This window comes from Brucella ciceri (genome assembly GCF_041930145.1).
In the GTDB taxonomy this organism is placed as follows: Bacteria; Pseudomonadota; Alphaproteobacteria; order Rhizobiales; family Rhizobiaceae; genus Brucella; species Brucella intermedia.
Genome location: NZ_JBHEEV010000006.1, coordinates 1 through 419,411, shown reverse-complemented (window position 1 = coordinate 419,411; position 419,411 = coordinate 1). Strand labels below are relative to the sequence as shown.

Genomic DNA, 419,411 nt, shown 5'->3' with positions numbered 1-419,411 from the left:
CCAACTCCAAGGACGCATCAGCCTGCCGCTTGCGGCGCCGCCGCCCTCGTTGTGGAGGCGTATATAGGGGGGACCTCTGCTATCTGTCAACAGCATCAAGGAAGTTTTTTGATGTTTTTTTGACAGCTTTCCACAAGCCGCCGGATTTCCACGTATTCGTCTTATATTATAGGGCTCTCATTGTCCCTCCAGCCCTTGGGAGGGCCTTAAACCGGCCTTATTGCCCGAATAGCTTCTGCCGGATTTTCGAAACGGGCAATCGACGCGCCTTGCGGGGGATTGTGGATATCGTTGTCGGGCAGGCTTGTCGTTGACTTACGTTTCTTCGGCAGGCAAAACTCACATGCCCGTTTGGGAGCCTTCCGACAGAATGGAAGACACCTTGATACCGGATTGGCGGCTCTCCGCTTCTCCGACAAAACGATTTCAAGCACGTTCGTGCTGTCAGTTATAAAGAAGGACCGGCTACAGCAGTATGAAAGACATGGGGCCGAACAATCTCGATCCGGGTGACGAGCCCCCGCTCAGCGTAGGCGGACGGCGGCGGCCTCCGGATCGTCGTGAAGTTTCTGCCCGCTGGCTCGCTGGAACCTTCCTGACTGGCGTAACGTCATGCATGCTGATCGGCGTCGCACTGTTTGCCGCCCTGGACGGGCGCGAACAGCTGGCCACTCCGCCTGAAATCCTTGCCCGAAACGACATGCCGGGTGCGACTGACGATGTCGACGTTACCAAGGGCGGACGTCTGGTCAGCACCGTCTCGCAGCAGAAACCGCGCGACCGGCGCCGTTTCGATCTTTCCACGATGCAGAAAGTGGGTGAGCGCGAGGTTATCCGGACCCGGCCCTTCGAATTCGTCCGCATGGCCCTTGCCGTCGATCATCCGACCAACCGCAAATATCCGGCATTCGACGCCTTGACCGTATTCTCGGAAGGCCCGGCGGCACCGCAACCTGCCGATGCAGGCCAGATTTACGGCGCAAAGGTGGAAAGCGAAGTCAGCCTGCATGTCGTCGACTTCCCGATGAACAGCACAACCTTCGACGCTTCCAGCGACCTTACCGTCGATGAGGTCGAAAAGGTCGTGCGGGATACGGGCGGCCTCCTCACCGACGGGGACGTGCAGGTCGCCTCGCTTCATTATGTCGACCCCGCCCGTTTTGGCGGCTCTGACTCTCCGTTCGCGCTCGGCCCCGCGCTTGGTGTGAAGATTACGCAGGAAAATGTCAGCGTCGCCCAGCGCGGCGATGAAGATACGGTCAGCGAAGGTTTTTCAGAAGAACTGATTCCTTTCCGCCAGACAGCCGAAATTACGCAGGCGCTTGAAGATGCCGGCTACACCGGCGACGATGCCGGAAACATGGCCGACTCGCTTACCAAGCTGATGAACTCGCCCCGATTGAAGGAAGGCAGCGTTCTGAGGGTAGGCACCGAAACCCGTGACGGCGTGGACCGTATCGTGCGCGCCAGCATCTATAATCGCACGACCCATCTGGTGACGGTCGCCCTCAACGATCGCGGACAATATATACCGTCCGACGAACCGGAACAGACCCCGCTCCTGCAGACGGCTTTCGACGGCAACGCATTGCCAACGGCAATTCGCGGCAACCTCCCCAGCGTCTATGACGGGATCAGCCGGGCGGCGCTCGCCTATGGCATGTCGGAAACGATGCGCGAGCAGCTCATCAAGATGCTTGCAAGCGATGTCGACCTGCAGTCACGTCTGTCGCCAAGCGACCAGATCGACGCATTCTTCTCGCTGCCGGATGATCCCGACAAGCCCGAAGCCGATTCGCAGCTTCTCTACGTGGCGGCCAATTTTGGTGGGACGACCCGCAAGTTCTATCGCTATCAGGCCCCGGACGGCAGCGTCGATTATTTCAACGGCGACGGCAAGAGCGCGAAGCAGTTCCTGCTGCGTAATCCGGTTCCCAATGGTGTCTTCCGCTCGCCATTCGGCATGCGCCGCCACCCGATCCTCGGCTATAGCCGCATGCATACCGGCGTGGACTGGGCCGCACCGCGCGGCACACCGATCATCGCTTCGGGCAATGGTGTTGTGGAAAAGGCCGGCTGGACCAACGGTTACGGCAATCAGACCCTCATCCGCCATGCCAACGGCTATGTGAGCAGCTACAGCCACCAGAACGCAATCGCCCGCGGCGTCACCGCAGGCGCACGCGTGCGGCAGGGACAGGTGATCGGCTATGTGGGATCGACGGGCCTTTCGACCGGCCCTCACCTTCACTACGAACTGATCGTGAACGACACCAAGGTCGACCCGCTGCGCATTCGCCTGCCGGACAACAAGGCGCTTTCCGGCAAGGAACTGGAAGCCTTCAAGCAGGAACGTGACCGCATCGACGCACTTTTGAACAGCGATGATAACGGCACCAAGCTCGCCTCGAACGGATCGGCCAAGAGTTGATAGAGCGTGACGCCCGGAAGGGGAAAGCGCTTTTCAGAGCAAGGACGTGCGCAAAACAAAAGAATAGAGCATTTCCGGCGATTCAGCTTGAACGGGAAACGCTCCGGATAGACCGGGAAAGGTCCGCCCATTTCTTTGAATTTACCGAAATGCTTATTCGGTAAATTCGACCGTTACGCCAGCCTTCACCAGCTTTGCCAGCTCTTCCGCATCCCAGTTGGTCAATCGCACGCAGCCATGGCTCGATGTCTTGCCGATTCTCGATGGTTCGGGCGTGCCGTGAATGCCATAGGTCGGCTTTGAAAGCGCGATCCAGACCGTGCCGACGGGGCCGTTCGGGCCAGGCGGAATGGTCAGAACCTTGTCGTTGTTACCCTGCTTGAAATTGATCTTCGGATTATAGGTGTAATTCGGATTGATCGCGATACGCTCGACTTGAACGGTGCCGGACGGCGACGGATTGTCGGACGAACCGATGGTCGAGGGATAGGCAACGACCAGCTTGCCGGTTTCGTCATAGCCGCGAACCTGCTTGCGTCCCTTGTCCGCGATGATGCGGGCCACCTTGGTCCGGACAGGCTTGCCGAGATTGGGAACCTTCACGATCGAACCGGGCTGGTTGAAGTTTACGCCGGGATTGATCTCTTTCAGATAGGCTTCGTCTATATGAAACTTTTCACCCAGCATTTCGGTGACCGAAGTATAGGCCATTGCGGGAAGCTGGGCCTTGTGGGCATAATCTTCCGGGATCGAGGCAACATACTGGCGCCCCACATCCTCGTTGGTGATGGTATATTCGGTGAAAGCCGGGCCGCCGGTGGCCTCAAGCTCCGCATTGACGGCGGCTTCATCCGTCGGATTGACCGACTTGCCGGTCAGTTCGCCATAGGCTGCTGCCGCCTTGTCGACATTGCTTCCCGAACGCCCGTCAATGACGCCGGGCGATGCGCCAGCACGGTCAAGAAGTACCTGATAGGCTGCAATCCTTGCCTTGGCGCCCTGCCCTTTCGGCATTTCGATGGCAGGAGCCATATCGCTCGGATTGAGAACACCGCGCGGCTGCTCATAACCGGGCTGGCCGTAATCCTGCTGGCCATCATAGCCGGGATTGGCGCTGGCTGAATTGGTATTGTCCGGATACTGATCGCCTGCCGGTGGCAGTTCCGACCGCTGCACCTGTCCGTCCCGGTTGCCGCCATATTGCGGCGCTGCCGGAGCATCAGGGTAATAATTCGGGTCCTCGGGCACATTGCCAAAACCATCATAGGGCGCGCCGCCATCGACCGGGCCATCGAGCGTCCAGTTGTCATCCGGCTGCGGTGCGCGGCGAACCCGGCGATCATAGGCGTTCGGATCATAATTGTTGGCATCCTCGACACTGAGGATACGCCCGCGGCGATCCATGGTAACGCGGCGGCCATACTGATCGATGAACACCCGCACCCGGCGATCATGATAGATTTCCTCACCCGGATCGTAAAGCTGCGCAAGCTGTACCGGGCGCTCGGCAATCGTTGCAGAACTGCTTTCGTCGGCGCGGGCAGAACCATCGACGGCAACTGCCGCAACGGAAGCAAACAAAGCGAAACGAAGCATGCGTGTGTAATGCGCCATGAAGAATGCCCTGGGTGATCGAGAGATCATGGATGCCGCGAATATGGTTAATAACTGATTAGCTGATAAAGCAGATGCCAGATGAACTGGACATGAAAATGGCCGAGGTCGGCCGAAAACCGGAAAACTTGTCAGGGTTCATATGAAAAAGGCGCCGCAACCTGTCCGGTTGCGGCGCCCATGGCTTTCAACTCATGAACGTTCAGGCGTTCTCGTCGACCTTGCGGCTTTCATCCTCCTGCGCAGTTCGAATCGGACGGAAGTTGAGCCTGTCCGAACCGGCAGTGATCTTGACGATGGAACCGTCCAGAATGTCGCCCAGAAGAATGCGCTCGGCGAGCGGGTCTTGTACTTCCTTCTGGATCACGCGCTTCAAAGGACGCGCGCCATAGGCCGGGTCGTAACCCTTGTTGGCCAGCCATTCGCGTGCATCCTCTTCCAGTTGCAGCACGATCTTCCGATCGCTCAGAAGCATCTGGAGACGCTGCATCTGAATATCGACAATTGCCCCCATGTCTTCGCGGCGCAGCCGGTGGAACAGGATGATTTCGTCGACACGGTTCAGGAATTCCGGACGGAAGGCAGCCCGCACTACGCCCATCACTTCCTCGCGCACCGATTCGACATCGTCCTTCTCGCCAAGATTGACGAGATATTCGGCACCGAGGTTGGAGGTCATGATGATGACCGTGTTGCGGAAATCAACCGTGCGGCCCTGCCCGTCGGTCAGACGTCCGTCGTCCAGCACCTGCAACAGCACGTTGAACACATCCGGATGCGCCTTTTCGATCTCATCGAACAGGATCACCTGATAGGGCCTCCGGCGCACGGCTTCCGTCAGAACGCCGCCTTCCTCATAGCCGACATAGCCGGGAGGCGCACCGATCAGCCGGCTCACGGAATGCTTTTCCATGAATTCCGACATGTCGATACGAACCATGGCCGTGTCGTCCTGGAAAAGAAACGCGGCGAGCGCTTTGGTCAGCTCCGTCTTGCCGACACCCGTAGGGCCGAGGAAGATGAACGAACCGATAGGACGGTTGGGGTCCTGAAGCCCGGCGCGCGCACGGCGAACCGCCTTCGAGATTGCCTGCACCGCCTCGCCCTGGCCGACGACGCGTTTTGCGAGTTCGTCTTCCATACGCAGCAGCTTCTCGCGCTCGCCTTCCAGCATCCGGTCGACCGGGATGCCCGTCCAGCGGGAAATGATTTGCGCCACATGGTCGGGCGTAACGGTTTCCTCAAGCAGGGAACCCTTGTTTTCCTGACTTTCCGCTTCGACGAGCTGCTTTTCCAATTGCGGAATCGTGCCATAGGCAAGTTCGCCCGCCTTCTGGAATTCACCGCTGCGCTGCGCAATGGCGAGGGCATTGCGCGCCTCTTCAAGCTGGCGCTTGAGATCGGCGGCAAGTCCGAGCTTCTGTTTTTCCGACTGCCATTTCGACGTCAGTTCCGCCGATTCCTCTTCCAGATCGGTCAGCTCCTTTTCCAGGCGCTGGAAACGATCCTTGGAGGCGGCATCGGTTTCCACCTTCAGCGCTTCACGCTCGATCTTCAGCTGCATGATGCGGCGGTCGATTTCGTCCAGTTCTTCCGGCTTGGAATCGACCTGCATGCGCAGACGCGACGCGGCCTCATCGACAAGATCGATAGCCTTGTCCGGCAGGAAACGGTCGGTGATGTAACGGTTCGACAAGGTTGCCGCGGCAACCAGAGCCGAATCCGAAACGCGCACCTTGTGATGCTGCTCGTATTTTTCCTTCAGGCCACGCAGGATCGAAATCGTATCCTCGACGGTCGGCTCATCGACGAATACCGGCTGGAAACGGCGGGCAAGCGCTGCATCCTTCTCGACATATTTGCGGTATTCCTCAAGCGTCGTCGCGCCGACACAGTGCAGTTCGCCACGTGCAAGGGCAGGCTTCAACAGGTTCGATGCATCCATTGCGCCATCGGACTTGCCTGCACCGACGAGCGTATGCATTTCATCGATGAACAGGATGATCTGTCCGGCCGCCGTCTGCACTTCCGAAAGCACTGCTTTCAGACGTTCCTCAAACTCGCCCCGATATTTGGCGCCGGCAATCAGCGCGCCCATGTCGAGCGCCATCAACTGCTTGTCCTTCAAGGATTCTGGCACGTCACCATTGACGATGCGCAGCGCCAGACCTTCCGCGATTGCAGTCTTGCCGACGCCCGGCTCACCGATCAGAACCGGGTTGTTCTTGGTGCGGCGCGACAGAACCTGGATGGTGCGGCGGATTTCCTCGTCGCGGCCGATCACCGGGTCGAGCTTGCCCGAACGCGCATCCTCAGTCAGATCGCGGGCATATTTCTTCAACGCATCATAATTGCTTTCAGCAGACGCCGAATCGGCGGTGCGGCCTTTGCGCATGTCGTTTATGACCTTGTTGAGAGCCGTCGGCGTCACACCGGCAGCGGAAAGAATTTCAGACGTCTTTGCGGATTTTTCCATCGCCAGCGCCGTCAGGAGGCGCTCCACGGTGACGAAACTGTCACCGGCCTTGCTGGCAAGCTCCTCGGCAAGCGAGAAGACCTTGGCAAGCGGCTGGGAAAGATAAAGCTGGTCGTTGCCGCCCGATACCTTGGGCAGCTTTTCGAGCGCGGTCTGCAGTCCGATGCGCACATCGGCAATGCGCCCGCCTGCCCGTTCGATCAGCGAGGAGGCAAGTCCCTCGTCGTCATCGACGAGAACCTTCAACACATGTTCCGGTGTGAACTGCTGGTTGCCGGACGATAGCGCGAATGTCTGTGCAGACTGAATGAAACCGCGAACGCGTTCCGTGTATTTTTCAATGTTCATGATGTCTCCTTTGCCTTCCGGCCCGTCATGCGGCACCAGAAGATGTATGGTGACGAAGCCCCCACTTTGGGCGAGCTTCTTTCCAAGACAGCATATGGGACGATGGCCGGGTTTCGGCAAGGGTCACAGGTACTTGGAGAACCAAATAAAAATGGCGCGGAAACCGCGCCATTTTGAAGTCAATCCGAGGAAACGATCAGGCGTCGGAATTCGCCGCTTCCGTTACCGGCGTCTCGTCACCGCTATCCTTTGCGGCCCGACGCGGACGGCCCGGGCGGCGCGTGGCGCGGCGCGGTGCTGCCTCTTCGGCCGGTGCTGCATCGGCGGCAGGCGCAGCCTCGGCGGCTGCCGGAGCAGCCTGCGCGGCGACGGCCTCAACGGGGGCCGAAACTTCTCCTGCTTCCGGCTGAGCCTGCTTTTCCGGCGATTGTTCGTCGGAACGTTCGTCGGCGTTGAAGCGCTCGCGCTGCGGACGGCGGCCACGACCGAGACGGCGGTCGCGATTGTCGCGTTCGCGCGGCTGCTGGCGACCTTCGCCGGACTTTACCGGCTCGCCGCTTTCCTCACCGTAGACAACCTCGGCTGGCGTGCCTTCGATGACCGGCTGCGGGCCGGAGCCGTTGACGGGCTGCTGCACTGCGGCGGGCGTGAAAACTGCTTCCTCGTCATCCGCGCCGTCATCGTCGAAAGTTTCTTCGCGCTGGAACGGCACCGGATTCTGCGCCATGGCAGCCATGATGATGCGATTGTAATGTTCAGCGTGCTGAAGATAGTTTTCGGCCATCACGCGATCGCCAGATGCCTGTGCATCGCGCGCAAGCGCCGAGTATTTTTCTGCAATATGTTGCGCATTGCCGCGGATCTTCACATCCGGGCCGTTGCTTTCATAGTTGCGCGACAGAGGATTGGGGCCCTTGCGGTTGTTGTTGTTATTGTTATTCCCCCGTCCGCGCATGCGCCTGTTCTGCTGTGCTGGCCTCATATTCATCTCTTTTCAGATTAAAGGGCGTAGAAACTCCACAGCCAAAAAAGCTGCCGGTTTCACGCTATCGAGCCATGGAGGAAGTACGCCCTAAAAACTTCCCACAAATCGACTGCTCCTGAGTTAGGTGCACCATTTGAAGGTCACCGAAACTCCGCGGTTGCATTAATGCATAACCATTCCGAAAAGCTCTGCTCTTCGAGATTATGCTTGAAAGTCGTGTACTTCCGCACAAGCCATCCCCAAAGAACCCTCCAGGGAGCATGACCAAAAATCGTCATGGAGCATTTCCGCCACCGCCCATCAGCGGGCAAAACCATTCTGGCTGTATACGGTGGCCGGAAACTAAACGGCTTCGCCGCAAATTCCAAGTGTTTTTTAGCGGTTCGCCGCATCAAAATTACGTATTCGATCTGAGCGCGAAAAGCATGGCCCTTCTGTGGCCGCCAAGATCACTTGCATGTCCTGCGAGTGAAAAACCTGCGCTTTCGAACAGCGCTTCTACATCCTGGAATTGTCCGGCGCCGATCTCTACGGCAACCATTCCTTTCCTATATAGGTGATCTGCGGCCTTCTGTGCAAGGGCCCGGTAAAAATTCAGTCCGTCCGCGCCGCCATCAAGCGCCGCAAGCGGATCATGTTCGCGTACTTCGCGCGACAGCCCCGCAATGTCTTCATGCGGAATATAGGGCGGATTTGAGACGATAAGATGAAACCGCCCGCTCACATGCTGGAACCAGTCGCTTTTGAGCGCGGCGAAACGGTCGCCTACCCCATTGGCGATGGCATTGATTCGCGCCATTACCAGCGCCCCTTCCGCCATATCGAGGCCGACGCCATGCGCACTCTCGAAGCGATGCAGAAGCGAGATGATGATCGCGCCCGTTCCCGTCCCCATGTCGAGAAGTTCAAGCGTGTTCTCCTGCTGCGCGAGCACGTCCAGTGCCGGAATGACCAGTTCCACCAGCGCTTCCGTATCGGGTCGGGGTTCCAGCGTTTCGGCGGACAGCCGGAAAGGCAGGCCGAAAAATTCGCGAACCCCCATGATCCGGTGAACCGGTTCGCCTTTAGCGCGTCGCTCCAGTGCATCGGAAAGCGTCTCGATGGCAGCGCCATCCACCAGTTGCTCCGGCGCGGATATCAGGTCGAGCCGCGTCCTGCCCGTCGCCCATTCGACCAGAAGCCCCGCGTCGAGGTCTGGTGTATCCAGTCCTGCCGCACGGAGCCTCGCCCGTGCATCGGCCATCAGCCGGTCGAGGCGCGTCTCACCCACCTTACTGACCCAGTTCGGTAAGAAGTGCGGTCTGGTGATCGGAAATCAGCGCATCGACCAGTTCGTCCAGATCGCCTTCCATCACCCGGTCGAGCTTGTAGAGCGTCAGGTTGATGCGGTGATCGGTGACACGGCCCTGCGGGAAATTATAGGTGCGGATACGCTCGGACCGGTCGCCCGAGCCGACCTGGCTGCGGCGCGATTCCGAACGCTCGGTTTCGGCCTTCTGGCGCTCCATGTCATAGAGGCGGGCACGCAGGATCTGCATGGCGCGGGCGCGGTTCTGATGCTGGGATTTTTCAGCCTGCACGACCATGATGCCGGTCGGGATATGCGTAATGCGCACAGCCGAGTCGGTCGTGTTGACGTGCTGCCCGCCAGCACCCGAAGCCCGCATCGTATCGATGCGGATATCTTCGTTGCGTATCTCGATATCGATGTCCTCGGCCTCCGGCAGAACCGCGACTGTCGCAGCCGATGTATGGATGCGCCCGCCAGCTTCCGTTTCAGGCACGCGCTGCACGCGGTGCACGCCTGATTCGAACTTGAGCTTGGAGAACACGCCTTTGCCCGAAACGGTGGCGATGATTTCCTTGTAGCCGCCGGCATCGCCTTCGCTGGCCGAGACCAGTTCGACCCGCCAGCCTTTTTCGGCGGCATAACGCTCATACATGCGGAACAGGTCGCCAGCGAAGAGCGCGGCTTCAAGACCGCCGGTACCGGCACGAATTTCCAGGATGGCGTTCTTCTCGTCGGCTGCGTCTTTGGGCAGAAGGAGAATCTGCACTTCCTGTTCCAGCGTGCCGATGCGCTTTTCGACTTCCGGCAGTTCTTCCAGCGCCAGCGCCCGCATCTCTGCGTCCGTGGCCGCATCGTCACGCATCGCCGCCAGATCGACCGCTTCCCTGCGTGCGTCGGTCAGTTCGCGTATCTTGCCCACCACTTCCTGCAGTTCGGAATATTCCGATGCGAGCTTCACATAGGTTTCCGAATCCGGATTATTGGCCATCTGGCTTTCGATCATGGAGAACCGCTTCAAGAGCTGGTCCATCCGATCCTGCGGCAATGCGATCATATCATGTCCTAGAAATTATCAACGCTTGCAAAAATACGAAACAAGACACCGCGCAATCCTGCACTGCGGCCGTCCAGTCAGGTCAATCTGCTTCGCTATAACGGAATATCGTTGTCTTCGGCAAATCTCATCAGCAGTTCGCGCAGCGAATGCGCGCTGTTGGGCTTGTCCAGCTCTTCCTTGAGCAAGGCGGTGAGCTTGCCCGCGTCCAGCGCGCCAAGCATGGCCTTGACCGGACCAATGGCTGCGGCCGACATCGAAATCGACCGGAACCCGATACCCACCAGCGCCATGGCGGGAAGCGGCCTGCTGGCCATTTCACCGCACAGGGTAACCGGCTTGCCATGCCGGTTGCCGGTCTCCACAATGTGTCGCAGCGCGCGCAGGAATGCTGGCGAAAGCTGGTCGAAGCGACCAGACATCAGCGAGTTGCCGCGATCCGTCGCCATCAGGAACTGGAACAGGTCGTTCGAGCCGACGGAAATGAAATCAACGAGCGACACCAGTTCCTCGAGTTGCCAGAGCAGCGACGGCACCTCGACCATCGCCCCGAGCTTCAGGCACATCGGCAACTGGTGGGCAAAACGCGACAGGTGGCGGACTTCACGATCGATAATCTCGCGTGCGGCCTTCACCTCGCTCACTTCCGTGATCATCGGCAGCAGGATTTTCAGCTCGCGCCCGCCCGCCGCCTTCAAAAGCGCCCTTATCTGGGTACGCAGCAGGCCCGGACGATCGAGCGTCAGGCGGATGGCGCGCCAGCCGAGCGCCGGATTTTCTTCCTGCACGGTCGAGCTGAAATAGGGAAGAACCTTGTCTCCGCCTATATCCAGCGTCCGGAAAGTCACCGGCTTGTCGCCCGCCGCCTCGATGACGGAGCGATAGAGACGTTCCTGCTGTTCGGCTCGGGGGAAGGTGGAAGCCACCATGAACTGAAGCTCGGTTCGGAACAGGCCGATACCCGCCGCTCCGGACGCCGAAAGCTGCGGCAGATCGACCAGCAGCCCCGCATTCATCAGAAGCGAGATATCGACACCATCCCTGGTGACGGATGGCTTGTCCCGCAATTCGCGATAATGGGCCTGACGCCGTGCCCGGAAGCGAACCTTTTCGGCATAAGCCGTTTCCAGATCGGCCTGCGGGCGCAGATGCATAATGCCTTCGTCGCCGTCGACAATGGCCGCATCGTTGTTTTCCGCCATGGAGACGATGCCCTTGGCCTGGCCGACCACGGGAATGCCCATGGCGCGGGCGACGATCACGACATGGCTCGTGGCCGCGCCATCTTCCAGAACGACGCCGCGCAAGCGCTCGCGCGGATAATCCAGAAGCTCGGCAGCCCCCATCGACCGGGCGACGATAATCGCATCCTTGACCAGTGATTCGGCGATGGTCTTGATGTCATGCCCCATGAGCTGGCGCAGCAGACGGTTTGCAAGATCGTCGAAATCCGACAGGCGCTCGCGCATATAGGGATCGGTCAGATGCACCATGCGCGCGCGTGTGTCGCTCTGCACCTTTTCGACCGCCGCCTCGGCGGTCAGGCCGTTATGGATGGCTTCTTCCAGCCGCCGCACCCAGCCGCGGTCATGGGCAAACATGCGATAGGCTTCCAGCACTTCGCGATGCTCGCCTTCCACCGCCACGTCACGGCGCGAGAGCATGTCATCGATGGATATGCGCAAGGAGCCAAGCGCTTCGTCCAGCCGGTTCAGCTCCGCCTGGCTGTCCTCGTTGAAAAGATTGGTGACGACGATACGCGGCTCGTGCAGCACCACATGGCCAAGGCCGATACCGTCGTTGAAAGCATGTCCCGTCACGCTCATCGGACGACCGAGATCAAGCTCTATGCCCGGACGGGCAAGGCGCAGACCGTCGCCGGTCGCGATGATTTCGGCAAGGACCATGGCGGTGGTTTCAAGTGCTTCGACCTCGTCTTCGCGATAAGCCCGCTTGGTCTTGTTCTGGACGACAAGAACGCCCAAAGTGCGGCCAGCGCGAAGGACGGGAACGCCAAGGAAGGAATTATAGGCCTCTTCCCCTGTTTCCGGGAGATAGGCGAAGGCTGGATGGCTCTGCGCATCGGTCAGGTTGAGCGGACGGGCGCTTGCAGCAATCGTGCCGACCAGACCCTGGCCGAGACGAAGCTGGGCCAGGTGAACAGCCTGCGGATTAAGACCTTCGGTCGCGTAGAGTTCGAGAACGCCATCGGCGCGCAATATATAGAAGGAGCAGACTTCCGCGACCATGTTCTGCGCGATTTCACGGACGATCCGGTCAAGGCGCGCCTGCGGTTCCAGCGGCTCCGCCATCAATTCGCGCAACCGCTTGAGCAGTACGCGGGGACCGGTTGTCAGCTCACGCATGATCGTCGGGGGCTCCTTTCAGGTTGCTGGCGCGCCTTCGCCAGCCGATTTCCCAATACCCGCCCGCGATGCGTTACGCCAATCCCTTTGTGAGCATTTTTGACACCCGCGTCCAGAACAAATAGTCGCGCCTCGCAAAATGTTGCGATGCCGCGCACCCTTTCGGTTACGCGGCAAAGCTCCAAAGCAGATGCTAATCCTGTTGATTATTTATCGAGACCGTAGACCGCATGCAGCGTGCGCACGGCAAGCTCTGCATAAGGACCGTCGATCAGGATCGAAATCTTGATTTCGGACGTCGTGATGGCGCGGATATTGATGCCCTTTTCGGCCAGCGCCTTGAAGGCGGTCGCGGCAACGCCCGCATGGCTGCGCATGCCGATGCCGATGACGGAAATCTTGGCAAGGCCGGTTTCCGACTGGATATTGTCGAAGCCGATCTCGCCCTTGACCTTGTCCAGCACCTTCAGCGCCTTGTCGATGTCGCCGGTCGGAATGGTGAAGGTCATGTCGGTCTTGGAGCCGTCTTCCGACACGTTCTGCACGATCATGTCGACATTGATGTGCTCTTCGGCGAGCGGTCCGAAAATTGCCGCCGATACGCCCGGCCGATCGGCCACGCGCCGCAGCGAGATCTGAGCTTCATCCTTCGCAAAGGCGATACCTGTGACGACCTGCTGTTCCACGATTTCATCCTCGTCGCAAATAAGGGTTCCGGGCGGGTTGATCGGATCACCCATGCCCGGCGCATCTGGGTCCGTAAAGCTCGAGCGCACGAAAGTGCGCACCTTGTGCACCATGGCGAGTTCGACGGAACGCACCTGCAGAACCTTGGCGCCGAGCGACGCCATTTCCAGCATTTCCTCGAAGGAAATCTTCGAAAGGCGCTTCGCCTTCGGCTCCAGGCGCGGATCGGTGGTGTAGACGCCGTCCACATCCGTATAGATATCGCAGCGATCAGCCTTCACGCCGGCCGCAATGGCGACGGCGGAGGTATCCGAACCGCCGCGTCCAAGCGTTGCCACGCGGTTGTCCGGACCCAGGCCCTGGAAACCGGCGACCACTGCAACCTGCCCCATTTCCATGCGGCGGATGATTTCCGAACCGTCGATTTCCTGAATACGCGCCGCGCCATGGGCGTTGTCGGTCTTGATCGGAATCTGCCAGCCCTGCCACGAACGCGCATCGACGCCGATGGACTGGAGCGCAATCGCCAGAAGTCCGCTCGTCACCTGCTCGCCGGAAGCGACGATGGTGTCGTATTCGCGCGCATCGTAGAAAGGCGAGCTTGCGCCGCAGACCTTCGGCATGTTCTGCACCCAGCCGACCAGCTCGTTGGTCTTGCCGGACATGGCCGAAACGACGACGGCAACCTGATTGCCCGCTTCGACCTCGCGTTTGACGTGGCGCGCCACATTATAGATGCGTTCCAGATCGGCCACCGAAGTGCCGCCGAATTTCATCACGATGCGCGCCATTTAAGGATACGTCCCGCTCTTTAGAAAAATTACACTCTCACCTGCCCAAACCTTATATTGTTGCGACAGGCAAACCCGGGGTCACATAGCTAATATGTCGCGCTTCCGCAAGGCCGCGATTCGCATCGGGGCTCCTGAGAGCGAATTTGATTTGTTCCTCGACTTTGGAGTACTACCTTGAAAGCAGACCTGCACGCTTCCGCCGCTGGAGAATGAAATGACCGAGACCGCCCGCACCACCATCGACGCTTCGGAAATCGAGCATTTTTCACGCATCGCTGCGGAATGGTGGAACCCGCAGGGCAAGTTCCGCCCCTTGCACAAGTTCAATCCGACGCGGCTTGCCTATATCAAGGAAAAAATCTGCGCCAGGTTCAACCGCGACCCCAATGCGCAGCGTCCCCTGGAAGGCCTGCGCCTCCTCGACATCGGTTGCGGCGGCGGGCTGCTCTGCGAGCCGATGGCGCGTCTTGGCGCAACCGTGATCGGAGCGGACGCTTCCACGACGAACATCGAGGTGGCGAAAATTCACGCAGCACAAAGTGGCGTCGAGGTGGACTACCGGGCCACGACCGCAGAGGCGCTGGCGGAAGCCGGTGAAAAATTTGATGTGGTGCTGAATATGGAAGTGGTCGAGCACGTCTCCGATGTCGACCTGTTCATGTCGGCGACAAGCGAAATGGTGAAGCCCGGCGGATTGATGTTCGTCGCCACCATCAACCGCACGCTGAAAGCTTACGGCCTTGCCATCATCGGCGCGGAATATGTCCTGCGCTGGCTGCCGCGCGGCACGCATCAATATGAGAAACTGGTGCGCCCGGAAGAGCTGGAATCCGCACTGGCAAAAGGCGGCCTGCGGCTCATCGATAAGCTTGGCGTAACCTATAATCCGCTTGCTGACAGCTGGAACCGCTCCCGCGATACCGACGTGAACTATATGGTGCTTGCCGAACGGCCCGCCTGATCTTCTCAGCCTTTTTGCGCGCGCGTTGTCATTGCAACGCCAGCGCAAATGACCAGCGCACCGATCCAGGTCAGCGGCGGATAATGTTCGCCGAGGAACAGTGTTCCCGAAATAAGCCCCAACGCCGCCGCGACATAGCCGATCTGGCTGAGATAGACTGGCCCGCCGACCGCCTGCAGGCGGAAGAACAGGGCGAACATGCCCGCCGATGCAATCGACTGGACAAGGGCAGCCCATGGCGCAAGCGCCAGCGTTTCAATCGGAAACTGGCCGGTGAGCAAGAATATTCCGGCAAACAGCATCAGCGCAGACGCCAGATGGCTTCCGGCGGCAAGCTCGGTCGGATCGGAGCTCTTTGGCCAGTCGAGCGTGCGGTAGACATTGCCGATGGCCAGAAAGACCGGAATGAGCAATGCCGCGGCTATCCACAGCGGATCGGCTGGCTTGCCCACTTCGCCGCGCGTCATCGCCACCATCACCGCGCCGACAAAGCCCAGGCCTATACCGCCGATCCCGAGCGCATTGGGACGCCGCAGCCCGAAACCCATCGATAGGACGAGCGTGATCACCGGCGACAGCGTGTACATGATGCCGGTAAAACCGGCGCCAAGGCGCGAAATGGCGGAAAGAATGAGGAGATTGGGCACGGCATAGGAGACGAAGGCGGTGCAGATATAATAACGCAGCCGCCCGCCCGAAAAGCCGATCTTCTTACCTTGCAGGCGAAGAACCGCGAAAAGAATGATCCCGGCACTCGCCGAAAACAGAAAGGTCCAGATGGCAGGCGGAATACCCGCCTGCGCGGCAATCTTGCCGAGCGGCAGGATGAGCCCCAGCAAGGTGCCGGTTGAGATCAGCAGAAAAGGCGCTGAATCCGTCAGTTTCATGCGCCCTGTCTCCTGCGCGGCAATCAGTTCTTGTCTTCTGGAAATACCGGCAGCGGCAGAACGTCGACACCGTCTTCGAGCAAGGAATGCACATCTTCGCGCGAGGCTTCACCGTAGATGCCACGTGTTTCGGCTTCGCCGAAATGGATCTTCCGGGCTTCCTCGGCGAATTTGTCGCCGACATAATCCGCGTTCTCGCGAACCTTGCGACTCAATTCCCGCATCTCATCCAGTATCTGTTTCTGCGTGTCGCCCAGCGCCATGGCAATCTTCTCCTTGCCACGGCTTGTCGAAACGGCCGGCGCCATCAGCGATTTCTGGACCGCTTGCGAATTGCATACCGGGCACGCGACCAGCTTCATTCCCGACTGGCGGTCGAAATCGGCATTGTCGCGAAACCAGCCCTCGAATTCATGGCCCTGATCGCAATGAAGCGAAAAGCGGATCATGGAATTTATGCGTCCTCTTTCTGTTGGGCGGAGCAAGTTCGTATATCGAACTCCCGCGCATTCTTCAGGTTCGGGATCTTGGCGCGTGCGGCTGCGCTTTCCGCCACGTCGATGTCGGCCAGGATGACACCCGGCTCATCGTGATCGGCTTCGGCGAGAACCTTGCCCCATGGCGAGACGATGATCGAATGGCCATAGGTTTCGCGCCCGTCCTCATGCAGGCCACCTTGCGCGGCCGAGATCAGGAATGCACCATTCTCGATGGCGCGCGCACGCTGCAAAACGTGCCAGTGCGCCTCACCGGTCTGCTTCGTAAAGGCCGCCGGGCCGGTAATCACATTGGCACCGGCAAGCGCCTGCGCGCGGAACAATTGCGGAAAGCGGATATCGTAGCAGATCGCCATGCCGAGATTGGCAAAAGGCAGTTCGGCAATAATGGTTTCCCTGCCCGGCTCGTAGGTCGCTGATTCGCGCCAGCTTTCACCATTATCCAGATCGACGTCGAACATATGGATCTTGTCATAGGTCGCGAGTTTCTCGCCAGAAGGCGTGAAAATTCCGGCGCGATTGGCGATCTTGCCGTCACCCGCATCGATGGCGGTTGAACCGATATGCAGGAAGATGCCGTGCTTCGCCGCCAATGCAGAAGCAGCCTTGAAAACCAGATCATTGGCTTCGTCACGCAGGCTGGCCTTGAAGGCGACCCGATCGCGCATCATCGCGCCGGTCATCTCCGGCGACTGCACATAAGCCGCGCCCTTCGACGCCGCCTCAGCGACGAATTTCTCCAGGGTCTCGACGTTGCGGACGACGTCGGTACCCGAACGCATCTGTATTGCGGCAGCGCGGAACGTGCTCATCGGTTTCTCCCAATAACCTCAGTTCAATTGGCCAGTCTCGAGCAGGCCGTCGAGTTTTCCCTGATCTTCGAGCGCGTGAAGATCGTCGCAGCCGCCGACGTGAACCGAACCGACGAAAATCTGGGGGAACGTATTGCGCCCGGAACGCGCCTGCATTTCCGCGCGCAATTCCGGCGTCGCTCCCGCATTGATTTCATTGAATTCCACGCCCTTGCGAGTCAGCAATTCCTTGGCCATGGTGCAATATGGGCAACCGGGGCGCGTGTAGATGGTAACGTCAACCATGAAAAACTCCATTCTTTGCCCACTATATAAGCGGCAAAGGTGCCCACTGGAAGCCCCGAAGCTTTTCACGAGCTAGTGTTGAGGGTGAGCCCTAATCCGGCAGAACGCGGCTGAACGTCAGCACGTCAACGCTTCTTGCGCCGCCACGCAGCAAGGCACGCGTCACCGCCTTGACCGTCGCGCCAGTGGTGTAGACGTCATCGATCAGCAGGACCCGGCGCCCGCGAACATGAATCTCATGTTCCTGCGGCACGCGAAACGCGCCGTCCACATTGCGCTTTCGTTCCTTGATGCCGAGGCCGATCTGCTGTTCCGTCCTGCGTACCCGCTTGATGCCTTGCGGCGCGAAGGGTTTCATCTCCAGTTTCGCCAGGGCACGGGCAAGTTCCGCCGACTGGTTGAACCGCCGCTGCCAGAACCGCCAGCGATGCAGGGGCACCGGCAGGATCACATCACATTCGTCCAGCATTTCGCGGCCCGCGCGCTGCATCCAGCGCGCCATCCAAGGGGCCAGATCAGTCCGGTCATGAAACTTCAGCGAGACCGCCATGCGCTGTGCCGCCCCCCGATGCAGAACCGCGGAGCGGAGCCGCCGGAAAGGCGGCGGGTCGGCAATCGCCTCCGCACTCATGAAATTCTCGCCGAAATCGTGGCTGAAAGGTATGCCGAGGACGGGACAATAGGGCCTTTCGATAAAGCGCAGTTCCGGCCAGCATTTCGGACACAATGTCCCCGGTTCGGACACATGCATCCGGCAGCCGATGCATGTCGGCGGGAACAGCGTATCCGCCGATGATCGGACAGCCCTGCCGACAAGCTGCCGAAGCCCTTGGCCAACGCTGCGCAAAAAGGTTTGATGCGTTCTGTCGTCATCCGCCATTGCATTCGCCCCCGTTCGAATGCATCTATCCCCGCAACGATTGTACTGAACCTTGCTCGAAAGAGAAGACGGAATCCATGCCTGCGCCGACCGATGATAACGCGATCTTCGATCGCGATCTCCTGCTCTCGTTTCGCCGCCGCGCCTTTGCTCGCGCCGAACCCGGCGCGGATTTCCTGTTGCAGCGCATCGCCGACGATCTCGCCGACCGCCTCGACGCTGTAGAGCGCCGTTTTCCCTTAGCCGTCGATCTCGCTGGCCATACCGGCGCGGCGGCGGCGGCCATTGCCCGGTCCGGCAAGGCCGACCTGATTGTCCGCATCGAACGCGACAGGGATTTTTTGCAAGGCCCATTCCCGGCTATTGTCGGTGATGAGGAAATACTTCCGCTGAAACCCGCCAGCGCCGATCTTGTCGTCTCGCTGATGGCCCTGCACGCGACAAACGATACGCCGGGCGCCATGGTGCAGGTTGCCCGAGCGCTGAAACCGGATGGGCTTTTTCTGGCTGCTTTGTGTGGCAGCGGAACGCTTGGAGAACTCCGCGAAAGTCTTCTTCAGGCCGAAATCGAACTCACTGGCGGTGCTTCACCGCGCATTTTTCCGTTCCCGGACGTACGCGATGTGGGCGGCCTTCTGCAACGCGCAGGCTTCGCTCTGCCCGTAACGGATGTCGACAACATCACCGTGCGCTATGATTCGCTGTTCAACCTGATGGCCGACCTGCGCGCCATGGGCATGCAGAACATCCTGCGCGACCGTTCCAGAAAGCCGGTATCGAAACGCTTGTTTCTGCGCGCCGCCGAAATCTATGCCGAACGGTTCTCCGACCCGGACGGGCGCATTCGCGCCACTTTCTCCGTCATCTGGCTGTCGGGCTGGGCGCCGCATGAATCGCAGCAGAAGCCGTTGAAGCCGGGCTCCGCAAAGGCATCGCTGGCAGAAGCGCTCAAAAAGGCAGAAGAAAACTGATCAGCAATCGCCGCGGTGACTGCCATCGGCCTCGATGATGCAGACGGAGTCGGGGCTTGGCTGAAGCACGCTCTTGCGCACCGTATAGGTCTGGCCTGGTGCGTGGGGCTGGGCGCTGGCGTCACGCTTGATCGAACCGGTCATGGTGCGGTCAATCCCGGCAGGCAACACCGATTGAGCCGCGATCTTGTTTGCCTGATCGTTGAGGATCGGCACGATGATCAACGCCAGGGCGACAACGGCAGAGCCGAACAGCAGCACAACGCGCAGGATTCCACGACCAGCCTTGGTCAGCGGCTTGGCCGTATATTCGTTGTGATCGGCGCTAAAATAATTGTTGTCGAAACTCATGCTTCAAGACTCCGGGGCAGCTCGTAAACGAGAATGCCTCAACGGAGTGAATCATAGATTAACCGGCCAGCGGAATCGTAAGATATTGCCAACCTTTTTCCACAGCTGGCGCAGGCAGTTGGCTTAGAGCAGATCAAGCAGGAAAGGGATCAGCGGTTCATCGGCCGGCGGCATCGGATAGTCGCGCATATCCTTCGGGCGAACCCATTTCAGCGCCTGCCCCTCGAGCCCCCGCGCAATGCCTTCATAACGGCGGCAGACATAGAGCGGCATGAGCAGGTGGAAGTCATCATAGGTGTGGCTGGCGAATGTCAGCGGCGCAAGGCAGGCCACTTTCGTGGTGATGCCGATTTCTTCCTGCAATTCGCGGATCAACGTTTCTTCGGGCGTCTCGCCCGGCTCTACCTTGCCGCCGGGAAACTCCCACAGCCCGGCAAGCTGCTTGCCTTCCGGGCGTTGCGTCAGCAGAACCCGGCCATCCGAATCCACCAGCGCGCAAGCCGCCACCAGAAGAATGCGGCGTCCCTTCACCTCGGTCATTTCTCGTTGCTCTCCCGATAGGCATAGCGATAGGCTTCCTGAAAGCCGAAGCTTTCGTAAAGTGCAAGCCCGGCCACATTGTCCGCCTCGATTTGCAGCCATGCGGTCTTTGCGCCAAGCTTTGCCGCCCATTTGAGCGCCGAACCGACAATCGCATGCCCGTGGCCCTTGCGCCTTGCATCACGCAACGTTCCGACATCGAACAGGCCCGCCATCACGCCGTCCTGCACGCAAAGCAGGTTGGAGACGGCGCGGCCACCTTCCTCCAGCACGAACATGCCCTTGTTCGGACGAACATTGTTGAGAAGCTCGGAGAAGCCGGGGCGCATGTCGTCCGGCCTTTCATGGATGGACAGCGAAGCGTCCACGAAACGGCCGACATCCTTCAGGGGTATCTGGTCAATCGCGCCCGACAGATCGAGTTCCTCGAGGTTGGCGGTCATCACGATGGTTTCGTCCCGGCGCTTCCAGCCGAGCCCCTCGAGATAATCCTCCAGCTCGCGCGGCGCGAGCGGGGAAAGCCGGAAGCAGGGAATACGGCCATAGGCGCGGAAACGCTGCGCGGCCAGTTCAACGCGTGTGGGAATGTCGCGCGTGTCGCCGGGGTCGAGCGGATTGATCGAGTTGAGACGCCGCGAGGGATGCGCTGCCGTCATGCGTATCGCCCATGTGCCGTCATAGTGGACAGACGTGGCAGGCCAGGCACGGAAGCCGACGGCTTCAAGCTGGCGTACGATAGCAAGGCTTGGGGTGCCGGGTTTTTCCATCACTTCGATCAACTTCTGTAATCGCCGTTGATGGCAACATATTCCTTGGTGAGGTCGCAGGTCCAGACGGTTGCCTTGCCCTTGCCCATCCCCAGATCGATGCGAATGCGAATATCCTCGCCCTGCATATAGGCGGACGTCGCAGCTTCCGAATAGGCCGGATCGCGCTCGCCCTGATGCGCAACGCGAATATCGCCGAACCAGATGGCAAGCCGGTCGCGGTCAGCCGGTTCGCCAGCCTTGCCGACGGCCATGACCACGCGGCCCCAATTGGCGTCTTCGCCGGCGACAGCCGTCTTGACCAGCGGCGAATTGGCGATGGAAAGTGCGATCTTCTTGGCGGAAGCCGCAGACTTTGCGCCTGTCACTTCCACTTCCACCATCTTGCGGGCGCCCTCACCGTCGCGCACGACCAGCAGCGCCAGCGATTTCAGGAGACGGCCCAGCGCCTTCTTGAATTCACCCAGCCGCTTGTCGGCGGGGTCGGTAATCTCCGGCGCACCGCGTTCCGCCGCCGTGCCGGTGGCGAACAGCATCAAGGTGTCCGACGTGGATGTGTCGCTATCCACCGTCACCGCATTGAAGGTGGACCCAACGCCCTTCGACAGAAGGCTTTGCAGCACATGCGCCTTGATCGGCGCATCGGTGACGACAAAGGAAAGCATCGTCGCCATATCCGGCGCGATCATGCCTGCGCCCTTGGCGATACCGTTGATCGTGACCGGCACCTGACCGAGCAGCACCGTTTCGGTGGCAACTTTCGGATAGGTATCGGTGGTCATGATCGCCTTGGCGGCTTCCGTCCAGAAATCCTCGACCGCGTCCCTGTTCATGTCGCCAAGCAGATGGGCGAACTTGCCGGCATCGAGCGGTTCGCCGATCACGCCGGTCGAGGCGAGAAAGACATCCGTCGTGGCGCAGCCGACAGCCTTGGCGGCGGCTTCGGCGGTTGCTTCCGTCGCCGCGCGACCCTTGATACCGGTAAAGGCATTGGCATTGCCGGAGTTGACGACAACCGCACGGGCCTTTCCGTGCACGAGGTTGCGGCGGCAAAAATCGACAGGCGCCGACGGACAGAGCGAACGGGTAAATACGCCAGCGGCTTCCGCCGGTCGGTCGAAGACCATCAGCATCACATCCGTTCGGCCCTTATACTTGATCCCGGCAGCAGCGGTGGCGATGCGCACGCCATGGACAACCGGCATTGTAGGATAGTGTTTTGGTGCGAGCGGAGAAACTGACGCGGACATATGTGCCTCAATGGGATGCGGTTTCGTAGAAGACCCGGAAATCGCAATACCATCAAATGGCTATTACGTGTTTTCGGATTCAAAAGCCTGACGCGCGCATTGGAAAGGTTTGCGATCTAAAATCAAGCGGGAAACGCAGGATCGAAATAAAAAACGCCCCGGCAAGCCGGGGCGTCGATGCTTGAAGCGGGATTTACTGCTGTGGAGCAGCTTCTTCCGGCGCGTCGTCCTTGTCCGCGCCTTCCTGGGCAGCGGCAGCGTCCTTCATGGCTTTCTCGACAGCCGGGTCCTTGTAGTCGATCTTCATGCCGTCACGCAGCTTCTTGACGGTTTCGACATAACGCTCGCGCATGATGATCGAACGGATCTGGTCCTTGACCTGATCGAATGCCGGAGGCTGCTTGGTGCGACGATCTTCGAGCTGGATGACGTGGAAGCCGAACTGGGACTGGACCGGCTCCTTGGTGTATTCGCCCGGCTTCAGCGCAAAGGCGGCCTTTTCAAATTCCGGTACCATCTGGCCTTCGGTGAAGTAACCGAGGTCGCCGCCATTGGAAGCCGTGCCGTCGGTCGAGCTTTCCTTGGCGAGGTCCTCGAACTTGGCGCCGCCTGCAAGCTTCTTGATGATGGCTTCGGCTTCTTCCTTGGTCTTCACGAGGATGTGACGCGCGCGCACTTCCACCTGCGGCGGCATGGCGGCGATTTCCTTGTCGTAGCGCGCACGCACATCGTCATCGCTGATCTTGTCGACAACAGCGTCCTTGAAATATTCGTTATGGAGAGCGCGCTCACGCAGGAATTCCATGCGATCCTTGAATTCCTTCGACTGATCGAGCTTTTCCTTTTCCGCTTCGCCAGCCATTGCCTTGATATCGATCAGGGCAGCGAGCGCGGCCAGACGGCGCTGCTCGGCAGGAAGGCGCGAGAACTGCGGATCGAGATCGCCTGCAGCCTGATCGACTTCACCGACAGTGATGTCCTTGCCGTTGACGGTCGCCAGAACCTTGGTCGGGTCTTCCTTTTCCGCGGGAGCGGCAGCAGGCTTTTCCGTACCCTGGGCGGCATCCTGTGCGAATGCAGCGCCAGAGTAGCTTGCCAGCGCCACCGAGGCCGCCAGAGACATGCCGACGACAGCGAGAGCCTTGCGATAAGGGGCTTTCAGAATGGCTTTCATATGGAATTCTCTCCTTCGTGACCGCTTACGGGCCCGATGAATGCGGCGGAATTTGGCCCGGACACCTCCAATATTACGACAAAGGAAAGGTTTTCCAGCCTTTAGAGCAACGTTGACATCGCCCCAAGCCCCTCTTATCTGTCCTTCGGCTTTACGTCCAGTAAGGGGCGGGGGAATTGCGCCGGAAATGCGCCGTATCTGGCAGCTTTCGCAGCGCAGTTTTCTTGCAATTGTTTCAATACGCGTGAATAAAGCATTCGACATTGCCGGAAGCGCTTCCGGCTGAACGGACAGGAAAGGACCAGTGATGGTCAGCTTTGGCGGCCTCGCCCGCAAGATATTCGGTTCATCCAACGACCGCCGCGTGAAAATCCTGCGCCAGCGGGCCAATCAAATTACTGCTATCGAGAAGAATTACGAAAATCTTACCGATGAGCAACTGCAGGCCAAGACCGCGGAATTTCGCGCGGCGCTGGCTGGTGGCAAAACGCTCGACTCCATTTTGCCCGACGCTTTTGCAACTGCGCGTGAGGCCGCCAAGCGTGTGCTCGGCATGCGCCCGTTCGACGTGCAGCTGATCGGCGGCATGGTTCTGCACGAGCGCGGCATCGCCGAAATGCGTACCGGTGAAGGCAAGACCCTGATGGCAACGCTGCCGGTCTACCTCAACGCGCTTGAGGGCAAGGGCGTGCATGTGGTGACGGTCAACGACTACCTCGCCAGCCGCGACGCTGAAACCATGGGCAGGCTCTATAACTTCCTCGGCCTGACCGTCGGCGTCATCAAGCACGGTCTCGACGACGATGAGCGCCGCGCGGCCTATGCCTGCGACATCACCTATGGCACCAACAACGAGTTGGGCTTCGACTATCTGCGTGACAACATGAAGTATGAGCGCGCCCAGATGGTGCAGCGCCCGCACAATTACGCCATCGTCGACGAAGTGGACTCGATCCTCATCGACGAGGCGCGCACGCCGCTCATCATTTCCGGCCCGCTGGAAGACCGTTCGGATTTCTACAATCTCATCGACACCTTCATTCCGGCCCTTGAGCCGGACGATTTTGAAATCGACGAGAAGCAGAAGACCGCCATCTTCACCGAAGTCGGTACAGAGAAGGTTGAACAGCTTCTGGAAGCTGCGGGCCACCTCAAGGGTGAAAGCCTCTACGACATCGAGAATGTCGCGGTCGTTCACCATCTGAACAATGCGCTGCGCGCCCACAAGCTGTTCCAGCGCGACAAGGACTACATCGTCCGCAATGACGAGATCGTCATCATCGACGAATTTACCGGCCGCATGATGCCGGGCCGCCGCTATTCGGAAGGTCTGCACCAGGCACTGGAAGCCAAGGAACACGTGACCATCCAGCCGGAAAACCAGACTCTGGCCTCGATCACGTTCCAGAACTACTTCCGCATGTACAACAAGCTGTCGGGCATGACCGGCACGGCTGCGACGGAAGCGGAAGAATTCGGCAATATTTACGGCCTCGAAGTACTCGAGATTCCGACCAATCTGCCGGTTCAGCGTATCGACGAAGACGATGAAGTCTATCGCACCGTCGAAGAAAAATACCGCGCCATCGTGCGCGATATCCGCGCCTCGCACGAAAAGGGACAGCCGATCCTCGTCGGCACGACCTCGATCGAAAAGTCGGAACAGCTGGCAGAACGCCTTCGCAAGGAAGGCATCAAGGAATTCCAGGTCCTGAACGCCCGCTATCACGAGCAGGAAGCCTATATCATCGCGCAGGCCGGTGTGCCGGGAACGATCACCATCGCCACCAACATGGCCGGTCGCGGTACCGATATTCAGCTCGGTGGCAATCTGGAAATGCGCGTCCGTCAGGAACTCTCCGACGTGCCGGAAGGTCCCGAGCGCGAGGCGAAAATTGCTGCAATCAAGGCCGACATCGCGCAATTGAAGGAAAAAGCCCTGGCCGCGGGCGGGCTTTATGTTCTCGCTACCGAGCGCCACGAAAGTCGCCGCATCGACAACCAGCTGCGCGGCCGTTCGGGCCGTCAGGGCGATCCGGGCCGCTCAAAGTTCTTCCTGTCGCTGCAGGACGACCTGATGCGCATCTTCGGTTCCGACCGCATGGACAGCATGTTGCAGAAGCTCGGCCTCAAGGAAGACGAAGCCATCGTCCATCCCTGGATCAACAAGGCGCTTGAAAAGGCGCAGAAGAAGGTCGAAGCGCGCAACTTCGAAATCCGCAAGAACCTTCTGAAATACGACGACGTAATGAACGATCAGCGCAAGGTGATCTTTGAACAGCGTCTGGAAATGATGGATGAGGAAGACCTGACCGAGACCGTCGGCGAAATGCGCCATGAGGTCATCGAGGACATGGTCGCCCTGCGCATCCCCAAGGACGCCTATGCGGAAAAGTGGGATATTGCCGGTCTCAAGGAAGACATCATCTCCAAGCTCAATCTCGACCTGCCGGTGGAGGATTGGGCCAAGGAAGAAGGCATCGCGGAAGAAGAATTCGAGAACCGCATCAAGGAAGCCGCCGACAAGGCTGCTGCCGAAAAGGCCGAACGCTTCGGCCCGCAGATCATGACCTATGTCGAGAAGTCGGTCATCATGCAGTCGCTGGACAATCTCTGGCGTGAGCATCTGGTCAATCTCGACCATCTGCGTTCGGTTGTCGGTTTCCGCGGTTACGCCCAGCGCGATCCGCTGAACGAATACAAGACCGAAGCGTTCGAACTGTTCCAGTCGATGCTTGCCAATCTGCGCGAAGTAGTCATCTCGCAGCTTATGCGCGTCGAGATCGTTCGTGAAGCGCCGCCTGAGCCCGAATTGCCGCCGATGACCGGCCGTCATATCGACGGCACGACCGGCGAAAACGATTTCGACGAAGCGGCCTGGGCGGAACACCAGCATGACGACCGCAACGTGCCTGCCGCCGAACGCGATCCAGCCGATCCACGCACATGGGGCAAGGTCAGCCGGAACGAAGCCTGCCCTTGCGGCTCCGGCAAGAAATACAAGCACTGCCACGGCGCTTTCGAGTGATGTGAGCCAAGGCTTCCCGCCTTCTCCAATTCATGAACCCCGGCAAGCCAATTGCCGGGGTTTATTGTTTCAGCGGCAATGCATATCGCTACGGTTGACGAGCAGTTCTATGCTTGTTTCATTTTAGATGATTCAAATATAGATACCGTTTAGAAAATACTCACCATTCCTTGAAGTCTTCCGACCTTCGGAAGATTAGACTTTTTCTTTTTCTCTTTATAAAGAACTCCTGTCTAAGGTTTCCCTGCGCGTCGCAGGCAGCAAAGCACAGGCGTGAAAAGCCGGCTTGTCCGGCGCATAACAAGCAGGCCCGAAGAGACCTGCAAAGACAGGGTTGGCAAATAGTGCGGTTTTCGGCAGCTGAAACGGCGAGCCGGTTCTTACCCGGCAGGATCGCGGCCAGGCTTCGTCCCGTGACGGAGCGGCTGGATGCCGTGCTTGCGGATAGCGGACCGCAGGCCAGCGCACAGCGCTCTTCCCTCGTCGCCTTTTCGGTGCGCGTGGCAAGCGCCGGCATTGCTCTTGTGTCTCAGGTCATTCTGGCGCGCTGGATGGGCGAATTTGAATACGGCGTTTTCGTTCTCGTCTGGCTGGCCATGATCATCATGGGCGATCTGGCCTGTTTCGGACTGCATACGACCATCATCCGTTTCGTGCCGGAATATGTGCAGCGCCAGTCATTCGGCCTAGTACGGGGCATTATAGCCACCGGACGCGTTTTTGCTTTCACAGCCGCTACACTCATCGCGCTTATGGGGACGATCCTGCTGCTTCTGCTCAAGGACCATGTTGCGAGCTATTATCTCGTGCCATTCATCCTCGGTTTCATCTGTCTGCCGATGATTGCGCTCGGCAATATGATGGACGGCATTGCGCGCTCGCGCACCTGGGTCATGATGGCGCTGACGCCAAGCTATATCGTCCGTCCGATCCTGGTTCTCCTGTTCATGGTCATCACGCACCAGGCCGGGCTGCCCTCCACCGCGACCACCGCCCTGGCTTTGTCGATCGCGGCGACCTGGATAACGACCATCGGCCAATTGCTGACGGTTGACCGTTCGTTGAAAAACGATATCCCCGCCGCAGCGAATGAGCAGCATTTTGGCGAGTGGATCAAAGTCTCCCTGCCAATTTTTCTGGTGGAGGGTTTTTTCTTCCTCCTCATCAATGTCGATGTTCTGATGGTCGGCCATGCACTCGATCCCGAGCATGTGGCGATCTACTTTGCAACGACGAAGATCATGGCGCTCGCCCATTTCGTTTATTTTGCCGTCAAGGCCAGCGTCGCCCAGCGTTATTCCGACCTGCTTCACAGCGGTGACCGCGCCGCGTTTGCAAGCTTTGCCGAAGCATCCGTTCGCTGGACATTCTGGCCGACGCTGTTTCTCGGCATCATCATCCTGCTAATGGGCTATCCGCTTCTGCGGCTTTTCGGTCCCGCCTTTACCGCCGGCTATCCGCTTCTGTTCATCCTCATCATCGGGGTGATCGCGCGCGCCAGCGTGGGTCCGGCGGAAAGCCTCCTCAATATGTCGGGGAAGCAGAATATCTGCGCGCTCCTCTATGCCGCGACACTTGCCGTCAATGTCATTCTCAACCTGGTGCTGATACCGCAGTTCGGCCTGACGGGAGCTGCCGTCTCGACCGCCATCGCCATGCTGATGGAGGCCGCGCTTCTCTCGACCGCCGTGTCACGCACCCTGCACATAACCATGTTCATTCTCATTCCACGAGACCGTGCCAAGACCTCGGAGGGAACTTCGTAATGGCCGCGAAACCTTTGCTCGAAGAATCGGCAGGCGGAAATGCCGCCCACATCGTTTCGGAACTATCCGAGAGCGGCGTGGCGCATGAAGCCATCAAGAAGATTGAGGAGAGCCTGCACAGTCGCGACATACCGCGCAAGCTCGCGATCTATGGAGCGGCCGCAGGCTTTGAACTGCGCGATGAACTCGATCACCTGAGCAACCGCACGGTCGAACCGAACGTCTTCTTCAATGCGCGGTTTCTGGCGCCTGCCATGCCGCGCCTCGAAGATCGGGAAGTACGCTTCATGGTCATGCGCGACGAGAACAAAATCCGCAGCCGCCTGCGTTTCGTCATGCCCTACACGATCGAGCGTCCCGGCCTGCCGCTTTCAACGCCCGTCATCCGTGCCTGGTCGACGCCGTTCGGGCCGCAGGGCACGCCGCTGATCGATCAGGACGACCCGGTTGGCGTGTTGGAAGACCTGTTCGACATTCTGGCACGCAGGCACCTCAAGATGCCCGACGTGCTTGTCCTGCCGGAAATGCGGGCTGACGGCCCGGCGGCAAGACTGATCCGTTCGGTCGCAGTAGGCCGGCAATTGCCGCTGGTGGCCATTGAGCAGAAAGAGCGTCCATTTCTCGAAAGCGATCTGGATGGCGACGCCTATATCAGGCACGCCATCGGCTCACATCATAGGCGAGACTATAATCGCTTGTGGCGCAGGCTGGCGGAAAAGGGTGAACTTGCCTATCGCGTCGCCCGCACGCCCGACGAAGTCCGCCATGCGTTCGAACATTTCCTGACCCTTGAGGCGAGCGGCTGGAAGGGCAAGCGCGGCACCGCCATGGCCGTCGACCGGTTTCGTGCCGCCTTCGCCCGCGAGGCGGTGAACAATCTGGCCGAGCGTGACTGCGTGCGCGTGCATACGCTTGAACTGGACGGGCGGGTCATCGCCATTCTGATCGTCTTCACGGTTTCAGGGGAAGCCTGGACCTGGAAGACGGCCTATGACGAGAGCCTGAACGCCTGGTCGCCCGGCGTGCTTCTGATGATCGAAGTCGTGAAGAACCATCTCAACGATCCCAACATCAACCGCACCGATTCCTGCGCGGTGCCTGACCATCCGGTCATGACGCGCCTGTTTGATGCACGTGAAACGATCGAAACTCTGGTCATCGGGCTCAATCCGGCGACCGACAAGCTGGTCCGCCAGGCCGCATCGCAGATCCACCTTTATCAGCGGACACGCAATCTGGCCCGTATCCTGCGCAATCGCATCCGCAGCATCGCCGAAAGAAAATAGGGCCAGATTGAAGCAACCTTAAAAAAGCCTAGAAATCACTGTCCTGAATCTCCGGTCCCCGAATTTACCGGGCAATAGATGTTGCGATTGCGGTTTTGCGGAAGCCCTGCGAAGCTCCCCATTATGGTTCATCGGCCGGTAGCGGCCAAATCGGATTTGAAGGTTCAGGAATGCGACTTCCACGCCCGTCCATTGCCAGCGGTACGCTTTGCGTCCTGACTGCGATCTATCTCCTGGCCTTCACCAACACTTCTTTCTGGCATCGGTTGATCACCTATTTTTCCGATCATCCGCAAAAGCTGGTTGTCGCGGCGGCGGCCATCCTCCTCATCCATATCGCAGTGCTGATGGCTTTCTCCGCAAAATATGTCATCAAGCCGGTTCTCCTTTTCGCAGTATGGGTCGCCGCCGGCGGGTCCTATTTTACGGATACTTTCGGCACGATCATCGACCGGAACGTGGTCGAGGCAACGTTTACAACGACAAAGGCCGAGTCGGGCCATCTGGTAACGACTGGCTTCCTGCTGCATATGCTGCTTTACGCCGTCATTCCCTCGCTTCTCATCATCTGGGTCCGCGTGAAACACCGGCCATTGCTGCAGAAGCTTATGGTCAATACCGTTTCGATCATCGCCTGCCTTGCGGTCGCAATCGCGCTGATCGGTTCTGACTATGGCAGCTTTTCCTCGATGTATCGCGAACATCGGTCCGACATCATGGAACGGTTGATGCCCGGAACGCCGATCAAGAGCACGGTGCAATATATCGCCCATGACCTGTACGACAGGCAGATCGTGATGCAGCCGCTGGGTCTTGACGCCAGGCAATCGCTGCCGCCGGCAGCCTCCGGCAAGAAGCTCCTGACGGTCATCGTGGTGGGGGAAACAGCCCGCGCCAAGAATTTCAGCCTTTACGGCTATCCGCGGGAAACCAATCCCGAGCTCAAGCAGCAGGATATTGTCACCTTCACGAACACGACGAGTTGCGGCACCGACACTTCCGTTTCCGTGCCATGCATGTTCTCACCCTTTCCGCGCAAGGAATATTCGAGCTCAAAGTTCCATGGCTCGGAAAATCTGATGGATTTGCTCAATCATGCGGGTGTGCAGGTTTCGTGGTACGAAAACAACACGGGAAGCAAGGGCGTTTCGGACCGCATACCGACAGTCGACCTGCAGAATTCGAACAATGCGCAATATTGCGAAGGCGGCGAATGTCTCGACCAGATTCTGGTCGACCAACTGCGCGATCACCTGAAGGACGTTAGCGGCAATGCCACGATTGTTCTCCATATGACCGGCAGTCACGGACCATCCTACTATCGCCGCTATCCGGCGGACTTCGCCAAGTTCAAACCGGAATGCCGCACAAGCGAATTTTCCGATTGCACCACGGACGAGATCGCCAATGCCTACGACAATTCGATCCTCTATACCGATCACATATTGTCGGAAATCATCAATGTCCTGAAAGCCGGCGAAGACCGTTTTGCTCCGGCCATGATCTATATGTCCGATCATGGCGAATCGCTGGGCGAAGACGGCCTTTATCTGCACGCTGCGCCCTATTTCATCGCCCCTGACGTCCAGACCCATATCCCGTTTGTCGCGTGGTTCTCACCAGACTATGCGAATGCCACCAAACTCGACACCGCCTGCATAAAACAGGATGCGGCCGCGCCCGCCTCGCATGACAATGTGTTCCACACGGTCATCGGCATGATGGGCGTGAAGACCTCGGCCTACGATCCGGCGCTCGACCGCTTTGCCAGCTGCCGGAAAGCCAATGTCGCGGCTTCGAACTAGAATGCCTAGGATCGCACGAACACTGTCAATTATGCCAGCCAGACCAATGATTTGAGCCATACTGCAAAGCGTGATACACTTCATTTTGGGAGAGCGCATGGACAGGCGGAAGAGGAGGTCCGCACCGGTGCAATCCGGCACTTTGAACAAGTGCTTGAAGCCCGGATAATTATAAGCTTCCGTCTGGCTCAAACGCTATCGCGCCCTCCCGGGGAAGGAGATGCGCCATGGAATATTTTCACTATATCAGCACGCTGGATTACGTCCTGCTGGGCTTCATCGCCCTGCTGGTCTTCTGGAATCTGGTCGAAGCGAGCCTGCGCAGATAAACAGGCCGGCTGTCTCGCAGCCGCGCCGAACCCATAAGGCCTGTTGCGGCTAACGCCGCGGGAACGAAAGTTTTGAGCGAGCGCGGCCGTGCTGACAGGCGGCCGGATGGGTGGTCTGTCGCTACTTCCATGCCTTGATAGCCATCAGCCTCAAGAGCGGTGAAAGCTGCACTTTTGAGCAATTGACGTTGTTTCGTTTAGCCGGTATATCCCAACTCGCTGTCCCTTTGGACCATATCGAACTGCTTCGGCAGCAACGTGCGGGTGTGGTGGAACTGGTAGACGCGCCGGACTCAAAATCCGGTTCCGAAAGGAGTGTCGGTTCGATTCCGACCACCCGCACCATCTTACAAACAATTATCCGAAACCGTTCTCCCCAGAGCATTTCCAGCAAAAGTGTGAAACGGTTTTGCGTTGGATAATGCGATAAACAAATAGTTAGTGCGGTTCCGGCGATTCTGTTAGAACAGGAACCGCTCTAGCGAGCCTGAGCGCACAGCAGTGGGGATCGAGAAGATTGTCAGAGGACGCTCTGGCAACTTTAATTGCTTATTCTCTCCATATCGACAACGATGGTGCCGTTTAACACTTCTGGGATACTCGCGCAGGAGGAACCGTCACCATGGATGACACCCACCCCTTTCAGGGACCACAGTTGCAGAATGCGCATTATGAACGTGCGGACATGTCGGGCTCGAATTTCGATGGCGTGGATTTGTCCGGTTCAAAGTTTTTTGCCGTTTTGACCAGGTCAAAGTTCGTCGATACCAATTTGAGCGACGCTGATTTCGACGATGTCAATCTGGCAGGGGCGCGCCTTCATAATATCAATCTGACCGGTGCAACAATTACGAATGCCAACATGAGTGGCTTGGCTATTAGCGGGGTGACTTTGGCACATACGAATATAACCGATGCAGACTTGACGGGTATGCGGATAAACGGCGTTCTCGTCTCCTCTCTGTTCGAAGCGTACGAAAACGCACGTTCCTTGGACTAACTGCTGAGGAAAGCAGCAATAAACCGGTCGCTGCTTTCCGTCGCATCATGAATCACGCCGCTTCGAGCGCTTGGGCGAGGTCGGCGATAAGATCGTCGGGATGCTCGATACCGATGGAAAGCCGGATCGTCGATTCCAGCACGCCGATGCGCTCTCGCACATCAATCGGCACGCCGGAATGGGTCATCGCCGCAGGATGGCTCGCAAGCGATTCCGTGCCGCCGAGACTGACTGCCAGCTTCAATATCTGCAGCGCATTCAGGAAGCGGAATGCCGCCGCCTGCCCGCCCTTGATGTCGAATGAGAACGTCGACCCAGCACCGGTGCATTGACGCTTGAACAGTGCTCCAACATCCGAATTCTCATCCTCGAATGGAAGATAGTGCAGCTTCTCCACCTTCGGATGATCGCGCAGAAATTCCGCGATCGCATGGGCGTTGCTGTTGGCGCGCTCCATGCGAAGTCCAAGCGTTTCAAGCGAGCGCCCCAGCATCCAGCATGAATGCGGATCAAGCTGTGTACCGATGGCCCCGCGCAGAGCCTTTACCTGTCTTACAACAGTCTTGGCCCCCAGCACCGCGCCGGCGATCAGATCGGAGTGTCCGCCGACATATTTGGTCAACGAATAGACCGAAAGATCGGCGCCGTGATCGAGCGGCTTCTGATAGACGGGCCCCAGCAGGGTGTTGTCGCAGGCAATGATCGGGCGATGCCCCTGCCTTTGTTCGATTTTTTCCGCGACGCGCCGGATGGCGGCAATATCGACAATACTGTTGGTAGGATTTGCCGGCGTTTCGATCAGGATCACCGAAACACGGCCCTTGCGAACGGCTTCTTCGGCTGCCTCTTCTATCGAGTCCTCATGCACACCATCGGCAAAAGCGACAGCTTCGACGCCGAAATTGAGAAACGTCCTGGCAAGGAGCGTTTCCGTGCCACCGTAAAGCGGTTGTGAATGCAAAATGACATCGCCGGGCCGCACGAAGGCAAAAAGCGTCGTGGCAATAGCCGACATGCCGGACGAAAACAGCGCGCAGCTTTCTGTGCCTTCATAGACCGCCAGGCGATCTTCAACGATCTCGCTATTGGGATGATTGAAACGGGAATAGACGAGACCGGCGCCGACGCCGGCGGGCGGCTCCTTGCGGCCGGAAACGAAATCGAAGAAATCGCGCCCGTCCTCGGCGGTCTTGAAGACGAACGTCGAGGTCAGGAAAACCGGCGGCTTGACCGCTCCTTCGGAGAGTTCCGGATCATAGCCATAATTGAGCATCTGCGTTTCAGGATGCAGCGGATGATTGCCCAACATGGTCTTTGAAGGCCGTGGCGCAGTCATGAATACCTCCTTGAGAAAATCCTCCTGTCCGCATTCGGACAAGAGGAGCTTAACAGAGGTTTTCGGGAATCTTCTTGCGTTGTTTCGCGCTTCGGTGAAATCGCTGCAATGCCGGAAGATGCCTGTCCGGTGGAAATGCCTCGATTACTTGATGACCAATACCGGCACGGTGCTGAGTGACAGAACCTCCGCCGCCTGACTTCCGAGCAGCAATTTGTTCACGCCGCGGCGGCCATGCGATGCAATGACGATCAGATCGGCATTCCTGGCTTTCGCAGCCTCCACGATGCCCTGCGCCGGTGATTGATTCTCGATATGCACAGCTTCAGCGCTGACGCCAAGCTCCGTCGCCTTCACCTTGGCTTTGGACAGGATTTCCGTCGCCGCTTTGGTGATAGCCTCGCGATATTCCTGAAACGCCGCCGGGCTCGACGCCCATTCCGCTGCTACGACAATGCCGTAGGAAGGCAAAAGCTCCGTCACTGAAACGAAGATCACCTTCGCACCTGTTTCCTTCGCAAGCGCCACGCCCTGGTCAACGCCTTTTTCGGCAAGTTCCGAACCATCGGTTGCGATCAATATGTTCTTGTACATTCGTGCTCTCCTGGCTGCCTGATACCCGAAGATGCGCGCGTCCCGGTCGGGGTGCATTGACGCGGATCAATCGAGCATTATTCAAGGCTAATACGCGCTCTCCCAATTATGATGGAATTTACTCCTAATTTTCCTGATTATACAGAATAAACTTCCAAACTTGTCCCCTCACGCGCACATGCTCAACTATGCTTTTGCGCAGTTTCCTCTTAAACTTCGCGTGACAAAAAGGGAGATCACGCCATGAACAAGCCCCTGAACGAACCGCAAGCCGGTAAAACCGCAGGCCGTGGCCGCATTTACGATTCAATCCTCGACACGATCGGCAATACGCCTCTGGTGCGCATCGACAAGTTTGCCGAGGAAAAGGGCGTGAAGGCGAACCTTCTGGCCAAGCTTGAGTTCTTCAACCCGCTGGCGAGCGTAAAGGACCGCATCGGCCTGGCGCTGATCGAAGCGCTTGAACGCGACGGCAGGGCGGTGCCTGGCAAGACGGTCTTCGTCGAGCCGACATCCGGCAATACCGGCATTGCGCTTGCCTTTGCGGCGGCAGCCAAGGGCTATCGCCTCATTCTCACCATGCCGGAAACCATGTCGGTGGAGCGCCGCAAGCTCCTCAAGCTGCTCGGTGCGGAACTGGTGCTCACCGAAGGTGCCAAAGGCATGAAGGGCGCCATCGCCGAGGCGGAAGCGATTGCTGAAGGCAATCCGAACGCAATCATTCCCCAGCAGTTCGAAAATCCCGCGAACCCCGAAATCCACCGCCTTACCACGGCGGAAGAAATCTGGAACGACACCAATGGTGAAGCGGATATCCTGATTTCGGGTATCGGAACCGGCGGAACGATTACCGGCGTCGGTCAGGTCATCAAGGGGCGCAAGCCATCGTTCAAGGTGATCGCAGTCGAGCCGAAGGATTCACCCGTGCTTTCCGGCGGCACCCCGGGCCCGCACAAGATTCAGGGCATTGGCGCAGGTTTCGCGCCGAAAACGCTCGACACCAGCATCTATGATGAGATCGTTCAGGTTTCCAATGAGGACGCCTTTGCCAATGCACGCCTGCTGGCTCGCCTCGAAGGCATTCCTGTCGGCATTTCTTCCGGCGCCGCGCTGACGGCCGCCGTCGAAATCGGCAAGCGGCCTGAAAATGCCGGCAAGGACATCGTCATCATCATTCCGTCCTTTGCTGAACGCTATCTTTCAACGGCGCTGTTCGAAGGCCTGGAATAAGCCGCAACACGTGCGGTAGCCAAAAACAAAAGCCAGAGCGGACAACCGTTCTGGCTTTACTTTTTTCAATGCCGATTCGCTTGCCGGGCAAACGGAAGCTCATGCGCTCATATCAATGGTGCGTACGCGCAGCGCAAGCAGGACCGGGCCCGCGCATATAATGGCGCTCGGGCCTGTAGCTCGGTGCGACGAACTCACGGATGACATTAACGCTGTCACGCAGCTGAACAAGAATGCTCATCGTCTTAACCTTCGTCAAAAACACGCTATTCGGAATGGATGCCCTTCGTCCAACCGGGACGATGAAACGTTTTTCATTTCCGAACATCTTAATGAAAACTTTAACAATCAAAGATGAATAAGCCCTGAACTCATATGGTTAAGGGTAAGTTAATGGTAAGGATGTTGAAGCTTTTCCACAGCCCCCGAATTGTCGCCACAATTGAAAAAGGCCGGTTCGATCCGGCCTTCTCCATGAAAACAATTGTTCGCCTTAGCGCGTCGGAACCGGATGCTCGCCGCGATAATCGTAAAAGCCACGGCCTGCCTTGCGTCCGAGCCAACCAGCTTCGACATATTTGACCAGAAGCGGACATGGCCGGTACTTGGAATCCGCCAGCCCGTCGTGCAGAACCTGCATGATGGAGAGACAGGTGTCGAGGCCGATGAAATCGGCGAGTTGCAGCGGTCCCATCGGATGGTTGGCGCCAAGCTTCATGGCCGTATCGATGGCTTCGACGCTGCCCACACCTTCATAAAGCGTGTAGATGGCCTCGTTGATCATCGGCAACAGGATACGGTTGACGATAAAGGCCGGGAAGTCTTCGGCAACGGTTATCGTCTTGCCAAGCGCCGTCACGAAATCGTTCGACTTGCGGAAAGTTTCCTCATCCGTTGCAATGCCGCGCACCAGTTCGACAAGCTTCATCACCGGAACGGGATTCATGAAGTGAATGCCGATGAAACGCTCCGGGCGATCGGTTGTGGATGCAAGGCGCGTGATCGAGATCGACGACGTGTTGGTGGCAAGGATCGCTTCAGGATTCAGAACCGAACAAAGCTGCGCGAAGATCTTGCGCTTGACGGTTTCGTCTTCCGTTGCCGCCTCGATGGCCAGATCGACGCCCGCCAGATCCTCCATGGAATTTGCCGGACGGATGAGCTTCATCGCGGCTGCGCGCTGATCTTCCAGCAATTTGCCCGATGCGACCTGGCGCGCCATGTTGCCATTGATGGTGGCGATGCCCTTTTCCAGCCGGTCCGCTGCCGCATCGTGAAGAAGCACATCGAACCCGGCCAGCGCGCATACGTGAGCAATGCCGCTGCCCATCTGTCCTGCGCCGACCACCCCTACCGTCTTGATTGCCACGATCATAACTCCTTCATTCAGCCGCTCCACAACAGAGCCGAGGCCGAGAGCATATGCTCTAACTTTTGTTCTTACGCATAATCCGACGCAAAACCGCTTCGCACTTTTGCTGGAAATGCTCTGTATCTATGCATTATCCAACGCAAAACCGCTTCGCACTTTTGCTGGAAATGCTCTGTCTCTACGCATTGTCCAACGCAAAACCGCTTCGCACTTTTGCTGGAAATGCTTCAGTATACCAATTCTGCCTGAGACAGATACAGCCCTCATTCAGCGAAAGCAAAATCAGCGCTTCCTTGCCCACCCCCCCCAAACAGAAAGCGGCGGGACTGGCCCGCCGCTTTCTGGTCGATTAAAGCGCTTTCTGCAGTTCCGGCAGGACGGTAAAGAGATCACCGACGAGGCCATAATCGGCGACCTGGAAGATCGGCGCTTCCTCATCCTTGTTGATGGCGACGATGACGCGTGAGTCCTTCATGCCCGCCAGGTGCTGGATCGCGCCGGAGATACCGACCGCGATGTAAAGGTCCGGTGCAACCACCTTGCCCGTCTGGCCAACCTGCCAGTCGTTCGGCGCATAGCCGGCATCAACGGCTGCGCGGCTGGCGCCGACTGCGGCGCCAAGCTTGTCGGCAACCGGCAGGATCACTTCCTGGAACTTTTCGGCAGAACCAAGCGCACGACCGCCCGAGATGATGATCTTCGCCGAGGTCAGTTCCGGACGATCCGATTCCGAAAGTGCATTGCCGACGAAGCTCGACAGCGCCGGGTCGGCAGCCGCATTGACGCTTTCAACCGCAGCCGAACCGCCTTGGCCCGTTGCCGAAAAGGAAGCCGTGCGCACCGTGATGACCTTCTTCGCGTCGGTCGACTGCACTGTCTGGATCGCATTGCCCGCATAGATCGGACGCTTGAACGTATCAGCCGATACGACTTCCATGATTTCGGAAAGCTGCATCACATCGAGAAGTGCTGCCACGCGCGGCAGGATGTTCTTGGCCGAAGTCGTCGCAGGTGCAATGATCGTGTCGTAATTGGCAGCCAGTTCCACGATGAGCGCTGCCGTCGGCTCGGCCAGACGGTTTTCCAGCGCATCGCTTTCAGCAAGCAGAACCTTGCGCACGCCATTGAGCTTGGCTGCCGCATCGGCTGCAGGTTTTGCACCCTTGCCAGCAACCAGCACATCCACGTCGCCGCCAATCTGGGCGGCAGCCGTCAGCGCCTTGGCCGTCTGGTCGGAAAGGGTTGCATTGTCGTGTTCGGCAATAAGAAGAATAGCCATTTGTCTCGTCCCTTCCGATTTCTTAGATGATGCCGTCGGCTTTCAGCTTCTCAACCAGCTCTGCGACAGAGCCGACCTTGACGCCAGCCTTGCGGCCGCCCGGCTCTTCCGTCTTCAGAACCTTCAGACGCGGCGCGATATCGGCGCCGAAATCGGCAGGCGACTTCTCGTCAAGCGGCTTCTTCTTGGCCTTCATGATGTTGGGCAGCGACGCATAGCGCGGCTGGTTCAAGCGAAGATCGACCGTGACGATCGCCGGAAGCTTCACATCGATGGTCTGGAGACCGCCATCCACTTCACGCGTTACCTTGGCCGAACCATCGCCCAGCTCCACCTTCGAGGCAAAGGTTGCCTGGCTCCAGCTCAAGAGCGCCGACAGCATCTGGCCGGTCTGGTTGGAATCGTCGTCGATGGCCTGCTTGCCGAGGAAGACCAAGTCCGGCTTTTCCGCTTCGACCACGCCCTTCAAGACCTTGGCAACGCCAAGCGGCTCGACCGTCTCGTCGGTCTTGACCAGGATCGCGCGATCCGCACCCATGGCAAGTGCCGTGCGCAGCGTTTCCTGCGCCTGTGCCGGGCCAACCGAAACCGCGACGATCTCCGTCACCTTGCCCGCTTCCTTCAGACGGATCGCCTCTTCAACCGCGATCTCGTCAAAAGGGTTCATCGACATCTTCACGTTCGAAAGCTCAACCCCCGAACCGTCTCCCTTTACACGGATCTTCACGTTGTAATCGACAACCCGTTTCACTGCGACAAGGACTTTCATCCGCGATTACCTCTTCAATGACTTCTGCAGCACGACTATGCCGCCGTGAACTCCCACCCGCATGTCAAAATCCGACATGAAAGCGGCACCGGCGCAAAACTGGGTAGTGACGCAAATGCGCTGCCTCTCCGCCGGGAACCGGCACGAAACCTAAAGACGGTTGACGTGCACGTCAATCAGGCACAGGCCGCTATATCGATTAAAATCAATTTATTCTGACAACAGGTCATTCCGAATCCGAGCAACCCGACGCCTCCCCTTTTTCGTGTCGTTTACAAGCGATGCAGCATGCTTTAGGTAACGCCTCGCAATCCGGTCGCAGCCTACCCGGTCAAAACAAGGAACCCTGACTTATGAAAACGCTCGTCGTCTGCTCCGGCGGACTCGATTCTGTTTCGCTTGCTTATAGAATAGCAGCCGAACATCAACTCACAGCCATCCTCTCCTTCGACTATGGCCAACGCCACAGGAAGGAACTGGATTCGGCCAAAGCCTGTGCCGAAAGGCTCGGCGTTCCCCATCAGATCATCGACATACGGACTATCGGCGCGAGCCTTACCGGCTCCGCCCTCACCGACGATGTCGATGTTCCCGACGGGCATTACGCTGAAGAAACGATGAAGATTACCGTCGTGCCGAACCGCAATGCAATCATGCTGGCGATTGCCTTTGGGGTGGCCGCTGCACAAAAGGCCGACGCTGTGGCGCTCGCCGTCCATGGCGGTGATCATTTCATTTATCCCGATTGCCGCCCCGATTTTATTGATGCTTTCCAGACCATGCAGGACCATGCACTGGACGGCTATGCCGACATAAAACTGCTCGCGCCTTATGTGCACGTTTCCAAAGCCGACATCGTTATCGATGGCGCAAAATATGGCACGCCCTTTGCCGCAACGTGGTCCTGCTACAAGGGTGGCGAACATCATTGTGGACGCTGTGGCACCTGTGTCGAGCGACGGGAAGCCTTTCATCTCGCCGGTATCGAAGACCCGACCTTCTATGTGGATGCCGATTTCTGGCGTGCGGCAATCGAGAAGCGGAGCGTCTGATGTTTCGCATTACCAAGGAATTTCATTTCTCCGCATCGCATCAGCTGACCGGCCTGCCGGAAGACCATCAATGCGCCCGCCTGCACGGGCACAACTATATCGTTGAGGTCGAACTCTCGGCTTCCGATCTCAACGAGCACGGCTTTGTTCGCGACTATCATGAGCTGGCGCCGTTCAAGCGCTATATCGATGATTGTTTTGACCATCGCCATCTGAACGACGTTCTGGGCCATGATCAGAGCACGGCTGAAACCCTCGCCCGGCACTTTTTTGAGTGGTGCCATGCGCGCTGGCCGGAAATATCCGCCGTGCGGGTCAGCGAAACGCCCAAGACATGGGCCGAGTACCGACCGTGACGCGGATACGGATCGCGGAAATTTTCGGTCCCACGATACAGGGCGAAGGCGTGCTCATCGGCCAGCCGACGGTATTCGTGCGAACCGGCGGCTGCGATTATCGCTGCGCATGGTGCGACAGCCTGCATGCCGTCGAGAGCCGTTTTCGTCATGAATGGAAGCCAATGAGTGTCGAGGCGATTTGGGATGAAGTGACGGCACTTTCCCGAAATAAGCCCCTGACAGTGTCACTTTCGGGGGGCAATCCGGCCATCCAGCCACTGGGACCGTTGATCGAACATGGCAGGAAAGACGGCTATCGCTTTGCGCTGGAAACGCAAGGGTCAGTTGCACAGGGCTGGTTTTCAGCGCTCGACACGCTGGTATTGAGCCCAAAGCCGCCCTCAAGCGCCATGGACACCGATTTCGATGCGCTGGCCGCATGTATCGAGGCTGCGGGCAATACGCCGCGAACGGTGCTGAAATTCGTGATCTTTGATGACGCCGATTACGCCTTTGCCAAAGAAGTGGCTAATCGGCATGCTCACCTTCCAGTCTATCTCCAGCCGGGTAATCACACTCCGCCACCGCCCGAAGCGAATGACGCTGCAATAGACATCGACGGCATCATGCGGCGGATGGAATGGCTGGTGGAAAAGATGATTGCGGATGGCTGGTACGAAGCGCACGTCCTGCCCCAGCTCCACGTGCTGATCTGGGGCAACAAACGAGGGGTTTAGACTAGCGGTTCGCGCCCGGCACCCAGAGAACATCCTGCGCGCCATTATCATTGACGGTTCGCGACGCCACGAACAGGAAATCGGAAACGCGGTTGATATATTGCAAAGCCTCCGCCGAGACGACTTCACCTTCGACACGGGCAAGCGCAACCATCAGCCGCTCGGCCCGGCGAGAGATCGTGCGGGCAAGGTGCAATGCGGCAGATGCAGCCGACCCACCGGGGAGAATGAATGAGCGGAGCGGCTGCAGATCGGAATTGAGGAGATCAATGTCGGCTTCCAGACGCGCGACCTGCGAAGCGACGATGCGCAGCGGTTCGTAGGCGAGCGGTTTCCCGTCATCCGGCGTCGACAGATCAGCGCCAAGGTCGAAAAGATCGTTCTGGATGCGTGCCAGCATGGCATCAATCTGTGCATGAGGATTGTTTTCACCGCCTGTATGGAGGCGTGCCATACCGATGCAGGCATTGGCTTCATCCACAGTGCCATAGGCTTCGACGCGCAGGTCCGACTTCAGCCGGCGCGGCCCGCTGGCCAGTCCTGTCGTGCCCTTGTCGCCTGTACGGGTATAGATCTTGTTGAGCTTGACCATGCCTTATTGACCGTTTTTCACACGGGCGTAATAGATCGCCCCGACGATCAGGACTATGGCAATGAACTGCAGGAAAACCCGCAGCTGCATCATCTTGTTGGAAAAATTGGCGTCGCCGCCGCGCATCATGTTGCGCAGGCCGATGATCAGAACGACAGCCACCGCAAACATGGCCACCATTGCCGCGCCCTTGAACAGAACGTCCATTTCATTTCCTTCCCATGCGCACTGTTCCTGACCTCATGACTGGTCGGACAGCATTCGGTAAAGCCAGCGTGCAGGCATCAGGCGCCGCGCCAGTGAACCAAGTTTCGCCGGTCTCGTCACCACGTAATGCGGGCGGGGACGCGGCGCCTCCAATGCATGAAGCAGTACAGCATAGACGGCTTCCGGTCCAAGCTTGTTCTTGGATTTTGTGCCGCCACTTTTCAATTTCGCCATCTGGCGCTGGTAAAGCTCGCGATGAACAGACGCTTCCATGTCGATATTGGCTTCCGCATGGCTGGCGGCATTGTAGGTAAAGCGCGACGCAATCGGACCGGGCTCGATCAGCGACACATCGATACCGGAACCTTCCAGTTCCATGCGTTGCGCAAGCATCAGCCCTTCAAGCGCAAATTTGGACGCCACATAAGCGCCGCGCCATTTCATGGGCACCAGTCCCAGAATCGATGAGCAATGAACGATGCGCCCGTGCCCTTGCCGGCGCATGATGGGAATCACGCGGCGGGTCAAATCATGCCAGCCGAAGAAATTGGCTTCGAATTGCTGGCGCAAGGCTTCGACCGGCAAGTCCTCTATCGCGCCGGGCTGTGCATAAGCGCCATTGTTGAACAGCGCATCAAGCGTGCCGTCAGTCTGGCGCAGCACCTCGTCGACCAGATTCGCGATCGACTGCGGCTGCGTATAATCGAGATAGTGCGCCTCAATGCCCTTTGCCCGGAGCGCATCGATATCCGCATCCTTGCGGGCGGTCGCAAAGACGCGCCAGCCTTGGCTCTTCAGCGCTTCCGCGCAATAAGCGCCGATCCCGGAGGAGCAACCGGTAATGATGATGCTGCGCTGTCGGTTCTGACCGGATCGTGCCGGAGCCATATGTTCGTTTCCCGCTGCCGTTTTGCCAAGATTGCTTGATTCGTGCCCGGTTTAAAACGGGGCCTGCCCTTGCAATCCGCGGACCGATGCTAGATTTAAGGCCTTGAAACACCGGCTGAACGCGTTTCAGACGCCAATCGCGACTTTGGGGACAAATCTGCGGATGCGAAAAATCAGACGTTTTCTCCGTCAGATCACCTGGGACGTCATTGGTCATTTCAGTTCGGACGACGGTTGGGCTTTCGCCAGCCACATTGCGCTTTCCGGCCTGATGGCGCTGTTTCCGTTCCTCATCTTCGCCACGACGCTCGCGAGCTTTCTCGGCACCAAGGAATTTGCCGATACGGCGGTGCATGTCATCTTCGACATGTGGCCGTCGAACATCGCCGCTCCCATCGCCAACGAAGTGATGAACGTGCTGACCGTCCAGCGCAGCGGGCTTCTGACCCTTAGCGTCATCGCAGCCGCCTATTTTGCCTCCAACGGCGTAGAGGCGCTGCGCATCGCACTTAACCGCGCCTATCGGGTGACAGACCAGCGTTCGATCATTTTCTGCCGCCTGCAAAGTCTCGGCTTCGTTCTGGTCGGCACGCTGAGCCTGATGGCCATCAGCTTCCTGCTGGTTCTGGCCCCGCTTGCCGTGCGTATTGCCGAACAATGGTTTCCTGACATAGCGCCGTTCACAGGCACCATCGCCTTCTGGCGCTATACGGTAGCGGTGGCGGTTCTGGTTCTGGCGCTGTTCATGGTACACATCTGGCTTCCCGCCGGGCGACGCAGCCTCGGCGACATCCTGCCGGGCATACTGGTCACGCTCATCGCCTGGCTTGCCGCTGCGATGGCCTTTGCCAAATATCTGGAAACCTTTGCCAATTACGTGACGACCTATGCCGGTCTGGCCTCGATCATGGTGGCGATCGTCTTCCTCTACATGCTGTCGGCCATTTTCATCATCGGCGCGGAAATAAACGCCGCCATCATGATTTTCCGCAAGCGAGAGCAACAGCCCGAGCTTAACTCATAAAAATCAGCGCATGATCCGGTCCGAAAACCAGTTCCCACTTTTCGGCATCATGTCCGGCGTAACGTCGTCAGCGCAACGCCGAGCGTCGTCACCACCATGCCCGCAATCTGGATCGCCGACAGCGTTTCGCCGAAAATCAGATAGGCCATGATCGCGGCCGTGCCGGGGACGAGATAGAACAGCGAAGCAACTTTCGACATTGCGCCTTCGCGTATCATGACCAGAAGTGCCAGAATCGCCCCGATGGAAATGGCAAGCGTCAGCCAGACCAGCGCAAAGATCAGCGATGGCGACCAGATCATGATGCGCGTCTCGAAGGCAAACGCACACACAGCGGTGAGAATGGCCGCAGCGATATACTGAACGGCTGTCCCGGCCTTGAGGTCGCCCGCCGTGCCGAAACGTTTCTGCCAGACCGTGCCGGTGCTGATCGCCAGCACGGCCACGAAAGCCGCCGCAAGGCTTTTGGGATCGACGCCGCTGCCCGCCGAAAATTTCGGCCATACCACCATTGCCACGCCGATGAAGCCGATGAGAAGCCCGGCCCATTGCCGCCCGCTCGCCCGTTCGCCCAAAAGAATGGCGGCGATCAGCGTGGTCAACATCGGCTGAAGACCTGCCACGAGACCCGACATTCCCGCAGGCAGACCGTGGTGAACGGCCCAGAACAAGGCGGAGAGATAAACGCCGTGGATGAGACATCCGGCAATCGCCGCATGGAGAAGAACATCTCCCTTGGGCCAGATGCTCCGGCTTGCCAGCGCCCAGAGCGTCATGATGAGGGCTGCAATGGAAAAACGCACCGCCATGAAGGTGAACGGTTCGGCATAAGGCATGGAAAGCCCCGCGCCAATGAAACCGGTGGCCCAAAGCAGGACGAACATGATGGGGAAGAAACGGGCGGCCATGGCGGAACTCTCACTTTTGCGGCCCGCCTTATACCGTTTTTCGCCGATCCCCTATCGCATAAAACTGATCGCAGCGTTGAATTTGCCAAACAGCCGCTCCCATTTTATGAAGCAGCATGAACACGCAACCCGAAACGATCCACATTTTTGTCGATGCAGACGCCTGCCCGGTGAAGGCTGAAATCTATCGTGTGGCGGAACGGCACAATCTGCCGGTCATGCTGGTGGCCAACAGTTTCATTGCCATCCCGCGCGATGCGGAGCGCGTGGAACGCGTCATCGTATCGGACAAGCTGGACGCTGCCGACGACTGGATCGCCGAAAATTCCCGTCCGGGCGCCATCGTGATTACCGCCGACATTCCTCTGGCCAGCCGCTCGCTCGAAAAAGGTGCCTCGGTAATTGCACCGAACGGGCGCGTTCACACCCAGAGCACCATCGGCAACACGCTGGCGACGCGCAATCTGATGGACAGCTTGCGTTCCGCAGGCGAAATCACCGGCGGCCCTGTCCCCTTTTCACCGAAAGATCGCTCTGCATTTCTCTCGGCGCTGGATCTTGCCATCGTTCGGCTGAAACGAGCCGGTTTTGTCTCAGGCTGACCGCATCGAGGCAGTGGCGACACCCGCGCCGATCAGCAAAGTTCCGCCCGCCCGATTGAAGATGCGCAGCGCCCGTTCGCTCGAAAAGAAGCCGCGCGCGCGGGTTGCCAGAAGCGCATAAGAAAAGGCATTGAGGAAAGCGAGCACGAGGAACGTGCTTTCGAAAACCAGCATCTGGGTCAGGAAATCCCGATGCGGGCTCAGGAACTGCGGAAGAAAAGCCACAAAAAAGGTAATGCTCTTCGGGTTGAGCGCCGTCACCAGCCATGCATGAACCAGCATCCGCACCGGATGCACCTTGTCATGCCGGGCGTTTGCATGAAGGGCGCCGCCAGCCCGGAACAGCTTTATGCCGAGCCAGATCAGATAGGCCGCACCCGCCCATTTGACTGCGGTGAACACGGTTGCCGATGCCGCGAGCAGCGCACCCACGCCAAGCATGGAAAGCGTCATCGCTGTAAAATCGCCAAGCGCGACACCGACCGCCATCGGAAAAGCCGCCTTCCACCCCTGTCCCAGAGCGTAGGATACGACGAGCAATACGGTCGGTCCCGGTATTACCAGAAGCACGATGGATGCGGCGGAAAATGCGAGCCAGACTTCAAAGCTCATGGACGGTCTCCTTCCCTCACAGGAAAGAAAGCCACCGCATTTCGCTTTTGTCGAGACTAAAGATTTTTGGCCGCTTCGATGAGTTTTTTGGCTTCCGGGCTGTCCCACGGCGCAGGTCCGTTCATGGATGCTATCTGACAGCCATCCTTGTCTACGAGCAGGGTTATGGGAAGGCCAAAAGCCAGGTTCTTGCGCTTCAATTCGTTGAAGCTCGACATGGAAGCATCCCGGTGCAAGGTCAGGTTGTTGATGCCGATTTCATTGAGAAACCCCTTGGGCTTGTCGTCGGAGCCGGTATCGATGTTGATGGCGACAACGTCGAAATCGCTGCCGCCTTTCTCGCCTTGCAACTTGTCGAGAGCGGGCATTTCCTCACGGCAGGGAGCGCACCACGTCGCCCAAAGATTGACCAGCAGCGTCTTGCCCTCGAAGTCCCCGAGCGTCATCTGTTTGCCGTCCGGGCCGGTAAAGGCGATATGCGAGACGGAAATCGGCTTTTCGGCAGCGCGCATGGCTGCCACACCGCCGGTCGCAGCTGCATCCAGCGCCTTCAGCGCATCAGCTTTAAGAGCGCACTGCGCCGATGCTTCGTCGCTTTCGGCCGCAACATTCGCTGAAACATTCTGGTCAACGACATTGCCAGAAGGCCGCTCCATCACGTATACCGCCACGATACCGGCAATGACACCGGCAAGGGCGGCAAGAAGGACGATCTTGCGATTTCCCGATTTCGTCTGCTGTTCGGAATTCGCCTTTTCGTTGTCTTCTGCCATGTCGCGTTACTTCTTTCCAATATTCCGCCAAATCGTCACTCGGGGCATATGAGCATGAGCGAACAAAAATCAAGCAACCAGATGTGGGGCGGCCGTTTTGCCTCAGGCCCGGATGCGATCATGGAAGAGATCAATGCATCGATCGGCTTCGACCGCAAGCTCTATGCGCAGGATATTCAGGGCTCGCTTGCCCATGCAGCCATGCTGGCAAAGACAGGCATTATTGCGGCGGAGGACCATCGCCAGATCGAAGATGGCCTGAAAACCATTCTCAAGGAAATCGAGGAAGGCAAGTTCACATTCTCGCGCAAGCTCGAAGACATTCACATGAATATCGAAGCGCGGCTTGCCGAACTGATCGGCCCTTCCGCCGGACGTCTCCACACCGCCCGCTCGCGCAACGATCAGGTGGCCGTCGATTTCCGCCTCTGGGTCAAGCGGGAACTGGAAAAGACCGCCGCCGCGCTCAAGAACCTGATCGAAGCATTCCTGGAGCGCGCCGAAGAACACGCCGCAACCGTGATGCCGGGTTTCACCCATCTCCAGACCGCGCAGCCCGTCACCTTCGGTCATCACTGCATGGCCTATGTGGAAATGTTCGGCCGCGACCTGTCGCGTGTGCGCGATGCAATCGAGCGCATGGACGAATCGCCTTTGGGTGCGGCAGCCCTTGCGGGAACAGGCTTCCCGATCGACCGTCATATGACCGCCAAGGCGCTCGGCTTTCGTGAGCCGACCCGCAATTCGCTCGACAGTGTTTCCGACCGTGACTACGCGCTGGAATTCCTGTCGCTTGCCGCGATCTGCGCCGGCCATCTGTCGCGGCTCGCCGAAGAGATCGTCATCTGGTCCACACCGCAGTTCAATTTCGTGCGGCTTTCGGACGCCTTTTCGACCGGCTCGTCCATCATGCCGCAGAAGAAGAACCCGGATGCCGCCGAACTGGTTCGCGCCAAGACGGGCCGCATCAACGGATCGCTGGTTGCACTTCTGACCATCATGAAGGGGCTGCCGCTCGCCTATTCCAAGGACATGCAGGAAGACAAGGAACAGGTCTTCGACGCCGCCGAAAATCTGGAACTCGCCATTGCAGCCATGGCCGGTATGGTGCGGGACCTGTCAATCAATGTGGCCTCGATGAAGAAGGCGGCAGGTTCCGGCTATTCCACTGCGACCGATCTCGCCGACTGGCTGGTGCGCGAACTGGGACTTCCCTTCCGCGAGGCCCATCACGTGACCGGACGCGCCGTCGCTCTGGCTGAAAGCCGCAAGGTCGATCTGTCGAAGCTGTCGCTGGAGGAACTGCAATCGATCCATCCGGGTATCACCGATGCCGTTTTCGGCTACCTGACAGTCGAAAAGTCGGTAAAGAGCCGCCAGTCCTTCGGCGGCACGGCCCCGCAGGAAGTGCGCCGCCAGATTCGTTACTGGAAGAAGCGCATTACCAAGGCCTGACAGTCGATCAACATGACGTCATGTGGAATCATCCAGTCAACGGATGATTCCACTCTTGGAAATTTTGCGTTACAGCTAGCGCCAACAGATTTTATTTCGGGAACCAAAGCTGATGACAGGCCGCTCCGCCATTTCTTCCGTGCTTCTGATCGCCGCGCTTAGCGCCACGCTTGCCGCTTGCGGCCGCAAGGGCCCGCTTGAGCCGCCGCCATCTGCCGTCGTGACCGACGAACAGGGTCACACCAAGCCGAAACCGAAGGAAGACAAGCCAATCATCCTCGACAAGCTGTTGTAAGTTTCCGCTGTAGGGCCTTTTCTGTGAACCATTTCGAATATCGCAACGGCGTCCTTCACGCCGAAAATATCAGCCTGCCTGAAATCGCACAGGCCGTCGGTACGCCGTTTTACGTCTATTCCCGCGCGACCGTGGAGCGCCATTTCCGCGTGTTCAGCGAAGCCTTCGCCGGTATGGAAACGCTCGTTACCTATGCGCTGAAAGCCAATTCCAACCAGGCCGTCCTGAAAACGCTGGCCAAGCTGGGCGCGGGTGCCGATACCGTTTCGGAAGGCGAGATTCGCCGTGCGCTTGCGGCGGGCATCCCGGCAAACAAGATCGTGTTTTCCGGCGTAGGCAAGACGCCGCACGAAATGGACTTTGCGTTGGAAGCTGGCATTTATTGCTTCAACGTGGAATCCGAACCGGAACTCGAAATTCTTTCCGCCCGCGCCGTCAAGGCAGGCAAGGTCGCATCCGTATCGCTGCGTATCAACCCTGATGTGGATGCCAAGACCCACGCCAAGATTTCGACCGGCAAGTCCGAGAACAAGTTCGGCATTCCCCGCGTCAAGGCGCGGGAAGCCTATGCCCGTGCAGCAAGCCTGCCCGGTCTCGACGTGGTCGGCATCGATATGCATATCGGCAGCCAGATCATCGATCTGGAACCATTCGACGATGCGTTTGCCCTGATGGCGCAACTGGTCAAGGAATTGCAGGCCGACGGCCACGATATCCGCCACGTCGACGTTGGCGGCGGACTGGGCATTCCTTATCGCACTGACAATACGCCGCCACCTTTGCCCGCGGCCTATGCTGAAATCGTTGCCAGGCATATCAAGCCGCTCGGCCTCAAGACCGTGTTCGAACCGGGCCGCCTGATTGTCGGCAATGCAGGACTTCTGGTGACGGAAGTGATCTTCGTGAAGGAAGGCGATGCCAAGAACTTCGTCATCGTCGATGCGGCGATGAACGATTTGATTCGTCCCACACTTTACGATGCGTTTCACGACATCAAGCCGGTCGCCCTGCCGAAAGACGATGCCCCGCGTATCCGCGCCGATTTCGTTGGTCCGGTCTGTGAAACCGGCGATTATCTGGGCCTCGACCGGGAAGTGGCCAAACCGGCGCCCGGCGACCTGATTGCCGTCTGCACCACGGGCGCTTATGGTGCCGTGCTCTCCAGCACTTACAACAGCCGCCTGCTTATTCCGGAAGTGCTGGTGGATGGCGACCGCTATCACGTCGTGCGCCCGCGCCGAACTTATGAAGAACTGCTCGCACTCGATTCCGTGCCCGAGTGGTTATAATCCCCAGAATACAATTATCATGGCAAAGCCTCGCCTTTGCCATGATGCGTGTTATCCTGTTGCAAGATAAAAACGTGATACACGCCAGAAAGCCCAGATGACGGATCGTAGCAACGACAGGAAAGACAGGCCGCGCCTTGCGCGAGATGCTTTTCTGCGGCTGTTTTGGGGCGACGGTGCCAGCCTCCGCCGTTTACGTCTGCGCGCCTTTCTCTCAATCAGCTTCGAGCGGTTCTGGCCGCTCATCCTGCCGCTGATACTTCTGATCGGCCTGTTTCTCAGCCTCGGCTGGTTTGGCCTGTTCGGCATGATGCCGCGTTGGCTGCATTTTGGCATTCTGGCGCTTTTCGGGCTTGCCGGCCTCGTATCGATCTACCTGCTGTTCCGCTTTCGAGCCCCGATCGACAGCGACATTACAAGCCGTATCGAGGCGATCAACGGCCTCGTTCACGAACCGCTCGCCGTGCAGACGGGCCATATGGCAACCGGAGAACATGATCCATTTGCCGTGGCCTTATGGCGCGAACACCAGCGCCGCATGGCGGACCGGCTGAAAAACCTGCAATCCGGCCTGCCTTACACGCGGGTTCCCGAACACGACCCTCTTGGTCTTCGAGCGGTGGTCGCTCTCCTTTTCGTAACCGCTTTCGCTTATAGTTTCAGTCCGAACAGCGGCCGCATTGCCGATGCCTTTCATATCCGTCCGGGCAATGGCACTGCCGTTGCGCGCATCGATGCATGGGTGACGCCACCACGCTACACCGGCCGCGCTCCCGTGTTCCTGACCGCCACGAACGAAGGCGACGAGGCCGCAATCAACGTGCCGCAAGGCAGCATTCTTTCGGTCCGGGTGATTGGCGGCGGCTCTGAACGGCTTACCGCGACCGATGCGAAAGGCGAGCGCCGCGACGTCCAGCCGGTAAACGCCAGTGAAGACCAGAAGGCCCCTACAGAACATGCTGTCGTCGATGGCAGCCGCAATTTCCGCTATGATCTGCAGCAGGACGAAACCCTGGCGCTTTCCGGCACCGATGCCCGCTGGAAGTTTTCCGTTACTCCGGACAACCCGCCGACGATCCGCTTTACAAAAGAGCCGGGGCGTGCGTTGAATGGCACATTGCAGCTCTCCTACCAGATCGATGACGACTATGCGCCGGTTAAGGCCGAAGGTGAGATCGTCCCGCTCAACAACGATGAGGATGAGGAAGCCGCGCCGCTTTACGACGCGCCGGAACTGCCGCTTGCTTTGCCGCGCCGCGGCGTGAGGGACGCCACCACGTCGAAGGACCTGACCGAGCACCCATGGGCCGGCGAAAAGGTTGCGCTCACGCTGGTTGTAACCGATGCGGCAGGACAAACGGGCCGCAGTGAAACCAAGGTCATCACCTTGCCGGAGCGCCCTTTCAGCAACCCGCTTGCCCGTGCTGTCGCGGAGCAGCGCCGTATTCTGGCGCTTGACGCGACGCAGCGCGATCATGTGCTCGACATGCTGTCGGCAATAACTCTCCGTCCGGAAGAAACCATCAAGAATGCCGCCCATTATCTGGGACTGGTCACGATTGGCACACGTCTGCGGCTTGCCAGAAGCGATGACGACTTGCGTGATGCGGCGGATTATATGTGGCAGGTGGCACTCGGTATCGAGGACGGCAATCTGTCCGCCGCCGAAAAACGCCTACGGCAGGCACAGGAAGCCCTGAAGAACGCTCTGCAGAATGGCGCCTCGCAGGAGGAGATCGAAAAGCTGTCAGCAGAGCTGCGCAAGGCGATGCAGGACTTCCTGCGGGAGTTCGCCCAGCGCCAGCAGCAGAATCCGAATGCCCGCCGGGCCGCACCGGACCCCAATGCGCGGATGCTCACGGAAAAAGATCTCCAGCGCATGATGGACCAGATTGAAAATCTGGCGCGTCAGGGCTCACGTGATCAGGCGCAAGAACTCCTGTCGCAATTGCAGAACCTGATGAACAACCTGCAAATGGGGCAGGCGCAGCAGGGTCAGCAAGGTCAGGGGCAAGGCCAGCAGGGCCAGATGCAGCAGCAGATGAACAAGCTTGGCGAATTGATGCAGCGCCAGCAAAAGACCATGAACGAGACCTTCGACCTCGATCAGAAAATGCAGCGTCAGTTCGGCGGCAGCGACGGTGAAGGCGGATTCGGCGACAACATGCTCCCGGGTGATGACGGTTCCATGGGCGGTGAAACCGGAAACGGACAAGGCCAGGGCGGAAAGGGCGATGTTCCGCCCGATATGGCGGAAGCCATGCGCAAGCTGCAACAGCAGCAGAAGGACCTCCAGTCCGATCTGCAGAAGCTGATGGACGATCTGAAGGGCATGGGCATCGAACCCGGCAAGGATTTTTCGGATGCCGGAAAATCAATGGGCAATGCAACGGACGCGCTGGGCCGAAGCGAAGGCGCGGAAGCAAACGACCAGCAGGGCAGTGCACTTGACGCGCTGCGCCGCGGTGGGCGCGACATGATGCAGAAGATGCAGCAGGCCATGGGTCAGGACGGACAGGGGCAAAGCGGAGCCAACGGCAGCAGGGGCCGCGATCCACTCGGACGGCAGCAGGGCACCGGGGACAGCCTTAACGATGACGTCAAAATTCCCGGCGAAATCGATATTCAGCGCGCGCGTGAAATTCTCGATGAAATCCGCCGCAAGCTCGGCAATGCGCTGACGCCGCAGATGGAAAAGGAATATCTGCAGCGCCTGTTGAAGTTCGATTGAGAAACAGGCTCTATTCCATCACCCGACCGACATAAGGCAACTGGCGGAAGGCGTGCCCCACGTCCATGCCATAGCCGACGACAAAATAATCCGGGCATTCGAAAGCCACGAAATCGGCGTGGAGATCGACCTTGCGGCGCACGCTCTTGTCGAGAAGAACGGCGATACTGACGCTGCGAGCTCCGCGTTCCAGCATCAGTTCGCGGACGAACTTCAGCGTCTTGCCGGATTCCAGAATATCGTCGATCAGAAGCACATCGCGGTCGCGCACGTCACTGTCGATATCGCGCAGCAGACGAACTTCCGTGCTTGTCGTCCCCTTGCCGTAGCTCGAAACGGTGATGAATTCCACATCGGGTTCCACACCCGCATCATGCATTGCGCGGATGAGGTCGGCTGCAAAGATGAAGGACCCTTTCAGGATCGAAATCGTCAGCAGATTGTGGAACTTGCGTTCGGCGATGGCCTTGGCAAGCTCAAGATTGCGGCCTGCAATCTCATCCGGACTAAAGAGAACTTCGATTGTCTTGCCGCCGACTTCGGGCATCTGCTGCTTCTCCTGATCGTTCGCTTACGCGCAGACTTGGGCGGCGCATGAAGGCGCCGGAAAGGCCGCTCTATACCATGGTTTGAGGAAATTGCACCCCACCACTTGAAGATGCTCCGGCTTCTCCATTTCCCAACGTCGAGATTTCATATAGCGTGGCTTCCATGCATCCGGACATCATCGAACTGCGATCATTTTACGATACCACTCTGGGCCATCTCGCGGAACGCGCCATCCGTATGGCGCTTGCCGGATTGTGGGATCGCGTGCCGGGAGAGCGGCTTGTCGGCATGGGCTACAGCCTGCCCTATCTCGACCGTTTCAGCGCCGATACGGAGCGGACCTTTGCCTTCATGCCTGCCGGTCAGGGAGCCGTCGCCTGGCCGTCTGTGGAAAAGCCGGCGACAGCGCTCGTTTTCGACGAGGAACTGCCGCTGCCCGATTCCTCGATTGATCGCGTGCTCATGGTGCATGCCCTGGAGTACGCGGAAAACCCGACGGAAACGCTGAAGGAGATGTGGCGCGTTCTCGCGCCCAATGGGCGGCTCGTTATCGTGGTGCCGAACCGGCGGGGTCTCTGGGCCCGCTTCGAGCATACGCCCTTCGGCAGCGGGCGGCCCTATAGCCGTACCCAGCTGACGACCTTGCTGCGCGAGGCGAATTTCACCGTCAGCACTGTGAGTGACGCCCTGCACTTCCCTCCTGCCACGCGGCGTTGGATGATGCGGCCCTGTCTCGCGCTCGAAGGCATGGGGCGGCGGCTGTGGCCGGTCTTTTCCGGCGTTCTGGTGGTGGAAGCACAGAAGCGGCTTTATCAGGGGCTGCCCGTTGCCCAGCGCTCGTCGCGCCGTGTTTTCGTTCCGGTTCTTGCGCCGCAAGGAACACCTGTCGGCGGGTTGCGGAAAGTACCGGCAGGAACCGGCAAGACAGATCGTAAAAACTAGTGTGGCGCCGAATTTCGGATTCTAACGCAAACTAGGACATTTACGCACCAAGCCCCGCAAAAACGTACAGTTGCTGCGGCCGACAAGCATTATCGGCCAAGGTTTTTCTCGACTTGGACGCAATGGCGGGATATGCCCCATCAGACCTTTAATATTGACCTTTTGGCGGAGCCAAAATCATGACCGATACGCAGAACCTTACCCGTCCCCAGCCCAAGGCAGGCCTGCTCGACATCGCAGCCTACGTACCCGGCAAGGAACATGTGGAAGGCGTCGCCAAGGTCTATAAGCTCTCATCCAACGAAACGCCGATCGGTCCGAGCCCGCATGCCGTGGAAGCCTATCGACGCGCAGGCGAAAAACTGGAGCTTTATCCCGACGGGCAGGCGCTGGCTCTGCGGCAGGCGATTGCCGAAACGCAGGCGCTCAATTTAGCGAATATCATGTGCGGCAACGGCTCAGACGAACTGCTTGGCCTGCTCTGCCAGACCTATCTTGCTCCGGGCGATGAAACCATCATCACCGAACACGGATTTGCGGTTTACAAGATCCAGACCCTGGGTGCGGGTGCAACGCCGGTCACCGTCAAGGAGAAGAACGAGCGGATCGATGTGGACGCCATTCTGGCTGGCCTGTCGCCGCGCACGAAGATCGTCTTCATCGCCAATCCGGGCAATCCGACCGGGACCTATCTTCCTTTCGAGGAAGTCCGTCGCCTTCATGCCGGACTGCCCAAGCATGTGCTTCTTGTTCTCGATGCGGCCTATGCCGAATATGTGCGCCGCAACGACTACGAAGCAGGCCTTGAACTCGTTTCTTCCAACGAGAATGTCGTCATGACGCGCACCTTCTCGAAAATCCATGGGCTGCCGGGCCTGCGTATCGGCTGGATGTATGCGCCCCTGCACGTCATCGATGCCGTCAATCGCATTCGTGGACCGTTCAACATGAATTCGGCCGCCATTGCAGCAGGCGCTGCCGCTATCCGGGACCGCGCCCATGTCGACAAGTCGATCGCCTACAATGAGAAATGGCTTGGCTGGCTGACCGAGGAGTTCACAAAGCTCGGACTTCGGGTAACACCTTCGGTCACGAATTTCCTGCTGATCCACTTTCCCGAAGATGCTGCGCATTCGGCGGACAAAGCTGACGAATGGCTTTCCAGACGCGGTTATATCCTGCGTCGCGTCGGCGGTTACGGCTTTCCGAATGCATTGCGCATTACGGTTGGACCGGAAGAAGCCAATCGCGGCGTCGTCGCCGCCCTGACCGAATTTTTGAAGTAAACCAATGTCCACGGTCCATTTCAACAAGATCGCCCTGGTCGGCATCGGCCTTATCGGTTCATCGCTCGCGCGCGTCATTCGACGCGAGAAGCTTGCCGATCACATCGCCATCGCCACGCGCAGCAGCGAAACGCTGAAGCGCGCCGAGGAACTGGGGCTCGGCGACAGCTACGCCACGGATAGCGCTGAGGCCGTCAAGGATGCCGATCTCGTCATCGTGTCTGTGCCGGTCGGCTCGTCAGGCACCGTCGCGCGCCAGATCGCTGCAAATCTCAAACCCGGTGCCATCGTGACCGACGTTGGCTCCACCAAGGCGTCCGTAATTGCCCAGATGCAGCCGGAATTGCCCGACACCGTGCACTTCATTCCCGGCCACCCGCTGGCGGGAACCGAATATTCCGGGCCGGACGCGGGCTTTGCAGAACTCTTCACCAATCGCTGGTGCATTCTGACGCCCCTGCCCGATACGGATGAAGCGGCGCTGGAAAAGCTGAGCGATTTCTGGAGCGCGTGCGGCTCGCGCCTTGATCGCATGGACCCGCAGCACCACGATCTGGTGCTGGCCATCGTCTCGCATCTGCCGCATATCATTGCTTACAATATCGTCGGCACAGCCAGCGATCTGGAACAGGTGACGAAATCGGAAGTCATCAAATATTCCGCTTCCGGTTTCCGCGATTTCACGCGTCTGGCCGCCTCCGACCCGACAATGTGGCGCGACGTGTGCCTGCATAACAAGGACGCGATCCTCGAAATGCTCGGGCGTTTTTCGGAAGACCTTGCCTCGCTGCAACGTTCGATCCGCTGGGGCGACGGTGAAGCACTGTTCGATCTTTTCACACGCACACGCGCCGTGCGTCGCGGCATCATTGATGCCGGACAGGAAGTTGATGCGCCGGACTTTGGCCGTCAGGCTGCGACGCGCGCATAGGGCAGCACAACTGCCCTACTCCCTTACTGCCTTATTCCCCTGCTCCCCTAAAGAGCGGGCAACCGCCCAAGTGGAATGAAGCCGGCGCTGACCTTGCCCTTGCGAACGGCAATTTCCATCACGGGATTGCCGTTTTCGTCTTTCGGCATGGCCGAGAGAGCAAACAGCACAGTGGCTATATTGCCCCCCTGCTCGGGAAACACCGTCTGCCCCGCCTGTGCCAGCGATTGCGGGTTGACCAGCGTCAGCTTCACATCCGCATTGATCAGCCCGTCCGCATCGATGGAAAACGGTCCCGCAACGGAAACCATGGCTCCATTGGGCATGGACAGGAAAGCCTGATTGACAGTGCCGGAATGCCCGCGCAGCCGTTGATGAAACGGTGCGTCGCTCCTCGCCAGCAGGGTTGCGGCATCGGACACATCAATATCTGCCACGCCGTCGACTTCAGGGCTGGTGGCATTGCCTATGGCCGCCTTGGCGAGCTTCAATCCGGCAAAGCGGCCATTGAGCTTCAGGGCGCCATCCGCTTCGCTCATGCGGAAATCCATCTGCTCGAGCGTGCTGAGCGGTTCTGTCGTCGTGGTTTCCGTGCGCAGACCAACCGCGACTTCGCGCGCGGCCAGTTCGATTTCGGTCGGGAAAGGACGCGCCAGCCGGGTGTTGGAGTTGAATTTGCTCCAGTTCACTTCCAGCGGCGCCAGCCCCGGAAATTCGATGAAGGCGGGGCCCGTCAGGTCATTCGACAGGGAACGCGGTGCATAGACAGGAGAGCCGGAAGTAAACCGCCCGGCGCGGAACGACATGCCTTCGGAGGGGCGCTGCCATGAAATACTGTCGCAGATGACATTGACGCGCAGCGGATAGCCGCCCATGCGCAGGTCTTCGCATTTCACGCCGACACCCTGAGCGGCAAGCCTGGCCATGTCAGCCTTGGCTCGTGCTTCAAGCTTGTTTGCGATATAGAACCAGCCCGCCGTATAGCCAGCAACCAGGACAACAAGAATGACGAGGAGCGTTATAGGACGCTTTCTGGCTTTCGGTGCGTTCATTCCAGTATGCGCCATTTCAAAAGCCTTATTTATCAGTCAGTTGTTCGAGGAGCCCGCGCCGGATTCGGACCAGATCCGAAATCTCGTCAACATTGTGCTCCTCTCGACTGGTGGCCATATTATGGCAGGATTGTGCCTTGTGAAGGGAAGAGGAAGAAAAATCGAGGGATATCCGATGATTACTGGTGGAAATCGACACGCGTCAGAGTGCGTTTCAATCTGATTGAATGAGGGTGGCGCTCTTCCTATCTGTTTTGACGCGCATCTTTTCCGAAAATCATTTCACACTTTTCGGGATGCGCTCTAATCATTAGAGCTTGAATCAAAAGCGGCAGGCGATTTGCAGACCGGCCTGGCGCCTTTTGGAACAAGCTCTCATAGGCACCCCCAATGGCCACGGCTCTCGATGACAGGCAAATGAACGATTTCTGGGTTTTCGGCTATGGATCGCTGATGTGGCGACCCGGCTTTGCGCATGTGGAAACGGTCCGCGCACGTCTTTATGGCTACAGGCGCAGCCTTTGCATCTATTCGCATGTCCACCGCGGAACACCGGACCATCCCGGCCTGGTGCTGGGATTGGATGCCGGCGGCTCGTGCCTCGGTATCGCCTTTCGCGTGCCCGGCGACATGACCGGCGAAGTGATGACCTATCTGCGCGAACGTGAAATGTCGAACCACGTTTATCACGAGAAGCATCTCCGTCTGCGTCTCGCCGACGGTCGCAGTGTCGATGCGGTCACCTATGTAGCGGACCGCCATCACGTCCAATATGCCGGTTCTCTTTCAGCCGAGAACGCGGCGGCAATCGTCGCGTCCGCCCGGGGCGATTCAGGTGCCAATGTGGATTATGTCGCCAATACGCTCAAGCATCTGCGCAATATGCGCGTGCGCGACCACTGGCTGGAACACGTCAACGATCTAATCCACCGCAATATCGACCAGAATTCGACGATTTAAGCAGTTGCGAGCAGGCACAACGCTCCTCAAAAATTCCGGCGCTCAGGTTCTCAGCCCTTGTTCTTGACCGACGCAACCGCTACATCTCCGCCAATTGCCAAGGAGGCCCCCATGATCGCATTGTTCCGCACCATTGATCTGGCGCTTGATATCTATACCTATATCATTATTGCGAGCGCCATTTTCTCATGGCTCTATGCGTTCAATGTCGTCAACTCCGGCAACCGGTTCGTGGCGTCGATCGGGGAGTTTCTCTATAAGGTAACGGAACCCGTCTTGCGGCCGATCCGCAATCTTCTGCCCAATCTGGGCGGCATCGATATTTCACCGATCATCCTGCTGCTGATCATCTTCTTCATCCGCCAGTTCATGTGGACGACGCTGCTGCCGCTTTTCCTTTAAAAAGGCCTCTCCAAAAGTGGGGGTCGGAAGCTGGTACGAACGAACGATCAGTACATATACAAAAGCGCCCGGACATTGCCGGGCGCTTTTGCTTAGACGGGTCGAGAAACTGGCGCTTACTTGTTCTTGGCGCGTTCGATAGCTTCGACGATGAACTTGCGTGCGTAATCTTCGTCACCCCAGTCACCGATCTTCACCCACTTGCCGGGTTCCAGATCCTTGTAGTGTTCGAAGAAGTGCGCGATCTGCTTCAGAGTGATCTCCGGCATATCGGTATAGTCGTGGATCTTCTCATAGCGGCGCGTCAGGTGCGGCGACGGCACGGCGATGATCTTCTCATCCTTGCCGGAATTGTCTTCCATGACCAGAACGCCGATCGGGCGAACATTGATCACGCAGCCGGGAACCAGCGGGCGGGTGTTGCAGACGAGAACGTCGATCGGATCGCCATCTTCCGAAAGCGTATGCGGCACGAAGCCGTAATTGCCCGGATAGGTCATTGGCGTGTAGAGGAAGCGGTCGACGATGAGGGCGCCGGCCTTCTTGTCCATCTCGTACTTGATCGGCTGGCCGCCGACAGGCACTTCAATGATGACGTTGACGTCTTCAGGAGGATTGGAGCCGATGGAGATGGCATCAATATTCATGATGTGTCCTTTCGTGTCGGGCTCTGATAACGGGTTTCAAGGTTGCACGCAAGAAAAACGAAAGTTCTAGAAAACGCGGCGAATTGTCGTTCTCGCAACGCAATTGAACGTGATCAGGCCGTTAACATGGTGTGAAGGTTAAACGCCGAGCTCGTTCAGTCGTTGAACGGCGGTCGGCGGCATCGGGGGAGGATTTGGATCGCGGCTGGCGGCGAGCAGAAATTCGTCGCAGGCGGTTTCCGTCGTTTCGATCAACCTCTTGAGGAATTCCTCTTTCGGCAAACCCGGCGGAATGGGCGGCAGGATACGGGCCCGAACGGTTCCGGGATAACGCAGGAACTTGCGGCGTGGCCAGTAGAGGCCCGCATTATGCGCAATCGGAACAACCGGAATATTGAGCGCCTCATAGAGATGAACGATGCCGTATTTGTATTGCGGCGGAGCGCCCGGCGCACGGCGCGTTCCCTCGGGATAAATGAGGATCTGGCGGCCGTCCGCAATCGCCTTTTCCGCGCCCTTGGTGATGGAGTGCAGCGCCTTGACGCGGGAGCCCCGGTCAACCGGAATCATCTGCATCTTGGCGATATACCAGCCGAAAAGCGGAATACGCATCAGTTCCCGCTTCAGAATCAGCACGGGATCGTCAAGATAGGGCAGGAAAGCATAAGTATCCCAGGCAGATTGATGCTTCGGCGCGCAGATATAGGCGCCTTCGGGAATGTTCTCCAATCCCTCGACGACACAGTCCGTACCGACGATATGCTTTTGAAGCCAGAGATTGACCCGTGCCCACAGCTTCGGCACGATCCAGGCCTTCTTGCGGGGCAACAGGAAATAAAAGGGCGTATAGACGATCATCTGAACAAGTGTGCAGATATAAAACGCCGCATTGAACAGGATTGAGCGCAGGTAGAGAAGCATCAGTCGGCGGAGACCCTGGGCTAAAGCATTTTCGTTTCCGGGTTCCGGCAAACGATCACGCGCGAATTCTGGACTTTCTTCAGAAAGTGACGGCACCGATATATCAGGAAGATCGGCCATTTCCATCAGGAAATCGTATTCCGTGGGCGAGATCAGTTTGCCGCCGTCGCGCTTTGCTGGGGCTGCGTTCCAAACAACTCGCTTGCACCCACACGCACTACGGCGCCCAGATACTTCACATATTCGATGAACAGCACGCGCAACGTGTCGCCTTCGGCAACCCAGCTGTGTTCGCGACGTTCCCCGTTCACCACCGGATAGGGAATGAATTCCACATCCTTCATGAGATAGGACATTTCCAGCGTGCTGCGCGGAATATGATAATTATTGGTGACCAGGATCACCCGGCGATAATTGTTTGTGCGAATCCAGCGTTCACTTTCCGCGGCATTGCCGATGGTGTTGAGCGCCGACCGGTCGAGATCGACGCAGCAGTCGAACAGGCTCTGGTCGGCATGTGTCGCGCGCTGCAGCACCTTTTCGTTGGTCGATGGATGAACGCCGCTGATCAGAAGCCGCTTTCCGCGCTTGTCTTTCAGAAGATTGACCGCAGCCTGGATTCTGGACTGGCCACCGGTCAGGACGATGATCGCATCGGCAGGCTCATCGATGGCGGGAGGCTGCATGCTGGTGACCTTTTCACCGAACGCAAAGAAGCCGACGAGAAACGCCAGAAGAATGACAAACAGAACGATGGAAACCGGCTGAAAACGTCTGAACATGCGCATCATGACAGACCATAGGAAATTACCGGATGCAAGTGCAAAGGATTGGAGGGAAACGTCGTTCCGGCGGCGGCGCCAGACCACATTGCCTCTAGAGAGCCTGTTTGCCGTCTGCCTCTGTGCCACTGCATCGTCACTCGACCGGTGCCCGCCCGATAGCGCTTGCGGGATTCGCGTACCATCTCTCCTTCCATCATAGCCAGCATTGCGGCGAGAAGTCGGAGAAACGGATGAAAATCTCGTCCTGAAAGCGCCCGTGGCGGAAAAGGTCTTCATTCGGAGCGCACTCCCGGACCGTCCATGGTTGCAAGCTGGCGGATCACCGTCAGGCGGCTGGTCAGCATGGTCAGGAAACTGACCAGAATGATGATGACGGCAGCACCGATATAGCCGCTGCGCCCGATAGCGAAATTGCCGAACAAGGCAGCCGCCTGATCACCTTCAGGCGTTGCCATATGGCTCGACGCCCACCAGGAAAAGACCAGAAATACCAGCATCGCGGCCGCACCGCCGCACAGCGCACCCTTCAAGGCGGTGCGGAAGAAATGCCATTCAAATTCGCGCGCCACGAATTTCGATTCCGCACCGATGAAATGCAGCACTTCGATAATGTGGCCGTTGCCCGACATTGCGCCGCGCGTGGCGAAGATCACGGTCAGGACCGTCGCCGCGATCACGAGCGAGAGAACACCGGTCCCGACGAACACCGTCGTATGCGCCATGGAGACAAGCCTGTCGACCCAGGTGCGATGGTCGTCGAAGGTTGCAGCCGGAATGGCGCGCGTAATTTCAGCGCGCATGGTTTCAAAGTCAGGCGGTGCATTTTCATCGATGGTAACGACGACAAGGCGCGGCACAGGCAGTTCATCGATGTTGAGACCACTGCCGAGCCATGGTTCGAGCAGCCGTGCAGTCGCATCCTTATCGATAATGCTCGTGCCTTTGACGCCGGCAAAACCGCGTGCGATCTCGCTCGCCTGGGTCAGCGCCTTCTCCATGTCCTGTCCGTCGACAGGCCGTATCTGGATCGTAGCTTCGCGTGCGATCTGGCTCTGCCAGGCTGCAGCCGAAGCGCGAACGAGCGTCACACCGCCCATCGTCAGACATGCCAGAAAGGTCATGATGGCGATCACAATGACAAGTGCGGTGCCGGTAACGCTGCCATCGGGAACGATGGGACTTGGCCCATGCCGCTTCCGGCGCTTGCCGATACGCACAAGCAGCATGTCCTTGAGGTCTTCAAGACGGACCCGGACATCATCCAGCTTGCGTTGCAAGGCGTTCTTTGCATCAATCATAGATGTCGAGCCGCCCATGTTCGAGGATCATGCGCCGCGCATCGACCTGATCCATCAGGGAAAGGTCGTGGGTCGCTATAATGACAGCGGTACCCGAACGGTTCAGCTCGGTAAAAAGGCGCAGGAGACGCTTTGCAAGCGGCGGATCGACATTGCCGGTCGGTTCGTCCGCCAGAAGCAGTTCCGGCTGGTCGATCAGGGCCCGGGCAATTGCGGCGCGTTGCTTCTCGCCGCCTGAAAGGACCGGCGGAAGGACATTCATGCGATCGCCCAGCCCAACCCAGTGCAGAAGCTCCTCCACCTCATGTCGGTAGGTCGCCTCTTCCTTCCCGCGCACGCGCAGCGGAAGCGCCACATTCTCATAGGTCGTCATGTGGTCGAGCAGACGAAAATCCTGAAACACGATACCGATGCGGCGGCGCAAAAGCGGAACTTCCGCGTGATTGAGCCGCGCAACATCCTTGCCGAAAATATTGATAAGGCCGCGCGTCGGCTTCAGCGCCATGAAGAGAAGGCGCATGAGCGATGTTTTTCCCGCCCCGGAAGGGCCGGTCAGGAACTGGAACGAACGCGGCGGAATATGGAAACTGACATCGCGCAGGATTTCAGGACCCATTCCATATCGCAGGCCGACATTCTCGAAACGTATCACCGGGTTGTTTCTCTTCAATTGTCCGCGCGCTGAAGGACGCACGGATGACATCGATATCGGATCGACCTTTATCCTCTATGGTTAATGTTGCGTTAATTCAGCCCGAACGAGCCTTAAAAAATGCGTGACCGTTGCATCGGCCATGAAGCATTAACCATTATGAGCCAGTGTATGACACCGGTCGAAGGGGCGAAAACGCAAAGGAAGATGTCGTCATGATGGCGAAACGACCATCAACAGCGCAGACGTCGCGTACGCCTTCGCGTGAAAGCCATCCCGCGGCGTGGTTTGCCGCCGGTCGCGGTCCCGTCGAGGATGCCGAATTCGAAACCATCGTCCCGGTTTCGCCTCGCCGAAAATTCCCCTTCCCCGTCATCGCACAAAAGCCGCCCGCTTCGCGGCAGTTCCTGTCGGAAACCCGTCCGGCCAGCGAATGGCCGGGGTTCGGATATTGGGTTCTCGTCGCTCTCTGCGCGACAACCGCTTTCTGGATTGCAGGCGGAGATACGCTGCTTGCCGACAAGCCCGCTTCCGGCGGACAATCGATGCTGCCGCTGGTTTCGGCACTTCAGCTGACCGATCTCAAAACCAATATGCGTGAGAACCACGATGTTCTCAGCGTCGGGGGCCGCATTCAGAACACCACATCGGAAGAACGCCCTGCTCCCCCGCTGATCGTCATGATTACCTATAGCGACGGCAGCAAACGCGAACGCCGTCTGGCTTCGGGAGAAACGATGCTGAAACCGGGCGAATCTATCGACTTCGAGACGATGCTGCCAGCCCTGCGCGGCACCATCGAAAAAGTCGACGTTCGGCTGGCGGACCGGGCTTAGCAGGCGCGGCCCATACAACCCCGATCTGACTTGTTTGCTACTGCCAGCAGCCGAGATTGCGGCCCTTGAGATTGTGCGAGTCGATCTCGACCACAAGGCGCGGATCTTCACGCAGGAGGACCAATGTCGTGCGCTGTTTGAGATCGATCTTCTGCCAGCCTGCACATTCAGTCGGCATGGGGGTACTGTCGATTTTCACTTTTTCCGTCCATGCCGTCGCCGTGCAGCCGGACAGGACCGCAACGATCGGAACGACTTTGGCCGCCCCTGAAACGAGCCTTTGCGCTTTCGTCCCACGATGAGTGTTCAAGGCTGACAACTCCAATCTGCCCCGCGAAACCACCCGCCAATCGCTTCTGCGCTGGAGAGCGTCGCCCGTTCGACCTCAATGCTTATAACGTGCCGCGCCACCGTTCCGCAATATAGCTGAACTGGGTTGACGGCTTTAAAAAAGTTCGGCTGAGCGCGGTTGAATGTCCGCAGAAACCCGGTTTAGAACAGATATAAAAGCAAATTCGAATATAAGAAGAATAGCCTTCCTGTTTACTGGAACGACAGGACAAATCCACAGGAAACAAACGCCGAAGTTCAAGTTAAACATTATTGTTGAAAGAAAAAGGGGATTATATGCTTCTTGCTAAATGATTCGCATGCAGCAGTTTCACTACACCAACCCTGGGGATTTCCATGCTGAACAAATTATCGGCTGAATTTTTCGGCACATTCTGGCTCGTTTTCGGAGGCTGCGGCAGCGCAGTCCTCGCTGCGGCCTTTCCTGAACTGGGCATTGGCTTTCTCGGCGTAGCCTTCGCCTTCGGTCTGACGGTGCTTACCATGGCCTATGCCGTTGGCGGCATTTCCGGCGGCCATTTCAATCCCGCCGTCTCGTTGGGACTCATGGTGGCGGGCCGTCTCCCGGCCAAAGACCTTATCCCTTACTGGGTTGCGCAGGTTCTGGGCGCCATCGCGGCTGCGGCCGTACTCTTCCTGATCGCTTCCGGCAAGGACGGTTTCACCGCCGGAGGATTTGCTTCGAACGGTTATGCCGAGCTTTCGCCCGGCGGCTACAGCATGATGGCAGCACTGCTTATCGAAATCGTTCTGACTGCCTTCTTCCTCATCATCATTCTGGGTTCCACTTCGTCGCTGGCACCGGCTGGCTTTGCTCCGATTGCCATCGGCCTGGGCTTGACCCTGATTCACCTGATTTCGATCCCAGTCACCAATACATCCGTCAACCCGGCTCGTTCGACGGGTGTGGCTCTGTTTGCCGAAACGGCAGCACTCGGTCAGCTTTGGCTGTTCTGGGTTGCACCGCTCATCGGCGCTGCCATTGGCGCGATCATCTGGAAGGGCCTGCTCGGCAAGGATTGATCCGAAACGACAACCCTCAACAACAAGGAAAGGCCGGTTCAAACCGGCCTTTTCTGCTTTCAGGCCGCACCGCAATTTTCCAGTTCCTGCCTTACAAAATAGTTCACAAAAGTGGTTCCGATCATGGGAAGGATGCTGTAAGTAACGTCTATCTTCTTGTTGTCCCGCATTGTCCAACACAAGATCGCTTCGCACTTTTGCTGGAAATGCTTCAGATGTTATGAGCAATGTCCCCCACAACCGACGCTTCTTCTGCTGATCGTTACGCAGCGTTCCGGCATTCTGCCTTCAAAAAATATTGGGGCGCCCGTTTCCTGAGCGCTTTTGCGGTCCAGATCGTAAGTGTGTCTGTGGGTTGGCAGATCTATGATCTGACCCGCGACGCCTTCAATCTGGGCATGGTCGGGCTGGTGCAGTTTCTGCCGTCGCTGCTGCTCGTTCTGGTGACCGGCGCCGCCGCCGACCGTTTCGGCAGACGCTTCATCATGGGTCTTTCGCTCATCCTGGAAAGCATCGTGACGGCATTGCTGCTCGGTCTGACGCTCGCAGGTCTGTTTGAGCCCCTTACCGTCTTTGCGGCACTGACACTTTTTGGCGTGGCGCGTGCGTTTCTCGGACCATCCTCAGCTTCGCTCGTGGTCAACCTCGTGCCGACGGAGGATTTCGCCAACGCCGTTTCATGGAACTCCTCCGCATGGCAGGTGGCTACCATTGTCGGTCCGGTCGCAGGCGGCCTGCTTTACGGCATTTCGCCGGTGGCGGCCTACTCCGTCGCAACTGTCTTTCTGCTCATCGGTTCGGTCCTGATCTTCTCCATCCCCAAGCCAAAGCAGCACACGCTCGCCGAACAACGGTCGCTGACGAGCATGCTGGCCGGGTTCCGCTACATCTGGAAGGAAAAGATTGTCCTCGGCGCGATTTCCCTTGATCTCTTCGCCGTTCTTCTCGGCGGGACAGTGGCACTGCTGCCGATTTATGCGCGCGATATCCTCGATCTCGGGCCGTGGGGGCTTGGATTGCTGCGCTCCGCTCCCGGCATTGGCGCTGTTCTGACCGCCATCTGGCTGGCCGGACACCCGATCCGCGATCATGCTGGCCGCGTGATGTTCGTCTTTGTCGGCCTCTTCGGCTTCTTCAATATTATTTTCGGCGTTTCTACACTGACATGGCTGTCGGTCGTTGCCCTTGCGCTTGCGGGCGCCGCTGACATGATCAGCGTCTATATCCGGGAAACGCTGATGCAGTTGTGGACGCCCGATCACGTGCGCGGCCGCGTCAATGCGGTCAATATGGTCTTCGTAGGCGCATCGAACGAACTGGGTGAATTCCGCGCTGGTCTGATGGCTGCGGCCATCGGCGCCGTTCCCGCCGTTGTCATCGGCGGACTGGGATCGATCGCCGTTGCCATCGCCTGGGCTGCGATGTTCCCGCAACTGCGTAAGGCCCGGCACCTGCAAGGCCGGACCTGATCATTTGAAATGCCGGGAGTTAGGAGGCGGAGGTGCTCCGGTTCGCCTTGTCCATGCGATCCTCTATGGCATTCCGGTCATCTTGCCGGATGCCGACCAGTTCGGCCACCCGCCACATCACGTCTGCCTCGACTTCGCTCACCTTGCCGTCGGCATAAACCATTTCCCACATCAGGCCGATCAGGTCGAGGCGAGCCTGATAGTCGAGCTGCCGCTTGAGGACAGACGTGAAATCCGACAGATCGATTGCTTCCTGATCGGCTTTTTCGGCTGCACGGATCAGCCGCTTCAGACTGTCGCCCTTCAGACCATATTTCAGCGACAACATTGAAGAGAGCTTCTTGCGCTCGCTTTCACGCGTTTCACCGTCAGCATCCATGATGTGATAAAGCAGGGCAGCGGCAGCCAGTCGCGGGTCGTCATTGGAAAATTTTTCATTCCGGTCACGAAAACCGCTGGCCGGAAGTTCTTTTAGAAAATCCAGAAGACGATCGAACATTCAACCTCGCTGCCACATTCAGAGTTTGCCGACCGTATCGGCGGCGTTGGCATATTTCATCAGCAAGATTGAAGGTAACGGGCTGGATACGCCGCGCAAGGCGCTAAGCGGCCTATACAACCGTTTAGCGTCCAAGAGTTGCGCTGCGTTGTTTTTCGGCAACGATCAGCGGGGCAGAATCAGAATAGCCGCAATCCGCTCTGCGCCTTTTGAGCAGTTTGGCCTTCATCGACGCCCGGATCATCCACCACGATATGCGCGTGATGCTGCCCATCCTCTGAATCACTTGCGCCGGTAACATCAACAGGCACAGGCGGCTTCATCTCGTCGAGCTTGGGCACCGGAGGCACGGAGGGCCCCTTGACTGGCTCGGCTGCTGGCACGATGACCACAGCCTCCTCAACATCGCGAACGATCGGCTTGTTTTCGGCACGCACTGCAGCTGCCGTGACCCCGGCTTTTTCCCCCGGCTCTGCCAGAACGATCTGATTGACCGGTTTGTTTTCCACCGGTCCCTTGATTTCGGGTTTCTCCGCCTCGATAACCGGGGCCAGTTCCACCACAGGAACCTTCCACTCGAAACTGTTCAGCCGTCCGCTAACAGGCGATACCGGCGACCATTGTTCGGAAACATAGCCATCGGCGGTCCAGGCAGGATCGCGCGGTGCCTTGACGGCGCGCGCCAGCCATTCACGAACCTTGCCCTGATCGCCGGTTTCAGCTTCTTCGATGTCAGCAAGCAGCAGATAGGCGCTTTCGCGCGGCGACGCACGCAGAACCTGCTCGGCATTGTCGCGGGCAGACCGATAATCGCCAGCCTCGTAAGCCGCACGCGCCAGGGCGAGACTGCCCTCGGCATTGTTGGAGCGCAACGATACGAGATGCTTGGCACGCTTCAGGCGATCCTGTGCCGTATCACCGGATCGGGCATAGACATAGGTTGAGGCAATGTCAGGATGCGGAAAGCGTTTCCAGGCCGCTTCCAGAATTTTTGAACCTTTCCGGATATCACCATCGGAAAATAGCGCACGCGCAGCAACCACGGCGGCGGGAACCAGATCGGGTGCGAGCTTGTTCGCCTCCAGCGCAAGCGTCCGCGCCTGCGCATGATCGACATCGACGACCGCCATTGCCTTGGCTGTCAAAAGCGCGGCGCGCTCTTTCTTCACCACGTCCTTGCCGTGGCTGAGCGCCTGCTTGCGTGCATCGACAAGCTTCAGTGCGGCATCCCAGTCGCCCTCGGCACAAAGCTGGCCTATCACGGCCGACGAAGCCCATTCGAGTTGCGGGGCCTGGGCGGCGGCTTCGGCGGCATAATGGCGGGCGGCATCGCGAGCGCCCACGCGCTGGGCTTCGATATAAAGTCCACGCAAGCCGAGCAGCCGGGTCTCGGGATCGTCCACCATCGCCTCGAAACCCTTGCGGGCATCTTCCGTGCGCCCTTCGAGCATGGCCGTCTGTGCTTCCAGAAGCTTTATCAGCGGCTCCTGATCGGAACTCAACAACTGGCCTGCCTGCTTCGTCATGCGGCGCGCGGCTTCGGCATCGCCTGCACCGGCTGCGATCAGTCCGGTGGAAAGCGATTGATAGCCCCGGTCTCGCTTGCGTGCACGAAAATGACGGCGCAGCGTGTAAGGGGACTGTATGATGCTCTTGACCAGCCACCACAGGATGAGGATTGCCGCGACGATGGCAACGATCCCCGCAACGGCGGTAATCAGCGGCACATTGTAGTGGTTGCCCGCGAAAGTGACATCGAGTTCGCCCGGACGGTCCGCAAGCCAGGCAAAGCCGAAGCCAAGGGCAGCAACGATGACGAGATAGAACAGGACCCGCAGCATCGGCTCGTCTCCTATTGGCCGGAAGAGGCCGGAGCCCCGCCGGTTTCATCTGCGGACGCCTTGGGTTTCAAGCTGTCGGCAACAAGTCGCTGCACAAGCGCATCGGCATCACGCCGCGCCCGCATCTGATCGGCAAATTCCTGCGAAGTCACCTTGGCATCGGCAGGCAACTGTTCCCACTCGGTGAGCGCGCGCTCCAGATCGCCAGCCTGAAGGGCAGCTTCCATACGGGCGGTGATCGGGCCGACGCCGGTGCCGCTGACATTGCCAGCAACAGGGCGCACGCTGACCAATCCTCTGGCGCTGGCGACAAGCTGGTCCCAAATCCCGGCGTCTGGAGGCAGCTTGTTCTCTGTTGCAACAATCCGGTTTGCGACGGCACCGAACCACGCATTCAGGTCTGCAACAGTCGGGACGCCCTTGTCGGCGTGGGCGCGCAACTGTTCGATGGAGGCTTCATCCGGTGCAATCGACGCATAAGTGTCGAGTTCCGCCTTGAACGAACCGCCGCGATCGATCGCCATTTTCAACGCGTTGGCTGCTATCAGCACCGTCGCATCCGGCTGCCGGGAAGCCTGAGTGACCTTTTCCTGCAAGGAGGTCAGTTTCGATTCGAGCGATGAAATCGTGCCGGTATTTCCCGTAACTCCGGCTGTCGCCTCATCGGCCCTGTTTTGCGCGGCTGAAAGCTTGGTTTGCAGCGCGTCGAGTCGCTCTGTCAGAGCAGACGTATCGGCTGCGGCCTGCTGGCCAGTTTCCTTCGGCAATGCCGCCATTTGCTGCTGGAGATCGGCAAAGGAACCTGCAACTGCCTCCGCCTTGATTTCGGCTGCCTGCACGTTCTTTTCCAGAGCTGCAAGCTGCGCGCGGCTTGCATCGTCGAGTGGCGCCGGTGCCGGATTGCTCCGCAGATCGGCGATCTGCTGTTCCATATGCGCCAGCTGTTCCGCCGTCACTTTCGCCCCCGGAGACGGGATAACATTGCCCCATTGCAGGGCCAGCAGACCGCCAAGCCCGATCACGCCGCCCGCAATACCGGCAAGGAGATGCGACGCCCCCGCGCCGTTCTTTTGTGCAGGCTGCGGGATTTCTGGTTTCACACCTGACGTAAAGGGCGGTTTCGCATATGCCACACTTTCAGGCTTTTCCGTCTTCACGGTCTTTTCGGCGGTTGACGATTCCGCCTTGGGTGGGACGGGCTTTGCAGCTTCCGGCTTCGGGCTCTCGGATTTTGAAAAATTTCCCACCGGCTCCGCGTCTGGCGTTGCCTTCGCTGGTTCGTCAACCCGCTTCACATCCGAGGGATCGAGATTGATCGTCACGGGATTACGGGCCGATTTGGAATGTCGCGGAGTGCCGGGTTTCGCCATGGATCCTCTCGAAAGTGCCGATTGGTTGACTCAAACTCTAGCAGATAAAATCGCCAGATGAAGGAAGGTTGCGCCAAAATGAGTCAAAGTTTGGCAAACAGCCGGAAAAGTCCTTCTTCATCGGGATGGTCCGCAACAAGCGCATTTGCCCGCCAGACCGGCGGCAATCGGCCAGCTACACGGGCCGAAATGCACAGGAATCGTGTTTTCTCGTCAAAAGGCGGTTCGATTTCGCGCATCGCAGCCACGAGGCTCGTCGCTGCAACACCGGAATAGAGCATGACTGCGGCAAAAGGCGTGTCGCCCAGCGCATTTCGAAGTGCCACGCTCGTATAAGCGATCGCCTCGGTGTCGTAGACATCGACGGCATGCATATCAAGTTTCGCAGCCTTCATTTCGTCTTCAAAAACCGGCTGGCGCACCCTTCCGGCGAGATAAAGGATACGGGCCTGTTCGGGAAGTTCGCGCTGCATGGTCGCCGCAAGCCGAACCGCATCGCCGCCGCCGTCGATAACGTGGCCGAAACCGGCCTTCCGTGCGGCCTGTGCCGTTCCCTGCCCCACGGCAAAGAGCGGCAAGCCAAGAAACGGCTTCAGCCGTTCCATATCCAGATGGCGAAAGGCATTGGCGCTCGTCACTGTCAAAGCCGCAAATGAGCCTTCGGGGAAAGCGAAGGAAAGCGCAATGGTCCGGCTCAGCGGAAGCAGAACCGGTTCATAGCCCCCAGACACCAGTCTTGCGGCGGTCTCAGAGCCAGCTGGCTGTGGCCGCGTCACCAGAACACGGCCGAGCGAAATGGCGTGCGCCCGCCCCGTCAAGTCTACTCCCAGCCTTCAAAGAATTGCGGACCCGCCTTGGCGCGTATCCGCTCTGCTGCTTCCCTACCCAGTGCGGCGGCATTCGATACCGGACCCTCAGCCCTTATTTCATGCGCCTCAGACCCGTCCGGCTTCAGGATCATGCCGTGGAATGAAACCCTATCGCCGTCCACGGTTGCGAGACCCGCTATTGGCGTGCGGCAGGAACCGTCAAGGGCAGCCAGAAACGCCCGTTCACAGGCAAGGGCTATACCTGTTTCGCGATGTGCGAGAGGCGCCAGCAGCGCATCGATGCGTGTATCCCCGATACGAGTCTCGATCCCGATGGCGCCCTGTCCCGGTGCGGGCGGAAAGCTTTCCGGATCGACCAACTCGGTAATGACATCACCAAGGCCCAGACGCCGCAACCCCGCGCAGGCGAGAAATGTCCCGTCGACTTCGCCAGCTTCCAGCTTGCGCAGACGGGTATCGACATTGCCGCGAAAGATCACCACTTGTATGTCGGGTCGAAGGCGACGGATCAGGGCCTGACGACGCAATGATGACGATCCGACCGTCGCTCCTTGCGGCAGGTCGAGAAGCCGAGAGGCCGTGCGGCCGATAAAAGCATCGCGCGGATCTTCGCGCTCAAGGAAAACGGAAAGATGAAGACCGTCCGGCAGGACCGTCGGCATATCCTTGGTCGAATGGACGGCGAGATCGATTCGCCCGTCCGTCAGCGCCTGCTCGATTTCTTCGGTGAAAAGCCCCTTGCCGCCGATTTCGGAAAGCGCGCGATCCTGAATGCGGTCGCCCGCCGTCGACATGGGAACGATTTCTATGGCTTCTTCCGGAAGACCATGTGCCTCCATCAGGCGGCGACGCGTCTCGTAAGCCTGGGCGAGAGCAAGCTTGCTGCCCCGCGTGCCTATCTTCAACGTGCCATTCTTCAAGGATGCTGTTTGCATATTGCGTCGTCCATGGTACCGGATTTTTCAATGAATTATGAGACAGGCAGGGTCTAACCGCAAATGCGCATTCTTGGAATAGAAACAAGTTGCGACGAAACAGCCGCCGCAATCGTCGAACGCGGCGATCGGGGCGAAGGACGGATTCTGTCCAACGTGGTTTTGAGCCAGATCGCCGAGCACGAGCCCTATGGCGGCGTGGTGCCGGAGATTGCCGCCCGCGCTCACGTGGAAGCGCTGGACAGGCTGGTGGAACGGGCGCTGGACGATGCTGGCATGAAGCTTACCGATGTCGATGCAGTGGCAGCCACGGCAGGACCGGGACTGATCGGGGGACTGATCGTCGGACTGATGACCGCCAAGGCGCTGGCCATGGCTGCGCAGAAGCCGTTTTATGCCGTCAACCATCTGGAAGGTCACGCCCTGACGGCGCGTCTCACCGATGGTCTGGCTTTTCCCTATCTGCTGCTGCTCGTCTCCGGCGGTCATACGCAGATGGTTCTGGTACGCGGCATTGGCGATTACGAACGCCTTGGCACCACGATTGATGACGCACTAGGCGAAGCCTTCGACAAGACAGCCAAACTTCTGGGCCTACCCTATCCCGGCGGCCCGGCAGTTGAACGCATGGCGCTTCAGGGCGATCCGAAGCGATTCGCCCTGCCACGACCGTTGAAAGGCGAAGCACGGCTCGATTTTTCCTTTTCGGGCCTCAAGACTGCCGTGCGTCAGACGGCGACCGAGCTGGTGCCGTTGTCGGATCAGGACGTGGCCGATATTTGCGCCTCTTTTCAGGCTGCAGTTGCCGACACGCTGTCCGATCGGGTGGGCCGATCGCTGGAACGTTTCAGAAATGAATTTCCCGATTGTGAAACACCGGCGCTCGTCGTCGCTGGCGGGGTTGCAGCCAACAAGACGTTGCGAGCCGCGCTGGAAAGTCTTTGTGCCCGGCATGGTTTCAGCTTCATCGCTCCGCCGCTCGATCTGTGCACGGACAATGCCGCGATGATCGCCTGGGCTGGTGCCGAGCGGGCAACAACCGGAGCGCCTGATAGGCTTGATCTCGCGCCGCGCTCACGCTGGCCGCTTGATGAGAAATCAGCTCCGCTGATCGGCACCGGACGACGCGGAGCTAAGGCATGAGCGGTCGGGGCATGAGCGGAAAAACCAGCAAGATTGCCATTCTGGGCGGCGGCGCCTGGGGCACGGCCCTTGCGGCCATGGCAAGCAGCAGCGGCCACGACACATGGCTTTATGCCCGCGACGACGAGACGGTCGAGGCCATCAACCGGACACAGCGCAATCCGCGCTATCTGGGCGAAATCGCGCTTCCCGTCGCTATTCAAGCAAGCACGGATGTTGCCGCGGTCGTAGATGGTGCGGATGCCGTTCTGGCGGTCATTCCTGCCCAGGCCATGCGTACCGGGCTTTCGCAATTGAGCAGCCTCATTCCGCAAACAGCGCCCGTCGTGCTTTGCGCCAAGGGGATAGAACGCGCCACCGGGCGGCTGATGTCGGAAGTGGTGGCCGAGGTTCTGCCGAACCACCGGATTGCCGCACTCTCCGGTCCAAGCTTTGCGACGGATGTTGCTCGAGGCCTGCCGACTGCCGTGACGGTTGCCTGCGAGGATGCGGCAACCGCCGATCAGCTCGCAGCGCTTCTATCCGGCCCGGCTTTCCGTTGCTATTCGACGACCGACCTTAAAGGCGTCGAAATCGGCGGCGCATTGAAAAACGTCCTTGCCATTGCCGCCGGTGCCGCCGTCGGGCGCGGGTTTGGCGCAAGCGCGCAGGCCGCACTCGTCACGCGGGGTTTCGCGGAACTGCGCCGCATCGGACAGGCCATGGGGGCTAAGCCTGAAACGATCATGGGCCTTTCCGGCCTTGGCGATCTGATGCTGACCTGTTCCTCGTCGCAGTCGCGCAACTATTCCTACGGACTGGCATTTGGACGCGGAGAAGACCTCACCAATCGCCCGCTCGCCGAAGGCGTGGCCACCGCGCCGATTGCCGCCGAATTATGCCGCAAACACGCCATCTCCGCCCCCATCATCGATGCGACGGGCGCACTGCTGGACGGCACCATCACCATTGACGAAGCCGTGACGGCTCTGCTCAACCGACCACTCAAGACCGAGGACTAAACAACTAGAGCATTTCCTTTTTTGATTGAATCATTGGAAATGCTCTATCTATTTGTTTTATCGCATGTCTTTGACCCGAAACCGGTTCCCACTTTCGGGAGACATGCTCTAGGGCGCATCCCGAAAAGTGTGAAACGGTTTTCGGACAAGACCATGCTCCAACGGAAAGGACGATTGACAATGCTTTTTGCTCTTCTGTGCAACGACAAGCCGGACCATCTGCAAGTGCGCCTCGATACGCGCCCGGCCCATCTCGATTATCTCAAGGCTCTTGGTGACGGGTTGAAGTTCGCAGGCCCCTTCCTTGGGGAAGACGGCAAACCGAACGGCAGTCTGGTCGTTGTGGAAGCTGCCGACCAAGCCGCAGCGGAAAAGATCGCCGCCAATGATCCCTATGCATTGGCAGGGCTGTTCGAGAACGTGACCGTGCGCCCGTGGAACTGGGCAATCAACAATCCGGCCAACGCTTGAGGCTCATGACTGATGGCTTACTGGCTGTTCAAATCCGAACCCTTCAAATGGTCATGGGAAATGCAGAAAGCCCGTGGCGAAAAAGGCGAGCAATGGGATGGTGTGCGCAATTATCTCGCGCGCAACAACATGCGCGCCATGAAACTGGGCGACAAGGGCTTCTTCTATCATTCCAATGAAGGGCTGGAAGTCGTCGGGATCGTCGAGGTCTGTGCGCTGGCGCATCACGACAGCACAACGGACGATCCGCGCTGGGAATGCGTGGATATCAGGGCTGTCCGCGACATGCCGAAGCCGGTAACGCTGAAAGATGTGAAGGCCAATCCGAAGCTTGAGAAAATGGCGCTCGTCACCTCGATGCGCCTTTCGGTGCAACCGGTGACGGAAGATGAATGGATCGAAGTCTGCCGCATGGGCGGACTGGACCGAAAGGACGCTCTGGCATGAGCGTCTCATCTTCCAATCGGAACCCGCTTTGGAAAAGCATGTTCTGATGCTCGATCCGGCACATAGAACCGCGCGCGATTTCATTCTGGCCAATACCAGTCTGCAAGCGCCACCGCATGTGCCGGAAATTCGCCTGCATCTCGCCGACGAAGCCCATGACCTCTGGCACAAGACGGAGGAAGAGCTTGCCACAATCGGCCTGCCGCCGCCCTTCTGGGCTTTCGCCTGGGCGGGCGGTCAGGGTGTGGCGCGCTATATCCTCGATCATCCCGAAACAGTCAAAGGCAAGACCGTTCTCGATTTCGCGTCGGGTTCCGGCCTTGTCGCCATCGCTGCCATGCAGGCGGACGCTGCAAGCGTGCTGGCATCCGATATCGATCCCTTCGCGCTTCCCGCCATTGAGATCAATGCATCGGCCAATGGCGTGACGGTTTCCCCCACTCTGGATGACCTCATCGGCCAGGACGGCGGCTGGGATGTGGTTCTGGCAGGCGATGTCTTTTATGAAAAGCCGCTCGCCGAGCGGCTTATTCCCTGGTTTTCGAAGCTTAGCCAACGCGGCGCCCGCATCATCGTGGGTGATCCGGGCCGCGCCTATCTGCCCAAGGAAAAGCTGCAACAGCTTGCCGTCTATACCGTGCCTGTCACCCGCGCCCTTGAAGATGCGGAGGTCAAGCGCACGACCGTCTGGAGCTTTAGTTAAGCGAAACGCTTCGCGCCCGCCACGCAGACCACCACCACAGCTGCCGTCGCCACCATCCCCATGCTGACGGGTTCACCAGCAATACCGGCAGCCAGCATAAGCCCAAAGAAGGGCTGGAGAAGCTGCAACTGGCCGACACTGGCGGCTCCGCCCTGTGCGAGACCGCGATACCAGAAGAAAAAGCCGATCAGCATCGAGAACAGCGAGACATAGCCTAGGCTTATCCAGGCTGGCGTGCCGATGCCGACCCATGTCTCCGGACGCGTCATGACGCTCAGCGGCAGCATGACCGGCAGCGAGAACACCAGCGCCCAGCAGATCACCTGCCAGCCGCCGAGCCTGCGCGAAAGCTGCGCGCCTTCCGCATAGCCCAGCCCGCAGACGATAACGGCAGCGAGCATCAGCACGTCACCCAGAAGGGTAGACTGGCTCCCCTGCCCATAGGCATAGGACGCGACGATGAGGCTCCCGACCACGGAAAACAGCCAGAACATCGGACGCGGACGCTCCCCTCCGCGCAGGACAGCGAAGATTGCGGTAGCGAGCGGCAGCAATCCGATAAAGACAATCGCATGGGCGGAGGTCATGTGCTGGAGTGCCAACCCCGTGAGAAGCGGAAAGCCGACAACCACGCCGAGCGCCACCACGACCAGCGAAATCACGTCGTTGCGGCGGGGAAAAGGTTCCCGAAAGGCCAGCAGAAGCGCCAGTCCCAGCGCACCGGCAATGGATGCGCGCGCCATTGTCAGGAAGGTTGGATCGATATCGATAACGGCCAGTCGCGTTGCCGGCAGCGACCCGGAGAAAATCAATACACCCAGAAATCCGTTGATCCATCCCGCAGTTTTACTCCCAACATTTTTACGCATTGTGTCTTTTCGGCTTTCTCTAAAATCGTATAAGGATTCGCGAGACAATGCCGTGAAACTGCCGGATTAATCAGGGACAGTTTCCGGACAATTCTGACAAACTGTACTGGTACAAGGGATAGTACAGATGATTTCGACGGGCCTGCTGCGCAGCCTCGAAGCTGTAGAAGCCGCTTATGCAAGCGGCGAAATCGAGCGCGGCAAGGAGAACGCCGCCGTCGACAAAATCCCGCTCGTCGAAAGGGTGATGGGCATTATTCGCGGACGCATTACCGCGATGAGCCTCGCACCCGGCGCCAGACTGCCTTCCATCCGTCGCCTCGCCGAAACCATGAACGTGTCGAAATCCACCGTCGTCGAAGCTTATGACCGGCTGGTGGCGGAAGGGATCATCCAGTCGCGGCGCGGTGCCGGATTCTATGTTTCGGAGCGCGCGCGCCAGCCGTTTTCGCTCGCCGCCCATACACCGCACAAGGAACGCCAGATCGATCCGTTCTGGGTCATGCGCCAATCGCTGGAGGCAAACGAAGCCACCCTGAAGCCGGGATGTGGCTGGCTGCCCGATGCGTGGCTTCCGCAGGATGCGATTCGGCGCGCGATGCGCATGGTCGCCCGGGATGAAACAAGCAATCTCGCGACCTACGGCGAACCGCTGGGCTTCCGGCCCATGCGCCAGCATCTGGCCCACCGGCTCGGTGAACAGGGGATCGACGTTTCGAGTGGAGAAATATTGCTGGCCGATTCCGGCACGCAGGCGCTCGATCTCATCTGCCGCTACCTTCTGCAGCCGGGAGATACGGTTCTGGTCGATGATCCCTGTTATTTCAACTTCCAGGCCGCGCTCCTGACGCATCGGGTCAAGATCGTCGGCGTCCCCTATACCCCTACCGGTCCCGACCTCGAAGCCTTTGCGAGCGCTGCGAACGAACATGCGCCAAAACTCTATATATCCAATGCAGGGCTGCATAATCCCACCGGCGGCTCAATGACACCGGCCACGGCGCACCGGCTGCTGAAGCTCGCCGAAGCGCACGGCATCACGCTGGTCGAAGACAATATCTTTGGTGACTTTCACCCTTCGCCCGCGCCGCTGCTCGCCGAGCTCGACGGGTTCGATCGCGTCCTGCATATCGGCAGCTTCTCCAAGACGCTGTCGGCGGCCGCCCGCGTCGGCTATATCGCCGGGCGTCGCGACTGGATCGACGGGCTCACCGACCTGAAGCTCGCAACAAGCTTCGGCGGCAATGCATTGTCACCGCAGATCGTGCATGCACTTCTGACCGACGGCACCTATCGCCGCCATGTCGACAGCCTGCGCGCCAAGCTGGCCGACACCATGACGCTGACGGCCAGCCGCCTGAAAGCCGAGGGCCTCACGCTCTGGACCGAGCCGCAGGGCGGCATGTTCCTTTGGGCAAAATTGCCGGATGGGCTGGACTCTGGACAGGTTGCCCGGCATGCTCTGGAAAAAGGCGTGCTTCTGGCACCCGGCAACGTCTTCAGTCCCTCGCGCACGGCTGGCGCCTTCCTTCGCTTCAACGTCGCGCAGTCGCTGGAACCATACGTCTTTGCGGTGCTCCGCGACGCAATGCGGGACGCCCGCAGCAAAGCCGACGGCTGAAAACACCCTCGGCATTAGCGCTCTCGCATCGAAAACAATTTCAACCAAAAGAAGCACAGTCATCCGGACGGCTCCGGTTATACTCCTGCGACATGTCTTTGGAGGAGACATCGCGCATTGCATCGTCGATCTGGCGTCGAATGACATGATGCCATGACGATACAGCGCAGGGAGAACGGAGAGAGCAGGCTGGCGATGCGTTCGCGCCTGCTGGGAGGGAGTATCATTGAATACGCACCAGTCCGGGGCGGATACGCTTTCGCGTCCCGAAGATGAAAAACTATCTGTCACGGCCAATCTGGCTTACGGTTTCCAGCATGTGCTGACCATGTATGGAGGCATCGTGGCGGTTCCGCTGATCATCGGACAGGCGGCAGGCCTCAGCCCGGCCGAAATCGGTCTGCTGATCACTGCGTCGCTTTTTGCCGGCGGCGTTGCAACCGTCCTGCAAACCATCGGCATCCCCTTCTTCGGCTGCCAGTTGCCTCTGGTTCAGGGGGTCTCCTTTTCGGGCGTCGCAACGATGGTCGCCATCGTCACTTCGAGCCAGACCGGCGAGGCAGGCTTGCAGGTCGTGCTGGGCGCCGTCATCGCGGCAGCGGTGATCGGCCTTATCATCACGCCGATATTCTCGCGGATAACGCGTTTCTTTCCGCCGCTCGTCACCGGCATCGTCATCACCACCATCGGTCTGACGCTGATGCCGGTAGCAGCACGGTGGGCCATGGGCGGCGACAGCAACAGTCCCGAATTCGGCAGCATGGCCAATATCGGCCTTGCAGGCCTTACGCTGGTTATCGTTCTCATTCTCAGCAAGATGGGCAATGCCACGATTTCCCGGCTTTCGATCCTGCTCGCCATGGTCATCGGAACCTTAATCGCCTGGGCGCTCGGCATGACGGACTTTTCCCGGGTGGGCGAAGGCTCGATGATGGCGCTGCCTGAAATCTTTCATTTCGGAATGCCGGTATTCAGCCTTGCGGCAACGCTCTCGATGTTCATCGTGATCATGGTTACGCTGGTCGAGACTTCTGCGGACATTCTGGCCGTCGGTGAAATCATCGGCACGAAAGTGGATTCACGGCGTCTGGCCAACGGCCTGCGTGCGGATATGCTGTCCAGCATCCTATCGCCCGTCGTGGGCTCGTTTACCCAAAGCGCTTTTGCGCAGAATGTCGGCCTTGTCGCGGTAACGGGTGTGAAAAGCCGCTATGTCGTGGCAACCGGCGGGCTGATTCTCATCACGCTCGGTCTCTTGCCGGTAATGGGCCGGGTGATTGCCTGCGTTCCTCCGGCTGTTCTGGGCGGGGCGGGCATCGTCCTGTTCGGCACGGTGGCTGCAAGCGGCATCCGCACGCTTGCCAAGGTGGACTACGAGAACAATATCAATCTCATCATCGTGGCAACCTCCATCGGGTTCGGCATGATCCCGATTGCCGCGCCGCAGTTCTATCACCACTTCCCGACCTGGTTTGAAACCATCTTCCATTCCGGCATCAGTTCGGCGGCGTTGATGGCTATTGCGCTTAACCTGATGTTCAATGAGATCAAGCTCGGCAACAGCAACCAGATGTCGGTCTTTGCGGAAGGTACGGAACGCATCATCCGCCATCACAACATCGCAGAGCTGCATGACGGGGATTATTTCCTGAACGGCAAGCTTTACGATGCCAATGGCAACGAGGTCAAAGTCGCCGCCATACACTGAAACAACTATCTCAGGACGCGGATCACGGTCCGGTCCGTCAGATGAGGCAGGAGGCGCGCCATGTCGGCGCGCCTCAATGCTATGCAGCCTTCGGTGGGTGTATAGCCGGGGCGCGCCAGATGAAAGAAGATCGCACTGCCGCATCCGCGGCGGCGCGGCGCGATGTTCCAATCCATGACGATGCAGACATCGTAGAGATCGTCTCGTCGCCACATATCCTCATGACTTGCGGCATAAGGCAGCCTGACAGGCCGGTTGTAGTTGGCATCGGAGGGCGCATCGCACCAGCCGTCGAGACGGCGAACGCGACCAAGCGGCAGCCGTGAGGAGGGCAGCAAACCCTTGTCGCCGCGACGGTATCCATAGAGCAGCCGCATCGTCGCCAGAGGCGTCGCACCATCACCTTCACGCTTGAAAGCGCTGATTCCCCCCTTGCCAAGAGCACATTCCAGCACCAGATTGCCCGCAACAAGCAAGCCGCGAGTCTTGTGGCCCGGTTTGGCCCGCACATCAATGACGCCAATTCCCCGGCTGATTTCGTATCTGGCCAAGCCCCCGCCTCCGTGACATGCATGTTTTAAAACCGTTGGCGGCGAGAGCAAAAACCTCTTTCGCGTTTCGCCGCTTCAACTTGTCTGCATTAAATGTCATAAAACACCAAGAGCCATTTAAATCAAAGAGTAACGAGGACAGGCATGACAGGCCGTACGATACTGATTGTGGACGATGACGAAGATCTCCGTTCCATCCTCGTCGAACAGCTGGAGCTGTGCGAAGAATTCCAGATTCTGCAGGAAGACAATGCCACCAAGGGCATTCAGACTGCGCGAAACGGCATTGTAGACCTCCTGATCATGGATGTCGGCCTGCCGGATATGGACGGACGGGAAGCCGTAAAGCTGCTGCGCAAGGGCGGCTTCAAGGCGCCGATCATCATGCTCACCGGTCACGATACGGAATCGGATACGATTCTCGGCCTCGAATCGGGTGCCAACGATTACGTCACCAAGCCGTTCAAATTCGCGGTGCTTCTGGCCCGCGTGCGTGCACAGCTGCGCCAGCACGAACAGAGCGAGGATGCCACCTTCATCGTCGGCCCCTATACGTTCAAGCCCGGCCAGAAGCTGCTCATCGACGAGAAGGGCAGCAAGATTCGCCTTACCGAAAAGGAAGCGGCGATCATCAAGTATCTCTATCGCGCCGGAGACAAGGTTATCGGCCGCGATGTCCTGCTGGAAGAAGTGTGGGGCTACAATTCGGGCGTCACCACGCACACGCTGGAAACCCACGTCTATCGTCTGCGCCAGAAAATAGAAAAAGACCCGTCCAATGCGGCGCTTCTGGTCACAGAAAGCGGGGGATACAAGCTTGTCCCATGATGGACAGCGCCCGATGCAGGTGTATTGACGATCCATGGCGCTTGATGACGATATTCGCATTCTCGGCACGGTGGGCCTGTTCGAGTCTTTCACGGCCGAACAGCTGCGGTTGCTCGCCTTCGGAGCCGAACGCCTCGTTCTCAGAGCCGGTCGTGAGCTTTTCCGTGAAGGGCAAAGCGCCGACTGCGCCTATATCGTCGTATCGGGCAGCATTACCCTGTTTCACGAACAAAACGAGGGGCGGGTTGCCATCCGCCCCGTCGGCCCCGGCGCCATGATCGGAGAAATGGCCCTCATCGCCCAGACCTCGCGTCTAACCGGTGCTGTCGCCGAAGCCGAAACCGAAGTCATCCGCATCAGCCGTGCAATCTTTCGGCGTATTCTGGAAGAATATCCGGAAGCGGCAGCCGCGCTTCATTCCCACATCAGCCGCAACCTGCTGGAATTGATCGGCGAAATCGAAAAGGTCGCGCCGCGGCTCAACGACGACTGACCTTTTTCACAGCTCAATCACCCTTTTCGTGCCGATGGCGTCCAGGAAAGCCTGATCGTGACTCACGACGATGAGCGCCCCTTCATATGCATTCAGCGCGGTTTCAAGCGCTTCTATGGAATCGAGGTCGAGATGATTGGTCGGCTCATCGAGGATCAGGAGTTCGGGAAGTTCGGTTCCGCCCAGGACACAGGCAAGTGCCGCGCGTAACAGCTCGCCGCCGCTGAGCCCCCCGGCAAATCGCGAGGCTCCCTCGCCACGGAAGGAAAACCGCGCCAGCGCGGCGCGCGCTTCATTGTCGTTCGATCCGGGATTGAGACGACGATAATTTTCATAAAGAGTCTGACCGCGATCCATGAGACTCATCTGCTGGTCGAACATCGCCGTTCGCGCGGGACGGATGACGGTCCCAGCCACCGGCTGAAGCTCTCCCGTCATCAGCCGCAGCAGACTGGTCTTGCCCGCGCCGTTCGGCCCCGAGACGACCACCCGCTCGGCGCCCACGATCTTCAACGACAGATTACGGATGACCGGGCGGTCGGCCCGGGGACCACCAGAAACATTCTGCATTTCCAGCAACACACGACCGGAAGGTGGAACCGCGCCCGCCACATCGAAATGCATCGGCTTCACGCGCTCGACTTTTGCCTCGGCGTCCCGCAGCTGCTCGCTGGCACGGCTGGACTGACGTTCCGCCAGCGCGGCACCCCGGCCCTTCGACTGTTGCGCACGGTCTTCCCGTGCGTCGAGCAAAAGCTTGCTCATGCCCGCGTCAGCGCGCGACTTGCGGCCGCGCGCGTCGCTGCGAGCCTGTCTTTCGGCTGCGGCCTGAGCCTTGCGTTCGACCTGCCTGACCTCGCGCCGCGCTGTGGCGAGATCGCGTGTCGCCGTCTCGCGCTCCTCTGCCCTCTTCCCCTGATAAAAATCCCAGTTGCCGCCGTAAAGCCGAAGCCCGTCGGGGGACAATTCCGCGATCATATCCAAAGACTGCAACAGCTCGCGATCGTGGCTGACCACGACGGCCGCGCCCCGCCAGGCGGTCAGCAAGTCGGCCACAGCCAGGCGACCGGCGCGATCGAGATTATTGGTCGGCTCATCCAGGAGAATGAGATCGGGCTTATGAAAGATGAGGGCCGCGAGCGCCGCCCGCGTTTGCTGGCCTCCGCTCAAGGCTGAAAGTGGAGTGTCGGGAGTCATATCGGGCAGGCCAAGTCCCTGCAGCGCGTCCGTAAAGCGCTGCGGCAAGAGCCAGTCGGCCTCGTCCAGATCGCGCTCGCTGGCCACGCCCTGTTCGACGCGTGCTAGAATATCGAAACCGGTCCGTGCCTCGAAAAGATCCGCCAGCGTCTCGGCATCGCCACCGCCGATGTTCTGCCGCAGCACGCCGATGCTTCCGGTTGCCGTCACACTTCCATGTGTCGGAAGCAGCATCCCGCTCATGATGCGCAATAGCGTTGATTTACCGACGCCATTGCGTCCCACCAGACCGATGCGGCCTGCGGTTACACTGAAATTGACGGATTCGAAAAGAGTACGGCCATCAGCCGTGACGAAGGAAACATCCTGAAGTGTCAGAAGAGAGGACATAGCGAGCCATGGATTGGTTGAACACACTGGTCATTTGAAACAGTGCTGCATAATCCATTGCTCTTGGCTCCTTTTCTGAACTCGCCTCTATATAGAGGCTGCTGACCCGTTAATCCAGATTAAATGTCGCGATAACCGGAACGTGGTCGGACGGGCGATCCCAACCGCGCGCGTCGCGGAGAATTTGCAGGCCCTGAATGTGCTCCTCCAGGTCCACCGAACCCCAGACGTGATCCAGCCTGCGGCCACGGTCCGATTCGGCCCAGTCCTTGGCGCGATAGCTCCACCAGGTGAAGATTTTCTGGTCTGCCGGAATAAGCTGCCGCATCAGGTCGCTCCAGCCGCCTTTCACACGCAGGTCTTCCAGCGTCTCGGTTTCGATCGGCGTATGGCTGACGATCTTGAGCAATTGCTTGTGCGACCAGACATCGTTTTCGAGCGGGGCGATATTGAGATCGCCAACGAGAACCGATGAATGCCCGTCCTGCCGGTCGGCGACAATGGCGCGCATTTCCTCGAGAAAAGCCAACTTGTGCGCGAACTTCGGATTGATCTGCGGGTCCGGCTCGTCGCCCCCCGCCGGAACATAGAAATTGTGGATGCGGAGCTTTTTGCCGCCTGCCTCCACCACAGCGCTCAGGTGCCGGCAATCGCCCATGTCGCAAAAGCCGATCTTTTCCACGCCCGTCAACGGACGTTTGGATACCGTCGCCACGCCATGATAACCCTTCTGGCCGCTGATCGCGATATGTTCATAGCCGAGCGCGCGAAACCCCTTCGACGGAAACAGATTGTCGGGGCATTTCGTTTCCTGAAGACACAGAACATCGGGCTGATAATCGCGCAGAAACTGTTCGACCAGCGGCATGCGCAGACGAACGGAATTGATGTTCCAGGTAGCAACGGAAAAGGCCATGAAGATAGGACTCGCAGCAACGAAAGAGATGCCGCGAACCTAATCATTTATCCGGCAAATGCAAACGGATTGCCTGTCACAAACTGACGATTACTGACCTTTGCGCTTCATCGCGATGCGCTGATAATCGATCTTGAACATATCGTCGGTGAAACGCACGCCGCTGCGCACATTGAAGATCATGACTGTCGTATCGAGCTTCTGAGCATCGGTAATGGTCCACTGCTTCAGCTCATAGGATTTGGGATCGAACATCATGGTGATTTTCGAATCGCCGAAGATCGACTTGTCGCCCAGCACGAGCGTGGTCATGTCCGGCTCCTGCTTCACATTCTGAAGACGTCCCCCACCTAGGTCGATGCGGTCTGCCAGAAGCAGTTTCAGCGGCGTCTTGGAAAGCGGATAGAGGTCCCAGGTGTCCAGCTTGCGATTGTTGATGACGACCGATTCGCCATCCGAAATCACGCGGATCGGGGAGTTGTTATAGTTGAAGCGGATCTTGCCCGGGCGCTCGATATAGAAAGTGCCGCCAGTCTGCTCACCCTTCGGGCCGAACTGCACGAACTCGCCGGTCATGGTGCGCACCGATGAGAAATGGTCGGCAATCTGCTGTGCAGCCGCACCGCCGCCAGCGCCCTGCGCCATCGCGGCGACCGGCGCCAGAACCAGCGATGTCATGCCAAGGCCAAGCGCTCCCATTCCCAGCACGGCTGCAACACGACCAGCTTTCGCGAAGGCGGAGACACGGGAGAACATCATCGACAAACTTTCTCTTTTCATCATTCTGTTTAACTACGCCGCCAGTTGGGCGCGAGTATGGCCATCAGAAATCATCGTCGCCAGTGGGAACCAAAATTTCACGCTTGCCCGCATGATTGGCCGGGCCGACGATGCCCTCATCTTCCATGCGTTCGATGATTGAAGCCGCACGGTTATAGCCGATGCCAAGGCGGCGCTGGATATAGGAAGTAGACGCTTTCTTGTCGCGCAGCACCACGGCCACCGCCTGATCGTAAGGATCGTCGGAATCCTCCAGATTGCCGGTACCAGCCGGGCCGCTGCCGCCTTCGTCGTCATCTTCATCCTCGGTGATCGCATCGAGATATTCCGGCACGCCCTGAAGCTTCAGGTGCTGCACGATGCGTTCCACCTCGTCGTCCCCGACGAAAGGCCCGTGCACACGCTGGATGCGCCCGCCGCCGGCCATGAACAGCATATCGCCCTGACCGAGAAGCTGCTCGGCGCCCTGCTCGCCCAGAATGGTGCGGCTGTCGATCTTCGACGTCACCTGGAAGGAAATGCGGGTCGGGAAGTTCGCCTTGATCGTGCCGGTAATGACATCGACCGACGGGCGCTGGGTAGCCATGATGACATGGATACCTGCCGCACGCGCCATCTGCGCCAGACGCTGCACCGCGCCTTCGATATCCTTGCCAGCGACCATCATCAGGTCCGCCATTTCGTCGATAATCACAACGATATAGGGCATCGGCGCCAGATCGAGCTCTTCCGTCTCGTAGATCGCCTCGCCTGTATTGCGGTCGAAGCCGGTCTGCACGGTGCGCGCGATCGGCTCACCCTTTTTCTGCGCAAGGCCAACACGCTGATTGAAGCCGTCGATATTGCGCACGCCGACCTTGGACATCTTGCGATATCGGTCTTCCATTTCGCGCACGGTCCATTTGAGCGCGACGACCGCCTTCTTCGGATCGGTCACGACCGGCGTCAGCAGGTGCGGAATGCCGTCATAGACGGAAAGCTCCAGCATCTTCGGATCGATCATGATCAGGCGGCATTCCTGCGGCGTCATGCGATACAGCAGCGACAGGATCATGGTGTTGATCGCCACCGATTTGCCCGAGCCGGTCGTACCGGCCACGAGAACGTGCGGCATCTTGGCAATGTCGGCTATGACCGGCTCGCCATTGATGGTCTTGCCGAGCGCGAGCGCCAGCTTTGCCTTCGACTGTTCAAAGTCGCGGCTCGCCAGCATTTCGCGCAAGTACACCATTTCGCGCTTCGGGTTCGGCAGTTCGATGCCGATGGCATTGCGGCCCGGAATGACGGCGACGCGCGCTGCAATCGCGCTCATCGAGCGGGCGATATCGTCGGCAAGGCCGATGACGCGCGAGGACTTGATGCCAGGCGCAGGCTCAAGTTCGTAGAGCGTGACCACCGGGCCGGGCTTCACATTGATGATCTCGCCGCGCACGCCGAAATCTTCCAGCACGCCTTCCAGCAGCCGGGCGTTCTGTTCCAGCGCATCCTTGGAAAGCGCCGGATCACGCTGGACGAGCTTCGGTTCGGCCAGGAAATGCAACGATGGCATTTCGAAAACGCCATTGTCCTTGAGGAAGGACGGCTGCGCTTCGCGCTGAGCGCGCGCGCCGGGCTTCGGCGAAGGAGCGGCCTGTTCCACGCGGGCCTTGCGGGCGCGGGGCGGCGGCGCATCGTGCCATTCCTGACCGGCCAGCGGCGCGCCGCCGTCCATGTCGTCCATATCGAAAGGCGGCTCGTCTTCAATCGGGGCAGGTGCCCCGAAACCGGGCTCGCGGCGCGGCGCATTGCGCGTTTCGGCATTGCGGCGCACCACGCGCATATCCTCGAAATCTTCGTCGCGCGGACGGCGACGGCCAAGACCCGTCAGGCGCTTGAAATTCGCAGTCGTGGTTAGCGCCAGATGGGTGAGAGCCCCCATAAGCTGGAAACCGCCACCCGTTGATGCTTCATCGTCCTCGTCTGCCGCATAATCATCTTCTTCAGCGCCACGACGCGCTGACGGCTGGGCAGGGTTGACGATTCCTGCGCCCCGCCCGACGATGCCGCTGGCAAAAAGGCAGAGCCAGAAAGCCGGTACTGCAAGGATGAGCGCAATGCCCGATGCAATGGCGCCTTGCGGGAAACTGCCGAGGAAGAGGCCCGGGAATTTCAGGATCATGTCTCCGAAGACGCCGCCGAGGCCGATCGGCATCGGCCAGCTTGCCGGAACTGAGAAGCAACTCGCGATGGCGGCGAACAACAATGCCGCGCCGAGCCATGCGAAGCTGCGCTTGGCCACGCGCCCGATGCCGCCGCGCGTCATCAGCAGCAGCGACCAGACAGCAAGCGGAAGCAGGGCCGGAACGCTCGCCAGCCCGAAAAACTGCATGGCAATGTCGGAGAACACGGCGCCCGGATACCCAAGCGCATTCGTTACCGGATTGTCGGTCGCATGGCTGAAACTCGGGTCAGCCACATTCCATGTCGCCAGCGCGCCAACAGCCATGCCGGTGAGCGCCAGAAGCCCCAGACCGAACAGGATATAGAACTGCCTGCGGAAGAGATTGGCCAGTTTCAGCCTGTCTTCCGTAATCCGCTCGTCACGCAGCGGGTATGAGGGCGAATATCCTTGCCGCATATAGCCTGTCCCGAACCGAATATCTTTGCTGGCCCGTGAGCGGAAATGCTTCGGGCACATTGAATCGGTCCGATCCTAATCGCCGGATGGTTAATTCCTCATTAACCATGCAGAGGCCGCGAACAAATCCGGTGGATGAAATGAAAAAGGCGCGGTTTCCCGCGCCTTTTTCCGCTTGAGACAATCCCGTTCTATTGAACGGATTCGCCGTGCAACGCGATGTCGAGGCCTTCGATCTCGGCCTGCTTGCTGGGCCGCAGGCCCATGATGGCCTTGACCACATAGAGAATGACGGCGGTGGCAATCGCAGTATAGACGATGGTGATGGCCGCGCCGAAGAACTGCTTGCTGATGGTAGCCCCTTCGCCCGCCGGGTTGATCGCCGCATCGGCAAAGAGGCCGGTCAGCACCGCACCGACGAAGCCGCCCACACCATGGACGCCGAACGCATCGAGCGAATCGTCATAGCCGAGCGCGTGCTTGATCTTGACGGCTGCCACATAGCAGACCGCACCAGCGACGACGCCGATGATAAGCGCGCCCATCGGATTGACGAAGCCGGCGGCAGGCGTGACGGCAACAAGGCCCGCAACGGCGCCTGAAATGATGCCAAGCACGCTTGGCCTGCCCGCGACCGCCCATTCGACGAACATCCACGCAAGGGCAGCACCTGCGGTCGCAACCTGCGTGTTGAGCATGGCGACCCCGGCAAGTGCGTTGGCCCCGACAGCAGAGCCTGCATTGAAACCGAACCAGCCTACCCACAGAAGGGCAGCGCCGATGACGGACAGGACGAGATTGTGCGGCGCCATGTTGGTATGGCCGTAACCATCGCGCTTGCCGATGATGAGCGCCGCAACCAGACCGGCGACGCCGGCATTGATATGGACAACCGTGCCGCCGGCAAAATCAAGCACGCCATCCGACGCCATGAAGCCGCCGCCCCAGACCCAGTGCGCGACCGGGATATAGACGATGAACAGCCATAGGGTCAGGAAGACCAGCATGGAGGAGAACTTCATGCGCTCGGCAAACGAACCGGCGATGAGTGCGGGTGTGATGACGGCGAAAGTCATCTGGAAGGTGATGAACACATATTCCGGAATGGTTCCGGTCAGCGATTGCATCGTGACGCCCGAGAAGAACGCCTTGGAAAGACCGCCAATATAGGAATTGAGCGAGCCGCCATCGGTGAAGGCCAGCGAATAGCCTGCGATCATCCACAGAATGGACATGAGACAGGTGATGGCAAAGCTCTGCATCACCGTGGACAGCACGTTCTTCTTGCGCACCATGCCGCCATAGAACAGCGCCAGACCCGGTATGGTCATCATCAACACCAGCGCGGTTGAAGTCAGCATCCAAGCCGTATCGCCCGTATCGAGGGTTGGTGTCGGTGCGGCGTCCTGCGCCATTGCCGTCCCGGCCATGGCGACGAGCGCAGGCAAGGTAGCCAGAAGGGCCGTTTGCTTGTTTCTTCCTGTTATGAGCATCGAATATCTCCGTCGAAGGGCGGCTTCAAACGCGGCTGCGCTGGAAAGACCGGTTCAAACAGAGAGAAACAAAATTCATGCCAGTTGGCGGAGGTCGGCAAATTAACTTCAAATTTTGTGGCATCGGCGCGGCTTACGGCGAAATTCCGGGCCGAGGATAAGCGTGGTTTCGGACCGAATGAATGACTTAAACGATTCATTCGATTCGCTTTTTACGCATTGGCAGCTCGCAAACGATCAGTGAAATGCCTTATATTTAGCCACACGCCTACCCTGTGATTAAAAAATAATCACTCCTTTTCATCGTGAACGCGGATCAAGCCTTCCTGCGCCACGGATGCGATCAGCACACCATCGCGCGTATATAACGCGCCACGGTTGAAACCCCGTGCGCCGGAGGCGCTCGGCGTGTCCTGAGTATAGAGCAGCCAATCATCGAGCCGGCACGGGCGATGGAACCACATGGCGTGATCGAGGCTCGCAACCTGCAGATCGCGATCGAATATGGTGCGGCCATGCGGATGAAGCGAGGTGTCGAGCAGCGTCATATCGGAGAGATAGGCGAGAATGGCTGCCTGCAGCGCCCGGTCGTCTGGCACGATGCCGCGCGCCCTGACCCAGACATGCTGGACGGGTTCAAGCTTCTCGCGGGAGAAATAGTGGGTGAGTGAGACAGGCTTGATCTCTATGGGCCGTTCCCGCTCCCAGTATTTGCGGACATTGGGTGGCGCCATATGGAGATATTGTTCCTTGATGTCGCGATCCCCGACGAGCTGTTCAGGCATCGGCAGTCCTTCCGGCATCGGCATCTGATGATCAAGCCCGCCTTCATCGATCTGGAACGAAGCGGACAGCGAGAAAATAGCCTTGCCATGTTGCTTGGCCAGAACGCGCCGGGTGCTGAAGCTGGAACCGTCGCGGATACGGTCCACCTCATAGACGATGGGAATGGCCGGGTCGCCGGGGCGCACGAAATAGGCATGGAGCGAATGTACATGGCGCTCGGGCTCGACAGTGCGTTGCGCGGCAATCAGCGCCTGCCCGATGACCTGCCCGCCGAACACCCGCTGCCAGCCGACCTGTGGACTGTTGCCCCGGAAAAGATCCACCTCGAGGTTTTCCAGATCGAGGATGGAAAGAAGCTCACGCATTGCCGCCGTCTGCTCGACCCCGGACTTTTCTTTCTCAGACATGGACAGCCTGCCTTCCGCAACCATATATGCTTTACAAAGTTGGAGAGGCATGTTTGAGCCTGCGCATCCATGCCTGTCAAGAAGCGGGCAGCCCAAGGGAAATGCAATCCCGTGCCAATGGTTGGGTCGGGACGGGCGGCGCGGCAAAATATCGGGTTTCATGCGCGGCGATATGTGCCAAAACACTGCGCGAAAGACGGATTCTGGAAAGGAACGACAATGGCTGGCCAGAAAAAAGTGGACGCGCCGCGCAATAACGATGTGGTGATTGCGGGCGGCGGCTATGTCGGGCTTGTCACGGCGGTTGCGATCAAATCGGCGGCGCCGCACCTCGTCCTCACCGTGATCGACGGCGCACCGGCTGGTGCCTGGAAGAACGACCCGCGCGCTTCCTCCATCGCCGCCGCTGCCTCACGCATGCTGGACCAGCTCGGCTGCTGGCAGGAAATCCTTCCCGAGGCACAGCCCATAACGGAAATGGTCATCACCGATTCGCGCACTTCCGATCCCGTGCGCCCGGTGTTCCTGACTTTTGAAGGCGAAGTCGAGCCCGGCGAACCCTTTGCCCATATGGTGGAAAACCGCGTTCTCAACACCGCCCTTCACAACAAGGCCGAAACGCTCGGCATCACCTTCCTCGAAGCCACCAGCGTGGATAGTTTCAATACGCTCCCGGAAGGAGTGACCGTCACGCTTTCAAATGGAGACACGCTTGAAACGCGCTTGCTGATCGCCGCAGATGGCGCGCGCTCCCGCCTGCGCGACCTGGCTGGCATCAAGACGGTCAACTGGGATTACGGCCAGTCCGGGATCGTCTGCAATGTCGCGCATGAACTGCCGCATGGCGGCCGGGCCGATGAGCATTTTCTCCCGGCCGGACCTTTTGCGATCCTTCCGTTGAAGGGCAATCGCAGCTCGCTCGTCTGGACCGAGCGTACCTCGGATGCCGAGCGCCTCATTCGCGAAGACGACTTCGTATTCGAAGCCGAACTGGAACAGCGCTTCGGTCATCGTCTGGGCGCCCTGCATGTCGAAGGTCCGCGCCGCGCCTTCCCGCTCGGCCTAACGCTGGCGCGTGAATTCGTGAAGCCGCGCTTCGTGCTGGTGGGCGATGCAGGCCACCGCATCCACCCCATCGCAGGTCAGGGGCTTAATCTCGGTTTCCGCGATGCTGCCGCAATCGCGGAGGTCGTGGTCGAAACCGACAGGCTCGGCCTCGACATCGGTTCATTTGCCGCTCTGGAACGTTACCAGTCCTGGCGCCGCTTCGACACTGTCCAGATGGGCGTGACGACAGATATCCTGACCCGACTTTTCTCCAACGACCATCCAGCAGTCCGCTCGATCCGCGATATCGGCCTGGGTCTCGTCGACCGGGTTCCGGTACTGAAATCCTTCTTCATCAAGCAGGCAGCCGGTCTTTCCGGCGATACGCCGCGCCTGCTGAAGGGCCAGTCCATCTGAGCGCTGGACCCGCTCCCCTGCCGCCCTATATCGGAAGCGGAAATCCCAACCGAGAGGAGAGCTTCCCATGGACAGAAAAGCAACCGCCGTCTGGCAAGGCACACTGAAGGAAGGCAAGGGCACCCTCAACACGCAAAGCGGCGCGTTGAAGGATCTGCCTTATGATTTCAAGGCCCGTTTTCAGGACGAAAGCGGTCGCTCCGGCACCAACCCGGAAGAACTTCTGGGAGCAGCGCATGCAGGCTGCTTCGCCATGCAGCTTTCCGCACTCCTGACCGAACACGGCACCCCGCCGGAAAAACTGGAAGCGACTGCCGCCGTCACGGTCGGCCCCGCAGCCGGTGGCGGTTTTGAAATCAGCCGCAGCGCGCTGACGCTGAGTGCCACGATACCCGGAATCTCGGCGGAGGATTTTGAAGCGCTTGCCACCAAGGCCAAGCAGTCCTGCCCTCTCTCCAAAGCGTTGGGCGCTATCGAGGTGACGCTGGACGCAAAACTCGTCTGAACAGGTATAAGACACGCCAACGAAGAGCGGGCGCAAGCCCGCTTCTTTATTCGGGCAGGTGGCAGACGGCCTCGATATTGTGACCGTCCGGATCGATGACGAAGGCGGCGTAATAGTCGGGGTGATAATCGGCCCTCAGGCCGGGCTTGCCATTGTCCTTGCCGCCTGCGGCTATCGCTGCTTCATAAAAGCGGTCAACCTCGGAGCGGGTGCCAGCCGAAAATGCGACATGAAGCACGCCCTCAAGCTTCGCGCCTTTCTGCTTGCCGATCCAGAATTCCGGCTTGCCATTGCGGCCATACCCCACCCAATCGCCGAACTCCATGGCCCGGCCTATGCCGAGCGGTGCCAGCGCCGCATCATAGAAAGCCCGCGACTTGGGCATGCTGGAAATGTTGAAGCCGATATGATCGAGCATGATTGCCCTGTCTCCGATGGATATGCCTAATGAGATATCGGCGCCGCTATAAAGATCAAGCCTTCGGCGAAGATGTACCAAAGTTCAGGTAAAGAAAAAGGGGAAGGTTTGGACCTTCCCCTTTTGGTTCGTGGAACGAGCGCGCAACTACACGCGGCACTCGACCATCATCTTCTTGATCTCGGCACAAGAGGCGCGGAGGCCGGAGGCCGACAGGGACTAAAAAGACAGGCGATTGCCGCGATTACACGCGGCGCTCGACCATCATCTTCTTGATCTCGGCGATCGCCTTGGCAGGGTTCAGACCCTTCGGGCAGGTCTGTGCGCAGTTCATGATCGTGTGGCAGCGATAGAGCCGGAACGGGTCCTCGAGATTGTCGAGGCGTTCGCCCTTGGCTTCGTCGCGGCTATCGATCAGCCAGCGATAGGCCTGAAGCAGCACGGCGGGCCCGAGATAACGGTCGCCGTTCCACCAGTAGCTCGGGCACGAGGTCGAGCAGCAGGCGCACAGGATGCATTCATAAAGACCGTCGAGCTTCTGGCGATCCTCATGGCTCTGCAGCCACTCCTTCTGCGGCTCCGGCGAAACCGTCTTGAGCCAGGGCTCGATGGAACGGTGCTGAGCGTAGAAATTGTTGAGGTCCGGCACGAGGTCCTTCACCACCGGCATATGCGGCAGCGGGTAAACCTTAATGGCGCCCTTGATGTCGTCCATGCCCTTGGTGCAGGCAAGCGTGTTCGCGCCGTCGATATTCATGGCACAGGAACCGCAAATGCCTTCGCGGCAGGAACGGCGGAGCGTCAGCGTCGGATCGATCTTGTTCTTGATATAGAGAAGACCGTCCAGAACCATCGGGCCGCAATCGTCGCGATCGACATAATAGGTGTCGATGCTCGGATTGGCGTCGTCGTCCGGCGACCAGCGATAGATGCGGAATTCCGTGACGCGCTTGGCGCCATCAGGCCGGGGCCAGGTCTTGCCCTCCTGAATGCGGGAATTCTTGGGAAGTGCGAGTTCAACCATTGCTCTTTCCCTTGATTAGTAAACGCGCTTCTTCGGCGCAATCTTGGCGAGGCTGATGCCGCCTTCCTCTTCCGTCGTCAACGGATCGAGGTGGACCGGGCGATAGTCAAGCTTGACCTTGCCATCCGGCGACAGCCAGGACAGGGTGTGCTTGCGCCACTCGGCATCGTTGCGATCCGGGAAATCCTCATGCGCATGGGCGCCGCGGCTTTCCTGACGCGCTTCCGCCGAAACAACCGTGGTCAGCGCATTGGCCATCAGGTTTTCCAGCTCCAGCGTTTCCACCAGATCGGAGTTCCAGATCATCGAACGGTCCGTGACCTTGATGTCCGGCAGTTCATGCCAGAGCTTTTCCATGCGCTCGACGCCCTGCTTGAGCGATTCCGACGTGCGGAACACGGCGGCATCTTCCTGCATGGTGCGCTGCATCTTTTCGCGCAGTTCCGCGGTCGGCTGGGAGCCGTTGGCAAAACGCAGGCGATCAAAGCGCTCCATGATCCTGTCGCAGGCAGCGAGGTCGAGATCGGGAATCTTCGACTTGCGATCGATGACCTGACCGGCGCGGATTGCAGCCGCACGGCCGAACACCACCAGATCGATCAGCGAGTTGGAGCCGAGACGGTTTGCCCCATGCACCGAAGCGCAGCCCGCTTCGCCGACGGCCATCAGGCCCGGTTGTACGCGGTCCGGATCGTCGGCGGTCGGGTTCAGCACCTCGCCCCAGTAATTGGTCGGGATGCCGCCCATATTGTAGTGAACGGTCGGCAGAACCGGGATCGGTTCCTTGGTCACATCCACGCCTGCGAAAATCTTGGCCGATTCCGAAATACCCGGCAGGCGTTCATGCAGAACAGCCGGATCGAGATGGTCGAGATGCAGGAAGATGTGATCCTTGTTCTTGCCGACGCCGCGACCAGCACGGATTTCCATGGTCATGCAGCGCGAAACAACGTCACGCGAGGCAAGGTCCTTGGCCGATGGCGCATAGCGCTCCATGAAGCGCTCGCCTTCGGAATTGACGAGATAGCCGCCTTCACCGCGTGCGCCTTCAGTAATAAGGCAGCCAGCGCCATAAATGCCGGTCGGATGGAACTGCACGAATTCCATGTCCTGCAGCGGCAGGCCGGCGCGCGCCACCATGCCGCCACCGTCGCCGGTGCAGGTATGCGCGGAGGTTGCCGAGAAATAGGCGCGGCCATAACCGCCCGTGGCCAGAACCACCATCTTGGCGGAGAAGCGATGGATAGTGCCGTCATCGAGGTTCCACGCCACGACGCCGGTGCACACACCGTCGGTCATGATGAGATCGAGCGCGAAATATTCGATGAAGAACTGCGCGTTGTTTTTCAGGCTTTGGCCGTAGAGCGTGTGCAGGATCGCGTGACCGGTACGGTCGGCGGCAGCGCAGGTGCGCTGGACCGGAGGACCGTCGCCGAAATTCTGCATGTGACCGCCGAACGGGCGCTGATAGATCTTGCCTTCCTCGGTACGCGAGAACGGCACGCCGTAGTGCTCAAGCTCATAGACGGCGGCAGGCGCTTCACGCGCCAGATATTCCATCGCGTCGGTGTCGCCGAGCCAGTCCGATCCCTTGACGGTATCGTACATGTGCCACTGCCAGCTGTCCGGGCCCATGTTCTTGAGCGAGGCGGCAATGCCGCCCTGCGCGGCGACAGTATGCGAACGGGTCGGGAAAACCTTGGTGATGCAAGCCGTCTTCAGGCCCTGCTCGGCCATGCCGAGCGTTGCGCGCAAGCCCGCACCGCCAGCCCCGACGACCACCACGTCGAACTTGTGATCGACATAGGTGTACTTGCTTGCAGCGGCAGGCGCCGCATTGTTTACTGCACTAGCCATCGGGCTATCAACCTCCGAAGCTCAGCTTGAGGATCGCAAAAATGCAGGCGAAGCCGACAACAGCCGTAAAGAAGCTGTTCAGCATCACCAGCACGACCTTCATGCCTTCGCCATGCACATAATCTTCGATAATGACCTGCATGCCCAAACGCATGTGATAGACGCCGGTCAGGACGAACAGCGCCATCACGATTGCAGTGAATGGATGCGACAATGCAGCCCGGACTTCCGCATAGCTTGCGCCATTGAGCGAAACGACCAGACCGATGAAAAACATGACCAGCGGCACGAGGGCGACCGCGCTCAGGCGCTGATACCAGAAATGGCCGGTGCCTTCCTTGGCCGATCCCAGACCCCGGACCTTGCCGAGCGGGGTGCGCATATCCTTGTTCATACCGTTCATGAAACCAGCTCCCCTTAGCGCACCGAATAGGCGACGACCCAGACGAGGATCGTGGCGATGACGGAGAATACGACGGTCGTCCAGGCGATCCTGGAAGCGGTGTGCTTTTCAAGGCCTGCACCCGTATCCCAGATCAGGTGGCGGACACCGCCGGCCAGATGGTGCAGAAGCGCCCAGGTATAGCCGAACAGGATCAGGCGGCCGATCCAGGACGAGAACAATGCATTGACGGTGTTGAAGCACTCTTCGCTGACCGCAGCCGAAATCAGCCAGGCCGCCAGCAGCAGGGTGCCGAAGTAAAGTGCGCCGCCTGTGATGCGATGGACGATGGACATCGTCATCGTAATGACCGGCTTGTAGATAGACAGGTGCGGCGACAAAGGACGCTGGCGCGTTACAGTCGGTTGTGTCATGGCTCTGTAGGCTTCCCTGACGTTTCTCTCCGGCCACACCCGGCTGACGATCATCAGCAAGGCAGCCGGGTTGCGGGTTCTCCCGAACCCTGGTTCGATGCCGTCCGAGACACAGGGAACCGGACTTTACGATCCCGCGCCGGTACGACCCAAGAAAATATGGCTGGACCGTGGCGTACGGCCCTATGTGGCGCTTTCTACTGCGCTTTTACCATCACGTCAAAGAAGCTTTTTCACGAAAAGACTAACAATTGGTCGCACCTGGGCGACACATTCGCGTGATTGCGGCATTCAAACGATTGAAGACCGCAACCGGCAAAAACATGTGTAATTTCATCAACTTTCAGGAAATCGATCAGTTGCCGAATCGAATCACATAGCTCGACCAGTCGGCAGCCGTGGCGATCTGTTCATAGAGCTTGCGCCCGTCTTCCGGAACGCGCGGGGCATTCAGCACCAGCTTGGACCAGCTGCGCTCCTCGGCCTTGTCGGCAAGGACGTCGATCAACGCCTTGGCGATACCCTTCCCGCGATGATCGTGGTGGACATAGATATGATCGACCTGTCCTGCACGCAGGCCCGTCACCGGTTCGGGCAGATCGTAGAAGATCACGAAGCCGACCAGATTTCCGTCGACCCGGGCCCCCAGCGTTTCAGCGGCGCGGTCCTGAAGCAGGTGCTCGGCATAAAAATCATCGGGGCGGCGTGGCGCACCGCGCTTCAGCGCCTGCGCGTAGCTTGCCAGCAGCGGCGCGAACTCATGGGCATCCCGCAGATGGAGGAGCGCAATATCGACGGCATGATCTTTGGTCATTGGACGTTCCTTGGCGTTTCCAGTTCTTCCATGCGCCGCCTGCGAAGCAGCAGCGCACCGGAAGACCGGTTCGATTGTAGCCAGCACGGATGACAAAGGTAAAGAAAGAGTTAAGATAGTCCTCATTCTCTTGGTGGTCACGGACGATGAGGCTCGAACAACGATGGCAAAACGCAGACCGGCAATGCTTGGCGTGGTTGTCGTCGGGGCGCTTGCACTGACCAGCCCCACGCTGGCCAGCGATGCGATGCGTTCCATCGATGCATCGGGGAACCTCGTCATCCAGATGCCGGATAATGGTGCCAGAATCATCCGGGTCGGAACCGTGCAGCCTGTTTCTGCGCCGCCGCAGCACTTGCGGATAATTTCTGCGCCACGCGATAATGCCATCGCCCACATCGTGGCCAAGCCCAACAGCAATTGCGAAAGCGCGGTCGTGCTGCGTGGACGCTCTTTCATGTATGGGATCGACCGCGGGGAAACGCCGGTTCTGGATCATCCGGGTTGCCGCTACGAACAGCGTCGTTCAGCGCCCGGTCATTGAACGAAGTTCCAGAACGTTTTCATCCACCAGTATCGGAAGCGCGCTGCGGACGCAGTTGCGCCCTCCCTTCTTCGCCTCATAAAGCGCACCATCCGCGCGCTTGTAGAGATCGGAAAACACGTCATCGAATTCCATTTCCGCGATGCCGAAGCTCGCGGTAAAGACAATTGCGCCATTTCGCCCGGGAATATGGATATCGCGGCAGACAAGCCGGGCCTTTTCCGCGAATCGCCATGCTGACTGGATCGTGTTTCCCGGCAGGATGATCGCAAATTCCTCACCGCCTATGCGGGCCGAAATTCCGTTCTTACCGTTCGCTGCCTTGCGCAGTTCGGCAGAGAACGCCGCAATGACGCGATCTCCCAGCGCATGGCCATGCGTATCGTTGATCGCCTTGAAATGATCGATGTCGCACAGGACCAGCGACAGGGCCTGCCGCATGCGCTTCGACTTTTCAATTGCGGCTTCGGCGCGAAACTCGAAACCGCGCCGGTTGAGCAATCCCGACAGCTGGTCCGTCTCGGAGCGTATCAGCATATTGGCGATCAGTTCCCGCATCAGGCTCAACAGCAGGAGCAAACCACCAGCAACGGAAAGAGCCGCCCCGATGGACTGCGAAAACATCGCATAGGTCGTATCGATGTAATCTCTCGGTTCTACGCCTGTCCCTCCCGCCAGCATGGCGATGACCGGCTTGAACAGAAAATGGAGGGCGCTGATGCTGAACAGCACCACCATCAAGGTATCTACGCCGTTGCGATCCACCCGCAGGATCACCCACACCGCTAGAAGCAGAATGAGGAAATAAGGCGTCTGATAGAGAAGCATGCCGAGCATCTGGCTGCGGGCGACGTCATATATGCCGTAAACCATCGCGAGCGATGCAACAGTCAGAACTCCGAGCGCGATCCACGGCACGGGCCGGGCATACATGCGTGCCAGACCGATGACCAGACAGGACAATGCCAGATAGTAGGTCGTGAAGGCGAGCATATAGCCCACGCGGGGATTGGGAATGGAAGGCATGGCAAGCTCTGTGAGGAAATAGAGCATTGCGAAAATAAAGCCGAAGGCAAAGACGGGCGCCGCCGCATTATCCCGCGCGTATACGGCTATGCCGAGGAACGCGAAAGCAAACAGACCTGAAACGGTCATGTTAATCAGAAGGATAAAGTCGGCTCCATTCATCGATTCTCTTCCCATGCCGGCTGTCAAAGTCTTCCCAGACGCCAGCCACCCCACCCCTCCATACAATCAAAGCGTGAAAAACATGCTAATATACATCTAAAGAAAAACCGCCGGGGATGAACCGGCGGTTTGATCAGTTGAAAGCCTGCGGGGGAACCTTAGTTCCACTCGCGAATGTCGACGAAATGTCCGGCAATCGCGGCAGCGGCTGCCATGGCTGGCGACACGAGATGCGTGCGGCCCTTGAAGCCCTGGCGTCCTTCGAAATTGCGGTTCGAGGTCGATGCGCAACGCTCGCCCGGCTTCAGGCGGTCGTCATTCATGGCAAGGCACATCGAGCAGCCCGGCTCGCGCCAGTCGAAACCGGCTTCGATGAAGATCTTGTCCAGACCTTCGGCTTCCGCCTGTTCCTTTACCAGACCAGAGCCCGGTACGATCATGGCGCTTACGCCGGCGGCAACCTTCTTGCCAGCGGCCATGCGGGCGGCATCGCGCAGGTCTTCGATGCGGCCATTGGTGCACGAGCCGATGAACACGCGGTCGATCTTGATGTCGGTCATCTTGATGCCCGGCTTCAGGCCCATATAGTCAAGCGCACGCCACTTCGATGCACGCTTGGTCTCATCCTTGATCTCGTCGGGATTCGGAACGATGTCGGTGACGAAGACCACGTCTTCCGGCGAGGAACCCCAGGAAACGACCGGCGAAATCTTGGCAGCGTCCAGTTCGACGATCTTGTCGAAATGCGCCCCTTCATCCGAATGCAGCGTCTTCCAGTAGGAAATCGCCTGTTCCAGCGCTTCGCCCTTCGGCGCGCGCGGCTTGTCCTTGATATAGGCGAAGGTCGTTTCGTCCGGCGCGATCAGGCCGGCGCGTGCGCCGCCTTCGATCGACATGTTGCAGACAGTCATGCGGCCTTCCATCGACAGGGAGCGAATGGCATCGCCCGCATATTCGATCACATAGCCAGTGCCGCCTGCGGTGCCGATTTCACCGATGATGGCGAGCGTGATGTCCTTGGCGGTGACGCCGGGCGCCAGCTTGCCATTCACACGCACCAGCATGTTCTTGGCTTTCTTCTGGATCAGCGTCTGGGTTGCCAGAACGTGCTCCACCTCGGACGTGCCGATACCGTGCGCCAGCGAACCGAAAGCGCCGTGCGTGGACGTGTGGCTGTCGCCGCAGACGATGGTCATGCCCGGCAGGGTGAAGCCCTGCTCCGGACCGACGATGTGCACGACGCCCTGACGCTTGTCGCGCTCGGAATAATATTCGACGCCGAAATCGGCGGCATTCTTCGCCAGAGCCTCGACCTGAATGCGGCTTTCCTCGTTCTTGATGCCGTTGATGCGGTCCGGCGAGGTCGGCACGTTGTGATCGACAACGGCCAGCGTCTTTTCAGGATGGCGCACCTTGCGGCCAGCCATGCGCAGGCCTTCGAAAGCCTGCGGGCTCGTCACTTCGTGCACAAGATGGCGATCAATATAAAGGAGGCAGGTTCCGTCTTCCTGCTGATCCACTACATGGTCGTCCCAGATCTTGTCATAAAGTGTACGCGGCGCGCTCATTGCGAGAGGTCCTTTGATTAGTTCGAGAGCATTTCCAGCAAAATGTGAAACGGGTTTTGCATGGGCCAATGCGTGAAAAAAACAGCCAGAGCGATTCCTGCGCTTCAAGCCTTGGCTGGAACCGCTCTAACTTCCTGTCATATGCACCCGCCGTCACGCTTCGTCAAGAAAGTGAAACCGCAACAGGGTGTCGCAGTAACAATCTTGCGAGATGTTGGCGGAAATATGCGATATGTTACGCAACCCTTTGCTTTTGGCAAATAAAAAAGGCGACCCAAAGGCCGCCTTTTCCAAACAGATCGCTGTGAAACTTATTCAGCAGCAGCCTTGGCAGCTTCGGCCTTGGCAGCGGCAGCCTTGTCGGCTTCGCGCTCGGCCTTGGTGCGGTTGTCTTTCTTTTCAGCGATACGGGCAGCCTTGCCCGTGAGGCCGCGCAGATAGTAAAGCTTCGCGCGACGAACCTTGCCGCGGCGAACCAGTTCAACGCCTTCTACGATCGGCGAGTAAACCGGGAATACGCGCTCCACGCCTTCGCCGTAGGAAATCTTGCGAACGGTGAAGTTTTCGTTGAGGCCAGCGCCGGAACGGGCAATGCAGACGCCTTCATAGGCCTGCACGCGGGTACGCGTACCTTCGGTAACGCGAACCTGAACGCGAACGGTGTCACCTGGCTGGAAATCCGGAAGCTTGCGCTTTTCTTCGATCTTTGCTGCCTGTTCGGCTTCAAGCTGACGAATGATATCGGTCATCGTCTTTCTCCTTCTGAATTCTTCTCAAACAGTCAGAGCGCTCTGCACTTGCCACCAAGCAATCCTTGGCCCTGTGGCTATGCCTTCAAATTCAGGCAGGAGCGGTACACCATTTATTGGTTTAGGACGTATCGGGCTTTGCCCGAACGGGATATTACAATGTCGGGACTAGCCCGAACTGGCGCGGCAATACACCATTGCCGGCGATGAATCAATATCAGGACGCCAAAATCGCCTCAGATGCGGCCCAGATGCGTATCCTTGAAACCCGATCCATATTTGAGGCCGAAACCGAGTGCGCGGTCGACGCCGATATGCACGGCCCAGATCAGCGCAATTGCAAAGCAGAGCGGCCAGTTCATGGCCCAGCCGAACACCGCCACAAACACGACGCCGATCCAGCTATGGGCCATATTGTAGATGACCGCGCCGGTACGCGGCCCCTTCATATAGCCGAAGAATGAAAGATCGGGCGCAAGGATGAGGATGGCAAACAGCCACCAGCTCGCGCCGCTGACCCAATAGGCTCCGAGCGCCAGCAGTGCGAGAGAAAGACTTTCGAGCCGCTGGATCAGATTCATTTGCGCTTGCCCTCGCCATAGGCTTCCCAAAGATCGGGACGCCGCTCCCTGGTGATCCGTTCCGCCTGCTCGTGTCGCCATTTGTCGATGGCGCCATGATTGCCCGACGTCAGGATTTCCGGAATCGATCTTCCTTCCCATACCTGCGGGCGGGTATAATGCGGATGTTCGAGCAGGCCGGTCTCGAAGCTTTCCGTCTCGCCGGATTCGCGATTGCCCATCACGCCCGGCAAGAGCCGCACAACAGCATCGAGCAGCACGATGGCCGCAGTCTCTCCGCCCGACAGGATGTAATCGCCGATCGAAACTTCCTCGAGATCGCGCGCTTCAATGACGCGCTCATCCACGCCTTCGAAACGACCGCACAGAATGATCGCGCCCGGCCCGTCGGCCAGTTCGCGCACGCGCTTCTGTGTCAGCGGTTTTCCGCGCGGGCTCATCAGGAGCATCGGGCGGCGACCGTCGGCGACTGAATCCAGTGCACGGGCGATAACATCCGGCTTCATCACCATGCCGGCGCCGCCGCCAGAAGGCGTGTCATCCACCATACGGTGCCGCCCTTCCGCAAAGTCGCGAATCTGCACCGCATCGAGCCGCCATTTCGCTTCAGCGAGCGCCTTGCCGGCAAGCGAGGCGCCAAGCGGTCCGGGGAACATTTCCGGATAAAGCGTCAGCACGGAGGCATGAAAGAAACCGGCCTCGTCCGTGACCTTTGGAACTTCGGTCATCACTTCTTCGGCTTTTTCTTTTCGCCCTGCGGGCGCTCGTCCTCATCCTCGGCGATCAGTCCGGCGGCATGGGGTTCGACCAGCAATATGCCCTTGTCGAAGTCGATCTCCGGTACGGCCGCTTCCGTGAACGGAATGAGCATGGGACGCTTGCCCTTTTCGGAAAGCTCGATGAGATCGCCGCCGCCGAAATCGAACAGGGCGCTCACCACGCCATAGGACTTGCCTTCCGCATCGACCGCCAGCAAGCCGATCAGATCGGTCTGGTAGAATTCGTCTTCGTCCAGTTCGTCATCCGGCAGTTGCGAGCGGTCGATGAAAAGCGCGGTCCCGTTCAGCGCCTCGGCCGCATTGCGGTCGTTGATGCCCTTGAAACGCACGACCACGACCGTCTTGGCCGGGCGCGCTTCCAGAACTTCGTAGCTCTTGCCCTGTTCGTCATAAAGCAGGCCGTAATCGGCGATGGCCAGCGGATCGCCGGTAAAGGTCTTCACTCGCACTTCACCGCGCGTGCCATGGGCGGCACCGATGACGGCGAGTTGGATCGGGTTTTCTGGACGCGGCATTGCCAACCTTGTTTTTTGCTGCACGGAGAGAACTATTTTTCGTTCAATAGCTCTTTCGTTGGCCTTTTTCACGTCATTTCGTCACAAAAGCGCTCTTCAACCCACGAAAACCAGCCGGTAACCTATCGCTGGCAGACTGCCTTGCGAATCCAGAGTGAACGATCGGCCCGATTATGACGACGAACAGCGAATTTCTGATCCCTGCCCGCGCCGACCTCGCAGCCGCCAGGGAAGAATGGCTGAAGACGCTGAAAGATGCGCGGCGCCTGTCGGAAAATACGCTTGATGCCTATGAGCGCGATACGCGCCAGTTTCTCAATTTCCTGACCGGCCATCTGGGCGAACCGCCGTCGCTGAAGGATGTCGGCAATCTGCGGATCGCCGATCTGCGCTCGTTCCTGGCCAGCCGCCGCAACGAAGGCGTCGGCGCGCGAACGCTGGGGCGCGGACTTGCGGGCGTGCGCTCGCTGCTGCGTCATCTGGAAAAACGCGGTCTTGCCAATGCCGCAGGCGCGAGCGCGATGCGCGCGCCGCGACAGCCGAAATCACTGCCCAAGCCACTGACCGCCGAAGATGCCCGCCGCGTGGTTGCCGCCGACGGGCAACTGGCGGAGGAGCCATGGATTGCCGCGCGCAACGCCGCCGTTCTGACCTTGCTCTATGGTTGCGGCCTGCGCATCTCCGAGGCGCTCGGCCTGACGGGTGACGCATTATCCGACAGCACCGCCCTTTCCATCACCATTACCGGCAAGGGCAACAAAGCCCGCCTCGTGCCGTTGCTGCCGGTGGTGCATCGCGCTGTAGCGCAGTATCGGACGCTTTGCCCATTCGATCTTTCGGCCGACAAACCGCTGTTTCGCGGCGCCAAGGGCGGCATTCTTCATGCGGCGATCATCCAGCGTGAAATGCAGAAACTGCGCGCTGGCCTTGGCCTGCCGGACAGCGCGACGCCGCATGCGCTGCGCCATTCCTTTGCAACGCACCTTCTGGGACGCGGCGGCGATCTGCGCACCATTCAGGAACTGCTTGGCCACGCCAGCCTTTCCACGACACAGGTCTATACCGGCGTGGATACAGAGCGATTGCTGGAAGTTTACGACAAGGCGCACCCGCGCGCTTGATATTGGTCTGGCATCCGTGAAAACCGGCTCTATATTGCCCTCATGAAAAAGCTGTTTCTGACCCTTCTCCTTGCCTGTCTTGCAGGCTCCATCGCCGCTCGCGCCGACAATGCCCCTGCCGCGGCTACCTGTACCCCACACGGCGTCAACCTCATGGAAGGACTTGAGGCGAAAGACCCGGTTAGCTGGCAGGAATTGCAGCGCGAAGCCGATAAGGTTCCCAATCGCACGGGGCTCCTCTGGAAAATCGAGAAAGAGGGCATCGAGCCATCCTATCTCTTCGGCACGATACATTTTTCCGATCCCCGCGTCATGACATTGCCGAAAGCGACCGACACGGCCTATCGATCGGCGAACACGGTTGTCGTGGAAACGACGGATATGCTGGACCCGAAGTTTTTCCTGCGTGTCAGGCTCGAACATCCCGACCTGCTGCTCTTCACCGATGGCACCACGCTCAAATCCCATCTTCCCGCAGAGCAGCGTGACGAGATCGAACGGAAGCTTGCAGAACGCGGCATCATTCTCGACGCGGTCGCCACAATGAAACCCTGGGTCCTATCCAGCCTGCTGACGTTTCCCAAATGCGAGAGACAGCGCAAAAGCGAGGGCGAGAAATCGCTCGATGAAAAGCTTGCTCTCGACGCGCAGGCCGAGGGCCGCGATGTTCAGGGCCTTGAAAGTGCGGAAGAACAGCTCCTGGCGATGAGCCGGATGCCGCTCGATTTCCATGTCCGCAGCCTTGTGGCTACCATCGATTATGGTGACGGGATCGAGAATGCCATGGAGACAATGACTGCACTTTATCTCAAGGGCGAGATCGGGATGATCATGCCGACGCTCCGGAAGATTGTTCCCGACAACCTTTCCGACGAGGACTATGATTTATTTCTAAAATATCTCATTTCGGACCGCAATCACGTCATGGCTGATCGCGCCGTCCCGATCATCGACAAGGGAAATGCCTTTATTGCCGTTGGCGCGCTGCATCTGCCGGGCGCGGATGGGGTAATCGAATTGCTGCGTGCAAAGGGTTATCGGGTGGTTCCGCTATAATCGTCGATAGAGCATTTCCGGTGTTGCAGGAAATGCTCTAGCCGGCTTTCAGGTCCGTGATGCTGTTCTCGATGGCGGTTATATTGAGTTCGAGTTCGGCAATCTGTCTCAATATGGATTTTCCCGGAAGCGCTTCTTCCCGAGCCGCCTCATCCAGAAGCTTGAACTGTTCATCGCGCAGAAGCGACGAAAGTTTCTCGAAGCGTTCAATGGTTTTCAGGTTTTCTTTCGACGGCATAATGTCATTCCTCAAAATTTCGGCGTCGTCTCTGATCGCTTGTAACGATCCTGCCTTATCAGTGCTTTACAGTGATAAAGCCCGGATAGCCAGTTGATCGATCATATTTTCGATCAGCAGATCGCATCCGGGATTGAATATACATAAATGATGCGCAGTTTCTCTTGCGTTAACACCAGCGCCGCCGCCCCGCTCCGCACGTCTATTCGTACTGGCTCGTACGCATATTAGCGCTTCTGGAACTATCCGCTCTTTTTCGCATTGATATACACCGGGTTTGTTATTGCAGCGCATGACGGCACGCATTCGAGGCGGTCGGAACATCGATTGCCCGAGGATCACACGCAATGCCCGGCCAACTGTCACTTCCCGACTGTCGTTTCGATGGCGGAAGGGACCATTGGAGGACCCGATATGGTTGACCCCCTCGACCCGCGAAACAATGACCCGCGGAACAACGACCCGCGCACGACAACCGACCCCAGGCTTTCGGACCCATCCGGGATGCCGCCGCCACCGCCCGCGCGCGGCGGAAGCGGCTATCTGCTTGGCGCGGTGCTGCTGGCGGCGATAATCATCCTGGCTTATTTCTTTTACCGCAACGGCAGCGGGACAGACACAGCCGCTCCACCTTCGCCTCCCCCTGCGACGCAGAGCGAGCCTGCAACACCTGCTCCGGCTCCCCCGGCCAGCCCGCCAGCGCAAAACTAGAGCGGTTCCTGTTCTGACAGAATCGTCGGAAATGCTCTAGACATCGAAAAAAGGCCCGCATCTGCGGGCCTTTTGCAGTTCCATATAATGGCCGATCACATATGGATCGGCTTGGCGAAGGTCGCCAGGGCGGATTCGCGCACGGCTTCCGACATAGTCGGATGCGCGTGGCAGGTGCGGGCCAGGTCTTCCGACGATCCGCCGAACTCCATCAGAACAGCCAGTTCGTGGATCATTTCGCCGGCATTGTAGCCGAGGATATGAGCGCCCAGGACGCGGTCCGTCGCCTTGTCGGCGAGGATCTTCACGAACCCGTCCGTGTGCAGCATGGCGCGTGCGCGACCATTGGCCGTGAACGGGAACTTGCCGATCTTGTATTCGATACCGGCAGCTTTTAGCTCTTCTTCGGTCTTGCCGACGGAAGCCACTTCCGGCTGCGTGTAAACGACGCTCGGAATGACATCGAAATTCACGTGACCGGCCTGACCGGCAATGATTTCGGCAACCGCAATGCCTTCGTCTTCGGCCTTGTGCGCCAGCATCGGACCCTGCACCACGTCGCCAATGGCATAGATGCCTTCGACATTGGTACGCCAGTGACCGTCGATGGCAACGCGGCCGCGATCATCGACATTCACGCCAGCTTCCTGCAGGCCGAGACCGTCCGTGTAAGGACGGCGGCCGGTCGCAATCAGAACGGCATCGGCTTCAAGCGTTTCAGCCGCGCCACCCTTTACCGGTTCAAAGGTCACTTTCGCGCCCTTACCTGCCTTCTCCACGCCGGTCACCTTGGCGCCGAGCTTGAAGGCAATGCCCTGCTTTTCGAGGAGACGCTGGAACTGCTTCGACACTTCGCCGTCCATGGGCCCGAGCACCTTGTCGAGATATTCCACGACCGTTACCTTGGCGCCGAGACGCGCCCAGACGGAGCCAAGTTCGAGGCCGATCACGCCGCCGCCGACGACGATCAGGCTGCCCGGAACCTTGTCGAAGGAAAGCGCGCCGGTCGAGGAAACGATGACTTTCTCGTCAATATCGACCTTGACGCCGGGAATGCCGGCGACGTCGGAGCCGGTGGCGATGATGATGTTCTTTGCTTCGATTTCCTCGACCTTGCCGTCTTCGGCGGTCACGGAAACCTTGCCCTTGGCTACGATCTTGCCGGTGCCGATGAAGGACGTGATCTTGTTCTTCTTGAACAGGAATTCAACGCCGGTGACGTTGGACTTCACGGTCGCATCCTTGTGCGCCAGCATCTTGCCCAGATTGAGCTTCGGCGTCACTTCCACGCCGAGCGTATCGAAGGAATGACCGGCTTCGGCAAAAACTTCCGATGCATGCAGCAGCGCCTTGGAGGGAATGCAGCCGATATTCAGGCAGGTGCCACCGAAGGTCTTGCGCTTCTCCACAACAGCAACGGAAAGACCAAGCTGTGCAGCCTTGATCGCGGCGACATAACCGCCGGGGCCCGTACCGATGACAACCACATCGTATGACATTGAACTATCCTTCTTCAGTCTGTCCTGAACGCTTTCGGGCGACCCGGTTCATCCGGCGATGCCCTTCATCCGCTATTATTCACATGCAACCGGCATTTTTCAGGAGCCGGTCATTCCTGGTCGGGCGTGCATCCCTGAAAGCGGAACACTTCCCACTGCAGCGGCTTTTCGGGTTTTGCCGCTCCAAAATCATAACCGTCGAGCGCCGTCACCAGATCGGGCAGCAGGATCGCCTGCGCCGCCGGTTCTTCCGCCTTGGGCAGCACCTCGGCTTCCGCGCCTTCCTTCAAGGCATAGATGACGCTCTGCCAGATGCTGCAATCGTCGAGGTCTTCCGGATTGGAACCATCGCCCTTGCAGTTGAAGGTCAGCAAGGCATAGGGGCGCGCCACGCCCTCCTCCGGCCAGATCACCATGCCGCTCAGCTTGAACTCCGGCTTGTCGTTGGCCGTGATGGTGAATTCATTGGTCGGCGCCGGTGTCATTTTCAGATCATTCGGCTGCTCCGGACGGAAGGTCAGCGTGTAGGCATCGTCGCGATCGCGATAAATCGCGCGGTTCTGCGTACAAGCCGCCTGAACGGCGGTGGAGAACACCGAAAGCGCGAGCGCGGCAAAGGCGGTGGTCCTGAAAAGCTTGTGTGCAATATGCATCTGTCGGTTCTCCCTGGGTGTTCCGGCTGAGCTTTTCCGGCAGCGAATCCTCGGCTTGCGAAGATAAGGATTACATAGCCTTTTCGGTGGCAAGTTTAAGCCCCAACGCGATGAACACAACTCCGCTGGCGCGATCGATCCACTTCGAGGCGCGCGAGAAGGCCGCGCGCATCTTCGGTGTCGTCATGAAAAGGCTGACGCCGACGAACCAGGAGATCAGCGCGGTCGCCATCACGACGCCATAACCGAGCTTCACCTCCGTCGGCGTATGGGCATGAACGACCGTGGAGAAAATCGACAAAAAGAAGAACACTGCCTTGGGGTTCAGCGCATTGGCGGCAAAGCCGAGGCCGAAGGCCCTGGCGAAGCTCTGCTGCTTGCGCGGCTCCTTTGGCGAAGCCTCCACGTCGATCTTCGTCGTGCCAGCTCGCAGCGCCTTGATGCCGATATAGACCAGATAGGCCACGCCGCACCATTTGACGATGTTGAACAGGTAGATCGACTTGGAAATGATGAGCCCGAGCCCGAGCACCGTATAGGTGACATGCATCATCAGGGCGGTACCGATACCGAAGCTCGTGATGATCGCTTCACGGCGGCCATGCAGCAGCGATTGCCGGATGACCATCGCAAGATCAGCGCCGGGGGAAACGATGGCGAAGACGAAGATCGCCATCAGGGATGCAAGTTCGAAAAGATAGGGATGCATCGTGTTTCCTTCGTTGCGCGTGTTTCACGTGCAGGCTGTCATCACAGAACCAAAGCCAGAAGCATGATACCGAGCCCCATCAGGCTGATGAGCCAGACGAAGGAACGGAAATAGGGAATGCCCGCCAGATAAAGCGGGATATAGACGATGCGGCCCAACAACCAGAGCCACGCCCCGAGGATACCCCACCCGGACGGGTCGCCTTTCAGCACGAGCGCCAGCGCCAGACCGATGAAGGCCGGATAGGTCTCGCGGAAATTGGCGGAGGCCCGTTCCGCGCGACCGGCAAACTTGCCGGAGGGTTTCAGCCCCTCGTCGCGCGGACCGGCATTCCACCGGGAGCCGAGTTCCTTCGTTGCCGCAAAGCCCTGCAGGAGGATATGAACCACCAGCAGGACGACGCTCCCGCCGATCAGCGGCAGGAACGGGGATGCGGAGAAGAGGCCCGGCTCCATCGTTCTTCCTTAGAGATCGAGAACCAGACGTTCCGGATCTTCCAGGCTTTCCTTGACGCGCACGAGGAAGGTCACAGCTTCCTTGCCGTCCACGATGCGGTGATCGTAGGAAAGCGCCAGATACATCATCGGGCGGATCACGATCTGGCCGCCGACGACAACAGGACGGTCCTGGATCTTGTGCATGCCGAGAATGCCCGACTGCGGAGCGTTCAGGATCGGCGAGGACATCAGCGAACCGTACACGCCGCCATTGGTGATGGTGAACGTGCCGCCCTGCATGTCGGCCATGGACAGCGAACCGTCGCGAGCCGCCTTGGCCAGACGTCCCAGTTCCTTTTCGATTTCCGCGATCGACATGCTGTCGGCGTCACGGATGACCGGAACCACGAGACCCTTGTCCGTGCCGACGGCCATGCCGACATGGGCGAAGTTCTTGTAGATGATGTCGGTGCCGTCGATCTCGGCGTTGACCGCCGGGATTTCCTTCAGCGCATGCGTCACGGCCTTGGTAAAGAAGCCCATGAAGCCAAGCTTCACGCCATGCTTCTTTTCGAAGATGTCCTTGTACTTGGTGCGCAGTTCCATCACCGCTGACATGTCGACTTCGTTGTAGGTCGTCAGCATGGCGGCAGTGTTCTGAGCATCCTTCAGACGCTTGGCGATCGTCTGGCGCAGGCGGGTCATCTTCACGCGTTCTTCGCGCGATGCGTCGTCAGCTGGCGACGCCGGGCGGGCAGCAGCCGGTGCGGCGGCGGCAGGAGCAGCCGAAACACCTTTTGCAATAGCGTCAAGCACATCGCCCTTCAGCACCTGGCCGCGCTTGCCCGAACCTTCCACCTGATCGGCGGAAAGGTTGTTTTCAGCAAGCAGCTTGGAGGCTGCCGGAGCAGGCTGCATGGCCGGGCCGGACGAGGCGGAAGCGGCTGGCGCCGCAGCAGCAGGAGCGGCAGCGGCAGGCTTGGCTTCTTCCTTCTTCGCAGCCGGGGCCGCAGCGGCGGCAGCGCCGTCACCGGAAATCTGGCCGAGAAGCGCATTGACTTCGACCGTGTCGCCTTCCTTGGCCACGATCTCGGCCAGCACGCCAGCAGCAGCAGCCGGAACTTCCACTGTCACCTTGTCGGTTTCCAGTTCCACCAGCGGTTCGTCGATAGCGACGGCATCGCCAACCTTCTTGAACCACTTTCCGATGGTTGCCTCGGTAACGGACTCCCCAAGCGTGGGAACGCGAATTTCGGTAGCCATGGTTTCTTCTTCCGTTGATCTTCAGTCTTTAAAGTTCGTTCGATGTGAATTGCCGGTCGGCGCTCAGCCGAGCGCATCCTCAAGGAAAGCGGCAAGCTGTGCAAGATGCTTCGACATCAGGCCCGTTGCAGGCGATGCTGCGGCCGGACGGCCCGCATAGCGCACGCGCTGATGCTTGGCGTCGATATGAGCGAGCACCCATTCCAGATACGGGTCGATGAACGACCATGCACCCATGTTCTTCGGCTCTTCCTGGCACCAGACCATTTCCGCCTGACGGAACCGCGACAGCTCGTTGATGAGCGCCTTGGCCGGGAACGGATAGAGCTGTTCCACGCGCAGCAGGTAGACGTCGTCGATGCCGCGCTTTTCGCGCTCTTCGTAAAGGTCGTAATAGACCTTGCCCGAGCAGAGAACGACGCGACGGATCTTTGCATCCTTCTGGAGCTTGATGCCTTCGTCCTTGTTGTACTGCGCATCGTCCCACAGCAGGCGGTGGAACGAGGATTCGCCCGACATTTCGGCCAGCGTCGAAACGGCGCGCTTGTGGCGCAGCAGCGACTTCGGCGTCATCATGATGAGCGGCTTGCGGAAGTCGCGCTTCATCTGGCGGCGCAGGATGTGGAAGTAGTTGGCCGGCGTCGTGACGTTCGCCACCTGCATGTTGTCTTCGGCGCAGAGCTGGAGATAGCGTTCCAGACGAGCGGAAGAGTGTTCCGGACCCTGGCCTTCATAGCCGTGCGGCAGGAGGCAGACGAGGCCGGACATGCGCAGCCACTTGCGTTCGCCCGACGAGATGAACTGGTCGAACACGACCTGTGCACCATTGGCGAAGTCGCCGAACTGGGCTTCCCACAGGACCAGAGCGCGCGGATCGGACAGCGAATAACCGTATTCGTAGCCGAGCACCGCTTCTTCGGAGAGCATCGAATTGATGGCCTCGTAGATCGCCTGACCCTTCTGGATATTGTTGAGCGGGATGTAGCGGTTCTGGGTTTCCTGATCGTAGAGAACCGTATGGCGCTGCGAGAAGGTGCCGCGCTCGACGTCCTGACCCGACAGGCGGATCGGGCTGCCTTCGGCAACCAGCGAACCGAACGCCAGCGATTCCGCCGTCGCCCAGTCGATCCCCTCGCCCGTTTCCATCATCTTGGCGCGGTTGTCGAGGAAGCGCTGGATCGTGCGGTGGACGTGGAAGTCCTTCGGCACTTCAACCAGCTTCTTGCCGATTTCCTTGAGCGTCTTCATCGGCACGGCGGTCTTGCCGCGGCGCTGTTCGTCGGCGTTGTCGGCAGTACGCAGACCAGCCCATGCGCCGTCCAGCCAGTCGGCCTTGTTCGGCTTGTAGCTCTGTCCGGCTTCGAATTCGGCTTCCAGATTTTCGCGCCACTGCGCTTTCATCTGGTCGATTTCTTCCTGCTTGATCAGGCCTTCGGCGATCAGCTTTTCGCTGTAGAGCTGAACCGTGGTCTTGTGCCCGCGGATCGCCTTGTACATCAGCGGCTGGGTGAAGGACGGCTCGTCGCCTTCGTTGTGACCGAAGCGGCGATAGCAGAACATGTCGATGACCACCGGCTTGTGGAAGGTCATGCGGAATTCGGTCGCAACCTTGGCTGCAAACACCACGGCTTCCGGATCGTCGCCATTGACGTGGAAGATCGGCGCTTCGATCATCTTCGCCACATCCGACGGATAAGGCGACGAACGCGAGAAGGCCGGATTGGTGGTGAAACCGATCTGGTTGTTGATGATGAAATGGACCGTACCGGCAACGCGGTGGCCCTTCAGGCCCGAAAGGCCGAGGCACTCGGCCACGACGCCCTGACCGGCAAAGGCGGCATCACCGTGCAGCAGCAGCGGCAGAACCTTGGCGCGAGTTGCAAGCGGAACCATGTCGTCGCGGGTGCGACCGGCCAGCAGGTCCTGCTTGGCGCGGGCCTTGCCCATGACGACCGGGTTGACGATTTCAAGGTGCGACGGGTTGGCGGTCAGCGACAGGTGAACCTTGTTGCCGTCGAACTCACGGTCCGACGAAGCGCCCAGATGGTACTTCACGTCGCCCGAACCTTCCACGTCGTCCGGCGCGTAGGAGCCGCCCTTGAACTCGTGGAAGATGGCGCGATGCGGCTTGCCCATGACCTGGCTGAGCACGTTCAGACGGCCACGGTGGGCCATGCCGAAGATGATTTCCTTGACGCCCATGGCGCCGCCGCGCTTGACGATCTGTTCCAGCGCGGGGATCAGCGATTCACCGCCATCGAGGCCGAAACGCTTGGTGCCCTTGTACTTGACGTCGATGAACTGCTCGAAGCCTTCCGCTTCGATAAGCTTCGACAGGATGGCCTTCTTGCCTTCCGGCGTGAAAGCAACCTTTTTGTCCGGGCCTTCGATGCGTTCCTGAATCCAGGCCTTTTCAGCCGGATCGGAGATATGCATGAATTCGACGCCGATCGTGCCGCAATAGGTGCGCTTCAGGATGTCGAGCATTTCCGGCACGGTCGCATATTCGAGGCCGAGCACGTTGTCGATAAAGATCTTGCGGTTGTAGTCGGCAGGCGTGAAACCGTAGTTTTCCGGTTCCAGCTCGTTGTAATCGTTCGGCTTTTCGGAGAGACCGAGCGGATCGAGATTGGCGTGCAGATGGCCGCGCATGCGATAGGCGCGGATCATCATGATGGCGCGAACGCTGTCGCGTGCAGCCTGCGTGATCTCTTCGCTGGTCAGCGCTGCGCCGGTCGCGCCCTTCGCTTCGCCCTTTGCCGCCTTGCCCTTCAGCTTGTCGGTGACGTGCTTCTCGACTTCGGCCCAGTTGCCATCGAGCGCGGAAATCAGTTCGCCATTGGCTGCAATCGGCCAGTTCTTCCTGGTCCAGGACGCGCCTTCAGCGTTCTTTTTCACATCGTCGGCATTATCGCCCAGCTTCGCGAAGAAATCGCGCCACTGCGGATCGACCGAATTCGGATCGTCCTCATATTTGGCGTACAGCTCCTCGATATAGTCGGCATTGCCGCCATAGAGGAATGAGGTAAGGGCGAAAACGTCGTTGGCTTGTTCTTGCCTTGCCATAGCCTATCCGGAGCAGCGCTCCGTCTCCTTGTCAGTGGCTCATCTTGCGCGGGCCGGAAGTTTGAAACTTCATCCCTCACGCCGCCGGGGAGGAACCGCTACAGACCCCGGCATGACTAAACTCTACGCGTCGGAACGGATATCCGTCCCTCTAACCGGATCACATGACCCGCTCTTATGCCAAACCCGGCAGCGGCTTTCGCCGCAGCCGGGATATTCAGATCGTTACGCGATCTCAGCCCTTGAGGACTTCGACCAGCGTCTTGCCGAGCTGCGCCGGCGACGGCGACACGCGAATGCCAGCCGATTCCATGGCGGCAATCTTGTCTTCCGCGCCGCCCTTGCCGCCGGAGATCACGGCGCCAGCATGGCCCATGGTGCGTCCGGCAGGAGCCGTACGGCCAGCGATGAAGCCGACCATCGGCTTCTTGCGGCCGCGCTTGGCTTCGTCCTTGAGGAACTGCGCCGCATCTTCTTCAGCCGAACCGCCGATTTCACCGATCATGACGATCGACTTGGTTTCGTCGTCGGCCAGGAACATTTCCAGCACGTCGATGAACTCGGTGCCCTTGACCGGATCGCCGCCGATACCGACAGCGGTCGTCTGGCCGAGGCCTTCGTTGGAGGTCTGGAACACTGCTTCATAGGTAAGCGTTCCGGAGCGGGAAACAACGCCCACCGAACCCTTCTTGAAGATATTGCCCGGCATGATGCCGATCTTGCATTCTTCTGGGGTCAGGATGCCCGGGCAGTTCGGTCCGAGCAGGCGCGACTTCGAGCGTTCCAGACGCTCCTTGACGCGAACCATGTCCATGACCGGAATGCCTTCGGTGATGCAGACGATGAACGGGATTTCAGCTTCGATGGCTTCGATGATCGCGTCTGCTGCGCCTGCTGGCGGAACATAGATCACGGATGCGTCGGCACCGGTGCGTTCCTTGGCTTCGGCAACGGTTGCGAAGATCGGCAGCTTTTCGCCCTTGGCGCCTTCCCAGGTTTCGCCACCCTTCTTCGGATGGATGCCACCGACCATCTGCGTGCCGTAATAGGCAAGCGCCTGTTCGGTGTGGAAGGTGCCGGTCTTGCCGGTCAGGCCCTGCACGAGAACCTTGGTGTCCTTGTTGACGAGAATGGACATGCCTTAATTCCCCTTCACTGCAGCGACGATCTTCTGCGCCGCATCGTCGAGATCGTCGGCCGAAATGACGTTCAGGCCGCTCTCGTTGATGATCTTCTTGCCGAGTTCGACATTGGTGCCTTCGAGACGGACAACCAGCGGAACCTTGAGGCCGACTTCCTTGACCGCGGCGATCACGCCTTCAGCGATGACGTCGCACTTCATGATGCCGCCAAAGATGTTGACCAGAATGCCCTGGACAGCCGGATCGGCGGTGATGATCTTGAACGCCGCCGTCACCTTCTCCTTGGAAGCGCCACCGCCAACGTCGAGGAAGTTGGCAGGTTCTGCGCCGTAGAGCTTGATGATGTCCATCGTTGCCATGGCAAGGCCTGCGCCGTTGACCATGCAGCCGATATTGCCATCGAGCGCGACATAGGCGAGGTCGTACTTGGAAGCTTCGATTTCTTTTTCGTCTTCTTCCGACAGATCGCGCAGTTCCTGAATGTCGGGATGACGGAACAGGGCGTTGCCGTCGAACGACACCTTGGCGTCGAGAACGCGCACGCGGCCATCGGTCATGACGATCAGCGGATTGATTTCCAGAAGGCTCATGTCCTTCTCGGTGAAGGCCTTGTAGAGGATCGGGAACAGCTTGACGCCGTCTTCGCGAGCCTGACCTTCAAGCTTCAGCGCATCGGCGAGCTTGTTGGCGTCCTCATCCGTCACGCCCTTGGCAGGGTCGATGGCGACGGTGACGATCTTTTCAGGGGTTTCCTCGGCAACGGCTTCGATGTCCATGCCGCCTTCGGTCGAAACGACGAAAGCCGGACGACCAACGGTGCGGTCGATCAGGATCGAGAGATAAAGCTCGCGATCAATGTCGGCGCCGTCTTCGATGTAGAGACGGTTGACCTGCTTGCCGGCAGGGCCGGTCTGCTTGGTGACGAGCGTGTTGCCGAGCATTTCCTTCGCATTGGCAACCACTTCCTCGACAGACTTGGCGAGGCGCACGCCGCCCTTTGCATCGGCTGGCAGTTCCTTGAACTTGCCCTTGCCGCGTCCGCCAGCATGGATCTGGCTCTTGACGACATAAAGCGGTCCGGGAAGCGTCTTTGCCCATTCTTCCGCCTGTTCGACGGAATAGACAGCCACACCATTGGCGATCGGCGCGCCGTAGGTGTGAAGCAGGCGCTTGGCCTGGTATTCGTGAATATTCATCTGGTTGTCCTCTGCGGATTCCCGGTCCGTTGCATATTGGGATTGAACGGAACCGGTACGGATTGACAGCCGGAAAAGGCCGGAGCCGCAGGCAAGCGGCAATCCGGCCTTGTCTGGAATTTACTTCAGCGACGGAGCGATGGCGATGCAGGCTTCGCAAAGACCGGCGACGGAAGCCACCGACTTGTCGAACTGCGCCTTCTCGTCCTTGTCGAGATCGATTTCGATGATGCGCTCGACGCCATTGGCGCCGATCACGGTCGGCACGCCGACATACATGTCCTTGACGCCATACTGGCCGGAAAGCTGGGCAGCGACCGGCAGGACGCGCTTCTTGTCCTTGAGGTAGGATTCAGCCATCTGGATGGCCGACGAGGCCGGAGCGTAGAAAGCCGAACCGGTCTTGAGCAGGCCGACGATTTCCGCGCCGCCGTCACGGGTGCGCTGGATGATCTTGTCGAGCTTGTCCTGGCTGGTCCAGCCCATCTTGACGAGGTCTGGCAGCGGGATGCCGGCAACGGTCGAGTAACGGGCGAGCGGAACCATGCTGTCGCCGTGGCCGCCCAGCACGAATGCCGTGACGTCTTCAACCGAGACGTTGAATTCTTCCGAGAGGAAATAACGGAAGCGGGCGCTGTCGAGAACGCCGGCCATGCCGACAACCTTGTGCGCCGGAAGACCGGAGAACTTCTGCAGCGCCCAGACCATGGCGTCGAGCGGGTTGGTGATGCAGATGACGAAAGCTTCAGGGGCATATTTCTTGATGCCCGCGCCAACCTGCTCCATCACCTTGAGGTTGATGCCCAGAAGGTCGTCGCGGCTCATGCCCGGCTTGCGCGGCACGCCTGCGGTCACGATGACAACGTCTGCGCCTTCGATTGCAGCGTAGTCGTTGGCGCCGGTGTACTTCGCATCAAAACCGTCAACGGGCGAAGATTCGGCAATGTCCAGTCCCTTACCCTGCGGGATGCCTTCCGCAATGTCGAAAAGGACGACGTCGCCGAGTTCCTTCAGACCGGCCAGATGAGCGAGCGTGCCGCCGATCATGCCGGAGCCGATGAGGGCAATCTTGTTGCGTGCCATGATTGTTTCTTTCCTCACTTTTGATCCAGAAACGCATCAAGCCATCCGGAATCCTCCCCGGAAACGCTCAAGCGTTGGAACTGCGAGATAGGACTCTTTGGCGATAAACTCAACTCATTATTTTGCGACCAATGTTTTCAATCGGTTAGATTTATTGGTTCTTACGTAAACGTAAGATAATTTGTCAATATCAAGGCAAAAACACCCTTCCCGCCGTCGCAGACCATCCCCGACGAAGCGGCGAGGGAGCGACCGGCAAGCTGCCAATTCCAACAGCGTCGCACACCCGTCCGAAACCGGTTCCGGATTCCAGACAGGCGCCGTATCGGAAGTGCCGCGCAAACGCGCCCCGCCTCCGCATGAATTGCGTGAGCAACATAGCCCACCCGGCTTATAAGTCCAGTCTGTGGCAGTCTGATGATGGGCCGCCTGACGAGGAGGGACGCGGAAGGCCTCAACCGGCCTTGCCGGGGGGCTCGGCCAGATATTCCGCGCTCTGCATCTCGAAGAGGCGGGAAGCGGTTCGGTCGAACTCGAAGGCCTCCGTGCCCTTGCTGGCAAGATAGAGCTTTTCCGGCTGCGCTTCGGCGGAAATGAACACCCGCGCATGATGATCGTAAAGCACGTCTATCAGCAGGATGAAGCGCTTCGCCTCGTTGCGGCGCGCATAGTCCAGCACCGGCACATCCTCGATGAACAGCGTCGGATAATGCTTGACGATGGCGATATAGTCCGAGGCGCCGAGCGGCTTCGTGCAGAGCGCATCGAAAGTGAAGCGCGCCGCGCCATGCACGGAACGGGCGATCTCGATGTCGCGCCCCTTGATGCGGATGACGTCCGGCTTTTCGTGCGCGCCATTCTTTTGCGCCGCCCAGGCCGCATCCATGCGCCTGGTGGTCTCAGCACCGAGCGGCGACAGATAGACCGGCTGGCGGTCCAGCTTTTCAAGGCGGTAATCGGTGCGGGAATCCAGATTGATCACATCGACATGGCTCTTGAGAATATCGATGAAGGGCAGGAAGAGCTGCCGGTTCAGGCCGTCGCGGTAAAGATTGTCCGGCGCGACGTTGGATGTCGCCACCAGCACCACGCCACGGGCGAAGAGCGCGCTGAACAGGCGCGACAGGATCATCGCATCGGCGATGTCGGTCACGGTGAATTCATCGAAGCAAAGCACCCAGGCCTGTTGGCTGAGCGCGTCCGCCACCGGCGGTATCGGATCGTCCTGCTTGGTCTCGCCGCGCTTCAGCGCCTGGCGGTGCGCATAGATGCGCTCATGCACATCGGCCATGAAATCGTTGAAATGCGCGCGGCGCTTGCGTTCGACCGGCAGAAGCGAAAAGAACATGTCCATCAGCATGGTCTTGCCGCGCCCAACCTCGCCGTGCACGTAAAGCCCCTTGATGACGCTCGTCGCCTCCTTGCGCTTGCCGAACAGCCAGCCGAGCGCGCTCGACTTGCGTGACAGGCGCCGAGTGCAGATTTCCTCGATCAGCCGGTCGTAACGGACGGTAAGTTCGAGTTGAGCGGGATCGGCGTCCACATCGCCTGCCGCGACCATCGCATCGTAATGTTCGCGGACGGAGGGGAAGGCTTTCAGATTACCGTCGAAAGACATGATTGCTTCCGTTCAACCTTTCAATTGCAAAAACGGCGGACCATCTTGCGATGATCCGCCTGTCTCCAGAGCGCATCCCGAAACTTGCGAAGCGGTTTTCGGGCAAGATGCGCGGCAAAACAAACAATTGGGCGCCGACCTGGTTCAATCAGATCGAAATGCGCTCCAAACGAAAGAATGTCTTAGCGCGAGAGCGATACGGCCTGACCGCCCGAGGTCTGTCCGTCGAAGCGGCTCGCCCCCGAGGAATAGAGCGAGGCGACGGTGCCGCCATTCACATCATAGAGAACGAGCTGCTTGCCGTTGACGGCCCAGGAAGCGAGATTGCCGAGTTCACCGGGGCAGCGCAGCGGACCGGCGCGGAAGCCCTGGCCATATTTGGTCTGCGGCGTCGCGATCTTGCAGCTCTGGCCGCCAAGCGATGCGTTCCACACACCGGCGACGGAGCCGGGCGTCAGATCGGGCGCGGAAGCCGGCGGCAGGCTTGCAACCTGCGTGCCGGGCTGCGCGTTCGGGTTCGTGGTCGGAGCCGTCGGGAACTGCGAAGCATTGGGAGAAGAAAGATTGCCCTTCTGCACCGTGCCAGCCGGAGCGGCGGCTACGGGTGGTGGCGGCGGCGGTGGCGAAACCGTATCGAGATTGCCGAACCGGGAGCTCTGGCACCCGGCCAGGACAATGCCAGCCGCCGCGAGGCTGAGCAGACTTGCTTTCGAAATTCCCATCTGGTTCTCCATTTCCGCATTTCTCATCAGGGGTGGGGATGCCCCGGGCTTCCTACCGAAGCCCTGCAATGTGACAATATTGGACCGATAAAATGGCTATATGGTTAAAAAAGCAACACCGAATACTGTCATTTTTCCCCTCCAAACCCTTCAAGATCGCTTGAAACCGCATGATAATCCTGAAACTGGGACAGGAAGGCCACAGTTTCTCCGATATTGGGGGCTGTTCTGCAGAAACCTCCGGGCCGCAACTTTTCCCAATCTCATCCGGGTACTGGCAATTTGCGGGCTTTTCCGCCATATAGACCCTAATTGTCCCATAGGCTTCATGAGCATAAGCCGCAGGAAAACGGAACCACGATAGTTATGGCCACCAGGGCAGCCTTCGCCAAGATGAACGGGCTCGGCAATCAGATCATCGTTGCCGACATGCGCGGCCGCGCGGACCGGATCACGCCTGAAGCCGCGATCCGTCTTGCAAGCGACAGCGAGACCGCCTTCGATCAGATCATGGCGATCCATGATCCACGTACAGCGGGAACCGACAACTATATCGCGATCATCAATTGCGACGGCACACAAGCCCAGGCATGCGGCAATGGCACGCGCTGCGTGGTGCAGGCGCTGGCCGCCGAAACCGGCAGGCAGGCCTTTACCTTCGAGACCCGCGCCGGAATTCTGACCGCAACAGAACACGAAGATGGCCTGATTTCGGTGGACATGGGCAAGCCGCGCTTCGATTGGCAGGACATTCCGCTTGCCGAAGAGTTTCGCGATACGCGCATGATCGAACTGCAGGTCGGCCCCATCGACGCGCCGGTGCTGCACTCGCCGTCGGTTGCATCCATGGGCAATCCGCACGCCATATTCTGGGTCGACCGCGATGTCTGGTCCTATGAGCTGGAAAAGTTCGGACCGCTTCTGGAACATCATCCGATCTTCCCGGAACGCGCCAATATCTCCATTGCCGAGGTCACGTCGCCCGAGACGATGAACCTGCGCACATGGGAGCGTGGCGCGGGCCTCACCCGCGCCTGCGGTTCCGCCGCCTGCGCCGCAGCCGTCTCCGCAGCGCGCACGCGCCGCACGGGGCGAACTGTCACCGTCAATGTTCCGGGCGGTCCTCTCCTGATCGAATGGCGTGACGACGATCACGTCATCATGACCGGGCCGGCCGAATGGGAGTTTTCCGGCACTTTCGATCCGGCAACCGGTGAATGGAGCTGCGACGCCCAGTCTCACAAGCCATCTGACAGGGGTGCAGCCTGATGTCGGTGGAAGTCGTCACATTCGGATGCCGCCTCAACACCTATGAATCGGAGGTGATGAAGCGCGAAGCCGACGCCGCCGGACTGGGCGAGTTGAAGGACGGGGCGATCATCTTCAATACCTGCGCCGTGACGGCGGAAGCCGTGCGTCAGGCGCGTCAGGCGATCCGCAAGGCACGCCGTGAAAACCCGGAAGCGCGCATCATCGTCACCGGCTGCGCTGCGCAGACCGAAGCGGACAATTTCGCCGCCATGGATGAAGTGGACCTCATTCTCGGCAATGAGGAAAAGCTCAAATCCAACTCCTACCGGATGCTGCCGGATTTCGGCGTCAACCAGTTCGAGAAAGTACGCGTCAACGACATCATGGAAGTGCGCGAAACCGCAAGCCATATGGTCGATGCCATCGAGGGCCGCGCGCGCGCCTTCGTGCAGGTGCAGAACGGCTGCGACCATCGCTGCACCTTCTGCATTATTCCCTATGGCCGCGGCAATTCCCGCTCGGTTCCGATGGGTGCGGTGGTGGACCAGGTCAGGCGTCTCGTCGGCAATGGCTATGCCGAAGTGGTGCTGACCGGCGTGGACATGACCTCCTACGGTCCCGATCTTCCCGGCAATCTGCGCCTCGGCAAATTGGTGAAGACTGTTCTCAATCAGGTGCCGGATTTGCAGCGCCTGCGTCTTTCCTCCATCGATTCCATCGAGGCGGATGACGATCTGATGGATGCGATTGCCAATGAAAAGCGGCTGATGCCGCATCTGCACCTGTCGCTGCAGGCGGGCGACGACATGATCCTGAAGCGCATGAAGCGCCGCCACTTGCGCGACGATTCGATCCGCTTTTGCGAAACAGTGCGCGGGCTTCGTCCCGATATCGTCTTCGGCGCTGACATCATCGCCGGTTTCCCGACCGAAACCGAGGAGATGTTCCAGAACTCGCTGAAAATCGTCGAGGAATGCGGCCTCTCCCACCTGCACGTCTTCCCCTACAGCGCGCGCGAAGGCACGCCTGCCGCCCGCATGCCGCAGGTGCGGCGCGAAATCGTCAAGGAACGCGCGGCACGCCTGCGCGCGGAAGGCGACCGTGCCTATGAAAAGCATCTCGGCGCGCTGAATGGCACCATGCAGCGCCTTCTGGTCGAGAAGGAAGGCATTGCGCGCACCGAAGGCTTTACGCTGGCATCGGTTGACGGCGGCGCACCGGGCGAAATCATCGAACGTATCGTGACAGGCCATGACGGTGAAAAACTCCTCACCCGTCAGGCAGAGCCGCAAGCGGCTTGAAGCTTAAGGGCATCAGAATTCATGGCAATGGGTTTCATCAAGAAAATGTTCTCCTTCGGCAAGAAGGAGGTCGAGGAAAAACCGGTCGAACAACCGGCCCCCGATGCCGTGGAAGCGGCTTTGGAAACAGAACTTCCTGAAACCGCCGCAGCGTCTGAAGAAACGCAAGACACCGCCGTCGAAGTGGTCATTTCCGAACCGGAAATGCCGGTGATCGCCCGCGAGCCAGAGCCGATGGAAGAGCCTGCCTCTGAAACGGTTGAGGAGGAAAAGGCGAAAGCGGAACATCCGGTCGCCGAGATCGAAATCCCGATCGAACAGCCTCCGGTGATGGAACCCATCGCGGTCGAGGCACCTGCGCCAGAACCGGTTGTTGAGCCTGTTGTTGAGCCTGGGCCGGAACCGGTCTCCGAACCCGAGCAGCCCGAAGTCGCAAAAGCTCCTGATGCCCCTGTAGTTAAGGAAGAAGCAGCCGAACCCGCAGCTCAGCCGGAGGCGGCGAAGCCCAAGAAGGTAAAGGTCGCCAAGGCCGTCGAGGAACACAAGGAAGAAGCGCCGGTTGAGGCGGCGCCTGAACCCAAGCTGTCCTGGTTCGAGCGGCTGCGTCGCGGCCTGCTCCGTTCATCGAATTCACTCAGCGAATCCATCGGCGGCATTTTCACCAAGCGCAAGCTCGATGGCGATACGCTGCAGGATCTCGAAGACGTGCTGATCCAGGCCGATCTCGGGCTTGAAACCGCCATGCGCGTCACCGACGCGCTTGCCTCGGGGCGCTACGGCAAGGACGTGACGGGCGAGGAAGTGCGCACCATCATGGGCGCGGAAATCGAAAAGGTTCTGGGCCCGGTGGCAAAGCCGCTGGAACTTGACCTGTCGCACAAGCCGCATGTGATCCTCGTCGTCGGCGTCAACGGCACCGGCAAGACGACGACCATCGGCAAGCTTGCGGCAAAGCTCACCGCTGGCGGCCTCAAGGTCATGCTCGCGGCAGGCGATACGTTCCGCGCAGCCGCGATCGAGCAACTGCATATATGGGGCGAGCGTACCGGCTCGCCGGTCGTCTCCTCCAAGCTCGGCGCCGACGCGGCGGGGCTTGCCTATGATGCATGGGAAAAGGCCAAGGAAGCGGGCAGCGATGTGCTGATCATCGATACGGCGGGACGCTTGCAGAACAAGGCCGAACTGATGGACGAGCTTGCCAAGATCGTGCGCGTTCTGGGCAAGCATGACCCGGAAGCGCCGCATACGGTGTTGCAGACGCTCGACGCCACCACCGGCCAGAACGCGCTTAATCAGGTCGAGATTTTCAAGAATATCGCGGGCGTCAACGGCCTCGTCATGACCAAGCTTGACGGAACCGCGCGCGGCGGCATTCTGGTAGCCATTTCGGCCAAGCATAAACTGCCGATCTATTTCATCGGCGTCGGCGAAGGCGTCGACGATCTGGAACCCTTTGCGGCCAAGGATTTTGCCCGCGCCATCGCAGGAGTTGCCTGATGGAGCATCCCGTTTTCGAGCGCGACCCGTCGCAGAAAAGTGAAGTCGAGCGCCGCGAAGTCCCGCCGCTCCTGAAGCTGGCGCTGGAACTGGGGCCGCTTCTGGTCTTCTTCTTCGCCAATGCGCGCGGTGAAATGCTCATCGAGCGCTTTCCGGTGCTGGCGTCCATCGGCGCGCCTATCTTTCTGGCGACAGCCCTCTTCATGGCGGCAACCGTGATCGCGCTTGCCATTTCGTGGTCGATGACGCGCACGCTGCCCATCATGCCGCTCGTCTCCGGCATTGTCGTGCTGGTGTTCGGCGCGTTGACGCTCTGGCTGCACAACGACACCTTCATCAAGATGAAGCCCACCATCGTCAACACGCTGTTCGGCGCGATCCTGCTGGGCGGGCTTTTCTTCGGCAAATCCCTGCTCGGCTATGTCTTCGATTCGGCCTTCCGTCTCGATGCCGAGGGCTGGAGAAAACTGACGCTGCGCTGGGGCCTGTTCTTCATCTTCCTCGCCGTGGTCAACGAACTTGTCTGGCGGAATTTTTCGACCGATGCCTGGGTATCGTTCAAGGTCTGGGGCATTATGCCCATCACCGTTGTCTTCACGCTTTTACAAATGCCGCTTATCCAGAAGCATTCACTGACGGAAGACAACAAGACCGCGTCGTAACGGGAGGACGGACACCATGAACGACATCGCACCACGGCTTGAAATCGAACAGTTCATCTGCCGCAGCGACAATTACGGCGTCCTCATCCACGATCCGCAAAGCGCGCTCACCGCTTCCATCGATGCGCCCGACGCGGCGGCTGTCGAGGCGGCGCTGAAACGGCGCGGCTGGACGCTCGACTTCATCTTCACCACCCATCACCACCTCGACCATGTGGAAGGCAATGAAGCGCTGAAGGCGAAATACGGGGTCGGCATCATCGGTCCCAAGGCCGAGGAAACGAAGATTCCGGGCATCGACCGGACCGTGAAGGATGGCGACGAGTTCACCTTCGGGCTCTTCCGGGTGAAGGCCATTGCGACGCCGGGGCATACGGCGGGCGAAATCTCCTACTATATTCCCGACGCGAAAGCCGTCTTCACGGGCGACACGCTGTTCGCGCTCGGTTGTGGGCGGCTTTTCGAGGGAACGCCGCTCACCATGTTCCAGTCGCTGCAGAAGCTGATCGCGCTTCCGGGCGACACGGCGGTCTATTGCGGCCATGAATATACCGAAAGCAATGCCCGCTTTGCGCTGACCATCGATCCGGCCAATTCCGCACTCAAGGAGCGTGCCGCAGAGATCGCGCGCCTGCGTGCCGCCGATCGCATGACATTGCCGTCAAGCATCGCGCTTGAAATGGCGACGAACCCTTTCCTGCGCTGGCACGATGCAGGCATTCGCAGCCGCCTCGGCTTGCAGGATGCGCCCGACGAAGCCGTGTTTGCCGAAATCCGCAAGCGCAAGGATATGTTCTGACATATGGTATTGAGCGCGAATCGTTCCACAGTTCGAGGTTAGAAGAATGACGGTGTTATCCCGTTTCAAGATTGCAGGCTGCGCCGTTTTCCTCGGCCTCTCGCTTGTCGCCCTGCCCGGTTCGATGACTGTCACGTTTGCCGATGACCTGCTGCTCGACGTCGCACCGAAGCAGACGCCTGCCGAGATCAATAATTTCAAGCTGAGCGAAGATTTCCTCTCGCGCATGGAAAAGGTGCAGGAACAGCTGGGCGGCATGGAACTTTCGGCGACGGAAGAGGAAGGACAGGACGCCACGCCTTCTTTCGACAAGATGGTGAAGAGCGTTGAATCCCGCCCGCAGGTCGTGGAAGTGCTCAAGGCCCAGAACATAACGCCCAGTGATTATATCCTGGGCTATTTCGCCCTGATGAGCAGCCTTGCGGCGGCTGATGCGGAGAGCGAGCCGCAGCTGGTGGACGAATTGAAGGACATCAATCCCGAACATCTCGCCTTCGGCAAGCAGTATAGCGAGCGCATCCGCGTCCTGATCGGCGAGTAAGTTTTCCGCGATTGCCAATTTCCTCATCTTGAGGTGGTATCTTGAGCTTGCGAAGGATACCGTCTCGAAAGATCGGAGATGGACCCTTCGAGACGCGGCCCTCGAATTCTCGGGCCGCTCCTCAGGATGAGGGACGGAAAAACAGAGCAGTGGGAACCGCTCTAAGTATTTTCTTCATCGCATTATCCCACGCATCGAAGCGGGATAAGAAATCAGTCCAGTGGACTGATTTCCCCCCGGGCTTCGCACTTTTGCTGGAAATGCTCTATTTTACCGCACAGGTTGCCTCAAAAGCCGCAATGCGTTGATCGTCACAAGAACGGTCGCGCCCGTATCGGCCAGAATGGCGGGCCAGAGGCCGGTGATGCCCAGCACCGTGGTCACCAGAAAGACAGCCTTCAATCCAAGCGCTATGGCAATATTCTGATGGATATTGCGCATGGTCCGCTTGGAAAGGTCGACCATTTCCTCCACATCGCCAACCCGGCCGTGCAGGACGGCGGCGTCCGCCGTTTCCAGCGCCACATCGGTGCCGCCGCCCATGGCGATGCCGACATCGGCGGCGGCAAGCGCTGGCGCGTCGTTGATGCCGTCGCCAATCTTGGCGACGATCAGACCTTCCTTGCGCAATTCGCCGACGATGCGCTGCTTGTCTTCCGGCAGAAGCTCGGCCCGCACCTCGATCCCCAGATCGCGCCCGATGGCTTCCGCCGTGCGGCGATTGTCGCCGGTCAGCATGAGGGTGCGGATGTTGGCCGCCTTCAACTCCCGCAAGCCGGCAATGGCATCGGCGCGCGGTTCGTCGCGCATGGCGATCGCACCGGCGATCCTGCCATTGGCAACCAGCACGGAAACCGTCTTGCCTTCGTCGTTGCAGGCGGCAATGCGGTTCGCCAGCGCATCCGGAATGGCTGAAATATCATTGGCGGCGCGGCGCGAACCCAGAAACAGGTCCTTCTCGCCCACCATGCCCGACACGCCCTTGCCGCCATGGGCCTTTCCTCCCGCCACGGGGGCAAGTTTCAGGCCGCGCTGTTCTGCGGCACCGACAATGGCCAGCGCCAGCGGATGGCTTGAGCCCGCATCCAGCGACGCGGCAAGACGCAGCACTTCATCCTCGGGCAGGTCGCCCGCCAGCACATCGGTCACCTTCGGCTTGCCTTCGGTCAGCGTGCCGGTCTTGTCGAAGCAGGCCGCCGTGATCTTGCCGATGGTTTCCAGCACCGCGCCGCCCTTCATCAGAAGACCGCGCCGGGCGCCCGACGAGAGCGCGGCTGCAATTGCCGCAGGCGTGGAAATGACCAGCGCGCAGGGGCAACCGATCAGGAGGATCGCAAGTCCCTTGTAGATCCATTCGTTCCAGTCGCCGCCCGCAAGAAGCGGCGGCAGGATGGCGACAAGCGCCGCCACCACGACCACGCCCGGCGTGTAATAGGTCGAAAAACGATTGATGAAACGCTCGGTCGGCGCCTTTGCTTCCTGCGCTTCCTCGACCAGCCGCACGACGCGGGCGATGGTGTTATCCTGCGCGGCAGCCGTGACCCGGACCCGCAGCACGCCGTCGCCATTGATCGTGCCGGCAAAAACCGTGTCGCCTTCAGCCTTCCCGACCGGCGTGCTTTCACCGGTGACGGGCGCTTCATCGACCGCGCTTTCACCCGTCAGGATTTCACCATCGGCAGGCATGCGGTCGCCGGGCCGCACGGAAATCACATCGCCAACCGCGAGACTGTCAGCCGCAACTTCCGAAGTCGTCCCGTTTTTCTCGAGAAACGCAGTCTTCGGCACCAGCGCGGTGAGCGACTGGATACTGGCGCGCGCCTTTCCGGCGGCCACCCCTTCCAGAAGCTCACCGACCAGGAACAGAAACACGACGGCTGCCGCTTCCTCGGTCGCGCCAATGAACATTGCGCCTATGGCGGCAATCGTCATCAGCATCTCGATGGAAAACGGCGTACCGTTGATGGCCGCCATATAGGCGCGCCTGGCAATCGGCACGAGACCGATCAGCATCGCCGCGGTGAAAGCCCACAGCTCGATCGCCGGGTAGAGATGCCCGGCTATATAGGCGGCGACCAGCCCGCCGCCGCAGGCCAGCATCATCTGGCCTTTCTTCGAGCGCCACCACGGCAGCGGTTTTGCAGGCGCGCTTGCCTTGGGCGCAGCCCTGCCGCCGCTGGCAGCGGCAGCGGTGTCGGCAAGCGTGGTCCTGTAGCCCAGAGCCGTCACCCTGGCGGCGATTTCATCGCTCTTTGCCGTCCCGTCATGATTGACGTTCATCGCGCCATTGGTCACGGAGACAGACACATCCGTCACGCCGGGCAGGCGGCGCACGGCGGTATCGATCTTGGCCGCGCAGGATGCGCAATCCATGCCGTCGACCCGAAAGCGCAGACTGTCCGGCGTTGCCGCAATCTCGCTGTGGCCGTCATGATCGTGCTCATGCCCGTGATCATGCGCATGATCGTGGTGATCGTGGTTACCGCCACACGCCCCGTGGTCGTGGTCATGGTCATGCTCAGAATGATCGTGCGAATGTTCGCCCTTTGCCGGGGCTTTTTCCGAGGCGACCGCCTCCGCGCCATATCCGAGACTGCGAACCTTGGCGGCAATCTTGTCGAGATCGCCCGTTCCATCATGGCTGACGGTCATCGTGCCTCCCGCAACCGAAACGGAGACATCCTTGATCCCGCGCACGCGCCGCACGGCAGTTTCAATCTTGGCCGCGCAGGACGCGCAATCCATACCGTCGATGCGAAAGCGAATCTGGTTCAGTGTTTCACTCATGATCTGCTCTTTTCAGGACTGCTCTTGAATTGTCTTGAGCAAGGTCTACATCCTCTAGTGACTAGAGGAGCAAGCGGAAAATGATCTCGAATGTGCCCATCGGCGAAGCATCGAAGGCGAGCGGCGTCAAAGTGCCGACCATCCGTTATTACGAGCAGATCGGCCTGCTGCCTTCCCCGCCGCGCAGTGACGGCAATCGCCGCCTCTATGACCGGAGCGACATCCAACGGCTTCTCTTCATCCGACATGCGCGCGATCTGGGGTTCGAGGTGGATGCGATCCGCACGCTTCTCGATCTTCAGGACAATCCCGACCAGTCATGCGCGGCGGCCGACGCCATTGCACGCGCGCGCCTCAGCGATGTGGAGCATCGCATCGCAAAACTGCTTTCGCTCAAGACGGAGTTGCAGCGCATGCTGGAATGCACCGCGCATGGCCGCATCGACCAGTGCCGCGTGATCGAGATTCTCGGAAACCACGAGGAATGCGTGCACCCGAAGCATTAATCGGAACTCGAGCGCATCCCGAAAAGGGAAATTAGTCCACTGGACCGATTTCTGATCCTGCTTCGATCAGATGAGATGCGCGATAAAACAAAAGACAGAGCATTTCCAACGCTTCATGAGAAACAGGAAATGCTCTGGCTGACGGTCAGTTCACCTTTGAAAAACGGGTCGCCTGGATCTTGAGCGTGCCGATCTGGGTGCCGATCCGTGCCACGACTGGCGCATAGATGCCCGAATTGCCGAGCGATGCGAAGGAAATCGTCATCCGGCTGCGATTGCTCAGGTAATCGATGGCCTTCTTGCCCTTCTGATAACCGGAAATCGGAATGAACTTCGCCGAGCAGATGACCGATTCGCCGGTAAAGCCATCGGTCGTGAACGATTCGGTGCCGTTGAAGGAAAGCCTGATCTCGGCCCGCGTCTGGCCGTCGAAGACGCTCAGCGAACGATCGCAGACTGCCCGGCCATTCTTCGCCGGAATCATGAGGGCGCTCAGCGGATCGCTGACATTCAGCAGGTCCTGCGGCGATGTTTCCACCCAGGGGTCGCGCTTTTTCACCGGAGGCTGGTTTTCCGCCGCGACGACATTGCCATTGGCGAAGCGGATCGTGGTGCTCTTGTTCTTGCGGCCATGCTTGTAGGCCAGATCAAAGCTCTTCGGCACGACCTTGCCGCCGACGGCGCTGCCGGTAACGTGCACGGTGCCGTCCGTATCGTCGAACACCCGCGCCAGACCGGAGGTCAGGAAACGGCCATTGAGGTTGTAATTCGCGCCATTGACCGTGGTTTCTATGGCGGACCGCGCAATGGAAAGCCCGAAAATGGAAATATCGTATTCCGTCCGGTAAAGATCATCGGCCCGGGCCGGGCCGCTGGCCATCGTCATTGCCCCCAAGCTCAGGCCCGCGAAGGCCAGTCCTGCCGCAGCCGCCACACCATACTGCGCCAGCCGGTGCCGGACGGGCTTCAACACATGCGACGGTTCGATCATACTCGGCATTCCTTTCGCCTGCTTTTCCAATGAAGGTTTTCAACCACATTGGACCGCCAGAAAGTTGCGTGGGATTCTTCGATACAGTATCTGTGCAACAGGCAAAACCGGCGAAGTTATGATTGCAAGCTTTCGTGAAGACCGTTCGGAAGCCGGAAAACCGCGTCTTTGCGCGATGGATACGGAATCTCACTTGACTGCAACGGCTGCTGTCACTATAGAAACGCGACTTTCCCAATAGGCCGCCTGTCCGAGATCGCGCGCCAGCAGCATCAAACTGCGTTGATTGCTTGAATTCGGACATTCGGGTCGGGGCCTGAAGAACGTAATTGAAGGTGAGACCAAAATGTCCCGCGCTTGTGAATTGACCGGCAAGTCGGTCCAGTACGGCAACAATGTCAGCCACGCGAACAACAAGACGCGTCGCCGCTTTCTGCCGAACCTCTGCAATGTTACGCTGATGTCCGAAACCCTCGGCCAGAGCTATCGTCTTCGCGTTTCCGCCAACGCCCTGCGTTCGGTCGAACATCGCGGCGGTCTGGATGCGTTCCTCGTCAAGTCCGACGACAAGGAACTGTCGCAGCGCGCTCGCCTGCTGAAGCGTCAGATCGCAAAGAAGCAGGCTGAAGCAGTCGCTGCCTAAGCTTTCGGCCAAATGATTTGACAAAAAAGGCCGGCTCTCGTCGGCCTTTTTTGCTGGTTCCATCACCCAGGATAAAAAAATGTCAATCGAGACACCCTCTTTTTCCCGGCTTATGCCAGCGATACTGGCCATGTGCGTGGCGGTTGCCGCGTCGAATATTCTCGTCCAGTATCCGTTCCAGCATTTCGGCCTCGGTGAAGTTCTGACCTACGGGGCCTTCACCTATCCTGTCGCCTTTCTGGTCAATGACCTGACGAATCGCCGCTTCGGCCCTGCCGCCGCACGCAAGGTGGTCTATGCCGGTTTCGTGCTGGGCGTCGTCATGTCGATCTGGCTGGCAACCCCGCGCATCGCGATTGCCTCGGGCTCGGCCTTTCTTTTCGCACAGCTGATGGACATCACCGTCTTCGACCGCCTGCGCCGCAAGACCTGGTGGAAGGCGCCCTTTGCCGCCGCCATGTTCGGCTCCGTGCTCGATACGGTCCTGTTCTTCTCGATTGCCTTCGCAGCCGGATTTGCGTGGATCGACACGCTCACGGGAATGCCCGATTCGTCCCTTGCCGAACCGGCGTCCTTCCTCGGCCTCGGCGTGCCGCTCTGGGCGTCGCTGGCTTTTGGCGACTTCTTTGTGAAGGTCATCATGGGGACGCTTATGCTGATCCCCTATGGGGCAATCCTCGCCGTCTTCGCCCCGTCGCTTTATGCGCCAAGCCGGACAACGGCGGAAGAGGCATGACCAAGGGCGCTTGAAGCATTTCCAGCAAAAGCGTGAAGCGCCTTTGCGTTCGGAAATGCATCAAAATAAACTTCAAGCGTCCTTTGCTTTACCTTCTGCCAGCCCGGCGCCTGCCCTTGGCCGGAGCCGCAGCCCCCTGCTCCTCGAAAAGCGAGGCAAGCTGTTCGGTCATGGCGCCAGCCAGTTCTTCCGCATCGACGATGGTGACGGCGCGCTGATAATAGCGCGTGACGTCATGGCCGATGCCGATGGCGATCAGTTCCACCGGCGAACGCGTTTCGATTTCCTCGATCACGGCGCGCAGGTGCCTCTCCAGATAGTTGCCGGGATTGACGGAAAGCGTCGAGTCGTCGACCGGCGCGCCATCCGAAATCATCATCAGGATCTTGCGCTGTTCAGGCCGTCCAAGCAGGCGCTGATGCGCCCAGATCAGCGCCTCGCCGTCGATGTTTTCCTTCAGCAGCCCTTCGCGCATCATCAGGCCGAGATTGCGCCGGGCGCGCCGCCAGGGCGCATCGGCGCTCTTGTAGACGATGTGGCGCAGATCGTTGAGGCGACCCGGATTGGCGGGCTTGCCGCGTCCAAGCCACGCTTCGCGCGACTGGCCGCCCTTCCACGCCTTGGTGGTGAAGCCCAGAATTTCCACCTTCACGCCGCAACGCTCCAGCGTGCGGGCGAGAATATCCGCGCAGGTCGCGGCAACCGTGATCGGGCGACCGCGCATGGAGCCGGAATTGTCCAGCACCAGCGTGACAACCGTATCGCGGAAATCCGTATCGCGCTCCTGCTTGTAGGAAAGCGGCTGCGTCGGATCGATGACGATACGCACCAGACGCGCCGAATCGAGATAGCCCTCTTCCAGATCGAAATCCCACGAGCGGTTCTGCTGCGCCATCAGGCGGCGCTGCAGGCGGTTGGCGAGACGCCCCACCACGCCCTGCAGATTGGCAAGCTGCTTGTCGAGGAAACCGCGCAGACGATCGAGTTCCGCCTCGTCGCAAAGATCGGTCGCTTCGACCTCTTCATCGAACTCGCGCGTGAAGACCTTGTAATCGACATGCTCGGCAAAATTGGCGAAAGGCTGGTTCGGACGGCGCGTATCGCCCGGCGTTTCCGCGTCGATATCCTCGCTGTCGTCCATGTCGTCGGCGGAAGCGTCGGCGGCATCCATTTCGCCCTGCTCGCCTTCATCGCTCGAACTGTCGGATTCCTCGCTTTCAGCCGAATCGGAACCTTCCTGACTTTCGTCGCCGCCTTCCTCGTTCTCGTCGGAATCCGGCGTCTGTTCGTCGTTCTGTTCTTCCTCGTCGCTCGGTTCTTCCTGCGACAGCTCTTCCGCCATGTCCATGGAAGCGAGCATGTCGCGCACCGTGCGCGCAAAGGCCTGCTGGTCTTCGAGATTGTCGCCGAGCCGCGCAATGTCGGCCGCAGCCTTCTGTTCGATCCAGTCGCGCCACAGCTCCAGCACCTGCCCTGCTTCCGCCGGTGCGGCCCGCCCGGTCAGCTTCTCACGCAGAAGAAGCGACACGGCTTCCTCGAGCGGCGCATCTTCCCTCTCGGTGACGGTGGAGAAATTGGCTTTCGAATATTTATCCGCAAGCATGGTGGAAAGATTGTCCGCCATGCCCGCCATGGCGCGCGCGCCGATGGCTTCAACACGCGCCTGTTCGACCGCATCGAAAATGGCGCGCGCCTGCTTTCCTTCCGGAGCGAGGCTCGCATGAATGCGTGGGTTATGGCGCGCCTGACGCAGCGCCATGGAATCGCCAAGGCCGCGCGTGACGGCAATATCATGCGCGGTTGGACGTTTCGGCAGGTCGGGAAGGCGGGCACGATTGGCGCTCAAGGCCGGACGGTCGTTGGTAAACGCCACTTCCAGCTCATGCTCGCCGGAAATGGCGCGGACGCAAGCCGTTATCGCACGCTTGAACGGTTCGGAATCCACCGGTCCCGGTTTACGCTCGCGCGAATTATCGCCTATTCCTGACTTCTGGCCCGACATATGCCTATCCTGACTTCGCTTTCAAGCAAGGGCGAAGCTCATCGCCCCCGCACCAGACAGTGCACTGCCGCCGGATTATCGGGCGGCAGGCTTCCTCCGCATCAAGCGAGAACGATATTGGCCGCCGATTCCGGCAGTTCAACGCCGAAAGCACGCTGATAGAACTCAGCCACGGTCGCGCGTTCCAGCTCGTCGCACTTGTTGAGGAAGGTCAGGCGGAATGCAAAGCCGACATCGTTGAAGATCGCGGCATTTTCGGCCCAGGTGATGACCGTGCGCGGGCTCATGACGGTCGAGAGATCGCCATTGATGAAAGCCTGGCGGGTCATGTCGGCCACGCGCACCATCTTGTTCACGATCTCGCGGCCTTCGGCATTCTGGTAATGCTTGGCCTTGGCGAGAACGATGTTCACTTCATTGTCGTGCGGCAGATAGTTCAGCGTCGTCACGATGGACCAGCGGTCCATCTGCGCCTGGTTGATCTGCTGGGTGCCGTGATAAAGGCCGGTCGTGTCGCCGAGACCGACGGTGTTGGCGGTCGCGAACAGGCGGAAAGCCGGGTGCGGACGGATGACGCGGCTCTGGTCGAGAAGCGTCAGGCGGCCCGAGGATTCCAGAACGCGCTGGATGACGAACATCACGTCCGGGCGGCCGGCGTCGTATTCGTCGAACACCAGCGCTACATTGTGCTGATAGGCCCAGGGCAGGATGCCGTCCTTGAATTCGGTGACCTGTACGCCTTCCTTGACCACGATGGCGTCCTTGCCGACGAGATCGATACGGCTGACATGGCTGTCGAGGTTGACGCGCACGCAAGGCCAGTTGAGGCGGGCCGCGACCTGCTCGATATGGGTCGACTTGCCGGTGCCGTGATAGCCGGAAACCATCACGCGACGGTTATAGGCAAAGCCTGCGAGGATCGCGAGCGTCGTCTGACGGTCGAAAAGATAATCCGGATCAAGCTCCGGCACATAGGAATCGCCTGCCGCATAAGCCGGCACCGTCATGTCGGAATCGATCCCGAACACTTCGCGCACCGAAACCGTCGTATCCGGCAAATTGGCTATATCCCGCTCAACCTTGTTCATCATGCCTCCAGAGCGGCAGGCAGCGACCGGCCGCGAATTAATACCGGCAAGCTGCCGACCGGCAACTTTCATCCGCGGGCATGTTTTTCCGGCGCGCCGGACGGTATGCCCCTTCCGTAATTCGTTGCGGGCATCCGTGCTTGCATCCACGCCTTGGCGCGGCAGAAGAATGTCCGTCGGAGCCGTCGGCGACCGCTCCATAGTCAGCTTTCAGTCCCAAACAGGCTTTAGCAAAAACCTGCCTGCTTGAGCAATTGATAAGCCTGAATAACATCGCGAAATCTCTCTTCCGATCCGCGATCACCACCATTCGCATCCGGATGGTGCTGCTTTACCAACTCTTTATAGCGCGCCTTGATCTTATCGCCAGTCGAATTTGGTTCAAGACCGAGGGTGGCCAGCGCCTTTATTTCCAGCGTGCGGGGTTTGCGCTGCGCCTTCTGTCCCGGCGCATGCCCCTTCGCTTCCTTGAAAAGATTGAAGGGATCGCGGATGCGGTTGTGATAGGAGGCCGAACCTGACCGCATCTTGGCCACGTCGGGCGAGGTGCGCGCCTTGGCGGTGGAATTCGCCGTCGTCGACCAGGTTGGGCGGTGGCCGGTGATCGCATCCTTCTGGAATTTCGCGATGTCGCCATCGGAAAGACCGGAGAAGTAATTGAAATTCTTGTTATATTCCCGCACATGGTCGATGCAGAAGCGGAAATATTCGCCTTCACGCATCCGCCCCACAGGCGCGCGATGCGTGCCCGGCTTGTCGCAACCATCCCACTGGCAGCAGGGTGCTGAAGACTTCGCTTCCGCGGTCTTCTTGGGCTTGATGCGGATACTGTCGAAAAATTTTGAGTTCGTTGTCATCGAATCGAATTATGCGGATTATCAGTTGCTGAACAAGAATTGACATTTCGTCCGGTCGGGCTTTTGGCCATTTCAACTGGGCGAAATTTTGAAGCGGAGTGCTTTCCTGTGCGGATTTGCCCCACCTTTTGCCGCCGAAGCAGCGTTATATGAGGCACAGCGTCTATATGGGGAGAAGTGGCTCAAATGTCCATTCACAATAGCAAACAAAGCGCGATGGAAGCGAAACTGACCACGGCTTTCGCTCCCCAGCGCCTTGAAGTCATTAACGAAAGCCACCTCCACGCCGGCCATCACCATGAGGATCGCGGTCATCATGAAGTCTATGACGGCACCGGCGAAACACATTTCCGCATCCGCATCGTTGCCGACGCCTTTGCCGGAATGAGTCGCATCGAGCGCCACCGCGCCATCAACGCGCTGTTGAAGGACGAACTGGAGAGCGGCGTCCACGCGCTGGCGCTTGAGCCTTCCGCCCCCGGTGAAGCAACGCGCCGCTGAAGATTTTTTCGGAAAGAGCATGTCTTCCGAAAGCGGAAATCGTTCGGGTAAAGCCAGGCGCAAACCGGACGGATGGAGCATCTCCGCGATTCAATCGAAACGGAAATACTCTGGAGCCGGACCCTTCGGCTGTGCCTAGCAGCCGGGACCGGGAGGGCAACTTCGCTGAGCCCTATCAGGAAGCAGGCTATCCAGAGCCCGCCCCAAAACATGCAAAGCGCCCTTTCGGGCGCTTTTGCTATGCATCCAATGCCATGCGATCAAATCGATCGAACTTCGCGGAGAAAAGCAATTTCAGAATAGCATCCGATGTTGGCACAAATAGAGAAGGCTGTATCTATCTCATTATAAAGCATGCGATATGAAATTTCTCCGCAGTTTTCGTATCAGAACATAAGCTATCTACAATGAACGGCATCACATGCTTATAGATGAACATGCCCGCCGCAATACAACCTCAGTAATACATAAATCCGGCGATATTTCAAATGAAATATTCTATGCTTAAATAGAGCACGACCAGCGTTTATTAGTAATATTTGTTATTACCGTCTTTCTGCCGCCATCTGTTCTATCGGCGCGGCACCGCCGCAACGATGGGGGCCGGTTTTCCATCGGCGTCGAGCGGCACGATGCGCAACCGCGTCAGGCGGTTCCTTTCCTTCTTGAGCACAGAAAAGCGTTTCCCGTAAAAGGTGAAGGCCTGCTTCACTTCCGGGATCGTCTGCGTCTCATGAATGACCAGCCCGGCGATTGTGGTCGCCTCCTCATCCGGCAGGTGCCAGTCGAGCGCGCGGTTGATATCGCGAATCGGCAGCGAACCATCGACGATCACCGAACCGTCCGGCTGCAGGCGAACGCCCTGCATGTCGATATCGTGCTCGTCGGCAATATCGCCGACGATTTCCTCCAGGATATCCTCGAGCGTCACCAGGCCCTGCACATCGCCATATTCGTCGACAACGATGGCGATATGCGCCTTGCGGCGGAGAAAAGCGTCGAGCTGGTCCTGCAATGTCGTCGTGTCGGGCACGAACCACGGCTTGCGCGCGACCTTCATGATGTCGATGCGGGTGAAATCATTGTCGACGTCGTAAAGTGCGCGCAACAGGTCCTTGGTGTGGATGATGCCGACGATATTGTCGATATCGTCGCGCCAGAGCGGCATGCGCGTGTGCGGGCTGGCCAGAATATCGCGCACGATCTCTTCCGCCGCGGCATCGGCATTGACGGTGCCCATCGAGGTCCGGTGCACCATCACATCGCTGACTTCCAGCTCCTTGAGGTCGAGAAGGCCGCCAAGCTGGTCGCGGTCTTCCTTGATGAGCGACTTGTCGCGATGCAGCACCTCGACCGCGCCGCGCAATTCCTCCTGCGGGCTCAACATGGACCGGCCTGCGGCAAGATTGACGCCGCAGAGCCTCAGGATCGCGCGCACGATCCAGTTCACTGCGGCAGAGACCGGCCCGAGGATCAGCACCACCAGCGAAACGCTGCGCGCAACGACAAGCGAAAACCGGTCGGGACCGGAGATCGCCCAGGATTTCGGCAGCACTTCAGCGAAGATGACCAGAATGACCGTCATCGCGAGCGTCGCATAGGCGACGCCCGCATCGCCGAACAGGTTGAGGAAAATGCTGGTGGCAATCGAGGAGGCCAGAATATTGGCGAGGTTGTTGCCGATCAGAAGCACGCCGATCAAGCGGTCGCGACGGCTGATGAGCCGCTGGACCAGTCCCGCGCGCTCGTCGCCATTATGCTCGAGCGTGAGCATTCTGGCCCGCGACGCCGCCGTCAGCGCCGTTTCGGAGCCTGAAAAGAATCCGGAAAGAATGACGCAGAGCAGGATAATGCCGCACAGAACCCAGAGCTCGAAAGCCATTCGCCTTGTCCTCTTGCTTCGTATCTAGTGGATTTTCGAATTTGACCTTTGAAACAGCATCGCATTCAGGCGGCATTCAAATGTCGAATTCAGTCCACCAGACGGTCTTTCAAAAATTCCAGCACGGCTGCCGGCGGCACATCCTTGGCAATGAAGGACTGGCCGATACCGCGTGTCAGGATGAAGGTGAGCGCGCCGCGCGCCACTTTCTTGTCCTGTGCAATATAATCCATCAGTTTTTCCGCAGACGGCAAGCCGCCCGGTACGTCCGACAGGCGGTATGGCAGGCCGACGGCTTTCAGATGCCTCTCGACGCGCTCCGCATCCTCGATGCCGCACAGATTCATCTTGACGGAGAAGCGATGGGCCAGCGCCATGCCGATGGCAACACCTTCGCCATGCACGAGGCGGGCTGAATCGTAGCCCGTCGCCGTTTCCAGCGCGTGGCCAAACGTATGGCCGAGATTGAGCAGCGCCCGGTCGCCAGTCTCGCGCTCGTCGCGCGCAACGACAGCCGCCTTGCAGCGGCAGGATTCGGCGATGGCTTCCGTCCGCGCCGCGCCGCCGGAGAAAACCTCCTGCCAGTTCCGTTCCAGCCATTCGAAGAAGTCAGGGCGGTCGATCAGGCCATATTTCGCGACCTCCGCATAACCCGCGCGAAACTCACGCGGGCTCAGCGTATCGAGGACTTCCGTATCGGCCAGAACCAGTTGCGGCTGATAGAAGACGCCGACGAGGTTCTTGCCGTGCGCCGTGTTGATCCCCGTCTTGCCGCCGACCGAGGAATCGACCTGCGACAGGAGCGAGGTCGGCATCTGCACGAAATTCATGCCGCGCCGAACGATACCGGCAACGAAACCGGATAGGTCGCCAACCACGCCGCCGCCAAACGCCACGACCGCATCGCCGCGTTCCAGCCGCGCCGCCAGCACGGCATTGGTGACCGTTTCAAGCGTGCCGAATGACTTGGATTTCTCGCCCGGCGCAACGATCACCGGCGTTACATCGATGCCGGCCCTGACGAAGCTTTCGGTGAGCCGCTCCAGATGCGCCCTGGCGACATTCTCGTCCGTCACCACCGCCACGCGCACGCCTTTCAATCGCTTCGCCAGTTCTTCGCCCGCCCGGTCAACCAGCCCCTTGCCGATCAGTATGTCGTAGGAACGGTCGCCGAGCGACACGGGAACGGTGGTGACACCGGCGATGGAAGGCGCGTTCATGCATAGTCTCCGATACATATAGCGAGGCAGGCAGCCGTTAAGCCTCTAATCCTTCGAGATGACCGGCCAGAACATCGAGCAGTTCGGCGGCGATCACTTCCTTCTTGTCGTCCCGCGTCATCAGCTGGAGATCGGCCAGCGCATAGACCGGATAACGCTCGTTCATCAGCCGCAGCATGACACCGCGCGGATCGCTGTTTTTCAAAAGCGGGCGGTTCTGGCGGCGCGATACGCGCTCCATCAGAATATCGATTTCCGCATTGAGCCAGATGGAAACGCCTGCACGCGCGATTGCCGCGCGCGTTTCGGCGTTCATATAGGCTCCGCCGCCGGTTGCCAGAACCATCGGCCCGTCTTCGAGCAGGCGCATGATGACGCGGCGTTCGAGATCGCGGAACTCGACTTCGCCATAGGCTTCGAACAGTTCGGGGACGGTCATGCGCGAAACCGCTTCGATCTCCGTATCGGCATCGCGAAACGGCAGGCCGAGAAGGCTCGCCGCCTTGCGTCCGACGGTGGATTTGCCCGCGCCCATCAGCCCCACAAGCACCACGACTTTCGAACCGAGCAGATCGCGGATCAGTTCCGCTTTCTCATGTAGATTGTTTTGTTTTGCCGTGCTGCTCATTGTCCTCGTCCATTTGTTCCGGTTCCACATGAAAAACGGTTCGACGTCAATTGCTTTGATTGGTTTTGGAGGCGCGCGCGGCCGCAAGCACGGCTTTTTTGCAAGATGGGGCGCGCGGGTTCCCTTCGTCGCCGTCCTTGCTTTCGTCCAAATGCCGCAGCATAAGTGATGCATGCCAACGCTGACGCGCCTTGTCCTTTTTCTCGCTCTGGTCGCCGCCATCGTCTATGGCGCGATGTACGCGCTTGCCAATTTCGTGGAGCCCGACACGCGCGAGATCACCGTCGAAATACCGGCCTCGAAGCTGAAGCCGGTGACGATTGCGCCTCCCGTGGCCACGCCCGATCCGGCGGAAACTGCCGACACGGCCCCCGAACCGCCCCAGGCACCGCAGGAGTGAGGATGCGCGCATCGCTGGCGATCGAAAACTTTCTGGAAATGATGAGCGCCGAACGGGGTGCTGCCCGCAATACGCTTGAATCCTACCGGCGCGACCTTGAAGCGGTGGCGGAAGCCATGGCGGCGCGCGGCGTCAATCTTGCCGAAGCCGGCGCGGACCATGTCCGCAGCGCCATCGATGCCATGGCCGCGGAAGGTTTTGCCGCCACCTCGCAGGCAAGGCGCCTGTCCGCGCTGCGCCAATTCTTCCGCTTTCTCTATTCGGAAGGCTACCGGCAAGACGATCCGACCGGCACCGTCGATGCGCCGAAAAAGCAAAAGCCGCTGCCGAAGATCATGAGCGTCGAAAACGTCACGCGGCTTCTCGACCGGGCAGTGCTTGAAGCCGGTGAGCCCGGCGAACCGGCTGATCGCACTTCCGACCGGCTCCGGGCCTTGCGCCTTCATGCGCTACTCGAAACGCTTTATGCGACGGGGCTTCGCGTCTCGGAACTCGTCGGCCTGCCCGTCACCGTCGCCCGCACCGATCACCGTTTTCTGCTGGTGCGCGGCAAGGGTTCCAAGGAACGCATGGTTCCGCTTTCGCCCAAGGCGCGGGAAGCCTTGCAGCGCTTTCTCGCTTTGCGGGATTCCCTGCCCGGCAGCGATGACAATCCCTGGCTGTTCCCGGCATTCTCCGAAAGCGGCCATCTGGCGCGCCAGGTTTTTGCCCGCGAGTTGAAGGGCCTTGCCGCGCGCGCGGGATTGTCGGCCTCTGCCGTCTCGCCGCACGTGCTTCGCCACGCCTTTGCCAGCCACCTGCTGCAGAACGGCGCTGACCTGCGCACCGTGCAGCAATTGCTCGGCCATGCCGACATTTCAACGACGCAAATCTATACGCATGTGCTTGAGGAAAGACTGCATAAGCTTGTCAGCGAGCATCATCCGCTTGCCGATTAGCCGCTCTACGGTTATGAGAAAACCGAAAATTTGCAAGATGAGCCAGTAGTGAATATGTAAGGCGCCGTAAAACAGCCTTTTTCAGGCTGGTCATAGAGCGGCACGTCCCTTTGTAAAACGCACGAACAGTCAGGCCCGATGTACAATTATCTCGATTTTGAAAAACCCGTCGCCGACCTTGAAGGCCAGATTCTCGAGCTGAAGAAGCTCGCGCAGGAACAGGGCAGCGTCGAGATGAGCGACGAGATTCGTCGCCTCGAGAAGCGTTCGGCGGATGCGCTGAAGGACATCTATCGCAAGCTGACCCCGTGGCAGAAGGCGCAGATCGCCCGCCATCCGGACCGCCCGCACTGCCTGGAATATATCGACCGGCTGTTCACCGAATTCACGCCGCTTGCCGGCGACCGCAAGTTCGCCAATGACGAAGCCCTCCAGGCCGGTTTCGGCCGCTTCAACGGTCAGCCCGTCGCCATCATCGGGCAGGAAAAGGGTTCCGACACCAAGACCCGCCTCAAGCACAATTTCGGCTCGGCCCGCCCGGAAGGCTACCGCAAGGCCGTCCGCATCATGGAAATGGCCGACCGCTTCCAGTTGCCGCTCATCACCTTCGTGGATACTGCGGGTGCCTATCCCGGCGTCAGCGCCGAGGAACGCGGCCAGGCGGAAGCCATCGCCCGCTCGACGGCGGAGTGCCTCAAGCTGCGCGTTCCGGTCATCTCCATCATCATCGGTGAAGGCGGCTCCGGCGGCGCGATTGCAATCGCCGTCGCAAACCGCGTCTACATGCTCGAGCATTCGATCTATTCGGTGATTTCGCCCGAAGGTGCGGCCTCGATCCTCTGGCATGATTCGACCCGCGCCAAGGATGCCGCTTCCAACATGCGCATCACCGCGCAGGACCTGTTCGACCTCAAGGTCATCGACGGCATCATTCCCGAACCGATGGGCGGCGCGCATCGCGGCAAGGAAGCCGTGATCGACGCCACCGGCGACATCATCACCGCATCGCTGCGTTCGATGAAGGATATCGACGGCGAAACGCTGAAGCAGGAGCGCCGCCAGAAGTTCCTCGAAATCGGCCGCAATATCTGATTTTCGCCGGGAATTGGCGCGCATCCCCGCAAACTCGGCGCGGTTTTCGGGACAGGATGCGCGGTTCAAGACAAAGTGAAAAACCGTACGGGAGGCCAGGCGCCTCCCGCATTTGCATCAAGCTGCAAATTCGGCCATATTGCCGACGCGCCGGGTTTTAGCTATCTGGGCAAGGATTTATAAACGATACCGTAAGGTTTCATTTATAGGATCGGACCTTCAGGAAATCGACTTTTGCTCATAAAGTCTCTGGCGTAGCTCTAACAGACTTGATGCGACATGAAGATCAGAACCGCAATTCTAGGCTCCTTACTGGCAACCACGCTTCTTGCGGGCTGTCAGGGTTCGTCCGTATCCGACCTCAGTCTGCGGGCCGAAAAGCCGCTTCCCGAAAAGGTCGTTGCCAAGATGAAGGCGAAGGGCATGACCCGCACCTCGCCGATCATGGTGCGCATCTTCAAGGAAGAAGGCGTGCTCGAAGTCTGGAAGCAGAAGAACAACGGCAAATACGACCAGATCGCTTCCTACGAAATCTGCAAATGGTCGGGCAAGCTCGGCCCGAAATATATCGAGGGCGACCGTCAGGCGCCGGAAGGTTTCTACACCGTCCGTCCCGCCCAGATGAACCCCAACTCGAATTATTACCTGGCTTTCAACATCGGCTTTCCCAACGCCTATGACCGCGCCAATGGCCGCACCGGCCAGCACCTGATGGTGCATGGCGCATGTTCCTCGTCGGGCTGCTATTCGATGACCGACGAGCAGGTCGCCGAGATCTACGCCTTCGGTCGCGACGCCTTCAAGGGCGGCCAGCGCGACTTCCAGATTCAGGCGTTTCCGTTCCGCATGACCGCCGCCAACATGGCGCGCTACAAGAGCGATCCGAATTATTCGTTCTGGAAGATGCTGAAGCAGGGCTATGACGCCTTCGAGACCACCAAGGTTCCGCCGAAGGTCGACGTCTGCGAGAAGCGCTACGTGTTCAACGTATCGACGCCGGACGGCCAGCCCCTTTCGCCGACCGACGCCTGCCCGCCCTCGGTTGGCGGCGAGGCCATGTCCTATGCGTCTTATGAAAAGACCTATCAGTCCGCTTTCAGCGCTGCGCAGAAGGCACCGGCACCGTCCATTCAGGGCATTGCCGAAGCCAAGCTCGTCTCCGCATGGTCTGCGGCCCGCGCGCGCGGCGAAAAGGTAACGCGCGAACCGCCGTCGCTTACGCCTGCTTCGGCTGAAAAGGCCGGTGCGCCCGACATTCGTGCGCCCGACATTCGCCCGGCAACGCCGTCCGTGCAGCCGACAGCCATTGCTGCAACGCCGCAACCGGTCGCCGTTCCGGCGCAGCCCGCGACGCAGACCGCAGCCGTGCCCGCACTGCAGCCCAACCCGGCAGCAGCGCAGGCTGCTGCCCCACAGGCTTCACAGCAAGTCTCACCCCAGATCTCGTCAATGACGACCGCCAGCACGGTGGCGCAGAATGTCGAACAGGCGGCACCTGTCGCAGCCGCCGAACCGAAGAAGCCATGGTGGAAGATCATCGGGAATTGATCGCCTTGCAGGAGGAGATTCCTGTCTACGATCTGAGGGGGCTTAAATGCCCCCTTCCGGTTTTGAAGACCCGCAATCGTCTGGAAAAAATGCCGAGCGGAGCGCTTCTCTGGGTGGAAGCGACCGATCCGCTGTCAGGCATAGATGTGCCGCATTTCTGCACGCAGGAAGGCCACGCCCTCATCACGCAGGAGCGGGAAGGCCCGCTGCACCGCTTTCTCATTCGCAGGAAGTGAGTATCAGTTCCGGGGCGAAAAGCCCGGAATGGCCAGCGGATTTTCGGTCAGCGCGGCCCGGTCCGGCCGGTCGAGGCCCGGACGTCCGAGAAACGCATCGAAAAGCTCACGCACATAGGTTTCCGGCAGATCCTTCACGATCATCACCAGAAGCGTCTCTTGCTTGCCCTGCGGCCACTGCGGCAGGCGTGCAGGCGGATGGAAAATCTTCTGCACCCCGTGGATGACCACCGGACGATCCGGGTCTTCGGCAATCTGCACGATGCCCTTCACCCGCAAAAGCTTTTCCCCATGCGTCGACCGCAGAAGATCGAGGAACATGTCGAAGGTCGAGAGCGGGATCGGCGCATCGTGACGCAGTGAGAAGGACCGGATCGCATCGTCGTGGTGATGATGATGCGTGTCCCCGTGATGGTGGCTATGATGGTGATCATGGTGATGATGATCGTGATCGCATTCCGGCCCGCAAACATGATCACGGTCATGATGCGCATCCTCATAGGCTTCCGCCTTGAGCCAGCGCTGCACATCCGCCGATTTCGTTTCCGGATTATAGAGCCCGCATTCGAAAAGCGCCGCATAGCCTGTGCGCTGTTCACCGGCTTCCAGAATGTCCGCCCCGGGATTGAGCGCACGAAGACGCGCCGTCAACGCCGCCAGTCCCGCCTGCGCTTCCGGCAGATCGGTCTTGGTGAGCACGATGCGGTCGGCCATCGCCGCCTGTTTGACGGCTTCCTCATGATTGTCGAGCGTCGCCATGCCGTTGACGGCATCCACCGTCGCCAGAACCCCGTCCAGCCTGAAAGCCTGCATGAGCACCGGATGCCCCATGATCGAATGCAGCACGGGCGCCGGATCAGCAAGACCGGTGGTTTCGATGATGACGCGCTTCAACGCCTTGATGCGCCCGGTCTGGAGCCGGTCGATCAGATCGGCCAGCGTATCCACCAGTTCGCCGCGCACCGTGCAGCACAGGCACCCGTCTGCAAGCTCGATCACGCCTTCGCTGGCCTGCTCGACCAGCAGATGATCGATGCTGACCTCGCCGAACTCGTTGATGATGACTGCCGTGTCGCTGAGCGCCGGATCCTTCAGAAGCCGGTTGAGGAGCGTCGTCTTGCCTGAACCGAGAAAGCCGGTCAGCACGGAAACGGGAATGGGATTTGGCATATCAGTTGATCGCGGTGGTCGTGGCGCCCGCCGAACGCTGCGGACGCGGCATCGGCACCGGAACCTGCGAAATATCGAGCTGGCTCGGTCGGGTGATCGGCCCCGGTTCGGACACCAGACCCACGCGAACCGGAACCGGATCGCGATCCATCGCATGGATATAGGGCGAATTGATTTTCAGCTTGCCTTCGACATCGCGGCCATCCCAGCGATCGGCCATCGCTTCCTGGCTGCAGATCGCCTTGCGCATATCGGTGGCCTGATTGAGATTGCCGCCCCCCGTCGGGCGCAGCGTCGCCAGCGTCGCCCCGCCGCCGGCACTGGCGCGGAAAGCATCGGTCATCAGCTGCGCGGCCTGAACCGCGCGCGCTTCCTGCCGGTCGGCGCCCAGAACGATTGCCAGAACGGTGCGGCCATTGCGCGTGGCCGAGCTTGCAAGATTGAAGCCGGATGCGCAGACGAAGCCGGTCTTCATGCCATCCGCACCGTCATAGCGGCCGAGCAGGATGTTGTAATTGGCCTGCACTTTCTTGCCAGCGCCCGGATCGATCGCCTCGGTCGCGAAATAATGCGCATATTGCGGAAATTCACGGCGAAGCTGTACGGCCAGAACCGCCAGATCGCGCGCCGTCGTGTAATTCTGGGGATCGTGCAGCCCGTTCGGATTGGCGAAATGCGAACCGACCATGCCGATGCGCTGCGCTTCCGCATTCATGCGCTGCACGAAGGCGGATTCGGTGCCGCCCACGGCTTCGGCAACCGCGACCGCAACGTCATTGGCCGACTTCACCAGCATGATCTTCAGCGCCGAATCGAGCGTCATGACCGATCCCGGCTTGTAGCCCATCTTGCTCGGCGGCTCCTTGGCGGCATTGACCGTCATGCGCACCGGCGACTCGAGCGTCATCTGCCCCGACTGAAGCGCGCGGAATGCCACATAGGCCGTCATCATCTTGGTCAGGGATGCGGGATACCAGCGCTGGAACGCATCCTGCTGTGCATAGACCTTGCCGGTTGCCACATCCACTGCAATCGAGGGATTAGCCGCAGCCGACGTCAGTGCGACAGCGGAAAGGCCCGCAGCTGCAAACCAGATTTTCAGTGATTTCGACATCATTCCGTAGTTCCAATCGAAACGGCTTGCGACTTCTGCGGATTCGAATTGCGCCATAATGGGAGATTAACGATTTCTTTATCTATGCCATGTGGCGATGAAAAGGCAAACAGGGATTGCCCGCTTTCACCGAAACGTCATATCCTTGCAGGATCAAATCATGTCCATTCCGGCCCAATCCGGGGAGTCATCCAAAAATGCCAGTGCTGAATCGTGCCGTTGAATCGCAAGCGGAAATCGCCGCATGGCGGCGAAAACTGCACCAGAATCCCGAACTTCTCTATGACGTGCACGAAACCGCAAAATTTGTCGCCGAAAAGCTCACATCCTTCGGTTGCGATCATGTGGAAACCGGCGTCGGCCGCACCGGCGTGGTCGGCATCATAAAGGGACGGCACGGCGACGGCCCGGCAATCGCCCTGCGCGCCGACATGGATGCGCTGCCCATTACCGAAACGAGCGGCGTGGAATGGGCCTCGCAAAATTCGGGCAAGGCGCATTCCTGCGGCCATGACGGACACACCTCCATGCTGCTCGGCGCGGCGCAATATCTGGCGGAGACCCGCAATTTCCGCGGCTCGGTGGCCCTTCTGTTCCAGCCTGCCGAAGAAGGCGGCGCCGGTGGCCTCGCCATGGTCGAGGACGGCGTGATGGACCGTTTCAGCATTTCCGAAGTCTATGGCGTCCACAACATGCCGGGCCTGCCGGTCGGACAATTCGCGATGCGAAAAGGCCCGATCATGGCGGCGACTGATGAATTCGATCTCTTCATCAGCGGGCGCGGCGGCCATGCGGCACAGCCGCACCGCACCATCGACCCGATCCTGGCCGGTTCGCAGCTCATGATCGCCTTGCAGGGCATCGTGTCGCGCAATACCGATCCGCTCGATTCGCTTGTGATCTCGGTGACGAAGTTCATCGCGGGCGAGGCTTATAATGTGATCCCGGAAAAGGCGACACTTTCGGGCACGGTGCGCACGCTCAAGAAGGAAACCCGCGCCTTTGCCGAACGTCGCATCCGCGAAGCCGCCGCCGGTATCGCAGCAGCCACTGGTGCTGAAATCACCGTGCGCTACAAGAACAATTATCCGGTCACCTTCAACCACGATGCGCAGACGGAGTTTGCCGCCCGTGTCGCAGGCTCGGTTGCAGGCGAAGGCAAGGTTAACGAGAATGTCGAGCCGATGATGGCGGCGGAAGATTTTTCCTACATGCTGGAAGCGCGCCCCGGCGCCTATATCTTCCTCGGCAATGGCGACACGCCCGGCCTTCACCACCCGGCCTATGACTTCAACGACGACGCCATTCCCTATGGCGTCAGCTATTTCGCATCATTGGTGGAAACGGCGCTTGCCGCCTGAAACTGAATAAATCCGCCTGCCCCGCTTTTTGCGGGGTTGGCGACCGACTTGAAAAACAGTATGTGTCTGAAAGCGTTCACGATGCCGGAATCACCGGCGAATGCGCATCGGTTGGTCCCGTAGCTCAGTAGGATAGAGCGACAGATTCCTAATCTGTAGGTCACAGGTTCGATTCCTGTCGGGATCACCACCGAAATCGGCTTTGTGAAGACTGCCGGTTTTCCGGAGAAAGCCGCCAACCTCGCCGTTCCAAAACGGACAATCCAGGAAACACCATGCTTTCATTGAATTGGTGGCAAGTCGTAATTGCCTTGCTGTCGATCTATTGGCCCCTAACGGTGCTGAGTGCAGCAGCTATTGTTGCGACAGGCTTTTTGGGCACTGAACGCACGGCATGGCGAATAGTCTGGATAATTGTGGCGCTGCTTTTATCTTCGCCGGTCTGGTGGTTTTTCCTCTTCGTCTGAGCGCAAAATGCGCCCGTTGCAGACTGGAACCAAAACCGCGCTATCCCTCATACGGCCAGTTGGCCTGCGAAAAGACCCCGCCATCGACCCAGATGGTCTGGCCTGTCACAAAACGTGCCGCGTCGGACGCAAGGAACAGGACAGGGCCGGAAACATCCTCCGGCGTTCCCACCCTTCGCAGCGGCGTGATGCGCGCCCAGGTGCCCGCATAGTCGGGCTGCTCTTCCGCCGTCCGCTCATTGAGGATCGCACCCGGCGCAACGCAATTCACCCGGATACCGTGCGGCCCGAGTTCCACCGCCGAAGCCTTGGTGAACTGCTCTATCCCGCCCTTCGATGCCGTGTAGGAAACGAGCCTGGGAAAAGCGAGCTTGTTGCAGCCGGAGCCGATATTGACGATGGCGCCGTCCTTGTCCGCCTCCACCATGCGCTTGGCAGCGGCCTGCGTATTGAGGAAACAGCCTTTCAGATTGGTGCGGATGACATCGTCCCAGCCCTCTTCGGAAAGTTCCAGCAAGGGCGCCCAGGTCTGGATGCCTGCATTGTTGACCAGCACGTCCGGCGCATCGCCGAACCAGTCGCAAACCTCGTCGAAAAAGCTTTCAACCTCGACGCGCCGTCCGACATCGCAGCCGAGCCCCAGCGCCTGACCGCCAGCCTCCTCAATGGCTTCCACGAGCGATTGCGCAGCTTCGTCGTCGTGCCTGTAGCTGAACGCCACCGTGTAGCCCGCTTCCGCAAAGGCGGAGACGAGATGCCTCCCGATGCCGGTGCTGCCTCCCGTCACGACTGCGAATTCACCCATGGCCAACTCCCTCCCGGATATATTTCCCGCACCGAATTTAATCGGTTTTCGGCAGTGGTAAACCAGCAAAAAACAAAATAGCTTTCGTGCAAATGCGAGGTGAGAAAATGAATCCCGATATCAAGGAAGCCAATGGCGCGTGCCACTGCGGCACCGTGCGTTTTCGCGTCAGATTATCCAACGGCCTGCATTCCGCGCGGCGCTGCACCTGCTCCTATTGCCGGATGCGCGGGGCCGTCGCCGTTTCCGCCGATCTGGACGGGCTGGAAATTCTCGAAGGCGAGGATGCGCTGACGCTCTACCAGTTCAATACCCGCGTGGCGAAACACTATTTCTGCTCGAAATGCGGCATCTACACCTTCCACCAGCGCCGCTCCAATCCGCGCCAGTACGGCGTGAACGCGGCCTGTCTGGAAGGCGTGTCGCCATTCGATTTCGCGGCCGTCGCGGTGAGTGATGGCGTCAACCACCCATCCGATAACCCGAACCGGAAAGGCTCGGGCGTGGTCGGCTATCTGCGCTTCGAGCCGGTCGAAAACGATTAGAGCACGGTTCCGCAAAGCGGGAACCGCCTGCGGCGAAAAACAGTCAAAAACCCGGAGCGGGACGGCGATTCCGCTTTAGGACCTTCGGTCTAGCGTCCGATCACTTTGCGTGCGTTGCGCTCCCATGAAAAGACGACCGGCGGCAGCGGGTCGAGGCCGCGAATGATGTCTGCGCCCTTTTCGCCGATCATGATGGTCGGCGCATTGGTGTTGCAGGAAGGAACGCGCGGCATGATCGAGCTGTCGCACACCCGCAAGCCCTGCAGGCCCCGCACTTTCAGATCGAGATCGACAACCGCCATCGCGTCGGTTCCCATCTTGCAGGTGCCGACCGGATGATGATCGGTCTTGGCATTGGCGCAGGCATAATCGAACAGGTCGTCATCGCTGACGACCTTCGGCCCCGGCAGGCGCTCGGCCATGACATAGGGTTTCAATGCGTCCTGCTGCATGATTTCGCGGGCGATCTTCAGGCCCTCAAGCGACATTTTGCGATCATGCGGGTCGCTCCAGTAATTGGGATCGATCAGTGGCGCCGCAGCCGGATCGCTGGAAGCAAGCCGCACCGTCCCGCGCGAGCGCGGATGCAGATAGGCGGAATTGAGCGTCACGCCGGCATTCTTGAGCTTTTCGACGCCGGCTTCGATGCCCGAACCAAGCCCCAGATGAAACTGTATATCCGGTGAGCGCGCATCCGGGTCCGCATACCAGAAGCCGCCGGTTTCAAACAGGCTCGACGCCACCGGGCCGGAGCGCAGCAATATATATTGCAGGCCCGCGCCAAGCGTGCGGTGCAGTTTCGCCACGCCGTCATAGGTATGATCGCCGGTGCATTCGGCAATGACAAACAGGTCGAGGTGATCCTGCATGTTTTCGCCGACGCCGGGCAGATCGTGCTTCACGCCAACGCCCACCTTTTTCAGATGATCGGCAGGGCCAATGCCCGATTGCAGCAGGAGTTTCGGTGAGCCGATCGCGCCGGACGCAACGATCACCTCACGGCCTGCCCGCAAGGTTTCTCCGCTCATCAGCGTGACGCCGGTGACCAGTGTCTTTTCCAGCTCGATATTGGCTACCTGCGCATTCATGCGCACGGTAAGATTCTTGCGATCCCTGATCGGCGCGAGATAGGCAAGCGAGGCCGAAGAGCGGCGGCGGTCGCGTTGTGTGAGTTGATAAAAACCGACGCCCGCCTGCTCGCGCCCGTTGAAATCCGGATTATAGGGAATGCCAAGTTCCTGCCCTGCGCGTATATAGGCATCGCAGATCGGCAGCGGCGCGGAAGGCATCGAAACACCAAGCGGCCCGCCATAGGAATGATAATCGTCGTTGAAACGCTGATTGTCTTCGGCCCGTTTGAAATAGGGCAGCACATGGCGATAATCCCAGCCGGTGCAGCCATCCTCGCCCGCCCACAGATCATAATCGGCGGCATTGCCGCGCGTATAAATCTGCGCATTGATCGAGGAGCCGCCGCCGATGACTTTCGCCTGCGTATAGCGCAGAACGCGGTTCTTCAGGTGCTTTTGCGGAACGGTTTCAAAACCCCAGCTGGCAACGCCCTTGGTCATTTTGGCAAAACCGGCGGGCATGTGAAACAGCGGATTCCAGTCGCTTCCGCCAGCTTCCAGCAGCAGCACTTTTACGGACGCATCTTCGCTCAAGCGATTGGCGAGAACGCAACCGGCAGGCCCGCCACCCACGATGATATAATCGTATTCCATCGCCCTACCCCTACAGTTTTGCAATCGACAGGCCGCCATCGACATTGATTGCCGAACCCGTCGCAAAGATGAAATCGCCACCGGCAAGCCCGGCAACAATCGCGCCGACATCGCCCGCCTCGCCCCAGCGCTTCATCGGCACTAACCCACCTTCGATCAGCCCGTCATAACGCTCTGCGACCTTTGCCGTCATATCGGTGCGGATAATGCCGGGGCGCACCTCGAACACGCCGATCCGCGCTTCGGCAAGCCGCAGCGCCAGCCCCTGCACGAAGGCAGTCAGCCCGGCCTTGCTGATGCAGTAATCAAGCCGTTCCGGCGACGTCATCACGGACGAAACCGAGCTGATGGTTATGATGCTGCGCGGAAACTGCACCTCATTTGCCGCCAGCATGGCTTTCACGACTGCCTGCGTGAAAAACATCGTGCCGCGCAGGTTCACATCCATGATCGCGTCAAAATTTTCAGGCTTCAGTCCCAGAAAATCGCCGCGCTCGACCGAACCCATGCCAGCATTGTTGACCAGACAATCAATGCCGCCAAATTCCTTCATCACCGCGGCAACGGTCGCCTCATGGGTTCCCACTGCTGCAAGATCGCTTTCAAGGAAGGCCACCTTTCCGCCCAGCGCCCGCAATTCATGAATGACGGCATCGTCACGCTCGCGATCGGTAATCGCCAGGTCGAAACCCTTGGCGGCGAGCGTGCGGGCGATGCCAAGCCCGATCCCGCGCCGCCCGCCAGTAATCAGCGCAACAGGTCTTTGACGGTTCATGCCAGCACCTCCCGGTTCAAATGGTCTGCGACGCGCAAGGCCTGCGCGGCGATGGTCAGCGCCGGATTGACCGCCGCCGAGGTTGGCAGGAAGGACGCATCGACCACATGGAGATTGGGGTGGTCGTAGGCGCGGCACCAAGGATCAAGCGGCGCTGCCGCCGGATCATTGCCGATGCGCACCGTGCCGCATTGATGCGACGGCGTGCGCCGGTCGAAGGCCCGCGACAGCACCACCGGGAAACCTGCCTGCCTGAGAGCTGATTTGAGCTTATCAACCAGCATCAGATGCGCTTTCCAGTTGCTGCGCACCCAATGCAGGACGATGCGGTCGCCATCCACGCTCACGCGGCTTTCCGGCGAGGGCAGGTCTTCGCTCATCGCGTAAAAATCGATCGTATGCCCGGCAATGCGGTGCAAAAGCCATTCCGGCACATGGCGCATGTTGGATTTCAGGATCGCGCCCGATACACGGCCCAGCAATTGCACATTGCCGAGCGGTGGCCCGCCCGCTCCATCCGACAGATAGTAATCATTGAAGCCGAATGTCTTCTGATAGACGCTGTCATTGCGATAGCGCGGATCGAAAGCGATCACGGCGCTGGAATTATGGTTCATGAAATTGCGGCCAACCTGATCGGAACTGTTCGCCAGCCCCGAACGCAGCAGGATTGCCGCCGACTGCACCGCACCCGCTGAAAGAATGACCAGCTTCGGCCGCAGCACCAGCGCCTCGCCATTCTTCACATAATGAACGGCGGTGATTGCCTTGCCATCCGGCCCCGCTTCCAGCCGCGTTACCCGCGCCGAGGTTTCCAGCCGGACATTCGGATATTGGAGCGCCTGCGCAAGGGGACAGCTTTCCGCATCCATCTTGCCATCATCGCAATTGGGATGCGCATCCCACGGCGTTTTTGCCTTGGCAAGCCAACGCTCAATATCGACGCCAAGCGGCAGTGACGCCGGATGCAGGCCCGCCTTCTTCAGCCGCGCCCGCACATCGGCAATCGGGCGTTCATCGCGGACAGCCGGATAGGGATAAACCTTTGAATGATGCGGCTCGGTCGGGTCGTCGCCCAGTTCACCGCGCACCTGGAACAGTTCTTCCGCCCTGCAATACCATGGTTCCAGCACGTCATAGGCAAAGGGCCATGCCGGAGACACGCCTTCCAGATGCGCAAGTTCCTCAAAATCCTCGCGCCGATAGCGGATCAGCACCGCGCCGAAGAATTTGGAATTGCCGCCGACATTGTAATAATTGCCGGGATTGAACGGCGCACCATTGGTCTCATACCAGAACTCTTGCGGACGAAAGAAACCGCGCTGGAAAATGGCGCGTGGATCGCGGTTTTCCGGCCTGTCCGGCAAGCGCTCCCCCGCTTCCAGAATGAGAATGTCGGCACCTGACGCAGCAAGTCCGGCGGCCATGGTTGCACCGCCGATACCCGATCCGATGATGACGATATCCGGCTGTCCTCCCAAAGCCGTCACTCCCTACTTTGCTTGCGGCATCCACCAGCCCGTCCGCGCGCCGATATGCATGTTGAGCGTCTTGGTTTCGGTATAATCCTCCACCGCATGACGCCCCAGCTCGCGGCCCAGACCCGACTGGCGATAACCGCCGAAAGGCAGCTCCGGCGTGCCGTCCATGAAGGTGTTCATCCAGACCGTACCGGCCCGCACCTTGCGGCCAATGCTCATGCAGGTATCGAAATCACGGCTCCAAACACCTGCGGAAAGCCCGTAATCAACCGCATTGGCAATGGAGATCGCCTCATCCACCGTATCGAAGGAAAGCACCGACAGAACCGGCCCGAACACTTCCTCACGCGCCACGGCCATATCCGCCTTCACGCCTGCAATGATGGTCGGCCCCATATATTGGCCAAGGCCCAGATCCAGAACATCGCCGCCATGGGCGATTGCGGCACCCGCCTTTCTGGCCTGATCGACATAGGCGCCGACCTTGGCGAGATGTTGCGGCGTGATGATCGCGCCAACCTGCGTGCTGACATCGAGCGGATCGCCAACGATCACCTTTTTCGACAGATCGGCCACCCGCTCGACAATCTCATCGACAATCGAGCGATGCACGATCAGCCGCGACCCGGCATTGCAGCATTCGCCCGCATTGAACCATGCGCCGAACACAGCCGCATCGATGAAGGCATCCATATCCGCATCCGGGAACAGGATTTGCGGGTTCTTGCCGCCAAGCTCCAGCGACACTTTTTTCAGCGTTTGCGCGGCATTGGCCATGGTCAGCTTGCCCACGCCCGTGGAGCCGGTGAACGACACCATATCGACTTGCTGGTGTGTGCTCATATGCTGGCCGACATCGGCACCCGTTCCGGTGATAATGTTGACCACGCCGTCGGGAACCCCCGCTTCGGCCAGAATTTCGCCCAGCACCAGCGTCGAACCTGAAGTCAACTCCGAAGGCTTCACCACCGCCGTGCAGCCCGCAGCAAGCGCGAAAGGCAGCTTTTGGCCGACGATCAGGAACGGGAAATTCCACGGTGTGATGATGGAAACGACGCCGATCGCCTCGCGCAGCACGACGCCCAGGGTGCCATCGCCCAGCGTGTTGTAGCTTTCGCCATGCAGATCACGCGCGAGTGCGGCGGCATAGCGCCAAATGTCAACAGAACCGGCAATCTCGCCGCGCACCTGCGAAATTGGTTTGCCGGCTTCAATCGCATCGAGATAGGCAAGTTCTTCCGCCCGCGCCTCGATCAGATCGGCAGCGTTCAGCAGCACCAGCGAGCGCTGCGAGGCAGTTTTGGAAGACCAGCGCCCATCGTCAAACGCCTTGCGCGCAGCCGCCACGGCGCGTTCCACATCGGCCTTGTTTCCCGCCGGATAACGGCTGACGGTAACGCCATGGCCGGGGGCCACGCGGTCAATCGTCTGGCCGCTCTCACTTTGCACCCATTTGCCATCGATCAGCATGGAGAATTCGCGGACTTCCAGCCCGGTCAACGGCTGCGGCTTTACGATCATGCTCATTACCATTTCCCTTCAAAATTCGCTTCGCGCTTTTCGGCAAAGGAGCGCACGCCTTCCTTCAGATCGCCGGTCTTGGCGACGAGGATGGAACCCAGCGCCTCAACCGCCGTGCCATTGTCCTCGCCATTGGCGACGGACAGCATCAGTTTGGAAATTTCGAGCGCTGCGGGCCCGCGTTTGGCCACCCGCGCCGCATAATCCAATGCTGCCTGCAAGGCCGCGCCCGTTTCCACAACGGCATCGACAAGCCCATGAGAAAGCGCTTCTGTGGCTGTGAACATTTCGCCGCCCAGCACCATGCGACGCACGATCTGCGCCCCAAAACGACGCACAAGGCGCTGCGTGCCCGACCAGCCGGGCACCATGCCAAGCGAAGTTTCCGGCAGGCCAATCTTGGCCTGCTTTTCAACAATGCGAATATCGGCAGCACCTGCCAGTTCCAGCCCACCGCCAAGCGCATGACCGTTCATCGCCGCGATCAGCGGCATACGCAAAGTCGCCAACCGCTCGAACACGCGATGACCATAGCGCACCCATGCATGGCCGAACTCCTGCGGTTCCATGCCGCCCCAGGCCTTGATGTCGCCGCCCGCGGAAAAGGCCTTACCCTCGCCGGTCAGGATCGCAACCCGGACGCTGCTGTCAGCCTCCATCCGGTCACAGGCGGCAGACAATTCCTGCAACAATTCAATATCAAAGGCATTGAGCTTTTCAGGCCGCTTGATCGTCATGACGGCGATGTGGTTTTCGACCGAGATTTCTATCCGTTGAGCCATTTATGCCTCCAGCTTTCGCGCAGGCATTTGCGGCAATTCCAGCCCGATTGGTTCTTCGCGGAACAGTGCCTCATCCATGGTCTTGAGCTTGTCCGAGACAATCAGCGGAAACTCGGCCTGATCCAGAACATGCGCCTGCAAATCCACACCCGGCGCGATTTCGGTCAGCACAATGCCTTCCGGCGCAAGCTTCATCACCGCCCGTTCGGTAACATAGGTAATGTCCTGTCCCTGCGCGACGCCACGCGGGCCGGAGAAGGTGACATGCTCGACCGCATTAACCAGCTTTTTGAGCTTGCCTTCCTTCTCGATCACCAGTTTTCCGTCCATGACCGACAATTTCGCACCGGCGTTGAACATGCCGGAAAAGACGACCTTCTTTGCCCTTGATGTAATATCAACAAAGCCGCCCGCACCCGCCGTCACATGCGGACGGAATGACAGCTTCGACACATTGACCGAGCCGTCACGCCCGATCTCAAGGAAGGACAGAAGCGAGGCATCAAAGCCCGCGCCCTGAAAATAGGTGAACTGATAGGGCGACGGCATATAGGCATCGGCATTGGAGGCGCAGCCAAAGGCAAAATCCAGAAGCGGCACCCCGCCGACCGCCCCCTGCTCTATCACCCATGTCACGGCACCATGCAGGCCCTCTTCCAGCAGAATGCGCGGCACATTGGCGGAAATGCCGAAGCCGAGATTGACCGCGCTGCCCGCCTGCAATTCCTGCGCGACACGCCGCGCAATCGCCTTCTGGATATTGAATTCGGGCAGACGGAACGTATCGAGCGGGCGGAAAATCTCGCCGGAAATCGCCGGATCATAAAGCGTCTGCGTCGTTTGCTTCTGATCGGGGTCAACCACGATATAATCGACCAGAACGCCCGGCACCCGCACATCATGCGGCTTCAGCGTGCCTTCCTTGGCGATGCGCTTGACCTGCGCAATGACAATGCCGCCATTGTTGCGCGCCGCCAGCGCCTGATCCAGACCGCCCAGATAAGCGCCCTCATGTTCATAGGTAAGGTTGCCGCGTTCATCCGCGGTGGTGGCGCGGATGATCGCGACATGCGGCACGATATTGGGGAAATAGAGCCAGTCCTCGCCCTCAAAGCTGACATGCTTGACGACCGGTTCCTCTCGCGCCTTGTCGTTCATCGCCGACCCCTGACGCTTGGGATCGACAAAGGTATCAAGCCCCACCTTGGTCAGCACGCCGGGGCGCCTGGCAGCAGCCTCACGGTGCATGTCGAACAGAATGCCGGACGGGATATTATAGGCCGGAATCTCGTTATTGGTGATCATCTGCCAGATCAGCGGCGGCTCTGCGCTTGACGGCCCGGACGGATAGGACCCGCCGATGATCTTTTTCAAAAGCCCCTTCTTGGCGATGTAATCGACACCCTTGATGCCGCTCATATCGCCCGCCGCAATCGGGTGCAGCGTGGTGATGTTTTGGGGATGGCCGGTTTCGTCAAACCGTTCGCCAATGGCTTTCAGCATCATATCCGGACAGCCGAGCCCGCTCGATGAAGAAACCGAAACGATGGCATTGTCGGGAATAAGGGAAGCGGCTTCTGGAAATGAAATATGCTTGCTCATAATTCTCAAAGTCCTGAATGAACGGCGGTGGCCTTGCCGGTCTTTACGGCTTGCATGACGGCAAGCCCGGTCGCCAGCGACCAGATGCCGTCCTCCAAAGTGGCCGATGGCTGGCCCCTGCCCGCAATGGCATTGTGGAAAGAATGCAAGGCGGTTTCGTAGAGATTTTTCTGGTCGAGCGGCAGTTCATGCTCGCCGTTGTGATCGCGCAGGATGACGCTCCCAACCGGCTTTTGCGTCATGACATTGCGCGCAATGAGCGAGCCTTCGCTGCCATGCACCTCGAAGCCGGTTTCGGCATATTTGGTGGTGAAGGCATCGTGGAACTGGGCAATCGCGCCGGAAGGAAAGCGCAGCACACCCATCACGCCGTCTTCCAGCCCGTGACCGCTTAGGCCTCCCTGCTGGCTGAAAGCCACCGCTTCGACCGGGTTTTCACCCAGCACGAAGCGCAGCGTATCGGCATCATGCACGGTAATATCGAGGATCACGCCGCCGCCCGCATCGGGCCGCTCGATGCGCCAGCCTTGCAAGTGCGGCGGCAGATAGACCGCATGGAAAACCCGCGCACCCAGCACCTTGCCGATCTTGCCCGCAGCAATGGCATCACGCATGGCGCGGTGGCTTGCGCCATTGCGCAAATGATGGTTGGTGCCGGCCACGACACCCGCCTCGCGCACGGCTTTCAGCATCTGGTGCGCGTCATCAATCGTCAGCGCCAGTGGCTTTTCGCAAAGTATATGCTTGCCCGCTTGTGCCGCGGCAATCGCCTGATCGCGGTGCAGTTCATTGGTGGTGGAGATATAGACGGCATCGATTTCAGGGTCGGACAAAAGCGCTTCAAGGCTGGTCACGGAGCGGGATATGCCGTTTTCGCGGGCATAAGTTTCACCGCGCCCGGCATTGGTGCTGTAAACAGAAACGACCTCGCCACCGGTGGCGCGAATGGCTCCGATCACCCATTCCTTCGCAATCGTGCTTGCGCCTATAAGGCCCCACTTTGCCATTCGAGTTTCTCCTCCTGTTTCCGCAACGGCGCACCGCAACTTGCCCGCACCGCAAGGCGCACCGACAGGCGCTGCGCCTCCGCCTCCACCCGTTCCGAATTGATCTGTTTCAGCAAAAGCTGCGCCGCACGTTCTCCCAAGCCTTGCGGATCAACAGCCACAGTCGTCAGCGCCGGAACAGCGGTTTTGGCTTCGATCACATCGTCAAAACCAACCACGCCAAAATCCCGGCCCGGCTCAAGATTGGCGGCCCGCAGCCCGTCGCAGACGCCGAAAGCCACCGCATCATTAAAGCACACCGCCGCCGTGGGCTTCATGCCATGCCGCAGCATCTGTTCCACCACCTCAACGCCGCCGGCGCGGGACGGAGCGCTTGCAAAGACCAGCGCATCATCAAAGGCAATTCCGGCCTGCTCCAGCCCGGCGCGATAACCCGCGACACGCTCCGCAAACACCGCCGTATCGGCATAACCGCCCATGAAAGCGATGGCGCGATGCCTGAGCGACACCAGATGCTCGACCGCCTTTGCCACGCCGCCGCGATTGTCCGACACGATGGAAGAAACACCCGATCCCGGCACATCGCGCACCATCTGCACAACCGGCAGGCCGCTTTTCGCCAATGGTTTCAGATCGTTCGCCTCGGTCCCGCGCGCTGGCGAAACAATCAGCCCGGCAATGCCATGTTCGCGCATCGAGGCAATCACCTCGCGCTGCCGATCGATGCTTTCCGCCGTATTGGCCAGAAACTGCACATAGCCAGCCGACTGCATGACGCGATCCACGCCAACGGCCAGTTCGGCAAAGAAACTGTTGGTCAGATCATTGACCACAAGACCGACGATCCTCGAATTCGACTGGCGCAGATTGGCGGCGGAACGGTTATAGACATAACCCAGTTTCTCGATCGCCTCCTGCACCTTGACCCGGGTGTCAGCATGAACCAGCGGACTGTCACGCAGCACCAGCGACACGGTCGATTTCGACACGCCAGCCTCGCGTGCAATATCGATAACGGTGACGCTGCTCTTGCTCATGACTTGCTCCGGTTTATGCGGCTCATTTAATTGGAACGTTCCAATACTGTCAAGAGCAGAGCGGAAAACCGTCATTTGCCATGTGTTCGCCACAATTTGCGTTGGTTTCTAGTGCCAATTTTCTGCTGAAACACGTATTTTAGGTGCAAACCCCGTAAAATCACATTTCTGCCGCAATTTTCGACGGGATTGCCATTTGGAACGTTCTAAACTAAAAATCGGCTGACAAGCGGAGGAGCGATCATGGGCATGAACGACCAGCAACTGATCTTGCCGGATGGCAACGGGAGCCGTGTTTCCTACACGCTGAGCGGCAAGCCAACCCCGCGCCCGGCAAGCCCGCCGCAGTTCAACCGCATCGCCTATGCGGCAGCGCATGTGGTTTCCGATCCGCTGAAAGATGCCCGCCCGTGGAACGACCCGGCCATCGACTGGGACGCGACCATGGCTTTCCGCCATCACCTGTGGAGCCTCGGCTTCAAAATCGCCGAAGCAATGGACACCTCACAGCGCGGCATGGGCCTGAACTGGGCTGGCGCGCAGGAACTGATCCGCCGCTCTTTGGCAGAAGCGAAAAGCGTAGCGGGTGCCGATCTTGCCTCTGGTGCTGGCACCGACCACCTTGATCCGGCGGAAACAAAAAGCCTTGATGACGTTATCAGGGCTTATGAGACACAGGCAGGCTTCATCGAGAAGCACGGCGGGCGTTTCATCCTGATGGCAAGCCGGGCGCTGGCCCGCATCGCCAGATCGCCCGACGATTATGCCAGGGTCTATGGGCATATTCTGGCGCAGGCTCGCGAAAAGGTCGTGCTGCACTGGCTGGGCGACATGTTCGATCCACAGCTCAAAGGCTATTGGGGTTCAAAAAATTTCGATGAAGCGCTGGATACCGTCATCGGCATCATCGAGGCCAATCGCGACAAGGTGGAAGGCATCAAGATTTCGCTGCTGGAGGAGCGCTACGAAATCGCCTTGCGCAACCGCCTGCCGAAAGGCGTGCTGTGTTTCACCGGCGATGATTTCAATTATGCGCCGCTGATCGAAGGTGACGGAAACAGGCACAGCCATGCCCTGCTCGGCATTTTCGATGCGGTCGCCCCACAGGCATCCAACGCGCTTGCAGCGCTCGCCGCAGGCGACAATGCCCGCTTCCGCGCGATCATCGAGCCGACCGTGCCGCTATCGCGAAGAATTTTTGAAGCACCGACGCAATATTACAAGGCGGGTGTCGTGTTCCTCGCCTGGCTGAACGGCCACCAGAGCCATTTCACCATGCCTGCCGGAATGCAGTCGGCACGCGGCATCCTGCATTATGCCGACATATTCCGCCTTGCCGACAAGGCCGATGTGCTCGACCAGCCGGAGCTTGCCATCCACCGCATGAAAAAGCTTCTGGCCGTTCATGGCATATCGTAAAGACAGGCGGCTGTTGCCGCCTGTCCCGTCAAATCACCGCCAGCCAAGCCCCGGTGCAACATGCTTGAGGATCGCTTCGATCACATGGGCATTGTACTCGACGCCAAGCTGGTTCGGCACGGTCAGAAGCAGCGTATCGGCCTCGGCAATCGCCTCGTCTTTGGCCAGCTCCTCGATCAGCCGGTCAGGCTCGGCAGCATAGGACCGCCCGAAGACGGCCCGCAGGTCTTCCTCGATATAGCCGATGGAATCCTGCTCCTTGCCGCCATTGCCGAAATAGGCCCGGTCGCGATCATCGACCAGCGCGAAGATGCTGCGGCTCACCGAAACACGCGGCGTGCGCGTATGTCCGGCTTCCTTCCAGGCCTCGCGATAGGCACGAATCTGCCTGGCCTGCTGGATGTGCAGCGGCTCGCCTGACTCGTCCTTCTTCAAGGTCGAGCTTTGCAGATTCATGCCGAGCTTTGCGGCCCACACAGCCGTGGCATCCGAAGCCGCACCCCACCAGATACGGTCCCGAAGACCTTCCGAATGCGGCTCGATCCGCAGCAGGCCGGGAGGGTTCGGAAACATCGGACGCGGGTTCGGCTGTGCAAAGCCCTGCCCCTTCAGCGCTTCGAAGAACACCTCGCCATGCTGGCGACCCATATCGGCATCGCTCTTGCCCTCTTCCGGCGCATAGCCGAAATAACGCCAGCCATCGATCACCTGTTCCGGCGAGCCGCGGCTGATGCCGAGTTGCAGCCGCCCCTTGGAAATCAGGTCGGCGGCACCGGCATCCTCGACCATATAGAACGGGTTTTCATACCGCATGTCGATGACGGCGGTGCCGATCTCGATCCTGCTGGTCTTCGCGCCAATGGCTGCGAGCAGCGGAAAGGGCGATGCAAGCTGGCGCGCGAAATGGTGCACGCGGAAATAGGCGCCATCCGCGCCCAGCTCCTCTGCGGCGACCGCCAGATCGATGGATTGGAGAAGCGCGTCGCTGGCCGAGCGGGTTCCCGACTGGGGAGACGGCGACCAGTGGCCGAAGGAAAGAAAGCCGATCTTCTTCATGATGATGTTCCCTGAATTCGGGCGAGAGGATTGTTCCTGCCCAATATGGCGGCGCGCGCCACGAATGGAAGGGCGCGGAAAGGAACACACTGTTCAGTATTTGCACCCTCTGTTCCGTCCGCTTTTTATCGCGCGCCATGAGTTGCCCGATACCCACGCCTTGTCCGGTACATTGACAGTGCATCCGGACGCTATTAAGCCTCGAAACAGGCGGATAAACCTTCAATCTGAGGTTATTGGAGAAAAGGTGTTTGCCGATAAGCAACGCACCAAAACAGGGGAGATTTTCATGCGTTCCAAATTTCAGGCTATGCTTCTGGGCTTGCTGGCCGCAACGGCCCTCGCCACCTCGGCACAGGCCAAAGACGTCACCGTCACCGTGACCGCCATCGTGGAGCATCCCGCCCTCGACGCCGCCCGCGACGGCGTGAAGGACGCGCTGGCAGAAGCCGGCTTCAAGGAAGGCGAAAATCTCAAATTCGTCTATCAGTCCGCACAGGGCAACCCGGCGACCGCAGCGCAGATCGCCCGTCAGTTCGTCGGCGAAGCTCCGGACGTGATCGTCCCGATCTCCACGCCGTCGGCGCAGGCCGTCGTTTCGGCCACCCGCGACATTCCTGTCGTCTTCACCGCCGTTTCCGATCCGGTCGGCGCGCAGCTCGTCAAGGACATGGCGAAGCCCGGCGGCAACGTGACCGGCCTGTCCGACATGTCGCCCGTGGCTGAGCACATCAAGCTCATCAAGGAAGTGATGCCGAACATCAAGAAGCTCGGCTATCTCTACAATTCCGGTGAAACCAATTCCGTGTCGCTGCTGGCGGCACTGAAGGAAGCCGCTGCCGCCGAAGGCATCGAAATCGTTGAATCGGCCGCCACCAAGTCGGCGGAAGTCCAGGGCGCGGCCCGTGCCCTCGTCGGCCGTGCCGATGCCATGTATGTGCCGACCGACAACACCATCGTTTCGGCCCTGGAAAGCGCCGTCGGCGTCGCCGAGGAAAGCAAGCTGCCGCTCTTCACCGCCGATACGGATTCGGTCAAGCGCGGCGCGCTGGCAGCGCTCGGCTTCAACTACTACGATGTCGGCAAGCAGACCGGCGCCGTCGTGGTGAAGGTTCTCAAGGGTGAAAAGCCGGGCGACATTCCGGTCGACATCGCCAAGGGCACCGATCTCGTCATCAATCTTGGCGCCGCCAAGAAGATGGGCGTCGAATTCCCGCAGGCCGTGATCGACCGCGCCACCAGCAAGATCGACTAGACACACAGCATGACGGAAAAAGGCGGGGTCGCTCCCCGCCTTTTTCTTTGACAGGATTTGACCAGAGTTTTCGAAATGCCCGCTATTCGCATTCTTCCCGCAGACGACAATACCAATGGCTGGAGCAGGATATTGCCAACCCGCACGCCGAAGGCGGCGCTGGCAGGCGATATCAAGGCCGACTGGATCGTGCTCGGCGCGGGCTATGCGGGCGTGGCGGCCGCGCGACGGCTGGCCGGGAACCGTCCCAATGACCGGATTGCATTGATCGATGCGCAGGAGGTCGGGAAAGGCACATCGGGCCGCGCTGCGGGCTTTGCCATCGACCTGCCGCACAATGTCAGCTCCTCGATGGAGGAACTGGCCAAGTCGCAAAGCTATCGTGCGCTCGCCCGCGCCGCCATCGATCATCTGAAACAGCAGATCGACCGGCATGGCATCGATTGCGACTGGCGGCAGGATGGAAAATTTCACGCAGCGGTTTCCGATCAGGGCATGCGCGAGGTTCTTGAGCCGACCGTCAGGGAACTGGAACGCCTCAAGGAACCCTTCGACTGGCTCGAAGGCGATGCACTGGCCAAAAGGCTTGGCACGAACCATTTCAAGGCGGCGATCTTCACCTATGGCACGTCGCTTCTGAACCCGGCTGCCCTTGTGCGCGGCCTCGCCGACAGCCTGCCCGACAATGTCACGCTTTACGAAAATTCCGCGGTCACCAGGATCGATTACGGCGAGCGCATCCACATCACGACGGCAAAGGGCAGCATTCAGGCGCCTGTCATGATCCTGACGGTCAATGGCTTTGGCGAGCAGTTCGGCTTTTTCAGGCGAAAGCTCCTCAACTTCGCCGCCCATGCCAGCCTGAGCCGCAAGCTTTCCGACGACGAATACAAGGCCATTGGCGAAATCGCGCCATGGGGGCTGACGCCCGCCAATTCCTTTTCCGGCATCACCATGCGCCTCACCTCGGACCGGCGCATACTGGTGCGGCAGAACGTGCATTTCTGCCCGTCGCTCCGCCAGTCGGATGCGCGCCGTGAAACGGTCAGGCGTGAGCACAAGCGCCTCTTCGACGAGCGTTTTCCCATGCTGCCCAATGTCGATATGGAGCATACATGGACGGGCTTCATCTGCCTGTCGCGCAATGGAGCGCCGGGTTTCGGCCAGATTGCGAAGAATGTCTACACATCGCTCTGCCAGAACGGCGTCGGCATCACCAAGGGCACGATTGGCGGCATTCTTGCCGCCGACATGGCCTGCGATATCGACAATCCGCTGATCGACGACATGCTCAAGCTTGGCAGCCCCACCGGGTTGCCGCCACGGCCTTTCCTCGATCTCGGCGTGCGGGCGCGTTTCGCATGGGAGCTGTGGCGAGCGCGCGCCGAAGTGTGACCCAAATCAGCCTGGCCAGATGTTGTATCACTCCCACAGAATAGCGCTTTTTAGCGGTCTTGCAGCGATAATGCTTGCGCGCTGCCGCGTTTTGCGTTGTATCGCCAGAGCGATATAGCAAGAAACCGCAAGCAATGCGGTGAATGGAATTTGCAGTGCGCTGCGCCCGGTCGGATGCGGGTTCGCTGCAGGCATAAACCGGGGAAATGTTTCAGGTGGCAGGAACACCGGAAGCGAACTCAGAACAAACCGGTCGTGACTGAAGCTGGCCGAGCGGAACACCCGGATTTCCGGTTTCCGCAACGCCGATGATCGATGCCGCGCTGAAGCGGAAATCGTTCGTTTGGTCACGGCGAGAAACAAGGAATGACATTGTGAGTCAGATCGCCTTCTGGGGTGCGGTCGAATTGGGCCTCGTCTTTGCATTTGTAGCCATCGGCGTCTATCTGGCGTTCCGTGTCCTCGATTTCCCCGATCTGACGGTTGACGGTTCGTTTCCGCTGGGCGCCGCCGTAACCGGCGTGCTGATCCTTGGAGGCATGAATCCATGGCTCGCCGCGATCATCGCCATGATTGCCGGTGCCGCCGCCGGGCTCGTGACCGCGACGCTGAATGTGCGCTTCAAGATTCTCAATCTTCTTGCCTCCATTCTGACCATGATCGCGCTGTTCTCGGTCAATCTGCGCGTCATGGGCGCACCCAATATTTCCCTCATCAGCCAGGACACCATGCTGACGCCGTTCTTCGGCCACGGCATCCCCGAATATTATGTGCGTCCGCTGTTCCTGTTCGTGCTGGTTGCCATCGCGGTGTTCATCGTCTGGCGCTTTCTGGAAAGCGACATGGGGCTTGCCATGCGCGCAACCGGCGCCAATCCGAAAATGGCGCGCGCGCAGGGTGTGCGCACCGACCGGCAGATCTATCTCGGCATGGCGCTCTCCAACGCTCTGGTGGCGCTCGGCGGCGCGCTCTTCGCGCAGACCAACGGCTTTGCCGATGTGACCTCGGGGGCCGGCACCATCGTGGTTGGTCTTGCGGCGGTCATCATCGGTGAAACGCTGCTGCGCAGCCGGTTCATCCTGGTCATCCTGCTTGGCTGCGTGCTCGGTTCGATCATCTATCGCATCGCCATCCAGTTTGCGCTTTCCAAGGGATCGGCGTTCGGCTTGCAGGCATCCGATCTCAACATCGCGACCGCCCTTCTCGTCACCTTCGCCCTGATATTGCCGCGCCTGCGTCGCGGAGGAGCATCGGCATGATCGAACTTTCCAATCTCGATGTCGTCTTCGGTCGCGGCACCCCGCTTGAAAAACAGGTCCTGAACAAGATCAGCCTGACCATGGACAAGGGCTCCTTCGTCACCGTCATCGGGTCGAACGGTGCCGGCAAATCGACCATGCTCGGCGTTCTTGCGGGCGATGTGATCCCCACCGCCGGCAAGGTCGTCATCGCCGGGCAGGACGTGACCCGCAAATCCACCGCCGACCGCGCCGGGCTGGTGGCCCGTGTGTTCCAGGATCCGCTGGCCGGAAGCTGCGGCACGCTGACGATCGAGGAAAATCTTGCGCTGGCAGCTTCGCGCGGCAAGTCGCGCGGCCTCACCCACGCGCTCAATTCCAAACGCCGCGCCTGGTTCCGCGAGCGGGTGGCAAGCCTCAATCTCGGGCTTGAAAACCGCATGCATGACCGCATGGAGCTTTTGTCCGGCGGCCAGCGTCAGGCCCTGTCGCTCATCATGGCAACGCTTTCCGGCTCGGAGGTTCTGCTGCTCGACGAACACACGGCGGCCCTTGACCCCGGCATGGCCGAATTCGTCATGGAACTAACCCGCACGCTGATTGCCGAAAACAAGCTGACCGCGCTGATGGTCACGCACTCCATGCGTCAGGCGCTCGATTATGGCGACCGGACGATCATGCTGCACGGCGGCAAGATCCTGCTCGATGTCACCGGCGACAAGCGCAAGACGCTGGGCGTCGAGGACCTCATCGACATGTTCCGCAAGGTGCGCGGCCAGACGCTGGACGATGACGCGCTGCTGATCGAATAGGACATGCTCAAAAAAACTCAGGTTTTGCAAACAGCTTTGTTTCCCGGCCGTCGTTCAGTTTGAGCGGCGGCTGTTTTGTTTGAAGGCGAATTGCGCTAGTGAGTTTGCATGGCGCAGAAGAAAGCAAATGAAGTCGATAGTTTTCTGGCAAGACCGACGAGCTCTTTCCCGGTCGTGCTGCTTTATGGCCCGGACAAGGGGCTGGTGAGCGAACGTGCGCGCCGTTTTGCCGAAGCCAGCAAATTGCCGCTGGATGACCCGTTTGCCGTCATTCGCATGGAAGCCGACGAAATCGAGGCCGATCCAGCGAAACTCGCCGACGAAGCCCGCACCATCTCCATGTTCGGCGGACAGCGCCTGATCTGGATCAAGAATGCTGCCGGCCAGAAGAAGCTTGCCGAAGCGATCAAGCTGCTTGCGACCGAGCCGCCGCAGGAAACATTCGTTCTGGTGGAAGCGGGCGATCTGAAGAAGGGTGCGGGTTTGCGCAGCGCCGTCGAAAACGCGCCAGCGGGCATGGCGCTGCCCTGCTATTCCGACGACAGCCGCGGCATCGATGGCGTCATCGATGATGTTCTGGCCGAATGGAAAATGCAGATCACGCTCGACGGCCGCCAGCTTCTGCGCGCAAGCCTTGGCGGTGATCGTCTTGCCACACGCGGCGAACTGGAAAAGCTCTGCCTTTATGCACGCGGCAAGGAACGCATCGATATCGATGACGTGCGCGAAGCGGTGGGCGATGTCGCGGGCCTTTCCACCGACGAGGTGATCGACGCGGTTCTCGCTGGCGACCTGCCACGTTTTGAAATTTCCTTCGATCGCGTCGTGAAATCCGGCACGGCGCCCTTTCTGCTGCTCAACACGGCGATGCGCCAGTTCCAGCAGGTGCAGACATTGCGCCATATTGCCGACACCGAGCGCAAAAGCGCTTCCGTGGTGGTGGCTGCAGCCCGCCCGCCGATCTTCTTCAACCGCAAGAAACTGATCGAGAATGCCGTCAGCCGCTGGACCGGGGACAGCCTTGCCCGCGTCATGGAACGCCTGCAGCGCGCCGTTCTCGAAAGCCGCCAGAATGCGAGCCTTGCCATTCCCATCATTCGCCAGTGCCTGCTGGCAATCAGCGTCGAGTCCCTGCGGAATGGGCGCCGATAACAGAGCATTTCCAGCAAAAGTGCGAGCCGGTTTGCGTTGGATAATGCGCAAAAACAAAGGGATAGAGCACTCCCACTCGCGATACAGGAAATGATCCATCAATAACTTCAAGTATTTTTTCAAATGAACGAAAAAAGCTCGCCGCCAATATGGCAACGAGCTTTCATCATCATCTATTGTTTTGTAAATCAACTCTGGAGACGGCGGCAAATCTCATCGAGCTGCTCAAGAGAACTGTAGCGTATCTTGACCTCTCCACCGCGATCACGATGATTGATTTCAACCTTCATGCCGGTAACATCGGAAAGCAGCTTTTCCAGCGCCTTCGTGTCGGCATCCTTTTCAACCGGGCCCGGCTTGACTGGCCTGGCATTGGCTTCGCCACGGGCTTCCGCCTGCGCCAGCGCCTCGACCTGACGGACCGACAGACCATCCTTGACGATCCGTTCCGCCATCGCGGTCGGGTTTTCCATCGTGATGAGGCTTCGCGCATGACCTGCCGAAAGCGCTCCATCGACAATGAAATCCTGCACGGGCTGCGGCAGCTTCAACAGGCGCAGCGTGTTGGCGACATGGCTGCGGCTTTTGCCGATGACCTGCGCCAGATCGTTCTGCGTATAGTCGTGATTGTCGATAAGCTGTTGATACCCAAGCGCTTCTTCAACCGCATTCAGGTCGGCGCGCTGCACGTTTTCGATAATGGCGATCTCAAGTGCCACGCGGTCATCGACGTCGCGAACGATCACCGGGATCGTATCGACACCGGCCCGCTGCGATGCGCGCCAGCGGCGTTCACCGGCAATCAGCTCGAACCGGTCGGGCTGGCCGGGTGCGGGGCGCACGACGATCGGCTGCACGACACCGTGTTCCTTGATCGACTGCGCCAGATCCTCCAGCTCGCCTTCCGAAAACATGCGACGCGGATTGCGCGGGTTGCGCGTGACGAACTCAATCGGGACGTTCCGTTCAATGGGAACGGGCGCCTTGCGCTCTTCCACAGGGCGGTCGATTTCACCGATCAGCGCCGCTAATCCGCGGCCAAGGCGCTTTTTTGAAGGATCGTCATTCATCGCTCGGCTTATTCCTGATTGTTTCGTCGTCGAATCGATCTGGAGCGGTTGCTTTAGTTAAATCGCCCCAAGGTGTTGTTTGCGCATGATTTTGTCCGAAAACCGTTCCCACTTTTCGGAGCCATGTTCTATGCCGCCTGTAACTGCCGCTCGCGCTGGATCACTTCCGATGCGAGCTGCAAATAAGCCTGGCTACCGGCACATTTCAGATCGTAGAGAATTGCCGGTTTTCCATGCGAAGGCGCTTCCGAAACGCGCACATTGCGTGGAATGACGGTACGATAGACCTTTTCGCCCATAAAGGCGCGAACATCATCCACCACCTGCGCCGCGAGATTGTTGCGGCTGTCGAACATCGTCAGCACAATACCCTGAATCGAAAGCTCGGGATTGATTGTCGAGCGGACCTGATCGACCGTCTGCAAAAGCTGGCTCAAGCCTTCCAGCGCAAAAAATTCGCACTGCAGCGGCACCAGAACGGAATCGGCGGCAGCCATCGCATTCAATGTCAGAAGATTGAGCGAAGGCGGGCAGTCGACCAGCACATAAGAAAAGCGTTCGGCCACGGCAGAATCGAAGCGCAGAGCGTCGCGCAAGCGCCGTGTGCGGTCGGCTGACTGGGCAATCTCCATTTCGATACCAAGCAGATCGAGCGTCGACGGCACGATGTGGAGATTTGGAACATCTGTCGGCATGGCGGCATCGGGCACCGAAGCTTCCTGCGTCAGCACGTCATAGGAAGACAGAGGCCGGTTGCGACGATCGATACCAAGACCGGTGCTGGCATTACCCTGCGGATCGAGATCGACAATCAGTACGGTCTCGCCAATCGCTGCCAATGCCGTGGCCAGATTGATGGCAGTGGTCGTCTTGCCCACGCCGCCTTTCTGGTTTGCAATGGTTATGATCCTGGACATTTTGTTCATCACCGTCGCCTTGCTGCTGTCCGCCCGTTCGAAATTTCCGCTATTCAGGCGCCTTTGCGCCGAAGATTGGTGATTTCGAGTATGACCGAAGCCTGATCGATAGCACTTTGATGTTGTACCAGATCGAAACTCCAACCGACATGGCTTTCATCGATCTCGCGCTGATAATCCCGACCTTTTTGGAAAAGGGCCTTTGCGCCCCTGGTCAGCCATGGCTCTGTCAGGCCGAAAAGATCATCGAGCGAAGCCAATGCCCGCGCGGTAACCACGTCCGGCGTCTCGATTTTCTGCCACATCGTTTCAATACGCGCCGAATGAACCCGTGCCGGGACATTCAAATGTCCCGCAGCGGTGCGCAGGAACGCCGCCTTTTTCCCCGCACTTTCGATGAGATCGATAGCGCCGCCCGGTTGCTCTGCAAGGAAACAGGCCGTCACGATGCCGGGAAAACCGCCACCGGAGCCGATATCCAGCCAGTTCCGGGCGTCTCTCGCCAGCGGAAAAAGCTGTGCGCTGTCCAGAATATGGCGCGTCCAAAGCTCGTTCAAAGTGGAAGGCGAGGCAAGGTTGATCGCCTTGGACCATTTGCGAAACAGCTCTTCAAAGGCGATCAAACGGTCCGCTGTTTCACGTGAAACAGCGGGTATGATTGCTTTCAGGCTTTCAAAGCGGGTATCGGCGCTCATGCAGCGCCCTGCCCTTCAATGAGTTCTGCAGCCGCCTTATTGCGATAACCGAACTTCTTGATCTGCGCGATAAGAAGCGCGAGCGCTGCCGGCGTCATCCCGTCAACCCGCTGTGCCTCGGCAATCGTTTCCGGCTTGCGCTGCTTGAGCTTGTGCTTCAACTCGTTGGAAAGACCGGATATTCCGTCAATGTCCAACCCGGCTGGAATGAGCAGTTGTTCCTCGCGCTCCATCACCGCGATGTCGCTTTTCTGCCGATCCATATAGACGGCATATTGCGCTTCGATTTCCAGAGCTTCGCGCGCTATCGCATCGATGGCGTCCAGTTCGGGCCAGATAGGCTTCAACCGATCCAGATCGATTTCGGGATAGGACAGGAGATCATAGGCCGACCGGCGAACTCCATCCTGATTAAGTTGCAGATCATATTGCTTGGCGAGATTGGGCGTAATCGTCAGCGACTGGGTCAGCGCCCGCGCCCTGCTCAAGGCCGCTTCGCGGGCTTCAAAACGCTCCTTGCGGGCGTGTCCCAATATGCCAAGCCGGTCCGCCAGCGGTGTAAGACGCTGATCGGCATTATCCGCGCGAAGCGACAGGCGGAACTCGGCCCGCGAGGTAAACATGCGATAGGGTTCACTAACCCCGCGCGAGGTCAGGTCGTCAACCATCACGCCAACATAGGCTTCGGTGCGCTGGATAATGACGGGCTCGCCGCCGGAAGCACGACGCGCAGCATTGATGCCAGCGAGCAATCCTTGCGCGCCCGCTTCTTCGTAACCGGTCGTGCCGTTGATCTGTCCGGCCAGAAACAGGCCGGTGACTTTGCGGGTTTCAAGGCTGCGCTTCAGTTCACGCGGATCGATGAAATCATATTCGATCGCATAGCCGGGTTGCAGCATAACTGCTTTTTCAAGCCCCGCTATCGTCTTCAATATGTCGAGCTGCACGTCTTCCGGCAGCGAGGTTGAAATACCGTTTGGATAGACCGTATCGTCGTCCAGCCCTTCCGGCTCCAGGAAGATCTGATGGCCGTCACGGTCGCCAAACTTGACGATCTTGTCTTCCACAGACGGACAATAACGTGGCCCAATACCCTCGATCGAACCGGAATACATGGCAGAGCGATGCAGATTGGCGCGAATGATAGCGTGAGTTTCCGGCGTGGTGCGGGTAATGCCGCAGTCGATCTGCGGCGTGGTGATGTGGTCCGTCATAAGCGAAAACGGCACCGGGTCCTCATCGGCAGACTGCATGTCAAGGCTTTGCCAATCAATGGTGCGGCCATCCAGTCGCGGCGGCGTGCCGGTCTTGAGCCGCCCGAGCGCGAAACCGAAGGAGGTGAGACGTTCGGAAAGCCCAAGCGCGGGCTTTTCACCCATGCGGCCAGCCGGAATCTTCTTCTCGCCGATATGGATCAACCCATTCAGGAACGTGCCTGTCGTCAGGACGACAGCGCCGCATGTCAGGGTTCGCCCATCGGACAGAATGACACCGGTGATGCGCCCATCCTGCTCCAGCAGATCATGGGCGCCGCCCTCGACCACCGACAGATTGTCCTGCGCGGCAATCATCTTTTGCATGGCAAGCCGATAAAGCTTGCGGTCTGCCTGGGTGCGAGGGCCGCGAACGGCTGGGCCCTTCCGGCGATTCAAAAGGCGGAACTGTATGCCGGCTTCGTCAGCGACACGGCCCATCAAACCATCAAGCGCATCGATCTCGCGCACAAGATGGCCCTTCCCCAATCCGCCAATCGCAGGATTGCAGGACATAACGCCAATAGTATCAAAGCGATGCGTCACCAGTGCGGTTCTGGCGCCAGCGCGCGCAGCAGCCGAAGCCGCCTCGCATCCCGCGTGGCCGCCGCCGATTACAATGACATCAAAGACTGTGGCTTCGGTCGAACTCATGAGGTTCATCCTGACGCAACTCGAATCCGTTTCAGAAAGATGTCTCTTTGCCACGAATGGACTTCAAACGGAAGAGCCAATCGGCTGATGGTGCGATCAAATCGCGGCGAAGGCTCGACTCATGAATGACTGTGGGAGTCAATTGCTGCGGCGAGATTCCACAGATGTTTCACGTGAAACAATCTTCAATGCCGGTCATGCACCTGTTTCACGTGAATCATTTGCCGATGCAGAACTGGGAGAAAATGACGTCAAGTATCTCTTCCACATCAACATCGCCGGTGATGCGTCCGAGATAATGTGACGCCAGACGCATATTTTCTGCGCGTAGCTCGAGAGGGAAATTGGTCCCGTTCAACGCCTTGTCGATCTCCGCGACAGTGGATCGCAGAAGGCTGATGTGCCTTTGCCGCGTAGGAACTGCGTCCTCGACCTGCCCAATCTGGGCTTCTGCAAAGTTCTGCAGATCGGTCAGCAAGGCATCGAGCCCCTGGCCCGTTCTCGTCGAGATGCGGTAGGACCACCCGCCATCTGCCTTTTCGCTGAGGTCAGCTTTAGTACCGACCGTCCAGAGAGTGGCGGGCTTCTCACCCGTTCCAATCGCGACGGGGTCGTTCATATCTTCAAGCAGCAAAACCAGATCGGCATCGGCCATTCGGGCGCGAGCGCGTTCAATGCCGATCTTTTCGACCACGCTTTCCGTTTCGCGCAGGCCTGCCGTGTCCGTCACATAAACCGGAATGCCGCCAAGATCGAGCTTGACCTCGAGAAGGTCGCGGGTCGTGCCCGCTTCTTCCGATATGATCGCCACTTCGCGGCCGGCCAGAAAATTCAACAGGCTGGATTTACCCGCATTGGGTGCGCCGACGATAACAACATGCAGCCCATCGCGCAGCATGGAAGCGCGTTTGCCGCTCGCAATATGGCTCTCGATCTCTGTCCTGAGCAGGGCGAGGGATTGCCAGACCTGCTCCGAGACTGATCCCGGCACATCGCTTTCATCAGCGAAATCAAGCTCAGCCTCGATAAAGGCACGGGCACGCAAAAGACGCTGGCGCCATTCCGTATAAAGCTCGCGCTGCGTACCGGAAGCGACCTGCAAGGCAAGCCGTCTTTGTCCCTCGGTTTCGGCCGCAATCAGATCGGCCAGACCTTCGGCAATCGTCAGATCCATCTTGCCATTGGAAAACGCCCTTCGGGTAAACTCTCCGGCTTCCGCTATCCGGCATCCGGCGATTTCTCCAAGCTCCGCCAAGAGCCTTTCGACGACGGCCTTGCCGCCATGCGCATGAAATTCGGCGCAGTCCTCACCGGTAAAGCTGTTCGGACCAGGGAAAAAGAGCACCAGGCCGTGATCAATCGGATCACCATTACGGGCACGGAACAGCTTATAGGCCGCGTGACGCGGCGCGGGTAAGACGCCAATTATCGTTTCGAGTACGAATCGAACTCGTGGACCGGAGATACGCACGACAGCGACGCCAGACGGCAGACGCCCGCTCGACAAAGCAAAAATCGTATCTTGAGGGAAAGCGATCTCGCTCATTCCGTTTCCTGACCTATAATCATAAGGACAATGCAGCCAACGCGTGCTGAAGGAATGGCATATTCATTCGCACAGTGAAAGAAAAGCCTTATGACAGAGTTCGACCGCAACGCCCTCGCTGGCAGCAACCGCCTTGCCGATGAACCGAGCGCCTATCTGCGCCAGCATGCCGATAATCCCGTTCACTGGCAGCCCTGGGGCAGGCAAGCGTTGGATGCTGCGAAGGAGCTGGACCGGCCCATTCTGCTTTCGGTCGGCTATGCCGCCTGCCACTGGTGCCATGTCATGGCGCATGAGTCTTTTGAAGACCCGGATGTAGCCGCGGTGATGAACGCCCTCTTCGTCAATGTGAAGGTGGACCGCGAGGAACGGCCCGACATCGACCAGATCTATATGGCGGCACTGGGAGCAATGGGGCAGCAGGGCGGATGGCCGCTCACCATGTTTCTGCGCCCCGATGGCAAACCCTTCTGGGGCGGTACTTACTTCCCCCGGCACAAGCGCTACAACATGCCGGGTTTTGTCGATGTTCTGCACGCGGTCAATAATCTCTGGAACAAGGATAAAGAGAAAATTAACCATAATGCGCAAGCAGTGTTCGACCATCTGGAAGGCAGGCTTGCGGCCCAGATCGCCCCGGTTACCAACGAGGTGGAGCGGTTTGACGAGATCGCTACACGCATAGGCAGCCTGATCGATCCGGTGCGCGGCGGGATTGAGGGAGCGCCAAAGTTCCCGAATGCGCCTTTCATGGACAATTTGTGGCTGTCCTGGCTCTATGGCCGCAATGAAACGCATCGCGACAATTTTCTTCTTTCGCTGAAAGTGATGCTGCAGGGCGGGATATATGATCATCTGGGTGGCGGGCTCTGCCGCTATTCCACGGACGCCGAATGGCTGGTGCCGCATTTTGAAAAAATGCTCTACGACAATGCGCAATTCATTCGCCATGCGACTTACGCTTTTGCCGAGACCGGAAATGATTTGTTTCGTTTGCGAATCGAAGAGACGGTTGACTGGCTGGTCCGGGAAATGCGCCTGTCCGATGGAAGTTTTGCCTCCAGTCTCGATGCCGATAGCGAGGGCGAAGAAGGACGGTTTTACGTCTGGAGCGAACAGGAAATCGATGAGGCGCTCCGCGAGGACAGCAAAGCCTTCAAGGACTATTACGGTGTCACGCAGGGCGGAAACTGGGAAGGCCACAACCTCCTGAACCGCCTTCATGCGGTCGATGACGGCGCTATCCTGCCCCCGATGATAGAAGCGTCGCGCCAGAAACTGCTTGCGCGTCGCGAATTGCGGACACGCCCCGGACGGGACGAGAAAGCGCTGACCGACTGGAACGGGCTTGCCATCCGTGCGCTGGCCGAAGCAGGCCGCAGCTTCGGCAGGCAGGACTGGATCAATCTGGCGGTCGATGCCTATCGCGCCACAATGAGCAGTTTCCGCGATGGCCGCATCGCCCATTGCCGCATGGAAAATTCGCTTCTCTACCCTGCCCTTTCAACCGATTATGCGGCGATGATCAACGCGGCCATCGCCCTTCATGAAGCAACGAGCGAGCGGTCCTATATTGATGACGCGTTGAAGTTCAAGCAGGCGCTCGATGAGGCTCACAAGGATGGCACCGGGAATTATCGCCTCTCGGCGCTGGACGCTGATGACGTCATCCTGCACGCCTATGGCGACTATGATGAAGCGATACCCAGTGCCACGAGCCAGATCATCGAAGCGCTGACCCGACTGTTTCTGGCGACGGGCAATATCGAGCTTTATCAAAGCAATGAGGCGCTGATCGAACAGGCGCTCGGGCGAGCCTTCGCCCAGCAATATGGGCAGATCGGCATATTGAATGCCGCGCGTTTTGCTGCCGAACCGCTCTCCCTGGTCGTAGCGAGTGAAGACGATGCCGGAGAACTTGTTTCGATGGCGAATCGAAATCCCGATCCCCGCCGTGTCGACAAGTTCGTGCGTTTCGAGCCCGGCAAGCCTATAGAATTGCCCACCGGCGGAACGGCTGAGACGGAACGTCCGTCAGCCTGGTTCTGCAAGGGGCATGTGTGCCTGCCGCCCGTTGAAAACGCCGACGCGTTGCGGCTATTGCTCGGCAAAACATCGTGAAACAAAAACGCCGCGACGGTTTCCCGCGCGGCGTTTCTGAAACGCTACAATCGAGCAAGGTTTAGGTATTCATCGAATCGAAGAATTCACCATTGCTCTTGGTCTGCTTCAGCTTGTCGATAAGGAATTCGATTGCGTCGGTCGTGCCCATCGGCGCGAGGATACGGCGCAGAACGAAAATCTTCTGCAGATCGGCGCGCGGTACGAGCAGGTCTTCCTTGCGGGTGCCGGACTTGAGAATGTCCATGGCCGGGAAGATACGCTTGTCGGCCACCTTGCGGTCGAGCACGATTTCCGAGTTGCCGGTGCCCTTGAATTCTTCAAAGATCACTTCGTCCATACGGCTGCCCGTATCGATCAGCGCGGTTGCGATGATGGTCAGCGAACCGCCTTCTTCGATATTACGCGCGGCACCGAAGAAACGCTTCGGGCGCTGCAATGCGTTGGCATCCACACCGCCGGTGAGAACCTTGCCGGAAGACGGCACAACGGTGTTGTAGGCGCGGCCAAGGCGAGTAATCGAATCGAGCAGGATCACGACGTCGCGGCCGTGCTCGACAAGGCGCTTGGCCTTTTCGATGACCATTTCAGCCACTTGAACGTGACGCGCTGCCGGTTCATCGAAGGTCGAGGAAATCACTTCGCCCTTCACCGAGCGCTGCATGTCGGTCACTTCTTCCGGACGTTCGTCGATCAGGAGAACGATCAGATAGCATTCCGGATGATTGGCGGTGATCGAATGGGCGATGTTCTGGAGAAGGACGGTCTTACCGGTGCGGGGCGGAGCGACGATGAGACCGCGCTGGCCCTTGCCGAGCGGCGCCACCAGATCGATGACGCGGGGTGACAGGTCCTTGGAGGTTGGAACTTCCAGCTCCATCTTGAAGCGCTCATTGGGATAGAGCGGCGTCAGATTGTCGAAGTGAACCTTGTGCCGGATTTTTTCCGGATCTTCGAAATTGATCGAGTTGACCTTGAGCAGCGCGAAATAACGTTCGCCTTCCTTGGGACCGCGGATCGGCCCTTCGACCGTGTCGCCGGTCTTGAGGGAAAAACGACGCAGCTGCGAGGGAGAAATATAGATATCGTCAGGACCCGGCAGGTAGTTGGCGTCGGCAGAGCGCAGAAAGCCAAATCCATCCTGCAGCACCTCGACGACACCCTCGCCGATGATTTCGACGTCCTGGGCCGCCAGCTTCTTGAGGATCGCGAACATCAGTTCCTGCTTGCGCATGGCGCTCGCGTTTTCGACCTCAAGCGTTTCGGCAAAAGCCAGCAGCTCCACCGGTGTCTTGTTCTTCAGTTCTTGTAGTTTCATTTCCTGCATGGATGAGGAACTCTTTTAAAATGTAGGGAGAAAATGCAGTTGTTCGGAAAGGTGGCCACATGAAGTTGTGACCGGCATCGAAGGCCTGCTGTCTTGAAGGGAAGAGGCTTACTACATACTGATTTGCAGCATGGAGAGCAAGTCTCATGTAGGGATAGCGCGAAATTTCTGCAACAGAAAAATGGCAGAAACCGGGTCGTGTGGTGCATTTGAAGTCATCTTGCCCACAAATGGACAGGTCATCAATCACTTCAAATCCGCAAACCACACGAATTCAGGGTGTTGCCGGTGCGGTTTTTGAAACCGGAATTTCCATTTTCACGGGCATCTTCGAGAAAATTCCGGTTTCGCCACACACTGGGTCTCTTTTTGAAGTCGTTTCCAGATCAGAACGGCTTCACGATCACCAGTATGACGATCAGGATCATCAAAACTGTCGGCACTTCATTGATGATTCGCCAGTGCTTTGCCGAGCGCGTGTTGCGGTCTTCCGCAAAAAGCCGCGTGGATTTCGACAGATAGCCATGCAGGCCGGACATCAGCACGACGAGCAGCAACTTCGCATGCAGCCAGCCGCCCTGAAAACCATAGATTTCCCACGCCATCCACAGGCCGGCGATCCAGGTGACGATCATGGCCGGGTTGATGATGAAGCGCAAAAGCCGCTTTTCCATCACCTTGAAGGTTTCCGATGTTTCGGAACCGGGTTTCGCGGCGGTGTGATAGACAAAAAGGCGCGGCAGATAGAGCATGCCCGCCATCCATGCGATGACCGCGATCACGTGCAGCGATTTGACCCAGAGATAGGCGTCGGCTGGATTCACGTGAAACAATGCCCAGACGCCCAGCGCCACCACGACGAGCGCGACGACGGTGCGAATGGCTACCGCAGAACCGCGATTTTCCGGAGCTGTCTGGCTCATGATTTTCCTCCGCGAATACGGTCGATCATGCGTTGCACGTTTTCAACAGGCGCCTGCGGCGTGATCCCGTGCCCGAGATTGAAGATCAGCGGTCCCTGGCCGAGACGCTCCAGAATGGCGTCCACGCCCTCATCGAGAGCATTGCCGCCGGCCACCACGCGCAACGGATCGAGATTGCCCTGTATCGCGCCCTCGTTCTGTAGGGAAGCGGCAAAGGACAGGGGAACGGACCAGTCGAGACCGAGGGCGTCCACGCCGGTCTTCTCGCGATAGCCTGCATAAAGCATCCCTGCCCCTTTCGGGAAGCCGATGATGCGGGCTTCGGGATAGACTGCCCTCACCTTCTGGACGATCCGGGCAACGGGCTGGATGCAGAAACGTTCAAAACAGTCCTCGTCCAGAACACCAGACCAGGAATCGAAAATCTGCACCGCATCGGCACCGGCTTCGAGCTGTTCGATGAGATATTCGGCGGAAACATCGGCAAGATCGTTCAGAAGCTTTTCAAAGGCTTCCGGGAAGCGATAGGCGAAAAGACGGGCGGGCGCCTGGTCCGGGGTTCCATGACCGGCGATCATATAGGTCGCAACGGTCCAGGGAGCGCCACAGAAGCCGAGCAGCGTGGTTTCGTCGGGCAACTGCTCGCGCAGCAGCCGAACCGTCTCATAGACCGGCTCCAGCCGTTTGGCGACGCCTTCGGTCTCAAGCCAGAAAATCTCGTCGGCATCGATCGGTGTCATCAAGGGTCCCCTGCCTTCTTCAAAGCGAAGGTCGCGTCCAAGGGCATGGGGGATGACGAGAATGTCGGAAAACAGGATGGCTGCATCAAAGCCAAACCGGCGGATCGGCTGAAGCGTCACTTCGACAGCCAGATCGGGCGAATAGCAGAGGTCGAGAAAGCTCCCGGCCTTTTTCCGCGTCTCGCGATATTCGGGAAGATAGCGTCCAGCCTGGCGCATCATCCAGATGGGCGGTGGGAAGATCGCTTCACCGTCGATCACTCTCAAGACTTTGCGCTTCATGTCTTTTCCATTCCACCCTGTGTGTTGCCTCAACCGTCCTTGGTCTGAAACTTATCCAATGCGGTTCTCATAAAGAAAGGATGATTCAGGAATCTTTTGATTCTTAGAGTCTGTTGGAATCGGGGATTAAGGTCTGTCCTGTTTTTCCCCACAGTTTCCATGCGGTCATGTCATCCTGTGCAATCATTCACCGATAGTCTGACCAAAAACAATGAAAACTCAATTCCCTCTTTTAATATAAGAGGTTACCAATTGACGCAGTTCATGCGCATTTGTGGAAAAGCTGGGAATAAAGGCGGGCTTTCGCGGATTCGTGAGTCTTGTCCACATTTGTTGATGACCGCTCGCCACATGTTCGCCCGCTGTGGATGACTTGCCAAGTTTCCCACGGCCTGCCATGGCTTGTGGAAGACGTTCGGCCTTTACGCACAGCCGTCAACAGGAGGGCAACAAAACTGTGACCAGACCGCTTTCCTACTTTCATCTTCATCTGATTTCTGATGCGACCGGAGAGACTCTCCTGGCGGCGGGCCGTGCGGCAGCGGCGCAATATGCCAATGCGCGCGCCATCGAGCACATCTACCCGCTGATCCGCACCGAAAAGCAGCTGCGCAAGGTTCTCGAAGGCATCGATGCGGAGCCGGGCATCGTTCTCTACACGATCGTGGACCAGAAACTGGCGGCGATCATCGACGAATCCTGCGCCGAAATGGGCGTGCCGAGCGTTTCCGTGCTGGAGCCGGTGCTCAATACGTTCCAATCCTATCTCGGCGCGCCGGCGCATCGCCGTGCGAGCGCGCAGCATGTCCTCAATGCCGATTATTTCCGGCGGATCGACGCGCTCAACTTCACGATGGAACATGATGACGGGCAATTGCCCTTCGATATAGAGGAAGCCGACGTCATTCTGGTCGGCATTTCGCGCACGTCCAAGACGCCGACGAGCATCTATCTGGCCAATCGCGGCATCAAGGCCACCAATGTTCCGATCGTGCTAGGCATTCCCCTGCCCGAGGTGCTTTTCACGACGAAACGACCATTGATCGTCGGGCTGGTTGCGACGGCCGAACGGATTTCGCAAATCCGCCAGAACCGGCCGCTCGGCAATGTGCCGTCGCTGGATACCGGACTTTATACGGACCGCGTTTCCATCTCGGAAGAACTGGCCTATGCGCGTAATATATGCAATCGGCACGGCTGGCCGATCATCGATGTGTCGCGCCGGTCGATAGAGGAAACCGCGGCGGCTATCCTCGCTTTGCTGCGCGAAAAGACGAACAGAAGGGATCTCGATCATGTCTGACCTCATCCTCGCCTCCAAAAGCCCTTTCCGTTCGGCCTTGCTGAAAAATGCCGGCATAGAGTTTTCGACGGCAAGCGCGGAGATCGACGAGCGCGCGGTGGAAGCCCCGCTTTACGAAACGGGCGCCACGCCGGAGGAAGTCGCGCAGGTTCTGGCCGAGGCGAAGGCGCTCGATGTGAGCGAGAAGAACCCCGGCGCGGTGGTGATCGGCTGCGACCAGACATTGTCGCTGGGCGACGAGATTTTCCACAAGCCCGCCGACATGGAAGCAGCCCGCCGCCAGCTCCTGAAATTCTCCGGCATGACCCATCAGCTGAACAGCGCCGTCGTGCTGGTGAAGGATGGCGAGACCCTGTGGCGTCACGTTTCGATTGCCCGCATGACGATGCGCGACCTCGATCCGGGCTTTGTCGGGCGCTATCTCGGTCGCGTCGGCGACGCCGCGCTTTCCAGCGTCGGCGCCTATCAGGTCGAAGGACCCGGCATCCAGCTTTTCGACAGGATCGATGGCGATTATTTCACGATCGTCGGTCTGCCGCTCCTGCCGCTGCTGGCTGAACTGCGGAAGGAAAAACTGATCGATGGCTGATCAAGTCACGAAGAAGGCTTTTGTCACAGGCTTTCCCATAAAACATTCGCGCTCGCCGCTGATCCACGGTTTCTGGCTCGCCGAACTGGGGATCGACGGTTCTTATGAGGCGGTAGAGGTGAAGCCAGAGGACTTTGCCGCCTTCGCTTCCTCGCTTGCCGCAAACGGTTTTGCCGGTGGCAATGTCACCATTCCGCACAAGGAAGCAGCCTTTGCCGCCGTGGAAAGTCTGGATGATGCCGCCAGGGCCATCGGCGCGGTCAACACGCTCTGGCTCGAAAACGGCAGGCTTCATGGCGGCAATACGGATGCTTACGGATTTGCCGCCAATCTCGATGCATCGGCTCCCGGCTGGAACAAGGCCGACAGCGCCCTTGTTCTGGGTGCGGGCGGCGCAAGCCGGGCAATCGTCCATGCGCTTTTGACGCGCGGCTTCACGAAAGTCGCCATCATCAATCGCACGGTGAGCCGGGCGCAGGATCTCGCTGCCCATTTTGGACCGCGCGTCTCGGCGCATGGCTGGGACGCGGCGCAGAATCTGGTTTCGGACGCGGGGCTGATCGTCAACACGACATCGCTTGGCATGAGCGGCCATGACGAGGGCGAGACCTTTCCGCTCGATCTCGGCAAGGCGTCACCAAAGGCGGTCGCCACCGATATTGTTTATGTGCCGCTCCAGACCCCCTTCCTGAAGAAAGCCGAAGAGGCCGGACTGACCACCGTGGACGGGCTTGGCATGCTGCTGCATCAGGCCGTTCCGGGCTTCGAGCGCTGGTTCGGCAAAAGGCCGCAAGTGACGAAAGCCCTGCGTGAGCATATTCTGGCGGATATGGAAAAGGCTGGCGCTCTGGTATCTGAATCAAAAAGCGTCAGGCCGTCGTGAAATGGCGATCTTGGAACAGACAGCATGATCATCCTCGGACTAACTGGCTCCATAGGGATGGGTAAAACAACGGCGGCGAACATGTTCGCCGAAGCCGGTGTGCCGATCTATAGCGCCGACGACGCGGTGCATCGCCTTTATTCCGGCCGCGCCGCGCCGCTGATCGAGGCTGCGTTTCCGGGCAGTGTCGAAAACGGTTCGGTCAATCGGGAAAAGCTTTCCGCTGCCGTCATCGGAAAACCGGAGGCCCTTAAAAGACTGGAAGCTATTGTTCATCCGCTGGTGCGGGAGGAAGAGGAAGCCTTTCGCCGCAATGCGCAGGAAACGGGCGCGCCATTGGCGCTGATCGACATTCCGCTGCTTTTCGAAACCGGCGGCGACAAGCGTGTGGACAAGATCGTGGTCGTCTCCGCCCCCGCCGAGGTGCAGCGCACGCGCGTGCTGGCACGACCGGGCATGAGCGAGGAAAAGCTCGATGCCATTCTCGCCCGCCAGACGCCGGATGCCGAAAAGCGCGCAAGGGCAGATTTCATCATCGATACGAGCGGCAGTTTCGACAATCTGCGCCGCCAGATTAACGAGATCATTGCCGAATTGAGTGGAAAGCCGGCAGTCACTGCGCAATGACCGGCAGCGCCATGCTATAGCTATACGAGATTCTTCCCGAGAGGTTCTTCAATGCGTGAAATCGTTTTCGATACGGAAACCACCGGTCTGGAAAGACTGGAGGACCGCGTGATCGAAATCGGCGGCGTGGAACTGATCAACAAGTTTCCCACAGGCCGCACTTTCCATAAATACATCAACCCGCAGGGGCGTCAGGTTCATGCCGAGGCGCTTGCGGTGCACGGCATCAGCAACGAACAATTGCTGGACAAGCCGACATTCGCGGAAATTCTGGACGAGTTTCTCGAATTTTTCGACGGTGCGAAGCTCGTCGCGCATAATGCCATGTTCGACCTTGGCTTCATCAATGCCGAACTGGCGCGGCTCGGACAGGCGGAAATCCAGGTGGAACGCGTTGTCGACACTCTGGCGCTAGCCCGCCGCAAGCACCCGATGGGGCCGAACTCGCTCGACGCTTTGTGCAAACGCTACGGCATCGAGAACGGCCACCGCACCCTGCACGGTGCCTTGCTCGATTCCGAGATATTGGCGGAAGTCTATATCGAGCTGATCGGCGGCAAGCAGACGGCGCTTGGCCTCAGCATCGGGGGGACCGCAAGCGGCAGCAATGCAGGCGACAGCGGCGCGGCCATCATCCTTGCGGCGCGCCCAAGGCCGCTTGCCCCGCGCATTTCCGATGAGGAACGCGCGGCCCACGCAGCACTTGTGGCCAGGCTCGGCGACAAGGCCATCTGGAAGAAATATCTGTCCTAGAGCATTTCCCGCAAAAGTGTGAAACGTCTACGGGGGGAAATCAGTTCACTGGACTGATTTCTTATCCCGCTTCGATGCGTTGGATAATGCGATAAAACAAATAGTTAGAGCATTTCCAGCAAAAGTGTGAAACGGTTTTGCGTTGGATAACGCGACAAAACAAATATTCAGAGCGGTTCCACGATTCCTTTTTCACTGGAACCACTCATCCCCCAAACGAAAAAGCCCGGTCGAAACCGGGCTTTTTGCTTGATGAAGCCTGCGATCAGCTCTTCACGGCGGACTTGGCCTGTTCTTCGGCCATACGGCTCTGGAACATCTGCGCGAAATCGATCGGGTCGATCATCAGTGGCGGGTAGCCGCCATTGCGCGTTGCGTCGGCGATGATCTGGCGCGCGAACGGGAACAGGAGGCGCGGGCATTCGATGAACAGAAGCGGCAGCATGTGCTCCTGCGGGATGCCCTGAATGCGGAACACGCCGCCATAGACGAGTTCGGTGTTGAAGAGGACGTCCTTGCCGTCGACGGCCTTGGCTTCCAGCGTCAGCACGACGTCGAAATCCGTTTCGGAAAGCGGATTGGCGTTGACGTTCACGTTGATGTTGATGGACGGCGCCTTTTCGCGCGGGCGCAGCGACAGCGGCGCGCCCGGGCTTTCAAAGGACAGGTCCTTCACATATTGCGCCAGAATGTTGAGGGACGGCTCGGCCGTCGCGCCATTGCCGTTCTTTACTTCGCCCGCGGCCTTATCGCTCATTATCGGTATGCCTTCTATCGGTGATTAAAATTTGGGCCCCTCGGGCACAAGCTGCGCTTGCGCTGCCCCGAAAGGTCGGAATGTTTGGCTAGCATGTGCGCGGGCATGAGGCAAGAAAGGCTTTTTAGGTTAGTATTTGCGTATTCAATGATCCTTGCGGTCGTCTTTCCCGGGCAAGTTTTCGTTCGGCCTGGTGGTGTAATCCTCGGGATCGAGATCGATGATATGGTCCTGGCGCGGATTCTGGCCGGGGCGCTGCTGCCCGTAACCGGTCGAATAATGCGTGGACGTGGCGACGACCATGCGGCCGCGCATGAATTTTTCCCACATGAAATCCCGAATGAAGGGAACGAACAGCAGGATGCCGACGGCGCTGCTGACAAAGCCCGGCACGATCAGCAGGATCGCCGCCAGAACCAGCATGGCGCCATGCACCACTTCACGGTCCGGGACGCGCCCGGCTGCCGTTTCGGTGCGAATGCGCTGCAAAAGCCCGATGCCCTGCACGCGCAGCAGAAAGAAACCCAGCATTGCGCTCAGAATGACAAGGCCCAGAGTCGCGAAAACGCCGATCTTGCTGCCGACGATGACGAAACCGGCAATTTCGATGAAAGGCATCGCCAGCAGGATGAAAGGGGCGAAAGAGGGGGACACGGAGGTACGACCTTTGTTGTTTGGTTCCGGGTTTCAGTCTAGCCTGAATTGTAACTTTTTGAGGTTCGGAACGAAATTGAAACTGTCTGTCATGCAATATCAAATAGGTACGCGTGATCGGGATTTGAATGATGACGTAAGCCGATCTATATGTATGGAATACAGACAGGGATAGGAAAGGCGCAACGCCGGTTCCTTCAATCAGCGGCAGGCGGCATGGAATTTTTTGATTTTGGCACGATATTCTTCTTCATCGCAGCGGTGATCATCTTTCTCCAGCTGAGGAATGTTCTTGGCCGTCGTACCGGAAACGAAAAACCGCCCTTCGATCCGTATACGTCCGCGCGCAGTGCCGATGCTGCACCGGCAGGCAGCGAGACCGACAATGTCGTCTCCCTCCCGCGTAGGACGGGCGAAAAGGATTTCACCGCCATCGACAAGGCCGCTCCGGCCGGCACGCCCGTCAATGACGGCCTGCGCGCGATTTATGCCGCCGATCCCTCGTTCGATCCGGCCAGCTTCGTGGATGGCGTGAAGATCGCCTATGAAATGATCGTGATGTCGTTTGCCGATGGCGATCGCAAGGTTCTGAAGAATCTGCTTTCCAAGGATGTCTATGAAGGGTTCGTTTCGGCCATCGATGAACGCGAGGCCCGCGGCGAGAGCGTGCGTTCATCCTTCGTCGGCATCGACAAGGCGGAAATCACCGGCGCCGAGATGAAGGGATCGGAAGCGCATGTGACGGTCAACATCGTCAGCCAGATGATTTCCTCTACTTATGACAAGGACGGCAAGCTGATCGACGGCGATCCGGAAAACGTCCTCGAAATCAAGGACCTCTGGACCTTTGCCCGCGATACGCGGTCGCGCGATCCGAACTGGAAGCTTGTCGCGACCGAAGCGGAAGATTAAGAAAAAGCTTGTGAATCGGGCCGCTGACCCAACGCAGCGGCCTTTTTGTTTATGCATGATAGACGGATACGGCGATGAACGGCTTGGCGAGGATTTTGCGCCCGGTGGCTTTTTCCGATTGTCCGGGCTGGAACCGGGACGATCAGTCCGCCGCATTTGCTGCATTTCGCCGTTCAGCCGACCATGCTGCCCGCCAGACCTACAAAAGCGGCAGTCTCGGCATTGGTTTCGAAGCGCTGCAGCCGGTCTTTGCCGCTGCGCGCAGCCTCGATAATCCGGGCATGGAAGAAGCGCGTGCTTTCTTCGAACGGAATTTTCTCCCCTGCCGCATCGTGCCCGATACGGAAAAGGGCTTTGTAACCGCATTCTATGAGCCAGAGATCGAAGCCTCGCTTCAAGCCGACGACCGTTTCAAGGTGCCGTTCCTGCGCCAGCCGGACGACCTCGTGAAGGTGACGGACGAGAATCGCCCACAGGGTTTCGATCCGTCCTTTGCCTTTGCGCGCCGGACGGAAAACGGTCTGGTGGAATATGACGACCGCCGGGCGATCGAACGGGGCAGCCTTTCCGGGCGCGGGCTGGAAATCGCTTTCGTCGCCGACCGGGTCGATGCGTTTTTCGCGCATGTGCAGGGTGCAGCGCGTCTGAAACTGCGCGATGGCCAAGTGCTGCGCATCACCTATGCGGCCAAGACTGGCCATCCGTTTACCGGGATTGGCCGCATTCTGGTCGCCGATGGCGAAATCCCGGCTTCTGAAATTTCGATGCAGGCGATCCGCCGCTGGCTGGCGGAACATCCCGACAGGGCCGATGATCTCATCTGGCAGAACCGGTCCTATATCTTCTTCCGCGAAGCGCCGGTTGACGATCCGGATGCCGGCCCCGTCGCCGCCGCAAAAGTTCCGCTCACCGCCGGGCGTTCGCTTGCCGTCGACAAATTGCTGCACACATTCGGGACGCCGATCCACGTCAGCGCGCCGACTGTCACCGTCTTTGACGGAGAGCCTTTTGCGCGGCTGATGATCGCACAGGACACCGGCACGGCTATCGTCGGCCCTGCCCGGGGTGATCTCTTCGCCGGTTCGGGCGATGCGGCGGGCGAGATCGCCGGCGGCGTGAAGAACGATGCCGAGTTTTATGCGCTGGTGCCGCGCACCCTTCTGGGGGCTTGAACGGGATGGCGCGCGCGACCGACAAGCCGGAAAAGGACTATCTGCGGCCCGAAGACCGCATCTTATGGGAAATGGTCGCGAAAACCGCAAAGCCGCTGGTAAAGCCGAAGGCGGAACCGGACGAGCTTCCCGATTTCAAGACATTGATGGCGGAAGAAGAAAAGCGCCCGGCAAAGGCGAAGGTCCAGCCTGCGGCAGAGGCGGGCAAGCCGAAGAAGGGGCTCTCGGCGCTCAGCGAAATGCAGGTTCAGTCGCTCGACAAGCCGACGCACCGAAAGCTTGCGAAGGGTCGCGTCGATATTGAAGCGCGCATCGACCTGCACGGTCTCACGCAGGGAGAAGCGCACGGCCTGCTCTACGGATTTCTGGTCAGCGCCCATGCGCGCGGGCTGCGCCACGTCATGGTCATCACCGGCAAGGGCCGTTCATTCGGCAGCGAAGGCATTTTGCGGCAGGCGGTGCCGCACTGGTTCTCCACGCCGCTGTTCAGGCTTCTGGTCAGCGCCTATGAGGATGCGGCGCGTCACCATGGCGGGCATGGCGCCCTTTATGTAAGGCTTCGCCGCCAGACCCAGAACACGGCACAGCAGATATTGCCCGGAGGAAACAGGCCGCGATGACGCCATTTGGGATACGCCTGCGCGAGTTGCGGGAAGAGCGGGGGGTGACGCAGAAGGAAATGGCGGCGGCACTTCGCGTTTCACCGGCCTATCTGTCGGCGCTGGAACACGGACGGCGCGGCCAGCCGACCTGGGACCTGCTTCAGCGCATCATCACCTATTTCAACATCATCTGGGACGAGGCGGAAGAATTGCAGAACCTCGCCGCCGTGTCGCATCCGCGTGTGGTGATCGACACGTCGGGCCTGTCGCCGCAGGCGACGGAGCTTGCCAATCTTCTGGCGCGCAATATCCGCATCATCGACCGCGAGACGATCAAACATCTGAGCGAGGAAATTGAAGCCGCTCGCAAACGCCGCCGGGGAAACAGACCGGCGGGTTGAAAGCCTTCCCGGTCACTGCGGGTTGGACGGGCCGTATAATGTGTAGGATTTGGGAATGCCCATGAACCATTCCGTCGAGAGCTTCGCGTTCGGCGCGTAACCCTGGAATTCCTTGAGCGTCAGGATCTGGATTTCGTTGAAATAGTCCCGGATATGTTCTTCCGTCGGTTTTGACATGAAGCGCCAGGGCGAAATGCGCACCGCATGTCTGGCCACCGAGCGGGGAAGCCAATGCAAGGCCGGGCAGAAGAAATGCGGCTCGATGGGAAACACGAAGGCCGGTGTCTGGATGAAGAAATAGTTGGAGACGCGCTGCACCTCCTTCACCAGATTGGCCCGCAGATGCAGCGGCACATGCTCGATGACCGAATTGCAAACGGCGACATCGAAGGACTTGTCCTCGAAAGGCAGGTGCTCGCCGTCATAAAGGACGACCTTCATATGCCCGAAATCACCGCTGAAGGACCGCGCCTGGCCGTCATCGCGGATGTTGACCAGCGTGATGTCCCTCGGCACGTTGACGGCATCCTGCTTTTCCCAGAAATGGCGCGAGCCGCCCACGTCGCAAATCTTCAGCGAGGTGAAATCCGGCAGGGCCTCGCGGAAAAGCGCGCCGCGCTTGCGGCGAAAATACTCCGATGAAGAATGGACGAGCCGGTCCCAGGCGGTTGATTTGACATTGCGTTCGACACGGCTCATCTGCAGCTCTCTTCCCATCCCCGATAAATTGTAGGGATATACCTAGCTGGTTTCATTTTTCCGGTCATCAGAAAACAAGGCTAGTTGTTAAAAGAGTGTATCGCCGTCCTATTATTAGGATCACTTAAAATAAACTGCGCAACTCATCCAACTTGGAATTGACCAGCCAGCCATAGTAGTTTTCCTGCGGCAGCACGGGTTCCTGGCCGTCTGCCCTGCGCCTGGCGTTTTCACTGGCCAGCGCCCGCGCCCGGGCTTCCGCGCCGCCCGTATTGTAGAGCGTGGCGGTGAGGCCCGGATTTTTCGAAATGTCGAAATCGGCGATCTGCCGGTAGGAGTTGATCGACTGTTTCAGCGTTGCCGCGATGTATGGCAGCGTCAGGTCGGGGTCCATGATCGTCTTGTAGACCACATTGCCGTCCTCGGCGTTGAGCTTGGGCAGGCCGGAAACGCGGTTCACCATGTCCGACATCTGCAAGGCCGTCAGCGGGTTGATCTGGCCGAGGCCGAATGTCTGGCCCGCATAGAAGGGCTGGAAGAACACCGCGCTGAAGCGGTTGTTGGGATAGGCGTTGCCGCCGACCGACTTGCCGCGGAAATTCTTGTTCCAGACGTTCTCACGGCAGGACCACAGCGAATAGCTGTCCTTGTGCTTCAGGCAGTCGGCAAATTCCGGGCGCTTGATGAACTGGCCGATGCTCTCGCCATTATAGCCGAAGCTGACGCCCTGGTTCACATAGGACATGGCCTTGACGTAATAGGTCTGCAGCCGGTCATAGACATCGACATTATAGGTATGCTCGCCGACGATCGCGCCGACTATATGGATCGGATCGATGCCATAGGCCGCTGCCGTGGAACGGATCTTGGAGCGCAGCGAGGCATCCTTTTTCAGCAGACTGTAGATCTTCTGATACTTCTTCTCATAGGTCGTGCTCAGTTCGCGCGTGCGCTTGGCGGATGCTCCGGGGATCGGCGGCTGTTCCGCATTGCGGTTGCCGGGAGGGACAAGTGTTGCCGCATGGGCGCTCTGGCTGGCTACGATAAAGGCGAGGCAAAGGCCCGCAATGCGGTTCAGTGATCTGGTCATTATGCGGAAACAGCCCCGATATGGTGAAGATCTGGTAAATTTGCCGGAAAATAGAAAACCCCCCGATGCAAGTCGAGGGGTTTTTGCGCATTCCTGACAAGTGGCCGGAAGCCGTGGCTTTCCGGTCACTTACAGGCCTCTTCGTCAGAGAATGAAGCGCGACAGATCGGTATTCTTGGCAAGGCCGCCGATCTTGTCTTTGACATAGGCCGCGTCGATGGTGAAGACCGCGCCGGTCTTGTCGGGAGCGGTGAACGAGATTTCGTCCAGAACCCGTTCCATCACCGTCTGCAACCGGCGGGCGCCGATGTTTTCAACCGTTGCATTGAGGTCGACGGCGATGTCGGCCAAAGCATCGATTGCGTCGTCGGTAAAGGTGAGCTTCACCTCTTCCGTCTCCATCAGGGCGATATACTGCTTGATCAGGCTCGCTTCGGTTTCCGTCAGGATGCGGCGGAAGTCCTCGCGGGTCAGCGCGTTCAACTCCACCCGGATGGGCAGTCGGCCCTGCAATTCCGGCAGCAGGTCGGACGGCTTGGAAACGTGGAACGCGCCGGATGCGATGAACAAGATATGATCGGTCTTCACCGGTCCGTATTTGGTCGCAACCGTCGTGCCTTCGACCAGCGGCAGGAGATCGCGCTGCACGCCTTCGCGTGAAACGCCCGCCCCCATGCCGCCTTCCCGCGAGGCGATCTTGTCGATCTCGTCGATGAACACGATGCCCTCGTCTTCGGTGACCCGAAGCGCTTCCTGCACGATCTGCTCCTGATCCAGAAGCTTGTCGGATTCATCGTTGATCAGGATCGCATAGGAATCCTTCACCGTGGTCTTGCGCGTCTTGGTGCGCCCGCCCATGGCCTTGCCCAGCATGTCGGAGAGGTTCATGACGCCGATATTGGCGCCAGGCATGCCGGGTATCTCGAAGCTTGGGCCGGAGCCGGTATCGGCGACCTCGATTTCGATTTCCTTGTCGTCCAGCTCGTTATTGCGCAGCTTCTTGCGGAAGCTGTCGCGCGTCGCGGGGCTGGCGGTCTTTCCGACCAGCGCTTCCAGCACGCGTTCCTCGGCATTGAGATGCGCCTTGGCCTTCACATCCTCGCGGCGCTTTTCGCGCACCAGCGTGATGGCAACCTCGACCAGATCGCGGATGATCTGCTCGACATCACGGCCGACATAGCCGACTTCGGTGAACTTGGTCGCTTCCACCTTGACGAAAGGCGCACCGGCGAGCCGGGCGAGACGGCGGGAAATCTCCGTCTTGCCGACGCCGGTCGGTCCGATCATCAGGATGTTCTTCGGCATGACCTCTTCGCGCATCTGGCCTTCGAGCTGCTGGCGGCGCCAGCGATTGCGCAGCGCAATGGCGACGGCGCGCTTGGCGTCATTCTGGCCGATGATGAAACGGTCGAGTTCCGAGACGATTTCACGGGGGGAGAAGTTACTCATGATTATAACCCACTTTGCCACTGCTTGATGAACTCGAACGGATGCAGCAGCATGATCACGTTGAGCGTAAGGTTGTCGCGGATGACGATCAGCGCCAGAACTTCAAAGAACAGCGCGATGGCGACGGTTATTTTCGTTGGCAGTCTGGCTGCGAGCAGGAAGCCGATCAGGGCGGCAAGCGTGTCGGAGACCGAATTCACGATGCTGTCGCCGAAATAGTCCACCGAGGATGTATTGGCGCGATAGCGCTCGATGATGAAACTCGAGTTCTCGACCAGTTCCCACAGGGCTTCGATGCCGACCGCCGCTGCAAGCCTCAGGCCGAGCGGGGCTTTGGGGGCGATGATCGTGAAAAGCCAGTAGAACAGGAAGCCATGGATGATGTGCGACAGCGTATACCAGTCGGATATATGCTGCGAGTTTTCGGACATCAGCGAACCAGACCATAATTTTATGGTCCCGCATTCGCACATGGCGATCCGCCCGTCGAGGTGAAGCCAGAAGGCCTGGACCGCGAGTATGGCGAGAACGATCAGGGCGCCCAGCCCCCAGCGTTGCGCACTCGGTTTCGAGGCCTGCGCGAGCGAGCTCATTCTGCGTCCAGGCTTTCCACGATGACGTTGTGGTTGGTGTAGATGCAGATATCGGCTGCGATCTCCATCGCCTTGCGGGCGATTTCCTCGGCTGACTTGTCCGTATCGACGAGCGCGCGTGCGGCGGCGAGCGCATAATTGCCGCCCGAACCGATGGCCATCACGCCATGTTCGGGTTCAAGCACGTCGCCGGTGCCGGTGAGCGCCAGCGTCACCTTGCTGTCGGCAACCAGCATCATGGCTTCCAGCTTGCGCAGGTAGCGGTCGGTGCGCCAGTCCTTGGCCAGTTCCACCGAAGCGCGCATGAGCTGGTCGGGATATTGCTCGAGCTTGGCTTCGAGCCGTTCCAGAAGGGTGAAGGCGTCGGCGGTGGCTCCGGCGAAACCTGCAATCACATTGCCCTTGCCGATACGGCGAACCTTGCGCGCATTGCCCTTCATGACGGTATTGCCGAGCGAAACCTGTCCGTCACCGGCGATGACGACCTTGCCGCCCTTGCGAACGGTAACGATGGTCGTGCCGTAAATTGTCGTGGGATGATGTTCGATCATGGATGCTCCTTTGGCGGCACAGGCAATCCCGGAAGGCAATTGCAGATGCCCCTTGATCTAGAGCATTTCCTGTTCGCTTGAATCATCGGAAATGCTCTAACTGTTTTTAACGCGCATCCTGTTCCGAAAACCGCTTCGCACTTTTCGGGATGCGCTCTGTTGGGAAACAGGCTCCGTCAGCCATCGGCGGATGAATCGTGCTTCGGTGAGAATATTTAAGAACGTATCGATGAATTGCAAATGCCGAATTGCAGCTTGCCTGACCGGCAAAAGGAATTGGCAAAGTGGGCAAGCTGTTCTAGAACGCCTCCAAGCTATGTAATGAGGAAAGCTTATGACTGCTGAAAGCACCCGCAAGGCAAGCATCGAACGCTCCACGAAGGAAACGAGCATCGCCGTTTCCGTCGATCTGGATGGCGTCGGCAAGTTCGACATCACCACCGGTGTCGGCTTCTTCGATCATATGCTGGAGCAGCTTTCCCGACATTCGCTGATCGATATGCGCGTGATGGCCAAGGGCGACCTGCATATCGATGATCACCATACGGTCGAGGACACCGGCATCGCGCTCGGCCAGGCTATCGCCAAGGCGCTCGGCGAGCGTCGCGGCATTGTGCGCTATGCCTCGATGGACCTCGCCATGGACGATACGCTGACCGGCGCTGCCGTCGACGTGTCGGGACGCGCCTTCCTGGTCTGGAATGTCAATTTCACGACCTCCAAGATCGGTGCATTCGACACCGAACTGGTGCGCGAGTTCTTCCAGGCTTTCGCGATGAACGCAGGCATCACGCTGCATATCAACAATCATTATGGTGCCAACAACCACCATATCGCGGAATCGATCTTCAAGGCCGTGGCCCGGGTTCTGCGCATGGCGCTCGAAACCGATCCGCGCCAGAAGGATGCAATTCCCTCCACAAAGGGTTCACTGAAAGGGTAAGCCATGGCGCAATTCGTCGTTCTTGAACCGGAAGATACTCAAAACCCTGAGCAAGCCGTGTTCGTGCGCGATGGATTCCATATATGGGCGCTGGTCCTCCCCTTTGTTTGGCTGCTGGCGCAGCGTCTGTGGTTCGAAGCCTTTGCCGTGTTGGGCGTCACGATCCTGCTCGGGCTTGTCGCGACCCATTTCGGTATCGAAGGCGCGGTGCCGGTTCTGACCTTGCTGATGTCGCTCTTCGTCGCGCTGGAAGGCGCCAACTGGAAGATCGCCCGGCTGCGGCGGCGGGGTTTCGTCGAAAAGGCGGTCATCGATGCGTCCGATCTGGAAGAAGCGGAAATCCGCTATTTCTATCGCCTCCAAGATGCGGGCCAGCCGGTTGCGGACCTTGCGGACAAGCCTGGCCCTCAGCCTGCCCCTCACTGGGCGCAGCAGCCTCCTCGTCCCGCCTATTCCTCATTTGGCTCGACCATCGGGTTTGTCGGCCATCGCGGAGAAAACTGAAAATGCGTGTTGCAATCATCGATTACGGCTCCGGCAATCTGCGCTCGGCCACCAAGGCTTTTGAGCGTGCAGCACTTGAGAGCGGTATCGCGGCGCAGATCGAATTGACGGCGGATGCCGAACGTGTGGCGTCGGCTGACCGCATCGTGCTGCCGGGTGTTGGCGCCTATGCCGACTGCCGTCGCGGCCTCCATGCGGTGCCGGGCATGGTGGATGCGCTGGAAGATGTCGTGCTGAAAAAGGCGCATCCCTTCCTCGGCATCTGCGTGGGCATGCAGCTCATGTCCGAGCGCGGGCTTGAAAAGGAAGTCACCGAGGGGCTGGGCTGGATCGCGGGCGATGTGCGCGAAATGACGCCATCCGACCCGGCGCTGAAGATTCCGCAGATCGGCTGGAACAGGATTCACGTGAAACATTCCCATCCGATCTTCGAGGGAATCGAGACCGGCGAGAACGGATTGCACGCCTATTTCGTGCATTCCTATATGTTCGATGCGAAGAACAGGTCCGACATTCTGGCAGTCACCGATTACGGCGGCGATGTCACCGCGGCGGTCGGGCGCGACAATATGGTGGGAACCCAGTTCCATCCTGAAAAGAGCCAGCTGCTCGGCCTTTCGCTCATCGCCAATTTCCTGAAATGGAAGCCCTGAGACCATGATCCTTTTTCCCGCCATCGATTTGAAAGACGGTCAATGCGTGCGCCTGAAGCTTGGCGACATGGATCAGGCCACCGTTTACAACGAAGACCCGGCAGCACAGGCCAGGGCCTTCGAGGATCAGGGTTTTGAATGGCTGCATGTGGTCGATCTCAACGGTGCCTTTGCTGGCGAAAGCGTCAATGGCAAGGCTGTGGAAGCAATCCTGAAAGCCACCAAAAACCCGGTGCAGCTCGGCGGCGGCATCCGCACGCTCCAGCATATCGAGAACTGGCTTTCCAAGGGACTGCGCCGTGTCATCCTCGGCACGGTTGCCGTGCGCGATCCGGCGCTGGTGATCGAGGCCTGCAAGGCGTTCCCGGGTCAGGTCGCCGTCGGCATCGACGCCAAGGGCGGCTATGTCGCCGTCGAGGGCTGGGCGGAAGCTTCCGAGCTCGGCGTGATCGAACTGGCGAAGAAGTTTGAAGGCGCAGGCGTTGCCGCCATCATCTATACCGATATCGACCGCGACGGCGTTCTGGCCGGTATCAACTGGGATTCGACGCTTGCGCTCGCGGACAGCGTTTCCAGCCCGGTGATCGCATCGGGCGGCCTCGCCTCGATGGATGACATCAAACGTCTTGCCGCTCCTGATGCCCGCAAGCTGGAAGGCGCGATTTCCGGTCGCGCGCTTTACGATGGTCGCATCGATCCGGCGGAAGCCTTGTCTGTACTGAGGGCCACAGCATGACCTTGAAAGCACGCGTAATTCCTTGCCTCGATGTTAAAGACGGCCGCTCCCGCCTGCCCGCAGCGAACAGTCCGGCAAAGGCCGGACCGCGAGGACAGGCAAAACTGAAAAGAGACGCGGCAGATCGAGGACAACCATGCTGAAAGCAAGAGTGATACCGTGCCTCGATGTGAAGGACGGACGCGTCGTCAAGGGCGTCAACTTTGTCGATCTGATCGATGCCGGTGATCCGGTGGAAGCTGCCCGCGCCTATGATGCGGCGGGCGCGGACGAACTGTGCTTCCTCGACATCACGGCGTCTTCGGACAATCGCGAGACAATTTTCGACGTGGTGGCCCGCACGGCAGAACAGTGCTTCATGCCGCTCACCGTTGGCGGCGGCGTGCGTCAGGTGGCCGACATTCGCAAGCTGCTTCTGGCCGGTGCCGACAAGGTTTCGATCAATACGGCTGCGGTCAAGAACCCGGAATTCGTTGCCGAAGCTGCCGACAAGTTCGGCGACCAGTGCATCGTCGTGGCCATCGACGCCAAGAAGGTGTCCGGCGACGGCGAGGCCGACCGTTGGGAAATATTCACCCATGGCGGACGCCAGACGACAGGCATCGATGCGGTGGAATTCGCGCAGAAGGTGGTGAGCCTCGGTGCTGGCGAAATCCTGCTGACCTCGATGGATCGCGACGGCACCAAGGCCGGTTACGATGTGGCCCTGACGCGGGCCGTGGCCGACAGCGTGCGCGTTCCGGTCATTGCATCGGGCGGTGTCGGAAATCTCGATCACATGGTTGCGGGCATTCGCGACGGACACGCGACGGCAGTTCTCGCAGCATCCATCTTCCACTTCGGCACCTATACGATTGGCGAGGCCAAGCGCTATATGGCCGAAGCTGGCATTCCGATGCGGCTTGATCCGGTTCGCTGAACAATACAGGAAATACCACAATGAGCCAGTTCACTCTTTCCGACCTTGAACGGATCGTCGCGGAACGTGCCAGCGTGACGGACGGCTCGTCCTATACGGCAAGCCTGGTGGCCAGGGGCCAGTCGCGGGCGGCGAAAAAACTTGGCGAGGAAGCCGTGGAAACGGTCATCGCCGCCGTTGAAGGCAACCGGGCAGAGGTGGTGACGGAAAGCGCCGACCTGCTTTATCACCTGCTGGTGGTTCTGAGGGTTGCAGGCGTTTCGCTTGATGAGGTGCTTCAGGAGTTGCAACGCCGCACGGCGCAGACCGGCCTTGAAGAAAAAGCCGGTCGTCCGAAAGCCTGAATGCAAATTGGACCGGAAGCTGCTAGTGCAGGATTGGCGTTGAGGGAGAGCAGCGACAATATGTGGGAAAAAGTGGATCAGCTAACGCCGTCGCGTTACTCGCCTTACCGTTTCTTTTCGGCTGAGGAATGGGCGGGCTTTCGCGCCGATACGCCCCTTACCCTGACTTATGACGAGGTCAAGCGGCTGCGTTCGCTGGGCGACCCCATCGATCTCGATGAGGTGCGGCGCATCTATCTGTCGCTGTCGCGCTTGCTGTCGGCGCATGTGGAGGCGAGCCAGCTTCTGTTCGAGCAGCGCAAGCAGTTCCTCAACATGGAGGAGTCGTTCAAGACGCCGTTCATCATCGGCATTGCCGGTTCGGTCGCGGTCGGGAAATCCACGACCGCACGTATCCTGAAAGAGCTTCTTGCCCGCTGGCCGTCGAGCCCGAAGGTCGACCTCGTGACGACCGACGGTTTTCTTTATCCCAATGCGGTCCTGCGCGAGCAGAACATGATGGAGCGCAAGGGCTTTCCCGAAAGCTACGATGTCGGCGCGGTCTTGCGCTTCCTGTCGGCGATCAAGGCCGGCATGAGCCAGGTGCGCGCCCCACTCTATTCGCATCTGAGCTACGACGTCTTGCAGGGCGAATATCAGCTCGTCGACAAGCCGGATATCCTGATCTTTGAAGGCATCAATGTGCTGCAGGTGCGCGATCTGCCGGAAGACGGCAAGATGGTGCCCTTCGTGTCGGATTTCTTCGATTTCTCCATCTATATCGATGCGGAATCGGAACTGATCCACAAATGGTATATCGACCGCTTCATGCGGCTGCGGGAGACCGCCTTCGTCAATCCGGAATCCTTCTTCCATCGTTATTCGCAGCTTTCCGAAGATGCGGCGCGTTCCATCGGCGAAGGGCTGTGGAACAATATCAACCTGAAGAACCTCAAGGACAATATCCTGCCGACGCGCCCGCGCGCCGATCTGATCCTGCGCAAGGGCAGCGATCACCTGATCGAGGAAGTCGCGCTCAGGAAGATATGAAAAAGGGCCGGTTTCCGGCCCTTTTCTTTTGGTGGAACGCAGCGGGTCAGGCGGTGCAGTCGCGCATGAAGCGCTCAAGATAAGCATCGAAGACGGCTGGTGTCTCGCGGAAGGGCGCATGCCCCGCCCCGTCGATGATGTGGGCCTTGCCTTCCCACAGATTGCCGAACCGGACTTTCGAGACGAAATCCAGTTCGACGAAAGGCTCGTCGCGCCCGTTGACCACAGCTATGGGAAGCGTCGCCGCGGCAACGATATCGCGCTGGTTTCCGCCGGTCCCGGCTGCGAACTTCTCGAACATGATGCGCCGCGCGCGCCCATCCGTGCGGGCGACAATATCGAGCAACCCCTCTTCGAACGGTTCGCCGCAGGTGCTGCGCGCATAGGATTCGACATCGCGGGCGGAAAAGACTTCCTGCCCGGCCAGCGCCATGTCGGGACCGCTCTTGAACCCCTGCCCCACTTCCTCCCGCGCCACGGGCGGCGTGCCGGTGATCATCAGGCCGCGCATGCCGGGAAAGCGCGAGATCATCTCGATGCCGATATGGCCGCCGAGCGACCAGCCGAAGACGACCGCCTCGGATATGCCGAGTTTTTCGAGAACCTCCGTCATGGCGTCGGCATAGCCTTCCATGGAATAGCTGCGGTCCGGATCGAGCGCATCGCCGGACCGGCCATGGCCCGGCAGGTCCGGCGCGATTATCCGCCAGTTCCGGCCAATCTCGCCTTCAAGCTGGGGCGCGAAGATTGCGCCTGCGCTGGAATTGCCGTGAATCATCAGAAGCGGCATCCCCTCGCCCGCGCTTTCACGAATGGCAATTCTGCCGTGGCTGGTTTCAAGCTCGCGATAATTGATCGTCATGTCATCTGTTCCCACAGTCTGGATATTTAGTCGAAGGAAACCTTTCCGCGGCCCTTCTTGATGTCGGATCGTCCGGATTTGGCCTTGAGGCGGCGTTCGATGGAGCCTTTTGTCGGTCTGGTCTTCTTGCGCGGCGGCGGCGGTGGTTCGGCTGCCTTGGCAATAAGCACGATCAGCCGTTCGCGGGCGTCCTCGCGGTTGCGCTCCTGGGTGCGGAAACGATTGGCTTCGATCAGGATATCGCCGTCCTTGGTGCCCTTCTGTCCGGCGAGCTTGAACAGCCGCGACAGGATATCCTCCGGCAGGCCGGAGCGGGCGGCATGAAACCGCAGCTGCACGGCGGTGGAAACCTTGTTGACGTTCTGGCCGCCGGGACCGGAGGCACGGATAAAACTTTCCTCCAGATCGTCTTCACGGATCGTCAGGCGATTGGTGATGCGGATGATGTTCCGGTTCTCTTCCATGACGAGGAGATATACCGCTTTGTATCCCTTATACAAAAGAAAAACCCGGCCTTTCAGCCGGGCTCTCCCTCCTCCTCAGGATGGTAAAAGCATGTCTCCAAAAAGTGGAAACCGGTTTTTGGATAAAGACATGCGTAGAAAAAGCTATTCCGCGGCGATGCGGATCGCCGGAGCCGCGTCCTTCACCTCGTGATCGACATGGCTTTCGAACTTCTCGAAATTCGTGACGAACATGTCGACCAGCTTCCTGGCCTGCGCGTCATAGGCAGCCTTGTCGGCCCAGGTCGAACGCGGATCGAGGATGGATTTGTCCACGCCCGGCACTTCGACCGGAACCGCGAAACCGAAATTCGGATCGATGCGGAATTCGGCATTGTTCAGCGAGCCGTCGAGCGCGGCTGCAAGCAGGGCGCGGGTTGCCTTGATCGGCATGCGCTTGCCGGTGCCATAGGCGCCGCCTGTCCAGCCGGTATTGACCAGCCAGCAATCAACCTTGTGCTCGGCGATCAGCTTGCGCAGCAGGTTGCCGTATTCCGAAGGATGGCGCGGCATGAACGGTGCGCCGAAGCAGGTCGAGAAGGTTGCTTCCGGTTCGGTCACGCCCTTTTCGGTGCCGGCGACCTTGGCCGTATAGCCAGACAGGAAGTGGTACATGGCCTGTGCCGGGGTCAGCTTGGCGATGGGCGGCATCACGCCGAAGGCATCGGCGGTAAGCATGATGATGTTCTTCGGCTGGCCGCCCTTGCCCGTCTTCGATGCGTTCGGAATGAAGTCGAGCGGATAGGCGCAACGGGTGTTTTCGGTCAGCGAGCCATCGTCGAAATCCGGCTGGCGGTGTTCGTCGAGAACGACGTTTTCCAGAACCGTGCCGAAACGCTGCGTGGTCGCATAGATTTCCGGCTCCGCTTCGGCGGACAGGCGGATGGTCTTGGCGTAGCAGCCGCCTTCGAAGTTGAAGATGCCGTGTTCGCCCCAGCCGTGCTCGTCATCGCCGATCAGCGTGCGGGTCGGGTCGGCGGAAAGCGTGGTCTTGCCGGTGCCGGACAGGCCGAAGAAGACGGCCGTGTCGCCGTTCGGGCCTTCATTGGCCGAGCAGTGCATCGGCATGACGCCCTTGGCAGGCAGGATGTAGTTGAGTGCGGTGAAGACCGACTTCTTCATTTCGCCGGCATAGGAGGTGCCGCCGATCAGGACGATCCTGCGGGTCAGGTCGACCGCGATCACCGTTTCGGTGCGCACGCCATAGCGTTCCGGATCGGCCTTGAAGGACGGCAGGTCGATGATCGTCATTTCCGGCACGTAGAAAGCAAGCGCTTCCTGCTCGGGGCGGATCAGAAGATTGCGGATGAACAGCGAATGCCAGGCATATTCGGTAATGACGCGGGCATTGATCTTGTTGTCGGCATCGGCGCCGCCGATCAGATCCTGAACGAACAGCTCCTTGCCCTTCGCATGTTCGATGAAATCGGCATGAAGCAGGTCGAAGGCCTCGCGGCTCATCGCCTTGTTGTTGTCCCACCAGACGTGATCTTCGGTGTCGGCGTCGCGCACGACGAACTTGTCCTTCGGCGAGCGGCCCGTGTGCTGGCCGGTGCGTGCGACGAGCGCACCCTGCGCCGACAGTTCGGCTTCGGCCCGGCGGACGGTTTCCTCATAAAGACGCGCTGGCCCAAGATTGTAAAAGACTGCGGAGAGTTCCTTCAGTCCTGAAGTGGCAATGGAAGCGGCCGTGTTGTGAATGCCGGTCTCTCTCATGATGTCTCCGCCGTGGTTTGACAATTGATCGGTCTCTTTTCGCGTCACCAGAATGAACGCAAAACAGAGGATGGCAGTCAGAAACAGATTAATCGTGGCAATTCAAATATTTAATCGATTTAAAATTTTTGAAATTTTTTTAAATCGGTTAACCTGTGTGTTATGAGCCGTTCGATTCCGGGAATGTCAGTCCTGCGGCCATTAACCAAACGGCGATTCGGTGAGACGCAGTTCCACTGCTTCTTGGGGCGCCGCCACATTTTGTACCTAATTTGTACTGCACAAGCAGGCGCATTATACTAGTATCGACGCCGAACCGGACGTTCGATCCAGGAATCCGCCAGTTTCTGGCGGCCGAAAGACGAAAAACGTCAGACGTCACCGGCTGGAGATACCGGTCGGCTTAGTTGAAGGAGAAAGGTTCGCATGAAGGAAGCCTCGGCAACGCAGACAATTGCGCTGGTCGACGACGACCGCAACATCCTGACCTCCGTGTCCATTGCGCTGGAATCGGAAGGCTATCGGGTTGAAACCTACACCGATGGCGCATCCGCGCTGGATGGTCTGATGGCGCGTCCGCCCAATCTTGCGATCTTCGATATCAAGATGCCGCGCATGGACGGCATGGAGCTTCTGCGCCGCCTGCGCCAGAAATCCGACCTTCCCGTCATCTTTCTGACCTCCAAGGACGACGAGATCGACGAGCTTTTCGGCCTCAAGATGGGCGCGGACGATTTCATCACCAAGCCGTTCTCGCAGCGTCTTCTGGTGGAGCGCGTCAAGGCGGTGCTTCGCCGGGTTGCCGCACGCGACGGCACGGCCAAGCCGACCGGGCAGCAGGCGAAGTCGCTTGAACGCGGCCAGCTGGTCATGGATCAGGAACGCCACACCTGCACCTGGAAGGGCGAACCGGTCACGCTGACGGTCACCGAATTCCTGATCCTTCATTCGCTGGCGCAGCGTCCGGGTGTGGTGAAAAGCCGTGACGCCCTCATGGATGCGGCCTATGATGAGCAGGTCTATGTGGATGACCGTACCATCGACAGCCATATCAAGCGCCTGCGCAAGAAGTTCAAGGCGGTTGACGACGATTTCGAAATGATCGAAACGCTCTATGGCGTCGGCTATCGCTTCCGCGAGGCCTGATAGATAATTGCATATCGCCAGTCCGCGAGGCCTGGCGATAGCTTAATGAGAGCAGACAGGCGACATGGTCGCAGAAACCCGGAACGACGGCCTCGTCGGCCAGAAATCGGATTTGCGCGAACGCAGGGCCCGGCGGCAGCGCTCGGTGTTCTGGCGTCGCTTCTTTGCGCCCCTGCGCAAGTTTCTCGGCCAGTATCTGTTCTCGAGCCTGACGCGCCGCATCCTGTTTCTCAATCTCGCGGCGCTGGCGGTTCTCGTTTCCGGCATTCTTTATATGAATCAGTTCCGCGAGGGACTGATCGACGCGAAGATCGAAAGCCTGCTCACGCAGGGCAAGATCATCGCAGGCGCAATCTCGGCTTCGGCGACGGTCGACACCAATTCGCTGATGATCGACCCGGAAAAGCTTCTGGAACTGCAGGCCGGGCAAAGCCTGACGCCCTCGCCGGATTCCCCGGATAACTGGGAATTTCCCATCAATCCGGAAAAGGTCTCCCCGTTGCTGCGCCGGCTGATCTCGCCCACGAGCACGCGGGCGCGCATCTATGATCGCTATGCCAACATGCTGCTCGATTCGCGCGCGCTCTATTCGCCGAGCTTCCCTTCGGCGGGACCGGTGCTGCGCTATGACCTGCCGCCGATCGAGGAAGAGACCCCTTCCATCTGGGAACGTGCCGGAACATGGATTTCACACCTGTTCTACGGCGGTGGCCTGCCGGTCTATCAGGAACAGCCGGGCGGCAACGGCCTTGCCTATCCGGAAATCGTCAAGGCGCTGGCCGGTTCGCCGCAAACGGCGCAGCGGCGCAACGAAAAGGGCGAGCTGGTCGTCTCCGTGGCCGTGCCGATCCAGCGTTCGCGCGCAATCCTGGGCGTCCTCCTGCTTTCCACCGAGGGCGACGATATCGACAAGATCGTGCAGGCCGAACGCATGGCGGTTTTCCGCGTGTTCGGCGTCGTGTCGCTCGTCATGGTCATCCTGTCGCTTTTCCTCGCATCGACGATTGCAAGCCCGCTCCGCAAGCTTTCCGCCGCCGCCGACCGCGTGCGTCACGGCGTGAAAAGCCGCGTCGAAATTCCCGATTTCTCGGAACGTCAGGATGAAGTCGGCCATCTTTCCACGTCCATCCGCGAGATGACCGATTCGCTTTATACTCGTATCGAGGCTATCGAAAGCTTTGCCGCCGATGTCAGCCACGAGTTGAAGAACCCCCTCACCTCGCTGCGCAGCGCCGTCGAAACGCTGCCGCTGGCCAAGACCGAGGAATCGCGCAAACGGCTTCTCGACATCATCCAGCACGACGTTCGTCGTCTCGACCGCCTGATCACCGATATTTCCGATGCCTCGCGTCTGGATGCGGAGCTTGCGCGCGAACATATCGACCGCGTGGACATGAAGACGCTCCTGACCAATCTCGTCACGGCAGCGCGCGAAGTGCGCCGCAACAAGGTCGGGACGGAGATCGTCTTCAATACCGGCAAGCTGCCAGCCGGAAAGAAGGGTTTTTATGTTGCCGGTCACGACCTGCGTCTCGGCCAGGTGGTGAGCAACCTCATCGAGAATGCCCGTTCCTTCGTCCCCGACGATACGGGCCGCATCGTGGTGACGCTTTCCGGCGAAGGCAGCCGCCTGCGCGTGCTGGTCGAGGATAACGGCCCCGGCATTCCGATCGAAAATATCGAGCGCATCTTCGAGCGCTTCTATACGGATCGCCCGGCATCCGAGGCTTTCGGACAGAATTCCGGTCTGGGGCTTTCGATCAGCCGCCAGATTATCGAGGCGCATGGCGGCACGCTGACGGCTGAAAACATCGTCGATCCCGCAAAGCCCGACCAGTTCAGGGGCGCGCGTTTCATCGTCGATCTGCCGGCAAGCGCATGACGCCGGATGAGGAAAAAAGCGGACTTCACGCGACGACGCTTCAGGTGCGGGGTCGCGGCGTCATGATCCTTGGACGCTCGGGCGCGGGCAAGACGGAGCTTGCGCTGACGCTTGTCGAAAGAGCGCTCCTGCGCGGCGAGGCGGCATCGCTGGTTGCCGACGACCGCACATTGCTTCATGTGGAAGACGGCAGGCTCGTCGCCAGTGTTCCCGCAGCCCTCGCCGGTGGCGTGGAGATTCGCGGCGCGGGGCTTTTCAAGGTGGCTTTCGTGGAGGCGGCGCCGCTTTATCTCGTCGTCAGGCTTGTGGATCGTGACGAGGCGGAACGCTATCCGAGCGGCGAGACATGGGAATTCGAAGGCGTTTCGCTGCCCCGGCTTCTTTTGCCGGCTTTATCGTCGAACGGTGATTCCAACGCGCTTTCGCGGGCCATCGAGGCCAGTTTGTTCTACGAAAAATGGCCTTCTGACGACGGGTGAAGCGGGCTTCGTTACGAATCGATTAATATTTCGCCGCACTGCGGCATTTTGCTTTTTTCATGGCAGCGTGGGAATTTTTCACTTGCTATCAAGATTTGCGCTGCCAAGATGCACAACTCGCCGGCGTTTTTCCGGCGTGGTTTCAGTGCCATCTGACACTCTGGCGGGGTGATGCGGCGGGCACGCGACGGGAGCTTTTATAGTATGATCGGACTCGTGCTTGTCACGCACGGAAGATTGGCCGAAGAGTTTTTGCATGCTGTCGAGCATGTAGTCGGGCCGCAGGACAATTTCGAGACCGTATGCATCGGTGCCGAAGACGATATGGAACAGCGTCGGCGGGATATCGTTGACGCGGTGGAGCGCGCCGATAACGGCAGCGGGGTCATCATTCTGACCGATATGTTCGGCGGCACGCCGTCCAATCTCGCCATTTCCGTCATGAAGGAAGGCAAGGTCGAAGTCATCGCAGGTGTCAATCTGCCGATGCTGATCAAGCTGTCGAGCGTGCGCATCGGGGGCGACATCAAGACGGCGCTGCGCGAGGCGCAGGATGCGGGGCGCAAATACATCAATGTTGCGAGCCAGGTCCTGACAGGAAAGTAATTCATGCACTCCAGCGTGCCCGTTACCGGTCAATACGAACCCGAAACCGCAGTTTCCCGATCCTTCGAGATCGTCAACAAGCGCGGCCTTCACGCCCGCGCCTCGGCCAAGTTCGTGCAGCTGGTCGATGGCTACAACGCACATGTCCGCGTGAGCAAGGACGGCATGACCGTGGGCGGCACCTCGATCATGGGCCTGATGATGCTTGCCGCATCGCCCGGCTGCTGCATTGATGTGAGCGCTTCCGGCGAGCAGGCCGATGCCGTGCTCGACGCGCTCCAGACGCTCATTGCCGACAAGTTCGGCGAAGAATGCTGAAGAACGAAACCGCTGCCGCCGTGGGAAATCTCCACGATCCGGTGGCCGTTTTCGATGCAGGGATCGGCAGTTACGCGCTGGTTGAACTGATAAGGCGCAGCCAGCCGCAGCGCGACATCATCTATTTTGCCGACCGGGCGAGTTTTCCTTATGGCGCCAAAAGCCGCGATCAGCTGCTTTCGATCATGCGCCATACGATCCGCTATCTGACCGGCCTTGGCGCGCAAACCATCGTGCTTGCGTCCAATGCGCCCTCGGTCATGGTTCTCGACGCCCTGAAAAGCGAGTTTGCCGTGCCGGTCCACGGTGTTGCGCCGCCGGTTCGCGCCGCATTTGCGGTAAGCCGCAGCGGCAAGGTTGCAGTCATGGGCGTGCGCTCCATGATCGAAAGCGCAGAGCTCGCGCGCTTTGTCCGGGCCGAGGCCAACCGTCCGGAGGACGTTGCCCTGATCAATGCGTCGGCGATGGTGGAACTGGTGGAAAACGGTGCTTTTCTTCGGCAGCCGGATGAGACCGGGCAGAAGGTCACCGCATTCTGCGATGAGATTGCCGCAAGCCATCCGCGCATCGACACGCTGACCCTCTCCAGCACCCATCTGCCATGGCTGCGATCGTTCTTCGAGACCGCGCGTCCGGACTGGCGGTTTCTGGACCCCGCAGACGATGTAATCGCCGCGCTCCCGCAACCCTTCGGCGGTTCAGGCCGCACGGTCGCCCTTGTCACGGAAAGCGACGCCTATCCCGTTTCCGGGTTTCGCCGCATGCTGGAAATATTGCAGGTCGATCTTCCTTTGACGGTCGTCGACCCAGCATCCGGCCAGCCTGCCTGATATGCACGTATAAAGATTTCTTTATATTGCGTTGTGCTTCGGCCCGCAATCTGCTAGTCAGATCGCCAGCCGGAGCGCTTTCCCGCATGGAAAGCCGCCCCACATTGGAATGCAATTCCGGTGGCTGATTACATCTTTATCGAGCTGGAACTGCCTTTTATTGGAGCACGCGATGACCGCAAGCCAAGATTTTGTCGTCAAGGATCTTAGCCTGGCCGATTGGGGCCGCAAGGAACTCGACATCGCAGAAACCGAAATGCCGGGCCTGATGGCTGCCCGCGAGGAATTCGGCAAGTCGCAGCCGCTGAAGGGCGCGCGCATTTCCGGATCGCTGCACATGACGATCCAGACCGCCGTTCTGATCGAAACGCTGCAGGCGCTTGGCGCACAGGTCCGCTGGGCTTCCTGCAATATTTTCTCCACGCAGGATCACGCCGCCGCCGCGATTGCCGCAACCGGCACGCCGGTTTTCGCCATCAAGGGCGAGACGCTTGAAGAATACTGGACCTATACCGACAAGATCTTCCAGTGGCCGGACGGCGAACCATCCAACATGATCCTCGATGATGGCGGCGACGCCACCATGTATATCCTCATCGGCGCGCGCGCCGAAGCGGGCGAGGACGTTCTGTCGAACCCCGGTTCGGAAGAAGAGGAAGTGCTTTTCGCGCAGATCAGGAAGCGCATGGCTGAAACGCCGGGCTTCTTCACGCGCCAGCGCGACGCCATCAAGGGCGTGACGGAGGAAACCACCACCGGTGTCAACCGTCTTTACCAGCTGCAGAAGAAGGGCCTCCTCCCCTTCCCGGCCATCAACGTCAATGACAGCGTCACCAAGTCGAAGTTCGACAACAAGTATGGCTGCAAGGAATCGCTCGTCGATGGCATTCGTCGCGGCACCGACGTCATGATGGCAGGCAAGGTTGCCGTCGTGTGCGGTTATGGCGATGTCGGCAAAGGCTCCGCCCAGTCGCTCGCCGGTGCAGGCGCGCGCGTCAAGGTGACCGAAGTCGATCCGATCTGCGCGCTGCAGGCCGCAATGGACGGTTTCGAGGTCGTGACGCTCGATGACGCCGCTTCGACCGCCGACATCATCGTGACCACGACCGGCAACAAGGACGTGATCACCATCGACCATATGCGCAAGTTCAAGGATATGGCGATTGTCGGCAATATCGGTCACTTCGACAATGAAATTCAGGTGGCTGCACTTCGCAACCTGAAATGGACCAATGTGAAGCCGCAGGTCGATCTCATCGAGTTCCCGGACGGCAAGCGCATCATCCTGCTTTCCGAAGGCCGCCTGCTCAATCTGGGCAACGCAACCGGCCATCCGAGCTTCGTCATGTCGGCATCGTTCACCAATCAGGTTCTGGGCCAGATCGAGCTGTTCACCCGCACCGATGCCTACAAGAATGAAGTCTATGTGCTGCCGAAACATCTCGACGAGAAGGTCGCTCGCCTGCATCTCGACAAGCTCGGCGCCAAGCTGACTGTGCTTTCCGAGGAACAGGCCGCCTATATCGGCGTCACTCCACAGGGCCCCTTCAAGTCGGAACACTACAGGTATTAACCATACATTAAGCATTGCACTACATGTTGAGATCGGGCGGTTGACAAACCGCCCGGTCTTTCTTTTTGCGTGCAAGATGCTTCACGTGGATTCGCCGGAAGGGTATTGTGTAGGCGAATCAAGGTGTTTGAGCGGGTGTTTGCGTTGCGCGTTTTTTGCCGGTTGTGGCGGGAAGCGAGAGGACGATTCATCCCCGGAATACCTCAAAACGGGTTGGTCATCGTGCACTGTGGCGGCGTGCGTATGGTCAGGCTTTGATGTGTATTGAAGTGTTTTAATACGGCCAGTCTGCCTTTGCGGCAGTTTTCATGGCCGGGTGGCGGAGAAAAGGACAACATGCCAGAGTTCGGCGCAACGGGGATTTTGCGGAATGTTTCCGCAATCGTTACTGGCAGGCAATGGCGTCCTGCTGCCCTTGTTGCAAAGCCGCTTGGATGGCTTTCTCCGAAAAAGGCCGTGATGAAGGCTTCCGTTTCTCTTGCAACGCTTTTTGCTGCCATGCCCGCCTTTGCGCAAGGCGCAGAATCGACCCGCATCGCCCTGCCCTTCGGCGGCGGCAGCGTGGGCGCTTTCGAGGTCATCCAGTTTTCCATGTTCCTCGGCGTCATGGGCGCCGCTCTCCTTTCTGCCGGATGGCTGATCCGCGAACGGTCGCGCGTTGCCGCAGAAAACAAGGAACTGCGTTCCAAATTCGCCGATCTCAATCTCGTCGCCCAGCGCAATGAAGCCCTGCTCAACCTCAAGGATCAGCGCATCGTGGTCTGGGACGGCCACAGCACGCGCGCCGAGGTTGTCGGACTGCTGCCGGACGAAAGTGCCGCCCCGCAGGATCGTTCCGCCTTTCTGGCCTTTGGCCGCTGGCTGCGTCCGCAATCGGTCGTGGCGCTAGAGCGCGCCATTGGACTGCTGCGCGAACAGGCGCGGTCTTTCGATCTTACGGTTGAAACCGTCAACGGCACCTTGCTCGACGTGCGGGGACGCACCTCCGGCGGTTTTGCCGTTGCCCGTTTCCTCAGCCTCCAGGGCGTGCAGGCGGAACGCGCGGCATTGCAGGCGCAGAACCGCGAATTTTCCGAGCGTATCGAGCTTTTCCGCCGTCTTCTCGACCGGATCGACCAGCCGGTCTGGGCGCGCGATGCTGCTGGCCGTGTGGATTGGGTCAATGCGGCCTACGCGCAGGCGGTCGACATGGCGGATGCAAGCCAGGTCATTTCCGAAGGGCGCGAGCTTTTCGGGGCGCAGGCACGCCAGCGCCTGGAGCGCGACCGTTTTGCCGAGCCCGTCCTGCAGGAACAGCTGACCGCTGTCGTGCATGGGGATCGCCGCCTTTTCAACGTGACCGATGTCAGCGCGGAAACGGGTTCCATTGGCCTTGGCGTCGATCTCACCGAAGTGCAGGCGGTGCGGGAGGAACTGAACCGCACGCTGAAAAGTCATGCCGAAACGCTCGACCAGCTTTCGACGGCAGTGGCGATTTTCGATCCCGAGATGAAGCTGCAATTCTTCAATCAGGCTTTTGCCAAGCTCTGGTCGCTCGATACGGCATGGCTGGAATCGCAGCCGAGCAACACGCTGATCCTCGACCGCCTGCGTTCGGAAGGAAAATTGCCCGAACAGCCGGAATGGCGCAAATGGAAGGATTCAGTGCTTTCCGCCTATCGCGCCGTCGAGCCGCAGGAACATATGTGGCACCTGCCGGACACGCGAACCATGCGCGTCGTCGCCAATCCGCATCCGCAGGGCGGCGTGACCTGGTTCTTCGAGAACATGACGGAAAAGTTCGAACTCGAAGGCCGTTACAACACGCTCATCAAGGTGCAGGGCGAAACGCTCGACCATCTGGCGGAAGCCGTGGCGGTGTTCGGCTCCGATGGCCGCATCCGGCTTTCCAACCCGTCCTTTGCCGATCTCTGGGCGCTGCCCATGCCGCTCATCGTCGAAGGCACGCATATTTCGTCTATCGCCAAAATCTGCAGCGAGCGCGGCGGCGACGGGCTGTGGGATGATTTCGTTTCCACCGTCACCGGCTTCCTCGACAAGCGCGACGGGCGCATGGGCCAGGTGGAACTGGACGATGGCACCATTCTGTCCTTTGCCGTGGTGCCGCTGCCCAAGGGCCAGACGATGCTGACCTTCATCGACGTCACCGACACGGTGCGCGTCGAACGGGCGCTCAAGGAAAAGAACGAGGCGCTGGAACTGGCCGACCAGATCAAGAACGATTTCGTCCAGCACGTTTCCTACGAGTTGCGTTCGCCGCTCACCAACATCATCGGCTTTACCGAACTGTTGCAGACCCCGGCTTTCGGATCGCTCAACGAACGCCAGATCGAATATCTCGACCATATCAGCACCTCGTCATCGGTATTGCTGACCATCGTCAACGACATTCTCGATCTTGCCACCGTCGATGCCGGCATCATGGAACTGGAGGTCGGCGAGGTTTCCGTCGTGGAAGCGATTTCGGCTGCCGCCGCACGGGTAGGCGAGCGGATGCGCGACCACGATATCGGTCTCGATATTGATATCGCCGACGATGTGGACGTGTTCAAGGCTGATGCCAACCGCGTCCGTCAGGTGCTTTTCAACCTCCTGTCCAACGCTACGAACTATGCGCCGGAAGGCTCCAGCATCCGGCTGCAGGTGGCGCGCGAAGGATCGGAAATCGTTTTCGCGGTCCACGATGACGGTCCGGGCATGCCGGGCGAGGTGCTCGACACGGTTTTCAAGCGTTTCCAGTCCTATCCCAATGGCGGTCGCCGCCGCGGCGCCGGGCTCGGACTTGCCATCGTCAAGAGCTTTGTCGAACTGCATGGCGGATCGGTGGATATCGACACGGGTTCCGGTCGCGGAACAACGGTGATTTGCCGTTTTCCATCGGAAACACGCAGCTTCCGCATCGCCGCCGAATAAGATAAAGGGTGCCCATGAGCGCCTCACAATCCAGCATCAGCTATTTCTTGCCCGACGAAACCGCAACGCAGCGTTTTGGTGAAGATTTCGCCCTTGCGCTTCAAAAGGGCGATCTTGTCACGCTTTCCGGCGATCTGGGGGCGGGAAAATCCTCGCTTGCCCGTGCGATCATCCGGGCAATCGCTGACGATGAAGGACTGGACGTTCCAAGCCCGACTTTCACGCTTGTGCAAAGTTACGAGGCCTTGCGGATTCCGGTCGCCCATGCCGACCTTTACCGTATTTCGCACGGCGAAGAACTGGATGAGCTGGGACTGCCGGAATTTATGGAGGATGGCGTGGTTCTGGCCGAATGGCCGGAGCAGGGCGAGGGGTTTTTGCCGGAACCGTCTTTTGCCGTCACACTGAGCCATGAAGGGGCAGGGCGGCGCATTGCCGTGTCGGGACCTGTAGCTGCCATCAGCCGTCTGGAACGTTCGCGGGCTATTCGGGCATTTCTGGACAGCCATGGCCGTTCCGATGCGACGCGTCGTTATTTCCAGGGAGATGCTGGTCCACGCAGATATGAGCTTATCGCAAGTGCCGTCGATGATGTCGAAGTTCTCATGAACGCGCCAGCGATGTCGTATGATCCGCCGTTACGTAATGGCAAATCCTACCGCCAGCTTGCCCATATTGCAGAGAACATTCAGGCTTTCGTTGCAATTGATGGTTTGCTCGCAAAGCACGGTTTTCGCGCACCGCAAATGCGTGCCATGGATATAGATGCAGGACTTTTGATCCTCGAAAATCTGGGGACCGAGGGTGTGCGGGCAGCGTCCGGCGAACCTGTTGCTGAACGTTATGAAGCCGCCGGGCGCTTTCTGGCACATCTGCACGGTATCACCTGGCCGAACCATGCGCCGGTTGCCGGCTATCCTGATCACATCATCGCCGGTTTTGACCGCGACGCGATGATGATCGAGGTCAGCTTGATCGGCCAGTGGTATGCGCCGCGCATGATGGGCAGAAAGCTGACAGAGGCAGAAAAGCAAGCTTTCGAGGCGGCATGGGATCGCGTGATCGCCGATATTGCCGATGTCGAGAAGAGCCTGCTCCTGCGCGACTATCATTCGCCGAACCTGTTCTGGTTCCCGGAGGCGCAAGGCAAGGACAGGATCGGTGTCATCGATTTTCAGGATGCGATGATCGGGCCCGCAGCCTATGACGTCGCCTCGCTGGCGCTCGATGCGCGGGTGACGATTTCGCCGGAGCTGGAACAGGCCGTGGTCGCAGCCTATTGCGATGAGCGCCGTGCGCTTGGACATGCCTTCGATGAGGCTTCGTTCCGCAAGGCCTATGCGGCCATGGGCGCGCAGCGCAATGCCAAGCTGCTGGGGCTTTTCGTGCGGCTTGACGAGCGTGATGGAAAGCCGGCTTATCTGGAGCATCTGCCGCGCATTCACGACTATCTCGGACGTGTGCTGAAGCATCCGGTCATGGCGCCTGTGGCGGCATGGTTTGAGGAATTGGGGTTGATGCAGCAGGAAGAGGCCGCGCAATGAGAACGCCGAAAATGGCCCCGAAAACGGCTATGGTTCTTGCCGCCGGTCTTGGCAAGCGCATGCGCCCCATCACCGAAACCATTCCAAAGCCGCTGGTCAAGGTGGCGGGCAAGCCTCTGATCGACTGGGGCCTCGAGGCGGCGGCACAGGCCGGTATTCGCACCGCAGTCGTCAATGTGCATTATCTCGCCGACCAGCTTGAAGAGCATCTTCGGGACCGTAACGATCTGGAGATCGTGATCTCGGATGAACGCGACATGCTGCTCGATTCCGCGGGCGGCATTGTGAAGGCGCTGCCGATACTGGGAACGCAGCCGTTTTTCATTCTGAACGCCGATACATTCTGGGTCGGTGACGAGAAAGCCCCCAACCTCACGGCGCTGGCTGAAGCCTGGGATGCGGAGCGGATGGATATTCTGCTGATGACGGCGCGTCTCGATCAGGAAACCGGTTATGAAGGCAAGGGCGATTTCGTTGCCGACGATACCGGGCATCTGCGCCGTGCGCGTGATGTCTCCGGCGAGCCGGTGATCTATGCCGGAGCAGGGATCATCCATCCCCGCATCTTCAATGGCGCGGAGCCGGTCGTGTCCTCGCTCAATCGTTATTTTGATGAAGCGATTGCGGCGGGTCGCCTTTATGGTATGCCAATGACCGGGCACTGGCTGACCGTCGGCACGCCGGACGCAATCGGCGAGGCGGAGGCGGCGCTTACCGCATTCGCATAAGGAGGTGGAGCGTATGAGCGCACGCAGACCCAGAGATGGGAAACAGCGCCTGTTTTCAATTCCTCCCGGCACACCGTTTTTGCCAGCTTTTGCCAGGGCGCTTCTGGAAGGGCGGCTGGTCGAAGGTTTTCCCGGCAATCCTTCCGATCCGCTGGCGCTGGCCAATGCGACCATCTATGTGCCGACGCGCCGTGCGGCGCGTGCTTTGCGGTCCATTTTGGTCGATATGAATCCGGCTAAAGTACTTCCGGCAAGAGTGGCTTCCGGTTTTGCATCCGGAAATGCGTCGGAAAAAAAGAGCGCCATTTTGCCGACGATAAAACCGTTGGGCGATGTGGATGAGGACGCCGCTTTCTTCAATGCCGGTTCGTCAGGCGTGTTCGACATCAATCCGCCAATCGGCACGGCGGAGCGGCTTCTGCTTCTGGCGCGATTGATCCGCCCGTGGCGGGAATCGCTGCCGTCGCATGTGCGTGCCTTGTTTGGCGTTGACGATGTTTCCGTTCCGGCGACCACTTCCGATGCGATCTGGCTTGCCCGCGATCTGGCCGGCCTGATGGATCAGGTCGAAACCGATGGGGCGAAGTGGAGCGAGCTTGCGACGATTGCCCCGGAGGACCTTGCCGACTGGTGGCAGGTCACGCTTGGCTTTCTCAATATCGTCACCAATCTCTGGCCGGACATTCTGGCGGAGCGCAAGCTTTCAAACCCGGCTGCGCATCGCAACGATCTCATCTGGAGCGAGGTTAAACGGCTGCGCACCCATCCGCCCGCCGGTCCTGTCATCGTTGCCGGCTCCACCGGTTCCATACCCGCCACTGCGGAACTGATTTCCGCCATTGCGGACTTGCCGAATGGCGCGGTGGTCCTGCCGGGGCTGGACCGTGACCTCGACGATGCAGCCTGGCAGCTGCTGGCATCGGCAACCGACAATCCCTCGACTTACGGTCATCCGCAGTTCGGTTTGCGCAAGCTTCTGGATGCAATGCAGACCTTGCGCGATGATGTGGAACATCTGGATGACATGCCCGCCTCCAAGCGCCTGCGCGAGCGGGTGGTGAGCGAGGCGCTGCGCCCGGCGGAAACGACCGATGCGTGGGGCAAGCTCGATATGGAGGCGGACAGCCTGCACGCTGCCGCGCAGACGATCGACCTGATTGAAGCCGCCAATGAGCGGGAGGAGGCGCTGGCCGTCGCTCTCGCCTTGCGCGATGCGATCAATGAAGAAGGCAAGACGACCGCGCTCGTCACCGCCGACCGCAATCTGGCGCGGCGCGTGGTCGGCGAACTGGCCCGCTTCGGCATCGATGCCGACGATTCCGGCGGTCGGCATCTGCGCGATGTCGAAACCACGACATTGCTGCGCCTGCTGGTCGAGACGGTCTTCAATCCCGGCGATCCGGTTGCCCTTCTGGCGCTGGTCAAGCATCCGCTGCTGCGGCTGGAAGCTCCCCGTATCGAACGACGTCTTGCCGCCGAAACGCTTGAACTCATCGCTTTTCGCGGCGGAACGGGCCGGGCCTCCGTGCTCGATCTTCCCGCATTTTTCGACCGGCGGCTGGAGGAAAGCGCCAGCCAGACGTGGCAACCGGCATGGCATGACACGGTTACGCCGGACATGATCGCGGCGGCACGAAATCTTTGCGAAAGCCTGTCGAAAGCCGTGGCGCCGCTCGCCCCTTTCGTCATCGCCGGACGCCGAACCGAGATCGGCGAAATCGCGCGCGCCACGGTCGAGGCGCTGGAAAACCTTGCCCGGAACGAAAAATCAAGCGTCGCGCCATTTTATTCCGGCGAACGCGGGGAACAGCTCGCCGCCTTTTTGCGCGGTCTGGTTTCAAGCGAAGCCGGGCTTGATTTCGAAGCTTCGGAATGGCCAGCCGTGCTGGATGCGCTGATGGCGGGCGAGACTGTCAAGCCGCATCCGGGCGGTCATCCGCGTCTCTTCATATGGGGTGCGCTGGAAGCCCGTCTGCAAACCATGGATACGGTGGTGATCGGCGGTCTCAATGAGGGGAGCTGGCCTGCCCGCACCCGCAACGATCCGTTCATGTCGCGCCCGATGAAGTCGATGATCGCGCTCGATCCGCCCGAACGGCGCACCGGCCTTGCCGCCCACGATTTCCAGATGGCGCTGGGCATGGATCATGTCGTGCTGACGCGCTCGCAGCGTTCCGACAATGCGCCGACGGTTGCTTCGCGCTGGCTGCAGCGGCTTGAAACGGTGCTGGGTGCCGATGTCACTGCGCAGATGCGCAGGCGCGGGTCACGTTTCATCCAGTGGTCACGCGAAATCGACCGGGCCGAAGACGTGCCTTTCGTGAAAAGGCCGCAGCCCGCTCCTCCTGTCGCTGCCAGGCCGAAGCATTTTTCGGTGACGGAAATCGAAACGCTGCGCCGCGACCCTTATGCGATCTTCGCCAAGAAGATATTGAAACTGCGGCCGCTGGAGCCTCTGATCCGCGACCCGGCTGCGGCTGAACGCGGCACCTTGTTCCACGATATTCTGGGTCATTTCACGCAAGAGGCAATCGATCCGCTGGCGCCGGATGCCGCCGACCGCCTGATGGAACTCGGTCGCATTCTTTTTGCCGATATGGACCTGCCGACAGAAATCGAGGCCGTGTGGTGGCCGCGCTTCACGGCGCTCATCCCGCAATTTCTGGCCTGGGAGCGCGAGCGCGCCTATAACGTCCAGACCCGCTTTGCCGAGATTTCGTCGGACAAGCGCGAAGTAGAGGGGCTCGGAATCACGCTTTCGGGCCGTGCTGACCGTATCGACCTGATGCGTGACGGGACCGCCGAAATCATCGATTACAAGACCGGCTCGACACCGTCGCCCCGACAGGCCCATGTGCTGCTGTCGCCGCAGCTCGCGCTGGAAGCCGCACTTCTGGTGCGCGGCGCGTTCCGGGAACTGGGCTCGGTCCGCGCTTCGGACCTCACCTATGTACGCCTCAAGGCGGGCGGCGAGGTGAAGCCGGAGTCGATCCTCAAGATCGGACGGCCGCCATCGGAGAAAACCGCACCGGCGCTTGGCGAGGAATCCTGGCAGCGGCTGGCGCAATTGCTGGCCGAGTATCAGAAGCCGGAAAAAGGTTATCTTTCCCGTGCACTGCCATTTCGTGAAACCGATCTGACGGGCGATTACGATCATCTGGCGCGGGTGCTGGAATGGTCCGCCGGTGGCGATGCTGGCGGGGAGGGCGAGGCGTGAAGAAGAAGCTCCATATTCCGCCGGAAACATTGTTTGCGCAGGGCAGGGCCGCCGATCCGGCGGCTTCCGTCTGGGTGTCCGCAAATGCGGGTTCCGGCAAGACGCATGTTCTGACGGAACGGGTTATCCGCCTGCTACTGGAAGGCACCGACCCTTCGAAGATCCTCTGCCTCACCTATACCAAGGCGGCGGCGGCGGTGATGCAGAACCGCGTATTCATGCGGCTTTCCGAATGGGCCGTCTTGCCCGACGAAGAACTGGCCGAACGTCTGAAATCACTGGAAGGCCGCAGACCGGGCGATGCCCGTCTCGCGGCGGCGCGACGGCTGTTTGCGCGTGCGCTGGAAACGCCGGGCGGGCTTAAAATCCAGACCATCCACGCTTTCTGTGAAGCGATCCTGCACCAGTTCCCGCTTGAGGCGAACATTGCCGGTCATTTCGAGATGATGGATGATCTGATGCAGGCCGCACTCGTCGGTGAAGCGCGGCGTCAGTTGCTCGAAACCGCGCATGGCGGCGGCGATATGGAACTGGCGGCTGCCTTCGCCGATGTCTTGCAGGCAGCCGGCGAGATGGGCCTGCAATCGCTTCTCGATGAAGCCGTAAGCCGGCGCAATGGTTTGCAGACCTATATCGCCGAACTGGGCGTTACCGCGCATCGCAGCGAAGCTTTGCACCGGGCATTCGGCTTTGACCCGCAAACCAGCGAAGACGATCTCCTCGCCGATCTCTGGCCGATACCGGAATTTTCCGACGATGCGCTCGATCTCATCATGTCGATCCAGAAGGGTGCGTCGCGTGCGCAGGATTTTGCGCTGCAACTGCGCCGTTTCGACAAGGTGACAAGCCAGCGCGACCGCGAAGCGGTGTTGCGCGCGGCATTTCTCAAAAGCACGGGCGAGCCTAAATCCGGCTCCTATGTCTGCTCTGCGGCGGTGAAAAAACTTCTGCCGGATTTCGAGGAGGAATTCGACGCGGCGGCGGCGCGTGTCGAACAGGGGCTCGACCGGTTGAAGGAATTGCGTCTGGTGCGGCTCAATCTGGCCGCGCTGACGCTGGTCGACAATCTGCTGCAACGCTATCACGATCTCAAACGAAAGCGCGGCCTGCTCGATTTCGAGGATCTCATCACCCGGACCGTGGCGCTGCTTGCCCGCAACGGGGCAGGGCAATGGGTGCAATACAAGCTTGATCGCGGCATCGACCATATTCTGGTCGATGAGGCGCAGGATACCAGCCCCGACCAGTGGCAGGTGATCCGCATGTTGTCGGAGGAGTTTTTCTCCGGCCTCGGCCAGCGCAATATCAGCCGCACGCTCTTTGCCGTCGGTGACGAAAAACAGTCGATCTATTCGTTTCAGGGCGCAGTGCCGGAGGATTTCGCGGCGCAGGGCAAGGTGATTGACACTAAAGCGCGCAATGCCGATCTCACATTTAGAGAAGTGCGCTTGAATTTTTCCTTCCGTTCCGCTCCAGATGTGCTTCAAGCCGTGGATGAGGTGTTTGCCAGACCCGAGGCTAATCGTGGACTGGGAGATGCAATAACCCACTCAGCCATTCGCGCCGATGCGCCGGGCGAGGTGGAAATCTGGGACATGCTGACGCCGGAAGAGGTGGAAGAGCCCGATGACTGGCGCGAGCCTGTCGATCATCTGGCGGCGCCTGCTGTGCGGCTCGCGGATCAGATCGCGGCCACCATTCGCCATTGGCTGGATAGCGGCGAAATTATTCCGGGCCAGAACCGGCGGATCATGCCGCGCGACATCATGGTTCTGGTGCGAAAGCGCGACCAGTTCATGCCCGCCTTGTCGCGTGCGCTGAAAAACCTGTCCGTCCCCGTCGCCGGCGCCGACCGCTTGCGGCTCACCAGCCATATCGCCATTCAGGACCTGATGGCGCTCGGTCGTTTCGTATTGCAGCCTTCGGACGACCTTTCGCTGGCATCGGTTCTGAAAAGTCCGCTGTTCGGCTGGGATGACGATCAGCTTTTCGAGCTTGCCCACCCGCGTGGCTCAAGCCTCACGCTGTTCGAACGGCTTTATCAGGTTTCGCGTGGCGATGCGGCGCTGGCCGAGGTGCACAAGACCCTGAGCCGCTGGCGCAACATGGCCGACACCATGCCGGTGTTCGAATTCTATGCGCGCATATTGAGTGCGGATGGTGCGCGGCGAAAACTTCTGGCCCGGTTGGGGCCGGAGGCTGGCGACATCATCGATGAATTCCAGAATTATGCGCTTTCCGCCGAGCGCGCCGGTCTGCCGGGCCTGCAGGCATTCCTTGAAACGCTGGATGCGGCATCGCCGGAAATCAAGCGCGAACTCGATCAGGGCCGCAATGAGGTGCGCATCATGACCGTCCACGCCGCCAAGGGGCTGGAAGGAGCGGTGGTGTTTCTGGTCGATCCGGGAAGTGCGGTCTGGACCGGCAGCCGCGCGCCAAAGCTCATTCCCTTTGATTTTTCAGAGGGTAATCCGCCGGTGAAAGGCTATCTCTGGCAACCCAATGCCGGATACCAGACCGGGTTCACGGCAGCGCAGATCGATAAGCTGAAGACACGGGCCGAGGAAGAATATCGCCGCCTGCTTTATGTCGGCATGACGCGGGCCGAGGATCGCCTCATCATCTGCGGCTATCGCGGCGCGCGCGAAAGCGGTGAGACATGGCATCGCCTTGTCGAGGATGCGCTGGCTGCCAAGGCCGAGACATTCGTGCACCCCGTGCTGAAACTTGCGGCACGGCGGTATCGCAACACGCCGCGCGGAATGGTCGAGATTGTCGATCAGGACAAGACCGAAGATCATGCGCTGCCTTCGCTGCCGCTCGATTATTTGCGGCCGATAAAGCCGGAAACCGGATTGCCGCGTCCGCTGGCGCCGTCGGGCGCGTCGGCCCTGATCGAAGCGGACGAGGAACCGCCGCTCGATACGTTTTCGCCGGTTCTGGGACCGGGCAACGGGTCGCCAGCCTTTGCGCTGCGGCGTGGCACGGCGATCCATATGCTGCTGCAACATCTGCCCGATGTGCCACAGGCCGGCCGCGAAACGCTTGCGCATGACTATCTTGACCGCATCGCTGCCGACTGGCCCGAAACGGAACGGCAGATGGCATGGCAAAGCGTCAGGACTATTCTCGACGACCCGACCTACGCGCCGGTCTTTGCGCAAGGCTCACGCGGGGAAGTTGCCATCATGGGCACGATCGAGCTTGGCGGGCGCGATCATGCCGTGTCAGGCCAGATCGACCGCATCAGCGTCGGTGAGAACCGGGTGCTGATCGTCGATTACAAGACCAATCGACCGCCGCCGAAAACCATCGATGCGGTTCCTTTCGCCTATCGGGCGCAGCTTGCGCTTTATCGGGAATTGCTGGCTCCCCTCTATCCGGGGCGGATTGTCGAAACGGCGCTTCTGTTCACCGAAGGTCCGTTTTTGATGCCGTTGCCGGATGCGATTCTGGACGAGGCGTTGCAGTCACTGAAAGACTCTCAAGTAAAGGTGACGAACCAGAACTTGACGGATGGCAGCAGACACGCCACATGATATAGCGAATAAAGAGCGGAATGTGTTGTGAGTCTGGAAAGACGTCTGCCGTTCTTGGAGAGAAAAGAGGATAGCCCTATGGCAACCGTTAAGGTCGATAACAGCAATTTTCAGTCGGACGTTCTGCAGTCGAGCGAGCCTGTCGTGGTGGATTTCTGGGCGGAATGGTGCGGTCCCTGCAAGATGATCGCTCCGGCTCTGGACGAAATCGCGACCGAAATGGCCGGTCAGGTCAAGATCGCCAAGGTCAATATCGACGAGAATCCGGAACTGGCCGCGCAGTTTGGCGTGCGTTCGATCCCGACGCTTCTGATGTTCAAGGACGGTGAGCTCGCCGCAAATATGGTCGGCGCTGCTCCGAAGAGCCGCCTTGCCGACTGGATCAAGGCTTCGGCTGCATAATCAGCGCGTCAAAGTAATAAAAACCCGGCCTTCGAGCCGGGTTTTTTGTGGGTGCGCACAAAGAGTTCGGACTTACTTCGACTTTTTCTGCGCGCGGGCTCGGTCGTCGTCGCTTGGATTGCATTCCTGATGCGTTCCCGGAACGTAGAATTTTCCGTCAGGGGCGGGGTTGGTGCCGCCATCACATCCCGGCATTCCATTTCCCTTGCTTCCCCCATCGCCGCCATTGCCGCCGGACTGAGCGAAAGCGGGGGTCGCGACGCCAACCGCAAGGAATAGAATTAAAAACACAAACGTCCTCATCTCGATTCCTCCTGTGGAGCGAGACAGATTGCTCGTTATTCATTCTATTGCCGGAAAACCTTTGCCGCATCCCCCACTTGTTGCCAGCAACTGGTCAATCAAACAGGCGGAGTTCCATTGTCTCGCAGGACTTCACCCGCAAGGTAAAGCGATCCGCCAATCAGGATACGAGGCGGCACTTCATCCGGGGGCCAGGTGTCGCGCAGAAGTTTCAACGCATTGGCAACCGAATGAACGGGCTCCGCCGAGAGATTGGCCTTCTGCGCTGAAACCGCCAGCTCATCATTGGGAATGCCCGCATCGCTGGACGGGATCGGCACGGTGAAAACGTGCCGCGCCATGCCGGAAAAGGCTTCGAAATAGCCGACCGGGTCCTTGGTGTTGATCATGCCGGTGATGAGGAACAGCGGGCGCGCATTACGCTCCTCAAGATCGCCGAAAGCTTCCGCGATCACTGCGCCTGCACCCGGATTATGACCGCCATCGAGCCAGATTTCGGATGCAGCCGGAGCCATGTCGACGAGCGCTCCGTGGGTCAGCCGCTGCATGCGTGCTGGCCAGTCCACCACCATCAGCGCCTTTTCCACGGCCTTGTCGGTCAGACTGAAACCAGCCATCTGCACGGCCTCGATTGCAGCTGCGGCATTGGAAATCTGGTGGCGTCCCGGCAGGCGCGGCAATGGCAGGTCGATCAGGCCGTCCTCGTTCTGGAACACCATGCGTCCGTGTTCCTCGAAGGCGAGGAAATCCTGTCCATAGACCGAAACCGGACAGTCGAGCCGGTCCGCCGTCGAGACAAGCACTTCGCGCGCCGCATCGAAGGGCTGGAAGCCAACGACGACCGGGCAATCCTTCTTGATGATGCCGGCCTTTTCGGCGGCGATAAGCTCCACACGGTCACCGAGATAGGCCTGATGGTCGATTGACACCGGCATGATGAGCGAGACGGCGGGATCGGTAATGACATTGGTAGCGTCGAAACGTCCGCCGAGACCGACTTCCATGACGACGACATCGGCCGGATGCTCGGAAAAGAGCACGAAGGCGACCGCCGTCAGGATTTCGAAAACGGTGATATGCTGCCCGTCATTGGCGGCTGCAACACGCTCTATCGCGTCGGCCAGAACATCGTCGCTGACCAGCCTTCCGCCTCCGGGCGCCGCCAGACGATAGCGCTCGTGCCAATGGACGAGATGCGGCGAGGTGTGGACGTGAACGTCGAAGCCTCCCGCTTCCAGAAGTGCGCGGCAGAAAGCCGTCGCCGATCCTTTGCCATTGGTTCCGGCAATGTGGATGACCGGCGGCAGCTTCAGGTGCGGATTGCCGAGCTTTTCCAGAAGACCGCGGATGCGGTCGAGGGAAAGGTCGAAGCCCTTTGGATGCAACTGCATAAGCCGCTCGATTGCGGCGGCGGCTTTTTCTGTCACGATCAGGCTGCCTTGCCGTTAGCTTCCGTCTTCTTGCCGTCCGGAGTATCGCTGTTGGCGGGCTGCTTGGTCATGATCTTGAGCAGGCGCGCAATCGTGCTCTTCAGTTCAAGGCGCGAGACGACCATGTCGACCATGCCGTGTTCCATGAGATAATCGGCGCTCTGGAAGCCTTCCGGCAGCTTTTCGCGGATCGTCTGCTCGATGACGCGCGGCCCGGCAAAGCCGATCAGTGCACCGGGTTCCGCGATGTGGATATCGCCCAGCATGGCATAGGATGCCGTCACGCCGCCCGTGGTCGGATTGGTCAGGACGACGATGTAGGGCAAACCGGCTTCTTTCAGCATTTCCACCGCAACCGTGGTGCGTGGAAGCTGCATCAGCGACAGGATGCCTTCCTGCATACGCGCACCACCCGAAGCGGCGAACAGGACCATCGGGCGCTTCAACTCGATAGCCTTTTCAAAGCCCTGGATGATCGCTTCGCCGGCGCCCATGCCGAGAGAACCGCCCATGAAGCCGAAATCCTGAACGGTGGCGACGATCGGCAGGCCTTCAATGGTGCCGATGCCATTGACGATCGCGTCGTCCATGCCAGTGCGGGTGCGGTAATCCTTGAGACGGTCGATATATTTCTTCTCGTCACGGAATTTCAGCGGATCGACCGGCACTTTGGGCGCTTCAAGCGTGGTGTATTCGCCATTGTCGAAGAAGAAACGCAGACGGTCCTTTGCCTTGATGCGCATGTGATGGCCCGAGGACGGGATCACGAACTGATTGCTCTCAAGGTCCTTGTGAAACACCATTTCACCGGTCGACGGATCCTTGATCCAGAGGTTTTCCGGCATTTCACGGCGGCCGAGCATCGAATTGATCTTCGGACGAACGTAGTTGGTGATCCAGTTCATGACGTTTGGTTCCGTTTCTTGTTCTTCGGCAAAGAGCTTGTCAGGCGCTTAAATGGACGATTTGTTGGGCGGCTTCAAGGCGTGTGGCGCGCACGCTCTCTGCAAGAGCGTGGACAAGCCGGGTTGCGGCGGCGACTGGATCGCCCTTCGCCTTGCCGTTTTCGTCCAGTTCACCGGCAATCGCGTTGACAATCGCCGTGCCGACGACGACGCCATCGGCATGGGTGGCGATGGCTGCTGCCTGCTCCGGCGTCTTGACGCCGAAACCGACGCAGATCGGCAGGTCAGTGCTCTTCTTGATGTGGCGCACGGCTTCGCCGACCTTTGCCGTATCGGCAATGGCTGATCCGGTAATGCCGTTCATCGAGACGTAATAGACGAAGCCCGATGAATTGTGCAGCACCTTCGGCAGACGCTTGTCGTCGGTGGTCGGCGTGGTGAGGCGAATGAAATTGATGCCGGCCTTCATGGCAGGAATGCAAAGCTCGGCATCCATTTCGGAGGGAAGATCGACGACGATCAGCCCGTCCACGCCGGCTGCCTTGGCGTCGGCCAGGAAGCGCTCCACGCCATAGATATAGATCGGATTGTAATAGCCCATCATGACGATCGGGGTGGTGTCGTCTTCCTTGCGGAATTCTGTCGCCATGTGCAGCGTCTTCGCCAGCGTCTGCCCGGCATTGAGGGCGCGCAGGCCAGCGGCCTGAATGGCGGGGCCGTCTGCCATCGGATCGGAGAAGGGCATGCCCAGTTCAATCACGTCCGCACCGGCCTTCGGCAGGGCCTTCATCACCTTGAGCGAGGTTTCCAGATCGGGATCGCCGCCCATGAAATAGGTGACGAGCGCCGGACGGCTCTCGGCCTTCAGTTCAGCGAATTTGGTGTCGATGCGAGTAGTCATACCGTGCCCCGTGGCAAAGTGCGCGCCAGATAGTCGGCAACGGGCTTGCCCGCCATCGCCGTTTCCATCCATGCGCGCCGTTCAAAGTCTATGATTCCCAGTTCCCACACGCAGGCCATCAAAAGCGGCTGTGCGGGCATGAATTCCACCTCGTCGCCGAGTTCCGACTGCCAGAGGATTTCCGTCGCGATGCCGCCCTCAAGCCACCAGTGCAGGAGCAGCCACAGGCCTTCCTCACCTTGATGCAGAATGGCGAAACCCACGCCCAGATGTGGCAGGGCGGCCAGTTTTTCAGCGGCGGTCTCGATCTGTCTGCGGGCGAGGCCGACAGCGGCTTCCGCGACAGGATTGGCCGGATCGGCTTCGATGATACTGAGCTTGATCGTCGCCGGACCGCACGTCGCCAGACCGTCGAACCATGCGGCACGCGGCTTGTAGACGGAGATTTCGGCGACGTCGCTAACCATGTCAGATGTCCATGCCGAGAAGCTTGCCGACCGTGTGGACATCCTTGTCGCCACGACCGGACAGATTGACGATCATGACCTGATCCTTGCCCATGGTCGGGGCCATTTTCACGGCCTGCGCGATGGCATGGGCGGATTCGAGCGCCGGGATGATGCCTTCGGTGCGGGTGCAAAGCTGGAATGCGTCGAGCGCCTCATCATCGAGGATCGGCACATAGTCGACGCGCCCGCTGTCCTTGAGCCACGAATGTTCGGGACCTACGCCCGGATAATCGAGACCAGCAGAAACGGAATGGCCTTCGAGAATCTGGCCGTCATCATTCTGGAGAAGATAGGTGCGGTTGCCATGCAGCACACCGGGACGGCCGGCGCTCATCGAAGCGCAATGTTCCTCCCCGTCGAGACCGCGTCCGCCTGCTTCGACGCCGACGATCTTCACGGAGGCATCGTCGAGGAAAGGATGGAACAGGCCGATGGCGTTGGAGCCGCCGCCAACCGCTGCCACGATCACGTCCGGCAGGCGTCCTTCCTGTTCGAGTATTTGCTGGCGCGCCTCATTGCCGATCACGGACTGGAAGTCACGCACCAGTTCCGGATAGGGATGCGGACCGGCGGCGGTGCCGATCAGATAATAGGTGTCTTCGACATTCGTCACCCAGTCACGCAGGGCTTCGTTCATCGCGTCTTTCAGCGTGCCGTTTCCAGCGGTGACGGGCTTCACTTCGGCACCGAGCAGCTTCATGCGGAACACATTCGGCTTCTGGCGCTCGACATCGGTCGCGCCCATATAGACGACGCAGGGCAGGCCGAAACGCGCTGCAACGGTGGCAGACGCCACGCCATGCTGGCCAGCGCCGGTTTCGGCGATGATGCGGGTCTTGCCCATGCGCTTGGCAAGCAGAATCTGGCCAAGACAATTGTTGATCTTGTGGCTACCGGTATGGTTCAGGTCTTCGCGCTTGAAGTAGATTTTTGCGCCGCCCAGATGCTTCGTCAGGCCTTCGGCATAATAGAGCTTGGAAGGACGACCGGCATAATAGGTGGAAAGCGCGGAAAGCTCAGCCTTGAATTCAGGGTCGTTCTTCGCCGTTTCATAGGCTTCCTGCAATTCGAGGATCAGCGGCATCAGTGTTTCGGCAACGAAGCGTCCGCCGAAAATACCGAACATGCCCTCTTCATCCGGGCCTGTTTTATAGGAATTGGGTTCAACCGGCTTGTTCAACGCTTTCGCTCCGTCATTTCAGGCTGTCTGCGGGCGTCAGCGACAGCCCGGAAAAAATTCTCGATGAGACGCACATCCTTTTCGCCGGGCGCGCGCTCGACGCCGGACGATATATCGATACCCGGCGCCTGCGTCTTGTGCAGCGCTTCGGCGATATTGTCCGCATTCAATCCACCGGAAAGCATGTAATCGATATCGGCGTCAAGCGCAGCCAGAAGTTCCCAGTCGAATGACACACCGTTGCCGCCCGGAAGGTCTGATCCCTTCGGCGGCTTGGCGTCGAACAGGAAGCGGTCGGCTATGCCCTGATAGGCTGCAATCGCGGTAAGATCGCTGGCTTCACGCACCGAAAAGGCCTTCATGACCGGCAGGCCATAACGCGCCTTGATGAAGGCTACGCGTTCCGGCGTCTCATGACCGTGCAGCTGCAGAATGTCGGGCTTCACCGCTTCCACGATCTCATCCAGCGTTTCATCGTCGGCGTCGACCGTAACGGCGACCGCAAGCGCTCGTCCCCTGACCGCACCGCGCAAGCCTGCCGCTTTCTGCGGTGTTATATGGCGCGGGCTTTTGGGAAAGAAGATGAAACCGATATGCGTCGCACCGCCGTCGAGGGCGGCGGCAACGGCGTCGGGGGTTTTAAGCCCGCATATCTTGATATCGAGAACCATGGTTTTCCGTCGCATAAATCGGGGGGCTACTCAAGCTATTCCGTCCATTCCCATCTATTCGGAGACCGGATGGCCATCAAAACCCTGTGCGATCAGAAAATCATACGCCTCCATGACCTCAAGGGGAACTGCCTGCGCGATCTGGTAGCCCTTGGCGGGATATTCCAGGATACGCTGCAGGTCGCCCGTCATCTCATGGACAAGCATTTCAACCGGATGATCAGCCGTCGGCTGGTCCTCGAAGGCGGTGAGCGGCGCGGTGATGCTTGCCCGCGCTTCCGGCCATTGCCGGGCCACGGTCGCCAGAACGCGGCGCTGGGTCTGCGGCTTGGTCACGAGGATGGCGCTGATGGCGCCGGGGGCGAGTTTTTCGCGGCTGAACCTTATGTTTTCGCCGATATTGGTGGCGTTGGGCTCGATCGCGATAGCTTTTTCCGGCACGCCGCGCCTGATGGCTATTTCGGCGAAGGCTTCCGCTTCGCTGTTCTTATAGAGTTTCTCCGTCCAGTGACCGCTTTTGCCGGTAAACACGAGCCACGTCGCCATGCCCTCCAGAAACAGATCGGCAGCCCTTTCGGCCACGCGCGGATCGTAGCTGCCAAGCCCGATGATGACATCGGCGGTTTCAAGCGGATCATAGATGCAGTGATAATCCCACAGCACCCGGGCGGCGTTCAGTACGGATGATTTCATGTGAAGTCGATTGCCTGCAATGCGCTGCCATTTCGCTTCAGCCAAGCCTTGCAGCGCTCCGTATCGGGGCAAAGCTCATGGCAGAGTTTCCAGAATTTCGGCCCATGGTTCATCTCGATGAGATGAGCCACCTCATGGGCGACAAGATAGTTGATCACCGGGGCAGGCGCCATGCCGATGCGCCAGGAGAAGGAAAGGACACCGTCCGAGGTGCATGATCCCCAGCGGCTTTTCGTATCCTTGAAACGCACCGCCTTGGCCATGCGGCCTACAATGGTGGTGTGACGGACGACAAGCGCCTCGATCTCGCGCTTCACGTCGCGCTTGATGTGATCGGCAACGCGGCGCGGCAGATGTGCCGGGTCACCATGGACGAGCAGAATATTGCCTTCGAGAAGCTCGGTCGTGCCGCGTCCGGGCTGATGCACGATCTTGTGCGGAACGCCGCGCAGGGGAATTTTGATACCGGCGCGCACGCCCGGCTGGTCCGGCAGTTTTGCGATACGGCTTTCGATCCAGCCCTCGTGGCGGTTGAGGAAGCTCAACACTTCGCGCTCGGGAAGTCCGGGCGGAACCGTGACGCGCAATCCCTTGCCGCCTGCTTCTATGCGCAGGGTCAGCCTTTTGGCGCGCGGATTCTCGAAAACGCGCAAGGGAAGTTCCCGTCCGGCGACCGCATGAATGCGTTCGCTGCGAACTGTCGTCGTTCCAGCGGATGCCCCTTTACCGCTGATTTGCCGAAGAAAGGAAAGGCCCATCGTCCAAGAATAAGCGATTCGCTCCGGAGCGCATCCCGAAAAGTGCAAAGCGGTTTTCGGAATGCGACTTGCGTGGAACGTGTTGAAAAAGCCGGTATTTCTGTGAAAGACAGGAAAACGGCGCGGTCAAGCCGCGCCGTCCAATGATTTTCAGACCTGTTTCATCGATCAAAGATCGGTGATGTCGTCCTTGCCGCCTTTCGCGCGCGGGGCAGGTGTCTTCTTCGAGGCCGCACGGCGCTCGGCCATGAAGCGGTCGAATTCTTCCTTGTCGCGGGCGCGGCGAAGTTCGGCGGCATAGGCCTCGAATTCGGCGCGTGCTTCTTCAAGCTTGCGGCGTTCTTCGGCCAGTCGCTCCAGCTCCGCGCGACGCCAGTCGTCAAAAGCCTCGTTGCCGGTTGTGCCGCCGAAGTTGAAGCTTTCGCCCTTGCGGCAGTTGCGGAACGAGCCGAACATGGAATCGGTCTTCTCGTTCATGCCGCGCTTGAACCCTTCGAGGCGATCACCCCACAGGATATAGGCGAGCATGGCAAGGCCAAGCGGCCAGAACAGGAAAAAGCCGAGCACCATCAGCGCAATCGTGGCTGGCGTCCATGCCGGGCGGATCAATGCAGTATTGGTCATGGTCTGCTCCGTCAAAAAGCGCATGCCATTCAACCGTTCGACAATCGTCCGGCCACATGCGCGAAACCAGGGCCTGCCAGCCCACCCATACGGGGATTTTCTTCTGGCGGCTTGACTTCGACGTGGTGAAAAGATTGCGGCTTTTCAAGAATGCAACCGGAGGATTCAGGCTGCACGCCCCGTAACCAATGTGATTAATTCGAAATTTTTTTGCGAAGATGTTCGAGAAAAGTCACGCAAAGCCCGGCTATCAGCGCCCAGAAGGCGGAGCCGATGCCGAAAAATGCCATGCCGGAGGCTGTCACAGCAAAGGTTATGGTCGCCGCAAGCCGCTCCTGTTCATCCTTGAGCGCCAATGACATCGCATTGATGAAAGGGCCTGTCAGCGCCAGACCGGCAACAAGGGCGATGAGTGTCACCGGCAATACGGCGAAGATCGCGACCAGTGATGCCCCGAAAAGGGCAAACACCACATAGATCGCGGCATAGACCGGGCCGGTGAGCCAGCGCCTGGCAGCATCGGGATGGGCGTCTGGATTGGTGCAAAGCGCTGCCGAAATCGCGGCAAGGTTGGTGGTCGACGCGCCGAATGGAGCCGTCAGCAGTGAAAACAGGCCGGTTACGCGCAGGCAGGCGCTGGTCGGCGGCTCATAGCCGGAAGCGCGCAGCACGGCGAAACCCGGCAGGTTCTGAGACGCCATGGTCACCAGATAGAGAGGGATCGCAATGCCGACCATCGCACCCATGTGGAACTCGGGCCAGATGAGGGTGAGCGTGGAAATCTCAGGCGCGGGCAGGGCGGGCGACCGCCCCGTGACCAGAGCAAAGACCATGCCGATGACCAGAACGGCAATGACGGCGAGCGACGGATTGAACAGGCGGATGACGAAAAACAGCGCCACCAGCGGCAGAACGAAAACCGGATCGCCGGGCACGGTCTTGGCGGCGGCAATGACGAAACTGAGCAGCACGCCTGCAAGCATGCCCGATGCAACGGAAGCCGGGATGCGCGAAACGAGCACCGACAACTGGCGGATAAGCCCGGTGGCGACGAGCGCCAGTGCAGTCACGATGAATGCGCCGACTGCTTCCGGCATGCTGAAACCGGCGCTGGCTCCGATGAGCGCCAGGCCCGGTGTGGACCAGGCTGCGATGATCGGCATCTTGTAGCGGATACTGAGCCAGGCGGATGAGGCGGCAATCGCAAGGCATATCGCCGTGACCCAGCTTGCGGTTTCGGCCTGTGTGGCGCCCAGCACCTGCGCGGCCGCAATGATGAGCGCCAGCGTGCCGCCGAAGCCGACAATGGCTGCGACTGCGGAGGAAGCGAAAACCGAAAACCGCATGACTGTGCTCCGTTACGATTTTTCGCCGATGCGTTCCGCCAGACCGGACACGGTGCGGATGAGGAGATCGAGATCCTGCGGTCGCGACAGGCGATGGTCGCCATCACGCACGAGCGTCAGGGTCACGTCGTCGACGGGCAGGTGTTCCACCAGCGTGAGCGCGTGCCTGTAGGGAACATCCGGGTCCTGCATGCCCTGCAGGATGTGGACCGGACAGCCGGTCTCGATGATGCCGTTGAGAACCAGGTTCTTTCGTCCGTCCTCGATCAAGGCGCGGGTATAGATATAGGGATTGGGCGAATATTCGGAGGGTTCTTCGAAATAGCCTTTTTCCTGAAGATCGTTTTTCTGCGCTTCGGAAAGCGTGGGCTCGACAAGCACGGCGGTAAAATCAGGAGCGGGTGCTATCAGCACGATCCCGGCGGGCGGGCTGCCTTCCTTCATGAGTTCCTGCGCCATGCGCAGCGCAATCCAGCCGCCCATGGAGGAGCCGACCAGAATCTGTGGGCCTTTGGCATATTTGCGATAGACGGCGAGGCTTTCGTTCAGCCAGCGCGAGATGGTGCCCTGATTGAAATCGCCGCCGGAGGAGCCGTGGCCGGAATAATCGTGGCGTAAGGCGCTGTGCCCGGTCTCCGCCGCCCATTCGTCGAGAACGACAGCCTTGGTGCCCAGCATGTCCGAACGATAGCCGCCGAGCCAGACGACACCCGGAGACTTGCTTCCGGCTCTGTGATGCAGCGCGATTTTCGCTCCGTCCACGTCGATGAATTCCGGCCCCGCAACGTTCATGTCAGATCTCCTCGATTTGCGGGATTGTTTTGGCATGTTCGGAAAAGAGAGAAAACCCGCCATCTGAAGCGAGGCCCTTGAAATGACGGCAGATGTGACCGATATGCCGCTTGTCCGCCGCGAAATGATGATAAAAAGAACGTTTATCACGCGGGGGTGATTTTTCCTGACAAAGATGCTATTGACTTCGCCGCCTGCTTGACGACATTTCCGCGATCAACTGCGGTTTGATCGGGGACATGCCGTCTGGCAGCAAGCATCCGACCGCATGAGACGTAACAATTAGGAGATAACGACCATTCGCCGACCCTTTAGAGCGACGCCGGTTCAGAAAGACGGACCGCGCTCCAACCGTGATATCCGGGTTCCCCGGGTTCAGCTTATCGATGCCGAAGGCCAGAACCATGGTGATGTTTCCATTCAGGAAGCGCTGGCCATGGCGGAAGAAGCCGGTCTCGATCTCGTTGAGATCGTGCCGAATGCCGAGCCTCCGGTTTGCAAGATCGTCGACCTCGGCAAGCTGAAGTATCAGAATCAGAAAAAGGCCGCCGAAGCGCGCAAGAAGCAGAAAACGGTTGAAATCAAGGAAATCAAGATGCGACCGAACATCGACACCCATGACTATGAGGTGAAGATGAAGGCTGCTCAGCGTTTCTTTGAGGAAGGCGACAAGGTCAAGGTTACCTTGCGTTTCCGCGGACGCGAAATGGCGCACCAGGAACTTGGCATGAAGCTTTTGCAGCGCGTCAAGGAAGACACTGTTGAAATCGCCAAGGTCGAGTCCGAGCCGAAGCTTGAAGGCCGTCAGATGATGATGGTTCTCGCTCCGCGCTGAACATTTCGAAATGCCTTGGAAAAGCCGCCTTCGGGCGGCTTTTCATTTCCCCGGACAATTTTGGGATCATGGAACTGCAATGAAGACTTTGGGCGAACTGGGGAAATATCAACAGCGGCGGCGTTTCGCGATCGGTGCGGTCATCGTGCTTCTGGTGGTGGCGCTGCTTTTTGTAGGCTCGCGGTCGACCGGGCATTTTCATGAATATATCGAAGCTTTCGGTCTCAGTCTGATCGTTGCAGCCATTATCGGTCGCATGTGGTGCACGCTCTATATCGGCGGGCGCAAGAGCGCGGAAATCGTGCAGAGCGGTCCCTATTCGGTCACGCGCAATCCGCTCTATGTCTTCAGCAGCATCGGTGCGATGGGTATTGGCGCGCAGACCGGCAGTCTCACCATCGCCATCACTTTCGGCGTGCTTTGCTATCTCGCTTTCTCGGTCGTCATCCGGACGGAAGAGAAGTTCCTGAAGCAGAATTTTGGCAAGCCTTATGAAGCCTATTGCGCCAGTGTTCCGCGATTCTTCCCCCATCCTTCGCTTTTTCGTGACGACAAGGAACTGATCGTCCGCCCCGACCGGCTTTACCGCACGTTCACGGATGGTCTGGTGTTTTTCGTCGCCTATCCGTTTTTCGAGTTCGTGGAATATTTGCAGGACACCAATGTCCTGCCGGTGCTTCTGCATCTTTATTGACGTCCGGAGTGCGATTCAGCCCAATTCGGGCATTGCGTTTTGCGGTCTTTGAGCCTATAAGGCCGCGTTCGAACCGCCCGGCAGGGCATGCCGTGGCGGTTTCGTATGCTTTTCGGGCTTGGTCAGTCCGGAAGTGAAAACAGAGTTCCGGTCGGTCGCAGATACCGATGCCGCTTGAAGCAAGAGGCGTTGAGTGCCGCAGGCACGACGGGGACTAAACAAAGGAGTAGCAAAATGCCCAAGATGAAGACCAAATCGGCCGCCAAGAAGCGGTTCAAGATCACCGGCACCGGCAAAATCAAGGCCGCAGCTGCTGGTAAGCGTCATGGCATGATCAAGCGTTCGAACAAGTTCATTCGCGATGCACGCGGCACCATGGTTCTCGCCGATGCCGATGCAAAGATCGTGAAGCAGTTCCTGCCGAACGGCCTCTAAGATTAGTCTGAGAAGGAGATCATAACATGGCACGCGTAAAACGCGGCGTTACCGCCCACGCAAAGCACAAGAAGGTTCTGGATCAGGCTGCTGGTTTCCGTGGCCGTCGCAAGAACACCATCCGCACCGCCAAGGCTGCAGTTGACCGTTCGAAGCAGTATGCTTACCGCGACCGCAAGAACCGCAAGCGCTCGTTCCGCGCTCTCTGGATCCAGCGCATCAACGCTGCTGTCCGCGAGCAGGGCCTGACCTATGGCCGTTTCATTGACGGTCTTGCCAAGGCTGGCATCGAGATCGACCGCAAGGTCCTGTCCGACATCGCAATCCACGAACCGGATGCGTTCGGTGCGCTGGTTGCATCGGCAAAGAAGGCTCTCGAGTACCTCAAGAACACCGAGACGCCGAACGCTTTTGAAGGCGCTGTCCGCTAAGCCAGCCGCCTTTCCCAAGCAGTATCGATAAATTTGGGGACCCGCGCTGGCTTGGCTGGCGCGGGTTTTCCCTTTTGGGGAGTTCAAACCGGGCATGAAGGATGAACCGGGCAAGCTGCGACTGGATCTGGATGCGGACGATCTCCGCAGCCTGCTGGTTCTGCTCGTCCAGAGCCAGGGCAAGCGCATTTCAAGCGCTGTCATCGGCGGCCATCGTGTCTGGATCAAACGCTATGATGCCGAAAGGCGTCCGCTCCCGAAGCGTCTGCACAGCCTGATTTCGCCGCTTCTTCCATACCCCTTCCTGCGCAGCCCGAAGGATGTCGGAGAAGCAGGCATGGCCGACCGCGAAGAGCGCAAGATGAGTGCTTTCCTGCAGGCTGGCTTCCAGGTGCCAAGGATCGTCTACCGCCATGGAGCGGTGATGGTTTTGAGCGATGTTGCACCGATCATCCAGGATCGGCTCGACCATCTGCGCCATGATGACCCGCAAGGACATGACGCGCTTCTCATCCATTGCGCGCGTGCTTTGGCTGACGCGCATGCGGCCGGGCTTTGCCACGGGCGTCCGCACCCGCGCGACTTCTTCGAGAAGAATGGCATTGCCGGTTTTCTGGATTTCGAAGAGGAGCCGGAGACGGTCATGCCGCCTGCCGCCGCGCAGGCGCGTGATGTCTGGCTGCTGTTCTTCCAGATCACCGCGCAGGCGCGCCTTGCAGAGACGCCGCAACAGGCATTCGCAGCTTACCGGGCGGTAGCACCGGCAGCAGTGCTTCCGGAATTGAAGAAAATCGTCGGATTTTTCCGATTTACCATCGCGCCGTTGCGGCTGTTCCGCCGCATTTTTCTCGGCGGCGATGGAAGACGGCTTCTGCAGGCGATGGAATTTTTTAACGCAAATCTTGATGCGTCTCACCAATCAGGTCAAAGAGAGTAACGACAAGGCTTCTTTGGCTGCACAGCAAAATATGTGGAGCGCCGCAGGCGCGACAGGGATTGAACCAAGAGGCGTGGAGCGCCGCAGGCGCGACAAGGATTGAACCAAGAGGCGTGGCGTGCCGCAGGCGCGACAAGGATTGAACCAAGAGGCGTGGCGTGCCGCAGGCGCGACAAGGGATGTGAACCAAGAGGCGTGGAGCGCCAAAGGCGCGACAGGGATTTAAACAAATGAGTGATCTAGAACAACTCGAACGGCAGATTCTCGAAGACATCGCGGCGGCGGCTGACGAGCCGGCGATTGAAGCCGTGCGCGTCGCGGCCCTTGGCAAGAAGGGCTCGGTTTCGGAAAAGCTGAAGACGCTGGGCAGCATGACGCCGGAGGAACGCCAGGCGCAGGGCCCGGCCATCAACGGCTTGAAGAACCGGGTTACCGAAGCGCTGACCGAGCGCAAGACCGAGTTGCGCCGTCAGGCGATTGCAGCGCGCCTTGAGCGCGAAAAGGTCGATGTAACGCTGCCTGTCCGCGAAAGCGCTGCATCGCGCGGCCGCATTCATCCGATCTCGCAGGTGATCGACGAGATCACGGCAATCTTCGCCGATATGGGGTTCTCAATTGCCGAAGGCCCGGATATCGAAACCGACTATTATAATTTCACCGCGCTGAACTTCCCTGAAGGCCATCCGGCGCGTGAAATGCACGACACGTTCTTCTTCAATGCGGACGAGAAAGGCGAGCGCAAGCTTCTGCGCACCCATACCTCGCCGGTGCAGGTGCACACGATGGAGAAGTTTGCTGCGATCCGCGACAAGGAAGGCCGCGACGAGCCGATCCGTATCGTCATCCCCGGCAAGACTTACCGCATGGATTCCGACGCGACCCATTCGCCGATGTTCCATCAGGTCGAGGGGCTGGTGGTCGACAAGTCGGCCAATGTCGCCAACATGAAGTGGGTTCTGGAAGAGTTCTGCAAGGCCTTCTTTGAAGTGCCTTCGGTGAAGATGCGCATGCGCCCGAGCTTCTTCCCCTTCACCGAGCCATCGGTTGAAGTGGACATCCAGTGCGACCGTTCCGGCCCGCATGTGAAGTTCGGCGAAGGCAATGACTGGCTCGAAATTCTGGGCTGCGGCATGGTGCATCCCAATGTGCTGCGCGCTTCCGGCTATGACCCGGACGTTTATCAGGGCTTTGCCTGGGGCATGGGGATCGACCGCATCGCAATGCTGAAATACGGCATGCCTGATCTGCGCGCCTTCTTCGACGCCGATGTGCGCTGGATCGAACATTACGGTTTCCGTCCGCTCGACATTCCGACGCTTTTCGGCGGACTGAGCGCATGATGCAACTGCCCGAACCTTATCGCGATGCCGTGACCTTCGCCTTTGGCGATTCGCCGGAACTCGCCGATGAGCTGCTTGCGCTGGTGCTCGCGGGTCGGAAGACCGCGACCTGTGCCGCGCTTGCCTCATTCGGGGAAGACGGCGAGCCGATGCCGGTCATCGGACGTCGCGATGTGGTTCTGGACGGTCGGGGCCGCCCTGCCGTGGTGATAGAAACCGTCGAACTGACGGTCCGCCGCTTTGATGAAGTTGATGCCGCGTTTGCGGAAGATGAGGGGGAAGGCCCACTGGATGACTGGCGAAAAGGGCACGAAGCCTATTTTCGCCGCAACGGCGGCTTCTCTCCGGACATGAAATTGCTTTGCGAGCGCTTTCGCGTGGTCGAAGTGCTCAAACGCTGAAATTTAGGAAAGAACACGATCATGAAATTCACGCTTTCCTGGCTCAAGGATCACCTTGAAACCGATGCGACACTGGACGAAATCGTCGAGAAACTGACCGATATCGGTCTGGAAGTGGAATCGGTCGATGACCGCGCAGCTTTCAAGGCCTTCAAGATCGCCAGGGTTTTGACGGCAGTCCAGCATCCGGATGCCGACAAGCTGCGCGTGCTTTCCGTCGATGCGGGCGACGGCAAGCCGGTTCAGGTGGTCTGCGGTGCCCCCAATGCACGGGCCGGTCTGGTCGGTGTTCTGGGCCGTCCGGGCGACTATGTTCCCGGCCTGGATGTCACGCTTTCCGTCGGCAAGATTCGCGGTGTTGAAAGCTTCGGCATGATGTGTTCCGAGCGCGAGCTGGAGCTTTCCGACGAACACAATGGCATCATCGACTTGGCCGAGGATGCTCCGGTCGGCACCAGCTTTGCGACCTATGCCGGGCTGGACGATGCGGTGATCGAGATTGGCCTGACGCCAAACCGCGCAGACTGCACCGGCATTCATGGCATCGCACGCGATCTTGCAGCGGCCGGTCTCGGCACGCTCAAGAACACGCTGCCGGAAGTCGTGAAGGGCGAGGGCGAAACCCCGGTCAAGGTCATTCTGGATCAGGATGCGGAGCACCCGTTCTGCACCGGCTTCGCGCTGCGCATGGTCAAGGGCGTCAAGAATGGCCCAAGCCCGAAATGGATGCAGCAGCGTCTCAAGGCGATTGGTCTGCGTCCGATCAATGCGCTGGTGGACATCACCAATTACGTGACCTTCGATCAGGGCCGTCCGCTGCATGTCTTCGATGCGGCCAAGGTCAAGGGCAATCTGACGGTGCGTGCCGCGAAGGATGGCGAAACCATTCTCGGCCTCGACCAGCGGGAATATAAGTTCAAGCCCGGCATGTATGTGATCGCCGATGAAAACGGTCCCGAATCGATTGCCGGCATCATGGGCGGTGAACATTCGGGCTGCGATGAGAACACCACCGATGTGCTGATCGAGTCCGCTCTGTGGGACCCGCGCATGATCGCACGCACGGGTCGCGAACTCGGCATCGTTACCGATGCGCGCTATCGCTTCGAGCGTGGCGTTGATCCGGAAATGATGGTGCCCGGAGCAGAAATCGCGACCAGGCTGGTGATGGAACTGTGCGGCGGCGAGCCAACGGTTCTCGATGTTGTCGGCTATGGCAAGCCGGAGCCGCGCGTGGTCGATTTCCCGGTGTCGGAAGTCAAGCGCCTGACGGGCATCGACGTGCCCTACGAAACGTCGCTCGATATTCTGAAGCGCCTGGGCTTCGGGGTCGAAGGCGATGGGAAGGTCATCAAGGCAATTGTTCCGTCATGGCGCGGCGATGTGGAAGGCAAGGCCGACCTCGTTGAAGAAGTCATGCGCATTCACGGCATCAACCGGATCGACCCACAGCCGCTGCCAAGCCATGGCGCGGTCAACGGCCGTATCCTGACGACATTGCAGATCAGGACGCGTCATGCCCGCCGCATGCTCGCCTCGCGCGGCATGATGGAAGCTGTGACCTATTCCTTCATTTCTGAAGCGCAGGCGAAGGCGTTTGGCGGCGGTAAGCCGGAACTGAAGCTGGCGAACCCGATCGCGGCCGATATGTCGGACATGCGCCCGTCGCTGCTGCCGGGGTTGCTTGCCGCTGCCCAGCGCAACGCAGATCGCGGTTTTGGCGATACGGCGCTGTTCGAGGTCTCGGGCATCTATGAAGGCGACACACCGGATAGCCAGCGTCGCGTTGCTGGTGGCGTGCGTCGCGGTACGGCCAAGGTCGACGGCTCGGGCCGTTTCTGGGCCGGCAATGCAGCGCCCGTCGGCGTGTTCGACGCCAAGGCCGACGCGCTCGCAGCACTGGAGGCCACCGGTGCGCCTGTTGACCGCATCCAGATCGAGGCTGGCGGTCCCGAATGGTTCCATCCGGGCCGCTCGGGTACACTGAAACTCGGGCCCAAGGTCGTGCTTGGTTACTTCGGCGAGTTCCATCCGGATACGCTGGAAGCGCTTGATGTTTCGGGCGCGCTTTGCGGCTTTGAAGTCTATATCGACGCGATCCCTGAGCCGAAGGCGAAATCCACACGCACCAAGCCTGCGCTCAACCTCTCGCAGTTCCAGAGCCTCAAGCGCGATTTCGCGTTCGTGGTGGACGCAGACGTGGAGGCGGGCAATGTCGTGAAGGCAGTCTCGACTGCCGACAAGAAGCTGATTGTCGGCGTTCAGGTCTTTGACGTGTTCACGGGTGCATCGCTCGGCGAAGGCAAGAAGTCCATTGCGGTCGAAGTGCTGTTGCAGCCCCAAGACCGCACATTGACGGATGAAGATCTGGAAGCGCTGTCGAAACAGGTCGTGGCAAGCGTCGCCAAACAGACCGGCGGCGTTCTTCGCGGGTAAAACCGCCATGTGATGAAGTTGAAAGCGCCAGCCCGATGAGTTCGGGCTGGCGCTTTTTGCATTTGGAAATATGATCGTGGAATTATGTAATATATTTTTGAATTTATAATCGCCGGAAAAGGATAGATATGCGCTATTTTCAGGCCGTACTCATTTTGTTTTTGTTTTCTCTTTCGGGGTTGTCTTTCAGTACGGCGTCCCCGCAATCAAGGCTGGATGAAATCACTGCCCGTGGTGTGCTGAAAGTCGGCACACCGGGCGATTACAGTCCGTTCAGCTTCAAGGACCCGAAGACCGGAGCGTTCACTGGACTTGATATTGACCAAGCCCAAAGTCTGGCAAAGGCTCTGGGTGTGCGTCTGGAAATCGTCGAGACATCCTGGCCAACACTCACGCAGGATTTTCGCGACGACAAGTTCGACATCGCGATGGGTGGTGTTTCCATCACCCTGGAGCGGCAGAAGATCGGTTTGTTTTCGCATCCCTATCTGGAGGATGGAAAGGCCCCGATTGCACGCTGCGCCGACAAGGATAAATTCAGGACAATTGCCGAGATCGATAAGCCCGGCGTCAAGGTTATCGCCAATCCGGGCGGCACGAACTCGATCTTCGTCCATGACAATATCAAACAGGCGCAAATCATCCCATGGAAGGACAATAAGAGCATCTTTGATGCGCTTGCCGCTGGAGAGGGCGATGTGATGATTACCGACGGTGCGGAAACGCACTATCAGCAGAAGCAGCATCCCGGCATTCTATGCGCTGTTGATGTGGAGAAGCCATTCAACCATATCGACAAGGCTTACTGGATACAGCCCGATCCATACTGGGCTGCATTCGTCGACCAGTGGATCGACCTGTCGGAAAGGGATGGCAGCTTTGATGCGATCCGTGACAAGTGGCTCAACTGACGAGATTGGAGCATTTCCAGCAAAACTGTGAAACGTCTACGCGGGGAAATCAGTTCACTGGACTGATTTCTTATCCCGCTTCGATGCGTTGGATAATGCGATAAAACAAATAGTTAGAGCGGTTCCGGCGATTCTGTCAGAACAGGAACCGCTTTAGGCTTCCCGCTCGTATGGGTGGGAATGGCCATCAATGCCATATCGATGATCTTCTGCACCGCGGCGCGCGAATTGCCGTCGCGGGCTTCAAAAGAAATGCTCTGCTGGATCATGTGATAAAATTCGGTCATCTGCACGATATCGGAGTCGGCCGGCAGGTCGCCCGCGGCTACCGCTTGCTGCAGGCGGTTTGAAAGCCGCTCATGATTGGCGCGACGGATGGCCTGGAGAAATTCCTTCACAGGTACATTCTCCGGTTTGCACTGGATCGAGCAGACGCTGATCATGCAGCCGCCCGCCGGGCAGGCAAAGGCGCTGTCGGCGGATTTCTCCAGCCATTGGCGCAGGCCGTCATGAATGGTGGGCGCATTTTCCAGCGCGTCGAAAGGGACGGCGCCGATGGTGCGGCGATAATAGTCGACAGCTTCACGAAATGCCTGCTCCTTGTTGCCGAACGCGGCATAGAAGCTTGGCGGCGTGATGCCGATGGCGGTCGTGAAATCGTTGATCTGGGCGCAGTCATAGCCCTTGGCCCAGAAAACCTTCATCACCTTGTCCAGCGCCGCATCGCGGTCAAAGCTGCGCGGACGTCCGCGTGGAACCATTTTTCTCCCTTTCTATAATCATCCTTATATAATTCTCTTGACCCCTTCGGGCAAGTCGATATTAATTATGTAATCAATACTATATAAATAGGATTCGTCCCATGAACGATACGTGCGATTCTGCCCTGGCGGCGGAAGGGGTCCCTGCGTCCGCGCAAAAGGCGCGGGCAATCCCGCTCGTCGTCTATTGCCTCAGTCTCGGCGTTTTTGCGCTCACGACTTCCGAACTCATGATTTCGGGAATGCTGCCCTCCCTCCAGGTGGCGTTCGACCGTTCCATTGCCGATATCGGCAATCTCATCTCGCTTTACGCGCTGGGCATGATGATCGGCGGGCCGCTGGTAACGATATTGTTTCTGGCGCTGAAGATCGAGAACAAGCGCGGGCTCCTGCTGTTGCTGGTCTTTTATGCGGCCGCGCAAAGTGTAGCCGCTTCCACAAGCAGTTTTCAGGTTCTGCTGATCGCCCGTGTGCTGACCGGCATGGCTGCGGCCACGAGCTTCGGGTTGATGCTTGCCATCACGGCGCAGCTTGTCGGACCGGAACTGCGCGGGCGCGCTTCCTCGCTCGTCTTCGCAGGCCTCATGCTTTGCACCGTCTTCGGCGTCCCCATCGCAACGGCAATCACCAATGCGTTCGGCTGGAGGGCGAGCTTCTGGGCCATTGTTGTTCTGATCCTCGTCTGTGCGCTCGTCATTGCAATCAAGATCGAATCTTCGCCCGATGCGCCGCAGGCCGATCTGCGCTCCGAGCTGAAGGAAATGCGCAAGCCGAAACTCTGGGCCGCCTACGCCACAAGCGCGCTGGTCATCGGTTCTTCCTTCGCCGTCTACAGCTATCTGTCGCCGATCACGGTGCAGCTTGCAGGTTTCTCGGCCATGCAGGTGCCATTGCTGCTTGCCGTTTACGGCGGCGCCAATATCGTCGGCAATTATGTCACCGGGCGCTTTGCGGATCGCCACACGATCCCGACCATCGCCATCGGCCTCGTTCTGATGCTGTCTGCGATGCTGATTTTTGCGCTTTTCGCAGAATTGAAGCCTGCTGCAATTCTCGCCATCGTGATGATCGGCCTGACGGGCATTGCGCTCAACCCCGCCTTCATTGCGCGGGTGATGCGGATCGCTCATCCCGGAGCGCTGGTGAACGCGATGCATGCATCGGTCATCAATATCGGTCTGGGGCTCGGGCCGTGGATCGGCGGACAGGCGATGGAGGCCGGTTATGGCCTGCATGCGCCGCTATGGGTGGGTTTCGCCATGACGCTAGGCGGGCTTCTGACGCTCGCTCCGCCAGCCTTGCGCCGGATGTAAAAAGGAAGGGAGCCCGTGAGGCTCCCTTTTTGTTTGGGGCATCCAATCAGAGACCGGTCAGCGCAAGCTGGTGTTCATTGTAACGCTCGCCTGCAATCAGGTTCGGCGTGGACACTTCGTCCAGGCGTTGCAGGTCTTCCGGCGTCAGTACGACTTCGACGGCTTTCACATTGTCTTCCAGATGGCGGATTTTGCGCACGCCGGGGATTGGCACGATGAAATCACCCCGGCTCAATACCCAAGCCAGCGCCAGTTGTGCGGGCGTAACCTGCTTTTCCTGCGCGATCTCCAGGATGCGATCCACCTGCCGGTTGTTGGCTTCCAGATTGCCCGGCTGAAAACGCGGCAGCGTCTTGCGGAAATCGTCTTCTGCAAGGTCCGACTGCGAGCGCACCGTGCCGGTCAGCATGCCGCGCCCGAGCGGGCTATAGGGTACGAAACCAATACCGAGTTCGCGACAGACCGGCAGAACACCCTCTTCCGGATCGCGTGCCCATAGCGAATATTCGCTTTGCAGCGCGGCGATGGGATGGACCGCATGCGCGCGGCGCAGCGTGGAGGCGCCCGCTTCGGAAAGACCGATCGCCCGAATCTTCCCCTCATCGATGAGGTCCTTCAAGGTGCCGACCACATCTTCGATCGGCACGGACGGGTCGACGCGATGCTGGTAGAACAGGTCGATCACATCGATTCCGAGCCGCTTCAGGGAAGCCTCGGCCACGTCGCGAATATGCTCGGGACGGCTATCGACACCCTTCATCTGCCCGTCTTCGATCCTGAAGCCAAACTTCGTTGCAATCGTCACCCGCTCCCTGAAGGGCTTCAGCGCCTTGCCGACGAGTTTCTCGTTCTCGAACGGGCCATAGACCTCCGCCGTATCGAAAAAAGTCACGCCGAGATCGACGGCGCGGTGCAGTGTGCGGATCGCGTCCTGCTCGTCCTGTCCGCCATAGGCATAGGTCATTCCCATGCAGCCGAAACCAAGGGCGGAAACGCTCAATTGCGGGCCGAGTTTGCGCTGTTGCATTGTAGTTCCTTTCGAATGACTGATTGAAAGTACTGAAATTTCTGTGGGAAATCGGGAGGCGAACCGGCTGGAGGCACTTTCGGGGCGGCTGCAGTCCGGAGGGATCATGCCGTGAACCATAAAACAGGGCGATCAGTTCGATAATACCGATTTATTTTCACGGGTTGTTCTGTAATTTATAACAATGAATCGAAGCCAACTGTCCCAGCTTGCCGTTCTTGCCGCCGTTGCCGCGCATGGAAGTTTTCGGGGTGCGGCGCGGGAACTGGCGATTGCCCCCTCTGCCGTCAGCCATGCGGTGGCCACGCTGGAGGACAGTCTGGGCGTGCGCCTTCTGGCGCGCACGACGCGCAGCGTCGCGCCAACGGAGGCGGGCCGCCGGCTTCTGGAGCGGCTTGCGCCCGCGCTGGCGGAAATCGATCAGGCATTGGGCGCCGCGCTGGAGACGAAGGACCGCCCTGCGGGAATCCTGCGCATTTCCGCCCCGCTCGTCGCCACGCAGCTAATGCTTGCGCCTCGCCTTGGTGAATTCGCCCGGCTCTACCCCGACATCACGCTGGATCTGCGCATTGACAACGCTTTCACCGATATCGTCGCTGCCGGTTTCGATGCGGGTGTGCGGCTTGGCGAAAATCTGGAAGCCGACATGATCGCGGTGCGGCTCGGCGGCCCGCAGCGCGGCGCTGTGGTGGGATCGCCAGCCTATTTCGAAGCCCGTCCGGCCCCTTCGCATCCGCGCGATCTGGCGCGGCACCGCTGTTTGCGTCAGCGCTTTCCGGGAGGGCGGCTCTATCGCTGGGAGTTCGAGAAGAACGGCCAGATCGTGGAAATCGGCGTCGAAGGGCCGCTGATCGCCAACGACAACGGCATCCTGCTCGAGGCTGCGCTTGCCGGTGCGGGGTTGGTCTGGCTGTTCGAGGATTATACGCGGGATTTTCTGGCCGAGGGTCGGCTGGTCCGGGTTCTGGAAGACTGGTGCGCGCCCTTCGAGGGTTTCCACCTTTATTATCCAAGCCGCCGCCAGATGCGCCCGGCATTGCGCGCATTCATCGACTTTTATCGCCATGGAACAGGAACCGACAGATGAACACGCTGCCGGAGCATCTGCGCTACGCTGGTCTCCCGTCCTCACGGCAGCGGAATATCTTTTCGCAGATGGTGCTGGAAAGCACGATGCTGGCCGATGCGCTGCATCGGCTGCGAGACCTGGGCGGAAAGGCGTCCGGGTCCTGGCTCGTCTCGGGCGCGCTCTACAACACCATCTGGAACCGGCTGACCGGACGGCCCAACCTGCATGGAATCAAGGATCTCGACATCATCTATTTCGACGGCGGCGATCTTTCCTGGGAAGCGGAGGATGCGGTTATCGCACGGGGCGCCGAGGTCTTTCGCGGGTTTCCGCTTCCCGTCGAGATACGCAATCAGGCACGGGTGCATCTGTGGTTCGAAAAGCGTTTCGGACAGCCTTATCCGCCGCTTCGTTCCGCGACCGAATCCATAGAGCGTTATTCGACGATCGCCCATTGCGTAGGCGCGCGGCTGGCCAAACACGGCGAGACGGGGGAGCATGGGCTCATCATCCACGCTCCTTTCGGTCTCGACGATATTTTTTCGTTTCGCATTCGGCCCAATCGTGCCATCGATAACCGCGAAACGCATGAAATCAAGGCGGCCCGCGCGCTGCAATTCTGGCCGGAACTGACCGTTCAGGGCTGGGACGCGCCGGAGTGAATTCATAAGAACGAGGGAATTGCATGTTTCATTGGGGTATTCTTTCCACCGCCAGGATCGGTGTCACGCAGGTGATTCCCGCACTTTGCGCGTCCGAAAATGGCGTCGTTCATGCCATCGCAAGCCGTGATCAGTCACGTGCCCGATCGGTTGCCGACCGCTTTGGTGCGCAGCTGGCATTCGGTTCCTATGAGGAACTCCTCGCAAGCGACGCCGTCGACGGCGTCTATATTCCGCTGCCCACTTCGCAGCATATCGAATGGAGCCGCAAGGCAGCCGAAGCGGGTAAGCATGTCCTGTGCGAAAAGCCGATCGCGCTCAGGGCCGACGATATCGACCAGCTCATCGCGGCCCGGGACAAGCATAAGGTCACGATAGCCGAAGCCTTCATGGTCTATTACCATCCCCAGTGGATCAAGCTGCGCGAACTTTTGGCCGAAGGCGCCATCGGCAGGCTCCGTCATGTGCAGGGTGTCTTTTCCTATTTCAACGTCGATCCGGACAATATGCGCAACCAGCCGGAACTGGGCGGCGGTGCTCTGCCGGATATCGGCGTCTATCCGACCGTCGTCACCCGTATGGTCACCGGTCAGGAACCGCTGTCGGTCCAGGCGTCGGTGGAATATGATCCCGCCTTCGGCACCGACCGCTATGCCAATGTTTCGGCCCGTTTCGACGGCTTCGATCTGACCTTCTACGTCGCGACGCAGCTTGCAGGACGCCAGACAATGGTTTTCCATGGCGACAAGGGCTTCATCGAAGTCTATGCGCCGTTCAATACCGGTAAATATGGCCACGGCAGCATCGCGCTTTTCGATGCCGGACACACACGAGCGAGCGAATGGTCGTTCGGTGATGCCAATCATTACCAGCTTCAGGCCGAAAGCTTTGTGCGGGCCGCACGCGGCGACAGGGATGCGCGGCTGTTCTCGCTCGAAAATTCCAGGGCGAACCAGAAATTCATCGATGCGATCTATCGTGCGGGCAAAACCGGCGGGAGCGAGACAGTCCGTTGATCCTGTAAGGAATATCGGGCAAGGAATCTGTCTTTGTCCGGTTCTTGTGACTTGCAGTGAAAAACCGCGTTTCTTATATACGCCTCGCACAGGGCATTGATGTGCGTCTGGAAACCGGGACCGGTATCCGGATATGCATCGTGAAAAGAGCATTGTGAAACCGATAGGAACCGCCCATGGAACGCTCGGTAGAGGTCTTGGCGGTTTGCTGAATGGAGAGAAATATGGCTAAAGTTATTGGTATCGATCTGGGAACGACCAACTCCTGCGTATCCGTCATGGACGGCAAGAACGCGAAGGTCATCGAAAATGCCGAAGGTGCGCGTACAACCCCTTCGATCGTTGCATTCAGCGATAGTGACGAACGTCTCATCGGCCAGCCTGCAAAGCGTCAGGCCGTCACCAATCCGGAAGGTACCATTTTTGCGGTCAAGCGCCTGATCGGCCGCCGCTTTGACGACCCGATGGTCGCCAAGGACAAGGATCTGGTTCCATACCAGATCGTCAAGGGCGACAATGGCGATGCCTGGGTTGAAGTCCACGGCAAGAAATATTCCCCGTCGCAGGTCTCCGCGATGATCCTTCAGAAGATGAAGGAAACCGCTGAATCCTATCTCGGCGAAACGGTCACGCAGGCGGTCATCACCGTTCCGGCCTACTTCAACGACGCTCAGCGCCAGGCAACCAAGGATGCCGGCAAGATCGCCGGTCTTGAAGTGCTGCGCATCATCAACGAACCGACTGCGGCAGCGCTTGCTTACGGTCTGGACAAGAACGACGGCAAGACCATCGCTGTCTACGACCTTGGCGGCGGCACCTTCGACGTGTCGGTTCTTGAAATTGGCGATGGCGTCTTTGAAGTGAAGTCGACCAACGGCGACACCTTCCTCGGTGGTGAAGACTTTGACATGCGTCTGGTCGAATACCTCGTTTCCGAGTTCAAGAAGGAAAGCGGCATCGACCTCAAGAACGACAAGCTCGCTCTGCAGCGCCTCAAGGAAGCTGCCGAAAAGGCCAAGATCGAACTGTCGTCCTCGCAGCAGACCGAAGTGAACCTGCCGTTCATCACGGCGGATGCCACCGGTCCGAAGCACCTTGCCATCAAGCTGTCGCGCGCCAAGTTCGAAAGCCTGGTCGACGATCTCGTCCAGCGCACCATCGAGCCTTGCAAGGCAGCACTGAAGGATGCCGGTCTCAAGGCTGGCGAAATCGACGAGGTTATTCTGGTCGGCGGCATGACCCGCATGCCGAAGATTCAGGAAGTCGTTAAGGCCTTCTTCGGCAAGGAACCGCACAAGGGCGTCAATCCTGACGAAGTCGTCGCCATGGGGGCGGCAATTCAGGCCGGCGTTCTGCAGGGCGACGTCAAGGACGTTCTGCTGCTCGACGTGACCCCGCTTTCGCTCGGCATCGAAACGCTGGGCGGCGTGTTCACCCGTCTGATCGACCGCAACACCACGATCCCGACCAAGAAGTCGCAGACCTTCTCCACCGCCGAAGACAACCAGTCGGCCGTGACGATCCGCGTCTTCCAGGGCGAGCGTGAAATGGCAGCCGACAACAAGATGCTCGGCCAGTTCGACCTGGTCGGCATTCCGCCCGCACCGCGTGGCGTGCCGCAGATCGAAGTGACCTTCGACATCGACGCCAACGGCATCGTCAACGTGACGGCCAAGGACAAGGGCACCGGCAAGGAACACCAGATTCGCATTCAGGCATCCGGTGGTCTGAGCGATGCCGACATCGAAAAGATGGTCAAGGACGCCGAGGCGAATGCCGAAGCCGACAAGAAGCGCCGCGAGGCCGTGGAAGCCAAGAACCAGGGCGAAAGCCTCGTTCACTCGACCGAAAAGTCGCTGAGCGAATATGGTGACAAGGTTTCGGCTGACGACAAGAAGGCCATTGAGGATGCGCTTGCAAGCCTCAAGACCGCACTTGAAGGCGATGATGCCGACGACATCAAGGCCAAGACGCAGACGCTCGCCGAAGCTTCCATGAAGCTCGGTCAGGCCATGTATGAAGCCGCTCAGGCTGCTGAAACCGGTGCTGCCGGCGGTAGCGAAGAGAAGGCTTCAAACGACGATGTTGTCGACGCCGATTATGAAGAAATCGACGACGACAAGAAGAAGTCGTAATTTCAGGCTTAATACGCTCAAGCCCGGGGTTTGCCCCGGGCTTTTGCCAATTTTCGAGATGTTCATATTCGCAGGTTTTGTATAAGCCTGCATGCTGGCCGGTGTCGGTGGAATACCGATGGAAATATCGGGCAAAGCCTCCATTTGAAAAATCGCTCTGGCCTGCATACATCTTGAAAAGCACGAGACGGTTTCGGGCAAAGTGGGTGTTGATACTGAAACCAGGAGTGCTCCTCCGACATATGGGTCGGGAAAGGCACTTCGATTGATGAACAATTGGAAACGCTGGCCCCCGACAAGTGTTGAACGCTTTGGGGCGTGTCGCACGAATCTGGGGACCGGTTTCGGGATACGATGTCCGTGAAAACAAAAGGCGCGTTCCTGTCGCCGGGATAACGAACTGATGAAGATCGACTACTACGAAGCTCTGGGTGTTGAAAGAACAGCAGACGACAAGACGCTGAAGACAGCCTTTCGCAAACTCGCCATGGAATATCATCCGGATCGCAATCCGGATAATCCGGAAGCTGAACGCAAGTTCAAGGAAATCGGCGAGGCTTACGAAACGCTGAAGGACCCGCAGAAGCGTGCCGCATATGACCGGTTTGGCCACGCAGCCTTTGAAAATGGCGGTATGGGCGGCGGTTTCGGCAACGGTTTTGCCGGCGGTGGCGGCTTTGCCGATATCTTCGAGGACATTTTTGGCGAGATGATGGGCGGCGGTCGCCGTCGCTCCAATGGCGGACGCGAACGCGGCGCCGATCTTCGCTACAATATGGAAGTGACGCTGGAAGAAGCCTATGCGGGCAAGACCGCGCAGATTCGCGTTCCGACGTCCATCACCTGTGACGAGTGCTCCGGTTCCGGCGCGAAGGCCGGTTCACAGCCGACCACCTGTACCATGTGTTCGGGTTCGGGGCGTGTCCGCGCTGCCCAGGGCTTTTTCTCGGTCGAGCGCACCTGCCCGACCTGTAACGGGCGCGGGCAGATCATCAAGGACCCTTGCGGCAAGTGCCACGGCCAGGGCCGCGTCACGCAGGAACGTTCGCTGTCGGTCAATATTCCGGCAGGCATCGAGGATGGCACACGTATCCGTTTGGCCGGTGAAGGCGAAGCTGGCATGCGCGGCGGTCCGTCGGGCGATCTCTACATCTTCCTTTCAGTCAAGCCGCATGAGTTTTTCCAGCGCGACGGCTCGGACCTTTATTGCAAGGTGCCGATCTCGATGACGACGGCAGCGCTTGGCGGCCAGTTCGAAGTGTCGACGCTCGACGGCACCCAGACGCGGGTCAAGGTTCCGGAAGGCACGCAGAACGGCAAGCAGTTCCGCCTCAAGGGCAAGGGCATGCCGGTCCTGCGGCAGGCAGCCGTCGGCGATCTTTATATACAGATCGACATCGAGACGCCGCAGAACCTGTCCAAGCGTCAGCGCGAACTGCTCGAAGAGTTCGAAAAACTATCCTCGCAAGAGAATAGCCCGAAATCAGCCGGGTTTTTCTCAAGGATGAAAGAATTCTTCGAAGGTATCGGAGAATAGAAATGGGAGCCTTTCGGCTCCCTTTTTTGTTCTTTTCCTTATTCACGCCTTGCTTAGGGAATTCAAAGCGGCATAAACTTGTCCAATAACGACAATGGGAGCAGCGAGAATGGCAGGACAGCTCGGCAGGAAACTGGCCGCTAAGTTCGATGAGGAAATTCGTTTTTTCAAGGGATGGATAGACGGGCCGAAAGCCGTCGGCGCCATTCTGCCCACGAGTTCCGTTACCGCGCGCCGCATGGCGAGCGTCATCGACACCGGTTCCGGCCTTCCGGTTCTTGAACTTGGACCGGGTACGGGCGTCATCACCAAGGCGATCCTGAAACAGGGCGTGAAACCTGCCGACCTTTATTCCATCGAATATTCGCAGGACTTCGTGGATCACCTGAATACGATCTTTCCGGAGGTCAACATCATTCAGGGTGACGCATTCGATCTCGACAGCGCGCTGGGCGAGAAGAAGGACCAGAAATTCGACTGCATCATTTCTGCCGTGCCGATGCTCAATTTCCCGATGGACCGGCGCATCCAGCTCGTGGAAAGCCTGCTTTCGCGCATTCCGCGCGGACGGCCCCTGATGCAGATCACCTATGGTCCCCTGCCGCCGGTTCCCGCCGGCCGCGGCAATTATACCGTTCAGCACTATGATTTCGTGGTGCGGAACGTGCCGCCGGCGCAGCTCTGGGTTTATCGCAGCCCACTGGTGTAAATTCTCGCGAGGCTTTCATGACTGCACGTATTCTCGTCTTCGCGGGTTCGGTTCGCATCGGCGCTTTTTCCGGACATATGGCTGATGCAGCCGAAAAGGAGTTGCGGATGCAGGGGGCTGAGGTCACGCGCATCACGCTCGCCGACTATCCGCTGCCGATCATGGACCAGAACCTGGAAAAGGAACATGGCGTTCCCGAGAACGCGATGAGGCTGGGTCGTCTGTTTGCCCAGCATGACGGGCTGATGATCTGTTCGCCGGAATATAACGCCTCGATCCCGCCGCTTCTGAAAAACACCATCGATTGGGTCAGCCGCATCTCGAAGGATGGCGACCAACCATTCAGGCCTTATGCCGGTCTGACGGTCGGTCTCTGCTCGAGTTCCGACGGCGTTTTTGCGGGAATGCGGGGGCTTTATCACCTGCGCGCCGTGCTGATGAATGTCGGAGTGCAGATCGTCACGGAGCAATGCTCCGTCGGTCATGCATCCATGGCGTTCAATGAGGATGGAACGCTGAAAGAAGAGCGCAGCGCCAGGATGCTTTCTGCTGTCTGCCGGAGCCTCATCACGCGGGTGGAAGAAGCAAAAAGCTGATTCCATCTCTTTCGTAACGGGTCCTGTTGTGCGAAGAGAGTAAAAATCACCACGGAGACTCTCATGACGACGACAGATTTGCGCGATCAGCTGATCGTGGGCCTTGACGTGCCGACTATTACTGAGGCGGAGAAGGTAGTCGAAGAGTTGGGGGACGCCGTTTCCTTCTACAAGATCGGCTATCAACTCGTATTCGCGGGCGGCCTCGATTTCGCAAAAAGCCTCGTCGCGGCGAAGAAAAAAGTCTTCCTCGACATGAAGCTCCTCGATATCGACAACACCATTGCAAAGGGCGTCGAAAATGTCGCGAAAATGGGCGTTTCCATGCTCACGCTTCATGCCTACCCGAAAGCGATGCGGGCAGCAGTGGAAGCCGCAAGGGGATCGAACCTCTGCCTCCTGGGCGTTACGGTTCTGACCTCAATGGACAATGCCGATCTGCGGGAAGCCGGATATTCCGACGATGCGGAAACGCTGGTGCTGAAGCGGGCCCGTCAGGCGCGCGAGGCGGGCATGGGCGGCATCGTCGCTTCTGCCGTGGAGGCTGCAGCCATCCGTCAGGCGGTCGGTCCGGACATGGCCATCGTCACGCCGGGCATTCGTCCAGCCGGTTCGGAAAAGGGCGACCAGAAACGGGTCATGACACCTGCCGATGCATTGAAAGCCGGAGCCAGCCATCTGGTCGTCGCACGCCCGATTGTCGGCGCGGCTGATCGGAAAGCGGCGGCCCTTGCCATTCTGGAAGAAATGCGCTCGGTTGCATGAAAGAGTTACTGGAGGAGAGAGCATGACCAAAGCTTACTGGATTGCCCGCGTGGACGTCCGTGATCCCGAGCGATACAAGGACTATGTGTCGACGGCGAAACCGGCATTTGAGCGTTATGGCGCAAATTTCATCGCACGCGGCGGCAAGGCTGAAGCCGTTGAAGGGCCGGGCCGCGCCCGAAATGTCATCATCGAATTCGAGACCATGCAGCACGCGCTCGATTGCTACAATTCTCCGGAATATCGGGCGGCGAAGGCGATCCGGCAGACGGTCGCCGATGGCGAGATCATCATCGTCGAAGGTGTTTAGATCAAAGGGCCCCAAGGGCCCTTTTTATTTGTTATTCAGAGTCGAACCGGTGGATCGTGCCGTCCGGCAACTGTGAGATCAAGCAGTAACACCTTTCCGGCATGGGGATCGGACCGGCGGGCCTCAACGTCCAGGCCTTCATGGGTCCGGCCCGACGAAAGCAGAATCGACTTGCAGAAGCCGCCGACTCGTCTGTCGTAATCATCCAGTTCGTTCGGAGAAGGTCTAACTCAGGATCAAGGAGTTGTCCTATTAATCCTGGGTGAAACTATTACAATGCTCGCACCGTTAATGTTTGGATTATCAGAGGTTGTTCGCCTGGGGTGTTTACGGATGGCACTAATGTGAATACCAGTGTTGCAAATTCATCCGCGTAAGCCGTATGAAAAATTTCCAGCGTTTGAGGAAGGATGAGGGTAAAGGCTGTATCGTTTGACATTGTCATGCCACTCATTGGTGGCCCAAAAAATACGACTGTACCTCCGTAATACGGACTGTTTGTATCGACGGTTGTCATACCTTGGGGTGCATTCACCAAGATGTCGAAGCCGCGCCCTTCGTCCGGCCTGTTAAAGCTGATAGTAACGACCAGAGATTTATTGGTTTCGTTGGTAATATCCAGGAACTTGGACGGAATTTGTATCGACATAGAATATCCGTTAGTTTTTCCGGAGTATGTATAGGAATTACTTAAATCAGCGCGGACAGAGGTGTTTATTATATTTTCTCCAGAACCTGGCTCATAATCATATTGCAATGTAGAAATATAATGATAACTAATAGCTTTAGCAGATATTATGGGATTGCCTGACTCATCCGTAAAAAAATAAAAATTCTCTTCTTTGTAACGAATACGATCATCCATTGTCATCGGAAGATCTGGCAAGTTAAGAGATTCCTGCTTTCGTGCCCACACATCCCATAGTCTATCAATATTTGCATGGTGAAGAAAAAATATGGGGTCAACGGGGGACAGGAAATTGGCCATGTAGGCATAAGGGCCTGGGTCTAGAGGGCCTACTCCTCCTATGCAATTATGCACCGAATTATGTGGCTGGCCTTCGAGTATGGAAAAAAACTGCTTTTCCTTTGGCATCACTACATGAGAATCAGTCTTGGCACTGGTGAAGCTAAGGGTAGTATCGGGAGAATAGAACTCTTGTGGTGCTAGCGCATCATTGATAACATTCAACGATACATTTGATTTTGTCCTCTTATCGAGGGAACGTTTCACTAGTGTAAGGTATCGTGAATTATCTGTTGTTGCGAAAGCTTCACTTCCTGGGTCTTTTTTGTCTCCATTATAACCAAGCACAGCTTGCCACATATCGTTAAAGGATTTGTATCCCCGCAGCTCCATCTGATAGTCTTGCATTGTACCCATGCTGCTCCAGAAGGAAGCAAGGGAGGGCTTGATAAAATCTGTAAAAACTGCCTCGTCTTGTGTATATGGGAGATAGGCTTTATCAGTTGGTGTTAATACACCATCAAACATACTTGCTGGAATTTCAGGGTATTCCGTCCAATCCCAGTAAGGTAGTGTGAATAGTATGTCACCGCTGAGTTTTCGAATGATGTTCTCAAACCAATATAGATAGGCACGGTGCCAAACTGGAAACCACCAATTGCCGTGGGGGCAGTCAAAAAAATGAATAAATGCGTGTCTGAACCAATTTCTTCTATCGCTAGCGGACAAATTAAGCATGGCTTGTATGCCTTTTTTATAGCTGGCCAGCATTGCTTGACCATTGTCCGTTAAAACGTTGTAGCGTCTATATTTGGCTTGCTCTATAGAGTGCGGGTTTGGATTATTTGATAATGTCGGCACAATATTTCCTTATGCAATTAAGTTAAAATGTAGAATTATATAATATCTTAAAAATAATGTTCTTGTATGCCGATAGAAGCTAGGCGTAAGGGCGGAAAATTGGAAGATTTATTCACATAATTATGTATTGCTGCTGAATTGGCTTCTTTCTGCGAAAGACAGTGCTTCACTGCGATCCGGAGTTTTTGATCCCGGCGCTCGATAATTCAAGAAAGCATGAGATGTTCCAGGTAGGCTTTTTATAAGAATACCGGCGGATCGTGCCGTCCGGCAACTGTGAGATCAAGCAGTAACACCTTTCCGGCATGGGGATCGGACTGGCGGGCCTCATCGTCCAGGCCTTCATGTGCACTTGTCACGATCAGCGCCGTCGCATTCGGCCCGACGAAAGCTGGGCACGATGGCTGGCCCACAGGCAGTGGAACAGAGCGGATCAGGCGGCCTTGCGGTGAATAGGCATTGAGCGATCTGCCGCCCCAGCAGGCATTCCACAGCGTGCCTTCGGCATCAACGACTGAGCCATCGACGCCGCCCTCTTCGGTTCGATGGTGGAAGACGCTTTTGTCGGATACCGGCAATCCGGTTTCGGGGTCCGTATCAACCCGCCAGATGATGTTGCGATCCGTATCGGCAAAATAGGCGATCTTTCCGTCAGGGGAAAAGCAGATCGAATTGGTGATCGTGATGCCGGAAAACAGCTTTTTCACCTGGCCTTCGCGATACCACCAGATGGAGCCTGCATCGGGTTCGGCTTTTTTGCCCATCGTGCCGATCCAGAACGATCCCGAAGGATGCACGCGCGCGTCGTTGGAGCGGGTGACTTCATTGTCTGCTTCAAGCGGGTGATGAAGGGTGAGGCGCCCGTTGGCGCGCTCACGAATGAACAGGCCATGTTCGCTGACGATCAACTGCCGGTCGCGGTCGATCACGGCGAGAGCGCTCGCTTTCATGCCGAGCGCATGGACGTGGGTTTCGCCGCTGTCCCAGTTCTTCTCGATCAGTTTCTGGCCGAGAATGTCGAACCACCAGACATTTCCGCTCAAGGGATCATAGCCGGGACCTTCGCCCAGTTCTGCTACATGGTCGGCAAACAGCGTAGTTCTAACAACGGTCACATTTTCCTCCCGAAACGCCAGCAGCGATTTGCAGCTACAGTGCCAGCATAAACAATGGATGAAAACTGATCCAGTTCAGCTTCACGCACTGAAAAGGCGCAAGCGAAGTCCACGCCGGATTGAGAGAAAGGACTATGTTGCCCGTTCATTCCGTTTTAGATTTCCCGCAACTTCGAATCGCGAGGAAATCATGGCTCTCAAAGTCGCGGTCCAGATGGACCATATCAGCACGGTGAATATCGCGGGCGATACTACATTCGCCCTTTCGCTCGAGGCGCAGAAGCGCGGTCATGAGCTTTACCATTATACGCCGGACCGGCTTTCAATGCGCGATGGCGTCGTTTCCGCCCGCCTCGAAAAGATGGAAGTGCGCGACATCAAAGGTGATCACTATACGCTGGGCGAGCCAATCCGCCGCGACCTGTCGGAAATGGATGTGGTACTTCTGCGTCAGGACCCGCCTTTCGACATGAACTATATCACCACCACTCATCTTCTGGAGCGGATTCACCCGAAGACATTGGTGGTCAACGATCCGGCATGGGTGCGCAACAGTCCCGAAAAAATCTTCGTGACGGAGTTTCCCGACCTCATGCCGGAAACGCTGATCACCAAGGACCCGCAGGAAGTCATGGATTTCCGTCGCGAGTTCGGCGACATCATCTTGAAGCCGCTTTACGGTAATGGCGGTGCTGGCGTGTTCCATCTGGCCGATGGCGATCGCAACCTGACCTCGCTTCTGGAAATGTTCGGTCAGCTGTTCAAGGAGCCCTTCATTGCGCAGCGCTATCTGAAGGACGTGCGTGCTGGCGACAAACGCATTATCCTGATCGATGGCGAGCCCGTCGGCGCAATCAATCGCGTGCCGTCGGAAACCGATGCCCGTTCTAACATGCATGTCGGCGGGCGTGCCGAACAGAGCAAGTTGACGCCGCGTGAACGCGAGATCTGCGAGCGCATTGGCCCATCGCTGAAAGAGCGCGGCTTCATTCTGGTCGGCATCGATGTGATCGGCGACTACATGACCGAGATCAACGTCACCTCGCCAACCGGCATCCGCGAAATCCAGCGTTTCGACGGAACCAACATTGCGGCCTTGTTCTGGGATGCGGTGGAAGCCAAGCGGTAGAAACCACCACTTCGTTCTCTTATTGTTCTTGAATTCGCCGCTCGCTCGTGCTTAACTCTCTGAGTTGTATTTGAACTTTATCTCACTTGAGAGATGTGGTGCGTGGCGAGCGGGGGCACATGGTCGCGCGGGTTGGGACGGTTGCTTTTCAGGGCATAGAGGCTGTGCCTGTCGACGTGCAGGTGATGGTGGCGCCGGGCAAGATGGGCATGTCCATCGTCGGCCTGCCGGACAAGGCTGTGGCGGAAAGCCGGGAGCGGGTGCAGGCGGCCCTCCACGCTTCCGGCCTGTCCATGCCAACCAAGCGGGTGACGGTCAATCTGGCGCCTGCTGACCTGCCGAAAGAAGGGTCGCATTATGATTTGCCCATTGCCGTCGGGCTTATGGCGGCGATTGGCGCCATTCCAGCGGATGCGATCCAGTCCTATCTCGTTCTGGGTGAATTGTCGCTCGACGGTTCGATAACATCGGTGGCGGGTGTCCTGCCCGCTGCAATCGGCGCTAACCGGGAGCAGAAAGGGCTTATCTGTCCGCATTCCTGCGGTCCGGAGGCAGCATGGGCGGGTGCCGACATCGACATATTGGCGCCACGCAGCCTCATCGCCCTTGCCAACCATTTTCGCGGCACGCAGGTTTTGACCCGGCCCGAACCATCCATGCGGATTTCCGGTGAAACGGAACTCGACCTTGCCGACATAAAGGGGCAGGAGACCGCCAAGCGGGCGCTTGAAATCGCCGCCGCTGGCAACCATAATTTGCTGCTTGTGGGGCCACCGGGATCCGGCAAATCCATGCTCGCCCAGCGATTGCCATCCATTCTGCCGCGTCTTTCTCCGCGCGAATTGCTGGACGTGTCGATGATCGCCTCGATTGCGGGTGAGCTTTCGGGCGGAAAACTGTCCGACCGCCGTCCGTTCCGCGCACCGCATCATTCGGCATCAATGGCGGCAATGGTTGGCGGCGGACTGCGCGCACGGCCCGGCGAAGTATCGCTTGCGCATAATGGCGTGCTGTTTCTGGATGAGTTTCCGGAATTCTCGCCGCAGGTGCTGGATTCGCTGCGCCAGCCGCTTGAAACCGGCGAATGTCTGATTGCCCGCGTCAATCACCGCACCAGCTATCCGGCGCGCTTTCAACTCATTGCCGCCATGAATCCCTGCCGCTGCGGCATGGCGGGCGAACCGGGGCATGTCTGCGCGCGCGGGCCGCGTTGTCAGGCTGATTATCAGGCCCGCATTTCAGGCCCGCTTCTGGATCGCATCGACTTGCGGGTCGATATGCCCGCTGTCTCCGCCTTCGATCTCATCAAGCCGTCCCGCTCGGAAACAAGCGCGGCGGTCGCGCAACGCGTCGCCCGCGCCCGCGCAGTACAGAGCGAGCGCTATTCCGCGCTCGGTCTGGAACCCTCCATGACCAACGCCTATTGTTCGGCCAAACTGATAGAGGAGGTCGCGGAGCCGGATGCGGCAGGACTGAAGCTTTTGCGCGATGCGAGCGAGCAGATGCATTTTTCCGCCCGCGCCTATCATCGTATCCTGAAAGTGGCCCGCACGCTGGCGGATCTCGATGGCAGCGACAAGGTGGGCCGCATCCATCTGGCCAGCGCCATATCTTACCGCATGGGCGCGGAAAGGCTGGTTTCAGCAGCCTGACCACCTTTAGCGATGTCCTTAATGAAATTCAGCGCGGCGCTATCGGTTTCCAATGATGGAGGACAGTTCTTTCCTCATATGAATAGCACCAGTAATGTCCCTGATGGGGCTGGTCATATTGGCGGCTGATCGGGAGTCCCGCAAGATAACAGAGAAGTATCGTGCCGGAGCCGCCATGGCCGACAATGGCAGTATCGTGCGAAGCCGAGAGCCGTTCCACGCATTTGAAGCCCTGCGTGATGCGGTATTGTACATCAATGGCCCGCTCCCACCCGCGAATGCTTTTGTCTGGGGCTGAAAAGAACTGGTCGGCCACCATTTCGTGCTGGTCGGGAGGTAGAAAGCCGGTGGAGCTTCGGTCGGTTTCACTAAAACGATAGTCGGTCGACGGAATTATTCCTAAAACACCGGCCAGGATTTCGGCGGCTTCAATTGCCTTTGTTTCAGTACTGGACCAGATCGACCTGATCGATTGCAGCTCAGGCCGACCGGCAAAAGAACGCATCCGTTCGATACCACGCTCCGAAAGGTTCCACGATGGAACAGACTTTGCCGGATCGACGATGACTTCCGGATGCGAGATGAAATAGATTTTTGCCACGCGCCGCCCCGCAATAATCACATCGTTATGAGGCTAAGGGCACGAAAGCGCCCCGTTGCCTGCCCTATCCGGCTCATATTCCAAACGTCACAAGACCATTCTCGTCGATGGCCCAGGCCGGGTTCCAAGCAATTTCCCAGGCGTGATCATCAGGATCGGCGACATAACCGCGAAAACCGCCATGGATGGGCGCGTCGGCCGGGCGCAATAATTTGCCGCCAGCGTCAACCAGCCGGTTCATCAGCGGCGTGACCTCGGCTTCTCGCTCCACATTGTGAGCAAGCGAAAAGGCACCCGGCTGCAAGAGACCATCTCGGTCCATGTCGGATTCAAGCGCCGATTTCAGAAAGGTTCCGAGAACGAAACCGTTCATCTGATAAAAGATGATTTCGTCATTCTCGAAAACCGGAATCCAGCCGAAGCCTTCTGTGTAAAAGCGACGTGAGCGCCCGAGATCGGCGATGCCAAGTGTGATGACGGAGATTTGCTGTTTCATAACCAAGACCTCTTGTTCTCCAATGCACCATTGCATCGGAGTGAAAGGTCAAGGGACTCGACGCATCTGCCAAATGACGGCAACCGCGAAGGCCAGGACCCGCTTTGCAACGGGGATCGGGCTAACCGCACCGATCTCTCCTTTTTAGACCCGGAACGGATAGCACATTCCGGGGCATTTTCCAAACAGATGGAGAGATCGCAATGTCAGCGCACTGAGCCGACGAGGAGATTGTCGGGACCTTCAATGGTAACCCAGCGACCGGTGTCGTTCGCGGCCTGACGCTTCAGATAGGTGTAATCCGTCTCGTTCCAGCGCATGACTTCGTCCGTCAGGTTATCAAGAACGAAATCGCCGCGATCGGTGCGAACGGTGAGGACCGCGTGCCCTTCGCCGTCCGGCTTGCGTACGACGGTGATCAGAAGATCGGTGAGCGGGATGCCGGCCTTCTGCAATTCACGCTGCTTCAGCAACACGTAATCTTCGCAGTCGCCAACGGTCGTCGGATAAGCCCAGTATTCCTCGACGCCGTAGATTTCCATGTCGGTCATCGGCTTGATGCGCTCGTTGATCGCAAGGTTAATCTCGACGATGCGCTGCCAGTTCGAATGGTTGAGTTGCAGCGCGCGGGTGTCTCGGCTGGTGATGCCGCATTCCTTGGGCTCGCGCTTGCAGAATTCATAATGTCCGATCGGCTGCGAGGTCAGCTTGCCGGTCTGCATGAAGTCGCCGGAGGCAGCTTCCGCACCAAAGCTTGCCATCAGCAGCGAGACTGCGAAACCGGCGGCTGCCATAATCTTTGTGGTCGAGCGAACAACGCAAAACATACTCAACGCCTTTTGGCTCTCGCCATTACTCATTTATTAACGAAACGTTAATGTCTGAAATAGTCCGGAGTCAATTCGGTTTGCCTCGCGATCGCCTGACTTCTTAATTAATGGTTAATGCGGGTAACTCCTGATAATGCAATCTGTAATTGAAGTTGTCGGCCATCGGAAAGCCAGCTCCGACGGTAAAAATTACCCATAATTTTGCCACGGTCCGGGCGCTTGTTTTTTGCCCCGAATAAGCCAATTGTTGGTGTTCGACCGGATCGGAACGATCCCTTTGCAAAGGCCAGACGATGACAGGCGCAACGACGCGCAAGGCCACGGCAGACGACATAGATGCGCTCCTGCGCATCGAGGAACGCTGTTTCGAGACAGACCGGATTTCCCGCCGTTCCTTTCGCGCCCTCATCGCGCGGCCGACCGCAGAAACCATTGTTGCAACGGTGGATGGCGCAGTCACCGGCTATGCGATGATCCTGTTTCGCCATGGCACTGCGCTGGCGCGGCTCTATTCCATAGCCGTCGATCCGGAGGCAAAGGTCAAGGGCGTCGGCTCGCTTCTGCTGCAGGCGGCGGAAACAGCGGCTTATGACCACGACCGTCCATTGCTGCGGCTTGAGGTGCGCGAGGATAATGAGCGCGCCATTGCGCTCTACAAGCGGCACGGCTACCGTCCCATCGGGCGCTATCTCGATTACTATGCCGACCATTCTGACGCGCTGCGATTTGAAAAGACGGTTCGCGGTGACGTTTCGCCGGTCACCGCCTTTCCTTATTACGAGCAGACGACCGGTTTCACCTGCGGCGCGGCCTGCCTGATGATGGTGCTGGCCCGGCACAATCAGGAGACCCGACTTGATCCCGTGCTAGAAGTCCGTCTGTGGCGTGATGCGACCACCATCTATATGATGTCAGGGCCCGGCGGTTGCGAACCCTTCGGACTTGCAGTCGCCGCGCATGAACGCGGACTGAAAGCATCGGTCATCGTATCCATCGAGGATATGCTTTTCCTGCAATCGGTGCGTTCGGAAGAAAAGCGCAAGGTCATGCAACTGGCCCAAACCGATTTCCGGCAGCGCACGGAAGCCTATGCCATACCGGTGGATTATCGCAGCTTTACCCTGCACGACATTCTGACGGCCCTGCGCCGTGGAGCGGCAGTGATCGTGCTTGTCAGCGGTTATCATATGTTCGGCAAGAAAGTGCCGCATTGGGTGCTGGCCCATGGCGAAGACGGGCGTCACATTCTCATTCACGACCCCTGGGTGGAGGAAGAGCTGGGCGAGACCATCGCCGATGCCGCAAATGTTCCTGTTCCCTTTCACATTTTCGACCGTATCGCGCGGTTCGGCAGTGATGGGCTCAGGGCAGCCGTTATTCTGGAAAAAAGGACGGACTGATGACGATCTGCGTCATTCTGGTAGGACGCCTCTCGGATATCGATAATGGGGCGACGCCACACAAGGTCATGACCACGCGCGATTACCTCGCACATCCATCGCTCTTCAATGGCCAGTTGCGCCCGCGGATCATCAATCTGTCGCGCTCCTACGCTTATCAGAGCCGCGGCTATTATGCTTCGCTTCTGGCGGAAGCGCGGGGACACCGCATCATCCCTTCCGTGGAAACCATGATCGATCTCTCGGAACGGCGGCTCTATGAAAACGCCATTCCCGAACTTGAAGACATGCTGAACAAGGCGCTCGGCAAGCATCCGGAAAAGGCACCCGAGACAATCCACGTGCATTTCGGACTTGCCGACAGCCCCGACTTTGAAAAATTCGGACGGCTGCTCTTCGACTGGTTTCGCGCGCCATCGCTGGAAGTATCCGTCAAGCCAGGTGAATGGGCCCGAATCCAGAAGATCGGCTTTGCCAACATCGCCAAGTTTTCCAAGGACCAGAAGGAACGTTTCGAGGAGGCACTCGACCGATATACCCAGCGTGAGTGGCGCGCGGCGCGCCCAAAGGTGCCAGCGCGCTATTCCTTCGCAACGCTGTGCGACCCGAAGGAAGCGATGCCGCCGTCAACCGTTTCAACGCTGAAGCATTGGGCAAGGATCGCGGCAAGGCTCGGCGTGGAAGTGGAACCGATCGGCAAGCGCGATCTGCCCCGGCTTGCCAATTTTGACGCATTGTTCATCCGCGAGACGACGTCGATCTCCAATCACACCTATCGTTTCGCCCGCCGGGCGCAGCAGGAAAACATGCCGGTGATCGATGACCCGATGTCCATGATCCGCTGCACCAACAAGGTTTATCTGCATGAATTGATGCAGGCCAACGAGGTGGCGGTCCCGCCAACGGTGATGATTGCGGGGGAGGAGGATCTGGAACGTGCCGCCGACATGCTCGGTTTTCCGATGGTCATCAAGATACCGGATTCGTCATTCTCGCGCGGCGTGAAGAAGGTGAAGGATTTCGGCGAACTGAAAGCGCTTGCTGTCCTGTGGCTGGAGGACAGTGATCTCCTGCTGGCGCAAAAATACATGCCGACGAAGTTTGACTGGCGCGTCGGCGTTCTGGACGGCAAGCCACTCTTCATATGCCAGTATATGATGGCCAAGAACCACTGGCAGATTGTCAAGCACGATACGGGCGGCAAACCGCTGGAAGGCGGGTTTCGATCCTATGCGCTGGGCGACGCGCCGCCATTGGTGCTGGAAACCGGCTTACGCGCGGCACGGTGTATTGGCGACGGGCTTTATGGTGTCGATCTGAAGGAAACGGATGATGGGGTGGTCGTGATCGAAGTCAACGACAACCCTAATCTTGAGCACGGGATCGAGGATGCCGCCGAAAAGGACGAGGTCTGGATCAATCTGACCCGCTGGTTCACCGACAGGCTGGATCGGAGATAGCATTCCCCAAAAGCGAAAACCGGCTTTTAGGGGAAGAATATGCCGAAAACAGTTGGACGGAGCATTTCCAACGATCAAATCTGGATCGGAAATGCTCCATGTCCAGCGACTGAACGCGACCTTGCTGGATCACAAAGGCGTAAAGCAGACCTTGGTGTGTCCTGCGCCAATGAAGCCGAGCCGGCCTGCGGCGCCCTTGGACAGGTCGAGGACGCGCCCCTTGATGAACGGGCCGCGATCGTTGATGCGCACGACAAGCGACTTGCCGTTTCTCTGATTGGTAACCTTGACCTTGCTGCCAAGCGGCAGGGTGCGGTGTGCTGCGGTCAGGCCGGACGGGTTCATGCGTTCACCCGAAGCCGTACGGGAAGTGAGGGCGTACCAGGAGGCACCGCCGCATTGCTGTGCTGAAGCCTCGATTGCGGTGGCCGCGAGAAGACCGGTTGCCGCAACGGCAAGCATAGCCATACGGGTCTTGAAAGTCATGCCAGTTCCACTAGTTGTTAACGGAGTGTCCCACAGTTGTCGCTGAGAAAGACGGTTCCGAACTGGAATCTAAATGTGGCGCTGGCGTGGTTCGAATGAGAACATTATGCGATAACTGAATCTATATCCCGCAGGGAAAATCATCCTATACTGACCGTTGTTTACTTTATGGCTTAAACACAACAAAGGAATATTAGGAAGTGTTCGTGTTGTTTACTGTAAAGCTGTTTACGATTCGTTAGGAATCTGCGGTGGCACTTCGCTGTGCCTTGATTTCGCGCGCCCATTGCAAGAAAAGCTGCTTTCGTGTGTGGCAGCTGGCCCCGGCGGCGATGCAATTTTTATTTGCAAGGTAAGTTTTCAGCGTCGGCGGCAAAGTTGACGAAATGAGGCGTTTTGGGGGCAAAATTGCAATTTCTGACTGTGCTCGAGAAGCTCTTGTCGAACTTTGAAAGTTATCCACAGGCCCGAAAGAGGTTGAGATGACGTTTCTTTGACTGCTATCACCCTGCACGAAAGCGTTGAATTCCTGCTATAAGCGTTCAGACCAGACGACGGAACGCCATGCAGGACCACCCGGAAAAAGACAGGATCGACGCCGCTTCGCCCGCAATCTCGGCGAGCAAGCGGATCGTCTATCTTTGCCTCGGCTTTCTCATGCTCGGACTTGGCATTGTGGGTGCATTCCTGCCGGTCATGCCGACAACGATCTTCATCATTTTTGCTGCATGGTTCTTCGCGCGGTCGTCGCCGAAGATCGAGGCCCGGTTGCTCGCGGATCAACGTTTCGGACCGTTGGTCATAAAATGGCGCGAGCGTGGTGCCATTCCGCCGCGCGCCAAGCTCTACGCCTGTCTTGGCATGGCATTCGGATATGGCATTTTCTGGTGGGGCGCCAAACCTGGCTGGCTGCTGGCAACAGTAGTAACACTGTTCATGCTGGGTTCTGCCGCCTATGTGTTGTCTCGCCCGAACGAGTGAGTTTAGACCGGGTAACTTAAAGGCGTCCCGTTTTAATCACCTACGGGGTCACGTCGAACCCGAACCATTTTTCGGATAGCCTTTTGATAGTGCCATCGGCCTTCGCCGCCATGATTGCAGAATCGAATTGGCGCTTGAGTTCAGCTTCGTCCTTGCGCAGACCGACAGCGACCCCGCTCCCGAGCAGGCCGCCTTTGAAAAGCGGCCCGGTCATGACGACGTTGGAATAGGCCTGCGTCTTCTGGATCGTGTTCAGATAGGATCGGGCGGTGACCTGCATGTCGATGCGTCCGTTTGCGAGATCGAGATCGACCTGCTCGGCGGTTTTATACTCGCGGATAGTGGTTCCTTCTCTGAAATATGCATTGATCAGAGATTGGGCTATCGATCCACCCACGACACCGACGGTCGCTCCCTTTATCGCGGTATTCACATCTTGAAGGGCTTGCTCCGTTTCACGCTTATTGTCCGAAAGGTCCAGGTTCTCCTCCATGTGAGGCAGCTTGCTGTAGGGACCGTCGCGCAGGGTGGCGAAGACTTGCGGCGTGCGGCCGTAGGATACGGAGAAATCGATGACTTTCTCACGCGCTTTTGTTGCTGACAGCGCTCCCATCACAGCATCGGCTTTGCCAATCTGCAGGCTTGTTATGATGGCGTCGAAGGGAATGGCGATAAAATTGCATTCGACTTTCATCGTCTGGCAAAGGTGCTGGCCCAGCTCGACCTCATAGCCGTCGAGCGTGCCATCGGACCGCGTGAGATTATAGGGCCGAAAATATCCTTCGGTAGCAATGGTGAGCACACGGCTCTGAGCTTGGGACTGCGATAGGGAGCTCGCGAGCGCAATTATCCAGACGAGGTTGAACAGACGTGGATAGGTCACTGCGGAAACCTTGTATTGTCACTTTGTCGTTCAAAGCATAGGTCTGGAGAGGCGGCTGGGTAAATTGGCTGGAAATTGGGAGCCGTTATTCGGTGGCCGGTCGATCATTCGAAACCGACACTCAAGCGGTGGACGAACGCCGCATTATTCTTTGCCGGTTCAAGGCGCGGCAAAACCCCACAAAATCACTGGCAAGCGGCTCTGATACAAACCTGTAACAATAGTGTCATATGAATGTAATATAGAGCGCGTAGAGGGCTAACGACGCCACATCGTCATATGTCTTTTACAACAGGAGCCGCAGCTCATGAACAAGATGATTTCCTCGACCGCAGCGCTCGCCATCGCTGCCGTTATGTCGGTTTCCGCCGCCCAGGCGCGCGATCAGATTCAGGTTGCCGGTTCCTCGACCGTTCTGCCTTATGCAAAAATCGTCGCCGAAACCTTCGGTGAAACCTTCCCGAACTTCAAGACGCCGGTTGTTGAATCGGGCGGCTCGGGCGCGGGTATCAAGGAATTCTGCAAGGGCGTCGGTGAAAACACCATCGACATCGCCAATGCATCGCGCGCCATGAAGGACTCGGAACTGAAGTCGTGCATCGACGCTGGCGTCAAGGACGTTCAGGAAGTGCGCTTCGGCTATGACGGCATCGTGTTTGCGACCGACGTCAAGGGTCCGGATTGGAAGCTGAAGCCGGAAGACGTCTACAAGGCGCTCGCAGCCAAGCTCGTTGTGGACGGCAAGCTGGTCGACAATCCGAACACCAAGTGGAATCAGGTCAACCCGAACCTGCCGGATTGGGACATTGCTGCCTACATCCCGGGCGAAAAGCACGGCACCCGCGAAGTCTTTGAAGAAAAGGTTCTGGCTGACGGCTGCAAGCACTCGGGCGCTCTGGATGAAATCAAGAAGACCGGCCTCGACGACAAGGCTGCCGCTTCCGCCTGTATCGCAGTGCGCAAGGACGGCAAGGCTGTCGACATCGATGGCGACTATGCTGAAACGCTGGCCCGCATCGACTCCAACAAGACCGGCGTTGGCGTTTTCGGCCTCTATTTCTTCGAAAACAATGCCGACAAGCTGAAGGTTGCCACCGTCAACGATGTTACCCCTTCGGCTGCAACGGTTGCTTCGGGTGAATATCCGGTGTCGCGTCCGCTGTTCTTCTACGTGAAGAAGGCGCATCTCGGCGTCATCCCCGGCCTCAAGGAATATGTTGAGTTCTTCCTCAACGACCAGATGATCGGTCCTGACGGCCCGCTCGCCGAATATGGCCTGGTTCCGGCCCCGGATGCAGAACGTGAAGCACAGCGCGCTGCCTTCTCCGAAGGCAAGACGTTGGCTGCGAAGTAAGTTTTGATCTGTGGAACGCGGGGATGAGGAATCTCCGCGTTCTTCTCCTTTCGCGCCTTTGTATTATGACAGGCGCATTCGCGTGGAACGGCATGGGTGGAAGCTGCACCTCAACGCCATCCGCATTCATCAGGGCAACCGGGGAAATTGAATGTCCTTCTTTCTGGTTCTCGTCAGTATCGTTGCAATCGGGCTGATCGGATTCTTCATAGGCCGCCAGCGTGCCGTTGCACTGGACAAGGCGCAGTCTGCTTCCGCAAAAGCCTCGCCGACCGAGAAAATGCATTCCCGCCCGCATTATCATGGCTGGTGGGTTTTCCTCGTTTCAGCATTGCCTGCGGTTCTGTTCCTCGCAATATGGGCCGTAGGAACGTCGGTTTATCTGGATCACAGTGCGACCGCCCGCTTGCCGGATGCCGTTGAGGAAGGGTCCTTCACCAATCGCAGCCTGCAGCTCGGCATGGTTCGCGGTCTTGCCAGCGGGCTTGACCGGCTGACGCCTGCCGAACTCGAAAATTTCCCGTCGAACTATCAGGACGCCCGCACGCTTCTGGGGGCAAAGGGCGTGGCGCTCGCGACCGAGGGCCAGGACTATATGGTGCCGATCGCGCTTTACCTGAAAAAGGCAACCGCCCTCACGCACACCATCGGTTCGGCTGTTTCCCTGGTGATCGCCGTGGCTGGCCTGATTTTCGGCCTCTCCACGATCAGCAGGCGCATGCGCGCACGCAACAATGTGGAGCGAATCGTTCTCTGGGGCCTGATTGCAGCCTCCGGCATCGCCATCCTGACGACCATCGGCATTATCTGCTCGATGCTGTTCCAGACCATCAGCTTCTTCCAGTCCGTTTCGCCGTGGGACTTCTTCTTCGGCACGGTGTGGGACCCGCGCTTTGCCGCTGCCGGTTCGGGCGGCGAGACCGGCCAGTTCGGTCTCATCCCGCTTCTGGCAGGCACGCTCTATATCGCCTTCGTGGCCATGCTGTTCGCGGTTCCGGTCGGATTGTTCTCCGCCATCTACATGGCCGAATATGCTTCGCCGCGCGTACGCACCATCGTGAAGCCGGTTCTGGAGCTTCTCGCCGGTATTCCCAGCATCGTCTACGGCTTCTTTGCGCTCGTGACCGTTGGACCTTTCCTGCGCGATCTGTCCATCGCCATTGCTGGCGGGCAGGGTTTCATCATGGCGCAGAGCGTTCTGACCGCCGGCCTCGTCATGGGCGTGATGCTGATCCCGTTCGTGTCCTCCCTGTCCGATGACATCATCACTGCCGTGCCGCGGGCGTTGCGCGACGGCTCGCTTGGTCTCGGCGCGACCCGTTCCGAAACCATCAAGCGGGTTGTCCTCCCGGCGGCATTGCCGGGCATCGTGGGCGCGCTTCTGATGACTGCCTCGCGCGCCATCGGCGAAACCATGATCGTGGTTCTGGCGGCAGGTGTTGCGGCGCGCATCAACATCAATCCCTTCGAGGCGATGACCACCATCACGGTGAAGATCGTCAACCAGCTGACCGGCGATCTTGAGTTCAATTCGCCGCAGACGCTGGTGGCCTTTGCACTCGGCATCACGCTTTTCGTCCTGACGCTGATCATGAACATCTTTGCGCTGCACATCGTGCGCAAGTACCGGGAGCAGTACGAATAATGACCGATACGACCTTTAATGCCAGCGGCGCCGCGGCACAGCCGACACGTCGCGATATCGGACTAAAACGCCGCTACGCTGCCGAACGTCGCTTCCGCTATTACGGTATTGCTGCGATTGCCATCGGCGTATTCTTCCTGTGCGCGCTCCTGTTCTCGGTTTTCTCCAAGGGCTATACCGCCTTCTGGCAGACGACGCTTTATCTGCCGGTAAAGCTTGAAGAGAGCGTGATCGATCCGGGCAACAAGCGCGCGACCGATCCGAATGTGCTGATCACGGCCAATTATCCGCTGCTGGTGCGCAACGCTCTGGCTGAAAAACTTGGTGTTTCGCCAACCGACCGACCGGCAATGCGGGACCTTGGCCGTTTCTATTCGGACGGCGTGCGCATTCAGCTGCGCGAGATCGTGATGAACAACCCCTCGCTTATCGGCACGACACAGGTCGTTCCGGTTCTGGCGGGCGCGGACATTGATTCCGCCTTCAAGGGACAGATCGACCTTTCCGTGCCGGAGGCGAACCGCAAGGTTTCGGACCGTCAGGTGGGATGGATGAGAACGCTTTCGGAAGAAGGCGTGATGAAGGAGTCCTTCAATACAGGCCTCTTCACCTTCGGTGCATCCAGCCGTCCGGAAACCTCCGGTCTCGGCGTGGCATTGGTCGGTTCGCTCTACATGATGCTCATCGTTCTCGGCCTTTCCCTGCCGATCGGTGTTGCTGCTTCGATCTATCTGGAAGAGTTCGCCAAGAAGAACCGCTTCACCGACATGATCGAGGTGAACATCAACAATCTGGCGGCGGTCCCGTCCATCGTGTTCGGCCTGCTCGGGCTTGCGGTATTCATCAACTTCTTCGGCCTGCCGCGCTCCGCCTCGCTAGTCGGCGGTCTGGTGCTGACATTGATGACGCTTCCAACCATCATCATCGCGACCCGCGCCGCGCTTCGCGCCGTGCCGCCATCGATCCGTTCCGCGGCCCTTGGCCTCGGCGCGTCGAAAACGCAGATGGTGTTCCACCATGTCCTGCCGCTTGCCGCACCCGGCATCCTGACCGGCACGATCATCGGCCTTGCCCATGCGCTTGGTGAAACGGCGCCGCTTCTGCTGATCGGCATGGTGGCCTTCGTCGCCGACGTACCGTCAACGCCGATGGAACCGGCGACTGCTTTGCCGGTGCAAATCTATATGTGGGCAAACGAAGCAGAACGAGCCTTTGTGGAACGCACGTCAGGCGCTATCATCGTCCTGCTTCTGTTCCTTGCCGTGATGAATATTGCAGCAATCATTCTGCGCCGCCGCTTCGAGCGCCGCTGGTAAACGGGAGTCGAAAGCTATGAACCTGATGACTGAACGATCTCTCGAGAAAGCCGTAGGAGAAAAAATGAACGCCAACGCCAGTTCCATAAAGATGCGCGGCGACAAGGTCTGCGTATTTTATGGGGAGAAGCAGGCTCTGTTCGACGTCGATCTGGAAATCCAGGAAAAGATGGTCACAGCGCTGATCGGCCCTTCCGGTTGCGGCAAGTCTACCTTCCTGCGTTCGCTCAACCGCATGAACGATACGATCGAAGGCTGCAAGGTCGGCGGGAAGATCACACTCGACAACGAGGACATCTACGATCCGAAGATCGATGTCGTCGAACTGCGGGCCCGCGTCGGCATGGTGTTCCAGAAGCCGAATCCGTTCCCGAAGTCGATCTATGAAAACGTCGCTTACGGCCCACGCATCCATGGTCTCGCCCGCACCAAGGCCGATCTGGAGGAAATCGTCGTGACGAGCCTGAAGAAGGCGAGCCTGTTCGAGGAAGTGAAGGATCGTCTGCACGACGCGGGCACCGGTCTTTCCGGCGGCCAGCAGCAGCGTCTTTGCATTGCGCGCGCGATTGCGGTCAGTCCGGAAGTCATCCTCATGGACGAACCGTGCTCGGCGCTCGACCCGATTGCAACCGCGAAGGTGGAAGAGCTGATCGACGAACTGCGCCAGAACTATACGATCGTGATCGTCACGCACTCCATGCAGCAGGCCGCGCGCGTTTCGCAACGCACAGCCATGTTCCACCTCGGCAATCTGGTCGAAGTGGGCGACACGGAAACCATGTTCACCGCGCCGACCGAAAAGCGCACGCAGGACTATATCACCGGACGCTTCGGCTGATCCGGAACTGCGTTTCAACAGACAGTGCGGCTTCCCCGCAATTTATATTACGAGGTCTACTATGCCGTCTCAGCATACCGTTCGCTCCTACGATGAGGAATTGAAGTTTCTCACCCACAAGATCGCCGAAATGGGCGGACATGCGGAACGTATGGTCGAGCAGTCGGTCGCCGCTATCGTCAATGCGGACAACGCGCTCGCACAGCGCGTCATCTCCGACGATCTCATCCTCGACGCCAGCGAGCGCGAGATCGACGACAAGGCCGTGATGATCATCGCCAAGCGCCAGCCCATGGCCGTGGACCTGCGCGAGATCATCGGTTCGATCCGCATCTCGGCCGACCTGGAGCGCGTCGGCGATCTGGGCAAGAACATTGCCAAGCGTGTTGCCGCCGTTTCGGAATCGCGTCAGCCGGTAAAGCTCTATCGTGGTCTGGAAACGCTGGCCGAACTGGCGCTGACCCAGCTCAAGGACGTGCTCGACGCTTATGCGTCGCGTTCGGTGCAGCAGATCAATGTCGTCCGTGACCGCGATGACGAGATCGATGCCATGTACACGTCGCTGTTCCGCGAATTGCTGACTTACATGATGGAAGATCCGCGCAATATTTCCGCCTGCACGCATCTTCTGTTCTGTGCGAAGAATATCGAGCGCATCGGCGATCACGCGACCAACATCGCGGAGACCGTTTATTACATCGTGACCGGCCTGCAAATGCCGGCTGAGCGGCCCAAGGAAGACCTGAGCCACGGTATTGTCGTGGATGAGGCGCGTAAACCCTGAACTGCATCCGACCGGACCCGGAGTGACCCCGAGTCCGGCGGCTGAGAATGAGTGAATAGCGCGGCGGCACGCGGTCGATTGGGGGATTGTATCCACCGCCCGCCGCATTTGGATAGGGAAATACTGGATGTCACAGGCACCCAAAATCGCTGTGGTAGAAGACGAAGAGGCGCTGAGCGTGCTGCTTCGCTATAATCTTGAGGCAGAGGGCTACCAGGTCGATACCATGCTGCGCGGCGACGAGGCCGAAATCGCATTGCGCGAGAATGTGCCGGATTTGCTTATTCTGGACTGGATGCTGCCAGGGGTTTCGGGCATCGAACTGTGCCGCCGCCTGCGCCAATGGCCGGAAACCGAGCGCCTGCCGATCATCATGCTGACGGCGCGGGGCGAGGAAAGCGAACGCGTCCGGGGGTTGAGCGTTGGCGCCGACGACTATGTCGTAAAGCCGTTTTCGACGCCGGAACTTCTGGCGCGCGTCAAGGCGATGCTGCGCCGGTCCAATCCCAGCATTCTTTCGCATGTGCTGAAAGTGGGCGACCTTGTTCTGGACCGTCAGCAGCATCGGGTTTACCGCAAGGAAAAGGAAGTCCGTCTCGGACCGACTGAATTCCGACTGCTCGAATATTTCATGATGTCGCCCGGCCGTGTCTTCTCGCGCAGCCAGCTTCTGGATGGCGTCTGGGGTCCGGACATCTATGTGGACGATCGCACGGTGGACGTCCACGTCGGACGGCTGCGCAAGGCGATCAATGTCGGTCGCGCGCTCGATCCGATCCGCACCGTTCGCGGTGCCGGTTATTCTTTCGGTTGATCGACACCGTCATTCAAACTCTCAGATATAGCTCCTGATCGGCCCGCCATTTTCATCGTGGCGGGCCGTTTGCGGATGGTCAGCCTGCGGCAACGTTGATCCGATTCGCATAGGCCCGACCAAAACTGCGCGCCAATCACGCATTTTCACGCGATGTTACAAATCTGTTTTCAAAGTTGACAGCGACCAATGGAACCCATGGGAAACAGAATTTTTGCAGATCATTCGAAGCAGCGCGGATGTGGTGGGGAAAACCATCCAAGCAAAAGCGAATTAAGGCAGCGATATGGCGTGTATTGCGGGAATTTGTATCGCATTAAATCAATGCCTTATCTGAATTCGTAATTCTTGTTAATAAATTATTAATATATTTAAAGGGCTTGTAGGCATATTCGCACTCTCGATTCGGATTTCGTTTCAGGCGGGTTGACCGCCGCCTGCATCGTTGGGATTTGACCCTTCGCCTTTTTTTGGCCTAAAAATTCCAAAACCTTGAATTCGATTGAGCGACAGTAGGACGTATGATTTTGATCTTCGTCCTCTTTGACTTGCACCGCGGTCAGACGTTCGCGCGCATCATTCCGGATGTGTCTGCCTGAACGAATGACTGGATCAGTTAAGGGTCCTAACATGAGATTGAGCCATTGACGCGCGCCGCGAAGTGGAAATTGCCCGTTCTTGTCGGGCTGGTGGTTGCGCCTTTCGTGGTCACCGGATGCACGACGACCGGAACCACGGGAAAAGCCAATTCGGAAAAGACGGCGGCCAACCACGTCAAATCCGTCAATGGCGTGAAGACCTACACCTACACAGCGCGTGACAAGGAATGCCTTGAGCGCGCGATGTTCTTCGAATCGAACCGTTCGAGCCCCGACGGGCTTCTCGCTGTCGGCACGGTCGTCATGAACCGTCTCGCATCGGGCCGTTATCCCGATACGATTTGCGGCGTCGTTGGCCAGAAGAACCAGTTTGCGCCGGGCGTCCTCACCCGCAGGATGGATTCCAAGGCGTTGCCTGATGTTCAGGCAACTGCCGATGCAGTGTTGAAGGGGCAGCGCCATCCGAAACTCAAGAACGCCCTGTTCTTCCATACGGCGGGCCTGAGGTTCCCTTACAACAACATGCACTATGTGCTCGTCGCCGGTGGCAATTCCTTCTACGAAAAGCGCAACCGCGACGGCTCGCTGCAGAACCCGGTCCCGCAGGAGCCATACAATCTTGCCCTCGCATATTCGCCGCAATCGCCTTCCGTTCCGCAGGATCCATCTTATGATGTGACCCTGCCGCAGACCGGTCCGGTTCCGGGAACGGAACCGACTGTTCAGGTGGCACTCGCGGAGGCTTCCAAGGCTCAAAGCGCAGACCAGAACAGCGGCGTCGGTCCTCAGGCGCGCAGTGACCGTCTGGCGCGTCATCGCGATGTTGCGGTGCCTCAACAGGAACAGCATATGCAGATGGCGTCCTACCAGCCGCAATTCGATACGACGGCCCCGCAGCCGACCTCGCTTGGCTATGCTCCGGCGAGCCAGAAGCAGGCTGACGCCATCGGCGCGCTTCTTCTCTCCCAGGATCGTCCCGAAGCTCCGCTCTAGGAAGCGCATTTATAATCGGATGCTCTGCAACGCCGGTCTGCTCCAACCAGACCGGCGTTTTGATTTCAATGGCAGATTGCAGTTGTTTTCAGCGAAGGCGTCAGGGCCGATAGACCGGACGATAGATCATCATCGGAGCATCATAGAAATCGACCTGATTCTGCCAGGCGCGCCTGTCGGCCCTGCGATCGAGGTCGAGCCGCATGAGGCAATTGGCGAAAGCGTCGGTCCTGGGTTTGAAACCATAGCTTTGGCAGGTCTGCTCGTCAGCTGCACGGCGCTGTTCGGGCGTCATCGTTACGCAGCCGGTCAGAAGGCCGGTAATGCCCAGTAAGATAAGCACTTTCTTATTCATTGCTGTCTGCTTTCTTCTGCAACTGACCGCGTGAATACTATAGCGTAAAGGCAGGAAAAAAGGTGGTGAAATTATGCCGTCTGATAAACTGTCGGTGATTCCCTATCGAAAGAGGTCTTCCACCCATGGCTCCTGAACAGCTGAACCCAGTCATCGATCCGGTGAAACTTGAACGTCTCGCGGAAGTCGCCGTTCGTGTCGGTCTGCAATTGCGCGAGGGGCAGGATCTCGTCATCACCGCCCCGGTCGTGGCGCTGCCGCTGGTGCGCCTCATCGCCAAGCATGCCTACAAGGCCGGAGCCGGGCTGGTAACGCCGTTCTTCGCGGATGATGAAATGGCGCTTGCCCGGTACGAGAATGCATCGGATGCGAGTTTCGACCGTGCGGCAAGCTGGCTTTATGAAGGCATGGCAAAGGCCTATTCGGACGGCGCTGCCCGTCTGGCCATCGCAGCCGACAATCCGATGCTGCTTTCAAGCCAGGATCCGGCCAAGGTTTCACGCGCCAACCGCGCCAATTCAAAGGCCTATCAGCCGGCGCTGGAAAAGATCGCCGGTTTCGACATCAACTGGAACATCATCTCCTATCCCAATCCGGCATGGGCGCAGCTCATGTTTCCAAACGAACCGGAAGATGTTGCGACCCGCAAGCTGGCCGATGCGATCTTCGCGGCGTCGCGCGTCGATGTCGACGATCCGGTCGGCGCCTGGGCGGCGCATAATGCAGCACTTCGCACCCGCACCCGCTTCCTGAACGGCAAGGCTTATAGCGCCCTGCATTTCAAGGGGCCGAACACTGATCTGACTGTTGGGCTTGCCGACGGCCATGAATGGCACGGCGGCGCGTCCACTGCCAAAAACGGCATCACCTGCAATCCGAACATCCCGACGGAGGAAGTGTTTACGACCCCCCACGCTCTTCGTGTCGAAGGCTATGTGACCAGCACCAAGCCTTTGTCGCATCAGGGCACCTTGATCGAGAATATCGTGGTTCGCTTTGAGGGCGGGCGGATTATCGAGGCCAAGGCGAGCCGTGGTGAAGAGGTGCTCAACAAGGTGCTGGATACGGATGAAGGCGCCCGTCATCTGGGCGAAGTGGCGCTGGTGCCGCATTCCTCACCGATCTCGCAGAGTGGGCTTTTGTTCTACAACACCCTGTTCGATGAAAACGCAGCAAGTCATATCGCGCTCGGCCAGTGCTATTCCAAATGCTTTATCGACGGAGCGAAGATGACGCCGGAACAGATCAAGGCGCAGGGCGGCAACGCGAGCCTTATCCATATCGACTGGATGATCGGCTCCGGCCAGATCGACGTCGACGGCATCAACGCGGACGGAACCCGCGAGCCGGTGATGCGCGGCGGCGAATGGGCTAACTGAGTATAGCCAGACAACAAAGGCCGGGATTTCCCGGCCTTTATAGAAACGACGGTTGCCAGGCCGTCAGGCTCTCATATTAGTTCGTTTCCTGAACATGGGCCTCGAGGAACCACAGCGCCTTGTCGAGGCTGCGGGACGCGGCGGTAAAGATGTCCGCCGTATCGTCGTCCCCCGCTTCATCTGCATCCTTGATCGACTTGCGCAGCAGGTTGGCGACATCGCCATAGCGCTCGATCAATGCCAGCAGATGGTCGTGAACGGCATAGATGTCGGTCGGATAAGGCTTGAGCTTGCTTTCCTTGGCAACCACCTGCGTCGTGCCGTAGGCCGTGCCGCCGATCTGTACGGCGCGCTCGGCAATCGTGTCGACATGGTTGTCGAGATCGGCACGGAAGCCATCGAGCATTTCATGAACGGCGATGAATTGCGGCCCCTTGAGATTCCAGTGAGCCTGCTTGGTGATGAGGGCAAGATCGATTGTCGCGGCGAGGTTTTGGTTAAGCAGCGCGATCATTGTCGTCTTCGTATTGGAAGGAAGATCGTTGCGGGTTGCATGCATCGACTTCTGGGGCATTTTATCCTCACATCCTTTTGCTCGATCCGGCTAGGAGAGACTGGGAGAATGTCGCTCATGGTCGTGGGCAGCTGTTCCAACACAAACGAACCCGCCAGATCCTTACAAGGCTCGATTGCCGGAGGGCCTTCGTTACCTTCAAGGCAACGCAAAACATTCCCGCACCCGGTGGGAAAATGCATGCCGACAGATTTTGTTCCGTGGGTCGGTTAAAAAACGGGACCGATTGGGCTTGCACCAAGTTGCGGCTTGTCGCAGCGCGAAATCTGATTTACCCGGTTGCGCATGAAAATACTCGCGCTTGATACTGCCGCTTCGTGGTGTTCCGTTGCCGTCTACGATTCCGATGGCGATCTCGTGCTTGCCGATGTGAGCGAAAACATCGGCAAAGGACACGCGGAAGTATTGATGACCTATGTAGAACGCGCTTTGACGGAGGCGAAACTATCGCTCCGCGACATGGATCGCATGGCGGTCAATATCGGGCCGGGATCGTTTACCGGTGTGCGTATCGGCGTTTCGGCGGTGCGCGGCTTTGCATTGGCCCTCGGCGTTCCGGCGCTCGGCATCACAGCCTTCGAAGCGCTGGCCGCTGAAAGCCGGCTCACGAAGCCTGAAAAGCCGGTGCTCGTCCTCCTCGACGCGCATCGCGGCGAAATTTATGCGCAATCATTCGATGCGAAGGGTTTGCCAGGCGCGAAGCCTCTGGTCCTGTCACGGGAGGAGGCAGAGGCCCTTGCCGCTTCCCAGGCCGAAAATACGGTTCTAGCGGGTTCTGCTTCCGTTTCAATCAATGAGGCGGTTGGCGGACGTTTCGCGCTCGGCCCGTCAGAGCCGACCGCGACAATCGGCGTTTATGCGCGTCTCGCAGGCTCGCGCCAGCCGGGGGATGCGCCGAAGCCGCTTTACATGCGCGGGCCTGATGCAAAGCCACAGGTCGGGTTTGCGCTGCCGCGGAAGAGCGCTGGGGAATAGCCGATGATGGGCTTGCCGTTCGGCCGTTTCGGTCGCAGGGAGGTTTCGATAGAACCGCTGAACGCACAGGACAGCCATGCGATCCAGCGCATTCATGCCGCCGCCTTCCATCATGGCTGGAGCTCCGATGATTTCAGGTCGCTGATTGGCGAAAACACTGTGTTCGGCTTTGTGGCGCGTGCGGAAGGCAAGCCGAACGATGCGTGCGGCTTCGTGCTGGCCCGTCTGGTCGCAGGAGAAGCGGAAATCCTCACAATCGCCGTCGCGCGCGTCGTGCAGCGGCAGGGCGTGGGGCGCGCGCTCATGGATGCCGTGCTGCGCCATCTCTACCAGGAACGGGCCGAAACGCTTTTTCTCGAGGTGGACGAGGCCAACGTCGCCGCGCAGGCGCTTTACCGCCGCCTCGGCTTCCGGAAGGTCGGCGACCGTCCTGCCTATTACGAAACGGCGAATGGGCGTTCGGCGGCCCTCATCTTGCGGCGTGACCTGAAGAGGGCGCCATGATCGGCGCGATACGGATATTCCTGGTCGTTTCGGCCATGGTTGCGCTGAGCCTGTCGCTGATTCCGGTGCAATATCTGTTTTTGAAACTGAAGAACGGCTGGAAACGCAGCCTGCCGAACTTCTTCCACCGCGTCGTGGCGAGGCTTTTCGGCTTCCGCATCAGGACCGTCGGCCAGATGCACGAAGGCCGCCCGCTTCTCCTTGTCGCCAATCATACATCATGGAGCGACATTGTCGTGCTGTCGGCCGTAGGGCAGGTGTCCTTCATCGCTAAATCGGAAGTGCGCGACTGGCCCGTCTTCGGCATGTTCGCCGTCTTGCAGCGTACCGTTTTCGTGGAGCGCGAGCGGCGAGGCAAGACCGGAGAGCAGACCTCGGAGATTGCGCGGCGTCTGGCGACCGACGACGCAATGGTGTTGTTCGCCGAAGGCACGACATCGGACGGCAATCGCGTTCTGCCTTTCAAGACGGCGCTTTTCGGTGCCGCGCACGCCGCAATCAGGGAAGCGAATGTGCCTGAAGTCATGGTTCAGCCGGTCGCCATCGCCTATACGGGGGTTCACGGCATGGCGATGGGCCGCTATTTCCGCCCCATTGCGTCGTGGCCGGGCGATGTCGAACTGATGCCGCATCTCAAAGGCATCTTGCGAGAGGGCGCGATAGACGTCGAGGTGCGTTTCGGGGAACCCATTGTGGTAACGGCCGAGACAGATCGCAAGGCGCTCGCTCGCACAATGGAAAACCGGGTGCGCGCGCTTTTGCAAAGCGCATTGCTGGGGCGTGATATCCCCGAAGAGTGACAGCCGTCAGATTGTCACCTTCCAAAATGACGACAAAAGCTGTAGATAGCCGCGCATGAGCGACAATATCACCGAACTCGACCCCGCGGCAGAGCGCCCGAATGCGCGCAAGGTTTTCGTAAAGACCTATGGCTGCCAGATGAACGTCTACGATAGCCAGCGCATGGCCGACAGCCTTGCAGCGGAAGGCTATGTCGCGACTGATACGCCGGATGATGCCGATCTGGTTCTGCTCAATACCTGCCATATTCGTGAAAAAGCGTCGGAAAAGCTCTATTCCGCGCTTGGCCGTCTGCGCAAGATGAAGGATGCGCGCGAAGCGAATGGCAAGGAACTGACCATCGGCGTTGCGGGCTGCGTGGCGCAGGCGGAAGGACAGGAAATCCTGCGCCGTGCGCCGAATGTCGATCTGGTCATCGGGCCGCAGACCTATCATCGCTTGCCTAATGCGCTTGCGCGGGTTCGCAGCGGCGAAAAGGTGGTGGAGACCGAATACGCTATCGAGGATAAATTTGAACATCTGCCATCGCCGAGGCGCGAGGAAACCCGCAAGCGCGGTGTTTCAGCGTTCCTGACCGTGCAGGAGGGCTGCGACAAGTTCTGTACCTTCTGCGTGGTTCCCTATACGCGCGGCTCGGAAGTTTCGCGCAGTGTGAAGCAGATTGTGGCGGAGGCCGAGCGCCTTGCCGACAGCGGCGTGCGTGAATTGACCCTGCTCGGCCAGAACGTGAATGCCTGGCACGGCGCTGGTGACGATGGTCGCGAATGGGGCCTGGGCGAACTTCTGTTTCGTCTGGCGCGCATTCCGGGGATTGCCCGCCTTCGTTACACCACCAGCCATCCGCGCGACATGGATGACAGCCTGATTGCCGCCCATCGTGACCTGCGCCAGCTGATGCCTTATCTGCATCTGCCGGTACAGTCCGGCTCGGACCGCATTCTCAAGGCGATGAACCGCCGTCACAAGGCGGATGAATATGTGCGCCTCATCGAGCGTATCCGCGAAGTCAGGCCGGATATGGCGTTGTCGGGTGATTTCATCGTCGGCTTCCCCGGTGAAACCGATCAGGATTTCGAAGACACGATGCGGCTCGTGCGCGAGGTCAATTACGCGCAGGCCTATTCGTTCAAATATTCGCCGCGTCCCGGCACGCCGGGTGCCGATCTTGACGATCATGTCGAGGAAGCGGTCAAGGATGAACGCCTCCAGCGGCTTCAGGCACTATTGTCCGAACAGCAATATGCGTTCCAGGATTCCATGATCGGTCGCGAGATGGATGTGCTGCTCGAAAAGCCGGGTCGCGTTGCGGGCCAGATGGTGGGCCGTTCGCCATGGCTGCTGCCTGTCATCATCGATGACAATCAGGACCGGATCGGCGACATCATTCATGTGAAAATCACGTCCACAGGCACCAACAGCCTTATTGCGCAAAAACTGGCCTGAAGGCATGATGATGCCGAGGCAGAAAATTTCGGCGTATTGAGTCGCTTGCCGGTAATCCTGTCGAGACTATGATTGCAGTGTGTGGACGGTTTGCGTTCATGCATAGTCTGGTCTGAAAAGTCCCCTACTTTTCAGGATTGTGCTTTAAGGAGATACGGTTGAGCGCTACGGAAAAGCTGAAGTCTGCCAAGCCAACCAATCAAACGCAAAAAAGCCCGACGACCGGGGCCTCGGATATGGCCCATATCGTGCTCACCTTCGACAACAACCGTCTTGCCAGCGCGCTTTACGGTCAGTTCGATGAAAACCTTGCCCGTATCGAACAGAAGCTTGGCGTGGATGTCCGCTCCAAGGGTAACCAGTTGTCGATCCGGGGTGAGCCGACCGCGACCGAGCAGGCGCGGCGCGCGCTCGATCATCTTTATGCCACGCTGCAGAAAGGTCATGAGCTTGGACCATCCGATGTGGATGGCGCACTCCGCATGGCAATCGCTGCCGATGACCAGTTGACGCTGCCGACCATGGAAAACAAGGGCAAGCTTTCCGCAGCCCAGATTTCCACGCGCAAGAAGACGATCTTTGCCCGCACGCCGACGCAGGATGCCTATATGCGGGCACTCGACCGGTCGGAGCTGGTGTTCGGCGTCGGACCGGCCGGTACCGGCAAGACCTATCTTGCCGTTGCTCATGCCGCCATGCTTCTCGAACGCGGTCTGGTGGAACGCATCATCCTGTCCCGCCCCGCTGTCGAGGCGGGGGAACGTCTGGGCTTCCTGCCGGGCGACATGAAGGAAAAGGTCGATCCCTATCTGCGCCCGCTTTACGATGCGCTCTACGACATGATGCCGGCGGAAAAGGTGGAACGTGCCATTACCGCGGGTGTGATCGAAATTGCACCTCTTGCCTTCATGCGTGGGCGTACGCTGGCGCATTCTGCGGTCATTCTCGATGAGGCGCAGAACACGACCTCCATGCAGATGAAAATGTTCCTGACCCGCCTTGGCGAGGGTTCGCGCATGATCGTGACCGGCGATCCAAGCCAGATCGACCTTCCGCCGGGGCAGAAATCGGGCCTCGTGGAAGCACTTCGCGTGCTGGATGATGTCGAAGGCGTCATCAAGGTGCGCTTTACGGAGAAAGACGTTGTTCGCCATCCGCTGGTGGCAGCAATCGTCGGCGCTTACGACCGCGACGGGAAACAGCACGCGCGTTCGGAATGATCTTGCAATTGCCTGCTGGAATCACGATTTAACAAAGGCTGTCTGTCTCTTGGCAGGCAGCTTTCCAGAGCATGATTCCGAAAAGCCGAACCGCCTGCGCAGGGAAATCGGTCCACCGGCTGATTTCTGATCCTGCTTTGATCGGGAAAATTATGCTCAAGCAAAGGCTTCTGTGCGTCTGATTGGACGCACGGCGCTCTAATAACTGAAAGGATGATGCGGCTAACCAGCATGGAGAGCCGCCGCAGAACGTGTCAAATAACGCGATCCATATCGATATCATGATCGAAGCCGGCAACTGGCAGGACGAAAACGCCCTTGAAGGGCTCGTCAGAAAGTCCGTCGAGGCCGCCTGGTCCAACCTTGGACTGAAAAGCGCAGCAAGCGAACTCAGTGTCGTCTTCACGGATGATGCATCGATCCAGACCCTGAATGCCGAATGGCGTGGCAAGGACAAGCCGACCAATGTGCTGTCGTTTCCGGCATTTCCGGTCAAGGCCGGATCGCAGCCGGGACCGATGCTGGGCGACATCATCATCGCGCGGGAAACCCTCGAGCGAGAGGCTCTTGAAGAGGGAAAGCCGCTCGAAAACCACCTTGTACACCTTGTCGTGCATGGCTTTTTGCACCTTTTGGGTTACGATCACGAAACCGATGCGGAAGCGGAGGTGATGGAGGGCCGCGAGCGTGAAATCCTTCATGCTCTTGCCATCCCCGACCCTTATGCTGTATCCGATTGAGACCTTAACAACGATTGACCATGGCTGATCAAACATCGCACCCCCCGTCCGCTGGCGAAAATCGCAGCGAGACTCAAGACGCCGAAGGGCAAAGTACGCAGCGGTCCGTAGTGGCCGAAAAGCGTTCCCTGTTGTCGAATATTTTCCCGTTCATGCGCTCGCGCCAATCATCTTCGCTGCGTGAAGATCTGGCCGATGCCCTTTCCAGCACGGCAAGCGAACAGGATTCAGCATTCTCGCCCGAAGAAAAGGCGATGCTGCACAATATCCTGCGCCTGCGCGAAATCCGCGTTGAAGACGTGATGATTCCGCGCGCCGACGTCGAGGCCGTGGAAATTTCCACGCCGCTCTGGGAAGTGCTGGAGCTTTTCGAAAAATCCGGCCATTCGCGTATGCCGGTCTATGCCGAAACGCTGGACGACCCGCGCGGCATGATCCATATCCGCGATGTTCTCAACTACATCACCAAGCAGGCCCGTCAGAAGACCACGCGCCGCAGTACCACGCGCAGCAAGGCGACAGCCGAAGACAAGGCCGCCAAGTTCGACATGGGCCGCATCGATCTCACCAAGACGATCGGTGAACTCAATCTCATGCGCAAGGTCCTGTTCGTGCCGCCATCCATGATGGCGAGCGGATTGATGGCGCGGATGCAGGCGACCCATATCCAGATGGCTTTGGTCATCGACGAATATGGCGGCACCGATGGTCTGGTCTCGCTGGAAGACATTGTCGAAATGGTCGTCGGCGATATCGAAGACGAACATGACGACGAAGAAATCATGATCGCCGAAGAAGCCGACGGCGTGTTCGTCGTGGATGCACGCGCCGATCTGGAGGAACTGGCCGCAAAGATCGGCCCGTCTTTCGAAGTTGGCGAGCATGGCGAGGACGTCGATACGGTCGGCGGTCTGATCTTCTCGGTTCTCGGGCGCATTCCGGTTCGCGGCGAGGTCGTTCAGGCAATTCCGGGCTACGAATTCCACGTGCTGGAAGTCGATCCGCGCCGGGTAAAGAAAGTGCGTATCGTGCCGCTTTCCGCGGCTGACCGTCGCCGCCAGCAACGCGCTGTCGTATCCGCCAAGCCGGGAGAACAGCCCGCACAAGCCGAAACGGCAACCGACGCCCCCAAAGAGGCCGGATGATCGAAAGGCTGGCGGGGAAAATCATTCTGTCGAGCGGCTGGCGTCGTGCGCTGGCCGCTTTTCTGAGTGGTGCCTTCGCCACACTGACTCAGCCGCCCTTCGATATCTTTGTGGCGGGCTTCATCTCTTTTCCAATTCTCGTCTGGCTGATCGATGGCGCTATCGCCAATGCGAATGCCGGTCCGGTCAGGCGCCTGCTTCCCGCAGCAATGGTCGGTTGGTGGTTCGGCTTCGGTCATTTCGTTTCCGGGCTGTGGTGGATCGGCACGGCGCTGCTCATCGATGCGGACCAGTTTGCCTGGGCCCTGCCGCTGGCGGTTTTGGGCCTCCCTGCATTTCTGGCTCTGTTCTACGCGCTTGCGACGATGGTCGCGCGTGTCTTCTGGTCTGACGGCTTGGGGCGCATCGTTGCGCTTGCGTTCGGCTTTGCGCTGGCGGAGTGGCTGCGCCTCTTTCTGTTCACCGGTTTCCCGTGGAACGCCATCGGCTATGCCATCATGCCAACGCCGCTTCTGATGCAATCGGTCGCCGTGCTTGGCCTCACCGGGATGAGCGCCCTGGCAGTGTTTGTCTTTGGCGCACCAGCATTGCTGATCGGCGGGCGGTTTGCAAAGACGGGCATTGCATTTGCCCTGATACTCTTCGCTGCCCACATCGGCTTCGGTGCGTGGACGCTTTCACAAGCGCCCGCATTGGGCGAGGAAAAAACCTCGCTCGCGGTTCGTATCGTTCAGCCATCCATCGCCCAGACCATGAAGTGGGATAATGCCGAACGCCGGTCCATTTTCGACAAGCTGGTTTCCCTGACGGCGGAAGCACCCGCCGAAGGCAAGCCGAAGCCCGATGTGATCATATGGCCCGAAACGGCAGTTCCTTATATCCTCACCTCAACGCCCGAGGCTCTTTCCCGGATCGGCGAAGTTCTGCAGGACGGTCAGGTGCTGTTGACCGGTGCCGTTCGTGAAGAAAAAGCATCCGGTGGCGGCGAGCCGCGCTATTATAATTCCATTTACACGATCGATGACCGGGGCGTCATTGTCGATGCCGCCGACAAGGTGCATCTCGTCCCCTTCGGCGAATATCTGCCTTATGAGAATTTTCTTCGCAGGCTTGGGCTTCAGGAAGTGGTGGAAATGCCCGGCGGGTTTACCGCCGGCACCACGCGCCGGGCGCTGAACGTGAAAGATGGCACAAGCTTTCTGCCGCTGGTCTGCTATGAGGCGATTTTCCCGGACGAACTCGGCTATTCCGGACAGGCGGCAAGCGCCATCATCAATGTGACCAATGACGCGTGGTATGGCGATACGCCGGGACCATACCAGCATTTTCGGCAGGCACAGGTGCGGGCCGTGGAGCAGGGGCTGCCCCTCATTCGCGCAGCCAATAATGGTCTTTCAGCGGTCGTGGATGCTTATGGTCGAATCACTGACGGCCTTGCGCATGATGCCGTCGGGGTCGTTGACGCTTACCTACCGTCAACTCGTGCACCATTTTGGAGCACGCCGCCCGGCTCGCGACAATCTCTGGTAGCGCTGTTAACCTTACTCGCGGTGAGCGTGGCTCTCCGACTGCCAATCGGCAGGCGTTTTCATTGACAGACTAATATTGTTACGATGTTATGGCTCGGCGGCGACGGTTTTTGCGGAAAATCGTCAGACTACCTCCCAAAACTTATTGTTATCTCTGTTCAGATGAACAGAGCATGAATGAAAGCTCGCAGCTGCGAGGAGTGACAGTTGTATGATTGAGAATAAAAAGAAGCCCAACCCCATTGACGTGCATGTCGGCAGCCGCATCCGTCTTCGTCGTAACATGCTGGGCCTCAGTCAGGAAAAACTAGGCGAAAATCTCGGCATTACCTTTCAGCAGATCCAGAAATACGAGAAAGGCACCAACCGCGTCGGTGCAAGCCGCCTTCAGGCGATCTCGGCAATTCTGAATGTCCCGGTCTCCTTCTTTTTTGAGGACGCACCAGGTTCCTCGAACCAGGCCGGTTTTGCAGAAGATAATGAAGCGACCTACGTTGTCGACTTCCTGAATTCCAATGAAGGCGTTCAACTGACCCGCGCCTTCACGAAAATTTCAGATCCGAAAGTGCGCCGCAAGATCATCGATCTCGTGAAGTCGCTCGCTGCGGACGCTGACTGACTGCATATCCTGAAAAGGCGATAGGTGCGGGACATAGCCGTGTCCCGCCGGAGTTGGCGCTTCACGGCGCCGGAACAGTCGGAAAATGCCATGCGGAACGAATTTTCGTGCCGAGGCGCTGTCGCAACAAGAATATGCATTGACGGTTTAATCCCAACTTCGCTAACACATTACCGTGCCCGGAACGCTGGAACCTGTTCCGGGCGCTACTGTGTTTCCATGGCGGAGATATTCTCCGTTGGATTTTCAAGAGGGGTTACCCGTGTCGCGCAGTTCTTATCTCTTCACCAGCGAATCTGTGTCCGAAGGCCATCCGGACAAGGTTTGCGACCGCATCTCCGATGAAATCGTGGACATGATCTACAAGGAAGCGCGCCGCACCGGCGTCGATCCGTGGTCTGTCCGTGTTGCCTGTGAAACGCTTGCGACCACCAATCGCGTGGTCATCGCCGGCGAAGTGCGCGTGCCGGATACTTTCCTGAAGAAGAATAAGGACGGCACCATCGCCCATGATGCTGCCGGGCATCCGCTCATCAATCCTTCGCGTTTCCGTTCGGCGGCCCGCAAGGCGATCCGTGAAATCGGTTACGAACAGAACGGCTTCAACTGGAAGACCGTGAAGATCGACGTGCTTCTGCATCCGCAATCCGCCGACATCGCGCAGGGCGTGGACAACGCTGCAGACCGTCAGGGCGAAGAAGGTGCGGGCGATCAGGGCATCATGTTCGGCTATGCCTGCCGCGAAACCCCTGATCTCATGCCGGCGCCGATCTATTATTCGCACAAGATTCTGGAGAAGCTGTCCGAAGCCCGCCACAAGGGCGAGGGTGACGCGGGCAAGCTCGGGCCTGACGCCAAGAGCCAGGTTACGGTGCGCTACGAGAACGGCAAGGCCGCCGAGGTTACGCAGATCGTTCTTTCCACGCAGCATCTGGATGCAAGCTGGGATTCGAAAAAGGTCCGTTCGGTTGTCGAACCCTATATTCGCGAAGCGCTCGGCGACCTTCCGATAGCCGCCAACTGCAACTGGTACATCAATCCGACCGGCAAGTTCGTCATTGGCGGACCGGACGGCGATGCCGGGCTGACCGGCCGCAAGATCATCGTGGACACTTACGGTGGTGCCGCTCCGCATGGCGGCGGTGCATTCTCCGGCAAGGACACGACCAAGGTTGACCGTTCCGCCGCTTATGCTGCCCGTTATCTCGCCAAGAACGTGGTTGCCGCCGGACTTGCCGACCGCTGCACGATCCAGCTTTCCTATGCCATCGGCGTTGCACAGCCGCTGTCGGTCTATGTCGACCTGCATGGCACCGGCAAGGTGGCCGAATCTGCGGTCGAGGAAGCGCTGCGTGAAGTCATGGACCTGTCGCCGACGGGCATCCGCAAGCATCTCGACCTTAACAAGCCGATCTATGCCAAGACCTCATCTTATGGTCATTTCGGCCGCAAGCCGGGCCGTGACGGTTCCTTCTCCTGGGAGAAGACGGACCTGACCAAGGCTCTGAAGGCTGCGGTGGCGTAACTTCCGGCGGGAAGTTGCATCTAAAGCCGCTTGGCATTATGTGTGCCGACGAATTTCGAGGAGCGCGGTCTTGGATCGCGCTCTTCTGCTATTGGAACGCATCCCGAAAAATGTGAAACGGTTTTCGGACTGGATGCGCGTCAAAATAGATAGATAGAGCACCAGATATGATGCCCACGGATAAAGTATGACCGAAGAAACTCATCCTCTGCGCGGTGCCGGAAATTTCTTCGGCCGTCGCCACGGCAAGCCTTTGCGGAGCCACCAGAAGAACCTGTTCGAGGATCTTCTGCCGCGCCTGAAGATCGATGTCGAAAATCCGGCACCGCAGAATTTGCACACGCTCTTTGACGCAAAGGTTGATGCCGTGCGTCTGGAGATTGGCTTCGGCGGCGGCGAGCATCTGCACCACGAAACCGGCCGCTATCTGCAGACAGGCTTCATCGGCGTCGAACCGTTCATCAACGGCATGGCCAAGATGCTGGCGGCACTGGATGCAGAGACGCGGCAAAACCTGCGCCTCTATGATGAGGATGCGACGGCGGTATTGGACTGGCTGCCGGATGCTTCCCTGACGGGCATCGATCTTTTCTATCCCGATCCCTGGCACAAGCGCCGCCACTGGAAACGCCGTTTCGTGAGCGACGCCAATCTGGACCGCTTCGCTCGCGTGTTGAAGCCCGGCGCGAAATTCCGTTTTGCTTCGGATATCGAACATTACGTCAACTGGACGCTCCAGCATTGTCGCAGCCACCCGGCATTCGACTGGCAGGCGGACGGTCCGTCCGGCTGGAATGATGCCTATGAAGGCTGGCCGGGCACGCGCTATGAAGCAAAGGCTTTTCGCGAGGGACGCCGCGCCGCCTATCTGACCTTTATCCGCCGTTGAAGCGGCTGGGCGTAAACGGAATGAATCGAACAGCAGAAGCGGTCTTGAAAAAATCCGCTTCCGCTGGTATATAGGTTTCAAATTCTTGGTCGTTTGAACAAGAGTGGGCCCTCCCGGACCCGCTCTTTTTTGTTACTTACGGCTCTGTAAAAAGGTTTATCGAGTGACGGAACAGGAACAGGCAATTGAAGCCGCAGGCGCGGATGAGCGTATCATTCGCGAAACGGGCATCGATGCAAAAGTAGCAGGCATTGTGGAGCCGGTGCTCAATACGCTGGGTTTCCGCCTTGTGCGTGTGCGCCTTTCCGGCCTCAACGGCCAGACCTTGCAGATCATGGCCGAGCGTCCCGACGGCACGATGACGGTCGACGATTGCGAGCTGGTCAGCCGCACCGTCGCGCCGGTTCTCGACGTGGAAGATCCGATCAATGGAAAATACCATCTGGAGATTTCCTCTCCCGGTATCGACCGCCCGCTCGTCCGCAAGTCGGACTTCGCCGACTGGGCCGGTCACATTGCAAAGGTGGAAACTTCCATCGTTCATGAAGGCCGCAAGAAGTTCCGTGGCCGTATCGTTCTGGGCGATGCGGAATCCGTCGTGATCGAAAGCGACCAGATTTCCTATGGCAGCGAACCTGTCGTGCGCATTCCATTCGATCTGATCTCGGATGCGCGCCTCGTTCTGACGGATGATCTGATCCGCGATGCGCTGCGCAAGGACAAGGCCCTGCGCGAAGGCCGCATTCCGGGTGACGATCTCGGTAGCGATGAAGCGGACGGGCAGTCCGACGGAGCCGCATCGGACGAAGCCGAAGATAAAGAATAAGTTTCAGGCGTCCGGCATCTTGAGGAGCCGGATGCGACACCAAGGAGAGTCCAATGGCAGTCAGTGCTAACAGGCTGGAGCTTCTGCAGATCGCCGATGCGGTCGCACGCGAGAAGTCGATCGACCGCGAGATCGTTCTTGCGGCCATGGCCGATGCGATCCAGAAGGCGGCGCGTTCGCGTTACGGCCAGGAAAGCAACATTCGCGCGGACATCAATGCGAAGTCCGGTGAGATCAAGCTGCAGCGCCTGCTCGAAGTCGTTGAACACGTCGAGGATTACGCGACGCAGATTTCGCTCTTCACCGCCCGTGATCGCAACCCGGACGCACAGATTGGCGATTTCATCGCTGACCAGCTTCCGCCGATGGATTTCGGCCGTATCGCCGCGCAGTCGGCAAAGCAGGTCATCGTGCAGAAAGTGCGCGAAGCCGAGCGTGACCGCCAGTATGACGAATACAAGGACCGTGTCGGCGAAATCGTCAACGGTACTGTGAAGCGCGTCGAATACGGCAATGTGATCGTTGATCTGGGCCGTGGCGAAGCCATTGTGCGTCGTGACGAACTGATCCCGCGTGAAGCTTTCCGTTACGGCGACCGCATTCGCGCCTATGTCTACGACGTGCGTCGCGAACAGCGTGGCCCGCAGATTTTCCTGTCGCGTACCCATCCGTCCTTCATGGCGAAGCTTTTCACCATGGAAGTGCCGGAAATCTACGACGGCATCATCGAAATCAAGTCGGTTGCCCGCGATCCGGGTTCCCGCGCCAAGATCGCGGTCGTCTCGCGTGACGCTTCCATCGATCCGGTCGGCGCCTGCGTCGGCATGCGCGGCTCCCGCGTTCAGGCAGTCGTCGGCGAACTGCAGGGCGAGAAGATCGACATCATTCCGTGGTCGCCGGATGCGGCTTCCTTCATCGTCAATGCGCTTCAGCCTGCTGAAGTTGCCAAGGTTGTTCTCGATGAAGATGCCGAACGTATTGAAGTTGTCGTCCCGAATGACCAACTATCACTTGCAATCGGTCGTCGTGGTCAGAACGTGCGTCTGGCTTCCCAGCTCACCGGCTGGGACATCGACATCCTGACGGAAGACGAAGAATCCGAACGTCGCCAGAAGGAATTCGCCGAACGTTCGACCCTTTTCATGGAAGCTCTCGACGTCGACGAGATGGTCGGTCAGGTTCTGGCTTCCGAGGGCTTTGCCTCGATCGAGGAACTGGCCTATGTCGAGCCGGGCGAAATCGCCTCCATCGATGGCTTCGACGACGATACGGCTGGCGAAATCCAGGAACGCGCCCGCGAATATCTGGATCGCATCGAAAGCGAACAGGATAATCGCCGCAAGGAACTGGGCGTCGCGGATGAACTGCGCGAATTGCCGGGCATCACCACGGCGATGCTGGTGGCTGTCGGCGAAGACGGCGTGAAGACGATCGAGGACTTTGCCGGTTATGCTGTTGATGATCTCGTCGGCTGGCGTGAACGCAAGGACGGCGAAACCGTCGCCCATAGCGGCATCTTCTCCCCGTTTGACGTTTCGCGCGTCGATGCGGAACAGATGGTGCTGACTGCGCGTTTGAAGGCAGGATGGATCACGGAAGAAGAACTGGCATCGGCTCAGGAAGAAGAGGCCGAAGCTGGCGAAGAGGAAGCAGCTTCTTAAGAAGCCTGCTGGAACAGGAGGGCCGCGTGGCTCTTACGTCTGGTTCATTTCAGGCGTAAGCTGTGCGGCTCTCGCAATTGAATTCTGAAAAATGGCCATCGTTCATCCGGATTGATCGGCCAGTGCGGCTTTCGAGGGCGGTGGTGGCCGTCCTGAGCATCCACCCGAAAAATCGGTTGGGATTTTCGGAAAGCGCGGTGCTTGGATTCATCGGTTTGGAGCGTCCTTTGTGCGTTTATGAGGACCCATGGCGCTCTAACGGGTTGTGGTGGGGCTCTCGCTCTGGTACAGCGCCCGCGTTGGGTCCGATGTGTGGGCAGACCGCGATGTGGCAAGACTGGAGTACGCGTGGAGCAGGATATGAATGACAGAACCTGTATCGTCACGCGCGAAAGCGGTTCTGCCGATGATTTGATCCGGTTCGTGGCTGGTCCCGATGGTTCCGTCGTGCCGGATCTGAAACGAAATCTGCCGGGCAGGGGATGCTGGGTCAAGGCCGAGCGCCGTCTGGTGGATGAAGCGGTCAAGCGCAAGCTTTTTGCGCGGGCGCTGAAAGAAGGTGTAACGCCGCAGGCGGATCTTGGCGCGCTGGTTGACCAGCTGCTGACGAAATCTGCTCTCGGCAGTCTCGCTCTGGCCCGCAAGGCCGGTGCTGTGGTGTCGGGCTCGACCAAGGTGGATCAGGCGATCCGTACCGGGGCAGCCGCCATGGTGTTGCACGCAAGGGAAGCCGCTGCCGACGGCGTACGCAAGCTTGATCAGGCTCGCCGTGCCGTGGTGCATCTGGATGGTCCGGAAATCCCTTCTTTCTCTCTTTTTACGGGAGAAGAAATGGATTTGGCATTTGGGGGCGGAAATGTGATACATGCAGCCGTACTTGAAGGAAAGGCGGCAGCCGGGTTCGTAAAGCGGGCGCTTATATTGCATCGCTATCGCGGTGAAAGCGCATCGGACTCGGAGTAGAGTGCAGCTCTGGAGGGGTTTGGCAGGCCCCGGATGGGATTGCACGTTGAAGCGGATGACTGGAGCTTTATCCAACATGACCGGGTCGCGTTGGATAATGCTCGAGTAGAGCGGCCGGAGCCGCGAAGGAAACGGAAACGTAATGAGCGATAAAACGAACGACGACAAGACGCTGAGCGTTAATACGAAGAAGACGCTGACCATGAAGCGGCCAGGCGTCGAGCAGAGCACCGTGCGCCAGAATTTCAGCCACGGCCGCACGAAGGCTGTCGTCGTTGAAACGAAGAAGCGCAAATTCTCGCGGCCTGACGAGAAGCCGGAAGTCGAAGCGGCGGCCCCACGGCCTGCTGCTCCTGCCCCGGCGGCTCCTGCGCCTGCAGCCCCTGCACCGGCTCAGGCCGCACAGCCTGCCCAGGCTGCACAGCCCGCTCCGGCAGTGCGTGCGCCAGCACCTGCAACTCCGGCACCCAAGCCGGCAGCACCTGCTGCTTCGGTAACGAAGCCGCATGTCGCGCAGCAGCGCCCGATGCAACAGCGCCCCGGTGGACAGCAGGCACAGCGCCCGCGTCCGTCCGACCGCTCCGGCATGGTTCTCAACACGCTGTCGCGCTCTGAAATGGATGCGCGTCGCCGCGCACTCGAAGAAGCACAGGTACGCGAAGTTGAAGAACGCGCCCGCGCTGTCGAGGAAGCCAAGCGCCGCGCCGAGGAAGAAGCACGCCGCGCCAAGGAACGTGAAGAATCTGCCCGTCGCCAGGCGGAAGAGGAAGCTCGTCTCAAGGCCGAGGCGGATGCCCGCCGCAAGGCCGAGGAAGAAGCCGCCAAGCGTATGCCGCAACCTGAAGCCCGCACCGAGCGTCGCGATGACGCGCGCCCGGCGCCGCAAGGCAATCGTCCGCGTGAGGCGGGTCGCCCTCAGGGCAATCGCCCGCCGCAAGGTGGCCGTCCGCAGCAAGGCGGACCGCGCCCGGCACCGAGCCTCGTCGATGCTGCTCCCATTCCGGGCAAGCCGCTTCCGCAGAGCCAGCTTCGCAAGCCCGGCCAATCGGATGACGACGATGATCGCCGCGGCGCAGTACGTCGTGGCACCCCCGCCAAGCCGGAAGTGCGTGCACCGAAGGTTGTGAAGGGCGAAGATGACCGCCGTCGCGGCAAGCTCACCCTCACGAGCAATCTTGAGGAGGAGGGCCGTTCGCGTTCGCTTTCGGCGATGCGCCGCCGTCAGGAAAAGTTCAAGCGTTCGCAGATGCAGGAAACCCGCGAAAAGATTTCGCGTGAAGTGACCATTCCTGAAACCATCACGTTGCAGGAACTTGCCCAGCGTATGACCGAGCGCTCCGTCGACATCATCAAGTACCTGATGAAGCAGGGCCAGATGATGAAGCCGGGCGACGTGATCGACGCCGACATGGCGCAGCTGATCGCTGAAGAGTTCGGCCACACCGTCAAGCGCGTTGCGGAATCGGACGTCGAAGAAGGCATCTTTGGTGTTGCCGACAACGAAGCCGCACTGGTTTCCCGTCCTCCGGTCGTGACCATCATGGGCCACGTCGATCACGGCAAGACCTCGCTGCTCGACGCCATTCGTCATGCCAACGTCGTGTCCGGCGAAGCCGGTGGCATCACCCAGCATATCGGTGCCTATCAGGTCGAACAGAACGGCCAGAAGATCACCTTCATCGATACGCCGGGCCACGCCGCATTCACCGCGATGCGTGCCCGTGGTGCGCAGGCGACCGACATTGCCATTCTGGTGGTTGCCGCTGACGACAGCGTGATGCCGCAGACGATTGAATCGATCAACCATGCCAAGGCGGCTGGTGTCCCGATCATCGTGGCGATCAACAAGATCGACAAGCCTGCTGCCGATCCGCAGAAGGTTCGCACTGCCCTGCTGCAGCACGAAGTCTTCGTGGAATCGATGGGCGGTGAAGTGCTCGACGTCGAAGTGTCGGCGAAGAACAAGATCAACCTCGACAAATTGCTTGAAGCAATTCTGTTGCAGGCTGAAATTCTTGACCTCAAGTCCGATCCGACGCGTACCGCTGAAGGCGTCGTCGTCGAAGCCCAGCTTGATCGTGGCCGTGGTTCGGTTGCAACCGTTCTGGTTCAGACCGGTACGCTGCATCCCGGTGACATTCTGGTCGCGGGCAGCGAATGGGGCCGCGTGCGCGCTCTGGTCAATGACCGTGGCGAACATGTCAAGGAAGCGGGTCCCGCTATGCCGGTCGAAATCCTCGGCCTTCAGGGTACGCCGCAGGCGGGTGACCGTTTCGCAGTCGTTGCCAACGAAGCCAAGGCGCGTGAAATCGCCGAGTACCGCCAGCGCCTGGCGCGCGACAAGGCCGTCGCTCGCCAGTCCGGTGCACGCGGTTCGCTCGAGCAGATGATGAACCAGCTTCAGGTTTCGGGCACGAAGGAATTCCCGCTCGTCATCAAGGGTGACGTGCAGGGTTCCATCGAAGCCATCACCAATGCGCTGGACAAGCTCGGCACCGACGAAGTTCGCGCCCGCATCGTCCATTCGGGCGCAGGCGGCATCACGGAAAGCGACGTGTCGCTGGCCGAAGCCTCCAACGCCGCGATCATCGGCTTCAACGTCCGCGCCAACAAGCAGGCACGCGACGCAGCCGATCAGCAGGGCATCGAAATCCGCTACTACAACATCATCTATGATCTCATCGATGACGTTAAGGCAGCGATGTCGGGTCTTCTGTCGCCGGAGCGCCGCGAAACCTTCCTTGGCAATGCCGAGATTCTCGAAGTCTTCAACATCACCAAGGTCGGCAAGGTTGCCGGTTGCCGTGTCACCGAAGGCAAGGTCGAGCGTGGTGCAGGCGTCCGCCTCATTCGCGACAACGTGGTTATCCACGAAGGCAAGCTCAAGACGCTCAAGCGCTTCAAGGACGAAGTGTCGGAAGTCCCGGCCGGTCAGGAGTGCGGCATGGCGTTCGAGAACTACGACGACATTCGCGCAGGCGACGTCATCGAAGCCTTCCGCGTCGAACACGTTTCGCGCACACTCTGATTACTGTCTCGCCGGGCTGCCGTAAGGCGGCCCGGCTTTTCATTATCCGGTCCAGAGGGTCTGACTCCCGGCTGGATTGTGGTAAGTTGCGTATTATTACGCCTGCCAATTTGTAGTCATGTTGTCGGACAGTCCTTCGCGGCTGGATGCCGATTGGCGGCTGTTTATCGAGGATATAGCCATGGCACGTTCTCCAGATCCAAAAGGCTCGGGCGGCCTTTCCCAGCGCCAGCTCCGCGTCGGCGAGCAGGTGCGCCACGCATTGGCGCAGGTGCTGCAGCGCGGGGAGATCCGCGACGATCTCATTGCCCGCACGGTGATTTCCGTTTCGGAAGTGCGTATGTCGCCCGACCTCAAGATCGCGACCTGCTTCATCACCCCGCTCGGGGATGCCGACACGCAGGCCGTTATCAAGGCGCTCGCTGCAAATGCAAAGTTCATTCGCGGACGCATGGCGCCCAGCCTCAGCCAGATGAAGTACATGCCCGAATTCCGCTTCCGGGCCGATACCAGCTTTGACAATTTTTCCAAGATCGATGCGCTGCTCCGCTCGCCGGAAGTCGCCCGCGACCTTGGGCATCACGATGAAGAAGACCGGGAGGCAGACAAGGCTTCCGGTAATGGAGACGAGTAAAGCATGGCAAGACGGGGCAAGAAAAAAGGTCGCCCGATATCCGGCTGGGTTATTTTCGACAAGCCGAAAGGGATGGGATCGACCGAGGCGGTCTCGAAGATCAAGTGGCTGTTCAATGCCGAAAAGGCCGGCCATGCCGGTACACTCGATCCGCTTGCTTCCGGCATGCTGCCCATAGCGCTTGGCGAAGCGACCAAGACCGTGCCTTATGTCATGGATGGAACCAAGATCTACCGTTTTACCGTGACCTGGGGCGAGGAGCGTTCCACGGACGATCTGGAAGGCCAGCCGACCAAGACATCGGACAAGCGCCCGTCGCGGGCGGATATCGAAGCACTGCTGCCCAATTATACTGGCGTCATTTCACAGGTTCCGCCGCAGTTCTCGGCTATCAAGATCGACGGCGAGCGCGCCTACGACCTCGCCCGTGAAGGCGAAACGGTCGAAATCCCTTCCCGCGAAGTCGAGATCGACCGTCTGGAAATCGTGGGCATTCCGGATGCCGACTGCACCGAGTTCGAAGTCGAATGCTCCAAGGGCACCTATGTGCGCTCGCTGGCGCGCGACATGGGGCGTGACCTTGGCTGCTACGGCCATATTTCGGAGCTGCGCCGCATCGAAGTTGCCCCGTTCACGGAAGAGGATTCCGTGACGCTGGCAGAATTGGAACAGGCATGGCCGCCGCTCCCGCCGAAGGATGAGGACGGCAATATCGCGGAGCCGGCTCCACGCCGGGATTTCTCGGCGATTGACGCATTGGTCATCGATACGGGTGCTGCCCTCGACTGCCTGCCGCAGGTGCCGCTTTCCGACGATCAGGCGCAGCGTGTGCGTCTCGGCAATCCGGTGATCCTGCGCGGACGCGATGCACCTCTGGAGGCAGATGAAGCCTGTGTCACCACACGCGGAAAACTGCTCGCCATCGGCTATATCGAACATGGACAGTTCAAGCCGAAGCGGGTTTTCACAACCGGCTGACGTTTCGTCGGAAGATGGCGGTGAGGCGGCAAATTGAATTGAGACTGGCATTCCTGCCAATTTTGCACTATATGCCCCTCATCGATCATGCGTAACAGCATGTCAGATCGTGTAAATGGCCCGCGCTGGACGACATCCCGGCCCGGGCGTCTGGTTTTCCTCTCATCTAGAAAGGGTGTTACGATGTCGATTACTGCTGAGCGCAAGCAAGCACTTATCAAGGAATACGCCACCAAGGAAGGCGACACCGGTTCTCCTGAAGTACAGGTTGCCGTTCTTTCCGAGCGTATCGCCAACCTCACCGAACACTTCAAGGGCCACAAGAATGACAATCATTCGCGTCGCGGCCTCCTGAAGCTGGTTTCGCAGCGTCGTCGCCTTCTCGACTATGTCAAGGGCATTGACGAAGCGCGTTATCAGGCGCTGATCGGCCGTCTCGGCCTGCGCCGCTAAGGTTGAAATCGGGCGACGCCTCAAAACGTCGCCCGTTTGATTTATCGGCATTTGGTCATGCGGATAGCCGCGAACCGATCAAATGCGACTGTGAGCATGTCTCCCAAGAGCGGGAACCGGTTTTGGGACGAAGACATGCCTGGAAACAACAGATTGAGTTGAAGCGCGAACATATGTGAGCGCATCCGCTCTATCGGGCGAACGCCCGCTGGCATGAAACGACGCACAGGGTGCATTCCGTCATGCCTATGAAGAGCCCACAAGGCTCATGACCTGGACCAGTCATGGGGCAGGATTGCAGGCAGTTCGTGTCAGAGCGTATTCGGAAATGAATGTTCTGACACTTACGAACTTCCCGTTGTCTTGCCCGTGGCCCGTCCGCCAACCGAGGCGATGCCTTCAGGCGCTTTTGCGCGGCATCACCACATGAGGACAAGATATGTTCAATACCCATAAAGTAGAAATCGAATGGGGCGGTCGTCCGCTCACGCTCGAAACCGGCAAGATCGCCCGTCAGGCTGACGGCGCCGTTCTCGCAACCTATGGCGAAACCGTCGTTCTGGCGACTGTCGTTTCTGCCAAGGAGCCGAAGCCAGGCCAGGATTTCTTCCCGCTGACCGTCAACTATCAGGAAAAGACCTATGCCGCCGGCAAGATTCCTGGTGGCTACTTCAAGCGTGAAGGCCGTCCGAGCGAAAACGAAACGCTGGTTTCGCGCCTGATCGACCGTCCGATCCGTCCGCTTTTCGTCGATGGCTATAAGAACGACACGCAGGTTGTCGTCACCGTTGTCCAGCACGATCTGGAAAACGATCCTGACGTCCTTTCGATGGTTGCCGCTTCCGCAGCGCTCACCATTTCGGGCGTGCCTTTCATGGGCCCGATTGGCGGCGCACGCGTCGGCTACATCAACGGCGAATATGTTCTGAACCCGAATATCGACGAAATGCCGGAATCGAAGCTCGATCTGGTCGTCGCGGGTACGTCGGAAGCCGTGCTGATGGTCGAATCCGAAGCACAGGAACTCTCCGAAGAAATCATGCTCGGCGCCGTTGTTTTCGGCCAGAAGGGCTTCCAGCCGGTCATCGATGCGATCATCAAGCTCGCTGAAGTTGCCGCCAAGGAACCGCGCGACTTCCAGCCGGAAGACCTGTCGGCTCTCGAAGCCAAGATGCTGGCCGTTGTCGAAAACGATCTGCGCGACGCTTACAAGATCACCGAAAAGCAGGCCCGTTATGCCGCCGTCGATGCCGCCAAGGCAAAGGCGAAGGAACATTTCTTCCCCGAAGGCGTGGAAGAAACCGAAATGTCGCCGGAACAGTTCGCGACCATTTTCAAGCATTTGCAGGCCAAGATCGTTCGCTGGAACATTCTCGACACCGGCAGCCGCATCGATGGCCGCGATCTGAAGACCGTTCGTCCGATTGTATCGGAAGTCGGCCTTCTGCCGCGCACCCACGGTTCGGCCCTGTTCACCCGCGGTGAAACTCAGGCTATCGTTGTTGCCACACTCGGCACCGGCGAAGACGAACAGATGATCGACGCCCTGACCGGCACCTACAAGCAGCCTTTCATGCTGCACTACAACTTCCCGCCTTACTCGGTTGGTGAAACCGGCCGCATGGGTTCGCCGGGTCGTCGCGAAATCGGCCATGGCAAGCTTGCCTGGCGCGCAATCCATCCGATGCTGCCTTCCGCTGAACAGTTCCCTTACACGATCCGCGCCGTTTCCGAGATCACGGAATCGAACGGCTCGTCATCGATGGCAACTGTTTGCGGCACGTCGCTGGCTCTCATGGATGCAGGCGTTCCGCTTGCACGTCCCGTTGCCGGTATCGCCATGGGCCTGATCAAGGAAGGCGAACGCTTCGCCGTTCTGTCCGACATTCTGGGTGACGAAGATCACCTCGGCGACATGGACTTCAAGGTTGCCGGTACGGAAAACGGCATCACCTCGCTGCAGATGGACATCAAGATCGACGGTATCACCGAAGAGATCATGAAGGTCGCTCTGGAACAGGCCAAGGGCGGTCGCGTTCACATCCTCGGCGAAATGGCCAAGGCTCTGTCGACCTCGCGTGAAGAGCTCGGCGAATTTGCTCCGCGCATCGAAGTGATGAACATCCCGACCGACAAGATCCGCGATGTTATCGGTTCTGGCGGCAAGGTCATCCGCGAAATCGTGGAAAAGACCGGCGCCAAGATCAACATCGAAGACGACGGCACGGTGAAGATCGCTTCATCGAACGGCAAGGAAATCGAAGCCGCCAAGAAGTGGATTCATTCGATCGTTGCCGAACCGGAAGTCGGCGAAATCTACGAAGGCACGGTTGTCAAGACCGCTGACTTCGGCGCTTTCGTGAACTTCTTCGGCCCGCGTGACGGTCTGGTTCACATTTCGCAGCTGGCTTCCGACCGCGTTGCCAAGACCACCGATGTGGTCAAGGAAGGCCAGAAGGTCTGGGTCAAGCTCATGGGCTTTGACGAGCGCGGCAAGGTTCGCCTGTCGATGAAGGTTGTCGATCAGGAAACCGGCAAGGAAATTGCCCAGGAAAAGAAGAAGGAAGAAGCCGACGCTGAATAAGCGTCGCATCTTCTGTGAAATCGGAAAGCGCGCCGCGAGGCGCGCTTTTTTGTTGCATGGGATTCATTTCAAGACCATGGATGATGCCCATGATTACACCGGCACAACAAACTCTCTTTCTCCCCTTCGATCAGGGCATTCTGGATATGCCTGCAGAAGGCCAGTCCTTTCTTGGCTGCGGTCTTTCTGCGGATCGGCGCCTTGAAGATGAATGGAAACAGGCGCTCACTTTCCTGCAACCCTGGCGCCCCGACTGGCTGGCCTTGGAAAAGGAAGGTTTCAAGGCAGTACCCAGATTAGGCGCCAGAATGGACGAGGAGCGCCGTTTCGCCGGTGGGCTACTGTTGCTCGGAAAACATCGCGGACGCAACGAGGCGTGGTTTGCGGAGCTTCTGGCGCGTGTTGAGCCGGGCGGCTGGATCGCCGTATCGGGCGACAAGAAGCTCGGCATCGACAGTTTTCGCAAATGGGTCGGCAATATTGCCGAAATCAGCGACCGCATGTCGAAGAACCATGCCGTGGTGTTCTGGCTCAGGAGGCCTGCCGACCTTACCGACGATTTCATCGCCGCCCTGAAGCCGCTTGCCGCCAATATCGACGACATGTTCCAGACCGAACCCGGCATGTTCTCGCACGGCGTCATCGACAAGGGCTCGGCCTTGCTCGTGCCGCATATGGAAAAGATCGTTTTCGGCAATGTCGCCGATCTGGGCGCTGGCTGGGGCTATCTGGCTGCGCAATGCCTGAAGTTTGCTGATCGCATCAAGGCAATAGACCTTTATGAGGCTGATTTTGAGGCGCTGGAAGCCGCACGCGGCAATCTGGAACGGCTAGGCTCATCGGTGCCGATCAGCTTCAACTGGTTCGATGTGACGAGCGAGAAACTGACGGGCATCTATGACACCGTGGTCATGAACCCGCCTTTCCACGAGGGGCGGGTGACGGATGTGTCGCTTGGACAGGCATTCATTGCCGCGGCAGCTTCCCGGTTGAAAACCGGCGGGCGTCTGCTGATGGTCGCAAATCGTCAACTGCCCTATGAGACGACGCTCAAGGGGCTGTTCAAGAATGTGACCCTTCTTGAGGAGGCAAACGGTTTTAAAATCTTCGATGCGAAGAAATAAAACAAAAAACCCGGCATTTCTGCCGGGTTTTTTATTTTAGTGAAACGGGCTTACTCGCCGCGTTCGGCGTCGGAGCTTTTCAGCTCTTCCAGCGTGGGCATGGAGACGATGTTGTAGCCGGAATCCACATAGTGGATTTCGCCGGTAACGCCGCTCGAAAGATCGGACAGCAGATAGACTGCCGATTTGCCAACATCATCGATATCGACGGTGCGGCGCAGCGGAGAGTTACGGCGCTGATAGCTGAAGATCGCGCGTGCATCGCCGATGCCGGCACCGGCCAGGGTACGCACCGGGCCAGCCGAAATCGCGTTGACGCGGATGCCCTGCGGGCCGTAATCGGCGGCAAGATAACGAACCATGGCTTCAAGTGCCGCCTTGGCAACGCCCATGACGTTGTAGTTCGGGATGGTACGGGTCGATCCGCCATAGGTCAGCGTGAGGATCGAGCCGCCGTCCTTCATGAGCTTTTCGGCGCGTTGTGCCATTTCCGTGAAGGAGTAGGCGGAAATCACCATGGTGCGGCTGAAGTTTTCGCGCGTGGTGACGTCTGCGTAGCGACCCTTCAATTCGTTCTTGTCGGAAAAGCCGATAGCGTGAACGATGAAATCGAGCTTGCCCCACTTCTTTTCGATTTCGGCAAAGACCGCATCGACCGATGCTATATCTTCAACATCGCAAGGCAGCACGAAATCCGAACCGACCTGTTCGGCAAGCGGCTTCACGCGCTTGCCCAGCGCATCGCCCTGATAGGTGAAGGCGAGTTCTGCACCCTGTGCTGCGAGTTGTTTTGAAATTCCCCAGGCGAGTGAGTGATTATTCGCGACCCCCATGATGAGGCCGCGTTTGCCTTTCATCAGACCTTCCATATTTTCCCTCTCCCTCAGCCCTGGTAACGCTGGAAAACCAGCGTTGCATTGGTGCCGCCAAATCCGAAGGAATTGGAGAGCACGGTGTTGAGCTGAGCGTTGTCAATGCGCTTGCGAACGATAGGCATGTCCGCGAAGGCAGGGTCCAGTTCTTCGATATGTGCGCTTTCGCAAATGAAATTGTTCTGCATCATCAGGAGCGAATAGATCGCTTCCTGCACGCCTGTGGCACCCAGCGAGTGGCCGGTCAGCGATTTGGTTGCGGCAATTGGCGGGCATGCATCGCCCGAACCAAAGACCTGGCGGATCGCTTCGATTTCCGGTGCGTCGCCGGCAGGGGTCGAGGTTGCGTGCGGGTTGATATAGTCGATCTTGGTCTTGACGGTCGAAAGCGCCATCTTCATGCAGCGGATCGCGCCTTCACCAGACGGAGCGACCATGTCGTAGCCGTCGGATGTTGCGCCATAACCGACGATTTCGCCATAGATCTTGGCGCCGCGAGCCAGAGCGGTTTCCAGGTCTTCCAGCACCAGAACACCGGCGCCGCCTGCGATCACGAAGCCGTCGCGGTTCTTGTCATAGGCGCGCGATGCGGTCGACGGCGTGTCGTTATATTTGGAAGACATGGCGCCCATGGCGTCGAACAGGACCGAAAGCGTCCAGTCGAGGTCTTCGCAGCCGCCCGCGAACATGCGGTCCTGCTTGCCATACTGGATCATCTCGAACGCATTGCCGATGCAATGGTTCGACGTCGCGCAGGCCGAGGAGATCGAGTAGTTGATGCCCTTGATCTTGAAGAAGGTCGCAAGCGTTGCCGAAGCCGTCGAGCTCATGGCTTTCGGCACGGCAAACGGACCGACGCGCTTGGGGCCCTTTTCGCGGGTGATGTCGGCAGAATCGACAATGGTGCGTGTCGAGGGGCCGCCGGAACCCATGATGATGCCGGTGCGGTCGTTGGAAACTTCCTCTTCGGAAAGCCCCGCATCGGCAATCGCCTGATCCATGGCAATGTGGTTCCAGGCCGTGCCGCGGCCATGGAAGCGCATCGCGCGCCGGTCGACGAGCGCTTCGACGTCGATATTCGGGGCACCGTGCACCTGGCAGCGGAAGCCGAGTTCGGCATATTCCTCAGCGCGGGAGATACCGGACTTCGCTTCACGCAGCGAAGCCGTGACTTCTTCGGTGTTGTTACCAATCGAGGATACGATCCCCATACCCGTTACGACCACACGCCGCATCGCGTTCTCCTTTACACCTGATCCGTGAGCGACGTGCCGTCATGCGGACTGCCGCCTGTTCGCGGTTACATAGGTGCGATCTTCGCATGTTTTGAGCGCGGCCGCATGAAAACTGTTCACTTTTTTGCAGTCGCGCTCGTGAATGATGATGATTGGGGCGCCTTACTGGCTCTCGCTGTCCTTCGACAGGCCGACGCGCAGGTCGGTTGCCCGGTAGATGGTTTCGCCATCGGCTTTCAGCCAGCCGTCAGCCGTGCCGAGCACGAGGCGGCCGCGCATGACGCGCTTGAAATCAATGCCATATTCAAGAAGCTTGGTATGTGGGCGCACCATGCCCTTGAACTTGACTTCACCGGTGGAGAGGGCCATGCCGCGGCCCGGCTCGCCCAGCCAGCCAAGGAAGAAGCCGGTCAACTGCCACATGCCGTCGAGGCCTAGGCAGCCCGGCATGATCGGATTGCCCATGAAATGACATGGGAAATACCAGTCGTCGGGGCGCACGTCATATTCGGCGCGGATATAGCCCTTGTCGAACTCGCCGCCGGTTTCGGAAATATCTGTGATGCGATGGACCATCAGCATCGGAGGCAGGGGAAGCTGAGCATTGCCGGGGCCGAACATCTCGCCGCGCGCGCAGGCCAGGAGTTCTTCATACCCGTAGCTTGATTTCTGTTCTGCCATTACGCCTCCCTTGAGGTTCATTCTGTATCGACCGGCAATCCGGCCCGATTGTATGGTTTCACCGGAACATCCCTACCACAGACTGTTTCCGGCAGTAAAATCATGCATTGGATTAATCCGGGGTTTATCCGAAAAACCGCGCATTTCCCAAGGCTATTGATAGTTATTTCGCAACGGCATATATCAATGTCAGTATGCAATGGGCAACAGCCCGTTTGACGATTGATGATTTTGCAACAAGCTTGTGACGGTACCAACGGTGAATATGCAGTCTTCACATACCCACTCGACGGTCTCGATGGAAGAGCAGCTCCGCCGCGCGGGCCTGCGTCCGACGCGCCAGCGCGTTGCGCTTGCGAGCCTGATCTTCGCGCAGGGCGATCGCCATCTGTCTGCGGAAGACCTGCACGAAGAGGCCGTCATGGCCGACGTGCCGGTGTCGCTGGCAACGGTTTACAACACGCTGCACCAGTTCACGGAAGCCGGTATGCTGCGCATTATCGCAGTCGAGGGCTCGAAGACCTATTTCGATACGAATATCTCGGATCACCAGCATTTCTTCCTCGAAGGGGAAAATGTCGTGTTCGATATTCCACACGGTGAAAAAGGCCAGCCTACGGTTGCCAATATGCCCGACGCGCCGGACGGTATGGAAATCGTCAATGTCGATATCATCGTTCGCCTGCGCCGCAAGGGCCAGTAACGGCGTCTTTTTTCGATTGGGAATGAATCGGAGCTCGCCGACGGCGCGACGATTGCGATCCCCAATGATCCGACCAATGGCGGGCGCGCTTTGCTCGTGCTTGCCGAAAACGGGATCATCAAGCTCGATCCGTCCAAGGGGCTGAAGGTCAGCGCTCTCGATATCGTCGAGAACCCGAAGAACCTTAAATTCGTTGAGCTCGATGCCGCGCAGCTTCCGCGTTCGATGGAAGATGTCGATGCCGCCGTCATCAACACCAACTATGCCATGGAAGCAGGCCTCAATCCGGCAACCGATCCGCTGGTGCGGGAAGGCGAGAAGGCGCCCTACATCAATATCCTTGTCGTTCGTACCGCAGACAAGGATGCCGACTGGGTGAAAACATTGATTTCCTCCTATCACAGCGACGAAGTGAAGGAATTCATTGCCACGACGTTCAAGGGGTCGGTGATCCCGGCCTGGTGACATTTGCGTTGTTAAGCGGGGCGGTTTTCGCCCCGCCTGTGCGCTGTGAAGCGGGGCGGTTTTCGCCCCGCCGCGCGAAGTCCAACTCGGTCAGTTCCGCAGGAGAGGGGTCAGTCGAAAACCTCGCCAGGATAAACGCCCCACAGGTCCGATTGCTTTATCCACCCACGAACCCCGCCCATGTCCAGGCGGCACCATTGACCGGTGCACTCGCGCACGGTCCCGACCACGCCCGGCTCGATCTCGGCGGCAAGCCTCGATGTCTCGCTGGCATCGCGGCGCATATTGATCATCGAACCCTGATTGTTCTTGAGCCACGGAGCGGTGATGGCGGTTCGCTTGCCGGAGAGCAGCGACTGGTAAACCCAGCCTTCCGTGCCGTCCGCATCGCGGATACGGCGCCAGTTATCGTATTCCTGGATGATTTCGACCGGCAATCCAGCCTTCATGAAAAGCCATGAAACCGCATAGTCACGCCCCGGTCCGACGCGCAGATTGACGCGGGCCGGTTTAAGGCTGACGAAACGCGGTACGGGGAGCCCGCTGGCGCCCACGGAGGTGCCGGCGGGCTCCGCAGCCTGTGCGCCATGGTTTTGGGAGGCGCCAAGCGGCGCCAGAAAGAGAAAAAATGCCAGAAAGCCAAGCGTGGCCATCATGAAGCGTTGCGAAAGTACTCTGTACAAACTGCGACCTCTCGCCGTCCTGTCACGACAGAACGGTAGCGGCTTCGGCAGTTTACGGGGGCTGCGAGGCGACGGTGCCGTCCTGTTTTCAGATCGTGCATCCATCTGTGCGTTACAGATCGATATCCGACCAAGTTGTTTGATTTTTAACGCCTGTCTTCGGAAAGCCATTGCAGGTTTTCCAGGAGGCGCCTGAAGTTTCCGGTTTTTCTTTGTCTTTGCCGCTTCGCCTTGATAGAGATGTTCAGCCGAAGCAATATCCCATATTGCACCGCCTTGGTTAAGGAGGTCTCAACATGAAGCTTCGGTTAACGCATTTTCGGGAAATGTGGGAGTAGGTTTCCCTTGGAAATGTGCAGGAAATTTCTTGGAGCGCGCCCTGTCGGTTGGTTACAATACAGGCCGTTCCAAGGGCTTTGCTCAACGATGGGGTGGAGATGTCGAACAAGAAGAAGCCGCTGGTCGTTCTTACGCGAAAATTGCCGGACCCAGTGGAAACCCGGATGCGGGAACTGTTTGATGCGCGTCTGAATATAGACGACCACCGCATGAATCAGCCGGAAATCATCGCTGCGATGAAAGAGGCGGACGTTCTGGTGCCCTGCATCACGGATGTCGTCGACGCCGCGGCAATCGAACAGGCTGGCCCCAATCTCAAGCTGATCGCGAATTTCGGCAACGGCGTGGACAATATCGACGTCACCGCTGCCGCAAAGCGGGGCATAACCGTCACCAATACGCCGAATGTCCTCACCGAGGACACCGCGGACATGACCCTGGCGCTTCTGCTCTCGGTGCCAAGACGTCTGGTGGAAGGCGCCAATGTGCTCGGTGAGCGCCACGGGCAGTGGCCGGGCTGGTCGCCGACCTGGATGCTCGGACGGCGCATCTGGGGCAAGCGCCTCGGCATTGTCGGCATGGGGCGCATCGGCACGGCCGTCGCCCGCCGCGCCAAGGCGTTCGGGCTTTCCATTCACTATCACAACCGCAAGCGCGTCAATCCGCAGGTGGAGGAGGAACTGGAGGCGACCTATTGGGATAGTCTCGACCAGATGCTGGCCCGGATGGACATCATCTCGGTCAACTGCCCGTCCACGCCTGCCACCTTCCATCTGCTCTCTGCACGTCGCATCGCGCTGATGCAGCCGACCGCCTATATGGTCAACACGGCGCGCGGCCAGATCATCGATGAGAATGCGCTGATCGACCTGATCGAGCAGGGCAAGCTGGCCGGCGCCGGTCTGGACGTGTTCGAGAACGAACCTGCGGTCAATCCGCGTTTGCTGGCCCTTGCGGAAAAAGGCAAGGTCGTCCTGCTGCCGCATATGGGCTCGGCCACCATGGAGGGGCGCATCGATATGGGCGACAAGGTCATCATCAATATCAAGGCTTTTGTCGACGGGCATCGCCCGCCCGACCGCGTATTGCCGAACCGGGTTTAGTTTTAGCTTTTCCGGCTCGCGGTCTTCATTTGGTCGGCGTTCTTGCCGTCAATGAAGCGCAGCACCGTATGCGCATAAAGGCGCGGATTTTCGACCGGCACCCCATGTCCGGCATCGGGCAGGATAATCAGTTGCGCGCCCGGTATCTGGCTGGCGATGAATTCCGTATGTTCGCGCGAGATGGCCGTGTCATGGTCGCCGATCACAATCGCCGTGCGCACGCGAATGTCCGAGAGTTCCTCGCCGGTATAGTTCGGCTCGTTTGCCCACAGCGCATGGATTTCCCTGTCGATGCTCTCATAGTGGCGCAGTTCCGGTATCGGCTTTCCCTCTGCGCGGGCTTCGGCATAGCCGGTATTGCCATCAGGCGTCACGTTCGCCGCCTGCGCGAACAGGCTTTTCAGCCGTTCGGGATAGCGCATGGCGATATCGAGACCGATGATGCCCCCATCGCTCCAGCCGACGAGATCAACCCTGTCGATGCGGAGAAAGTCGAGCAGCGCCACATAATCGTCGGCCATCAACCCGTAGGTGATGGGATCTTTGGTGCGGGTGGAACGCCCCTGTCCGCGACTGTCGGCAACGATCACCATGTGATGACGCGCGAGAATCGGCAGTTGGGCATCCCACACGTGCTGGTCGGACAGACCGCCGGGTATGAGCAGGATTGGCGAACCCTTGCCGACGATCCGGTAATACATTTCGATGCCGTTGACCTCGGCAAAGGTGGGAGGCGAGGCGGGAATGGCCATACGCGCAACCTTCTCAGTCGAAACGGGGGAAGGAAAAGCCAAGACAAGGCCGATCAGCAAGGCGGCTATCGTCGATGTCGTCTTCCCCTTCATGAATTCCCTGTCTTGTTTTCAGGGTCTGCGGATAAGCGTCGGCAGATCGTAGAGATAGGCGATGCGCTTGATCGCATCCTGCAGCGGTTCCAGCGTAACCGTCATCGTATGGCCGCTCGCATGGATCAGCATATCGGGCGATGCGCAGATGGCGACATGGCCCTTCCAGAAGACGAGATCGCCGCGCTGCAGATTTGAATAGGTCGCATCGGGCTCGACGATTTCACCGAGCGCATCCTGCTGCATGTCGGAATCGCGCAGAACCTTTCTGCTCGCCACCCACATGCAGAGCTGCACGAGACCGGAACAATCGATGCCGAAACCCGACGTGCCGCCCCACAGATAGGGCGTGTGGAGGAGCGTTTCGGCAACGGTCACATAATCCGCCGCATGTTCGCTCACCGGGGCAAGATGGCTTGCAATCAGTGCCTCGCCGCTTTCCAGCAGCGCATATTTCGTGCCGCGCGTCTCGGCAGCCCCGACGATGCGCAGGCGTGAACCGAGCGACAGCGCCTTGGTGTGCGGGAAACGGAGATCGGAGCCGGGATAAACAAAGGTGCGCGGCACCACCACCATATGCGTGGCCTCGCCTGCCGGACGTTCCAGCGCGGCAGAGGAGACGTAACCGGTATAACCGTCGCGTTCGGCCTGCACCCACGACCAGCCGTCCATTTCCTCGAAGACGCGGACGGAATCGCCAAAGATCATCTGGGTCTGCGGCCCGCTGTCCATGCGCGGTTCGCCCCGCAGATCGACAACCGGGGCGGAAACCTGCATCGGCGTTCCGGCGGCAAAACGCGCAGCTTCCACCTGACCGGTCAGCCTTTCATCGGCGAGGTCGGGACGGTAGGCGTTGAGACGGCGGTCGAGCATGGTCAAAGTGGTAACTCCCTGGCTTTGGCGATCACCAGATCGCCCAGTTTTTCAACATAAAGTGCACCGGCGACTGTCCTCTTTACTAGCACATTTCGCCGGTCTTTTTCATCACGATGCCGGGAGACGAACTCAAGCGCGCCCATCGTGTCGAGCGCGCGGGTGATAACCGGCTTGGTGACGTTCAGTTTCGCTGCAAGTCCCCGCACTGTATGCGGCGGGGGCTCCAGATAGATGGTCAGGAGAATGGCTGTCTGCCGCGTGGTGAGATCGGGCATCTCATCACGCACCTGTTCCAGCGACAGGGTTCTCAGCAATGTCAGCGCCTGCAACGGCTTCAGCTCAATTGGCATCCGGTCCCACCCAAACGGGGATTGTTTCGGAACCGTTTTATTCAATCTGCTTTCGGCGTTTCAGGCAAGCGGATTCAGCGCGCCGGATAGCGTTCCTTCAAAAGCTGGTAAAGAGCGCGTATTGCCTGCGCTTCGCCGCCGACCGGAGAGGCGGGCTTTTCAACCGGCACCCAGCCGAAAATGTCGAAATGGGCCCAGCTTCGAGCCTTTTCGACAAATTTGCTGAGGAAAAGCGCTGCCGTCACCGATCCAGCGAACCCGTCGGTAGTAACATTGTTGATGTCGGCGATCCGCGAGGAAAGTTTTTGCGCATAGGGCTTCCAGAGCGGCATGCGCCATAGCGGGTCCGCTGTCGCTTCCGCGCACTGGGCGATGGAAGCGGCAAGCCTGTCATCATGCGTATAGAATGGCGGCAGGTCGGGACCAAGCGCGACACGCGCAGCCCCCGTCAGCGTCGCCATGTCGATCACGAGTTCAGGCTCTTCCTCGTCGGCCAGCGTCAGGGCATCAGCAAGGACCAGTCGGCCTTCCGCGTCGGTATTACCGATTTCGACGGTCAGTCCTTTTCGGCTTTGCAGAACGTCGCCCGGTCGGAAGGCATTGCCGGCGATCGAGTTCTCCACGGCCGGGATGAGCACCCGCAGCCGCACCGGCAATTGCGCATCCATGACCATGGAGGCGAGACCCAGCACATTGGCGGCTCCGCCCATGTCCTTTTTCATCAGGAGCATGCCGCTTGCCGGTTTGATGTCGAGACCGCCGGTATCGAAGCAGACGCCCTTGCCGACCAGCGTGATTTTCGGGTCGCCCACCTTGCCCCAGCCAAGATCGATCAGGCGCGGCGCAATGGCGCCAGCGCGACCAACCGCATGGATCATCGGAAAATTCTTTTCCAGAAGCGCATCGCCTTCCGTGACGGCAATGTCGGCCGTGTATTTTTTCGCCAGTTCACGGGCGGCGTTTTCGAGGGCATCCGGCCCCATGTCATTGGTCGGCGTGTTGATAAGGTCGCGCACCAGCGTCACCGCGCCGGCGATGCGGCGGAGTTCGGCTTCGTCCAGGCCGTCCGGCAAGGCCAGCCGGATCGCCTTGCCAATGGCCTTGCGATAACGCGTGAAATCATAGCCGCCCATCAGGAAGCCCAGAACCGCAAGCGCTGCATCGTCCACCGTGCCGTCGATATGCCAGTCGCCTTCAGGGAGGCTGCGCGCGAGCTTTCCGGCCAGAAGCTGCGACTGGCCGGTCTTTTCCTCGTCGCCGGTCCCAAACAGCGCACCCGATACCGATCCGCCCGCGCCGGGGAGGGCGAGCACACGTCCGGCTTCGCCCTCAAAGCCATTGGCCTTGGCCCATGCAACTGCTGCGGCGGGAAGGCCGGAAGTTTCCAGACCGCCCTTCGGCGTAAACCAGATAGGGCGGCTTTGTTCGGATTTTCGGGAAAGAAGTTCGACAGACATGATGCTCTTTCTGGCCAGTAAGCGATGTCCGGCAAAAGCGCTGGGATTTTGTCGGAAGTTCATAAAAACAAGCAGATGGCGCATACCGAAAAGTGTGAAACAGTTTCCGGACAAGGTGCGCGCCAAAACAAACAGATAGCGCGATTATTGCCGCGCGGAAACCAAAACCGCAATCGCCTTGTTAACCAATCATTAGGGTTAACAGATTATTGATTTAACAGGAATTGGGCTTGAGGGGGCATGGGCGCATCGTCCGGCCTTGATCATGTCTCCGAACCCCGAACCGGTTTCGGGATGAGACATGCATGAAACGAGAGACTGAAGCATGTCGGGTCACGACACGCTTCGGCAGGAGAGGCGGGATGCTGAACATCGCTCGAAAAGACGCTATCGCAACACGTCTCGGTTTCGCCTGCATTCTTTCAGCATTGGTTCTTTCCGGCTGCACATCGGTTGACCGGACGACGACAGGCTCGGTGCGCCGCGCGGCAACGGTCGCGACTTTCGATCACATGAACGACGCGCAGCTTGCCGCAATGGCCGGGCGGCTTGGCGCGCAATATGAACGCAATCCGAAGGACCGCCAGACCGCGCTCAACTATGCCAATGTGCTGGGCCGCCTTGGCCGCAACGATCAGGCGCTGGCGGTCATGCGGGCGCTCGCCATCGTCTACCCGAAGGATCAGGCTGTTCTTGCGGCCTATGGCAAGGCGCTTGCGGGTGCGGGCCAGTTTGACGGAGCGCTCGACGCCATTCGCCGAGCGCAGAACCCGGCCTATCCCGACTGGAAGCTGGTTTCCGCGGAGGGCGCCATCCTCGACCAGATGGGCAGGAAGGAGGAAGCCCGCGCGACTTATCAGAAGGCGCTGCAGCTCCAGCCGAATGAACCGTCGATCATCTCCAATATGGGGATGTCCTATCTTCTGGCCGGTGATGCCCGGACGGCAGAAACCTATTTCAAACAGGCCGCAGCCGCGCCCGGTGCCGATAGCCGCGTGCGCCAGAACCTCGCCCTGTCGGTCGGTCTGCAAGGACGTTTTCAGGAAGCCGAGGCAATTGCCGCGCAAGAGATTTCTCCGCAACAGGCAAAGGCCAATACGGATTATCTCCGGTCAATGCTCGCGCAGCAGAACTCCTGGAACATGCTCAAGGACAAGCCGAAGGGCTGAACCCTCCTATCAGTTCCCGCCGAACAGTCCGCCCTGCGCCGATATCTGGATGAAGGCCGGCCCTAGGATGACGATAAAGAGCACCGGCAGGAAGAAAACAATCATCGGAACGGTAAGTTTCGGCGGCAGGGCCGCAGCCTTCTTTTCCGCTTCCAGCAGACGCAGGTCGCGGCTTTCATGAGAAAGCGTGCGCAGCGCCTGCGCGACCGGCGTGCCGTAACGCTCGGCCTGAATCAGCGCCTGCGTGACCGATTTCACCGGTTCCAGACCGGTGCGATTGGCGAGATTTTCATAGGCCTGACGACGTTCCGGCAGGAAGGAAAGCTCGGCATTGGTCAGCATCAGTTCTTCGGCAAGCTCGACGGACTGGATGCCGATTTCGTCAGCCACCCGGCGAAAGGCAGCTTCGGTGGACATGCCCGATTCAACGCAGATCAGCATCAGGTCGAGTGCATCCGGCCAGGCCCGCCGGATGGATTGCTTGCGTTTGGTTGCTCGATTCGAGACGTAGAGGTTGGGCGCGTAAAAGCCGGCATAGCCTGCAAAAATGCAGACGAGAAGGCGAACGAAGAACGTCTGGTCGGCAAGCACCCCGAGCACGAAAATGTAGATGGCGGCAATGGCCATTGCCCCGAACGGCAGCACGAAACGCAGGAATAGGAAGATGTTAAGCGGGTTTTGCCCTCGGAAGCCAGCCTGCCGGAGCGAAGCGACCGTCTTTTCGTCGGCCAGAGCCCGTTTGAGATCAAGCTTTTCGACGAATTCCCGGATGCCGGGCTTCTGCTGATGACGCAGGCTGCCGCGACGGTCGCTTTCGGCTGCCAGACGGGCCCGCTCGCGTGAGCGAATGGCTTCGCGTTCGGTGGCGACCGATTTCATGCGCGATTTGAGCGCGCTGCCGCTCAGTACCGGCAGGAGAATGGTCACCACGGTAGCAAAGACCGCGACCATGATCAGCGCGCCGATCAGAAACTGGGGATCGGACAATTTCTGTGTGAGGAGAGAAAACATATCCGGTGCCTCACATATCGAAGTTGATCATGTTCTTCATGATGAAGATACCTGTCAGCATCAGCACGGCTGCAATGCCCAGAAGCATATGGCCGGTCGAAGACGTGAAAAGCAGCGTCATATAGAGCGGGCTTGTCAGGTAGACGAGAACCATGACGATGAAGGGCAAGGCGCCGATAATTGCAGCCGAAGCCTTGGCTTCCATGGAAAGTGCATTGACCTTGGCCTTCATCTTCTTCCGGTCGCGCAGAACCTTTGAAAGATTGTTGAGCGCCTCGGAAAGATTGCCGCCCGCCTGTGCCTGTATCTGGATGACGATGGCGAAGAAATTGGTTTCGGGGCAGGGCATGGAATCGGGCATCTTGCCGACCGCCTCGGGGATGGAAAGCCCGATCTGCTGCGCCTCAACGACCTTCTTGAACTCGCTTTTGACCGGTTCGACCGCCTCGCTCGCAATGAGCCGCAAGCCGTCATTGAGCGGGAGCCCGGCGCGGGTCGCGCGCACGATGACATCCAGCGCATTGGGAAATTCCTCGAGGAACTTCTTCAGTCGCTGCTTGCGCCTGTGCAGCACGAACCAGCGCGGCAGGCCGAAGAAACCGGCAATCGCTATACCCGGCAGGAAAAGCAGCGGCGCACCGAAGAGCAGTGCGACGAATGTGGCGAAAAACGCAGCCGCACCGGAATAAAGATAGAATTTCTGCAAGGTGAGCGTGAGCCCCGCCTGGGTCAGAAGAATGCGCAGGGGCGGATATTTCTGGTTCTTCTCGCGCTGCTTTTGCCGGGCTTCCAGATCCTTGATATTGTCCTGCAGCTGCTTGCGGCGCTTCTGGATGTCGGCATTTCTGTCGCGTTCGCTGCGCGTTATCGCCCGTTCCGAACCGCTGTTGCGCACGGTTTCGAAGCGGCGCGCCGCATGATCCTTCTTGCCGAGCTTTTCATAAAAGAGCGCATAGAACAAAGCCGCGCAGGCGATGACGGCAAGCACCACGAACATCACAATGCTGGCGGACCCTGTCATGCACTGGCCCTTTCCATGCCGTCTAGCACCGAGGCAAGACGGCTATCCTCATTATAGTAGCGGGCGCGCTCCCAGAAGGCGGGGCGTCCGATGCCTGTCGAGCTATGGCTGCCGAGAATGCGTCCCGAAGCGTCCTCCCCCTTGATATCGTAGAGAACGAGATCCTGGGTCGTGATGACGTCACCTTCCAGCCCAACCACTTCCGTAATGTGGGTGATGCGGCGGGAACCGTCGCGCAGGCGTGCGGCCTGGATGATGATATCGACCGAACCGACGATGATCTCGCGCACGGTCTTTTGCGGCAGCACATAGCCGCCCATGGCGATCATGGCTTCCATGCGGTTGAGGCATTCACGCGGGCTGTTGGCGTGTATCGTGCCCATCGAACCATCGTGGCCCGTATTCATGGCCTGCAGGAGATCGAATACCTCGGGTCCGCGCACTTCGCCCACGATGATGCGTTCGGGCCGCATGCGCAGGCAGTTCTTCACAAGGTCGCGCATGGTGACTTCGCCTTCGCCTTCCAGATTGGGCGGGCGGGTTTCCAGACGCACCACATGTGGCTGCTGCAGTTGCAGTTCTGCCGAGTCTTCGCAGGTGATGATGCGTTCGTGCGTGTCGATATAGCGTGTCAGGCAGTTCAGAAGCGTGGTCTTGCCCGAACCGGTGCCGCCGGAAATGATGACATTGCAGCGCACCCGGCTGATGATCTGCAGCAGTTCCGCCCCGGCATTCGATATCGCGCCGAACCGCACCAGCTGGTCGAGCGTCAGCTTGTCCTTGCGGAATTTGCGGATGGTCAGGGTGGGACCGTCGAGCGACAGCGGCGGAGCAATGACGTTGACGCGCGAACCGTCGGGCAGGCGGGCGTCGCAGATCGGGCTCGATTCGTCCACGCGGCGTCCGACCTGACTCACGATGCGCTGGCAGATGTTGAGAAGCTGCTGGTTGTCGCGAAAACGGATGCCGGTTTCCTGCAGCAGGCCATCCACTTCGATATAGGTCCGGCGCGAGCCGTTCACCATGATATCGGCGATGTCGTCGCGGGAAAGAAGCGGCTCCAGCGGACCATAGCCCAGCACGTCATTGCAGATGTCATCGAGCAGTTCCTCCTGCTCGGCAATCGACATGACGAAGTTCTTGATGGAGATGATGTCATTGACGATGTCGCGGATTTCCTCGCGCGCGGCATCGGGCGCCATGCGGGACAATTGCGACAGGTCGATCGTATCGATCAGCGCCGAGAAGACCTGCGATTTGGTGTCGTAATAGCTCTCGGTCTTTTCGCGGCCATGACCGCTGGATTGATGCGTGCCGGGCTGATGCGAGCCCGTCGGCCCGGATGTTTTCGCGAGCGTGCCCGGATGGGCCGCCTGCGTGCGGGATGGCTGCATGACCGGTTGGGCCGGTGCGGGCATGGCGGCTGGCGCGGCAGGTTTGGGCGCGGGCGGTCGCGTTCCGCTTTCCGGCCTGTTTCCCGTATCGTTGCCTCTTCTGCCGAACATGATTCCCTGCCGTTACTTGGTCTTGCGTGCAAACTTGCCCAACAGGCTCGATATGCCGCTCTTCTTGCGCGGTTGCACATCGGCCCTGCCGGTCACGACATGCGCAATGTGGCTGATGGCTTCGGCAACCGGGCTTTCCGGATTGGTCTCCGCGATCATTCGGCCATTATTGGCGGCATTGCCGAAAAGTTGCGGATCGAAGTCGATGGTGGCGATGGGATCGATGCCGAGCGGTTCCGCAAAATCGGCGATTGCGATTTCCGGCCGCTTCGGAATGCCCATCTGGTTGAGGACGAGATGCGGCTTCACATCATTGGGGCGCAGCTGCGCCAGCGTGTCGAGGAGGTTTTTCGTGTTGCGAAGATTGGCAAGATCGGGCGTTGCGACGATCACCACTTCATCGACGCGCATCAGGGTGGTCCGCGTCCATCCGCTCCAGCCGTGAGCTACGTCCAGCACGACCAGCGGAGAACTGCGCTGGGCGACGTCGATCAGTTCGGCAAAGGCGTCTTCGGCGAAGTCGAATGTCCGCTCCAGGCTCGAAGGTGCCGCGAGGATCGACAGATGGTCCCCATATTGGACGAGCAGCCGGTCGAGATAGACCTCGTCAATGCGTTCCGGTGAAAAGACAGCATCGGCAATGCCGAGCGTCGGGTCCTGATCGAAGTTGATATTTGCCGTGCCGAAGGGCAGGTCCATGTCCGCCAGCACGACATCGTGACGGAACATATTGGAGATCGACCAGGCGACATTATGGGCGATGGTCGATGCGCCGACGCCGCCTTTCGCGCCGATGAAGGCGATGGAGCGGCCAAGCGGTTCCGCACCCGGGTCGAGAAAGATCGATGAGACGATGGCCAGAATGTCGGCGAGCGACACAGGCGCCACGATATATTCCGAAACGCCGCGCCGCAGCAATTCGCGATAGAGCCAGACTTCGTTGGAATGGCCGATGACCATGACCTTCGAGCCGGGATCGCAGACTTCCGACAGCTGCTGCAATTCTTCGAGCAGCACATTGGGTTCGGACGCCGATTCGACGATGATCAGGTTGGGGGTGGAGGCGGTCTGATAGAATTCGATTGCAGCCGCAACGCCGCCCATCATGACTTTCAGATGGGTCTTTGCCATGCGCCGGTCGCCGCCTGCGCGCTCGATCGGAATCGCGACGCTTTCGTTCACGCAGAAAGCCTGGATGGAAATGCGCGGAATAGGGCGCACATTTTCAAGCATGATCGGCGCACGGCCTGTTTCCGGTGCTTCGTCCTCCGGTTCGAACGCGAAGTTGCTCATGGCGCCCTCTTAATACTCGGCCTGCTGGCTGCGGGGTTCGCGCCAGTTTTGCGTCTGTGCAGGCGACATTTTCACATAGCCCTGATTGCCGTTGAGTCGTGCCGTCGCGCGATCCGAATCGATAGGCGTCATGGTGCGCGGCCCAAGAAGATCGGCCGGGTTGGCGACCTGCGCGGCCAGATTGTTCTGCGAGGCGCAGCCAAAATTGGCGTAATGCTTGTTTTCAGGGGTGCTGGCGAGGTCATCCGGCCAGCGGCCGCACGGCGTCGTGCCGGCCGTTATCGCGTAATAGCTGATGCGGATCGGGGCTGCCGCATCCGGGCTTTCGACCGGATAGTTTTCGATGGCGATATTGTTTGCCTTGATGCCGCTGCGCCGCAGCGTTGCCGCTACCTCTGTGCTCAGCCGGTATGCTGCGGCCTGATTGGACGCGCCTGAAGGCACCAGAACATAAAGCATGCCGGAGCCGCTGCGCCGGTAATTGGCGATTGCGCCCTGAACGATGCCGCGCTGCATCGGGCTCAGCTTCTGGTCGGCCTGTGCGATCGGAATATCGGTAACCTGTTCCCGCTCGGCAATCGTGATCGGGTGATTGGTGCGATAATCGTCCGGTAGCGCGCCCACGGTGACGTGCTGGCGGTTCGCGCAACCCGCAAGAAGGGCCAGCGACAGGGCAATGAGCGCTGGTCGGGCGGAAATCCTGCAAAAGCCTCTGACTGAATAGGTCATGATCTGTCCCCGCTCACTTGTAGATATAACCGACGACGCCGTTGTAGCGACCGGGCGGCAATTTGGTTTCCATCGTGCCGTAAACGCGATTGACCTTGCCGAGGATGTATCCCGCGCCATCGCTGGCCGGGTTGAGATTGTCGTCAGGGCGCGCAAGCTGCTGGCGGGCGACCGGTCGCGCCAGATAAGGCGTGACGATCACCACCAGTTCGGATTCGTTGCGAATGAAATCCTTGCTGCGGAATAGCGCGCCGAGGACTGGAATCTTGGTGAGGCCCGGAAAGCCGGAAACCGACTGGCGCACTTCATCGCGGATCAGGCCGCCGATCATCATGGAACCGCCGGACGGCAGTTCCACAGTCGTGTCGGCAACGCGCTTTCGCAGCGACAGGACGCTCGCGCCAACGCCTTCCATCTTGTTTGTCGTGCCAGCGCCTTCAGTTGTCGGCTCCGAGACGGAGGTTCTGATTTTCAGGCTGATGCGTCCCGGCCCCAGCACGGTCGGCATGAATTCCAGACCGATGCCATAATTGATCTTGGCCAGCTGATTGGTGCGTTTTCCGTCGTCGTCATAGGTCACGCTGTTGATGACATTATATTCGCCGCCGACATTGAAAGCCGCCTTTTCACCGGAGATTGCGGTCAAGGTAGGTTCGGCGAGGGTCTTCATCACGCCTGCCGATTCCATCGCCCGCAGATAGGCGGAAAAGTTGCTCGTCGCGAGGCCGAACCCGGTATCGGAAAGGTTGTTGCCGATGGCGCCTGCGATATTCTCGGAAATCCCGCCGTAGGAAATACCGTTTGATACGCCGCTGCCCGTCATGTTGACGCCAAGCTGCTTCATGACGGAGCGGCTGACCTCGGCGACGGTGACTTTCAGCGTCACCTGATCCTCGCCGACGATGGTGAGCATATTGACGATTGCGCTCTGCCGACGCCCCCAGTCGGGATTGTTGATGGCGACACCGCCGCCATCGGTCGGGGCGGAGGCCGTGGTTGAATATTGACCGGTTGTTGCTTCGCCACCGGAAACGAAAAGACCGGCAAGCTTTGCGGCCTGCGCCGAATCCTGCGGGGTCTGCACGGTTCCGGTCAGCACCACATTGTCGTTGATGAGTTCGACGCGAATATCGGAACCCGGGATGAGGCGCTTGAGCTGGGACGAAAGCCCGCTCACGTCCCGCTCGATCTCGACATCGATCGATGCGACCTGCTCGCCATTCTGTCCGAAGACAAAGATATTGGTCTGTCCGACCTGCTTGCCGAAAAGATAGATGCGCCGCGACGTGCGCGTCACAGCATCGGCTATCGTCGGATTGGAGACGAGAACGTCATAGGCGTCCTGCGGGAGATCGAGGACAACCGATTTGTTGAGGCCGAGCTTGATCGTCTGCGAACGCTGCTGGCTGCCAACCTTGACGATGCCTGCCGCCGCCATTGCGGTCATGTCGGCGAGAGGCAGGGAAACGGTTGCAAGCGCGCCGGCCAACAGCGCGATCCTTGCGGAATATGGGCGCACGCGGTTTGTCTTTCTCATGAGCGCGGTCCTATTTCTGTAACGCTGCCGGATTTGATGACCTTGACCGTCCCGCTGCGGGTGGGCGAAGAAACCAGATAGTCCGCCTGCTTGATGTCCCTGTCCTCGACATCCTGTGTCGAGCGAAGCGCCAATGTCAGGCGGTCTGCCATCTGCTGGGCAACGGTGATGATTTCGGCCTGTTCCGGCGTCACTTCCAGCGTCGCGGTCTGGCCAACCATGACCTTGCGGCCCTGCTCGTCTTCCTGGATCGCCTGGTCGATTGCCAGAACCCGCACATTCTGCAGCACGGTTTCGGTGGTGAAGGGTGTGAGCGACTTGTCGCCATTGTCCGGCTTGCGGCGGGTCATGATGACATCGACGAAATCATTGGGAAGAATGAAGCCGCCCGCCGAACTTTCGGCATTGATCTGCGTCGCGACGGCGCGCATGCCGGGCGGCAGGATCGACGACATGAAGCTCTGTCCCGGACCGATGAGCTTGGCCTTGCGGATCGGCTCGCCCGTGAAGAACTGCAGCCGGACCGTGGCGCCGCTCAGTTGATTGATGGCATCGGGTTCGCTCGCGCGTGTGATATAGCCTTCGCTGATAGCCTCGGCCGGCCAGGGCTGCCAGCGCATCTGCGATGTGAGTTCCGCGCCGACACCAAGATTTTCGGTGGCGACGAGCACGTCCTCCAGTTTGATCTGCGGTGCTTCAGGGGCGGCGACGACGGGCGCAGGCGGCGGCGTGGCAAGGTTCATGGCAATATAGCCAGCGCCACCAGCCGCAAGAACGGCTACTCCTAAAATGAGCAGTCGAGCTGATTTCATGATATGCCCCGCGCAAATCCCCACGCCTTGATGACGTGTTCCAAAATTGCACTGGCAATCGTGTAATTATGGTTAATATAATCTTATTCGCATAAAGAAAGATTGAAATTACACGTAGGCGTTGTGCGCCAAAGCGTTCAAAAGATTCCAACCATAAAGGCTTTCATCGATTCTCCGACGGGCGTCAGCGGAAATGTCCAGAGACCGGCAGCGCCAAGCGCAATGCCGTAGGGAATGCCTACATCCTTGCGGGCGAGCGTACCCATGAATGCAAAGCGGTCAGCCAGAAGCGGGCGCGGAACCATCCGGTAGAAGATGATCGTGAGCGTGAGCACGCCGCCGAGGATCGAAACCATCACGAGATAATCCATGAGGCTGGGATCGGGGCCATACCACAAGGCCGTCGCCGCGATCAGCTTGGCGTCACCGCCACCCATGGCCCGAAGGCAGAAGAGGGCAAAGGTGATGACGAGCGCGATGCCGCCAACCGCCAGATGCCAGCCGAAATCGGAAAGGGAAATGCTGCAAAGTGGCGCGAGCAGGAGAAAACCGAGCGTCAGCCCGATGGAAACACGGTTGCGGATCGTCATCGACGTCAGGTCGGTGACCATCGCCGTCACCATTGCCAGAGCGAAGATTGCCGTCATAACTGTTGCCGTAATGGCCATTGCTGTCATTGCCGCCCCCGCGTCAACTGTCACCCCACCGTCTGCACGGAATTGTTCTTATGCCTAGCGGTTCGTCGCCTGTTCGAACTGTCTCGCCGTTTCGTTGAATTTTTCGCCGACACTGCCGGCCATGAGCGCAACGCCGCTTATGATCGCAATGGAAACGAGCGTGCCGATCAGCGCATATTCGATCGCTGTCGAACCGGCCCTGTTCTTCATGAAACGCGTCATCAATGTCGGCATCGCATGCTCCTCGCTGTCCCGATCGCGCTTGGTTTTTGGGAGTGCGCTTTAATTTCGGATGTGCTGAAGCATAGGAGAGAGGAATTGTGGCCCTCTTAACAGGTATGGTTAATGAAGTGCTGCGGCGCTCGCGACACGGCGGCAATCGCGCGATTGGTTAATCTTTGACGAATTGCGGGCGCGGTCTGCACCGATGGGTGGCGACTTAATTCTTCCTTCACCAATCCCGTTCATTCTTTGCTCATTATATTGATGGGGCTTCATGAGCTTGGCCCATTATATCAGCGGGGGAATGTCGCGTGGGGCGTCGTTTGTTTTCTTTGGGTGGCTTCGGCGTGGTGCCTGCCATGGGCGCGGCTTTCATGGCCGTGATTGCTGTCGCACAGGCATCCGCGGAAGACTATATCGCCCTTGAAACCAGCCAGGCGCGCATTTTGCGGCTGGCGCGTCCCGCCGACAGCGTCGTGATCGGCAATCCGTCGATCGCCGATGCAGTCGTTCAGGACGCGCAGACCATCGTCCTGACTGGCAAGGATTTCGGCGTCACCAATATTGTCGTCATGGACAAACAGGGCGAACCGATCCTCGACCGTGAACTGGTCGTCTCCCGCAACACACGCGGAACGACGCGGATTTATCGGCAGGCCGAAGTGCAAACGCTTTCCTGCACACCCTATTGCGAAAAAGCTTCGACGAAGAACGGCTTCGACGACAAATAGCGATATTCGTGCGTGAGGCGGGGCTTGCGTTAATACTCTTTCAGGTTGTCCTGTTGTAACTATACGCCCAATCGAATTCTTGATCGAGTTCAGGCAGAATTGGGTGGGGTTATGACTTTGGAGATATTGGCGCGTCGCCTTGCGCGGGTGGGCGTATGCCTGCGCCGTTTCCCTCGTGCGCAAAATGGCGTGGCAGCGGTGGAATTCGTGCTGCTCATCGTTCCGTTCCTCCTCATCGTCTTCGCGACGATCGAGATCGGCGTGAGTTTTGCGGCGCGCCAGGTCATAGCCAATGCGACGGAGACCGTGGCTCGCAAGTTGCAGACGTCGGGCAGGATCGGAGGCATCCAGATCAAAGACGCCCCGGTCAGCGTAGACGCCCTGCGCAATGAACTTTGCCAGCAGATGCAGTTCATGGTCGCGTCCGGCTGTCCCAATCTTTCGTTCAATCTTGGAACCTATGAAGGGTTCGGCCAGGTTCCGACGGACACGATTCTCGATGAAGAGGGCAAGCTCACGCGGACGGGCATTACCGGGACGAGCGGAACCTCCACCATCAACCAGCTCAACGTTGTTTACGCATGGCCGGTGCTGACGAACATCCTCTATCTGATGCAAAGTCCCCATGCTGCAGGCGGCACGATGCCGCTTTTTGCAACGCTTACCTGGCAGAACGAGCCTTTCCCGAACTGAGATAACCAACGCGCCCCGAAACCGGTTCAAACTTTTCGGGATGCATTCCAGAGGGATCCTCAGAGCGATCACCGGAGCGATCATTGTCATGCGTAACTATCTTCGGAATTTTCTGAGTGACCGGCGCGGCCTGGGAGCGGTTGAGTTCGCGCTCATCGCGCCGCTCCTGCTTCTGATTTACCTGGGTTCCGTCGACCTTGCCGATGGGGTGGACACGAACAAGAAAGTGTCGCGCTCGGCGAGCGCCCTTGCCGATCTGGTCGCCCGCCAGTTGTCGGTCACGAAGAATGATCTGGACGACATGTTCAACATCAGCCGGGCTTCGCTTCTGCCCTATGGGCGGACCAGCCCGAAGATAAGGATCACCGCGATCAGGATCGATGGCACCGCCAACAACCTGACGCCGAAAGTCGACTGGTCCTACGCCAATGCGGCGGATTTTGCCGTGAAGAAGGGTAGCACCGGCACCATTCCCTCCACGCTCGTGAGTGAAGGTTCTTATTTCATCAAGGTCGATGTCGAACTTGACTACAAGCCCCTCAATTCATGGATTTCGACGAGCATTCCGATGAGCGAAACCTATTATCTGGCGCCGCGCTATACGAACACGATCCCCTGCACCAATTGCTGAGCATCTTGGCATTGCGGGCAAAACTCAACATATAAGGGCAAAGCCGATGCACGGCTCTTGTTCAGGATGAGTTTTCAATGCCCGAATTACCAGAGGTCGAGACGGTTCGCCGTGGTCTGCAGCCCGTCATGGAAGGCGCGACCGTCAGCCAGGTCGAACAGCGCCGCCCGGACCTGCGCTTTCCCTTTCCAGACCGTTTTGCCCAACGTCTTTCGGGCCGGCGCATTTCAGCGCTCGGGCGCCGCGCAAAATATCTCACGATCCATCTTGATGACGGCCTTTCCGTCATCAGCCATCTGGGCATGTCGGGGTCGTTTCGCATCGAGATGGATGACGGCGGCGATACGCCCGGCCAGTTCCATCACGAGCGTTCCAAGCTGAGTGCGCATGATCATGTGGTGTTTCACCTTCAGCGTGCCGATGGCGGCGCTGCCCGCGTGGTCTATAACGATCCGCGGCGGTTCGGTTTCATGCTCTTTGCCGAAGAAGGCACGCTCGACAGTCATCCGCTGCTTGCGGGCCTTGGCATAGAGCCGACGGGCAATCTGCTTTCGGGCGCTGTCCTGTCGGAACTCTTCGCTGGCCGCAAGGCACCCCTCAAGGCCGCGCTGCTCGACCAGCGGCTGATAGCCGGTCTCGGCAATATCTATGTCTGCGAGGCGCTCTGGCGCAGCCACCTGTCGCCGATGCGTGCCGCCGGTTCCGTCGCACAGGACCCCGAAACCATGGAGCGGCTTGCTTCCGACATCCGAACCGTAATTGCGGAAGCCATTGCCGCAGGCGGCTCAACCCTCAAGGACTATATTCAGGCAGATGGTGCGCTCGGCTATTTCCAGCACTCCTTCTCCGTCTATGGGCGCGAGGGCGAGCCTTGCCGAAATCCTGCCTGCAACGGCCTTGTGGAACGGGCGGTACAGTCGGGACGTTCGACTTTTTTCTGTGCCTCCTGCCAGCAATGAATGCTTGAAAAAGAAGTCCTGCCAGTCCACTTTGCCCGCCAACCAGCCAGCCGTTGATGGAGGAGTTCAAATTCATGGCCTATGAAACGATCATCGTTGAGACACGCGGCAGCGTGGGCCTCATTCGTCTCAATCGTCCGCAGGCGCTCAATGCGCTGAACCGCAAGGTGCTTGAGGAATTGACGGAAGCTCTCGGCGCTTTCGATGCGGACGGCAAGATAGGCGCAATCGTCCTCACCGGCTCCGAAAAGGCTTTTGCCGCCGGTGCCGACATCAAGGAAATGCAGCCTATCGATTTCGTGGACGCCTATCTTCAGGACATGTTCGCCGACTGGCAGAAGGTGGACCGTGTCCGCAAGCCGATCATCGCGGCGGTTTCGGGCTATGCGCTCGGTGGCGGCTGTGAACTTGCCATGATGTGCGATTTCATCATTGCCGGCAGCAACGCCAAGTTCGGCCAGCCCGAAATCACCCTCGGCGTCATGCCCGGCATGGGCGGTTCGCAGCGTCTCACCCGCTATGTGGGCAAGTCCAAGGCAATGGATATGTGCCTGACCGGACGCATGATGGATGCGGCGGAAGCCGAACGCAGCGGCCTGGTCTCGCGTGTGGTCGCGCCGGAGGAACTTCTGGAAGAGGCTTTGAAGGCTGCCGAACGCATTGCATCCTTCTCGCGTCCCTCCGTGCTGATGGTCAAGGAAGCGGTCAACCGCACCTATGAAATGACGCTGAGCGAAGGGCTTCGTTTCGAGCGCCGCCAGTTCCACTCCCTGTTTGCGACGGAAGACCAGAAGGAGGGCATGGCGGCCTTCATCGACAAGCGCACGCCATCGTTCAAGAATCGCTGATTGATCGGTTTGGCGGCCGACAGGCTGCCCCGACAAGAGCGTCGTGGAAGTCTTCCGGCTGCTTCCGCTGAGCTTTTATTGTGCTTTTATTGGGCTTTTGGGCCGGATTTGCGGCTCTATGATCGAGCTTTGAGGCAGAATCCACGTTGACGCCGCCCCAAAGCTGATCTATAAGCCCGCCCACGGATCGGCGGCCCAAAGGATTTTTCTCGGCTGCCCTAGAGGTTTTGTGCCCGGCGGTTTTTGCCCCTGGCTAGCTGACAGAAAAAAGAGAGGCATTTATGGCCAATACTCCTTCGGCCAAGAAGGCAGTGCGCAAGATCGCTGCCCGCACCGAAATCAACAAGTCCCGCCGTTCGCGCGTTCGCACCTTTGTGCGCAAGCTCGAAGACGCTCTCCTGAGCGGCGACAAGCAGGCTGCAGAACTCGCATTCAAGGCTGCTGAGCCTGAGCTGATGCGCGCAGCTTCCAAGGGCGTGATGCACAAGAACACCGCTTCGCGTAAGGTCTCGCGCCTTGCCCATCGCGTTAAGGCTCTCAACGCCTAATATTCATCCATTCTTATGGATCAGTTTCGAAACCCGGCTCATTGTTAGCCGGGTTTTCTTTTTTGAGCGTTTTTTGGACAACCGGCGTTCTTTCTTTCCATCTCCAATTGAAGAGATATTTCAATGACTAGCTGGAATTTTTGAGAGGGGCGTCAATCCTGTGAGTGTTGATTTGATTAGTATTTTCAAATGGTTGCAGATTCTTATCCACTGTTATCCACAGGCGGGTTTAGGGACTCGGAAGTGGGTTTGAGTCAAGAATTTTTTTTAAATTTATTTTTCGGACGGAACATATCAGGACCACCTAAAAATTGTCCTATGAAAACGCATTGAATCCAAAGGTGTTATTTCGCTGGCATCCGATTCCCCCCTGTTGTGGGGAGGCCCTGCAAGAGCTTTCAGTAAAAAAATGTGGTTTTCTGAGGCTTGCCCTTTGCTGCGAGGCTTCGCTAAAGTCAGGACATAAGAGGGGTGGGCCATCGGCCCGGAGTTAGCATCAAATAACGAGTTTGTCGGCGTGGGTGTCACAGCCCGCGGGTGTTATATTCTGGTCGTAAGGTCCTGATCCTCATGGTTGATTGCTTACCATTCATTAACCGGAATGCCGTTTTAGGCATGTCCCCGACAATTGAATGGTTGTGGCGGATTTCTTTCCGGGCAATCAGCCTCCGATAAAAGTGTTGTGAGTCGTAAAAAGGTCGCCGGGAAGGAGTATCCGGGTGTTGGTCCTGATGGGACCGTTTGAGTTTGTGTTTGGCCCAGAGCTTTCGAGCCGGGCTTTGTGAGTGAGTACCTGCTGGCCAGACGGATGATAATCCGCGGCGCGGACAGGAAAAAATGACAAGCGCCAGAAAACGGCGCGTACGAATGTGAAGGCAGGCGAGACGATGGCAATGATGACCGGCAAATCGACGGCAACGATGGGTGATGATGCACATGCGAACCGTATCCACGGATCTTCTGCTACCGGAAATGACAAGAGCCTGGTCGAGTTGAGCGGCAACGCTGGTGATGAGGTTTTCGAGCGCCTTACGGCAAAGCTGAAAGCCCGCGTCGGCACCGAGATTTATTCCAGTTGGTTCGGTCGTCTTAAGCTCGACGACATCTCCAAGAGCATTGTCCGCCTGTCGGTTCCGACGGCCTTCCTGCGCTCTTGGATCAACAATCACTATTCCGAACTGCTGACCGAGCTGTGGCAGGAAGAAAACCCGCAGATTCTGAAGGTTGAAGTCGTGGTACGTGGCGTAAGCCGCGTGGTGCGCAGCGCCGCTCCGGTCGAAGCCTGCGAAGCTTCCGAGAACAAGCCGGTCGTCGCCCCGCGCGAAAAGATGGTGTTCCCGCTCGGCCAGTCCTTTGGCGGCCAACCGGTGGGCGACAAGCGCGGTTCCGCCGTTGTCGCAGAATCGGCGGCTTCGGGTGCCGTGCTCGGCTCGCCGCTCGATCCCCGCTATACGTTCGACAGCTTCGTCGATGGCGCATCGAATCGCGTGGCGCTCGCCGCTGCCCGCACCATTGCGGAGGCCGGTTCCAGCGCTGTTCGCTTCAATCCGCTGTTCATCCATGCTTCCGTAGGTCTCGGCAAGACTCACCTTCTGCAGGCGATCGCCGCCGCCGCGCTCCAGCGCCAAGAAAAGGCCCGCGTCGTCTATCTGACGGCAGAATATTTCATGTGGCGTTTCGCCACCGCCATCCGCGACAACAATGCGCTGTCCTTCAAGGAACAGCTTCGCGATATCGACCTTCTCGTTATCGACGACATGCAGTTCCTGCAGGGCAAGTCGATCCAGCACGAGTTCTGCCATCTCCTGAACACGCTGCTCGACAGCGCCAAGCAGGTCGTTGTCGCCGCCGACCGTGCGCCTTCCGAACTGGAATCGCTTGATGTGCGTGTCCGTTCGCGACTTCAGGGCGGCGTTGCGCTTGAAGTGGCCGCGCCGGACTATGAGATGCGCGTCGAAATGCTGCGCCGCCGACTGGCCGCAGCGCAGGCGGAAGATCCGAGCCTCACGATTGGCGAAGAGATTCTCTCCCATGTTGCCCGCACTGTCACCGGATCGGGCCGTGAACTGGAAGGCGCTTTCAACCAGCTTCTGTTCCGCCAGTCCTTCGAGCCGAATATCTCCATCGACCGCGTCGATGAACTGCTCGGTCACCTGACCCGCGTCGGCGAACCGAAGCGTATCCGCATCGAAGAAATCCAGCGCATCGTCGCGCGGCATTACAATGTCTCGAAGCAGGACCTGCTGTCGAACCGCCGCACACGCACCATCGTCAAGCCGCGTCAGGTGGCAATGTATCTTGCCAAGATGATGACGCCGCGTTCCCTGCCGGAAATCGGTCGCCGCTTCGGCGGTCGCGATCACACCACGGTTCTTCACGCCGTGCGCAAGATCGAGGATCTGGTCGGTGCCGATACCAAGCTCGCCCAGGAACTGGAGCTTCTCAAGCGCCTTATCAACGATCAGGCCGCCTGACCGGCCCCGGCGTCGGCCCGAGCATTGATCCCGGCATCGGCCCGAAAATCGGAATCGATTTTCGGAAAGGCCGATGCGGCGATCCGACCTTCCCCGCTATCAACGGCGGTTATCAACAAAAAGCCCGGGCCCTGTCGCTTTCCGACACGGCGCGGGCTTGCTTTTCTCCTTAAAAATCTGCCACTTTAACGGACCTTCTGGCGCCCCGGGCGCCTTATCGACAGGGGCCGCCTGCCTGCCCGTCAGATGCAGTTGCCCTGTCCCAGCGAGCGAGTGCGTTTGAACATGCGTGTTACCCTAGAGCGATCGAACCTTCTCAAATCTCTCAATCACGTCCACCGCGTCGTGGAACGCCGCAACACGATACCGATTCTGTCGAACGTGCTTTTGCAGGCTGAGGGCGCAAGCCTCGCGCTCAAGGCGACCGATCTTGATCTTGAGGTCAATGAAGCGACGGCCGCCATGGTGGAGCAGGCTGGCGCCACGACGGTTCCGGCGCATCTCCTCTACGACATCGTCCGCAAGCTGCCCGACGGCGCCGAAGTCATGCTCTCGAACAACCCGGATGGCGGTTCCATGTCGGTCATATCCGGCAAGTCGTCCTTCCGCCTGCAGTGCCTGCCGCAGTCCGATTTCCCGGAATTGACCGCTGGCGCCTTCACCCATTCCTTCCGGATCGAGGCGCAGGCGCTGAAGCGCCTCATCGACCGCACGCAGTTTGCGATTTCGACGGAAGAAACCCGCTATTACCTCAACGGCATTTTCTTCCACGCCATCGAAAGCGATGGCGCGCTGAAGCTGCGCGCTGTCGCGACCGACGGCCACCGGCTGGCGCGCGCCGAACTGGAAGCGCCGTCCGGCACCGAAGGCATGCCGGGCATCATCATCCCGCGCAAAACGGTCGCCGAACTGCAGAAGCTGGTCGATGTGCCGGAAGTGGTCGTTACGGTTGAACTGTCGGACGCCAAGATCCGCTTTACGGTCGGCTCGGTGGTGCTCACCTCGAAACTGATCGACGGCACCTTCCCGGATTACCAGCGTGTGATTCCATCCGGCAACGACAAGAAGCTCACCATCGGCCGCCAGGAATTCGCAGCCTCCGTCGACCGCGTCTCGACCATTTCCAGCGAGCGTGGCCGCGCAGTGAAGCTCTCCATCGCCGATGGCCAGTTGACGCTTACCGTCAACAATCCCGATTCCGGCAGCGCAACCGACGAGCTTGCTGCCGATTACGATGCCGATCCGCTCGATATCGGTTTCAACTCGAAATACCTGCTCGATATCACCAGTCAGCTTTCGGGTTCCGATGCGGTCTTCATGCTGGCCGATGCAGGCTCGCCGACACTGGTGCGCGATACGGGCGATGAAGATGTGCTGTACGTTCTCATGCCTATGCGTGTTTAAAGAACAGAAAAGTGAATAGGCCCGAGTCTGATCAAAGCCGCCCGGATCGCGTTTCGATCCGGCGGCTTAAGCTTGTCAATTTCCGCAACTATGCGGAACTGTCGTTGCCGCTTGGCCCCGGCCACGTGGTGCTGACCGGCGAAAACGGCTCCGGCAAGACCAATCTGATCGAAGCGGTTTCCTTTCTGTCGCCGGGGCGCGGCCTGCGCCGCGCTGCTTATGACGATGTCGCACGCACCAGTTCGCTCGATGGCTTTGCCATCCATGCCGCGCTTGACTGCATGATCTATGGCGAGGCCGAGATCGGCACCGGCACCGCTGGCGGCGGCGAGGGTGGCCGCAAGGTCCGCATCAACGGTATTGCCGCTTCCGGCGACGATCTGCTCGATTATGCGCGCATTCTCTGGGTGGTGCCGTCGATGGATGGGCTGTTCACCGGAGGCGCTTCCGACCGGCGACGTTTTCTGGACCGCATGGTGCTCGCCATCGATACCGCGCACGGCAAGCGCGTGCTCGATTATGAACGGGCAATGCGCAGCCGCAACCGGTTGCTGAGCGACGGCAGCGGTGACGACCAATGGCTGGATGCGATAGAAAGCCAGATGGCTGAACTGGGCACGGCCATCGCAGCCGCCCGCGCCGAAGCCATGCGCCTGATCGCGGCGATGATCGAGCGGCTGCCAGCCGAAGGGCCGTTTCCCAAGGCTGACTGCTTTCTGGAAGGAACGCTGGAGCAGAGAATCAGTGTCGAGGCGGCGCTGGATCTTGAAGAGGATTTCCGCCGCACCCTGCGCGATGGCCGCGCACGCGACCGGGCGGCGGGCCGCACGCTGGAAGGTCCGCATCGCACCGATCTGATCGTCCAGCATCGCCCCAAAGCGATGCCTGCCGCCCTTTGTTCCACGGGCGAGCAGAAGGCCCTGCTGATCGGTCTGGTGCTTGCCCATGCGCGGCTGACGGCGGAGCTTTCCGGCATGGCACCCATACTCCTGCTCGATGAAATCGCCGCGCATCTGGATACGGGACGCCGCGCCGCACTCTTCGGCATCCTTAATGAGCTTGGCGGGCAGGCCTTCATGACTGGCACCGATCGGGCGCTTTTTGAGGCGCTTGAAGGGGAAGCGCAATTTTTCAATGTGGCGGCTGGCACGCTTACCCCGCTCTGAGGCAAAATATCCGCTGACAGCGGGTCGGCAGAGGCATATGTTTGCCGACCATGAACGCACCATCGAAGCCCTTTTCATCCGAAGAACTCGAACGCTACGCGCGCCATATCGTGCTGCCCGAAATCGGCGGGCCGGGCCAGCAGAAGCTGAAGGCCGCCCGCATATTGATCGTCGGCGCAGGCGGGCTTGGCGCGCCTGTGCTGCAATATCTGGCAGCGGCTGGTGTCGGCACGCTCGGCATCATCGACGATGACACGGTGTCGCTGTCCAACCTGCAGCGGCAGGTCATCCACGATACGCAAAGCGTCGGCCAGCCGAAGGTGGAAAGCGCGCTCGTCACCATTGCCAGCATCAACCCGCATGTGAGGGTAGAAGGGCATCAGCTCCGCCTCGATGCGGACAATGCCGAAGCCCTGATCGGCAATTACGACGTTGTGGTGGATGGTTCGGACAATTTCACCACGCGTTATATTCTGGCCGATGCCGCGGCCAAAGTCGGTCGCCCGCTGGTGACCGGCGCAATGGGCCGTTTCGACGGCACGGTCACGGTGCTGATGCCATACGCAAACGGCCCCGATGGCACGCCCAACCCGTCCTATCGTGATCTTTTCCCGGAAGCGCCACCGCCCGGAACGGTGCCGACCTGTGCCGAAGCCGGAGTGCTGGGCGTCCTGCCGGGTGTGATCGGCAGTCTGCAGGCAATGGAAGTCATCAAGCTCATCACCGGCATCGGCGAGCCGCTGGTCGGTCGGCTGCTGCTCTATAATGCCTTGAATGTCCGCTTCGAAACCATTCGCTATAAGGCGCGCAAACCGAAATGACGGCTCTGCGTGTCGAAGTTATTGGCGGGAATTTCGAGCAGTGGGAAGAATTGCTCGGCATGATCCGCGACAGCTTCGCCTATATGGGCGGCGTGATCGATCCGCCCTCATCAGCAGGTTTGCTGACGGCGGAAAATTTGCGGCAGAAGGCCGAGGAAGAAACCGGCTTTGCAGCCTTTCTTGATGGCAGACTTGTCGGCTGTGTCTTCATACGGGAAAAGGCCGACGGCTTTTATCTCGGCAAGCTTGCCGTCGCATCCGCTTTTGAGGGAAGAGGCATTGGGCGATTGCTGATGCAAAAGGCGGAAGATGTTGCGCTTGCAAAAGGCAAGCCCTCGATTGAGTTGCAGGTGCGTATCGAGCTTGCTCGCAATCGGGCGGTGTTTGAGAAGCTCGGATATCGCAAGATCGCGGAAAACGCGCATCCGGGCTATAGCCGCCCCACATCCATAACCATGCGCAAGGAGATCACGCGTGGCACTGACATTAACCGATGAAGAGCGGTCGATAGCCGCAGGCGATCAGGGGGAAGGCGCTGCGATGGCGATGCGCATCGTGGCCGACACTGCGCGGCTGATGGGTGCGCCGCGTCTTATCCCTGTCGCATCGGCGCATATCGACGGGGCGCTCTATCACGGCGATAGCGGAACGCTTTTTGCAGAGAAGCTTGTAGAGGGCGGCGCGAAGGTCAGGGTGCGCGCCACACTCAATGTCGGTTCCATCGATCTGACCGGCTGTTCGCATAATCTTTTGCCAGCTCACGAGGCGGATATGGCCAGGCGCATGATGCGCGCCTACATCAAGCTCGGCTGCGAGCCGACATGGACCTGCGCGCCTTATCAGGCAGGCCACAGGCCAGCACAGGGAACCGATGTCGCATGGGGCGAATCCAATGCGGTCGTGTTCTGCAATTCGGTTCTGGGCGCGCGCACCAATCGCTATGGCGATTTTCTGGATATCGCCTGCGCCATTGCAGGACGCGCCCCCGATTATGGTCTTCATCGCACCGAAAACCGCCGCGCTACGGTGGTGATCGATATTTCGGCGCTCGATCCTGCCTTCCTGTCTTCGGAGGTGGCCTGGCCCATTCTCGGCAATCTGTTCGGTCGCAGCGTGGGAACGAATATCGGTGTCGTCGCGGGCAGTCTCGTCCATCCCGATGAAGATGATCTCAAGGCCTTCGGTGCGGCCTCGGCATCGGTGGGCGCGGTCGGATTGTTCCATATTGCGGGCGTGACGCCGGAAGCCCCCGATCTTGAAACGGCCTTGCTGCATCAGGAACCGGAGGGCGTCATCCGCGTCACGCGAGACATGGTCGAGGCGACGCGCAAGCGCCTTTCGACCGTCGAGCGGGTGGACCATATCGATGCGGTCGCCATCGGAAGTCCGCATCTTTCGATAACGGAATTCGACCGTCTGGAGCGCGCCATAGCGCAACGCAAGCTCGCTGTCCCGCTCTATGCCTGTACGGGCCGTCATGCGCTGGCCGAGCTGGAGAAAGACGGGCGCAGGCAAGCACTGGAAAGGGCAGGCGTCGTCATCGTCGCTGATACTTGCGTCGTCGTCACACCTATTTTGCCAGCTAAGGATGACGCAATCCTGATGACCAATTCCGGCAAGTTCGCCCATTATGCCCCCGGCAATACCGGTTATGGTGTGCTTTACGGTTCGCTGGAGGAATGCGTGGAAAGCGCTGTCGCAGGCAGGCCGGTTTTCGGGAGGCAGGCAGCATGAGTATCGGGAAAACTTCTATACTCGTTACTGGCAAGGCCGCTGATGCCGAGGCGCTGGTTCTCTCCGCGCCGATCAGCTTCTGGGGCGGCGTCGATCCGAAAAGCGGGCGGATTGCCGATGTGCGTCATCCGGAACATGGGCAAAACATCGCCGGGCGCGTGCTGTGCCTGCCGGGAACCATCGGCTCGTCGTCAGCCGCTGCCGTTCTGCTGGAACTGGTCCATAGCGGCCACGCGCCCGCAGCCATTGTCCTGCACGAGCCTGATGCGATCCTGCTGCTCGGCCTCATCGTTGCCCGTGAAATGGGCCATGATGTGCCCGTCGCCGTTGAACTCGACCGCGAGGCGCAAAAGCAACTCGCTGGCCATCGGGTGACGGTCGGCGAGGACGGAACGATTGGGATTACTGCTTGACCATTCCAGATCGGGCTTATGCGTCTTTTTCGCCGTCACCATCCTGAGCCTGTCCAAGGGCCGAGGGCAGGCGTTGTGCGTTTTCCCTCAGCCCTTCGAGACGCCTCCTTCGACAGGCTCAGGAGGCTCCTCAGGATGAGGGAAAAGAGACGACAAAGGCGGCTTTAGAGCATTTCCAGCAAAAGTGTGAAACGTCTACGCGGGGAAATCAGTTCACTGGACTGATTTCCTATCCCGCTTCGATGCGTTGGATAATGCGATAAAACAAATAGTTAGAGCGGTCCCGGCGATTCTGTCAGAACAGGAACCGCTCTAATATTGCGTGTTGCGGTCCACGACGTGCTCCAGCGTCCCGTCGCGCTCGAAGGCTTCGATCTGTCGGATGATCTGCGGCACAAGGGCGGTGGCGGATGAGCTTGCCGCCGCATGCGGGGTGATCGTCACGCGCGGATGATCCCAGAGCGGGCTGCTGGTCGGCAATGGTTCCTGCGTGAACACGTCGAGGGAAGCTGCCGAAAGAAGTCCGCGATCAAGTGCTGCCAGAATATCCGCTTCGTTCTGCAATCCGCCGCGTCCGGCATTGATCAGCACCGGAGCGCCAAGCGGCCCGTCGCTCTTCAACTGCGCGAACATCGACATGGAGAGGATGCCCTTCGTGTCGGGCGTCAGCGGCAGCAGGCAGACGAAGATGTCGGCCGTCTTGAGGAATTTCGCAAAGCCGTCCTTGCCATGATAGGTCTGAACGCCGTCGATTTCCTGCGGACGGCGGCTCCAGCCGGTGACATTGAAGCCAAGGGTTTTGAGCTTTTCAGCCGCATCGCGGCCGAGCACGCCAAGGCCCATGATTCCGACCGTTACCTCATGCGCGGCTGGCTGGCGGCGATCTTCGTGCCAGACATGGTTCTGCTGCTGCTTGCGATAACGCTGTCCGAGACGGTGATGATCCAGCACCTGCCAGACGACATATTCCGTCATGCGCATGGTGAGATCGTCGGAGATGATGCGCACCAGCGGCACATCGGGAATCCGGTCATCGCGGAAGACGTGATCGACGCCTGCACCCAGCGAGAAGATGACCTTCAGATTAGGCAGGTTGGCAAGCGAGCCGGGCTTCTGCTTCCACACGAGCGCATATTTGATGGAGGGATCGTTTTCCGCACGATCCGTCACCACCGGACGGTCCGGCGCGTGATCGCGAAACGTCTTCAGCCAGATTTCCGGGTCCCAGTCTGTGATCGCCAGAAGGATATTGCCTTTGGTATCGGTCATTGCCTCACTCCCCCTTCGGTCGCCTCCATATGGAAAGCTGCTGCCATCAGTGTCTTGGTGTACTCGGTCTGCGGATTGGCAAACACATCTTTCGCCGCGCCATATTCCACCGCCTTGCCGTTGCGCATCACCAGCACGTCATTTGCCAGCGCCCGCACCACTTTCAGGTCGTGGCTTATGAAAAGATAGGCGAGATCATGCTTCTTCTGCAATGCGCGCAGCAGATCGACCACCTGCGCCTGCACGCTCATATCGAGCGCCGAGGTGGGCTCGTCCAGCATGACGAATTTCGGGTTCAGCACCATGGCGCGTGCAATGGCGATGCGCTGGCGCTGTCCGCCGGAAAATTCGTGCGGGTAGCGGAAGCGTGTTTCCGGGTCGAGGTTCACCTCGTTGAGCGCGGCAATCACGCGCGCATCGCGGTCGTCCGCTGAAAGCTTCGGCTCGTGCACCAGAAGCCCTTCGGCGATGATGTCGGCGATGGTCATGCGCGGTGACAGCGACCCGAACGGGTCCTGAAACACGATCTGCAATTCGCGGCGCAGCGGGCGCATGTCCTTGAAGCTGAACTTCGCGATGTCGCGACCGTCGAAATTGATCTCGCCCCTGGATGAGATCATGCGTGAAAGCGCCAGGCCAAGCGTCGTCTTGCCGGAACCCGATTCGCCGACAACGCCGAGCGTCTGGCCGGCGCGCAGGTTCACGTCGATCCCGTCCACCGCCTTCACATGGTCGACGGTCTTGCGCAAAAAGCCCTTCTTGATCGGGAACCAGACGCGAATATCCTTGCCTTCCATCACCGTTCTGGCAGCAGGATCGGCGGCGGGCGGTTCGCCCTTCGGTTCTGCGGCAAGCAGGTGCCTGGTGTAAGGATGCTGCGGGTTCTCGAAAATATCCCGGGTCGGCCCGGTCTCGACGATCTTGCCCTTGCTCATCACGCAGACCCTGTCGGCGATCTTGCGCACGATGCCGAGATCGTGGGTGATGAAGAGCATCGACATGCCCTGTGCGGCTTTCAGTTCGGCAAGCAGCTTCAATATCTGCGCCTGCACGGTAACATCGAGCGCGGTGGTGGGCTCGTCGGCAATCAGCAGTTTCGGCTTGTTGGCAAGCGCCATTGCGATCATGACGCGCTGGCGCTGCCCGCCGGAAAGCTGGTGCGGGAAAGCGGACAGGCGCTTCTCCGGTTCGCGAATGCCGACTTCGTGCAGAAGTTCCAGCGTTCGCGCCCGCGCTGCCTCAACGCCCATGCCCTGATGCATTTTCAGGATTTCGCCGATCTGACGCTCCACGCTGTGCAGCGGATTGAGCGAAGTCATAGGCTCCTGAAAGATCATCGTGATGTCGTTGCCGCGCACACGGCGCAGTTCCGGCTCCGAGGCCTTCATCAGGTCGCGGCCATTGAAGAGAATTTCACCGGAAGGATGGCTGGCGGACGGATAGGGCAGCAGTTTCAGGATCGACAGGGCCGAGACGGACTTGCCCGATCCCGATTCACCCACCAGCGCTACCGTTTCGCCTTCGGCAATGTCGAAGGATACCCGGTCGACAGAAATGCGTTCCTCGCCATTCTGGCGGAATGCGACGGACAGATCGCGGACGGAAAGCAGCGTATTATTTCCAGAATCGTTCATTGATCCGCTCATCGGCTCGCTCATTGAAATGCCTTTCGCGGATCGAAGGCGTCGCGTGTTGCTTCACCGATGAAGATCAGGAGCGACAGCATCAGCGAGATGACCACGAAGCCGGTAATGCCGAGCCAGGGGGCCTGGAGATTGTTCTTGCCCTGGGCGAGGAGTTCGCCGAGCGAAGCCGAGCCGGGCGGCAGGCCGAAGCCGAGGAAGTCGAGCGAGGTAAGCGTGGTGATCGAGCCGTTCAGGATGAAAGGCAGGAAGGTCAGTGTCGCCACCATGGCGTTTGGCAGGAGATGCCGCCACATGATCGTGCCGTTCTTCACGCCGAGCGCGCGTGCTGCATTCACATATTCAAAATTTCGCGCCCGCAGGAATTCCGCGCGCACCACGCCGACGAAGGCGACCCATGAGAACAGGAGCATGATGCCGAGCAGCACCCAGAAGCCGGGCGGCAATATCGCCGCGATGATCAGCAACAGGTAGAGAACCGGGATCGAGGACCAGATTTCAATGAAGCGCTGGAACAGAAGATCGACCCAGCCGCCGAAATAGCCCTGAACCGCACCTGCCGTCACGCCGATAATGGCGGAGAAGAAGGTGAGGATCAGGCCGAAAAGCACGGAAATGCGGAAGCCGTAGAGCGCGCGCGCAAAGACGTCACGCGCCTGATCGTCGGTGCCGAGCAGGTTGAAATTGCCGAAGCGGCAATTCGGGTCTTCCACGCCCTGCGGGTAACGCTGGCAGCGCTCTTCCGCCGAATAGAGCCAGAACGGCCTTGACGGAGCCGCTTCCGGTATCTCGTTGTTCACGGTGTTGTAGGAATAGCGGATCGGTGGCCAGATGGCCCAGCCATGGGCGTTGATCTCGTCCTGTATCACCGGGTCGCGATAATCGGTGACGGCGTAAAAGCCGCCGAATCTTTCTTCCGGATAATCGACGAAAACCGGCATCAGCAGCTCGCCCTTGTAGGAAACGAGGATGGGCCGGTCATTGGCGATGAACTCGGAACAAAGCGCTGCGATGAGCAGGAACAGGAATATCCAAAGTGACCAGTAACCGCGCTTGTTCGCCTTGAAATTTTGCCAGCGGCGCTTGTTGAGCGGCGACAGAAAGGGGCGTTTCACGGGAACGGCGGGCGACAAGGGGGTGTCGGTCATCAGACGTCCCTCCGGTCAAAGTCGATGCGCGGATCGATCCACGTATAGGTGAGGTCGGAAAGGAGGCCGACTAGAAGCCCGATCAGCGAGAAGATGAAGAGATTGGCGAACACCACCGGATAATCGCGGTTGATGACCGACTGGTAGCCGAGGAGACCAAGCCCGTCGAGCGAGAAGATCGTTTCGATCAGAAGCGAGCCGGTAAAGAAGGCCGATATGAATGCGCCCGGAAAACCGGCAATCACGATCAGCATCGCATTGCGGAAGACGTGGCGATAGAGAACCTGATTCTCGGTCAGCCCCTTGGCGCGTGCCGTGGTCACGTATTGCTTGCGGATTTCTTCCAGAAACGAATTCTTGGTCAAAAGCGTCGTGGTGGCGAAGGCGGAAAGCACGAGTGCGGTCACCGGCAGCACCATGTGCCACAGATAGTCGCCGATCTTGCCCCAGAACGACATCTGCGCGAAATCCGGTGAGGTAAGGCCGCGCAGCGGGAACCAGTCGAAGAAAGAGCCGCCCGCAAAAAGCACGATCAGCAGGATGGCGAAAAGGAAGCTCGGGATCGCATAACCGACGATGATGACGGCGCTTGTCCAGGTGTCGAAGCGCGACCCGTCCTTGATCGCCTTGCGGATGCCGAGCGGAATCGAAATCATGTAGGACAGAAAGGTCAGCCACAGGCCGAGCGAGATCGAAACCGGCATCTTCTCCTTGATGAGGTCGATCACGCTGATATCGCGGAAATAGCTGCGACCGAAATCGAATCGCAGATAGTTCCACAGCATCTGGCCGAAACGTTCCAGCGGCGGCTTGTCGAAACCGAACTGCTTTTCCAGATCGGCGATGAATTGCGGGTCAAGCCCCTGTGCGCCGCGATATTTGGAATTGACCGAGCCGCTGTCGACAGCGCTTTGCCCGAAATCGCCGCCACCGCCCGAAAGGCGGTCGAGTGCGTCGCCGCCCTGTCCGGAAAGCTGCGCGATCACCCGCTCGACCGGACCGCCGGGGGCGAACTGAACGACGGCGAAGGAAATGGCCATGATGCCGAAAATCGTCGGGATCATCAGAAGCAGACGGCGGAGAATGTAAGCGCCCATCAGCCCGTTTTTCTCCGCAGGTTCGATTCAGTCTTGTGGCTTGCCAACAGCTTCTGCCTTTTCGTCATTCACAATCATTGCTTTATCCACCACAGCGTCTCGACGGGAAAGCCGTAATCGGGCTTCGGCTCCTTGAAACCGAACCGGTCCCAATAGGCCACGAGATGATTCGCTGTCGTCCAATTTGGAATCCAGTCGCGTCGGATACGCAAGTACCGATCGAGCACCCGCATCGTGGCGACGAGTTCTTCACGCGTCGAAACCTTGCCGATATCCGCAATCAGCGCATCGATCAACGGATCTTCCGTGCCGGGAAGATTATAGCTGCCCGGCACCTTGGCCGATTCGGAGCCGAATATGCCGGCAAGCGATTCCTGTGTCGGCGTGGGGCTGAACTGCAACGCCATGCCCACCATGTCGAACTGGAAATCCTGCATGCGCGACTGATACTGGCTTGCATCGACAAGCCGCAGGCTGGCGTCGATGCCGATGGCGCGCAATTTCTGCACATAGGGATTGTATACGCGAGAAAATCCCTCCGAATTGCTCAGGATTTCCAGCGCGAACTTCGATCCGTCCTTGTCATGGAACTGGCCGTTCTTGCGCTCGAAACCGGCTTCCTCCAGCAACTTGATGGCCTGCGCGAACTGTTTCCGGTCCCGTCCTGTTCCGTCGGAAACCGGCATCAGCACGGCCTCCCCGAAAACCGCGTCCGGCAGTTTGCCGCGATAGCGTTCAAGCACCTTCAGCTCATCGGGCGTCGGCAGGCCGCTTGCCTGAAAATCCGATCCGTTGAAGCAGGATTGGGAACGCGCATAGACATTGTAGAAAAGATGCTCGTTGGTCCATTCGAAGTCGAAGCAGAGCGCGATTGCTTCACGCACGCGCGGATCGCGGAACCGTTCGCGGCGCTGGTTCAGCGCCCAGGCCTGCATCAGCGGGCGCTTTTCCGGCGGAAAGGTGCGCTTGACGACCTTTCCCTGCTGGATGGCCGGGAAATCATAGGCCGTCGCCCAGTTCTTGGAGACGGTTTCCTCGCGATACTCGATGCTGCCTTTCTTGAAGGCTTCGAATTGCGGCTGGCGGTCGCGGAAAAACTCGATGCGAATACGGTCGAAATGGTTGAAGCCCTTCTGCACCGGCAGGTCCTTCGCCCAGTAATCCTCGACGCGCTCATACTCGATGAACTGGCCGGCGGCGAAGTTGCCGACCTTGTAGGCACCGGAACCCAGTACCGGCTCCATGGTCGTGGCTTCAAAGTCGCGATCCTTGAACCAGCTTTCCGACAGGATCGGCACCGTCACGGCGTCGAGGATGGCATTCGGCCCGCGCCCTTCGACGAAGCGCATGCGCACTTCCCGATTGCCGGTTGCCTCCACCTTTTCCACGCCAGTCAGAGACTGGCGCAGCGTCGGATGGCCCTTCTGCTTGATGGTCGTATAGGTGAACAGCACGTCCTTCGCCGTGATCGGCGAGCCATCGTGAAAGCGCGCTTCCTTGCGAAGCTTGAAAGTGCAACTGCGGCGGTCTTTCGAAAGCGTCGCACTTTCCGCGATGAGGCCATAGACAGAATCCGGCTCATCCAGCGCCGAAGCCATCAGCGTATCGAAGGTCAGTTCCATGCGCGGCGGCGCGTCGCCCTTGAACGTGAAGGTGTTGAGCGTGTTGAACGTGTCGGTGTTCTGGTTCCAGACCCAGCTCGACGGCGCGAAATTGAAGGTGCCGCCCTTCGGCGCTTCGGGGCTGGCATAGTCGAAATGGGTGAAATCAGGACCGTATTTCAGGTCGCCGAAAGCCGAAAGTCCGTGGAGGGCCTTTCCCGTTCGTATGTCGGCAAAGGCCCTTGGTGGCAGGAACGGCGCAAGAGCGGCACCTCCCGAAAGCCCCAGAAAATGGCGGCGATTCATGCGAAGGATTGTCATTCTCGTCGGCCCTCATTCACTGCCGGTCTTGAGCTTGGCTTCCTTCGCAGGGTCAATCCACCAGGAGAACGGGTCAATCCCCATATAATCGGGCTGCTTTTCAGGCATTCCGAACTTGTTCCAATAGGCCACGTTGATCTTGTCGGAATACCATTGCGGAATGACGTAATAGTTCCACAGCAAAGCCCGGTCGAGCGCGTGGGTCGAGGCGACGAGTTCGTCACGGTTCTTGGCATAGATGACGCGGTCGATCAGCTTGTCGATCGCTGGATTCTTGATGCCTGCATAATTGCGGCTGCCCTTGAAGTCGGCAGCTTTGGAGCCCCACATGTCGCGCTGTTCATTGCCAGGCGAGGCGCTTTGCGGGATGACGGAGGTGATGACATCATAGTCGAAATCGTTGACGCGGGCCTGAAATTGCGCCGTATCGACGATGCGCACCGTCGCGTTGATGCCGATCTTGCGCAGGCTTGCGGCGAACGGGTTGTAGATGCGCTCGTCGGTCGGGTCCTTGCCGAGAAATTCGATGGTGAACGGATTGCCCTTGGCATCGACGAGCTTGTTGCCCTGCAATGTCCAGCCCGCTTCCGAAAAGAGTTTCAGGGCGGTGCGCAGGTTATCGCGCGTTGCCTGCGGCGTGTCATAGACCGGCAGCTTGAATTCCTTGGTCAGCGCCTCGGCGGGAAGCGAATCCTTCACCGTTTCCAGTATCGCCTGCTCTGCCGGTGTCGGCGGGCCGCTCAGTTCCAGTTCATTGCCCGCGAAATAGCTGTTGATGCGCTGGTACTGGTTGAAGAACAGCAGGCGGTTCATCGATTCGAAATCGAAGGCATAGGTCAGGGCCTGACGCACCTTCGGGTCCTTGAACTTGTCGCGGCGCATATTGAGGAAATAGCCCTGCATGCGCCCGACGGCATGGTAGGGGAAAGAGGCCTTCACGACATCGCCGCGCTGTACTGCCGGGAAATTATACTGCTCGGCCCAGCGCTGGGCACGATTCTCGTTGCGATAATCGTATTGGCCGCCCTTCTTGAAGGCTTCCCAGGTCGCGTCCTCGTTGAAATAATACTCGTAGCGCAGCCGGTCGAAATTGTTGCGCCCGACATTGACGGCCAGATCCTTTCCCCAATAGTCGTCGACGCGCGCCCAGGTGATGGAGCGTCCCGGCGTCATGCTCTCGATCTTGTAGGCGGCGGAGCCGAGCGGGATTTCGAGCGTCGGGCGGGTGATGTCGCGCTGCTTGCCCTGCGCGTCCTTGCCCTCCCACCAGTGCTTGGGCAGAACGGCAAGCTGCCCCATGATCTGCGGCAATTCGCGGTTGCCCTTCTGGCTGAAGGTGAATTTCACTTCATGTTCGCCGGTCTTTTCCGCCTTCTCCACGTCGCCATAATATTTGTTGTACATCGGCGACTGCTTCTTCAGCACATCGAACGACCAGATCACGTCATCGACCGTGATCGGCTGGCCGTCATGCCATTTCGCCTTGGGATTGAGCTTGAACTTCACCCATGAAAAGTCGTCGGGATATTGCAGGGCTTCGGCGATCACGGGATATTGGGTCGAGGCCTGATCGGCCGAATCCGTCATCAGCGTATCGTAAAGCATCCCGCCGCCGAAGTCCGACAGGCCCGCGGCAGGAACCCCTTGCACCACGAACGGATTGAGACTGTCGAAGGTGCCGACGGCAACCATGTTCAGCGTGCCGCCCTTCGGCGCATCCGGGTTCACATAGTCGTAATGCTTGAAATCGGCTGGATATTTGGGCTCGCCAAGCAGGCTGGAGGAATAGCGCCATTGGGGTTCCGCGTCATTTGCGTGAACCATAGAAACCGTGCTCGCAAGCATGGCTACCGCGAACGCACCCGCCCAAAAAGCTCTCATCCAGCCTCTCCGTTCCTGTTTCGGATATATTAGGAGAAGTCTTATGGGATTTTGCGGAGGAAGAAAGGCATGCGGGCAAGAAATTTGATGCGGGCAAGAAAAAAGCCCGGCGAGCCGGGCTTTGATCATTTTGTCTCGTTGGCTTAATTCGCCGGAGCCGGTTCCGCAGGCTTCTGTTCGCCGCTTGCCGGTGCGCCAGAAGGTGCGCCACCTTCGGCTGGCTTTTCGCCTTCGGCCGGCTTGGCATCGCCGCCAGCAGCAGGTGCGGCATCGGCGGTCGGCAGCGGGGCAGGGTTGTCGGACAGCGTGCGCAGATAAGCGATCAGGTCGGCGCGTTCGTTGTCCTTCTTGTCGCCGGCAAAGCCCATGGCCGTGCCCTTGATGAAGCCCTTCGGCGAGGTCAGGAACTTGTTGAGATGTTCAAAGTCCCACTTGTTGCCCGCAGCGCCGAATTCCTTCATCGCAGCCGAATAGCCGAAACCTTCAACGGAGGCAGCCGGACGGTTCACGACATCCCACAGATGCGGACCCACCTTGTTGGCGCCACCCTTTTCACCGGTATGGCATGCAGCGCAACGCTTGAAGACGGTTTCACCGCGTGCCGGATCGGCAGACTGCAGCAAGGTCGCAATCGAAACTTCTTCCTTGGCCGGTGCAGCTCCCCCTTCGCCGGTCGAGGCTTCCGCCGCTTCGATGGCAAAGCCCGGCTTTTCAGGCGCAGGCGAGTGAAACAGCGAATCGGACAGGATGCCCGTCGTCATGACAACGAAAACCGTTGCCAGAAAAGCCATGATAAACTTGTTAGTCCGGGTTGAATTCATCGCCGGTCAGCGCTCCCTCTACCAAAACGCTCTCCCCGAGAACGCTCTCCTAGCCGGCATGCAAACCTTTAATAAAGGTCACAATTCTCTCCCCGGCATCGGGCGGAAACTAGGTCTTTTGCCAGGGCGATGCAACACCTATAAGGGTGACCGGACCCGTGACTTTTTGACACTTTTGATGCATTTCCAGCACCGGCGAAGCGCGTTACAAGGCGTTCGCGACCTTATTATTCTCAAGAGGCGATCATGCTGCAGACCTTAAAGACCCTCACGCTGATTCCCGCACGGATGGCCTCCACGCGCCTGCCGAACAAGCCGCTTGCCGATATTTGCGGCAAGCCGATGATCGTCCATGTGGCCGATCGCGCAGCGGCTGCGAAGCTGGGCCGGACGGTGGTTGCTACCGACAGCGAGGAGATTTTTTCGGTCGTGACCGCACATGGCCACGAAGCGATCATGACGCGCGAGGATCACGAATCCGGTTCCGACCGCATTTATGAAGCGCTTTTGAAAGTCGATCCCGCGGGCGAGGTCGATGCGGTGGTCAATGTTCAGGGCGACCTGCCGACCATCGATCCGGACATCATCCGCCGCGCGCTTCTGCCGCTGGAAGACGGACCTGCCGACATTGCGACGCTTGGCGTCGAAATCGAGGAAGAATCGGAAAAGACCAATCCGAGCGTGGTGAAGATCGTGGGCTCGCCGCTGGCAGGCAACAGCCGCCTGCGCGCGCTTTATTTCACCCGCGCAACCGCGCCCTATGGCGACGGTCCGCTCTATCATCATATCGGCCTTTACGCCTATCGCCGCCCGGCACTCGAACGCTTTGTGAAGCTTGGGCCGTCGCCTTTGGAAAAGCGGGAGAAACTGGAGCAATTGCGGGCTCTCGAAGCCGGAATGCGCATTGATGTGGACCTGGTGAAGACCGTGCCGCTGGGCGTTGACACGCAGGCTGATCTTGACCGAGCGCGCCTTCTTGTCGCAAAGGGTATCTGACGACCGCCGTCGAGCGGCAATTGAGAAAGCATGGACACGATGAAGACCAACAGGATTTCCTTCCAGGGTGAAGCGGGCGCAAATTCCGATACGGCGTGCCGCAACATGTTTCCCGACATGGAGCCTTTGCCGTGCCCGACTTTCGAGGATGCCTTCAACGCGGTTGAAACCGGCGCCGCCGACCTTGCGATGATCCCCATCGAGAACACGCTGGCCGGTCGCGTCGCGGATATTCATTATCTGCTGCCGCTTGCCGACATGCACATCATTGGCGAATATTTCCTGCCGATCCATTTCCAGCTCATGGTGCTTCCGGGCGTCAAGCGCGAGGAAATCAAGACCGTTCACAGCCACGTCCATGCGCTCGGCCAATGCCGCAACGTCATCCGCCAGAATGGCTGGAAGGGCGTCATCGCGGGCGATACGGCAGGGGCCGCGCGTCTCGTCGCCGACATGAAGGACCGTTCGATGGCGGCGCTTGCGCCAAGCCTTGCTGCCGATCTCTACGGCCTCGATATTCTGGAAGAAAATGTCGAGGATTCGGAAGACAACGTGACCCGCTTCGTGGTCCTGTCCAAGAACAAGCAGTGGGCGCCGCGTCCGGAAAACGGCGAGCGCATCGTGACGACTTTTGTCTTCCGCGTGCGCAACGTCCCGGCTGCGCTCTACAAGGCGCTGGGCGGCTTTGCCACCAATGGCATCAACATGACCAAGCTCGAAAGCTATCAGATCGGCGGGCGTTTCATCGCCACGCAGTTCTATGCCGATGTCGAGGGGCACCCGGAAGACCACAATCTCCAGCTTGCGCTGGAGGAACTGCGCTTCTTCACCAAGGAAGTACGCATTCTCGGCGTCTATCAGGGCAGCGATATTCGCGGCACGCAGTTGCTCGCCGCCGAGTAATCCAGAGAATATCGGGCGGGATCAGTTTTCCGCCCAGGCTTTTATCAGATGGGTTGCGATGGCGCCGGATGGCGGCACCCGCAACCCGTTTTCATGTGTACCCGCCAGCATGGTGCGCACTTCGGCCCTGGAGAACCAGCGGCCGTCTTCCAGCTCCGAGCGGTCGATGGTGAAATCGTCGCTCAAGACCTCGGCATGACAGCCGATCATCAGCGAATAGGGAAACGGCCAGGGCTGGCTCGCGTGATAGGCGACGCGGCCGATGGAGAGCCCCATTTCCTCCACACTTTCGCGGCGCACGGCGGCCTCGATCGTTTCGCCATGCTCGATAAAGCCTGCAAGACAGGAATAGGAGCCGGGCGCGAAATGCGGCCCACGCGCCAGAATGCATTTCTCGCCGCGCACCGGCAGCATGATGGCCACCGGATCGGTGCGTGGAAAATGTTCGGCGCCACAGTTCGGGCATTGCCGCTTGGCCCCGCCGCCTCGCATGTCGGTTTTTGTGCCGCAGCGCCCGCAGTATCGATGATTGGTGTGCCACGCGGTGAGCGCCGCCGCCTGCGCCAGCGCGCCCAGCAGGTCGGCTGAAACCAGCCCTTCCGTGTAGATGCTGCGATAATCCTGCAGCCGGAACGGTGCTTCCATCGTCTCCGGATCAAGCGGGGTCGTCAGAGCCACGATAGGCACGCCGTCCTGAAGGCCGAGCAGAATAGGCTCTTGAAGATCGGCCGCAAATTCCTTCGCCTCGCCGAGGCGGAACAGCGCGCGCGGCGCATTCTCATCGGCATAGTCGAGAAGCAGCCTGTTGCCGCCCAGCAGCATGATTCGCGTTTCGGGAAGTTCCAGCGCCGTGAAGGCAGAATCATCCTGCCGCTTTTCGGACTGGCGGTCGATCCGGTTGCCGGAAAACCCGACAGATCGACTCGGTTCTATTTCCGGCAGGTCGTAGAGACGGAAAGCCATGGTGCTCTCGAATATTGTTCAGGGGATCAGAAGCCTGTCCCGAAACTGTGAATGGTTTTCGGGAAAGTGGCGTGTTCAACCAGATCTACAGCGCCGCGAGAATATCGGCGATCAGCCGGTGGGCGTCCTTTTCGTCATAGGTCTCGCGGGTGCCGAAGCCCCAGACCGGGCCAGGCCAGCCCGCATCGCCCTCGCTGCGGGCGATCACATGCAGATGCAGCTGGCGCACGATATTGCCGAGCGCGCCGGTATTGATCTTGTGGCACGCCGTCACTGTCTTGAGCGCCTGCGCCACGATGCCGGTCTCGAACGTCAGCATGGTCTGGTCCAGCGGCGTCATGTCGTGAATTTCAGTGAGGTCAGGGCGGCGCGGCACCAGGATCAGCCACGGCCAGCGCCGGTCGTTCATCAGCCGAAGCTCGCACAGGCCGAGCTTGGCGACAAAAAACGTGTCGGCATTGAGCCGTTTATCGAGTTCGAATTGTTCCATAAGCGGTTTCTATCAGTTTTTTTCGCCCGGCGCTTGCTTTTTGCACGGTGCCCTTCTTGCATTTTGCTTCACAATTGACGATATGCAAGCCGGGAGGTTGGTGGTGGACGAGCCACTCGCCAACCGGGTCAGGTCCGGAAGGAAGCAGCCCTAACGAGCCACGGCACGGGTCATCGTGCCAGCCTCCCACCCTTTCTCACGACGCCGACGACTGTTGATGGGCAGCCTCTTTGGTTGACGTCGCTCATGAGTCCGGTCCAAACTGGCGACTGGGAAAAAAAGCGGAACAGGAAGAACGGAAGGGCAGCTCATGGACACAAAATCCGCCGGCTTTGCTGCCGATGGGGCCTATCGCGTTCTCGCCCGCAAATATCGCCCCCAGAATTTCAACGATCTCATCGGCCAGGAGCCGATGGTCCGCACGCTCAAAAACGCGTTCGAGACGGGCCGCATCGCGCAGGCCTGGATGCTCACCGGCGTTCGCGGGGTCGGCAAGACCACGACGGCGCGCATTCTGGCGCGCGCGCTCAACTACAAGACCGATACGGTTGACCAGCCGACCATCGACCTTTCCGTACCGGGCGAAAACTGCCAGGCGATCATGGAAGGCCGCCATGTCGACGTGATCGAGATGGACGCCGCCTCGCATACCGGCATCGACGACATTCGCGAGATCATCGAGCAGGTGCGTTACCGCCCGGTCTCCGCGCGTTACAAGGTCTATATCATCGACGAAGTGCACATGCTTTCCACTGCCGCCTTCAACGGCTTGCTGAAGACGCTGGAAGAGCCGCCCCCGCACGTCAAGTTCATCTTCGCCACCACGGAAATCCGAAAAGTGCCGATCACGGTCCTGTCGCGCTGCCAGCGCTTCGACCTGCGTCGCATCGAATCGGGCACGCTAGCCGCACATCTGCGCCGCATCGCGGAAGCGGAAGAGATCGCGGTGGACGACGCGTCGCTCGCCATGATCGCCCGCGCAGGCGAAGGCTCGGCCCGCGATTCGCTGTCGATCTTCGATCAGGCCATTGCGCATGGCGCTGGCGCCGTCACGGCGGAAGCCGTGCGCTCCATGCTGGGCCTTGCCGACCGCGCCCGTATCATCGACCTGTTCGAGATGCTGATGCGCGGCGATGTCGCTGGCGCTCTGACCGAGTTTCGCGCGCAATATGATGTGGGCGCCGATCCGTCGGTGGTGCTGACCGATCTTGCCGATTTCAACCATCTGGTGACGCGCCTGCGCTTTACGCCGGATGTGGCGGAAGACGTGTCGCTGTCGGAAGACGAGCGTGTGCGCGGCCGCGAATTCGCGCAGAAGCTTTCCGTCCGCGTGCTGTCGCGCACCTGGCAGATGCTGCTCAAGGGCATTGCGGAGGTCGACACGGCGGCGAGGCCGGTACAGGCTGCCGAAATGCTTTTGATCCGGCTTGCTCATGCAGCCGATCTGCCGACGCTGGACGAAGCGATCCGCGGTCTCGACAATGGTTCGGTTGCAGCGCCGCGCCCGCAGCCGGGCAGCCCGCGCCCGAATGGCGGCGGCGGTCAGCCTGAAGCGCGCTTTGCCGCCGATGCGGTTGGCTCGTCTTCGATGGCTCCTGCCTCCGGCGGTCCGGCCACGGCCATGCGTATCGTGGAAACGCCGCCGCAGCCGGTTGAGCCATCGGTCGCGCCCCAGCAATTCGTGGAGCCCACGCCGCAACCTTCCGTTCCGGTCAACAGCCTGCACGATGTCGTCGCGCTCGCCGACAAGCACCGCGACATGCAGTTCAAGATTCTGGTCAAGAGCTGTGTGCGCCTTGCATCCATTGCACCCGGACGGCTCGAAATCGGCCTGACCGACGACGCGCCGAAATCGCTGCCGAGCGACATTTCACAGCGCCTCCTGAACTGGACCGGCATTCGCTGGATCGTTACCGTCGCCCGCGACGTGGCGGGGCAGACCATTTCGGAGGCGGAGACCGAGCGCCGCGACAATCTGGTGACCGACGCCCGCGCCGATCCCGATGTTGCCGCCATTCTCGCGGCCTTTCCGGGCGCGAAGATCACCGACGTGCGCATCGCCGTGCCGGAACAGAATGATGACGAGGACATTGACCTCGATGCAATACCGGAAACACCCGGTGCCCTGTCTGAAGACGACTGAATTACGGAATGATGGAGTAAACCCATGCGTGACATGATGGGCATGATGAAGCAGGCGAAGGAATTGCAGGCCAAGATGAAGGCCATGCAGGACGAGATCGCCAATCTGGAGGCCTCGGCCTCTTCCGGCGGCGGGCTGGTGACGATCACCCTGTCGGGCAAGGGCACCCTGTCGGCGCTGAAGATTGACCCGACTTTGATGAAGGAAGAAGAGGTGGAGATCCTCGAAGACCTGATCATCGCCGCGCATAACGACGCCAAGGCCAAGCTGGAAGCGGCCATGGCCGAAAAGACGCAGTCGCTCACCGCCGGCCTGCCGATCCCTCCGGGGTTTAAGCTGCCGTTTTAAGGCAGTAGGGGAATAAGGGAATAGGGGAGTATGTTTTGGTGGGCTGACTGCCGCCATGCCGCATCTCCCCTTGATCCCGTTCCCTACTCCCTTATTCCCCTATTCCCTTACTCCCTTAAGCCAATGTCCAAACGAATAGCCGGTCCAGAAATCGAACGTCTCATCCAGCTCCTGGCCCGTGTGCCGGGGCTTGGGCCGCGTTCGGCCCGTCGCGCGGCGCTGCATCTCATCAAGAAGAAGGAAGCGCTTCTGGTGCCGCTTGGCGGCGCCATGCAGGAGGCCGCCGGAAAGGTGCGCATCTGTTCGTGCTGCGGCAATGTCGACACAAGCGATCCGTGCACGATCTGCACCGATGAGCGCCGCGACCCCGCCACCCTCATCGTGGTGGAAGACGTGTCCGATCTCTGGGCATTGGAGCGCGCCGGTACGATGAATGTGCGCTATCATGTTCTGGGCGGTCGCCTGTCGCCGCTCGATGGCATCGGCCCGGACGATCTCAACATCAAAGGACTGGTGGAGCGCGTCGCCGCCGGTGAAATCAGGGAAGTGATTCTGGCAGTCAACGCCACCGTCGAAGGCCAGACCACCGCGCATTACATCACCGACCAGCTTTCGAGCTTCGACGTGCGCGTGACACGGCTCGCCCACGGCGTTCCGGTCGGCGGCGAACTCGATTATCTGGATGAAGGCACGCTTGCTGCCGCCTTGCGGGCAAGAACCACCCTTTAGAACTAATGGAGAAGGCATGGCAGCGGGAAATTGGAAGCATAGCCTGAAGATTGGTCTTGCACTGGTTGCCAGCCTTGCCATTTCTCCCGCCATCGCCGCGCCGTCCAAAGCGCAGGTTGAAAACCAGTATCGCAGCTGGCTGGAAAAGGACCTCTGGCCGGAAGCGAAGGCGGCAGGCGTGTCCCGCGCCGTGTTCGATCAGGCCTTCGCCGGTGTCTCGATCAACTGGAAACTGCCCGATCTCGTGATTCCCGGCGAAAAGCCCTCGACGCCGAAAGAGCAGAAACAGGCTGAATTCGGTGCGCCTGGCAAATATTTCAATGCCAGGACGATGAGCGCCGTCACAAGCGGCGGACAGGCGCGCTATGGCCAATATGCCAGCCTCCTGAAGCGCATCGAACAGAAATACGGCGTTCCGGGGCCGATCCTGCTTGCCGTCTGGGGCCGCGAATCCGGCTTCGGCACGGTCAAGATTCCGTACAATGCCTATGAGGTTCTCGGCACCAAGGCGTTTATGGCGACCCGCAAGGACATGTTCCGCAAGGAACTGATAGCCGCGCTCGAAATCGCTTCCAGGGGCTATATCGATGAAAGCGCCATGAAAAGCTCATGGGCGGGCGCGCTCGGTCAGCCGCAATTCATGCCGACTTCCTATCTGAAGCACGCCGTCGATTTCGACGGCGACGGCAAGCGCGACATCTGGAATTCGGTCCCCGATACGCTCGCCTCCATCGCCAATTATCTGAAACTGCATGGCTGGCAGAAGGGGCGTGACTGGGGTTTTGAGGTCAGCGTTCCGCAGAACGTGTCCTGTTCGCTGGAAGGTCCGGATCAGGGCAAGACGATTGCCGAATGGGCAAAGCTCGGCATCACGCGTGTGAATGGCAAGCCATTTCCGGCCAATGAAATGAAGAGCGAGGGCTTCCTGCTCATGCCCGCCGGTCGCTATGGCCCGGCCTTCGTGGTGAGCCCGAACTTCTACGTGCTCAAGGACTATAATATGAGCGATCTCTATGCGCTCTTCATCGGCCATGTCGGTGATCGCATCGCCTATGGCGCGGGCGATTTCAGTCACGCATGGGGCGGTGTCGGCTCCATGTATCGCTCCGATATCGGCGCGATGCAGAAGCGCATGCAGGTGCTGGGCTATGATGTCGGCAAGCCGGATGGCCTCCCCGGCTTCAAGACCCGCCGCTCCATTGGCCTGTGGCAGGCGAAGAATGGCATGGCCTCCACCTGCTTCCCGCAGCCGGAATTGTTGCGTCAGATCCGCTGATCTCCGCCGCTTAGCAAATTGGCGAAAGACTGAAGCGCTTTCGTCCTGTAGCGGTCATTGTGCTGCAGCATGAGAAACTGGCGTTGCGGCAGGGCAAAGCCTGCCTTCACCAGTGTTCCGGCTTTCAGATGCGGAGCGGCGACAAGTTCGGATATGGCGGTTACAAAATCGCCGGAGCGCACCGCCGAACAGATGGCCTCGTTCGAGGGCAGTTCCAGCGCCACATGCAGCCGCGCCGGATTGTATCCGGAAGCGCGCATGGCATCCTCGAAAACGCTGCGCGTTCCCGATCCCTGCTCTCGCAATATCCATTTCCCCTCGAAAAGCCGGTCCCAGGTCAGTTTCCCGCCCGCGGCCCAGTCATGGTCGGGACGCGCCACGAGAATAAGCTGGTCGCTTGCAACCTTGGTGATCGACAGCGACGGAGCCTGCACCGCCCCTTCCACAAGGCCGATATCGGCAACGCCTTCCTCTGTCGCCTGGGTCACACTTTCCGTATTTCCGAGTGTCAGCCGCACATCGATCAGCGGAAACTCGCTGTGAAACCGTGCCAGAAAAGACGGCAGCCAATAGCTGGCAATGGTCTGGCTGGCATGGATGGCAAGAATGCCACGCTTGCCACCGCCAAGTTCGGAAAGCATTCGCTCGGCGGAACGGGCGCGGGCCAGCGTCGCGCGCGCCTCGTCCAGAAACATGCGTCCGTCGCCGGTCAGTTCGATCCGCCGCCCGATGCGGTTGAAAAGCGTTGCCCCGTAGCGATCCTCCATGGTCCGGATGGCCGAACTGACTGCTGAAGGGGTCAGATGCAGGGCTTCCGAGGCTCGCGTCAGGTGTTCGCGCTCGGCAACTTCAATGAAAATTCGTAGCTGTTCCAGTGTCATAGCAATGATCGTTCGATTTTACCGAATGAAATATGACATATAATGAAATGGATTGAACAGGTAAAATCGGGCATCTGATCGGAAAATAATTCTTTTCAGCGCAGTATTCAGAAAATGACCTACTCAAAGATCCAGAACATCCTCCCGGGACTTGGCCTGAGCGTCGCGGTTGCAATCGCGGCAATCGGAATTGAGAGGGTCGAGGAACATTATGCGGGTCGCGCCTGGCTCGAAGCGCTGGTAATCGCCATTCTCCTCGGCACGCTCGTGCGGACGTTCCTGCGTCCGGGTCCGCAGTTCAACAAGGGTATAGGCTTTTCGGCCAAGCTGCTTCTGGAGATCGCCGTGGTGCTGCTCGGCGCGTCCATCAGCGCGAGCGCTGTCGTGGCTGCGGGTTCGGGGCTCATTTTCGGCATTGCCGGCGTCGTGGTGCTGGCGATTACGCTCAGCTACGGGATCGGACGCCTGCTGAAACTTCCGCACCGCATGGCCGTGCTGGTCGCCTGCGGCAATTCCATTTGCGGCAATTCCGCCATCGCCGCAACCGCTCCGGTCATCGGTGCGGAAAGCGAGGACGTGGCGGCTTCTATCGCCTTCACTGCAATTCTGGGCGTGGCCGTCGTGCTGCTCCTGCCGCTTCTGGTGCCGCTTCTGGGGCTGTCGCACACGCAATATGGCGTGCTGGCGGGACTTACCGTCTATGCCGTGCCGCAGGTGCTGGCCGCCACCGCCCCGGTCGCCACGATCAGCGTGCAGCTTGGCACGCTGGTGAAGCTCGTGCGCGTGCTGATGCTGGGACCGGTCATTCTGGCTCTGGCGCTACTTGCCGGAAACAAGGACGCGAATGCCAAGCCTGGCTTCTTCCAGCTTGTGCCATGGTTCATCCTCGGCTTCCTCGGCATGATGGCGCTGCATTCGCTGCACCTGATACCGGAATCGATCCTGCCCGGTATCCAGTCTGCTTCGACAATCCTCACCATCGTTTCCATGGCGGCCCTTGGCCTCGGCGTGGATATCCGTTCGGTGGCTTCCGCCGGTGGCCGCGTCACGCTGACGGCAGTGCTTTCGCTGGTGGCTCTCGGCGCCATCAGCCTTGGCCTGATCCATATGCTCAGTGTTGCCTAGCTCGATCGGACAATAAAAAGGCTTTAGTGAAATGTGTGAAAGGCCGGAATGGTGACATCCCGGCCTTTCTTCTGCGAGCATTGCGCTTCGATTTGCGTTGGCAGCGTTCTCTATGACGTGGTGCTGCAAGACCGTTTACCCGCCAATGTGCGTGTCCCCATTCAATAACGAAAAAGCCCGCCATAAGGCGGGCTTTTCCATGTTCGGTCAAAGAGGAAAAGATTAGTTCTTTTCCTGCTTCTTCAGAGCGGCACCGAGGATGTCGCCGAGCGAAGCGCCGGAGTCGGACGAACCGTACTGAGCGACAGCTTCCTTTTCTTCGGCGATTTCGAGCGCCTTGATCGAGACCTGCAGCTTGCGGGTCTTCTTGTCGAAGGCGATGACGCGGGCGTCAACCTTCTGACCGACCGTGAAGCGTTCCGGACGCTGTTCGTCGCGGTCACGCGACAGATCCGAACGCTTGATGAAGCTTTCCAGATCGTGGTCGACGAGACGGACTTCCAGGCCACCGTCGGTAACGGCGGTCACTTCGCAGGTCACAACGGCGTTCTTGCGCAGTTCGCCCGAAGCTGCTGCTTCGCCGACCTTGTCGCCGGAAAGCTGCTTGATGCCGAGCGAGATGCGTTCCTTCTCGACGTCAACGTCGAGAACGACAGCCTTGACGACTTCACCCTTGTTGTACTCTTCGATGACCTGTTCGCCCGGACGGTTCCAGTCGAGGTCGGAGAGGTGAACCATGCCGTCAACGTCGCCGTCGAGGCCGATGAACAGGCCGAATTCGGTCTTGTTCTTGACTTCGCCTTCAACAACGGTGCCGACAGGGTACTTCTGGGCAAAGGTCGTCCACGGATTGTCGAGGGTCTGCTTGAGGCCGAGCGAGATACGGCGCTTGACCGGATCAACTTCGAGCACAACGACTTCGACTTCCTGCGTGGTGGAAAGAATCTTGCCCGGATGGACATTCTTCTTGGTCCACGACATTTCGGAAACGTGGATGAGGCCTTCGATGCCCGGCTCGATTTCGACGAACGCACCGTAGTCGGTGATGTTCGTGACGGTGCCGGTGATCTTCTTGCCGATCGGGTACTTCGCGCCGATGCCATCCCAGGGATCGTTCTCGAGCTGCTTCATGCCGAGCGAGATACGATGGGTTTCCTGGTTGATGCGGATGATCTGCACCTTGACCGTCTGGCCGATGGTGAGGATTTCCGACGGATGGTTGACGCGGCGCCATGCCATGTCGGTCACGTGCAGCAGACCGTCGATGCCGCCGAGGTCGACGAACGCACCGTAATCGGTGATGTTCTTGACGACGCCTTCAACGACCTGACCTTCTTCAAGGTTCTGGACGATTTCCGAACGCTGTTCCGCACGGCTTTCTTCAAGAACGGTACGGCGCGAGACAACGATGTTGCCGCGACGCTTGTCCATCTTGAGGATTTCGAACGGTTGCGGGACGTGCATGAGCGGGGTGACGTCGCGGATCGGACGGATGTCGACCTGCGAACGCGGCAGGAACGCAACAGCGCCGTCGAGGTCGACGGTGAAACCGCCCTTGACCTGATTGAAGATCACGCCATCGACGCGCTCGCCGTTGGCGAACTTCTGCTCGAGCTTGACCCAGCTTTCTTCACGGCGTGCTTTTTCGCGCGACAGGACAGCTTCGCCCAGAGCGTTTTCGATGCGCTCGACGTAGACTTCCACTTCGTCGCCCGGCTTCAGCGAGCCGTCTTTGCCCTTTGCGCCGAATTCCTTCAGCGGCACGCGGCCTTCGACCTTCAGACCGGCGTCGATGATCGCCATGTCCTTTTCAATGGCCACGATGCGGCCCTTGACGACATAACCTTCAGCAAGGTCGTTCGTGGCAAAGGATTCCGCCAGCAGCGACTCGAAGTCTGCGAGGGATGGATTGAATTCTGACATGAATACTCCTGGTGCATCCGGAAAATTCATCGGATGCAGCGCCGGGGGTTAGTGTTGCGTTGTGCCCGACCTCGGCCCCGTCTTTGCAGACAACCGGCGCGTGGAACGCGAAGTCAGGCTTTTCAGTATGAGTGCAGCCTATATAGGTCCGAACTCAGGATAATCCAGCGTTTCGAGGCACAATGATATCCAAAAGGCCTTAAAACCTGCCGGATTTCATCCCCGATGCTGCGCCAAAGCGTGATCGATCAGCTTTTTTGCGGCCAGAAATGCCGCTTCTATACTCATTTCGCTCGTATCAAGCAAGTGCGCGTCTTCCGCGGGCTTCAAGGGAGAATCGATCCGGTTCGTGTCACGCTCGTCGCGCTTCCTGAGATCGGCGAGGATTTCCGCAAGATCGGCCTCCTCGCCGCGCGCCACGATTTCCTCATGGCGGCGCTCCGCACGCACTTCGGGCGACGCCGTGACGAAGAGCTTTATCGCCGCATCGGGACAGACGACGGTGCCGATGTCGCGCCCGTCAAGCACGCTCGAGGGCAGGGCATTGGCGAAATTGCGCTGCGCCTCGACGAGCGCCCGCCTGACCTTCGGCATGACGGCGACCTTGGAGGCCGCCTCGCCGATGGTGTGGGCGGAAAGGACGGCCTTGTCCATCTCGCGCAGGTCGAGATTGCGTGCTGCCTCAGCCGCCACCGCCTCGTCGTCGAGCGGCAGGCCCTTGTCGAGAAGCGCCTTGGCGACGGCGCGATAGGTCAGCCCCGTATCCAGATGCGGCATGCCGTAGTGAATGGCGATGCGCCGGGCAAGGGTTCCCTTGCCCGAAGCGGCCGGTCCGTCGATAGCGACGATAAACGGCGTCATTGCGCGTTGCTCAGCTCGATCTTCGCGCCCAGTCCCGGCATCATGTCCATGAATTCGGGGAAGGACGTCGCGATCATGTTGCTGTCGTCAACCGTCACCGGCTTTTCCGACGCAAGGCCCATCACGAGGAAGCTCATCGCGATGCGGTGATCGAGATGGGTTGCAACCGTGCCGCCGCCCAGTCCCTTGCCGTCGGGACGGCCGCGAACCGTCAGCGACATCTCGCCTTCGGTGCAATCAACGCCATTGGCTTCAAGGCCGCGTGCGACCGCTGCCAGACGATCCGATTCCTTGACACGCAGTTCGTCGAGCCCGTCCATCACGGTTTCGCCGTCCGCGAAGGAGGCGGCAATCGCCAGGACCGGATATTCGTCGATCATCGACGGCGCGCGTTCCGGCGGAACGACGACGCCCTTGAGCTTCGAGGCCCTGACGCGCAGATCGGCGACATCCTCGCCGCCAGCAAGACGGGCATTGAGCACTTCGATATCGGCGCCCATTTCCTGCAAGGTGAGGATGAGGCCGGTACGGGTCGGATTCATCAGCACGTTGCGGATGGTGACGTCGGAACCGTCCACCAGGAGGGCCGCAACGAGCGGGAAAGCAGTCGAGGACGGATCGCCCGGCACGTCGATGGTCTGGCCGACAAGCTTGCCCTGGCCGGTGATGCGGATATGGCGCACGCCCTCCTTGTCGGTCTCGACCGTGAGGTCGGCGCCAAAGCCCTGCAGCATCTTTTCGGTGTGGTCGCGGGTCATGACCGGCTCAATGACCGTGGTGACGCCCGGCGTGTTGAGACCGGCGAGCAGCACGGCGGATTTTACCTGCGCGGAGGCCATCGGCACGCGATAGGTGATCGGATTGGCCGTCTTCGGGCCGATCAGCGTCAGCGGCATGCGGTCGCCATCGGCTGCTTCCACCTGAACGCCCATTTCGCGCAACGGGTTCAGCACGCGGCCCATCGGGCGCTTCGACAGCGAGGCGTCGCCGATAAAGGAGGTCTTCATGTCATAGGTGCCGACAAGGCCCATGGTGAGGCGCGCGCCGGTTCCGGCATTGCCGAAATCGAGCGCTGCTTCGGGCTGCAACAGGCAGCCATTGCCGACGCCGTTGATGATCCAGACATCGCCATCCTTACGGATTTTCGCGCCCATGGCCTGCATGGCGCGGCCTGTATTGATGACGTCCTCGCCTTCCAGAAGGCCGGTGATGCGGGTTTCGCCCGATGCGAGACCGCCAAACATGAAGGAGCGATGCGAGATGGACTTGTCGCCCGGAATGCGGATTTCGCCCGTGAGTGCCTCCGAGCGGCGGGCGGTTGCTGGTTTCGGGGATGCAGAATGGGACATGGATTTTTCACAGTCACATTTTGGCGCGATCTCGCGCCGGGATTGAGAGATAAGCGGGGCTTCCCTAGCATAGTAATATTGTGTGGTCATCCGCGAATACGCGGCGCAGGCGACACGGAGGCGGAAGAGTCTGCATATGCGCGTGCGTTTGGCTTTGACAAACGCGCCAAATTGCGTTTATGCACCGGACAACACTGTAAACGCGCTTGAGACTTGCCCCTTGCCATATGGTTCAGTGAGCAGCATGGTGATGGGCTGTATGCTTCGAGGCAGGCATCCCGGCGCGATAATATGAATTTGTGTCCCCGTGCAAATTAACGAGGCTAGACGTGGCAAAAGCTGAACTTGGTACCAAGCGTATCGACCCGGAAACGGGCAAGAAATTTTACGATCTCAATCGTGATCCGATCGTTTCGCCTTACACCGGCATTTCCTATCCGCGGTCCTATTTCGACTCCACGCTTGAAAGCCGTGTCGTTGAAGAGGAAACCGAAGAGGAAGAACTGGATACGGCACTGGAAAAGCCGGATTTCGTCTCGCTCGAGGACGCCGACGACGAAACCAAGGGCGGCGGCGACGATCTGCCGGATATCGACGACGACGATGTCGATCTGGGCGACGACGATGACGACACCTTCCTCGAAGAAGAGGAAGACGAGGACGACGACATGTCGGGCATTCTCGGTGGCGGCGTCGGCGGCGACGACGAAGAAGGCTGATCCATTCAGCCGGTCCGGACATGATGCTTTTGCGAGGCGGCCTTCGGGTCGCCTCGTTTCGTTTTGGGCGCCTCTTGCATGAATACCGCCGCGATCTGTGAATTATTTTTGGCAGATGTGAAAAGAGTTGCGATTTAGCTCTTGATCTTCTCGCGAACGCCATTTAATAAGCCGCCACACCGGGCAGCAAGTCCTGCCTGGCCCACCTCGAAAGAGGTCTGATGGGGCCATAGCTCAGCTGGGAGAGCGCCTGCATGGCATGCAGGAGGTCAGCGGTTCGATCCCGCTTGGCTCCACCAAATTTTCCTTCCCGACAAGCCAGTCACAGACCAGTTCGATCATCGCGACAGCTGTCATCGAACCAGCAATGTTTCGCGCCGGAAAACCGCGCGACATTCGACCGGCTTTCCCGGACGGCCATGCTCGACAACTCCCAAAAAATTGGTAAGTAGAGTTTCGTAAAAGTAATTTTCATGGCTTTTGTGAATGAGCAGGCTTCCTGATTTCGATGGATTGCGGTTTCTATTGTGTATAGGGATCGCCGTCTTTCATTTTTCCTTCCGAATTCCGGTGAAGAATGAAACATTGAATGAATTTATATTAGCCTTTTCTTATTTTACAGATGTCTTCTTTATCGTTTCCGGGCTCTTTCTGGCGCGGCGGCGGAATTATCTTTGGAGCTGGCCCCGTTATGTGGCTTTCGTCGGCAAGCGGCTGGCGCGGATTTATCCGCTGCACGTGGTTGCCTTTTCCTGTTTCGCGCTGCTATCCGCCCTCGCGGCGGCGGGAATCCTGCACCCTCTGGGCGAGCACAGTACAAGCTGGCGCGACGGGCTGGCACAGTTGCTGCTGGTCCACAATTGGGGATTGGGCCACACCTCCTCCTACAATTATGTCAGCTGGTCGCTGAGCGCGCTTCTGGCCATGTATCTGGCTTTCCCGCTATTCGACATGGTGTGCCGCCGTTTCGGGAGCTGGGTCCTGGTGGGCGTCATTGTTGCGACTGTGGCAGGCGAATATCTGGCGCAAAAGCTCGGCGTCCTGTCGCTTACCCGCATTCAGCTGTCCAATGTGGGCGTCTTCCGGGCCTTGCCTTCCTTTCTGTTCGGAATGTGGCTTGCCCGCAGGGAACATCCGGCCATGCCGGGGGCGGTCGTCAAAAGCCTGCTTGCCGGCTGCCTCGCCGTCTTTCTGTTCTGCCACCCGGAAAACGGCCCGGGCGAACCCCACACACTGGAAGGTCCCTTGCGGCTGGCATTCATTTATACGGGCGTCTATGTGCTCTATCTCGCATCCAGTCAGGGGATTTATACGCCGCTGCAATGGCGCCGGCTGGCAAGCCTCTCCCGTTACAGCTTTGGCATCTTCATCCTGCATCCGCTGGTCGGGATGATGTTTTTCCGAATGGCGCCGGAGCGGTGGAGCGAGACGACGGCGGGCGCGGTTCTGGTCATCTGTGGGGCTGCTGTCGCCAGCGTGTTGACCGCGGCTGCTGCCTATCACCTGTTCGAGAATCCGCTCCACCGCTGGCTGGTGAAAAGGCTCGATGTTTGGGTCGGCGGATATGAGCGCGGCTCTGCCGAAGCCACGCAAGACTGCCTGCCTGTCGTCCGATAGGCAGGCGTGCCACCGGCTCCGTCAGGCCGTGCGCGTCGTGCCGCTGTCCTGCCGCATCAGATAAAGCGATGCGCCGACGATCAGCGCGGCCCCCGGCCAGAAGTTGATGCCCGGCGCGGCGGCAAAAACGATCCAGCCGAAAATCACATTGATCGGTAGTCTCAGATCGTCGAACGGCTGCAGATAAACCGCATCCGCGATCGAATAGGCTGCAATCTGGAAATATTGCGCCAGGGCAGTGAAAGCTCCGATGACGATCAATATCGACCAGATTTCGACGTTCGGCGCGGCGATTGCCGTCATGCTGAGGCCGGATGCGAGCCAAAGCGCTGCATTGATGGGGGTGAGCAGCACCAGCATATAGGCCGAAATGCTGGCGGGCCTTTCAAAACGGGTCAGATATTTGGTCATCACCGAATAGCCCGCCCACAGTGCGGCGGCGAGGACCGGCAGCAGCGAATAGACCGTATAGGAATCCGACCAGGGCGCGATGATGACCAGCGCGCCGACAAAGCCGGCGAATGTGGTGAGCAGCCGCGCCGGCGTGACCTTTTCCCGCAGAAACAGCCGCGCGCAAAGGATGACGAAGAACGGCGAGGTCATGGAAAGGGCGACCACCTGCCAGATCGGCACATGGGTAAGCGCGTAGATCCACACCTGCACGCCGGCTGCGGCCAGCGCGACGCGCATGACATGAAGGCCGAAGCGGCTGGTGCGCAGGGCTCCCGCGCCATCGCGAATGAGCATGGGCAGTGTCAGCACCAGCGCGATCACATATTGCCAGAAGGCGATGATGACGGATGGAATGCCGGTACGTGTTCCCGCCAATTGGGTGGCGACGTTGACTGCGGCATAGGCCGAACAGGCCGCGACCATCAGCGCTGCGCCGCGCACGGTCGGTTTTAAAGTTGGGGCAGAGGCAAGTTGGCTCAACGGTTTCTTCCTTCGGAGCATTTTGCAGCCAAATGAAAACATCTGGCGACGCAAAGATGCGGCAAAACGATAGGGCGCGTTCCGGTTTCGGCGGAACTTGCCCTGGCAAGCCTGTCACCTCAGGGTACGGGAAGAAAAACAACACAATGAAGACGGCAAGCCGTCCGGCACGCGCATGCTTCCAACCTCGTTCTCTTTCATCCGGACTATGACCGTCGGCTTCGGAATTGCACCGAATCTGCTGACCCTGACACATTTGCCGTGACAGGCGCTCGCGGGCTTCGGGTCCTTGACCCGTTACCGCCGGTGGGGAGTTTCACCCCGCCCTGAGAACTGGATATCTTTCTTGCGCCAAAGGCAGGAACTGCACTCCGGCGCTGGCTTTAAATAGGCCACGCTTTTTTGCATGGCAAGACAGTCGCTGCTCATGCGGCAATGATGCGTTGCAGATGCCTCTTCTTGCGCCCTTGATCGTCAGCCCATGGGAAAAGCATGGACGGATCGGAAACTCTCTTCTAGAAATCCGTGACGGAGTTGATCGGGAGAGGATCTGCTCCGCATGGTTCTGGGAGGAATGATGAGCACCAACGCAGTCCCCACGCAGCTTTCGCATGACCGCCCCCTGTGGCAGCCGGATGCGGGGCGCATCGCCGCCAGCAATCTGGAGCAGTTCCGCATTCGCGCCGAACAGCGCACGGGCCTGAGCCTGCCGGATTATGCCGCGCTGCATCGCTGGTCTGTCGAGGATCGCGCCGGTTTCTGGCAGCTTGTGTGGGATTTCTGCGAGGTCGTCGGCGAGCGCGGCAATACGGCCCTTGTCGACAAGGGCCATATGCGCGAGGCAAGGTTCTTTCCGCAGGCGCGGCTCAATTTCGCGGAAAACCTGTTGCGCCATGAGGGCGACGGAGAAGCCATCGTCTTCCGCGGTGAGGACAAGGTCGAACGGCGCCTGAGTTGGGACGATCTTCATGCGCTGGTGTCCAGATTGCAGCAGTTCATGCTGGCGGAGGGTGTTGAGCCCGGCGACCGTGTCGCGGGCATGATGCCCAACATGCCGGAGGCGGTTGCCCTCATGCTGGCCGCTTCGTCCATCGGCGCGGTCTGGTCTTCCTGTTCGCCGGATTTCGGCGTGCAGGGCGTGCTCGACCGTTTCGGCCAGATCGAGCCGAAGCTTTTCTTCGCCTGCGACGGCTACTGGTATAACGGCAAGCGCATCGACGTGGCCGGCAAGGTTGCCGAAGTGACCGCAAAACTGCCGGGGCTGAAGCGGGCCGTCATCGTCACCTATCTGGGCGAAGCGGAAGCCGTGGCTGAGAGGGCGGAAAAGGGCATTGCGCTCGATGCGGCCCTTGAGCCATTCCGGGCCAGAGCCGTGGAGTTCACCCGGCTGCTCTTCGATCATCCGCTTTATATCCTGTTTTCCTCCGGCACGACGGGCATTCCGAAATGCATCGTGCATCGGGCGGGCGGCGTGCTGTTGCAGCATCTGAAGGAACACCGCCTTCACGCGGATTTGCGCGAGGATGACCGCTTCTTCTACTTCACCACCTGCGGCTGGATGATGTGGAACTGGCTGGCTTCGGGCATCGCTTCCGGCGCAACGCTGCTGCTCTATGACGGTTCGCCCTTCTATCCCGATGGCAATGTTCTGTTCGACTATGCCGCCGCCGAGGGCATGACCTATTTCGGCACGTCGGCGAAATTCATCGATGCCGTGCTGAAAGCCGGGCTGAAGCCCGGTGAGACGCATGATCTGTCGGCGCTGCGCACCATTTCGTCCACGGGTTCGCCGCTGTCGCCGGAAGGCTTTGCCTTCGTCTATGACGCGATCAAGAGCGACGTGCATCTTGCCTCCATTTCCGGCGGCACCGATATCGTGTCCTGCTTCGTGCTCGGCGTCCCCACGGAACCGGTGTGGCTCGGCGAAATCCAGGGCCCGGGCCTTGGCATGGCGGTCGATGTCTGGAACGACGATGGCAAGCCGGTGCGGGGCGAGAAGGGCGAACTGGTTTGCACGAAAGCCTTTCCCTGCATGCCGCTGGAATTCTGGAACGATCCGGAGGGCGCGAAATATCAGGCCGCCTATTTCGAGCGTTTCGACAATATCTGGTGCCACGGCGATTTTGCCGAATGGACCGGGCATGACGGTATCGTCATCCATGGCCGTTCGGATGCGACGCTGAACCCCGGCGGCGTGCGCATCGGTACAGCGGAGATCTACAATCAGGTCGAGCAGATGCCGGAAGTCGCGGAGGCGCTCTGCATCGGGCAGGACTGGGACAAGGATGTGCGGGTGGTGCTGTTCGTGCGGCTTGCCGAAGGTGTCGCGCTGGACGACGATCTCAAGGCCCGCATCAAGGCGAAAATCCGTACCGGCGCCACGCCGCGCCATGTCCCGGCGAAAATCGTCGCCGTCCGCGATATTCCGCGCACCAAGTCGGGAAAGATCGTGGAGCTGGCCGTGCGCGACATCGTGCATGGACGCGAGGTGAAGAACCGCGAGGCGCTGGCCAATCCGGAAGCCCTGGAGCTCTATCACGACATTGCCGAGCTTCATCAGGACTGATTTGACCATCCTGCAACTGTTTGGAATGGCCGGGTAGCGAGCGCAACAAAATTTCGTTATCCGGCAATAAATAGCCACAGAACGCCACGCAAGGCCATTGCCTATTTGACCGCCACGGGACACTCTGCCTTCAACATAAGCCATCCTGCAGAGGATGGTCGCCGGGCAGAACTTGTGGAGGACGAGTATGTTTGCATCGGGCCAAAATTGGGGGGGCATGAATTTCGGTCTTGGCGAGGAGATCGAAGCCCTTCGCGATACGGTGCGCCGTTTTGCGGAAAGCCGCATTGCGCCGCTGGCCGCTGAAACCGACCGCAACAATCAATTTCCCATGCATCTGTGGCGTGAACTGGGTGAGCTTGGCGTGCTTGGCATCACCGCGCCTGAAGACTATGGCGGCGCCGGCATGGGCTATGTTGCCCATTGCATCGCGATGGAAGAAATCAGCCGTGCTTCCGCTTCCATCGGCCTCAGCTACGGCGCGCATTCCAATCTCTGCGTCAACCAGATCACCCGCAACGGCTCGCCCGGACAGCGCGAGAAATATCTGCCGAAGCTCATTTCCGGCGAGCATGTCGGCGCGCTGGCCATGTCCGAACCGGGAGCCGGTTCCGACGTCGTTTCGATGAAGCTTCACGCCGAAAAGCGCGGCGAGCGTTATATTCTCAACGGCAACAAGATGTGGATCACCAACGGCCCCGATGCCGATGTGCTGGTGGTCTATGCCAAGACCGATCCGTCGGCAGGCCCGCGCGGGATCAGCGCCTTCATCGTCGAAAAAACCTTCAAGGGCTTTTCGACCGCGCAAAAGCTCGACAAGCTCGGCATGCGCGGCTCCAACACCTGCGAACTGGTGTTCGAGGATTGCGAAGTGCCTGCCGAAAACCTGCTGGGGGTCGAGGGCAAGGGCGTCAATGTGCTGATGTCGGGCCTTGATTATGAGCGCGTGGTGCTGGCGGGCGGGCCGCTCGGCATCATGGCGGCGTGTCTCGATGTCGTGGTGCCCTATGTGCATGAGCGCAAGCAGTTCGACCAGCCGATCGGCGAATTCCAGCTCATGCAGGGCAAGCTTGCCGACATGTATGTGACCTTCAACGCCTCACGCGCCTATACCTATGCGGTGGCGGCTGCCTGCGACCGGGGCGAGACCTCGCGCAAGGATGCGGCGGGCTGCATCCTCTATACGGCGGAAAACGCCACGCAGATGGCCTTGCAGGCGATCCAGGCGCTGGGCGGCAATGGCTATATCAACGATTATCCCACCGGACGCCTGCTGCGCGATGCCAAGCTTTATGAAATCGGCGCAGGCACATCGGAAATCCGGCGCATGCTGATCGGGCGGGAACTGTTTCAGGAGACCCGTTGATGGCGGTTCTCAAATCCGAAATTTCCACCCGAAGCGCCAGCTTCGAGGCCAACCGCAAGGCGATGCTTGCGGCAATCGACGTGGTGGCGGAAGCCTCGCGCATTGCGATCGACGGCGGCGGCGAGAAAGCCCGCGAACGCCATGTTTCGCGCGGAAAACTGCTGCCCCGTGAGCGCGTGGCGCAATTGCTCGACCCGGGTTCTCCCTTTCTCGAAGTGGGGCTGACGGCGGCGCATGGCATGTATGACGGGGCGGCTCCTTCGGCTGGCATCATCACCGGAATTGGGCGCGTGTCGGGCCGCGACTGCATGATCGTCTGCAACGATGCGACGGTGAAGGGCGGCACCTATTATCCGGTGACGGTGAAAAAGCACCTGCGTGCGCAGGAAATCGCGGGCGAAAACCGTCTGCCCTGCATTTATCTGGTCGATTCCGGCGGGGCCAACCTGCCCAATCAGGACGAAGTTTTCCCTGATCGCGACCATTTCGGGCGCATCTTCTATAATCAGGCGCAGATGTCGGCGGCGGGCATTCCACAGGTCGCCGTGGTCATGGGTTCATGCACGGCAGGCGGTGCCTATGTGCCCGCCATGAGCGACGAAACGGTGATCGTGCGCGGTCAGGGCACGATCTTTCTGGCAGGCCCGCCCCTGGTCAAGGCTGCAACCGGCGAGGTGGTGAGCGCGGAAGATCTCGGCGGCGGCGATGTGCACACGCGGCTTTCCGGTGTCGCCGATCATCTGGCCAATGATGACGCCCATGCCTTGCAGATCGCGCGCGCCATTGCCGCCAATCTCAACAGCGAGAAGCGCGGCTTCATTTCGCGCGGCGATGGCGCTGCCCCGCTTTACGACCCGGAGGAGCTTCTGGGCGTCGTTTCCGCCGATACGCGCATTCCCTATGATGTGCGCGAGGTGGTCGCACGGCTGGTCGACGGTTCGGATTTCGATGAATTCAAGGCGCGCTACGGCACCACTCTGGTGTGCGGTTTCGCCAGCGTCTATGGCATGCCGGTCGGCATCATTGCCAATAATGGCGTGCTGTTTTCGGAAGCAGCGCTGAAGGGCGCGCATTTCATCGAACTTTGCTGCCAGCGCAATATTCCACTGGTGTTCTTGCAAAACATTACCGGCTTCATGGTCGGGCGCAAATACGAGGCCGAAGGCATCGCGAAGAATGGCGCCAAGCTGGTGACGGCGGTGGCAACCGCCAATGTGCCGAAGATCACCATGCTGATCGGCGCATCCTATGGCGCGGGCAATTACGGCATGGCGGGGCGGGCCTATTCGCCGCGCTTCCTGTGGACATGGCCGAACAGCCGTATCGCGGTGATGGGCGGCGAACAGGCGGCAGGCGTGCTTGCAACCGTCAGGCGCGACGGGATCGAGCGCACGGGCGGCACATGGTCGGCGGAGGAGGAAGCGGAATTCAAGCGCCCGACGCTGGAGATGTTCGAGCGCCAGAGCCACCCGCTCTATGCCTCGGCGCGGCTCTGGGATGACGGCATCGTCGATCCGCGCAAGAGCCGCGAAGTGCTGGGCCTGTCGCTTTCCGCCACGCTGAACGCGCCGGTCGAGCCGACGCGTTTCGGCCTGTTTAGAATGTGAGGCAATCACATGTTTAGCAAAATACTGATTGCCAATCGCGGAGAAATTGCCTGTCGGGTCATCCGGACGGCGCGCAAACTGGGCATTGCAACGGTTGCGATTTATTCCGATGCGGATGCCGGTGCGCTGCATGTCGAGATGGCTGACGAGGCGGTGCGGGTCGGCCCTGCCATTTCCGCGCAGAGCTATCTGAATGTCGAGGCGATCATCAAGGCCGCAAGGCAAACCGGCGCTGAGGCCATCCATCCGGGCTATGGTTTCCTGTCCGAAAATGCGCGCTTTGTGGATGCGGTTGAAGCCGCCGGGCTTGTCTTCATCGGCCCATCGGCCAGGGCCATTCGCGCCATGGGGCTGAAGGATGCCGCCAAGGCGCTGATGGAAAAGGCAGGCGTGCCTGTCGTTCCGGGCTATCATGGCGACAATCAGGATGGCGCCTTCCTCAAAAGCGAGGCCGACCGCATCACCTATCCGGTGCTCATCAAGGCGCGCGCGGGCGGCGGCGGCAAGGGCATGCGCCGTGTCGATCAGCCAGACGATTTCGCGGCAGCACTCGCCAGTGCGCGGCGCGAGGCGGAAGCCTCTTTTGGCGACGGCGCCGTGCTGGTCGAAAAATACATGGCGAAGCCGCGCCATATCGAGGTGCAGGTCTTTGGCGACAGCCACGGCAATGCCGTGCATCTGTTCGAGCGTGATTGCTCGCTGCAACGCCGCCACCAAAAGGTGATAGAGGAGGCGCCTGCACCCGGCATGACGCCGGAAATGCGCGCCGCCATGGGCGAAGCGGCGGTGAAGGCCGCGCTCGCCATCGGTTATTGCGGTGCGGGCACGGTGGAGTTCATCGCCGATGTATCGGAAGGGCTGCGACCGGACCGCTTCTTCTTCATGGAAATGAACACGCGCCTGCAAGTGGAGCATCCGGTGACGGAAGCCATCACAGGGCTTGATCTGGTGGAATGGCAATTGCGTGTGGCTTCCGGCGAGGCGCTGCCGAAACGTCAGGACGAACTTTCCATAAACGGCTGGGCCTTCGAGGCGCGGCTTTATGCGGAAGACCCGGCGCGTGATTTTCTGCCTGCCACCGGCAAGCTCGCTCTGTTCGCACCGCCTGAAAATGCCCGTGTCGATTCGGGTGTGCGAACCGGCGATACTATCACGCCGTTCTATGATCCGATGATCGCAAAGATCATCGCCCATGGCGCAACGCGCGATGAGGCGCTGAACCGGCTTGATGCGGCACTAAACAAGACCCGGATTGCCGGCCTCGTCACCAATCGCCAATTCCTCTCGGCGCTTTGCAAGCTCGAAGCTTTCCGCACCGGCGATGTCGATACGGGCCTGATCGGGCGCGAGGCGGCGGCGCTTTTCACCGCTGAGCCGCCTTCGGATATTGCCTTTGCGCTGGCCGCGCTTGGTGCGCTCGACCTTTTTGATGCGCCGCAAGAAGGTGATCCCCCACGTGATCCATGGACGAACCTGCGCGGGTTCCGGCTTTGGGGCGAGGCATCGCGCTCGGTTCTGCTCGATCATCACGGCGAGCGCCGCATGGTCAGCTTTACGGCCAGAGGCGGCGGACATTTTGGCTTCGCCTTCGGCGAACTGGAAATCCGCGCCCATGAAAACGGGCTGGTTCGTTTTGCTGTCGATGGCCGCATGAGGGAGGCCTCGGTCTCGCGCATCAGGCATGATGTGACGGTGCAATTCGAGGGCCGGGACACCATATTTCATCATGTGCAGTCGATAGGCGCGGAAGAGGATGCTTCGAGCGAAAGCCGCATCCTGTCGCCGATGCCGGGGCGGGTAGCGCTGGTTTCCGTCGTGGAAGGTGCAAGCGTCGCCAAGGGCGATCCGCTGGTGACGATGGAGGCGATGAAGATGGAACTGTCACTGACCGCGCCGCGCGACGGCAAGATCGCATCCGTAACCGTTGCGGCGGGCGATCAGGTCAGTGAAGGTGCATTGCTGGTCGAATTGGAGGAGCAACATGGCTGAACACGTGGAAATCGTTGAAATGGCTGCGCGTGATGGCCTGCAGAATGAGAAGCGGTTTGTGCCGACAGCCGACAAGATCGCGCTGATCGACCGCCTGTCCGATTGCGGCTATTCGCGCATTGAGGCGACAAGCTTCGTCAGCCCCAAATGGGTGCCGCAACTGGCCGACAGCACGGAAGTGATGGCCGGGATCAGGCGCGCCGACAGCGTGCGTTATTCGGCGCTGGTGCCCAACATGAAGGGCTATGAGGGTGCTGCTGCCGCCAATGTCGATGAGATTGCGGTTTTCATTTCCGCCTCGGAAGGTTTTTCAAAGGCCAATATCAACTGCTCAATCGCGGAGAGCATCGAGCGCCTCTCTCCGGTCATCGGTGCCGCCATCAATGACGGCCTGGCCATTCGCGGCTATGTAAGCTGCGTGGTCGAATGCCCCTATGACGGGCCGGTGGCCCCGCAGGCGGTTGCCGATGTGACCGAGCAGCTCTTTTCGCTCGGCTGTCACGAGGTGAGCCTTGGCGACACGATCGGACGCGGCACGCCGGACAAGGTGGCCGCCATGCTCGATGCGGTGCTGGCCATCGCACCGGCGCACAGCCTTGCCGGTCATTATCACGACACTGGCGGGCGGGCGCTCGACAATATCCGCGTCAGTCTGGAAAAAGGCCTGCGCGTGTTCGATGCATCGGTTGGCGGTCTTGGCGGCTGTCCCTTTGCGCCGGGCGCGAGGGGCAATGTCGATACGGTTGCCGTGGTCGAAATGCTGCATGGATCAGGGTTTGAAACCGGCCTTGATCTGGACAAGCTGAAGCAGGCTTCCGTGTTCGCGCAAAGCCTGCGTCAGGATAAAGCCGCATGAAGGAATTCGAGACGCTTCAAATCGCTGTCGATCAGCGCGGCGTCGCGACGCTGACGCTCAACCGGCCCGACCAGCATAATGCCTTGTCCGGCCTGATGATCGATGAGCTGACGACGGCAGCGCTGCATCTGGCGGATAATGAAGCCGTGCGCATCGTGATCCTGACCGGCGCGGGCGCGAGCTTTTGCGCGGGCGGCGACCTTGGCTGGATGCAGGAGCAGGTCAAGGCGACGCGCACGCAGCGCATCGAGGAGGCGCGCAAGCTTGCCCTCATGCTGAAAGCGCTGCGCGACCTGCCGAAGCCGTTGATCGGTCGCATCAACGGGCAGGCCTATGGCGGCGGCGTCGGCCTCATCAGCGTGTGCGATGCGGCAATCAGTATTTCCGGCGCGCGCTTCGGGCTGACGGAGACGAAGCTTGGCCTGATACCGGCCACCATCAGCCCCTATGTGGTGGCGCGTATCGGCCAGGCCAATGCGCTGCGCACATTCACCTCGGCGCGGCTGTTCGATGCCGAGGAGGGGCGGCGCATCGGGCTGTTGCACGATGTGGTCGAGGCGGAGCGTCTTGATGCGGCGGTGGAGGCGGAGATCAAACCCTATTTCGCCACCGCGCCCGCAGCCGTTGCCGCATCCAAGCGGCTGGTCCATGCGCTGGGCGCGCCGATCGACGAAGCGGTGATCGACATGACGCTCACCCGCCTTGCCGACACATGGGAGACACCGGAGGCCGCGGAAGGGATCGCGGCCTTTTTTGCGAAGAGATCACCATCATGGAAGAAGGAGGGAGGAGCCAGTTAGGAGGAGGCGGTTTTTCGTTGTATTTGCGGGTACTTGGCCCCTTGCAATCGGAAGCCGGAAATGCATTCTTATTACATCATGAAAGCTCGCTCCCGTTCCGGAGCATGATTCCGAAAGGGCGGATGCTATTTCGGATAATATTATGGCTCCGGCCTCTTCGAGGCAGCGGTGTGGCGTGCTTTGAAGCGCATCCCGAAAAGTGTGAAACGGTTTTCGGGCAAGATGCGCGTTGATGCATATGATTTGGAGCGTCTGGCGCTCTGGATCACCCCTTTGAGATCATGCGATGAACAAAAGGGAGGGCCCGGCAATTCGGCAGCGCGGATGCGCTGAGATTTGACCGGCAAGGGTTGTCTCGGGGCCGTCGGAGGACGCCGCCCCACCAAAGGAGAAAAAGAATGAACCTGAAACTTCTGTCCAGCGTGGCTTTCGCAGCTACACTCGGCTTTGCCAGCGCCGCCTATGCAGACATCACCATCGGCGTCGTTGCACCGCTGACGGGTCCTGTCGCCGCTTTCGGCGACCAGGTGAAGAAGGGCGCGGAAACCGCCGTCGAAGTCATCAACAAGGCTGGCGGCATCAAGGGCGAGAAAGTCGTTCTGAAGTTTGCCGACGATGCCGGTGAACCGAAGCAGGGCGTTTCCGCCGCCAACCAGATCGTCGGCGACGGCATCAAGTTCGTTGTCGGCCCGGTCACGACCGGCGTCGCCATTCCGGTTTCCGACGTTTTCGCGGAAAACAACGTCCTGATGGTCACCCCGACCGCCACCGGCCCGGACCTGACCGCGCGCAATCTGGAAAACGTGTTCCGCACCTGCGGTCGCGACGACCAGCAGGCCGAAGTCATGGCCGATTACGTCCTGAAGAACCTGAAGGACAAGAAGGTCGCCGTGATCCACGACAAGGGCGCCTACGGCAAGGGTCTGGCCGACGCTTTCAAGGCGGCGATCAACAAGGGCGGCGTCACGGAAGTGCATTATGATTCCGTCACGCCGGGCGACAAGGATTTCTCCGCGCTCGTCACCAAGCTGAAGTCTGCCGGTGCCGAAGTGGTCTATTTCGGCGGCTACCATGCCGAAGGCGGTCTCCTGTCGCGCCAGCTGCACGACGCCGGCCTCCAGGCCCTGGTTCTCGGCGGCGAAGGCCTGTCCAATACCGAATATTGGGCAATCGGCGGCACCAACGCGCAGGGCACGCTCTTCACCAACGCCAAGGATGCCACCAAGAACCCGGCCTCCAAGGATGCCATCGAGGCCCTGAAGGCCAAGAACATCCCGGCTGAAGCCTTCACCATGAACGCCTATGCCGCCGTGGAAGTCATCAAGGCTGGCATCGAACGCGCCGGCTCCGCCGATGACTCGGCTGCCGTCGCCAAGGCTCTGCATGACGGCAAGCCGATCGAAACGGCTATCGGCACGCTGACCTACGGCGCCAGCGGTGACCTCAGCTCGCCGAGCTTCGACATCTTCAAGTGGGATGGCGGCAAGATCGTCGGCCTCGAATAAGGTCATTGCCTGAAAGAGAGCGCATCCCGAAAAGTGTGAAACGGTTTTCGGATAAGATGCGCGGCTCAAATAAACAGAAAACGCCGGGGTTTCGCCCCGGCGTTTTGCGTTTGTGGAGCGGCAGGGTCAGGAGCCGGTATAACCGAGTTCGGCTTCGATAGCCTCGAATGTCTTTTCCATCGCATAGGTTGGGCTCAGCGGAAAACCGAAATGCCCGTAGGCGATGGACAATTGCCGTTCGGCCTTGCTCTCGCTGCCCTTGGCGATTGCCGCCACATAGAGCGCGGCAGCAAGCCCCGTGCGGTCGGAGCCTGATTTGCAATGGATGAGCACCGGCTTTTCCGCATTCTGCATCAGCGCGATCAACTGTCTGGTCTGTGCAGGATTGAGTTGCTTGCTGGATGACATTGCGAAATCGGTGTGGCTGATGCCGAGCGTCTTCGCGGCGGCGATCTCCTCATCGTACCATTTCGATCCGGGTTCGGCGCCGCGCAGATTGATGATCGTCTTTATGCCGTAAAGCTTCTGCATTGACGCGATGCGCGCGGGGTCGGGCTGGTTGGAGCGATAGGCCTGCCCGACGACGATGGCGTGGATATTGCCCTTATATTGCAGCGTATAGAGATAACCACCGATGACGCTTCCGCCGATGAGCAGCCCAAGCCCGGCCAGCCGGACGTAAGTAAAGGACCAATCGATATATCTGCGAAAGAACGACATAATGGCCTCATCCGAATGAAAGAATATAATAAAATAAACCGCGTAGAAATTTTCGTTTTGGTTTTCGCGGAAAATATACTAAAAATTTGACCTAATCTTGTCCTTGGAGGCAAGAGTTTGATGTTTATGTTTAAGTTATTTTTTAATTAGGGTCCCGCAGTTTCGTGCGGGAAATTTGTTGGAACAAGCGTAGGCCGGTGTGGGGTGTCGGTTGAACGGGCGGTTTTTCGTGGCTTAAGCTTCGGTTAACCATGTCTGTTTAATCTGCGACCATGGATGGGGCAGTTAGCGGAGCAGGTTTATGCAGCGCTACAGATTTGACGATAAAAGAATTCTGATCGAGGCAATTGTTGAGTTACTCAACCGGGGCGTTGAGCCCGACGAACTCGATCTCGTATTGAGCCGGATCGGTCCGGTCGATCTCGATTTGATGCGGCAATGCCTGATCGAGGTATGGAACTACAATCATCCCGAACTGGCTGAAGCGCCGATGGCGGCCTGACGGCAAGTTCTGCGGGACAGGCATCGGACCGCGAAGCGGGATGGATGCCGACGGAATTGGGCGCGATGCGGCGCTCGCACGGGAATACGGCAGTTGCCGGCACGGTTTGGGGCCGAAACTGTCGGGGCAGGGCCGGGTTGGACCGGTTTTGGAGCAATCTGGCCACTGCCCGCAATGTCATATTCCTGAAACGCAGACGGGTTATATCCATATGCGTATCGGGAATTCACTTGGGATCGTGACCACGGATGTACTGGCGCAACTCAGGTGAAAGCGGAAGGTCGGGTTCAGCCCGGCCTTTTTCGCGTCGAGCGCATGTCTCCTGCAAGCGGGAGCTGCCTTCGGATTTTTGCTGAAAATGCTTTATGAAAGACATTGCCTGCCGCCATTTCCGGAGGCGGCGCGATCTTCTTCAGTCAGGAAAGCGGTTCATGATACGCCATATCGTCCTCATCAAATTCAGGCCCGAACTCGAAGCCGCGCAGATCGAAGAGAGGTTGCAGTCGGTCGTCGCGCTCAAGGACAAGATCGGCGGCATCCTGTCGGTCACGGCTGGCGAAAACAACAGTCCTGAAAATCTCGAAAAGGGATTTCGCCACGGCTTCGTCGTGGATTTCGCGGATGGCGCGGCGCGTGATGCCTATCTTCCGCATCCCGAGCACGCGAAGGTCGGCAAAAGCCTGGTCGAAGCAGCCGAGGGCGGCATCGAAGGCATATTGGTGTTCGACTACGCGATCTGAGTTTTGCCGAGCCACGCGGCGTGGCACGGACGGCGCCCAGCATTTCCAGCAAAAGCGCGAAGCGGTTTTGCGTCCGGAAATGCGGAAGACAAAAAGCATTTCCAGCAAAAGTGCGAAGCGGTTTTGCGTCCGGAAATGCGGAATACAAAAAGCATTCCAGCAAAAGCGCGAAGCGGTTTTGCGCCCGGTAAAGCCAATAGCGAAAACGGTTCTGACGATTCTGTCAGAACAAGAACAAGGCTAAAGCACCAGCCCGCCCACGCCCATGCAGGACAGGTCGTCGGCGGTAAGCGCAATCCCCGCCATCAGGCGATCCAGTACCCGGTCGAGACTGTTTTCGCGGGCGCTGCGCGCCGATCCGGGCGCGGCGACGACATATTTTCCGTCGTGACGGCCCAGAACCAGCAGATTGCCGGGATCGACCGGCATGCCGATGCGCAGGATTTCGCCGCCTGACATGCGGATCGATTGCGGCACGATATCCGCCTCGTCGGCAACCGCCGAAGCGCTGAAAATCACGATGATGTCGCAGGCCCTGCCCACGTCCGTGATGGCCGCAGCCAGCGCCGCCTGATCGTGCGCGACGCGCTTTTCGCAAACAAGCGTCCCGCCATTGCGGACCGCACGCTTTTCCATCAGCTCGCGGGTCTTCTCCAGAACCGTCTCGCGTATGGAAGGAAGGCGCGACTGGATCAGGCCGATCCGCGCACCATTGAAGGCGCAGACATGCAGCGCGGGCCGCGCATCGAGGCTTATCTCACGCAGGAGCGTCTCCGGCACGGCAAAAGGAATGATCTTGACAGTGGCGATCATCTGACCGGCTTCCACCCGCACATGGTTGCGCAGCGTCGCGATGGAAATGCGCGCATCATGTGCGTTGATGGCATCGATGCGGTCTGCATCTGCCAAAAATATGCCGTTCTTCCGGGCATGCAGGTTGACGCGCCCGGTCGTGGCGTTGCCGGTTTCCACATCGGCGGAAGCAATTAGGCGCGCGATGGCAAGTGCCGCCTCGTCCTCGCCGATGTCGCCCTGTTCCAGACGCGCGGCCAGCACCGAGCCTACGCCCGCCTCCCGCAGCAGGGCGAGGTTGAGCGCATCGAGAACCGTGCCTTTGCGCAAGGTGAGCGCACCGGCAGTCGTCGCATAGCCGAGGATCGCGCCTTCGGCCTCATCGAGCGGCATTTCGGCAAATATCATCTCTACCCCCAATTCCCCCGCTTCCCACGTGAAATTCCAATAAAACATAATCCAACCGGAGTGAAACCCGGAGGATCGGGATTATGCATTGGGAGGCCCCGTTAGAGCGCGTTTCGACCTGATTGGATCAGATCGGCGCTCTAGGTTATTCTGTTTCGAGCATAATCTTATCGATCCTCGTTTCACTCCGGTCGCATTAAGCTCTAAACCCGCGTGGCGATTGGGCATTTTCGTGAATCCAGTGAGAAACACGAGGCATTCGGTTCACGGGGGATTCGGTAAAATCCCATCACGATCCCGTTCATTCGTGCGAAAAACGGTGGTTTTCATCTTGCAAACCCCGCGCTTTGGGCCTATTCGCTGCGCCGCATCCTGATGGCTGGCGGCCCTTGGCCGCTCCAAGACAGCGCCGCATCGGCACCGGGCCGGATTGTTCCGGCAAAGGGCCGCTTTTGGGCGCGACATTACGATCCAGCACAATTTTCGTCAGACACGTGACAAACGCGACTATTCGTTATAACGGTACTTTTGGAAATTTCAGAATTTACCGAAAACTAGGAAATGACGCATGCACCGGAGGTGACACTCTGCGCGCAGGATGGAAAGACAAATGAAACACGGCACCCCCCGGACGATCGTTTCGTTCGCCGTCATGGCCCTCACGGCGTTTCTCGCCGGCTGCGAGAACCAGGTCCTTCTGTCCCCGAAAGGGGAAGTCGGCATGGCAGAACGCGATCTTATCTTCTTTGCGACCGGCATCATGCTGCTTGTCGTGCTTCCCGTCATCTTCATGACGCTCTACTTCGCCTGGAAGTATCGCGCCTCGAACGAGAAGGCGGACTACCAGCCCGACTGGCACCACTCGACCAAGATCGAGCTTGCCGTCTGGCTCATCCCGATGGCGATCATTGTGGTTCTGGGTACGGTCACCTGGATCAGCACCCACAAGCTCGACCCGTATCGTCCGCTGGAATCGAACGCGAAGCCGATCAATGTCGAAGTCGTCGCGCTCGACTGGAAATGGCTTTTCATCTATCCCGACCAGGGCATCGCCACCGTCAACGAAATGGCAATGCCGGTCGATGTGCCGGTCAATTTCAAGCTGACCTCCAGCAACATCATGAACTCCTTCTTCATCCCGCAGCTCGGCAGTCAGGTCTACACCATGCCAAGCATGCAGACGAAGCTGCATCTGGTTGCCAATCATGCAGGTGAGTTCGACGGTATCTCCGCCAACTATAGCGGTCAGGGCTTCGCCCAGATGCGCTTCAAGGCGCATGCCTACAACCAGGCCGACTTCGACAAGTGGGTGGCCGATGTGAAGGCCAAGGCGAATGGCGAAGAGCTGAGCCGCGACCGTTACGCCTCGCTGGTCCAGCCGAGCGAGAAGGTTCCGCCGCAGTTCTTCACCTATAGTGACCAGGCGCTGTTCCACAACATCGTGAACCGCTGCTGGGACGGCAAGTCCGTCTGCCTCGACGATGAGATGCATCGTCAACAGATGATCCGCGAAGCACGCGCCAACCTGCGCAAGTCTTCGCCCGTCGATTTCAGCCAGTGGGCGAGCGACATCATCTGTGCAGTCCAGCCGCAGCGCCTCTCGCAGCTCGAAAACTGATGTGCCGATAGGCCCGTGACCTCGCAAGAGGTCGCGGCCATCCGCATTCAATCCCTTGTTTCACGCGGTTCCGGAACGATGGCCTTCATGCGCCGTCCCGGAATTGCTCCAATCGAAGCGTGATAAAAATGTTCGGAAAACTTACGCTCGAAGCGATACCCTTTCACGAGCCAATCATCATGGTCACTTTGGCCGCGGTGGCTGGCGGGGCGCTCGCTATTCTGGCAGCCATAACCTACTACCGCAAATGGGCGCCGCTCTGGAACGACTGGCTGACGTCGGTCGACCACAAGCGCATTGGCGTGATGTATATCATCCTCGCACTCGTGATGCTGTTCCGCGGCTTCTCGGATGCCGTGATGATGCGCGCCCAGCAGGCGCTCGCTTCCGGGGCCAATGAAGGCTTCCTGCCGCCGCACCACTACGATCAGGTCTTCACCGCCCATGGCGTGATCATGATCTTCTTCGTGGCGATGCCCTTCATCGTCGGCCTGATGAACTTCGCCGTGCCGCTTCAGATCGGCGCGCGCGACGTGGCTTTCCCCTACCTCAACTCGCTCAGCTTCTGGCTCACGGTTGCCGGTGCGATCCTCGTCAACATCTCGCTTGGCGTCGGCGAATTCGCCAAGACCGGCTGGCTGGCCTATCCGCCGCTTTCCGGCAAGGAGTTCAGTCCGGATGTCGGGGTGGATTATTATATCTGGGCCTTGCAGATTTCCGGCATGGGCACGCTGCTTTCCGGCGTCAACCTCATCACCACCATCATCAAGATGCGTGCGCCCGGCATGGGCATGATGCAGGTTCCGGTCTTCACCTGGACCGCGCTCTGCTCCAACGTGCTGATCGTCGCGGCCTTCCCGATCCTCACCGTCACGCTGGCGCTCCTGTCGCTCGACCGCTATCTGGATTTCCACTTCTTCACCAATGATGCCGGTGGCAATCCGATGATGTATGTGAACCTCATCTGGATCTGGGGTCACCCGGAAGTCTACATTCTGGTCCTGCCGTGCTTCGGCATCTTCTCGGAAATCGTGGCCACCTTCTCCGGCAAGCGCCTGTTCGGCTACAAGTCGATGGTTTACGCCACCGTCGCCATCACCATCCTGTCGTTCCTCGTCTGGGTCCACCACTTCTTCACCATGGGCGGCGGCGCCAACGTCAACGCCTTCTTCGGCGTGGCGACCATGATCATCTCCATCCCGACAGGGGCGAAGGTCTTCAACTGGCTCTTCACCATGTACAAGGGCCGCGTGCGCATGGAAACGCCGATCATGTGGACCATCGGCTTCATGTGCACCTTCGTCGTCGGCGGCATGACGGGCGTTCTGCTCGCGGTTCCACCGGCGGACTTCGTGCTGCACAACTCGGTGTTCCTGATCGCCCACTTCCACAATGTGATCATTTCGGGCGTTCTGTTCGGCTGCTTTGCCGGTCTCGTCTACTGGTGGCCGAAGGCTTTCGGCTTCAAGCTGAACGAACGTCTGGGCAAGAACGCCTTCTGGTGCTGGCTCGTCGGCTTCATCCTCGCCTTCATGCCGCTCTACGTGCTCGGCCTGATGGGCATGACCCGTCGTCTGAACCATACCGAAAACCCGGCATGGCACATCTATCTCATCGTTGCCGCCATCGGCGTTGCGATCATCCTTTGCGGCATCGTGTTCCAGGTTCTGCAGATCGCTGTTTCGATCCGCGACCGCGAAAAGCTGCGCGACAACAATGGCGACAGCTGGGGTACGGGCCGCACGCTCGAATGGTCGCTGGCTTCGCCGCCTGCCTTCTACAACTTCGCCGAAGTTCCGCATGTGCGCGATCATGACGGCTGGTGGGACATGAAGCAGAACGGCTATGTGCGCCGCACCGAAAAATTCGCGCGCATCCACATGCCGAAGAACACCGGCACCGGCTTCATCATCGGCATGCTGAACATTCCGCTCGGCTTTGCCCTGGTATGGCACATCTGGTGGCTGGTGATCGCCTCCGCCCTCGCTGTGCTGGCCGTTGCCATCGCTCACTCCTTCAATAATGACAGAGACTTCTACGTCTCGGCCGATGAGGTGCAGGAAGTCGAAGACCTCCGTACCCGGCAACTGACTGCTCAGGAGGCCTGATTCCGATGAGCGCAAGCATTTCAACCGCCGCTCCGTTCCTGGGCGGAAACGAGCACCCCGCCCACGAGGATCATCATGATGCAGGGTCGACCACGCTGGTCGGCTTCTGGATCTACCTGATGAGCGACTGCGTCCTGTTCTCGGGGCTCTTTGCAACCTACGCCGTTCTGGCGCACCAGTTCGCGGGCGGTCCGACCGGCCGTGAATTGTTCGACCTGAACTTCGTCCTGATCGAAACCATGCTCCTGCTGGTGTCGTCGCTGACCTATGGTCTGGCAACGCTTTCGATGTTCAAGAAGAACCGTGCCGGCCTTCTGTTCTGGCTGGGCATCACCTTCCTGCTGGGCGCAGCCTTCCTCGCGATGGAAGTCTATGAGTTCAATCACCTGATCCATGAAGGTGCAGGTCCGGGCCGCAGCGCCTTCCTGTCCGCCTTCTTCGCGCTGGTGGGAACCCACGGTCTTCACATCACCTCCGGCCTGATCTGGATTCTGGTGCTTTCCGCCCAGCTCCTGCGTGACGGCCTGACCGAAAAGAACCAGACGCGCGTGATGTGCCTCAGCCTCTTCTGGCACTTCCTGGACATCATCTGGATCGGCGTCTTTACCCTTGTCTACCTGCTGGGTGTACTGTGATGAGCTCTGCACACGAAACACATGACCACGCCGCTCACGGCAGCCTGAAGTCCTATCTGATCGGCTTCGTGCTGGCGGTCGTCCTCACCGTCGTTCCCTTCATGCTGGCCATGAACGGATACTTCACGCCCGCGACCACCGCCGCCATCGTGCTCGGTCTCGCCGTCGTGCAGATCCTGGTGCATCTGGTTTATTTCCTGCACCTCGATCCGAAGTCGGAAGGCGGCTGGAACATTCTGGCGCTCATCTTCACGGTCATCATTCTGGCCATCGTGCTTGCTGGCTCCATCTGGGTCATGCACCACCTCGATACCAATATGATGCCGATGTACATGTCGCCGGAAGACGTGCGCAACCTGCCATAAGCTTCGCCAAGGGCATTCCCTGCATGGCAATGCTTGCGGGGAATGCTTCTGCGAACCTCGCGAAACAACTGGCCTGACGGCCCGTGATCGCGGCTTTATCCTCCCTCTCTCCCCCCAAAGCCGCGTGGCGCCCCGGTTCATTCCGGGGCGCCTTTCTTTTGCGCGATCGACAGCCAAGGCCGCATGGTTAAAACTAAAGTAAAATTTATGTAAAATTTATGTAAAATTGTCTATGTTGTCGGTAAATCAAAGTCTATGGCTGAATTATCCAAGTGTAGAAAAGTATAATATACGGCATTGATTTACCATTATTGAGTCGGATATTTGCATTTGTGCCAATATTGGCCTAGTATCGATTTTGTTTGATACTTTATTGCGTCTCTGCGTACTCGCAAATCTGGAGTATATGCGATGTCATTATTTAAGAGAGTGCTTAATAAAAATCATGTTATCGGCGCCGCCGTTGCGGCTGTTGTTCTGATCACACCCGCCGTTGCTTTCGCGGCGACGGCCTATGTCTCGGCGGCGGTCAATATACGCTCCGGGCCGGGCGCCAACTATGCCCGGCTGGCGGCGCTTCCCGCCGGTGCCGCCGTCAATGCCGGTTCCTGCCGCAACGGCTGGTGCCAGGTTTATAACGGTAACGGCACCGGCTGGGTGTCGGCGCGTTATATCCGCTTCGGTTCCTATGGAGGCTAGGCCTATGCCGCGCCGTCCACGACGACCGTGGTCGTCGATAATGGCTATTATGACAGCTGGGCGCCGGGCTTCGGCGCTGGCCTCGGTGTCGGCTGGGCCACCGGCGGCTATTGGGGCCCCGGCTATTGGGGACGAGGCTGGCGCGGCGGCCCGAACTACTACAATGGCTGCATTGGCCGTAACTGCCAGTCCTGGCGCGGCGGGCATAATCGCTGGGATCCGCGCTGGGGCGTCGGCCCCGCATGGCGGACCCGGCAGGCTGGCCATTACTGGGGCCCGGGTCCGGTAAGGCCGCGCTTCAACGCCGGCGGCTTCAATCGCCCCGGTTTCAACAGGCCCGGTTTCAACAGGCCCGCATTCAATCACGGCTTCGGCGGATTCGGCGGCGGTCATTTCGGCAATGTGCGCCCGATGCATGCTGGCCGCTGATCGCAACCCCTAATCGAATCGGCTCTGTCAGGTCATCCTCCTCCCTCCGTGACCTGATGGGCGGCCCGCCGACACCCCGCCGGCGGGCCGCGCTTTTTGGGAATTTTCGATAATCACCGGCGAATGCGCGGCGCTGTCCGCTCAACCTGCGCGAGCGGTTGCAGGGGTGTGGTAACGTTAATACTCCGTTGACTGAAATGGTCCATATCTAGCGTTGTCGCTTGGAGTTCTGTTCTCCCCATGGTAATCCCTGAAACGTCCTGGGCTGGGGGTGTGAACGGGACGCTGCCAGGCGACCGCATAGACAGGAACCGGACAGTAACGCGTATGACTTGGAGTAACAGGACGATACAGGGAAAGAGCATCGCCATGCTTTTGCTGGCGGCGCATTTTTCCTCGCTCACGGTGTCGCCTGCGCTGGCATTCGAGCTGTTCGGAATCCGCCTGTGGGGCGAGGACAAGAAGGAAGACCCGGATATCATCGACCCGAAGACCTATACGGTCGAGGTCACGACCACGGGCGACCGCAAGAATGCGGACGGCACTGAAGCCGATCTGAAATCCATCATCGAAGGCGCGTCGGGCCTCGTCGCGGATGCGGAGCGACCCGCTTCGGGTTCCGCCGGACTGCTCGCCAAGGCGCGCGGCGACTATCGCCGCATCCTGGCCGCGCTCTATGGCGAGGGCCGCTATGGCGGCACCATTTCCATCCTTGTCGATGGCCGCGAGGCGAACGAAATTCCGCCCGATGCGGATATTCCAAACGATCCGAAGATCGCGATCACCGTCGATCCCGGCCCGCAATTCCTGTTCGCGCGCACCGCGATCTCCAACATAGCGCCGCCGCCGGTCGACAAGCGCGATCACGTGCAATCGCCCGAAGAGGCCGGTTTTGCACCGGGACAGGTGGCCCGTTCGGGCACGGTCATCCGGGCCGAGCGTCTCGCCGTCGAGGCATGGCGCCAGCAGGGCTACGCCAAGGCGCGGGTTACCGATCAGGACATCGTGGCCGATCATGCTGACAACCGGGTTTCCGCCGATATTTCGCTCGATCCGGGCCAGAAGGCGCATTACGGGCCGGTCAGCGTTGTCGGAACGGCGCGCATGGACCCGCAATTCGTCGCCTGGATGACGGGGCTGAAAGAAGGCCAGGAATACGATCCCGACGATATCGAGAAAGCCAAAAAGCGTCTCGGCCGCATGGAAGTCTTCCGCGCCATGAGCTTCGAGGAAGCCGAAAAGATCGAGCCGGACGGCAGCCTGCCGATGACGCTCAACGTGCAGGAGCGCAAGCCGCGCCGCTTCGGCTTCGGTGCCGAATATTCGACCATCGACGGCTTCGGCCTCACCGGATACTGGATGCACCGCAACCTGTTCGGGCGCGGCGAGCGCCTGCGCTTCGACGCCAAGGTCAGCGGCATTGGCGGCACGCAGGACAATTCCTTCGACCCGAAGAACTTCACCTATCTTCTGGGGACAACTTTTACCAAACCGGGCGTCTATACGCCGGACACGGATTTCGTCGCATCGCTCGACGCCAAGCGCGAAGTGCTGGACGCCTATACCGAAACCTCGGTCAATGCGAAGACCGGTTTCACGCAGATATTCAGCGATGAACTGTCGGGCGCGCTCTATGCCAAGGCGAGCCATGGCCGCTTCAACGACGATGTGTATGGCGACCGCACCTTCACGACGGCGGGTCTGGAGGGCAATCTCCTCTATGACAGCCGCAACAACAAGCCGGACCCGAGTTCGGGCTTCTATCTGGAAGGCAATATCCAGCCTTTCTATGAATTCCAGTATGGCAATTTCGCCACCCGCTTCACCGCCGAAGGCCGCACCTATTACGGTTTCGGCGCGAAGGACCGGGTGATTCTGGCGGGTCGCCTGAAGGTCGGTTCGATAGTCGGCGCATCCGCTGCGGACCTGCCGCCAAGCCAGCTCTTCCTGGCGGGCGGCGGCGGCTCGGTGCGCGGTTACGGCTATCGCAATATCGGCGTCAGCGCAGGCAATGGCGAGATCGTCGGCGGGCGTTCACTCGTCGAGGCCAATGGCGAAGTGCGCGCCCGCATCACCGATTCGATCGGGGCGGTGGCATTCGTCGATGCCGGCTATGTCGGCGAAAAGTCGTTCCCCGATTTCTCGGAACAGATGCGTGTCGGCGTCGGTGGCGGTCTGCGCTACCTGACCGGCCTCGGGCCGATCCGCCTTGATGTCGCCGTTCCGCTCAACCGCCGCTCGGGCGATCCGAGCTATGGCTTGTACGTAGGTATAGGACAGGCGTTTTGACCAGATTTCTCGCAATCATCGCCTTCATCGCCTTCGCCGTCACGGCAGTCATCTTCGGCTGGCCGGAACAGCAGAAGCAGTCGCAGGCTCAAGCTCAGGTTCCCGCTCAGGCTCAAGATCAGGGTTCTGGACAGGAACAGGCAGAAGCACCAGCAGAAGAAGAGAAATCCTATTTCCTGTCCTTCGTGGAAAGCCAGCTTTCCGCGCCCAACCGCCGCATTTCCATTTCCGGCATCAGCGGCGTTCTGTCTTCGGAAGCCACCGTCGGCTCGATCACCATCGCCGACCGCGAAGGCGTGTGGCTGCGCATCGAGAACGCCAAGCTGAACTGGAGCCGCACCGCGCTTCTGGTCGGGCGTCTCAGCATCCAGTCGCTTGCCGCCGAACGCATCGACGTCATCCGCAAGCCATTGCCGGACAACAGCCTGCCGTCGCCGGAATCCTCCAGCTTCAGCCTGCCGGAACTGCCGATCTCGATCAATCTCGACCAGCTCGCCATTGCGCGCCTGCATTTCGGGCCCGACATTTTCGGTCTCGAATCGGAAGTCTCGGCCAATGGCCGCCTGTCGCTTGCCGATGGCTCGCTGGATTCCAGTTTCGATATCAAGCGCCTCGACGGCCCGGGCGGCACTTTCGCTCTTCGCGCCGCCTATGCCAATGCCGACCAGAAGGTCGATCTCGACCTGAAAGTCTCGGAACCGGCCAATGGCATCGTCGCCAATCTGCTGAACATCGATGGCCGTCCCCCGGTCGATCTCACCTTGACGGGCGCCGGTCCGCTCGACGGGTTGAAGGTCGATCTGGCGCTCGATACCAATGGCAGCCGCACGCTGACGGGCCAGTTCACGCTCGTCCGGCAAGGTCAGGCGCCCGATGGCGGCCGGGTTTTCTCCGCCCGTTTCAACGGTCCGATCGCGGTTCTGGTGCCGCCGGTATTCCGCGATTTCTTCGGTGCCGAAACGGTGCTCTCCGCCGATGGCTTCCTCAAGGATGCAGGCGGTTTCCGTCTCGACGATCTGGCGCTGAACAGCGCGGCCCTGAAGCTGAAGGCTTCCGCCGAAACCGGCAATGACCGCTTCCTGAACAAGCTGCACATCGATGCTTCCATTGCCGATGAAGGCAAGGGCCGCGTTCTCCTGCCGGTCAAGGGCGCTGAAACCTATATCGACAATGCGAAATTCCAGGTCGCCTTTGGGGATCGCCCGACCAATGACTGGACGGGAACGCTTGCCATTGCCGGTCTCAGGAACGCCACGATTTCTGCTGAAAGCATCGCGCTCGACATGGGCGGTGTTGCCGAAAACCTGAATGACGCCACCAATCGCCACATCACCTTCAAGGTCAATGGCGGGGTGGACGGCATTTCGGCGGAACGCGCCGAAATTGCCGAGGCGCTCGGCAACCGGATCGCGCTCGCCGTCGACGGCGCATGGCGCGCCGGTTCCCCGGTCGATCTGGCGCAGGCCAACATCTCCGGCAACGGTCTCAGCCTTGATCTCAAGGGCAATATCGACGACTTCGCCTTCAATGGCGATATCGCCGCCAAGGTGGCAAGCCTCGCGCCTTTCGGCGCTCTGGCCGATCGTGACCTTGCGGGCAGCATCGATGTCAACGCCAGGGGCATCGTCCGTCCGATCAGCGGCGCTTTCCAACTCGACCTCAACGGCACGGCGCAGAACATGCGCACCGGCACGCAAGCCGTCGACCGCATTCTCGATGGCGCGGTTACGCTGGGCGGGGCTCTTGGCCGCAGCGCGGAAGGCTTTTCGGCGCGCGATTTCCGCATCGGCAACGAGTTGAGCGAAATTACCGCCAACGGCTCCTTTGCCTCCGACAAGGCCAATTTCGATTTCGGCGTCATGCTGTCCGATCTCAAGCTTCTTTCCGATCAGGCATCGGGCCGGATGACGGTCAAGGGCAGCGCGCGCGGCGACGACAAGCTGATCGCGCTCGCATTGCGCGCCGACGCGCCGCAAGGCACTCTGGCCGGACGCAAGCTTTCCGAAGGCGGCCTCGATTTCAACGCCATGCTCGACGGCAACGCCACGACGGGTGCCGCCTTGTCCGGCAAGCTTGCGGGCAGCGCCTTCCTCAACGGCCAGCGCGTCGATCTGGGAACGCTGATCGATATCGTCAATGACGAAAAGCGCCTGACCGATCTCGTCTTCAACGCGGGCGGCGCGCATCTTTCCGGCAATGTGACCCAGAACGCGAAAGGTCTCCTGACGGGCGCGCTGAAGCTCGACGCCCCGGATATTTCCACCGCCGCAGCCCTGGCGCTTGCCGAAGCGACCGGCGCCGCCAATGCCGACATTACGCTGGACGCCAGTGACGGTCGCCAGAATGCATCCGTCACCGCAAACGCCAAGGACATCAAGGTCAATGGCAACCGTATCACCTCGGCTGATATTGCGTTGACGGCGCGGGACCTGTTCGGTGTACCGGTGGTCGATGGCAATGCTGCGGCGCGCGACATCATGGTCGGCACCTTCGGCATCGACAGCTTTGACGCCAAGGCCAATGCGACCGGGTCGAAAACCGATTTCACTGCCAATACCAGACTGAAGATCGGCACGGTTGCCAGCGCCGCCGGTTCGCTTGAGCCGAAGGATGGCGGTTTTGAACTGGGGCTCGCCTCGGCCAATGTGAAGCAGGGCACGCTCAGCGCCAATCTGGCCGCGCCCGCCACTATTTCCATGAAGGGCGAGGAAATCTCCTTCGGAGATATCGTCATCAATACGGGCGCGGATGCCAGCGCCGGTCAGGTCAAGGTCAACGGCGTCGTCGATGGCCGTCTCGATCTTTCGGTGGCGCTTTCCAATCTGCCGCTGGCGCTCGCCAATACGTTCAAGCCGGAACTGGGGCTTGGCGGCACGGTCAACGGCACGGCCCGCATCACCGGTACCAAGGAAGCGCCCAATGTCGCCTTCGACATGGCGGCACGCGGCGTGACGGCAGCCGAACTCAAAAAGCAGGGCATCGCTGCTCTCAATGCCGACGCCAAGGGCACCTCGGCCAATAACCGGCTCAATGTCGATGCGCATGTCACCGGAGGCGGCGGCATCGATGTGCGCGCCAATGGCGGCGTGCCGCTTGGAAAAGGTGATCTCGCTCTCGACGTCAATCTCGCCAATCTTCCGCTGACGGCGCTGAACGGTGCGGTCAAGGGACAGGATCTCGCGGGCAATGCCACCGGCACGGCGCGGGTCACCGGCCCGCTCACCAACCCTGCCGCGACCTTCAACCTGCGCGGCACCGGCCTTGCGGCCCGGCCGCTGCGCGAAAACGGACTTGCGCCGCTCACCTTGCAGGCTGCGGGCAGCTATGCGGCCATGGCCATCGACTTTTCGTCGGTCACCGTCGACGGTCCGCGCGGCCTCAATGTCACCGCCAGCGGCAAGGTGCCGTTCTCGGGGCAGGGGCTCGGCGTCAATGTCAATGGCAGCGTTCCGCTGGCGCTTGCCAATCGCTTCCTCGCGGATCGCGGCGCACAGGCAAACGGGACGCTGACGCTGACGGCCAGCGTTTCGGGCGGCTTCAACCGTCCGCAATTGCGCGGTATGTTCTCCACCAATGGCGCGACGTTCATCGATCCCGATACCAATGTCCGCCTCAACAATATCAATGTCATGGGCAGCATGGATGGCGAAACCATCACGCTGCGCCAGGTCAATGCCGCGCTCGGCAGCGGCGGATCGGTTTCCGCAAGCGGCACGATCTCGACCAATGCCGAAGCAAACTTCCCGGCCAATATCGAGATCAAGCTCGATCGCGCCCGCTATGCCGACGGCAAGCTGGTCGTGGCGACCGTCAATGGCGGGATTACGATCAATGGGCCGCTGATGCGCGATCCGCTGATTTCAGGCCGTATCGACGTCGACAGGGCTGAAATCTCGGTGCCGGAAAATCTCGGCGGCGGCGCGGCCTATGTCCCGGTCCGCCACAAGAACACGCCGAAGAATGTTCAGGTGACGCTCGACCGCGCCCGGGTCGAAACGCGCCGCAGCCGGGTGCCGACCCCGACAGCGCGCCCGACCGTGCCGCGCCTCGACGTTCTCATCAATGCGCCGAACCAGATTTTCGTGCGCGGTCGCGGTCTCGATACGGAACTGGGCGGACGCCTTCGCCTGACCGGGCCGGTGACCGATATCAAGCCGGTCGGCTCCTTCGACATGATCCGTGGGCGCATCGGCATTCTCGGCCAGCGCATCACCTTCGACGAAGGCCATGTCACGCTGGTGGGCGATCTCAATCCGCAGCTCAACTTCGTGGCCCGCTCGGAAGGCAATGAAATCACGGCAATCGTGACGGTGACGGGTACTGTCGACAATCTCGACATCAAGTTCTCTTCCACGCCGGAACTGCCGCAGGACGAAGTGCTGGCGCAGCTGATCTTCAAGCGCTCCATCGGCGAATTGTCGGCGTTCCAGATCGCACAGCTTGCCGCTGCCGCAGCCGAACTTGCGGGCGGTTCCAACAACTCGCTGATGAACAAGCTGCGCGCCGGGACAGGTCTCGACGATCTCGACGTGGTGACGGATGAGAAGGGCCAGACGGCGGTTCGCGCCGGACGTTATATCCGCGACAACATCTATCTCGGCGTCGAAGCAGGCTCGGGCGGCTCGACCAAGGGCACGATCAATCTCGACATCACCCGCAACCTCAAGGCCAAGGGCGCACTGGGTGCGGAAGGCGATTCCAGCGGCGGCATCTTCTACGAAAAAGATTATTGATCGCCGCAGACAATGGTCACATGGGGCCGGGTTTTGCGACCCGGCCTTTTGCCATCCGGACACAACTGTAAATAGCGAAAAGGCGAAAAAGCCATAATTTCGCCATCAAAAAACCATTTCAGACACGCCTTCGCCGTATTTGCCTTGATGTTTAAATCGATTGAATGGCGGTGATCGCTGCAATTTAAGCTTTAAACTGCAATTTTCAGACACGTTTGCGCGAGTTGTTTAACCGTTCTTCAACCATAAGAACGCAAATTGCTGTTCAGTATGGCGGTCGCGTTGCGGCTGTTTTTCAACCGTCGTTTCATCCCTTGTTTCAGGGTCAGTTGCATGTCGAAGTCGCGTGATGATCTAAGCCGCCGCCATTTCCTTTTCGGCACCGGAGCCATCCTCCTCACCGGTGCTGCCGGCTGTTCGCAGACGATGGATATGTCGGCCTTCCAGATGAATGTCGATCCGATGTCGACGGGCGGGATCACGCCGATGCGCCCGCAGATCAGCGTCGACAGGGCCATCACCACGCCGGACGTCATGTATGCGTCGGTGAAGGAAGGCCCCTATGATCTCCCGGCCATTCCTTATGACAAGGTGCCGAAGCAGTTCCGCCGCCAGATCGTGCCGGACCCGACCGGGCAGGCGCCGGGCACCATCGTGGTCAGCCTCAAGGACCACTATCTCTACTACGTCCTGCCGGGCGGCGAGGCGCTGCGCTATGGCGTCGGCATCGGCAAGGCCGGTTTCGAGTGGCAGGGCACCGCCAATGTCCAGTACAAGAAGCAATGGCCGCGCTGGACGCCGCCGCCGGAAATGATCCAGCGCAAGCCGGAACTGGAAAAGTACCGCAACGGACAGGAACCCGGCCCGCAAAACCCGCTCGGCGCCCGCGCGCTCTATATCTATCAGAACGGCCGCGACACCGGCTATCGCATCCACGGTTCGCCGGAATGGTGGTCGATCGGCCAGTCCATGTCCTCGGGCTGTATCCGCCTGATGAATCAGGACATCATCGATCTCTATAATCGCGTGCAGGGCAAGGCGCCGATCATCGTCGGCTAGAGCGGTTCCTGTTCTAACGGAATCGCCGGAACCGCTCTAACTATTTGTTTTATCGCATTATCCAACGCCTCGAAGCGGGATAAGAAATCAGTCCAGTGAACTGATTTCCCTGCACAGACGTTTCACACTTTTGCTGAAAATGCTCCAGGGCCGGATGTCGCTGGAGTGAAACCGACCGTTTCGGGTTAAACAAAAAGGCCGCGCCAGATCAGGCGCGGCCTTTTTCATTTCAGTTTGAAAAGCTTATTCGAAGCGCACCGACTTCGGCAGGGCTTCGCCAAGCTTGACGAAATGGCGCAGTTCGGCGCGCAGATTTTCCGCCGAAGCCATATGGATATGGCTCTGCGGCGCGACCTGGTTCTGCACGACCTGGGTGGATACGCCCGGCATGACAAACGCTCCTGCGGTCAGGACGAGGGCGGCGGCAATGCCGAGGCGTCGTTCGGTTCTGGCCTGCATTTCTATCTCCTTGCGCCGATGGACGGCGGCTTAAAATATCGAATCACGTTCATTCGCAGACGCTGGGACTTTTCAGTCGGGAGCCCGTCAGGGGCCGTTTAGTGAAAAGTCGCGCGCGGCGTAAAATTCAAGGCGCTGTCGATGGCATGGATCGGTATTGGCAACAAAGTCTGGCCGAAATCAGCCAGCGTGTCGGCAAAATTGCGCGCAGCCCCTGCCACATCGTCGCAGCGGCGATGACAGGCAATGGCTTCAAGGCAGGTATCGAGCAACAGCGCGTCCTGGTTCTGGATGCCGGAAATCAGCCCCAGCGTCAGGCATTCCTCGCGGCAGACATGGTGCGAATCGAAGGGGAAGGCCCGCAACGGACAGCTGGCGCAATGACGCAGAACGCGGATGAAATGCGACAGTTCGCCCACCGCGCGCCTGGCCTCGGAGGCCCCAAGCACTTCCGAATAGAGGCCCCAGGTCATTTCCCACGGGATGATCGAGCCCGTCTCGAAACCCGCGGTCCAGCGGCGATAGCCTTCCAGCACCAGCTTTTCCGGCAGGCGGTCGAAATAGCCTGCGGTGTTGGCACCGTTCAGTTGGGATATGCGCATATTCATGTCCGCCTCCCGAAGAAGGAGCGGAACGAACACGAGGCTGCGGATGCGGAGCCATGCCCGCCCGCCCGGAAACGTTCCGTTTCCCCTCGCACATTGCAATATCCGGTCGGCAGGAGACGAAGCTGCCAGGGCAGTCCGTCGACATTTGCGGACCGGCATTCGCCGAGACCAATCATAGGGTCCTCCAATCGAAAGGGTTCAAGGCCCAGACATCAAAGGTTGTGAATTTGCACCATGCATAAAAGCCTGAAAATTCATCTGGAGTCAATTACTCAAGTTTAAAATCTTGTTGGATTTCAATTGTTTGGAATTATTCTAGACTCTAATAGTCATGTTTACAGCATTCAGGAAGGAACGCAACCGCTGCGGGGGTTCAGCGGTTGCGGCAAACGGGCGCATAATGCGCGAGGGAGAGACGACGCGGATCATCCGCCCCTTTGCTCACCACAGTCGCATTCTCCGGGACGCCGGGCTGCAAAGAGCAATCGGTCTGCGCATCCTGCTCGCGTCGCTTTCTCCGCCGCATGATCTTTTGCGAAAAGCCTGCGGCCTTTCGGGATCATGTCCGGAAATACGCTCCGCGCGGTACGCGAAAATCACTCTTCCGCCACGGCCTGACGAATATGCGACCGCAGTGCCGGGGGCATCCCGAACCTTGAAACGGTGTCGGGATGCGCATCAGAGCTTTTCGACCTGTATGGATCAGACCGGCGCTCTGACTTCTTCAAGCATGATCTTGATCGATCCTCGTTTCACTCCGGCCGGATTACGCTCTGGAGACGCGCCGGCCGGGTGCACTCGGGTCGAACCATGCTCTAGTGACCCGAATGGTCTTCGTCCTTCTGGCCGCTTTTCGCGGTGACGGGGAAGTCGATCGTCACCTTGCCGGCCTTTTCGAATTCCAGCGTGACGGAAACGGTCTCGCCTTCCTTGTAGGGCTTCTCCGGCTGGATGAACATGAGGTGGTAACCGCCGGATTTCAGCTCGACCTTTCCGCCTGCCGGAATCTCCAGGCCGCCTTCAAGCTGGCGCATCTTCATCACGTCGTTCTGCATCGACATTTCGTGGATTTCGACGCGCTTGACGTCTTTGGTGGTCACCGAAACCAGCTTGTCGGCCTCCTTGCCGTCATTGGCGATGGTGAGAAAACCGCCAGCAACCTTGGCGCCGGGAACCATGGCCCGCACCGAGGGAGCCGTGATTTCCAGTTCGCCGATCCTGGTCGGGGCCGCCGCCTGCATGGAGGCATGGTCCATCTTGCCCATCTGGCCATGATCGCCGTGACCGCCGCCATGTTCGCCGTGTCCGTCATCGGCACCGGCGACCTTCACCAGAAGCTGCGGCGCGGGATGTTCGAGATCGTGCGGGTTCTGGCCTTCCTTGGGAATTTCCGTCCAGGCAACCGATGCGGCGCTTCCGCAAAGCTGCGTCACGGGGAAGGAGAGGGTGGTGTCCTTGTCGAACTTGGCGAGCTGGCCGACGACGGTGAATTCGTCATAGAAATCGCCTGGCAGGCTGCCATCGGTGAAACGCACTTCGCGAACGCCGGAGGTCACGTCCTTGCCGTGCACCTTGTAGCTCCGGGCATAGTCGCCCTTGGCGGTCTCGATCTTCCAGCCGGCCTTGGCCTGCGGCTGGGCGGAAACGAAGCCCTCGGGAAGCTCGATCTTCACTTCGGTCGTGGCCATGCCGTCGCAGCCATGCGGCACGCGGAAGGTCGCCTTGTAGAAGCTGCCCGCCTTGGCTTCGCCCTGGTCGAGCGAGGAATGGGCCTGTGCCAGACCTGCGGAAGCGCACAGCGCGGCAAGCGAGATTGCGGAGGCGAAAAGACGATGGTTCTTCATTGTTTCAAACCTGAATAATCATTGGTAGGCACGCCGAAACAGGGTTCGGGCGCGTTCATTCCGAATGCGGGGCATTCGTTCAAAAGATCATATTCAGGCGAGAGGCGGCGCTTGCGGCGGTGCCGATGGCGGGTAGGTGCTGTGCCGCAGGATGGGCTGCGGCGGCACGATGCCGTCGGCCATGGCAATGTGCGGGGCGGCGCCGGTGGAACCGGCTGGCGCGGGGCACAGGAAGGCGGAGGAAATCCGGCAGGCTTCGCAACCATTGTTGCTGAAGTGCTTGTCATGGCCCTTCTGGTCCGGATCGGAGCCATGATCGCCGATGCAGAGCACCGGATAGCTGCCATCCGGCAACTGGTATTGGGCCAGCAGGTAGCTGTCTGGCGCATTGAGGTCGACGGGCTTGTGCGCAAAGGCGACGAACATCAGGGCGAATACGCTGAGGATGCGTATCGCCAGAGACATCCGATATTGGCCGATGCTCGTCTTCAACTCAAAGCTTCTCCATGCAAGCCGAGATTACGTATCCCATGCAGGCCGTCTTTGCCAAGCATCAAACAGAAACGGCGCGAATTGGTCGCGCCAGCGGTTTTCTCCAGACTTGCCTTAAAATTATCCCGCAGGCGGGCAGGTACTATAAGATGGCCTCTGATCCTTGCTGTTTCTGTCAGGATCAATTAGGCTCACTTTTGGGGTAGAACAGGCGGGGGATACGAAAAGATTGCATAAATTTCACATTTGAAGAATTGAATTGCCGATGGCGGGGGCATAATTGGTAGTGATGATAAAGAAACGCAAAGGGACTAATCCGATGTTCTCGAAATCCTTCAAAGAAGGGTTCGCGTCCGGTTTTGGAGCGCCCTTCTCCTTCTTTGCAAAAACACGAATAGAGCGTCCACGCCAGTATAGCGTCAATGTTTACAAGGCTTGGGCGGATGCAGGGATGTTTCTTTCGCGAGCCACTGAAAAACAGGGCTCTCTAATTGAATCCGAAACCAGAAAAGCAAGAACAAAAAGGCGTGGCCACAAAAGCGCCGCCTGAAATAACGACGCTCGCTGAAGAAATTTTTAGGCAGATCGGTCCGCTTCTGCCACAGCAACAACGAGAGGCTGTTCTGACCAGAATAGTCTCCGTCATGTCCAACGAGCAGTTTTCAGGTCCAATCGCCCACCCGAAGCATCTTCGCGAATATGAAGATATTGTACCGGGTTCGGCTGAACGCATAATAAGCATGGCCGAAAAAGCGCAGGACCATAACCGGCGGATGGAAGAAAAGATCGTCGATCATCAAATAAACGATGCGCGGCGCGGGATGAATTATGGTTTTGCCGGGCTGGTACTTCTCGTCCTGCTGGCCTTTATTGCTGGTATGTTTCACAATAATCTGCTGGCGACGTTGCTGCTGAGCACGGCTGCTTTCGGCGCTGTCGCTCACTTCATCAATGGGCGCTTGACCAACGGCAAAGCTGAAATCCCAGAAAAGAACTGAGTGTTTCCGGAAAGCAAGAAGCGCGACCGGGGCCGTTTACGAGTTGTCGCCGAACTCTTTATCCGGCGACAACTTATGGCTGGCGGCTAGGATGTTAACGCACCGCGCCCCTGACAGAGAGCAAGTAGCCTTGTGTTCGACAGTTCCGGGCCATCCTTTAGAGCGCGTTTCGATCCGATTGGATCAGATCGCCCGCTTCTTCATCTGTTCGGCAATATAATCCGCCTGACGGATGGCGAGCGCCACGATGGTCAGGGTCGGATTTTCCGCCCCGCCGGTGGTGAACTGGCTGCCGTCGGAAACGAACAGGTTCTTGATGTCATGCGTCTGACCGTGCTTGTTCACCACGCCATCCTGCGGCTTTTCGCTCATCCGGTTGGTGCCCAGATTATGCGTTGACGGATAGGGCGGCGTCGGGAAGGTGCGGATCGCGCCGACGGCCTCGTAAAGCGCCTTGCCCTGCGCATAGGCATGGTTGCGCATGGCAATGTCGTTCGGATGGTCGTCATAATAGACATCGGGAACCGGCAGGCCGTGTTCGTCCTTCACATCCTTGCTGAGCGTGATGCGGTTTTTCTCCTGCGGCATGTCTTCGCCGACGATCCACAGGCCCGCCATGTTGACATAATCGTCGAGCGCCGAGGTGAAGCCGCGTCCCCAGCCGCCCGGATTGAGGAAGGCCGCCATGAAGGGCAGGCCGAGCGAGATGGTTTCCATCTCATAGCCGCCGACGAACCCGCGTTTCGGATTATGCGCGGCCTCGTCGCGGATGATGCCCGCCATGGTCGTGCCGCGATACATGTGCACCGGCTTTTCGAATGAGGCATAGACCGAGCCGGTGGTGTGCCGCATATAGTTGCGCCCCACCTGTCCCGAGGAATTGGCAAGGCCGTCCGGGAATTTCGATGAGGCCGAGTTCAGCAGGAGGCGGGGGCTTTCGATCGAATTGCCGGCCACGCAGACGACGCGCGCTTTCTGGAAATGCTGCTTGCCGTCCTTGTCGGCATAGAGCACGCCCGTCACCTTGCCTGCCGCATTGTGCTCGATCTTGAGCGCCGTGCATTCCGGGCGAACTTCCAGCCTGCCGGTTTCCTCGCCCTTCGGGATTTCCGTATAGAGCGTCGACCATTTCGCGCCCCATTTGCAGCCCTGGAAGCAGAAGCCGGTCTGCTGGCAGCCCATGCGGTCGTCGCGCAGCGCGGAGTTGATCGCCATGCGGCCCGTATGGCATTCCTTGTAGCCGAGCTTGTCGGCGCCCGCCTTCAGAACCTTGAAGTTATTGTTGCCCGGCAGGCCCTCGATCCCGTTGGTGCGGGTGACGCCCATCTTGTCCTCGGCCTTGACGTAATAGGGCTCCAGTTCGGCGAGCGTGATCGGCCAGTCGAGCAGGTTCGCCCCTTCGACCTTGCCGTAATGGGTAAGCGTCTGGAACTCGTAATCCTGAAAGCGCAGCGATGCGCCCGCCCAGTGCGTGGTGGTGCCGCCGACGGCCTTGACGATCCATGCGGGCAGGTTCGGGAAATCGTGCGACACGCGCCAGCTGCCCGATGTGGTGCGCTTGTCGAGCCAGGCGAGCTGGTCGAAACTGTCCCATTCGTCATTGATGAAGTCTTCGAATTCGTGGCGTTTTCCCGCTTCCAGAATGACGACGTCGATGCCTTTCTGGGCCAGTTCGTTGCCGAGCGTGCCGCCGCCTGCGCCCGAGCCGATGATGACGACGACCTTGTCGTTCTTGAGATCATATGGAGCAGCCATTGTTTCCTCCCAATGCTCTCCCGTTTCCGCAGGCAAGGCGCTTGCAGGACGGGGATGCCGCTTTGAAATTGGTGTGTTCCGGCGCCGGGGCGCTTACAGCCATTCGATATCGTCGAAGCCGCGCTGGATATAGCCGCCCTTGGAATAGGCCTCGCCCTCGTAGCCGAAGAGCGGCCAGATTTCCTTCTGGTTGTAGAGGCCGGTCACAAGCCCGCTGCGCACCTTCTGGAAGAAAGGGCTCTTCTCGATATCGCGCAGGATCGCGACGCGCTCTTCCTCCCAGCCCAGACCGAGATAGCCTCCGGCTCCGGCCCGCTTGTCCAGATCGGCGACACCGTCCTCGATCAGCTTCTTCAGCGTCTCGTCCTTGGCGGAATCCGCGTCATAGGGCTTGACGGCGATGGCGTAGAAACGGTCGGGCAGCTTGTCGTGCGGGTAGATGTCGCGTGCGAGCTGGATCAGGGTCGCCATGGTTTCGGGCTTGAGCGTGGCGGTCTCGAGCGCCCATGCGAATTGCGGGCAGATCACGGCGTTGCCGCTGATGACCAGCATGGCGCCGAGGCTGAGGCCCGCGCCGCGCTTGAGAATGTCGCGGCGCGACAGCGTCCTTTTCTCCCGGGTGGAAAGACCGTCGAAAACGGTTGTCATTCGGTTCTCCTCCATTGCTTGCCCGTCCGGAATGGGCGGGCTGGCTGTGCATTCCCGGAGATTTCCACCACCGGGAGCGCTGGCATTCGCATCCTTCAGGGCCGCTCCTCCCGGCCATGAAGGACGATGGGCGGGCCTACTGGTAACGGCCCCCGCGTTGCAGAACTTCGATCTTGTAGCCGTCCGGGTCTTCCGCGAAGAAGAAGCGGGCAAGCTGCACGCCATTGTTCTTGAAATCGACGAGCTTGCCGACCTTGAAGCCAAGTTCGCTGAAGCGGGCATGTTCGGCATCGACATCATCGACCACGACGGCGAGATGGCCATAGCCGTCGCCCAGATTGTAAGGCTCGGTGCGGCCCTTGTTGACCGTCAGTTCGACTTCGAAATCGGCTTCGGCATTGCGCAGATAGATCAGCGTGAAGGTTTCGAAATCGATGCGCTCGGCAATATCGAGGCCAAAAGCCTGTTTGTAGAAGGAAACGGATTTTTCCTCGTCGAGAACACGGATCATCGAATGAATGGCTTTGGCCACATGCTACTCCTGTTTCTTTCGCCGCTTCGTCAAATGCGGCTTGCGATTGTGTTGCTGGTTGTCGATTATGGAAGAAAAAACCACGGCGTGGTGGCAATCGGCTACCACAGCCAGTTTCGTGCTCTTAATGAATGGAGGAACCCATGTGCAAGGTTTTCGCCGAGCAGGACCCGGAAGGCTACCGGCAGATCAACCGCTCCGTGCGCATAGGCGGCCATTCCACCAGCATTCAGCTGGAGGCCACCTTCTGGCGCCTGCTGGACGAGATCGCGGCCAGCCAGAACCTGACCACGCCCCGCTTCATATCGACGCTTTACGATGAAGCGCTGGAGGCCAATGGCGCGATCCCCAACTTCGCCTCCATGCTGCGCACGACCTGCGCGCTTTATCTCATGGGCCACCGTCCCGAGGCGGCCGTTTGTGAGGAAGCGGCCTGAATGAATATTGGCCTCTTGGTGAAATGGGAATAGGGGAGTAGGGGAGTATGGGAATAGGCAGTAAGGCAATATGTTCTCAAACATACTCCTTACTCCCCTATTCCCTTACTGCCTTCGTTAAAGGAATCGAAATGGCAAGCGTAACACGCGAACAGGTTCAGGAGCGGCTGCGGGCCGTGACGGGACCGGATTTCGAAAGCGATGTCGTGTCGCTCGGTCTGGTGTCGGATATCTTTATTGCCGACGGCAAGGTCTTCTTCTCCATCACGGTTCCTGCCGAGCGCGCCGACGCGCTGGAGCCGATGCGGCTTGCCGCCGAGAAGGCGGTGAAGGAAATTCCGGGCGTCACCGGCGCGCTGGTCACGCTCACCGCCGAAAAGAAGGGCGGACGCACCAGCGACGACGCACCCCCACCGCCCAAACCCCAAGCTAGACCAGCAGCCGCACCGGCGCAGCACCGTCATCCCGCGCCGCCGCAGCGCGCGGCGACGAAGCCGGGCATTCCGGGCGTCGGCGCGATCATCGCGGTTGCATCGGGCAAGGGCGGCGTCGGCAAATCCACCACGGCGGTCAATCTGGCGCTTGGCCTTGCCGCCAACGGGCTGAAGGTCGGCATTCTCGATGCCGATATTTACGGGCCGTCCATGCCGCGCCTGCTCGGCCTTTCCGGTCGCCCGGAAACGGTGGAGGGCCGCATTCTGAAGCCGATGGAAAATTACGGCATCAAGGTCATGTCCATGGGCTTCATGGTCGATGAGGAAACGCCGATGATCTGGCGCGGGCCGATGGTCATGTCGGCGCTGACGCAGATGCTGCGCGAAGTGGCCTGGGGCGAGCTTGATGTGCTGGTGGTCGACATGCCGCCCGGCACTGGCGACGCGCAGCTCACCATGGCGCAGCAGGTGCCGCTTGCGGGTGCCGTGGTTGTTTCGACGCCGCAGGACCTGGCGCTGATCGATGCGCGCAAGGGGCTGAACATGTTCCGCAAGGTGGATGTGCCGCTTCTCGGCATCGTGGAGAACATGAGCTACTTCATCGCGCCCGACACCGGCGCGCGCTACGATATTTTCGGCAATGGCGGCGCACGCAGGGAGGCCGAACGCCTCGACGTGCCGTTCCTCGGCGAAGTGCCGCTGCATATGGACGTGCGCGCCTATTCAGACGCCGGAACCCCGATCACGGTCAAGGAGCCGGAGAGCGAACACGCGAAAATCTATCGCGATATCGCAGCCAAGGTCTGGGACAACATGAAGGGCGGCAAGGGGGCTGGAAAGCCAGCGCCGGCGATTGTGTTTGATTAAGGGATTAAGGGATTAAGGGATTAAGGCAGTAGGGCAGTAAGGCAGTATGTTAAGGGAATAGGGGAGTAAGGGAGTAGGGGAATATGTTTTGGTTGCGGACGACCGCAACGCACATATCCTTCTCTGCCCTACTGCCCTACTGCCCTACTGCCCTACTGCCCTACTGCCCTACTGCCCTACTGCCCTACTGCCCTACTGCCCTACTCAAGTAACCACCGACGGCTCCGTCCGTCCGCTGCGCTTCTTCACTTCCGCGATCTGTTCTGCCGCTTCGATGTAGGGAGCCAGCGTTTCCTGCGTGTCGAGATTGTGCCGGGCGGTGTCGGCCTCATAGCGCTCGACATAGATGCGGATGGTGGCGCCCGACGTGCCGGTGCCGGACAGGCGCAGCACCACGCGGCCGCCTTCCGGGAAATAGATGCGGATGCCCTGATGTTCGCTGATCGAGCCGTCGACCGGATCGCGATAGGCGAAGTCGTCGGCCTTCTCGATCGTGAGGCCGTTGACCGTCGTGCCGGGCAGGGAGGCCAGCTTGCCGCGCAGGTCGGCCACCAACTGTCTGGCGATGTCGGAATCGACCGCTTCATAGTCGTGGCGGGTGTAATAATTGCGTCCGAAACGCGCCCAGTGCTCCTCGACGATTTCCTTCACGCTCTGCTTGCGCACCGCCAGAATGTTGAGCCACAGCAGCACCGCCCACAGGCCGTCCTTCTCGCGCACATGGTCGGAGCCGGTGCCGGAGCTTTCCTCGCCGCAGATCGTCACCTTGCCGTTGTCGAGCAGATTGCCGAAGAACTTCCAGCCGGTCGGCGTTTCGAACATGCCGAGCCCGAGCTTTTCCGCCACGCGGTCGGCGGCGGCGCTGGTCGGCATGGACCGGGCAATGCCCTTGATGCCGTCCTTGTAGCCGGGCGCCAGATGCGCATTGGCGGCGAGCATGGCAAGCGAATCGGACGGGGTCACGAAGATGCCGCGCCCGATAATGAGATTGCGGTCGCCGTCGCCATCGGAAGCCGCGCCGAAATCCGGCGCGTGATCGGACATCAGAAGATCGTAGAGATCCTTTGCGTAGACGAGATTCGGGTCCGGATGATGGCCGCCGAAATCCGGCAGCGGCACGAAATTGACGACGCTGCCCTTTGGTGCGCCAAGTCGCTTCTCGAAGATTTCCGTGGCGTAAGGGCCGGTCACCGCATGCATCGCGTCGAACTTCATGCGGAACCCGCCCTTGATCATGGCGCGGATGGCGTCGAAGTCGAACAGGCTCTCCATCAGTTCGGCATAATCGGTAACGGGATCGAAGATGACGACCTCGGTGTCGCCGATCCGTGTGGTGCCGATCGTGTCGATATCGACATCGGCCACATCGGCGATCCTGTACTGGTCGATCACCTTGGAGCGGGCGAAGATCGCCTCGGTGATCTTTTCCGGCGCCGGTCCGCCATTGCCGATATTGTATTTGATGCCGAAATCTTCATTCGGCCCGCCGGGATTGTGGCTGGCCGAAAGCACCATGCCGCCGAAAGCCTTGTATTTGCGGATCATGTTGGAGGCTGCAGGCGTCGAAAGAATGCCGCCCTGACCCACCATGATGCGGCCAAAACCGTTGGCGGCGGCAATCTTGATCAGCTTCTGGATCACTTCGCGATTGTAATAGCGACCGTCGCCGCCGACCACGAGCGTCTTGCCGGCAAAACCTTCCAGCACATCGAAGACCGACTGGATGAAGTTTTCAGCGTAGTTCTGCTGCTGGAACACCGGAACCTTCTTGCGCAGGCCCGAAGTGCCCGGCTGCTGATCCTGGTATGGGGTGGTCGCGATTGTCGTTACGGTCATGTTTTTCCCGGTTGATTCAATCAGTTGGTACGATACACCTTGTCGGCATTTGCGGTCATTGCAAGACAACATAGATCAAACTTATTGATTGAAAATAACAAAGCGTGTGTTTGTCGCTGGCCATGCTACAAATTCCGTCATGACGGACAATGCTCGCCCCATCGCTGGCCCGCGCGATCAGACGCGCCTGAAACGCGACGATGCCACCGGCCTCGAAGCCGTGGCGGCGCGCTTTCACAGCCACGCCTATGACATGCATTTTCACGACGAATGGCTTGTCGGGGTGACACATGCGGGCGTTCAGGATTTTTTCTGCCGGGGCAGGCGGCGGCAAAGCACGCCGGGGCGAGTGATTCTCATCGAGCCTGGCGAACGCCACGACGGGCAGGCGGTCGCGGCGGACGGCTTTGCCTATAACATGCTCTATATGCCGCAGGCGCTGATCCGCGATGCCATGGGCGGCAATGATGCGCATATCGGCTTTCGCCAGACGCTGGCCGATGACAAGGAACTCTTCCATGCGGTCGCCCGCGCCTGCGAGGCAATCTTTCTGGAAGCGCCGCGCCTGATGATCGAGGACTGCCGCGACCGGGTGACGAACCATCTTTCCCGGCATCTTTCCCCCAATCTGGGCCACGACGTGGCAGAAAAAGCGGCGGCTCCGCATCCGGTCGCAGCCCGCACCATGGATTATCTGCGCGCGCGCTTCGACGAGGAATTCGGCCTCGATGAACTGGCGGAAGCGGTGGGAGCCGCCGACCGTTTCCAGCTTTCACGCGGGTTCCGGCGCGCCTACGGCACCTCGCCGCATGCCTGTCTGGTGCAGTTGCGCCTTGCCGAAGCCCGCCGCCTGCTGCGCGAAAAAGTGCCGCCGGCGGAGGCCGCAGCACTCAGCGGCTTTGCCGACCAGAGCCATATGGGGCGCTGGTTCCGCCGCGCCTATGGCATGACGCCTGCCGCCTATCGCCGGGGGCGCACAAACGTTCCAGAAATTGCAGCCGCAAAGGGCTAGTTCTTTCCTCGAACAGAGGAAGACCCGATGATTTTTGAAACCAAAGTAGCCATTCTTGTCCTGCACGATCTGCCCGTCTGGCAGAAGTTGAACGTAACCGCCTTCATCGCGACCGGCATATCCGGCGCGGTTCCGCAGGCAATGGGCGACCCTTATGAGGATGCGGCAGGCCGCAGGCATACGCCTCTGCTCGGCCAGCCGATGCTGATCTTCTCGGCAACGCCGGACGTGCTGCAAAGGGCATGGCAGCAATCGATCCAGCGCGATCTCGTCCGTGCGCCCTATGTGCGCGCCATGTTCGAGACCGGGCACGACGTCGCCAACCGTGCTGTGTTCAAGGCCGAAAATGCCGATGCCCCCGATCTGGTCGGCCTTGCGCTTTATGGTCCAAAGAAGGATATCGACAAGGCCATAAAGGGAACTAGCTTGCATCCTTGAACAGCACGCTCTGGTCGAACAAATAGCGGTTGGAAAGCGGCAGGCTTGCCGCGCCCATCGCCTTGGCATGGACGCCAACCTTGCCCTCGATGATCTCCGGCGCCCGCAGGCCCTGCAAATCGAGGCATGAAAGCTCGACGCGGGTCGCTTCCACGATGCGGTGGCGCACATTGCCCGGCAGCCAGCCATCGATGATGGCGGCGGGAAAGTCGATGACGGAGGCGGCGGCCACTGCCGCATGCGCCAGCCCCCGTGCGGCAAGCGCCACCCATTCGTCGAGCGGCGTACCGAAATTTCGCCAGTTTTCCGGCGAAAGCCACAGATCGTCGGAGGGCAGGTGCCGCTCCTGCAACATGCGTTCGAGGACGAACAGCGAGGCCGTGTCGATAAGCTGCAAGGTTTCGCCGCGTTCCCACGTGCCGCGCATGCGCATCGGCATGGAGCCGAGCGCGCCCGCATTGCCGGTGCGCCCCGGATAGAGCGTGTTGTTCAGCACCACGCCGCCGCCGATGAACGACCCGATGAAGAAATAGACGAAATCGGTGAATTCTGGTCCGCGGCCAAAAGTCAGTTCTGCGCCGCAGGCCGCCGTTCCGTCATTCTGGATGAAGACCGGAAACGAGAAAGCATGGGCGAAATCGCTGACCAGATCGGCGCCAAGCCATGCATCAAGATCTTCGGCTGGCGCACCCACTTCCTCGACCCAGTTCCACAGTTCAAAGGGGAGGGCAATGCCAAGCCCGGCGATGCGGTCGCGCCTGGCCGGTTCCAGCGCGGCTGTGAAGGCGTTGACGCTGTCGATGGTGAAGCTGCGGATTTCGTCCGGCACCGGCCAGCGATAGGTGATGTGCCGCCGCTCGCGAATCGCGCCCAGAAAATCCATCAAAATGATTTCCGCGCTGCGCCGCCCGATCTTGAGGCCGAAGGAGAAAACCCCGTCGGCGGCAAGGCGCATCGGCATGGAAGGCTGGCCGACACGGCCGCGCACCCGTTCGCCCTGCGTGATGAGGCCGTCTTTTTCCAGCGCACGAATGATGACGGAAACCGTCTGCGCCGAAAGCCCGGTCAGGCGCGCAATGTCGGCGCGGGCAAGCGCGCCGTGCCTGCGCACCAGCGCCAGAACCAGCCGCTCATTATAGGCGCGCACGCCGATCTGGTTTGAACCGCGATTGACGTTCGCGCCGGGCCCGGCGAATTGCTGCATGGCGGGGCCCGGCGTTCCTGAAAGCGTTCCCGAAATTGTGCCGGAAGGCGTTGCGGGAACGCTTTCGGCTGATCCGCTGTCCGGCTCGCGCTCAACTTTATGCCTGACCATAGCCTCTCCCAGATTCCGGCCCATGGGATGCAATCGGAATGCGGCCATGGCGTGCGGGAATTCCTAAACCAAACATCGAAGGAGAAAAACCCCTGACGTGCGGGACATCAAATAAAACAATCGCTTAAGATAGGCGCGGATAAAGCTGGCAGCCTGTCGCCCGCTCGTTTCGCGCTTTCTCCTCCGCCAGTCAGAGTGACACAGCACATTAATAAATCAAGTGGATTTATTAATTGACTCTGTTTTAAAGCCGTGTTTTGCTTCTCCGGTGCCGGGAAGAGGAACCGGCTGCAATCTGGGAGGAGTCCATGAAGAAGACAGTTCTGTCGGCAGCCTTTGCTGCCTTCGCGCTTGGCGCTGCCGCCATTCCATTGAGTTCGGCCAACGCCGCCGATGCCGGCGCGTGCCTCATCACCAAGACCGACACCAACCCGTTCTTCGTCAAGATGAAGGAAGGCGCTGTCGCCAAGGCCAAGGAGCTTGGCGTCAATCTCAAGACCTATGCGGGCAAGATCGACGGCGATTCCGAAAGCCAGGTCGCGGCCATCGAAACCTGCATCGCCGATGGCGCCAAGGGCATTCTGATCACCGCGTCCGACACCAAGGGCATCGTGCCGTCGCTGCAGAAGGCGCGCGAGGCGGGCATGCTCATCATCGCGCTCGATACGCCGCTTGAGCCAGCCGACGCGGCGGACGCAACCTTCGCCACCGACAATTTCCTCGCCGGTGAGCTGGTCGGCAAATGGGCGGCGGCGACGCTTGGCGACAAGGCCAAGGACGCGCATGTGGCTTTCCTCAACCTCACCGCATCGCAGCCGAGCGTCGACGTGCTGCGCGATCAGGGTTTTGCCACCGGTTTCGGCATCGATCCGAAGGACAAGACCAAGCTCGGCGACGAGGACGATCCGCGCATTGCCGGTCGCGACCTGACCGACGGCAACGAGGAGGGCGGACGCCGCGCGATGGAGAATCTTCTCCAGAAGGACCCGAACATCAATGTCGTCCACACCATCAACGAACCTGCCGCCGCCGGTGCCTATGAGGCGCTGAAGGCCGTCGGACGCGAAAAGGATGTGCTGATCGTCTCCATCGATGGCGGCTGCCCCGGCGTGAAGAATGTCGAGGCTGGCGTGATCGGCGCGACCTCGCAGCAATATCCGCTGCAGATGGCGGCGCTCGGCATCGAAGCGATCAAGAAGTTTGCCGATACGGGCGAAAAGCCGAAGCCGACCGAAGGCAAGGATTTTGTCGATACGGGCGTGTCGCTCGTCACCGACAAGCCGGTCGAAGGCGTTCCGTCGATCGATACCAAGACCGCGCTCGGCAAGTGCTGGGGCTGACAGGCTCTTTGGGTTCTGGTTCGGCGGATCGGAAGGTCCGCCGGGCCAGGTTGAAGGCAGGAGACAGAGATGAGTGAGCCACAGGCGGCTTCCGCTGCACAAAAACCGTCCATGCAGGACTATGAAAAGACGCTTTCGCAGAGCGCGGCGGAAGTCGCCTCCTTCGATGCGGGCGACCGGTCGCTGCTTTATCGGATGCGGAGTTTCCTGCATCACAATCCCGCTGCCGTGCCGTTGATCGTGCTCGTCCTGTCGCTGCTGATCTTCGGCGTCACGCTGGGCGGCAAGTTCTTCTCCGCCTTCTCGCTGACGCTTATACTGCAGCAGGTCGCCATTACCGGCATTGTCGCGGCGGCGCAGACGCTGGTGATCCTCACCGCCGGCATCGACCTTTCGGTCGGCGCCATCATGGTGCTGTCCTCGGTGGTGATGGGCCAGTTCACCTTCCGCTACGGTCTGCCCGCCGAGCTTGCCGTTCTCTGCGGCTTTGCCACCGGCGCGCTCTGCGGCTTCATCAACGGCTTTCTGGTCGCCTATGTGCGCCTGCCGCCCTTCATCGTGACGCTCGGCATGTGGCAGGTGATCCTCGCCACCAACTTCCTTTATTCCGCTAACGAGACCATCCGCGCGCAGGAAATCACGGCGGAAGCGCCGATCCTGCAATTCTTCGGCGAGAGTGTGCGCATTGGCGGCGCGGTCTTCACCTATGGCGTCATCGCCATGGTGCTTCTGGTGCTGCTGCTCTGGTATGTGCTGAACCACACCGCATGGGGACGGCACGTCTATGCCATCGGCGACGATCCGGAGGCGGCGCAGCTTTCCGGCGTCTCGGTCAAGCCCATCCTCATGTCGGTCTATGTGCTGGCGGGTATCATCTGCGCGCTGGCGGGCTGGGCGATGATCGGCCGTCTCGGCTCCGTGTCGCCGACTGCGGGCCAGTTCGCCAATATCGAATCCATCACCGCCGTGGTGATCGGCGGCATATCGCTCTTCGGCGGGCGCGGCTCCATCCTCGGCACCATGTTCGGCGCGCTGATCGTCGGCGTGTTTTCGCTGGGCCTGCGCCTGTGGGGCACCGATCCGCAATGGACCTATCTCCTGATCGGCGTTCTCATCATTGCCGCCGTCGCCATCGACCAGTGGATCAGAAAGGCTGCCGCATGAAAACGAACACCACGCCTGTTCTTTCCGCCAAGGGGCTGGTCAAGCGCTATGGTCGCGTCACGGCGCTCGACCATGCCGATTTCGACCTCTATCCCGGCGAAATCCTCGCGGTCATCGGCGATAATGGCGCGGGCAAGTCCTCGCTCATCAAGGCGCTGTCCGGCGCGATCAAGCCGGACGAGGGCGAAATCCTGCTCGACGGCAAGCCGGTCAGCTTTCATTCGCCGATGGAAGCGCGGCAGGCGGGCATCGAGACGGTCTATCAGAACCTTGCCTTGTCGCCAGCACTTTCCATCGCCGACAACCTGTTTCTCGGCCGCGAAATCCGCCGCAAGGGGCCGCTCGGCTCGCTGTTCCGCATGCTGGATCGCGGGGCGATGGAAAAGATCGCCCGAGAAAAACTCTCCGAACTGGGCCTGATGACCATCCAGAACATCGGCCAGGCGGTGGAAACCCTTTCGGGCGGCCAGCGTCAGGGCGTTGCGGTGGCGCGTGCCGCCGCCTTCGGCTCCAAGGTGGTCATCATGGACGAGCCGACTGCGGCGCTCGGCGTCAAGGAATCGCGCCGCGTGCTGGAACTCATTCAGGACGTGAAGCGGCGCGGCATGCCCATCGTGCTCATCTCGCACAACATGCCGCATGTGTTCGAGGTCGCCGACCGCATCCACATTCACCGGCTGGGACGCCGCCTGACGGTCATCGACCCCAAGGAATATTCCATGTCGGACGCCGTGGCGCTGATGACCGGCGCGATGAGGCCGAAGGAAGCGGCTTGAGCTTCTGATATGCTGGCGGGACGAATCACGGAAACCGGACATGACGCCTATCGAGCGCGAAGCCCTGCCTTCGGAAATTCTTGCGCGGCTGGCGGAAACTGACGGACGCCTGATCGTGGCCGTTGCAGGCCCGCCGGGAGCCGGAAAATCCACCATGTCCGACTATCTGCTCCATGCCATCAACAAGGGCGGCGATGCGCCGTCCATCGTCGTGCCCATGGACGGATTTCACCTCGACGACGCCATTCTCGACAGGCGCGGATTGTTGAGCCGCAAGGGTTCGCCGCCAACCTTCGACTGCGCCGGGTTTGCGGTGCTGCTGCAACGGCTGAAACAGGCGGACGGCGAAGTCTTCATCCCGGTCTTCGACCGCTCGCTGGAGCTTTCCCGCGCCGCCGCATCCGTGGTCGGGCCGGAGCATCGCGTGCTTCTGGTGGAAGGCAATTACCTGCTGCTCGATCAGCAGCCATGGGCGCAGCTTGCTCCCTTCTTCGATCTCACGATCTATCTGGACGTGCCTTTCGACGAACTGGAGCGCCGCCTCACCGATCGCTGGCTTGGCTTCGGCTTCGATGCCGAAACCGCCCGGAACCGCGCCCTTTCCAACGATATTCCCAATGCCGAACTCGTGGTCGCGCAATCGCGCAAGGCGGATTTTGTCGTGGTCTCGGACGGGCGATAACAGGGAATTGCGTCTTTCAAGGGTTGCGGCGACGCGCTTGCGTCTGCATGATGGGAAAATCGCTTCATCAGTTTCCGACCGGAATAGTTCCCCATGACGACATATGTTTTTGCGCCGCCTCCGCAGCCGTTTCTGCCGGTGAAGGGAACGGACGCGCTCTTTCCCGTGCATCGCATCTATTGCGTCGGCCAGAACTATGCCGATCACGCCATTGAAATGGGCGGCGATCCGACCCGCAACCCGCCTTTCTTCTTCCAGAAGAACCCGGACAGCCTGGTGATCGGGGGCGGCGACTTCCCCTATCCGCCGAAGACCGAGGACGTGCATCACGAGATCGAACTCGTGGTGGCGCTGAAGACCGGCGGCACCGACATTTCCGTCGAAAAGGCGCTGGGCCATGTTTATGGCTATGCCGTCGGCATCGACATGACGCGCCGCGACCTGCAGGCCGTGGCCAAGAAGGCGGGCCGCCCGTGGGAAGTGGCGAAGGCTTTCGAGCACTCCGCGCCCTGTTCGGCCCTCGTGCCGGTGTCGGAAATCGGCCACCCGGAAAAGGCGGCGATTTCGCTTTCCATCAATGGCGAGACGCGCCAGTCGGGCGACCTCAACCAGATGATCTGGAAGGTGGCGGAGACCATTTCCTACCTGTCGTCGCTCTTTGAGCTGCGCCCCGGCGATCTTATCTTTACGGGTACGCCTGCGGGCGTTGGCCCGGTCAAGCGCGGCGACCGTCTGGAAGGCAAGGTGGATGGTGTGGGGGAACTGTCCGTAACCGTAGTGTGAAGATATGCGGAGGAGCATGAATGAGCACCTATCTTCCCGATGACGTGCACGACGCTCTGGAGCGCTTCATCGCCGAAAGGCATCCCGGTCTCAACCAGACCGAGGCGATGACGCTTATCCTGCGCAAATGGCTGGTGCGCGAGGGCTATCTGTCGGCGGAGCCCGAACACGGCACCCCGCCGGAGGAACTGAACGCGACCAATGACGATTGAACAAGGCAGCAAGTGACTATGGCCAAACAGCCGCCGGAAGGAGCGGGCCGCAAGGCCGCGCTCGGGCGACGCCTTTTGATTCTGACAATTCTGGCAATTCTGCTCGTGATCGCGCTCGTCTGGACGAGCATTTATCTGTTCGATCCCCATGGCGGTCTGGACTTCGACGATCTTGCTATTTTTGCGTTTAATTTCAATGCGGTAGATATGGTGCTGCACCGCCTTGCGTGAGCGCGTTAATATTTTTGTTACCATTTGAAATATTCATTTTGGCCGCGCCCTGACGTTTAGCGCTTCCGTTTGCCGCCTTTTGCATGGTACACGACTGTCATCGACCGAAAGAATATTGACTGAAACGGGTGTCCCGCGATGCCCGCAAAGCCAAGAGGATCTGGATGGCATTCGAGGACATCAAGGCGGAAATTGCGCTGCTTTTCGAGCAAATGGTGAATCAGCCGCAAGACGCTCATGAAATCCGCGAAACGGTTCGCGAGAAGCTCAATGCGCTGCGCGCAAGCGGCTTGCCTCTGCCGGCCGATCTGGTCGAGCTTGAAAAACGCATCGAACAAGATTTCGATTCCTGAGAACGGGTCCGGTCATGCGTCTCCAGCTTTCTTCTTCTTCCGCTGATATGGTCCGCAAGGGCATTCTGCTTCTGGGTTGCGCCGTGGCGCTCAGCGCCTGCAACACCACCGATGGCGGCAAGCCGGTGAAAACCGCGCTGATCACGCAGACCGATACATCCGGCACGACCGTTGCCGCCGCAGGCGGCGCCGCCGGTGCCACAGCAGATGCCGCAGGCACGGCGACAGCCGATGCGGGCGCTGCCGCCGCTGCTGCTGGAACGCAGACCGTCGCGGCGGTGACCGATCCTTCCGATCCCGTCCTGCCCGCCGTCGTTCCCATTCCCGGCATTCGCGGCCAGTCCGAACCGATGATGGCCTATGCCGGTGCGCAGGCCGCCGCTTCTCCGGCATCCGTTGCTGCCAACATGGCGTTTGAGACGCCGGACAGCGCGCCTAAGGATCTGGACACGCTCATCACCAAATATTCCGTCGCCTATGACGTGCCGGAACGCCTTGTGCGCCGGGTCGTGCATCGTGAAAGCCGGTTCAATCCGGGTGCGCGCAACGGTCCTTATTGGGGCCTGATGCAGATCAGCCATCCGACCGCGCGCGGCATGGGGTATACGGGCGCGGCCAAGGGCCTGCTCGATGCGGAAACCAATCTGAAATATGCGGTGCGCTATCTGTCCGGCGCCTACAAGGTGGCGGGCGGCGACGAAAGCCAGGCGGTCCGCTATTATGCGCGCGGCTATTATTACGATGCCAAGCGCAAGGGGCTGTTGCAGGAAACGGGCCTTGACGGCAGCTGGAAGCGCAGCGGCCCGACCCGTGAGGCAGCCGCGTCCATCCAGCCCGCATCATTGCCGGAAGGTGCCGCCGCACCGCTTCCGGGCGTGGCTCCCATCCAGGCTTCCTACACACCGGCGGCTCAATAGAGCGCACCCGAAAAGTGGAGTCCGGTTTTCGGGATAAGGTGCGCGTCAGAAGAAATGCTCATTGAGCTAACTGTCATCTTGACGCTGCAATCTAATGGCAGTTTCCTGTTGAGAGCGCATTTCGATCTGATCTGATCGGACCGGCGCTCTATCTCCATGTTTCACGCGCATCTTTTCCGAAAACCGTTCCACACTTTCGCGATGCGCTCTGGAACCGACGACAGGAAGACCGCATGAATGTGAGATTGCCGCACCCCATCAAGTGGAAATATGACCGGGCCGAATTGTGGGCCGATGGCGTCATCCATGTTCTGGGTGTGGGGCTGGCGCTTGTCGGCGCGGTTGCCATGCTGGTCCATTTCCTGCCGAACATGCCGGCAGTGACCTCGATCTCGTCGGGCGTCTATCTCGTAAGCCTTCTGGTGGCGCTCGGAATTTCGGCTGTCTACAATATCTGGCCGGTTTCCCCGACCAAATGGTTCCTGCGCCGTTTCGACCATTCGGCGATCTACCTGCTGATTGCCGGAACCTACACGCCCTTTGCCATGCATATGGGCGACCGTGCGCTGCCGCTGCTGCTTTTCGTGTGGAGCGTGGCTTCGGTCGGCATCACGCTGAAACTGTTCATGCCGGGGCGTTTCGACCGGCTGTCGATCCTGCTTTATCTAGCGCTCGGCTGGAGTGGCGTCATGGTTTATGACACCATGGTGCAGTCGCTGCCGCCAGCGGTCTTCTGGCTGATTGCAGCCGGCGGCATAATCTATTCGCTGGGCGTGATCTTCCATGTCTGGGAGCGGCTGCGGTTCCAGAATGCCATCTGGCACGGCTTTGTCGTGGTGGGCGCGGCGCTGCATTATTGTGCTGTGTTCGTTGTCGGCACATGGAACTGAAGTCCGGTCTATTTCGGCTCTGACGGCCTGCAAATGGCACACTTCTGCGCTTCCGGTGCTCATGTGCTTTTCGTTGGCGCGTGGAACTAACGAAAAGGGCGGCATCCCGGATTCAGCTTATGACGTGCCGAAAATGGTGTTTTGCGAGAACCGGAGCGGAGTGTACTTTAAGGTACATGAGCACCGGAAGCGCAGCAAAGCGCCATTTGCAGGCCGTCAGAAGCTGAATCCTAATGGAAGTCCCGTGAGTTCGGCATGATTTTTACATTTCGCGGATGATGCGCCATCTGGGATGGGGCGACGAGGCGCTGCGCTTCGCGCCCGCTCATCTCGATCAGCGCTGCCGAACGGTCCTGCAATTTCGCCGCCACCAGATGCACCACCCCTTCGGGGCTGCGCTGGATGCGGCCTTCGATATGGATCAGCCGCGCCCCCATCACTTCGCGGCGAAACGCCTTCATGATCTTCGGCCAGACGACGATATTGGCGATGCCGGTTTCATCCTCGATGGTGAGGAACACCACGCCCTTGGCGCTGCCGGGGCGCTGGCGCACGGTGACGACGCCCGCCACTTTCATGCGGCGTCCGTCGGCGCCTTCCTGCACGGCGCGGCAGGTGGAAACGCCTTCCGTCGCAAGCCCCTCGCGCAGATATTGCAGCGGATGCCCTTTCAGCGAAAGCCGCGTCGTCTCGTAATCGGCAATCACATGCTCGGATGCCGCCATTTCGGGAAGTTTTGTGCGCGGTTCCTCCGCCAGCTCGCTGGTCGCTGCGGCGCGGAACAGCGGCAGCGTTTCGTCATTGGGCAGGCGGCGCACGGCCCACAATGCGGCGCGGCGGTCGATATCGAGCGAGCCGAAGGCATCGGCATCGGCCAGAAGAGTGAAGGCGCGCCGGTCGAGCCGCAGCCGCCGGTGCATGTCCTCGATAGTGCTGTAGGGCTCCTGCCGGTCGGCAATCAGGAGTTCGGTGTCCCGTTTGGAAAAACCGTCGATCTGGCGGAAGCCGAGCCGCAGCGCCAGGCGAATATCGGGCGTTTCCTCCAGAATATTATCCCATTGGCTGAAATTCACATCGACGGGCAGCACCGTCACGCCATGCTCGCGGGCATCGCGCACGATCTGGGCGGGCGCGTAAAAACCCATGGGCTGGGAATTGAGAAGGGCGGCGGCGAACACTTCCGGATGGTGGCATTTGAGCCATGCGGAAATATAGACCAGATGCGCAAAGCTCGCCGCATGGCTTTCGGGAAAGCCATATTCGCCGAAGCCCTTGATCTGATTGAAGCAGTTTTCGGCAAAGGTCCGCTCGTAGCCGCGCCTGACCATGCCTTCGATCATCTTTTGCTCCATCGTATGGATGGTGCCCATCTTGCGGAAGGTGGCCATGGCGCGGCGCAGCTGGTTGGCCTCATCGGGGGTGAATTTTGCGGCCTCCATGGCAATGCGCATCGCCTGTTCCTGAAAAAGCGGGACGCCCATCGTCTTGCCGAGAATCTGCCGCAGCTCGTCCGGCGGGCCGTGCTCCGGCGCGGGCGAAGGCAAGGTGGAGGGCTCCTGTCCGTTTCGCCGGCGCAGGTAAGGATGCACCATGTCGCCCTGAATGGGGCCGGGGCGCACAATGGCGACCTCGATGACGAGATCGTAGAACTCACGCGGTTTCAGGCGTGGCAGCATGTTCATCTGGGCGCGGCTTTCCACCTGAAACACGCCGAGCGAATCGCCCGTGCACAGCATGTCGTAGACGCGCTTGTCTTCGCGCGGCAGATTGGCCAGCGTCAGCTTTTCGCCGCCATAAAGCTGCGGCTTGTGCTGGTGAATGAGGTCCAATGCCTTGCGGATGCAGGTGAGCATGCCGAGCGACAGAACATCGACCTTCATCAGCCCCACCTCGTCGATATCGTCCTTGTCCCATTCGATGAAGGAGCGGTCCTTCATTGCCGCCGGGCCGATGGGCACGGTCTCGTCCAGCCGGTCGCGGGTGAGCACGAAACCGCCGACATGCTGCGACAGATGACGCGGAAAGCCGATCAGCGTGATGGCGAGTTCCACCGCGCGCCGGATGATGGGGTTCTCGGGATCAAGGCCCGCCTGTCTTATATGCTGCTTGTCGATGCCGCCGCCCGATATGCCCCACACCGTATTGGCGAGCGCCGCCGTCACGTCTTCGGTCAGGCCCAGCGCCTTGCCGACATCGCGAATGGCGCTGCGGGACCGATAGCTGATGACGGTCGCGACAATGGCGGCGCGGTCCCTTGAGTAGCGGTCATAGACATATTGCATCACCTCTTCGCGGCGCTCATGCTCGAAATCGACATCGATATCCGGCGGTTCCTGCCGCTCGGCGGAGATGAAGCGCTCGAACAGGAGGTCCACTTCCGTCGGGTTCACGCCGGTAATGCCGAGGCAGAAACAGACGACGGAATTGGCCGCCGAGCCGCGCCCCTGACACAGAATCTCTTCTTTGCGGGCATAGTTCACAATGTCATAGACGGTGAGAAAATAGGGTTCGTATTGAAGCTGGGCAATCAGCGCCAGCTCCTTGTTGATCAGCGCCTGCACCTTGGGCGGGATCGTGTCCGCGCCGTAATGGCGGGCAGCGCCTTCCCAGGTGAGATCATGAAGATGCTGCCGTGCCGTCTTGCCGGGCGGAATGGGTTCATCGGGATAGGCATATTTCAGCTCGTCAAGCCGGAAGGTGATGGGCGCCGCGAAATCGGCGGTCGCCGCGACGGCTTCGGGATAATCGCGGAACAGCCGCAGCATTTCCTTCGGCGGTTTCAGATGACGTTCGGCATTCTTTTCCAGAAGCCGCCCGGCTGCAAAAACAGTCGTGTAGTGGCGGGTTGCCGTCAGCACGTCCTGAAGCGCGCGGCGGTCGGGATGATGATAGAGCACGTCATTGGTGGCGATCAGTGGCACATTGGCTTCGGCTGCGAAACGGGCGATGCGTTCCGCGCGGCGCCCGTCGTGCCCCTGATGCGGCATGGCGAGAGCCAGCCAGACGGAGCCGGGGGCGGCCTTGGCGATATCCGCCAGGCGGTCGGCAAAGTCCGGCCTGTCGTCCTCGGGAGGAAAGACCGCGATCTGGAATTGCCGGGCGCGAAACAGCAGGTCGCTCCATTCGAGATGGCATTCCCCCTTGGCGGCGGCGCGGGTCTTGCCTTCGGTCAGCAGGCGGCACAATTGCCCATAGGCGGCGCGATCACGCGGATAGACGACCATGTCCGGCGTTCCGTCGGTGAAGGACAGGCGGCAGCCGATGAACAGCCGGAAATCGCTCTTGTCGCGAAATTCCTTCCATGCCGCATGGGCGCGCACCACACCGGCGAGCGTGTTGCGGTCGGCAATGCCTATGCCGGACAGGCCAAGCGCATGGGCTTGCAAAACCAGTTCCTGCGGATGCGATGCGCCGCAAAGGAAGGAAAAATTGCTGGCAGTAGCCATTTCAAAAAATTGTGCCATCACGCAAACAACCCATGCAGAAACCAGCGCGGATGATTGAGACCGTCATAAAGCCCCTCGCGAAAAATCCAGAAACGCTGGCCGTTTTCGTCCTCCACCCGGTAATAATCACGCAGTTCCGGCACGTTCTGGCCGATTGCACGCCACCATTCCGGCTCGATCCGTTCCGGCCCTTCGGCAAGGCGCACCTGATGGCGCACCCGCCGCCACAGGAAGAAGGAAGGCGGACTGTCAGGCACTTCCGCCACGCTTTCGATCAATTGCGGCGGGCGAAACAGTTTTATGGGGCGCGCGGGCGGATCGCCGGGAAGCACTGGGGAAAGCGCCGGGGGAAGCCCTGAGGGAAGCATCGGAACGCTTTCATGACCGGCTTCGCCCTTGCCGTCCGTATGGAGGGCAGGGCGCAGGCCGAAGGCGCGTTCGGGAATATGGGTGTTGCGCGAAAAGGAAACGAGAACGCGGTCCTGTCCAAGCCGCGCCGAAAGCCGGTCGACAAGCTGGCTGAAACCCGCTTCATCCTCCTCATGCTGGTCGAGCCCCGTCTGGCGCTGGGCGACGGGTGCGCAGCGCAACGCCGCCAGCCGGATCATGTCGAAGCCGAAACCGGCGTCGAGGGGAGAGGTCAAGGCGTTGAGCCTTTCGCGGGCAAGGCGCAGAAAAACCCTGTCGTCGCGCAAGGGCTGGCCGGTTTCGATATGGATATGGCGCACGTCGCCATCGACACGGAAGAAGGAGGCCTCGATCAGCAGCGCGCCCTTGCCCTCCGGTTCAAGCTGCGCAAAAAGCGCCTGCGCCAGTTCCTGCAATATGTGTTCGACCAGCTCCATCCCCGTGACGGGTTCCGACAGGCGGCGTTCGGCGGTGCGGAGCGGCAGGATGCGCAAGGGGGAAATCGGCGCCCGCTCGCGTCGCGCCAGCCGGTCGAGCCGGGTCGCAAGATCGGTGCCGAAACGGGCGGTGAGCGCGGCGCGCGGAAGCCCCATCACATCGCCGATGCGTTTCAGCCCGGCGCGCTTGAGTCCGGTTTCGGCGGCTTGCGTCAGTTCAAGCGCGGAAAGCGGCAGGCGGGGAAGCTGCCGGTCGGCCTCCGCCTTGCTAAAGACACCGCCCTTCGTTCCCCGTGCCAGAAGCCGTGCGGCAAAACTGTTGTCGGCAATCGCTGCCTGCACCTTCAGCCCGGCGCGTTCGATGCGGCCGATGGCGTCGGCGCGCATGGCGGCGAGCCCGCCGAACAGATGCGCGCAGCCGGTTATGTCGAGCATCAGCCCATGCGGCTCATCATAGGCGACGAGCGGAGTGTAGCGCTCGCACCAATGGGCAAGGCGCTTGAGCAATGCCGCATCCTGTTCTGGTGCTGCGGCCGCCACTTCCAGCCTTTCCACGCGGGCGCGGGCATCCGTCAGCGCCATGCCGGGGAAAAGACCGAGCCTTGCCGCCGCCGCATCCACCGCCGTCAGGCGCAGCGCATTGGCCGTGCGCTCGGTCACCACCAGGGGCGGGCGCTCCCTGCCGTCATGCGGAACGGCGCGGCGAAGCCGGTCGGTCGGCAGAAACGGAAACCACAGGGCGAGAAACAAGCGTTCTGCCGTCCCGTTCTCGTGCACCAAATTCAAGGGTTTCATTGTTCCATTCCATGATCCATTGTCCGCATGTGCCGTGGCGGTTGCGCTCCAGCACGGCGGAAAAGGCGGGCTTTCCCGGCGCACTCGCTCCGCTTGAACGCGATGGCGCGGGCGCCACCCGCCAGCGGCTGACGGCAGCGCTTTGCACCGCCGTCCGGTGGCTCCTGAGCAGGATGACGGGCAGCTGCGCGGTTTCTGTTGCAAGAAGCAGGCGGCGCGAGGCGGTGAGGTCGAGACATTTCGGCTGGCCTGTCACCGAGGCGACGACGCCGGAAACAAGATGCGAGGCCTTGCCGCCGCTGCCCGCTTCCAGCGCATCGTTTGCCGCTTTCAGCACATCCTGCGCCGTGGGGCAGCGCACGATCAGAAGCCGCGACGGATCGATGCCGAAGGCATGGAGCCCCGGCGGATAAAGCCCGCCATATTCGCTTGCAGCCTTTTCCTCCTCGATCCAGATGATGGGGCGCCGATATTGTGTGGAGCGCTCGGCCGCGCGGGCGGCAAAGGCGAGCGCAAAGCCGGTCGCCGCCATATGCGCGCCCGGATTTTCGGCAAAGACCTCGTGCAGCGCATCGCCCGCCAGACCATGCGGAAAGGCGGCATCGGCCCCGGCAAGGCCAAGCGTGAAACTGCGGGCGCGCGCAAAACCGCACCTGTCCTCGCTTCCTGTCCTGCTGGCAAAACTGCCTTGCGGATCATTGCCTGCAATGGCCGTAACCATGCGCCGCAACGCCGCGATGTCGATGCCGCTCACGTTCGATTCCTGTCAAATTGTTCTCTATTTGTTCTAGTATTGAATCGAGCGAGGCAAGAGTCAAGCGGGATCCGTCGGCGGGATCAGTCGGCGGGATCAGCCGGGAGCATGTGTGGATAAGAAAAATCCCTCCCTGGAGCGCCCTGCGTCCATTGGGACGCACAAAGGTCGCTCTGAGAGGAAGCATTTATCGTCATGCGATCAGCTGGCACCCCAGTTGCAAATTCGTCGGGCCGTGGCGAAAGAGTGACTTTCGAGTACCGGAGCGGTGCGTATTTGAAGGTAGGCGGGCCCCGGAAGGCAGACAAGGCGCTCTTTCAGCCCCGGCCTCACGAAGAATGCAACTGTAGTATCAGGCAGCTTCACGGAAAGGCACGCCTGCCAGTTGCTCCAGATGACCGGGCAGGTCCGTGCCAGCGCCAGCCGCATTGATCGTGTCGAAATAATCATGCCAGCCGGTGGCGGTGATTCCGGCAATCAGCATGTCGAGGGCTGCTTCGTCCGGGAAACGCCAGATGGCGAAGAAATTCTGACCGGGTGCAAAAGGCTTTGTCGCGTCGACAGGCCCCAACGCCAAAGCCTCGATACCGAGCGCCGCAAGTCCGCCCATGCCCGCGCCGACTTTCTCGAAGAAGGCCTGCCGGCCTTCAGCATCGAGTGCGTGCCAGCTCGATTTCGGGGAATAAAGCTCGGCGAGGTAATAGGTCATGTCATATCCCTTAGGGTTTCATTGATCTTGAAGGAGCGACCGGCATCGGTGCGGCTCCAGATGCGGCGCAGCAAGGTGCTGAGAAGCTGCTGTTCGCCTGACGAGAGATCGCTCATCAGGCTTGCAATCCATGCGGTATGTTGTTCGAAAAGCTGTTGCGCCAGCAGCACTCCTTCGGATGTCAGCCGGACAGTCAGCTTGCGGCGGTCCGCGCTATCCGCGTGGCGCTTGAGGAAACCGTCGCGCTCCAGCCCGTCCAGCAGGCCGGTGATGGTGGCGCGCGTGACGCCTGCGCGTTCCGAAAGCGCGTGCGGCGAGAGGCCCTCGGGCGCATCGTGCAGCAGAAACAGCAGGACGAACTTGCCCTCAGAAAGCTTGTGCGGCGCCAGTCGGCTGGCGCAATCCCGGTCAATGGCCGCAGCAAGCGACAAGACTTCAAAACAGGCTTTCAGCGCGTCGGTGGACGGGCTGTGCCGGCGTTCCATTTCGCCCAGAAGGGCACGGTGCTTTTGCTCGATAATTTCCATACGGCACCTTATAGTAAGGTACCGTATTAAATGCAAATGATTTGATTGGCTGAGGAGAAAGAGTAGAAAGCTTGAACGATGCGCATATACGGTTTATATATGGTTCGTATATCAAACGCTTATTCTGGACACTGTTATGGGTATCGTAAAGATCGGTGACGAGCTGCATGAAGAACTGCGCAAGGCGAGCGACGTCATGTGCCGTTCGATCAATGCGCAGGCTGAATACTGGATGAAGATCGGCATGCTGGCGCAGGCCCATCCCGACCTGTCGTTCAACGAGATCGTGCAGATGCAGTTGCGCGCAGCGCAGGTTGAGCTGCCGGTTCTGCCGGTGCTGGAAGTGCAGCCGTCATGACCAAGACGCCGGCCGAAGTGGAAAAGATGGCGGCATCCGGCGCGCTGCTCGCCTCGGTTTTTGCCCTTCTCGACCGTACCCCGCTGGCGGGCATGACCACGATGCAGGTCAACGATCTGGTCGAGGACTACATCACCCGCGAATTGCAGGCGCGGCCTGCCAGCAAGGGGCAATATGACTATCCTTATGTGCTGAACAGCTCCAGGAACGAGGTCGTCTGCCATGGCATGCCGTCGAATGACGAGATCATTCAAAACGGCGAGATCATCAACTTCGACATCACGCTGGAAAAGGACGGCTATATCGCCGATTCCAGCAAGACCTACATGGTGGGCGAAGTTGCGCCCTTTGCCTCGCGGCTGGTCCGCGTGACCTATGAGGCGCTGTGGAAGGGAATTGCCGCCGTGCGCCCCGGCGCGACGCTCGGCGATATCGGCCATGCCATCGAACGCCACGCCAAGCGGCATGATTACAGCATCGTGCGGGAATATTGCGGCCATGGCATCGGTCGCGAAATGCACGAGGAACCGCAGGTCCTGCATTTCGGCAAGCCCGGCACCGGGGTTCGCCTGCGCGAAGGCATGGTGTTCACCATCGAGCCGATGCTCAATCAGGGTACGGCCAAGGTGAAGCAGGAAAAGGACGGCTGGACGGTGGTGACGCGTGACGGCAAACTGTCAGCGCAGTTCGAGCACACGGTCGCCGTCACGGCCAATGGCGTGCGGGTGCTGACCTTGCGTCCCGGTGAGGAAAAGATGCTGGCGGCAATCAAGAACGCAGTCTGACATCATCAAATTTTGCCGGCCATCCAGAGCAGAAAGACAATCGTCCCGCCCACGCTCATTCCAGCGGCAAGAATGGTTCCAGCGATGACGGGCGCGAGTTTCAGGACCGAAACATGGGGCGTTATTTCCAGCCGGAAATTCGCCCTGATCTTTTCAGGGGTCAGGCAGGTGATTTCGTAATCCCCGGCTGTCATGCAGTCGAAATATCCCAAGGCATGGGAAGCATTGCCGCGCATATCCGTCCGCCGGACGCTCAACAGAAAGCGGCTTGTGGAATGATAGGCAATCGGCGCGCCGGTCGCGCGCGACTTGATGGCAAACTGCGTTGAGAAATAGGCTGTGCCGGGGAAAATGGTAAACGGCGGAAACACGATGCTGATCGCGTATCGCCCGGCGTTTGGCAAATGAAAGACGTGTGGCCGGGCGTTGCCCGCAAACTGGTGGCGGACCTCAGGCGCAATGATTTTCCATAGAATGGAAATGCAGCGGACCAGCAGATAAATGCCAAGCAGAATGCAGGCAGGCAGGGCCAGATAGACAGACAAGATTCACGTCCTGCTCTAAAAACAAAAAGCCCGCCGGGAAGGCGGGCTTTTGTCCGGGTTGGATATGCTTATTTGCGATCACGCGCGGCGAGCGTGCGCAGACGCAGCGCATTGAGCTTGATGAAGCCTGCGGCGTCCTTCTGGTCGTAGGCGCCCTGATCGTCTTCGAAGGTGACGAGCTTGTCGGAATAGAGCGACTTTTCCGATTCACGGCCGATCACCATCACATTGCCCTTGTAGAGCTTGAGCGTGACTTCGCCTTCGACATGGCGCTGGCTGTGATCGATTGCCGCCTGCAGCATTTCGCGTTCCGGCGAGAACCAGAAGCCGTAATAGATGAGTTCCGCATAGCGCGGCATCAGTTCGTCTTTCAGGTGCGCCGCACCACGGTCGAGCGTGATGGATTCGATGGCGCGGTGTGCGGCAAGCAGGATCGTGCCGCCCGGCGTTTCGTAGACGCCGCGGGACTTCATGCCGACGAAGCGGTTTTCCACGAGGTCGAGACGGCCGATGCCGTTGTCGCGGCCATAGTCGTTGAGCTTGGCAAGCAGTGTCGCAGGCGACAGGCGCTCGCCGTTGATCGAAACGGCGTCGCCCTTTTCAAAGCCAATCTTGATGATCGTTGCCTTGTCGGGCGCGGTTTCCGGCGAAATGGTGCGCATATGCACATATTCGGGAGCCTCGACAGCCGGATCTTCCAGAACCTTGCCCTCGGACGAGGAGTGCAGCAGGTTGGCGTCGACGGAGAACGGCGCTTCGCCCTTCTTGTCCTTGGCGACGGGGATCTGATGCTGTTCGGCGAATTCCAGCAGATGGGTGCGGCTCTTGAACGACCAGTCGCGCCACGGGGCGATGATCTTGATGTCCGGGTTCAGCGCGTAAGCGGAAAGCTCGAAACGAACCTGGTCGTTGCCCTTGCCGGTCGCGCCATGCGCGATGGCGTCGGCGCCGGTCTTCCTGGCGATGTCGATCAGGTGCTTGGAGATCAGCGGGCGGGCAATCGAGGTGCCGAGCAGGTAGACGCCTTCATAGACGGCATTGGCGCGGAACATCGGGAAGACGAAATCGCGCACGAATTCTTCGCGCACGTCCTCGATGAAGATTTCCTTGATGCCCAGCATTTCCGCCTTCTTGCGGGCCGGTTCAAGTTCTTCGCCCTGGCCCAGATCGGCGGTAAAGGTCACGACTTCCGCGCCCAGTTCCGTCTGAAGCCACTTCAGGATGATCGAGGTGTCGAGGCCGCCCGAATAGGCGAGAACGACTTTCTTAACGTCTTTCCACTTGCTCATAATTCACTTCCGTCTGATGCGGTGGCGGTTGGAGCGGAACTCCAACAGATATATCCGCAAGTCTTTTACCAGTTGCCAAGCCGCGTGCAAGCCGACGAACTGCGACTTATCGCGAAAACTCATGCGTATTACGTGATCTGTGGTTCGCCAACTTCATAAATGACGAGATTGCGGTCGCTGATGCCAAGCTCGGGCCATGTCGCGCGCCATGCGGCGATATGGGGGGAGGCGAAATGACGGTCGAGCGAGGCTCTGTCGCGCCAGAATTCCTTGACGTGGATCAGGCCGGGCTCCAGCACGTCCTCGGCATAGCCATAGTCCACGCAGCCATCCTCCGCGCGGCTGGCCGCGATCATGACCCGCATGGCTTCGCGCGCCCGCTCGAGGTTTTCCGGCGGCAGGCGGACGGTCCCCACGATCAGCAGCATTCCGGTCTCCATTCCACTGTTCCCTTTGCCGGGAAATTATTCTAGCGTGCGCCATCTCTTGGAGCACATTTCGATGTCTTTTCTGACGAACCTGACCTTCATCCCCGAATGGACGATCTTTGTCCAGTTCGCGATAGCAACCGCGATCCTTTCCATCACGCCCGGCCCCGACATGACGCTGTTCGTCGGGCGCGCCCTGTCCGAAGGCAAGGCCGCGGGCTTTGCCTGCATGGCTGGCGCCAGCACCGGCATCGTCATCCACACCACCATGGTGGCGCTCGGCCTTTCGGCGCTGATCATCGCTTCTCCGGCTGCCTTCACGGCGCTGAAAATCGTAGGCGCGGGCTATCTGGTCTTTCTGGCCGTGCAGGCGATCCGCAAGGGATCGGCCTTCTCGCCGGAAAAGAATGGCGGCAAGAAGCATACGCTGTTCCAGAACTGGCTGACGGGGCTTGGCATCAACCTGCTCAATCCGAAGATCATCCTGTTCAACATGACCTTCCTGCCGCAGTTCGTCTCGGCCCATGACCCGCATGCCATGGGCAAATTGTTCTTCCTCGGCCTGTCGTTCATTCCGATGGCGCTGCCCTTCACCATTCCGATGGTGGTGGCAGCGGACCGTTTCGCCGGGCTCCTGAAAAAGAACCCGACCGTGACGCGCATCGTGGACTGGATGTTTGCGGGCGTATTCTCGGCCTTCGCGCTGAAGATCATCACCGCACAGGCGAAGTAAAAATCAGTTGGTCGGGCGGGATAGAAGCCGTCCGGCATTGCGGCCAGCGAGCAGCCAGTAGACGAAGCTGCCGACGACGCCGGCGCCTGCTATGGCTGCAATCCAGAGCGAGCTTTCCTGTACGCTCCGGTTATCGCTGAACGGAAGCGATGCGCTAGCTGCCGCAAGCCCGATCAGTGCGCCCGCAACGCAGTAGAACAGCGACGACTTGTAACCGCGCGCTTCCGCCAGGATGATCAGGATGAGGGCGGGCAGGAAGCTGAACCCGCCGGCCAGTACCGCAAGCGCGAAACCGCTGACGAACACGGCGCTCCAGAAGCTGGTGGCCGCGAAGAACGAACCGGCATCCGTATCGCTCGCCATCATGACGAAATCGTTCATGAAGGAATCGATGCCGAGGGTACGGAACAGGATGGCGGCCAGAAACCAGCCTGCCGCCAGTACAGCGCAGCAATAGCCGAACACGACGACGACGAAGCGCATGATATAGTCGAGAGTATCGTTCAAGCGCGCTCCCCCATCGGACTGTTATTCACCATGCCCGGCGATCATCATGGCTTCGAGCGCAAGGCGCTCGCTCTTGCGCATGCGCTCGGATTCCGACTTGAGCTGGCCGCAGGCGGCGAGAATGTCGCGGCCGCGCGGCGTGCGGATCGGCGATGCGTAGCCAGCCGCATTCACATAATCGGCAAATTTCTCGATCTGCTCCCATTCCGAGCACTGGTAATTGGTGCCAGGCCACGGATTGAACGGGATCAGGTTGATCTTGGCCGGAATGCCCTGCAACAGCTTCACCAGAAGCTTGGCGTCCTCAAGGCTGTCATTGATGTCCTTGAGCATCACATATTCGAAGGTGATGCGCTTGGCATTGGACAGGCCCGGATATTCGCGGCAGGCCTTGATGAGCTGTTCCAGCGGATACTTCTTGTTGATCGGCACCAGAATGTCGCGCAACTCGTCGCGCACTGCGTGCAGCGAAATGGCGAGCATGACGCCGATCTCGTCGCCGGTGCGATAGATTTCCGGCACGACGCCGGAGGTCGAAAGCGTGATGCGGCGCTTGGAAAGGGACAGGCCGTCGCCATCGGAGGCGATCAGCAGGGCCTTCTTCACTTCCTCGAAATTATAGAGCGGCTCGCCCATGCCCATCATCACGATATTGGTGATCTTGCGCCCTTCGGCAGGCACCATTGCGCCGTCCGGCGTATCCTTGTCAGGAAAATCGCCAAGCCGGTCACGGGCGGTCAAAAGCTGCGCCAGAATTTCTTCCGAGGTGAGGTTGCGCACCAGCTTCTGCGTGCCGGTATGGCAGAACGAGCAGGTGAGCGTGCAGCCGACCTGGCTGGAAATGCACAGCGTGCCGCGGCCTTCCTCAGGGATATAGACGCTTTCGATTTCGACGGGGCGGCCAGCGCCGCGCGGCGGAAAGCGGAACAGCCACTTGCGGGTGCCATCCTGCGAAATCTGTTCCTCGACCACTTCGGGCCGCGCAATGGTGAAATGCTGCGCCAGCAGGGCGCGCAAATCCTTGGAAATATTGCGCATGTCGGCGAAGTCGGAAACGCCGCGCACATAGAGCCAGTGCCACAGCTGGCTGATACGCATTTTCGTCTGGCGTTCCGGCACGCCGACCTTGATCAGCGCTTGCGCCATTTCCTCGCGTGACATGCCGATAAGCGACGGCTTTGCCTCCAGGCTGGCGCGCGCATGGCGGGCAAGCTGGTCGCGCGTATCATCAATGGTAAGGTCGAACGAAATGGACATCTGTTTTCAACTGTTGGAGACGACCGCCGGAAGCGCGCCGATAAGCTTCGCCAGACAATCTGGCCCGAATTCATGGATAAATAGGGTCCGGCACCTGGCTTTTCGACCCTTGTTGCGCGCGCTCTTAGCACACAATATCGCATTCGTCATCCTACATGGAGTCTTGTCTGCCATGCACGGCTGCGGGAATAGCAGCGCCAAACCAAAAAGCCGGGCACATGGCCCGGCTTCTGAACTCTATCCGATCGTCTGGATCATTTGCACTTCTGGATGGCTTTCAGCGCATCCGAAATGCCCTTCAGCGAATAGGTGTAGTTGGTCTTGGTGCCCCGCTTCGACTGCGCCTGCACCTTCATCTCCGAACCGCCGCGCATGGCTGCGATGAGCTGCGGCTCTTCGGCTGCATTTTCCATCCAGCCCGACTTGCCGTTGACGAACATGTTGAAACTGCGGTTGCCGATGGAGACGACGACCTTGGCATTGGTGTTGAGGTCGTAACCGGCCATGAATTGCGGTTCGAACGAGATGTTCTGGCCGGGCTTCTGGCTCACGAGGAAGAAGTTGTCACCGTGATCGACACTGGCCGGAGCCTTCTGGGTCGGTACGGAGAGGACATAGCAGACCTTGCCGTTGCCCGACTGATAGCTGTAGGCGCCCCAGGCATTGAACTGGCTGATCTGGCTCGGGGTCTGGGCGAGTGCCGAGCCCGCCATCCCAATCATGAACACAGAAGCCGCGACGATCGATTTTCCAAGCATTGGTTTTTACCGGTTCTCTTTCGTTTGCTTCAAACTTGAATATCGGGATGCCGCCGTTCATCACGCCGTCCCGCTCAGTTGCCGATTAAAGTGCCTTAATCTGGGTTACCAAACGGTGAAGTTTCGAAAGAAAACTTTTGAATGAGCAGCCAAGTCGCCCCGCCATCCCTTGATTCAGTTGAATGAAAAGAAAGCGGCGTGAGTAAGGCAGTCGGCTAAGGCAATAAGGCAGTAGGGCAGTAAGGCAGTATGTTAAGGGAATAGGGGAATAAGGGAGTAGGGGAATATGTTTTGTTGCGGACGACCTCAACGCACATATCCTTCTCTGCCCTACTGCCCTACTGCCCTACTGCCCTACTGCCCTACTGCCCTACTGCCCTACTGCCCTACTGCCCTACTGCCCTACTGCC

Annotated in this window: 394 protein-coding genes, 3 tRNA genes, 1 other RNA gene, 2 pseudogenes and 1 riboswitch; of the genes and pseudogenes, 213 read left to right on the top strand and 187 right to left on the bottom strand. The window is 59.3% G+C overall.

The features are described 5' to 3' along the window. The first annotated feature begins 475 nt into the window (after positions 1 to 475). Positions 476 to 2,431, top strand: coding sequence for a M23 family metallopeptidase (locus JNC63_RS15020; RefSeq protein ID WP_063620389.1), 1,956 nt, complete (start codon positions 476 to 478; stop codon positions 2,429 to 2,431). Positions 2,432 to 2,584: 153 nt separating this feature from the next. Here JNC63_RS15020 and JNC63_RS15015 read toward each other — a convergent pair whose 3' ends face one another. From JNC63_RS15015 to JNC63_RS14985, 7 genes are all read right to left on the bottom strand, one after another. Next, positions 2,585 to 4,045: a L,D-transpeptidase gene (locus JNC63_RS15015; protein WP_063620388.1), complete on the bottom strand. Its 1,461-nt coding sequence runs from the start codon at positions 4,043 to 4,045 to the stop codon at positions 2,585 to 2,587. Positions 4,046 to 4,247: 202 nt separating this feature from the next. Next, positions 4,248 to 6,869 (bottom strand): ATP-dependent chaperone ClpB, encoded by a 2,622-nt coding sequence (clpB, locus tag JNC63_RS15010; RefSeq protein ID WP_021586566.1) that lies wholly within the window; start codon positions 6,867 to 6,869, stop codon positions 4,248 to 4,250. 196 nt (positions 6,870 to 7,065) lie between these two features. Further along, on the bottom strand, positions 7,066 to 7,851 hold the full coding sequence (locus JNC63_RS15005) for a DUF4167 domain-containing protein (RefSeq protein WP_063620391.1): 786 nt from the start codon (positions 7,849 to 7,851) through the stop codon (positions 7,066 to 7,068). A gap of 400 nt (positions 7,852 to 8,251) precedes the next feature. Next, positions 8,252 to 9,097 carry a peptide chain release factor N(5)-glutamine methyltransferase gene (gene prmC / locus JNC63_RS15000; protein WP_063620390.1) on the bottom strand — a complete coding sequence of 282 codons (846 nt, stop codon included), beginning with the start codon at positions 9,095 to 9,097 and terminating at the stop codon, positions 8,252 to 8,254. Positions 9,098 to 9,125: 28 nt separating this feature from the next. Further along, positions 9,126 to 10,199 (bottom strand): peptide chain release factor 1, encoded by a 1,074-nt coding sequence (gene prfA / locus JNC63_RS14995; protein ID WP_025092183.1) that lies wholly within the window; start codon positions 10,197 to 10,199, stop codon positions 9,126 to 9,128. A gap of 95 nt (positions 10,200 to 10,294) precedes the next feature. After that, the gene (ptsP, locus tag JNC63_RS14990) at positions 10,295 to 12,565 is read right to left on the bottom strand and encodes a phosphoenolpyruvate--protein phosphotransferase (protein WP_006467883.1); all 2,271 of its coding nucleotides are present in this window, start codon (positions 12,563 to 12,565) and stop codon (positions 10,295 to 10,297) included. A gap of 206 nt (positions 12,566 to 12,771) precedes the next feature. Beyond that, entirely contained in the window at positions 12,772 to 14,043 is a 1,272-nt protein-coding gene (locus tag JNC63_RS14985; protein WP_006467884.1) for an aspartate kinase, read from the bottom strand. A 217-nt stretch (positions 14,044 to 14,260) separates the two neighbouring features. Between JNC63_RS14985 and ubiG the strand changes: the two genes are divergently transcribed. Then, complete coding sequence (ubiG, locus tag JNC63_RS14980) at positions 14,261 to 15,007, top strand: bifunctional 2-polyprenyl-6-hydroxyphenol methylase/3-demethylubiquinol 3-O-methyltransferase UbiG (protein ID WP_063620387.1); 747 nt, start codon at positions 14,261 to 14,263, stop codon at positions 15,005 to 15,007. A gap of 5 nt (positions 15,008 to 15,012) precedes the next feature. On the opposite strand, the gene JNC63_RS14975 is transcribed toward ubiG, so the two are convergent. The 5 genes from JNC63_RS14975 to JNC63_RS14955 form a co-directional block, all read right to left on the bottom strand. Next, on the bottom strand, positions 15,013 to 15,894 hold the full coding sequence (locus tag JNC63_RS14975) for a DMT family transporter (protein WP_063620386.1): 882 nt from the start codon (positions 15,892 to 15,894) through the stop codon (positions 15,013 to 15,015). Positions 15,895 to 15,917: 23 nt separating this feature from the next. Beyond that, positions 15,918 to 16,343, bottom strand: coding sequence for a DUF1178 family protein (locus tag JNC63_RS14970; protein WP_021586571.1), 426 nt, complete (start codon positions 16,341 to 16,343; stop codon positions 15,918 to 15,920). 5 nt (positions 16,344 to 16,348) lie between these two features. Then, on the bottom strand, positions 16,349 to 17,203 hold the full coding sequence (locus JNC63_RS14965) for a carbon-nitrogen hydrolase family protein (RefSeq protein ID WP_025092180.1): 855 nt from the start codon (positions 17,201 to 17,203) through the stop codon (positions 16,349 to 16,351). Between the two features lie 18 nt (positions 17,204 to 17,221). Beyond that, complete coding sequence (gene grxC / locus JNC63_RS14960) at positions 17,222 to 17,488, bottom strand: glutaredoxin 3 (protein WP_025092179.1); 267 nt, start codon at positions 17,486 to 17,488, stop codon at positions 17,222 to 17,224. Positions 17,489 to 17,579: 91 nt separating this feature from the next. Continuing rightward, complete coding sequence (locus JNC63_RS14955) at positions 17,580 to 18,368, bottom strand: ComF family protein (protein WP_063620385.1); 789 nt, start codon at positions 18,366 to 18,368, stop codon at positions 17,580 to 17,582. 77 nt (positions 18,369 to 18,445) lie between these two features. Between JNC63_RS14955 and JNC63_RS14950 the strand changes: the two genes are divergently transcribed. Beyond that, on the top strand, positions 18,446 to 19,339 hold the full coding sequence (locus JNC63_RS14950; protein WP_063620384.1) for a methyltransferase domain-containing protein: 894 nt from the start codon (positions 18,446 to 18,448) through the stop codon (positions 19,337 to 19,339). On the opposite strand, the gene JNC63_RS14945 is transcribed toward JNC63_RS14950, so the two are convergent. The 5 genes from JNC63_RS14945 to JNC63_RS14925 all read right to left on the bottom strand — a co-directional run bounded on the left by JNC63_RS14945 (position 19,340) and on the right by JNC63_RS14925 (position 23,421). Continuing rightward, a complete protein-coding gene (locus JNC63_RS14945) occupies positions 19,340 to 19,690 on the bottom strand; it encodes a hypothetical protein (protein ID WP_063620383.1) in 351 nt (116 codons plus the stop codon). Positions 19,691 to 19,813: 123 nt separating this feature from the next. Next, a complete protein-coding gene (gene mutT, locus JNC63_RS14940) occupies positions 19,814 to 20,230 on the bottom strand; it encodes an 8-oxo-dGTP diphosphatase MutT (RefSeq protein ID WP_006467893.1) in 417 nt (138 codons plus the stop codon). Continuing rightward, positions 20,227 to 20,997 carry a GNAT family N-acetyltransferase gene (locus JNC63_RS14935; RefSeq protein ID WP_031346633.1) on the bottom strand — a complete coding sequence of 257 codons (771 nt, stop codon included), beginning with the start codon at positions 20,995 to 20,997 and terminating at the stop codon, positions 20,227 to 20,229. Before JNC63_RS14935 ends, mutT begins: the two co-directional genes overlap by 4 nt. 8 nt (positions 20,998 to 21,005) lie before the next feature. Continuing rightward, the gene (gene argJ, locus JNC63_RS14930; protein ID WP_063620382.1) at positions 21,006 to 22,247 is read right to left on the bottom strand and encodes a bifunctional glutamate N-acetyltransferase/amino-acid acetyltransferase ArgJ; all 1,242 of its coding nucleotides are present in this window, start codon (positions 22,245 to 22,247) and stop codon (positions 21,006 to 21,008) included. 193 nt (positions 22,248 to 22,440) lie between these two features. Further along, positions 22,441 to 23,421, bottom strand: coding sequence for a peptidylprolyl isomerase (locus JNC63_RS14925; protein WP_021586579.1), 981 nt, complete (start codon positions 23,419 to 23,421; stop codon positions 22,441 to 22,443). Positions 23,422 to 23,728: 307 nt separating this feature from the next. Between JNC63_RS14925 and secA the strand changes: the two genes are divergently transcribed. From secA to JNC63_RS14895, 6 genes are all read left to right on the top strand, one after another. Beyond that, positions 23,729 to 26,449: a preprotein translocase subunit SecA gene (gene secA, locus JNC63_RS14920; RefSeq protein WP_063620381.1), complete on the top strand. Its 2,721-nt coding sequence runs from the start codon at positions 23,729 to 23,731 to the stop codon at positions 26,447 to 26,449. Positions 26,450 to 26,793: 344 nt separating this feature from the next. Then, a complete protein-coding gene (locus JNC63_RS14915) occupies positions 26,794 to 28,215 on the top strand; it encodes a lipopolysaccharide biosynthesis protein (protein WP_063620380.1) in 1,422 nt (473 codons plus the stop codon). Further along, the gene (bspF, locus tag JNC63_RS14910) at positions 28,215 to 29,501 is read left to right on the top strand and encodes a type IV secretion system effector crotonyl transferase BspF (protein WP_063620379.1); all 1,287 of its coding nucleotides are present in this window, start codon (positions 28,215 to 28,217) and stop codon (positions 29,499 to 29,501) included. The genes JNC63_RS14915 and bspF overlap by 1 nt, the downstream gene beginning before the upstream one ends. Before the next feature lie 170 nt (positions 29,502 to 29,671). Next, positions 29,672 to 31,306, top strand: coding sequence for a phosphoethanolamine transferase (locus tag JNC63_RS14905; RefSeq protein ID WP_063620378.1), 1,635 nt, complete (start codon positions 29,672 to 29,674; stop codon positions 31,304 to 31,306). Positions 31,307 to 31,895: 589 nt separating this feature from the next. Then, positions 31,896 to 31,980: transfer RNA gene (locus JNC63_RS14900), tRNA-Leu, on the top strand. Positions 31,981 to 32,257: 277 nt separating this feature from the next. Beyond that, the gene (locus tag JNC63_RS14895) at positions 32,258 to 32,635 is read left to right on the top strand and encodes a pentapeptide repeat-containing protein (protein WP_063620376.1); all 378 of its coding nucleotides are present in this window, start codon (positions 32,258 to 32,260) and stop codon (positions 32,633 to 32,635) included. A 52-nt stretch (positions 32,636 to 32,687) separates the two neighbouring features. On the opposite strand, the gene JNC63_RS14890 is transcribed toward JNC63_RS14895, so the two are convergent. Together JNC63_RS14890 and JNC63_RS14885 are read right to left on the bottom strand one after the other, a co-directional pair. Beyond that, positions 32,688 to 33,971 (bottom strand): cystathionine gamma-synthase family protein, encoded by a 1,284-nt coding sequence (locus tag JNC63_RS14890; protein ID WP_063620377.1) that lies wholly within the window; start codon positions 33,969 to 33,971, stop codon positions 32,688 to 32,690. A 144-nt stretch (positions 33,972 to 34,115) separates the two neighbouring features. Next, positions 34,116 to 34,565, bottom strand: coding sequence for a universal stress protein (locus JNC63_RS14885; RefSeq protein WP_063620375.1), 450 nt, complete (start codon positions 34,563 to 34,565; stop codon positions 34,116 to 34,118). A gap of 243 nt (positions 34,566 to 34,808) precedes the next feature. On the opposite strand from JNC63_RS14885, the gene cysK reads away from it, so the two are divergent. Then, positions 34,809 to 35,795, top strand: coding sequence for a cysteine synthase A (gene cysK / locus JNC63_RS14880; protein WP_063620374.1), 987 nt, complete (start codon positions 34,809 to 34,811; stop codon positions 35,793 to 35,795). A gap of 493 nt (positions 35,796 to 36,288) precedes the next feature. Here cysK and JNC63_RS14875 read toward each other — a convergent pair whose 3' ends face one another. The 3 genes from JNC63_RS14875 to JNC63_RS14865 all read right to left on the bottom strand — a co-directional run bounded on the left by JNC63_RS14875 (position 36,289) and on the right by JNC63_RS14865 (position 39,215). Further along, complete coding sequence (locus tag JNC63_RS14875) at positions 36,289 to 37,164, bottom strand: 3-hydroxybutyryl-CoA dehydrogenase (protein ID WP_025092165.1); 876 nt, start codon at positions 37,162 to 37,164, stop codon at positions 36,289 to 36,291. 352 nt (positions 37,165 to 37,516) lie between these two features. Beyond that, on the bottom strand, positions 37,517 to 38,446 hold the full coding sequence (locus tag JNC63_RS14870; protein WP_063881771.1) for an electron transfer flavoprotein subunit alpha/FixB family protein: 930 nt from the start codon (positions 38,444 to 38,446) through the stop codon (positions 37,517 to 37,519). Positions 38,447 to 38,468: 22 nt separating this feature from the next. Continuing rightward, complete coding sequence (locus JNC63_RS14865) at positions 38,469 to 39,215, bottom strand: electron transfer flavoprotein subunit beta/FixA family protein (RefSeq protein ID WP_063881773.1); 747 nt, start codon at positions 39,213 to 39,215, stop codon at positions 38,469 to 38,471. Positions 39,216 to 39,568: 353 nt separating this feature from the next. Between JNC63_RS14865 and queC the strand changes: the two genes are divergently transcribed. The 3 genes from queC to queE are packed head-to-tail and all read left to right on the top strand — an operon-like array spanning position 39,569 to position 41,342. Further along, positions 39,569 to 40,267, top strand: coding sequence for a 7-cyano-7-deazaguanine synthase QueC (gene queC / locus JNC63_RS14860; RefSeq protein WP_063619712.1), 699 nt, complete (start codon positions 39,569 to 39,571; stop codon positions 40,265 to 40,267). Then, complete coding sequence (gene queD, locus JNC63_RS14855) at positions 40,267 to 40,623, top strand: 6-carboxytetrahydropterin synthase QueD (RefSeq protein ID WP_006467910.1); 357 nt, start codon at positions 40,267 to 40,269, stop codon at positions 40,621 to 40,623. The genes queC and queD overlap by 1 nt, the downstream gene beginning before the upstream one ends. After that, the gene (gene queE / locus JNC63_RS14850) at positions 40,602 to 41,342 is read left to right on the top strand and encodes a 7-carboxy-7-deazaguanine synthase QueE (RefSeq protein ID WP_063619714.1); all 741 of its coding nucleotides are present in this window, start codon (positions 40,602 to 40,604) and stop codon (positions 41,340 to 41,342) included. Before queD ends, queE begins: the two co-directional genes overlap by 22 nt. A 1-nt stretch (position 41,343) precedes the next feature. On the opposite strand, the gene JNC63_RS14845 is transcribed toward queE, so the two are convergent. The 3 genes from JNC63_RS14845 to JNC63_RS14835 are packed head-to-tail and all read right to left on the bottom strand — an operon-like array spanning position 41,344 to position 43,029. Further along, positions 41,344 to 41,934 carry a cob(I)yrinic acid a,c-diamide adenosyltransferase gene (locus JNC63_RS14845; RefSeq protein ID WP_063619716.1) on the bottom strand — a complete coding sequence of 197 codons (591 nt, stop codon included), beginning with the start codon at positions 41,932 to 41,934 and terminating at the stop codon, positions 41,344 to 41,346. Between the two features lie 3 nt (positions 41,935 to 41,937). After that, the gene (locus tag JNC63_RS14840) at positions 41,938 to 42,141 is read right to left on the bottom strand and encodes a twin transmembrane helix small protein (RefSeq protein ID WP_006467913.1); all 204 of its coding nucleotides are present in this window, start codon (positions 42,139 to 42,141) and stop codon (positions 41,938 to 41,940) included. Positions 42,142 to 42,174: 33 nt separating this feature from the next. Next, positions 42,175 to 43,029, bottom strand: a complete 855-nt coding sequence (locus JNC63_RS14835) for an SDR family oxidoreductase (protein WP_063619718.1) — start codon at positions 43,027 to 43,029, stop codon at positions 42,175 to 42,177. A gap of 163 nt (positions 43,030 to 43,192) precedes the next feature. On the opposite strand from JNC63_RS14835, the gene JNC63_RS14830 reads away from it, so the two are divergent. Next, a complete protein-coding gene (locus tag JNC63_RS14830; protein WP_006470933.1) occupies positions 43,193 to 44,053 on the top strand; it encodes a YihY/virulence factor BrkB family protein in 861 nt (286 codons plus the stop codon). A gap of 47 nt (positions 44,054 to 44,100) precedes the next feature. On the opposite strand, the gene JNC63_RS14825 is transcribed toward JNC63_RS14830, so the two are convergent. Further along, complete coding sequence (locus tag JNC63_RS14825) at positions 44,101 to 44,961, bottom strand: DMT family transporter (protein ID WP_063619720.1); 861 nt, start codon at positions 44,959 to 44,961, stop codon at positions 44,101 to 44,103. A 116-nt stretch (positions 44,962 to 45,077) separates the two neighbouring features. On the opposite strand from JNC63_RS14825, the gene JNC63_RS14820 reads away from it, so the two are divergent. Next, positions 45,078 to 45,563 carry a YaiI/YqxD family protein gene (locus tag JNC63_RS14820; protein ID WP_063619722.1) on the top strand — a complete coding sequence of 162 codons (486 nt, stop codon included), beginning with the start codon at positions 45,078 to 45,080 and terminating at the stop codon, positions 45,561 to 45,563. Here the strand turns inward: JNC63_RS14820 and JNC63_RS14815 are convergent. Further along, positions 45,555 to 46,175 carry a LysE family translocator gene (locus JNC63_RS14815; RefSeq protein ID WP_063619724.1) on the bottom strand — a complete coding sequence of 207 codons (621 nt, stop codon included), beginning with the start codon at positions 46,173 to 46,175 and terminating at the stop codon, positions 45,555 to 45,557. The two genes, JNC63_RS14820 and JNC63_RS14815, sit on opposite strands and share 9 nt — an antisense overlap. A gap of 56 nt (positions 46,176 to 46,231) precedes the next feature. Further along, a complete protein-coding gene (gene tlpA / locus JNC63_RS14810) occupies positions 46,232 to 46,948 on the bottom strand; it encodes a thiol:disulfide interchange protein TlpA (RefSeq protein ID WP_063619725.1) in 717 nt (238 codons plus the stop codon). A gap of 54 nt (positions 46,949 to 47,002) precedes the next feature. Here tlpA and argH point away from each other — a divergent pair, with 54 nt between their 5' ends. From argH to JNC63_RS14790, 4 genes are all read left to right on the top strand, one after another. Then, a complete protein-coding gene (argH, locus tag JNC63_RS14805) occupies positions 47,003 to 48,403 on the top strand; it encodes an argininosuccinate lyase (RefSeq protein WP_063619727.1) in 1,401 nt (466 codons plus the stop codon). A 112-nt stretch (positions 48,404 to 48,515) separates the two neighbouring features. After that, the gene (gene lptM / locus JNC63_RS14800) at positions 48,516 to 48,698 is read left to right on the top strand and encodes an LPS translocon maturation chaperone LptM (RefSeq protein WP_021587436.1); all 183 of its coding nucleotides are present in this window, start codon (positions 48,516 to 48,518) and stop codon (positions 48,696 to 48,698) included. 23 nt (positions 48,699 to 48,721) lie between these two features. Beyond that, complete coding sequence (gene lysA, locus JNC63_RS14795) at positions 48,722 to 49,987, top strand: diaminopimelate decarboxylase (protein ID WP_063619729.1); 1,266 nt, start codon at positions 48,722 to 48,724, stop codon at positions 49,985 to 49,987. Between the two features lie 97 nt (positions 49,988 to 50,084). Further along, entirely contained in the window at positions 50,085 to 52,718 is a 2,634-nt protein-coding gene (locus JNC63_RS14790) for a TIGR02302 family protein (protein ID WP_063619731.1), read from the top strand. Between the two features lie 10 nt (positions 52,719 to 52,728). Here the strand turns inward: JNC63_RS14790 and hpt are convergent, their stop codons facing one another. Continuing rightward, positions 52,729 to 53,265, bottom strand: coding sequence for a hypoxanthine phosphoribosyltransferase (gene hpt, locus JNC63_RS14785; protein ID WP_063881783.1), 537 nt, complete (start codon positions 53,263 to 53,265; stop codon positions 52,729 to 52,731). A 164-nt stretch (positions 53,266 to 53,429) separates the two neighbouring features. Between hpt and JNC63_RS14780 the strand changes: the two genes are divergently transcribed. The 3 genes from JNC63_RS14780 to JNC63_RS14770 all read left to right on the top strand — a co-directional run bounded on the left by JNC63_RS14780 (position 53,430) and on the right by JNC63_RS14770 (position 56,426). Continuing rightward, positions 53,430 to 54,209: a class I SAM-dependent methyltransferase gene (locus JNC63_RS14780; RefSeq protein ID WP_006470935.1), complete on the top strand. Its 780-nt coding sequence runs from the start codon at positions 53,430 to 53,432 to the stop codon at positions 54,207 to 54,209. A 179-nt stretch (positions 54,210 to 54,388) separates the two neighbouring features. Further along, positions 54,389 to 55,495: a histidinol-phosphate transaminase gene (hisC, locus tag JNC63_RS14775; RefSeq protein WP_006467927.1), complete on the top strand. Its 1,107-nt coding sequence runs from the start codon at positions 54,389 to 54,391 to the stop codon at positions 55,493 to 55,495. A 4-nt stretch (positions 55,496 to 55,499) separates the two neighbouring features. Then, a complete protein-coding gene (locus JNC63_RS14770; protein WP_006467928.1) occupies positions 55,500 to 56,426 on the top strand; it encodes a prephenate/arogenate dehydrogenase family protein in 927 nt (308 codons plus the stop codon). Positions 56,427 to 56,473: 47 nt separating this feature from the next. Here the strand turns inward: JNC63_RS14770 and JNC63_RS14765 are convergent, their stop codons facing one another. Further along, the gene (locus JNC63_RS14765) at positions 56,474 to 57,493 is read right to left on the bottom strand and encodes a DUF2125 domain-containing protein (protein ID WP_063619735.1); all 1,020 of its coding nucleotides are present in this window, start codon (positions 57,491 to 57,493) and stop codon (positions 56,474 to 56,476) included. Between the two features lie 375 nt (positions 57,494 to 57,868). Between JNC63_RS14765 and JNC63_RS14760 the strand changes: the two genes are divergently transcribed. After that, complete coding sequence (locus JNC63_RS14760) at positions 57,869 to 58,438, top strand: gamma-glutamylcyclotransferase (RefSeq protein WP_063619737.1); 570 nt, start codon at positions 57,869 to 57,871, stop codon at positions 58,436 to 58,438. Positions 58,439 to 58,549: 111 nt separating this feature from the next. After that, positions 58,550 to 58,840: a YggT family protein gene (locus JNC63_RS14755; protein ID WP_006467933.1), complete on the top strand. Its 291-nt coding sequence runs from the start codon at positions 58,550 to 58,552 to the stop codon at positions 58,838 to 58,840. Between the two features lie 116 nt (positions 58,841 to 58,956). Here the strand turns inward: JNC63_RS14755 and ppa are convergent, their stop codons facing one another. The 5 genes from ppa to ftsE form a co-directional block, all read right to left on the bottom strand. Further along, the gene (ppa, locus tag JNC63_RS14750; protein WP_006467934.1) at positions 58,957 to 59,487 is read right to left on the bottom strand and encodes an inorganic diphosphatase; all 531 of its coding nucleotides are present in this window, start codon (positions 59,485 to 59,487) and stop codon (positions 58,957 to 58,959) included. Between the two features lie 138 nt (positions 59,488 to 59,625). Next, the gene (locus JNC63_RS14745; protein ID WP_021587444.1) at positions 59,626 to 60,408 is read right to left on the bottom strand and encodes a lysophospholipid acyltransferase family protein; all 783 of its coding nucleotides are present in this window, start codon (positions 60,406 to 60,408) and stop codon (positions 59,626 to 59,628) included. Positions 60,409 to 60,560: 152 nt separating this feature from the next. Continuing rightward, positions 60,561 to 61,469: a YdcF family protein gene (locus JNC63_RS14740; protein WP_063619739.1), complete on the bottom strand. Its 909-nt coding sequence runs from the start codon at positions 61,467 to 61,469 to the stop codon at positions 60,561 to 60,563. Further along, entirely contained in the window at positions 61,466 to 62,491 is a 1,026-nt protein-coding gene (locus JNC63_RS14735) for a cell division protein FtsX (RefSeq protein ID WP_063619741.1), read from the bottom strand. The genes JNC63_RS14740 and JNC63_RS14735 overlap by 4 nt, the downstream gene beginning before the upstream one ends. Continuing rightward, positions 62,484 to 63,107: a cell division ATP-binding protein FtsE gene (gene ftsE / locus JNC63_RS14730; protein ID WP_025092146.1), complete on the bottom strand. Its 624-nt coding sequence runs from the start codon at positions 63,105 to 63,107 to the stop codon at positions 62,484 to 62,486. Before ftsE ends, JNC63_RS14735 begins: the two co-directional genes overlap by 8 nt. Positions 63,108 to 63,358: 251 nt before the next feature. On the opposite strand from ftsE, the gene JNC63_RS14725 reads away from it, so the two are divergent. Further along, positions 63,359 to 63,979, top strand: a complete 621-nt coding sequence (locus tag JNC63_RS14725; RefSeq protein ID WP_210272946.1) for a hypothetical protein — start codon at positions 63,359 to 63,361, stop codon at positions 63,977 to 63,979. Between the two features lie 37 nt (positions 63,980 to 64,016). On the opposite strand, the gene JNC63_RS14720 is transcribed toward JNC63_RS14725, so the two are convergent. Beyond that, on the bottom strand, positions 64,017 to 64,289 hold the full coding sequence (locus JNC63_RS14720; protein ID WP_021587450.1) for a hypothetical protein: 273 nt from the start codon (positions 64,287 to 64,289) through the stop codon (positions 64,017 to 64,019). A gap of 377 nt (positions 64,290 to 64,666) precedes the next feature. On the opposite strand from JNC63_RS14720, the gene aqpZ reads away from it, so the two are divergent. Continuing rightward, entirely contained in the window at positions 64,667 to 65,353 is a 687-nt protein-coding gene (gene aqpZ / locus JNC63_RS14715; RefSeq protein ID WP_021587451.1) for an aquaporin Z, read from the top strand. 227 nt (positions 65,354 to 65,580) lie between these two features. Next, positions 65,581 to 66,822, top strand: coding sequence for an MFS transporter (locus JNC63_RS14710; RefSeq protein WP_006467944.1), 1,242 nt, complete (start codon positions 65,581 to 65,583; stop codon positions 66,820 to 66,822). A gap of 19 nt (positions 66,823 to 66,841) precedes the next feature. Here the strand turns inward: JNC63_RS14710 and JNC63_RS14705 are convergent, their stop codons facing one another. The 5 genes from JNC63_RS14705 to hemC form a co-directional block, all read right to left on the bottom strand. Beyond that, the gene (locus JNC63_RS14705) at positions 66,842 to 67,321 is read right to left on the bottom strand and encodes a tellurite resistance TerB family protein (protein WP_063619745.1); all 480 of its coding nucleotides are present in this window, start codon (positions 67,319 to 67,321) and stop codon (positions 66,842 to 66,844) included. Positions 67,322 to 67,500: 179 nt separating this feature from the next. Beyond that, a complete protein-coding gene (locus JNC63_RS14700) occupies positions 67,501 to 69,162 on the bottom strand; it encodes a heme biosynthesis protein HemY (protein WP_063619746.1) in 1,662 nt (553 codons plus the stop codon). Between the two features lie 11 nt (positions 69,163 to 69,173). Next, a complete protein-coding gene (locus JNC63_RS14695; protein WP_063619747.1) occupies positions 69,174 to 70,532 on the bottom strand; it encodes a COG4223 family protein in 1,359 nt (452 codons plus the stop codon). An 83-nt stretch (positions 70,533 to 70,615) separates the two neighbouring features. Beyond that, positions 70,616 to 71,350 (bottom strand): uroporphyrinogen-III synthase, encoded by a 735-nt coding sequence (locus JNC63_RS14690; RefSeq protein WP_063619748.1) that lies wholly within the window; start codon positions 71,348 to 71,350, stop codon positions 70,616 to 70,618. 2 nt (positions 71,351 to 71,352) lie between these two features. Further along, entirely contained in the window at positions 71,353 to 72,297 is a 945-nt protein-coding gene (gene hemC / locus JNC63_RS14685; RefSeq protein WP_063619749.1) for a hydroxymethylbilane synthase, read from the bottom strand. Between the two features lie 63 nt (positions 72,298 to 72,360). Here hemC and tsaD point away from each other — a divergent pair, with 63 nt between their 5' ends. The 5 genes from tsaD to JNC63_RS14660 all read left to right on the top strand — a co-directional run bounded on the left by tsaD (position 72,361) and on the right by JNC63_RS14660 (position 76,062). Continuing rightward, complete coding sequence (tsaD, locus tag JNC63_RS14680; protein ID WP_063619750.1) at positions 72,361 to 73,440, top strand: tRNA (adenosine(37)-N6)-threonylcarbamoyltransferase complex transferase subunit TsaD; 1,080 nt, start codon at positions 72,361 to 72,363, stop codon at positions 73,438 to 73,440. 11 nt (positions 73,441 to 73,451) lie between these two features. After that, positions 73,452 to 74,441, top strand: coding sequence for an NAD(P)H-dependent glycerol-3-phosphate dehydrogenase (locus JNC63_RS14675; protein WP_063620049.1), 990 nt, complete (start codon positions 73,452 to 73,454; stop codon positions 74,439 to 74,441). A gap of 180 nt (positions 74,442 to 74,621) precedes the next feature. Beyond that, complete coding sequence (locus JNC63_RS14670; RefSeq protein ID WP_063619751.1) at positions 74,622 to 74,912, top strand: YciI-like protein; 291 nt, start codon at positions 74,622 to 74,624, stop codon at positions 74,910 to 74,912. Positions 74,913 to 74,924: 12 nt separating this feature from the next. Continuing rightward, positions 74,925 to 75,359 (top strand): EVE domain-containing protein, encoded by a 435-nt coding sequence (locus JNC63_RS14665; RefSeq protein ID WP_063619752.1) that lies wholly within the window; start codon positions 74,925 to 74,927, stop codon positions 75,357 to 75,359. Between the two features lie 46 nt (positions 75,360 to 75,405). Continuing rightward, positions 75,406 to 76,062, top strand: a complete 657-nt coding sequence (locus JNC63_RS14660) for a class I SAM-dependent methyltransferase (RefSeq protein WP_063619753.1) — start codon at positions 75,406 to 75,408, stop codon at positions 76,060 to 76,062. Here JNC63_RS14660 and JNC63_RS14655 read toward each other — a convergent pair. Next, positions 76,059 to 76,931 (bottom strand): DMT family transporter, encoded by an 873-nt coding sequence (locus tag JNC63_RS14655; RefSeq protein WP_063619754.1) that lies wholly within the window; start codon positions 76,929 to 76,931, stop codon positions 76,059 to 76,061. The two genes, JNC63_RS14660 and JNC63_RS14655, sit on opposite strands and share 4 nt — an antisense overlap. Positions 76,932 to 77,058: 127 nt before the next feature. On the opposite strand from JNC63_RS14655, the gene JNC63_RS14650 reads away from it, so the two are divergent. Further along, the gene (locus JNC63_RS14650; protein WP_063619755.1) at positions 77,059 to 78,552 is read left to right on the top strand and encodes an aminotransferase-like domain-containing protein; all 1,494 of its coding nucleotides are present in this window, start codon (positions 77,059 to 77,061) and stop codon (positions 78,550 to 78,552) included. Positions 78,553 to 78,778: 226 nt separating this feature from the next. After that, the gene (locus JNC63_RS14645; RefSeq protein ID WP_374846436.1) at positions 78,779 to 80,260 is read left to right on the top strand and encodes a nucleobase:cation symporter-2 family protein; all 1,482 of its coding nucleotides are present in this window, start codon (positions 78,779 to 78,781) and stop codon (positions 80,258 to 80,260) included. Between the two features lie 5 nt (positions 80,261 to 80,265). On the opposite strand, the gene JNC63_RS14640 is transcribed toward JNC63_RS14645, so the two are convergent. Beyond that, complete coding sequence (locus JNC63_RS14640; protein ID WP_021587466.1) at positions 80,266 to 80,811, bottom strand: L,D-transpeptidase family protein; 546 nt, start codon at positions 80,809 to 80,811, stop codon at positions 80,266 to 80,268. 144 nt (positions 80,812 to 80,955) lie between these two features. Between JNC63_RS14640 and optR the strand changes: the two genes are divergently transcribed. Together optR and JNC63_RS14630 are read left to right on the top strand one after the other, a co-directional pair. After that, complete coding sequence (gene optR, locus JNC63_RS14635; protein ID WP_006467959.1) at positions 80,956 to 81,639, top strand: response regulator OptR; 684 nt, start codon at positions 80,956 to 80,958, stop codon at positions 81,637 to 81,639. A 34-nt stretch (positions 81,640 to 81,673) separates the two neighbouring features. Further along, positions 81,674 to 82,132, top strand: coding sequence for a cyclic nucleotide-binding domain-containing protein (locus JNC63_RS14630; protein ID WP_006467960.1), 459 nt, complete (start codon positions 81,674 to 81,676; stop codon positions 82,130 to 82,132). Between the two features lie 6 nt (positions 82,133 to 82,138). On the opposite strand, the gene JNC63_RS14625 is transcribed toward JNC63_RS14630, so the two are convergent. From JNC63_RS14625 to tesB, 6 genes are all read right to left on the bottom strand, one after another. Beyond that, entirely contained in the window at positions 82,139 to 83,719 is a 1,581-nt protein-coding gene (locus JNC63_RS14625) for an ABC-F family ATP-binding cassette domain-containing protein (protein WP_063619756.1), read from the bottom strand. 109 nt (positions 83,720 to 83,828) lie between these two features. Continuing rightward, on the bottom strand, positions 83,829 to 84,635 hold the full coding sequence (locus tag JNC63_RS14620; protein ID WP_063619757.1) for an exodeoxyribonuclease III: 807 nt from the start codon (positions 84,633 to 84,635) through the stop codon (positions 83,829 to 83,831). 90 nt (positions 84,636 to 84,725) lie between these two features. Then, positions 84,726 to 85,394: an outer membrane lipoprotein carrier protein LolA gene (locus tag JNC63_RS14615; protein ID WP_170873257.1), complete on the bottom strand. Its 669-nt coding sequence runs from the start codon at positions 85,392 to 85,394 to the stop codon at positions 84,726 to 84,728. Positions 85,395 to 85,458: 64 nt separating this feature from the next. Continuing rightward, positions 85,459 to 88,032, bottom strand: coding sequence for a DNA translocase FtsK (locus JNC63_RS14610; RefSeq protein WP_063620050.1), 2,574 nt, complete (start codon positions 88,030 to 88,032; stop codon positions 85,459 to 85,461). Between the two features lie 191 nt (positions 88,033 to 88,223). Beyond that, a complete protein-coding gene (locus JNC63_RS14605) occupies positions 88,224 to 89,525 on the bottom strand; it encodes an ammonium transporter (RefSeq protein ID WP_063619759.1) in 1,302 nt (433 codons plus the stop codon). A 290-nt stretch (positions 89,526 to 89,815) separates the two neighbouring features. Continuing rightward, a complete protein-coding gene (gene tesB / locus JNC63_RS14600) occupies positions 89,816 to 90,718 on the bottom strand; it encodes an acyl-CoA thioesterase II (protein WP_063619760.1) in 903 nt (300 codons plus the stop codon). Positions 90,719 to 90,937: 219 nt separating this feature from the next. On the opposite strand from tesB, the gene JNC63_RS14595 reads away from it, so the two are divergent. Both JNC63_RS14595 and JNC63_RS14590 read left to right on the top strand, forming a co-directional pair. Continuing rightward, entirely contained in the window at positions 90,938 to 92,182 is a 1,245-nt protein-coding gene (locus JNC63_RS14595) for a ubiquinone biosynthesis hydroxylase (RefSeq protein WP_025089932.1), read from the top strand. Positions 92,183 to 92,249: 67 nt separating this feature from the next. After that, positions 92,250 to 92,687 (top strand): OsmC family protein, encoded by a 438-nt coding sequence (locus tag JNC63_RS14590; protein WP_063619761.1) that lies wholly within the window; start codon positions 92,250 to 92,252, stop codon positions 92,685 to 92,687. Positions 92,688 to 92,733: 46 nt separating this feature from the next. Here the strand turns inward: JNC63_RS14590 and JNC63_RS14585 are convergent, their stop codons facing one another. From JNC63_RS14585 to JNC63_RS14560, 6 genes are all read right to left on the bottom strand, one after another. Further along, entirely contained in the window at positions 92,734 to 93,105 is a 372-nt protein-coding gene (locus tag JNC63_RS14585; RefSeq protein WP_006470952.1) for a VOC family protein, read from the bottom strand. 244 nt (positions 93,106 to 93,349) lie between these two features. Then, positions 93,350 to 94,129: a succinate dehydrogenase iron-sulfur subunit gene (locus JNC63_RS14580; RefSeq protein ID WP_006467970.1), complete on the bottom strand. Its 780-nt coding sequence runs from the start codon at positions 94,127 to 94,129 to the stop codon at positions 93,350 to 93,352. A gap of 15 nt (positions 94,130 to 94,144) precedes the next feature. Then, complete coding sequence (gene sdhA / locus JNC63_RS14575) at positions 94,145 to 95,986, bottom strand: succinate dehydrogenase flavoprotein subunit (RefSeq protein WP_006467971.1); 1,842 nt, start codon at positions 95,984 to 95,986, stop codon at positions 94,145 to 94,147. A 7-nt stretch (positions 95,987 to 95,993) separates the two neighbouring features. Continuing rightward, on the bottom strand, positions 95,994 to 96,389 hold the full coding sequence (gene sdhD / locus JNC63_RS14570) for a succinate dehydrogenase, hydrophobic membrane anchor protein (protein WP_021587476.1): 396 nt from the start codon (positions 96,387 to 96,389) through the stop codon (positions 95,994 to 95,996). A gap of 14 nt (positions 96,390 to 96,403) precedes the next feature. After that, positions 96,404 to 96,802 carry a succinate dehydrogenase, cytochrome b556 subunit gene (gene sdhC / locus JNC63_RS14565; RefSeq protein ID WP_006470953.1) on the bottom strand — a complete coding sequence of 133 codons (399 nt, stop codon included), beginning with the start codon at positions 96,800 to 96,802 and terminating at the stop codon, positions 96,404 to 96,406. Positions 96,803 to 97,157: 355 nt separating this feature from the next. Beyond that, a complete protein-coding gene (locus JNC63_RS14560; protein ID WP_006470954.1) occupies positions 97,158 to 97,616 on the bottom strand; it encodes a GNAT family N-acetyltransferase in 459 nt (152 codons plus the stop codon). Positions 97,617 to 97,779: 163 nt separating this feature from the next. Between JNC63_RS14560 and JNC63_RS14555 the strand changes: the two genes are divergently transcribed. Further along, positions 97,780 to 98,160, top strand: a complete 381-nt coding sequence (locus JNC63_RS14555) for a hypothetical protein (RefSeq protein ID WP_230349483.1) — start codon at positions 97,780 to 97,782, stop codon at positions 98,158 to 98,160. On the opposite strand, the gene JNC63_RS14550 is transcribed toward JNC63_RS14555, so the two are convergent. The 6 genes from JNC63_RS14550 to rimM all read right to left on the bottom strand — a co-directional run bounded on the left by JNC63_RS14550 (position 98,143) and on the right by rimM (position 103,540). Next, positions 98,143 to 99,348 (bottom strand): GGDEF domain-containing protein, encoded by a 1,206-nt coding sequence (locus tag JNC63_RS14550; protein WP_006470955.1) that lies wholly within the window; start codon positions 99,346 to 99,348, stop codon positions 98,143 to 98,145. The two genes, JNC63_RS14555 and JNC63_RS14550, sit on opposite strands and share 18 nt — an antisense overlap. Before the next feature lie 158 nt (positions 99,349 to 99,506). Beyond that, positions 99,507 to 100,916, bottom strand: coding sequence for a 3-isopropylmalate dehydratase large subunit (gene leuC / locus JNC63_RS14545; RefSeq protein WP_006470956.1), 1,410 nt, complete (start codon positions 100,914 to 100,916; stop codon positions 99,507 to 99,509). A 311-nt stretch (positions 100,917 to 101,227) separates the two neighbouring features. Next, positions 101,228 to 101,665: a 50S ribosomal protein L19 gene (rplS, locus tag JNC63_RS14540; protein ID WP_006467977.1), complete on the bottom strand. Its 438-nt coding sequence runs from the start codon at positions 101,663 to 101,665 to the stop codon at positions 101,228 to 101,230. A gap of 236 nt (positions 101,666 to 101,901) precedes the next feature. Continuing rightward, on the bottom strand, positions 101,902 to 102,246 hold the full coding sequence (locus tag JNC63_RS14535; protein WP_021587480.1) for a DUF4260 domain-containing protein: 345 nt from the start codon (positions 102,244 to 102,246) through the stop codon (positions 101,902 to 101,904). Beyond that, positions 102,243 to 102,974, bottom strand: coding sequence for a tRNA (guanosine(37)-N1)-methyltransferase TrmD (trmD, locus tag JNC63_RS14530; protein ID WP_063619762.1), 732 nt, complete (start codon positions 102,972 to 102,974; stop codon positions 102,243 to 102,245). Before trmD ends, JNC63_RS14535 begins: the two co-directional genes overlap by 4 nt. Beyond that, complete coding sequence (gene rimM, locus JNC63_RS14525; RefSeq protein WP_063619763.1) at positions 102,974 to 103,540, bottom strand: ribosome maturation factor RimM; 567 nt, start codon at positions 103,538 to 103,540, stop codon at positions 102,974 to 102,976. Before rimM ends, trmD begins: the two co-directional genes overlap by 1 nt. Before the next feature lie 173 nt (positions 103,541 to 103,713). Here rimM and JNC63_RS14520 point away from each other — a divergent pair, with 173 nt between their 5' ends. Beyond that, complete coding sequence (locus JNC63_RS14520; RefSeq protein WP_006467980.1) at positions 103,714 to 104,661, top strand: tyrosine recombinase XerC; 948 nt, start codon at positions 103,714 to 103,716, stop codon at positions 104,659 to 104,661. A 42-nt stretch (positions 104,662 to 104,703) separates the two neighbouring features. Beyond that, positions 104,704 to 105,717 carry a TraB/GumN family protein gene (locus JNC63_RS14515; RefSeq protein ID WP_063619764.1) on the top strand — a complete coding sequence of 338 codons (1,014 nt, stop codon included), beginning with the start codon at positions 104,704 to 104,706 and terminating at the stop codon, positions 105,715 to 105,717. Positions 105,718 to 105,754: 37 nt separating this feature from the next. Here the strand turns inward: JNC63_RS14515 and JNC63_RS14510 are convergent, their stop codons facing one another. Then, positions 105,755 to 105,955, bottom strand: a complete 201-nt coding sequence (locus JNC63_RS14510; RefSeq protein WP_006470960.1) for a hypothetical protein — start codon at positions 105,953 to 105,955, stop codon at positions 105,755 to 105,757. A 414-nt stretch (positions 105,956 to 106,369) separates the two neighbouring features. On the opposite strand from JNC63_RS14510, the gene JNC63_RS14505 reads away from it, so the two are divergent. Further along, the gene (locus tag JNC63_RS14505; protein ID WP_063619765.1) at positions 106,370 to 106,666 is read left to right on the top strand and encodes a hypothetical protein; all 297 of its coding nucleotides are present in this window, start codon (positions 106,370 to 106,372) and stop codon (positions 106,664 to 106,666) included. A gap of 95 nt (positions 106,667 to 106,761) precedes the next feature. Here the strand turns inward: JNC63_RS14505 and lpdA are convergent, their stop codons facing one another. The 11 genes from lpdA to JNC63_RS14450 all read right to left on the bottom strand — a co-directional run bounded on the left by lpdA (position 106,762) and on the right by JNC63_RS14450 (position 120,054). Further along, entirely contained in the window at positions 106,762 to 108,165 is a 1,404-nt protein-coding gene (gene lpdA / locus JNC63_RS14500; RefSeq protein WP_006467984.1) for a dihydrolipoyl dehydrogenase, read from the bottom strand. A gap of 110 nt (positions 108,166 to 108,275) precedes the next feature. Further along, on the bottom strand, positions 108,276 to 108,818 hold the full coding sequence (locus tag JNC63_RS14495) for a hypothetical protein (protein ID WP_063619766.1): 543 nt from the start codon (positions 108,816 to 108,818) through the stop codon (positions 108,276 to 108,278). A gap of 70 nt (positions 108,819 to 108,888) precedes the next feature. Next, positions 108,889 to 109,527, bottom strand: coding sequence for a LysE family translocator (locus tag JNC63_RS14490; protein WP_063619767.1), 639 nt, complete (start codon positions 109,525 to 109,527; stop codon positions 108,889 to 108,891). Between the two features lie 41 nt (positions 109,528 to 109,568). Next, positions 109,569 to 109,982, bottom strand: coding sequence for an MAPEG family protein (locus JNC63_RS14485; RefSeq protein WP_063619768.1), 414 nt, complete (start codon positions 109,980 to 109,982; stop codon positions 109,569 to 109,571). Between the two features lie 9 nt (positions 109,983 to 109,991). Beyond that, positions 109,992 to 111,227: a 2-oxoglutarate dehydrogenase complex dihydrolipoyllysine-residue succinyltransferase gene (gene odhB, locus JNC63_RS14480; RefSeq protein ID WP_063619769.1), complete on the bottom strand. Its 1,236-nt coding sequence runs from the start codon at positions 111,225 to 111,227 to the stop codon at positions 109,992 to 109,994. A 63-nt stretch (positions 111,228 to 111,290) separates the two neighbouring features. Further along, positions 111,291 to 114,293: a 2-oxoglutarate dehydrogenase E1 component gene (locus tag JNC63_RS14475; protein WP_006467989.1), complete on the bottom strand. Its 3,003-nt coding sequence runs from the start codon at positions 114,291 to 114,293 to the stop codon at positions 111,291 to 111,293. A 235-nt stretch (positions 114,294 to 114,528) separates the two neighbouring features. After that, a complete protein-coding gene (gene sucD, locus JNC63_RS14470) occupies positions 114,529 to 115,431 on the bottom strand; it encodes a succinate--CoA ligase subunit alpha (protein WP_006467990.1) in 903 nt (300 codons plus the stop codon). Positions 115,432 to 115,434: 3 nt separating this feature from the next. Next, complete coding sequence (gene sucC / locus JNC63_RS14465) at positions 115,435 to 116,631, bottom strand: ADP-forming succinate--CoA ligase subunit beta (protein ID WP_006470964.1); 1,197 nt, start codon at positions 116,629 to 116,631, stop codon at positions 115,435 to 115,437. A gap of 120 nt (positions 116,632 to 116,751) precedes the next feature. Beyond that, complete coding sequence (gene mdh / locus JNC63_RS14460; protein ID WP_006470965.1) at positions 116,752 to 117,714, bottom strand: malate dehydrogenase; 963 nt, start codon at positions 117,712 to 117,714, stop codon at positions 116,752 to 116,754. Positions 117,715 to 118,168: 454 nt separating this feature from the next. Then, the gene (gene zapE / locus JNC63_RS14455; protein WP_063619770.1) at positions 118,169 to 119,332 is read right to left on the bottom strand and encodes a cell division protein ZapE; all 1,164 of its coding nucleotides are present in this window, start codon (positions 119,330 to 119,332) and stop codon (positions 118,169 to 118,171) included. Positions 119,333 to 119,514: 182 nt separating this feature from the next. Continuing rightward, positions 119,515 to 120,054: a protease inhibitor Inh/omp19 family protein gene (locus tag JNC63_RS14450; RefSeq protein ID WP_063619771.1), complete on the bottom strand. Its 540-nt coding sequence runs from the start codon at positions 120,052 to 120,054 to the stop codon at positions 119,515 to 119,517. 366 nt (positions 120,055 to 120,420) lie between these two features. Between JNC63_RS14450 and dapF the strand changes: the two genes are divergently transcribed. From dapF to JNC63_RS14420, 6 genes are read left to right on the top strand one after another with little or no spacing between them, the layout of a single operon-like run. Beyond that, positions 120,421 to 121,323: a diaminopimelate epimerase gene (dapF, locus tag JNC63_RS14445; RefSeq protein WP_063619772.1), complete on the top strand. Its 903-nt coding sequence runs from the start codon at positions 120,421 to 120,423 to the stop codon at positions 121,321 to 121,323. Continuing rightward, the gene (mtaB, locus tag JNC63_RS14440) at positions 121,323 to 122,606 is read left to right on the top strand and encodes a tRNA (N(6)-L-threonylcarbamoyladenosine(37)-C(2))-methylthiotransferase MtaB (RefSeq protein ID WP_063619773.1); all 1,284 of its coding nucleotides are present in this window, start codon (positions 121,323 to 121,325) and stop codon (positions 122,604 to 122,606) included. The genes dapF and mtaB overlap by 1 nt, the downstream gene beginning before the upstream one ends. Before the next feature lie 21 nt (positions 122,607 to 122,627). Further along, positions 122,628 to 124,103: a signal recognition particle-docking protein FtsY gene (gene ftsY, locus JNC63_RS14435; protein ID WP_063619774.1), complete on the top strand. Its 1,476-nt coding sequence runs from the start codon at positions 122,628 to 122,630 to the stop codon at positions 124,101 to 124,103. Next, positions 124,103 to 124,765, top strand: coding sequence for a septation protein A (locus JNC63_RS14430; protein ID WP_006470971.1), 663 nt, complete (start codon positions 124,103 to 124,105; stop codon positions 124,763 to 124,765). The genes ftsY and JNC63_RS14430 overlap by 1 nt, the downstream gene beginning before the upstream one ends. A gap of 16 nt (positions 124,766 to 124,781) precedes the next feature. Next, a complete protein-coding gene (gloB, locus tag JNC63_RS14425; protein WP_025089914.1) occupies positions 124,782 to 125,564 on the top strand; it encodes a hydroxyacylglutathione hydrolase in 783 nt (260 codons plus the stop codon). A 46-nt stretch (positions 125,565 to 125,610) separates the two neighbouring features. After that, on the top strand, positions 125,611 to 126,105 hold the full coding sequence (locus JNC63_RS14420) for a hypothetical protein (RefSeq protein ID WP_021587499.1): 495 nt from the start codon (positions 125,611 to 125,613) through the stop codon (positions 126,103 to 126,105). Positions 126,106 to 126,375: 270 nt separating this feature from the next. On the opposite strand, the gene JNC63_RS14415 is transcribed toward JNC63_RS14420, so the two are convergent. After that, positions 126,376 to 128,892 carry a heavy metal translocating P-type ATPase gene (locus JNC63_RS14415; protein ID WP_063619775.1) on the bottom strand — a complete coding sequence of 839 codons (2,517 nt, stop codon included), beginning with the start codon at positions 128,890 to 128,892 and terminating at the stop codon, positions 126,376 to 126,378. 83 nt (positions 128,893 to 128,975) lie between these two features. Between JNC63_RS14415 and JNC63_RS14410 the strand changes: the two genes are divergently transcribed. Further along, entirely contained in the window at positions 128,976 to 129,398 is a 423-nt protein-coding gene (locus JNC63_RS14410; RefSeq protein ID WP_374846449.1) for a MerR family transcriptional regulator, read from the top strand. A 145-nt stretch (positions 129,399 to 129,543) separates the two neighbouring features. Here JNC63_RS14410 and JNC63_RS14405 read toward each other — a convergent pair whose 3' ends face one another. Further along, positions 129,544 to 130,389 (bottom strand): DUF3108 domain-containing protein, encoded by an 846-nt coding sequence (locus tag JNC63_RS14405; RefSeq protein WP_063619777.1) that lies wholly within the window; start codon positions 130,387 to 130,389, stop codon positions 129,544 to 129,546. Between the two features lie 346 nt (positions 130,390 to 130,735). Here JNC63_RS14405 and rpmB point away from each other — a divergent pair, with 346 nt between their 5' ends. Next, the gene (gene rpmB / locus JNC63_RS14400; RefSeq protein WP_006470974.1) at positions 130,736 to 131,032 is read left to right on the top strand and encodes a 50S ribosomal protein L28; all 297 of its coding nucleotides are present in this window, start codon (positions 130,736 to 130,738) and stop codon (positions 131,030 to 131,032) included. A gap of 79 nt (positions 131,033 to 131,111) precedes the next feature. Next, positions 131,112 to 131,768 (top strand): queuosine precursor transporter, encoded by a 657-nt coding sequence (locus JNC63_RS14395; protein WP_025089910.1) that lies wholly within the window; start codon positions 131,112 to 131,114, stop codon positions 131,766 to 131,768. 88 nt (positions 131,769 to 131,856) lie between these two features. Here JNC63_RS14395 and cobT read toward each other — a convergent pair whose 3' ends face one another. The 3 genes from cobT to JNC63_RS14380 form a co-directional block, all read right to left on the bottom strand. Next, entirely contained in the window at positions 131,857 to 133,770 is a 1,914-nt protein-coding gene (gene cobT / locus JNC63_RS14390) for a cobaltochelatase subunit CobT (protein WP_063619778.1), read from the bottom strand. A 101-nt stretch (positions 133,771 to 133,871) separates the two neighbouring features. Next, positions 133,872 to 134,858 (bottom strand): cobaltochelatase subunit CobS, encoded by a 987-nt coding sequence (cobS, locus tag JNC63_RS14385; RefSeq protein WP_006470975.1) that lies wholly within the window; start codon positions 134,856 to 134,858, stop codon positions 133,872 to 133,874. Positions 134,859 to 135,085: 227 nt separating this feature from the next. Then, on the bottom strand, positions 135,086 to 135,715 hold the full coding sequence (locus tag JNC63_RS14380) for a J domain-containing protein (RefSeq protein WP_006470976.1): 630 nt from the start codon (positions 135,713 to 135,715) through the stop codon (positions 135,086 to 135,088). Positions 135,716 to 135,901: 186 nt separating this feature from the next. On the opposite strand from JNC63_RS14380, the gene JNC63_RS14375 reads away from it, so the two are divergent. Then, positions 135,902 to 136,216, top strand: coding sequence for a BolA family protein (locus JNC63_RS14375; protein WP_063619779.1), 315 nt, complete (start codon positions 135,902 to 135,904; stop codon positions 136,214 to 136,216). A 571-nt stretch (positions 136,217 to 136,787) separates the two neighbouring features. Here the strand turns inward: JNC63_RS14375 and JNC63_RS14370 are convergent. The 3 genes from JNC63_RS14370 to JNC63_RS14360 form a co-directional block, all read right to left on the bottom strand. Next, the gene (locus JNC63_RS14370) at positions 136,788 to 138,098 is read right to left on the bottom strand and encodes an HlyC/CorC family transporter (protein ID WP_006468010.1); all 1,311 of its coding nucleotides are present in this window, start codon (positions 138,096 to 138,098) and stop codon (positions 136,788 to 136,790) included. Positions 138,099 to 138,187: 89 nt separating this feature from the next. Beyond that, entirely contained in the window at positions 138,188 to 139,318 is a 1,131-nt protein-coding gene (aroB, locus tag JNC63_RS14365) for a 3-dehydroquinate synthase (protein WP_063881787.1), read from the bottom strand. Between the two features lie 37 nt (positions 139,319 to 139,355). Further along, positions 139,356 to 139,946, bottom strand: a complete 591-nt coding sequence (locus tag JNC63_RS14360) for a shikimate kinase (RefSeq protein WP_006470979.1) — start codon at positions 139,944 to 139,946, stop codon at positions 139,356 to 139,358. Between the two features lie 172 nt (positions 139,947 to 140,118). Here JNC63_RS14360 and JNC63_RS14355 point away from each other — a divergent pair, with 172 nt between their 5' ends. From JNC63_RS14355 to JNC63_RS14335, 5 genes are all read left to right on the top strand, one after another. Then, positions 140,119 to 140,346, top strand: coding sequence for a hypothetical protein (locus tag JNC63_RS14355; protein ID WP_021587506.1), 228 nt, complete (start codon positions 140,119 to 140,121; stop codon positions 140,344 to 140,346). 2 nt (positions 140,347 to 140,348) lie between these two features. Continuing rightward, positions 140,349 to 141,284: a site-specific tyrosine recombinase XerD gene (gene xerD, locus JNC63_RS14350; protein ID WP_063619781.1), complete on the top strand. Its 936-nt coding sequence runs from the start codon at positions 140,349 to 140,351 to the stop codon at positions 141,282 to 141,284. 138 nt (positions 141,285 to 141,422) lie between these two features. Next, the gene (locus JNC63_RS14345) at positions 141,423 to 142,376 is read left to right on the top strand and encodes an acetyl-CoA carboxylase carboxyltransferase subunit alpha (protein WP_006468015.1); all 954 of its coding nucleotides are present in this window, start codon (positions 141,423 to 141,425) and stop codon (positions 142,374 to 142,376) included. 279 nt (positions 142,377 to 142,655) lie between these two features. After that, complete coding sequence (locus JNC63_RS14340) at positions 142,656 to 143,924, top strand: L,D-transpeptidase family protein (protein WP_063619782.1); 1,269 nt, start codon at positions 142,656 to 142,658, stop codon at positions 143,922 to 143,924. After that, positions 143,903 to 144,160, top strand: coding sequence for a sulfurtransferase TusA family protein (locus JNC63_RS14335; RefSeq protein ID WP_006470981.1), 258 nt, complete (start codon positions 143,903 to 143,905; stop codon positions 144,158 to 144,160). Before JNC63_RS14340 ends, JNC63_RS14335 begins: the two co-directional genes overlap by 22 nt. 3 nt (positions 144,161 to 144,163) lie before the next feature. Here JNC63_RS14335 and JNC63_RS14330 read toward each other — a convergent pair whose 3' ends face one another. After that, positions 144,164 to 145,330: a CobW family GTP-binding protein gene (locus JNC63_RS14330; protein WP_063619783.1), complete on the bottom strand. Its 1,167-nt coding sequence runs from the start codon at positions 145,328 to 145,330 to the stop codon at positions 144,164 to 144,166. A gap of 1 nt (position 145,331) precedes the next feature. After that, positions 145,332 to 146,447, bottom strand: a complete 1,116-nt coding sequence (locus JNC63_RS14325; RefSeq protein ID WP_025089901.1) for a D-alanyl-D-alanine carboxypeptidase family protein — start codon at positions 146,445 to 146,447, stop codon at positions 145,332 to 145,334. A gap of 194 nt (positions 146,448 to 146,641) precedes the next feature. Here JNC63_RS14325 and JNC63_RS14320 point away from each other — a divergent pair, with 194 nt between their 5' ends. The 3 genes from JNC63_RS14320 (at position 146,642) to JNC63_RS14310 (ending at position 148,272) form a co-directional block, all read left to right on the top strand. Then, positions 146,642 to 147,805 carry a M20 aminoacylase family protein gene (locus tag JNC63_RS14320; RefSeq protein WP_063619784.1) on the top strand — a complete coding sequence of 388 codons (1,164 nt, stop codon included), beginning with the start codon at positions 146,642 to 146,644 and terminating at the stop codon, positions 147,803 to 147,805. Positions 147,806 to 147,918: 113 nt separating this feature from the next. After that, positions 147,919 to 147,995 (top strand) — tRNA-Arg (locus JNC63_RS14315). Positions 147,996 to 148,080: 85 nt separating this feature from the next. After that, positions 148,081 to 148,272, top strand: coding sequence for a hypothetical protein (locus JNC63_RS14310; RefSeq protein ID WP_025089899.1), 192 nt, complete (start codon positions 148,081 to 148,083; stop codon positions 148,270 to 148,272). 40 nt (positions 148,273 to 148,312) lie between these two features. On the opposite strand, the gene JNC63_RS14305 is transcribed toward JNC63_RS14310, so the two are convergent. After that, positions 148,313 to 149,077 (bottom strand): SDR family NAD(P)-dependent oxidoreductase, encoded by a 765-nt coding sequence (locus JNC63_RS14305; protein WP_063619785.1) that lies wholly within the window; start codon positions 149,075 to 149,077, stop codon positions 148,313 to 148,315. Between the two features lie 107 nt (positions 149,078 to 149,184). Between JNC63_RS14305 and JNC63_RS14300 the strand changes: the two genes are divergently transcribed. Continuing rightward, complete coding sequence (locus tag JNC63_RS14300; protein ID WP_063619786.1) at positions 149,185 to 149,622, top strand: GFA family protein; 438 nt, start codon at positions 149,185 to 149,187, stop codon at positions 149,620 to 149,622. Between the two features lie 89 nt (positions 149,623 to 149,711). Here the strand turns inward: JNC63_RS14300 and JNC63_RS14295 are convergent, their stop codons facing one another. Genes JNC63_RS14295 through JNC63_RS14260 form a run of 8 tightly spaced genes read right to left on the bottom strand, consistent with a single transcriptional unit; the run spans position 149,712 to position 159,551 of the window. Further along, positions 149,712 to 151,346 (bottom strand): GMC family oxidoreductase, encoded by a 1,635-nt coding sequence (locus JNC63_RS14295; protein WP_063619787.1) that lies wholly within the window; start codon positions 151,344 to 151,346, stop codon positions 149,712 to 149,714. 10 nt (positions 151,347 to 151,356) lie between these two features. Then, a complete protein-coding gene (locus JNC63_RS14290; RefSeq protein ID WP_063619788.1) occupies positions 151,357 to 152,121 on the bottom strand; it encodes a 3-ketoacyl-ACP reductase in 765 nt (254 codons plus the stop codon). Beyond that, positions 152,118 to 153,602: a GMC oxidoreductase gene (locus JNC63_RS14285; RefSeq protein ID WP_063619789.1), complete on the bottom strand. Its 1,485-nt coding sequence runs from the start codon at positions 153,600 to 153,602 to the stop codon at positions 152,118 to 152,120. The genes JNC63_RS14290 and JNC63_RS14285 overlap by 4 nt, the downstream gene beginning before the upstream one ends. 12 nt (positions 153,603 to 153,614) lie before the next feature. Then, on the bottom strand, positions 153,615 to 155,135 hold the full coding sequence (locus JNC63_RS14280) for an aldehyde dehydrogenase family protein (RefSeq protein WP_063619790.1): 1,521 nt from the start codon (positions 155,133 to 155,135) through the stop codon (positions 153,615 to 153,617). Continuing rightward, on the bottom strand, positions 155,129 to 155,905 hold the full coding sequence (locus JNC63_RS14275; protein WP_063619791.1) for an enoyl-CoA hydratase/isomerase family protein: 777 nt from the start codon (positions 155,903 to 155,905) through the stop codon (positions 155,129 to 155,131). Before JNC63_RS14275 ends, JNC63_RS14280 begins: the two co-directional genes overlap by 7 nt. Continuing rightward, complete coding sequence (locus JNC63_RS14270) at positions 155,906 to 157,507, bottom strand: acyl CoA:acetate/3-ketoacid CoA transferase (protein WP_063619792.1); 1,602 nt, start codon at positions 157,505 to 157,507, stop codon at positions 155,906 to 155,908. It lies immediately after the preceding gene. A gap of 5 nt (positions 157,508 to 157,512) precedes the next feature. Then, positions 157,513 to 158,514 (bottom strand): Gfo/Idh/MocA family protein, encoded by a 1,002-nt coding sequence (locus JNC63_RS14265; protein ID WP_063881789.1) that lies wholly within the window; start codon positions 158,512 to 158,514, stop codon positions 157,513 to 157,515. Beyond that, positions 158,493 to 159,551: a LacI family DNA-binding transcriptional regulator gene (locus JNC63_RS14260; protein WP_063619794.1), complete on the bottom strand. Its 1,059-nt coding sequence runs from the start codon at positions 159,549 to 159,551 to the stop codon at positions 158,493 to 158,495. Before JNC63_RS14260 ends, JNC63_RS14265 begins: the two co-directional genes overlap by 22 nt. A gap of 249 nt (positions 159,552 to 159,800) precedes the next feature. Between JNC63_RS14260 and JNC63_RS14255 the strand changes: the two genes are divergently transcribed. Next, positions 159,801 to 160,970 carry a dihydrodipicolinate synthase family protein gene (locus JNC63_RS14255; RefSeq protein WP_063620051.1) on the top strand — a complete coding sequence of 390 codons (1,170 nt, stop codon included), beginning with the start codon at positions 159,801 to 159,803 and terminating at the stop codon, positions 160,968 to 160,970. A 33-nt stretch (positions 160,971 to 161,003) separates the two neighbouring features. Here JNC63_RS14255 and JNC63_RS14250 read toward each other — a convergent pair whose 3' ends face one another. Next, the gene (locus JNC63_RS14250) at positions 161,004 to 162,026 is read right to left on the bottom strand and encodes an LLM class flavin-dependent oxidoreductase (protein WP_025089888.1); all 1,023 of its coding nucleotides are present in this window, start codon (positions 162,024 to 162,026) and stop codon (positions 161,004 to 161,006) included. Positions 162,027 to 162,315: 289 nt separating this feature from the next. On the opposite strand from JNC63_RS14250, the gene JNC63_RS14245 reads away from it, so the two are divergent. The 5 genes from JNC63_RS14245 to holA all read left to right on the top strand — a co-directional run bounded on the left by JNC63_RS14245 (position 162,316) and on the right by holA (position 167,878). Then, positions 162,316 to 163,281, top strand: a complete 966-nt coding sequence (locus JNC63_RS14245) for an ABC transporter substrate-binding protein (protein ID WP_006470995.1) — start codon at positions 162,316 to 162,318, stop codon at positions 163,279 to 163,281. Positions 163,282 to 163,356: 75 nt separating this feature from the next. Next, positions 163,357 to 164,676 (top strand): NAD(P)/FAD-dependent oxidoreductase, encoded by a 1,320-nt coding sequence (locus JNC63_RS14240; protein ID WP_063619795.1) that lies wholly within the window; start codon positions 163,357 to 163,359, stop codon positions 164,674 to 164,676. Positions 164,677 to 165,050: 374 nt separating this feature from the next. After that, positions 165,051 to 165,935, top strand: a complete 885-nt coding sequence (locus JNC63_RS14235; RefSeq protein WP_006468035.1) for an ABC transporter permease — start codon at positions 165,051 to 165,053, stop codon at positions 165,933 to 165,935. Next, a complete protein-coding gene (locus JNC63_RS14230; RefSeq protein ID WP_021587534.1) occupies positions 165,932 to 166,726 on the top strand; it encodes an ABC transporter ATP-binding protein in 795 nt (264 codons plus the stop codon). The genes JNC63_RS14235 and JNC63_RS14230 overlap by 4 nt, the downstream gene beginning before the upstream one ends. 108 nt (positions 166,727 to 166,834) lie before the next feature. Next, complete coding sequence (gene holA / locus JNC63_RS14225) at positions 166,835 to 167,878, top strand: DNA polymerase III subunit delta (protein ID WP_063619797.1); 1,044 nt, start codon at positions 166,835 to 166,837, stop codon at positions 167,876 to 167,878. A 188-nt stretch (positions 167,879 to 168,066) separates the two neighbouring features. Here the strand turns inward: holA and JNC63_RS14220 are convergent, their stop codons facing one another. From JNC63_RS14220 to mnmE, 5 genes are all read right to left on the bottom strand, one after another. Then, complete coding sequence (locus JNC63_RS14220; protein ID WP_063619798.1) at positions 168,067 to 168,948, bottom strand: ParB/RepB/Spo0J family partition protein; 882 nt, start codon at positions 168,946 to 168,948, stop codon at positions 168,067 to 168,069. 128 nt (positions 168,949 to 169,076) lie between these two features. Continuing rightward, positions 169,077 to 169,874: a ParA family protein gene (locus JNC63_RS14215; protein WP_006470999.1), complete on the bottom strand. Its 798-nt coding sequence runs from the start codon at positions 169,872 to 169,874 to the stop codon at positions 169,077 to 169,079. 44 nt (positions 169,875 to 169,918) lie between these two features. Beyond that, positions 169,919 to 170,560 (bottom strand): 16S rRNA (guanine(527)-N(7))-methyltransferase RsmG, encoded by a 642-nt coding sequence (gene rsmG / locus JNC63_RS14210; protein ID WP_063619799.1) that lies wholly within the window; start codon positions 170,558 to 170,560, stop codon positions 169,919 to 169,921. Continuing rightward, complete coding sequence (gene mnmG, locus JNC63_RS14205) at positions 170,557 to 172,467, bottom strand: tRNA uridine-5-carboxymethylaminomethyl(34) synthesis enzyme MnmG (RefSeq protein ID WP_063620052.1); 1,911 nt, start codon at positions 172,465 to 172,467, stop codon at positions 170,557 to 170,559. Before mnmG ends, rsmG begins: the two co-directional genes overlap by 4 nt. A 217-nt stretch (positions 172,468 to 172,684) precedes the next feature. Then, a complete protein-coding gene (gene mnmE, locus JNC63_RS14200; RefSeq protein ID WP_063619800.1) occupies positions 172,685 to 174,013 on the bottom strand; it encodes a tRNA uridine-5-carboxymethylaminomethyl(34) synthesis GTPase MnmE in 1,329 nt (442 codons plus the stop codon). A gap of 90 nt (positions 174,014 to 174,103) precedes the next feature. Between mnmE and JNC63_RS14195 the strand changes: the two genes are divergently transcribed. Beyond that, complete coding sequence (locus JNC63_RS14195; protein WP_063619801.1) at positions 174,104 to 176,134, top strand: thioredoxin domain-containing protein; 2,031 nt, start codon at positions 174,104 to 174,106, stop codon at positions 176,132 to 176,134. Positions 176,135 to 176,195: 61 nt separating this feature from the next. On the opposite strand, the gene rho is transcribed toward JNC63_RS14195, so the two are convergent. The 4 genes from rho to hemE all read right to left on the bottom strand — a co-directional run bounded on the left by rho (position 176,196) and on the right by hemE (position 179,406). Continuing rightward, entirely contained in the window at positions 176,196 to 177,461 is a 1,266-nt protein-coding gene (gene rho / locus JNC63_RS14190; RefSeq protein WP_006468044.1) for a transcription termination factor Rho, read from the bottom strand. Next, the gene (locus tag JNC63_RS14185; protein WP_162750347.1) at positions 177,388 to 177,711 is read right to left on the bottom strand and encodes a hypothetical protein; all 324 of its coding nucleotides are present in this window, start codon (positions 177,709 to 177,711) and stop codon (positions 177,388 to 177,390) included. Before JNC63_RS14185 ends, rho begins: the two co-directional genes overlap by 74 nt. Positions 177,712 to 177,847: 136 nt before the next feature. Continuing rightward, complete coding sequence (gene hemJ, locus JNC63_RS14180) at positions 177,848 to 178,384, bottom strand: protoporphyrinogen oxidase HemJ (RefSeq protein WP_021587542.1); 537 nt, start codon at positions 178,382 to 178,384, stop codon at positions 177,848 to 177,850. Next, complete coding sequence (hemE, locus tag JNC63_RS14175; protein WP_063619802.1) at positions 178,381 to 179,406, bottom strand: uroporphyrinogen decarboxylase; 1,026 nt, start codon at positions 179,404 to 179,406, stop codon at positions 178,381 to 178,383. The genes hemJ and hemE overlap by 4 nt, the downstream gene beginning before the upstream one ends. Positions 179,407 to 179,863: 457 nt before the next feature. Here hemE and JNC63_RS14170 point away from each other — a divergent pair, with 457 nt between their 5' ends. From JNC63_RS14170 to dnaQ, 5 genes are read left to right on the top strand one after another with little or no spacing between them, the layout of a single operon-like run. Continuing rightward, on the top strand, positions 179,864 to 180,709 hold the full coding sequence (locus JNC63_RS14170) for a pyruvate, water dikinase regulatory protein (RefSeq protein WP_006471003.1): 846 nt from the start codon (positions 179,864 to 179,866) through the stop codon (positions 180,707 to 180,709). After that, positions 180,702 to 181,298, top strand: coding sequence for a Maf-like protein (locus JNC63_RS14165; RefSeq protein WP_006468048.1), 597 nt, complete (start codon positions 180,702 to 180,704; stop codon positions 181,296 to 181,298). The genes JNC63_RS14170 and JNC63_RS14165 overlap by 8 nt, the downstream gene beginning before the upstream one ends. Then, positions 181,291 to 182,181 carry a shikimate dehydrogenase gene (locus JNC63_RS14160; protein ID WP_063619803.1) on the top strand — a complete coding sequence of 297 codons (891 nt, stop codon included), beginning with the start codon at positions 181,291 to 181,293 and terminating at the stop codon, positions 182,179 to 182,181. Before JNC63_RS14165 ends, JNC63_RS14160 begins: the two co-directional genes overlap by 8 nt. 24 nt (positions 182,182 to 182,205) lie before the next feature. Next, positions 182,206 to 182,808 (top strand): dephospho-CoA kinase, encoded by a 603-nt coding sequence (gene coaE, locus JNC63_RS14155; protein WP_063619804.1) that lies wholly within the window; start codon positions 182,206 to 182,208, stop codon positions 182,806 to 182,808. Positions 182,809 to 182,859: 51 nt separating this feature from the next. After that, positions 182,860 to 183,561: a DNA polymerase III subunit epsilon gene (gene dnaQ / locus JNC63_RS14150; RefSeq protein WP_021587547.1), complete on the top strand. Its 702-nt coding sequence runs from the start codon at positions 182,860 to 182,862 to the stop codon at positions 183,559 to 183,561. A 265-nt stretch (positions 183,562 to 183,826) separates the two neighbouring features. Here dnaQ and secB read toward each other — a convergent pair whose 3' ends face one another. Both secB and JNC63_RS14140 read right to left on the bottom strand, forming a co-directional pair. Beyond that, positions 183,827 to 184,318 carry a protein-export chaperone SecB gene (gene secB / locus JNC63_RS14145; RefSeq protein ID WP_006468052.1) on the bottom strand — a complete coding sequence of 164 codons (492 nt, stop codon included), beginning with the start codon at positions 184,316 to 184,318 and terminating at the stop codon, positions 183,827 to 183,829. Positions 184,319 to 184,462: 144 nt separating this feature from the next. After that, positions 184,463 to 184,972 (bottom strand): FxsA family protein, encoded by a 510-nt coding sequence (locus JNC63_RS14140; protein WP_063619805.1) that lies wholly within the window; start codon positions 184,970 to 184,972, stop codon positions 184,463 to 184,465. A 216-nt stretch (positions 184,973 to 185,188) separates the two neighbouring features. Between JNC63_RS14140 and JNC63_RS14135 the strand changes: the two genes are divergently transcribed. From JNC63_RS14135 to JNC63_RS14120, 4 genes are all read left to right on the top strand, one after another. Next, the gene (locus JNC63_RS14135) at positions 185,189 to 185,884 is read left to right on the top strand and encodes a Tim44/TimA family putative adaptor protein (protein WP_006472846.1); all 696 of its coding nucleotides are present in this window, start codon (positions 185,189 to 185,191) and stop codon (positions 185,882 to 185,884) included. A 74-nt stretch (positions 185,885 to 185,958) separates the two neighbouring features. After that, complete coding sequence (gene mltA / locus JNC63_RS14130) at positions 185,959 to 187,056, top strand: murein transglycosylase A (RefSeq protein ID WP_063619806.1); 1,098 nt, start codon at positions 185,959 to 185,961, stop codon at positions 187,054 to 187,056. A gap of 5 nt (positions 187,057 to 187,061) precedes the next feature. Continuing rightward, the gene (locus tag JNC63_RS14125) at positions 187,062 to 187,676 is read left to right on the top strand and encodes a Smr/MutS family protein (RefSeq protein WP_006472845.1); all 615 of its coding nucleotides are present in this window, start codon (positions 187,062 to 187,064) and stop codon (positions 187,674 to 187,676) included. Then, a complete protein-coding gene (locus JNC63_RS14120) occupies positions 187,673 to 188,059 on the top strand; it encodes a helix-turn-helix domain-containing protein (protein ID WP_006468057.1) in 387 nt (128 codons plus the stop codon). Before JNC63_RS14125 ends, JNC63_RS14120 begins: the two co-directional genes overlap by 4 nt. A 12-nt stretch (positions 188,060 to 188,071) precedes the next feature. On the opposite strand, the gene JNC63_RS14115 is transcribed toward JNC63_RS14120, so the two are convergent. The 5 genes from JNC63_RS14115 to hslV all read right to left on the bottom strand — a co-directional run bounded on the left by JNC63_RS14115 (position 188,072) and on the right by hslV (position 192,441). Continuing rightward, on the bottom strand, positions 188,072 to 188,758 hold the full coding sequence (locus tag JNC63_RS14115) for a class I SAM-dependent methyltransferase (protein WP_063619807.1): 687 nt from the start codon (positions 188,756 to 188,758) through the stop codon (positions 188,072 to 188,074). 124 nt (positions 188,759 to 188,882) lie between these two features. After that, positions 188,883 to 189,848: a DUF1402 family protein gene (locus tag JNC63_RS14110; protein WP_006468058.1), complete on the bottom strand. Its 966-nt coding sequence runs from the start codon at positions 189,846 to 189,848 to the stop codon at positions 188,883 to 188,885. Positions 189,849 to 189,992: 144 nt separating this feature from the next. Next, complete coding sequence (gene hslU, locus JNC63_RS14105) at positions 189,993 to 191,297, bottom strand: ATP-dependent protease ATPase subunit HslU (RefSeq protein WP_021587552.1); 1,305 nt, start codon at positions 191,295 to 191,297, stop codon at positions 189,993 to 189,995. 2 nt (positions 191,298 to 191,299) lie between these two features. Continuing rightward, complete coding sequence (locus JNC63_RS14100; RefSeq protein WP_063619808.1) at positions 191,300 to 191,890, bottom strand: DUF2585 domain-containing protein; 591 nt, start codon at positions 191,888 to 191,890, stop codon at positions 191,300 to 191,302. Then, a complete protein-coding gene (hslV, locus tag JNC63_RS14095; RefSeq protein WP_006468061.1) occupies positions 191,887 to 192,441 on the bottom strand; it encodes an ATP-dependent protease subunit HslV in 555 nt (184 codons plus the stop codon). Before hslV ends, JNC63_RS14100 begins: the two co-directional genes overlap by 4 nt. Before the next feature lie 334 nt (positions 192,442 to 192,775). Here hslV and hisB point away from each other — a divergent pair, with 334 nt between their 5' ends. The 7 genes from hisB to coaA all read left to right on the top strand — a co-directional run bounded on the left by hisB (position 192,776) and on the right by coaA (position 197,569). Next, positions 192,776 to 193,384, top strand: coding sequence for an imidazoleglycerol-phosphate dehydratase HisB (gene hisB, locus JNC63_RS14090; protein WP_006468063.1), 609 nt, complete (start codon positions 192,776 to 192,778; stop codon positions 193,382 to 193,384). 3 nt (positions 193,385 to 193,387) lie between these two features. Continuing rightward, positions 193,388 to 193,888, top strand: coding sequence for a DUF2628 domain-containing protein (locus tag JNC63_RS14085; RefSeq protein ID WP_063619809.1), 501 nt, complete (start codon positions 193,388 to 193,390; stop codon positions 193,886 to 193,888). A gap of 2 nt (positions 193,889 to 193,890) precedes the next feature. Further along, on the top strand, positions 193,891 to 194,541 hold the full coding sequence (gene hisH, locus JNC63_RS14080; protein ID WP_063619810.1) for an imidazole glycerol phosphate synthase subunit HisH: 651 nt from the start codon (positions 193,891 to 193,893) through the stop codon (positions 194,539 to 194,541). A 4-nt stretch (positions 194,542 to 194,545) separates the two neighbouring features. After that, positions 194,546 to 195,277 carry a 1-(5-phosphoribosyl)-5-[(5-phosphoribosylamino)methylideneamino]imidazole-4-carboxamide isomerase gene (hisA, locus tag JNC63_RS14075; protein ID WP_063619811.1) on the top strand — a complete coding sequence of 244 codons (732 nt, stop codon included), beginning with the start codon at positions 194,546 to 194,548 and terminating at the stop codon, positions 195,275 to 195,277. 136 nt (positions 195,278 to 195,413) lie between these two features. Beyond that, positions 195,414 to 196,196, top strand: a complete 783-nt coding sequence (gene hisF / locus JNC63_RS14070) for an imidazole glycerol phosphate synthase subunit HisF (RefSeq protein ID WP_006468068.1) — start codon at positions 195,414 to 195,416, stop codon at positions 196,194 to 196,196. 20 nt (positions 196,197 to 196,216) lie between these two features. Then, positions 196,217 to 196,540, top strand: a complete 324-nt coding sequence (locus tag JNC63_RS14065) for a phosphoribosyl-ATP diphosphatase (protein ID WP_063619812.1) — start codon at positions 196,217 to 196,219, stop codon at positions 196,538 to 196,540. A 60-nt stretch (positions 196,541 to 196,600) separates the two neighbouring features. Beyond that, positions 196,601 to 197,569, top strand: coding sequence for a type I pantothenate kinase (gene coaA / locus JNC63_RS14060; RefSeq protein WP_021587557.1), 969 nt, complete (start codon positions 196,601 to 196,603; stop codon positions 197,567 to 197,569). Positions 197,570 to 197,615: 46 nt separating this feature from the next. Here the strand turns inward: coaA and JNC63_RS14055 are convergent, their stop codons facing one another. The 3 genes from JNC63_RS14055 to JNC63_RS14045 all read right to left on the bottom strand — a co-directional run bounded on the left by JNC63_RS14055 (position 197,616) and on the right by JNC63_RS14045 (position 200,650). Then, positions 197,616 to 198,431, bottom strand: a complete 816-nt coding sequence (locus JNC63_RS14055) for an alpha/beta fold hydrolase (protein WP_063619813.1) — start codon at positions 198,429 to 198,431, stop codon at positions 197,616 to 197,618. Positions 198,432 to 198,457: 26 nt separating this feature from the next. Continuing rightward, positions 198,458 to 198,895 (bottom strand): alternative ribosome rescue aminoacyl-tRNA hydrolase ArfB, encoded by a 438-nt coding sequence (gene arfB / locus JNC63_RS14050; protein ID WP_063620053.1) that lies wholly within the window; start codon positions 198,893 to 198,895, stop codon positions 198,458 to 198,460. A gap of 144 nt (positions 198,896 to 199,039) precedes the next feature. Further along, on the bottom strand, positions 199,040 to 200,650 hold the full coding sequence (locus JNC63_RS14045; RefSeq protein WP_063619814.1) for a phosphoenolpyruvate carboxykinase: 1,611 nt from the start codon (positions 200,648 to 200,650) through the stop codon (positions 199,040 to 199,042). A gap of 426 nt (positions 200,651 to 201,076) precedes the next feature. On the opposite strand from JNC63_RS14045, the gene JNC63_RS14040 reads away from it, so the two are divergent. The 14 genes from JNC63_RS14040 (at position 201,077) to JNC63_RS13975 (ending at position 220,106) form a co-directional block, all read left to right on the top strand. Continuing rightward, entirely contained in the window at positions 201,077 to 201,796 is a 720-nt protein-coding gene (locus JNC63_RS14040; protein WP_006468074.1) for a response regulator transcription factor, read from the top strand. Between the two features lie 64 nt (positions 201,797 to 201,860). After that, positions 201,861 to 203,678, top strand: coding sequence for a sensor histidine kinase (locus JNC63_RS14035; RefSeq protein ID WP_063619815.1), 1,818 nt, complete (start codon positions 201,861 to 201,863; stop codon positions 203,676 to 203,678). Continuing rightward, a complete protein-coding gene (locus tag JNC63_RS14030; protein WP_063619816.1) occupies positions 203,675 to 204,157 on the top strand; it encodes an HPr kinase/phosphorylase in 483 nt (160 codons plus the stop codon). The genes JNC63_RS14035 and JNC63_RS14030 overlap by 4 nt, the downstream gene beginning before the upstream one ends. A gap of 204 nt (positions 204,158 to 204,361) precedes the next feature. Then, positions 204,362 to 204,763 (top strand): PTS sugar transporter subunit IIA, encoded by a 402-nt coding sequence (locus JNC63_RS14025; protein WP_006472522.1) that lies wholly within the window; start codon positions 204,362 to 204,364, stop codon positions 204,761 to 204,763. Positions 204,764 to 204,766: 3 nt separating this feature from the next. After that, on the top strand, positions 204,767 to 205,081 hold the full coding sequence (locus JNC63_RS14020; RefSeq protein ID WP_025089868.1) for an HPr family phosphocarrier protein: 315 nt from the start codon (positions 204,767 to 204,769) through the stop codon (positions 205,079 to 205,081). Next, positions 205,075 to 205,911, top strand: coding sequence for a glutamate racemase (locus JNC63_RS14015; RefSeq protein ID WP_374846423.1), 837 nt, complete (start codon positions 205,075 to 205,077; stop codon positions 205,909 to 205,911). The genes JNC63_RS14020 and JNC63_RS14015 overlap by 7 nt, the downstream gene beginning before the upstream one ends. A 172-nt stretch (positions 205,912 to 206,083) precedes the next feature. Continuing rightward, positions 206,084 to 207,484, top strand: a complete 1,401-nt coding sequence (gene ahcY / locus JNC63_RS14010; RefSeq protein WP_021587566.1) for an adenosylhomocysteinase — start codon at positions 206,084 to 206,086, stop codon at positions 207,482 to 207,484. A gap of 459 nt (positions 207,485 to 207,943) precedes the next feature. Then, complete coding sequence (locus JNC63_RS14005) at positions 207,944 to 210,397, top strand: PAS domain-containing sensor histidine kinase (protein WP_245670648.1); 2,454 nt, start codon at positions 207,944 to 207,946, stop codon at positions 210,395 to 210,397. A 14-nt stretch (positions 210,398 to 210,411) separates the two neighbouring features. Further along, positions 210,412 to 211,941 carry a tRNA (adenosine(37)-N6)-threonylcarbamoyltransferase complex ATPase subunit type 1 TsaE gene (gene tsaE / locus JNC63_RS14000; RefSeq protein ID WP_063619819.1) on the top strand — a complete coding sequence of 510 codons (1,530 nt, stop codon included), beginning with the start codon at positions 210,412 to 210,414 and terminating at the stop codon, positions 211,939 to 211,941. After that, entirely contained in the window at positions 211,938 to 212,669 is a 732-nt protein-coding gene (locus JNC63_RS13995) for a nucleotidyltransferase family protein (protein ID WP_063619820.1), read from the top strand. The genes tsaE and JNC63_RS13995 overlap by 4 nt, the downstream gene beginning before the upstream one ends. A 13-nt stretch (positions 212,670 to 212,682) precedes the next feature. Next, positions 212,683 to 215,886, top strand: coding sequence for a double-strand break repair protein AddB (addB, locus tag JNC63_RS13990; RefSeq protein WP_063881793.1), 3,204 nt, complete (start codon positions 212,683 to 212,685; stop codon positions 215,884 to 215,886). Next, positions 215,883 to 219,425, top strand: a complete 3,543-nt coding sequence (gene addA, locus JNC63_RS13985) for a double-strand break repair helicase AddA (RefSeq protein ID WP_063619822.1) — start codon at positions 215,883 to 215,885, stop codon at positions 219,423 to 219,425. Before addB ends, addA begins: the two co-directional genes overlap by 4 nt. Positions 219,426 to 219,503: 78 nt before the next feature. Then, on the top strand, positions 219,504 to 219,827 hold the full coding sequence (trxA, locus tag JNC63_RS13980; RefSeq protein ID WP_006473274.1) for a thioredoxin: 324 nt from the start codon (positions 219,504 to 219,506) through the stop codon (positions 219,825 to 219,827). Positions 219,828 to 219,956: 129 nt separating this feature from the next. Further along, a complete protein-coding gene (locus JNC63_RS13975) occupies positions 219,957 to 220,106 on the top strand; it encodes a hypothetical protein (RefSeq protein WP_155734071.1) in 150 nt (49 codons plus the stop codon). A gap of 122 nt (positions 220,107 to 220,228) precedes the next feature. Here JNC63_RS13975 and JNC63_RS13970 read toward each other — a convergent pair whose 3' ends face one another. The 11 genes from JNC63_RS13970 to JNC63_RS13920 all read right to left on the bottom strand — a co-directional run bounded on the left by JNC63_RS13970 (position 220,229) and on the right by JNC63_RS13920 (position 229,939). After that, positions 220,229 to 221,521: a bifunctional folylpolyglutamate synthase/dihydrofolate synthase gene (locus JNC63_RS13970; protein ID WP_171053464.1), complete on the bottom strand. Its 1,293-nt coding sequence runs from the start codon at positions 221,519 to 221,521 to the stop codon at positions 220,229 to 220,231. Positions 221,522 to 221,559: 38 nt separating this feature from the next. Continuing rightward, positions 221,560 to 222,465 (bottom strand): acetyl-CoA carboxylase, carboxyltransferase subunit beta, encoded by a 906-nt coding sequence (accD, locus tag JNC63_RS13965; protein ID WP_006468087.1) that lies wholly within the window; start codon positions 222,463 to 222,465, stop codon positions 221,560 to 221,562. Between the two features lie 40 nt (positions 222,466 to 222,505). After that, positions 222,506 to 223,366, bottom strand: a complete 861-nt coding sequence (trpA, locus tag JNC63_RS13960) for a tryptophan synthase subunit alpha (RefSeq protein WP_063619825.1) — start codon at positions 223,364 to 223,366, stop codon at positions 222,506 to 222,508. Further along, positions 223,363 to 223,833 carry a hypothetical protein gene (locus JNC63_RS13955; protein WP_063619826.1) on the bottom strand — a complete coding sequence of 157 codons (471 nt, stop codon included), beginning with the start codon at positions 223,831 to 223,833 and terminating at the stop codon, positions 223,363 to 223,365. Before JNC63_RS13955 ends, trpA begins: the two co-directional genes overlap by 4 nt. Before the next feature lies 1 nt (position 223,834). Further along, positions 223,835 to 225,055, bottom strand: a complete 1,221-nt coding sequence (trpB, locus tag JNC63_RS13950; protein WP_006468089.1) for a tryptophan synthase subunit beta — start codon at positions 225,053 to 225,055, stop codon at positions 223,835 to 223,837. Next, on the bottom strand, positions 225,052 to 225,726 hold the full coding sequence (locus JNC63_RS13945; protein WP_063619827.1) for a phosphoribosylanthranilate isomerase: 675 nt from the start codon (positions 225,724 to 225,726) through the stop codon (positions 225,052 to 225,054). Before JNC63_RS13945 ends, trpB begins: the two co-directional genes overlap by 4 nt. Before the next feature lie 54 nt (positions 225,727 to 225,780). Then, entirely contained in the window at positions 225,781 to 226,419 is a 639-nt protein-coding gene (locus JNC63_RS13940) for a YdcF family protein (RefSeq protein ID WP_063619828.1), read from the bottom strand. Beyond that, positions 226,416 to 227,177, bottom strand: a complete 762-nt coding sequence (locus JNC63_RS13935; RefSeq protein WP_063619829.1) for a M48 family metallopeptidase — start codon at positions 227,175 to 227,177, stop codon at positions 226,416 to 226,418. Before JNC63_RS13935 ends, JNC63_RS13940 begins: the two co-directional genes overlap by 4 nt. 168 nt (positions 227,178 to 227,345) lie before the next feature. Continuing rightward, positions 227,346 to 227,801 carry a DUF2852 domain-containing protein gene (locus tag JNC63_RS13930; RefSeq protein WP_063620054.1) on the bottom strand — a complete coding sequence of 152 codons (456 nt, stop codon included), beginning with the start codon at positions 227,799 to 227,801 and terminating at the stop codon, positions 227,346 to 227,348. 194 nt (positions 227,802 to 227,995) lie between these two features. Then, the gene (locus JNC63_RS13925) at positions 227,996 to 229,147 is read right to left on the bottom strand and encodes a benzoate/H(+) symporter BenE family transporter (protein WP_063619830.1); all 1,152 of its coding nucleotides are present in this window, start codon (positions 229,145 to 229,147) and stop codon (positions 227,996 to 227,998) included. A 12-nt stretch (positions 229,148 to 229,159) separates the two neighbouring features. Then, positions 229,160 to 229,939: an alpha/beta hydrolase gene (locus JNC63_RS13920; protein WP_063619831.1), complete on the bottom strand. Its 780-nt coding sequence runs from the start codon at positions 229,937 to 229,939 to the stop codon at positions 229,160 to 229,162. Positions 229,940 to 230,237: 298 nt separating this feature from the next. On the opposite strand from JNC63_RS13920, the gene infC reads away from it, so the two are divergent. The 9 genes from infC to JNC63_RS13875 all read left to right on the top strand — a co-directional run bounded on the left by infC (position 230,238) and on the right by JNC63_RS13875 (position 238,359). Next, positions 230,238 to 230,774, top strand: a complete 537-nt coding sequence (gene infC / locus JNC63_RS13915) for a translation initiation factor IF-3 (protein ID WP_075041821.1) — start codon at positions 230,238 to 230,240, stop codon at positions 230,772 to 230,774. Between the two features lie 79 nt (positions 230,775 to 230,853). Beyond that, entirely contained in the window at positions 230,854 to 231,468 is a 615-nt protein-coding gene (locus JNC63_RS13910) for a methyltransferase family protein (RefSeq protein ID WP_063619832.1), read from the top strand. A 234-nt stretch (positions 231,469 to 231,702) separates the two neighbouring features. Then, a complete protein-coding gene (rpmI, locus tag JNC63_RS13905) occupies positions 231,703 to 231,903 on the top strand; it encodes a 50S ribosomal protein L35 (RefSeq protein ID WP_006473268.1) in 201 nt (66 codons plus the stop codon). A 26-nt stretch (positions 231,904 to 231,929) separates the two neighbouring features. Beyond that, positions 231,930 to 232,334: a 50S ribosomal protein L20 gene (gene rplT / locus JNC63_RS13900; protein WP_006468099.1), complete on the top strand. Its 405-nt coding sequence runs from the start codon at positions 231,930 to 231,932 to the stop codon at positions 232,332 to 232,334. 94 nt (positions 232,335 to 232,428) lie between these two features. Then, entirely contained in the window at positions 232,429 to 233,271 is an 843-nt protein-coding gene (locus JNC63_RS13895) for a lipopolysaccharide kinase InaA family protein (RefSeq protein WP_063619833.1), read from the top strand. A gap of 230 nt (positions 233,272 to 233,501) precedes the next feature. Beyond that, the gene (gene pheS, locus JNC63_RS13890) at positions 233,502 to 234,611 is read left to right on the top strand and encodes a phenylalanine--tRNA ligase subunit alpha (RefSeq protein ID WP_021587586.1); all 1,110 of its coding nucleotides are present in this window, start codon (positions 233,502 to 233,504) and stop codon (positions 234,609 to 234,611) included. Next, positions 234,608 to 235,012 carry an ASCH domain-containing protein gene (locus tag JNC63_RS13885; RefSeq protein ID WP_021587587.1) on the top strand — a complete coding sequence of 135 codons (405 nt, stop codon included), beginning with the start codon at positions 234,608 to 234,610 and terminating at the stop codon, positions 235,010 to 235,012. The genes pheS and JNC63_RS13885 overlap by 4 nt, the downstream gene beginning before the upstream one ends. Before the next feature lie 21 nt (positions 235,013 to 235,033). Then, positions 235,034 to 237,448 carry a phenylalanine--tRNA ligase subunit beta gene (gene pheT / locus JNC63_RS13880; protein WP_063619834.1) on the top strand — a complete coding sequence of 805 codons (2,415 nt, stop codon included), beginning with the start codon at positions 235,034 to 235,036 and terminating at the stop codon, positions 237,446 to 237,448. 128 nt (positions 237,449 to 237,576) lie between these two features. Continuing rightward, positions 237,577 to 238,359 (top strand): transporter substrate-binding domain-containing protein, encoded by a 783-nt coding sequence (locus JNC63_RS13875; RefSeq protein ID WP_063619835.1) that lies wholly within the window; start codon positions 237,577 to 237,579, stop codon positions 238,357 to 238,359. 113 nt (positions 238,360 to 238,472) lie between these two features. Here the strand turns inward: JNC63_RS13875 and JNC63_RS13870 are convergent, their stop codons facing one another. Continuing rightward, positions 238,473 to 239,120, bottom strand: coding sequence for a TetR/AcrR family transcriptional regulator (locus JNC63_RS13870; protein ID WP_063619836.1), 648 nt, complete (start codon positions 239,118 to 239,120; stop codon positions 238,473 to 238,475). 101 nt (positions 239,121 to 239,221) lie between these two features. Between JNC63_RS13870 and JNC63_RS13865 the strand changes: the two genes are divergently transcribed. After that, a complete protein-coding gene (locus tag JNC63_RS13865) occupies positions 239,222 to 240,433 on the top strand; it encodes an MFS transporter (protein ID WP_063619837.1) in 1,212 nt (403 codons plus the stop codon). A 46-nt stretch (positions 240,434 to 240,479) separates the two neighbouring features. On the opposite strand, the gene JNC63_RS13860 is transcribed toward JNC63_RS13865, so the two are convergent. After that, a complete protein-coding gene (locus JNC63_RS13860) occupies positions 240,480 to 241,460 on the bottom strand; it encodes an aldo/keto reductase (RefSeq protein WP_063619838.1) in 981 nt (326 codons plus the stop codon). 184 nt (positions 241,461 to 241,644) lie between these two features. Here JNC63_RS13860 and JNC63_RS13855 point away from each other — a divergent pair, with 184 nt between their 5' ends. From JNC63_RS13855 to JNC63_RS13815, 9 genes are all read left to right on the top strand, one after another. Further along, the gene (locus tag JNC63_RS13855; protein ID WP_063619839.1) at positions 241,645 to 242,547 is read left to right on the top strand and encodes a LysR family transcriptional regulator; all 903 of its coding nucleotides are present in this window, start codon (positions 241,645 to 241,647) and stop codon (positions 242,545 to 242,547) included. Beyond that, a complete protein-coding gene (locus JNC63_RS13850; RefSeq protein WP_063619840.1) occupies positions 242,544 to 243,191 on the top strand; it encodes a nucleotidyltransferase family protein in 648 nt (215 codons plus the stop codon). The genes JNC63_RS13855 and JNC63_RS13850 overlap by 4 nt, the downstream gene beginning before the upstream one ends. 23 nt (positions 243,192 to 243,214) lie before the next feature. Beyond that, positions 243,215 to 244,207, top strand: a complete 993-nt coding sequence (locus JNC63_RS13845) for a Gfo/Idh/MocA family protein (RefSeq protein ID WP_063619841.1) — start codon at positions 243,215 to 243,217, stop codon at positions 244,205 to 244,207. A 224-nt stretch (positions 244,208 to 244,431) separates the two neighbouring features. Beyond that, complete coding sequence (gene dnaK, locus JNC63_RS13840; protein WP_021587596.1) at positions 244,432 to 246,342, top strand: molecular chaperone DnaK; 1,911 nt, start codon at positions 244,432 to 244,434, stop codon at positions 246,340 to 246,342. 403 nt (positions 246,343 to 246,745) lie between these two features. Continuing rightward, positions 246,746 to 247,879 carry a molecular chaperone DnaJ gene (dnaJ, locus tag JNC63_RS13835; RefSeq protein ID WP_006468111.1) on the top strand — a complete coding sequence of 378 codons (1,134 nt, stop codon included), beginning with the start codon at positions 246,746 to 246,748 and terminating at the stop codon, positions 247,877 to 247,879. A gap of 109 nt (positions 247,880 to 247,988) precedes the next feature. After that, positions 247,989 to 248,588 carry a phospholipid N-methyltransferase PmtA gene (gene pmtA / locus JNC63_RS13830; RefSeq protein WP_006472612.1) on the top strand — a complete coding sequence of 200 codons (600 nt, stop codon included), beginning with the start codon at positions 247,989 to 247,991 and terminating at the stop codon, positions 248,586 to 248,588. Between the two features lie 17 nt (positions 248,589 to 248,605). Beyond that, the gene (locus JNC63_RS13825; protein ID WP_021587598.1) at positions 248,606 to 249,184 is read left to right on the top strand and encodes an NADPH-dependent FMN reductase; all 579 of its coding nucleotides are present in this window, start codon (positions 248,606 to 248,608) and stop codon (positions 249,182 to 249,184) included. A gap of 63 nt (positions 249,185 to 249,247) precedes the next feature. Beyond that, complete coding sequence (gene pyrF, locus JNC63_RS13820; RefSeq protein ID WP_063619842.1) at positions 249,248 to 249,949, top strand: orotidine-5'-phosphate decarboxylase; 702 nt, start codon at positions 249,248 to 249,250, stop codon at positions 249,947 to 249,949. A 22-nt stretch (positions 249,950 to 249,971) separates the two neighbouring features. Next, the gene (locus tag JNC63_RS13815) at positions 249,972 to 250,259 is read left to right on the top strand and encodes a DUF1330 domain-containing protein (protein ID WP_063619843.1); all 288 of its coding nucleotides are present in this window, start codon (positions 249,972 to 249,974) and stop codon (positions 250,257 to 250,259) included. Between the two features lie 271 nt (positions 250,260 to 250,530). Here JNC63_RS13815 and JNC63_RS13810 read toward each other — a convergent pair whose 3' ends face one another. Then, positions 250,531 to 252,087, bottom strand: coding sequence for a tyrosinase family protein (locus tag JNC63_RS13810; RefSeq protein ID WP_138725251.1), 1,557 nt, complete (start codon positions 252,085 to 252,087; stop codon positions 250,531 to 250,533). 239 nt (positions 252,088 to 252,326) lie between these two features. After that, complete coding sequence (locus tag JNC63_RS13805; RefSeq protein WP_374846417.1) at positions 252,327 to 253,202, bottom strand: SMP-30/gluconolactonase/LRE family protein; 876 nt, start codon at positions 253,200 to 253,202, stop codon at positions 252,327 to 252,329. Positions 253,203 to 253,392: 190 nt separating this feature from the next. Between JNC63_RS13805 and gshB the strand changes: the two genes are divergently transcribed. After that, positions 253,393 to 254,331 carry a glutathione synthase gene (gene gshB, locus JNC63_RS13800; protein WP_063619846.1) on the top strand — a complete coding sequence of 313 codons (939 nt, stop codon included), beginning with the start codon at positions 253,393 to 253,395 and terminating at the stop codon, positions 254,329 to 254,331. Positions 254,332 to 254,450: 119 nt separating this feature from the next. Beyond that, positions 254,451 to 255,983 (top strand): YifB family Mg chelatase-like AAA ATPase, encoded by a 1,533-nt coding sequence (locus JNC63_RS13795; RefSeq protein WP_063619847.1) that lies wholly within the window; start codon positions 254,451 to 254,453, stop codon positions 255,981 to 255,983. Positions 255,984 to 256,011: 28 nt separating this feature from the next. On the opposite strand, the gene JNC63_RS13790 is transcribed toward JNC63_RS13795, so the two are convergent. From JNC63_RS13790 to JNC63_RS13780, 3 genes are all read right to left on the bottom strand, one after another. After that, a complete protein-coding gene (locus tag JNC63_RS13790; RefSeq protein ID WP_063620055.1) occupies positions 256,012 to 256,584 on the bottom strand; it encodes a histidine phosphatase family protein in 573 nt (190 codons plus the stop codon). Positions 256,585 to 256,657: 73 nt separating this feature from the next. Next, positions 256,658 to 257,080 (bottom strand): VOC family protein, encoded by a 423-nt coding sequence (locus JNC63_RS13785; protein ID WP_006472617.1) that lies wholly within the window; start codon positions 257,078 to 257,080, stop codon positions 256,658 to 256,660. Between the two features lie 206 nt (positions 257,081 to 257,286). Beyond that, positions 257,287 to 257,907 (bottom strand): transglutaminase-like cysteine peptidase, encoded by a 621-nt coding sequence (locus JNC63_RS13780; RefSeq protein WP_006472618.1) that lies wholly within the window; start codon positions 257,905 to 257,907, stop codon positions 257,287 to 257,289. Positions 257,908 to 258,203: 296 nt separating this feature from the next. On the opposite strand from JNC63_RS13780, the gene JNC63_RS13775 reads away from it, so the two are divergent. Together JNC63_RS13775 and JNC63_RS13770 are read left to right on the top strand one after the other, a co-directional pair. Then, the gene (locus tag JNC63_RS13775) at positions 258,204 to 259,310 is read left to right on the top strand and encodes a GNAT family N-acetyltransferase/peptidase C39 family protein (RefSeq protein ID WP_374846415.1); all 1,107 of its coding nucleotides are present in this window, start codon (positions 258,204 to 258,206) and stop codon (positions 259,308 to 259,310) included. Further along, positions 259,310 to 260,770: a RimK family ATP-grasp domain-containing protein gene (locus JNC63_RS13770; RefSeq protein WP_063619849.1), complete on the top strand. Its 1,461-nt coding sequence runs from the start codon at positions 259,310 to 259,312 to the stop codon at positions 260,768 to 260,770. The genes JNC63_RS13775 and JNC63_RS13770 overlap by 1 nt, the downstream gene beginning before the upstream one ends. Positions 260,771 to 260,899: 129 nt before the next feature. On the opposite strand, the gene JNC63_RS13765 is transcribed toward JNC63_RS13770, so the two are convergent. Beyond that, positions 260,900 to 261,256 (bottom strand): septal ring lytic transglycosylase RlpA family protein, encoded by a 357-nt coding sequence (locus JNC63_RS13765; RefSeq protein ID WP_006468123.1) that lies wholly within the window; start codon positions 261,254 to 261,256, stop codon positions 260,900 to 260,902. Positions 261,257 to 261,820: 564 nt separating this feature from the next. On the opposite strand from JNC63_RS13765, the gene JNC63_RS13760 reads away from it, so the two are divergent. Next, positions 261,821 to 262,237, top strand: coding sequence for a YbaN family protein (locus JNC63_RS13760; protein ID WP_021587609.1), 417 nt, complete (start codon positions 261,821 to 261,823; stop codon positions 262,235 to 262,237). A gap of 40 nt (positions 262,238 to 262,277) precedes the next feature. Here the strand turns inward: JNC63_RS13760 and JNC63_RS13755 are convergent, their stop codons facing one another. After that, entirely contained in the window at positions 262,278 to 263,120 is an 843-nt protein-coding gene (locus tag JNC63_RS13755; protein ID WP_063619850.1) for a transporter substrate-binding domain-containing protein, read from the bottom strand. 307 nt (positions 263,121 to 263,427) lie between these two features. Between JNC63_RS13755 and JNC63_RS13750 the strand changes: the two genes are divergently transcribed. The 7 genes from JNC63_RS13750 (at position 263,428) to JNC63_RS13720 (ending at position 271,463) form a co-directional block, all read left to right on the top strand. Continuing rightward, positions 263,428 to 264,474: a PstS family phosphate ABC transporter substrate-binding protein gene (locus tag JNC63_RS13750; protein WP_063619851.1), complete on the top strand. Its 1,047-nt coding sequence runs from the start codon at positions 263,428 to 263,430 to the stop codon at positions 264,472 to 264,474. A gap of 151 nt (positions 264,475 to 264,625) precedes the next feature. Continuing rightward, the gene (pstC, locus tag JNC63_RS13745) at positions 264,626 to 266,119 is read left to right on the top strand and encodes a phosphate ABC transporter permease subunit PstC (protein WP_021587612.1); all 1,494 of its coding nucleotides are present in this window, start codon (positions 264,626 to 264,628) and stop codon (positions 266,117 to 266,119) included. Beyond that, the gene (gene pstA, locus JNC63_RS13740) at positions 266,119 to 267,435 is read left to right on the top strand and encodes a phosphate ABC transporter permease PstA (protein ID WP_063619852.1); all 1,317 of its coding nucleotides are present in this window, start codon (positions 266,119 to 266,121) and stop codon (positions 267,433 to 267,435) included. The genes pstC and pstA overlap by 1 nt, the downstream gene beginning before the upstream one ends. 64 nt (positions 267,436 to 267,499) lie before the next feature. Next, positions 267,500 to 268,273, top strand: coding sequence for a phosphate ABC transporter ATP-binding protein PstB (gene pstB / locus JNC63_RS13735; RefSeq protein ID WP_006468128.1), 774 nt, complete (start codon positions 267,500 to 267,502; stop codon positions 268,271 to 268,273). Between the two features lie 61 nt (positions 268,274 to 268,334). Beyond that, positions 268,335 to 269,057, top strand: coding sequence for a phosphate signaling complex protein PhoU (gene phoU / locus JNC63_RS13730; protein WP_006468129.1), 723 nt, complete (start codon positions 268,335 to 268,337; stop codon positions 269,055 to 269,057). A gap of 127 nt (positions 269,058 to 269,184) precedes the next feature. After that, a complete protein-coding gene (gene phoB / locus JNC63_RS13725; protein WP_006468130.1) occupies positions 269,185 to 269,871 on the top strand; it encodes a phosphate regulon transcriptional regulator PhoB in 687 nt (228 codons plus the stop codon). 644 nt (positions 269,872 to 270,515) lie between these two features. Then, the gene (locus JNC63_RS13720; RefSeq protein ID WP_021587613.1) at positions 270,516 to 271,463 is read left to right on the top strand and encodes a cell wall hydrolase; all 948 of its coding nucleotides are present in this window, start codon (positions 270,516 to 270,518) and stop codon (positions 271,461 to 271,463) included. Positions 271,464 to 271,563: 100 nt separating this feature from the next. On the opposite strand, the gene JNC63_RS13715 is transcribed toward JNC63_RS13720, so the two are convergent. Further along, complete coding sequence (locus JNC63_RS13715; RefSeq protein WP_021587614.1) at positions 271,564 to 271,818, bottom strand: hypothetical protein; 255 nt, start codon at positions 271,816 to 271,818, stop codon at positions 271,564 to 271,566. A 125-nt stretch (positions 271,819 to 271,943) separates the two neighbouring features. Between JNC63_RS13715 and JNC63_RS13710 the strand changes: the two genes are divergently transcribed. Then, complete coding sequence (locus tag JNC63_RS13710; protein WP_021587615.1) at positions 271,944 to 273,197, top strand: aminopeptidase; 1,254 nt, start codon at positions 271,944 to 271,946, stop codon at positions 273,195 to 273,197. A gap of 76 nt (positions 273,198 to 273,273) precedes the next feature. Here the strand turns inward: JNC63_RS13710 and dps are convergent, their stop codons facing one another. Continuing rightward, on the bottom strand, positions 273,274 to 273,771 hold the full coding sequence (gene dps, locus JNC63_RS13705; RefSeq protein WP_021587616.1) for a DNA starvation/stationary phase protection protein Dps: 498 nt from the start codon (positions 273,769 to 273,771) through the stop codon (positions 273,274 to 273,276). A gap of 285 nt (positions 273,772 to 274,056) precedes the next feature. On the opposite strand from dps, the gene tsaB reads away from it, so the two are divergent. The 20 genes from tsaB to JNC63_RS13605 all read left to right on the top strand — a co-directional run bounded on the left by tsaB (position 274,057) and on the right by JNC63_RS13605 (position 297,412). Then, the gene (gene tsaB, locus JNC63_RS13700; RefSeq protein ID WP_021587617.1) at positions 274,057 to 274,746 is read left to right on the top strand and encodes a tRNA (adenosine(37)-N6)-threonylcarbamoyltransferase complex dimerization subunit type 1 TsaB; all 690 of its coding nucleotides are present in this window, start codon (positions 274,057 to 274,059) and stop codon (positions 274,744 to 274,746) included. A 3-nt stretch (positions 274,747 to 274,749) separates the two neighbouring features. Then, the gene (gene rimI, locus JNC63_RS13695) at positions 274,750 to 275,250 is read left to right on the top strand and encodes a ribosomal protein S18-alanine N-acetyltransferase (RefSeq protein WP_021587618.1); all 501 of its coding nucleotides are present in this window, start codon (positions 274,750 to 274,752) and stop codon (positions 275,248 to 275,250) included. After that, positions 275,247 to 276,050, top strand: coding sequence for a lyso-ornithine lipid O-acyltransferase (gene olsA, locus JNC63_RS13690; RefSeq protein ID WP_021587619.1), 804 nt, complete (start codon positions 275,247 to 275,249; stop codon positions 276,048 to 276,050). Before rimI ends, olsA begins: the two co-directional genes overlap by 4 nt. A gap of 55 nt (positions 276,051 to 276,105) precedes the next feature. Then, positions 276,106 to 277,494: a tRNA (N6-isopentenyl adenosine(37)-C2)-methylthiotransferase MiaB gene (gene miaB, locus JNC63_RS13685; RefSeq protein ID WP_021587620.1), complete on the top strand. Its 1,389-nt coding sequence runs from the start codon at positions 276,106 to 276,108 to the stop codon at positions 277,492 to 277,494. A gap of 158 nt (positions 277,495 to 277,652) precedes the next feature. Then, a complete protein-coding gene (locus JNC63_RS13680) occupies positions 277,653 to 278,714 on the top strand; it encodes a PhoH family protein (protein WP_021587621.1) in 1,062 nt (353 codons plus the stop codon). Positions 278,715 to 278,965: 251 nt separating this feature from the next. Then, on the top strand, positions 278,966 to 279,454 hold the full coding sequence (ybeY, locus tag JNC63_RS13675) for an rRNA maturation RNase YbeY (protein WP_021587622.1): 489 nt from the start codon (positions 278,966 to 278,968) through the stop codon (positions 279,452 to 279,454). Between the two features lie 20 nt (positions 279,455 to 279,474). Then, a complete protein-coding gene (locus JNC63_RS13670; RefSeq protein WP_031347143.1) occupies positions 279,475 to 280,599 on the top strand; it encodes a hemolysin family protein in 1,125 nt (374 codons plus the stop codon). Then, positions 280,596 to 282,194 carry an apolipoprotein N-acyltransferase gene (gene lnt / locus JNC63_RS13665; RefSeq protein WP_374846411.1) on the top strand — a complete coding sequence of 533 codons (1,599 nt, stop codon included), beginning with the start codon at positions 280,596 to 280,598 and terminating at the stop codon, positions 282,192 to 282,194. Before JNC63_RS13670 ends, lnt begins: the two co-directional genes overlap by 4 nt. A 145-nt stretch (positions 282,195 to 282,339) precedes the next feature. Beyond that, entirely contained in the window at positions 282,340 to 282,747 is a 408-nt protein-coding gene (locus JNC63_RS13660) for a helix-turn-helix domain-containing protein (protein WP_006468145.1), read from the top strand. 262 nt (positions 282,748 to 283,009) lie between these two features. Next, positions 283,010 to 284,272 (top strand): methionine adenosyltransferase, encoded by a 1,263-nt coding sequence (gene metK / locus JNC63_RS13655; protein WP_006473099.1) that lies wholly within the window; start codon positions 283,010 to 283,012, stop codon positions 284,270 to 284,272. Positions 284,273 to 284,459: 187 nt separating this feature from the next. Continuing rightward, entirely contained in the window at positions 284,460 to 285,161 is a 702-nt protein-coding gene (gene trmB, locus JNC63_RS13650; RefSeq protein ID WP_063619861.1) for a tRNA (guanine(46)-N(7))-methyltransferase TrmB, read from the top strand. A 163-nt stretch (positions 285,162 to 285,324) separates the two neighbouring features. Next, the gene (rimP, locus tag JNC63_RS13645; protein ID WP_006473098.1) at positions 285,325 to 285,987 is read left to right on the top strand and encodes a ribosome maturation factor RimP; all 663 of its coding nucleotides are present in this window, start codon (positions 285,325 to 285,327) and stop codon (positions 285,985 to 285,987) included. A 53-nt stretch (positions 285,988 to 286,040) separates the two neighbouring features. Next, entirely contained in the window at positions 286,041 to 287,648 is a 1,608-nt protein-coding gene (gene nusA / locus JNC63_RS13640; protein WP_006468151.1) for a transcription termination factor NusA, read from the top strand. A gap of 348 nt (positions 287,649 to 287,996) precedes the next feature. Then, on the top strand, positions 287,997 to 288,611 hold the full coding sequence (locus tag JNC63_RS13635) for an RNA-binding protein (protein WP_312352258.1): 615 nt from the start codon (positions 287,997 to 287,999) through the stop codon (positions 288,609 to 288,611). A gap of 142 nt (positions 288,612 to 288,753) precedes the next feature. Next, complete coding sequence (gene infB, locus JNC63_RS13630; RefSeq protein WP_025090642.1) at positions 288,754 to 291,639, top strand: translation initiation factor IF-2; 2,886 nt, start codon at positions 288,754 to 288,756, stop codon at positions 291,637 to 291,639. Between the two features lie 181 nt (positions 291,640 to 291,820). Next, complete coding sequence (rbfA, locus tag JNC63_RS13625) at positions 291,821 to 292,273, top strand: 30S ribosome-binding factor RbfA (RefSeq protein WP_006473096.1); 453 nt, start codon at positions 291,821 to 291,823, stop codon at positions 292,271 to 292,273. Positions 292,274 to 292,276: 3 nt separating this feature from the next. Then, positions 292,277 to 293,251, top strand: coding sequence for a tRNA pseudouridine(55) synthase TruB (gene truB / locus JNC63_RS13620; protein ID WP_063619862.1), 975 nt, complete (start codon positions 292,277 to 292,279; stop codon positions 293,249 to 293,251). Between the two features lie 183 nt (positions 293,252 to 293,434). Continuing rightward, on the top strand, positions 293,435 to 293,704 hold the full coding sequence (gene rpsO / locus JNC63_RS13615) for a 30S ribosomal protein S15 (RefSeq protein ID WP_006473093.1): 270 nt from the start codon (positions 293,435 to 293,437) through the stop codon (positions 293,702 to 293,704). Positions 293,705 to 294,143: 439 nt separating this feature from the next. Beyond that, positions 294,144 to 296,288 carry a polyribonucleotide nucleotidyltransferase gene (pnp, locus tag JNC63_RS13610; protein ID WP_021587631.1) on the top strand — a complete coding sequence of 715 codons (2,145 nt, stop codon included), beginning with the start codon at positions 294,144 to 294,146 and terminating at the stop codon, positions 296,286 to 296,288. A gap of 89 nt (positions 296,289 to 296,377) precedes the next feature. Further along, on the top strand, positions 296,378 to 297,412 hold the full coding sequence (locus JNC63_RS13605; protein ID WP_063620057.1) for a class I SAM-dependent methyltransferase: 1,035 nt from the start codon (positions 296,378 to 296,380) through the stop codon (positions 297,410 to 297,412). Between the two features lie 50 nt (positions 297,413 to 297,462). On the opposite strand, the gene fabI is transcribed toward JNC63_RS13605, so the two are convergent. The 3 genes from fabI to fabA form a co-directional block, all read right to left on the bottom strand. Further along, positions 297,463 to 298,281, bottom strand: coding sequence for an enoyl-ACP reductase FabI (gene fabI, locus JNC63_RS13600; protein ID WP_006468162.1), 819 nt, complete (start codon positions 298,279 to 298,281; stop codon positions 297,463 to 297,465). A 14-nt stretch (positions 298,282 to 298,295) separates the two neighbouring features. Continuing rightward, positions 298,296 to 299,519 (bottom strand): beta-ketoacyl-ACP synthase I, encoded by a 1,224-nt coding sequence (fabB, locus tag JNC63_RS13595; RefSeq protein ID WP_025090645.1) that lies wholly within the window; start codon positions 299,517 to 299,519, stop codon positions 298,296 to 298,298. Positions 299,520 to 299,681: 162 nt separating this feature from the next. After that, a complete protein-coding gene (fabA, locus tag JNC63_RS13590; RefSeq protein WP_063619863.1) occupies positions 299,682 to 300,200 on the bottom strand; it encodes a 3-hydroxyacyl-[acyl-carrier-protein] dehydratase FabA in 519 nt (172 codons plus the stop codon). 265 nt (positions 300,201 to 300,465) lie between these two features. Here fabA and irrA point away from each other — a divergent pair, with 265 nt between their 5' ends. Further along, positions 300,466 to 300,903 carry an iron response transcriptional regulator IrrA gene (gene irrA / locus JNC63_RS13585; protein ID WP_025090646.1) on the top strand — a complete coding sequence of 146 codons (438 nt, stop codon included), beginning with the start codon at positions 300,466 to 300,468 and terminating at the stop codon, positions 300,901 to 300,903. A 27-nt stretch (positions 300,904 to 300,930) separates the two neighbouring features. Further along, positions 300,931 to 301,368, top strand: a pseudogene (locus JNC63_RS13580) (MetQ/NlpA family ABC transporter substrate-binding protein); the annotation flags it as partial. A 110-nt stretch (positions 301,369 to 301,478) separates the two neighbouring features. On the opposite strand, the gene JNC63_RS13575 reads toward JNC63_RS13580, so the two are convergent. Next, positions 301,479 to 302,024: an SH3 domain-containing protein gene (locus JNC63_RS13575; RefSeq protein ID WP_063619864.1), complete on the bottom strand. Its 546-nt coding sequence runs from the start codon at positions 302,022 to 302,024 to the stop codon at positions 301,479 to 301,481. Between the two features lie 464 nt (positions 302,025 to 302,488). On the opposite strand from JNC63_RS13575, the gene JNC63_RS13570 reads away from it, so the two are divergent. Beyond that, on the top strand, positions 302,489 to 303,493 hold the full coding sequence (locus JNC63_RS13570; protein ID WP_063620058.1) for a 2-hydroxyacid dehydrogenase: 1,005 nt from the start codon (positions 302,489 to 302,491) through the stop codon (positions 303,491 to 303,493). A gap of 2 nt (positions 303,494 to 303,495) precedes the next feature. Here JNC63_RS13570 and JNC63_RS13565 read toward each other — a convergent pair whose 3' ends face one another. The 4 genes from JNC63_RS13565 to JNC63_RS13550 form a co-directional block, all read right to left on the bottom strand. After that, the gene (locus tag JNC63_RS13565; protein ID WP_063619865.1) at positions 303,496 to 304,338 is read right to left on the bottom strand and encodes an alpha/beta fold hydrolase; all 843 of its coding nucleotides are present in this window, start codon (positions 304,336 to 304,338) and stop codon (positions 303,496 to 303,498) included. An 18-nt stretch (positions 304,339 to 304,356) separates the two neighbouring features. Then, a complete protein-coding gene (locus JNC63_RS13560; protein ID WP_171053465.1) occupies positions 304,357 to 305,211 on the bottom strand; it encodes a C40 family peptidase in 855 nt (284 codons plus the stop codon). 2 nt (positions 305,212 to 305,213) lie between these two features. Continuing rightward, on the bottom strand, positions 305,214 to 305,564 hold the full coding sequence (locus tag JNC63_RS13555; protein ID WP_006473086.1) for a MarR family transcriptional regulator: 351 nt from the start codon (positions 305,562 to 305,564) through the stop codon (positions 305,214 to 305,216). Positions 305,565 to 305,638: 74 nt separating this feature from the next. Then, positions 305,639 to 307,021 (bottom strand): leucyl aminopeptidase family protein, encoded by a 1,383-nt coding sequence (locus JNC63_RS13550; RefSeq protein WP_063620059.1) that lies wholly within the window; start codon positions 307,019 to 307,021, stop codon positions 305,639 to 305,641. A 362-nt stretch (positions 307,022 to 307,383) separates the two neighbouring features. On the opposite strand from JNC63_RS13550, the gene JNC63_RS13545 reads away from it, so the two are divergent. After that, the gene (locus JNC63_RS13545; RefSeq protein WP_021587642.1) at positions 307,384 to 308,190 is read left to right on the top strand and encodes a tetratricopeptide repeat protein; all 807 of its coding nucleotides are present in this window, start codon (positions 307,384 to 307,386) and stop codon (positions 308,188 to 308,190) included. A 9-nt stretch (positions 308,191 to 308,199) separates the two neighbouring features. Here the strand turns inward: JNC63_RS13545 and JNC63_RS13540 are convergent, their stop codons facing one another. The 9 genes from JNC63_RS13540 to JNC63_RS13500 form a co-directional block, all read right to left on the bottom strand. Next, a complete protein-coding gene (locus JNC63_RS13540) occupies positions 308,200 to 309,201 on the bottom strand; it encodes a type II secretion system F family protein (RefSeq protein ID WP_063619867.1) in 1,002 nt (333 codons plus the stop codon). 10 nt (positions 309,202 to 309,211) lie between these two features. Next, positions 309,212 to 310,222, bottom strand: a complete 1,011-nt coding sequence (locus JNC63_RS13535) for a type II secretion system F family protein (protein ID WP_063619868.1) — start codon at positions 310,220 to 310,222, stop codon at positions 309,212 to 309,214. After that, the gene (locus JNC63_RS13530) at positions 310,219 to 311,727 is read right to left on the bottom strand and encodes a TadA family conjugal transfer-associated ATPase (RefSeq protein ID WP_374846406.1); all 1,509 of its coding nucleotides are present in this window, start codon (positions 311,725 to 311,727) and stop codon (positions 310,219 to 310,221) included. Before JNC63_RS13530 ends, JNC63_RS13535 begins: the two co-directional genes overlap by 4 nt. Before the next feature lie 12 nt (positions 311,728 to 311,739). After that, on the bottom strand, positions 311,740 to 313,020 hold the full coding sequence (locus tag JNC63_RS13525; RefSeq protein ID WP_063619870.1) for a CpaE/TadZ family protein: 1,281 nt from the start codon (positions 313,018 to 313,020) through the stop codon (positions 311,740 to 311,742). Between the two features lie 9 nt (positions 313,021 to 313,029). Continuing rightward, the gene (locus JNC63_RS13520; protein WP_063619871.1) at positions 313,030 to 313,749 is read right to left on the bottom strand and encodes a CpaD family pilus assembly protein; all 720 of its coding nucleotides are present in this window, start codon (positions 313,747 to 313,749) and stop codon (positions 313,030 to 313,032) included. A 13-nt stretch (positions 313,750 to 313,762) separates the two neighbouring features. Beyond that, on the bottom strand, positions 313,763 to 315,286 hold the full coding sequence (locus tag JNC63_RS13515) for a type II and III secretion system protein family protein (RefSeq protein WP_006468179.1): 1,524 nt from the start codon (positions 315,284 to 315,286) through the stop codon (positions 313,763 to 313,765). Beyond that, positions 315,283 to 316,098 (bottom strand): Flp pilus assembly protein CpaB, encoded by an 816-nt coding sequence (gene cpaB / locus JNC63_RS13510; RefSeq protein WP_006473082.1) that lies wholly within the window; start codon positions 316,096 to 316,098, stop codon positions 315,283 to 315,285. Before cpaB ends, JNC63_RS13515 begins: the two co-directional genes overlap by 4 nt. A 137-nt stretch (positions 316,099 to 316,235) precedes the next feature. Further along, positions 316,236 to 316,766, bottom strand: a complete 531-nt coding sequence (locus tag JNC63_RS13505) for an A24 family peptidase (protein ID WP_063619872.1) — start codon at positions 316,764 to 316,766, stop codon at positions 316,236 to 316,238. Between the two features lie 63 nt (positions 316,767 to 316,829). Further along, positions 316,830 to 317,009: a Flp family type IVb pilin gene (locus JNC63_RS13500; RefSeq protein ID WP_025090657.1), complete on the bottom strand. Its 180-nt coding sequence runs from the start codon at positions 317,007 to 317,009 to the stop codon at positions 316,830 to 316,832. A 299-nt stretch (positions 317,010 to 317,308) separates the two neighbouring features. On the opposite strand from JNC63_RS13500, the gene JNC63_RS13495 reads away from it, so the two are divergent. The 13 genes from JNC63_RS13495 (at position 317,309) to JNC63_RS13435 (ending at position 329,419) form a co-directional block, all read left to right on the top strand. Further along, on the top strand, positions 317,309 to 317,728 hold the full coding sequence (locus JNC63_RS13495) for a pilus assembly protein N-terminal domain-containing protein (protein WP_006468183.1): 420 nt from the start codon (positions 317,309 to 317,311) through the stop codon (positions 317,726 to 317,728). 111 nt (positions 317,729 to 317,839) lie between these two features. After that, positions 317,840 to 318,421 (top strand): TadE/TadG family type IV pilus assembly protein, encoded by a 582-nt coding sequence (locus JNC63_RS13490; protein ID WP_021587651.1) that lies wholly within the window; start codon positions 317,840 to 317,842, stop codon positions 318,419 to 318,421. Positions 318,422 to 318,509: 88 nt separating this feature from the next. Further along, entirely contained in the window at positions 318,510 to 319,052 is a 543-nt protein-coding gene (locus JNC63_RS13485) for a TadE/TadG family type IV pilus assembly protein (RefSeq protein WP_063619873.1), read from the top strand. A 77-nt stretch (positions 319,053 to 319,129) separates the two neighbouring features. Beyond that, on the top strand, positions 319,130 to 320,011 hold the full coding sequence (gene mutM, locus JNC63_RS13480) for a bifunctional DNA-formamidopyrimidine glycosylase/DNA-(apurinic or apyrimidinic site) lyase (protein WP_063619874.1): 882 nt from the start codon (positions 319,130 to 319,132) through the stop codon (positions 320,009 to 320,011). Positions 320,012 to 320,085: 74 nt separating this feature from the next. Then, positions 320,086 to 320,859: an enoyl-CoA hydratase gene (locus JNC63_RS13475; RefSeq protein ID WP_006473077.1), complete on the top strand. Its 774-nt coding sequence runs from the start codon at positions 320,086 to 320,088 to the stop codon at positions 320,857 to 320,859. 281 nt (positions 320,860 to 321,140) lie between these two features. Further along, positions 321,141 to 321,407 (top strand): 30S ribosomal protein S20, encoded by a 267-nt coding sequence (gene rpsT / locus JNC63_RS13470; RefSeq protein ID WP_006465717.1) that lies wholly within the window; start codon positions 321,141 to 321,143, stop codon positions 321,405 to 321,407. An 893-nt stretch (positions 321,408 to 322,300) separates the two neighbouring features. Then, positions 322,301 to 323,881 (top strand): chromosomal replication initiator protein DnaA, encoded by a 1,581-nt coding sequence (gene dnaA / locus JNC63_RS13465; protein ID WP_063620060.1) that lies wholly within the window; start codon positions 322,301 to 322,303, stop codon positions 323,879 to 323,881. A gap of 285 nt (positions 323,882 to 324,166) precedes the next feature. After that, the gene (dnaN, locus tag JNC63_RS13460; RefSeq protein ID WP_063619875.1) at positions 324,167 to 325,285 is read left to right on the top strand and encodes a DNA polymerase III subunit beta; all 1,119 of its coding nucleotides are present in this window, start codon (positions 324,167 to 324,169) and stop codon (positions 325,283 to 325,285) included. An 11-nt stretch (positions 325,286 to 325,296) separates the two neighbouring features. Beyond that, on the top strand, positions 325,297 to 326,451 hold the full coding sequence (recF, locus tag JNC63_RS13455; RefSeq protein ID WP_063619876.1) for a DNA replication/repair protein RecF: 1,155 nt from the start codon (positions 325,297 to 325,299) through the stop codon (positions 326,449 to 326,451). A 50-nt stretch (positions 326,452 to 326,501) separates the two neighbouring features. Then, positions 326,502 to 327,272: a molybdopterin-synthase adenylyltransferase MoeB gene (locus JNC63_RS13450; RefSeq protein WP_063619877.1), complete on the top strand. Its 771-nt coding sequence runs from the start codon at positions 326,502 to 326,504 to the stop codon at positions 327,270 to 327,272. After that, a complete protein-coding gene (locus JNC63_RS13445; RefSeq protein ID WP_063619878.1) occupies positions 327,269 to 327,769 on the top strand; it encodes a GNAT family N-acetyltransferase in 501 nt (166 codons plus the stop codon). The genes JNC63_RS13450 and JNC63_RS13445 overlap by 4 nt, the downstream gene beginning before the upstream one ends. Next, positions 327,747 to 329,006 (top strand): aconitase X, encoded by a 1,260-nt coding sequence (locus tag JNC63_RS13440; protein WP_171053446.1) that lies wholly within the window; start codon positions 327,747 to 327,749, stop codon positions 329,004 to 329,006. The genes JNC63_RS13445 and JNC63_RS13440 overlap by 23 nt, the downstream gene beginning before the upstream one ends. Beyond that, entirely contained in the window at positions 329,003 to 329,419 is a 417-nt protein-coding gene (locus JNC63_RS13435) for an aconitase X swivel domain-containing protein (RefSeq protein ID WP_063619879.1), read from the top strand. The genes JNC63_RS13440 and JNC63_RS13435 overlap by 4 nt, the downstream gene beginning before the upstream one ends. Before the next feature lie 312 nt (positions 329,420 to 329,731). Here the strand turns inward: JNC63_RS13435 and JNC63_RS13430 are convergent, their stop codons facing one another. The 7 genes from JNC63_RS13430 to JNC63_RS13400 form a co-directional block, all read right to left on the bottom strand. Further along, a complete protein-coding gene (locus tag JNC63_RS13430) occupies positions 329,732 to 330,688 on the bottom strand; it encodes a 2-hydroxyacid dehydrogenase (protein WP_063619880.1) in 957 nt (318 codons plus the stop codon). Further along, positions 330,685 to 332,334, bottom strand: coding sequence for an ABC transporter ATP-binding protein (locus JNC63_RS13425; RefSeq protein ID WP_063620062.1), 1,650 nt, complete (start codon positions 332,332 to 332,334; stop codon positions 330,685 to 330,687). Before JNC63_RS13425 ends, JNC63_RS13430 begins: the two co-directional genes overlap by 4 nt. An 8-nt stretch (positions 332,335 to 332,342) precedes the next feature. Next, positions 332,343 to 333,479, bottom strand: a complete 1,137-nt coding sequence (locus tag JNC63_RS13420) for an ABC transporter permease (RefSeq protein WP_006465728.1) — start codon at positions 333,477 to 333,479, stop codon at positions 332,343 to 332,345. After that, a complete protein-coding gene (locus tag JNC63_RS13415) occupies positions 333,479 to 334,576 on the bottom strand; it encodes a microcin C ABC transporter permease YejB (RefSeq protein WP_021587664.1) in 1,098 nt (365 codons plus the stop codon). The genes JNC63_RS13420 and JNC63_RS13415 overlap by 1 nt, the downstream gene beginning before the upstream one ends. 74 nt (positions 334,577 to 334,650) lie before the next feature. Further along, positions 334,651 to 336,498: an extracellular solute-binding protein gene (locus JNC63_RS13410; protein ID WP_063619881.1), complete on the bottom strand. Its 1,848-nt coding sequence runs from the start codon at positions 336,496 to 336,498 to the stop codon at positions 334,651 to 334,653. A gap of 12 nt (positions 336,499 to 336,510) precedes the next feature. Beyond that, on the bottom strand, positions 336,511 to 338,379 hold the full coding sequence (locus JNC63_RS13405) for an extracellular solute-binding protein (protein ID WP_063619882.1): 1,869 nt from the start codon (positions 338,377 to 338,379) through the stop codon (positions 336,511 to 336,513). A 143-nt stretch (positions 338,380 to 338,522) separates the two neighbouring features. Continuing rightward, positions 338,523 to 339,200, bottom strand: coding sequence for a c-type cytochrome (locus tag JNC63_RS13400; protein ID WP_063619883.1), 678 nt, complete (start codon positions 339,198 to 339,200; stop codon positions 338,523 to 338,525). A gap of 246 nt (positions 339,201 to 339,446) precedes the next feature. Here JNC63_RS13400 and JNC63_RS13395 point away from each other — a divergent pair, with 246 nt between their 5' ends. Next, positions 339,447 to 340,196 carry a 3-deoxy-manno-octulosonate cytidylyltransferase gene (locus JNC63_RS13395; RefSeq protein ID WP_374846403.1) on the top strand — a complete coding sequence of 250 codons (750 nt, stop codon included), beginning with the start codon at positions 339,447 to 339,449 and terminating at the stop codon, positions 340,194 to 340,196. Between the two features lie 39 nt (positions 340,197 to 340,235). Continuing rightward, a complete protein-coding gene (locus JNC63_RS13390; RefSeq protein ID WP_036593082.1) occupies positions 340,236 to 341,099 on the top strand; it encodes a prephenate dehydratase in 864 nt (287 codons plus the stop codon). A 21-nt stretch (positions 341,100 to 341,120) separates the two neighbouring features. Here the strand turns inward: JNC63_RS13390 and nudC are convergent, their stop codons facing one another. Together nudC and JNC63_RS13380 are read right to left on the bottom strand one after the other, a co-directional pair. Next, positions 341,121 to 342,062, bottom strand: a complete 942-nt coding sequence (gene nudC / locus JNC63_RS13385; RefSeq protein WP_063619885.1) for an NAD(+) diphosphatase — start codon at positions 342,060 to 342,062, stop codon at positions 341,121 to 341,123. 85 nt (positions 342,063 to 342,147) lie between these two features. After that, positions 342,148 to 342,552 (bottom strand): HIT domain-containing protein, encoded by a 405-nt coding sequence (locus JNC63_RS13380; protein ID WP_063619886.1) that lies wholly within the window; start codon positions 342,550 to 342,552, stop codon positions 342,148 to 342,150. Between the two features lie 92 nt (positions 342,553 to 342,644). On the opposite strand from JNC63_RS13380, the gene ffs reads away from it, so the two are divergent. The 5 genes from ffs to JNC63_RS13355 all read left to right on the top strand — a co-directional run bounded on the left by ffs (position 342,645) and on the right by JNC63_RS13355 (position 347,048). Next, positions 342,645 to 342,742: signal recognition particle sRNA small type (gene ffs, locus JNC63_RS13375), an RNA gene on the top strand. Between the two features lie 120 nt (positions 342,743 to 342,862). Next, the gene (locus JNC63_RS13370) at positions 342,863 to 344,695 is read left to right on the top strand and encodes a DNA polymerase III subunit gamma/tau (protein WP_063619887.1); all 1,833 of its coding nucleotides are present in this window, start codon (positions 342,863 to 342,865) and stop codon (positions 344,693 to 344,695) included. A gap of 24 nt (positions 344,696 to 344,719) precedes the next feature. After that, entirely contained in the window at positions 344,720 to 345,043 is a 324-nt protein-coding gene (locus tag JNC63_RS13365; RefSeq protein WP_006465738.1) for a YbaB/EbfC family nucleoid-associated protein, read from the top strand. Positions 345,044 to 345,166: 123 nt separating this feature from the next. Further along, positions 345,167 to 345,772, top strand: a complete 606-nt coding sequence (gene recR, locus JNC63_RS13360; protein ID WP_063619888.1) for a recombination mediator RecR — start codon at positions 345,167 to 345,169, stop codon at positions 345,770 to 345,772. A 16-nt stretch (positions 345,773 to 345,788) separates the two neighbouring features. Beyond that, entirely contained in the window at positions 345,789 to 347,048 is a 1,260-nt protein-coding gene (locus JNC63_RS13355) for a lytic murein transglycosylase (protein WP_063619889.1), read from the top strand. On the opposite strand, the gene JNC63_RS13350 is transcribed toward JNC63_RS13355, so the two are convergent. Continuing rightward, on the bottom strand, positions 347,036 to 347,929 hold the full coding sequence (locus JNC63_RS13350; protein WP_063619890.1) for a LysR family transcriptional regulator: 894 nt from the start codon (positions 347,927 to 347,929) through the stop codon (positions 347,036 to 347,038). The two genes, JNC63_RS13355 and JNC63_RS13350, sit on opposite strands and share 13 nt — an antisense overlap. Positions 347,930 to 348,043: 114 nt before the next feature. Between JNC63_RS13350 and JNC63_RS13345 the strand changes: the two genes are divergently transcribed. After that, entirely contained in the window at positions 348,044 to 349,054 is a 1,011-nt protein-coding gene (locus JNC63_RS13345; RefSeq protein WP_006465742.1) for a YeiH family protein, read from the top strand. 222 nt (positions 349,055 to 349,276) lie between these two features. Here JNC63_RS13345 and rpsA read toward each other — a convergent pair whose 3' ends face one another. From rpsA to aroA, 3 genes are all read right to left on the bottom strand, one after another. Continuing rightward, complete coding sequence (gene rpsA / locus JNC63_RS13340) at positions 349,277 to 350,977, bottom strand: 30S ribosomal protein S1 (RefSeq protein ID WP_006471225.1); 1,701 nt, start codon at positions 350,975 to 350,977, stop codon at positions 349,277 to 349,279. A gap of 216 nt (positions 350,978 to 351,193) precedes the next feature. Next, positions 351,194 to 351,838, bottom strand: coding sequence for a (d)CMP kinase (cmk, locus tag JNC63_RS13335; RefSeq protein WP_063619891.1), 645 nt, complete (start codon positions 351,836 to 351,838; stop codon positions 351,194 to 351,196). Further along, positions 351,835 to 353,187 carry a 3-phosphoshikimate 1-carboxyvinyltransferase gene (gene aroA / locus JNC63_RS13330; protein WP_063619892.1) on the bottom strand — a complete coding sequence of 451 codons (1,353 nt, stop codon included), beginning with the start codon at positions 353,185 to 353,187 and terminating at the stop codon, positions 351,835 to 351,837. Before aroA ends, cmk begins: the two co-directional genes overlap by 4 nt. A 329-nt stretch (positions 353,188 to 353,516) precedes the next feature. On the opposite strand from aroA, the gene JNC63_RS13325 reads away from it, so the two are divergent. From JNC63_RS13325 to JNC63_RS13315, 3 genes are all read left to right on the top strand, one after another. After that, entirely contained in the window at positions 353,517 to 353,906 is a 390-nt protein-coding gene (locus tag JNC63_RS13325; protein ID WP_006471224.1) for a TIGR02300 family protein, read from the top strand. 223 nt (positions 353,907 to 354,129) lie between these two features. Beyond that, positions 354,130 to 354,205 (top strand) — tRNA-Ala (locus JNC63_RS13320). Positions 354,206 to 354,392: 187 nt separating this feature from the next. Then, complete coding sequence (locus tag JNC63_RS13315; protein ID WP_063619893.1) at positions 354,393 to 355,523, top strand: acyltransferase family protein; 1,131 nt, start codon at positions 354,393 to 354,395, stop codon at positions 355,521 to 355,523. Between the two features lie 21 nt (positions 355,524 to 355,544). Here the strand turns inward: JNC63_RS13315 and JNC63_RS13310 are convergent, their stop codons facing one another. Further along, positions 355,545 to 356,456 carry a DMT family transporter gene (locus JNC63_RS13310; RefSeq protein ID WP_281182056.1) on the bottom strand — a complete coding sequence of 304 codons (912 nt, stop codon included), beginning with the start codon at positions 356,454 to 356,456 and terminating at the stop codon, positions 355,545 to 355,547. Positions 356,457 to 356,641: 185 nt separating this feature from the next. After that, a riboswitch (FMN riboswitch) is annotated at positions 356,642 to 356,794 on the bottom strand. A 239-nt stretch (positions 356,795 to 357,033) separates the two neighbouring features. On the opposite strand from JNC63_RS13310, the gene JNC63_RS13305 reads away from it, so the two are divergent. The 7 genes from JNC63_RS13305 (at position 357,034) to JNC63_RS13275 (ending at position 367,145) form a co-directional block, all read left to right on the top strand. Further along, positions 357,034 to 359,022, top strand: a complete 1,989-nt coding sequence (locus tag JNC63_RS13305; protein WP_063881956.1) for an acetoacetate--CoA ligase — start codon at positions 357,034 to 357,036, stop codon at positions 359,020 to 359,022. A gap of 217 nt (positions 359,023 to 359,239) precedes the next feature. Next, positions 359,240 to 360,388, top strand: a complete 1,149-nt coding sequence (locus JNC63_RS13300; protein ID WP_031347170.1) for an isovaleryl-CoA dehydrogenase — start codon at positions 359,240 to 359,242, stop codon at positions 360,386 to 360,388. Then, complete coding sequence (locus tag JNC63_RS13295) at positions 360,388 to 361,995, top strand: carboxyl transferase domain-containing protein (RefSeq protein WP_063619897.1); 1,608 nt, start codon at positions 360,388 to 360,390, stop codon at positions 361,993 to 361,995. Before JNC63_RS13300 ends, JNC63_RS13295 begins: the two co-directional genes overlap by 1 nt. Before the next feature lie 9 nt (positions 361,996 to 362,004). Further along, on the top strand, positions 362,005 to 363,984 hold the full coding sequence (locus JNC63_RS13290; RefSeq protein ID WP_063619898.1) for an acetyl/propionyl/methylcrotonyl-CoA carboxylase subunit alpha: 1,980 nt from the start codon (positions 362,005 to 362,007) through the stop codon (positions 363,982 to 363,984). Then, a complete protein-coding gene (locus tag JNC63_RS13285; RefSeq protein ID WP_063619899.1) occupies positions 363,977 to 364,840 on the top strand; it encodes a hydroxymethylglutaryl-CoA lyase in 864 nt (287 codons plus the stop codon). The genes JNC63_RS13290 and JNC63_RS13285 overlap by 8 nt, the downstream gene beginning before the upstream one ends. After that, positions 364,837 to 365,640, top strand: coding sequence for a crotonase/enoyl-CoA hydratase family protein (locus JNC63_RS13280; protein ID WP_063619900.1), 804 nt, complete (start codon positions 364,837 to 364,839; stop codon positions 365,638 to 365,640). Before JNC63_RS13285 ends, JNC63_RS13280 begins: the two co-directional genes overlap by 4 nt. Before the next feature lie 398 nt (positions 365,641 to 366,038). Next, on the top strand, positions 366,039 to 367,145 hold the full coding sequence (locus JNC63_RS13275) for a branched-chain amino acid ABC transporter substrate-binding protein (RefSeq protein WP_021587691.1): 1,107 nt from the start codon (positions 366,039 to 366,041) through the stop codon (positions 367,143 to 367,145). A 126-nt stretch (positions 367,146 to 367,271) separates the two neighbouring features. On the opposite strand, the gene JNC63_RS13270 is transcribed toward JNC63_RS13275, so the two are convergent. After that, positions 367,272 to 367,865, bottom strand: a complete 594-nt coding sequence (locus JNC63_RS13270) for a tyrosine-protein phosphatase (RefSeq protein ID WP_063619901.1) — start codon at positions 367,863 to 367,865, stop codon at positions 367,272 to 367,274. Between the two features lie 301 nt (positions 367,866 to 368,166). On the opposite strand from JNC63_RS13270, the gene JNC63_RS13265 reads away from it, so the two are divergent. Together JNC63_RS13265 and JNC63_RS13260 are read left to right on the top strand one after the other, a co-directional pair. Next, on the top strand, positions 368,167 to 368,367 hold the full coding sequence (locus JNC63_RS13265; protein WP_006465760.1) for a hypothetical protein: 201 nt from the start codon (positions 368,167 to 368,169) through the stop codon (positions 368,365 to 368,367). Between the two features lie 431 nt (positions 368,368 to 368,798). Then, positions 368,799 to 369,107 (top strand): Dabb family protein, encoded by a 309-nt coding sequence (locus JNC63_RS13260; RefSeq protein ID WP_025090690.1) that lies wholly within the window; start codon positions 368,799 to 368,801, stop codon positions 369,105 to 369,107. Positions 369,108 to 369,347: 240 nt separating this feature from the next. Here JNC63_RS13260 and JNC63_RS13255 read toward each other — a convergent pair whose 3' ends face one another. After that, positions 369,348 to 370,307 (bottom strand): molybdopterin-binding protein, encoded by a 960-nt coding sequence (locus tag JNC63_RS13255; protein WP_063619902.1) that lies wholly within the window; start codon positions 370,305 to 370,307, stop codon positions 369,348 to 369,350. A 610-nt stretch (positions 370,308 to 370,917) separates the two neighbouring features. On the opposite strand from JNC63_RS13255, the gene cyoA reads away from it, so the two are divergent. The 8 genes and pseudogenes from cyoA (at position 370,918) to JNC63_RS13215 (ending at position 384,242) form a co-directional block, all read left to right on the top strand. Then, positions 370,918 to 371,925: a ubiquinol oxidase subunit II gene (gene cyoA, locus JNC63_RS13250; RefSeq protein ID WP_006471213.1), complete on the top strand. Its 1,008-nt coding sequence runs from the start codon at positions 370,918 to 370,920 to the stop codon at positions 371,923 to 371,925. Between the two features lie 128 nt (positions 371,926 to 372,053). Then, complete coding sequence (gene cyoB / locus JNC63_RS13245; protein ID WP_006471212.1) at positions 372,054 to 374,033, top strand: cytochrome o ubiquinol oxidase subunit I; 1,980 nt, start codon at positions 372,054 to 372,056, stop codon at positions 374,031 to 374,033. A 5-nt stretch (positions 374,034 to 374,038) separates the two neighbouring features. Continuing rightward, positions 374,039 to 374,668, top strand: a complete 630-nt coding sequence (cyoC, locus tag JNC63_RS13240) for a cytochrome o ubiquinol oxidase subunit III (RefSeq protein ID WP_006465767.1) — start codon at positions 374,039 to 374,041, stop codon at positions 374,666 to 374,668. Continuing rightward, complete coding sequence (gene cyoD / locus JNC63_RS13235) at positions 374,668 to 375,033, top strand: cytochrome o ubiquinol oxidase subunit IV (protein WP_006471211.1); 366 nt, start codon at positions 374,668 to 374,670, stop codon at positions 375,031 to 375,033. The genes cyoC and cyoD overlap by 1 nt, the downstream gene beginning before the upstream one ends. A gap of 411 nt (positions 375,034 to 375,444) precedes the next feature. Next, a pseudogene (locus JNC63_RS13230) lies at positions 375,445 to 376,161 on the top strand (SH3 domain-containing protein). 327 nt (positions 376,162 to 376,488) lie between these two features. Further along, positions 376,489 to 378,450: an autotransporter assembly complex protein TamA gene (locus JNC63_RS13225; RefSeq protein WP_425393938.1), complete on the top strand. Its 1,962-nt coding sequence runs from the start codon at positions 376,489 to 376,491 to the stop codon at positions 378,448 to 378,450. Then, positions 378,447 to 383,183, top strand: a complete 4,737-nt coding sequence (locus JNC63_RS13220) for a translocation/assembly module TamB domain-containing protein (RefSeq protein WP_063619905.1) — start codon at positions 378,447 to 378,449, stop codon at positions 383,181 to 383,183. Before JNC63_RS13225 ends, JNC63_RS13220 begins: the two co-directional genes overlap by 4 nt. A gap of 333 nt (positions 383,184 to 383,516) precedes the next feature. After that, positions 383,517 to 384,242 carry a L,D-transpeptidase gene (locus JNC63_RS13215; protein WP_006471206.1) on the top strand — a complete coding sequence of 242 codons (726 nt, stop codon included), beginning with the start codon at positions 383,517 to 383,519 and terminating at the stop codon, positions 384,240 to 384,242. 243 nt (positions 384,243 to 384,485) lie between these two features. Here JNC63_RS13215 and JNC63_RS13210 read toward each other — a convergent pair whose 3' ends face one another. The 4 genes from JNC63_RS13210 to JNC63_RS13195 all read right to left on the bottom strand — a co-directional run bounded on the left by JNC63_RS13210 (position 384,486) and on the right by JNC63_RS13195 (position 387,645). Continuing rightward, positions 384,486 to 384,701 (bottom strand): hypothetical protein, encoded by a 216-nt coding sequence (locus JNC63_RS13210; RefSeq protein ID WP_063619906.1) that lies wholly within the window; start codon positions 384,699 to 384,701, stop codon positions 384,486 to 384,488. Positions 384,702 to 384,799: 98 nt separating this feature from the next. Next, positions 384,800 to 385,309 (bottom strand): hypothetical protein, encoded by a 510-nt coding sequence (locus JNC63_RS13205; RefSeq protein WP_025090696.1) that lies wholly within the window; start codon positions 385,307 to 385,309, stop codon positions 384,800 to 384,802. Positions 385,310 to 386,124: 815 nt separating this feature from the next. Further along, on the bottom strand, positions 386,125 to 387,153 hold the full coding sequence (locus JNC63_RS13200; RefSeq protein ID WP_063619907.1) for a DUF1775 domain-containing protein: 1,029 nt from the start codon (positions 387,151 to 387,153) through the stop codon (positions 386,125 to 386,127). A gap of 93 nt (positions 387,154 to 387,246) precedes the next feature. Beyond that, complete coding sequence (locus tag JNC63_RS13195) at positions 387,247 to 387,645, bottom strand: hypothetical protein (RefSeq protein WP_021587702.1); 399 nt, start codon at positions 387,643 to 387,645, stop codon at positions 387,247 to 387,249. A gap of 491 nt (positions 387,646 to 388,136) precedes the next feature. On the opposite strand from JNC63_RS13195, the gene JNC63_RS13190 reads away from it, so the two are divergent. After that, the gene (locus tag JNC63_RS13190; protein ID WP_063619908.1) at positions 388,137 to 388,643 is read left to right on the top strand and encodes a DUF2335 domain-containing protein; all 507 of its coding nucleotides are present in this window, start codon (positions 388,137 to 388,139) and stop codon (positions 388,641 to 388,643) included. A 183-nt stretch (positions 388,644 to 388,826) separates the two neighbouring features. Here JNC63_RS13190 and JNC63_RS13185 read toward each other — a convergent pair whose 3' ends face one another. From JNC63_RS13185 to JNC63_RS13175, 3 genes are all read right to left on the bottom strand, one after another. Continuing rightward, positions 388,827 to 390,398: a GMC family oxidoreductase gene (locus JNC63_RS13185; RefSeq protein WP_063619909.1), complete on the bottom strand. Its 1,572-nt coding sequence runs from the start codon at positions 390,396 to 390,398 to the stop codon at positions 388,827 to 388,829. A gap of 93 nt (positions 390,399 to 390,491) precedes the next feature. Next, complete coding sequence (locus tag JNC63_RS13180; protein WP_025090699.1) at positions 390,492 to 391,046, bottom strand: hypothetical protein; 555 nt, start codon at positions 391,044 to 391,046, stop codon at positions 390,492 to 390,494. Between the two features lie 136 nt (positions 391,047 to 391,182). Then, the gene (locus JNC63_RS13175) at positions 391,183 to 391,578 is read right to left on the bottom strand and encodes a VOC family protein (RefSeq protein WP_021587705.1); all 396 of its coding nucleotides are present in this window, start codon (positions 391,576 to 391,578) and stop codon (positions 391,183 to 391,185) included. A 143-nt stretch (positions 391,579 to 391,721) separates the two neighbouring features. On the opposite strand from JNC63_RS13175, the gene JNC63_RS13170 reads away from it, so the two are divergent. Continuing rightward, a complete protein-coding gene (locus tag JNC63_RS13170) occupies positions 391,722 to 392,015 on the top strand; it encodes a ribbon-helix-helix domain-containing protein (protein ID WP_006471202.1) in 294 nt (97 codons plus the stop codon). 131 nt (positions 392,016 to 392,146) lie between these two features. Beyond that, complete coding sequence (gene apbC, locus JNC63_RS13165; protein ID WP_006465780.1) at positions 392,147 to 393,316, top strand: iron-sulfur cluster carrier protein ApbC; 1,170 nt, start codon at positions 392,147 to 392,149, stop codon at positions 393,314 to 393,316. Between the two features lie 204 nt (positions 393,317 to 393,520). Here apbC and JNC63_RS13160 read toward each other — a convergent pair whose 3' ends face one another. Further along, positions 393,521 to 395,152, bottom strand: coding sequence for an alpha-D-glucose phosphate-specific phosphoglucomutase (locus JNC63_RS13160; protein ID WP_063881799.1), 1,632 nt, complete (start codon positions 395,150 to 395,152; stop codon positions 393,521 to 393,523). A 139-nt stretch (positions 395,153 to 395,291) separates the two neighbouring features. On the opposite strand from JNC63_RS13160, the gene JNC63_RS13155 reads away from it, so the two are divergent. Together JNC63_RS13155 and JNC63_RS13150 are read left to right on the top strand one after the other, a co-directional pair. Then, positions 395,292 to 396,164: an AraC family transcriptional regulator gene (locus JNC63_RS13155; RefSeq protein WP_063620063.1), complete on the top strand. Its 873-nt coding sequence runs from the start codon at positions 395,292 to 395,294 to the stop codon at positions 396,162 to 396,164. A gap of 27 nt (positions 396,165 to 396,191) precedes the next feature. Continuing rightward, positions 396,192 to 396,602, top strand: coding sequence for a DUF2000 domain-containing protein (locus tag JNC63_RS13150; protein ID WP_081252451.1), 411 nt, complete (start codon positions 396,192 to 396,194; stop codon positions 396,600 to 396,602). Here the strand turns inward: JNC63_RS13150 and JNC63_RS13145 are convergent. Beyond that, positions 396,586 to 397,917, bottom strand: coding sequence for an ROK family protein (locus tag JNC63_RS13145; RefSeq protein ID WP_081252452.1), 1,332 nt, complete (start codon positions 397,915 to 397,917; stop codon positions 396,586 to 396,588). The genes JNC63_RS13150 and JNC63_RS13145 overlap by 17 nt on opposite strands. Positions 397,918 to 398,225: 308 nt before the next feature. Between JNC63_RS13145 and JNC63_RS13140 the strand changes: the two genes are divergently transcribed. From JNC63_RS13140 to trhA, 10 genes are all read left to right on the top strand, one after another. After that, positions 398,226 to 399,257 carry a sugar ABC transporter substrate-binding protein gene (locus JNC63_RS13140; RefSeq protein ID WP_025090704.1) on the top strand — a complete coding sequence of 344 codons (1,032 nt, stop codon included), beginning with the start codon at positions 398,226 to 398,228 and terminating at the stop codon, positions 399,255 to 399,257. Between the two features lie 69 nt (positions 399,258 to 399,326). Further along, positions 399,327 to 400,421, top strand: coding sequence for an ABC transporter permease (locus JNC63_RS13135; RefSeq protein ID WP_021587711.1), 1,095 nt, complete (start codon positions 399,327 to 399,329; stop codon positions 400,419 to 400,421). Next, a complete protein-coding gene (locus JNC63_RS13130) occupies positions 400,418 to 401,197 on the top strand; it encodes an ATP-binding cassette domain-containing protein (protein WP_061344754.1) in 780 nt (259 codons plus the stop codon). Before JNC63_RS13135 ends, JNC63_RS13130 begins: the two co-directional genes overlap by 4 nt. 40 nt (positions 401,198 to 401,237) lie before the next feature. Then, complete coding sequence (locus tag JNC63_RS13125; protein ID WP_063619911.1) at positions 401,238 to 401,879, top strand: nucleoside/nucleotide kinase family protein; 642 nt, start codon at positions 401,238 to 401,240, stop codon at positions 401,877 to 401,879. A gap of 93 nt (positions 401,880 to 401,972) precedes the next feature. After that, positions 401,973 to 402,662 (top strand): fumarylacetoacetate hydrolase family protein, encoded by a 690-nt coding sequence (locus JNC63_RS13120; RefSeq protein WP_063619912.1) that lies wholly within the window; start codon positions 401,973 to 401,975, stop codon positions 402,660 to 402,662. A gap of 20 nt (positions 402,663 to 402,682) precedes the next feature. Further along, on the top strand, positions 402,683 to 402,874 hold the full coding sequence (locus JNC63_RS13115; protein WP_006465790.1) for a hypothetical protein: 192 nt from the start codon (positions 402,683 to 402,685) through the stop codon (positions 402,872 to 402,874). Between the two features lie 18 nt (positions 402,875 to 402,892). Next, positions 402,893 to 403,105 carry a hypothetical protein gene (locus JNC63_RS13110; RefSeq protein WP_006472953.1) on the top strand — a complete coding sequence of 71 codons (213 nt, stop codon included), beginning with the start codon at positions 402,893 to 402,895 and terminating at the stop codon, positions 403,103 to 403,105. Between the two features lie 164 nt (positions 403,106 to 403,269). Further along, complete coding sequence (locus tag JNC63_RS13105) at positions 403,270 to 403,458, top strand: hypothetical protein (protein ID WP_006472952.1); 189 nt, start codon at positions 403,270 to 403,272, stop codon at positions 403,456 to 403,458. A 14-nt stretch (positions 403,459 to 403,472) separates the two neighbouring features. Next, the gene (locus tag JNC63_RS13100; protein WP_063619913.1) at positions 403,473 to 404,375 is read left to right on the top strand and encodes a lytic transglycosylase domain-containing protein; all 903 of its coding nucleotides are present in this window, start codon (positions 403,473 to 403,475) and stop codon (positions 404,373 to 404,375) included. 233 nt (positions 404,376 to 404,608) lie between these two features. After that, on the top strand, positions 404,609 to 405,265 hold the full coding sequence (trhA, locus tag JNC63_RS13095; protein ID WP_063881801.1) for a PAQR family membrane homeostasis protein TrhA: 657 nt from the start codon (positions 404,609 to 404,611) through the stop codon (positions 405,263 to 405,265). Positions 405,266 to 405,495: 230 nt separating this feature from the next. On the opposite strand, the gene JNC63_RS13090 is transcribed toward trhA, so the two are convergent. The 5 genes from JNC63_RS13090 to JNC63_RS13070 form a co-directional block, all read right to left on the bottom strand. Continuing rightward, positions 405,496 to 408,729 (bottom strand): error-prone DNA polymerase, encoded by a 3,234-nt coding sequence (locus tag JNC63_RS13090; RefSeq protein WP_063619915.1) that lies wholly within the window; start codon positions 408,727 to 408,729, stop codon positions 405,496 to 405,498. Further along, positions 408,729 to 410,306, bottom strand: coding sequence for a Y-family DNA polymerase (locus JNC63_RS13085; protein WP_063619916.1), 1,578 nt, complete (start codon positions 410,304 to 410,306; stop codon positions 408,729 to 408,731). Before JNC63_RS13085 ends, JNC63_RS13090 begins: the two co-directional genes overlap by 1 nt. Beyond that, complete coding sequence (locus tag JNC63_RS13080; protein ID WP_006465797.1) at positions 410,242 to 411,105, bottom strand: ImuA family protein; 864 nt, start codon at positions 411,103 to 411,105, stop codon at positions 410,242 to 410,244. Before JNC63_RS13080 ends, JNC63_RS13085 begins: the two co-directional genes overlap by 65 nt. 352 nt (positions 411,106 to 411,457) lie before the next feature. After that, positions 411,458 to 411,814 (bottom strand): DUF6616 family protein, encoded by a 357-nt coding sequence (locus JNC63_RS13075; RefSeq protein ID WP_063619917.1) that lies wholly within the window; start codon positions 411,812 to 411,814, stop codon positions 411,458 to 411,460. Further along, positions 411,811 to 412,341, bottom strand: coding sequence for a MarR family winged helix-turn-helix transcriptional regulator (locus JNC63_RS13070; protein ID WP_063619918.1), 531 nt, complete (start codon positions 412,339 to 412,341; stop codon positions 411,811 to 411,813). Before JNC63_RS13070 ends, JNC63_RS13075 begins: the two co-directional genes overlap by 4 nt. A 136-nt stretch (positions 412,342 to 412,477) precedes the next feature. Here JNC63_RS13070 and JNC63_RS13065 point away from each other — a divergent pair, with 136 nt between their 5' ends. Together JNC63_RS13065 and map are read left to right on the top strand one after the other, a co-directional pair. Next, the gene (locus tag JNC63_RS13065) at positions 412,478 to 412,699 is read left to right on the top strand and encodes a ParD-like family protein (RefSeq protein ID WP_006472948.1); all 222 of its coding nucleotides are present in this window, start codon (positions 412,478 to 412,480) and stop codon (positions 412,697 to 412,699) included. Next, the gene (gene map, locus JNC63_RS13060; protein WP_063619919.1) at positions 412,696 to 413,484 is read left to right on the top strand and encodes a type I methionyl aminopeptidase; all 789 of its coding nucleotides are present in this window, start codon (positions 412,696 to 412,698) and stop codon (positions 413,482 to 413,484) included. The genes JNC63_RS13065 and map overlap by 4 nt, the downstream gene beginning before the upstream one ends. Before the next feature lie 5 nt (positions 413,485 to 413,489). Here the strand turns inward: map and JNC63_RS13055 are convergent, their stop codons facing one another. From JNC63_RS13055 to JNC63_RS13045, 3 genes are all read right to left on the bottom strand, one after another. Beyond that, complete coding sequence (locus JNC63_RS13055) at positions 413,490 to 414,029, bottom strand: hypothetical protein (protein ID WP_241084705.1); 540 nt, start codon at positions 414,027 to 414,029, stop codon at positions 413,490 to 413,492. Positions 414,030 to 414,097: 68 nt separating this feature from the next. Continuing rightward, positions 414,098 to 415,318 (bottom strand): argininosuccinate synthase, encoded by a 1,221-nt coding sequence (locus JNC63_RS13050; protein ID WP_006465803.1) that lies wholly within the window; start codon positions 415,316 to 415,318, stop codon positions 414,098 to 414,100. Positions 415,319 to 415,446: 128 nt separating this feature from the next. Continuing rightward, positions 415,447 to 415,746 (bottom strand): putative quinol monooxygenase, encoded by a 300-nt coding sequence (locus JNC63_RS13045; RefSeq protein WP_063620066.1) that lies wholly within the window; start codon positions 415,744 to 415,746, stop codon positions 415,447 to 415,449. A gap of 73 nt (positions 415,747 to 415,819) precedes the next feature. On the opposite strand from JNC63_RS13045, the gene JNC63_RS13040 reads away from it, so the two are divergent. Then, positions 415,820 to 416,479 carry a LysE family translocator gene (locus JNC63_RS13040; RefSeq protein ID WP_006472946.1) on the top strand — a complete coding sequence of 220 codons (660 nt, stop codon included), beginning with the start codon at positions 415,820 to 415,822 and terminating at the stop codon, positions 416,477 to 416,479. Between the two features lie 3 nt (positions 416,480 to 416,482). Here the strand turns inward: JNC63_RS13040 and JNC63_RS13035 are convergent, their stop codons facing one another. The 3 genes from JNC63_RS13035 to JNC63_RS13025 all read right to left on the bottom strand — a co-directional run bounded on the left by JNC63_RS13035 (position 416,483) and on the right by JNC63_RS13025 (position 419,001). After that, positions 416,483 to 416,986, bottom strand: a complete 504-nt coding sequence (locus tag JNC63_RS13035; protein WP_063619920.1) for a hypothetical protein — start codon at positions 416,984 to 416,986, stop codon at positions 416,483 to 416,485. A gap of 21 nt (positions 416,987 to 417,007) precedes the next feature. Next, positions 417,008 to 418,243 carry a dual-specificity RNA methyltransferase RlmN gene (rlmN, locus tag JNC63_RS13030; RefSeq protein WP_021587727.1) on the bottom strand — a complete coding sequence of 412 codons (1,236 nt, stop codon included), beginning with the start codon at positions 418,241 to 418,243 and terminating at the stop codon, positions 417,008 to 417,010. Positions 418,244 to 418,497: 254 nt separating this feature from the next. Beyond that, a complete protein-coding gene (locus JNC63_RS13025; RefSeq protein ID WP_006465808.1) occupies positions 418,498 to 419,001 on the bottom strand; it encodes an invasion associated locus B family protein in 504 nt (167 codons plus the stop codon). Positions 419,002 to 419,411: the final 410 nt, after the last annotated feature.

Coding starts and splice junctions, on each gene's coding strand:
- pyrF (WP_063619842.1), top strand. CDS start 249,248: ATGACGACGACAGATTTGCGCGATCAGCTGATCGTGGGCCTTGACGTG.
- JNC63_RS14230 (WP_021587534.1), top strand. CDS start 165,932: ATGATCGAACTTTCCAATCTCGATGTCGTCTTCGGTCGCGGCACCCCG.
- JNC63_RS13515 (WP_006468179.1), bottom strand. CDS start 315,286: ATGAGAAAGACAAACCGCGTGCGCCCATATTCCGCAAGGATCGCGCTG.
- JNC63_RS14650 (WP_063619755.1), top strand. CDS start 77,059: ATGATTTCGACGGGCCTGCTGCGCAGCCTCGAAGCTGTAGAAGCCGCT.
- JNC63_RS14375 (WP_063619779.1), top strand. CDS start 135,902: ATGTCCATTCACAATAGCAAACAAAGCGCGATGGAAGCGAAACTGACC.
- JNC63_RS13135 (WP_021587711.1), top strand. CDS start 399,327: ATGAGTGAGCCACAGGCGGCTTCCGCTGCACAAAAACCGTCCATGCAG.
- trmB (WP_063619861.1), top strand. CDS start 284,460: ATGACCGAAGAAACTCATCCTCTGCGCGGTGCCGGAAATTTCTTCGGC.
- bspF (WP_063620379.1), top strand. CDS start 28,215: ATGGCCGCGAAACCTTTGCTCGAAGAATCGGCAGGCGGAAATGCCGCC.
- truB (WP_063619862.1), top strand. CDS start 292,277: ATGGCAAGACGGGGCAAGAAAAAAGGTCGCCCGATATCCGGCTGGGTT.
- JNC63_RS14340 (WP_063619782.1), top strand. CDS start 142,656: ATGAAGATCAGAACCGCAATTCTAGGCTCCTTACTGGCAACCACGCTT.
- JNC63_RS13180 (WP_025090699.1), bottom strand. CDS start 391,046: ATGACAACCGTTTTCGACGGTCTTTCCACCCGGGAGAAAAGGACGCTG.
- JNC63_RS13780 (WP_006472618.1), bottom strand. CDS start 257,907: ATGTTTTGCGTTGTTCGCTCGACCACAAAGATTATGGCAGCCGCCGGT.
- recR (WP_063619888.1), top strand. CDS start 345,167: ATGTCCAAACGAATAGCCGGTCCAGAAATCGAACGTCTCATCCAGCTC.
- JNC63_RS14505 (WP_063619765.1), top strand. CDS start 106,370: ATGGTTGACCCCCTCGACCCGCGAAACAATGACCCGCGGAACAACGAC.
- JNC63_RS14270 (WP_063619792.1), bottom strand. CDS start 157,507: ATGAGCAAGCATATTTCATTTCCAGAAGCCGCTTCCCTTATTCCCGAC.
- JNC63_RS13815 (WP_063619843.1), top strand. CDS start 249,972: ATGACCAAAGCTTACTGGATTGCCCGCGTGGACGTCCGTGATCCCGAG.
- JNC63_RS13955 (WP_063619826.1), bottom strand. CDS start 223,833: ATGGTTAGCGACGTCGCCGAAATCTCCGTCTACAAGCCGCGTGCCGCA.
- JNC63_RS13125 (WP_063619911.1), top strand. CDS start 401,238: ATGACGCCTATCGAGCGCGAAGCCCTGCCTTCGGAAATTCTTGCGCGG.
- JNC63_RS14975 (WP_063620386.1), bottom strand. CDS start 15,894: ATGAAACTGACGGATTCAGCGCCTTTTCTGCTGATCTCAACCGGCACC.
- ftsY (WP_063619774.1), top strand. CDS start 122,628: ATGGCAATGGGTTTCATCAAGAAAATGTTCTCCTTCGGCAAGAAGGAG.
- hpt (WP_063881783.1), bottom strand. CDS start 53,265: ATGCCCGAAGTCGGCGGCAAGACAATCGAAGTTCTCTTTAGTCCGGAT.
- JNC63_RS13975 (WP_155734071.1), top strand. CDS start 219,957: ATGCGTTCCCGGAACGTAGAATTTTCCGTCAGGGGCGGGGTTGGTGCC.
- JNC63_RS14240 (WP_063619795.1), top strand. CDS start 163,357: ATGCCCGCTATTCGCATTCTTCCCGCAGACGACAATACCAATGGCTGG.
- JNC63_RS14665 (WP_063619752.1), top strand. CDS start 74,925: ATGGCTTACTGGCTGTTCAAATCCGAACCCTTCAAATGGTCATGGGAA.
- cobT (WP_063619778.1), bottom strand. CDS start 133,770: ATGTCGGGCCAGAAGTCAGGAATAGGCGATAATTCGCGCGAGCGTAAA.
- JNC63_RS13255 (WP_063619902.1), bottom strand. CDS start 370,307: ATGATATTTGCCGAAATGCCGCTCGATGAGGCCGAAGGCGCGATCCTC.
- JNC63_RS13090 (WP_063619915.1), bottom strand. CDS start 408,729: ATGGCACAATTTTTTGAAATGGCTACTGCCAGCAATTTTTCCTTCCTT.
- JNC63_RS14660 (WP_063619753.1), top strand. CDS start 75,406: ATGCTCGATCCGGCACATAGAACCGCGCGCGATTTCATTCTGGCCAAT.
- sucD (WP_006467990.1), bottom strand. CDS start 115,431: ATGTCCATTCTCGTCAACAAGGACACCAAGGTTCTCGTGCAGGGCCTG.
- JNC63_RS14125 (WP_006472845.1), top strand. CDS start 187,062: ATGGCGCGCGCGACCGACAAGCCGGAAAAGGACTATCTGCGGCCCGAA.
- hisA (WP_063619811.1), top strand. CDS start 194,546: ATGATCCTTTTTCCCGCCATCGATTTGAAAGACGGTCAATGCGTGCGC.
- JNC63_RS14245 (WP_006470995.1), top strand. CDS start 162,316: ATGCGTTCCAAATTTCAGGCTATGCTTCTGGGCTTGCTGGCCGCAACG.
- JNC63_RS14765 (WP_063619735.1), bottom strand. CDS start 57,493: ATGGCGCATACTGGAATGAACGCACCGAAAGCCAGAAAGCGTCCTATA.
- cyoC (WP_006465767.1), top strand. CDS start 374,039: ATGAGCGCAAGCATTTCAACCGCCGCTCCGTTCCTGGGCGGAAACGAG.
- JNC63_RS13715 (WP_021587614.1), bottom strand. CDS start 271,818: ATGAATAAGAAAGTGCTTATCTTACTGGGCATTACCGGCCTTCTGACC.
- JNC63_RS14160 (WP_063619803.1), top strand. CDS start 181,291: ATGGCTGATCAAGTCACGAAGAAGGCTTTTGTCACAGGCTTTCCCATA.
- JNC63_RS13920 (WP_063619831.1), bottom strand. CDS start 229,939: ATGAACGTTGCGGGGCCGGAATTCATCGACGTGGACGGAGCGAAAATC.
- JNC63_RS14325 (WP_025089901.1), bottom strand. CDS start 146,447: ATGATGTCGAAATCACTGAAAATCTGGTTTGCAGCTGCGGGCCTTTCC.
- JNC63_RS14740 (WP_063619739.1), bottom strand. CDS start 61,469: ATGAAGACCTTTTCCGCCACGGGCGCTTTCAGGACGAGATTTTCATCC.
- lpdA (WP_006467984.1), bottom strand. CDS start 108,165: ATGTCATACGATGTGGTTGTCATCGGTACGGGCCCCGGCGGTTATGTC.
- JNC63_RS14655 (WP_063619754.1), bottom strand. CDS start 76,931: ATGCGTAAAAATGTTGGGAGTAAAACTGCGGGATGGATCAACGGATTT.
- JNC63_RS13770 (WP_063619849.1), top strand. CDS start 259,310: ATGACGATCTGCGTCATTCTGGTAGGACGCCTCTCGGATATCGATAAT.
- JNC63_RS14490 (WP_063619767.1), bottom strand. CDS start 109,527: ATGCATCCCTATCTTTTCGAACTTGCATCCCTGATGGCGATCTTCGTC.
- leuC (WP_006470956.1), bottom strand. CDS start 100,916: ATGAGCGCGCCGCGTACACTTTATGACAAGATCTGGGACGACCATGTA.
- JNC63_RS14495 (WP_063619766.1), bottom strand. CDS start 108,818: ATGCATATTGCACACAAGCTTTTCAGGACCACCGCCTTTGCCGCGCTC.
- JNC63_RS13575 (WP_063619864.1), bottom strand. CDS start 302,024: ATGATGGCCACGCTTGGCTTTCTGGCATTTTTTCTCTTTCTGGCGCCG.
- JNC63_RS14415 (WP_063619775.1), bottom strand. CDS start 128,892: ATGAGTGAAACACTGAACCAGATTCGCTTTCGCATCGACGGTATGGAT.
- JNC63_RS14065 (WP_063619812.1), top strand. CDS start 196,217: ATGAGCCAGTTCACTCTTTCCGACCTTGAACGGATCGTCGCGGAACGT.
- argH (WP_063619727.1), top strand. CDS start 47,003: ATGAGCGAACAAAAATCAAGCAACCAGATGTGGGGCGGCCGTTTTGCC.
- JNC63_RS13540 (WP_063619867.1), bottom strand. CDS start 309,201: ATGTTTTCTCTCCTCACACAGAAATTGTCCGATCCCCAGTTTCTGATC.
- JNC63_RS13490 (WP_021587651.1), top strand. CDS start 317,840: ATGACTTTGGAGATATTGGCGCGTCGCCTTGCGCGGGTGGGCGTATGC.
- JNC63_RS14770 (WP_006467928.1), top strand. CDS start 55,500: ATGTCCACGGTCCATTTCAACAAGATCGCCCTGGTCGGCATCGGCCTT.
- xerD (WP_063619781.1), top strand. CDS start 140,349: ATGCGCGCATCGCTGGCGATCGAAAACTTTCTGGAAATGATGAGCGCC.
- JNC63_RS13660 (WP_006468145.1), top strand. CDS start 282,340: ATGATTGAGAATAAAAAGAAGCCCAACCCCATTGACGTGCATGTCGGC.
- JNC63_RS14580 (WP_006467970.1), bottom strand. CDS start 94,129: ATGGTTGAACTCGCACTTCCCAAGAATTCCCGCATTCAGGAGGGCAAG.
- JNC63_RS14055 (WP_063619813.1), bottom strand. CDS start 198,431: ATGACGATCAATTATCGCGAGCTTGAAACCAGCCACGGCAGAATTGCC.
- JNC63_RS13605 (WP_063620057.1), top strand. CDS start 296,378: ATGATTACACCGGCACAACAAACTCTCTTTCTCCCCTTCGATCAGGGC.
- JNC63_RS14405 (WP_063619777.1), bottom strand. CDS start 130,389: ATGATCGAACCGTCGCATGTGTTGAAGCCCGTCCGGCACCGGCTGGCG.
- rsmG (WP_063619799.1), bottom strand. CDS start 170,560: ATGAGCGCCGATACCCGCTTTGAAAGCCTGAAAGCAATCATACCCGCT.
- JNC63_RS13285 (WP_063619899.1), top strand. CDS start 363,977: ATGGCTGAACACGTGGAAATCGTTGAAATGGCTGCGCGTGATGGCCTG.
- JNC63_RS13170 (WP_006471202.1), top strand. CDS start 391,722: ATGTGCAAGGTTTTCGCCGAGCAGGACCCGGAAGGCTACCGGCAGATC.
- JNC63_RS13565 (WP_063619865.1), bottom strand. CDS start 304,338: ATGAAGGGGAAGACGACATCGACGATAGCCGCCTTGCTGATCGGCCTT.
- JNC63_RS14780 (WP_006470935.1), top strand. CDS start 53,430: ATGCATCCGGACATCATCGAACTGCGATCATTTTACGATACCACTCTG.
- JNC63_RS14510 (WP_006470960.1), bottom strand. CDS start 105,955: ATGCCGTCGAAAGAAAACCTGAAAACCATTGAACGCTTCGAGAAACTT.
- JNC63_RS14020 (WP_025089868.1), top strand. CDS start 204,767: ATGCACTCCAGCGTGCCCGTTACCGGTCAATACGAACCCGAAACCGCA.
- JNC63_RS14970 (WP_021586571.1), bottom strand. CDS start 16,343: ATGATCCGCTTTTCGCTTCATTGCGATCAGGGCCATGAATTCGAGGGC.
- JNC63_RS14355 (WP_021587506.1), top strand. CDS start 140,119: ATGCCAACGCTGACGCGCCTTGTCCTTTTTCTCGCTCTGGTCGCCGCC.
- JNC63_RS14195 (WP_063619801.1), top strand. CDS start 174,104: ATGACAGAGTTCGACCGCAACGCCCTCGCTGGCAGCAACCGCCTTGCC.
- JNC63_RS14300 (WP_063619786.1), top strand. CDS start 149,185: ATGAATCCCGATATCAAGGAAGCCAATGGCGCGTGCCACTGCGGCACC.
- JNC63_RS13280 (WP_063619900.1), top strand. CDS start 364,837: ATGAAGGAATTCGAGACGCTTCAAATCGCTGTCGATCAGCGCGGCGTC.
- JNC63_RS14595 (WP_025089932.1), top strand. CDS start 90,938: ATGGCTGGCCAGAAAAAAGTGGACGCGCCGCGCAATAACGATGTGGTG.
- prfA (WP_025092183.1), bottom strand. CDS start 10,199: ATGATCGCATTGCCGCAGGATCGGATGGACCAGCTCTTGAAGCGGTTC.
- hslV (WP_006468061.1), bottom strand. CDS start 192,441: ATGATCGAACATCATCCCACGACAATTTACGGCACGACCATCGTTACC.
- JNC63_RS14985 (WP_006467884.1), bottom strand. CDS start 14,043: ATGGCGCGCATCGTGATGAAATTCGGCGGCACTTCGGTGGCCGATCTG.
- JNC63_RS13130 (WP_061344754.1), top strand. CDS start 400,418: ATGAAAACGAACACCACGCCTGTTCTTTCCGCCAAGGGGCTGGTCAAG.
- rplS (WP_006467977.1), bottom strand. CDS start 101,665: ATGACCGATATCATTCGTCAGCTTGAAGCCGAACAGGCAGCAAAGATC.
- JNC63_RS13070 (WP_063619918.1), bottom strand. CDS start 412,341: ATGGAAATTATCGAGCAAAAGCACCGTGCCCTTCTGGGCGAAATGGAA.
- phoB (WP_006468130.1), top strand. CDS start 269,185: ATGTCACAGGCACCCAAAATCGCTGTGGTAGAAGACGAAGAGGCGCTG.
- miaB (WP_021587620.1), top strand. CDS start 276,106: ATGAGCGACAATATCACCGAACTCGACCCCGCGGCAGAGCGCCCGAAT.
- JNC63_RS13945 (WP_063619827.1), bottom strand. CDS start 225,726: ATGGTTCTCGATATCAAGATATGCGGGCTTAAAACCCCCGACGCCGTT.
- dnaA (WP_063620060.1), top strand. CDS start 322,301: ATGATGACCGGCAAATCGACGGCAACGATGGGTGATGATGCACATGCG.
- sdhC (WP_006470953.1), bottom strand. CDS start 96,802: ATGACACAACCGACTGTAACGCGCCAGCGTCCTTTGTCGCCGCACCTG.
- JNC63_RS14845 (WP_063619716.1), bottom strand. CDS start 41,934: ATGGTCAAGCTCAACAAGATCTATACCCGTACAGGCGACAAGGGCACG.
- JNC63_RS14835 (WP_063619718.1), bottom strand. CDS start 43,029: ATGGCTCCGGCACGATCCGGTCAGAACCGACAGCGCAGCATCATCATT.
- infB (WP_025090642.1), top strand. CDS start 288,754: ATGAGCGATAAAACGAACGACGACAAGACGCTGAGCGTTAATACGAAG.
- JNC63_RS14515 (WP_063619764.1), top strand. CDS start 104,704: ATGAAAAAGCTGTTTCTGACCCTTCTCCTTGCCTGTCTTGCAGGCTCC.
- dnaK (WP_021587596.1), top strand. CDS start 244,432: ATGGCTAAAGTTATTGGTATCGATCTGGGAACGACCAACTCCTGCGTA.
- rimM (WP_063619763.1), bottom strand. CDS start 103,540: ATGCCGCGTCCAGAAAACCCGATCCAACTCGCCGTCATCGGTGCCGCC.
- hisC (WP_006467927.1), top strand. CDS start 54,389: ATGACCGATACGCAGAACCTTACCCGTCCCCAGCCCAAGGCAGGCCTG.
- JNC63_RS14625 (WP_063619756.1), bottom strand. CDS start 83,719: ATGTCCTCTCTTCTGACACTTCAGGATGTTTCCTTCGTCACGGCTGAT.
- JNC63_RS14295 (WP_063619787.1), bottom strand. CDS start 151,346: ATGGAATACGATTATATCATCGTGGGTGGCGGGCCTGCCGGTTGCGTT.
- JNC63_RS14255 (WP_063620051.1), top strand. CDS start 159,801: ATGAACGACCAGCAACTGATCTTGCCGGATGGCAACGGGAGCCGTGTT.
- JNC63_RS13415 (WP_021587664.1), bottom strand. CDS start 334,576: ATGGGCGCTTACATTCTCCGCCGTCTGCTTCTGATGATCCCGACGATT.
- sdhA (WP_006467971.1), bottom strand. CDS start 95,986: ATGGCTAGTGCAGTAAACAATGCGGCGCCTGCCGCTGCAAGCAAGTAC.
- JNC63_RS13420 (WP_006465728.1), bottom strand. CDS start 333,479: ATGACCGACACCCCCTTGTCGCCCGCCGTTCCCGTGAAACGCCCCTTT.
- hemE (WP_063619802.1), bottom strand. CDS start 179,406: ATGAAGCGCAAAGTCTTGAGAGTGATCGACGGTGAAGCGATCTTCCCA.
- JNC63_RS14520 (WP_006467980.1), top strand. CDS start 103,714: ATGACGACGAACAGCGAATTTCTGATCCCTGCCCGCGCCGACCTCGCA.
- hemJ (WP_021587542.1), bottom strand. CDS start 178,384: ATGAGCCAGACAGCTCCGGAAAATCGCGGTTCTGCGGTAGCCATTCGC.
- JNC63_RS13215 (WP_006471206.1), top strand. CDS start 383,517: ATGTCGAAGTCGCGTGATGATCTAAGCCGCCGCCATTTCCTTTTCGGC.
- dnaQ (WP_021587547.1), top strand. CDS start 182,860: ATGCGTGAAATCGTTTTCGATACGGAAACCACCGGTCTGGAAAGACTG.
- JNC63_RS13860 (WP_063619838.1), bottom strand. CDS start 241,460: ATGCAACAGCGCAAACTCGGCCCGCAATTGAGCGTTTCCGCCCTTGGT.
- JNC63_RS14670 (WP_063619751.1), top strand. CDS start 74,622: ATGCTTTTTGCTCTTCTGTGCAACGACAAGCCGGACCATCTGCAAGTG.
- JNC63_RS13670 (WP_031347143.1), top strand. CDS start 279,475: ATGGCTGATCAAACATCGCACCCCCCGTCCGCTGGCGAAAATCGCAGC.
- JNC63_RS13045 (WP_063620066.1), bottom strand. CDS start 415,746: ATGCTGCTGATCGTGGGGACCGTCCGCCTGCCGCCGGAAAACCTCGAG.
- JNC63_RS14725 (WP_210272946.1), top strand. CDS start 63,359: ATGATGGCGAAACGACCATCAACAGCGCAGACGTCGCGTACGCCTTCG.
- JNC63_RS13370 (WP_063619887.1), top strand. CDS start 342,863: ATGGACACAAAATCCGCCGGCTTTGCTGCCGATGGGGCCTATCGCGTT.
- map (WP_063619919.1), top strand. CDS start 412,696: ATGACCAAGACGCCGGCCGAAGTGGAAAAGATGGCGGCATCCGGCGCG.
- JNC63_RS13075 (WP_063619917.1), bottom strand. CDS start 411,814: ATGACCTATTACCTCGCCGAGCTTTATTCCCCGAAATCGAGCTGGCAC.
- JNC63_RS13940 (WP_063619828.1), bottom strand. CDS start 226,419: ATGAAATCATCCGTACTGAACGCCGCCCGGGTGCTGTGGGATTATCAC.
- JNC63_RS13500 (WP_025090657.1), bottom strand. CDS start 317,009: ATGCCGACATTGATGACGCGTTTCATGAAGAACAGGGCCGGTTCGACA.
- sucC (WP_006470964.1), bottom strand. CDS start 116,631: ATGAATATTCACGAATACCAGGCCAAGCGCCTGCTTCACACCTACGGC.
- fabB (WP_025090645.1), bottom strand. CDS start 299,519: ATGCGGCGTGTGGTCGTAACGGGTATGGGGATCGTATCCTCGATTGGT.
- JNC63_RS13400 (WP_063619883.1), bottom strand. CDS start 339,200: ATGAATTCAACCCGGACTAACAAGTTTATCATGGCTTTTCTGGCAACG.
- JNC63_RS14265 (WP_063881789.1), bottom strand. CDS start 158,514: ATGGCAAAGTGGGGCCTTATAGGCGCAAGCACGATTGCGAAGGAATGG.
- JNC63_RS14605 (WP_063619759.1), bottom strand. CDS start 89,525: ATGCTCATAACAGGAAGAAACAAGCAAACGGCCCTTCTGGCTACCTTG.
- JNC63_RS13150 (WP_081252451.1), top strand. CDS start 396,192: ATGATTTTTGAAACCAAAGTAGCCATTCTTGTCCTGCACGATCTGCCC.
- JNC63_RS13935 (WP_063619829.1), bottom strand. CDS start 227,177: ATGGGCCTTTCCTTTCTTCGGCAAATCAGCGGTAAAGGGGCATCCGCT.
- JNC63_RS13275 (WP_021587691.1), top strand. CDS start 366,039: ATGAACCTGAAACTTCTGTCCAGCGTGGCTTTCGCAGCTACACTCGGC.
- pstA (WP_063619852.1), top strand. CDS start 266,119: ATGACCGATACGACCTTTAATGCCAGCGGCGCCGCGGCACAGCCGACA.
- JNC63_RS13265 (WP_006465760.1), top strand. CDS start 368,167: ATGCAGCGCTACAGATTTGACGATAAAAGAATTCTGATCGAGGCAATT.
- hemC (WP_063619749.1), bottom strand. CDS start 72,297: ATGCAAACAGCATCCTTGAAGAATGGCACGTTGAAGATAGGCACGCGG.
- rpmI (WP_006473268.1), top strand. CDS start 231,703: ATGCCCAAGATGAAGACCAAATCGGCCGCCAAGAAGCGGTTCAAGATC.
- JNC63_RS14745 (WP_021587444.1), bottom strand. CDS start 60,408: ATGCTTCTCTACCTGCGCTCAATCCTGTTCAATGCGGCGTTTTATATC.
- JNC63_RS13560 (WP_171053465.1), bottom strand. CDS start 305,211: ATGCTCGACCGCCGTCTCAACGCCTACCGTCCCGACCTCGCCGATGAA.
- JNC63_RS14965 (WP_025092180.1), bottom strand. CDS start 17,203: ATGAGCACGTTCCGCGCTGCCGCAATACAGATGCGTTCGGGTACCGAC.
- JNC63_RS14320 (WP_063619784.1), top strand. CDS start 146,642: ATGCCAGTGCTGAATCGTGCCGTTGAATCGCAAGCGGAAATCGCCGCA.
- JNC63_RS13105 (WP_006472952.1), top strand. CDS start 403,270: ATGGCATTCGAGGACATCAAGGCGGAAATTGCGCTGCTTTTCGAGCAA.
- JNC63_RS13925 (WP_063619830.1), bottom strand. CDS start 229,147: ATGCGGTTTTCGGTTTTCGCTTCCTCCGCAGTCGCAGCCATTGTCGGC.
- JNC63_RS14120 (WP_006468057.1), top strand. CDS start 187,673: ATGACGCCATTTGGGATACGCCTGCGCGAGTTGCGGGAAGAGCGGGGG.
- arfB (WP_063620053.1), bottom strand. CDS start 198,895: ATGGAAGAGAACCGGAACATCATCCGCATCACCAATCGCCTGACGATC.
- JNC63_RS14950 (WP_063620384.1), top strand. CDS start 18,446: ATGCCTGCGCCGACCGATGATAACGCGATCTTCGATCGCGATCTCCTG.
- JNC63_RS13865 (WP_063619837.1), top strand. CDS start 239,222: ATGAACGATACGTGCGATTCTGCCCTGGCGGCGGAAGGGGTCCCTGCG.
- JNC63_RS14370 (WP_006468010.1), bottom strand. CDS start 138,098: ATGGCTTTCGAGCTCTGGGTTCTGTGCGGCATTATCCTGCTCTGCGTC.
- JNC63_RS13110 (WP_006472953.1), top strand. CDS start 402,893: ATGGCCAAACAGCCGCCGGAAGGAGCGGGCCGCAAGGCCGCGCTCGGG.
- apbC (WP_006465780.1), top strand. CDS start 392,147: ATGGCAAGCGTAACACGCGAACAGGTTCAGGAGCGGCTGCGGGCCGTG.
- JNC63_RS14430 (WP_006470971.1), top strand. CDS start 124,103: ATGGAGCATCCCGTTTTCGAGCGCGACCCGTCGCAGAAAAGTGAAGTC.
- JNC63_RS13155 (WP_063620063.1), top strand. CDS start 395,292: ATGACGGACAATGCTCGCCCCATCGCTGGCCCGCGCGATCAGACGCGC.
- JNC63_RS13760 (WP_021587609.1), top strand. CDS start 261,821: ATGCAGGACCACCCGGAAAAAGACAGGATCGACGCCGCTTCGCCCGCA.
- JNC63_RS13845 (WP_063619841.1), top strand. CDS start 243,215: ATGTTTCATTGGGGTATTCTTTCCACCGCCAGGATCGGTGTCACGCAG.
- JNC63_RS14615 (WP_170873257.1), bottom strand. CDS start 85,394: ATGATGTTCTCCCGTGTCTCCGCCTTCGCGAAAGCTGGTCGTGTTGCA.
- hisH (WP_063619810.1), top strand. CDS start 193,891: ATGCGTGTTGCAATCATCGATTACGGCTCCGGCAATCTGCGCTCGGCC.
- queE (WP_063619714.1), top strand. CDS start 40,602: ATGGGCCGAGTACCGACCGTGACGCGGATACGGATCGCGGAAATTTTC.
- lnt (WP_374846411.1), top strand. CDS start 280,596: ATGATCGAAAGGCTGGCGGGGAAAATCATTCTGTCGAGCGGCTGGCGT.
- JNC63_RS13795 (WP_063619847.1), top strand. CDS start 254,451: ATGGTCGCGCGGGTTGGGACGGTTGCTTTTCAGGGCATAGAGGCTGTG.
- JNC63_RS13185 (WP_063619909.1), bottom strand. CDS start 390,398: ATGGCTGCTCCATATGATCTCAAGAACGACAAGGTCGTCGTCATCATC.
- coaA (WP_021587557.1), top strand. CDS start 196,601: ATGTGGGAAAAAGTGGATCAGCTAACGCCGTCGCGTTACTCGCCTTAC.
- JNC63_RS14820 (WP_063619722.1), top strand. CDS start 45,078: ATGAACACGCAACCCGAAACGATCCACATTTTTGTCGATGCAGACGCC.
- JNC63_RS13140 (WP_025090704.1), top strand. CDS start 398,226: ATGAAGAAGACAGTTCTGTCGGCAGCCTTTGCTGCCTTCGCGCTTGGC.
- JNC63_RS13270 (WP_063619901.1), bottom strand. CDS start 367,865: ATGTCGTTCTTTCGCAGATATATCGATTGGTCCTTTACTTACGTCCGG.
- JNC63_RS14890 (WP_063620377.1), bottom strand. CDS start 33,971: ATGACTGCGCCACGGCCTTCAAAGACCATGTTGGGCAATCATCCGCTG.
- zapE (WP_063619770.1), bottom strand. CDS start 119,332: ATGTCTTTCGACGGTAATCTGAAAGCCTTCCCCTCCGTCCGCGAACAT.
- dps (WP_021587616.1), bottom strand. CDS start 273,771: ATGCCCCAGAAGTCGATGCATGCAACCCGCAACGATCTTCCTTCCAAT.
- JNC63_RS14885 (WP_063620375.1), bottom strand. CDS start 34,565: ATGTACAAGAACATATTGATCGCAACCGATGGTTCGGAACTTGCCGAA.
- olsA (WP_021587619.1), top strand. CDS start 275,247: ATGATCGGCGCGATACGGATATTCCTGGTCGTTTCGGCCATGGTTGCG.
- ahcY (WP_021587566.1), top strand. CDS start 206,084: ATGACCGCAAGCCAAGATTTTGTCGTCAAGGATCTTAGCCTGGCCGAT.
- JNC63_RS14630 (WP_006467960.1), top strand. CDS start 81,674: ATGGCGCTTGATGACGATATTCGCATTCTCGGCACGGTGGGCCTGTTC.
- JNC63_RS13390 (WP_036593082.1), top strand. CDS start 340,236: ATGAAGACCAACAGGATTTCCTTCCAGGGTGAAGCGGGCGCAAATTCC.
- JNC63_RS13425 (WP_063620062.1), bottom strand. CDS start 332,334: ATGAGCGGATCAATGAACGATTCTGGAAATAATACGCTGCTTTCCGTC.
- JNC63_RS13825 (WP_021587598.1), top strand. CDS start 248,606: ATGACTGCACGTATTCTCGTCTTCGCGGGTTCGGTTCGCATCGGCGCT.
- JNC63_RS13550 (WP_063620059.1), bottom strand. CDS start 307,021: ATGTCTGTCGAACTTCTTTCCCGAAAATCCGAACAAAGCCGCCCTATC.
- cysK (WP_063620374.1), top strand. CDS start 34,809: ATGAACAAGCCCCTGAACGAACCGCAAGCCGGTAAAACCGCAGGCCGT.
- fabA (WP_063619863.1), bottom strand. CDS start 300,200: ATGGCAGAACAGAAATCAAGCTACGGGTATGAAGAACTCCTGGCCTGC.
- JNC63_RS14040 (WP_006468074.1), top strand. CDS start 201,077: ATGAAGGAAGCCTCGGCAACGCAGACAATTGCGCTGGTCGACGACGAC.
- rbfA (WP_006473096.1), top strand. CDS start 291,821: ATGGCACGTTCTCCAGATCCAAAAGGCTCGGGCGGCCTTTCCCAGCGC.
- argJ (WP_063620382.1), bottom strand. CDS start 22,247: ATGTCCGCGTCAGTTTCTCCGCTCGCACCAAAACACTATCCTACAATG.
- mutT (WP_006467893.1), bottom strand. CDS start 20,230: ATGACCGAGGTGAAGGGACGCCGCATTCTTCTGGTGGCGGCTTGCGCG.
- JNC63_RS13520 (WP_063619871.1), bottom strand. CDS start 313,749: ATGACCTATTCAGTCAGAGGCTTTTGCAGGATTTCCGCCCGACCAGCG.
- JNC63_RS14395 (WP_025089910.1), top strand. CDS start 131,112: ATGTCAATCGAGACACCCTCTTTTTCCCGGCTTATGCCAGCGATACTG.
- JNC63_RS14905 (WP_063620378.1), top strand. CDS start 29,672: ATGCGACTTCCACGCCCGTCCATTGCCAGCGGTACGCTTTGCGTCCTG.
- aqpZ (WP_021587451.1), top strand. CDS start 64,667: ATGCTGAACAAATTATCGGCTGAATTTTTCGGCACATTCTGGCTCGTT.
- JNC63_RS13145 (WP_081252452.1), bottom strand. CDS start 397,917: ATGGTCAGGCATAAAGTTGAGCGCGAGCCGGACAGCGGATCAGCCGAA.
- queD (WP_006467910.1), top strand. CDS start 40,267: ATGTTTCGCATTACCAAGGAATTTCATTTCTCCGCATCGCATCAGCTG.
- JNC63_RS14115 (WP_063619807.1), bottom strand. CDS start 188,758: ATGAGCCGTGTCGAACGCAATGTCAAATCAACCGCCTGGGACCGGCTC.
- JNC63_RS14360 (WP_006470979.1), bottom strand. CDS start 139,946: ATGAGCAGCACGGCAAAACAAAACAATCTACATGAGAAAGCGGAACTG.
- aroB (WP_063881787.1), bottom strand. CDS start 139,318: ATGAACGCGCCTTCCATCGCCGGTGTCACCACCGTTCCCGTGTCGCTC.
- rimI (WP_021587618.1), top strand. CDS start 274,750: ATGATGGGCTTGCCGTTCGGCCGTTTCGGTCGCAGGGAGGTTTCGATA.
- pstC (WP_021587612.1), top strand. CDS start 264,626: ATGTCCTTCTTTCTGGTTCTCGTCAGTATCGTTGCAATCGGGCTGATC.
- JNC63_RS14825 (WP_063619720.1), bottom strand. CDS start 44,961: ATGGCCGCCCGTTTCTTCCCCATCATGTTCGTCCTGCTTTGGGCCACC.
- pheT (WP_063619834.1), top strand. CDS start 235,034: ATGAAATTCACGCTTTCCTGGCTCAAGGATCACCTTGAAACCGATGCG.
- dapF (WP_063619772.1), top strand. CDS start 120,421: ATGGCCACCAGGGCAGCCTTCGCCAAGATGAACGGGCTCGGCAATCAG.
- JNC63_RS13260 (WP_025090690.1), top strand. CDS start 368,799: ATGATACGCCATATCGTCCTCATCAAATTCAGGCCCGAACTCGAAGCC.
- JNC63_RS13525 (WP_063619870.1), bottom strand. CDS start 313,020: ATGAGCAACTTCGCGTTCGAACCGGAGGACGAAGCACCGGAAACAGGC.
- JNC63_RS13355 (WP_063619889.1), top strand. CDS start 345,789: ATGGCAGCGGGAAATTGGAAGCATAGCCTGAAGATTGGTCTTGCACTG.
- phoU (WP_006468129.1), top strand. CDS start 268,335: ATGCCGTCTCAGCATACCGTTCGCTCCTACGATGAGGAATTGAAGTTT.
- cpaB (WP_006473082.1), bottom strand. CDS start 316,098: ATGAAATCAGCTCGACTGCTCATTTTAGGAGTAGCCGTTCTTGCGGCT.
- JNC63_RS14100 (WP_063619808.1), bottom strand. CDS start 191,890: ATGAGCTCGCTCGCGCAGGCCTCGAAACCGAGTGCGCAACGCTGGGGG.
- JNC63_RS13875 (WP_063619835.1), top strand. CDS start 237,577: ATGCGCTATTTTCAGGCCGTACTCATTTTGTTTTTGTTTTCTCTTTCG.
- JNC63_RS14870 (WP_063881771.1), bottom strand. CDS start 38,446: ATGGCTATTCTTCTTATTGCCGAACACGACAATGCAACCCTTTCCGAC.
- JNC63_RS14610 (WP_063620050.1), bottom strand. CDS start 88,032: ATGCGGCAAGGATATTCGCCCTCATACCCGCTGCGTGACGAGCGGATT.
- holA (WP_063619797.1), top strand. CDS start 166,835: ATGGCGCAGAAGAAAGCAAATGAAGTCGATAGTTTTCTGGCAAGACCG.
- JNC63_RS13970 (WP_171053464.1), bottom strand. CDS start 221,521: ATGCAGTTGCATCCAAAGGGCTTCGACCTTTCCCTCGACCGCATCCGC.
- cyoD (WP_006471211.1), top strand. CDS start 374,668: ATGAGCTCTGCACACGAAACACATGACCACGCCGCTCACGGCAGCCTG.
- JNC63_RS14005 (WP_245670648.1), top strand. CDS start 207,944: ATGAAGGCTTCCGTTTCTCTTGCAACGCTTTTTGCTGCCATGCCCGCC.
- JNC63_RS13570 (WP_063620058.1), top strand. CDS start 302,489: ATGTCGAACAAGAAGAAGCCGCTGGTCGTTCTTACGCGAAAATTGCCG.
- aroA (WP_063619892.1), bottom strand. CDS start 353,187: ATGTCCCATTCTGCATCCCCGAAACCAGCAACCGCCCGCCGCTCGGAG.
- JNC63_RS13530 (WP_374846406.1), bottom strand. CDS start 311,727: ATGTTCGGCAGAAGAGGCAACGATACGGGAAACAGGCCGGAAAGCGGA.
- tlpA (WP_063619725.1), bottom strand. CDS start 46,948: ATGGCAGAAGACAACGAAAAGGCGAATTCCGAACAGCAGACGAAATCG.
- JNC63_RS13345 (WP_006465742.1), top strand. CDS start 348,044: ATGACCTACTCAAAGATCCAGAACATCCTCCCGGGACTTGGCCTGAGC.
- rlmN (WP_021587727.1), bottom strand. CDS start 418,243: ATGTCCATTTCGTTCGACCTTACCATTGATGATACGCGCGACCAGCTT.
- hisF (WP_006468068.1), top strand. CDS start 195,414: ATGCTGAAAGCAAGAGTGATACCGTGCCTCGATGTGAAGGACGGACGC.
- JNC63_RS14345 (WP_006468015.1), top strand. CDS start 141,423: ATGTACAATTATCTCGATTTTGAAAAACCCGTCGCCGACCTTGAAGGC.
- JNC63_RS14620 (WP_063619757.1), bottom strand. CDS start 84,635: ATGGCCTTTTCCGTTGCTACCTGGAACATCAATTCCGTTCGTCTGCGC.
- mnmG (WP_063620052.1), bottom strand. CDS start 172,467: ATGAGTTCGACCGAAGCCACAGTCTTTGATGTCATTGTAATCGGCGGC.
- JNC63_RS13885 (WP_021587587.1), top strand. CDS start 234,608: ATGATGCAACTGCCCGAACCTTATCGCGATGCCGTGACCTTCGCCTTT.
- pmtA (WP_006472612.1), top strand. CDS start 247,989: ATGGCAGGACAGCTCGGCAGGAAACTGGCCGCTAAGTTCGATGAGGAA.
- rplT (WP_006468099.1), top strand. CDS start 231,930: ATGGCACGCGTAAAACGCGGCGTTACCGCCCACGCAAAGCACAAGAAG.
- secA (WP_063620381.1), top strand. CDS start 23,729: ATGGTCAGCTTTGGCGGCCTCGCCCGCAAGATATTCGGTTCATCCAAC.
- JNC63_RS13850 (WP_063619840.1), top strand. CDS start 242,544: ATGAACACGCTGCCGGAGCATCTGCGCTACGCTGGTCTCCCGTCCTCA.
- JNC63_RS14695 (WP_063619747.1), bottom strand. CDS start 70,532: ATGGCGAAACCCGGCACTCCGCGACATTCCAAATCGGCCCGTAATCCC.
- mdh (WP_006470965.1), bottom strand. CDS start 117,714: ATGGCACGCAACAAGATTGCCCTCATCGGCTCCGGCATGATCGGCGGC.
- JNC63_RS14110 (WP_006468058.1), bottom strand. CDS start 189,848: ATGACCAGATCACTGAACCGCATTGCGGGCCTTTGCCTCGCCTTTATC.
- JNC63_RS13895 (WP_063619833.1), top strand. CDS start 232,429: ATGAAGGATGAACCGGGCAAGCTGCGACTGGATCTGGATGCGGACGAT.
- JNC63_RS13410 (WP_063619881.1), bottom strand. CDS start 336,498: ATGACAATCCTTCGCATGAATCGCCGCCATTTTCTGGGGCTTTCGGGA.
- lptM (WP_021587436.1), top strand. CDS start 48,516: ATGACAGGCCGCTCCGCCATTTCTTCCGTGCTTCTGATCGCCGCGCTT.
- JNC63_RS13555 (WP_006473086.1), bottom strand. CDS start 305,564: ATGCCAATTGAGCTGAAGCCGTTGCAGGCGCTGACATTGCTGAGAACC.
- JNC63_RS14945 (WP_063620383.1), bottom strand. CDS start 19,690: ATGAGTTTCGACAACAATTATTTTAGCGCCGATCACAACGAATATACG.
- trxA (WP_006473274.1), top strand. CDS start 219,504: ATGGCAACCGTTAAGGTCGATAACAGCAATTTTCAGTCGGACGTTCTG.
- JNC63_RS13100 (WP_063619913.1), top strand. CDS start 403,473: ATGCGTCTCCAGCTTTCTTCTTCTTCCGCTGATATGGTCCGCAAGGGC.
- mnmE (WP_063619800.1), bottom strand. CDS start 174,013: ATGAGCGAGATCGCTTTCCCTCAAGATACGATTTTTGCTTTGTCGAGC.
- JNC63_RS13405 (WP_063619882.1), bottom strand. CDS start 338,379: ATGAGAGCTTTTTGGGCGGGTGCGTTCGCGGTAGCCATGCTTGCGAGC.
- JNC63_RS13025 (WP_006465808.1), bottom strand. CDS start 419,001: ATGCTTGGAAAATCGATCGTCGCGGCTTCTGTGTTCATGATTGGGATG.
- JNC63_RS14220 (WP_063619798.1), bottom strand. CDS start 168,948: ATGAATGACGATCCTTCAAAAAAGCGCCTTGGCCGCGGATTAGCGGCG.
- pnp (WP_021587631.1), top strand. CDS start 294,144: ATGTTCAATACCCATAAAGTAGAAATCGAATGGGGCGGTCGTCCGCTC.
- grxC (WP_025092179.1), bottom strand. CDS start 17,488: ATGGTTGACGTTACCATCTACACGCGCCCCGGTTGCCCATATTGCACC.
- JNC63_RS14045 (WP_063619814.1), bottom strand. CDS start 200,650: ATGAGAGAGACCGGCATTCACAACACGGCCGCTTCCATTGCCACTTCA.
- JNC63_RS13475 (WP_006473077.1), top strand. CDS start 320,086: ATGGCCTATGAAACGATCATCGTTGAGACACGCGGCAGCGTGGGCCTC.
- JNC63_RS13445 (WP_063619878.1), top strand. CDS start 327,269: ATGACGGCTCTGCGTGTCGAAGTTATTGGCGGGAATTTCGAGCAGTGG.
- JNC63_RS15005 (WP_063620391.1), bottom strand. CDS start 7,851: ATGAGGCCAGCACAGCAGAACAGGCGCATGCGCGGACGGGGGAATAAC.
- JNC63_RS14865 (WP_063881773.1), bottom strand. CDS start 39,215: ATGAAAGTCCTTGTCGCAGTGAAACGGGTTGTCGATTACAACGTGAAG.
- JNC63_RS13050 (WP_006465803.1), bottom strand. CDS start 415,318: ATGAGCAAGTGGAAAGACGTTAAGAAAGTCGTTCTCGCCTATTCGGGC.
- JNC63_RS13995 (WP_063619820.1), top strand. CDS start 211,938: ATGAGAACGCCGAAAATGGCCCCGAAAACGGCTATGGTTCTTGCCGCC.
- JNC63_RS14790 (WP_063619731.1), top strand. CDS start 50,085: ATGACGGATCGTAGCAACGACAGGAAAGACAGGCCGCGCCTTGCGCGA.
- JNC63_RS15015 (WP_063620388.1), bottom strand. CDS start 4,045: ATGGCGCATTACACACGCATGCTTCGTTTCGCTTTGTTTGCTTCCGTT.
- rpsA (WP_006471225.1), bottom strand. CDS start 350,977: ATGTCAGAATTCAATCCATCCCTCGCAGACTTCGAGTCGCTGCTGGCG.
- gshB (WP_063619846.1), top strand. CDS start 253,393: ATGGCTCTCAAAGTCGCGGTCCAGATGGACCATATCAGCACGGTGAAT.
- JNC63_RS14035 (WP_063619815.1), top strand. CDS start 201,861: ATGGTCGCAGAAACCCGGAACGACGGCCTCGTCGGCCAGAAATCGGAT.
- JNC63_RS14485 (WP_063619768.1), bottom strand. CDS start 109,982: ATGGAGCCGGGCCTCTTCTCCGCATCCCCGTTCCTGCCGCTGATCGGC.
- dnaJ (WP_006468111.1), top strand. CDS start 246,746: ATGAAGATCGACTACTACGAAGCTCTGGGTGTTGAAAGAACAGCAGAC.
- fabI (WP_006468162.1), bottom strand. CDS start 298,281: ATGGAAGGTCTGATGAAAGGCAAACGCGGCCTCATCATGGGGGTCGCG.
- JNC63_RS13225 (WP_425393938.1), top strand. CDS start 376,489: ATGACTTGGAGTAACAGGACGATACAGGGAAAGAGCATCGCCATGCTT.
- JNC63_RS14305 (WP_063619785.1), bottom strand. CDS start 149,077: ATGGGTGAATTCGCAGTCGTGACGGGAGGCAGCACCGGCATCGGGAGG.
- odhB (WP_063619769.1), bottom strand. CDS start 111,227: ATGGCTACCGAAATTCGCGTTCCCACGCTTGGGGAGTCCGTTACCGAG.
- JNC63_RS13710 (WP_021587615.1), top strand. CDS start 271,944: ATGGCTCCTGAACAGCTGAACCCAGTCATCGATCCGGTGAAACTTGAA.
- JNC63_RS15020 (WP_063620389.1), top strand. CDS start 476: ATGAAAGACATGGGGCCGAACAATCTCGATCCGGGTGACGAGCCCCCG.
- JNC63_RS13435 (WP_063619879.1), top strand. CDS start 329,003: ATGAGTATCGGGAAAACTTCTATACTCGTTACTGGCAAGGCCGCTGAT.
- JNC63_RS14260 (WP_063619794.1), bottom strand. CDS start 159,551: ATGAGCAAGAGCAGCGTCACCGTTATCGATATTGCACGCGAGGCTGGC.
- JNC63_RS13205 (WP_025090696.1), bottom strand. CDS start 385,309: ATGAATATGCGCATATCCCAACTGAACGGTGCCAACACCGCAGGCTAT.
- JNC63_RS14830 (WP_006470933.1), top strand. CDS start 43,193: ATGCGAAAAATCAGACGTTTTCTCCGTCAGATCACCTGGGACGTCATT.
- ptsP (WP_006467883.1), bottom strand. CDS start 12,565: ATGCGTGAGCTGACAACCGGTCCCCGCGTACTGCTCAAGCGGTTGCGC.
- JNC63_RS13855 (WP_063619839.1), top strand. CDS start 241,645: ATGAATCGAAGCCAACTGTCCCAGCTTGCCGTTCTTGCCGCCGTTGCC.
- tsaD (WP_063619750.1), top strand. CDS start 72,361: ATGCGCATTCTTGGAATAGAAACAAGTTGCGACGAAACAGCCGCCGCA.
- JNC63_RS13485 (WP_063619873.1), top strand. CDS start 318,510: ATGCGTAACTATCTTCGGAATTTTCTGAGTGACCGGCGCGGCCTGGGA.
- JNC63_RS13200 (WP_063619907.1), bottom strand. CDS start 387,153: ATGAAGAACCATCGTCTTTTCGCCTCCGCAATCTCGCTTGCCGCGCTG.
- trhA (WP_063881801.1), top strand. CDS start 404,609: ATGAATGTGAGATTGCCGCACCCCATCAAGTGGAAATATGACCGGGCC.
- pstB (WP_006468128.1), top strand. CDS start 267,500: ATGAACGCCAACGCCAGTTCCATAAAGATGCGCGGCGACAAGGTCTGC.
- mltA (WP_063619806.1), top strand. CDS start 185,959: ATGAACGGCTTGGCGAGGATTTTGCGCCCGGTGGCTTTTTCCGATTGT.
- JNC63_RS13120 (WP_063619912.1), top strand. CDS start 401,973: ATGACGACATATGTTTTTGCGCCGCCTCCGCAGCCGTTTCTGCCGGTG.
- JNC63_RS13295 (WP_063619897.1), top strand. CDS start 360,388: ATGGCGGTTCTCAAATCCGAAATTTCCACCCGAAGCGCCAGCTTCGAG.
- queC (WP_063619712.1), top strand. CDS start 39,569: ATGAAAACGCTCGTCGTCTGCTCCGGCGGACTCGATTCTGTTTCGCTT.
- optR (WP_006467959.1), top strand. CDS start 80,956: ATGACAGGCCGTACGATACTGATTGTGGACGATGACGAAGATCTCCGT.
- JNC63_RS14590 (WP_063619761.1), top strand. CDS start 92,250: ATGGACAGAAAAGCAACCGCCGTCTGGCAAGGCACACTGAAGGAAGGC.
- JNC63_RS13315 (WP_063619893.1), top strand. CDS start 354,393: ATGAGCAGGCTTCCTGATTTCGATGGATTGCGGTTTCTATTGTGTATA.
- JNC63_RS14755 (WP_006467933.1), top strand. CDS start 58,550: ATGATCGCATTGTTCCGCACCATTGATCTGGCGCTTGATATCTATACC.
- JNC63_RS14025 (WP_006472522.1), top strand. CDS start 204,362: ATGATCGGACTCGTGCTTGTCACGCACGGAAGATTGGCCGAAGAGTTT.
- JNC63_RS14310 (WP_025089899.1), top strand. CDS start 148,081: ATGCTTTCATTGAATTGGTGGCAAGTCGTAATTGCCTTGCTGTCGATC.
- JNC63_RS14585 (WP_006470952.1), bottom strand. CDS start 93,105: ATGCTCGATCATATCGGCTTCAACATTTCCAGCATGCCCAAGTCGCGG.
- JNC63_RS13115 (WP_006465790.1), top strand. CDS start 402,683: ATGAGCACCTATCTTCCCGATGACGTGCACGACGCTCTGGAGCGCTTC.
- JNC63_RS14290 (WP_063619788.1), bottom strand. CDS start 152,121: ATGAACCGTCAAAGACCTGTTGCGCTGATTACTGGCGGGCGGCGCGGG.
- rho (WP_006468044.1), bottom strand. CDS start 177,461: ATGCAGGAAATGAAACTACAAGAACTGAAGAACAAGACACCGGTGGAG.
- rpmB (WP_006470974.1), top strand. CDS start 130,736: ATGTCCCGCGCTTGTGAATTGACCGGCAAGTCGGTCCAGTACGGCAAC.
- ubiG (WP_063620387.1), top strand. CDS start 14,261: ATGACCGAGACCGCCCGCACCACCATCGACGCTTCGGAAATCGAGCAT.
- prmC (WP_063620390.1), bottom strand. CDS start 9,097: ATGGCCGATGCACGGGCGAGGCTCCGTGCGGCAGGACTGGATACACCA.
- JNC63_RS13380 (WP_063619886.1), bottom strand. CDS start 342,552: ATGGAACAATTCGAACTCGATAAACGGCTCAATGCCGACACGTTTTTT.
- tsaB (WP_021587617.1), top strand. CDS start 274,057: ATGAAAATACTCGCGCTTGATACTGCCGCTTCGTGGTGTTCCGTTGCC.
- cyoA (WP_006471213.1), top strand. CDS start 370,918: ATGAAACACGGCACCCCCCGGACGATCGTTTCGTTCGCCGTCATGGCC.
- JNC63_RS14215 (WP_006470999.1), bottom strand. CDS start 169,874: ATGAACAAAATGTCCAGGATCATAACCATTGCAAACCAGAAAGGCGGC.
- cobS (WP_006470975.1), bottom strand. CDS start 134,858: ATGAACAAGGTTGAGCGGGATATAGCCAATTTGCCGGATACGACGGTT.
- JNC63_RS14030 (WP_063619816.1), top strand. CDS start 203,675: ATGACGCCGGATGAGGAAAAAAGCGGACTTCACGCGACGACGCTTCAG.
- accD (WP_006468087.1), bottom strand. CDS start 222,465: ATGAACTGGATCACCAACTACGTTCGTCCGAAGATCAATTCGATGCTC.
- JNC63_RS13300 (WP_031347170.1), top strand. CDS start 359,240: ATGAATTTCGGTCTTGGCGAGGAGATCGAAGCCCTTCGCGATACGGTG.
- JNC63_RS13910 (WP_063619832.1), top strand. CDS start 230,854: ATGAAGACTTTGGGCGAACTGGGGAAATATCAACAGCGGCGGCGTTTC.
- JNC63_RS13545 (WP_021587642.1), top strand. CDS start 307,384: ATGCTGAACATCGCTCGAAAAGACGCTATCGCAACACGTCTCGGTTTC.
- nudC (WP_063619885.1), bottom strand. CDS start 342,062: ATGGCTTTCCGTCTCTACGACCTGCCGGAAATAGAACCGAGTCGATCT.
- JNC63_RS13535 (WP_063619868.1), bottom strand. CDS start 310,222: ATGACAGGGTCCGCCAGCATTGTGATGTTCGTGGTGCTTGCCGTCATC.
- JNC63_RS14165 (WP_006468048.1), top strand. CDS start 180,702: ATGTCTGACCTCATCCTCGCCTCCAAAAGCCCTTTCCGTTCGGCCTTG.
- JNC63_RS13290 (WP_063619898.1), top strand. CDS start 362,005: ATGTTTAGCAAAATACTGATTGCCAATCGCGGAGAAATTGCCTGTCGG.
- JNC63_RS14705 (WP_063619745.1), bottom strand. CDS start 67,321: ATGTTCGATCGTCTTCTGGATTTTCTAAAAGAACTTCCGGCCAGCGGT.
- pheS (WP_021587586.1), top strand. CDS start 233,502: ATGAGTGATCTAGAACAACTCGAACGGCAGATTCTCGAAGACATCGCG.
- cyoB (WP_006471212.1), top strand. CDS start 372,054: ATGTTCGGAAAACTTACGCTCGAAGCGATACCCTTTCACGAGCCAATC.
- mutM (WP_063619874.1), top strand. CDS start 319,130: ATGCCCGAATTACCAGAGGTCGAGACGGTTCGCCGTGGTCTGCAGCCC.
- JNC63_RS14840 (WP_006467913.1), bottom strand. CDS start 42,141: ATGGACGTTCTGTTCAAGGGCGCGGCAATGGTGGCCATGTTTGCGGTG.
- JNC63_RS14935 (WP_031346633.1), bottom strand. CDS start 20,997: ATGGAAAAACCCGGCACCCCAAGCCTTGCTATCGTACGCCAGCTTGAA.
- JNC63_RS14560 (WP_006470954.1), bottom strand. CDS start 97,616: ATGACCAAAGATCATGCCGTCGATATTGCGCTCCTCCATCTGCGGGAT.
- mtaB (WP_063619773.1), top strand. CDS start 121,323: ATGTCGGTGGAAGTCGTCACATTCGGATGCCGCCTCAACACCTATGAA.
- JNC63_RS13870 (WP_063619836.1), bottom strand. CDS start 239,120: ATGGTTCCACGCGGACGTCCGCGCAGCTTTGACCGCGATGCGGCGCTG.
- JNC63_RS13305 (WP_063881956.1), top strand. CDS start 357,034: ATGAGCACCAACGCAGTCCCCACGCAGCTTTCGCATGACCGCCCCCTG.
- rpsO (WP_006473093.1), top strand. CDS start 293,435: ATGTCGATTACTGCTGAGCGCAAGCAAGCACTTATCAAGGAATACGCC.
- irrA (WP_025090646.1), top strand. CDS start 300,466: ATGCAGTCTTCACATACCCACTCGACGGTCTCGATGGAAGAGCAGCTC.
- coaE (WP_063619804.1), top strand. CDS start 182,206: ATGATCATCCTCGGACTAACTGGCTCCATAGGGATGGGTAAAACAACG.
- clpB (WP_021586566.1), bottom strand. CDS start 6,869: ATGAACATTGAAAAATACACGGAACGCGTTCGCGGTTTCATTCAGTCT.
- JNC63_RS14895 (WP_063620376.1), top strand. CDS start 32,258: ATGGATGACACCCACCCCTTTCAGGGACCACAGTTGCAGAATGCGCAT.
- secB (WP_006468052.1), bottom strand. CDS start 184,318: ATGAGCGATAAGGCCGCGGGCGAAGTAAAGAACGGCAATGGCGCGACG.
- JNC63_RS13750 (WP_063619851.1), top strand. CDS start 263,428: ATGAACAAGATGATTTCCTCGACCGCAGCGCTCGCCATCGCTGCCGTT.
- dnaN (WP_063619875.1), top strand. CDS start 324,167: ATGCGTGTTACCCTAGAGCGATCGAACCTTCTCAAATCTCTCAATCAC.
- JNC63_RS14450 (WP_063619771.1), bottom strand. CDS start 120,054: ATGGGAATTTCGAAAGCAAGTCTGCTCAGCCTCGCGGCGGCTGGCATT.
- trpA (WP_063619825.1), bottom strand. CDS start 223,366: ATGACTACTCGCATCGACACCAAATTCGCTGAACTGAAGGCCGAGAGC.
- JNC63_RS14380 (WP_006470976.1), bottom strand. CDS start 135,715: ATGACAACGAACTCAAAATTTTTCGACAGTATCCGCATCAAGCCCAAG.
- JNC63_RS13930 (WP_063620054.1), bottom strand. CDS start 227,801: ATGACCAATACTGCATTGATCCGCCCGGCATGGACGCCAGCCACGATT.
- JNC63_RS14015 (WP_374846423.1), top strand. CDS start 205,075: ATGCTGAAGAACGAAACCGCTGCCGCCGTGGGAAATCTCCACGATCCG.
- JNC63_RS14955 (WP_063620385.1), bottom strand. CDS start 18,368: ATGGCGGATGACGACAGAACGCATCAAACCTTTTTGCGCAGCGTTGGC.
- hisB (WP_006468063.1), top strand. CDS start 192,776: ATGACTGCTGAAAGCACCCGCAAGGCAAGCATCGAACGCTCCACGAAG.
- tsaE (WP_063619819.1), top strand. CDS start 210,412: ATGAGCGCCTCACAATCCAGCATCAGCTATTTCTTGCCCGACGAAACC.
- ftsE (WP_025092146.1), bottom strand. CDS start 63,107: ATGGGTCCTGAAATCCTGCGCGATGTCAGTTTCCATATTCCGCCGCGT.
- sdhD (WP_021587476.1), bottom strand. CDS start 96,389: ATGAACGGTATGAACAAGGATATGCGCACCCCGCTCGGCAAGGTCCGG.
- JNC63_RS13785 (WP_006472617.1), bottom strand. CDS start 257,080: ATGAAACAGCAAATCTCCGTCATCACACTTGGCATCGCCGATCTCGGG.
- JNC63_RS14555 (WP_230349483.1), top strand. CDS start 97,780: ATGGCAAAACGCAGACCGGCAATGCTTGGCGTGGTTGTCGTCGGGGCG.
- JNC63_RS14700 (WP_063619746.1), bottom strand. CDS start 69,162: ATGCTGCGGGTCCTGTTCTATCTCGTCATCGTTGCTGCCCTTGGCTTC.
- JNC63_RS13450 (WP_063619877.1), top strand. CDS start 326,502: ATGAACGCACCATCGAAGCCCTTTTCATCCGAAGAACTCGAACGCTAC.
- addB (WP_063881793.1), top strand. CDS start 212,683: ATGAGCGCACGCAGACCCAGAGATGGGAAACAGCGCCTGTTTTCAATT.
- JNC63_RS14250 (WP_025089888.1), bottom strand. CDS start 162,026: ATGAAGAAGATCGGCTTTCTTTCCTTCGGCCACTGGTCGCCGTCTCCC.
- JNC63_RS14550 (WP_006470955.1), bottom strand. CDS start 99,348: ATGAATGGAGCCGACTTTATCCTTCTGATTAACATGACCGTTTCAGGT.
- JNC63_RS14275 (WP_063619791.1), bottom strand. CDS start 155,905: ATGGCTCAACGGATAGAAATCTCGGTCGAAAACCACATCGCCGTCATG.
- JNC63_RS14710 (WP_006467944.1), top strand. CDS start 65,581: ATGTCCCCCACAACCGACGCTTCTTCTGCTGATCGTTACGCAGCGTTC.
- tesB (WP_063619760.1), bottom strand. CDS start 90,718: ATGTCTGAGAAAGAAAAGTCCGGGGTCGAGCAGACGGCGGCAATGCGT.
- JNC63_RS14135 (WP_006472846.1), top strand. CDS start 185,189: ATGGAATTTTTTGATTTTGGCACGATATTCTTCTTCATCGCAGCGGTG.
- JNC63_RS13210 (WP_063619906.1), bottom strand. CDS start 384,701: ATGCAGGCCAGAACCGAACGACGCCTCGGCATTGCCGCCGCCCTCGTC.
- JNC63_RS14535 (WP_021587480.1), bottom strand. CDS start 102,246: ATGAATCTGATCCAGCGGCTCGAAAGTCTTTCTCTCGCACTGCTGGCG.
- JNC63_RS14675 (WP_063620049.1), top strand. CDS start 73,452: ATGAGCGGAAAAACCAGCAAGATTGCCATTCTGGGCGGCGGCGCCTGG.
- JNC63_RS14760 (WP_063619737.1), top strand. CDS start 57,869: ATGGCCACGGCTCTCGATGACAGGCAAATGAACGATTTCTGGGTTTTC.
- JNC63_RS14420 (WP_021587499.1), top strand. CDS start 125,611: ATGACGGTGTTATCCCGTTTCAAGATTGCAGGCTGCGCCGTTTTCCTC.
- rpsT (WP_006465717.1), top strand. CDS start 321,141: ATGGCCAATACTCCTTCGGCCAAGAAGGCAGTGCGCAAGATCGCTGCC.
- JNC63_RS13775 (WP_374846415.1), top strand. CDS start 258,204: ATGACAGGCGCAACGACGCGCAAGGCCACGGCAGACGACATAGATGCG.
- JNC63_RS14330 (WP_063619783.1), bottom strand. CDS start 145,330: ATGCCAAATCCCATTCCCGTTTCCGTGCTGACCGGCTTTCTCGGTTCA.
- JNC63_RS14815 (WP_063619724.1), bottom strand. CDS start 46,175: ATGAGCTTTGAAGTCTGGCTCGCATTTTCCGCCGCATCCATCGTGCTT.
- JNC63_RS14280 (WP_063619790.1), bottom strand. CDS start 155,135: ATGGTAATGAGCATGATCGTAAAGCCGCAGCCGTTGACCGGGCTGGAA.
- JNC63_RS13160 (WP_063881799.1), bottom strand. CDS start 395,152: ATGACCGTAACGACAATCGCGACCACCCCATACCAGGATCAGCAGCCG.
- ppa (WP_006467934.1), bottom strand. CDS start 59,487: ATGAATATTGATGCCATCTCCATCGGCTCCAATCCTCCTGAAGACGTC.
- nusA (WP_006468151.1), top strand. CDS start 286,041: ATGGCAGTCAGTGCTAACAGGCTGGAGCTTCTGCAGATCGCCGATGCG.
- trmD (WP_063619762.1), bottom strand. CDS start 102,974: ATGACCGAAGTTCCAAAGGTCACGGACGAGGCCGGTTTCTTTCATGCC.
- JNC63_RS14085 (WP_063619809.1), top strand. CDS start 193,388: ATGGCGCAATTCGTCGTTCTTGAACCGGAAGATACTCAAAACCCTGAG.
- JNC63_RS13505 (WP_063619872.1), bottom strand. CDS start 316,766: ATGGCCATTACGGCAACAGTTATGACGGCAATCTTCGCTCTGGCAATG.
- JNC63_RS14475 (WP_006467989.1), bottom strand. CDS start 114,293: ATGGCAAGGCAAGAACAAGCCAACGACGTTTTCGCCCTTACCTCATTC.
- JNC63_RS13065 (WP_006472948.1), top strand. CDS start 412,478: ATGGGTATCGTAAAGATCGGTGACGAGCTGCATGAAGAACTGCGCAAG.
- JNC63_RS14735 (WP_063619741.1), bottom strand. CDS start 62,491: ATGATTGATGCAAAGAACGCCTTGCAACGCAAGCTGGATGATGTCCGG.
- cmk (WP_063619891.1), bottom strand. CDS start 351,838: ATGACGCCGTTTATCGTCGCTATCGACGGACCGGCCGCTTCGGGCAAG.
- JNC63_RS13395 (WP_374846403.1), top strand. CDS start 339,447: ATGCTGCAGACCTTAAAGACCCTCACGCTGATTCCCGCACGGATGGCC.
- JNC63_RS13430 (WP_063619880.1), bottom strand. CDS start 330,688: ATGACCGATACCAAAGGCAATATCCTTCTGGCGATCACAGACTGGGAC.
- hslU (WP_021587552.1), bottom strand. CDS start 191,297: ATGAGTAACTTCTCCCCCCGTGAAATCGTCTCGGAACTCGACCGTTTC.
- JNC63_RS13365 (WP_006465738.1), top strand. CDS start 344,720: ATGCGTGACATGATGGGCATGATGAAGCAGGCGAAGGAATTGCAGGCC.
- JNC63_RS13350 (WP_063619890.1), bottom strand. CDS start 347,929: ATGACACTGGAACAGCTACGAATTTTCATTGAAGTTGCCGAGCGCGAA.
- gloB (WP_025089914.1), top strand. CDS start 124,782: ATGAACGACATCGCACCACGGCTTGAAATCGAACAGTTCATCTGCCGC.
- JNC63_RS13765 (WP_006468123.1), bottom strand. CDS start 261,256: ATGACTTTCAAGACCCGTATGGCTATGCTTGCCGTTGCGGCAACCGGT.
- JNC63_RS14925 (WP_021586579.1), bottom strand. CDS start 23,421: ATGAAAGCCATTCTGAAAGCCCCTTATCGCAAGGCTCTCGCTGTCGTC.
- JNC63_RS13040 (WP_006472946.1), top strand. CDS start 415,820: ATGTCTTTTCTGACGAACCTGACCTTCATCCCCGAATGGACGATCTTT.